At 60.2% G+C, this 453,292-nt stretch carries 405 protein-coding genes, 2 tRNA genes and 23 pseudogenes (2 of these 430 cut by a window edge); 222 read left to right on the plus strand and 208 right to left on the minus strand.

Features of this window, described 5'->3' with window-relative positions:
- Nucleotides 1-916, minus strand: partial view of a CYTH and CHAD domain-containing protein gene (locus ACZ9BX_RS29940; protein ID WP_476221868.1) — the 5' portion only. It extends 533 nt beyond the left edge of the window; 916 of the gene's 1,449 nt are visible here — the first part of the coding sequence; it begins with the start codon at nt 914-916; its stop codon lies off the left edge, out of view.
- 113 nt (nt 917-1,029) lie between these two features.
- On the opposite strand from ACZ9BX_RS29940, the gene ACZ9BX_RS29945 reads away from it, so the two are divergent.
- Entirely contained in the window at nt 1,030-1,473 is a 444-nt protein-coding gene (locus tag ACZ9BX_RS29945; RefSeq protein ID WP_476221870.1) for an NUDIX hydrolase, read from the plus strand.
- Between the two features lie 147 nt (nt 1,474-1,620).
- Entirely contained in the window at nt 1,621-1,959 is a 339-nt protein-coding gene (locus ACZ9BX_RS29950) for a gamma-glutamylcyclotransferase family protein (protein WP_476221872.1), read from the plus strand.
- A gap of 130 nt (nt 1,960-2,089) precedes the next feature.
- Here ACZ9BX_RS29950 and ACZ9BX_RS29955 read toward each other — a convergent pair whose 3' ends face one another.
- Together ACZ9BX_RS29955 and selD are read right to left on the minus strand one after the other, a co-directional pair.
- Complete coding sequence (locus tag ACZ9BX_RS29955) at nt 2,090-3,280, minus strand: aminotransferase class I/II-fold pyridoxal phosphate-dependent enzyme (RefSeq protein ID WP_476221873.1); 1,191 nt, start codon at nt 3,278-3,280, stop codon at nt 2,090-2,092.
- Nucleotides 3,281-4,021: 741 nt separating this feature from the next.
- Entirely contained in the window at nt 4,022-5,083 is a 1,062-nt protein-coding gene (gene selD / locus ACZ9BX_RS29960) for a selenide, water dikinase SelD (RefSeq protein WP_476221874.1), read from the minus strand.
- A 492-nt stretch (nt 5,084-5,575) separates the two neighbouring features.
- On the opposite strand from selD, the gene fdnG reads away from it, so the two are divergent.
- The 8 genes and pseudogenes from fdnG (at nt 5,576) to ACZ9BX_RS30000 (ending at nt 15,022) form a co-directional block, all read left to right on the plus strand.
- A complete protein-coding gene (gene fdnG, locus ACZ9BX_RS29965; protein WP_476221876.1) occupies nt 5,576-8,662 on the plus strand; it encodes a formate dehydrogenase-N subunit alpha in 3,087 nt (1,028 codons plus the stop codon).
- 12 nt (nt 8,663-8,674) lie between these two features.
- Nucleotides 8,675-9,616, plus strand: a complete 942-nt coding sequence (gene fdxH / locus ACZ9BX_RS29970) for a formate dehydrogenase subunit beta (RefSeq protein WP_476221877.1) — start codon at nt 8,675-8,677, stop codon at nt 9,614-9,616.
- Entirely contained in the window at nt 9,613-10,323 is a 711-nt protein-coding gene (locus ACZ9BX_RS29975) for a formate dehydrogenase subunit gamma (protein WP_132563508.1), read from the plus strand. Before fdxH ends, ACZ9BX_RS29975 begins: the two co-directional genes overlap by 4 nt.
- Before the next feature lie 53 nt (nt 10,324-10,376).
- Entirely contained in the window at nt 10,377-11,291 is a 915-nt protein-coding gene (fdhE, locus tag ACZ9BX_RS29980) for a formate dehydrogenase accessory protein FdhE (RefSeq protein ID WP_476221880.1), read from the plus strand.
- A gap of 10 nt (nt 11,292-11,301) precedes the next feature.
- Nucleotides 11,302-12,762, plus strand: a complete 1,461-nt coding sequence (gene selA, locus ACZ9BX_RS29985) for an L-seryl-tRNA(Sec) selenium transferase (protein WP_476221881.1) — start codon at nt 11,302-11,304, stop codon at nt 12,760-12,762.
- Nucleotides 12,759-14,588 (plus strand): annotated as a pseudogene (gene selB / locus ACZ9BX_RS29990) (selenocysteine-specific translation elongation factor); the annotation flags it as partial. The gene selA and the pseudogene selB, both read left to right, overlap by 4 nt.
- Before the next feature lie 129 nt (nt 14,589-14,717).
- Nucleotides 14,718-14,813: transfer RNA gene (locus ACZ9BX_RS29995), tRNA-Sec, on the plus strand.
- A gap of 62 nt (nt 14,814-14,875) precedes the next feature.
- Nucleotides 14,876-15,022 (plus strand): hypothetical protein, encoded by a 147-nt coding sequence (locus ACZ9BX_RS30000; protein ID WP_476221882.1) that lies wholly within the window; start codon nt 14,876-14,878, stop codon nt 15,020-15,022.
- 43 nt (nt 15,023-15,065) lie between these two features.
- Here ACZ9BX_RS30000 and ACZ9BX_RS30005 read toward each other — a convergent pair whose 3' ends face one another.
- Nucleotides 15,066-15,728: a GntR family transcriptional regulator gene (locus ACZ9BX_RS30005; RefSeq protein WP_476221884.1), complete on the minus strand. Its 663-nt coding sequence runs from the start codon at nt 15,726-15,728 to the stop codon at nt 15,066-15,068.
- A gap of 431 nt (nt 15,729-16,159) precedes the next feature.
- On the opposite strand from ACZ9BX_RS30005, the gene ACZ9BX_RS30010 reads away from it, so the two are divergent.
- From ACZ9BX_RS30010 to ACZ9BX_RS30035, 6 genes are all read left to right on the plus strand, one after another.
- Complete coding sequence (locus ACZ9BX_RS30010; RefSeq protein WP_132563516.1) at nt 16,160-17,425, plus strand: NRAMP family divalent metal transporter; 1,266 nt, start codon at nt 16,160-16,162, stop codon at nt 17,423-17,425.
- A 12-nt stretch (nt 17,426-17,437) separates the two neighbouring features.
- Nucleotides 17,438-18,202 (plus strand): LamB/YcsF family protein, encoded by a 765-nt coding sequence (locus ACZ9BX_RS30015; protein ID WP_476221886.1) that lies wholly within the window; start codon nt 17,438-17,440, stop codon nt 18,200-18,202.
- A 22-nt stretch (nt 18,203-18,224) separates the two neighbouring features.
- Complete coding sequence (locus ACZ9BX_RS30020; RefSeq protein WP_476221888.1) at nt 18,225-19,031, plus strand: putative hydro-lyase; 807 nt, start codon at nt 18,225-18,227, stop codon at nt 19,029-19,031.
- Between the two features lie 6 nt (nt 19,032-19,037).
- Nucleotides 19,038-20,684 (plus strand): 5-oxoprolinase subunit B/C family protein, encoded by a 1,647-nt coding sequence (locus tag ACZ9BX_RS30025; protein ID WP_476221889.1) that lies wholly within the window; start codon nt 19,038-19,040, stop codon nt 20,682-20,684.
- The gene (locus ACZ9BX_RS30030; protein WP_476221890.1) at nt 20,681-22,438 is read left to right on the plus strand and encodes an acetyl/propionyl/methylcrotonyl-CoA carboxylase subunit alpha; all 1,758 of its coding nucleotides are present in this window, start codon (nt 20,681-20,683) and stop codon (nt 22,436-22,438) included. Before ACZ9BX_RS30025 ends, ACZ9BX_RS30030 begins: the two co-directional genes overlap by 4 nt.
- 352 nt (nt 22,439-22,790) lie before the next feature.
- Nucleotides 22,791-23,885, plus strand: a complete 1,095-nt coding sequence (locus tag ACZ9BX_RS30035; RefSeq protein ID WP_476221892.1) for a GGDEF domain-containing protein — start codon at nt 22,791-22,793, stop codon at nt 23,883-23,885.
- A gap of 49 nt (nt 23,886-23,934) precedes the next feature.
- On the opposite strand, the pseudogene ACZ9BX_RS30040 reads toward ACZ9BX_RS30035, so the two are convergent.
- Nucleotides 23,935-24,708: pseudogene (locus tag ACZ9BX_RS30040) on the minus strand (cellulose synthase); the annotation flags it as partial.
- Nucleotides 24,709-25,001: 293 nt separating this feature from the next.
- Between ACZ9BX_RS30040 and ACZ9BX_RS30045 the strand changes: the two are divergent.
- The 8 genes from ACZ9BX_RS30045 (at nt 25,002) to ACZ9BX_RS30080 (ending at nt 33,278) form a co-directional block, all read left to right on the plus strand.
- Entirely contained in the window at nt 25,002-26,666 is a 1,665-nt protein-coding gene (locus ACZ9BX_RS30045) for a putative bifunctional diguanylate cyclase/phosphodiesterase (protein WP_476221893.1), read from the plus strand.
- A 119-nt stretch (nt 26,667-26,785) separates the two neighbouring features.
- Nucleotides 26,786-27,244: a ubiquinone biosynthesis methyltransferase UbiE gene (locus ACZ9BX_RS30050; protein ID WP_476223085.1), complete on the plus strand. Its 459-nt coding sequence runs from the start codon at nt 26,786-26,788 to the stop codon at nt 27,242-27,244.
- Nucleotides 27,241-28,419 (plus strand): methyltransferase domain-containing protein, encoded by a 1,179-nt coding sequence (locus ACZ9BX_RS30055; protein ID WP_476221894.1) that lies wholly within the window; start codon nt 27,241-27,243, stop codon nt 28,417-28,419. Before ACZ9BX_RS30050 ends, ACZ9BX_RS30055 begins: the two co-directional genes overlap by 4 nt.
- A gap of 56 nt (nt 28,420-28,475) precedes the next feature.
- The gene (locus ACZ9BX_RS30060; RefSeq protein ID WP_476221896.1) at nt 28,476-30,776 is read left to right on the plus strand and encodes a SpoIIE family protein phosphatase; all 2,301 of its coding nucleotides are present in this window, start codon (nt 28,476-28,478) and stop codon (nt 30,774-30,776) included.
- Nucleotides 30,777-30,780: 4 nt separating this feature from the next.
- Entirely contained in the window at nt 30,781-31,335 is a 555-nt protein-coding gene (locus ACZ9BX_RS30065) for a slr1658 superfamily regulator (RefSeq protein ID WP_476221897.1), read from the plus strand.
- 18 nt (nt 31,336-31,353) lie between these two features.
- Nucleotides 31,354-31,692: a slr1659 superfamily regulator gene (locus ACZ9BX_RS30070; RefSeq protein WP_132563544.1), complete on the plus strand. Its 339-nt coding sequence runs from the start codon at nt 31,354-31,356 to the stop codon at nt 31,690-31,692.
- Nucleotides 31,693-31,718: 26 nt separating this feature from the next.
- Nucleotides 31,719-32,003: a hypothetical protein gene (locus ACZ9BX_RS30075; RefSeq protein WP_476221898.1), complete on the plus strand. Its 285-nt coding sequence runs from the start codon at nt 31,719-31,721 to the stop codon at nt 32,001-32,003.
- Nucleotides 32,004-32,087: 84 nt separating this feature from the next.
- Nucleotides 32,088-33,278 (plus strand): SHOCT domain-containing protein, encoded by a 1,191-nt coding sequence (locus ACZ9BX_RS30080; protein WP_476221900.1) that lies wholly within the window; start codon nt 32,088-32,090, stop codon nt 33,276-33,278.
- 159 nt (nt 33,279-33,437) lie between these two features.
- Here ACZ9BX_RS30080 and ACZ9BX_RS30085 read toward each other — a convergent pair whose 3' ends face one another.
- Complete coding sequence (locus ACZ9BX_RS30085; RefSeq protein ID WP_476223086.1) at nt 33,438-34,550, minus strand: MFS transporter; 1,113 nt, start codon at nt 34,548-34,550, stop codon at nt 33,438-33,440.
- Nucleotides 34,551-34,769: 219 nt separating this feature from the next.
- On the opposite strand from ACZ9BX_RS30085, the gene ACZ9BX_RS30090 reads away from it, so the two are divergent.
- The 13 genes from ACZ9BX_RS30090 (at nt 34,770) to ACZ9BX_RS30150 (ending at nt 46,313) form a co-directional block, all read left to right on the plus strand.
- Complete coding sequence (locus ACZ9BX_RS30090; protein ID WP_476221902.1) at nt 34,770-36,290, plus strand: winged helix-turn-helix domain-containing tetratricopeptide repeat protein; 1,521 nt, start codon at nt 34,770-34,772, stop codon at nt 36,288-36,290.
- Nucleotides 36,291-36,297: 7 nt separating this feature from the next.
- Complete coding sequence (locus tag ACZ9BX_RS30095) at nt 36,298-36,495, plus strand: hypothetical protein (protein WP_476221904.1); 198 nt, start codon at nt 36,298-36,300, stop codon at nt 36,493-36,495.
- A gap of 123 nt (nt 36,496-36,618) precedes the next feature.
- Nucleotides 36,619-36,897 carry a type II toxin-antitoxin system Phd/YefM family antitoxin gene (locus tag ACZ9BX_RS30100; protein WP_027512127.1) on the plus strand — a complete coding sequence of 93 codons (279 nt, stop codon included), beginning with the start codon at nt 36,619-36,621 and terminating at the stop codon, nt 36,895-36,897.
- Entirely contained in the window at nt 36,884-37,315 is a 432-nt protein-coding gene (locus tag ACZ9BX_RS30105) for a plasmid maintenance toxin (PemK-like) (protein WP_476221905.1), read from the plus strand. Before ACZ9BX_RS30100 ends, ACZ9BX_RS30105 begins: the two co-directional genes overlap by 14 nt.
- Before the next feature lie 341 nt (nt 37,316-37,656).
- Nucleotides 37,657-37,866, plus strand: coding sequence for an FAD-dependent oxidoreductase (locus ACZ9BX_RS30110; protein WP_476223087.1), 210 nt, complete (start codon nt 37,657-37,659; stop codon nt 37,864-37,866).
- A gap of 241 nt (nt 37,867-38,107) precedes the next feature.
- Nucleotides 38,108-40,183, plus strand: coding sequence for a mechanosensitive ion channel family protein (locus ACZ9BX_RS30115; RefSeq protein ID WP_476221906.1), 2,076 nt, complete (start codon nt 38,108-38,110; stop codon nt 40,181-40,183).
- Nucleotides 40,184-40,356: 173 nt separating this feature from the next.
- Entirely contained in the window at nt 40,357-40,698 is a 342-nt protein-coding gene (locus ACZ9BX_RS30120; protein WP_476221907.1) for a hypothetical protein, read from the plus strand.
- Between the two features lie 579 nt (nt 40,699-41,277).
- Nucleotides 41,278-42,267, plus strand: coding sequence for a methyltransferase (locus ACZ9BX_RS30125; protein WP_476221909.1), 990 nt, complete (start codon nt 41,278-41,280; stop codon nt 42,265-42,267).
- Nucleotides 42,268-42,366: 99 nt separating this feature from the next.
- The gene (locus ACZ9BX_RS30130) at nt 42,367-42,642 is read left to right on the plus strand and encodes a 3-hydroxyacyl-CoA dehydrogenase family protein (protein WP_476221911.1); all 276 of its coding nucleotides are present in this window, start codon (nt 42,367-42,369) and stop codon (nt 42,640-42,642) included.
- A 192-nt stretch (nt 42,643-42,834) separates the two neighbouring features.
- Nucleotides 42,835-43,485: an MSMEG_1061 family FMN-dependent PPOX-type flavoprotein gene (locus ACZ9BX_RS30135; RefSeq protein ID WP_476221913.1), complete on the plus strand. Its 651-nt coding sequence runs from the start codon at nt 42,835-42,837 to the stop codon at nt 43,483-43,485.
- A gap of 66 nt (nt 43,486-43,551) precedes the next feature.
- Nucleotides 43,552-43,941 carry a cupin domain-containing protein gene (locus tag ACZ9BX_RS30140; RefSeq protein WP_292408307.1) on the plus strand — a complete coding sequence of 130 codons (390 nt, stop codon included), beginning with the start codon at nt 43,552-43,554 and terminating at the stop codon, nt 43,939-43,941.
- Between the two features lie 134 nt (nt 43,942-44,075).
- Nucleotides 44,076-45,050 (plus strand): DUF2332 domain-containing protein, encoded by a 975-nt coding sequence (locus ACZ9BX_RS30145; protein WP_476221915.1) that lies wholly within the window; start codon nt 44,076-44,078, stop codon nt 45,048-45,050.
- 456 nt (nt 45,051-45,506) lie between these two features.
- Entirely contained in the window at nt 45,507-46,313 is an 807-nt protein-coding gene (locus tag ACZ9BX_RS30150; RefSeq protein ID WP_476221917.1) for a class I SAM-dependent methyltransferase, read from the plus strand.
- A 386-nt stretch (nt 46,314-46,699) separates the two neighbouring features.
- Here ACZ9BX_RS30150 and ACZ9BX_RS30155 read toward each other — a convergent pair.
- Nucleotides 46,700-47,047 (minus strand): annotated as a pseudogene (locus tag ACZ9BX_RS30155) (recombinase family protein); the annotation flags it as partial.
- 5 nt (nt 47,048-47,052) lie between these two features.
- On the opposite strand from ACZ9BX_RS30155, the gene ACZ9BX_RS30160 reads away from it, so the two are divergent.
- On the plus strand, nt 47,053-47,307 hold the full coding sequence (locus tag ACZ9BX_RS30160; protein ID WP_476221918.1) for a GlsB/YeaQ/YmgE family stress response membrane protein: 255 nt from the start codon (nt 47,053-47,055) through the stop codon (nt 47,305-47,307).
- A 175-nt stretch (nt 47,308-47,482) separates the two neighbouring features.
- Here ACZ9BX_RS30160 and ACZ9BX_RS30165 read toward each other — a convergent pair whose 3' ends face one another.
- A complete protein-coding gene (locus tag ACZ9BX_RS30165; RefSeq protein WP_476221920.1) occupies nt 47,483-47,668 on the minus strand; it encodes a hypothetical protein in 186 nt (61 codons plus the stop codon).
- Between the two features lie 237 nt (nt 47,669-47,905).
- Nucleotides 47,906-49,045 (minus strand): helix-turn-helix domain-containing protein, encoded by a 1,140-nt coding sequence (locus tag ACZ9BX_RS30170; protein ID WP_476221922.1) that lies wholly within the window; start codon nt 49,043-49,045, stop codon nt 47,906-47,908.
- Nucleotides 49,046-49,845: 800 nt separating this feature from the next.
- On the opposite strand from ACZ9BX_RS30170, the gene ACZ9BX_RS30175 reads away from it, so the two are divergent.
- From ACZ9BX_RS30175 to ACZ9BX_RS30205, 7 genes are all read left to right on the plus strand, one after another.
- Complete coding sequence (locus ACZ9BX_RS30175) at nt 49,846-50,859, plus strand: UDP-glucuronic acid decarboxylase family protein (RefSeq protein ID WP_476221924.1); 1,014 nt, start codon at nt 49,846-49,848, stop codon at nt 50,857-50,859.
- Nucleotides 50,859-51,845: a UDP-glucose 4-epimerase GalE gene (gene galE, locus ACZ9BX_RS30180; RefSeq protein ID WP_476223088.1), complete on the plus strand. Its 987-nt coding sequence runs from the start codon at nt 50,859-50,861 to the stop codon at nt 51,843-51,845. The genes ACZ9BX_RS30175 and galE overlap by 1 nt, the downstream gene beginning before the upstream one ends.
- Nucleotides 51,842-53,689, plus strand: a complete 1,848-nt coding sequence (locus tag ACZ9BX_RS30185; RefSeq protein ID WP_476221926.1) for a glycosyltransferase family 2 protein — start codon at nt 51,842-51,844, stop codon at nt 53,687-53,689. The genes galE and ACZ9BX_RS30185 overlap by 4 nt, the downstream gene beginning before the upstream one ends.
- Nucleotides 53,690-53,704: 15 nt before the next feature.
- A complete protein-coding gene (locus tag ACZ9BX_RS30190; protein ID WP_476221927.1) occupies nt 53,705-55,135 on the plus strand; it encodes a UDP-glucose dehydrogenase family protein in 1,431 nt (476 codons plus the stop codon).
- A 34-nt stretch (nt 55,136-55,169) separates the two neighbouring features.
- Nucleotides 55,170-55,676, plus strand: coding sequence for a DUF995 domain-containing protein (locus ACZ9BX_RS30195; RefSeq protein WP_476221929.1), 507 nt, complete (start codon nt 55,170-55,172; stop codon nt 55,674-55,676).
- Between the two features lie 15 nt (nt 55,677-55,691).
- A complete protein-coding gene (locus ACZ9BX_RS30200) occupies nt 55,692-56,639 on the plus strand; it encodes a glycoside hydrolase family 26 protein (protein WP_476221931.1) in 948 nt (315 codons plus the stop codon).
- Between the two features lie 135 nt (nt 56,640-56,774).
- Entirely contained in the window at nt 56,775-57,311 is a 537-nt protein-coding gene (locus tag ACZ9BX_RS30205) for a DUF995 domain-containing protein (RefSeq protein WP_476221932.1), read from the plus strand.
- A 61-nt stretch (nt 57,312-57,372) separates the two neighbouring features.
- Here the strand turns inward: ACZ9BX_RS30205 and ACZ9BX_RS30210 are convergent, their stop codons facing one another.
- From ACZ9BX_RS30210 to ACZ9BX_RS30230, 5 genes and pseudogenes are all read right to left on the minus strand, one after another.
- The gene (locus tag ACZ9BX_RS30210) at nt 57,373-57,690 is read right to left on the minus strand and encodes a hypothetical protein (RefSeq protein WP_476221934.1); all 318 of its coding nucleotides are present in this window, start codon (nt 57,688-57,690) and stop codon (nt 57,373-57,375) included.
- 50 nt (nt 57,691-57,740) lie between these two features.
- Nucleotides 57,741-57,977: a hypothetical protein gene (locus ACZ9BX_RS30215; RefSeq protein WP_476221936.1), complete on the minus strand. Its 237-nt coding sequence runs from the start codon at nt 57,975-57,977 to the stop codon at nt 57,741-57,743.
- Between the two features lie 18 nt (nt 57,978-57,995).
- Nucleotides 57,996-58,199 (minus strand): annotated as a pseudogene (locus ACZ9BX_RS30220) (Tn3 family transposase); the annotation flags it as partial.
- Nucleotides 58,117-59,525, minus strand: a pseudogene (locus tag ACZ9BX_RS30225) (ISNCY family transposase). The pseudogenes ACZ9BX_RS30220 and ACZ9BX_RS30225, both read right to left, overlap by 83 nt.
- A gap of 133 nt (nt 59,526-59,658) precedes the next feature.
- On the minus strand, nt 59,659-61,086 hold the full coding sequence (locus tag ACZ9BX_RS30230; RefSeq protein WP_476221937.1) for an ISNCY family transposase: 1,428 nt from the start codon (nt 61,084-61,086) through the stop codon (nt 59,659-59,661).
- 320 nt (nt 61,087-61,406) lie between these two features.
- On the opposite strand from ACZ9BX_RS30230, the gene ACZ9BX_RS30235 reads away from it, so the two are divergent.
- The 6 genes from ACZ9BX_RS30235 (at nt 61,407) to ACZ9BX_RS30260 (ending at nt 69,781) form a co-directional block, all read left to right on the plus strand.
- A complete protein-coding gene (locus tag ACZ9BX_RS30235; RefSeq protein ID WP_476221938.1) occupies nt 61,407-62,615 on the plus strand; it encodes a tyrosine-type recombinase/integrase in 1,209 nt (402 codons plus the stop codon).
- Nucleotides 62,612-64,144 carry a tyrosine-type recombinase/integrase gene (locus tag ACZ9BX_RS30240; RefSeq protein WP_476221939.1) on the plus strand — a complete coding sequence of 511 codons (1,533 nt, stop codon included), beginning with the start codon at nt 62,612-62,614 and terminating at the stop codon, nt 64,142-64,144. Before ACZ9BX_RS30235 ends, ACZ9BX_RS30240 begins: the two co-directional genes overlap by 4 nt.
- Nucleotides 64,141-66,498, plus strand: a complete 2,358-nt coding sequence (locus ACZ9BX_RS30245) for a hypothetical protein (RefSeq protein ID WP_476221941.1) — start codon at nt 64,141-64,143, stop codon at nt 66,496-66,498. Before ACZ9BX_RS30240 ends, ACZ9BX_RS30245 begins: the two co-directional genes overlap by 4 nt.
- A complete protein-coding gene (locus ACZ9BX_RS30250; RefSeq protein ID WP_476221942.1) occupies nt 66,491-66,943 on the plus strand; it encodes a hypothetical protein in 453 nt (150 codons plus the stop codon). The genes ACZ9BX_RS30245 and ACZ9BX_RS30250 overlap by 8 nt, the downstream gene beginning before the upstream one ends.
- Complete coding sequence (locus ACZ9BX_RS30255; RefSeq protein WP_476221943.1) at nt 66,943-67,353, plus strand: hypothetical protein; 411 nt, start codon at nt 66,943-66,945, stop codon at nt 67,351-67,353. Before ACZ9BX_RS30250 ends, ACZ9BX_RS30255 begins: the two co-directional genes overlap by 1 nt.
- A gap of 139 nt (nt 67,354-67,492) precedes the next feature.
- The gene (locus ACZ9BX_RS30260) at nt 67,493-69,781 is read left to right on the plus strand and encodes an AAA family ATPase (RefSeq protein ID WP_476221944.1); all 2,289 of its coding nucleotides are present in this window, start codon (nt 67,493-67,495) and stop codon (nt 69,779-69,781) included.
- 7 nt (nt 69,782-69,788) lie between these two features.
- On the opposite strand, the gene ACZ9BX_RS30265 is transcribed toward ACZ9BX_RS30260, so the two are convergent.
- Complete coding sequence (locus ACZ9BX_RS30265) at nt 69,789-70,166, minus strand: winged helix-turn-helix transcriptional regulator (RefSeq protein ID WP_012757092.1); 378 nt, start codon at nt 70,164-70,166, stop codon at nt 69,789-69,791.
- A 55-nt stretch (nt 70,167-70,221) separates the two neighbouring features.
- On the opposite strand from ACZ9BX_RS30265, the gene ACZ9BX_RS30270 reads away from it, so the two are divergent.
- Entirely contained in the window at nt 70,222-71,007 is a 786-nt protein-coding gene (locus ACZ9BX_RS30270; protein ID WP_476223089.1) for an NADPH-dependent F420 reductase, read from the plus strand.
- Nucleotides 71,008-71,434: 427 nt separating this feature from the next.
- On the opposite strand, the gene ACZ9BX_RS30275 is transcribed toward ACZ9BX_RS30270, so the two are convergent.
- On the minus strand, nt 71,435-71,944 hold the full coding sequence (locus ACZ9BX_RS30275; protein WP_476221945.1) for a GNAT family N-acetyltransferase: 510 nt from the start codon (nt 71,942-71,944) through the stop codon (nt 71,435-71,437).
- 60 nt (nt 71,945-72,004) lie between these two features.
- Between ACZ9BX_RS30275 and ACZ9BX_RS30280 the strand changes: the two genes are divergently transcribed.
- Nucleotides 72,005-72,520, plus strand: coding sequence for an AAA family ATPase (locus ACZ9BX_RS30280; protein WP_476221946.1), 516 nt, complete (start codon nt 72,005-72,007; stop codon nt 72,518-72,520).
- 971 nt (nt 72,521-73,491) lie between these two features.
- Here ACZ9BX_RS30280 and ACZ9BX_RS30285 read toward each other — a convergent pair.
- From ACZ9BX_RS30285 to ACZ9BX_RS30315, 7 genes are read right to left on the minus strand one after another with little or no spacing between them, the layout of a single operon-like run.
- A complete protein-coding gene (locus ACZ9BX_RS30285) occupies nt 73,492-74,025 on the minus strand; it encodes an NADH-quinone oxidoreductase subunit B family protein (protein ID WP_476221948.1) in 534 nt (177 codons plus the stop codon).
- A 12-nt stretch (nt 74,026-74,037) separates the two neighbouring features.
- The gene (locus tag ACZ9BX_RS30290; protein ID WP_476221949.1) at nt 74,038-75,552 is read right to left on the minus strand and encodes a hydrogenase large subunit; all 1,515 of its coding nucleotides are present in this window, start codon (nt 75,550-75,552) and stop codon (nt 74,038-74,040) included.
- A 13-nt stretch (nt 75,553-75,565) separates the two neighbouring features.
- Entirely contained in the window at nt 75,566-77,029 is a 1,464-nt protein-coding gene (locus ACZ9BX_RS30295) for a hydrogenase 4 subunit F (RefSeq protein WP_476221950.1), read from the minus strand.
- Nucleotides 77,026-77,691 carry a hydrogenase-4 component E gene (locus ACZ9BX_RS30300; RefSeq protein ID WP_132568871.1) on the minus strand — a complete coding sequence of 222 codons (666 nt, stop codon included), beginning with the start codon at nt 77,689-77,691 and terminating at the stop codon, nt 77,026-77,028. The genes ACZ9BX_RS30295 and ACZ9BX_RS30300 overlap by 4 nt, the downstream gene beginning before the upstream one ends.
- The gene (locus ACZ9BX_RS30305) at nt 77,691-78,647 is read right to left on the minus strand and encodes a respiratory chain complex I subunit 1 family protein (protein WP_476221951.1); all 957 of its coding nucleotides are present in this window, start codon (nt 78,645-78,647) and stop codon (nt 77,691-77,693) included. Before ACZ9BX_RS30305 ends, ACZ9BX_RS30300 begins: the two co-directional genes overlap by 1 nt.
- Nucleotides 78,638-80,659, minus strand: coding sequence for a hydrogenase 4 subunit B (hyfB, locus tag ACZ9BX_RS30310; RefSeq protein WP_476221952.1), 2,022 nt, complete (start codon nt 80,657-80,659; stop codon nt 78,638-78,640). The genes ACZ9BX_RS30305 and hyfB overlap by 10 nt, the downstream gene beginning before the upstream one ends.
- A complete protein-coding gene (locus tag ACZ9BX_RS30315; protein ID WP_087004451.1) occupies nt 80,656-80,970 on the minus strand; it encodes a helix-turn-helix domain-containing protein in 315 nt (104 codons plus the stop codon). Before ACZ9BX_RS30315 ends, hyfB begins: the two co-directional genes overlap by 4 nt.
- Nucleotides 80,971-81,251: 281 nt before the next feature.
- Between ACZ9BX_RS30315 and ACZ9BX_RS30320 the strand changes: the two are divergent.
- The 3 genes and pseudogenes from ACZ9BX_RS30320 to ACZ9BX_RS30330 all read left to right on the plus strand — a co-directional run.
- Nucleotides 81,252-81,533 (plus strand): annotated as a pseudogene (locus ACZ9BX_RS30320) (heavy metal translocating P-type ATPase); the annotation flags it as partial.
- A 351-nt stretch (nt 81,534-81,884) separates the two neighbouring features.
- Nucleotides 81,885-82,199, plus strand: coding sequence for a hypothetical protein (locus ACZ9BX_RS30325; protein ID WP_476221953.1), 315 nt, complete (start codon nt 81,885-81,887; stop codon nt 82,197-82,199).
- Nucleotides 82,200-82,262: 63 nt separating this feature from the next.
- Nucleotides 82,263-82,568: a hypothetical protein gene (locus tag ACZ9BX_RS30330; RefSeq protein WP_476221954.1), complete on the plus strand. Its 306-nt coding sequence runs from the start codon at nt 82,263-82,265 to the stop codon at nt 82,566-82,568.
- Nucleotides 82,569-82,672: 104 nt separating this feature from the next.
- Here the strand turns inward: ACZ9BX_RS30330 and ACZ9BX_RS30335 are convergent, their stop codons facing one another.
- The gene (locus tag ACZ9BX_RS30335; RefSeq protein ID WP_476221956.1) at nt 82,673-83,500 is read right to left on the minus strand and encodes a universal stress protein; all 828 of its coding nucleotides are present in this window, start codon (nt 83,498-83,500) and stop codon (nt 82,673-82,675) included.
- Nucleotides 83,501-83,741: 241 nt separating this feature from the next.
- Nucleotides 83,742-84,725, minus strand: coding sequence for a zinc-dependent alcohol dehydrogenase family protein (locus ACZ9BX_RS30340; RefSeq protein WP_476221957.1), 984 nt, complete (start codon nt 84,723-84,725; stop codon nt 83,742-83,744).
- A 354-nt stretch (nt 84,726-85,079) separates the two neighbouring features.
- Between ACZ9BX_RS30340 and ACZ9BX_RS30345 the strand changes: the two genes are divergently transcribed.
- From ACZ9BX_RS30345 to ACZ9BX_RS30355, 3 genes are all read left to right on the plus strand, one after another.
- Nucleotides 85,080-86,039 (plus strand): GAF domain-containing protein, encoded by a 960-nt coding sequence (locus ACZ9BX_RS30345; protein ID WP_476221959.1) that lies wholly within the window; start codon nt 85,080-85,082, stop codon nt 86,037-86,039.
- A gap of 151 nt (nt 86,040-86,190) precedes the next feature.
- Entirely contained in the window at nt 86,191-87,699 is a 1,509-nt protein-coding gene (gene adh / locus ACZ9BX_RS30350; protein ID WP_476221961.1) for an aldehyde dehydrogenase, read from the plus strand.
- A 69-nt stretch (nt 87,700-87,768) separates the two neighbouring features.
- Nucleotides 87,769-88,161 carry a DUF779 domain-containing protein gene (locus ACZ9BX_RS30355; protein WP_476221963.1) on the plus strand — a complete coding sequence of 131 codons (393 nt, stop codon included), beginning with the start codon at nt 87,769-87,771 and terminating at the stop codon, nt 88,159-88,161.
- A 61-nt stretch (nt 88,162-88,222) separates the two neighbouring features.
- Here ACZ9BX_RS30355 and hemA read toward each other — a convergent pair whose 3' ends face one another.
- The 3 genes from hemA to ACZ9BX_RS30370 all read right to left on the minus strand — a co-directional run bounded on the left by hemA (nt 88,223) and on the right by ACZ9BX_RS30370 (nt 90,894).
- Nucleotides 88,223-89,437 carry a 5-aminolevulinate synthase gene (gene hemA / locus ACZ9BX_RS30360; RefSeq protein ID WP_476221964.1) on the minus strand — a complete coding sequence of 405 codons (1,215 nt, stop codon included), beginning with the start codon at nt 89,435-89,437 and terminating at the stop codon, nt 88,223-88,225.
- 101 nt (nt 89,438-89,538) lie between these two features.
- The gene (gene ccmE, locus ACZ9BX_RS30365; protein WP_476221965.1) at nt 89,539-90,006 is read right to left on the minus strand and encodes a cytochrome c maturation protein CcmE; all 468 of its coding nucleotides are present in this window, start codon (nt 90,004-90,006) and stop codon (nt 89,539-89,541) included.
- Between the two features lie 159 nt (nt 90,007-90,165).
- Nucleotides 90,166-90,894, minus strand: a complete 729-nt coding sequence (locus ACZ9BX_RS30370) for a response regulator (RefSeq protein ID WP_476223090.1) — start codon at nt 90,892-90,894, stop codon at nt 90,166-90,168.
- A gap of 246 nt (nt 90,895-91,140) precedes the next feature.
- On the opposite strand from ACZ9BX_RS30370, the gene ACZ9BX_RS30375 reads away from it, so the two are divergent.
- A complete protein-coding gene (locus ACZ9BX_RS30375) occupies nt 91,141-91,803 on the plus strand; it encodes a Crp/Fnr family transcriptional regulator (protein ID WP_476221966.1) in 663 nt (220 codons plus the stop codon).
- A 46-nt stretch (nt 91,804-91,849) separates the two neighbouring features.
- Here ACZ9BX_RS30375 and ccoS read toward each other — a convergent pair whose 3' ends face one another.
- From ccoS to ccoN, 9 genes are all read right to left on the minus strand, one after another.
- Nucleotides 91,850-92,008: a cbb3-type cytochrome oxidase assembly protein CcoS gene (gene ccoS / locus ACZ9BX_RS30380; protein ID WP_063829594.1), complete on the minus strand. Its 159-nt coding sequence runs from the start codon at nt 92,006-92,008 to the stop codon at nt 91,850-91,852.
- Nucleotides 92,005-94,296: a cation-translocating P-type ATPase gene (locus ACZ9BX_RS30385; RefSeq protein WP_476221967.1), complete on the minus strand. Its 2,292-nt coding sequence runs from the start codon at nt 94,294-94,296 to the stop codon at nt 92,005-92,007. The genes ccoS and ACZ9BX_RS30385 overlap by 4 nt, the downstream gene beginning before the upstream one ends.
- Entirely contained in the window at nt 94,293-94,790 is a 498-nt protein-coding gene (locus ACZ9BX_RS30390) for a FixH family protein (RefSeq protein ID WP_476221969.1), read from the minus strand. The genes ACZ9BX_RS30385 and ACZ9BX_RS30390 overlap by 4 nt, the downstream gene beginning before the upstream one ends.
- Nucleotides 94,787-96,364, minus strand: coding sequence for a cytochrome c oxidase accessory protein CcoG (gene ccoG, locus ACZ9BX_RS30395; protein ID WP_476221970.1), 1,578 nt, complete (start codon nt 96,362-96,364; stop codon nt 94,787-94,789). The genes ACZ9BX_RS30390 and ccoG overlap by 4 nt, the downstream gene beginning before the upstream one ends.
- A gap of 161 nt (nt 96,365-96,525) precedes the next feature.
- Nucleotides 96,526-96,714, minus strand: a complete 189-nt coding sequence (locus tag ACZ9BX_RS30400) for a hypothetical protein (RefSeq protein ID WP_027509758.1) — start codon at nt 96,712-96,714, stop codon at nt 96,526-96,528.
- Between the two features lie 10 nt (nt 96,715-96,724).
- On the minus strand, nt 96,725-97,588 hold the full coding sequence (gene ccoP, locus ACZ9BX_RS30405; RefSeq protein WP_476221972.1) for a cytochrome-c oxidase, cbb3-type subunit III: 864 nt from the start codon (nt 97,586-97,588) through the stop codon (nt 96,725-96,727).
- Nucleotide 97,589: 1 nt separating this feature from the next.
- Nucleotides 97,590-97,742, minus strand: a complete 153-nt coding sequence (locus ACZ9BX_RS30410; RefSeq protein ID WP_027509756.1) for a CcoQ/FixQ family Cbb3-type cytochrome c oxidase assembly chaperone — start codon at nt 97,740-97,742, stop codon at nt 97,590-97,592.
- A gap of 10 nt (nt 97,743-97,752) precedes the next feature.
- The gene (gene ccoO / locus ACZ9BX_RS30415; protein ID WP_476221974.1) at nt 97,753-98,484 is read right to left on the minus strand and encodes a cytochrome-c oxidase, cbb3-type subunit II; all 732 of its coding nucleotides are present in this window, start codon (nt 98,482-98,484) and stop codon (nt 97,753-97,755) included.
- Nucleotides 98,485-98,493: 9 nt separating this feature from the next.
- Complete coding sequence (gene ccoN, locus ACZ9BX_RS30420) at nt 98,494-100,110, minus strand: cytochrome-c oxidase, cbb3-type subunit I (protein ID WP_476221976.1); 1,617 nt, start codon at nt 100,108-100,110, stop codon at nt 98,494-98,496.
- Between the two features lie 276 nt (nt 100,111-100,386).
- Between ccoN and ACZ9BX_RS30425 the strand changes: the two genes are divergently transcribed.
- From ACZ9BX_RS30425 to ACZ9BX_RS30440, 4 genes and pseudogenes are all read left to right on the plus strand, one after another.
- Nucleotides 100,387-101,118 carry a Crp/Fnr family transcriptional regulator gene (locus tag ACZ9BX_RS30425; RefSeq protein WP_476221977.1) on the plus strand — a complete coding sequence of 244 codons (732 nt, stop codon included), beginning with the start codon at nt 100,387-100,389 and terminating at the stop codon, nt 101,116-101,118.
- Between the two features lie 28 nt (nt 101,119-101,146).
- The gene (locus ACZ9BX_RS30430; RefSeq protein WP_132565972.1) at nt 101,147-103,072 is read left to right on the plus strand and encodes a hybrid sensor histidine kinase/response regulator; all 1,926 of its coding nucleotides are present in this window, start codon (nt 101,147-101,149) and stop codon (nt 103,070-103,072) included.
- A 357-nt stretch (nt 103,073-103,429) separates the two neighbouring features.
- On the plus strand, nt 103,430-103,876 hold the full coding sequence (locus tag ACZ9BX_RS30435; protein ID WP_132565517.1) for a pseudoazurin: 447 nt from the start codon (nt 103,430-103,432) through the stop codon (nt 103,874-103,876).
- 17 nt (nt 103,877-103,893) lie between these two features.
- A pseudogene (locus tag ACZ9BX_RS30440) lies at nt 103,894-104,492 on the plus strand (YcnI family copper-binding membrane protein).
- A 401-nt stretch (nt 104,493-104,893) separates the two neighbouring features.
- Here ACZ9BX_RS30440 and hemN read toward each other — a convergent pair.
- Nucleotides 104,894-106,246, minus strand: a complete 1,353-nt coding sequence (hemN, locus tag ACZ9BX_RS30445) for an oxygen-independent coproporphyrinogen III oxidase (RefSeq protein ID WP_132565523.1) — start codon at nt 106,244-106,246, stop codon at nt 104,894-104,896.
- A 250-nt stretch (nt 106,247-106,496) separates the two neighbouring features.
- Between hemN and ACZ9BX_RS30450 the strand changes: the two genes are divergently transcribed.
- Genes ACZ9BX_RS30450 through ACZ9BX_RS30460 form a run of 3 tightly spaced genes read left to right on the plus strand, consistent with a single transcriptional unit; the run spans nt 106,497 to nt 107,828 of the window.
- Nucleotides 106,497-106,985 carry a hypothetical protein gene (locus ACZ9BX_RS30450; RefSeq protein ID WP_476221979.1) on the plus strand — a complete coding sequence of 163 codons (489 nt, stop codon included), beginning with the start codon at nt 106,497-106,499 and terminating at the stop codon, nt 106,983-106,985.
- A gap of 2 nt (nt 106,986-106,987) precedes the next feature.
- Nucleotides 106,988-107,338 (plus strand): TraR/DksA family transcriptional regulator, encoded by a 351-nt coding sequence (locus tag ACZ9BX_RS30455; protein ID WP_425376418.1) that lies wholly within the window; start codon nt 106,988-106,990, stop codon nt 107,336-107,338.
- A complete protein-coding gene (locus tag ACZ9BX_RS30460; RefSeq protein WP_132565529.1) occupies nt 107,289-107,828 on the plus strand; it encodes a hypothetical protein in 540 nt (179 codons plus the stop codon). Before ACZ9BX_RS30455 ends, ACZ9BX_RS30460 begins: the two co-directional genes overlap by 50 nt.
- Before the next feature lie 25 nt (nt 107,829-107,853).
- Here ACZ9BX_RS30460 and ACZ9BX_RS30465 read toward each other — a convergent pair whose 3' ends face one another.
- Nucleotides 107,854-108,141, minus strand: a complete 288-nt coding sequence (locus ACZ9BX_RS30465) for a hypothetical protein (RefSeq protein WP_027509713.1) — start codon at nt 108,139-108,141, stop codon at nt 107,854-107,856.
- A gap of 146 nt (nt 108,142-108,287) precedes the next feature.
- A complete protein-coding gene (locus ACZ9BX_RS30470; RefSeq protein ID WP_132565532.1) occupies nt 108,288-108,506 on the minus strand; it encodes a hypothetical protein in 219 nt (72 codons plus the stop codon).
- A 156-nt stretch (nt 108,507-108,662) separates the two neighbouring features.
- On the opposite strand from ACZ9BX_RS30470, the gene ACZ9BX_RS30475 reads away from it, so the two are divergent.
- The 4 genes and pseudogenes from ACZ9BX_RS30475 to ACZ9BX_RS30490 form a co-directional block, all read left to right on the plus strand.
- On the plus strand, nt 108,663-109,211 hold the full coding sequence (locus ACZ9BX_RS30475) for a threonine transporter RhtB (protein WP_476221980.1): 549 nt from the start codon (nt 108,663-108,665) through the stop codon (nt 109,209-109,211).
- 217 nt (nt 109,212-109,428) lie between these two features.
- Nucleotides 109,429-109,704: a type II toxin-antitoxin system RelB/DinJ family antitoxin gene (locus ACZ9BX_RS30480; protein ID WP_207917210.1), complete on the plus strand. Its 276-nt coding sequence runs from the start codon at nt 109,429-109,431 to the stop codon at nt 109,702-109,704.
- Nucleotides 109,705-109,737: 33 nt separating this feature from the next.
- Nucleotides 109,738-110,052, plus strand: coding sequence for a type II toxin-antitoxin system YafQ family toxin (locus ACZ9BX_RS30485; protein ID WP_244564518.1), 315 nt, complete (start codon nt 109,738-109,740; stop codon nt 110,050-110,052).
- Between the two features lie 297 nt (nt 110,053-110,349).
- Nucleotides 110,350-110,538 (plus strand): annotated as a pseudogene (locus tag ACZ9BX_RS30490) (twin-arginine translocase TatA/TatE family subunit); the annotation flags it as partial.
- 27 nt (nt 110,539-110,565) lie between these two features.
- Here the strand turns inward: ACZ9BX_RS30490 and ACZ9BX_RS30495 are convergent.
- Nucleotides 110,566-110,856 carry a DUF6522 family protein gene (locus ACZ9BX_RS30495; protein ID WP_086999223.1) on the minus strand — a complete coding sequence of 97 codons (291 nt, stop codon included), beginning with the start codon at nt 110,854-110,856 and terminating at the stop codon, nt 110,566-110,568.
- 226 nt (nt 110,857-111,082) lie between these two features.
- On the opposite strand from ACZ9BX_RS30495, the pseudogene ACZ9BX_RS30500 reads away from it, so the two are divergent.
- The 4 genes and pseudogenes from ACZ9BX_RS30500 (at nt 111,083) to ACZ9BX_RS30515 (ending at nt 113,589) form a co-directional block, all read left to right on the plus strand.
- A pseudogene (locus tag ACZ9BX_RS30500) lies at nt 111,083-111,561 on the plus strand (FAD:protein FMN transferase).
- Nucleotides 111,562-111,888: 327 nt separating this feature from the next.
- Nucleotides 111,889-112,590, plus strand: coding sequence for a CBS domain-containing protein (locus ACZ9BX_RS30505; RefSeq protein WP_476221982.1), 702 nt, complete (start codon nt 111,889-111,891; stop codon nt 112,588-112,590).
- Nucleotides 112,591-112,650: 60 nt separating this feature from the next.
- Nucleotides 112,651-113,106, plus strand: coding sequence for a pyridoxamine 5'-phosphate oxidase family protein (locus ACZ9BX_RS30510; protein WP_086999214.1), 456 nt, complete (start codon nt 112,651-112,653; stop codon nt 113,104-113,106).
- Between the two features lie 120 nt (nt 113,107-113,226).
- Nucleotides 113,227-113,589, plus strand: a complete 363-nt coding sequence (locus ACZ9BX_RS30515; protein WP_476221985.1) for a YbaN family protein — start codon at nt 113,227-113,229, stop codon at nt 113,587-113,589.
- Between the two features lie 484 nt (nt 113,590-114,073).
- Here ACZ9BX_RS30515 and ACZ9BX_RS30520 read toward each other — a convergent pair whose 3' ends face one another.
- Entirely contained in the window at nt 114,074-114,781 is a 708-nt protein-coding gene (locus ACZ9BX_RS30520) for a GntR family transcriptional regulator (RefSeq protein ID WP_476223091.1), read from the minus strand.
- Nucleotides 114,782-115,094: 313 nt separating this feature from the next.
- Between ACZ9BX_RS30520 and ACZ9BX_RS30525 the strand changes: the two genes are divergently transcribed.
- The 8 genes and pseudogenes from ACZ9BX_RS30525 to atzF all read left to right on the plus strand — a co-directional run bounded on the left by ACZ9BX_RS30525 (nt 115,095) and on the right by atzF (nt 123,488).
- Complete coding sequence (locus ACZ9BX_RS30525) at nt 115,095-116,222, plus strand: BMP family ABC transporter substrate-binding protein (protein WP_476221987.1); 1,128 nt, start codon at nt 115,095-115,097, stop codon at nt 116,220-116,222.
- Between the two features lie 17 nt (nt 116,223-116,239).
- Nucleotides 116,240-117,367: an ABC transporter permease gene (locus ACZ9BX_RS30530; protein WP_476221989.1), complete on the plus strand. Its 1,128-nt coding sequence runs from the start codon at nt 116,240-116,242 to the stop codon at nt 117,365-117,367.
- Nucleotides 117,367-118,293, plus strand: coding sequence for an ABC transporter permease (locus ACZ9BX_RS30535; RefSeq protein ID WP_027509694.1), 927 nt, complete (start codon nt 117,367-117,369; stop codon nt 118,291-118,293). The genes ACZ9BX_RS30530 and ACZ9BX_RS30535 overlap by 1 nt, the downstream gene beginning before the upstream one ends.
- Nucleotides 118,294-118,328: 35 nt before the next feature.
- Nucleotides 118,329-119,030 carry a biuret amidohydrolase gene (gene biuH / locus ACZ9BX_RS30540; protein WP_476223092.1) on the plus strand — a complete coding sequence of 234 codons (702 nt, stop codon included), beginning with the start codon at nt 118,329-118,331 and terminating at the stop codon, nt 119,028-119,030.
- Nucleotides 119,031-119,081: 51 nt separating this feature from the next.
- A complete protein-coding gene (locus ACZ9BX_RS30545; protein WP_476221991.1) occupies nt 119,082-120,632 on the plus strand; it encodes an ABC transporter ATP-binding protein in 1,551 nt (516 codons plus the stop codon).
- Nucleotides 120,632-121,297, plus strand: coding sequence for a cysteine hydrolase family protein (locus tag ACZ9BX_RS30550; RefSeq protein WP_476221993.1), 666 nt, complete (start codon nt 120,632-120,634; stop codon nt 121,295-121,297). Before ACZ9BX_RS30545 ends, ACZ9BX_RS30550 begins: the two co-directional genes overlap by 1 nt.
- On the plus strand, nt 121,290-121,634 hold the full coding sequence (locus tag ACZ9BX_RS30555) for a cupin domain-containing protein (RefSeq protein ID WP_476221995.1): 345 nt from the start codon (nt 121,290-121,292) through the stop codon (nt 121,632-121,634). The genes ACZ9BX_RS30550 and ACZ9BX_RS30555 overlap by 8 nt, the downstream gene beginning before the upstream one ends.
- A gap of 2 nt (nt 121,635-121,636) precedes the next feature.
- Nucleotides 121,637-123,488, plus strand: a pseudogene (atzF, locus tag ACZ9BX_RS30560) (allophanate hydrolase).
- A gap of 32 nt (nt 123,489-123,520) precedes the next feature.
- On the opposite strand, the gene ACZ9BX_RS30565 reads toward atzF, so the two are convergent.
- The 4 genes from ACZ9BX_RS30565 to ACZ9BX_RS30580 form a co-directional block, all read right to left on the minus strand.
- Nucleotides 123,521-124,417, minus strand: a complete 897-nt coding sequence (locus tag ACZ9BX_RS30565) for a glycoside hydrolase family 25 protein (RefSeq protein ID WP_476221997.1) — start codon at nt 124,415-124,417, stop codon at nt 123,521-123,523.
- 228 nt (nt 124,418-124,645) lie between these two features.
- Nucleotides 124,646-126,079, minus strand: coding sequence for an endo-1,3-1,4-beta-glycanase EglC (eglC, locus tag ACZ9BX_RS30570; protein ID WP_476221999.1), 1,434 nt, complete (start codon nt 126,077-126,079; stop codon nt 124,646-124,648).
- 213 nt (nt 126,080-126,292) lie between these two features.
- On the minus strand, nt 126,293-127,603 hold the full coding sequence (locus tag ACZ9BX_RS30575) for an HlyD family type I secretion periplasmic adaptor subunit (protein ID WP_476222001.1): 1,311 nt from the start codon (nt 127,601-127,603) through the stop codon (nt 126,293-126,295).
- Entirely contained in the window at nt 127,600-129,342 is a 1,743-nt protein-coding gene (locus tag ACZ9BX_RS30580; RefSeq protein WP_476222003.1) for a type I secretion system permease/ATPase, read from the minus strand. The genes ACZ9BX_RS30575 and ACZ9BX_RS30580 overlap by 4 nt, the downstream gene beginning before the upstream one ends.
- 507 nt (nt 129,343-129,849) lie before the next feature.
- Here ACZ9BX_RS30580 and ACZ9BX_RS30585 point away from each other — a divergent pair.
- From ACZ9BX_RS30585 to ACZ9BX_RS30595, 3 genes are all read left to right on the plus strand, one after another.
- Nucleotides 129,850-130,125: a hypothetical protein gene (locus ACZ9BX_RS30585; RefSeq protein ID WP_132565586.1), complete on the plus strand. Its 276-nt coding sequence runs from the start codon at nt 129,850-129,852 to the stop codon at nt 130,123-130,125.
- Between the two features lie 149 nt (nt 130,126-130,274).
- Nucleotides 130,275-132,263: a PhoX family protein gene (locus ACZ9BX_RS30590; RefSeq protein ID WP_476222005.1), complete on the plus strand. Its 1,989-nt coding sequence runs from the start codon at nt 130,275-130,277 to the stop codon at nt 132,261-132,263.
- A gap of 182 nt (nt 132,264-132,445) precedes the next feature.
- Nucleotides 132,446-133,270 carry an inositol monophosphatase family protein gene (locus tag ACZ9BX_RS30595; RefSeq protein WP_476222007.1) on the plus strand — a complete coding sequence of 275 codons (825 nt, stop codon included), beginning with the start codon at nt 132,446-132,448 and terminating at the stop codon, nt 133,268-133,270.
- A 7-nt stretch (nt 133,271-133,277) separates the two neighbouring features.
- Here ACZ9BX_RS30595 and ACZ9BX_RS30600 read toward each other — a convergent pair whose 3' ends face one another.
- From ACZ9BX_RS30600 to ACZ9BX_RS30620, 5 genes are read right to left on the minus strand one after another with little or no spacing between them, the layout of a single operon-like run.
- Nucleotides 133,278-134,126 carry a glycerophosphodiester phosphodiesterase gene (locus ACZ9BX_RS30600; protein WP_476222009.1) on the minus strand — a complete coding sequence of 283 codons (849 nt, stop codon included), beginning with the start codon at nt 134,124-134,126 and terminating at the stop codon, nt 133,278-133,280.
- Nucleotides 134,119-135,198, minus strand: coding sequence for an ABC transporter ATP-binding protein (locus ACZ9BX_RS30605; protein WP_476222011.1), 1,080 nt, complete (start codon nt 135,196-135,198; stop codon nt 134,119-134,121). Before ACZ9BX_RS30605 ends, ACZ9BX_RS30600 begins: the two co-directional genes overlap by 8 nt.
- 36 nt (nt 135,199-135,234) lie before the next feature.
- The gene (locus ACZ9BX_RS30610; protein ID WP_086999160.1) at nt 135,235-136,050 is read right to left on the minus strand and encodes an ABC transporter permease; all 816 of its coding nucleotides are present in this window, start codon (nt 136,048-136,050) and stop codon (nt 135,235-135,237) included.
- The gene (locus ACZ9BX_RS30615) at nt 136,047-136,940 is read right to left on the minus strand and encodes an ABC transporter permease (RefSeq protein WP_476222014.1); all 894 of its coding nucleotides are present in this window, start codon (nt 136,938-136,940) and stop codon (nt 136,047-136,049) included. Before ACZ9BX_RS30615 ends, ACZ9BX_RS30610 begins: the two co-directional genes overlap by 4 nt.
- The gene (locus ACZ9BX_RS30620) at nt 136,940-138,085 is read right to left on the minus strand and encodes an extracellular solute-binding protein (RefSeq protein WP_476222015.1); all 1,146 of its coding nucleotides are present in this window, start codon (nt 138,083-138,085) and stop codon (nt 136,940-136,942) included. Before ACZ9BX_RS30620 ends, ACZ9BX_RS30615 begins: the two co-directional genes overlap by 1 nt.
- 285 nt (nt 138,086-138,370) lie before the next feature.
- On the opposite strand from ACZ9BX_RS30620, the gene ACZ9BX_RS30625 reads away from it, so the two are divergent.
- Together ACZ9BX_RS30625 and ACZ9BX_RS30630 are read left to right on the plus strand one after the other, a co-directional pair.
- Nucleotides 138,371-138,595: a hypothetical protein gene (locus ACZ9BX_RS30625; RefSeq protein WP_132565607.1), complete on the plus strand. Its 225-nt coding sequence runs from the start codon at nt 138,371-138,373 to the stop codon at nt 138,593-138,595.
- 259 nt (nt 138,596-138,854) lie between these two features.
- A complete protein-coding gene (locus ACZ9BX_RS30630; protein ID WP_476222017.1) occupies nt 138,855-139,325 on the plus strand; it encodes a GNAT family N-acetyltransferase in 471 nt (156 codons plus the stop codon).
- Between the two features lie 132 nt (nt 139,326-139,457).
- On the opposite strand, the gene ACZ9BX_RS30635 is transcribed toward ACZ9BX_RS30630, so the two are convergent.
- Together ACZ9BX_RS30635 and ACZ9BX_RS30640 are read right to left on the minus strand one after the other, a co-directional pair.
- The gene (locus tag ACZ9BX_RS30635) at nt 139,458-139,658 is read right to left on the minus strand and encodes a hypothetical protein (protein ID WP_027509675.1); all 201 of its coding nucleotides are present in this window, start codon (nt 139,656-139,658) and stop codon (nt 139,458-139,460) included.
- 120 nt (nt 139,659-139,778) lie between these two features.
- Nucleotides 139,779-140,651 carry a LysR family transcriptional regulator gene (locus ACZ9BX_RS30640; RefSeq protein WP_476222019.1) on the minus strand — a complete coding sequence of 291 codons (873 nt, stop codon included), beginning with the start codon at nt 140,649-140,651 and terminating at the stop codon, nt 139,779-139,781.
- A 284-nt stretch (nt 140,652-140,935) separates the two neighbouring features.
- Here ACZ9BX_RS30640 and ACZ9BX_RS30645 point away from each other — a divergent pair, with 284 nt between their 5' ends.
- On the plus strand, nt 140,936-141,967 hold the full coding sequence (locus ACZ9BX_RS30645) for an aldo/keto reductase (RefSeq protein ID WP_476222020.1): 1,032 nt from the start codon (nt 140,936-140,938) through the stop codon (nt 141,965-141,967).
- 15 nt (nt 141,968-141,982) lie between these two features.
- Here the strand turns inward: ACZ9BX_RS30645 and ACZ9BX_RS30650 are convergent, their stop codons facing one another.
- The 6 genes from ACZ9BX_RS30650 to ACZ9BX_RS30675 form a co-directional block, all read right to left on the minus strand.
- Nucleotides 141,983-143,053 (minus strand): ABC transporter ATP-binding protein, encoded by a 1,071-nt coding sequence (locus tag ACZ9BX_RS30650; protein WP_100770997.1) that lies wholly within the window; start codon nt 143,051-143,053, stop codon nt 141,983-141,985.
- The gene (locus ACZ9BX_RS30655; protein WP_086999139.1) at nt 143,050-143,877 is read right to left on the minus strand and encodes a carbohydrate ABC transporter permease; all 828 of its coding nucleotides are present in this window, start codon (nt 143,875-143,877) and stop codon (nt 143,050-143,052) included. Before ACZ9BX_RS30655 ends, ACZ9BX_RS30650 begins: the two co-directional genes overlap by 4 nt.
- Entirely contained in the window at nt 143,874-144,776 is a 903-nt protein-coding gene (locus ACZ9BX_RS30660) for a carbohydrate ABC transporter permease (RefSeq protein WP_476222021.1), read from the minus strand. The genes ACZ9BX_RS30655 and ACZ9BX_RS30660 overlap by 4 nt, the downstream gene beginning before the upstream one ends.
- 109 nt (nt 144,777-144,885) lie before the next feature.
- Complete coding sequence (locus ACZ9BX_RS30665; protein ID WP_476222023.1) at nt 144,886-146,118, minus strand: ABC transporter substrate-binding protein; 1,233 nt, start codon at nt 146,116-146,118, stop codon at nt 144,886-144,888.
- 65 nt (nt 146,119-146,183) lie between these two features.
- Nucleotides 146,184-147,086, minus strand: coding sequence for a sugar phosphate isomerase/epimerase family protein (locus tag ACZ9BX_RS30670; RefSeq protein ID WP_027509668.1), 903 nt, complete (start codon nt 147,084-147,086; stop codon nt 146,184-146,186).
- 11 nt (nt 147,087-147,097) lie between these two features.
- Nucleotides 147,098-148,132, minus strand: coding sequence for a Gfo/Idh/MocA family protein (locus ACZ9BX_RS30675; protein ID WP_476222025.1), 1,035 nt, complete (start codon nt 148,130-148,132; stop codon nt 147,098-147,100).
- Between the two features lie 255 nt (nt 148,133-148,387).
- Between ACZ9BX_RS30675 and ACZ9BX_RS30680 the strand changes: the two genes are divergently transcribed.
- The 4 genes from ACZ9BX_RS30680 to ACZ9BX_RS30695 all read left to right on the plus strand — a co-directional run bounded on the left by ACZ9BX_RS30680 (nt 148,388) and on the right by ACZ9BX_RS30695 (nt 151,620).
- A complete protein-coding gene (locus ACZ9BX_RS30680; protein WP_476222027.1) occupies nt 148,388-148,648 on the plus strand; it encodes an ATP-binding cassette domain-containing protein in 261 nt (86 codons plus the stop codon).
- A 10-nt stretch (nt 148,649-148,658) separates the two neighbouring features.
- The gene (locus ACZ9BX_RS30685) at nt 148,659-149,699 is read left to right on the plus strand and encodes a LacI family DNA-binding transcriptional regulator (RefSeq protein WP_476222029.1); all 1,041 of its coding nucleotides are present in this window, start codon (nt 148,659-148,661) and stop codon (nt 149,697-149,699) included.
- 502 nt (nt 149,700-150,201) lie between these two features.
- Nucleotides 150,202-150,438 carry a DUF1127 domain-containing protein gene (locus ACZ9BX_RS30690; protein WP_132565630.1) on the plus strand — a complete coding sequence of 79 codons (237 nt, stop codon included), beginning with the start codon at nt 150,202-150,204 and terminating at the stop codon, nt 150,436-150,438.
- Nucleotides 150,439-150,585: 147 nt separating this feature from the next.
- The gene (locus ACZ9BX_RS30695) at nt 150,586-151,620 is read left to right on the plus strand and encodes a substrate-binding domain-containing protein (RefSeq protein ID WP_476222031.1); all 1,035 of its coding nucleotides are present in this window, start codon (nt 150,586-150,588) and stop codon (nt 151,618-151,620) included.
- A gap of 39 nt (nt 151,621-151,659) precedes the next feature.
- Here the strand turns inward: ACZ9BX_RS30695 and ACZ9BX_RS30700 are convergent, their stop codons facing one another.
- Nucleotides 151,660-152,859 carry a multidrug effflux MFS transporter gene (locus ACZ9BX_RS30700; RefSeq protein WP_476222033.1) on the minus strand — a complete coding sequence of 400 codons (1,200 nt, stop codon included), beginning with the start codon at nt 152,857-152,859 and terminating at the stop codon, nt 151,660-151,662.
- Between the two features lie 210 nt (nt 152,860-153,069).
- Between ACZ9BX_RS30700 and ACZ9BX_RS30705 the strand changes: the two genes are divergently transcribed.
- Entirely contained in the window at nt 153,070-153,765 is a 696-nt protein-coding gene (locus ACZ9BX_RS30705) for a TetR/AcrR family transcriptional regulator (protein WP_476222035.1), read from the plus strand.
- 3 nt (nt 153,766-153,768) lie between these two features.
- On the opposite strand, the gene ACZ9BX_RS30710 is transcribed toward ACZ9BX_RS30705, so the two are convergent.
- Nucleotides 153,769-154,209, minus strand: coding sequence for a response regulator (locus tag ACZ9BX_RS30710; protein WP_476222036.1), 441 nt, complete (start codon nt 154,207-154,209; stop codon nt 153,769-153,771).
- Between the two features lie 429 nt (nt 154,210-154,638).
- On the opposite strand from ACZ9BX_RS30710, the gene ACZ9BX_RS30715 reads away from it, so the two are divergent.
- Nucleotides 154,639-156,381, plus strand: coding sequence for an adenylate/guanylate cyclase domain-containing protein (locus tag ACZ9BX_RS30715; protein ID WP_476222038.1), 1,743 nt, complete (start codon nt 154,639-154,641; stop codon nt 156,379-156,381).
- Nucleotides 156,382-156,512: 131 nt separating this feature from the next.
- On the opposite strand, the gene ACZ9BX_RS30720 is transcribed toward ACZ9BX_RS30715, so the two are convergent.
- Nucleotides 156,513-157,334 carry an alpha/beta fold hydrolase gene (locus ACZ9BX_RS30720; RefSeq protein WP_476222039.1) on the minus strand — a complete coding sequence of 274 codons (822 nt, stop codon included), beginning with the start codon at nt 157,332-157,334 and terminating at the stop codon, nt 156,513-156,515.
- A 211-nt stretch (nt 157,335-157,545) separates the two neighbouring features.
- Here ACZ9BX_RS30720 and ACZ9BX_RS30725 point away from each other — a divergent pair, with 211 nt between their 5' ends.
- The 5 genes from ACZ9BX_RS30725 (at nt 157,546) to cueR (ending at nt 170,676) form a co-directional block, all read left to right on the plus strand.
- Nucleotides 157,546-163,014 carry an MG2 domain-containing protein gene (locus ACZ9BX_RS30725; protein WP_476222041.1) on the plus strand — a complete coding sequence of 1,823 codons (5,469 nt, stop codon included), beginning with the start codon at nt 157,546-157,548 and terminating at the stop codon, nt 163,012-163,014.
- A complete protein-coding gene (pbpC, locus tag ACZ9BX_RS30730) occupies nt 163,014-165,095 on the plus strand; it encodes a penicillin-binding protein 1C (RefSeq protein ID WP_476222042.1) in 2,082 nt (693 codons plus the stop codon). Before ACZ9BX_RS30725 ends, pbpC begins: the two co-directional genes overlap by 1 nt.
- 71 nt (nt 165,096-165,166) lie before the next feature.
- Complete coding sequence (treY, locus tag ACZ9BX_RS30735) at nt 165,167-167,695, plus strand: malto-oligosyltrehalose synthase (protein WP_476222043.1); 2,529 nt, start codon at nt 165,167-165,169, stop codon at nt 167,693-167,695.
- A gap of 62 nt (nt 167,696-167,757) precedes the next feature.
- Nucleotides 167,758-170,268 (plus strand): heavy metal translocating P-type ATPase, encoded by a 2,511-nt coding sequence (locus ACZ9BX_RS30740; protein ID WP_476222044.1) that lies wholly within the window; start codon nt 167,758-167,760, stop codon nt 170,266-170,268.
- 12 nt (nt 170,269-170,280) lie between these two features.
- On the plus strand, nt 170,281-170,676 hold the full coding sequence (gene cueR, locus ACZ9BX_RS30745) for a Cu(I)-responsive transcriptional regulator (RefSeq protein WP_132565657.1): 396 nt from the start codon (nt 170,281-170,283) through the stop codon (nt 170,674-170,676).
- 3 nt (nt 170,677-170,679) lie between these two features.
- Here the strand turns inward: cueR and ACZ9BX_RS30750 are convergent, their stop codons facing one another.
- Nucleotides 170,680-170,952, minus strand: a complete 273-nt coding sequence (locus tag ACZ9BX_RS30750) for a type II toxin-antitoxin system RelE family toxin (RefSeq protein WP_476222046.1) — start codon at nt 170,950-170,952, stop codon at nt 170,680-170,682.
- Entirely contained in the window at nt 170,936-171,160 is a 225-nt protein-coding gene (relB, locus tag ACZ9BX_RS30755; protein WP_476222048.1) for a type II toxin-antitoxin system RelB family antitoxin, read from the minus strand. The genes ACZ9BX_RS30750 and relB overlap by 17 nt, the downstream gene beginning before the upstream one ends.
- 132 nt (nt 171,161-171,292) lie before the next feature.
- Between relB and ACZ9BX_RS30760 the strand changes: the two genes are divergently transcribed.
- The 3 genes from ACZ9BX_RS30760 to ACZ9BX_RS30770 are packed head-to-tail and all read left to right on the plus strand — an operon-like array spanning nt 171,293 to nt 173,324.
- Complete coding sequence (locus ACZ9BX_RS30760; RefSeq protein ID WP_476222049.1) at nt 171,293-171,832, plus strand: sigma-70 family RNA polymerase sigma factor; 540 nt, start codon at nt 171,293-171,295, stop codon at nt 171,830-171,832.
- A complete protein-coding gene (locus tag ACZ9BX_RS30765; protein ID WP_476222051.1) occupies nt 171,819-172,586 on the plus strand; it encodes an anti-sigma factor family protein in 768 nt (255 codons plus the stop codon). The genes ACZ9BX_RS30760 and ACZ9BX_RS30765 overlap by 14 nt, the downstream gene beginning before the upstream one ends.
- A 21-nt stretch (nt 172,587-172,607) precedes the next feature.
- The gene (locus ACZ9BX_RS30770; RefSeq protein WP_476222052.1) at nt 172,608-173,324 is read left to right on the plus strand and encodes a Bax inhibitor-1/YccA family protein; all 717 of its coding nucleotides are present in this window, start codon (nt 172,608-172,610) and stop codon (nt 173,322-173,324) included.
- Between the two features lie 125 nt (nt 173,325-173,449).
- Here ACZ9BX_RS30770 and ACZ9BX_RS30775 read toward each other — a convergent pair whose 3' ends face one another.
- The 3 genes and pseudogenes from ACZ9BX_RS30775 to ACZ9BX_RS30785 form a co-directional block, all read right to left on the minus strand.
- Complete coding sequence (locus ACZ9BX_RS30775; RefSeq protein ID WP_476222053.1) at nt 173,450-174,568, minus strand: RHE_PE00001 family protein; 1,119 nt, start codon at nt 174,566-174,568, stop codon at nt 173,450-173,452.
- 79 nt (nt 174,569-174,647) lie between these two features.
- The gene (gene hutC, locus ACZ9BX_RS30780; protein ID WP_132565678.1) at nt 174,648-175,361 is read right to left on the minus strand and encodes a histidine utilization repressor; all 714 of its coding nucleotides are present in this window, start codon (nt 175,359-175,361) and stop codon (nt 174,648-174,650) included.
- Nucleotides 175,362-175,416: 55 nt separating this feature from the next.
- Nucleotides 175,417-176,764 (minus strand): annotated as a pseudogene (locus tag ACZ9BX_RS30785) (formimidoylglutamate deiminase).
- Between the two features lie 119 nt (nt 176,765-176,883).
- On the opposite strand from ACZ9BX_RS30785, the gene hutI reads away from it, so the two are divergent.
- The 8 genes from hutI (at nt 176,884) to hutC (ACZ9BX_RS30825) (ending at nt 185,637) form a co-directional block, all read left to right on the plus strand.
- Nucleotides 176,884-178,134 (plus strand): imidazolonepropionase, encoded by a 1,251-nt coding sequence (hutI, locus tag ACZ9BX_RS30790; protein WP_476222055.1) that lies wholly within the window; start codon nt 176,884-176,886, stop codon nt 178,132-178,134.
- Nucleotides 178,131-179,666: a histidine ammonia-lyase gene (gene hutH, locus ACZ9BX_RS30795; RefSeq protein WP_476222056.1), complete on the plus strand. Its 1,536-nt coding sequence runs from the start codon at nt 178,131-178,133 to the stop codon at nt 179,664-179,666. Before hutI ends, hutH begins: the two co-directional genes overlap by 4 nt.
- Before the next feature lies 1 nt (nt 179,667).
- Nucleotides 179,668-181,341 carry a urocanate hydratase gene (gene hutU, locus ACZ9BX_RS30800; RefSeq protein WP_476222057.1) on the plus strand — a complete coding sequence of 558 codons (1,674 nt, stop codon included), beginning with the start codon at nt 179,668-179,670 and terminating at the stop codon, nt 181,339-181,341.
- Nucleotides 181,342-181,648: 307 nt separating this feature from the next.
- Nucleotides 181,649-182,233, plus strand: coding sequence for a HutD/Ves family protein (locus tag ACZ9BX_RS30805; RefSeq protein WP_476222059.1), 585 nt, complete (start codon nt 181,649-181,651; stop codon nt 182,231-182,233).
- Nucleotides 182,234-182,348: 115 nt separating this feature from the next.
- Nucleotides 182,349-183,296: an ABC transporter substrate-binding protein gene (locus ACZ9BX_RS30810; protein ID WP_132565696.1), complete on the plus strand. Its 948-nt coding sequence runs from the start codon at nt 182,349-182,351 to the stop codon at nt 183,294-183,296.
- 65 nt (nt 183,297-183,361) lie between these two features.
- Nucleotides 183,362-184,135 (plus strand): ABC transporter permease, encoded by a 774-nt coding sequence (locus ACZ9BX_RS30815; RefSeq protein WP_027509638.1) that lies wholly within the window; start codon nt 183,362-183,364, stop codon nt 184,133-184,135.
- Nucleotides 184,132-184,917: an ABC transporter ATP-binding protein gene (locus ACZ9BX_RS30820; RefSeq protein ID WP_476222061.1), complete on the plus strand. Its 786-nt coding sequence runs from the start codon at nt 184,132-184,134 to the stop codon at nt 184,915-184,917. The genes ACZ9BX_RS30815 and ACZ9BX_RS30820 overlap by 4 nt, the downstream gene beginning before the upstream one ends.
- 21 nt (nt 184,918-184,938) lie before the next feature.
- Nucleotides 184,939-185,637: a histidine utilization repressor gene (hutC, locus tag ACZ9BX_RS30825; protein ID WP_476223093.1), complete on the plus strand. Its 699-nt coding sequence runs from the start codon at nt 184,939-184,941 to the stop codon at nt 185,635-185,637.
- Between the two features lie 6 nt (nt 185,638-185,643).
- Here the strand turns inward: hutC (ACZ9BX_RS30825) and ACZ9BX_RS30830 are convergent, their stop codons facing one another.
- The 4 genes from ACZ9BX_RS30830 to ACZ9BX_RS30845 are packed head-to-tail and all read right to left on the minus strand — an operon-like array spanning nt 185,644 to nt 189,150.
- Entirely contained in the window at nt 185,644-186,456 is an 813-nt protein-coding gene (locus ACZ9BX_RS30830) for a 3-methyl-2-oxobutanoate hydroxymethyltransferase (RefSeq protein WP_476222063.1), read from the minus strand.
- 29 nt (nt 186,457-186,485) lie between these two features.
- Nucleotides 186,486-187,712 carry an NAD(P)/FAD-dependent oxidoreductase gene (locus tag ACZ9BX_RS30835; RefSeq protein ID WP_476222064.1) on the minus strand — a complete coding sequence of 409 codons (1,227 nt, stop codon included), beginning with the start codon at nt 187,710-187,712 and terminating at the stop codon, nt 186,486-186,488.
- Between the two features lie 10 nt (nt 187,713-187,722).
- Nucleotides 187,723-188,037 carry a MocE family 2Fe-2S type ferredoxin gene (locus ACZ9BX_RS30840; RefSeq protein WP_476222066.1) on the minus strand — a complete coding sequence of 105 codons (315 nt, stop codon included), beginning with the start codon at nt 188,035-188,037 and terminating at the stop codon, nt 187,723-187,725.
- 24 nt (nt 188,038-188,061) lie between these two features.
- On the minus strand, nt 188,062-189,150 hold the full coding sequence (locus ACZ9BX_RS30845; RefSeq protein ID WP_476222068.1) for a fatty acid desaturase family protein: 1,089 nt from the start codon (nt 189,148-189,150) through the stop codon (nt 188,062-188,064).
- A 145-nt stretch (nt 189,151-189,295) separates the two neighbouring features.
- Between ACZ9BX_RS30845 and ACZ9BX_RS30850 the strand changes: the two genes are divergently transcribed.
- Both ACZ9BX_RS30850 and ACZ9BX_RS30855 read left to right on the plus strand, forming a co-directional pair.
- Nucleotides 189,296-190,324, plus strand: a complete 1,029-nt coding sequence (locus tag ACZ9BX_RS30850) for a LacI family DNA-binding transcriptional regulator (protein ID WP_476222070.1) — start codon at nt 189,296-189,298, stop codon at nt 190,322-190,324.
- 156 nt (nt 190,325-190,480) lie between these two features.
- The gene (locus tag ACZ9BX_RS30855) at nt 190,481-191,293 is read left to right on the plus strand and encodes a TIM barrel protein (RefSeq protein WP_476222071.1); all 813 of its coding nucleotides are present in this window, start codon (nt 190,481-190,483) and stop codon (nt 191,291-191,293) included.
- A gap of 30 nt (nt 191,294-191,323) precedes the next feature.
- On the opposite strand, the gene cobM is transcribed toward ACZ9BX_RS30855, so the two are convergent.
- Both cobM and cbiE read right to left on the minus strand, forming a co-directional pair.
- The gene (gene cobM / locus ACZ9BX_RS30860) at nt 191,324-192,082 is read right to left on the minus strand and encodes a precorrin-4 C(11)-methyltransferase (RefSeq protein ID WP_132565722.1); all 759 of its coding nucleotides are present in this window, start codon (nt 192,080-192,082) and stop codon (nt 191,324-191,326) included.
- A 3-nt stretch (nt 192,083-192,085) separates the two neighbouring features.
- Nucleotides 192,086-193,318 (minus strand): precorrin-6y C5,15-methyltransferase (decarboxylating) subunit CbiE, encoded by a 1,233-nt coding sequence (gene cbiE, locus ACZ9BX_RS30865; RefSeq protein WP_476222074.1) that lies wholly within the window; start codon nt 193,316-193,318, stop codon nt 192,086-192,088.
- On the opposite strand from cbiE, the gene ACZ9BX_RS30870 reads away from it, so the two are divergent.
- Nucleotides 193,317-194,087 carry a cobalt-precorrin-6A reductase gene (locus ACZ9BX_RS30870; protein ID WP_476222075.1) on the plus strand — a complete coding sequence of 257 codons (771 nt, stop codon included), beginning with the start codon at nt 193,317-193,319 and terminating at the stop codon, nt 194,085-194,087. The two genes, cbiE and ACZ9BX_RS30870, sit on opposite strands and share 2 nt — an antisense overlap.
- Here ACZ9BX_RS30870 and ACZ9BX_RS30875 read toward each other — a convergent pair.
- From ACZ9BX_RS30875 to ACZ9BX_RS30925, 11 genes are all read right to left on the minus strand, one after another.
- Entirely contained in the window at nt 194,051-194,815 is a 765-nt protein-coding gene (locus ACZ9BX_RS30875) for a precorrin-3B C(17)-methyltransferase (RefSeq protein WP_476222077.1), read from the minus strand. The two genes, ACZ9BX_RS30870 and ACZ9BX_RS30875, sit on opposite strands and share 37 nt — an antisense overlap.
- Nucleotides 194,812-195,543, minus strand: coding sequence for a precorrin-2 C(20)-methyltransferase (locus ACZ9BX_RS30880; protein WP_476222079.1), 732 nt, complete (start codon nt 195,541-195,543; stop codon nt 194,812-194,814). Before ACZ9BX_RS30880 ends, ACZ9BX_RS30875 begins: the two co-directional genes overlap by 4 nt.
- Nucleotides 195,540-196,172, minus strand: coding sequence for a precorrin-8X methylmutase (locus ACZ9BX_RS30885; protein WP_476222081.1), 633 nt, complete (start codon nt 196,170-196,172; stop codon nt 195,540-195,542). The genes ACZ9BX_RS30880 and ACZ9BX_RS30885 overlap by 4 nt, the downstream gene beginning before the upstream one ends.
- Nucleotides 196,173-196,174: 2 nt before the next feature.
- Complete coding sequence (gene cobG, locus ACZ9BX_RS30890) at nt 196,175-197,539, minus strand: precorrin-3B synthase (protein WP_476222083.1); 1,365 nt, start codon at nt 197,537-197,539, stop codon at nt 196,175-196,177.
- 56 nt (nt 197,540-197,595) lie between these two features.
- Nucleotides 197,596-198,354 carry a precorrin-6A synthase (deacetylating) gene (cobF, locus tag ACZ9BX_RS30895; protein ID WP_476222084.1) on the minus strand — a complete coding sequence of 253 codons (759 nt, stop codon included), beginning with the start codon at nt 198,352-198,354 and terminating at the stop codon, nt 197,596-197,598.
- A gap of 29 nt (nt 198,355-198,383) precedes the next feature.
- Entirely contained in the window at nt 198,384-198,863 is a 480-nt protein-coding gene (locus ACZ9BX_RS30900; RefSeq protein WP_476222086.1) for a DUF2938 domain-containing protein, read from the minus strand.
- A 205-nt stretch (nt 198,864-199,068) separates the two neighbouring features.
- Entirely contained in the window at nt 199,069-199,830 is a 762-nt protein-coding gene (locus ACZ9BX_RS30905) for a bestrophin-like domain (RefSeq protein WP_476222087.1), read from the minus strand.
- Between the two features lie 14 nt (nt 199,831-199,844).
- Nucleotides 199,845-201,152, minus strand: coding sequence for an alpha/beta hydrolase (locus ACZ9BX_RS30910; RefSeq protein WP_476222088.1), 1,308 nt, complete (start codon nt 201,150-201,152; stop codon nt 199,845-199,847).
- Nucleotides 201,153-201,409: 257 nt separating this feature from the next.
- On the minus strand, nt 201,410-201,610 hold the full coding sequence (locus ACZ9BX_RS30915; RefSeq protein ID WP_476222090.1) for a hypothetical protein: 201 nt from the start codon (nt 201,608-201,610) through the stop codon (nt 201,410-201,412).
- A gap of 103 nt (nt 201,611-201,713) precedes the next feature.
- The gene (locus tag ACZ9BX_RS30920) at nt 201,714-202,730 is read right to left on the minus strand and encodes an Lnb N-terminal periplasmic domain-containing protein (RefSeq protein ID WP_476222091.1); all 1,017 of its coding nucleotides are present in this window, start codon (nt 202,728-202,730) and stop codon (nt 201,714-201,716) included.
- Complete coding sequence (locus tag ACZ9BX_RS30925) at nt 202,718-202,903, minus strand: hypothetical protein (RefSeq protein ID WP_476222092.1); 186 nt, start codon at nt 202,901-202,903, stop codon at nt 202,718-202,720. The genes ACZ9BX_RS30920 and ACZ9BX_RS30925 overlap by 13 nt, the downstream gene beginning before the upstream one ends.
- A gap of 592 nt (nt 202,904-203,495) precedes the next feature.
- Here ACZ9BX_RS30925 and ACZ9BX_RS30930 point away from each other — a divergent pair.
- The 8 genes from ACZ9BX_RS30930 to ACZ9BX_RS30965 all read left to right on the plus strand — a co-directional run bounded on the left by ACZ9BX_RS30930 (nt 203,496) and on the right by ACZ9BX_RS30965 (nt 211,614).
- The gene (locus ACZ9BX_RS30930; RefSeq protein WP_476222093.1) at nt 203,496-204,068 is read left to right on the plus strand and encodes a GbsR/MarR family transcriptional regulator; all 573 of its coding nucleotides are present in this window, start codon (nt 203,496-203,498) and stop codon (nt 204,066-204,068) included.
- A 4-nt stretch (nt 204,069-204,072) separates the two neighbouring features.
- A complete protein-coding gene (cydD, locus tag ACZ9BX_RS30935; RefSeq protein WP_476222094.1) occupies nt 204,073-205,773 on the plus strand; it encodes a thiol reductant ABC exporter subunit CydD in 1,701 nt (566 codons plus the stop codon).
- A complete protein-coding gene (locus ACZ9BX_RS30940; RefSeq protein WP_476222095.1) occupies nt 205,770-207,458 on the plus strand; it encodes an amino acid ABC transporter ATP-binding/permease protein in 1,689 nt (562 codons plus the stop codon). The genes cydD and ACZ9BX_RS30940 overlap by 4 nt, the downstream gene beginning before the upstream one ends.
- Before the next feature lie 76 nt (nt 207,459-207,534).
- Nucleotides 207,535-209,115 carry a cytochrome ubiquinol oxidase subunit I gene (locus ACZ9BX_RS30945; protein WP_476222096.1) on the plus strand — a complete coding sequence of 527 codons (1,581 nt, stop codon included), beginning with the start codon at nt 207,535-207,537 and terminating at the stop codon, nt 209,113-209,115.
- Between the two features lie 5 nt (nt 209,116-209,120).
- Nucleotides 209,121-210,272, plus strand: a complete 1,152-nt coding sequence (gene cydB / locus ACZ9BX_RS30950; RefSeq protein ID WP_476222097.1) for a cytochrome d ubiquinol oxidase subunit II — start codon at nt 209,121-209,123, stop codon at nt 210,270-210,272.
- 12 nt (nt 210,273-210,284) lie between these two features.
- Complete coding sequence (gene cydX / locus ACZ9BX_RS30955) at nt 210,285-210,395, plus strand: cytochrome bd-I oxidase subunit CydX (RefSeq protein ID WP_027509613.1); 111 nt, start codon at nt 210,285-210,287, stop codon at nt 210,393-210,395.
- Nucleotides 210,396-210,546: 151 nt separating this feature from the next.
- On the plus strand, nt 210,547-210,849 hold the full coding sequence (locus ACZ9BX_RS30960; protein ID WP_027509612.1) for a hypothetical protein: 303 nt from the start codon (nt 210,547-210,549) through the stop codon (nt 210,847-210,849).
- A 144-nt stretch (nt 210,850-210,993) separates the two neighbouring features.
- A complete protein-coding gene (locus tag ACZ9BX_RS30965; RefSeq protein WP_027509611.1) occupies nt 210,994-211,614 on the plus strand; it encodes a TerC family protein in 621 nt (206 codons plus the stop codon).
- A gap of 314 nt (nt 211,615-211,928) precedes the next feature.
- On the opposite strand, the gene ACZ9BX_RS30970 is transcribed toward ACZ9BX_RS30965, so the two are convergent.
- Both ACZ9BX_RS30970 and ACZ9BX_RS30975 read right to left on the minus strand, forming a co-directional pair.
- Nucleotides 211,929-212,642, minus strand: a complete 714-nt coding sequence (locus tag ACZ9BX_RS30970) for a LysR substrate-binding domain-containing protein (protein ID WP_476222098.1) — start codon at nt 212,640-212,642, stop codon at nt 211,929-211,931.
- A gap of 66 nt (nt 212,643-212,708) precedes the next feature.
- Nucleotides 212,709-212,837: a helix-turn-helix domain-containing protein gene (locus ACZ9BX_RS30975; protein ID WP_476222099.1), complete on the minus strand. Its 129-nt coding sequence runs from the start codon at nt 212,835-212,837 to the stop codon at nt 212,709-212,711.
- A gap of 188 nt (nt 212,838-213,025) precedes the next feature.
- On the opposite strand from ACZ9BX_RS30975, the gene gstA reads away from it, so the two are divergent.
- Both gstA and ACZ9BX_RS30985 read left to right on the plus strand, forming a co-directional pair.
- On the plus strand, nt 213,026-213,652 hold the full coding sequence (gstA, locus tag ACZ9BX_RS30980) for a glutathione transferase GstA (protein WP_476222100.1): 627 nt from the start codon (nt 213,026-213,028) through the stop codon (nt 213,650-213,652).
- 86 nt (nt 213,653-213,738) lie between these two features.
- A complete protein-coding gene (locus tag ACZ9BX_RS30985; RefSeq protein WP_476222101.1) occupies nt 213,739-214,125 on the plus strand; it encodes a YybH family protein in 387 nt (128 codons plus the stop codon).
- Between the two features lie 51 nt (nt 214,126-214,176).
- Here ACZ9BX_RS30985 and fhuB (ACZ9BX_RS30990) read toward each other — a convergent pair whose 3' ends face one another.
- The 6 genes from fhuB (ACZ9BX_RS30990) to ACZ9BX_RS31015 form a co-directional block, all read right to left on the minus strand.
- Nucleotides 214,177-216,168 carry a Fe(3+)-hydroxamate ABC transporter permease FhuB gene (gene fhuB / locus ACZ9BX_RS30990; RefSeq protein WP_476222102.1) on the minus strand — a complete coding sequence of 664 codons (1,992 nt, stop codon included), beginning with the start codon at nt 216,166-216,168 and terminating at the stop codon, nt 214,177-214,179.
- Nucleotides 216,152-217,024: an ABC transporter substrate-binding protein gene (locus ACZ9BX_RS30995; RefSeq protein ID WP_476222103.1), complete on the minus strand. Its 873-nt coding sequence runs from the start codon at nt 217,022-217,024 to the stop codon at nt 216,152-216,154. The genes fhuB (ACZ9BX_RS30990) and ACZ9BX_RS30995 overlap by 17 nt, the downstream gene beginning before the upstream one ends.
- 5 nt (nt 217,025-217,029) lie before the next feature.
- Nucleotides 217,030-217,809 carry an ABC transporter ATP-binding protein gene (locus tag ACZ9BX_RS31000; RefSeq protein WP_476222104.1) on the minus strand — a complete coding sequence of 260 codons (780 nt, stop codon included), beginning with the start codon at nt 217,807-217,809 and terminating at the stop codon, nt 217,030-217,032.
- 96 nt (nt 217,810-217,905) lie between these two features.
- Nucleotides 217,906-220,092, minus strand: coding sequence for a TonB-dependent siderophore receptor (locus ACZ9BX_RS31005; RefSeq protein ID WP_476222105.1), 2,187 nt, complete (start codon nt 220,090-220,092; stop codon nt 217,906-217,908).
- Between the two features lie 171 nt (nt 220,093-220,263).
- A complete protein-coding gene (locus ACZ9BX_RS31010) occupies nt 220,264-221,148 on the minus strand; it encodes a helix-turn-helix domain-containing protein (protein WP_476222106.1) in 885 nt (294 codons plus the stop codon).
- A gap of 141 nt (nt 221,149-221,289) precedes the next feature.
- Nucleotides 221,290-222,123, minus strand: a complete 834-nt coding sequence (locus tag ACZ9BX_RS31015) for an amidohydrolase family protein (RefSeq protein WP_476222107.1) — start codon at nt 222,121-222,123, stop codon at nt 221,290-221,292.
- Between the two features lie 162 nt (nt 222,124-222,285).
- Between ACZ9BX_RS31015 and ACZ9BX_RS31020 the strand changes: the two genes are divergently transcribed.
- Together ACZ9BX_RS31020 and ACZ9BX_RS31025 are read left to right on the plus strand one after the other, a co-directional pair.
- Nucleotides 222,286-222,744: a YbaK/EbsC family protein gene (locus ACZ9BX_RS31020; protein ID WP_027509602.1), complete on the plus strand. Its 459-nt coding sequence runs from the start codon at nt 222,286-222,288 to the stop codon at nt 222,742-222,744.
- Nucleotides 222,745-222,827: 83 nt separating this feature from the next.
- Nucleotides 222,828-223,862 (plus strand): Tim44 domain-containing protein, encoded by a 1,035-nt coding sequence (locus ACZ9BX_RS31025; protein WP_027509601.1) that lies wholly within the window; start codon nt 222,828-222,830, stop codon nt 223,860-223,862.
- A gap of 4 nt (nt 223,863-223,866) precedes the next feature.
- Here ACZ9BX_RS31025 and ACZ9BX_RS31030 read toward each other — a convergent pair whose 3' ends face one another.
- Both ACZ9BX_RS31030 and ACZ9BX_RS31035 read right to left on the minus strand, forming a co-directional pair.
- Nucleotides 223,867-225,144, minus strand: a complete 1,278-nt coding sequence (locus ACZ9BX_RS31030) for an L-fuconate dehydratase (RefSeq protein ID WP_476222108.1) — start codon at nt 225,142-225,144, stop codon at nt 223,867-223,869.
- Nucleotides 225,145-225,170: 26 nt separating this feature from the next.
- A complete protein-coding gene (locus tag ACZ9BX_RS31035; protein WP_476222109.1) occupies nt 225,171-225,905 on the minus strand; it encodes an SDR family oxidoreductase in 735 nt (244 codons plus the stop codon).
- Nucleotides 225,906-226,088: 183 nt separating this feature from the next.
- Here ACZ9BX_RS31035 and ACZ9BX_RS31040 point away from each other — a divergent pair, with 183 nt between their 5' ends.
- Entirely contained in the window at nt 226,089-226,310 is a 222-nt protein-coding gene (locus tag ACZ9BX_RS31040) for a hypothetical protein (protein WP_476222110.1), read from the plus strand.
- On the plus strand, nt 226,307-226,585 hold the full coding sequence (locus ACZ9BX_RS31045; protein ID WP_476222111.1) for a hypothetical protein: 279 nt from the start codon (nt 226,307-226,309) through the stop codon (nt 226,583-226,585). The genes ACZ9BX_RS31040 and ACZ9BX_RS31045 overlap by 4 nt, the downstream gene beginning before the upstream one ends.
- 39 nt (nt 226,586-226,624) lie before the next feature.
- Here the strand turns inward: ACZ9BX_RS31045 and ACZ9BX_RS31050 are convergent, their stop codons facing one another.
- Together ACZ9BX_RS31050 and ACZ9BX_RS31055 are read right to left on the minus strand one after the other, a co-directional pair.
- On the minus strand, nt 226,625-226,948 hold the full coding sequence (locus ACZ9BX_RS31050) for a DUF6665 family protein (protein ID WP_476222112.1): 324 nt from the start codon (nt 226,946-226,948) through the stop codon (nt 226,625-226,627).
- Between the two features lie 306 nt (nt 226,949-227,254).
- Complete coding sequence (locus ACZ9BX_RS31055; RefSeq protein WP_476222113.1) at nt 227,255-227,989, minus strand: glycoside hydrolase family 172 protein; 735 nt, start codon at nt 227,987-227,989, stop codon at nt 227,255-227,257.
- A 536-nt stretch (nt 227,990-228,525) separates the two neighbouring features.
- On the opposite strand from ACZ9BX_RS31055, the gene ACZ9BX_RS31060 reads away from it, so the two are divergent.
- From ACZ9BX_RS31060 to ACZ9BX_RS31110, 11 genes are all read left to right on the plus strand, one after another.
- Nucleotides 228,526-230,484 carry a PBP1A family penicillin-binding protein gene (locus ACZ9BX_RS31060; RefSeq protein WP_476223094.1) on the plus strand — a complete coding sequence of 653 codons (1,959 nt, stop codon included), beginning with the start codon at nt 228,526-228,528 and terminating at the stop codon, nt 230,482-230,484.
- 111 nt (nt 230,485-230,595) lie between these two features.
- The gene (locus tag ACZ9BX_RS31065; protein ID WP_476222114.1) at nt 230,596-230,949 is read left to right on the plus strand and encodes a hypothetical protein; all 354 of its coding nucleotides are present in this window, start codon (nt 230,596-230,598) and stop codon (nt 230,947-230,949) included.
- 120 nt (nt 230,950-231,069) lie between these two features.
- Nucleotides 231,070-231,339, plus strand: a complete 270-nt coding sequence (locus ACZ9BX_RS31070) for a hypothetical protein (RefSeq protein WP_476222115.1) — start codon at nt 231,070-231,072, stop codon at nt 231,337-231,339.
- 364 nt (nt 231,340-231,703) lie between these two features.
- Nucleotides 231,704-233,050, plus strand: coding sequence for an ABC transporter substrate-binding protein (locus tag ACZ9BX_RS31075; RefSeq protein WP_476222116.1), 1,347 nt, complete (start codon nt 231,704-231,706; stop codon nt 233,048-233,050).
- 55 nt (nt 233,051-233,105) lie between these two features.
- Nucleotides 233,106-234,407 (plus strand): carbohydrate ABC transporter permease, encoded by a 1,302-nt coding sequence (locus tag ACZ9BX_RS31080; RefSeq protein ID WP_476222117.1) that lies wholly within the window; start codon nt 233,106-233,108, stop codon nt 234,405-234,407.
- A gap of 2 nt (nt 234,408-234,409) precedes the next feature.
- Complete coding sequence (locus tag ACZ9BX_RS31085) at nt 234,410-235,252, plus strand: carbohydrate ABC transporter permease (RefSeq protein WP_476222118.1); 843 nt, start codon at nt 234,410-234,412, stop codon at nt 235,250-235,252.
- Nucleotides 235,252-236,307, plus strand: a complete 1,056-nt coding sequence (locus ACZ9BX_RS31090) for an ABC transporter ATP-binding protein (protein WP_476222119.1) — start codon at nt 235,252-235,254, stop codon at nt 236,305-236,307. The genes ACZ9BX_RS31085 and ACZ9BX_RS31090 overlap by 1 nt, the downstream gene beginning before the upstream one ends.
- A complete protein-coding gene (locus ACZ9BX_RS31095) occupies nt 236,307-237,086 on the plus strand; it encodes a glycerophosphodiester phosphodiesterase (RefSeq protein WP_100771021.1) in 780 nt (259 codons plus the stop codon). Before ACZ9BX_RS31090 ends, ACZ9BX_RS31095 begins: the two co-directional genes overlap by 1 nt.
- Nucleotides 237,070-238,074, plus strand: a complete 1,005-nt coding sequence (locus tag ACZ9BX_RS31100; protein WP_476222120.1) for a LacI family DNA-binding transcriptional regulator — start codon at nt 237,070-237,072, stop codon at nt 238,072-238,074. Before ACZ9BX_RS31095 ends, ACZ9BX_RS31100 begins: the two co-directional genes overlap by 17 nt.
- The gene (locus ACZ9BX_RS31105) at nt 238,074-238,907 is read left to right on the plus strand and encodes an inositol monophosphatase family protein (RefSeq protein WP_476222121.1); all 834 of its coding nucleotides are present in this window, start codon (nt 238,074-238,076) and stop codon (nt 238,905-238,907) included. Before ACZ9BX_RS31100 ends, ACZ9BX_RS31105 begins: the two co-directional genes overlap by 1 nt.
- 63 nt (nt 238,908-238,970) lie before the next feature.
- Nucleotides 238,971-240,458 carry a sulfatase gene (locus tag ACZ9BX_RS31110; protein ID WP_476222122.1) on the plus strand — a complete coding sequence of 496 codons (1,488 nt, stop codon included), beginning with the start codon at nt 238,971-238,973 and terminating at the stop codon, nt 240,456-240,458.
- A 90-nt stretch (nt 240,459-240,548) separates the two neighbouring features.
- On the opposite strand, the pseudogene ACZ9BX_RS31115 reads toward ACZ9BX_RS31110, so the two are convergent.
- Nucleotides 240,549-240,707 (minus strand): annotated as a pseudogene (locus tag ACZ9BX_RS31115) (LysR family transcriptional regulator); the annotation flags it as partial.
- 31 nt (nt 240,708-240,738) lie between these two features.
- On the opposite strand from ACZ9BX_RS31115, the pseudogene ACZ9BX_RS31120 reads away from it, so the two are divergent.
- Nucleotides 240,739-240,933: pseudogene (locus ACZ9BX_RS31120) on the plus strand (flavin-nucleotide-binding protein); the annotation flags it as partial.
- A 205-nt stretch (nt 240,934-241,138) separates the two neighbouring features.
- Entirely contained in the window at nt 241,139-242,887 is a 1,749-nt protein-coding gene (locus ACZ9BX_RS31125; RefSeq protein ID WP_476222123.1) for an adenylate/guanylate cyclase domain-containing protein, read from the plus strand.
- A 62-nt stretch (nt 242,888-242,949) separates the two neighbouring features.
- On the opposite strand, the gene ACZ9BX_RS31130 is transcribed toward ACZ9BX_RS31125, so the two are convergent.
- Nucleotides 242,950-243,852: a DMT family transporter gene (locus tag ACZ9BX_RS31130; protein WP_476222124.1), complete on the minus strand. Its 903-nt coding sequence runs from the start codon at nt 243,850-243,852 to the stop codon at nt 242,950-242,952.
- Between the two features lie 150 nt (nt 243,853-244,002).
- Between ACZ9BX_RS31130 and ACZ9BX_RS31135 the strand changes: the two genes are divergently transcribed.
- Nucleotides 244,003-244,860, plus strand: coding sequence for a helix-turn-helix domain-containing protein (locus tag ACZ9BX_RS31135; protein WP_476222125.1), 858 nt, complete (start codon nt 244,003-244,005; stop codon nt 244,858-244,860).
- Between the two features lie 154 nt (nt 244,861-245,014).
- On the opposite strand, the gene ACZ9BX_RS31140 is transcribed toward ACZ9BX_RS31135, so the two are convergent.
- From ACZ9BX_RS31140 to ACZ9BX_RS31165, 6 genes and pseudogenes are all read right to left on the minus strand, one after another.
- Nucleotides 245,015-245,902, minus strand: a complete 888-nt coding sequence (locus ACZ9BX_RS31140; RefSeq protein WP_476222126.1) for a class I SAM-dependent methyltransferase — start codon at nt 245,900-245,902, stop codon at nt 245,015-245,017.
- Between the two features lie 168 nt (nt 245,903-246,070).
- Entirely contained in the window at nt 246,071-246,574 is a 504-nt protein-coding gene (locus ACZ9BX_RS31145; protein WP_476222127.1) for a hypothetical protein, read from the minus strand.
- 30 nt (nt 246,575-246,604) lie between these two features.
- Nucleotides 246,605-247,495, minus strand: coding sequence for a methyltransferase (locus ACZ9BX_RS31150; RefSeq protein ID WP_476222128.1), 891 nt, complete (start codon nt 247,493-247,495; stop codon nt 246,605-246,607).
- Nucleotides 247,458-247,652, minus strand: a pseudogene (locus tag ACZ9BX_RS31155) (dimerization domain-containing protein); the annotation flags it as partial. The pseudogene ACZ9BX_RS31155 and the gene ACZ9BX_RS31150, both read right to left, overlap by 38 nt.
- Before the next feature lie 403 nt (nt 247,653-248,055).
- A complete protein-coding gene (locus ACZ9BX_RS31160) occupies nt 248,056-250,560 on the minus strand; it encodes a two-component system VirA-like sensor kinase (protein ID WP_476222129.1) in 2,505 nt (834 codons plus the stop codon).
- On the minus strand, nt 250,557-251,576 hold the full coding sequence (locus ACZ9BX_RS31165; protein ID WP_132565885.1) for a cytochrome-c peroxidase: 1,020 nt from the start codon (nt 251,574-251,576) through the stop codon (nt 250,557-250,559). The genes ACZ9BX_RS31160 and ACZ9BX_RS31165 overlap by 4 nt, the downstream gene beginning before the upstream one ends.
- Before the next feature lie 111 nt (nt 251,577-251,687).
- On the opposite strand from ACZ9BX_RS31165, the gene ACZ9BX_RS31170 reads away from it, so the two are divergent.
- Together ACZ9BX_RS31170 and ACZ9BX_RS31175 are read left to right on the plus strand one after the other, a co-directional pair.
- On the plus strand, nt 251,688-252,482 hold the full coding sequence (locus tag ACZ9BX_RS31170; protein WP_476222130.1) for a response regulator: 795 nt from the start codon (nt 251,688-251,690) through the stop codon (nt 252,480-252,482).
- A 243-nt stretch (nt 252,483-252,725) separates the two neighbouring features.
- Complete coding sequence (locus tag ACZ9BX_RS31175; RefSeq protein WP_132565891.1) at nt 252,726-253,457, plus strand: YoaK family protein; 732 nt, start codon at nt 252,726-252,728, stop codon at nt 253,455-253,457.
- Between the two features lie 290 nt (nt 253,458-253,747).
- Here the strand turns inward: ACZ9BX_RS31175 and ACZ9BX_RS31180 are convergent, their stop codons facing one another.
- The gene (locus ACZ9BX_RS31180) at nt 253,748-254,353 is read right to left on the minus strand and encodes a class I SAM-dependent methyltransferase (protein WP_132565894.1); all 606 of its coding nucleotides are present in this window, start codon (nt 254,351-254,353) and stop codon (nt 253,748-253,750) included.
- 271 nt (nt 254,354-254,624) lie between these two features.
- On the opposite strand from ACZ9BX_RS31180, the gene ACZ9BX_RS31185 reads away from it, so the two are divergent.
- Nucleotides 254,625-254,700 (plus strand) — tRNA-Val (locus tag ACZ9BX_RS31185).
- Between the two features lie 314 nt (nt 254,701-255,014).
- On the opposite strand, the gene ACZ9BX_RS31190 is transcribed toward ACZ9BX_RS31185, so the two are convergent.
- On the minus strand, nt 255,015-256,943 hold the full coding sequence (locus ACZ9BX_RS31190; protein WP_476223095.1) for an adenylate/guanylate cyclase domain-containing protein: 1,929 nt from the start codon (nt 256,941-256,943) through the stop codon (nt 255,015-255,017).
- Nucleotides 256,944-257,211: 268 nt separating this feature from the next.
- Here ACZ9BX_RS31190 and ACZ9BX_RS31195 point away from each other — a divergent pair, with 268 nt between their 5' ends.
- Together ACZ9BX_RS31195 and ACZ9BX_RS31200 are read left to right on the plus strand one after the other, a co-directional pair.
- Nucleotides 257,212-257,697: a VOC family protein gene (locus ACZ9BX_RS31195; RefSeq protein ID WP_476222131.1), complete on the plus strand. Its 486-nt coding sequence runs from the start codon at nt 257,212-257,214 to the stop codon at nt 257,695-257,697.
- On the plus strand, nt 257,694-257,915 hold the full coding sequence (locus tag ACZ9BX_RS31200) for a DUF4287 domain-containing protein (RefSeq protein WP_132565903.1): 222 nt from the start codon (nt 257,694-257,696) through the stop codon (nt 257,913-257,915). The genes ACZ9BX_RS31195 and ACZ9BX_RS31200 overlap by 4 nt, the downstream gene beginning before the upstream one ends.
- Before the next feature lie 371 nt (nt 257,916-258,286).
- On the opposite strand, the gene ACZ9BX_RS31205 is transcribed toward ACZ9BX_RS31200, so the two are convergent.
- A complete protein-coding gene (locus ACZ9BX_RS31205; RefSeq protein ID WP_476222132.1) occupies nt 258,287-259,642 on the minus strand; it encodes a hypothetical protein in 1,356 nt (451 codons plus the stop codon).
- Between the two features lie 901 nt (nt 259,643-260,543).
- On the opposite strand from ACZ9BX_RS31205, the gene ACZ9BX_RS31210 reads away from it, so the two are divergent.
- Nucleotides 260,544-260,822: a DUF7957 family protein gene (locus tag ACZ9BX_RS31210; protein ID WP_476223096.1), complete on the plus strand. Its 279-nt coding sequence runs from the start codon at nt 260,544-260,546 to the stop codon at nt 260,820-260,822.
- A gap of 254 nt (nt 260,823-261,076) precedes the next feature.
- Here ACZ9BX_RS31210 and ACZ9BX_RS31215 read toward each other — a convergent pair whose 3' ends face one another.
- Nucleotides 261,077-261,403, minus strand: coding sequence for a GYD domain-containing protein (locus tag ACZ9BX_RS31215; protein WP_027509547.1), 327 nt, complete (start codon nt 261,401-261,403; stop codon nt 261,077-261,079).
- A gap of 481 nt (nt 261,404-261,884) precedes the next feature.
- Between ACZ9BX_RS31215 and ACZ9BX_RS31220 the strand changes: the two genes are divergently transcribed.
- Nucleotides 261,885-263,891: an ABC transporter ATP-binding protein/permease gene (locus ACZ9BX_RS31220; protein ID WP_476222133.1), complete on the plus strand. Its 2,007-nt coding sequence runs from the start codon at nt 261,885-261,887 to the stop codon at nt 263,889-263,891.
- A gap of 268 nt (nt 263,892-264,159) precedes the next feature.
- Here ACZ9BX_RS31220 and ACZ9BX_RS31225 read toward each other — a convergent pair whose 3' ends face one another.
- The 3 genes from ACZ9BX_RS31225 to ACZ9BX_RS31235 all read right to left on the minus strand — a co-directional run bounded on the left by ACZ9BX_RS31225 (nt 264,160) and on the right by ACZ9BX_RS31235 (nt 268,361).
- Complete coding sequence (locus ACZ9BX_RS31225) at nt 264,160-264,942, minus strand: ATP-binding cassette domain-containing protein (protein WP_132565915.1); 783 nt, start codon at nt 264,940-264,942, stop codon at nt 264,160-264,162.
- Nucleotides 264,935-267,190 carry an ABC transporter permease gene (locus ACZ9BX_RS31230; RefSeq protein ID WP_476222134.1) on the minus strand — a complete coding sequence of 752 codons (2,256 nt, stop codon included), beginning with the start codon at nt 267,188-267,190 and terminating at the stop codon, nt 264,935-264,937. The genes ACZ9BX_RS31225 and ACZ9BX_RS31230 overlap by 8 nt, the downstream gene beginning before the upstream one ends.
- An 88-nt stretch (nt 267,191-267,278) precedes the next feature.
- Nucleotides 267,279-268,361: a substrate-binding domain-containing protein gene (locus ACZ9BX_RS31235; RefSeq protein WP_476222135.1), complete on the minus strand. Its 1,083-nt coding sequence runs from the start codon at nt 268,359-268,361 to the stop codon at nt 267,279-267,281.
- A 202-nt stretch (nt 268,362-268,563) separates the two neighbouring features.
- Here ACZ9BX_RS31235 and ACZ9BX_RS31240 point away from each other — a divergent pair, with 202 nt between their 5' ends.
- On the plus strand, nt 268,564-269,205 hold the full coding sequence (locus ACZ9BX_RS31240; protein WP_476222136.1) for an alpha/beta hydrolase family protein: 642 nt from the start codon (nt 268,564-268,566) through the stop codon (nt 269,203-269,205).
- 264 nt (nt 269,206-269,469) lie between these two features.
- On the opposite strand, the gene ACZ9BX_RS31245 is transcribed toward ACZ9BX_RS31240, so the two are convergent.
- Nucleotides 269,470-270,459: an AraC family transcriptional regulator gene (locus tag ACZ9BX_RS31245; protein ID WP_132565927.1), complete on the minus strand. Its 990-nt coding sequence runs from the start codon at nt 270,457-270,459 to the stop codon at nt 269,470-269,472.
- Nucleotides 270,460-270,897: 438 nt separating this feature from the next.
- Between ACZ9BX_RS31245 and ACZ9BX_RS31250 the strand changes: the two genes are divergently transcribed.
- On the plus strand, nt 270,898-271,635 hold the full coding sequence (locus ACZ9BX_RS31250; protein ID WP_476222137.1) for an SDR family oxidoreductase: 738 nt from the start codon (nt 270,898-270,900) through the stop codon (nt 271,633-271,635).
- On the opposite strand, the gene ACZ9BX_RS31255 is transcribed toward ACZ9BX_RS31250, so the two are convergent.
- Complete coding sequence (locus tag ACZ9BX_RS31255; RefSeq protein WP_476222138.1) at nt 271,586-272,521, minus strand: LysR family transcriptional regulator; 936 nt, start codon at nt 272,519-272,521, stop codon at nt 271,586-271,588. The two genes, ACZ9BX_RS31250 and ACZ9BX_RS31255, sit on opposite strands and share 50 nt — an antisense overlap.
- A 137-nt stretch (nt 272,522-272,658) precedes the next feature.
- Nucleotides 272,659-273,453: a class I SAM-dependent methyltransferase gene (locus ACZ9BX_RS31260; RefSeq protein ID WP_476222139.1), complete on the minus strand. Its 795-nt coding sequence runs from the start codon at nt 273,451-273,453 to the stop codon at nt 272,659-272,661.
- A 122-nt stretch (nt 273,454-273,575) separates the two neighbouring features.
- Between ACZ9BX_RS31260 and ACZ9BX_RS31265 the strand changes: the two genes are divergently transcribed.
- The 4 genes from ACZ9BX_RS31265 (at nt 273,576) to ACZ9BX_RS31280 (ending at nt 277,747) form a co-directional block, all read left to right on the plus strand.
- Nucleotides 273,576-274,706, plus strand: a complete 1,131-nt coding sequence (locus ACZ9BX_RS31265) for an ABC transporter substrate-binding protein (protein WP_476223097.1) — start codon at nt 273,576-273,578, stop codon at nt 274,704-274,706.
- A 91-nt stretch (nt 274,707-274,797) separates the two neighbouring features.
- Nucleotides 274,798-275,934 (plus strand): ABC transporter substrate-binding protein, encoded by a 1,137-nt coding sequence (locus ACZ9BX_RS31270; RefSeq protein ID WP_476222140.1) that lies wholly within the window; start codon nt 274,798-274,800, stop codon nt 275,932-275,934.
- Nucleotides 275,934-277,001 carry a FecCD family ABC transporter permease gene (locus ACZ9BX_RS31275; protein ID WP_476222141.1) on the plus strand — a complete coding sequence of 356 codons (1,068 nt, stop codon included), beginning with the start codon at nt 275,934-275,936 and terminating at the stop codon, nt 276,999-277,001. Before ACZ9BX_RS31270 ends, ACZ9BX_RS31275 begins: the two co-directional genes overlap by 1 nt.
- On the plus strand, nt 276,995-277,747 hold the full coding sequence (locus ACZ9BX_RS31280) for an ABC transporter ATP-binding protein (RefSeq protein WP_476222142.1): 753 nt from the start codon (nt 276,995-276,997) through the stop codon (nt 277,745-277,747). Before ACZ9BX_RS31275 ends, ACZ9BX_RS31280 begins: the two co-directional genes overlap by 7 nt.
- 58 nt (nt 277,748-277,805) lie before the next feature.
- On the opposite strand, the gene ACZ9BX_RS31285 is transcribed toward ACZ9BX_RS31280, so the two are convergent.
- The 3 genes from ACZ9BX_RS31285 to ACZ9BX_RS31295 all read right to left on the minus strand — a co-directional run bounded on the left by ACZ9BX_RS31285 (nt 277,806) and on the right by ACZ9BX_RS31295 (nt 279,365).
- Complete coding sequence (locus ACZ9BX_RS31285) at nt 277,806-278,207, minus strand: type II toxin-antitoxin system VapC family toxin (RefSeq protein WP_476222143.1); 402 nt, start codon at nt 278,205-278,207, stop codon at nt 277,806-277,808.
- Nucleotides 278,207-278,449 carry a type II toxin-antitoxin system VapB family antitoxin gene (locus ACZ9BX_RS31290; protein ID WP_086998802.1) on the minus strand — a complete coding sequence of 81 codons (243 nt, stop codon included), beginning with the start codon at nt 278,447-278,449 and terminating at the stop codon, nt 278,207-278,209. The genes ACZ9BX_RS31285 and ACZ9BX_RS31290 overlap by 1 nt, the downstream gene beginning before the upstream one ends.
- Before the next feature lie 331 nt (nt 278,450-278,780).
- Nucleotides 278,781-279,365: a TetR/AcrR family transcriptional regulator gene (locus tag ACZ9BX_RS31295; protein WP_027509531.1), complete on the minus strand. Its 585-nt coding sequence runs from the start codon at nt 279,363-279,365 to the stop codon at nt 278,781-278,783.
- An 86-nt stretch (nt 279,366-279,451) separates the two neighbouring features.
- On the opposite strand from ACZ9BX_RS31295, the gene ACZ9BX_RS31300 reads away from it, so the two are divergent.
- A complete protein-coding gene (locus tag ACZ9BX_RS31300) occupies nt 279,452-280,288 on the plus strand; it encodes a crotonase/enoyl-CoA hydratase family protein (protein ID WP_476222144.1) in 837 nt (278 codons plus the stop codon).
- Here ACZ9BX_RS31300 and ACZ9BX_RS31305 read toward each other — a convergent pair.
- From ACZ9BX_RS31305 to ACZ9BX_RS31355, 11 genes and pseudogenes are all read right to left on the minus strand, one after another.
- Nucleotides 280,228-280,557 (minus strand): hypothetical protein, encoded by a 330-nt coding sequence (locus ACZ9BX_RS31305; protein ID WP_476222145.1) that lies wholly within the window; start codon nt 280,555-280,557, stop codon nt 280,228-280,230. The genes ACZ9BX_RS31300 and ACZ9BX_RS31305 overlap by 61 nt on opposite strands.
- A 107-nt stretch (nt 280,558-280,664) precedes the next feature.
- Complete coding sequence (locus ACZ9BX_RS31310; RefSeq protein ID WP_086998793.1) at nt 280,665-281,324, minus strand: peroxiredoxin; 660 nt, start codon at nt 281,322-281,324, stop codon at nt 280,665-280,667.
- A gap of 104 nt (nt 281,325-281,428) precedes the next feature.
- Nucleotides 281,429-282,018, minus strand: a pseudogene (locus ACZ9BX_RS31315) (RBBP9/YdeN family alpha/beta hydrolase).
- A gap of 111 nt (nt 282,019-282,129) precedes the next feature.
- Nucleotides 282,130-282,690, minus strand: a complete 561-nt coding sequence (gene msuE / locus ACZ9BX_RS31320) for an FMN reductase (protein ID WP_476223098.1) — start codon at nt 282,688-282,690, stop codon at nt 282,130-282,132.
- A 657-nt stretch (nt 282,691-283,347) separates the two neighbouring features.
- Nucleotides 283,348-283,491, minus strand: a pseudogene (locus tag ACZ9BX_RS31325) (transposase); the annotation flags it as partial.
- Between the two features lie 45 nt (nt 283,492-283,536).
- On the minus strand, nt 283,537-284,427 hold the full coding sequence (locus ACZ9BX_RS31330; protein ID WP_476222146.1) for a dihydrodipicolinate synthase family protein: 891 nt from the start codon (nt 284,425-284,427) through the stop codon (nt 283,537-283,539).
- 25 nt (nt 284,428-284,452) lie between these two features.
- The gene (locus ACZ9BX_RS31335; protein WP_476222147.1) at nt 284,453-286,072 is read right to left on the minus strand and encodes an ABC transporter ATP-binding protein; all 1,620 of its coding nucleotides are present in this window, start codon (nt 286,070-286,072) and stop codon (nt 284,453-284,455) included.
- Nucleotides 286,065-286,988: an ABC transporter permease gene (locus ACZ9BX_RS31340; protein WP_132568848.1), complete on the minus strand. Its 924-nt coding sequence runs from the start codon at nt 286,986-286,988 to the stop codon at nt 286,065-286,067. The genes ACZ9BX_RS31335 and ACZ9BX_RS31340 overlap by 8 nt, the downstream gene beginning before the upstream one ends.
- Nucleotides 286,989-286,998: 10 nt before the next feature.
- The gene (locus ACZ9BX_RS31345; protein WP_086998778.1) at nt 286,999-287,913 is read right to left on the minus strand and encodes an ABC transporter permease; all 915 of its coding nucleotides are present in this window, start codon (nt 287,911-287,913) and stop codon (nt 286,999-287,001) included.
- An 86-nt stretch (nt 287,914-287,999) separates the two neighbouring features.
- Nucleotides 288,000-289,505, minus strand: coding sequence for an ABC transporter substrate-binding protein (locus ACZ9BX_RS31350; RefSeq protein WP_476222148.1), 1,506 nt, complete (start codon nt 289,503-289,505; stop codon nt 288,000-288,002).
- Entirely contained in the window at nt 289,502-289,681 is a 180-nt protein-coding gene (locus ACZ9BX_RS31355; RefSeq protein ID WP_086998772.1) for a hypothetical protein, read from the minus strand. The genes ACZ9BX_RS31350 and ACZ9BX_RS31355 overlap by 4 nt, the downstream gene beginning before the upstream one ends.
- Before the next feature lie 355 nt (nt 289,682-290,036).
- Between ACZ9BX_RS31355 and ACZ9BX_RS31360 the strand changes: the two genes are divergently transcribed.
- Genes ACZ9BX_RS31360 through ACZ9BX_RS31370 form a run of 3 tightly spaced genes read left to right on the plus strand, consistent with a single transcriptional unit; the run spans nt 290,037 to nt 293,310 of the window.
- Entirely contained in the window at nt 290,037-291,233 is a 1,197-nt protein-coding gene (locus ACZ9BX_RS31360; RefSeq protein ID WP_132568850.1) for a sialidase family protein, read from the plus strand.
- Entirely contained in the window at nt 291,230-292,192 is a 963-nt protein-coding gene (gene pdxA, locus ACZ9BX_RS31365) for a 4-hydroxythreonine-4-phosphate dehydrogenase PdxA (RefSeq protein WP_132568851.1), read from the plus strand. The genes ACZ9BX_RS31360 and pdxA overlap by 4 nt, the downstream gene beginning before the upstream one ends.
- The gene (locus ACZ9BX_RS31370) at nt 292,192-293,310 is read left to right on the plus strand and encodes an iron-containing alcohol dehydrogenase (protein WP_476222149.1); all 1,119 of its coding nucleotides are present in this window, start codon (nt 292,192-292,194) and stop codon (nt 293,308-293,310) included. Before pdxA ends, ACZ9BX_RS31370 begins: the two co-directional genes overlap by 1 nt.
- A 114-nt stretch (nt 293,311-293,424) precedes the next feature.
- Here ACZ9BX_RS31370 and ACZ9BX_RS31375 read toward each other — a convergent pair whose 3' ends face one another.
- Together ACZ9BX_RS31375 and ACZ9BX_RS31380 are read right to left on the minus strand one after the other, a co-directional pair.
- On the minus strand, nt 293,425-294,126 hold the full coding sequence (locus ACZ9BX_RS31375) for a FadR/GntR family transcriptional regulator (protein WP_086998762.1): 702 nt from the start codon (nt 294,124-294,126) through the stop codon (nt 293,425-293,427).
- 3 nt (nt 294,127-294,129) lie between these two features.
- A complete protein-coding gene (locus ACZ9BX_RS31380; protein ID WP_086998759.1) occupies nt 294,130-295,164 on the minus strand; it encodes a four-carbon acid sugar kinase family protein in 1,035 nt (344 codons plus the stop codon).
- A 267-nt stretch (nt 295,165-295,431) separates the two neighbouring features.
- On the opposite strand from ACZ9BX_RS31380, the pseudogene ACZ9BX_RS31385 reads away from it, so the two are divergent.
- Nucleotides 295,432-295,650, plus strand: a pseudogene (locus tag ACZ9BX_RS31385) (transposase); the annotation flags it as partial.
- A gap of 122 nt (nt 295,651-295,772) precedes the next feature.
- Here ACZ9BX_RS31385 and ACZ9BX_RS31390 read toward each other — a convergent pair.
- Complete coding sequence (locus ACZ9BX_RS31390; protein ID WP_476222150.1) at nt 295,773-297,104, minus strand: hemolysin family protein; 1,332 nt, start codon at nt 297,102-297,104, stop codon at nt 295,773-295,775.
- Between the two features lie 170 nt (nt 297,105-297,274).
- Nucleotides 297,275-297,852 (minus strand): annotated as a pseudogene (locus ACZ9BX_RS31395) (FadR/GntR family transcriptional regulator); the annotation flags it as partial.
- Between the two features lie 136 nt (nt 297,853-297,988).
- Between ACZ9BX_RS31395 and nuoH the strand changes: the two are divergent.
- The 3 genes from nuoH to ACZ9BX_RS31410 are packed head-to-tail and all read left to right on the plus strand — an operon-like array spanning nt 297,989 to nt 300,058.
- Nucleotides 297,989-298,975: an NADH-quinone oxidoreductase subunit NuoH gene (gene nuoH / locus ACZ9BX_RS31400; RefSeq protein WP_086998753.1), complete on the plus strand. Its 987-nt coding sequence runs from the start codon at nt 297,989-297,991 to the stop codon at nt 298,973-298,975.
- Between the two features lie 30 nt (nt 298,976-299,005).
- Entirely contained in the window at nt 299,006-299,572 is a 567-nt protein-coding gene (locus ACZ9BX_RS31405; protein ID WP_086999271.1) for an NADH-quinone oxidoreductase subunit I, read from the plus strand.
- A 45-nt stretch (nt 299,573-299,617) separates the two neighbouring features.
- Nucleotides 299,618-300,058: a CBS domain-containing protein gene (locus ACZ9BX_RS31410; RefSeq protein ID WP_086998750.1), complete on the plus strand. Its 441-nt coding sequence runs from the start codon at nt 299,618-299,620 to the stop codon at nt 300,056-300,058.
- A gap of 68 nt (nt 300,059-300,126) precedes the next feature.
- Here ACZ9BX_RS31410 and nuoG read toward each other — a convergent pair whose 3' ends face one another.
- The 27 genes and pseudogenes from nuoG to ACZ9BX_RS31545 all read right to left on the minus strand — a co-directional run bounded on the left by nuoG (nt 300,127) and on the right by ACZ9BX_RS31545 (nt 327,885).
- Nucleotides 300,127-302,703, minus strand: a complete 2,577-nt coding sequence (gene nuoG, locus ACZ9BX_RS31415) for an NADH-quinone oxidoreductase subunit NuoG (protein WP_476222151.1) — start codon at nt 302,701-302,703, stop codon at nt 300,127-300,129.
- Between the two features lie 32 nt (nt 302,704-302,735).
- Complete coding sequence (gene nuoF, locus ACZ9BX_RS31420) at nt 302,736-304,001, minus strand: NADH-quinone oxidoreductase subunit NuoF (protein WP_476222152.1); 1,266 nt, start codon at nt 303,999-304,001, stop codon at nt 302,736-302,738.
- 4 nt (nt 304,002-304,005) lie between these two features.
- Nucleotides 304,006-304,515 (minus strand): NADH-quinone oxidoreductase subunit NuoE, encoded by a 510-nt coding sequence (gene nuoE / locus ACZ9BX_RS31425; RefSeq protein ID WP_476222153.1) that lies wholly within the window; start codon nt 304,513-304,515, stop codon nt 304,006-304,008.
- A 17-nt stretch (nt 304,516-304,532) separates the two neighbouring features.
- Nucleotides 304,533-305,747 (minus strand): NADH dehydrogenase (quinone) subunit D, encoded by a 1,215-nt coding sequence (gene nuoD / locus ACZ9BX_RS31430; protein WP_476222154.1) that lies wholly within the window; start codon nt 305,745-305,747, stop codon nt 304,533-304,535.
- A gap of 29 nt (nt 305,748-305,776) precedes the next feature.
- Entirely contained in the window at nt 305,777-306,313 is a 537-nt protein-coding gene (locus ACZ9BX_RS31435; RefSeq protein WP_086998734.1) for an NADH-quinone oxidoreductase subunit C, read from the minus strand.
- Nucleotides 306,310-306,813, minus strand: a complete 504-nt coding sequence (locus ACZ9BX_RS31440) for a NuoB/complex I 20 kDa subunit family protein (RefSeq protein ID WP_086998732.1) — start codon at nt 306,811-306,813, stop codon at nt 306,310-306,312. Before ACZ9BX_RS31440 ends, ACZ9BX_RS31435 begins: the two co-directional genes overlap by 4 nt.
- Nucleotides 306,801-307,166: an NADH-quinone oxidoreductase subunit A gene (locus ACZ9BX_RS31445; protein ID WP_027510235.1), complete on the minus strand. Its 366-nt coding sequence runs from the start codon at nt 307,164-307,166 to the stop codon at nt 306,801-306,803. Before ACZ9BX_RS31445 ends, ACZ9BX_RS31440 begins: the two co-directional genes overlap by 13 nt.
- A 195-nt stretch (nt 307,167-307,361) precedes the next feature.
- A complete protein-coding gene (locus tag ACZ9BX_RS31450) occupies nt 307,362-308,612 on the minus strand; it encodes an RNA-guided endonuclease InsQ/TnpB family protein (protein ID WP_476222155.1) in 1,251 nt (416 codons plus the stop codon).
- Nucleotides 308,613-308,694: 82 nt separating this feature from the next.
- The gene (locus ACZ9BX_RS31455) at nt 308,695-310,134 is read right to left on the minus strand and encodes an NADH-quinone oxidoreductase subunit N (RefSeq protein WP_476222156.1); all 1,440 of its coding nucleotides are present in this window, start codon (nt 310,132-310,134) and stop codon (nt 308,695-308,697) included.
- On the minus strand, nt 310,131-311,606 hold the full coding sequence (locus ACZ9BX_RS31460; RefSeq protein WP_476222157.1) for an NADH-quinone oxidoreductase subunit M: 1,476 nt from the start codon (nt 311,604-311,606) through the stop codon (nt 310,131-310,133). The genes ACZ9BX_RS31455 and ACZ9BX_RS31460 overlap by 4 nt, the downstream gene beginning before the upstream one ends.
- A gap of 8 nt (nt 311,607-311,614) precedes the next feature.
- Complete coding sequence (locus ACZ9BX_RS31465; RefSeq protein WP_476222158.1) at nt 311,615-313,375, minus strand: Na(+)/H(+) antiporter subunit D; 1,761 nt, start codon at nt 313,373-313,375, stop codon at nt 311,615-311,617.
- Nucleotides 313,368-313,623: pseudogene (locus tag ACZ9BX_RS31470) on the minus strand (hypothetical protein). The gene ACZ9BX_RS31465 and the pseudogene ACZ9BX_RS31470 overlap by 8 nt, the downstream one beginning before the upstream one ends.
- Complete coding sequence (locus ACZ9BX_RS31475; protein ID WP_132568930.1) at nt 313,620-315,083, minus strand: monovalent cation/H+ antiporter subunit D family protein; 1,464 nt, start codon at nt 315,081-315,083, stop codon at nt 313,620-313,622. Before ACZ9BX_RS31475 ends, ACZ9BX_RS31470 begins: the two are co-directional and overlap by 4 nt.
- A gap of 4 nt (nt 315,084-315,087) precedes the next feature.
- Nucleotides 315,088-315,390: an NADH-quinone oxidoreductase subunit NuoK gene (gene nuoK / locus ACZ9BX_RS31480; protein ID WP_027510241.1), complete on the minus strand. Its 303-nt coding sequence runs from the start codon at nt 315,388-315,390 to the stop codon at nt 315,088-315,090.
- Nucleotides 315,390-315,890, minus strand: coding sequence for an NADH-quinone oxidoreductase subunit J (locus ACZ9BX_RS31485; RefSeq protein ID WP_476222159.1), 501 nt, complete (start codon nt 315,888-315,890; stop codon nt 315,390-315,392). The genes nuoK and ACZ9BX_RS31485 overlap by 1 nt, the downstream gene beginning before the upstream one ends.
- Nucleotides 315,891-316,624: 734 nt before the next feature.
- Nucleotides 316,625-317,353, minus strand: coding sequence for an SDR family oxidoreductase (locus ACZ9BX_RS31490; protein ID WP_476222160.1), 729 nt, complete (start codon nt 317,351-317,353; stop codon nt 316,625-316,627).
- 54 nt (nt 317,354-317,407) lie between these two features.
- Nucleotides 317,408-318,424 carry a carbohydrate kinase family protein gene (locus tag ACZ9BX_RS31495; protein ID WP_476222161.1) on the minus strand — a complete coding sequence of 339 codons (1,017 nt, stop codon included), beginning with the start codon at nt 318,422-318,424 and terminating at the stop codon, nt 317,408-317,410.
- A 20-nt stretch (nt 318,425-318,444) separates the two neighbouring features.
- A complete protein-coding gene (locus ACZ9BX_RS31500; RefSeq protein WP_476222162.1) occupies nt 318,445-319,428 on the minus strand; it encodes a hypothetical protein in 984 nt (327 codons plus the stop codon).
- An 83-nt stretch (nt 319,429-319,511) separates the two neighbouring features.
- Nucleotides 319,512-320,237 (minus strand): SDR family oxidoreductase, encoded by a 726-nt coding sequence (locus ACZ9BX_RS31505; RefSeq protein WP_476222163.1) that lies wholly within the window; start codon nt 320,235-320,237, stop codon nt 319,512-319,514.
- Nucleotides 320,238-320,249: 12 nt separating this feature from the next.
- Entirely contained in the window at nt 320,250-321,020 is a 771-nt protein-coding gene (locus tag ACZ9BX_RS31510) for an SDR family NAD(P)-dependent oxidoreductase (protein ID WP_476222164.1), read from the minus strand.
- A gap of 25 nt (nt 321,021-321,045) precedes the next feature.
- Entirely contained in the window at nt 321,046-322,107 is a 1,062-nt protein-coding gene (locus ACZ9BX_RS31515) for an ABC transporter ATP-binding protein (protein ID WP_476222165.1), read from the minus strand.
- Between the two features lie 10 nt (nt 322,108-322,117).
- Nucleotides 322,118-323,161 (minus strand): NAD(P)-dependent alcohol dehydrogenase, encoded by a 1,044-nt coding sequence (locus tag ACZ9BX_RS31520; protein ID WP_476222166.1) that lies wholly within the window; start codon nt 323,159-323,161, stop codon nt 322,118-322,120.
- A gap of 27 nt (nt 323,162-323,188) precedes the next feature.
- Nucleotides 323,189-323,428 (minus strand): DUF2160 family membrane protein, encoded by a 240-nt coding sequence (locus ACZ9BX_RS31525; protein ID WP_476222168.1) that lies wholly within the window; start codon nt 323,426-323,428, stop codon nt 323,189-323,191.
- 4 nt (nt 323,429-323,432) lie between these two features.
- Nucleotides 323,433-324,269 carry a carbohydrate ABC transporter permease gene (locus ACZ9BX_RS31530; protein WP_476222169.1) on the minus strand — a complete coding sequence of 279 codons (837 nt, stop codon included), beginning with the start codon at nt 324,267-324,269 and terminating at the stop codon, nt 323,433-323,435.
- Nucleotides 324,269-325,150: a carbohydrate ABC transporter permease gene (locus ACZ9BX_RS31535; protein WP_027510254.1), complete on the minus strand. Its 882-nt coding sequence runs from the start codon at nt 325,148-325,150 to the stop codon at nt 324,269-324,271. The genes ACZ9BX_RS31530 and ACZ9BX_RS31535 overlap by 1 nt, the downstream gene beginning before the upstream one ends.
- A 111-nt stretch (nt 325,151-325,261) precedes the next feature.
- On the minus strand, nt 325,262-326,635 hold the full coding sequence (locus tag ACZ9BX_RS31540; RefSeq protein ID WP_476223099.1) for an extracellular solute-binding protein: 1,374 nt from the start codon (nt 326,633-326,635) through the stop codon (nt 325,262-325,264).
- Nucleotides 326,636-326,931: 296 nt separating this feature from the next.
- Nucleotides 326,932-327,885 carry a helix-turn-helix domain-containing protein gene (locus ACZ9BX_RS31545; protein WP_476222171.1) on the minus strand — a complete coding sequence of 318 codons (954 nt, stop codon included), beginning with the start codon at nt 327,883-327,885 and terminating at the stop codon, nt 326,932-326,934.
- Nucleotides 327,886-328,301: 416 nt separating this feature from the next.
- Between ACZ9BX_RS31545 and ACZ9BX_RS31550 the strand changes: the two genes are divergently transcribed.
- The 4 genes from ACZ9BX_RS31550 to ACZ9BX_RS31565 all read left to right on the plus strand — a co-directional run bounded on the left by ACZ9BX_RS31550 (nt 328,302) and on the right by ACZ9BX_RS31565 (nt 332,745).
- Nucleotides 328,302-329,186 carry a sugar phosphate isomerase/epimerase family protein gene (locus tag ACZ9BX_RS31550; RefSeq protein WP_476222173.1) on the plus strand — a complete coding sequence of 295 codons (885 nt, stop codon included), beginning with the start codon at nt 328,302-328,304 and terminating at the stop codon, nt 329,184-329,186.
- A 102-nt stretch (nt 329,187-329,288) separates the two neighbouring features.
- Complete coding sequence (locus ACZ9BX_RS31555; protein WP_476222175.1) at nt 329,289-330,482, plus strand: ROK family transcriptional regulator; 1,194 nt, start codon at nt 329,289-329,291, stop codon at nt 330,480-330,482.
- Nucleotides 330,479-331,462, plus strand: coding sequence for a tagatose kinase (locus ACZ9BX_RS31560; protein WP_476222177.1), 984 nt, complete (start codon nt 330,479-330,481; stop codon nt 331,460-331,462). Before ACZ9BX_RS31555 ends, ACZ9BX_RS31560 begins: the two co-directional genes overlap by 4 nt.
- Entirely contained in the window at nt 331,459-332,745 is a 1,287-nt protein-coding gene (locus ACZ9BX_RS31565) for a D-tagatose-bisphosphate aldolase, class II, non-catalytic subunit (protein ID WP_476222179.1), read from the plus strand. The genes ACZ9BX_RS31560 and ACZ9BX_RS31565 overlap by 4 nt, the downstream gene beginning before the upstream one ends.
- A 46-nt stretch (nt 332,746-332,791) precedes the next feature.
- On the opposite strand, the gene ACZ9BX_RS31570 is transcribed toward ACZ9BX_RS31565, so the two are convergent.
- From ACZ9BX_RS31570 to ACZ9BX_RS31580, 3 genes and pseudogenes are all read right to left on the minus strand, one after another.
- Nucleotides 332,792-333,955, minus strand: coding sequence for a Gfo/Idh/MocA family protein (locus ACZ9BX_RS31570; RefSeq protein ID WP_476222180.1), 1,164 nt, complete (start codon nt 333,953-333,955; stop codon nt 332,792-332,794).
- Between the two features lie 18 nt (nt 333,956-333,973).
- Nucleotides 333,974-334,898, minus strand: a pseudogene (locus ACZ9BX_RS31575) (TIM barrel protein).
- A 43-nt stretch (nt 334,899-334,941) separates the two neighbouring features.
- A complete protein-coding gene (locus ACZ9BX_RS31580; protein WP_476222182.1) occupies nt 334,942-335,856 on the minus strand; it encodes a sugar phosphate isomerase/epimerase family protein in 915 nt (304 codons plus the stop codon).
- A gap of 191 nt (nt 335,857-336,047) precedes the next feature.
- On the opposite strand from ACZ9BX_RS31580, the gene ACZ9BX_RS31585 reads away from it, so the two are divergent.
- Entirely contained in the window at nt 336,048-337,052 is a 1,005-nt protein-coding gene (locus tag ACZ9BX_RS31585; protein ID WP_087003956.1) for a LacI family DNA-binding transcriptional regulator, read from the plus strand.
- Nucleotides 337,053-337,150: 98 nt separating this feature from the next.
- Here ACZ9BX_RS31585 and ACZ9BX_RS31590 read toward each other — a convergent pair whose 3' ends face one another.
- Complete coding sequence (locus tag ACZ9BX_RS31590; protein WP_476222183.1) at nt 337,151-338,032, minus strand: GNAT family N-acetyltransferase; 882 nt, start codon at nt 338,030-338,032, stop codon at nt 337,151-337,153.
- Nucleotides 338,033-338,304: 272 nt separating this feature from the next.
- Here ACZ9BX_RS31590 and argE point away from each other — a divergent pair, with 272 nt between their 5' ends.
- From argE to ACZ9BX_RS31620, 6 genes are all read left to right on the plus strand, one after another.
- On the plus strand, nt 338,305-339,429 hold the full coding sequence (argE, locus tag ACZ9BX_RS31595) for an acetylornithine deacetylase (RefSeq protein WP_476223100.1): 1,125 nt from the start codon (nt 338,305-338,307) through the stop codon (nt 339,427-339,429).
- Nucleotides 339,430-339,487: 58 nt separating this feature from the next.
- A complete protein-coding gene (locus ACZ9BX_RS31600) occupies nt 339,488-340,411 on the plus strand; it encodes a 2-hydroxyacid dehydrogenase (RefSeq protein WP_476222184.1) in 924 nt (307 codons plus the stop codon).
- 23 nt (nt 340,412-340,434) lie between these two features.
- Entirely contained in the window at nt 340,435-340,788 is a 354-nt protein-coding gene (locus ACZ9BX_RS31605; protein WP_476222185.1) for a cupin domain-containing protein, read from the plus strand.
- Between the two features lie 166 nt (nt 340,789-340,954).
- On the plus strand, nt 340,955-342,418 hold the full coding sequence (locus ACZ9BX_RS31610; RefSeq protein ID WP_476222186.1) for an aldehyde dehydrogenase family protein: 1,464 nt from the start codon (nt 340,955-340,957) through the stop codon (nt 342,416-342,418).
- Between the two features lie 9 nt (nt 342,419-342,427).
- Nucleotides 342,428-343,471: a tartrate dehydrogenase gene (locus ACZ9BX_RS31615; protein ID WP_476222187.1), complete on the plus strand. Its 1,044-nt coding sequence runs from the start codon at nt 342,428-342,430 to the stop codon at nt 343,469-343,471.
- A 16-nt stretch (nt 343,472-343,487) separates the two neighbouring features.
- The gene (locus ACZ9BX_RS31620; RefSeq protein ID WP_476222188.1) at nt 343,488-344,945 is read left to right on the plus strand and encodes an NAD-dependent succinate-semialdehyde dehydrogenase; all 1,458 of its coding nucleotides are present in this window, start codon (nt 343,488-343,490) and stop codon (nt 344,943-344,945) included.
- A 58-nt stretch (nt 344,946-345,003) separates the two neighbouring features.
- Here ACZ9BX_RS31620 and ACZ9BX_RS31625 read toward each other — a convergent pair.
- The 4 genes and pseudogenes from ACZ9BX_RS31625 to ACZ9BX_RS31640 form a co-directional block, all read right to left on the minus strand.
- Nucleotides 345,004-345,401: pseudogene (locus ACZ9BX_RS31625) on the minus strand (PIN domain-containing protein).
- Nucleotides 345,401-345,655, minus strand: a complete 255-nt coding sequence (locus tag ACZ9BX_RS31630; RefSeq protein ID WP_132568477.1) for a type II toxin-antitoxin system Phd/YefM family antitoxin — start codon at nt 345,653-345,655, stop codon at nt 345,401-345,403. Before ACZ9BX_RS31630 ends, ACZ9BX_RS31625 begins: the two are co-directional and overlap by 1 nt.
- Nucleotides 345,656-345,884: 229 nt before the next feature.
- Nucleotides 345,885-347,159: an NAD(P)/FAD-dependent oxidoreductase gene (locus tag ACZ9BX_RS31635; RefSeq protein ID WP_476223101.1), complete on the minus strand. Its 1,275-nt coding sequence runs from the start codon at nt 347,157-347,159 to the stop codon at nt 345,885-345,887.
- 13 nt (nt 347,160-347,172) lie between these two features.
- Complete coding sequence (locus ACZ9BX_RS31640; RefSeq protein ID WP_087004004.1) at nt 347,173-347,841, minus strand: haloacid dehalogenase type II; 669 nt, start codon at nt 347,839-347,841, stop codon at nt 347,173-347,175.
- A 309-nt stretch (nt 347,842-348,150) separates the two neighbouring features.
- On the opposite strand from ACZ9BX_RS31640, the gene ACZ9BX_RS31645 reads away from it, so the two are divergent.
- From ACZ9BX_RS31645 to ACZ9BX_RS31675, 7 genes are all read left to right on the plus strand, one after another.
- Entirely contained in the window at nt 348,151-348,990 is an 840-nt protein-coding gene (locus ACZ9BX_RS31645) for a GNAT family N-acetyltransferase (protein ID WP_476222190.1), read from the plus strand.
- A gap of 13 nt (nt 348,991-349,003) precedes the next feature.
- On the plus strand, nt 349,004-350,380 hold the full coding sequence (locus ACZ9BX_RS31650; RefSeq protein ID WP_476222191.1) for an aminotransferase class III-fold pyridoxal phosphate-dependent enzyme: 1,377 nt from the start codon (nt 349,004-349,006) through the stop codon (nt 350,378-350,380).
- Nucleotides 350,381-350,641: 261 nt separating this feature from the next.
- Nucleotides 350,642-351,355 carry an HAD-IA family hydrolase gene (locus ACZ9BX_RS31655; protein ID WP_476222192.1) on the plus strand — a complete coding sequence of 238 codons (714 nt, stop codon included), beginning with the start codon at nt 350,642-350,644 and terminating at the stop codon, nt 351,353-351,355.
- A gap of 75 nt (nt 351,356-351,430) precedes the next feature.
- The gene (locus tag ACZ9BX_RS31660; RefSeq protein ID WP_476222193.1) at nt 351,431-353,041 is read left to right on the plus strand and encodes an ABC transporter substrate-binding protein; all 1,611 of its coding nucleotides are present in this window, start codon (nt 351,431-351,433) and stop codon (nt 353,039-353,041) included.
- Nucleotides 353,042-353,130: 89 nt separating this feature from the next.
- On the plus strand, nt 353,131-354,081 hold the full coding sequence (locus ACZ9BX_RS31665; protein WP_476222194.1) for an ABC transporter permease: 951 nt from the start codon (nt 353,131-353,133) through the stop codon (nt 354,079-354,081).
- Complete coding sequence (locus ACZ9BX_RS31670) at nt 354,078-354,932, plus strand: ABC transporter permease (protein ID WP_476222195.1); 855 nt, start codon at nt 354,078-354,080, stop codon at nt 354,930-354,932. Before ACZ9BX_RS31665 ends, ACZ9BX_RS31670 begins: the two co-directional genes overlap by 4 nt.
- Complete coding sequence (locus ACZ9BX_RS31675) at nt 354,932-356,590, plus strand: ABC transporter ATP-binding protein (RefSeq protein ID WP_476222196.1); 1,659 nt, start codon at nt 354,932-354,934, stop codon at nt 356,588-356,590. Before ACZ9BX_RS31670 ends, ACZ9BX_RS31675 begins: the two co-directional genes overlap by 1 nt.
- A 15-nt stretch (nt 356,591-356,605) precedes the next feature.
- Here ACZ9BX_RS31675 and ACZ9BX_RS31680 read toward each other — a convergent pair whose 3' ends face one another.
- Nucleotides 356,606-357,082: an Lrp/AsnC family transcriptional regulator gene (locus tag ACZ9BX_RS31680; protein WP_476222197.1), complete on the minus strand. Its 477-nt coding sequence runs from the start codon at nt 357,080-357,082 to the stop codon at nt 356,606-356,608.
- 236 nt (nt 357,083-357,318) lie between these two features.
- Here ACZ9BX_RS31680 and ACZ9BX_RS31685 point away from each other — a divergent pair, with 236 nt between their 5' ends.
- The 14 genes from ACZ9BX_RS31685 (at nt 357,319) to ACZ9BX_RS31750 (ending at nt 374,868) form a co-directional block, all read left to right on the plus strand.
- Nucleotides 357,319-358,644 (plus strand): NAD(P)/FAD-dependent oxidoreductase, encoded by a 1,326-nt coding sequence (locus ACZ9BX_RS31685; RefSeq protein ID WP_476222198.1) that lies wholly within the window; start codon nt 357,319-357,321, stop codon nt 358,642-358,644.
- A gap of 88 nt (nt 358,645-358,732) precedes the next feature.
- Nucleotides 358,733-359,320 (plus strand): ANTAR domain-containing response regulator, encoded by a 588-nt coding sequence (locus tag ACZ9BX_RS31690; RefSeq protein ID WP_132568487.1) that lies wholly within the window; start codon nt 358,733-358,735, stop codon nt 359,318-359,320.
- Nucleotides 359,321-359,369: 49 nt separating this feature from the next.
- Nucleotides 359,370-360,644, plus strand: a complete 1,275-nt coding sequence (locus ACZ9BX_RS31695; protein ID WP_476222199.1) for a CmpA/NrtA family ABC transporter substrate-binding protein — start codon at nt 359,370-359,372, stop codon at nt 360,642-360,644.
- A gap of 358 nt (nt 360,645-361,002) precedes the next feature.
- Nucleotides 361,003-362,301 carry a CmpA/NrtA family ABC transporter substrate-binding protein gene (locus ACZ9BX_RS31700; RefSeq protein ID WP_476222201.1) on the plus strand — a complete coding sequence of 433 codons (1,299 nt, stop codon included), beginning with the start codon at nt 361,003-361,005 and terminating at the stop codon, nt 362,299-362,301.
- 61 nt (nt 362,302-362,362) lie between these two features.
- Nucleotides 362,363-363,253: a nitrate ABC transporter permease gene (gene ntrB, locus ACZ9BX_RS31705; protein WP_476222202.1), complete on the plus strand. Its 891-nt coding sequence runs from the start codon at nt 362,363-362,365 to the stop codon at nt 363,251-363,253.
- 11 nt (nt 363,254-363,264) lie between these two features.
- Nucleotides 363,265-364,062, plus strand: coding sequence for an ABC transporter ATP-binding protein (locus ACZ9BX_RS31710; protein ID WP_476222203.1), 798 nt, complete (start codon nt 363,265-363,267; stop codon nt 364,060-364,062).
- 136 nt (nt 364,063-364,198) lie between these two features.
- The gene (locus ACZ9BX_RS31715) at nt 364,199-364,801 is read left to right on the plus strand and encodes an ANTAR domain-containing response regulator (RefSeq protein ID WP_476222204.1); all 603 of its coding nucleotides are present in this window, start codon (nt 364,199-364,201) and stop codon (nt 364,799-364,801) included.
- Nucleotides 364,798-366,012, plus strand: a complete 1,215-nt coding sequence (locus ACZ9BX_RS31720; protein ID WP_476222205.1) for a CmpA/NrtA family ABC transporter substrate-binding protein — start codon at nt 364,798-364,800, stop codon at nt 366,010-366,012. Before ACZ9BX_RS31715 ends, ACZ9BX_RS31720 begins: the two co-directional genes overlap by 4 nt.
- 317 nt (nt 366,013-366,329) lie before the next feature.
- Entirely contained in the window at nt 366,330-367,601 is a 1,272-nt protein-coding gene (locus ACZ9BX_RS31725; RefSeq protein WP_087003200.1) for an MFS transporter, read from the plus strand.
- 17 nt (nt 367,602-367,618) lie between these two features.
- Nucleotides 367,619-370,069, plus strand: a complete 2,451-nt coding sequence (nirB, locus tag ACZ9BX_RS31730) for a nitrite reductase large subunit NirB (RefSeq protein ID WP_027510291.1) — start codon at nt 367,619-367,621, stop codon at nt 370,067-370,069.
- Between the two features lie 4 nt (nt 370,070-370,073).
- A complete protein-coding gene (gene nirD, locus ACZ9BX_RS31735) occupies nt 370,074-370,409 on the plus strand; it encodes a nitrite reductase small subunit NirD (RefSeq protein WP_132568496.1) in 336 nt (111 codons plus the stop codon).
- Complete coding sequence (locus ACZ9BX_RS31740; RefSeq protein ID WP_476222208.1) at nt 370,410-373,067, plus strand: nitrate reductase; 2,658 nt, start codon at nt 370,410-370,412, stop codon at nt 373,065-373,067.
- Nucleotides 373,039-374,529 (plus strand): siroheme synthase CysG, encoded by a 1,491-nt coding sequence (gene cysG, locus ACZ9BX_RS31745; RefSeq protein ID WP_476222209.1) that lies wholly within the window; start codon nt 373,039-373,041, stop codon nt 374,527-374,529. The genes ACZ9BX_RS31740 and cysG overlap by 29 nt, the downstream gene beginning before the upstream one ends.
- Nucleotides 374,530-374,589: 60 nt before the next feature.
- Nucleotides 374,590-374,868 carry a hypothetical protein gene (locus ACZ9BX_RS31750; RefSeq protein ID WP_476222210.1) on the plus strand — a complete coding sequence of 93 codons (279 nt, stop codon included), beginning with the start codon at nt 374,590-374,592 and terminating at the stop codon, nt 374,866-374,868.
- Between the two features lie 215 nt (nt 374,869-375,083).
- Here the strand turns inward: ACZ9BX_RS31750 and ACZ9BX_RS31755 are convergent, their stop codons facing one another.
- Entirely contained in the window at nt 375,084-375,905 is an 822-nt protein-coding gene (locus ACZ9BX_RS31755) for a helix-turn-helix domain-containing protein (RefSeq protein WP_476222212.1), read from the minus strand.
- A 175-nt stretch (nt 375,906-376,080) separates the two neighbouring features.
- On the opposite strand from ACZ9BX_RS31755, the gene ACZ9BX_RS31760 reads away from it, so the two are divergent.
- Nucleotides 376,081-376,917 (plus strand): N-acyl homoserine lactonase family protein, encoded by an 837-nt coding sequence (locus ACZ9BX_RS31760; RefSeq protein ID WP_476222213.1) that lies wholly within the window; start codon nt 376,081-376,083, stop codon nt 376,915-376,917.
- 115 nt (nt 376,918-377,032) lie between these two features.
- Here ACZ9BX_RS31760 and ACZ9BX_RS31765 read toward each other — a convergent pair whose 3' ends face one another.
- Together ACZ9BX_RS31765 and ACZ9BX_RS31770 are read right to left on the minus strand one after the other, a co-directional pair.
- On the minus strand, nt 377,033-377,215 hold the full coding sequence (locus ACZ9BX_RS31765) for a hypothetical protein (protein WP_245505943.1): 183 nt from the start codon (nt 377,213-377,215) through the stop codon (nt 377,033-377,035).
- A gap of 12 nt (nt 377,216-377,227) precedes the next feature.
- Nucleotides 377,228-378,277, minus strand: a complete 1,050-nt coding sequence (locus ACZ9BX_RS31770) for a LacI family DNA-binding transcriptional regulator (RefSeq protein ID WP_476222215.1) — start codon at nt 378,275-378,277, stop codon at nt 377,228-377,230.
- A 139-nt stretch (nt 378,278-378,416) separates the two neighbouring features.
- On the opposite strand from ACZ9BX_RS31770, the gene ACZ9BX_RS31775 reads away from it, so the two are divergent.
- The 5 genes from ACZ9BX_RS31775 to ACZ9BX_RS31795 all read left to right on the plus strand — a co-directional run bounded on the left by ACZ9BX_RS31775 (nt 378,417) and on the right by ACZ9BX_RS31795 (nt 384,835).
- On the plus strand, nt 378,417-380,738 hold the full coding sequence (locus ACZ9BX_RS31775; protein ID WP_476222216.1) for a family 78 glycoside hydrolase catalytic domain: 2,322 nt from the start codon (nt 378,417-378,419) through the stop codon (nt 380,736-380,738).
- Nucleotides 380,739-380,783: 45 nt separating this feature from the next.
- Complete coding sequence (locus ACZ9BX_RS31780) at nt 380,784-382,067, plus strand: ABC transporter substrate-binding protein (RefSeq protein ID WP_476222217.1); 1,284 nt, start codon at nt 380,784-380,786, stop codon at nt 382,065-382,067.
- A 65-nt stretch (nt 382,068-382,132) separates the two neighbouring features.
- The gene (locus ACZ9BX_RS31785; RefSeq protein ID WP_476222218.1) at nt 382,133-383,011 is read left to right on the plus strand and encodes a carbohydrate ABC transporter permease; all 879 of its coding nucleotides are present in this window, start codon (nt 382,133-382,135) and stop codon (nt 383,009-383,011) included.
- Complete coding sequence (locus ACZ9BX_RS31790) at nt 383,008-383,835, plus strand: carbohydrate ABC transporter permease (RefSeq protein ID WP_476222220.1); 828 nt, start codon at nt 383,008-383,010, stop codon at nt 383,833-383,835. Before ACZ9BX_RS31785 ends, ACZ9BX_RS31790 begins: the two co-directional genes overlap by 4 nt.
- 4 nt (nt 383,836-383,839) lie before the next feature.
- Entirely contained in the window at nt 383,840-384,835 is a 996-nt protein-coding gene (locus ACZ9BX_RS31795) for an ABC transporter ATP-binding protein (RefSeq protein ID WP_476222222.1), read from the plus strand.
- Between the two features lie 48 nt (nt 384,836-384,883).
- Here the strand turns inward: ACZ9BX_RS31795 and ACZ9BX_RS31800 are convergent, their stop codons facing one another.
- Complete coding sequence (locus ACZ9BX_RS31800) at nt 384,884-386,098, minus strand: RNA-guided endonuclease InsQ/TnpB family protein (RefSeq protein WP_476222223.1); 1,215 nt, start codon at nt 386,096-386,098, stop codon at nt 384,884-384,886.
- Nucleotides 386,099-386,390: 292 nt separating this feature from the next.
- Here ACZ9BX_RS31800 and ACZ9BX_RS31805 point away from each other — a divergent pair, with 292 nt between their 5' ends.
- Complete coding sequence (locus tag ACZ9BX_RS31805) at nt 386,391-386,600, plus strand: hypothetical protein (RefSeq protein ID WP_476222224.1); 210 nt, start codon at nt 386,391-386,393, stop codon at nt 386,598-386,600.
- Between the two features lie 361 nt (nt 386,601-386,961).
- Here ACZ9BX_RS31805 and ACZ9BX_RS31810 read toward each other — a convergent pair whose 3' ends face one another.
- The 5 genes from ACZ9BX_RS31810 to ACZ9BX_RS31830 are packed head-to-tail and all read right to left on the minus strand — an operon-like array spanning nt 386,962 to nt 392,070.
- Nucleotides 386,962-387,699 carry an ABC transporter ATP-binding protein gene (locus tag ACZ9BX_RS31810; protein WP_476222226.1) on the minus strand — a complete coding sequence of 246 codons (738 nt, stop codon included), beginning with the start codon at nt 387,697-387,699 and terminating at the stop codon, nt 386,962-386,964.
- Nucleotides 387,696-388,541 carry an ABC transporter ATP-binding protein gene (locus ACZ9BX_RS31815; protein WP_476222227.1) on the minus strand — a complete coding sequence of 282 codons (846 nt, stop codon included), beginning with the start codon at nt 388,539-388,541 and terminating at the stop codon, nt 387,696-387,698. Before ACZ9BX_RS31815 ends, ACZ9BX_RS31810 begins: the two co-directional genes overlap by 4 nt.
- On the minus strand, nt 388,528-389,430 hold the full coding sequence (locus ACZ9BX_RS31820; RefSeq protein ID WP_476222229.1) for an ABC transporter permease: 903 nt from the start codon (nt 389,428-389,430) through the stop codon (nt 388,528-388,530). The genes ACZ9BX_RS31815 and ACZ9BX_RS31820 overlap by 14 nt, the downstream gene beginning before the upstream one ends.
- The gene (locus ACZ9BX_RS31825) at nt 389,427-390,455 is read right to left on the minus strand and encodes an ABC transporter permease (RefSeq protein WP_476222230.1); all 1,029 of its coding nucleotides are present in this window, start codon (nt 390,453-390,455) and stop codon (nt 389,427-389,429) included. Before ACZ9BX_RS31825 ends, ACZ9BX_RS31820 begins: the two co-directional genes overlap by 4 nt.
- Before the next feature lie 19 nt (nt 390,456-390,474).
- The gene (locus ACZ9BX_RS31830) at nt 390,475-392,070 is read right to left on the minus strand and encodes an ABC transporter substrate-binding protein (RefSeq protein WP_476222232.1); all 1,596 of its coding nucleotides are present in this window, start codon (nt 392,068-392,070) and stop codon (nt 390,475-390,477) included.
- 140 nt (nt 392,071-392,210) lie between these two features.
- On the opposite strand from ACZ9BX_RS31830, the gene ACZ9BX_RS31835 reads away from it, so the two are divergent.
- From ACZ9BX_RS31835 to kdgD, 3 genes are all read left to right on the plus strand, one after another.
- The gene (locus ACZ9BX_RS31835) at nt 392,211-392,912 is read left to right on the plus strand and encodes a FadR/GntR family transcriptional regulator (RefSeq protein ID WP_476222234.1); all 702 of its coding nucleotides are present in this window, start codon (nt 392,211-392,213) and stop codon (nt 392,910-392,912) included.
- A gap of 71 nt (nt 392,913-392,983) precedes the next feature.
- Nucleotides 392,984-393,964, plus strand: a complete 981-nt coding sequence (locus ACZ9BX_RS31840; RefSeq protein ID WP_476222236.1) for a mannonate dehydratase — start codon at nt 392,984-392,986, stop codon at nt 393,962-393,964.
- Between the two features lie 46 nt (nt 393,965-394,010).
- Nucleotides 394,011-394,934: a 5-dehydro-4-deoxyglucarate dehydratase gene (kdgD, locus tag ACZ9BX_RS31845; protein WP_476222238.1), complete on the plus strand. Its 924-nt coding sequence runs from the start codon at nt 394,011-394,013 to the stop codon at nt 394,932-394,934.
- A 617-nt stretch (nt 394,935-395,551) separates the two neighbouring features.
- On the opposite strand, the gene ACZ9BX_RS31850 is transcribed toward kdgD, so the two are convergent.
- Nucleotides 395,552-395,983 carry a YybH family protein gene (locus tag ACZ9BX_RS31850; protein WP_476222240.1) on the minus strand — a complete coding sequence of 144 codons (432 nt, stop codon included), beginning with the start codon at nt 395,981-395,983 and terminating at the stop codon, nt 395,552-395,554.
- Nucleotides 395,984-396,224: 241 nt separating this feature from the next.
- On the opposite strand from ACZ9BX_RS31850, the gene ACZ9BX_RS31855 reads away from it, so the two are divergent.
- On the plus strand, nt 396,225-396,470 hold the full coding sequence (locus tag ACZ9BX_RS31855; protein WP_476222242.1) for a GNAT family N-acetyltransferase: 246 nt from the start codon (nt 396,225-396,227) through the stop codon (nt 396,468-396,470).
- Nucleotides 396,471-396,572: 102 nt separating this feature from the next.
- Here the strand turns inward: ACZ9BX_RS31855 and ACZ9BX_RS31860 are convergent, their stop codons facing one another.
- The 9 genes and pseudogenes from ACZ9BX_RS31860 to ACZ9BX_RS31900 form a co-directional block, all read right to left on the minus strand.
- Entirely contained in the window at nt 396,573-397,043 is a 471-nt protein-coding gene (locus ACZ9BX_RS31860; protein ID WP_476222243.1) for a GFA family protein, read from the minus strand.
- A gap of 195 nt (nt 397,044-397,238) precedes the next feature.
- Nucleotides 397,239-399,347: a beta-galactosidase gene (locus ACZ9BX_RS31865; RefSeq protein ID WP_476222245.1), complete on the minus strand. Its 2,109-nt coding sequence runs from the start codon at nt 399,345-399,347 to the stop codon at nt 397,239-397,241.
- Between the two features lie 104 nt (nt 399,348-399,451).
- Complete coding sequence (locus tag ACZ9BX_RS31870) at nt 399,452-400,327, minus strand: 2-hydroxy-3-oxopropionate reductase (protein ID WP_476222246.1); 876 nt, start codon at nt 400,325-400,327, stop codon at nt 399,452-399,454.
- A 21-nt stretch (nt 400,328-400,348) separates the two neighbouring features.
- The gene (gene otnI / locus ACZ9BX_RS31875; RefSeq protein WP_476222248.1) at nt 400,349-401,128 is read right to left on the minus strand and encodes a 2-oxo-tetronate isomerase; all 780 of its coding nucleotides are present in this window, start codon (nt 401,126-401,128) and stop codon (nt 400,349-400,351) included.
- 11 nt (nt 401,129-401,139) lie between these two features.
- Nucleotides 401,140-402,846 carry an ABC transporter ATP-binding protein gene (locus tag ACZ9BX_RS31880; protein WP_476222250.1) on the minus strand — a complete coding sequence of 569 codons (1,707 nt, stop codon included), beginning with the start codon at nt 402,844-402,846 and terminating at the stop codon, nt 401,140-401,142.
- Nucleotides 402,847-402,856: 10 nt separating this feature from the next.
- Entirely contained in the window at nt 402,857-404,047 is a 1,191-nt protein-coding gene (locus ACZ9BX_RS31885; RefSeq protein ID WP_087001382.1) for an ABC transporter permease, read from the minus strand.
- A gap of 10 nt (nt 404,048-404,057) precedes the next feature.
- A pseudogene (locus tag ACZ9BX_RS31890) lies at nt 404,058-405,045 on the minus strand (ABC transporter permease).
- Between the two features lie 108 nt (nt 405,046-405,153).
- Entirely contained in the window at nt 405,154-407,262 is a 2,109-nt protein-coding gene (locus ACZ9BX_RS31895; protein WP_476222252.1) for a family 10 glycosylhydrolase, read from the minus strand.
- Nucleotides 407,263-407,345: 83 nt separating this feature from the next.
- Entirely contained in the window at nt 407,346-409,271 is a 1,926-nt protein-coding gene (locus ACZ9BX_RS31900) for an ABC transporter substrate-binding protein (protein WP_476222253.1), read from the minus strand.
- Between the two features lie 179 nt (nt 409,272-409,450).
- On the opposite strand from ACZ9BX_RS31900, the gene ACZ9BX_RS31905 reads away from it, so the two are divergent.
- A complete protein-coding gene (locus tag ACZ9BX_RS31905) occupies nt 409,451-410,455 on the plus strand; it encodes a LacI family DNA-binding transcriptional regulator (RefSeq protein WP_476222255.1) in 1,005 nt (334 codons plus the stop codon).
- A gap of 65 nt (nt 410,456-410,520) precedes the next feature.
- On the opposite strand, the gene ACZ9BX_RS31910 is transcribed toward ACZ9BX_RS31905, so the two are convergent.
- Complete coding sequence (locus ACZ9BX_RS31910; RefSeq protein WP_476222256.1) at nt 410,521-411,855, minus strand: dicarboxylate/amino acid:cation symporter; 1,335 nt, start codon at nt 411,853-411,855, stop codon at nt 410,521-410,523.
- A gap of 238 nt (nt 411,856-412,093) precedes the next feature.
- Between ACZ9BX_RS31910 and ACZ9BX_RS31915 the strand changes: the two genes are divergently transcribed.
- Both ACZ9BX_RS31915 and ACZ9BX_RS31920 read left to right on the plus strand, forming a co-directional pair.
- Complete coding sequence (locus ACZ9BX_RS31915) at nt 412,094-413,956, plus strand: sensor histidine kinase (RefSeq protein ID WP_476222258.1); 1,863 nt, start codon at nt 412,094-412,096, stop codon at nt 413,954-413,956.
- The gene (locus tag ACZ9BX_RS31920) at nt 413,953-415,320 is read left to right on the plus strand and encodes a sigma-54-dependent transcriptional regulator (protein ID WP_476222259.1); all 1,368 of its coding nucleotides are present in this window, start codon (nt 413,953-413,955) and stop codon (nt 415,318-415,320) included. The genes ACZ9BX_RS31915 and ACZ9BX_RS31920 overlap by 4 nt, the downstream gene beginning before the upstream one ends.
- A gap of 56 nt (nt 415,321-415,376) precedes the next feature.
- Here the strand turns inward: ACZ9BX_RS31920 and ACZ9BX_RS31925 are convergent, their stop codons facing one another.
- Nucleotides 415,377-416,288 (minus strand): nucleotidyl transferase AbiEii/AbiGii toxin family protein, encoded by a 912-nt coding sequence (locus ACZ9BX_RS31925; protein ID WP_476222261.1) that lies wholly within the window; start codon nt 416,286-416,288, stop codon nt 415,377-415,379.
- A complete protein-coding gene (locus ACZ9BX_RS31930; protein WP_476222262.1) occupies nt 416,269-417,051 on the minus strand; it encodes a type IV toxin-antitoxin system AbiEi family antitoxin in 783 nt (260 codons plus the stop codon). The genes ACZ9BX_RS31925 and ACZ9BX_RS31930 overlap by 20 nt, the downstream gene beginning before the upstream one ends.
- A gap of 582 nt (nt 417,052-417,633) precedes the next feature.
- Here ACZ9BX_RS31930 and ACZ9BX_RS31935 point away from each other — a divergent pair.
- From ACZ9BX_RS31935 to ACZ9BX_RS31950, 4 genes are all read left to right on the plus strand, one after another.
- Nucleotides 417,634-418,758, plus strand: a complete 1,125-nt coding sequence (locus ACZ9BX_RS31935) for a sugar ABC transporter substrate-binding protein (RefSeq protein WP_476222263.1) — start codon at nt 417,634-417,636, stop codon at nt 418,756-418,758.
- Between the two features lie 80 nt (nt 418,759-418,838).
- A complete protein-coding gene (locus tag ACZ9BX_RS31940) occupies nt 418,839-420,392 on the plus strand; it encodes a sugar ABC transporter ATP-binding protein (protein ID WP_476222265.1) in 1,554 nt (517 codons plus the stop codon).
- Nucleotides 420,389-421,369: an ABC transporter permease gene (locus tag ACZ9BX_RS31945; RefSeq protein WP_476222267.1), complete on the plus strand. Its 981-nt coding sequence runs from the start codon at nt 420,389-420,391 to the stop codon at nt 421,367-421,369. The genes ACZ9BX_RS31940 and ACZ9BX_RS31945 overlap by 4 nt, the downstream gene beginning before the upstream one ends.
- Entirely contained in the window at nt 421,366-422,352 is a 987-nt protein-coding gene (locus ACZ9BX_RS31950) for an ABC transporter permease (RefSeq protein WP_476222269.1), read from the plus strand. The genes ACZ9BX_RS31945 and ACZ9BX_RS31950 overlap by 4 nt, the downstream gene beginning before the upstream one ends.
- A 34-nt stretch (nt 422,353-422,386) precedes the next feature.
- Here the strand turns inward: ACZ9BX_RS31950 and ACZ9BX_RS31955 are convergent, their stop codons facing one another.
- The 7 genes from ACZ9BX_RS31955 to ACZ9BX_RS31985 all read right to left on the minus strand — a co-directional run bounded on the left by ACZ9BX_RS31955 (nt 422,387) and on the right by ACZ9BX_RS31985 (nt 430,030).
- Nucleotides 422,387-423,376, minus strand: a complete 990-nt coding sequence (locus tag ACZ9BX_RS31955) for a beta-ketoacyl-ACP synthase III (protein WP_476222270.1) — start codon at nt 423,374-423,376, stop codon at nt 422,387-422,389.
- Complete coding sequence (locus ACZ9BX_RS31960) at nt 423,364-424,644, minus strand: adenosylmethionine--8-amino-7-oxononanoate transaminase (RefSeq protein ID WP_476222271.1); 1,281 nt, start codon at nt 424,642-424,644, stop codon at nt 423,364-423,366. Before ACZ9BX_RS31960 ends, ACZ9BX_RS31955 begins: the two co-directional genes overlap by 13 nt.
- Complete coding sequence (bioD, locus tag ACZ9BX_RS31965) at nt 424,641-425,279, minus strand: dethiobiotin synthase (protein WP_476222273.1); 639 nt, start codon at nt 425,277-425,279, stop codon at nt 424,641-424,643. Before bioD ends, ACZ9BX_RS31960 begins: the two co-directional genes overlap by 4 nt.
- On the minus strand, nt 425,276-426,421 hold the full coding sequence (locus tag ACZ9BX_RS31970; protein WP_476222275.1) for an 8-amino-7-oxononanoate synthase: 1,146 nt from the start codon (nt 426,419-426,421) through the stop codon (nt 425,276-425,278). Before ACZ9BX_RS31970 ends, bioD begins: the two co-directional genes overlap by 4 nt.
- Entirely contained in the window at nt 426,418-427,425 is a 1,008-nt protein-coding gene (bioB, locus tag ACZ9BX_RS31975; RefSeq protein WP_245505982.1) for a biotin synthase BioB, read from the minus strand. Before bioB ends, ACZ9BX_RS31970 begins: the two co-directional genes overlap by 4 nt.
- 154 nt (nt 427,426-427,579) lie before the next feature.
- Nucleotides 427,580-428,248: a GntR family transcriptional regulator gene (locus tag ACZ9BX_RS31980; protein WP_027510342.1), complete on the minus strand. Its 669-nt coding sequence runs from the start codon at nt 428,246-428,248 to the stop codon at nt 427,580-427,582.
- A 60-nt stretch (nt 428,249-428,308) separates the two neighbouring features.
- Entirely contained in the window at nt 428,309-430,030 is a 1,722-nt protein-coding gene (locus ACZ9BX_RS31985) for an ABC transporter ATP-binding protein (protein ID WP_476222277.1), read from the minus strand.
- A 440-nt stretch (nt 430,031-430,470) separates the two neighbouring features.
- On the opposite strand from ACZ9BX_RS31985, the gene ACZ9BX_RS31990 reads away from it, so the two are divergent.
- Genes ACZ9BX_RS31990 through fhuB (ACZ9BX_RS32000) form a run of 3 tightly spaced genes read left to right on the plus strand, consistent with a single transcriptional unit; the run spans nt 430,471 to nt 435,442 of the window.
- Nucleotides 430,471-432,588 carry a TonB-dependent siderophore receptor gene (locus tag ACZ9BX_RS31990; protein WP_476222279.1) on the plus strand — a complete coding sequence of 706 codons (2,118 nt, stop codon included), beginning with the start codon at nt 430,471-430,473 and terminating at the stop codon, nt 432,586-432,588.
- Nucleotides 432,588-433,445, plus strand: coding sequence for an ABC transporter substrate-binding protein (locus ACZ9BX_RS31995; protein ID WP_476223102.1), 858 nt, complete (start codon nt 432,588-432,590; stop codon nt 433,443-433,445). Before ACZ9BX_RS31990 ends, ACZ9BX_RS31995 begins: the two co-directional genes overlap by 1 nt.
- Nucleotides 433,442-435,442, plus strand: a complete 2,001-nt coding sequence (fhuB, locus tag ACZ9BX_RS32000) for a Fe(3+)-hydroxamate ABC transporter permease FhuB (protein ID WP_476222281.1) — start codon at nt 433,442-433,444, stop codon at nt 435,440-435,442. Before ACZ9BX_RS31995 ends, fhuB (ACZ9BX_RS32000) begins: the two co-directional genes overlap by 4 nt.
- Before the next feature lie 31 nt (nt 435,443-435,473).
- Here fhuB (ACZ9BX_RS32000) and ACZ9BX_RS32005 read toward each other — a convergent pair whose 3' ends face one another.
- From ACZ9BX_RS32005 to ACZ9BX_RS32030, 6 genes are all read right to left on the minus strand, one after another.
- Entirely contained in the window at nt 435,474-437,108 is a 1,635-nt protein-coding gene (locus ACZ9BX_RS32005) for an FGGY-family carbohydrate kinase (RefSeq protein WP_476222283.1), read from the minus strand.
- Between the two features lie 2 nt (nt 437,109-437,110).
- Nucleotides 437,111-437,839 carry an SDR family oxidoreductase gene (locus ACZ9BX_RS32010; protein WP_476222285.1) on the minus strand — a complete coding sequence of 243 codons (729 nt, stop codon included), beginning with the start codon at nt 437,837-437,839 and terminating at the stop codon, nt 437,111-437,113.
- Nucleotides 437,840-437,864: 25 nt separating this feature from the next.
- Entirely contained in the window at nt 437,865-439,115 is a 1,251-nt protein-coding gene (locus ACZ9BX_RS32015) for a sugar ABC transporter permease (RefSeq protein WP_476222286.1), read from the minus strand.
- Entirely contained in the window at nt 439,112-439,933 is an 822-nt protein-coding gene (locus ACZ9BX_RS32020) for an ATP-binding cassette domain-containing protein (RefSeq protein ID WP_476222287.1), read from the minus strand. Before ACZ9BX_RS32020 ends, ACZ9BX_RS32015 begins: the two co-directional genes overlap by 4 nt.
- An 83-nt stretch (nt 439,934-440,016) precedes the next feature.
- Entirely contained in the window at nt 440,017-441,102 is a 1,086-nt protein-coding gene (locus tag ACZ9BX_RS32025) for an ABC transporter substrate-binding protein (protein WP_132568900.1), read from the minus strand.
- A gap of 210 nt (nt 441,103-441,312) precedes the next feature.
- A complete protein-coding gene (locus tag ACZ9BX_RS32030) occupies nt 441,313-442,197 on the minus strand; it encodes an AraC family transcriptional regulator (RefSeq protein WP_132568901.1) in 885 nt (294 codons plus the stop codon).
- A gap of 326 nt (nt 442,198-442,523) precedes the next feature.
- Here ACZ9BX_RS32030 and ACZ9BX_RS32035 point away from each other — a divergent pair, with 326 nt between their 5' ends.
- On the plus strand, nt 442,524-443,054 hold the full coding sequence (locus tag ACZ9BX_RS32035; protein ID WP_132568902.1) for a dihydrofolate reductase family protein: 531 nt from the start codon (nt 442,524-442,526) through the stop codon (nt 443,052-443,054).
- 138 nt (nt 443,055-443,192) lie between these two features.
- Here ACZ9BX_RS32035 and ACZ9BX_RS32040 read toward each other — a convergent pair whose 3' ends face one another.
- Complete coding sequence (locus ACZ9BX_RS32040; protein ID WP_132568904.1) at nt 443,193-443,573, minus strand: winged helix-turn-helix transcriptional regulator; 381 nt, start codon at nt 443,571-443,573, stop codon at nt 443,193-443,195.
- A 155-nt stretch (nt 443,574-443,728) separates the two neighbouring features.
- On the opposite strand from ACZ9BX_RS32040, the gene ACZ9BX_RS32045 reads away from it, so the two are divergent.
- Nucleotides 443,729-444,118, plus strand: a complete 390-nt coding sequence (locus ACZ9BX_RS32045) for a DoxX family protein (protein WP_476222289.1) — start codon at nt 443,729-443,731, stop codon at nt 444,116-444,118.
- Nucleotides 444,119-444,161: 43 nt separating this feature from the next.
- Nucleotides 444,162-444,904: pseudogene (locus tag ACZ9BX_RS32050) on the plus strand (SDR family NAD(P)-dependent oxidoreductase).
- Nucleotides 444,905-445,269: 365 nt separating this feature from the next.
- On the opposite strand, the gene ACZ9BX_RS32055 reads toward ACZ9BX_RS32050, so the two are convergent.
- Nucleotides 445,270-445,434 carry a hypothetical protein gene (locus ACZ9BX_RS32055; protein WP_476222290.1) on the minus strand — a complete coding sequence of 55 codons (165 nt, stop codon included), beginning with the start codon at nt 445,432-445,434 and terminating at the stop codon, nt 445,270-445,272.
- A gap of 2 nt (nt 445,435-445,436) precedes the next feature.
- A complete protein-coding gene (locus ACZ9BX_RS32060) occupies nt 445,437-446,453 on the minus strand; it encodes an MFS transporter (RefSeq protein ID WP_476222292.1) in 1,017 nt (338 codons plus the stop codon).
- 487 nt (nt 446,454-446,940) lie between these two features.
- Here ACZ9BX_RS32060 and ACZ9BX_RS32065 point away from each other — a divergent pair, with 487 nt between their 5' ends.
- From ACZ9BX_RS32065 to ACZ9BX_RS32075, 3 genes are read left to right on the plus strand one after another with little or no spacing between them, the layout of a single operon-like run.
- Complete coding sequence (locus ACZ9BX_RS32065; protein ID WP_476222294.1) at nt 446,941-447,834, plus strand: LysR family transcriptional regulator; 894 nt, start codon at nt 446,941-446,943, stop codon at nt 447,832-447,834.
- Nucleotides 447,831-449,042 carry a type IV toxin-antitoxin system AbiEi family antitoxin domain-containing protein gene (locus tag ACZ9BX_RS32070; protein WP_476222296.1) on the plus strand — a complete coding sequence of 404 codons (1,212 nt, stop codon included), beginning with the start codon at nt 447,831-447,833 and terminating at the stop codon, nt 449,040-449,042. The genes ACZ9BX_RS32065 and ACZ9BX_RS32070 overlap by 4 nt, the downstream gene beginning before the upstream one ends.
- Nucleotides 449,039-449,893: a nucleotidyl transferase AbiEii/AbiGii toxin family protein gene (locus ACZ9BX_RS32075; protein WP_476222297.1), complete on the plus strand. Its 855-nt coding sequence runs from the start codon at nt 449,039-449,041 to the stop codon at nt 449,891-449,893. The genes ACZ9BX_RS32070 and ACZ9BX_RS32075 overlap by 4 nt, the downstream gene beginning before the upstream one ends.
- Nucleotides 449,894-450,677: 784 nt before the next feature.
- On the opposite strand, the gene paoC is transcribed toward ACZ9BX_RS32075, so the two are convergent.
- Both paoC and ACZ9BX_RS32085 read right to left on the minus strand, forming a co-directional pair.
- Nucleotides 450,678-452,876 carry an aldehyde oxidoreductase molybdenum-binding subunit PaoC gene (gene paoC, locus ACZ9BX_RS32080; protein WP_476222299.1) on the minus strand — a complete coding sequence of 733 codons (2,199 nt, stop codon included), beginning with the start codon at nt 452,874-452,876 and terminating at the stop codon, nt 450,678-450,680.
- A gap of 3 nt (nt 452,877-452,879) precedes the next feature.
- On the minus strand, nt 452,880-453,292 hold the final stretch of the coding sequence (locus tag ACZ9BX_RS32085; RefSeq protein WP_476222301.1) for an FAD binding domain-containing protein. 538 nt of this gene lie beyond the right edge of the window; only the last 413 of its 951 coding nucleotides appear in the window; its start codon lies off the right edge, out of view; the stop codon is at nt 452,880-452,882.

Here is a 453,292-nt window from a genome sequence, read left to right on the forward strand (position 1 = left end):
CTGTCAGCTTGCTCACCAGATCGGCGTCCTTAGCCTTCGCGAGCAGGACGTCGATGTTGCGGGCTTCGCCTAGTACGCCGGCCAGCCATCGCATCTCGGCGTTCAGTCGCCCTGGCTCCTCGCGCGACAGGATCGGCTTGAATAGCGAAAACGCCGAACGCAAACGCCGGAGCGCCACGCGAGCCTGGTGCAGGGCTTCCGGATTGCGTCGATGCAAGAGGACGTCCTCATTGAGGCGGAACTGCCGGAAGCAGGACGAGGCGATCGTCTGGAAGGCCGCCACGGCCGGCATGTTGCGGTCGAGATCGAGACCCTCCGCCTTGAAGACGGACCTCTGCTGATCAACGAGCGCGAATCCCTTTTCCGACTTGGAGCGGACACCGAACCGGGACGGGACGATTCCGTCGACCTTACGCGCGAGGATGAACAAGTCTTTTCGGTCGCCATCTTTCAGTTCGAGTTCGACTTCACGGATGGCCGATTGTCTGTCGCCGGACACGGCCTCGCCCTGATCGACCACGACCTCGATTAGCGACCCGTTCTCCTTCACGTTCCAGATGCGTCGTTCCACATCGACGTCGAATACCGGCTCTACGGCGAGGTCGCTCCCGAACTCGCTCAACAGCGGGCTCGAATGGTCGAGAACGGGTTCCTCCCCGTCGATGGGAGTTTCCCATTCCGACCGCGCAAAGAGGGACTTGCTGGGTCCGGTGGCTTTCACCGTCTGCATGCGGGCGGCCCCGCTTCGCCGGATGCGGAGTGAGAAGCCTTCCTGGAAGAGCCTGCGCTCGACGGTGTCGAAGTAGGTCGACGACTGCTCCAGAATCGTCTCCGGTTCGCCGAGAAGGTCGGAACCAAGAAGAGACTCCAAGGCTTCGGTTGACAGTTCAAGCTTGATTTCGATTTCGGACGACAAGGTGGACTCCGACTGTTAAGGGGGACGGTCGTCAACGTTGAGGCTGTTGTCACAGGCTGATGTTACACCGATTTATCAACGGGTCCTATGTTTCTAGCAGCATGATGAAGGCGATGCTTGAGGAAGAACACCGAACTGCTGCAGGTGCCAGTCCCCTCGCGCGCGACGTCCGACAGGCAGGTGCGATCTGTTATCGTCGAAACAAGAACGGCGACCTCAGGATCCTATTGGTCGGAAGCCGCCGGAACGGACGGTGGGGCGTTCCCAAGGGACACCTCGATCCTGGCGAAACAACCGCGGCAGCAGCGCTACGCGAAGCATTCGAGGAAGCCGGCGTCGAAGGCTCGGTCGATCCGGACGTCTTCGGTTCGTTCTCGTACCGGAAGGACAGCACCCCGCATCGATACAGTGTTTCCGTCCATCTGCTCGAGGTCTCCCGCATGACGACGGAGTTCCCTGAAAAGGCAATGCGGAAGCAGAAGTGGTTCCCGCTCAAGATTGCCATTCGAGACGTCGCCCAGCCGGGGCTGCGGACGCTCCTTCAACGCCTGCGATAGACACCAAGCCCGTCAGGGCGAGGCGAGGGAGGCTGAGACGCGCTCCCGCTCTGTGACCACACGTCATCTTGCTACAAACGTGCCAAACTTGTAGCAACGCCCGGCCGGGTTGCCGGCTCTGGATCTTTAGGAGCGCACCAAAGCATCATGGACGCCGAACATCGTCTCGCGACGTATGGAAGCCTCGCGCCCGGCGAGGTCAATCACGGACAGCTCGACGGCCTTCGCGGCACATGGCGAAAAGGCACTGTTCGTGGACGACTTCTCGAGGCCGGATGGGGAGCGGGGATAGGCTTTCCCGGTCTCGTGCTCGATGACGAAGCCTTCGAAGTCCCTGTTTCAGTATTCGAATCCCCGGACTTTCCGGAACACTGGAAGCGTCTCGACGAGTTCGAGGGCGACAGCTATCAGCGCGTCATCGCCACGGTCACGGTTGGAGGCCAGCACGTTAAAGCATTCGTCTACGCATTGGCGAAGATGACCTAACTAGGCGTTCATTCGGTCGAACGGACATCGTCCTCTCCGGCATTCAGCATCGCGGCCAATGTTCCGCAGCCCGATCTCGAGTTGACCTAACAAGCGGCTGGGCCGGTGTTGAGTCTCGTTGTCCACTTCGCTACGCTGCGACTTCCCTAATCGCTTGCGCAAAGACGGGCAACGAGCGCTCGACCATCACATCGTTCGCGGTGAGGCTGATCCGCAGGCGGCCGGGCAACTGCGCGACGCTCCCCGGCAGAACCCAGACGCCGTCGGCCGCAAGGCGCGCAGCGAAGGCGATGTCGTCCGGAATAGGAGACCGCGGAATCAGATAGAAGGTGCCTTCGGGCACCGGTAGATCGTAGCCTGCTGCCCTAAGACCTTCGACCATACGATCGCGCCGCCGCTCGAGGGCGGTAACATCGATGCAGAGCTTCTCAAGATCGGGCAGGGCCCGCTGCAGGGTTCGACCGGCGAAGGCCCAGCCATGCGATACCTGAGCTATGTCGACCGCTTCGCGCAGCCTCATGCGATCGGCCTCTGGCATGTCCGCCCCGAGGGCGAGCCAGCCGAGGCGCTCGCCGGGTGCAAGCAGAGTCTTGCCGTAGGAGTAGGCGATCAGCGTGTGCGGATAGCTTTCGGCCGGGCTGATATGGGCGTTAGCGCCAAACACTAGCCGCGCATAGGGCTCATCGGCAAGCAAGTAGATCACCTTGCCGTGTCGTTCGGATGCCGCGGCAAGCATATCGGCGAGCGCATCGAGTTGAGCGCGCGGGAATATTCGACCTGTTGGGTTGTGTGGGGTATTCACGACGACGACGCGCGTGCGCGGCGTGATCGAGGCCGCGATCTTCTCAATATCGAGATCGAAATTGACGGGCGACAGGTCCACGGCAACGGGCGTGCCGGCGGCCCCGCGAATCTGAGCGCCATAGGCGAACCAGCCGGGCCGCGGATAGATGACCTCGTCGCCCACCTCGAGCACGGCGAGCAGCGCCGCCGCTATCGCGCCGAACCCTCCGGCGGTGATGGCGATGTCGGCCGGTTCGTAGGAGCGGCCGCGCGTTTCGCTCAGCTTGCGAGCGACCGTCTCGCGCGCCACAGCATCGTATTTCTGGTAGCCGAACCAGTGAACGTCTTGCGGTTCGGCGTGGCGGACCAGCGCATCGACGAGGCCGCGCAACGGTGGCTCCTGCGGATTTCCGAACATGAAATCGCAAGCATCCGGACCGAGGCCATCTCCTTCGAGCACACGTTGCGCGAAGTCCATGACCGCGCGCATTTCCTCGGCTACTGCGAGCATCCGGCTGGACACGGCGGCGATCGGCATGGCGCACCCCCTGCGGCCGGCGCCTGCCCCTCGGTCAAATACGCCGCCCGACCCCGACATTATCATCTGTCTGCCTCCCAGTCGCGGGAAAGTTCTCGCTGCTTTCCCGACGCCAGGGCGCGGATCCTGAAGATGGCCTTGATGGCCTGGTCGGGTTAACCCCGGCCTTTTTTCATTTTGGGCCTTTTCCGGGTGCCGCCTCGGTATAACCGCTTCCCAATCACGTCGGATGCGCCTGAAGGGCTGCCAACGCGGACGATTCCGCCTTCTTCTTCAGCTTGCGGAGAACTGGGGTTTTCTCGGCAGGGTTCTCCTCATCGTCGGGATCGATCGCCGAGCCGCGAAGCTCACCGCCGTTCTCGGGAAAATGGAGGAGAATTCGGATGCAAATTCGTAGAGGTCCAGACGAATTAACCTCTCACCTAGCCAACGGCGGCAGCGTCGACGGCGAGGAGTTGAGGTGGGTTGCGCACCATTTGGCGCAACTCAGATTGGCCAAGGTCCGTGATTACAGCGCCGACACTGGCCTGTCGCTCAAGGAACTAAGGCGCATCTATTTGGGAGCGCGCATCATCCAGGGAAGCATTATTGCAAGCCATCTGGCGTTGCCGGCGGTGATTGAGGCCGGCGAGGCACTCCGGAACGCGCAGCTGCCGGAAGACCTTTGCCGACGTCGGCGCAGCTCAAGTCGAGGCGTTCTTGTCCGGCGCCGAGGGCGGCCAGGCGCGGCGCGGAACTCGCTCAGGCAGCGACGCGCAGCCCAGGCCCGCCATCCTCGACCACACCGATGATCCGCGCTGCGGGATAGCCTGCCGCAATGATCTTTCCGAGCAATTCTTCCGCTTGAGCCATGCTGCATGAAACAAGCAGACCCCCGGAGGTCTGGGGGTCGGTGAGTATCTGGCGCTGCCATATTGGGAGGTTGTCGGGCAGCGAAACGTTCATACCGTAGCTTGCCCAGTTCCGCTGCGATGCGCCGGTCACGAAACCCTGCTCGGCGAGCTCGGCGGCGCCGGCAAGAAGAGCCATGTCCCTGACCCTAAGCGATATCCGCTTGTTCGATCCCTGAGCCATCTCAAGGGCGTGACCAAGAATGCCGAAGCCGGTGATGTCTGTCATGGCGTGGACGTCGGCATCCAGGGCGAGTTCTGCTCCGACGCTATTGAGGAGCGTCGTTGACGCGATGAGCTCGCCATAGGCGTCCGGTGGCAGGGCGCCTTTCTTGAAGGCTGCCGAATAGATACCCACGCCGAGTGCCTTCGTCAGGATCAGCGCATCGCCAGCTCTTGCGTCACTGTTGCGGCGCAGGCCGGAAACCGGGCAAGTGCCGACGACCGCTAGGCCGTAAATCGGCTCCGGCGAATCGATCGAATGACCGCCTGCGACGGGAATGCCGGCCTCTGCACAGATGGCGCTGCCGCCACTCAATATCTCCCGTACCGTTTCGGCGGGCATTTTGTCGATCGGCATGCCGAGAATGGCGAGTGCCATCAGCGGCCTGCCGCCCATGGCATAGACGTCGGAGATCGCGTTGGTGGCGGCAATGCGGCCGAAATCGAAGGGGTTATCGACCATCGGCATGAAGAAATCGGTGGTCGCGATCAGGCAGGTTTCATCGTCAAGCTGCCAGACGGCGGCATCGTCGCCTGTTTCCGTTCCGACGAGCAACCGGGCGAAGGGCGCGGCCGCGGCTTGGCCCGCAAGCAATTGCTGTAGAACAGACGGCGCCAGCTTGCAGCCGCAGCCGCCGCCATGAGCGAGCGCCGTCAGGCGGAAGGGCGATGTTGCAGCCGGATTATCCATGATGGCCTCCCATAAAGGTCGCAATCGGATACTGCCGAATCCGCACAGCGATTCGCAGTTCTGTATTGCCGAAAAATTCCAATGTTACGGAAAACGGGTGGGGGCACGACCCCGGGGCTCCGCCATTTCCGGCGGGTCCTGATGCGGTAGCGCAATGCGCAAAGCCCCGAAACTCGGGAGCGGCAAGCAAACCCATTCAATTATTATCATCGCTTTAAAGCTGGACGTCAATTTTTGTCATGGCGGCGACGCGCTTTCATATCCATCAACTTCGAAGCGTTTCGACGGTTGGATGAAGATATTCACGACTGATCGCACAGCTTTCCGGATTCCAGCCAGTTACATTCACAATTTTGAGCTTCTTATTGATTTGACAATAAAATGTGCTGACCTAGTTTCTAAAAATCGAGCTACGTCTCGAATTGCAGAGAGTGTCTCCAATTCTCCGGCTTGCCGTATTGGCGAAGCCGGCTTCAGGGGAGGTATCAAGCCATGAACATGGAGCTCTCACGGCGCCAGTTTCTAGCGGCGGCCGGCGCAGGTGTTGCGGTTACGGCGCTAGGGGCCTTTGGCTTCGGGGACGTCGAAGCGGTCCATGCCGAAGCGATCCGCGCTTTCAAGCTCGTGAACACCACCGAAACACGGAACACCTGTCCGTATTGCTCTGTGGCATGTGGCATCATCATGTATTCGAAGGGTGACCTGAAAAAAGGCGAGAAGGCCGAGATCATCCATATCGAGGGCGATACCGACCATCCCACAAATCGCGGTACGCTCTGTCCGAAGGGCGCAGCGTTGCTGGATTTCGTCAAGGCCGAGACGCGGCTGAAATATCCGATGATCCGCAAGCCCGGGTCGGACAAGTTCGAGCGCATTTCCTGGGATGATGCGCTTAACCGCATCGCCCGGCTGATGAAGGACGACCGCGACGCCAATTTCGTCGAACGGAACGCCGCCGGCCTTGCAGTGAACCGGTGGACGACGACGGGCTTCCTTGCCGCCTCAGCGACAACGAACGAGACGGCGTGGGAGACCTACAAGGTCGTGCGCAGCGCCGGAATGCTGGTCTTCGACAATCAGGCGCGTGTCTGACACGGCCCTACGGTAGCCAGTTTGGCTCCAACATTTGGCCGCGGCGCAATGACCAACTCCTGGACCGACATCAAGAACACCGATCTTGTTGTCATCATGGGCGGTAACGCCGCCGAAGCACACCCTTGCGGTTTCAAGTGGGTTACGGAGGCGAAAGCCAATCGCGGCGCAAGGCTGATCGTCGTCGATCCGCGGTTTACACGTTCGGCTTCGGTCGCCGACGTTTACGCACCGATCCGCCAAGGCACGGATATCGCTTTCCTGCTCGGCGTCATCAACTACTGCATCGGCAATGACAAGGTGCAGTGGGACTATGTCAAGGCCTTCACAAATGCGGCTTACATCGTCAAGGACGACTTCGCCTACAAAGACGGGCTCTTCACTGGCTATGACGAGGCCAAGCGCGGCTACGACATGTCGAGCTGGGACTACGTGATCGGCGAGGACGGCTATGCCGTGGTTGACGATACGCTGAATAATCCGCGCTGCGTGTGGAGCCTCCTGAAGGAGCATGTCGCCATCTATACGCCAGAGATGGTGGATCGCATCTGCGGCACGCCGAGGGACAAGTTCCTGAAGGTGGCCGAGATGATTGCGGAATGCTCGTCACCGACCAAGGTGATGACCTCGATGTATGCGCTCGGTTGGACGCAGCATTCCAAGGGCTCGCAGAACATCCGCGCCATGGCGATGCTGCAGCTGATCCTCGGCAATATCGGGATGCGTGGCGGCGGCATGAATGCGCTGCGCGGTCACTCCAACATCCAGGGCCTCACCGACGTGGGACTGATGTCGAACCTGTTGCCTGGCTATCTGACGCTGCCGAACGAGAAGGAAGCGGATTTCGACAGCTACATGTCGACACGCGGCTTCAAGCCGCTCCGCCCGAATCAGATGAGCTATTGGCAGAACTACAGGAAATTCTTCGTGAGCTTCCTGAAGGCGATGTGGGGTTCGGCGGCAACGCCGGAAAACAAGTTCGCCTATGACTGGCTGCCGAAGCTCGACGTGCCGGGCTATGACGTCCTGCGCGCTTTCGAACTCATGAACCAGGGCAAGATGACCGGCTACCTTTGCCAAGGGTTCAATCCGCTTCTGGCCGTTCCAAACCGCGCGAAGGCGACCGCTTCACTGTCGAAGCTCAAATTTCTCGTCACCATGGATCCGCTGGATACCGAAACCTCACGGTTCTGGGAGAACCACGGCGACTTCAACGACGTCGATTCTTCGCAAATTCAGACGGAGGTCATCCAGCTGCCGTCCACATGCTTTGCCGAAGATGAGGGGTCGCTGACGAATTCCAGCCGTTGGCTTCAATGGCATTGGCCGGGCGGCACCCCTCCCGGCGAAGCCAAGACCGACAACTGGATCATGGCGCAGATCCACGTGCGTCTGAAGGAGCTCTATCGCAAGGAAGGCGGAACCTTCCCCGAACCGATCGTCAATCTCGATTGGGCGTACGCCGATTCAGGCGAGCCGACGGCGGAGGAACTTGCCAAGGAGATCAACGGACGGGCGTTTGCCACCGTTTTCGATACGGCTGATCCTACCAAGGTAGTGGCCGAGGCAGGCAAGCTGGTGCCGAGCTTCGCGGCCCTTCGCGACGACGGCTCGACCTCCTCGGCGTGCTGGATCTATTCCGGTTGCTTCAACGAGAACGGCAACAACATGGCCCGGCGTGACACGTCGGATCCGGACGAGACCGGCGCCTATCTGAAATGGACTTTCTCGTGGCCTGTCAACCGTCGTATCCTCTATAACCGCGCATCGGCAGACGTTTCCGGCAAGCCATGGGATCCAAGCCGCAAGCTGATCGAATGGGACGGCGCAAAATGGTCGGGCTATGACGTGCCGGATATCGCGCCGACGGCCAAGCCTGCCGATGTCGGGCCGTTCATTATGAATCCGGAAGGCGTCTCTCGCCTTTTCACAAGGGCGATGATGCGCGACGGGCCGTTCCCGGCTCACTACGAGCCATTCGAATCGCCGGTTGCCAATCTTGTTGCCCCCGCAGTGCGCGGCAATCCGGCCGCACGGGTATTCGAGGACGATTTCAAGCAATTTGCCGAACCGGCCTCTAAGGAGTTTCCCTACGCGGCGACGTCCTACCGCCTCACCGAACACTTCCACTACTGGACGAAGCATGTCTGGGTGAATGCCGTGCTGCAGCCGGAATTCTTCGTCGAGATTTCGGAGGAACTCGCATCGGAAAAAGGCATCGCCAAAGGCGGTTGGGTACGTGTTTGGTCCAAGCGCGGCTCCATCAGGGCCAAGGCGGTTGTTACCAAGCGGATCAAGCCGCTGATGTGCGACGGCAAGGCCGTCCATGTCGTGGGCATCCCACTGCATTGGGGGTTTACCGGAGCTGCCAAGAAGGGTTTCGGCCCGAATTCGCTGACGCCTTTCGTCGGCGACGCAAACATAGAGACGCCCGAATACAAGGCGTTCCTGGTCAACATAGAGCCCATCGCCGGGCCGGTGGCATAGGAGACGGTAGCCATGTTCCCTCCTGTTCCAAATCCGACCGTCACGCCTGAAAGCCCAAGATTCGGCGAACGGGATCTCATCCGCCGTTCGGCGTCACGCGTGACCCCGCCGGCAGAGCGCCAGACCGAGGTGGCGAAGCTTATCGACGTCTCCAAATGCATCGGCTGCAAGGCCTGCCAGTCGGCCTGCATCGAGTGGAACGACACGCACCCCGCCATCGAGGAGAATGTGGGCATTTACGAGAACCCGCATGATCTGACGCCGGACATGTTCACGTTGATGCGCTTCACCGAGTGGGAAAACCCGGAAACGAACAATCTCGAATGGCTGATCCGCAAGGACGGCTGCATGCATTGCGAAGATCCCGGCTGCCTCAAGGCCTGTCCGGCGCCGGGTGCAATCGTGCAATATTCGAACGGCATCGTCGATTTCGTCCACGAGAACTGCATTGGTTGTGGCTATTGCATCAAAGGATGCCCGTTCGATATTCCGCGTATTTCTGCGGTCGACCACACGGCTTACAAATGCACGCTCTGCTCCGACCGTATCGCTGTCGGCCAGGGACCTGCCTGCGCCAAGGCCTGTCCGACGCAGGCAATTGTCTTCGGCACGAAAGAGGAAATGAAGCAGCACGCCGAAGGGCGGATCACCGATCTGAAGTCCCGCGGATTTGCAAATGCCGGCCTTTATGATCCGCCGGGCGTCGGCGGCACACATGTCATGTACGTGCTCCACCACGCCGACAAGCCAGAGATTTACGCCGATCTGCCGAGCAATCCGAGGATCAGCCCGGTCATCGAGGCCTGGAAGGGTGTTACGAAATATGCCGGGCTCGCGGTCATGGGTGTGGCGGCTGTCACCGGCCTCTTTCACTATCTTGTCAACGGACCCAATCGGGTTTCCGAGGAGGACGAAGAGGCGGCGGCGAGATTGACGGGAGACGGTTCCTCATGAGCGCGGACACCAAAAAAGATGATGCAGCAAAAGGCGAGAGTGTTCACCCAGGCAAGCCGGTTACAGTTGATCGCTATACTGGAGGAGCCAGGATCAATCACTGGATCACGGCGACAAGTCTCGTGCTTCTGGGGCTTTCCGGGCTGGCCCTGTTCCATCCAAGCCTCTTTTTCCTGACCGCGCTCTTTGGCGGCGGCCCTTTGACCCGCATCATTCATCCGTGGATCGGCGTTCTGCTCTTTTTCAGCTTTCTCGGCCTTTTCCTGCGTTTCTGGAAGGCAAACCTCTGGAGGAGGGAGGACAGCGACTGGCTCGCACACGGCCGCGACGTCCTGGCTGGTCACGAGGAGCGTGCGCCCGAGGTCGGCAAATACAATGCTGGTCAGAAGGTCGTGTTCTGGTCGATGTCGATCTTGATCACTATCCTGATCGCGACAGGCTTGATCATCTGGGATCAGTATTTTTCGGCCTATACCACGATCGAGCAGAAGCGATGGGCGGTGTTGTCGCATTCAATCGCAGCCGTCGTCATCATCAATGTCTGGATCATTCATGTCTATTCAGCCTTCTGGGTACGCGGTACGATACGGGCAATGACGCGCGGCTCGGTGACAGGCGGCTGGGCGTGGCGGCATCATCGTAAATGGCTGCGTGAACTGGTCACAAGGTCATCAGGGAGAAAATCGGGAGGAACGCCCGCCGAATAAACCGGGCGTCAGGGTCTGCATCACGTGGCCCGTGCGGTTCGTGAGGGAGTGTCATGAAAGGCAAAAGCGCGGTCTTGCCGGATCCAACGGCAATTGGGGATGTATCATCGCCACCGTTTGCACGTCTTCCGGATTCCGCCTTGCTCTTTTCGGCCAGGTCGAAACGACTGCGTCAACTCGCTGAAACCAGCAGCCTTTCGCCTTACCTTATTTTCCTCGCACAGCTCTCCGAAGCTCAACACGACATCCAGGCGGCTCTGCCACTTCCGGAACGTCCGGATCCCGACAGAATCAAGCGTGCCCGGGAGTTTGAAATGCCGCCGCTCGACCGAGAGATAGACGGTGGCGGAACGATCAGCGACATCTTCGATCGCCTCTTTGCAGCCGCCGACACTATCGAAAAGCCGGCTGCGGCTGCCGAAGCGCTTGCGCGCGTCACCAAGGCCGACGTCAGAAACCGCTTGGCAATGGTGCAGAACGTGTTCTCCAGTGTCTTGCCTGCGGATGCGATTGCCGAGCACGTGTTCGTCTGGGCAGCGCTTCAGGTGCAGTTCGCTCGGCTTGCCTCTGTTCTCGACGCAGCAATGCTGGTGCCGGTGGCTGATGGTCTTTGCCCTGCATGTGGCAGCAGGCCGGTATCGTCCATGGTCGTCGGCTGGCCGGGCTCGCATGGCGCACGCTTCTGCTCATGTTCGCTTTGCGGCACTTTCTGGCACTATGTCCGGGTCAAATGCACACTTTGCGGCTCCACCAAAGGCATCGGCTACCAGGAGATAGAAGGGCAGGGCGGCGTCGTCAAAGCCGAAACCTGTGACGAATGCCACGGCTGGTCGAAGATATTCTATCAGGATAGGGAGCCGGGGGCCGATGCGGTCGCCGACGATGTGGCAAGTCTGAGCCTGGACCTTCTGATGCGCGAAGGTCCGTATCGCCGGGGTGGATTTGCACCGCTCCTGGCCGGCTTTTGAGGTGGGAGAGATGGACGCCAGCGCCAACCTGCGGGATATTTCATCCGTCGACCAGATCTTGAAGACAGCTCCGGCCGCCGCCGCGATCGAATGTTTCGGGCGGATCGCGGCGACGGAGGCAATCCGCGCCATCCTTTCTGAAACGAGGGACAAGGTGCGCCAGGGGCAGGAAGTCCCGTCACGCGAGGACATCGCGGCTCTTGCGTTTTCTAGGCTTGACGCGAATGACCGCCCGATGCTTCGCTCCGTCTTCAACCTGACGGGCACGGTGCTCCATACCAATCTCGGCAGGGCCATCCTTGCGGAAGCCGCGATCGATGCAGCGGCAGCGGCCATGCGCGAGGCTGTCGCGCTCGAATTCGATCTTAAGAATGGCAAGCGCGGCGAACGGGATGATCATCTGCGTGCGCTGATCTGCGAATTGACGGGCGCTGAAGATGCAACCGTCGTCAACAACAATGCTGCGGCCGTCCTTCTGGTGCTGAACAGCCTGGCCGCCGGCCGGGAAGCCATCGTCTCCCGGGGCGAACTCATCGAAATCGGCGGGGCTTTCCGCATGCCGGACATCATGGAACGCTCGGGCGTCCGTCTCGTCGAGGTCGGCACCACGAACCGCACCCATGCCCGGGACTACAGGGATGCCGTCGGTCCTGGCACAGGCGTGATACTGAAGGTCCACACGTCGAACTATCGAATAGAAGGTTTTACCAAGGAAGTCGGCGCACGCGAACTTTCAGGCATCGCCCGCGACAAGGGCGTGCCGCTGATCAACGATCTCGGTTCCGGCACCCTTATCGATCTGGTCCGTTTCGGGCTTGCACACGAACCCACCGTCCGCGAGGCGATCGGCGAGGGTGCCGATGTCGTCACCTTTTCCGGCGACAAGCTTCTCGGCGGGCCGCAGGCCGGGTTCATTGTCGGGCGCCGGACACTTATCGAGACGATCAACAAGAACCCGATGAAGCGCGCGCTACGGGTCGATAAGATCAGGTTGGCCGCTCTCGAAGCGACATTGAAGCTTTACCGCGATCCGGAGCGCCTGGGCGAGCGCCTCCCCGTGATGCGGCTGCTTTCCCGTTCTCAGCCCGAAATCAACGCGCAGGCGGAGCGGCTGGCGCCTGTCATGCAACACGTGCTGAATGACGCCTTCCGCGTCTCGGTCATCCGTTGCGAAAGCCAGATCGGCTCCGGCGCGCTGCCGCTTACGACCGTGCCGAGCGCGGGGCTGGCCTTGACGCCGGTCGAAGGCAGCGGGCGGATGCTCGCCGGACTGGCGGCGGCATTGCGGCGTCTTCCTATCCCGGTCATCGGCCGCATCGAACGAGGTTCGCTGCTGTTGGACCTGCGCTGCCTCGAAGATGAAGAGAGCTTCGCTGCTGGCATTGGCCGCATCGCCCTGCCGGTTGAAGAAGGTTTCGAGAGCGAAGCCTTCACCCTTTCTGCCGGTGCCGAAAAGGGGAATGGATCATGATCGTCGGCACGGCGGGGCATATCGATCACGGCAAGACATCTCTCATCCGGGCGCTGACCGGCATCGACACTGACCGGCTGAAAGAGGAAAAGACCCGCGGCATCTCGATCGATCTGGGTTTTGCCTATATGCCCGTGGACGGCGCGGAGACACTCGGTTTCGTCGATGTGCCGGGACACGAGAAATTCGTCCACACGATGCTTGCCGGCGCCTGCGGTATCGACTTCGTCCTCCTGGTCGTCGCAGCCGATGACGGCATCATGCCGCAGACGCGCGAACATCTCGCCATTATCGATCTTCTCGGCATCGAGCATGGCATTGTCGCCCTCACCAAGGCCGATCTCGTGCAGGAAGACCGCCTCGTCGAGGTCGAAGCCGCTGTGCGCAACGAGCTTGCCCGCTCGCCGCTCGGCGCTGTTCCCGCCATCGCCGTCTCGACGGTTTCAGGCAGGGGTATTGAAGCTCTGCGGGATGAAATCGCCGATGCAGCCCGGAAATTCATGCGGCGGCGGGCGACAGGGCGCTTTCGTCTGGCCGTCGATCGTTCCTTCACAATCCAGGGGGCAGGCACGGTCGTTACCGGGACAGTCCTTTCAGGCATGGTATCGATCGAGGATCATGTCACGGTCAGCCCTTCCGGCCTTACCGCCCGGGTACGCTCGATCCATACGCAGAACAGACCAAGCAAAAATGGTTGCGCTGGGGATCGTTGCGCCCTCAACCTCGTTGGCCAAGGCATCACGAAAACGGCCATCAATCGCGGTGACATGGTGTGCGAGCCAAGCCTGCATGCCCCGGCGAGCCGTATCGACGCAACGTTGCGTGTGCTTCGCTCTGAGGTGAAGCCCATCGGTCACTGGTTCCCCGTCAGGCTTCATCACACATCGGCAGAGGTCGGTGCCCGTATCGTCCTACTTGCCGGGGAATCGGTAATGCCGGGAACAGATACCCTTGTGCAGCTTGTGCTAGACAGTCCGATCGCAGCTGCGGTCGGCGACCGCTACGTCATCCGCGACACTTCGGCCCAGCGCACGGTTGGCGGCGGCCGATTCCTGGATTTACGCGCGCCGGCGCGCAAGCGCCGGACGCCGGAGCGGACCGCTCAGCTCAAAGCTCTGACCTCGGTTGCGGCCGAACGGGCATTCGAGGCCCTGCTCGCGGTGCCCCCGTTTTATGTCGACGTTGCCGCTTTCGCCCGCGACAGGGCAGTTGCCGAGGCAGATGCCGGCGCGCTGGTCGCATCGATGGGAACGGTGCAATTGCCTGTGGATGAAACGACCTTTGCCATATCGCCAGATCGCTGGGAGAAATTCCGCGCCAACCTTCTGAGCCGGCTTGAGACGTTCCATGCGGAGAACCAGGATCTGCCGGGCATGGGCATCGAGCTGTTGCGGGCAGGACTCGACCTGCGCTTGCCGATCCCCGCGTTTCGCGCCGCTCTGCAGAACCTCATCGGTGGGGGAGGGATCGTGCTGGACGGAGCGTGGGTCCGGCTTGCCGGACATCAAGCAACGATGACATTGGCCGACGAGCGGCTCTGGGGAGGGATCGAGCCGCTATTGGGCGGGGCTGAACGGTTTCGTCCGCCGCGGGTTCGCGAAATTGCCGCATTCCTGGCGATCCCCGAGCCGCAGACGCGCCGGTTGTTGAAACTCGGCGGCCGCATGGGCAAGGTGCATGAAGTGGCACACGATCACTTCTTCCTGCGTGAGACGGTTGCGGAAATGGTGGCGATCATCGCGGAGATCAGCTCCGGCGCCGATAAGGGCTGGTTCACCGCGATGCAGTTTCGCGACCGTGTCGAAAATGGCCGCAAGGTCGCGATCCAGATTCTCGATTTTTTCGATCGCCATCGGGTCACGCTGCGTCGCGGCGATCTCCGTCGCGTCGATCCCATCCGTCTGGACCTCTTCGGCAATATGACGAATAGTATCGCCGGCGGCGATATCATTTCTGGAGGAGATACGTCCCCGGTGGGGCGTCCGGACTTCAAATCCGGGAGGGGCCGAGAGACGGTCTTTCGTGGGTTCGACTCCCACTCTCTTCCGCCAGAAAAATCGCATATGTAATTGAGAAAATAATAATATTGCCGAGACAACGCGGCGATGCGGTTATGAAGCGCAGTCCGCAATCCGACGACGGAATTTTCCGATCGTCCTGCCATTTCGTGCGCGAGGAACTCCAGAACCTTTTCGATATCGGGGTCTTCGGCAACCCGCTGGCCGCTGCTTCGCAACGAAGCGGCGCGCCGGCGGCCTGAGGAGCGTGAGATTGAGATTTTAGCTGCGGGTCACTTCAAGGTATCACTTGCCCTTATCAATCCGCGAGAAAGCGGCGAGAACCGTGCGCTCAGACTGTATTAGGTATGCCTCGAGTGCTGCGGAGGCTTCGGCCGTTGACCCCGCCTCGAGCTTTTCGACGATCGACGCGTTCAGGTCGACATAGGGCGCGTGCAACAACTCGGGATCGGCAAGCAGACCGAAGCTGAGCCGCAGCTCTGCGGCGATCTGAGCATAGAAGGCATTCAAGCGCTGACTGTCGGCAAGATCCACGATCGCAGCGTGAAAGACCATGTTTTCGCTGCCGACCGTGCCCCAGTCCTTGGCATCGCGCGCGACCGTGGCACGCTCGACAGCCGAGCGCATGCGCGCCACTGCCGGATGCTTGGGGTAGGCCTTGGCGAGCGCCTGGCATTCAATCATCCGGCGCACCCGGTAGATGTCGATGATCGAGGCCATGCTCGGCGTTGCGACAAAGACGCCGCGATTGGGCTCGTGGCGCAACAGGTTTTCCATAGTCAAAAGCCGGAAGGCTTCGCGCAGTGAATTGCGCGACACATCCAGCCCGGCGCTGAGCGCCGCCTCGGATAAACGCTGGCCGGGCTTCAATTCGCCTGCGATCAGCTTGTCGCGGATCTTCTCCGCCAGCCGCGGCGCAAGCGCCGATATGGTCTCCTGCTCAGCCATCAAAGCCCCTTATGCATGAACAAGGATGAAACATCCGTCCCCCTCGTGGATCGATATAGCGGTTAGCGCTTTCACGGGGAACCATGAGAGGAACGATCTCGCCAAGCGGATCATGGCGACGTCAGACATGATTCACGATCAGTCAGGCAACCATGAAAAAATGAACGCCCCGCATCGGCGTCCTTATCGTTGATGGCACGAAAGGAGGCAAGAGCGGTCCCGGACATGGCTAAATTTACTCCGTGAAGGGCATTTTGTGCCCAAGGAAAGTTCATATCGCTCAACATTTGCGCATTATAGTAGAACGATAAAATAAAATCGTTGAACAATATTGACAGAATTGTGAAACGCGGCGACGCTGGCTCCGTCAATAATTTCCACGCGGCCCATCCGTGGGATTGAGGGCGGTCCGCATATAAGGAGAGGGTTTAATGGAACAGCTATCTATTTCATCCAGTGACGGCGCATCGGCCACGTCGTCTGGCATGTCGGTCAAGTCGCGCCGCGCGGCGCTCACGGCCGCGATCTTCCTGATGGCCACTTCGGCCATCGGCCCGGGCTTCATCACCCAAACGGCAACGTTCACAACGAAGCTCGGCGCGGCCTTCGCCTTTGCGATCCTTTCCTCGATCGTCATTGATTTCGTCGTGCAGCTCAATATCTGGCGGATCGTGACGCTGACGCGCATGCGCGCCTCAGATCTCGCCAATGCGGCAATCCCGGGCGCCGGCTATCTGCTCGCCGTTCTCGTTATCGTCGGCGGGCTGTTCTTCAATATCGGCAACATCGGCGGCACGGGTCTTGGAATCAACGCGATGGTCGGGCTGGATCCGAAAATCGGCGGCGCAATCAGCGCGGTCCTTTCGATCGGCATCTTCTTGTCGAAGCGCGCCGGTATGGCCATCGACCGCTTCATCATCTTTGCCGGCATCCTGATGATCGCATTGACGCTCTATGTGGCCATCGCGTCAGGCCCGCCGGTCGGCGAAGCGCTGTTCCAGACGTTTTTGCCGGCAACGATCGACTTCGCCACGATCACAACGATCGTCGGCGGCACGGTCGGTGGCTATATCACCTATTCCGGCGCCCATCGCCTGCTCGACAAGGGCACGGTCGGCATCGAGAACCTCAGCGCCGTCAACCGCGCAGCGCTCACCGGCATCGCTGTCACCGGCGTCATGCGCTACGTCCTCTTTCTCGCCGTGCTCGGTGTAGTCGCCAGCGGTGCCGTGATAGATGTCTCGGGCAAAGGGGCCAACCCGGCCGCCCAAGCCTTCCAGGCAGCCGCCGGCGATGTCGGCATGCGCATCTTCGGCATTATCCTGTGGGCCGCCGCCATCACGTCGGTTATCGGCGCCGCCTATACCTCGGTTTCCTTCCTCACGATCTTCAAGCAGGATATAAGCGAGCGAGCTCGCAACATCGCGACCGTGATCTTCATCGCGGTATCGCTGTTCTTCTATGTGATTATGACAACCCCGCCGGCCCAGATGCTGGTCTTCGTCGGCGGCCTGAATGGTCTCATCCTGCCGATCGGTCTGTCGATCTTCATCTATGCGGCCTGGGCCCGTTCCGACCTGATGGGTGGCTATCGCTATCCGCGCTGGCTGCTGGTGCTTGGCGTGCTGGCTTGCGCCCTTACCTGGTACATGGGCTACAAGTCGATCGGCCCGATTTTCGCGCTTCTGTCGGCCTAGGGAGACCTTGTTATGACTGCCATCGATCTGAATAGCGACCTCGGTGAAAGCTATGGCGCCTGGGGCATGGGCGATGACAAGGCGATGCTTGCCATCGTCTCCAGCGCCAATGTCGCCTGCGGTTTTCATGCCGGCGATCCACTCGGCATCCTGACAACCGTCAGGGCCGCAGCCGAAAAGGGTGTGTCGATCGGGGCGCATGTCTCCTATCCTGATCGCGTCGGCTTCGGCCGGCGTGACATGGATGTCACAAGCGACGAGCTGACCGCGGACGTCATCTATCAGATCGGCGCACTGAAGGGCATGGCCTCTGCAGCTGGCGTCACCGTCGGGTACGTCAAGCCGCATGGTGCGCTTTACAACCGCATTGCCCACGACCCGAAGCAAGGCCAGGCGGTAATTGACGGCATCAAAGCGGTGGACCCCGCGCTGGTGTTGATGGGCCTTGCCAACGCACCGATCCTCAAGCTCGCCCAGGACTCCGGCCTGAAGACCGTTGCGGAAGCCTTTGCCGATCGGTCCTATACGCCGGATGGCGAGCTCGTCTCACGCCGTGAACCGGGTGCCGTACTGCATGATCCCCAGCTGATTGCTCGCCGCATGCTGCAGCTTGCCCATGAGGGCACGCTCGAAACAATTGACGGCTCGACCGTCAAGATCAACGCCCGGTCGATCTGCGTGCATGGCGACAGCCCCGGCGCTGTAGCCATTGCCCAGGAAATCCGCCGCGTCTTCGAAGTTGACGGAATTACCGTCCGCTCCTTTCTGTCCGCCTGATCGAAGCTGAGGGAGACACGCAATGATCGCGATGGAACATCTTCGCCACATCAACACCGAGCCCGCTCGAAAGGCTCGCGAACGCTATCGGGCAGGTAGTATCGAGCCGACCTCGGGCGTCGCGCCGGGCTTCACTCAAGCCAATATGATCGTGCTTCCGCGCGACTGGGCCTTCGACTTCCTGCTTTATGCGCAGCGCAATCCAAAGGCCTGCCCGGTGCTCGATGTATCCGATCCGGGCTCGCATGCGACCATGCTCGCACCAGGTGCTGACCTACGCACTGATCTGCCGCTCTATCGTATCTGGCGTGATGGAAAACTCGCCGAAGAGACCGCGGATGCGACTGGGGCTTGGGCGGAATATCCCGATCTCGTCGGCTTCCTGATCGGCTGCAGCTTCACCTTCGAGACGCCGATGGTGGAGGCCGGGATCGCGATCCGTCACATCACCGAAAAGTCCAATGTGCCGATGTATCTGACCAACAAGCCCTGCCGGTCGGCCGGCCGCCTGCATGGCAACATGGTCGTTTCCATGCGGCCGATTCAGGCGTCCCGCGTGGCGGACGCGGCAACGATCTCGGGCCGCTTCCCCGCGGTGCATGGTGCACCCGTGCATATCGGCGCTCCGGAAGAGATCGGCATCCAGGATCTCGCCAAGCCGGAATTCGGCGATCCGGTGCGCGTCGAGCCGGGCGAAATTCCTGTCTTTTGGGCCTGCGGCGTCACCCCGCAGGCGGCAGTGATGGCTTCCCGCGTACCCTTTGCGATCACCCATGCGCCAGGGCATATGTTCGTCACCGACGTTCCAGATTCCGCCTATCACGCCTGAGGTCCCATGCGTTTCCTGCCCGTCAGCCTGACGACCATGCTTGTCGAACTCGCGGATCTCGATGAGACGCTGGCGCTATTTGCTTCGCTCAGAGCTGATCCGGTGCAAGGTGTCGAGGACATGGTGCCTGCCGCCCGTACGCTTATGATCCGCTTCCGACCGGAAAAGCTCACGCTGGAAGAGCTGGCCGGCGAGATCGCGACACGCGATCTGTCGATGCGCATCGCACCCTCCGGTGAGCTCGTCGAGATCCCCGTCCGCTATGACGGCGAGGATCTTCGCGACGTCGCCGACCTCACCGGCCTGTCGGTCGAGGATGTCGTTCGCCGCCATACCGAGAGCGAATTCACTGTCGCCTTCTGCGGTTTCGCGCCCGGCTTCGGTTATCTCGTCGGCGGCGACCCGACGCTGCAGGTGCCGCGCCGCCAGACCCCGCGTACGAGGATTCCGGCCGGCTCGGTTGCCTTGGCCGGCGCCTTCAGCGGTGTCTATCCGCAGGCAAGCCCAGGAGGCTGGCAGATCATCGGAACGACACCTGAAAAGATGTGGGATCTGTCGCGCGATCCACCGGCGATTCTCCAGCCCGGTTACCGTGTGCGGTTCTTCGATCTCAAAAAGAAGACCGCCCCAACGTCCAGGATCACGACTAAGACGCCGGTCACTCAACCGCCAGAAGTCGCGTCCGGCGCCCTTACGCTCAAGGTTCTCGCTGCCCCCATGCCGGCGCTGTTCCAGGATCTTGGCCGCTTCGGCCAGACCGGCCAGGGGGTTTCATCCTCTGGCGCGCTTGACAAAAGCGCGCTGAGGGCTGCCAATCGCGTGGTCGGCAATCCGGCCGGCATGCCCTGCCTCGAAATCACGCTTGGCGGTTTTTCCTTCGAGATCTCCGGCCGCGCCGTCATGGCGCTCACCGGCGCGGCCTGCCCCATCGGCATCCGCGACGCAGCTGGCCGCACGATCAGCGCTGGGACTTATCAGCCAATCTCGCTTGAAGCCGGCGATATTGTAACACTCGGCCATCCAACCAGGGGCATGCGCAGCTACCTCGCGATGCGCGGCGCTTTTGCAGTAAAGCCCGTACTCGGCAGTGCTTCGACCGATACGCTGGCTGTTGTCGGCCCCGACCCCGTCACAGCAGGTAGCGTTCTAACCGTTAACAATGACGGTTTGGCTCTAACCAGCGTTTCGCTCCATGAATCGCCGGCCTTCGACCATCCTGCCTCCGGCGAGGTCGTCACGCTTGACGTGATCCTAGGCCCGCGCAGTGACTGGTTCACCGACAAAGGAATCGCCACTTTATCCGACCAGCTTTGGCAGGTAACGCCGCAGTCGAACCGGGTGGGCATTCGCCTCGCCGGCAATGTGTCGCTGAAACGTAGGGACAATAGTGAACTGCCAAGCGAAGGCACGGCGACAGGTGCAATCCAGGTGCCACACAACGGCCAGCCGGTCCTTTTTCTTGCCGACCATCCGCTGACCGGCGGCTATCCGGTCATCGGCACGGTCGCCGAATACCATCTCGATCTCGCCGCGCAGATCCCGGTCAACGCCCAGATACACTTCCGGCCCGTGACGGCTTTCGCCGATATTCAGCCTGCCAAGGCCCGAGATCGCGGACGCCGGCCGACAAAAACAGTGAGGAAACATCCATGAAGAAGGTCCTGATCGCCAATCGCGGCGAGATCGCAGTGCGCATCATCCGGGCTTGTCGCGATCACGGCCTGCAATCAGTCGCCGTCTATGCCGATCCGGACATGGACGAACTCTTCGTCAAGCTGGCTGACGAAGCCTATGGGCTCTCGGGCGCACGTCCGGCCGAGACCTACCTCGACATCGACAAACTGATCGACATTGCCAAGCGCTCCGGTGCGGACTCGGTGCATCCGGGCTATGGCTTTTTATCCGAGCGGGCTGAATTCGCCCGCGCGGTGATCGATGCAGGCCTCACCTGGATCGGCCCCGATCCGCATGTCATTGAGGCGTTGGGCGACAAGGTCGAGGCGCGGCGGATCGCAACCAGCGTCGGCGCGCCGCTGGTTTCGGGAAGCGATGGCCCGGTAAAGACGGCGGCCGAAGTCATCGCCTTTGCCGAAGCGCATGGGTTGCCCGTTGCCATCAAGGCCGCCCATGGTGGCGGCGGCCGAGGCCTAAAAGTCGCGTGGAAGATAGAGGAGGTTGCAGAGCTTTATCAGTCGGCAGTCCGCGAGGCAAAGGCCGCCTTTGGACGCGGCGAGTGTTTCCTCGAGCGTTTTCTCGACCGTCCGCGCCATATCGAGGCGCAGGTGCTTGCCGACAAGCACGGTAATGTGCTGGTCCTTGGCACCCGTGATTGCTCGCTGCAGCGACGCAATCAGAAGCTCGTGGAGGAGGCGCCCGCCCCCTTCCTCAGCGACGTACAACGCCAGTCGATCCATGATGCCGCGAAGAAGATCTGCGCCGCCGCCGGCTATTCGGGCGCGGGCACCGTCGAATTCCTGCTCGGCGTCGACGGCACGATCTCCTTCCTCGAAGTGAATACCCGCCTGCAGGTCGAGCATCCGGTAACCGAGGAGACAACCGGCATCGACCTCGTCATCGAACAGTTCCGTATCGCCGACGGCCTGCCTCTGCGGGTCACCGAAACGCCTGCCCCGCGCGGCCATTCGATCGAATTCCGTATCAACGCCGAGGATCCCGGCCGCGGGTTCCTGCCGACGCCAGGTACAATCACCGTCTTCGACGCACCCTCCGGTCCGGGTATCCGACTTGACAGTGGCGTGGCCTCCGGCTCGACGGTGGCCGGCACCTTCGACTCCCTAATAGCGAAGCTAATCGTGACCGGCGCCACGCGCGAAGAAGCGCTGAAACGCGCCCGGCGCGCGCTCAGGGAATTCAAGATCGACGGCATCGCAACGGTTCTCCCCTTTCATCGTGCCGCAATCGAGGCAGAGGACTTTACGGGCGAGAGGGGCTTCAAGGTGCATACACGCTGGATCGAAACCGATTTCGCCGGGCGTCTTGAAGCGGAAGCCCGGCCCGAGCAGGTTGCCGATCCGGCACTGATCCGCACCCATGCGGAAATCGATGGCAAGCGCTATGAAATCGGCATTCCGGCCGCACTGCTGGCTGGTCTCGGCGGGCTTGCAGGCCAAGGCATCAGTGCTCCCGTTAAGGCGGCCAGGGCAGAAGACGCGTCGAGCGTGACCACGCCGATCTCCGGCACGCTGCAAGCCTTCAAAGTCGAGGATGGTGCAGAGGTGTCGGCGGGCGACCTTATCGCTGTGATGGAAGCGATGAAGATGGAGACCCAGGTCACGGCACAGCGGGCCGGCAAGATCCGGATTACCGCCGAGCCCGGCGCCTATCTGCAAGCCGGCACCGAGATCGCCTGCTTCGAAGCCTCGGTGTCGGTCAGCAACGACGATTGATCTCGAATTCCAGGATCACTCCACTTTGCCTGAGTTCGTCGTTCAACCAAGCCTTGCGGGCGAGTCCGTGTCATCTTGCGACAAACGTTTGAGCCGGCCGCTCCTGTTCCAGAGATTTTGGATCTCCTTGCAAAGGCTGGCTGACCGCTTCAGCCCGATAATTTGATCTCGATTCTCTCATGTCACGATCAGGTCCGGGCCTCGCCCATCGCCGATGGGCCAACGCAAACCTAGAGGCGTCTCCGCGGCAAATTCGACAGCTAGCCGCCCTTGTCTTGTGCGAGGCGGCTGCCATCTATCGATGATCATTTGGAATCACGTATCGGTGTCATCGGACATTTGACAGAGAAGCATGGAAATCAGCGAAATCGTCGCCGCTTACATACGTGTCTTGGCTTTGGCTGTCTTAGTCGTCTATGCTTATGCTTGGGTCATTCGCACCGTCGGGCAGAGATTAACGAGGGGCGTTGCGGCAGGCCTTTTGTTTGGCCTCGGCGGCATTCTTTCCATGAATGATCCGATCGTGATGAGACCGGGGCTTATTTATGACGCCCGGTCCATCCTCCTGATCCTGTCCCCCATCTACGCAGGACCGATCGGCACGGTCATTGCGGCAGCAATGATGGGCGCGCACCGTTTCGTTCTCGGCGGCGTCGGCGCGACGGGCGGTGCGGTGAGCGTGGTCCTTGTGGCGCTCTGCGGTTACGCCAGCACGTTCATACCCCGTCACCGCGTCGGCACCGGCTGGGTGAGATCGCTGCTACTCGGCCTTACAACTATCTCTTCCTTCATCGTTCTTGTCTTTCTGCCTCCGGATGTTGCCAGCGACCTCCTTCTAAGCGCTGCGGCTCCCGTCATGCTTGCCAATATTCTCGGCGTGCTCCTTCTTGCCGATCTGCTTGAGCGCGAAAAGCAGCGAGTCCGTATGGTACGTGCGCTCGAAAATGAGGCGAGCGTCGACCCGTTGACGAAGCTGCCGAATCGCCGCGTCTTTCAGCGGGCGGCCGACCGCTGCGCCAAAGAGGCGAGCAATCGCGGGCGGCCCTTCTCGATCATCATGCTCGATGTCGACCACTTCAAGAAGATCAACGATACCTGGGGCCACAGTGTAGGCGACACCGTGCTCTCCAAGGTTGCCGACCTCATTCGCCAGACCGTTCGCAAGGCCGATATCGCAGCCCGCTACGGGGGCGAAGAAATCGTCATTCTGCTTCCGGATACCGAAGGGCGCGACGCATCAACGGTGGCGGAGAAGATCCGCCATGCAATCGAGTCGGAAGACCTGATTGTCGGCGACACCGCAATCAAGGTTACCGTCAGCATCGGCGTCTCGGCTGTCGATTCCGACAACACCAATATTCGTGCGACGATTGAGGCCGCCGACAAGGCTCTCTATCGCGCCAAGACCGCCGGCCGCAACCGCGTCGAATTGGCAAACGCTGCCTGAGAACGGTTTTCCTCTGGGGCCATAGCGGCGCCGCATCTGAGAGCGGAGATCAGCCTGGCGTCTCTGGGCGCGTTGCTTGCCTGAGGTCGGCAAGCCCCCTGTTGGCGCCCTTGCTGCCGGTGGCAGCCGCCGCGGTGAATATCCGTCCGGCATCGCCATACATTTTGAGATTCAGATAGCAGTAGCCCCGCAATACCATGAGGTCGACCGTTTCCCGTTTGATCTGTGCTCGCTGATCGAGATAGATCAGCGTCTCGCGATAACGCTTGGCGCCATAAGCGGCGAGTGCGCGGTCGGCGAGGATCGCGACCTGGAGTTTCGCGGCGCGCTCGCGGCTTTGAGGCGCGTGGGTTGCCGCAACCGCAGCATTGTTGGATAGGCCAACGCGAAGATAGGCGAGACTCTGCCCATAAGCGGCATCTTCGCGTGTCCGGCGCTGGGATCCTTGCAACGCTCTTTCGAAAGCAGCAACTGCTTCCATCGGACGATTGAGGTCCATCAGGCACCAGCCGCGGCTGAGAGCGTCATCGGGACGGAGGATCGTAGCATCCGTCGTAGTCGAGCAGCCGCGTGGCGGGCGGGCGCTGCGCTGGACAGTCACCGTCTCCATTGCCGATCCTTCGGGCCGCATAGCCGGACGTGAAGGCAACGCCGCGCCGCCTTCGGTGGCCGGCCGTTGAGCCGGCTCAGCCGTAGGCGCAACACTTTCTGAAAGTTGACCGGATGCTGGAAGCCGTGCCTCGGCGGAAGGCACCGATAGCGACGTATCGCCAAGTGTGGCGATACGCTGCGAGCGACCGGCCCAACGCCGCTGGACCTCTACTCGACGAGGCCATGGCGCGCCGACCAGCTTGATGGTTTTCCGGGATACTGAGCTCTGGACGCGTAGCATTCGCCCTCCGCCCGCAGCTCTGGCCCGGTTTGTTTGCGATTCGTTAAATAAGAAGTCTTTAATGTATGGTCGAGAATCCGGCCGCTACACGCATGAAAGATAGCGCGTTTTGGTAGAGTTCTGCGTTGACTGCAACGAGGCTTGCTCTAAGCTCTGATTTCGAACGGGCATTGGGGCTTGGCAGGATGCGCCGAGATCACGCGACGGGTTGAGGGGGTGACTCCATGCCGAAAAATCGTGCGAATTGGCCTCAGCTGGTCACGCAAGCGTTCGGATTCGGCAGCCGCGCCGAGGAGCTATTTTCGCTTTGGGATCCCGATCTCCGACTTATCGATTGGTCTGAAACGCTCAAGGAACGCCTGGACTTTGCTGACGAGGCAGCCGTTACATTGCGGGACGTTTATCCCGCCTTGGCAAATCCCGAGTTGGCTGCCCTCGTTCAGCTCGTCGTTGACACCGGCAAGCCGCGAACCATTCATCTCGGCGCCCCTGAGTCCGAGCGGCGCAATCTGCTCTTGTTCCACGCTAAGGCCGGCCTTGCGGTCGTCGAACTCGCCGGCGCTGATGTTGATGAGGCAGCAAAGGCGGAGGAGCAGGAACGGGCATTGCTCCTTCACCAAGCAACCCATGACGTTTTGACCGGACTGCCCAATCGCCGGCAATTCAGCGACAAATTGGGCAAAGCTCTTCCAGTTCGCGGAAAAACCGGCCTTGCACTGATGCAGATCGATCTGGATGATTTCAAGCCCGTCAATGATACGCTGGGCCACGGAGCCGGGGATATCGTCCTCAAGCTTGCCGCAGAGAGAATTCGAAAAACGGTAGGCGAAGACGAGACCGCCTTCCGTCTCGCAGGTGACGAATTCGCCGTCATACAGATCGCTCGAGAGCAACCGGCTGAAGCCGAAAGATTAGCGGATTCGCTGGTCAGCGAATTTAAGAAACCGTTCACGGTAGACGGCATTACCGTGTTTGTCGGTGCCAGTATCGGCGTAGCGATTGCGCCTCGTGACGGCAATGAGAGCGAGCAGCTGATGAAGGCTGCCGACGTTGCCCTTTATGCCGCCAAGAAGGACGGACGCCGGCGCGCGCGGACCTTTGATCCAAGCATGCTGCAAGTGCTGGAACAGCGGGAGGTATTGAGACGAAGCCTGCGAGTGGCGCTGCAACACGGCGAGTTCTTTATCGAATATCAGCCGCTAGTCGATCGGTCGCTGGCGATCACCGGCTTCGAAGCACTTCTGCGCTGGCGACATCCAATCCTCGGAGTAATATCGCCGGTCGCCTTTATCCCTATGGCCGAAGCAGATGGTCTTATGAGCGAAATCGGTCAATGGGTGCTTGAAGAAGCCTGTCGGCAGGCTCTGACTTGGCCCGCCCACTATACCGTAGCGGTCAATCTGTCGCCGGCCGAATTTCTAACGCCAGGCTTGACCGACCGAGTGTCCCAGACGCTCGATACGGTCGGACTGCCCGCAGAACGCTTGGAGCTCGAAATCACCGAAACCGTGCTACTGGAACGCACGATCAACAATCTTGACGCGCTGAACACCCTCAACGTGCTTGGCATCCAGATTTCCCTTGATGATTTTGGAACCGAGTACTCCTCTTTGAGTTATCTCAAGAATTTTCCATTCGATAACATCAAGGTCGACAAGTACTTTATCAACGATCTCCCCGATGATCAGAAGAGTCAGACCATAGTCCGCTTCGTCATAGCAATGGCGCATGGGCTTGGCATGCGGGTGACTGCCGAAGGCGTTGAGACGGCCGAACAGGCTGCCTGGTTGCAGGCGGAGGGATGTGACCGGCTGCAGGGATATTTCGTAAGCCCCCCTCTCAGGGCCGAACTGATTGATGAATTTATTCATAGGAGCCTGCTGACATAGGAACCGCCAATGATCAGGCCAAATCCTGAGTATTAAGCGGCAATTCGCCGAGGAGGTGCCGGTTGAAAAGTCAAGAAGCTGTAATAAGCGTTCCATTTGACCAGCTGCTCAGTCTGAAGATGGACATGGCGACCTTTACCGCCGAATGGTTGCATTGCGATCAGCTGTCTAACTACGTTGCTCGAATGGTCAGCCATGATCGCCGCGACCCTGTGCGCCACTCTAATCTGCTTTCCTCAGCTCTTAACGAGCTCCTGGAGATGTCGTTTCGCTCGGAGGCGGATGATGGTGAATTCGTATGCAGTTTTTACCGCCGGCAGCAGATCGAGCGCGTTGAACTGACCTTTCCTTGCCCGCCAGAACAGCGGCAATTCTACAAAAAAAGCCTCCTGGGGCTAAAAGCCGGCCGAGCGCTTGCGAGCTATCTCAACGTTATCACGAGCGATGCCGCATCTGACGCTCAGGCAATCCTGCTGGGACTGGTTGTGAACTATGATGCTGAAATCCAGATCCGCGATTCGGACACCGGCACACTCACATTTGTCGTCGACCTGCCGCTCGAAAGGCTACAGAATTGACCGCGCAAAGCCCTTCTCCTGTCTTCACAGCGCAATTCGATCTCAACGATCAGGAGTTTTCCTTCGCTGGCGTGCTTCGCCCTCATTCCACGGCTGAAATTGCCGACGAGCTCTTGCTGCTGCGAAATGGGATTGAGATCGTCAACGGCGTTTTATACGTCAATCTGAAGCGCGTTACACACATGAACAGCACGGCATTTCGAGCCCTGACGCGGGTTCTGGTCGATGCTTCGCGTTCAAGGCCTGAGCTCAAGTTTGTGGTTGTCATATCAAGCGTAGTCGCTTGGGCGGCACGGATGTTCCGGCATTTGAGCGATTTTTCACCGAACATTGCCGTCGAGATCTACGATTCTGCTTTCTATCCCGGCCAGACGTTCGTTGAAGACCAAAGCTTCATTCCCATCCTTAGGACGCAGACCAAGATGACCTGGCGACACGAGCGAGAAATCTTGCCACGCCATGGGCTTCACAGCGGCATGGTGATTGCCGACATTTGTTGCGGTATCGGCGATTTCGCGATGCTTGTCAGGAAGGAATTTGGTCCAGCGAGGATCGTTGCGCTAGACCATTCTGTGGCAAGCCTCGACTATGCACGCGACGTTGCGGAAAAATTCGGTGTCCGCGACATTGAATATACCTATGGCGATGCATCGCAGATGCTGTTCGAAAGCGATCAGTTCGATTTTGTGACCTGCCGGCACTCGCTGCAGATCTTCGATCGCCCCGAACTGCTGCTCAGGGAACTCTATCGGATCTGCAAGCCGGGTGGCCGGGTTTATATCACCAACGAGAAAAACTCTCATTGCCTCGGGGAGCCGCGAGCCGACAGCATCCAATGGACCTATATTGAGGTCGCCAAGCTCTTCAGTCACTTCGAAATGGATGTCGAAATGGGGCCAAAGGGCCTGCGCCTTTTGTTGGACGCCGGCTTCGAGGCGGTGAGAATGGAAAGCTTCATGGTCACCAATCTGGACGGCAATCCCCAAGAGTTCGCAGATGTCATCGCAGCATGGCAGGACGTCTACGCAGGCGAAATGTCTGTCCGCAGGGGCGATTCTGCGGAGTTCATCGAACGCTTCAAACAAGGGTTCGCTGACCATATCTTCGCGGCGCTTCATCCAAGGGGCTACGCCGGCTGGCCCATCTGGGCAGCGTCCGGGCAGAAGCCGTTATGATGGTCGATCTGATCAGGAAGCCAAACCTCCGCTTGCGCTCATTTCGGGCGAAATTCATGATTGTTGTTGGCGGGGCAGTCCTTTTCGACCTGCTTGTCAGCGGCGGCCTCGCGCTCTGGAACGTGCAGCGTCTTTCTCGCGACGCGACAGCAGAAGTAGGGCAAGGCCTTGAAAAGGCGAGCCAGGACTATATCCGCTCTTACACGGACTCGACGGCGGCACAGGTTGGCTTGCTTCTTCACCAGGTCCATTCCGACGTCAAGGCGCTGGCTGGCGTGCTTCAAGGCCAGATCGATCAGCCGACGAGAAACAGCGAGATTGGAGCCGCCATGGCAAGGGCGGCTCCAGCTGCGGTGACCGTAACGTTCGACAGCAAAGGCCAGTGGGCCCAGAACCGTCCAGGGTCGCCGTCCGTTGTCAGCGTGTGGGGCTATCTCCTCGACAAGGAACACCATCCGCTGCCGCAGGTGCAGACCGATATCGAGACGAGTGCCGTCCTTGATCTTGTGGCCCCGGACCTTTTGCAGAATGGCGCATCGAAGCTGCAGATGTACTATATTGGGCCGAAGGAGCGTCCGATCTTCAGGACGGCACCTTATACAGATCAAGCGCAAACATTCGATCGGCTCTATCCCGGCCACAATAGCGCAGACTTCTGGGATTTCTTCTTCCCGGCCCTTTACGAGTCTTGGCAAAAATGGGCAATAGACCTCGCTTCCCGGCCGGTCCCTGACAGTATCACGCAGACTGCTCCCTATACGGACGCAATCACCGGCAAACTGATCGTCAGCTTCTTCCATCCGCTTTGGACTGCCGATCGGCGCAGCGTGGCGGGAACTGCCGGAGCAGATATCACCCTTGATCAGCTCGCCGAAATTGTCGAGCGCGTGAAGGTCGCCGAAAGCGGCTTCGGTTTTCTGACCATGTCGGACGGCAACGTCGTTGCAATCAACCCTGCCGGGGAAAAGATCATCGGTCTACGTTCGGCGAGCGACGCGACGAACAAGGGCGTGACGGGTCTTGACCGCTCTTTACGCAACAGCTCGCAAAAGGCAGTCGCCTCACTCCCGCTTGATGCAGATGGCGTCATAAAGCACATTTCGCTAAACGAGAATGGCGAAGACGTTCCTTATCTTGTCGTTACAAAACAGCTAAACGCGACCAATCTTTGGATAAGCGGTCCGATTCAACGCGAGGTCATGTCGCTCGGCATCGTTGTCCCCGAGCGCGAGATCTACGCGTCCCTCATTGCCGCCAGAGACCAAATATCCCGGGCAACCAACCGCATCCTGATTTATCAGATCCTGGCGGTTCTTGTTTCGATGCTCGTCGTTACTGCTGCGGTCTTTGCGGCATCTAAGCGAATTACCAGCGGGATCAGCGCGCTGGCGGGTGCTGCCAAGCGCATCCAGGCAAAGGATTATTCCGTAAGGGTCGACATACCCGCCAAGGACGAAGTCGGCGAGGCTGGTCTCGCGTTCAACCGCATGGCCGAGGAGATCAGCTTCCATACCGAAAATCTTGAGAACCTGGTGGCGGAACGCACAAAGGAAATTGAAGCTGCCAAGGAAGAAATCTCGATCCTGAACGGCCAATTGAAGAGCGAAAACTTGCGCCTTGGTGCCGAGTTGGATGTGGCTCGGCAGATTCAGCTTATGGTGTTGCCACGCGAGAAAGAGCTTGCTGCAATCGAGCAGCTGGAGATTGCCGCCTATATGCGGCCCGCCGACGAAGTTGGTGGGGACTACTACGACATCCTGCAAAACGGAGATCACCTGAAGATCGGCATTGGGGACGTCACGGGCCACGGCCTCGAAAGCGGCGTGCTGATGCTTATGGTGCAGTCCGTCGCCCGCGCGCTACAGGAAGCTGGTGAAACGAACCCCGCAAGATTCCTCACTTATCTGAACCGCTCGATCTACAAGAACATCGAGCGGACAAAAACCGACAAACACCTCTCGCTGTCATTTCTGGACTATGATGGCGAGCGCTTGACCATTTCGGGCCAGCATGAAGATTTAATTGTCGTTCGCCATACGGGCGAAGTCGAACGGATCGACACTGGCGATCTCGGCCTGCCGGTGGGACTTGAATCTGACATATCGCTTTTCATTGATACCCGCGAAATACCTTTTCAGAAAGGCGATTTGATTGTCCTCCATACCGATGGCGTCACGGAGGCGGAAAATCCCCATGGCGAGCTATTCGGGATCGAGCGGCTTTGCGAAAATGCACGCCGCCTGCACGGTCGGACAGCAGAGCAGGTGATGAATGGCATCCTCGAGAGCCTCATGGCTTATATCGGAACGCAAAAGATATATGATGATATCACGCTCGTTGTGATACGGCATAGGTGATGGCATGACAAAGGTTCTCTATGGACAAGAGCATCTCGCCTCCTTTGACACAACACGCGCCGTTCAATTGCGGCTACTCGACGGCCCACTTGATCTTGCCTGGAAGCACTCCAGCATGACATCGGATTTCATCGCCGAGATGATTGCGCTTAGATTTCGACCTTCGAAGCGCCGCTATAATCAGGTTCGACATGACATCAGCTATCTGACGAACGAACTGATCGAGAACGCCATCAAGTTTCGCGCTCCCGGCGAAATCGCCATCGAGGCCGTAGCCGAAGGTGATAACTTTAAAATGAGGGTATCAAATTTCGTCGACAGGGAAACCGCGACCAAGTTCCAGCAGTTGCTGTCGAACATAACGCAAGGCGATCCGAGCGATCTTCTCATCCAGCAGATCGAGGCAAGCGCTGCAACGATCGGTAGCGGTTCCGGATTGGGATTGCTGACTTTGATGAGCGACTACCAGGCAGATCTGGCTTGGCTCTTCGAGGAGGACAGTCCCCGCAACCGGGCAAAACTCGAAACATATGCCGCAATGCCAATTTCACCGTCATGAAACTGCGAGAAATGTGCTATGGAAATCAGAGAAGAAGCGTTCCGCGTCTGGTCCGAGGGTGGTACCGTTTACTTTGACGGAACTATGCGACTGGCAGGTCCCGATGCGTACGCACCCATTCATGCTTTGGCCATGAATGCGCTCAAAGATGGGGACGGTAAGACCATTTTCGACGTAACCGGCCTTCAATTCTTAAACTCCTCCGGCATAAACCTGCTCGCCAAATTGACGATAGAAGCGCGCAAACAGCCGAACATTCATTTGATCGTACGCGGTTCGTCCCAGGTTCCATGGCAGATGAAATCGTTGCCCAATCTCAAGAAGTTGCATCCGGGTGTGGATCTGCGGCTGACCTAACGATCAAGTGTGCGCATGAAAACTGATTGACGCCGGATGATATGGATATTCGCCTCCAGCCTTCGTTAGCCGCGTTTGTTCGTACGTATCCCTCGTTGAAGGGCGTCAGCAATTCTCATTTGGCGGCAGTGCTGATCTTGAGGGTTCTGACTGATATGCTTGGATTGGTTCGACAGACCTGGCGCGGCTTGGCGGACAAGCGGCGTGGGATGAACACGCGTCTGTCGATGAGCGACGTCGGCATGACGGCCTTTTCGGTGTTCTTCGTGCAAAACCTGTTCTGTTGTTCCTGGCCCGTCAGCACCAGCTGAGCGAGGGTCCAGACGGGCATCCCCAGTGACAATCACATCCGCGCCATGCTCGATTTCGTGGGGCTCTCCAGTCTTGACGCACCATTGGACGCGGCGCTGGCCGCGGTAGAACAGGCCGGCACCCTGCCATCGCTGCGCGGCCTGACGGGCATACGTCGATCGCCTTCGGCGGCACGCAATATTCTGGTCGATAGCCTGTCCTGCCCCCCATTGCCCAGCACCGCCGTCTTTCCGCCATCGGAAGCACCGCCAATACAGCACAGGCGGTCAAGAGACGATGGCAGCCCACGTCGCATCGTCCAGGTTCTCGGCAAGCGGGCCGGTGCGGGGCCCTGTCAACCCGGAGCGGCGCGTGCTAGATCACTTGCAACGGGATGCGCCGGCACGGTGCGGCGTGGCCGCAATCTTCATCACGCAAGGGCGATCACGATGAGACAACTCAGTGAAGAGGGCCGACGGACCCTGGAAGGGATTGCAGCGCGGTACGGGGTCAGCCTCGGCGCGGTCGAGCACCTTTTGATGGCGATTATCGCCGGGCAGGCGACCCAGGCCCAGTTCAACCATCCTGATCTGGGTGGGATGGGGCAATGGTCGCAGGGCGGCATGATCATGGTCGGCGACATGTTCAACAATGCGCTGAAGGCAAACGTGGCCGGGCTATGTTCCGAGCTTGCAGCCTTGGTGCGCGGCATGGATTTGCTTGGCCCGCAGACGTCGCACCAGTCCCAATATCAAGGTCAGGGTGGCGGCGTCAGCCTGTTCGTGCCCGGGGCGCTGTCGGCCGGGAACTGGTGGCCCGAGGAATTCGGGCATCCTGCCTCGACCGGGGCGCAGAATGACCTGCGCTACGCCTTTTTCCCGGCAATCCGGCGGCTGGCGATCGATGTCGGCGGCCAGGTTACGGTCTATGACACGAAGGACCATCGCATTGGCGGGTTTTCGCAACAGCAAAGTGGCGACCAGTCGCTGAGCTTTACCTCTCAGCATGGGCTGGTGAAAATTTCGGAACTGGATGTGGTCCGTCAGGACGGCACGGAACCGGCGGACACGCCGGCTAGCGGAACATCCGCTCCCTCGGCTGCGCCGGCGATGTTCGAATCGCCTGCGCCGGAAGCCGCCGAGCCACAAAAAGCGGCGCGTCCAGCACCGGAGGCGCCTCGGCCGGATGAGGACATCTTCGACAAGATTGAACGCCTCGCGGCACTTCATGCAAAAGGCATTCTCACGGATCAGGAATTCGAGACCAAGAAGTCGGAGTTGCTCAGCCGACTATAGCATCGATCAATGGGCCCAGGTAATTGTTGAAGGCTTTCCATCGCACCGCGCTGGAGCAGCGGCGCGTTGGAGTGCCGCCAGCAACCGCGCTCCCGATGGTGGCTCCGTAGTGGTGGAAGCCCGGCATACCATCGACGCGCCACGAGGCAAGCGGCTCGATCAGACCCGCCGTCTCTGCGCCATCAGAAGCGCCGCGAGTACACAGCACAGCAGGCCCAGGGACGAGGGCAGCCCCTGATGTCCGATCAGTTGCATCGCCAAGCCTGTCGCGGGCGAGCCCACGATGCCGCCGACGCCCCATGCGAACGCGAAGGCCGCGTTGCCAGCGATCAAGACTTGACCGGTGAAACGCTCGCCGAGTTGAATCAGCGACATGGTGTAGATCCCGAACGAGACCCCGCCTAAGACGAAAACGAGCGGCCAGATGAGCCACGAGTTGAAGAGCGGCGGCAGCAGCAGGCAGCCGGCCAGCGAAGCCAGGGCACAGAATAACATGGAGTGCGTCGAGCCAAACCGTTCGGCCACGCGTCCGAGCAAAATCTGAAGCACTGCATTGCCTGTTATGAAACAGGTGATGAGCGAAGCGATGCGCTCCTCGGCGCTGCCGAGCGCGGCGCCATAGACCGCGAACAAGGAAAGCAGGATCTGCTCGAAGGCGGCAGCGGTGAAAACCGCGAACAATAGAAGCGGCGCCAGTGCAAGGAAGCCGCCGACCGATGTCGCCGTGCCTTCATGCGGAGTTTTCGGCAGGCGCGGCACGACCGCAAGCACGATCAGGCCGCAGAGAAGGAAGGCCACGATGCCGACGGTGAAGGGCGGCCAACCCTGTGTGCCGACCAGCCCGAGCGACAGCGGGCCGATGGCGAAGCCACCCGAAACGATCGATGAATAGAGGCCCATGATGCGGCCCCGGCGTGGCGCGGGCGTGATCGAGATCAGCCAGGTTTCGCTGATCACGTAAAGCGGATTGGCGAAGAAGCCGAGCAGGAAGCGCAGCGGCATCCAGGTCCAGATTTCCTGCGTCCAGGCAATCGCGATCAGGGTGAGCGCGGCCAGGGCCGAACACAAGATCGCCAGCCGCGCCCCGCCCACGCGCCGCGCCAGCGCCGGAATGAAGGACGCGGATACAATGAAACCCAGCGGCGTCATCGCCGCCGACAAGCCGATCAGGCCGGACGTCGTCCCCTGCCGCTCCAGGATGAAGCTGAGCAGCGGATAGGTGAGCCCCTGTGCCACGGCGAACACCGTGACGGTCGCGATGATGCCCGCCATCGCGGCCCATGGGATCCCCACAGGCGTTCCCGGTTGCGCCGTCTGAGACCAGGCCGATGCAAGGGTGGGGGTATCGTTCATGGCAAACCTCCATACAGGGGTAAAGGGGGCCGGGCCTCGACCTGAAAGAGGATGAATTCTGCAGGATCTGAACAGCGTCGTAATTAAGCTCTCCCAAATAGTTCTCAAAAATTTCCAAACGGGCTATGGATGCGCCGTATGCAGGGATCGCGCTTTGCCTTTGGTCCGTTCGTGCTTGATTCCGGTGCGGGAACGCTCCTTCGGAACGATGTCCCCGTTGCCGTTGGCTACCGCGGGCTGAGGCTGCTTGCAGCGCTCGTCGGACGACCCGGCGAAATCCTGGGCAAGGCCGAGTTGATGGACGCGGCGTGGCCGGGCAGGGCGGTCGAGGAAGGCAACCTCACTGTCCAGATCGCGCAACTCCGGAAGCTGCTTGGTCCGGCCGACGATGCCGGAAATGGGGGCGGTGAATGGATCGCCACAGTTCCGCGCGTCGGCTACCGCTTCTTAGGCACCGTCGAACAGCTCGGTGGCGCGAAGCGAAAACCTTTGCCGCTGCCGAGCAAACCATCGATAGCCGTGCTGCCTTTCGTGAATATCAGCAACGATCCCGAGCAGGAATCCTTCGCGGATGGGTTGACCGAAGACCTGATCACCGACTTGTCCAGGATATCCGGCCTGTTCGTCATCGCACGCAACTCGGCCTTTGCCTACAAAGGTAAGGCGATGGACGTGCGCGGGATCGCCGAGGACCTTGGCGTGCGCTACCTGCTGGAGGGAAGTGCCCGACGCGCCGCTGGGCGCGTACGCATCAACGCGCAGTTGGTCGACGCGTTGAGTGGCGATCATCTATGGGCGGAACGCTTCGATCGCGGCCTCGACGATATCTTTGCCGTTCAGGACGAAGTGACGGCCAAGATCGTGGCGGCGCTGCTCGGCCGGCTGCGTGTAGCGCCGCCGCGCAACCGGCCCAAAAATCTCGAGGCTTACGATCTCTGCGTGCGCGCGCGCAAGCTGATGGATGACTCGCCGCAGACGGCGCGGGAAGCGCATCTGATGCTCACGCGCGCGGTTTCGCTCGATCCTGATTACGCCGAGGCATATCGCTGGCTCGCCATGAACCACTGGATGGGATGGATACATTCCGGCGGACCAACCGAAGCGACCCGTAGCGTTGCCTTGGAACTGGCGCGCACGGCCGTTGCGCTCGATCCAAACGATGGCGGCTGCCGCTGGGTGTTGGCGTATCTGCTTGCCTATGAGCGTCGCTTCACCGAGGCGGATACGGAATTCACCAAGGCGATAGCGCTCGACCCGAACGAGGCCGACGCCTGGGCGGCATTATCCGACATCGCGGTCCTGGCCGGGCGGGTCAATGAGGGCCTTGAGCACATTCGCAAGGCGTTCCGGCTGAATCCGTTTCCGGCAAGCTGGTATTATCTGACGCTTGGCCAGGCGCAATATGCCGCCGGCGACTACGAGGCCGCGGTCGAGACACTGCGCGGCGACGAGACTTATCGTACGAGCTCACGCCGTTTCCTGGCAGCAAGCCTTGCGCAACTCGGCCGGCTCGATGAGGCGCGCGCAGAGGCTGAACTGTTCCTCGTCGGCAATCCGCATTTCACAATCCGCCACTGGGCCGCGACGGAGCCGTTCCGCGACACTGCGATGCTTGAGCATTTCGTTGATGGCTATCGCAAGGCCGGTCTTCCGGAGTGACGCCGGCGTGATGGAAGGCACCGCTTTCCCCTTGGAAGCGGACATGCGGCAGGGGAGAGAAAGCGGCTGCTTTGGTGAATGGCGTCAATTCGGCAAGGGCGAACGAACTTCAGCAAATGTTGCAGCGATCGGTCCGTGGCTGGCGGTCCAGGGTTTGTCCATGAGCTCCTACGTCACGCTTCCTTTCACTACTGATCGATTGTGAAGAGCCGTTGACAGGAGGTATATCTTCTAAATGCCCCCGCTGGGGGCGCCTTGCCATTTCGGCAGTTCGTATCCTTGAAAAATTACGGAAATCCCGTATATTCCGGAAAAAGGAGTTTTCAAGATGACATCGACAGTTACGGCCGCAGCGGTATCCAAGAATTTCGGTGCTTTTCAGGACGCGGCCGTGCGTGAACCGGTAATCATCACTAAGAACGGCCGGCCGCGCACGGTGCTGCTAGCCTATGAAGACTATCTCCGTCTGGCGCGCCGTGATCGTCGCGTCGAGGCCTCCGCGGCTCTGACCGAAGACGATCTTGCAGCGGTTGAGGCAGCCGAGATGGATGGCGACCTCGATGATCTCAATGCCGAGCTGCTGACGGGTAAGAATGCTGCCGATTGAACCCAAGATCGGCTGGGTCTTTCGTTATTCCTATCTCTGGCACTGGCAATACCTTCAAGGCCGCGAAGAGGGCGACAAGGACCGCCCTTGCTTGGTGTTGGCGCTGGTGTCGATGCTCGAGGACGGAACGCGGGTGGTTCGCGTACTGCCGATCACGCACACGCCGCCCTCCGACGCCGCTGAGGCCATCGAGTTGCCACCGGCCACCAAGAGGCGTCTTGGTCTCGACGACGAGCGGTCGTGGATCATTTTGACCGAGAGCAACTGCTTTGTCTGGCCCGGTCCGGACATTCGAGCGGTCGATAGCGAGACAGGCTATTATGGGCCATTGCCACCGGCACTGTTTGACGAGGTTAAGCGCCGCTTCGTCGAATTGGCGCGGGCTCAGCGCCATACCCCGGCGCAACGTAGCGAGTGAACGACGGCAACAGTCGTCTGTCTGTCGACGTCGCGAGTCATCGTTTGGCCAAGCAGATCGCGGGAAGGCTGACGTTGAAATGACAATCCCGCCACAAACGCGACATAGCGACGGCGAAGGCAATGGCGAAGGAGCTATAAGGTGGCATTGTCGGCAACGTCAGCGTCTTCGCGCCCGAATCCGAAGTGATCAACTGGGCGGTGACCTATGACCATGGCCCAAACGGTTCATGGGTGCTGGTGTTCGGCACAAATCCGGCGGCTGCCGATCGACGACGTCGAAGGCATGCAGGTAGCACTCCGCCGCCTGCTTCCCGGCGTTGAGGTTGAAAGCACTTACGGCTGTGGACCTCCGATCCGTACGCTCTCGGCACCTGGTGCATTCTTAAGACCGGTCAGTTGACGCGGCTGCTGCCCGAACCTCGCCGCACCGAGGATCGTCTGTTCCTCGCGAGCGCGGATTCGGCGATCGCATGGCGTAGCTTCATCGACGGTGCGATCGAAAGTGGTTACCGCGGAGCTCGTGAAATCGATCGGTATTTGACTGCCTGAGTTCGCCCGCTGGTGGCCCGACCAGCCGGTCCGAGTGACCAATCCGGTGCTGTCGCGCTTATGACGGAAAACACACTTTTGCGGACGGGAAGGACAAGATGAGGGGATATCTTCTGGCGAGCGCACTGGCGATGTCAGCAGGCGCTAGCGTCGTATATGCCAAAGTCTGAGTTCAAGTAGATTTTCAAAAGCGTGCTAAACTGCGCACGCTGTGCCTCTCAGTTGTAGTCCGGAGCAACCAATGAATATCGTGCAGCCTGTTCGAATTGTTTTGCTTTCGTTCGTTACACTGCTCGTCTTTTGGGCTCTGGGCGGATCATCTTTCGCGCAGACAGCTCCCGCCGAGCTGCCGCCAGAGAAGGCCCGGCAATTCCTAGATCTCCTGTCTGACCCGGAGGTGAAGGCGTGGCTCGAGGGAAAAATCCCTGCGGCCGCCGAGGAGCCGCCTGCCGCGCCGCTGGCCGACGCGATCACGAATTGGGAGGCGGCTGTTCGCGTTCGCCTCGCTGCGCTCGCCGACGCCATCCCCCGCATCCCGCAGGAGCTGTCGAATGCGGCCGGCGTCGTCTCGCGCGACGTGAACTCTGGCAGGCCCGGCCTGGTGATCGGGATCCTGGCAATCCTGATCGTCGTCGGCTTCGGCGCCGAATGGCTCATCCGTCGCGTCTTGGCGCGAGCCCGACGGCCAAACTCGGCTGCAGATCCTGGACAGGCGGTCCTTTCGGAAACTGCCGCACTGTTGACGTTTGCCTTCGCGAGCATCGGCTCGTTCCTGGCATTCGAATGGCCGCCCTTGCTGCGCCGGATCGTGCTGACGTTGCTGCTCGCCTTCATCGCCGTCCGCGTTGTGCGCACCGCTGTCAGGCTGCTGTTTTCATTCGGTGGCGCGAGCCCATCGGACCAGACGACGATAGCCTCTACAGTCGAAAACGACACCCTGCGCCGCTTCTGGCCTCGACGCGTGAGCCTCATCGCCGGCTTCCTGCTGTTCGGCTGGGCGGTCGCCAGTCTCATGCCCAGCCTCGGTTTCTCCATCGACGTGGCGCGGCTGGTGGCCCTTCTGTGCGGGCTGGGCATGCTGGCAGTCGCCATCGAGATCGTCTGGCGGCGGCCCGGCCGAACGACGTCTGCCCTCAGCCAGTCGCTACTCTCGCTCTCCTTGATGGCGCTTTGGGTGGCCTGGGTGGCCGGGCTGCTCGGCGTGCTGTGGCTCGGCCTCTATGCTCTGCTTCTGCCGGCGGCGGTGCGTGGCGTCGGCAACGTCGCGCAAGCATTCGTAGGCAGGGCGCAGCGCAGCGGCGCCCTCGGCGTCATGCTGAACGTGTTCATTGTCAGAGGCGCCAGGGCGGTCGTCATCGCGACCGCGGTCGCCTGGCTTGCCTATATCTGGCGCATCAGGGCGGCCGCCTTTGCCAGCAGCGAGACCGGCGCGCTCGTGGTATCCGGGCTGCTCAACGGCGTCATCGTGCTTCTGGTCGCGGACCTGCTCTGGCAATTGTCAAAAGCGTTGATTGCTTACCGCATCGACCTTGCGCCAGCCCAAGGCGCCAGCGCAGATGAATTGGCCCGCAGCGGCCGACTTCGCACGCTGCTGCCGATATTCCGCAACGCATTGGCCGTCTTCATCGGCGCCGTCACGGTGCTGACGATCCTGTCCGGGCTGGGTGTGCAGATCGCACCGCTGATAGCGGGCGCGGGCATTTTCGGCGTCGCCATCGGTTTCGGTTCGCAAACGCTGGTCAAGGACGTCTTGAGCGGTGTCTTCTACATGTTGGATGATGCCTTCCGTGTCGGCGAATACATCCAGAGCGGCAGCTATAAGGGGACCGTCGAATCCTTCAGCTTGCGGTCGGTGCGGCTGCGGCATCACCGCGGCCCGATCTTTACCGTGCCGTTCGGCGAACTCGGCGCCATCCAGAACATGAGCCGGGATTGGGTGCTCGACAAGATGACGATCAGCGTCACCTACGACTCGAACGTGGAGCTTGCGCGCAAGCTCATCAAGAAGATCGGTCAGGAGCTGGCCGCCGATCCGGAGTACGCTGCCGATACGCTCGAGCCGCTGAAGATGCAGGGCGTCGACAGCTTTGGCGATTCCGGGATCGTGCTCAGGATGAAGCTGATGACCAAGCCGGGCATGCAATTCCCCATCAAGCGGAAGGCTTTGATGATGATCAAGACGGCGTTCGATGAAAACGGCATAAAGATCGCCGTGCCTACCGTCCATGTGGAGGGCGGCTCGGAGAATGCGGCGGCGGCTCATCAGCAAGTGACGAAGATGAACCAGGCTGCGGAGCAGGCGGCAATCGGAGCGTAGTTTGAAGCGTGGCGTGCGACAAGCAGTGGGAGGTATAGTCGAACGAAATGAACCGCGCAGCGCCTCAGGACCTCTGGTCGGTTCGAAATCCGAGCGTATGAGCATATCGCTTGGCGAGACACGAACTCAGCTTTCGAGAAGCCGTTTAAAGCAGCTCCGGGAAAGGATCGAAGATGGCCGTATACGTGGCCGAGATATCAGGACGAGGGATCGTCGCTTTTGACGCCGCAAGTGATGATGAGGCAAGAGTGCGGTTGGCGGACAAAGCACTTCAGCGGGACCTGTATGTGTTCCAACACGAAGGTCGCGCCCTCTGGGACGGTGTCTCCGAAATCCACTTGCGGGGTGCGCTCCCAAAGGAGGCCGAAACCTGGCAAGCCAGCCACACGATGGCTGGGCAGTCGGGCGGTTCTGGTAATTACAAACACAGGCACGTCTTCCTTGTCCCAGTCGTCGATCCTTCAAGATTCGCCGACGACGATGACGATCACGATGACGATGACCAAGGCGACTGAAATATCGGGTGCGTTCTCAGCATTCCTCCAATCCGGCGGCGGCTAACGTCGAGCGCTGTTGCAGACTACGTCTGGGGCTACTGCGGAACGAGCGAACCAGATTCAGCCAGACCATTTTCGAAGTTACGAAAGCTGACAACCAGAGAAATTGGATCGTTCCTGCTCCGCACCATCAAGGAACAGTCACCGAACGGGCTGCGTCGGCAAACTCTTACACACGCGCGATTTTCGGGCTACGTCCGTCGGCATACCTGACTTGTTCAACAGCGCTCTGGCGCCCTGAGCAAAAGGTCCGAAAGGGGATCGAGACGCGACCTCTGTGACGTTGACCGCAAAGGTCTCGATATGGCGCACGTGGTCGGTTGGTGCGTTCAGCCTTCAGATTGCCCGATGTGGGTGGGACGAAGGTTGTCGTCGCCGAAGTTCTGACCAGCGACCGGACTGCCTACCTTCCGGACCTTCCGTGACAGCGTCTGAGCGAACCGAGTTTTCGACAGCCACCTCGGTGGTCCTCCAATTTGGGGAAGTGCTACGCTCGCTCCATTCTGCTAACGTGCGCTGACACTCAAGGAAAAGGCCATGCCCAGCCCGTCGCAACAGATCATGAGGCTAGGATTCGGGTTCGCCGTGTCACAGGCGCTGCGCGTCGTGATCGAACTTGGTGTCCCCGATCTCCTGGCCGCCGGCGAGCAGTCGGTGGATGAACTAGCGGCTTCCACTCGGTCAGATGCTGACGCGCTTTATCGTGTCATGCGACTTCTCGCGGCTGAAGGGGTCTTCAGGGAAGTATTGCCCCGGCATTTCGAGTTGACCGAGGTTGGCGCAGTGCTGCGCTCCGATCGGCCGGGTCCCCGTGACTTCGTCCGTATGATCAACAGCGAGGCTTATCTTGCCTTCGAGCAGCTTCGGTATTCTGTCCGCACAGGAATGCCAGCCTTCGACAAGGTGTTCGGGAGCCCAAGGTTTGACTGGCTGTCGGAACACCCCGAGCAGGCTGCCTTGTTTCAGCGTGCCATGGTCGCCGTGAGCCAAGGCAGCAACGAGGCCGTTGCCGAAGCCTATGACTTCGGGCCGTTCATGCGGATCATCGACGTTGGCGGCGGACATGGTCAGCTTCTCTCGGCGATCCTGGCCCGCAACCCCCATTTGAGCGGCGTGCTTTTCGATCTGCCTTCGGGCGTCGCGGCAGCACAGCAGGGTACCGGAGGCGCCCTGCCGCGCACCGAATTTATCGCCGGTGACTTCTTTGAGAGCGTCCCCAGTGGTGACGTCTACCTCATCAAGAAGGTCGTTCACGATTGGGATGATGGGGGTGCTGCAACGATCCTGCGAAATTGCCGTAAGGCTATGCTGCCGAACGGGAGAGTGCTCGTGGCCGAGACGCTGGTGCCGCCGGGTGACGAACCGGACCTGATTAAAGAAATCGACGTGGTCATGCTCGCCGTCACCGGCGGCCTGGAGAGGACGGAGGCACAGTATGCAAGCCTGTTCGACGCCGCAGGGCTACGGCTTGAACGAGTGATTCAGACCCAAGGACCCATTTCCATCCTTGAGGCGTCTCCAGCCTAAGGCAAATACGATCAATGCTACCGGAATGTGCAATGGGTGCTTTCGGCCCTTACGTTGACAGCTCGGGGAGTCGAGATTGACGTCAAAGGACGGAGTTGGGTGGCGACACTGACCGCGGTGATGCATTTCGGCGTCGAGATAGGCATGGTGCCGATCCCGGTCGGTAAGGAGCGGAACGGCTACGTGCTCAATAGCTGGGTGGTGCCGATGCTGACCGTCGGCGTGGCGCTGGTCGCAAACGGTATCGCGACCGCTGAGGACGTGGACCGAACCTTCATGATCGCCAATCGCGGCGCACCGCGCGGGCCGCTCGGCATGGTCGACGTAGTCGGGATGAAAACGATGTACGACATCTCCGCGCATTGGGGTACCTGACTCGCGGAACGCCAGAATCGAGCACCGAAAGACTGGCTGGGGTGGTGAGCCGACTTTCAGTCGCACGGCTGAACGGCTCAAATGTGCGCCAGAACGCGACGCCGGCAGGGAATGGCTCGTCGACGGAGTTGCGGTCGCGCGATCCTTTGCGTCATATTGCGTAACGTAGGTACGCGGAGAGGGACCGGCATCATGCAAGATCACGAGAGCAGTCTTCGGCGCCGTTTCCGCGATGTCATCACGAGCGAAGAGCAATTGCGAGCGGTTTTGGGGGCGCCCACAGACCGAGCGGTTGCCAAGGTCGTTCGATTAATTGACGAACATGCTCGCCGCTTCATTGCTCACGCGCCTTTTGTGTTCATAGCGTCCGCCGGCGCCGATGGCATGCTCGACGTCTCGCCAAAGGGCGATCCCGCCGGCTTCGTCAAGGTGCTGGACGAAAGAACTCTCGCCATTCCAGACCGCCCCGGCAATCGTCGACTCGATACTTTCCGTAACGTCCTGAGCAACCCGAATGTCGGCCTGATTTTCGTAATCCCCGGTGTGACCTACACCCTTCGCGTGGCCGGCAAGGCGCTCATCGTCCGTGATGCTGAGCTGCGTGAGGCCATGGCTGTGAACCGCAAGCTCCCTGAGCACATACTCGTCATCGAGATCTCGCACGTACTTTCTCATTGCCCGAAATGCATGGTCCGCTCGGGCTTTTGGCAGCCGGAAGCGTGGCCTGATACCAGCAACGTTCCCTCGTTTGCGGAGATGTTGGTCGCCCACGGCAAACTCGCGGAGACGGTTGAGGAGATGCAAACGATCATCGACACGGGTAATCGCGACCGGCTCTACTAACTTGATGAACCACCGGTTGCCGGCTTCATGCGGACGCGGCGTGCTACTCTGCCAACAGAGGGGATCATGCAGATTATCGATCATAACCTTCAGCCGACAGAAGAGTGGCGTCCCGGCGTGTTGACCAGAATGCGCGTTTCTGCGGTCACCGAGGCAGCCACGCTCTGCATATTCGAACAGTGGGTCGCACCAGGAAGTGGCACACGTACTCACACCCATCCCGTCGAGGAAGTCTTGACCGTTCTGGAAGGCCAAGCCGAGCTGTGGTTGGATGATGAACGAGAAACAGTATCGACGGGACAATCAGTCATCGTGCCGGCCGGCAGCTGGCATGGCTTTCGTAATACCGGAAGCGCGACATTGCACATGCAGGCCATACTGGCCGCGCCAACCTTCGAGGCTTCTTTCGAGGGGCAGCCGGAAGTGACGAGGCATTGGGCTACCGCAAAAGCGTAACACCCCGCTGTCTTGACGACCGGAATGGGTCGAACTTGTGTAAAAACGCCGCGCCTGGCTCCAATCTGATCCGTGGATCGTGTACTGTGACGAGACGTCGGGATCGGGGATCAGCGGATATGGGCGAGGAGGGCTTGGCCGAAATATCAGGCCGATATATTCGTTTCGCCGATACGGAGGCTCACGGTCGGTCGCCGCTATACGAGGAGTTGGCTCGTGCGGTCGCTGGGGACCGGGAAACACTCGGCTTCCTGTCGACCCTCCCGGACGTGAAGCGGCAACCGAACCTTCTGCTCGCCGCGGTGCGTCACCTGTTCGGCACGCCGACAGGATGGAACGAGTTTCGCCAGGCGCTTCAGGCTAATCCCGACGCTATCCGCTCACTAATGCTCGAGCGCTCGACGCAAACCAACGAGCCGGGAAGGTGCGCCACATTACTCCCCGTACTGGCGCGCTTGCCGCAGCCGCTGGCCCTCCTGGAGGTCGGGACTTCCGCAGGCCTCTGCCTCATGCCCGACCTCTACAGCTACGATTACGGGCGCAAGGCGATCCGCGCACCCGCGATGGCCGCGGAGCCGCCTGTCTTCCGATGTTCCGCCAGTGAGACAACGCCGATGCCTGCGGCCGCACCGCAGGTCGTCTGGCGGGCAGGACTGGACCTGAGCCCGATCGATGCTTCGGACCCCTCGCAAGTCGCATGGCTTGAGACGCTGGTCTGGCCAGAGCAGACGGCGCGGCTCGCCAATCTGCGGTCGGCCGTAAAGATCGCTGCCACGGTCAAGCCCCGAGTGCTGAAGGGCGACCTGCGCGGGAGCGACTTAGTGCGGCTCTGCAGCGAAGCTCCAAAGGATGCTACCCTCGTCGTCTTTCACACAGCCGTCCTCGACTATGTTTCCGACCCCGCAGACAGAGAGGCTTTCGCTGAGCAGGTGATGCGTCTCTCTCCGTATTGGGTATCGAACGAGTTCCCTCGCGTATTCCCGTGCATCGCCACATGCGCCGGAAAAAGCCGGCCGCCAGGCCGCTTCCTCCTATCTGTGAACGGCTCCCCTGTCGCTTGGACCGACCCGCATGGCGCCTCGCTCGAATGGATCGCGGACGAGGCGTAGGCGGCTGGCAATGACAACGTCTCCAAACCGCTCGCCAAAGGTCAGCGATAGGTCCGACTCGAGCCGTTGCGCGAAGGGCAGCTTTTAGGGAGCGCCATGAAGGTCGCCTTATGGCGCGTCCCGCTGGTTCAGGCACCTGAGCCGCAGAACGGCCGAAATGAGCGTCGAAGGACTGGTTGGGGTGGGAGGCGGCCGTTGCCGCGAGGGCGAAGGTTCGGCCGTGTTGCGCGCATACCCGCCGTTCGACCTACGCGGATCGAACTGGTCAAACCGACCAAAGCGGGACTTCGGAGCACCCCCGGCGGAAAGGCCAGTGTGGTTTCAGGGGTTGCCACTGCGTCATGTTTCTTGGGAAGCGCAAACAAGGTTCCGCTGGATTGCCCGGTGTGACGGCGATGCGCGCAGCCCGCATGACCGTGTTAAGGTCCATTCTTGATTGAGGGAGGATGGCAAGTCATGGAAACCGCACAACTACGATATAATTGGACTGATTCCGACGTCTACGAGGCTTTCATGGGACGCTGGAGCGAACATCTGGCAAGCCCATTTCTCGCCCGTGTCAATGTCGCTCCGGGCGGTCGCGTACTCGATGTAGCCTGTGGGACAGGTGTGTTGACGAAAGCACTGGCCGAGGCGGGCGCGCATGTGATCGGTGTTGATGCATCGGAGGGATACCTGGAAGGAGCCCGCCTTCGTCGATCCCACCCCAATATCGCATATGAACACGGCGATGTCCGGCACCTGCGGTTCGACGATGACGTATTCGATGCGGCCGTATCCTCGCTGGCCCTGGACGTTATCCCGGAAATTGAACAGGTAGTTGCCGAGATGAAGCGCGTGACCCGTCCGGGCGGCGTGGTCGCGTCCGCTGTAACTCAGTTCTTTGGTGGCATGCCCGCCTTCGACCTCGTCTATAATACCGGTGCTGTGCTTGATACCGACGTCGCCAGGATGAGATCCATGCGGGCGGGGCGCACGCACTTCTGGCCTAACGGTCAGGCGGCGTTGTGGCGGAAGATCGGCCTCGCCGAGGTGACGGAGGTTCCCGTTGTCGTAGATTGCGAGTATCAGTCCTTCGCGGACTATTGGGCTACGTTCACCGACGGCCCGGGCAGCGTCACAGGCATGTTGATGGCACTTTCGGATGACGCCCGCGGTTCGATTGAGCAGCATGTTCGTGCCGGGTATCTAGTTGGCTTGCCCGATGGACCCCGATCATTTCCCATGATGTTCCGTGTGGTGCGTGGCTTGGTCCCAGCCTGATCCTGGAGGCCATGCAATGGGGCCTGCGAGGGCCCGGTGGGCCAAACTGCGACATCTATCGAAACTAGGTGAATGTCCGCTTCTGCATTCCGGTCGCATAGGGCAGTCCGACTGCTCTCGTGAAGGGTTTCGGGCGCCGGCAGGCGTACGAGGTCCGACTTGGTTTTGGAGAATCTACGCCAAGTGCAACATGCCGGACTGCAGGGTAGGGGATCAGCCGCTTTGACACAAAAATGGGCGATGAACACTTCGGCCGGTGTTTTGTAGCCGAGGCATTTGCGTGGCTGCGCATTCAGGTGATGGGCGAGGTCGACGAGCTGTTGCTGGGTGGGCCCTGTCGGCTCGAAGCTGCATATTTGGCCAACTCAAAGAACAAACGGTAAACGTTACGTTTCATCAGTGACCAAGCGCTTCGCAAGGCGGCTCAATGTAGATCGTGAACATCCAGTCGCATTGACGATACTGTTCCAGCTTTGTCCATTCGTCAGCATTTGCTCAATTGCCTGGTTTCGGCTCTTATCTTCCGGGCGTCCTCGATAGAGGCCTCGCTCTTTCGCCTTGGCGATACCTTGTGCCTGCCGTTTACGTCGGTCGTCATAATCTTTGCGCGCAATTGCCGCCAGCATATCGAGCATCATACTGTTAATCGCATTAAACATACGGGCGGTGAATTCATCATCGTTCCCGGTCATCATCATATGCGATGTCGGTAAATCCAGCGCCACGATCCGGAGCGCAAATGGGACTTGAGAGCTTAATCATATTTCTGCTGATAGGCGCTGTTGCCGGTTGGTTGGCCGGGTTGATCGTCAAGGGCTTCGGCTTCGGATTGCTGGGGAACATTGTTGTCGGTGTCATCGGAGCTTTCATCGCCGGATGGCTACTGCCTCGCGTCGGTGTCAACATTGGCGCCGGTTACATCGGCGCCATTATTCACGCGATGATCGGCGCGATTGTTCTCTTGCTGGCGATTAGGCTGCTGAAACGAGCTTAATGCTCTTGAACCTGCCAGAGCAGACTTCAGTGCACATTGTTGCCTGGTTGCGGCAGCATCAAGGGAAGCGCTGACGCGGCGCTTCCCAACGACGGGCGTCCTCGATGCGATTGCGGCAAGCCTATGAGAAGCCGTCGGTGAACAAGGCGCGCCAGAAGTCCGAGGGCATTAGCCGTCAATGCAAGAAGCTCGAAAGCCGCTTCAGCGAGAAGGCCTTCGCCGCCCGCAAAAAGAGGTCGGGCCGGTAGATCGCCAACCTGTGGCGATCGTCATAGGTGTCGTCATGTCCGGGGTGAGTGGGATCGCGCTCGCTTTCATGGCGCCTTGGAGTGCCGGTGATGGTGCCCGCTCTTGCGCGCATCGATCCAGACATCAATGCTGATAGCGCCCCGGGAGTCGAGGAAACAGTAGGCCGTCCAGCCGACAACCGAGGTCCATCTGACGCAATAAAAACGTCGGCTTACGTTGCCAGTTTACGGCATCGGCAACTCTGCCGGCACAACCGGCAGGATTTGTGTTGGGATGGTTCAACGATACGCGAGACACGTCCTGCGGGTGCTCAAGCAGAAGGTGTGTTGAGGCCTCTGGAATGCGCGCCTCAAAAGAGTCCGAGAGTTCGCAGCAAGCTTTCGAATGTGACCTTTGGCTTTTTATCCGTTTGCCAATCCGGGCGCGTGTGGTCCCCGGACGTCCGCTTGTGTATGTTGCTCGGGCTGTACCCGAACTGCTGCGTGAAAGCGCGACTAAAGTTCGCTGCTGAATCGAAACCGATTGCTAAACCAACTTCGGCGATCTTTCGGGTGTCTGAAGGATCCGCCAACATTGCATGAGCTGCGGACAGGCGCCGTCGGCGAATATAGTTCGCAACGCCACCGGACGTTTCGAAAAGTTCATAGAGCCGCGTCCTCGAGATCGCCAGTTCCCGGCCGAGAGCATCCGGTGTCAGGTGGGGCGAGGCAAGATTGCTCAGAATGAAGCGTCTCGCCCGCGTCATCAATCCTATTTGCGAAATCTGATCGTTGCCGCCATCACGGTCCACCAAAGGTGTAATCGTGTCGAAAACCATTTCCCTCAAGCGGTCCTTAACGCCCTGAAGGTCGTCATGCGTGAAGCGATCGAGATTGGTTTCAACGCTCGACAGATGATCGATTAGCAATTTGGCTCTGTGTCCACCCAAAACGACGTTATTGCTTGCCGTTGTCAGGCCACCTCGATCAGCAAACAGGTCGACCGGAACGATCAAACTGACCGAATCCGTTGCTAATGCTCGCCCGCTAAACGGATGACCGAGTGAGCGAACTTCAATCATGCCCGGTTCATTTTGCGCAACACGTCCAGCATTGCCGGTCCACGTGCGACCGGCACGGAGAAAGGTGATCTGCCAATGGTCTATCGGACTGAAACGCACCGTGTCTGGCGAGCGTTCATAACTGAAAGCCGGAATGGTTTGTTGCAGCAACAGCATACCGCCCAGATTCCACACAGCTTGCCGGGCGACAAATCCATCGTCGGGATGAACATTGTCTGGCAGACGCGTATCCGACAATACCGCCATGTGCTCCTGCCAGGCCGGAAACTGCTGGTATGGTGGAAGGCTCTCCGTCTCAAAAACCAGCGGAACCAAGACGGTTTTTTTCACATCATGCTCCCCGGGGGGATCTTGCGACACGCGCGGCCAGCGACGTCGTTCTACGAAATCCGGCTCTGAATGGGGGTCATCGTCATTATCCGACATCATTGCCCCCAGCCAAGACCCGAAATGCCGAAACGTCGCGCCCTATAACCGTGGTAGTCAGCATCGCATAGCCGTCCTTGCCCGCCTGCGAAATCTGCGAAGGTATGAAATCCCAATGAGTCCCGACAACCTCCGCGCGTATCACGCAGATAGTCAAGGAATTCAGAAATATTACGATGTAAAGATTCAGGAAATCTAATTGAAGCATGCCCACCGCCGTTTTGCTTTGAACTGCTCTTTTGCTTTCAGGCCCCGATTGAGGCGTTAGGCACCGAAAATTTTCGCCATCATGTGCAACTGTGCATTCTGTCGCACCAAATCAAGGCGTGCTCTCTCATTACCCGCCCTATTCTGAACCACCCACCCATGAACGGGCATTCCGGTTCAGTGGTAAAGGCGTACAGTTGCATTGGTTTTGACTTCGGCGACGGGATTGCTTGAGTGCCGGCGCACGCCCCGAAAAGCTGCTTGCGGGGGGCTTCAGAGCTTTCTTACAAGAGCTTCGAGTGTTGTAGGGCGGTAAAATTTGAGGGCCGCCCTGGGTCTCGATCTGCGCCCAGGCGTGCGATCCTCCTGTTGTGCCCGACGCCTCCAAACGAATGGCTGCCGATATCTGTAAGAAATGGACGAATTGAATAGTTTCCGGACGACCGGATATCGCAACGCAGGAACCGGGTCGGTATTAGAAACTACCAAATTTGCTTCAGGACGAAAATCGAAAAAGCTCTGTTAGTAGTTTTCACATGTCATCGTTCTTTCTGAAGCATTGATGCATGTATTATTCTTGTTCTTGGGAGAGTTTTGTGGGAATCGTCTTCAATTCGTCAAACTTTCGTTCTGATCGCGCCTCAAAACCGCGGGTTCTTGTTGCGGGCGGCGCGGGGTTTCTAGGATCTCATCTTTGTGAACTTCTTTTGCGTGAAGGTCGGACCGTAGTCTGTGTGGACAATTTTTCCACGGGACGAATGGAAAATATGCGCCACCTCTTGCGCTTTGACACGTTCAGCTATGTACGTCACGACATCGTTGATCCGATCGATCTGCCAGTGGACGAGATCTACAATCTCGCCTGCCCGGCGTCGCCGCCGCACTATCAGGCCGACCCGATCCATACGATGAAGACCAACGTGATCGGTTCACTCAATCTTCTCGAGCTGGCCGCACATTATCAGGCGCGGATTTTCCAGGCCTCCACCTCGGAGGTCTATGGCGATCCTCACGTGCATCCTCAGCCCGAGAACTACTGGGGCAATGTCAATTCTTTCGGTCCGCGCTCCTGCTATGACGAAGGCAAGCGTTCCGCCGAAACACTTTTCTATGACTTCCATAAGCAATACGGCGTCGACATTCGTATCGTGCGCATTTTTAATACCTATGGTCCGCGCATGCGTCCAGACGACGGCCGGGTCGTCTCCAACTTCATCGTGCAGGCGCTCAAGGGCGAAGATATCACCGTTTACGGCGACGGATCGCAGACCCGCTCCTTCTGTTATGTGGATGACCTGATCGAAGGCTTTCACCGGCTCATGTACAGCCCTCGGGCCATTCACACACCGGTCAACATCGGCAATCCCGGTGAATTCACCGTGCGTGAACTGGCCGAGCAGATCGTTGCCATGACAGGCTCGCCATCGAAAATCGTCTATCACCCTCTGCCTGCAGATGATCCGCGCCAACGCCGGCCCGATATTGCTCTGGCAGAGCAGGAGCTTGGTTGGGCACCGAGCATTGCGCTGACGGACGGCCTGAAGTCGACGATAGCCTATTTCGAACGCCAGCTGGTGAGGCCCAATGGGGAACTCGCAGAGGTGGCATGATGAGTGGGCAGAACGTACTCGTTGTCGGCGGCGCGGGCTTTATTGGAAGTCATACCGCCAAGCTCTTGTCCAAGCAGGGTTACGAGCCTGTCGTCTATGACAATCTCTCGACGGGGCATCTCGCATCCGTGCGTTGGGGAACTTTCGTCGAAGGCGACATTCTCGACACGCAGCGGCTCATCGAGGTGGTCGAGGATCACGATCCGATCGCGGTGATCCATTTCGCCGCCTCGGCCTATGTCGGAGAATCTGTGGAGCACCCGGCTAAGTATTACCGCAACAATGTTGGCGGGACGCAGTCGCTGCTGGAAGCTTGCCGTCTCGCCGGCGCGCGCAATGTCATCTTTTCGTCGAGCTGCGCAACCTATGGCGTTCCGGATCAACTGCCGATCCGCGAAGGCGAGGCGCAGCGCCCGATAAACCCATACGGTCGCACCAAGCTGATCGCGGAGCAGATGCTTGCCGATTATTCGGTTGCTTATGATCTGCGCTATGTGGCGCTGCGTTATTTCAATGCATCCGGAGCGGATATCGACGGAGAAATCGGCGAAACCCATGATCCCGAAACGCATCTCATTCCGCGGGCCCTGATGGCTGCCGCGGGCAGCATCGACTTTCTGGAAATTTATGGCAACGATTACGATACGCCGGACGGCACCTGCATCCGTGATTACATCCATGTCGCAGATCTGGCACGCGCGCATGTGCTGGCAGTCGAACATCTCGTCAATGGCGGCAACAATCTGGCCGTCAATCTAGGCACAGGACACGGCACGTCTATCAAGGAGATTCTGGATGCGATCAGGCGCCTGACAGGCCATAACGTGCCAGTCGAAATGCGCGCTCGCCGGGCCGGCGATCCCCCGGTGCTTTATGCCGATCCGGCGCTTGCAGCGGAAAAACTTGGCTTTCAGGCGCTTTATTCCGATCTCGATACGATCATTCGCACGGCTGCTCCCTTCTTTGGGCTGGAGGTGCGGACATGAAAACACGCCGGGCAATATGGGAGGCTACCCCAGATGAACCTTTGATGGTTCCGGTTTTTACCGGCTGGCGGCGCGTAGAATATCTGCTCGGTGCAGCGTTGTGGGCCGCGGCGCTCTTCTACTTTTGGCGCTGGTGGCTTGAACCGGCCAACCATGTGAGCCTTGCGGGCTCCGTTCTGGTTACGGCCATCCTGGCCTGGGTGACGTTGCTGCCTGCATATTTCATCGTCCTGTTTTTCCGTGCGCGTCGTCCAAGCGGCCCGTTGAGTCTTCCGGCAGGAAGCCGCATCGCCATGGTGGTAACAAAGGCGCCATCAGAACCTTTCGAGGTGGTGGCCGAGACGTTGCGCGCCATGCTGGCCCAGGATGTGCCGCACGACACATGGCTTGCCGATGAAGACCCTTCTCCGGCAACGCTCGCCTGGTGCGAGAAACATAGTGTCTTCGTTTCCACGCGCAAGGGACGCGCGGACTATCACCGCAAGACGTGGCCGCGTCGCACGCGCTGCAAAGAAGGTAATCTCGCCTTTTTCTACGACCATTACGGCTACGACGCTTACGATTTTGTGGTGCAGCTCGATGCGGACCATGTGCCGGATTTGAACTATCTGTTTCAGATGCTGCGTCCCTTCGCTGATCCGGCTGTGGGTTATGTCTCCGCACCCAGCATTTGCGATCGCAATGCCCATGAAAGCTGGTCCGCTCGCGGGCGTCTCTATGCAGAAGCCAGTATGCACGGATCGTTGCAGGCCGGTTACAACAACGGTCTAGCCCCGCTTTGCATCGGGTCGCATTATGCGGTTCGCACCGCGGCATTGAAAGAAATTGGCGGCCTGGGACCGGAACTGGCGGAAGATCATTCCACCACTTTGATGATGAATGCCCATGGCTGGCGCGGCGTGCACGCACTCGACGCCATCGCACATGGCGACGGACCGCGCACCTTTGCCGATCTCATCACGCAGGAGTTTCAATGGTCGCGCAGTCTGATGATGATCCTGCTGCAGTATTCGCCCAGGCTTGTTGGTAATTTGCCGCCGCGACTGAAATTCCAGTTTCTGTTCTCGCAATTCTGGTATCCTCTGTTTTCTCTTTTCATGGCGCTGATGTTCGTCTTGCCGATCATTGCGCTGGTGGTAGGGGATAGCTTCGTTGCCGTCACCTATCCCGATTTCCTGAGCCATTTTCTGCCCCAGGCGATCATGTTGATCGTGCTGGCCTATCGCTGGCGCGCTTCCGGCACATTCCGCTCGTATGATGCGAAAATACTGAGCGTCGAAATGACCCTGTTTGTGTTCGCGCGCTGGCCATGGGCGATGGCTGGAACGTTGGCTGCGCTGCGCGATTGGTCAACGGGTTCATTCGTGGATTTCCGCGTCACGCCGAAGGGGGCGTCCGAAGTGGATCCCCTGCCGTTCCGTGTGCTCGCACCCTACGGTTTCTTGGCGGTTTTCTCGATCCTGCCGGTGCTGCTCATCCCGCATGCGAGCGACAACAGCCGCGGCTTCTATGTCTTCGCCATCGTCAACGCCGTGATCTATGCGCTGCTCCTGTTCGTTATCGTTCTCCAGCATGCACGCGAGAACACGGTTCGCTACCGCACGTGGCTCTATCGCCCAGCGCTTGCCGCCAGCTTGCTTGCTCTTGTGGCTCTGCCGAGCTTTGCAACCGCCGAACGGGGCCGTGACGGCATCGAGGCGCTCGCATGGGGAACCCAAAGCTTTTCCCTGTTCGAGGACCGCTTTTCAGTTGCCGGCGCAGGTGTCGGTGGTCGCGATGTTCACAAAACCATCTTCAATCCGCGCTGGCGCACCAACGCTCCCAACAATTCAAATCAGCAATAAAAGGCAATCAAACACATGAAGATCGCAGTCATAGGAACCGGCTACGTCGGATTGGTCAGCGGGACTTGTTTCGCCTCATGGGGCCATGAGGTTGTATGCGTCGACAAGAACGCTCAGAAAATAGACGGCCTTGAGCGCGGCGTCGTGCCGATTTACGAGCCCGGTCTGGATGAACTGGTGGAACGCAATTCAGCGGCGGGCCGCTTGGGCTTTACATGCAATCTGGCCGAGGGACTGAAGGGAGCATCGGTCGTATTCATAGCGGTCGGCACTCCGCCGCGTGCCGGTCAGGGGGATGCTGATCTGTCGTTCGTTTACATGGCCGCACGGGAACTGGCGCCGCTGATTGACGACGACGCCGTTGTGGTCGTGAAGTCCACCGTTCCGGTGGGCACAGGCGACATCGTGCAGAAGATCATTGGATCCGTGCGCAAAACCGGCACTTTCTCGGTTGCGTCCAATCCTGAATTCCTGCGGGAAGGCGTCGCTATCCGCGATTTTCTGGAGCCCGATCGCGTCGTGATCGGCGTCGAGGATGAGCGCGCGCGCAAGGTTCTTATGGAACTCTACGGTGCGCCTCTCGAAGCGCGCAGGACACCCATCGTGGTCACCCAGCGCCGGACTTCCGAACTGACCAAATATGCCGCCAACGCGTTTCTGGCGACCAAGATCACCTTCATCAATGAACTGGCCGATCTTTGCGAGCAGGTCGGCAGCAATGTCAGTGAACTGGCGCTGGGCATGGGTCTCGACAAGCGCATCGGGACAAGTTTCCTCAATGCCGGTCCAGGTTACGGCGGCTCGTGCTTCCCGAAAGATACGATGGCGCTTTTGCGCACAGCCCAGGACTATGGCGTGGCGGTGCGCATCGTAGAAGAAACCGTGACCGCCAATGAAGCGCGCAAGCGCCGCATGGCTTTGAAAGTCGTGGACGCTCTGGACGGTGATGTGGAAGGCCGGACGATCGCCGTTCTGGGTCTCACTTTCAAACCCGATACGGACGACATGCGCGATGCGCCCTCCGTTCCACTCATCGAAACCCTGCAGCGTTTCGGCGCCACTATCCGCGCCCATGACCCCGTGGGTATGGAGAATGCCAGCCGCATCCTCTCGGATGTTGAGTTTTTTGACGATGCCTATGAATGCGCGCGCAACGCCGATGCTGTTGTCGTCATCACGGAATGGGAGAGCATTCGCAAACTCGACCTTGCGCGCCTGAAGAAGACCATGCGCCAGGCGGTATTGATCGACCTCAGAAATGCCTTTGAACACGGCGTTGCGGAAGAAATCGGCTTTCGTGTATCGGCCATCGGCCGATCAACGACGGCTCGGTATGATGGGAGTACCACCGGCGCGCTGCCTCATACGTCGGAACAAGTCCATCCAGGACGAAAAGGGGAGGGCGCTCATTTCGAGATAGCGGGAGGTTCCAATGACAATCTCTAAATCTGGAAGGGCTCGATTCCTGCGGGGTTTCCGGATGACAACGACAGTCGCTTGGGCGGCATCTTGTATTGCCGCACCGGCTATTGCCGCGTCGTCGAAGGCGCCTGGACAGCCGACAGGAACTCGCGCCATGACGCCTTTCGAAATCTACGCACTCTATAAGAACAAGAGCTGGCAGTGGGACAACGGAGCCGGATATATGACGGATGCCGGCCGGCAATTCAGTGCATGGGCCGACGGTGATAAGGGCAAATCCTGGGCAGAAGGTCGCTGGGTCATCACCGAGACAGGAGGGTTGTGTCTCAATGCGACATGGCATTCCGGACAGGGCGCATTTCCGGCCAAGACCTGTTTTTCGCATCGTATCGGCAATGGAGCGATCTATCAAAAGCGCGAGCCCGATGGTGAGTGGTATGTATTCCGCCACGCCGAAGCCCGCGAAGACGACGAGGCCCACAAGCTGGTTTCCACCGATCTGGTTTCCCAACAACGCGACAGCATTAAAACCGCGCTTGGCGCGGCCCAGTTGCCTAAACAATAAGAAAAGGAGGGGGCGATGAAAAGTCTCTTTAAACTAACCGCAGCTTTGCTTTGCGGCGCATTCGTTTCCGGTGGTGTATATGCTGCCAGCGGTGTGTCAGGAGCGAGTGTCGACAGCCGCAACAAGTTTCAGGACAAGCGGCCCATCATCACGGCTGAGGCCGTGACGCCCGGTGCCTATGATCCGCACGGGGATTATACCAACGATTCCAATTCCAAGATAGAACACCTGTTCCTGCCTTGGGAGAACGTGGATCTGACAACCCTCAGTGCCGCGGACTCATATGCGCGCGAGCGTGGACGGTCCCTCTTGATCACCGTCGAACCGTGGTCATGGGCGCGTGACTGGCGCATCAGCCCGGATGATCTGCTCAGCGGGATTCTAGCGGGACGGTACGATTCCAACATGGCGGCGGTCTGCTCTGCGGCAGCAAAGCTGAAAAGCCCTGTCACCATCCGCTGGGCGCAGGAAATGGAAGATAATGACGGGCAGTTCACCTGGGCCTTCTGGAAGCCGGAAGGTTATGTGAAGGCCTATAGACATGTAAACGACGTATGCCGCAAGCAACTTCCGTCGGCCCAATATATGTGGTCGCCGAAAGGAGAGGAGGGCCTGGAAGCCTACTATCCGGGGGATGAATATGTCGACATTATCGGTCTGTCCGTCTTTGGCTATCAGCCCTATGACAAACTGGAGGTCGGTCACGACACGACGTTTGTTGAGCGGACAAAACCCGGATACGATCGTGTGGCACGCTTTGGCAAACCAATCGCTATTGCGGAGCTTGGCTATGAAGGCAACGACGATTACGTTCGCGACTGGGCTGCAGAAGCAAACAAGCCACATACCGAGTTCCCTGCCATGACCGCGGTTGTCTACTTCAACGATCGTGAAGTTTATCCGTGGCCGAGGGACGTTGGCCGACCTGATTGGCGCGTCGCCAACCATCCGCTGCTGGACTGATCCTCGGCTTTTAACTGAGCGGTTCGACTTTTGCACCAGTTCGCGAACCGCTCCATCCCTTTGTTCTATGCGATTCCAAACGCAAGTACCCTAACGCATTGTCGATGGAACTGCTTTATTAGTCAGGAGTAAAAAATGTATCCGATCCATTCAATTATCGTAAGTACGGCGCTGTCCGCACTCTTGCTGGCTGGCAATGCCAGCGCCGCATCCAAGGCACAAGTGGACGACGCGACAGCGAAGCTTGCCGCCGCCGCGTCGCCGATGAAGGCCGTGGCACTGGAAAAGCTCTATGTCGACCGCACGTGGAAATGGAAAGATGGGGGCGGGTTCTTTTCGGCCGACCGGAAACAGTTTACCGCGTGGTCACGCAAGGGGGCGGCTTGGTCCTACGCCGAGGGCCGTTGGTATGCGATCAATGGCGGAAAGCTCTGCTTGCGGGCTCGCTGGTCCAGCAAGATGGACTGGTCCAGCAAGATGGAAAGAGACGGCGCAGTCACATGTTTCCTGCATCGCGAAAAGGACGGCGTCATTTATCAAAAGCCAAGCTTGGGTGGCAAATGGTACGTCTTCCGGCATAATCCCGTTCGGGAGGGTGATGAAGCGCTCAAGCTGGTTAAAGGCGATCGGGTGAGCAAGGAAGTGTCTCGTCTCAAAGACATTCGTCGATAAACACGGCGAAGAGCTGCCGAGCGGATCGGGCGCGGCAGCTCCTTCACTACGAAATTGCTCTCTAAACGTTTGGCCGCTTAAAAATGTTTGGAGTATAGCAACGCGCTTTTTGCCCAAAGCCGCTAGGCGTGCAGACATAAGGATTGCTGTTCATATATTGCGAGGCCGACACCTTCACGACCTTGCCAGCAGACTTCTTGGTATAACGAATTTCGTTATTGACCCGATATTTGACGAGGTAGACGGATCGTATCCCTTCTTTTGGTTTGCGGCTTTCTCCGGCTTGTGCGCTTGTGCTGAGAACCGCGGAAACTGCGAGTCCGATTGCCGCCGTCGTTATCCATTTCAGACTGTTCCGATGCGCGAGGGAAAACTTCATGTAGTAGCCTCCAATATTGTTGTTCTGGAGAGCGTTCTAGTGATCAGGATTTAAGGTTCCGGCTGAACTATCCTGAATATTTTACGCAAATTGTTGCTTCTCGGCCGCCCCTCGCCCCTCATCGAACGCACATCAAATTGGCCAGCAGCCACAACCAGGGCCGCCACCACGGTATCATCATCCAGCAAATCCCGTTTGACGCTCGCAAAATACGAGTGAAAAACCTGCGATGCGAGGCCTTGAGTATGCAAGATATCCAGACAGGAATTGAGAAGCTTAATAGCCATTCTATTGTTTCCAAAAAACTAAGCGACCTTTTGTTCGTACTCAATCCGGCTGATCAGATCGAGCTCAAACTTTCCATACGGATTGACGTGTGAATAGATCAGTGGCGTCAGACCGCGATAATCGTCCGGCGTCAGCTGCTCAGACCATTTCGGCTCGATCAGAACAGATTGCAGCATCCGCGTGTTCACATAGACGAGTGATGCCTGCAGCAGATGCAGCGCGTCGGGCGGGATCGTTCATGAAATCCCTGTTACGTCCCAGCTTGCGGCCCGTGGCGTGTAACCGTTCTTCTCGCTGTTGGTCTTCACCTTCGGCGGCAATCGCTGATCCTGCTGTTCCTTGATGTAGGCCAGCACGTCGGAAAGCCGCTTGTTCTCGGTGATCGCCGCATGCGTCACCCGCTGGTCCTTGTCGAACACCCGATACGGCAGCGAATGGCCTTTCCAGCGCACGTCCAACCGGCCATCGGCAAAGGCATAGGTCTCGACATAACGGCCGACCAGCCGACGCGTGATATCGGTCTCTTCGAGCATGATCCGCTGACGCTCGAACGAGAACGTCAATTGCGCCCCGACATACCGCTGCTCACGCTTGCACAGAATGTCCTTGAGACGGTCCAACGCCAGGTTCACCGGTCGATGCCGATCGTCAGATCGGGCAGGGGCAACTGCAAACCGCGCGTTGTAGCCTTCCATGAACCTGGGCATAAACGCATTGCCCGCCTGCATCTCGCAGATTCCTGCCAATCGCATATCCTTGATCAATCGGTCCTGCAATGTCTGGTTCATGCGCTCGACGCGGCCCTTCGCCTGGCTTGAATTTGCGCAAAGAATCTCGATGTTTAGCTCGCAAAGCGCCCGGCCGAACTGGGTCATGCCCTGACCGCCCTTGGCGTCCGTCTTGGCCACCCGGAACACCGAATGCTTGTCGGAATAAAAGGCCACCGGCGCCCCGTGATCCTGCAGATAGAGTTCCAGCGCCGCGAAATAGCTGAAGGCACTTTCCGAGCGCACAAAGCGCAACTGCATCAGCTTGCCCGTCGCATCGTCGATGAACACCAAAAGCGTACACGGTGGCCCACGATCTTCGAACCAGCGATGCTCGGAGCCGTCGATCTGCACCAGCTCGCCATAGGCCTCGCGTCGCAAGCGTGGCTGATGGAAGCTGCGACGCTGCTGGCGCGATCGCCAGATACCGGCTGCCGTCATCCATTGCCGCAGCGTCTCGCGCGACACCGTCAGCCCATCGCGCTCGGCAAGCTTCTCGGCCGCCAGCGTCGGCCCGAAATCCCAATAGCGCTCGCGAATGAGAGCCAAAGCATAATCGCGAAGCCCATCGTTGATCCGGTTGTTCGACGGCCGGCCGATCGCCTTGTGCCGGATCGACGCCGCGCCACCCGTTCTGATCCGCTCCAACAACCGGCGCACCTGACGCGGGCTCAGCGCCAAAACATGCGCCGCCGACACCAGCGTCATCCGCCCATCGATGACCTTCGACAAAACCTCGATCCGCTGCAGATCACGCTCGCTCATCGCAATCAGTCCCATCGGCAATCTCCCACGTCCTCAAAACGCGGGGAGAGTGACATTCCAACTTTGCAGAATCAGGACACTTTAACTTTGCGGCGCATGGCTCAAGCGCAACAATATACTTTAGCTTTCTCAATCCGGATCGCTTACATCACTCGGTGTTAAGCTGGCTCGCCAAGACCTGCTGCCGTCGGGCGATAACGACTGGATCCTTCGTAAAATCCGTCTTCCGTCCTGGCTTGGTGCCGCGCTGCTGATAGCCATTGCTCTGGCTGCCATCGCGAATGCCGAACATATGGTCCGTCTGGCCGGTGCGGCGCGGTCCGGCCTTGCTGCGTTGCTGTTGGCGCCCGGCCTGCAGCTCGGCCACGATCGAAAGCATGTCGTCTAGGCGTTTGTTCTCGATCACGTCCGCCCGGTGCACCGACCGTAACGTGTCGAACGTTCTGTAGGGCAGGGAGGCTTCCCCGTCTGTGATCTCCAGGCGCCCGTCCGGATAGTCGCAAACGACCACCTTCTTGCCCGCCAGCGCCGTTGCGCGCTCTGTCGGATCGAGAATGAACATCACCTTGTCATAGCGCAGCGTCAAGGAATGCGACAGCTTACGAACCTCCTTGCGGCACATGGCACTATCGAGGTTCTCGTGATCCGCCAGCGGCCGATGCATGTCCTTCGGATTGCGTGGTGGCTTGCCAAACCGAACGTTGAAATCCGCCATGAACTCTGGCGCATAGGCGTTGGCCGCTTCGATCGTGTCGATACCGCGCAGCCGCAATTCCTTCACCAGCCGATCCTGCAGTGTCTGATTGGCCCGCTCCACACGGCCCTTGGCCTGCGGAGTGTTGGCGCAGATGATGTCGATGTTCAGCTCATAAAGCGCCCGGCCGAACTGCGTCAGACCGCTCGTGCGGTCTTTCGCCGACGGATGCGTGCTGCGGAAAACACCGTGCTTGTCACTGTAAAACGCAATCGGCTTGCCCCATTGCTGCAAATAGGCCTTCGTCGCGTGCAGATAGTCAAAGGTGTTCTCAGAGGCGGCAAAGCGCAAATGCAAGAGCTTGCCCGTCGCATCGTCGATGTAGACGAGCAGGGCGCATTTGCGGCCGCGGTTCTCGAACCACCAGTGATGCGACCCATCGATCTGCACGAGTTCACCGAAACAATCACGCCGGCCGCGCGGCTGAAAGACCCGCTTCTTGCGCTCGCGGCGTGACACCCAGATGCCGGCTTCCATCATCCATTGGGGCAGCGTCTCCTTGCTGACCGAAATCTGATGACGCTCAACCAGCTTCTCGGCCGCCAAGGTCGGGCCGAAATCGACATAATGCTCACGCACCAGGTCCAGAGCAAGATTGCGGAAATCCTCACTGTACCGCCGGTTGCTTGGTCGGCCGCGCTTCTTCGAAACGAGACCGTCGATCCCGTTCAGGTCATAGGCCTGCAACAGCCTATGGACTTGGCTGCGACTGAGCCCAAGCAGCTCAGCCGCCCGTGTGACCCTCAGACTGCCTTGGCGAACCTGCCGAATATGTTCTAGACGATGCAATTCCTTCTGCGACATGACAATCATACAAGACATGACGACTCCCAACACAAATGGCCTCGGCCACGATGCAAGTCGCTGATCTTGCTCCCCAATGCTGACGTTCGACCAGCATCGCAAGAGGCGACGACTGTCGCATCTCTAACTGGCCTATGTGTCGCATCTCTAAAATGCCGCTACAAAAATATGTCACATAAGACTTATTATGGAACTAAGCTGCGGTTTCGGAAGTGTTGCTTTTCCCACCGAAACCGCAGCTTAGGCGGCTGTGAAAACATGTGCATAACTGCGGTTTCACCTGTTGCTTTCCCGTTTCGATATGAGACCTTTGCCGCGCAATAAAATCGCGAGGCAGCATGCCGGTCAATCTATCACACCCAACATTGCCGCCATCGCTCCGTGGCGTCGTCAGCGTGAATTCACTCGGGCTGCCGCGCTTCTTCGCAACGATTTGGTCTGACGCTCTCAATTCATGGGAACCATCGACCCGTCGGCGGCACCTGGCCGCACTGGACAGACTCTATCGAGCGGTCGAGGAACAGAGCGGCGTCGATTGTCTCGACCGTTTGATCGCAAATGCGGACTGCGATGCTTTGGAGGATTGTCTCGTCGGCTTCTTGGCGCAGCTCCGCAACGAAGCTGCCATCAAGGGGTCGGACAATACCCCGACGTGGGCAACTGCGGTTGAGTTCATAAAAGAGATGCTGCAGCAAGCCCAGAAAGGAGCTGGGCCTCGCACAAATGAAATCGCGGCGAAGATATTACGGCTCGAAACTTACTATGGCCAACTGGTGCCTAATTCGCCACGGCCGCCGCCTCCAGTCCGGGCACTTCCTCCGCTAGTCATCGAGGACCTTTACGAAATCTTCAGGCCGGATTCACCACGAAACCCGTTCAGGACTGAGACATTGCGGTGGCGCAACCTCCTGGTCTTCATGTTGCTATTGCGCCTCGGGCTTCGGCGTGGCGAAGGCGCATTACTGTACGCTTCTTCGTTCAAGGAGGACTTCGACCCTGTCGCTGGCAAGACCGTCCATTGGTTGGATGTCGAGGAAGTCGATGATCCGGACCCTCGATACGAGCAGCCCGGCCTGAAGACGGAGGCCTCACGACGCCAGCTTCCGCTACAGGAAGAGATCGTTGAACTCGTCAGGTTCTACATCCGCAACTATCGCGGACGGGCAAACCACCCACATCTTCTGATCTCGCAGAAAGGCTCACCGCTTTCGCTGCGATCCATCAGTGAAATCTTCGAGGTGGCCACTAAGGCTCTGTCCGATGAAGCCGTGCAATCTCTGAAAAAACAGAGACTTAACGGCGTATCATGTCATGATCTCCGCCATACATCTGCTGTCGTCAGGATGCGTCGGTATCAAGATACGGGCAATGACCTGGACAAGGCGCAGGAGAAGTTAAGGACGTTCTTTGGGTGGTCGAAGAAGTCGGATATGCCGCGCCTCTATGCCAAGGCCTACTTCGAAACCAGCCTGGACGAAGTCTGGGGCGAAAAGTTCGATCACTTCGTGGATGCCCTTAGGCGTACTGTTCCGGAGGCCGGACGATGAGTGTCATCGCACACAGTGTGAAGCCGGAACTACTTGAAAAATTGGCGGAAGTCTCTGCGGGGCTGCCACAACTCCCCCCGATTGTCAGATACTACGACGACTTCGCGGATGAGATGATGGCCATTCGCGACCTTGGTGATCATGACGATGTCGTTCTTCGAGTGGACGGCGTTCAATATCCTTTGAAATTTGCGCGATTCGGAGCCACTTCCGGCGTAGTGAAGCGTGTTTTGGTCGACTGGCTTCACCAATATGATCCGCATTCGATCAAGCTATGGTTCGACAGGCTCTGTAGTTACATTGGTCGCCGAGGACTGGATTCCTTCACACACCTTATCGCCTCGCACCCATTCGATGCCCGTGCCCATTGGACCTCGTTCGTTCTAGCCCAGGTGCAGGTGGACGAAGCCTCCGCGTTAAGGGCGATGTTACGATCTTTGTGTCGATTGAATATCGGGCATTGGGAGCCTTCAGCATTATCCGTTGTTCGTGCACTGCCAAGTCCGAAAGTCGACAGATATCGCGTCGTCCGCATCGGCGACTGCTTCCTGCCGCTGGATCAACAAAGCCTTATCGTCGACCACATCGACGCGATGTGCGCGGCGCTTTCGAATGGTCCGCAGTCGATAGACACCGAGGCGCTGCGGGACGTGTGCATTCTAGTCACGTCATACCAGTATGCCTTCCGTCCAGGCCAGATCGCGCGGATCGAAACGGCCGACGTACGTCTGTACTCGACTGGCGCGGTGCATGTGGCGGTCACCCGGATCAAGCAGAAGGACAACCGCAAGCGCATTCGAGAAACCCGGCGGATCAAGCGAGAGTGGGGTCCGCTCTTCAACGAGTTCGTGAAGCGGCGGGATGCAGGAAGCGTCATGCTGGAGGAGGGCGTGCCCCCTCACCTCCTCTTCGGGCTCACACCATCTGGCGTAAGCCGGGTCATACTTGAGCTTACAGCGGAGTTGACGGGCGAGGCTTGGTCGCCGACGGACCTGAGACACACGGCGGCCCAACGCCTCGCGGACGGCGGCATCTCGCACGCTGGTCTGTCGGAGTTTATGGGACACTCCAGCGACCGGGTAGCCAATGTCTACTTCGACGCATCGCCACCACAGGCCAAGCGTATCAATGATGCCCTTGCAATCTCGCCCATCTACAAGAACGTAGCCAAGATCGCGACGACGAGAACCATCGATAAGGAGATGCTTCTAGGCCTTCCGGCCGAGAAGCAGATCGGAGGTGTGCCTCACGGGATTCCTATCGCAGGAATAGGTGGTTGCAACTTGGGTCAGAACCTCTGCATGAAGAATCCGGTGGTGGCTTGCTATACCTGCTCGCAGTTCATGCCGCTCAATGATCCTGAAATCCACCAGGACGTCGTGGAGAGCCTTCGTCCGGTCGTCACTGAGTTCGCCGCCGCGTCCCGCAACAACCAGCAATCCCCTGCCTACGCTCAGTTGAAGAGCACGCTCGACGCCGCAAGACGTGTTGCCGAGGAACTGAAATCCGATGGCGGGGACGAGCCATGAACCCGTTCTATGCCGAATACATTGCCACGGCCAAGAGGCTGGCCGAAGAACGCGGCCTGAGCTGGAAGCTAGTCTTCGACGGTGAGGGCAAGGTCACCAAGGAGACGATGTGGAACCTGACGGAACTGAGGGGTGGCCTTTCCAAACCGGTCTCATGGCTTGGTCAGGTTGGCGTGGACGCCGCGCCATTCAAAAAACTGAACGAGATCAGAGTGGAAATGGGACAAGGTCTCTTGGTCGCCATGCCCCTGTCTCCCCACTGGCTGGACTTCTTCCAGGCTGTATTGATCCACCAGCTTCTCCTTGGTCAGACGAAGCCCGGAAGCGCCGTTCAAGTGGGCGCTGGCATCCGACGGCTGGCACCTGCAGCAGAGGATACACCGCCCTGGGCGGTAACCCCCGATCAAATCCAGCAGGCCTACAACGCCGTTCTTCGGTCATCGGAATCCGGCAAGCAAGCGCTCGACTTCGTGACCATGGTCAGGAACGTCATCGACAGACAAAAGCTCGCCGACATCCCTGCTCTGGCTCGTTTCTGCCAACCCTATTCCAGCAAGGAAGCGTTGGCAGCGCAGCAGCGGGCCGATGCGGTCAAAGACCGCCAAAACGCACATGGTGGCCGCAAGAGCCTGCGGCGCAGCCTGGCTGAACGGAAGTCGGCGTCGAAGCTTCCGGATGAGAAGGCCTTCTGGGAACTGGTTCGGATTGTCTTCACCGAGACGCCCCTGTCCTTCTCGGATGCGATCCGGTTTGCGGCATTTAAGGTCCAGATCATCATGGGCTTCCGGATCGGAGAGGCCGCCCTTCTTCCATTGGATTGGAAGCGTTGGCGCGAATATCTGGACGCCGACGGCCGACTGGCCGGAGAGCATGGTGGGTTCTCCCGTTCGCTGATAATCAGGTACTTCGCTGAAAAGCAGGAAGAGGACGACCTTGCCGAGGGCTTGGCCCTGTACGAGAACATCCAGCACGTCCCGCCGATGTTCGAGGAGATTTTGGTAGAGACGCTCGACCACATAGCCACCATTACCGCCCCGCTGCGGGAGCGATTGAAACGGCAGGCTGAAACAGGTCGCATCTTTCCCGAATATGCTGAGGACGCGCTCGTTCCTGCCTGGGAGATGTACGTCCGCATCACAGGAAATGCGGTGTTCTCGGACGCAGAGGTTCCGCCGCAACTGATCCAGCAATATCGCGAGAGCTACGACCCGCAGTACCTCGACACCATCCGCGATCTTCAATTAGGCGGCGGACCCGCTGGTTTGTCGCAGTTCTGGACCAATCCGGCTCAACGCAACATTCCGATCCGGACATCGGCGGGCGTGATCGAAAACGGCAGGATTAACTGGCGATTTGCATTCGTCCGCGTTGGCGATGTCGAGGAACACATCCGGGAGAACCGCGCGACGAAGCTATCCGCTACCAAGCCGACCACGACGACCGACGGTACGGTGTTTTATCCCCACGACCTCCTGTTCTTGATGCCGATCAGAAACCTCATCGAGGGGCGCAACAACGGCCTTCTCGACACGACCTTGTACTCTGCCATCGGCATTTTGGACAAAGGCCCGCTGAACGGCTCCTTGAGCGGCAAGGCAAGCGGGGAGACCCTCTTCCAGCGATACGGCCAGACGGACGAGGACCGCGCGTTGACGCTGACCTCTCATTCCCTGCGGCACCTGCAGAACACCGAGCTGTTCCGTCTCGGCGTCGCTGACACGATGATCACCAAGAAGTTCGGCCGCCGTAGCGTTCAGCAGAGCTACGAGTACGATCACCGAAGCCTTCATGAGGATATCGAGCATATCGACGTTCCTCCGGAAGCCGAAGATTCTCTCGGCGACAAGGCGCTTCAGGTCTACAAGATGATCGCCGCCAACAAGGTGCGTGGACCTATCGTCGACGAGTTCCGGCGTGTTCAACGCGAGTATGGCGACGACGCAGCCTTCGACTACCTGAATGCCGAGGCCGACGGTCTCCACGTCACGCCCTACGGGCTATGCGTGAACAGCTTCACCAGCGATCCCTGCCCGAAACATCTCGAATGCTTCAACGGCTGCCTTCATCTGGCCCGGACCGACGTAGAGGAGCACGACCATCTCGAAAAGCTGCGTGACCGCTTCGCCAAGATCATCATCCAGTTGGAATCCGTGCCCGAAGGCCGTCGATATGCTGGCTGGGCGAACCAGATTGCTCATGCCCGCATCCGCTACGAGAACATCGGCAAGGCGCTCACGACAGAGCCCGGTGAGCGCCCTTTCCCCGATGGCAAGGACCTGTCGGTGACGCCAGAGCAGAAGTTCGGTAACACCATCATCGACACCATGAACCGCCTGAGAGACCTCGATGATTGATAAGAACGCCCATCTTGAGGAACTTCTGGAGGCGATGATCGCCGAGGACGAAACCATCACCGCCAGAGCCATCGTCCGGCGCAGCGGTGACGTGTTCAAGAACGCTACTGACATCACTCGGAATGTGGACCGGCGTACCAAGTTCGAGGACGCCCAGCGAAAGCAGGAGACTATAAGGATCGCGATTGGTCGCAGCAGCGGCAAGTCTCGCACGGAGCTGGAGCGGCTGGTCAAGGAAAAGAACGCCGAGATCGACGAGCTTCAGGGCGACAGGCAGCTCGTTATCGCCTCTCATCGTTTGATGATCCTTGCTGTCGCCGAAATGGGTGGCTTCTCGAAATGGAAGCGCTTCTTCGAGGGCTACCAGGCGACCGTCGACAAGCTCGACAGCATGGATGCCATTCCTTCCGGCGAAGTCGTCGCCCTCCCTCCGAGGAAATCCTGATGGCGCGAGGAACGGGCAAGAGCGGCGTCGAAGTCGCCCAAGAACATGTCGACGCTTTGGAGTCCTATCTGGAGAACCTCGGCGAACAGCCTTTGCCCCGCTACGGTGGCATTGAGCTTAACAAGAGTGCCATCGCAAAGGCCTGCGGCTTCGACCGTCAGGTGTTCCGCACCAATCCTCGCTGCGCCGAAATCCTCGGCAATGCTGATGACCGTGATCGCAAGGCCAACCTGACGCGCCTCGAACAGGCGGAAGCGGACCGCGAGCAGAAGGCCAAGGTCGATGGCAATCAGATGGCCTTGGAAGAGGAGAACCTTCGGCTGAAGGCGGAGAATGCCTCGTTGCGTCGAGACCTGGACCGCATGAAGCGGTTGAGCGCGGTGATCGCCGAGACTGGGAGACTTCCATGATTGGGTGTTTGAAGTCTGGTCCTCGGAGCCGCGCCGTCGTGGCCCCGACAGGCCATGGGAGCTGGATCGCAGTGAATGAGGCACAGGGACCCGCGACGGCACGTCGTGGGTGGCCGCAGTGAACGGAGAGCCAGAGCCCATGGCAGGGGCCAATCAACGACGGGGTGGCGCAGAGGGGCAGACGTTCCTGGTCCTTGGTGAGCGTTCTGAGCAGTCTTCCTGGGAGCTGTCCATCACGTCAGTCCATGCCAGCCGGTTCGGCGACCATGTCATCATCGGTCGCGACGAGGCCGAGCAACTCCGCCGTGCCCTCGTTCTTTCCAAAAGGTCGCCGCGTGATCCGGCCGTCGGCGAGACGTGGCGGGTCACAGGCTCGATCCAACTCCATCCCGAGTATGGTCCGCAGCTCCATGCCGAGGTGGCCATGCCCCTCGTCACCAAGGGGCGGGCGATCATCCGTCACCTTGCCAGCGACAAGCGGTTCGTCGGTATTGGCTGGGCGACGGCGGAGAGGGTTTGGGAGCGCTTCGGCGAGACCATCTACGACATCATCCGGGATCGCGACCTGAAGGCGCTAGCGGAGGTCGTCGGGGCGGATCGGGCCATCGCCATAGTCGACGGCTTCGGCATGCTTGCCGAGGAGGTCGAAATCTTTCGGTGGCTGGATCGGTACGGCGTCTCGCCTCGTGTGGCTGGTGCTGCCGCCCGTGTTTGGGGTCTTGGAGCCATCGACCGTATCAAGGCCGACCCGTTCACGATGACATTGCTGGAGCCTTGGAAGGACGTCGATGCGAGAGCGCTCCGGCTTGGCGTCGCCCTCGACGATCCAAGACGGCTGACGGCCGCCGCCGAAGAGGCGTTGGCGATCCGCTTCCGGGCAGGGAACATGGCCTCCCCTTCCCTGGTTCTGAAGCCTCTGGTGAAACGCCTGCTGGCACCTTGGTCCGGCGATCCGGCGACTGCCATCGATCTGGCCTTGGCCAACGGTCGCGTGGTCTCACCGTCACCCGATCTTCTCCAGTCGCGAGCCTGCCGGTTCATGGAGGAGGAGGTCGCCCGACAGATCGACGAGCGCATCGGCCGTGAGATTCCAGGATTCGATGGCAAACTCGTGGTCGACGCCATGGCCAAGGTCGAGGCGGAGATCGGCTACACCCTCACTGACGCGCAGCGGGAGGCAGTCTTCATGGCGACGACCTGCGGCGTCTGCGTGATCAGCGGCGGCGCTGGCACGGGCAAGACGACAGTCGTCCGGGCTATTCTCGCTGCCTTGGAGGCCATCCGCGACCATCTGCCAGTATCGGAGCGCCATGGTGTAGAACACCTGCAAGTGGCTCTCGCGGGCCGCGCCGTCAGGCGGATCAGCGAGGCGACAGGTCGTCCGGCAAGCACGCTCTCGCGACTGGTGCACGACATCGAGGATGCAGGCCGTCGTATCGAGGCGGGGACGGTCATCTTCGACGAATCCTCCATGCTCGATACCCCGTCGATCTATCGGGTGCTCGCCCAGTTGCCCATTGAGGTCAACCTGATCTTCATCGGCGATCCCGGCCAGCTTCCGCCCATCGGCCCCGGCCTGCCCTTCCACACCATGGTGAAGGCGGTGAGCATTCCATCGGTCACCCTCGACGTCGTTCACAGGCAGGATGACGCCACCGGCATCCCTGCCGTCGCATCCGCCGTGCGCACCGGAAAGGCGGTCGGTCTGCGTCGCTTCGATCCGAACGTTGCACTGACACCTGGCGTCTATCTCTTCCCGGCGTCGAAAGACGATGTGGCTGGAAAAACCATAGCGGCCTTCCGCGCAATGTGCGGCCGGGTTCCGGCGTCTGGAAAGACGGCCGCACTCCATGAGATGGACGTCCAGATACTCACGCAGGTGAAGAACGGCCCCGCTGGATCGAAGGAGCTGAACCGCGCCATCGAGGCTGAATACATGTGCAAGCAACCCAACGTCGAGGACTGGGGCTTGAGCGTCGGCTCGAAGATCATGTGGCTGAAGAACGATTACTCGAAGGCCCCTCAACTCGACGCCGAAGGGAAGCCTGTCGTCGACAAGGTGACCGGCGAGCCGATCTGTGCCGGGTTCATGAACGGCTCGCTGGGCGTCGTTGCAAAACCCCATCCCAAAGGTGCATGGGTTCGGTTCGACGACGGTGCTGAAGACGCGATCACCACGGCCGACCTTGAGAAGCTCACGCACGGCTGGGCGATCAGCGTCCACAAGGCGCAAGGGTCGGCATTCAAACGGGTCATCATCCCCGTCGTTCGGTCGAAGCTGCTGGACCGCACCATGCTCTACACCGCTATAACTCGCGGCATAGAGACCGTCGTTCTCGTCGGCGACATCGCTCTCATCAACGAGATTGTCTTGGCGGCTCCGGCGAGCTTGCAGCGAACCACGGCGCTCCGGTTCGACGAGAACTAGCGATGGCTCACGGTGTGAGTTCGCCCGCCATCCACTCCCTTCGCATGAAGGCCCAGTCAATGAGTTCGGCCATGGACGGCCCCAGGGCCTTGCCCATCTCCGTCAGCGCGTACTCCACCTTTGGCGGCACCTGGGGATAGACGGTACGTGTCACGATCCCGTCCTTCTCCAGCTCCTTGAGTTGCTGGATGAGCATCTTCTGGTTCACGCCTTCGCACCGTCGTTCGAGTTCCGAGAAACGAAGGGCCTCCTTGGCTCCGAATAGTTGGCAGATGATGACGATCTTCCATTTGCCTTCGAGGACCCGCAGGGCGTCCGTCGTCGCGTCCGCCCACTTGCGCTGCTGCTGCGGGTCTCCGCATCTCCACTCTCGGTCCTGCGCCATACTTACCTTTTAGTGGGTAACCCACTTATCTGTCGGTTCTTGTTGAAGTCGCAGTATCCATTATCTTGGTAGGCAGCACAACAGGAGCACCAGCATGAAAATCGGCATCATCGGTATTGGCCACATCGGTGGCACTCTCGCCCGCAAGCTCGCATCGGCAGGACATGAGGTCTGGGTGGCGAACTCGAAGGGAGCCGACGCCGTCAGGCCGTTCGCCGACGAGATCGGAGCCACTGCGACGGACACGAAGGGGGCGATCTCCGGCGCGGACGCGGTCATCCTTTCAATTCCGCTTCTCGCCATCGAAAACCTGCCGAAGGACCTCTTCAAGGACCTACCCGCCAACGTCCCGGTCATCGATACCAGCAACTACTATCCGGGCCTACGTGACCCGCAGATCGCCGACCTCGACGCAGGCGAGGTCGAGAGCGTCTGGGTCTCAAGACAGGTCGGTCGCCCCATCATCAAGGCCTTCAACAACATCCTCGCGTATTCCCTGGCGGAACTGGGCCAGCCCGACGGTATGCCCGGTCGTCTGGCCGTGGCGGTCGCAGGAGACGACGCCGTCGCGAAGAAGATCGCCATGGCAATCGTGGACGAGGTAGGGTTCGATCCGGTCGACGGTGGATCGCTCGCCGAATCCTGGAGGCAGCAGCCGCTGACACCCGGATATTGCTGCGACTTCGACGCCCCCACCATGCGCAAGGCGCTCGACGCTGCAGTTGAGGGTGAGGCACCCACGAGATGGCCGGTGTTCAAGAGCAAGATGGCAACGCTGGGGCCGGACGCGACCCACGAGGACCGCGTGGCGATGAACCGTTCGTTTGCACCGCTTCGATAAAGCAACAATGGCCTTCGGTCGATCCGCAACACAGCCAGATCGTGTTGCGGATCGACGCTGAACAGAAAGCAACAAACACCGCATTCTTGGGTGTGCAACAGCCGTTACACCGAGAATCGCCTGAGTAAGCTTGCCGTGTAGGCCAAAGACATCACTCACTCACACAGCTTCAATGCCGAAACCGCACTCTTTGGAACTTCTGGGCGGTTTGCCTGCTGTGGCGTTTCGGCCTGAAACCGCGTTGTGGAAAACTGCATATAGTGCGGTTTGCCCTGTTGCGTTGATACACGCCGATGGAATGGTTGCATTCACCAAAAAACGCGAGTCACCATGCCGATCATCAATATAAGAGATGCAGCACTACCAGCGAGATGACCGGGATGGTCGAGGGCATGACGGCCCAGTTCGGCTTTAAGTCCCAATCCCTCTAAATCGGACGGTCGAATGAAAGTAGCAGACTTTCCACCCCGCCCTCGATGACGTCTCGATACGGCAGAAACCCTGCGGACAGCGAACCACGAATAGCTATTTTGTTCTCTTTAGCGTGACAGATGAAGCATTTGCAGTCTTGGGGAAAAATGGAAGGAACCACGTTCAGCACATAGGAGCGAAGCATAGCCTTCCCCAAGCCCCTCCCTATGAAACGCTCCTCACCGATAAATAGGTCGACCGCTACGCCGTCGTGCTCGCCTATCTCAGACGCGAAATCGGGATAGTTGCGAAGCAAATAGCACTGCAACATTCCAAAGGGCTTACCAGTATAACAAGCTATATGGCAATGGGTGGGATGGCTTGGGCTCAGGCGCTCAGAATACTTCCCCTGAACTTCCTCGATCGTTATCGGCGTCTTCTGATAGTGAGCCCGCATATGAGGGCTATTTAGCCATTCACACAATATCGGAAAATCTGCTTCGGTCAGTGGCCTGAAATCAATCATCTGGGGCTGTACCTTTAGGACGTGACTCGAGCATCGCATTAGGAAGGAGAAGGACGCACCATGCCTGTCGCTATTTTGATCGGAGCTTCTGGGTCGGGCAAGACCACGATTGCTCGGGCCATCTCGGAACGCTTTCGAGACAATGTCGAAGTTCTCTTCTTTGACTGGATAAGCGTGCCTGCCTTCGAGGACATGGTGAGAGAATACGGGTCGAGTGAGGCGTGGCAGCGGGCCAAGACCATTGAATGGATGAGCACGCTGGCCAAGATTGCCGAGACTGGACGGAAGGTAGTCTTCGAAGGTCAAACTCGCCTTGCATTCGTGGCTGAAGGGGCAGCGGCTGCAGGTTGGTCCGATTACATCCCAATCCTCGTTGATTGCGATGATGAGACGAGAGCGAGGCGGCTGATCATCGACCGTCAGCAGCCCGAACTCGCTAATTCCGAGATGATGAGCTGGGCGAATTATTTGAGACGAGAGGCGAAAGCGAGTGGCTGCGATATCCTTGACACCTCCGCAGTGTCGCTGGACCAAGCCGTCTCTTACGTCATTGCGCGTACCTCCGCACCCTTATGACCGATGACCGAGAGCTACCGTGAGAACGCGACGCGCGGGCTCGTTCTCCGCAAGGATGACTGAGCGTTTCGCCAAGGGCGATATCGAGCTTCGGAAGATTTATGAAGAACTGATGGCGGTAAATATTGAACGGGCTTGCAGGCGTTATGCGGCCTTGGCGATGTCGAGGATAGCCCAATTCCGGCTCCACCGCTTGGCCTCACAGAGGCAGGAATGGGCCTCGCCCATCAGATCGGAAAGCGGCCATTCGTCGACTACTGAGCCGCCAATTGCGCACGGGATAGCTCCTGCGCGCAAAACACCGTTTTCAGCAGAAACGCGGCATGCGGCGGCTCGCGCCGCGCCACGGCGACTATGCTCTCATTAGAGTTTCCGAAGCTTCGAAATCGGCCGCGGTCCAGGCATAGAGAAGCCGCCGGATTTTGAGGCAGCTTTAGGCAGAGGCGGCGGAAATTCGATCGGCTTGCGCTCCGCCCGGCAATCGCGGTAAGGCTACGCGATGGACGATAATGTCATCAAGTTTCGCAAGCCCAAGCCGCCTCGCCTGCCAGATCCCCGTCTTCGCAAGATCCTCATTGTGCTAGGCGTGCTTGCTTTGTTTGCAGCAGCTTGGTTCTATTTCGCGTTCGTCGGCACCCCGATGGCCCCTTAAGTCTCCACTCTTCTGGCTGCGGGCAGCTTCGAAAAGCGGGTTACCTTTACAGCGCAGAAGCCGTGACGCTAACGCGCTTCCGCCAGTTCGGCCGTCGCGAATTTCAAGACGTCGTAAATTCATCGCCGTCGCTCCAGCCTCAACTCTTCGATCACCTTTGTGATGAGATGGCCGGCCTCGATGTTACGCCGTTGGCGCGGCGGTGGTATCGGTGGCACGATCCGGTGTCGAAAGGCCGCAAGATGCGTCAGCGCCGCCACGGCCACGGTGATGTTGCAATGATTCCAGCCTGCAGAAGTCGAACCATCGAAACTGCCTGTCACGAAACGCTGCCCTCCCCGCTCACATCTTCAAACAACCCGAGCAGACCGCTCAGGATATTCATCGGCGATGGAGGACATCCTGGAATATGCAGATCGACGGGCACGACCTTGGAAACCCCGCCGATCACAGCATAACTGCCAGCGAAGCAGCCTCCATCGCGCGCGCAGCCGCCGAGGGCAACCACCCATTTGGGATCGGGGGTGGCGTTGTATGTCCGTTCGAGGGCCTGCGCCATGTTCCGGGTCACCGGGCCGGTAACCAGCAGAACATCGGCATGCCGCGGCGAGGCGACAAAACGGAGACCGAAGCGCTCGATATCGTAAAAAGCATTGCTAAGGGCATGCATTTCCAGCTCGCAGCCGTTGCACGACCCGGCGTCGACGGCGCGGATCGACAGGCTGCGCCCAAGCCGGCGTCGCGCGCTCCTTTCGATGGCAGCGGCGAGCTCTGTCATCGCAGCCGCGGAAACCGGCGGTGCCGGTTCCGTCAGTGGCGGCCGGATGAGACTTTCGAAGAGGAGCTTGCGCATGATTGGCTGCCTTCAGAGATCATGACCGGAATATGAACAGTTGAAAGACTTGTTGCAGAGGGGGAAGTCCGCAACGATATTGCCTTCGATCGCCGCCTCCAGCAGCGGCCATTGAAACCAGGATGGATCGCGCAAATGGCAGCGGTCGATCCTGCCGCTTTCGGCAAGACGAAGCCAGACCAACACGTCGCCGCGAAAGCCTTCGACAAGCGCCATGCCCTCCCGGTTCTCATTGATGACGGGAATATCGGTCAGGGTCGGACCGTCCGGCAACCGGTCGAGGATCTGGCCCAGCAGTGACAGGCTCTGCTCGACTTCGCGAATGCGGATCCAGACGCGGGCGTTTACATCGCCCTCGTTCAACACCGGAACTTCGAAGGCGAGCTGATCATAGGGCGGATAACGCAGGGTATCCCGGGCGTCGAAGCCGCGCCCCGAGGCGCGCCCGACATAGCCGCCGGCGCCATAACGGCGGGCGAGTTCCGGTTTCAGCGTGCCGGCGCCGACGGTGCGATCCTGAAGCGACGCTGTGTTGTCGTAGAGCTCGACTAATGCCGGGAACTTCTGCCCGATCTCCGTGGCGACGGCTCGCAGAGCCGTGATGCCTTCATCGTCCAGATCGGCAGTGACACCGCCGGGCGTGATGCGGTCGCGCATCAGGCGATGGCCGAAGGCGGCGTCGGCCGCACGCAGCACACGCTCGCGCAGCACGCCGCAGTGGGCGTGCATGAGGGAGAACGCGGCATCGTTGCAGATGGCGCCGACGTCGCCGAGATGGTTAGCGAGCCGTTCGAGCTCGGCCATGAGCGCGCGCAGCCAGACGGCGCGCGGCGGGACTTCGAGCTGTGCGGCGGCCTCGACCGCCCGCGAAAAAGCATAGGCATAGGCGACCGTACTATCGCCGGAGGTTCGGCCGGCGAGTTGTGCAGCCCGCTCGAGGCTTGCCCCCGTCATGAGCGCCTCGATTCCCTTGTGGACATATCCGAGGCGCTCTTCGAGGCGGACGATCGTCTCGCCGTTGGCGGTGAACCGGAAATGCCCCGGCTCGATGATGCCGGCGTGCACCGGGCCGACCGGGATCTGGTGTAGGCTTTCGCCTTCCGCGCGCAAGAACGTGTAAGGAGCGGCTCCAGGCGAAGCTTCCGGGCTCCTAGCCAAGGGAAATCGCAGGCCCCAGCGGCCGTGATCGAGCCACGGACGCGGATCCGGCAGATCCTGTGGTGCGAGTCCGGTAAGATCATGGATCGTGCGTTCCAGCCGGAGGGCCGGAGAATGGTATTGTCCGACCGAAGGATAGCTGCCGTCCAGTCCGTCCAGTCCGATTACACCGATTATACCTGCAGATTCGTCGAGTAGAGCCATGTGAACGGCGTTCGCCTCTCCCCAGAGGCCGAGCAGGGTCCAGTATCCTTCCGCGAGCGCCGCAGATGCTGATGTCCAGACGGCTGTGCCGACGATCGCACGCCGCCACGGGCGGTGGTGTTGAACTGCACGGCCCTCGCGGATGAGATCGGTCAGTGCTTGCATTGAACCGCTCCCATCATCGAAGAAGGATGGCTATGTGCTGGAACCAGGCGACCAGCGGTGGTGGAAGGTAGATGCCCGCGCCCAGCACCAGTGCGAGGTGGGAATACATCGGTATGTAGGAAGCCTCGGCCGGCGCGATGCTTCCGCGTGGCTGGCCGAAAGCGACGCCGGTGAGCCGCAGCAGCAATGCGCCAAAGGCGACCAGAAGTCCGAAGACGAGCGGGATGGCGAGCAATGGCTCCTTTGCAAAGGTGGAACTCACGACCAGGAATTCGCTCATGAAAATTCCGAGCGGCGGCAGGCCGGCAATGGCGACCACTCCGATCACCAGTCCCCAGCCAAGGGCCGGATGGGTTTCGGTGAGGCCGCGGATGCTGGAAAGCCTCTGTGTGCCTTTGATCTGGGCGATGTGGCCGACGGCAAAGAAGATCGCGGATTTTGTCAGGGAGTGCATGACCATATGCAACAGCCCGCCGAAATTGGCGAGCGGCCCGCCCAGACCGAAGGCGAAGACAATGATGCCCATATGCTCGATCGAAGAGTAGGCGAACATGCGTTTGATGTCTCGACGGCGATAGAGCATGAACGCTGCGAAGATGAGCGACGTGAGCCCCATCGTCATCATCAGCGGTCCGGGAGCGATCGCCTCGGGGTTGGCTGCGAGCAGTATCTTGAAGCGCAGCACCGCGTAGAGCGCGACATTCAGGAGAAGGCCGGAGAGCACAGCCGAGATCGGCGTCGGCCCCTCGGCATGCGCGTCCGGCAGCCAGGCATGCAAAGGTGCGAGACCGACCTTGGTGCCGTAGCCGAGCAGCAGAAATATGAAGGCGACGTTGAGAAGTGCTGGGTCGAACGTGGCGGCGTGCGTGATCAGGATGGTCCAGACCATCGCATCGTAACCTTCACCGACGACCGGCTGGGCCACGAGATAGACAAGGATGGTTCCGAAGAGCGCAAACGCAATGCCGACGCTTCCCAGAATAAAATATTTCCAGGCGGCCTCGAGCGCTTCATGCGTGCGGTAGATACCGACCATCAGCACGGTGGTGAGCGTCGCAAGTTCGACGGCGACCCACATCAGGCCGATATTGTTCGAGACGAATGCGAGATTCATGCCGAACATCATGATCTGATACATGGCGTGGTAGAAACGGAGGTTCACGGGTGTCAACCGGCCGGTTTCCAATTCGTGCGCGATGTAGCTGGCGCTGAACACACTGGTGGTAAAACCCACGAAGGTATTGAGCACGATGAAGACGATGTTGAGATCGTCGACGAGGAGATATTGCCCCGGCGCAGGCCGTTCGGCCACCAGCATGGAAAGAGCGGCAAGCAAGGTGAGCAGGCTCGCGAACACGTTCAGCCGCGCCGTCGTTCTATAACCGGGCAGAAGCGCCAGAAGAACTGCCGACGCGATCGGTATCAGGAGGACGGCCGTCACCGCGTCGAAAACCGGGACGGAGGAAAAAACGCTCATTTCCGCCGTCTCCCCTTGAAATCATCGAGCGCGCGGACATCCACCGTGTCGAACCGTTCGCGGATGCGGAACAGGAAAACGCCGATCACGATGAAGGCGATCAGGATCGAGAAGGCGACGCTGATCTCGACGACCAGCGGCATACCCTTGGCGCCGGTTGCTGCAAGAACCAGTCCGTTTTCGAGCGACATGAACCCGACGACCTGGCTGACGGCATTGCGGCGCGTCACCATGATGAGCAGCCCGAGCAGCAGGACCGACAATGCGAAGGCCAGATCTTCGCGTGCCAGCGGATCGGCTTCCGTCGTCACGCGCAGCATGACCGCCATCGCCAGCGCGATCAATCCTATGCCGGCGAGCATTGTAGGGCCGATGCCAACCACCGTCTCGATCTCGCGATGGATGCCGAGTTGACGGATCATGCGGTGGAGCGCCACGGGGATGATGATGGCCTTGAAGACGAGGGCGATCGCCGCCGTCATATAGAGATGCGGCGCATCCTGAACGAAGGCCTGCCAGGCGACCGACAGCGTCAGCACCAGCGAGTGCAGCGCAAAGACGTTGAGCAGCGCGTAGAGACGGTCCTGATAGAGCATCATCATGCTGACCAGCACCAGACCGCCGGCGAGCATGTGGGCAATGTCGAAGGTAAGACCGTTCATCACAGGCTCCTCGAGACGAATAGCAGGAGGGTCGCGAGCAGGCCAAGCATGAGTGCTGCCCCCAGGAATTCGGGTACGCGGAAAATCCTCATCTTGGCGGTCGCGGTTTCGAACAGGGCAAGGAGCGCGCCGCCGACCGCGAGCTTTGCCAGATAGGCGAACATCCCGACCGCATAGGCGGCCGGACCGGCTGCCAGGGCCGCCAGCTTCCACGGCACGAAGATGCAGGCAATCAGCGAGATGTAGAGCAGCAGTTTTAGCGATGCCGCCAGTTCGATCATCGCGAGATGGCGCCCCGAATATTCCAGCACCATCGCTTCGTGCACCATGGTGAGTTCGAGATGGGTCGCCGGGTTGTCGACCGGGATGCGGGCATTCTCGGCGATCGCCACCATGATGAGCGCGATGAGTGCGATCCCCAGCGAAACGCGCAATCCGACCTCGGGAAACGTCATAAAGGCGGCAATGGTCGAAAGCTGGGTCGAGCCGGCGACGAGGGCGAGCGTGAAGATGACGAGCATCATCGAGGGCTCGGCCAGCGTCGCGATCATCACCTCCCGGCTTGATCCGAGGCCGCCGAAGCTGGTGCCGGTATCCATGCCGGCGAGCGCCAGAAAGAAGCGCGCGCTGCCAAGCAATGCAATGATGGCAATCAGGTCTGCTGTCCAGCTGAAGATGAGGCCTGTGGCGAAAGTGGGGATGATCGCGGCCGCGACCCAGGTCACGGCAAAGATCAGATAGGGCGCCACTCTAAACAGCCAGGAGGCGTTCTCGGCCAGCACCACGTCTTTGCGCAGGAGCCGCAGGAGATCGCGGTAGGGCTGGATCAGGGAGGCGCCTTGCCTGCGCAGTAATCGCGCCTTGAGCTTGCGGATGAAACCGCTGAGGAGCGGTGCCAACAGCACCACGAGCGCCATTTGGAAAGCCTGGGCGAGGAGAGCGGACATCACGACCATAGCGCCAGCACCAGGAGTAGAAAGACGAGCGCGAGGAAGACCAGGCTCAGGTAGCGGCGAATGGTAAGGAACTGCAGGTGGTTGAGCTTTTCAGCAGCGAAGCCGACGGCGCCAACGATCGGCAGGTAAAGCCCTTCCCAGATCAGGTCACGCGTCTCGACAGTAAGACGCGCCGGCCGGAGATCGCCGGGCAACGGCATGTCGACTCGCTCGCGGACGCGGAAAATCAAGGTCCCGAAGACACGGCGAACGGGCTGGGCAAAACTGCCGGCGCCATATTGGCTCACCGGGTTGATCTCTGGAAAGCCGCAATCCCAGGCGGGTGCCCGGCGGAGCCGCCGCGACGCAAAACGGTGGATCAGATAGGCCGTCAGCGAGGCCGAGAACAGAGTGAACAGGAAGACCAGAAGGCCGTTGTAGGAGCTGCGGCTCTCAGCAATCGGCACGATCGACAGCCATGGAATATCCGCCTGCACAGGCATCCGGTCGCCGATCAGCGACAGCGTCACGGGTGCGAGGCCGTCGATGACGATCCCCGGAAGGATACCGGCAAGAAGGCACAACGCCGCCAACACCGACATCGCCGTAAGCGAAAAGCGGTCGACCTCCAGCGCCTGTTCGGCGACGGTGCTGCGAGGACGACCGAGAAACGTAACGCCGAACACTTTGACAAAACAGGCCGCGGCGAGCGCTGCCGATAGCGCAAGCAAGCCTCCAACCGCCGGCACCAAAATCTTCAAACCCCATTGCGGGAGAGCCGGGCTTTCGAGGATCGCCTGGAACGTCAACCACTCTGAAGCGAAACCGTTGAACGGCGGCAGCGCCGAGATCGCGACGCAGCCGACGAGAAATGCGATGCTGGTGACGGGCATGCGATGGATTAGGCCACCGAGCTTGTCCATGTTGCGCTCGCCCGTCGCCGTTAGCACCGCGCCGGCGCCGAAGAAAAGAAGGCTCTTGAAGAAGGAATGGTTGAGAACATGGAACAGAGCGGCGGTCAGCGCCAACGCGGCGGCCAGTTCCATGCCATTCGTCTTGAAGGCAAGCGCCAGGCCGAGGCTGGCGAAGATCACGCCGATATTCTCGATCGTGCTGTAGGCGAGCAACCGCTTGAGGTCCGTCTCCAGCATCGCCTGGAGGATACCAAGCACCGCTGTGCCAGCGCCGAGCATGAGGACGATGATGCCCGACCACCATGCCGGCGCGGCGATTAGATCGAAGACCACCCGGATAAAGCCATAGACGGCAACCTTTGTCATGACGCCGCTCATCAGCGCGGAGACGTGGCTGGGTGCTGCAGGATGTGCCAGTGGCAGCCAGACATGCAGTGGCACGAGACCAGCCTTCGAACCGGCGCCGAACAACAGCAGGATGAGCACGAGGCCGGCTGTCGAGGGGGTATAGGCAACCCCGCGCATCGCGGTAAAGCCATAATTGCCGTTCGCCCCTGCAAGGAGACCGAAGGCAAGCAACAGCGCGAGCGTGCCGAAGCTTGCCATGACGATGTAGAGGTAGCCGGCCCTTCGATTGTCGGCGTCACGGTGGTGCGCCATCACCAGCGCCCAGGATGCAAGCGACATAAACTCCCAGGAGATGAGAAAGGTGAAGGCATCGTCCGCCAGAATCACCAAGTTCATGCCGGCGAGGAAGGCCGGGAAGAACGGCAGCACCCGATGCACAGCATGCTCGTGACGGCCATAGCCGAGAGCGTAGAGACTGGCGAGCAGCCCGGCGAGATCGACGACCACGAGGAAAAAGGCCGCAAGCGCGTCGAGCCGGAAATGCGCACCGAGCCACGGCAAGCCGAGGGGAAGGATGGTCGTTGATGCTAGGGGCGCTACGCCAGCAGAGGAAAGTTGAACGAGCGCAATCGCAAAGGCGGCACCCGAAGCCCCAAGGCTGGCACTGTAAATTACCCGTGTCGCCCAGTTCGATCTGGCGATAGCGACGGCCAAGATCGCCGTTCCCAAGAAGGCCGCCGTACACATAAGCAAGGCGACTGCAGGCGTCATGGCCGCGTCCTCGTTCCACGTGCGGGCGCGAGTTTGGGTTTCCGCCGGAGCGGCTCGACACTGGCGGCTACCTTCAGCCGCACTCCGCGCCCGCCATCTTTGCTGACCGCTCCTTCGTTAATGACCTCGATGCCGGCGGTGTCCAGCGCCGCGAGTAGCCGCATCAGCGAATCCACGTTGCCGCGCACAACCTGGCTGCTTGCTTCCATGCGTTGAACGGTTGGAACCGAAATTCCAGCGAGTTCGGCCAACTGACGCTGGTCGATACCGAGCAGGGCTCTGGCGGCCCGCAGCTGAGCGGCAGTAATCACGATTGAACCATCGCTAATCTCACCAAGGCTCTAATATTCAAAGTCTATGACCTCTCTATTGATGTTTCAAATCAAAATTGCGAGGTTATGTAGATCACGCTCGGAGCGATGTCGGGTTGGAATAACGAGGGACATGCCTAGATCATCCAAGACGAATCCATTGTCTTTTATAGGCACGTTCCGTTTCTTGCTTTCCGTTCATCCTCGCGGGGACCCCGTGATAGTCACCGCCGAGGAAGCGCCTACCGCTATGGCCGCATGAACGTCTGCATCTCCTCGGTGTTGTTTTGCTCGTGGACCGTCTCGAACCTCTGGCTGACGCGCTGACCGTCGCCCGGAGGACGGTCGTTATTGCGCGCCAGAGCGTTATCGTGGGGCTTGGGGTTTTCAATCGCTGGGATGATTGCCGCCGCCTGGGGAGTTCTTCTGCCTCTGCAGGGTGCGTTGCTGAGGAAGCACTCGATGTCGCTGTGATCCTCAACGCCTTGCGAGCGCTACGGCCTTCAGGATCGAAAGCTGGATACGGCCGTGACCCTGCCCGCCTGAAAAAGGGCGTGCAATGATCATCACTGAAATGAAATGGCGGGAATGCGTAGATTTCCAGTCCGGCCACAGGCTTGGCAGGGTGGTATGCGCGAAGGACGACTGGGCATATGTAGTCCCGATATATTATGCCTTCACCAAAAAACTGGTTTTGCGGGTTCTCACTCTCCGCCAGAAGGTTGAGTGGATGCGCGTGATCGTGCAGGAACTTACGGCAAGATAGGCCATTAGTGACGAATGGAAGCCGGACGAGGTGGCATGACTACCGGAGTGTCTTTGCCCGCGCATGACTCATGTCTGGTTGATCCGGATCAATGTCGGCCGAGTAGAATTCTGCAGAGTGGGCGAGTGACTTCACAAGGGATCAGACGATGCTCAGAGCCAAACGCGACGGCCTGGGAGGCGAGCCAGGCAAGGCAATTCCTTCTCTCGGCGAAATCGAAGGGCGGATGATGATTCTCGAACTCGTCGCCGTAACGGCGCTCACGCGTCTTCTTCGCCTTCATGATGCCCAAGAACGATTGGCCCTGATGGAAGCGATACGGCATGTCGTCGACCGCAAATGCCGTGATGCCAAACTGTGCAGCCCCGATATCTCATCGGCCGAGAAATATGCGGAGGAATTACTGAAAAGCGCGCAGGAGCAGGCCGACGATCTCGATGCCATCCGCGATTCTTCAAGATGAAATAAGGAGAAACCTGCACTACAGGCTCAGGGCACCATGACAACTAAGCAAAGGAGCGCATCAATGACCATTGATCCAGGTTGCTCGCGGACTGGCGAGGCATTGCTTGCCGGAGCAGGATGTCCCGTCCCGCATCACTACGACTGCGACCTCGCGCTCGACAGGATAACAGTCGATCAATGGGAAATTTCAATCCGCTCGCCCCGCGCCGACGCCTGGGTTCGTAAGGAACTCTGCGAACCGTTGGGTCATTGTCTCGGCGGAAGCATCATCGTCGACGTTTTGAGCGCGGATCGACTTATCAAAAGTGCACGGGCTCAGGGTTTTCGCATTGAGTTCGTGGGGCTCGGCGGCAAAGATCTCCTTTAGGAATTCTCAGCGGCTGTCAGCAGACTGAGCAACTCGGGGGCCTCTCCTATCGGCCATCCTGGTTCTGTTTTGACTGCCAATATTTCATAGCGCAGACCTAAGGTCTAATGGCATAGGAGGACCGGTACCTCGAGGCCGTTAAGCAACGATCGCGTAACGCCCCCCAAAATGAGCTCGCGCAGTCTCGAGTGTCCAAAGCCTCCAGTGATCAGCAAGTCTGCTCGCGCTTCAGCGGCAGCGGTTTGAATTGTGCCGGCTACGGGAGCTCCCTGTGATTGCGCATTGACAATCTCGACAGCAAGACCGGCATCGCGAATGAGCGCCGCGAAGCGATCGCGAAGATCGGCGTCTATCGCCTTGTCGTCTGTGACCGAGATGAGTACCACTTTGGAAGCCTTGTCCAAAAACGCGCGGGCTCCGGTCAGCGCCCGCGCCAAAGTCGGGCTGCCATCCCATGCAATTGCGACTGTGTCGATTCGGCCGCAACAATTGTCCGCCGGGAATAACAGCAGCGGTCTCCCGCTCTCGAATAGAATGCGCTCGACCACGGAACTGGCTATTGGCGAGGTTTCCATGATCGAGAGGTCGTAGATACGCGAGATCTCAGCAATTCTGTCGCCAACGAGCGGTTCCGTAGCTTCAAACGATGAGATCGTCACCGCCAGGTCGGCCTTATCGGCGTAGTCGCGCACGGTTTCGATCAGCGTCGCCGCGCAATCCCGGCTGGAGCGCTCTGCGTCAGCGCTCATTTTATCGACATCGACATCGATGATCGACGGAAATGGCGGGGACACCCTCGGTATCTTGACCTGGAATACGCTGACACGAAGCTTCGCTTCCTGGTGCCGTGCAAAATCGATGGCATTCTGGATCAGAGCAAAAGAGCTGGGATCTGGATAGGTAAGCAAAGGCAGATGGAACTGTGCGTTCATAGCGTATCTCCTCATCTCGGCTGCAAGGTGGAATGCTCGTCCGAATGGTTCATGCCTGCGTTGATCTTGCGCAAATGGGGTTGCCAACGATCAAGATTGCTCCGCCCACCAAGCGGATCCTGTTGCCAGGCGCGAAATTTGGAAAGGCATGCGGCGCGATTAATGCTGATCAATGTGCCATCTGGCGGTTGGTTTATGAAGAGCTTAAGGTTCAACAAGACTCACGAGCATGGTTTCGCCGTCACGGAACAATGACGGCCGCGCCGCTAAACCGACCTGCGCGAAGGTCCGCAAGAGCCTCGTTTGCCCGTTCGAGTCGATAGGTGACCGTGTGCGTGCGCACAGTCGCCTCGCGGGCGATCGGAAAGAACTGCGTGGCGTCTTCACGGGTAAGATTTGCAACGGAAACAAGCTCCCGCTCACCCCACAGCAGGGTATAAGGCATGGCCGGGATGTCGCTCATATGAATGCCGCCGCAAACGACGCGGCCACCCTTGCGGACCGCCTTGAGAGCGGCCGGGACGAGCCCGCCGACCGGCGCAAAGATGATCGCCGCATCCAGCAGCACCGGCGGGCTGTCGTCCGAGCTTCCCGCCCATGCGGCTCCGAGACTTATGGCGAAACGTTGCGCTTCATCGTCCCCGCGGCGCGTAAAGGCATAAACTTCACGGCCTTGCCACACGCATACTTGGGCAATGATATGGGCTGCCGCTCCAAAGCCGTAGAGCCCGATCCTCCTGCCGTGACCGGCCTTCTTCAGGCAGCGCCAGCCGATGAGCCCGGCGCAGAGCAAAGGTGCAAGCGAAACCGGATCATCTTCTGGATCAAGGTCAAAGGCGTAGGACGCGTCGGCCACGACATCGGTGGCAAAGCCGCCATCGCGCGTATAGCCGGTAAACTCCGGCCGTTCGCAGAGGTTTTCAGCCTTCGACCGGCAATAGGGGCATGTCCCGCAGCTGTGACCCAGCCACGGCACGCCGACACGGCTTCCTATTCTCGTGGCCGCCACGCCGTCACCGACGGCTTCGACGATCCCGACGATCTCATGGCCCGGCACGAGTGGCAGCTTCGGATTGGCGAGGTCGCCGTCGATCACATGCAAGTCCGTGCGGCAAACGGCGCAGGCCTCCACCTTCAGCCTGAGTTCGCCCCGACCCGGCAATGGATCCGGCCGTTCGACGAGAGCCAGAGGCTTTCCGATGGCCTGGAGCGTCATCGCTTTCATGGATATATCCTCCTGGACCTCGGCGCTTCAATGGTGGCAGAGGTTTCCACCGAGCCCTCTTATAAAGCGTCACCATGGCTTGGCGGCTTAATCGGGAACGAGTGTACACTCCGACACATATTCACAGTAAATCCGATCGACTTTGACCGGAATCAAAGTTGATCGATCTCGCGTCTTGTTCACTGCTTCCCGGAAACATCGATTTGCGAGGACGCTGTGGCTTCGGCGGCATCTCCAGACTGTCGCAATCTTGCGACAGTTTGGATTGGCCATTCGGAAGTCATCGCAATTTAGCAGAATTGCAAAAGACGCGCATTTAGGTCAGTTTACTCTCGTGTTCCGTGGGAGGAGCCGATGCACGAATATTCCGCGCATGCGGATCACGTCTATACGTGCGCGCAGCAGAATTCCGCTGCAGCAAATTCTCCAATCGTGGCTTCCTGGCGGCGCTGCATGACCATGCATCAGCTTGCCCCGGAAGACAAACGCACGCCTGTGCGGCTGACTGATTTTGAATTCCAGCTTGCACGCGAGCAATCGGATCAATTGATCAAGGACGCGACGGACGAACTCGACCGGCTTTTCGCGACCGTCGGGAGGGCCGGTTGCTGCTTGCTGCTGACGGATCGCAATGGCATCGCGCTGGAGCGGCGCGGCTCTGCCGGTGACGACAAGGAGTTTGGCGATCTCGGCCTCTGGACCGGGTCTGTCTGGACTGAAGCAAGCATTGGCACAAACGGTATCGGCACGGCGCTTGCAGACGAGCGTGCCGTCGCAATTTTCCGCGACCAGCATTTCTTCTGCTCCAATATCCGTCTCAGTTGCACGACTGCGCCGATCCGCGACCATCGCGGTCAACTGGCCGCCGCGCTCGATATTTCCACTTGCCGTGACGACGTCAATGAAATGACGCTGTCGATCCTGTCACAGGCGGTCCGCGACGCTGCCATCCGCATCGAACTCAATATCTTCCGCAGTGCCTTTGCCGGCGCACGCTTCCTGATGGTGCCATCGGGCGCGAATTCTGCAGCGGCATTGCTTGCGGTCGACAAGCATGATCTTGTGCTCGGCGCGACGCGCGCGGCCCGGCTGGCACTCAAGCTGGATGACCGGCGGATCGCCGCAGGTGTTCCAGCGGCCGATGCGCTTCATGAAAGCGGTGCGGCTACCGGCGACGTTCTCTTGGAAGCAGAACGTGCAGCCCTGTTGCGTGCGCTGACCCGGACCAACGGCAATGTTTCGCAGGCCGCGATCAATCTTGGCATGAGCCGCGCCACACTTCATCGGAAGATGAAGAGGCTCAACCTTCACTGAGCGCCCCCTTCCCTCTAAAGAGTAATCCTGTCGCAGCGTTGCGACACTGTGCACTGCAGCAATGCGCCGGGAGCCTGTTGCAATCGATAAAACACGCGCAGACTCCTTCCATCGGTTCGCTCCTGAACCTGGCTCATCTTGGGAGGATGACATGCTGCATCAAAAGATCGTTGAATCACCATTCAAGCTGAAATACGGCAACTATATTGGCGGCGAATGGCGCGAGCCCATCGGCGGCAGGTATTTCGACAACGTCACGCCGGTCACGGGCGGCAAGCTCTGCGAAATCCCGCGCTCCGACGAAAAGGATATCAATGCGGCGCTTGATGCCGCCCACGCTGCTAAGGATCAATGGGCTAGAACTTCGGCTACCGAACGCTCAAACATTCTGATGAAGATCGCGCAGCGCATGGAGGACAAGCTCGAGTTGCTTGCCCAGGCCGAAACGTGGGACAACGGCAAGCCGATCCGCGAAACGATGGCTGCCGACATCCCGCTTGCCGTGGATCACTTCCGTTATTTTGCCGCCTGCATCCGCGCGCAGGAAGGCTCGATCGGCGAGGTCGATCACGATACCATCGCTTATCATTTCCATGAGCCGCTTGGCGTCGTCGGCCAGATCATCCCGTGGAATTTCCCGATCCTGATGGCCGCCTGGAAGCTCGCTCCGGCGCTTGCCGCAGGCAATTGCGTCGTGATCAAGCCGGCGGAACAAACGCCCGCCTCGCTTCTCGTCTGGGCAGAACTCGTCGGCGATCTGCTGCCGCCAGGAGTGCTCAACATCGTCAATGGTTTTGGCCTGGAGGCCGGAAAGCCGCTCGCCACCAGCCCGCGCATCGCCAAGATCGCCTTCACCGGCGAGACCTCGACCGGCCGGCTGATCATGCAATATGCCAGCCAGAACCTCATTCCGGTCACGCTCGAACTCGGCGGCAAGTCGCCGAACATCTTCTTTGCCGACGTCATGGCCGATGATGACGATTTCCTCGACAAGGCGCTCGAAGGCTTTGCGATGTTCGCCCTGAACCAGGGCGAGGTCTGCACCTGCCCGAGCCGCGCCCTCATTCAGGAATCGATCTACGACCGCTTCATGGAAAAGGCGCTCAAGCGCGTCGAAGCGATCAAACAGGGCAATCCGCTCGACAGTGCAACGATGATCGGTGCACAGGCCTCGGCGGAGCAACTCGAAAAGATCCTTGCCTATCTCGATATCGGTAAGCAGGAAGGCGCCGAGGTGTTGACTGGCGGCACCCAAAACGATCTCGGCGGCGAATTGGCCAATGGCTATTATGTCAAGCCGACGATCTTCAAGGGCCACAACAAGATGCGCGTCTTCCAGGAGGAGATTTTCGGCCCTGTGGTATCTGTCACGACCTTCAAGGACGATGAGGAAGCGCTGGAGATCGCCAACGACACGCTTTACGGCCTCGGTGCAGGAGTCTGGACGCGTGACGGAAACCGCGCCTACCGCTTCGGACGCGAAATCCAGGCCGGCCGCGTCTGGACGAATTGCTACCACGCTTATCCGGCGCATGCGGCATTCGGCGGCTACAAGCAGTCCGGCATCGGCCGCGAGACGCACAAGATGATGCTCGACCACTACCAGCAGACCAAGAACATGCTGGTGAGCTACAGCCCGAAGGCACTCGGCTTCTTTTGAGAACCGGATTGATCACAAATGGCTGCCTTCTCCCCTTCCGGGGAGGAGGCTTTTGGCTAGGAGGAAATCATGGAGGCGACCGTCAATGGCGAACCGCGCGTTCTTGCGACCGATGCGGCGCTGGCTCTCATCGATGAAATCCGCCGCGATCATCCCGACATCCTTTTCCACCAGTCCGGCGGCTGTTGCGACGGGTCCTCGCCGATGTGTTATCCGGCGGGCGAATTCCGTGTCGGGGAGACGGACGTGAGGCTTGGTGAGATTGGTGGCGTACCCGTTTATATCAGCGCCAGCCAGTTCGAGGCCTGGAAACACACGCAGCTGATCATCGATGTCGTACCCGGCCGCGGCGGTATGTTCTCGCTCGACAACGGCCGCGAGAAGCGTTTCCTCACCCGCTCGCGGCTGTTCGGCGGCGGCGAGGTCTGTGGTCTTCCGAGCCTTACCAAGCGCGCAACTTGACAAGTAGATCGGGAGCCGCCTCTCGAACAAAAGCGATGAGAGCGGCGAACATTTTCAGATCTTACGCGACTTGCCTTGCCAGCGCGCAGCGCGACCAGAGCGAATGGAGTGCCGTGACCAGTTGTTCGATGTCGGCATCGGAATGCAGCGGCGTCGGGGTGATGCGCAGCCGCTCGGTCTTCTTCGGCACCGTCGGATAGTTGATCGGCTGGACATAGACGCCGAAATTGTCGAGCAGGATATCGGAGATCCATTTGCACTTCGCCGCATCGCCGACCACCACCGGCACGATATGGCTCGGGTTCGGCATATGCGGAATGCCGCGCTGATCGAGCAGCGTTCGGAGCTTGCGCACCCGGTCCTGATGGCGGGCGCGCTCGATCTGGCTGACCTTCAGGTGCTGGATCGAGGCCACCGCACCGGCCGCCAGCGCCGGCGGCAGCGCCGTCGTGAAGATGAAGCCGGAGGCAAACGAGCGGATGAAGTCGCACAGTGCCGCCGAGGCGGCGATATAGCCACCCATGACGCCGAAGGCCTTGCCGAGCGTGCCTTCGATCACCGTCAGCCGGTCCATCAGCCCTTCGCGCTCGGCAATGCCGCCGCCGCGCGGGCCGTACATGCCGACGGCATGGACTTCGTCGAGATAGGTCATGGCGCCATACTTGTCGGCCAGGTCGCAGATCTCCTTGATCGGCGCGATATCGCCATCCATCGAATAGACGGATTCAAACGCGATCAGCTTCGGTGCCTTCGGATCGGCGGCCGCCAGCTTGGCTTCGAGATCGGCCACGTCGTTGTGCTTCCAGATCACCTTGCCGCACTTCGCATGGCGGATGCCCTCGATCATCGAGGCATGGTTCAGCGCGTCGGAGAAGATGATCAGCCCGGGGATTTTGGCGCCGAGCGTGCCAAGGCTTGCCCAGTTGGAGACGTAGCCGGAGGTGAAGATCAGTGCCGCTTCCTTGCCGTGCAGGTCGGCCAGCTCGCGCTCGAGCAGGACGTGGTAGTGGGTGGTGCCAGAGATATTCCGGGTGCCTCCCGCACCCGCGCCACAGTGGTCGATGGCGTTCTTCATCGCCTCGATCACCTTCGGGTTCTGGCTCATGCCGAGATAGTCGTTGGAGCACCAGACGGTGACGTCCTTCGCACCGTCCGCCGTATGGCGCGTGGCGCGCGGAAAGTGGCCGCGGTGACGCTCGAGATCGGCAAAAACGCGGTAGCGGCCTTCGGCGTGAAGCCCGTCCAGCTCGCTCCTAAAAAAAACTTCGAAATCCATGCATGTGCTCCAGTATCCACCAGGTGCCGACGGACATAGCGCATGCCGGACACGGTGGTTTTGACATAAATCAAGTTAGACCGTCATCCGGTTCTCGATGATCATGGCGTGCCCTCGCCTTCCTGCCCCTTGCTTTCCTGCCAGAAACCCTGCGCCTTCAGCCGATCGGCGACGTCCTTGGGCATGTATTTCTCGTCGTGCTTGGCAAGCACCGTGTCGGCGATGAACTCCCGGCTGCCGGCCGCAAACTTGCCTTCGGTCACCACGCCCTGCCCCTCGCGGAACAGGTCGGGCAGGATGCCGGTGTATCTGACCTTCACGGCATCGCCGCTGCCGTCGGTGACGGCAAATTCCACCGTGGAGCCGGCGCCGCGCACGACGCTGCCCTCGCCAACCAGCCCCCCGAGGCGGATGCGCGTCTCGGGTGCGACCGGCGTCCTGGCGAGATCGGCCGGCATGTAGAAATAGGCGACCGACTGGCTGAAGGCGAACATGACGAGCAGCACCGCGGCAAGGATGAAGCCCATGCCGCCGCCGATCACCGCCAGACGCTTCTGCTTGCGCGTCATTCCGTCTCCCCCTCGGCCGCAACGCCGAGCTCGCGTCCCAGCGCAATCAGCTGCCTGCCCTCTTCGCCATAGGGAGTTGTCCCCTTTTGGAAGGATATACGGACTTCGACCGCGACCAACATTGACCGTCGTCAAATAAATCTGACGCTGCGATTGCTACTAGTGGCCGCCACCGGTAAACACATAGCCGATGCCGCGGACGGACTGGATGATCGTCGGGTTCTTGGGGTCCAGTTCGATTTTTCGGCGTAGCCTGGCAATTTGTGCATCGATCGTTCGATCGAATGCTTCGAGGTTGCGGCTGCGTGTGAGGTCCATCAAGGTTTCGCGAGAGAGAACCCGGCCGGGGTTGCGCGCAAAGACGAGAAGCATATCGAATTCACCGGTTGTCAGCGCTTTGTCTTTTCCGGAAGGGTCCGTTAACTTGCGCCGATGGATGTGGAGTTGCCATCCATCGAACACCAGGACACCCTCGTCACCGGCCTGCGGTCCCGCCGGGCGTTCGGCAGGCTGGCGGCGGCGCAACACGGTTCTCAGCCGGGCAAGAACTTCGCGAAGGTGGAATGGCTTGGCGATGTAATCATCGGCTCCGACTTCGAGGCCTACGACTTTGTCGGTCACATCGTCGCGGCCGGTGAGCATTAAGATCGGCACGTCCGAATTTGCGCGGACTTCCCGCACCAGCTGAAGCCCGTTTTGGCCGCCAGGCAAAACCAGATCGAGGAAAATGGCCGTAAAGTCTGTCTTAGCCAGCTCAGCGTGCATGGCGGTCCCATCGGCGACGGCCGTGACCCGATATCCTTCGTCTTCAAAATAGCGGATCAGCATCTGCCGAATCCGGGCGTCGTCATCGACGACTAAAATATGCTCGGATTGCTTATCCGTCATTTCTATATTCCCTCGAGCTTTTCCGAGAAGACAGCCGCGAACCCAGTTGCTTTCCCTGATTATCGAATTTCTCGGGAAATGGGAACGCAACAGTCTCGCTTCTCCCAAAAGAATGGCCAAGCGGTTTGCAAGGACTACGAAAAGTCCAGTTTTGCATGCTTTTCTCGCGCATGCGGTTGATCAAAATCAAACAGGAGCTCGCTCACGCAGGTTAAATCAGATTTGGAATTCACCGAGGGTAGGAAAATGTCCGTCGAGACCTCCGTATTGGCGCGTTCAAAACTCTTTGCCGGGCTAGGCAGCAACACTGCCAACATGCTGCTCAAGCACGCAGAGATTATCAGGTTTGAGCCGCGTGATTTCATCGTCCGGGAAAGCCAAAGAGCCGACGCGTTCTTTTGCGTGATCCAAGGCTATGTTCGCTTGTTCAAGACGAATGAGGTCGGCCGCGCCGCAGACATCAGGATCTGTGAACCGCGCGACACCTTCGCCGAGTGTCTGATCGGTGGCGGTGGCAAATATGCCTACAATGCTCAAGCGGCAGATAATATTGTGCTTGCACGCTTCAACCTCGACGGCGTGAGGCGGCTCGCGGAAGAGGATCGCGCTCTGGACAGGAACATCATGCAACTGATGGCCGATCATCTGCTTGTGACGATGGAATGCGTGGCCAGCGACCGTTTGCAGACCGCCCCTCAGCGGGTTGCCAACTATCTTCTAAGCCAATGTTCGCCTGGCAAACCAAGCGAAACCGTTCGCCTCCCCTATCAAAAGAGCTTGCTCGCCGGCAAGCTAGGCCTTGCGCCGGAAGCGCTTTCGCGTGCATTCGGCTCGCTCAAGAAAGCAGGCGTCACTGTCAGAGGCAGAACGGTGCGGATCGACGATATCGCCGCTCTGCGCCAGATGTAGAATAGCGCCGGCGGCGATCCGCCAACTCTTGGCATTCGTCATAGCCTTAAGGCCGGGGCATCTTTTCATCCTCGTCATCGAGGATGCGCCATGACGCGCCTTCGAGATCGTCATATTGGCCGTTCTTCAGAGACCAGAGAAAACCAAAAAGGCCCAAGCCGCCCATGAACAGAGCGATCGGAATGAGGTAGATCAACATGTTCATGGCGAAACGACCTCCACTGTCGAACGCTTCGTATTGCGGGCGGGATGTCGCCTGCCGGCTACCTTCGCTCTGTCGTTCAGACGCAGGGCATTTGCGACCACGATGAGCGACGATGTCGACATCGCCACGGCTGCAACCAGGGGCGTCGCGTAGCCCGCAATCGCGATCGGCACGGCAATGATGTTGTAGCCGATCGCCAGCGCGAAGTTCTGCCGAATGAACCGAGCCGCGCGGCGCGACACGGAAATCGCCTCGGGCACGGCCTCCAGACTGTCATGCAGGAAGACGAGGTCTGCTGCCTGCCTACCGACATCTGCCGCTGTCGCCGGCGCGATCGAGACATGGGCTACCGAAAGTGCCGGTGCATCATTGATGCCGTCACCGACCATCAGGACGCGATGGCCAAGCTTGCCCAGCCGTTCGCATTCCACCATCTTCCCCCGGGGCGTCAATCCCGCCAGCCAGCGATCAATTTCAAGCGTCTTCGCCGTCGCCTCAACGACGCATTCCCGGTCGCCCGACATCACAACTACGGCAAGCCCCTGACGCGCAAGGCTCTTGATCGTGCCATCAGCACCCGGCCGCAACGTATCCTCGAAGTAAAAGCGTGCGAGCTCGATCCCGTCCTTCGATAGGACGACCTCGGAGAAAGCCTCGCTCTGTTGTGCGCGTCGTGGCCTTTCAGGGCAAGCGAAGGCCGCGTTGCCGAGACGGTAGATTCCATTCCCGGTCCCGGCTTCCAGCCCAGCGCCCGGGATCTCCTTGACCGCATCAAAAGGCAGGGCATGTAGCCCAGCTTCGCGTAAAAGGGCTTGTGACAACGGATGCCGGGAATGGGCTGCAAGACCAGCGGCGATGGCCAATTCGTAAGCACCGGCATCGGTGCGGTGGGCGAGACGGGGCCGGCCCATCGTCAAGGTTCCGGTCTTGTCGAACGCGACCATATCGATCTCGGCCAAGCGTTCCATGGCCGAACCGTCCTTGACCATGATGCCCCGTCGGAACAGGGTCCCGGCAGCCACGACCTGAACAACGGGAACCGCCAGGCCCAGCGCGCAGGGGCAGGTGATGATCAAGACGGCGACGGCAACCAGCATCGCTTGCTTCCAGTCGCCGCCGATCAGGCCCCAGCCGAGAAAGGATATCAGCGCCAGAAGATGAACGGCCGGCGAGTAGTAGCTCGCAGCACGATCGGCGATGCGCCGGTAGCGGGCCCGCCCGCCCTCTGCGGCTTCCATCAAGCCGATGATCTCGGCCAGCAACGAGTTCTTTGCAGTCGCTGCTGCCCTGATCGTCAACGAGCCCATCAGGTTCATCGCGCCGGATTTCAGTTCGGCACCCGCCGACACCGCCATCGGAGTGCTTTCGCCCGTGACAATCGACAGGTCGACCTCGCTCTGGCCGGCAACGACGGTGGCATCGACAGGAATGCGCTCGCCGGCCGGCACGGCGATCAGATCGCCGACATTGATTTCGTCCACCGGTGCGTAACGCTTCGAGCCGTCCGGGTTGATCAGCAGCGCGCCGCGCGGGGCAAGCCGCGCCAGGCCGGTGATTGCCGCGCGTGCCTTGTCGCGCATGACGTGATCGAGCGTGCGGCCGATCAACAGGAAAAACAGCAAAGATACCGATGCATCGAACCAGGCGTGTTCTCCATGGTGGATCGTTTCCCAGAGCGACATCGAATAGGACAGCGTCACGGCAAGCGATATCGGCACATCCATGTTGGTGCGGCCGTGCTTCAGAGCATTCCATGCGGACTGATAGAAGAAACGTCCGGCATAGATCAGCGTGGGCGCTGCGATCATTGCCGATATCCAATGGAACATGTCGCGCGTTGCGGCCTCGGCCCCAGACCAGATCGATACGGATAGCAGCATGATGTTTGCCGCTGCAAAGCCGGAGACGCCGACTGCGAGCAGAAGCTGGTTGCGAACGCGGTCGTCGTCCCTCAAGTCAGCCGTGAACAGATGCGCGTGATAGCCGCAGGCCGTGATCGCAGACAGGATGCCGGCTGGATTGACCGACTTGCCGTCCGTCTCCTCGTACCACACGCAGCTAACGCGCTTTGCCGTGAGATTCACACGCGCGCTCTTGACATAAGGCAGCCGCGTCAGCGCCTTTTCGATCGTGGAAATGCAGGCACCGCAGTGGACACCCGGCACGCTGAAATCCGATTGCCTGAGACCGGAGCCCAGCGGCTGGCTGGCGAGCAGCGCCTCCGCGGCGCTTATCGCGTTGCTGCTCAGCGACAGCACGCCTTCGGCATCCATGGTGCAGCATGTCATTGGACGAACCCCGCGGTATTGATCCTCAGGGCCTCGTGCATCACGGTCGTGCCCTGATTCTTCGAAATGACTTCAACAATCCAGTCGCCCGACAGGATGCGATGGCGCGCCTCGAAATGGCCGTCATGGCTCTTCGGCAATTCGATGACGAAGTCCTCGTGGTCCCCGACCGGCCGCTTGAAATGCGCCGTGATCGCGTCAGCAGCGGCGGGGGAACCGTCGCGATTGTGCAGCTCATAGACGATCAGCCCGTCATGAAGCGCGAACTTGCCAGAAACGCCGCTCATGGCCATAGCGCGTATTGCCTCCGCCTTCTTGTTGAATTCCTGGCTCGCCACATAGGTGTTTTTCACCACGAGCCCGCTCCAGCTCGATGAGGCGTACCAGGCCATCGTCATGTTGACGGCAATAATGATGCCAAAGAAGGTAAGCATGATGAGGAGCATATGTCGGCCGGTAAAGCCTTTGCCGCCGGTGATCGGATAGTCGCTCATTTCCTGGCTCCTGGTGCATTGAAGGCGGCTTTGTAGACCGAGCTATCCGTGCCTGCCGGGTCGTTGGCCACGAAGAGAAATTCGCTGACCGCACTGGTGGCATTCTTGGCTGTGACGAAGACCTTGAGCGCCATTGCCGTGTCGGGCTTCGTTTCGATCATGAATTTCCGGCCTTCCCCTGTCGATAGTTCCGGAATCCTCATCGTCGCGCCGTCCATTCCTTCGAGATGCAACGCAATCGTGCGAGGCTGCGGCAGCATGTTGAGAATGCGAAGCGTGTAACCGTTGCGGACTGAGCCATCTGATTCCAGCACGAACTGCGGGTTTCTGTCGTGCGCGACGTTGAGGTCAAGCCGCTCGCGCAGTGCGAGATGGACGAGCATACCGACCCCTGCCGCTGCCCAGACGGCTGCATAGAAGATCACGCGAGGCCTGAAGATGACGCGCCAATTGAAATGCCGGACTGCTGCGACGAAGTCTCCGCCGTCGTCGCGAACGCGCTGGGGCTGCACGCCGGTTTTCCCGTTGTCGGTAGCAAGCGCCATGTTGGCTGCATATTCGCTCAGCGTCGCATAGGCGATGAGGCCGCGCGGCTTGTTCAGCTTGTCCATGACGCCATCGCAGGCATCGATGCAAAGCGCGCAGGTGATGCATTCCATTTGCTGGCCGTCGCGGATGTCGATGCCCATGGGACAGACGGCCACGCAGGCGTTGCAATCGACGCAGTCGCCAACGGCCTGGCCCGAGAGGGCCGCCTTCTTGGCATGGCGGGAGCGTGGCTCGCCGCGCCAGTCATTGTAGGTGACGACAAGGGAGTTTTCATCGAGCATCGCGCCCTGGATACGGGGCCACGGGCACATGTAGGTGCAGACCTGCTCGCGCATCAGCCCGCCAAGCACATAGGTGGTTGCAGTGAGCGTTGCGACGGTTGCATAGGCGACCGACGGCGCTTGGCCTTTCAGAAAACTCAGCGCCAGCGTTGGCGCATCGGCAAAGTAGAAAATCCAGGCGCCCCCGGTTGCAGCAGCGACGACAAGCCAACTCGCGTGTTTGGTGACGCGCTTCACCAGCTTGCCGGCGCTCCATGGCGCATTGTCGAGCTTGATTCGAGCGTTGCGATCGCCCTCGATGGCGCGCTCAATGACGAGAAACAGATCGACCCATACCGTCTGGGGACAGGCATAGCCACACCATGCTCTCCCGACCGCGGAAGTCACCAGGAACAAGCCGAAGCCCGCCATGACAAGCAGGCCGGCCACGTAGGAGAATTCCTGCGGCCAGATCTCGATGAAAAAAAAGAAGAAACGGCGGGACGACAGATCGACCAGGACCGCCTGATCGGGCGCGTAAGGACCTCTGTCCCACCGAAGCCACGGTGAGAGATAATAGATCCCGAGCGTGATCAGCATCACGATCCATTTGAACCGCCGGAAACGGCCTTCCGCCCTCTTGGGAAAGACCTTCTTGCGCGCGGCATAAAGTGGCTGACGATTGCGCGCCGCGTTGACCGGCTCTACGTGAAGATGTTCGACGGTCTTGTTGTCGCTCGGGTTCGGGGCGGTGTAGAGGTTCATGATCAGCATCCGTCATTGATGCGCCCTTGTCGCATTCCGCAGCGCCGCCTTCCTTGACGTAGGTCAAGAAGCAGGCCGAACGACAAATGCAAAAAGCCACGCCCAAAGGCGTGGCCAGGAGGGAACTGCAGAGGGAGAGCCCTGCAGGGGACGTCTGCTTATTAGCGGCTTGTGGTCGAATGATCCTTGAGGCAAGTCAAACTGATCATCGCTTGGCCAAGTTTTTCGGATTCTTCCTTTTCTTCGTCTGCCGTGACAGGCACTTTGGCCCGGACGGAGACGCGCGTGTGGACGACCGAGCGCGGTGTTCCATAGAGTGAGATCAGCGGATTGCTATCGTGTGTCGACATGATTGAGCCCCTATTTTCCACCGCCCAAGGAATGGACGAAGACGGTGAGTTCCTTGACGGTCGTATCGCCGAGGCGGGCGGACCAGGCCGGCATCATTCCGTGTTTCGGCGCGCTGATCTGGCGGGCGACTGCTTCTTCGCCCTCCCCCTTCAACCAGATGGCATCAGCCAGATTGGGCGCTCCCATGTCGATGTTGCCCTTGCCGTCTTCCCCGTGACAGGCCGCGCAATTGTCGAGATAAGGCTGTTTCCCGGCCTTTGCAATCTCCGGATCGGAAGGCGTTTTTGTCAAGCTCCAGACATAGGCAGCGACATTGCGGGTCTGCGTGGCATCGAGGATATCAGCAAACGCCGGCATCTCGGACACATGGGTGTCGCTGTCACCGTCGAAACGGACGCCATGGGCGATGGTCTTTCGGATTGATTCAAGATCGCCGCCCCATAGCCAATCGTCGTCATTCAGATTCGGGAATCCCGGGCCACCGGCTGCGCCACTGCCGTGGCACTGCGCGCAGTTGACCTTGAACGCCGAAGCGCCGCCGGAGATGGCGAATTGCCGCAGATTGGCATCCGCGTCGATTTCGCCGACCGCCTTTGCGGCGATCTGGTCCAGATACATGGTCTGGACTGACATTGCCGTCTCCACCTCCTGCGTAAGATCGGCGCGGCTCGAAAAGCCGAGCAGCCCATCGGTGGCCTTGGTCAAAAGTGGAATGGAAGGATAAGCGATGGCATATCCCACCGCCCACAAGATCGTCGCATAGAACGTCCAGACCCACCACCGCGGCATGGGATTGTTCAGCTCGCGGATACCGTCCCATTCATGCCCGGTGGTTTCGACGCCGCTGAGTTCATCAACATGTTTGTCCGACATATCAGTCATCCTTCAAGGGTATGCTTGCGGCTTCATTGGCGCTTTCCCTGCTGCCTGGACGGAGCGTGAAAAGGACGACGCCGATGAAGAACAGGGTCATGGCAAGAAGGCCCCAACTGTCGGCGAAGTGGCGCATTGCGGTGTATGTTTCCATGGCGCGTTCCTCAGCGATATCCGGTTGCATCGTCATAGGTCGAATAGTCGACCAAGGTGCCAAGCATCTGTAGGTAAGCCACCAACGCGTCCATCTCCGTCAGCTTCGAAGGGTCGCCGTCGAAGTCGCCTGTCTTGGCCTTCGGATAACGTTCGAGCAGCGCTGTGGTGTCGCCGTTCGGATCGGCCTGCATTTTCATATCGGCCTCGGCGTTGGCGATCATGTCCGGCGTGTAGGGCACACCGACAATTCCGTTTGCCTTGAGATCCATCCCGACATCCTTGACCGCGACCTCGTTGGTCTTGAGAAAGGCGTAGCTCGGCATGATCGATTCCGGCACGACCGCGCGCGGATCGGCGAGGTGCTGGACCTGCCATTCATTCGAATAGCGACCACCCACGCGTGCAAGGTCAGGTCCGGTACGCTTTGAACCCCATTGGAAGGGATGGTCGTACATAGATTCGGCGGCGAGCGAATAATGTCCGTAGCGTTCGACTTCGTCGCGGAATGGCCGGATCATTTGGCTGTGGCAGACGTAGCAGCCCTCGCGGACGTAGATATTGCGGCCGGCCAGCTCCAGCGGCGTATAGGGACGCATCCCCTCCACCTTTTCGATCGTGTTCTGCAGGTAGAACAGTGGTGCGATTTCAACGATGCCGCCGACGCTCACAACCAGGAGTGATCCCACCAGCAGGAGCGTCGCGTTCTTTTCTATGATCTGGTGTTTCTCAAGTATCGACATGGTCGTTCCTCACTCTGCAGGCTGGGCGACGAGAGCACCTGGCATCGGTGCCTCGTTGCGTTGGTAACCACGGATGGTCATGTAGACATTGAATGCCATGATCAGACCGCCCGCGAGGTACAGAGCGCCACCCACGGCTCGCAGCAGGTAGTATGGGAACATTGCAGCGACGGTCTCGGCGAAGGAATAGACGAGGAAGCCCTGGCTATTATATTCGCGCCACATCAGGCCCTGCTGGATGCCGGCAACCCAAAGCACGGCGGCGTAAATGACGATGCCAAGCGTCGCGAGCCAGAAATGCCAGTTGACCATGCGCAAGCTATAGAGACGCTCCTGTCCCCAAAGCTTCGGCGTCAGGTAATAGATGGCACCGAAGGTGATCATCCCGACCCAGCCGAGTGCGCCCGAGTGGACGTGACCGATCGTCCATTCCGTATAGTGGCTGAGCGAGTTGACAGCCTTGACCGACATCATGGGACCTTCGAAGGTCGACATTCCGTAAAAGGCGATTGCCATGATCATCATGCGGATGATCGGGTCTGTGCGGATCTTGTCCCAGGCGCCCGAAAGCGTCATCAGGCCGTTGATCATGCCGCCCCACGACGGCATCCAGAGCATGACGGAAAAGACCATGCCGAGCGTCTGCGCCCAATCCGGCAGCGCCGTATAGTGCAAATGATGCGGACCGGCCCAGATATACATGAAGATCAGGGCCCAGAAGTGGATGATCGAAAGGCGATAGGAGTAGACCGGCCGGTTCGCCTGCTTCGGTACGAAGTAATACATCATGCCCAGGAAGCCAGCGGTCAGGAAGAAGCCGACTGCGTTATGGCCGTACCACCACTGGGTCAAAGCGTCCTGAACGCCGGAGAATGCTGAATAGCTCTTCGAGCCGAGCAAGGAGACCGGCATCGAGAGGTTATTGACTACATGCAGCATCGCCACCGTGACGATGAAACCGAGGTAGAACCAGTTCGCGACATAGATGTGCGGTTCCTTGCGCTTCAAAAGCGTCCCGAGGAATGCGAGCAGATAAGCGACCCAGACGATCGTCAGCCAGATGTCGACATACCATTCAGGCTCCGCGTATTCCCGCCCCTCGGTGATACCCAAGAGATAGCCAGTCGCGGCCATGACGATGAAGAGCTGGTAGCCCCAAAATACGAACCAGCCGAGGTTGCCGCCGAAGAGGCGGGCCCGACAGGTTCTCTGGACGACATAGAAGGACGTGGCAATCAACGCGTTGCCGCCGAAAGCGAAAACGACAGCGGATGTGTGGACCGGCCGCAGGCGCCCAAAGTTGAAATACGGAGCGATGTTCAGATCGGGATAGGCGAGCTGAAGCGCGACGACGACCCCAACGAGAAAGCCGACCACGCCCCAAAATACGGTGGCGATGACACCATACCGAACAACGTCGTCAAAATATTCGGACGAAGCTGGCTTCGGCCGCTGGGCAGCCGGTGCGAAATTAACGCGGCGGAGAAGCACAAGCGTGCTTCCCATCAGCACGAAGAACAGCACCCACATGTGCGCCGCAAAAAGGTGATCATGCGCGAAAGCCGCCCCGAGCAGGGCAAAAAACGCGCAAACGGCGATCACCGCAGTTTCAGTCGTATAATTCATTGTCGCCGTCCCCAAGCACAGACGATCGCACAAAAGCGCAATCATCATTCCGATCTTGTACGGGCAGAGCTGACACGAGCGTCGGGGCCGATCCTTGATCTATGTCAACGATCGCAATGTAGGCGGCGGGCGCACGCTGATTTTTATGGGTTCCAAAGCGAACCGGTGTGCTGTCACAAACTTTTACACTTTCGCACCAATGCGCACGCTGCGAGCATTCGCATGTGACGCGAACCATTTTTACTGCCCTCATCAAACGGGACAGAGGGTTCAAAAATGTTGATGCAAAAAAATATCGCGTTCGAAGCCGTCAAGGGCTCGGTGACTGACAATTCGGGGCAGATGTCCCTGAAATCACTTTTTCATTCCATTCCGCAAGAAGTGCTTCAAACCGGCAAGGCTCTGTTCTGGGAAGGCGATGCTGCCAACCACCTTTTTGAACTCGTCGAAGGCGTCGTGCGGCTTTACCGCATCATCGGCGACGGCCGGCGCGTCATCACGGCCTTTCTGTATCCGGGCGATCTCGTCGGCACCTCGCTCCAGGAGCGCTATCTCTACACCGCCGAAGCCGTCACGGATTGCAAGATCCGCCGCATCGCGCGGAAGAATTTCCACGATGAAATTTCCCGCTCCGCCTGTCTGCGTCCCGATTTCATATCGCTGCTGTGCCAGGAAATGGCTGCCGCTCACGATCAGATGGTGCTGTTGTCGAAGAAGAATGCAGAAGAGCGCTTGTGCAGTTTCCTGCTCCAGCTCATCTCTCGTGACATGACAAACGCGGCAGGCGACCTCGTGACGCTGCCGATGAACAGGCTCGATATCGCCGATTATCTGGGCCTCACCATCGAGACGGTATCGCGCACCATCAGCAAGCTCGCGAGCCGGAACATTCTCGTCCCGGTTGGACGCCACGACGTGAAGATCCTGAGTCTGAAGCGTCTCATTCAATTGTCCGGCAATGGGGATGATTTCTCTCTGGAAAATTGCCATAGCTGCAGTATTCACTAACGGGCTCGGGACAAACGAGTTGAACACTATGCCGCATCGCTTCATTTCACCGCGCACAGCATCAAAGCAAGAACTCGACGCCATCGTCCGCATCATGGGCGGCGCCAACAACATCATCGTGCACGGCTTTGACGGCATCATCACCGAATGGTCGGCCGGTTGCGAAAACATGTACGGCTGGACGCGTGAGGAGGCTGTCGGCAAAGCGGTTGACGACCTGCTTGCTTCGCAGGTTCCCGAGCCGCGCGAAAGCGTCAGCGAGCAGCTGCGTCAGCAAGGTTACTGGCAGGGCGAAATCACCCATCGTCACAAGGACGGCTATGATGTCTATGTCACGTCGCGCTGCATGGCGGTGAATCTTTCCGACGGCGAAGCGGTCATCATCCAGACCAATAATGACATCAGCGACCTGAAGCGGGCCGAAAGCGACGTCAACGCGCGCGAGGCCCACCTCCGCTCCATTCTCGCAACGGTTCCCGAAGCGATGATCGTCATCGACGAGCGCGGAATTGTTATCTCTTTCAGCACTGCCGCAGAAAAGCTCTTCGGTATCAAAGCAGACGCCATCTGCGGCCGGAATATCAGCAACTTGATGCCGAACCCCGATCGTGATGCCCACGATGGTTATATTTCGCACTATATCAGGACGGGCGAGCGCCGCATTATCGGCTACGGCCGCGTGGTGACGGGTCAACGGGCCGATGGTTCGAAATTCCCGATGGAGCTTCATGTCGGTGAGACCACCGCAAACGGCGAGCGGATATTTACCGGCTTCGTCCGCGATCTGACAGGCCGGTACAAGATCGAGGAAGATCTCAGGCAGGCGCAGAAGATGGAAGCCGTCGGGCAACTAACTGGGGGGATTGCCCATGACTTCAACAATCTTCTGACGGTAATCAGCGGTAATCTCGAAATGATCGAAGCGAAGCTTCCGGAGGGGCCGCTCAGTGTGCTGCTGCGCGAGGCGCAGGACGCAGCCGGCGATGGCGCAAAGCTGACGGAGCAACTTTTGGCGTTCGGGCGCCGCCAGCCTCTCAATCCAACGCTTGCGGACCTCGGGCAGCTGGTATCGAGCTTCTCCGATCTGTTGCGGCGGACGCTTGGCGAAAATATCGACCTGAAGACGGTCATTGTCGGCTCAAATCACAATGTGCTGGTCGACAGTTCCCAGCTGCAGAACGCGCTTTTGAACATTGCGCTGAATGCACGCGACGCGATGCCGCGCGGTGGCAGCCTGACAACGGAGATCAAGCGTGTCTATCTCGATGCAGACTACGCGAAGATGTATCCGCAGGTGCGCACCGGAAACTTCGTTCTCATTTCCGTCACCGATACAGGCGTCGGCATGTCGGATGAAGTCAAGGAACACGCCTTTGAGCCGTTCTTCACCACCAAGGATGTTGGTTCCGGTTCAGGCCTCGGCCTCAGCATGGTCTACGGCTTCGTGAAGCAGTCGGGCGGTCATCTGCAGCTCTACAGCGAGCTCGGGCGCGGCACGACGATCCGCATCTATCTTCCCTGGGTACAGGCAGCTGCGGCAAAAGTTGAGGCCTCCGAAACGAGACCAGAAGCGCGCGATGTGCTGCCGGGCGGCGCCGAGACGGTGCTGGTGGTCGAGGACGATGCACGCGTGCGGCGGGTCGCGGTCGCGCGCCTGTCGTCGATGGGCTACAAGGTCGTCGAGGCGAACAATGCTCAGACGGCGTTGGAGATTCTCGCCGAAGATCCCACGATTGCCCTTCTGTTCACAGACATTGTCATGCCCGGCGGCATGACAGGCGACGAACTTGCCAAGGAGGCGCGCGTCATGCGCTCCGACCTGAAGATCCTCTTTACATCGGGTTACGCTGAACCGGGCCTCGGCGGTCGCGAATTTGCAACGCCCGGCAGTTGGCTGCGCAAGCCCTATACGGCAAAGGATCTCGCCGTGCGGGTTCGCGAGCTGCTGGACTGACTATCCTTTGACTGTCCAGCGCGCCGATAAATGAAGCGCGCTCGCAGCGGTGTGCGAAGCGGACCGTCAGCGCCCGCAATCCACAAGCCACTCACGATTCCAAAATCCGAGCGAACGGTCGGGCCGCCGGCCCACCCGAGGGCCAAGACAGGCACGCCGATCTGTCTATGGCCATGCGGGTCGGCTCCGTCCTTCAAATATTTTAAGCACGTTCCCCTCAGCGTTCGGCCGGTCGCGGTGATCATCTGCGTGGGCGTTGATGGCTCTATTTGACCAACATCAAAGAAGCACCCGTGCAGCAGGCGTATCACAGCAGCCGACGGCCAGTTCGGCCATCGTTCAACTAGGAGATATGAAATGCGCTCGATATTTGCGGGTCTTTTTGCCGCGACGGCCGTGCTTGCTGCTACCACCATGCCGCTGATGGCAGCCGACCACCAGGTGCAGATGCTCAACAAGGGTGCTGCCGGCGCCATGGTGTTTGAGCCGAGCTTCACCAGGATCGCCCCTGGCGACACAATCACTTTCGTCCCGACTGACAAATCTCACAATGTCGAGTCCTTCAAGGGCCTGATCCCGGAGGGCGCCGCTGCATTCAAATCGAAGGCAAGCGAGCAGGTTCAGATCAAGTTCGATGCGCCCGGCGCCTATGTGATCAAGTGCACGCCGCACGTCGCCATGGGAATGGTCGCCCTAATCCAAGTTGGTGATGCGCCCGCAAATCTTGAAGCCGTTAAGATAGCAAAGCTTCCGAACATGGTCCGCAAGCGCCTCGATGCGGACATCGCCAAGATCACCCAATAATCCCGCTTAGGGCTTAAATGCCGGCAGCTGGGCTGAGATGGCCCAGCCGCAGGCGGGTTACCAGCGGCAATCAACCCAGGAGAGTGACGGTGCTGAAAACACCCCTCATCGCACTTGGTGTTTGCATTGCAGGCGCGGCTTCCGCCAGCGCCCATGTCTCGCTTGAAAAGGTGGAAGCCCCTGCCGGCAAGGTCTATAAGGCGGTTCTGCGTCTCGGACATGGTTGCGACGACAAGCCGACGATCAAGCTGCGCGTGCAATCCCGGAAGGCATTCTCTCGGTCAAGCCCATGCCGAAATCCGGCTGGACGATCGAAAAGGCCAAGCGCCAATATGCAAAGGCCTACGAGCTTTATGGCAAGCCGGTCGCCGAAGGCATCACCGAACTCGTCTGGTCCGGCGGCAATCTTGCCGACGATGAGTATGACGAGTTCGTCTTCCGCGGTGTTGTTGCCAACGAGCTTGCTGCTGGTTCCAAAGTCTATTTCCCGGTTATCCAGGAGTGCACGGACAGCGCCGTCGAGCGATGGGTCGATATCCCGGCCGCTGGCAAGACGTCGGACGATTACGAGACGCCGGCTCCCTTCTTCGAGATTGTCGCCCAGCCACGTTCTTGAGAAAGCGCGATCGAGGAACCGCCATGGCTGAGTCGCGAAACCGGATCTCGGCCCGTTCCTCCATCCTTCTGCTCACGCTTCTTCGGCCTTCGTCTCTTGCTATCCTGATGGCGCTGTTCGAGCCGGCCGCTGCATTGGCCCATGCCTCCCTCGGTCGGATCCCGCCCAAGGGGCGGTGATTGCGACGCCACCCGCGCGATCGTGTTTGAGTTCAATGAAGCTGTTGCTGGCAGGACTACCTTCCTGCCATCTTCGGAAGAGGCGGATTCGCCCTGGTTTCCGATATCACCAAGCTGCCGGCCGCTTTGCCGGCCATCTATCGCGAGCTGGTTTACTGAGGGGTGCCAGCCCCCGAAGGAGAGACCCGACCGGGGGGTCGGCCACGGGTCTCTCCACCCCTTTCACGCTGCTTTGCTATGGGTACGGCCGGAGGTGCCGATATAGGCATCGAAGGCTACCGCCACCGCCCTGACCATGAACCTGAGATCCTTGCGCACGGTAACAAGACCGTCGCGGACCGTCACGACGCCATCGTTTTCGAGCGCACGCAGCCGATCGTTGCCGTCAAGAACCAGACCGGCTTCATAGCCGAAACGCGCTCCAAGCCGATTGAGATCGACGACGAAATCGCACATCAGCCGTTCGATGATTGCCGCCCGGAACCGGTCCTGCCCGGTCAAGCGGTACCCTTTCACGGTGGCCAGGATGCCCGAGGCAATCCGTTGCGCATAGGCCCCGGGGGCGACCTCATTTTGGACATACCCTCCCGGAAGCTTCCCGATGGCGGATGCCCCGAGACCGATCAGGGTCTCGCACGTGTCCGTCGTGTAGCCCTGGAAGTTCCGCTTCAAGTCCCCGCGCGCGCTGGCCATCGAAAGTTCATCTGCCGGCAATGCGAAGTGATCAAGACCGATCTGCACGTAGCCGGCATCGACAAGCGCTTCTGCGATCGCCTCGGCCTGGGTGTTGCGCTCTTTTGCATTCGGCAAGGTCGGCTCATCGATAAGGCGCTGGTGCTTCTTGAAGGCCGGGATGTGCGCGTAGCCGAAGACCGCGAAGCGATCGGGGCGCAATCGGACCGCTGTCTGCACGGTGTCGATGCAGGATGCAACCGTCTGATATGGCAGGCCATAGATCAGGTCGAAGTTGATGCTGCCGATGCCGGCCTGTCGCAATTGCTGGACAGCGGTCTCCGTCTGCTCGAAAGTCTGGTTGCGATTGATGGCCGCCTGGACCACCGGATCGAAACTCTGGACTCCCAGGCTTGTGCGACAGACGCCGCCCTCAGCGAGTGCGTCGACCATTTCGTTGGCGAGTGTGCGGGGATCGATCTCTACGGCGATTTCTGTCTCCGGCCTCAATCCGAATGCGTTCCTCAGATGCTTCATCAAATCCACGAACTCCTGCGGCCGCATGATCGTCGGCGTGCCGCCGCCGAAGTGCACATTTTGGACGAGCAGCGGTTGCTTCGCCCTGGATGCGACCAGGTCGACCTCCTGACGGAGAACATCCAGGTAATCAAGGATCGGCCGATCCTGCTTCGTGATCGTGGTGTGACACCCGCAATACCAGCACATCGACCGGCAAAAAGGGATATGGAGATATAGCGAGACCGCGTCCTCGTTATCGAGCTGCGCCAACCAATCCCCATAGGTTCCCGCTCCGATCGCGGAAGAAAAGGCAGGCGCCGTCGGATAGCTCGTGTAGCGCGGCAGCCGCGTTTCGCCGTACTTCACGACGAGGGGGTGTGACATGATGCGTTCCTTCATAAGACGTTTTGGTGACTTTGAAGGCGCTGCGCGCGGCCGTCCTTATCATAGGTCAATGACGATGACGGCGCATTTTCGAGAATCCTGGAAATTGTTTGCTCACAGTCAAATTGCCGCAGCGAGATTGCCGTTAGGCATTTGAACATCCGAGCGCCGGGAGACGGCAGTCGCCACCGAGGAACTGCTGAAAGCTGCCGTCGGGCAAAGGGACAAGATCATAAAGCTCACAGAATTGTTGCGCGACCTCGGTGATGTGTCGACCGGCTCCGATGGTGGGGTCATCGATGAGGCCGCGCTGTTGTTTGAAGATCTGGCCATGCAGGCGCAGATGGGATCGCAATTCCTGCAGGCGATCGCACGCAGCAGCGATATCCAGGCCGCAAACCCGAGCAACCGGATGATCCGGGACGTCTGCACCGGAGCAAAGACCGACCCGCTTCGGCTTGTAGCGTTGAGGGCGCGCAATGAGATCAGGACTTCTATAATGGCCTGCGACCTTACGCCACATCGCCGTGACACTGTGATCGCGATGGTCGCGTCCGGTATGGCGCTGTCAGGCGAGGCGATGTGTTTCATCGATGCTTTTGAAGACTGTAGTGTTCCCTCGGCATCGGCCTTTCGCCGACATGATCGGTCTCTGGTGCTGCGCCTTTGCCGCCGCCTCAACACCTGTGTTGTCCACATTTTGACGCAGATCAAGATGATCCGCCCGAAATCGCCCTAAATATGATCGGCAGAGGAAGAACCCGGAGAACCAGGATGCAAAAAGAGAAATTTGAAAAGATTCTGCGGGGTCGATTGCAAGATCTGAACCGACGCCTGCACCTCGTTGATAGCGATCTGGGACGGCGAAAGGATGCCGACGATGAGGACCGTGCCGTCGAGCTCGAAAACAACGACGTGCTCGAGGGCTTTGGACGTGCGGGCCAGGAAGAGGTGCGCGCCATCCACGCCGCCCTGCAGCGCCTGGAAAGCGGAACCTTCGGCATCTGCGTAAAATGTGGCGCGCCGATTTCGGAAGCGCGTCTTGAAGCTGTTCCGTTCGCCGTCAAATGCCAATCGTGCCTCAGCGAGTAAGCCGCACGACGATATTCAAGGAAGGCACGTGCCGGCGGTCGTCAGTGGATGTTACGCACTGCAACAAGGGGAGCAGCAGGTCATGGAGTATGGCATCGTAGCAGCCAGGTTGGACGCGGACGAGAAGTCGGGATGCATCATTTTGCAAGTCGGTCTACAATGCCGGACCGTCCTGGTGACGCGCCGCGCCATACTGAACGTCGCCTCCCCGCCGCGCTCGAGCGAGGCGCATTTCCTGGAGCACGTCAGGACGTTTTGCGAGATTGCCGTCAATCGTATGCAGACGCCGATTGTCAATCAGGACATCGTTATTACGGCAGACGACGTGCGGGGCTGGCGCCAGCATCTGCCGTCATCTCCAGCGAAGCTTTCCCCTCGCTCGAATGAAACCCGCAACAGCGGGCGTCACATTGGCAAGCAGCCACATCATCTGCGGCTGGTCTCAGCCAAGTCCCCGGAGGAAAAAAGCTGTACCGTGGAAGGAAGCTGAGCGGTTGGACGGCCGACGGGGAAGGTCAGTGCCGGTGGCCGGGATCTGATTTCCACTTGGAGACATCGCCGGCAGAGATATGGATACGGCCGTCAGACGCAATATCCTTGACGCAGTGCTTCGCGCGCACGATGTCGCAGAAGAGCTCGATATTTTCCTGCAGCCGCGTCTCGTCAGCACGCGGCGGAGAGGCGACGTCGAGGAGCGCCTGTTTGTCGACAACGGCAATCTGATTGCATCCGGCCTCCTCAAGGATGATCATGGCATTTTCGCCGGAAGAGCGCAGGAAGGCTGTAACGAACTTCAAAGACATCGCCATACCTCATCGCTCGATGAACAAGCGCCCCAGGGGCGCTCGTGACGCATAGAATATGCCGCACGGACAAATATCGCCGCAACGCGAAGCGATGTCTTTGAGGAAGATCAAAATCGCTAGATGTTTCGATGTTTGTTGGCGGGTTATTCCGATTCCATCATCAATGCCGTGCCGAGGTATCCGAGTGCGATCGTATCGCCAAACGCGAAAATGAAGACGCCCTGGGCCACGTAGCTTTCCACCGGGCCGAGCGAGGCTGCTGAATCCGAAAATCCTGTTGTCCAAAGAATTGAACCCGCTACGCTCCCGATGAGGAAGCCGATGGCCATTCTGACGATGATAAACCGGACGAGCTGGGGCATGGCGCAAAAAATCCTTAACGCCTCATACGGAAACAGCGAAACGCCTGAAAAAGTTCCAGAAGCAGAGCAAGCTCTTGACCTTCGTCAAAGCGGTCCCTCCCCTTTCCGATCAAATAGTCCCGATCAGATTGACGGGGAAGCATGACCCAATTTTCGATGGCTGCCGGTGCCTTTGCGCTTATTGCAATGCCGGATCCGACCAATACGCTTCTTGCGCTCGCTGCCTACCGACGGGGAGTATGGCAACTTGCAATTCTCGCAACAACTGTCGTTGCTGCTTACCTGTTAGTGGTGGTTTTGCTTACGGTCCTTACCGGAGGGTTGCTGCATTCCCATCCACAGGTCGCCGCCGCCCTCAAGCTGGTCTCCGCTACCTGGGTTTTATATCTTGCCTTCCGGTTGTGGTCCGCGGCCGGTCCACTATCGGCCGCCGACCTCTCGGTGCGTCATGTCCTGATAACGACGTTGCTCAATCCGAAGGCAATCATCATCGGGTTGGCCATGGTCCCTGCGGCCGGCGTTTCGACGCAAATCCCGCACCTCGTGGCCATCGCCTTTGCTGTCGCTGCAGCCTCGACGCTTTGGCTTGTACTCGGCAAGCTTGTGATTGGAGGGCAGGAAACGCTGTCGCTGCTCGTGCGCCGGTGCAGTTCCGCTGTCCTCATGCTGTTTTCAGCCAGCTTAGCCGCCAGCCTTTTTACCTGATGGAAGGCACGTTCTGTCCGGCCAGAGAGCCTCGGAATTCCTGAATTGGGGAGAAAATCGCATAGAGTGCTCAAAGCAGAGAGACAATCGCCTTTAGGCTTCTCTGCTAACCTTGACTGCATCGCATTTGAGATACATATATTCAAGTCATCTGACCAAATCTTCCTTGAAGTTGGTAGGCAATTAACTGTTATCCGTGACGCGAGGGGTCTTAGACATGGCTGCGAACACCAAAATGATTCATGTTCGGGTCGATGACGACATCCGTGAGGAAGCTTCCTCCGTTCTTGAGTCGCTTGGGCTTTCGGTTTCCGAGGCCATTCGAGTGTTTCTTCATCGTGTAGTCGCGAGCCAGAGTTTTCCTCTTGAACTCAAGGTACCCAACGAAACGACTCGTGCCGCTCTCGCAGAAGCTCGTAAGATCAGGAAGGCCCGTAAGGCTCGCTTTGCGACACCCGATGAGCTTTTCGCTGATCTCGATGGCAAGAAGTAATCAACTTCGATCGTAGTTGTGCGAGAAATCAAGTTGAAAAAGACAAGCGCTGCCAGACGAGCCCCGCGTCCAAGAGCCTCTGATTATACGAAGCAATTTAAAAAAGACTGGGACCGGTATGACAAGGCCGGCAAAATGGATATGAACCGCGTCATCGAATTGATGATGATGATCATCCTGAAGACGCCACTTGAAGCAGAGTGGGCCGATCACGAACTGTCGGGTAAAGAGTGGAAAGGGGCAAGGGAAGCCCATATAGGCGGGGACTTTCTCCTCGTCTATGATGCCGATGACGACTTCGTAGAATTCGTCAGGCTGGGTACGCATTCAGAGCTATTTGGGCGGTGAAGTCGCAAGAGGCGCGTTGCTCGCATGCAGCGCACTGAATCTTGTGGCATGCGCTCGATAATTCCGTGGATGCCTATGCGCACTGGATTTCGACCACAGTTTTCATAGGCCGTCCGTTACTGACACGGCCTCCGTAAGCAAACTCCCGAAGATGAGCGCGCCGAGCTATTCGAGCGCGTTGTTGAGATATGTCAAAGTCTGCCTCCTGAACGGCATATATTTACGCAAAGGTCTTGAGGCCAGTGAGGCAATCTCGCCGCGAACGCCGCAATTGCCTGAAGTAAGGAGTATTGTAATGGGTTCGTTCAGGCATGGCATTGGCTGATTGTAATGGCAGTCGTTCTGCTGCTCTTCGGCCGCGGCAAGATCCCGACGTTGATGGGGGACGTCGCAGAGGGCATCAAGGCCTTCAAGAAGGGGATCGCAGACGGGGACAAAGTCTCTCCCGCGCCCGACGAAATAGCCTACGGCCAGATAGAGCAATGATCGGCAATCGCTGACGAACTGCCGCTTTCATGCAAGGGTCCGGCGGCTGGTCCTTTTCATCGTACCAGCCCGCGCAAAGGTCATTTCTTCGGAAATGACCGTATTGGAGCTGTCGAGGATCGCGCGCCAAATGCGGTTGCCGATCCTGAGGCTCAGCCGCCGCTTACCTGCGTCCTCACCTTCTCCCATTTCCACGGTACTTGCAACCAATCCCATTTGCAGCTTTCGCTTGAACTCACCTCCGGAGAGGCCGAACCGCGAGGAAAGCTCTGCGGGGTTCAGAACAAAATCGCCATTGTCGTCACACGTTATCTGCATATTGGATCCTCTTTCCGGCCTCGTCATGATCAAGTCTCTAGGCGACGCACGACAGACAGACAGTGAATAAGTTCGCCTGCGAACGTCTGCGCCAGCTCACGTGCCGCTTGATTCTTGCAGCTCTCGGCAAGTTCGAGATAACAGTCTAGCAGAAGCTCGCTCAGTCCACGAAGGTTTGGCGCTTCCTGGCAGCGCCGCCGTTAGAAATGATCGCATTGCTTGATGCGTGCCGAAGCTATTGGGAGACGACCAAGGGGATATTAGATCCGACAATCCAACCCTTTTTGCACTTTATGCTCACTATTTCTCGGCACCCAGTGCCGATGCGTCAGGGCCGCCGGCTGCGCAGTTGAAGGCGGCATTGGCCCGCATCGGCTTCGATGCCGTCAGGTTCAATCGCGACCGGATCGCCTTCATCCGCCCTGGCATGGCGATGTCGTTGAACGGCGTTGCACAGGGCTTCATAACCGATCGGGTCGTCGACTTATGCGCAATGCCGGTGTCACCAGCAGCCTCCTCAACATGGGCGAGGCTCGCGCGGTCGGCGCTCAGGCGGACGGCAGCCCGTGGCGCGTCGGGCTTGCATCGCTAGAAGACAGCTTGAAGCCAGATGCTGTGCTGGAGATCGTCGATCAAGCCGTGGCGACGTCGAGTGCGGCCGGTTTTCATTTCGACGCATCCGGCCGCTTCGGTCCATATTCTTGACCCGCGCACCGGAGCCGCCCCGCAGGTCTACCGCCGCTTGAGCGTCCTCGCCAAGGAGGCAGCCACGGCATATGCGCTGTCGACTGGTGCCGCCGCAACAGATCCCGGACATGCTGGCTCCTTACGGCGAGGTGAGCGTCGACTTGATGACGATGTCAGGCAAACGCCTTCGTTTTTGCTAACCACAGCCAGGAGCGGTTCATGCGGCCTTGGCCTTTTCCTACCTATTCATTTTGGACGGCCGGGCTTTTGATCCATCTCAAAGTGCAGGATGGACTTTTCTGTAAGCTGCCTTGCATCACACGAACAATGGGTGGGAGGTTCGCCATGCGCGTCAACACCATTATGACATCGACGGTCATCACGATCCAATCGACGGCGACGGTCGCTGAGGCAGCAAATATCATGTTGAGCAACCGTATCAGCGGTCTGCCGGTCGTCGATACACAAGGCACGCTTCTCGGCCTCATCAGCGAGAGCGATCTTCTGCGGCGCAGCGAACTTGACACCGAGCGCCAGCGTTCGTGGTGGCTGGCGCTGCTGGCAAGCCCCGGAAAAGTTGCGGAGGAGTATGTGCGGGCACATGGAGGGAAGGTCAAGGAGGTCATGTCTGCGCCAGTGACGACGGCATCGCCCTACACGACGCTTGGGGAGGCGGTCGATCTGATGGAGAAATCGAAGGTGAAGCGGCTGCCGGTTGTTGCGAACGGCCGGCTTGTCGGCATTGTCACCCGCTCGGATTTTCTGAAGCCGCTACGCAAACCTCAGGCAGAACCGGGTCAGCCGCTGCCCGACGCAGGCATCGCAGCGGCGATTGCCGAAGAGCTGGCTGCCCAATCCTGGGCCAAAAATGGCCTTATCCGCGCCTACGTCAAGAACGGCGTCGTGACGCTCAACGGATCGGTGCTGGATGAGCGCGAGCGCGGTGCGGCGATCGTTGCGGCCGAGAATGTCCCGGGCGTCAAGATGGTTCGCGATCAGCTTGCCTGGATCGATCCGAGCTATGGTATCGTCGTGCAGGCACCGTAAGGCTTCCGGCACGGGGGCTCTCCTGTTCTCGGCTGGAACATGTTTTGCTGGAGTACTCTCATGGCACTGACACTTCGGACTATGACACAAGGAGAGTGTGTTTCCCTGCTTGAACAGTCGCGTTACGGCCATCTTGCCTGCTGCAGCGATGGCCAACCCTACATCGTGCCGATCTACTTCTCCTACGATAAAGGTGTCCTCTACAGCTTTTCCATGCCGGGGCAAAAAATCGATTGGATGCGGTCAAACAGTAGGGTTTGCCTGCAGACGGATCACCTCAGCGACGTCGGCTGGCAAAGCGTCGTGGTGACGGGAGAGTACGAGGAGTTCCCGGATACCGATCTGCTGCACAGCGAGCGTCTGCATGCCTGGTCGCTACTGCAAAGGCATTCGGATTGGTGGGAAATGGGATCGCTCAAGCCGCAGCCTCAGGCGATGCAATCCCATTCTCCGCACATCTTCTATGGTATCCTGATAAGGGAAATGGCAGGACGAGCGGCGCTTTCGGGCGATTGAACCGCCGAAACCTGTGGGCGAGCGGCTTTAACCGGAGTAGAGGTTTTATATCTGCGCGGCAGATGGTTAGGCGCCAAATTGGCCTTCCACCCGGACGATCGTTTAACGAAAGGATATTCCGTGCGGCTGCTGCTTGCTGCCTTTGGTTGGGGTTTCGTTGCAATCGGCGTTGTCGGCATCTTCGTGCCGCTGTTGCCGACAACACCATTCCTGATCGTTGCCGCCGCGATATTTTCTCGCTCCTCCCCGCGCTTTGAAGGCTGGCTGCTTGCCCATCCCCGCTTCGGTGAGCCGCTGCAAACCTGGCGCCGCCAAGGAGCGATCCGGCGGCGCCATAAATTTGTCGCCTGCGTCTCGATGGCGTGCAGCTTTGCAATTCTGCTGGTGTTTTTCACACTTCCGGCAGTCGCGATGATTGCTGCTGGAGTTCCGATGGCAATTGCCGCAGTCTATGTCGCGTCCAGACCTGAACCGGGACACTGAGAAACCGCTAACAATTTTTCGCTCAGCCCCGCTTGGAATGCTCCTGCATGCATGTGGCGCAAGGCGCCTATCCGGGGCTTCCGGTAGAAGAGCACGCGCATCGTGTTGGTTGAAGCGCAATGGAACCGGAGCATTAGAGGTGCGTTTCGAGGTATGACCTGAGGACCGAATGCGCCAACAACCGCTCCCGAAGGAGCCGCGAGGATGAGTATCGAAGGGCATACGACAGCGCCAGGTGCGAACTTCCATGAGAACCATTACTGCGGCTATGAGGATGCATCTGGCATCCGTTGCACGGAATGGGGCTGTTATGGCTTCGAGGAGCGCACTGGCGCCATGCGCTGGTATTGCCGCAAACACCAGCCGTTAATCTATCGCGGACTGCCTCCACACGGCAGCGTGCAAGGCTTGAGCGGAAATTAGCCTCCGCTCGTTTACTGCTCTCGGCACGACCGGACGTGCGTGGCTTGATTAGCCAGCAGCTCTAATGGTCGCTCTGTTCGCCGGATATGAAGGCGCTGCTGGCGTCGCTGACGATGGCGACGTGAGAATATGCCGCCCGTGCCGCCGCAGCCCCGTCGGCGCGCAGGATCGAGGCGACGATCATCTCGTGTTCACTGAAGGATTTTGAAAGGCGGCCCGGCAACCGGAACTGCGCTCGTCTGAAGGGTGCCAGACGAGCTCTCGTCTGTGTGACCAACTCGTATATGTGATCATTGTGCGCGCCGCGATAAAGCCGTGTATGAAACTCGACATTGTAGACGGCATAATCTTCATAAGCGCCCTGATGAACCAGGCGGGCGGAATTGCGGTGCCCGAGCTCCATTTCCCTGCGCTCGTCGACCGTCATTCTTTCTGCGGCCAGCCGGGCGCAGATGCCTTCCAGTTCCGCCATCGCCTCGAACATACCGTGTAGGTAAGCCCCGCTGACATTGGAGACGACGGCGCTCCGATTGGGCTCGCGCCCGACCAGCCCCATGGCTCCGAGCTCGCGAAGCGCTTCCCGGACCGGCGTTCGAGAAACCTCGAAGCGCGCGGCCAAGGAGATTTCGTCGAGCCTTTCTCCCGGGTGCATCTCGCCTGTCACAATCATGTCCGCGATAGAGCGAACAAGCTGCTCGACGGTCGTTCCCTGGCGAATGACTTCCTTGCGTCTGTTATGCTTCAAATCCAAGAATCCATGCATCTCCATCTGCATACAGATGCGACGCGCTTCCACGGATGTCAAATCATGCGTGCATCACTCTGGTTTTATCTGCTTTTTTCGCTTCGTCTCTCCGTTTGAACACGCATACCGCAGAGAGCTGCAGATGGAAGGAACGGCGAAATATTGTGCATGCCTATTTAATAACCTCATTGGCGTGAATCTGCATACACTTTTTGCACCTGTCTCTGATCTTCGCGGCGCAGCGCAATGATATCAATCGCTTAAGATCTGGCACGGGTATTGCATACACTTTCATGCAGCAATTTTAACTGGCCACAGGCCGACAGGGGGCATTCCAATGACCAAACTCCTTTCGATGAACCGCCGAAATTTCCTCCAAGCCTCGGCAGCGGGCGCTCTGCTGAGCGCGGCGCCTGGCGTCCTGTCTTCGCAAGCATCCGCTCAAGGCGCACTGACCGTCGGATTTATCTATGTCGGCCCCAAGGATGACTACGGCTACAACCAGGCGCATGCGGAAGGTGCGGCAGTTATCAAATCCATGCCTGGCGTTACGCTAGTGGAAGAGGAAAACGTTCCCGAAACCGTCGACGTTCAGAAGACGATGGAGTCCATGATCAACCTCGACGGCGCGGCGGTGCTGTTTCCGACCTCGTTCGGCTACTTCGACCCCCATATGCTGGCCATGGCGGCAAAATATCCCGAGGTCCAGTTTCGCCATTGCGGCGGGCTCTGGCAGGAATCCAAGAACCCGATGAATACCGGATCGTATTTCGGCTATATCGGCCAGGGCCAGTATCTCAACGGTGTCGCCGCCGGCTACGCAACGAAGAGCAAAAAAATCGGTTTTGTTGCCGCAAAGCCCATTCCGCAAGTGGTCCAGAACATCAATTCCTTCCTGCTCGGCGCGCGATCGGTCGATCCCTCGATAACGTGTCAGGTGATTTTCACCGGCGAATGGTCGCTGGCGGTCAAGGAAGCGGAAGCGACCAATGCTCTTGTCGACCAAGGCGCTGACGTCATCACGTGCCATGTCGACAGCCCGAAAGTCGTCGTCGAAACCGCAGCCGGGCGCAATGCCTTCGTATGTGGTTACCATGCCAATCAGAGCCCGCTTGCACCGGAAAAATATCTGACGGGCGCCGAATGGGCGTGGGGGAACGTCTACACAAGCTTCATCAAACAGGCACAAGCAGGTGAAAAGCTTGGCAATTTCGTCCGTGGCGGGCTGAAGGACGGCTTTGTGAAGATGAGTCCCTTAGGCCCGGCGGTCTCCGATGAATCGAGGAAAAAGTTCGAAGCAACGCTTGCCGAAATCATGGCCGGCAAATTCAGCGTGTTCAAAGGACCGATGAAGGACAACAAGGGCAACGTTATCGTTACCGCCGGCAGGAGCTTCGCCGAGGACGCGATCGAGCTGGAAAGCATGGATTATCTCGTCGAAGGTGTCATGGGTTCGACGGCCTAGGGCTTGGGAGACGCGCCATGACGGTCGAAGCGAACATTCCCGCAATCATTACGCCGGACAAATTTTCCATGCTCGACGCGGTTCGGGAATGGGCAGCAAGGCGTGCCGAACCGATCGTGATCAGCGCTGCGGCCGTCGTGATCGGCCTCGGGCTTTTCTGCCTCTTCATTCTGGCCGTCGGAAAATCGCCGGTCATGCTTTTCCAACTGATGTACACGGGCGGTTTCGGCAGCTGGTTCTCGCTACAAAACAGCCTGAGCCGGGCCGCTCCGCTGCTCCTGACAGCGCTCTGCGTCGCGCTCCCGGCGAGGCTGGGTCTTGTCATTATCGGTGGCGAAGGGGCTGTGGTGCTCGGCGGTGTCGCGGCCGCGGCGGCTGCGCTTCCCATTACCGGTGTATTGCCGCCGCTCGTCGTTTTTGCGGCGATGGGGATCTCCGCGATGACTGTGGGCGGTGCCTGGATCGGCCTTGCCGGATTTCTTCGGCACAAACGCGGCGTCAACGAAACCATCTCCTCCCTCCTTCTTGCGTATATTGCCATCGCCCTGATGAACCAGTTCGTCGAGGGGCTGCTGCGCGATCCGGCTAGTTTGAACAAGCCGTCCACAAGGCCCTTGCCACCGGACTATATGCTCGGAAACATCCCGGGGATGGACGTGCATTTGGGATTGGTGATCGGGATCGTCGCCTGCTTGTGCACCTGGATATTGATCGAGGCAACCAGTTACGGTTTCGCGGCACGGATCGCAGGCGGCAATGTCCGCGCCGCCCAGATCCAGGGCCTGCCTGTCGGGCGGCTGATCGTCGGCTTTACGGCAATCGCCGGAGCATTCGCGGGTCTTGCAGGGATGATCGAAGTGGCGGCAGTCCAGGGCAGCGCCAATGCCTCACTTGCGGCGGGCTACGGCTATACCGGCATCCTCGTTGCCTTCCTCGCGCGGCACGATCCGCTGGCGATCATTCCCGTCGCAATCCTGCTGGGAGGGATTGATGCATCGGGCGGCTTGATCCAGCGTCGGATGGGACTTCCCGACGCGACGGTTCTGGTCATGCAGGGCACGCTCTTCGTCGTCATATTGTTCTGCGAGACATTTTACGGGCGTTTCAAGGTGTTTAACCCCGATCTCTGGAAAAGGACGGCATGATGGACGAGACAGGAGTAGGTCTTTGGGGCGTGCCGCTTGCCATACTTGCCGGCGCGGTTCGCGTTTCCACCCCTTTCATCTTCGTCAGCCTGGGCGAAACCATCACCGAGCGCTCCGGACGCATCAATTTGGGCCTGGAAGGAACACTCGTCTTCGGAGCGATGACCGCCTACGCGGTGGCAGTGATCAGCGGCTCGCCCTGGCTCGGCGTTTTGGCCGCAATGTGCACGGGAGCGGTCTTCGGCCTCGTTCATGGATGGATTTGCAAGTGGCCCAAGGTCAACGATATCGCAATCGGCATTGCCCTGATGCAGTTCGGGCTAGGCTTGGCGTTTTTCCTCGGCAAGCCCTACATCCAGCCCGCTGCCCCGCGGCTGCCTTCGATCCCATTTGGTGCCTGGTCGCAGGTTCCGCAGATTGAGGCGGCGCTCAACATCAACGTATTGTTTCTCATCGGAGCCGTTCTTGCTGCCGTCCTGTGGTGGGCATTTCGCAATACGCGGATCGGCATCGTCCTTCGGGTGGTCGGTGATAGCACGGACGCCGCACGTGCCATGGGCATCGACCCCGATCGAGTGCGGCTGCTTGCAACTGCCGTCGGCGGCTCGCTGGCTGCGATCGGCGGCGCGTACCTTTCGCTCTATTATCCCGGCTCTTGGAATGAAGGTATCTCTTCGGGTCAGGGTCTGATGGCCGTGGCACTGGTGATCTTCGCCCGCTGGAACCCCATCGGCTGCTTTCTGGCGGCTCTCCTTTTCGGCGGAGCGGGTGCCCTGGGACCGGCGTTGCAGTCGGTCGGCGTGTCGCAGGGATACTATCTCTTTTATGCCACCCCCTATGTGCTGACCCTCATCATTTTGATCGCGACCTCCTCTCCGACACGCGCGCTTGCCGGAGCACCAGGCGCCCTGTCGCTCACCAAGTAGTAGGAAGGGAATATTCGATGAATGCTTTGGGTGGAATGGACGCGATGGTGGAGACAGAAGGCACATATGTCACGGCGGACCCATACCCCTGGCCCTATAACGGAGAGTTGAGGCCGGACAATACCGCGCTCATCATCATCGACATGCAGACGGATTTCTGCGGTGAAGGCGGATATGTCGATCATATGGGCTACGATCTTTCGCTGGTCCGCGCGCCCATCGAACCGATCAGAAAGGTCCTCGCTGCCATGCGTGCGAAGGGATACCACATCATCCACACCCGCGAAGGCCATCGTCCGGACCTCGCCGATCTTCCGGCAAACAAGCGCTGGCGTTCGCGGCGCATCAATGCCGGCATCGGTGACCCCGGCCCCTGCGGTCGGATCCTCGTGCGCGGCGAGCCCGGCTGGGACATCATCGACGAGTTGAAGCCGATCGACGGCGAAACGATCATCGACAAGCCCGGCAAGGGCTCCTTCTGCGCCACCGATCTGGAGCTGATCCTCAATCAGAAGCGTATCGAGAACATTATCCTGACCGGGATCACCACCGACGTCTGCGTGCATACGACGATGCGCGAGGCGAACGATCGCGGCTTCGAATGCCTGCTTCTGCAGGATTGCTGCGGCGCTACCGATTACGGCAATCACCTCGCCGCGATCAAGATGGTGAAAATGCAGGGCGGGGTCTTCGGTTCCGTGTCCGATTCCAAGTCGCTGGTCGCCGCCCTTCCCTGATCACATTTCTGGAAATGCCGTCCTCATCAGTAAACAGGAAAGCAAGCCCGAATGAGCACTGTCCGCGATACACCGCTGCCCGAGCCAGGCAAAGCTGTTGGGATCGAGACGCATGGAATGACCATGCGCTTCGGAGGCTTCACCGCGCTCGACAATGTCTCCATGAAGATCCCTTCAGGCACGTTTCACGCGCTCCTAGGCGAAAACGGGGCCGGCAAATCCACGCTCGTCAAATGCATCATGGGTTTTTATCATCAAACCTCCGGGTCGCTGTCGGTTGGTGGCAAAGAGGTTGCGGTCGCCTCGCCGAAGGATGCAGCGGCATACGGCCTCGGCATGGTCTATCAGCATTTCACACTGGTGCCGTCGCTCACGGGCGCGGAAAACCTGGTGATCAATCGCCCGAACGTCCCTGCTGTCATCAACTGGGCGAAAGAGCGTGCAGATCTCTTAAAATTCATGGAAAAGATGCCGTTCAAGATCCCTCTCGACCGCCCGGTCAGTCATCTGGCGGCGGGCGAGAAGCAGAAGCTGGAAATCGTCAAACAGCTCTATCTTGGACGCGGATTCCTCATTCTCGACGAGCCGACATCGGTGCTGACGCCGGCAGAGGCCGATGAAATGTTGGGCCTTGTGCGTGGCATGACCGAGCGTGGCGAACTCAGCGTTTTGATGATTTCCCACAAATTCCACGAAGTGACGAAATTTGCCGACGCCATCTCTATTCTTAGGCGCGGCAAGCTCGTAGGAGGCGGGAACGTCGGGGAATTGAGCATCGCCGATATGGCCTCGTTGATGATCGGCGACGTCAAGCTCGCCTCGCTGGACATGCGCATCCCCGTTGCCGAAACCGCAAAGCCGGTGCTGAAAGTCGAGCAGGTAAGGGCCTCCGATCGCTCCGGCCTCAAGACCATCGAAATCGACATGCTCGGCATCCGATCCGGCGAGATCGTCGGCATCGCCGGCATTTCGGGAAACGGTCAAAAGGAACTGACGGAGATATTGGCAGGACAGCGGCTGGTGAGTGCCGGCACCATAGAGGTCAACGGTGAAGCCTATGGCGCGACACGCGCCGAGACGCGCAGGAACAGAGTCCGCTTTATCCCGGAGGAGCCGCTGCAGAACGCCTGCGCACCGCGCATGACCGTCAGCGAAAACCTTGCCTTCCGCACCTTCGATCTCAGGGACGGCGGCAAGGACGCCATCTGGCTGAACAAGGGGCGGATGCGGAAGCAAGCCATCGATCTGATCGCCGACTTCAAAGTCAAGACGGCGTCCTCCTCGTCGCCGATCGCAGCTCTGTCCGGCGGCAATGTGCAGCGCGCAGTCCTTGCCCGCGAACTCACTGGAAAAGTCGACCTTCTGATCGTCTCCAACCCGTGTTTCGGTCTCGATTTTGCCGCGGTCTCAGAAATACGCGCACGCATCATCAAAGCACGGAACGCGGGGGCAGCGGTCCTGCTTCTCTCGGAAGACCTCGACGAACTCCTGGAACTGTCGGATCGCATCATGGTCATTTCCGAGGGACGTCTCGTCTACGAAACGCCCGCACGCGGCGCGAACATCGAGGTGATCGGAGCGCATATGGCGGGGCACCACTGATGGACCAGATCCGCGCGTTGCCGTTCGCGTTCCCGCTGCAAAAAGATCATCTGGCGCTCATCGTCATCGACATGCAGCGCGATTTTGCGGAGCCGGGCGGTTTTGGCGCGAGCCTCGGCAATGATGTGAGCCGGATCACCAGGATTATTCCGGATGTGAAGCGATTGATCGAAGGCTTCCGGCGCGCCGGGCTTCCTGTCATCCACACGATGGAATGCCACAAACCGGACCTTTCCGATCTTCCTGATGCGAAACGCAACCGCGGTAGCCCGAAACTTCGCATCGGTGACGAAGGGCCGATGGGACGGATTTTGATCACTGGCGAGCCGGGAACCGCGATCCTTCCTGAGCTTGCTCCTACTAAGGGCGAGGTCGTCATCGAAAAACCGGGAAAAGGCGCCTTCTATGCCACGGATCTCGGGAAAGTACTCAAGGAGAAGGACATCCGGCAGCTTGTGTTTGCCGGTGTGACGACGGAGGTCTGCGTTCAGACCACCATGCGAGAGGCGAATGACAGAGGCTACGAGTGCCTGCTAGCGGAGGAAGCCACCGAAAGCTATTTCCCGGAGTTCAAGGAGGCCGCGATCGTCATGATCCGTGCGCAAGGCGCGATCGTCGGCTGGACTGCGCACGTTGATGACATATTGGAGGCGATCGGTGCCTGAGACAACGCGCGAGCTGTTAACCTCCAGCGGGTGGAAGGATTTGCCCTTCAACGCCTTTCGCGACGGGGTGACGATTCACTGGATCAAGCCTTTCGACGGTGACTCGCCAGGTGTTGCCCTCTTGAAATACGCAGCAGGCGCCTCCGTTCCGCGCCACCGCCACGAGGGACTGGAAACCATCCTGGTGCTTGAAGGAACCCAGTCGGATGAAGCAGGCGATTACGCTAAAGGCACCTACATCGTGAATGCCGCGGGCACCGAACATTCTGTCTGGAGCGATACGGGGTGCGTTGTTCTGATCCAGTGGGATCGGCCCGTAACAATACTGGAAGGCTAAAGATGAGAGATTTTCGTCCCCTGGACATCGCGTCGCTTCACGGGTTTTACGCTGCAGGTGGCAGTCCGATGGAGATCGTAGAGCAGGTTTTTGCTCGACATGCCGAAGTCAACGATCCCGGCATCTTCCTGCACCTCGCCAGCAGATCGGCGCTCCTGCAGGAAGCAGCGGCTCTCGGCGAGTTCGATCCGGTCGCCAAACCGCTCTGGGGAATTCCTTTCGCGGTGAAGGATAATATCGACGTCGGCGGAATGCCGACGACGGCAGCCTGCCCCGCTTATTCATATTTGCCGGAGAGCGACGCGACGGTCGTCCGGCTGCTGAGAAACGCAGGCGCCCTGATCGTCGGGAAAACAAATCTCGACCAGTTCGCCACTGGCCTCGTCGGCGTGCGGACACCCTATGCTATACCAAGGAATGCGATCGATCCCAAGCTTGTGCCCGGAGGATCGAGTTCCGGGTCGGCGGTCGCCACAGCTCAGGGCATCGTCAGCTTCGCGCTTGGCACCGACACGGCCGGATCGGGGCGTATCCCCGCCGGTCTTAACAATATTGTCGGATTGAAGCCCAGCCTGGGCGCGATATCCACAACTGGCGTCATCCCAGCCTGTCGGACGCTCGATTGCGTATCTATCTTCGCCTTGACGGTTGATGACGCCTGGAAAGTGTTTCGAGTTGCTGCGCGCGAAGACGCGGCCGATCCCTATTCGAAGCCGATCCGGGCGGCCGGGCTAACTAAACTCCCGAAACTGGTCGTCGGGGTTTCCCCGGCTCAAGGATCGCCAGTTCTTTGGCGACACGGCGATGGAGGCGTCCTATTCAAAAGCGCTCGATACGTTGCGACGTCTCGGCCACGGTCTCGTGGAAATCCCCTTCGAGGATTTCGACCGTGTTGCCAAGCTGCTTTACGAGGGGGCCTGGGTCGCGGAGCGTTATGCCGCGATCAGGGATTTCTTCGACGGAAACGAGGCGTCGCTGCACCCTGTCACGCGCAAGATCTACGGCGATGCGAAGCGCTTGTCGGCGGCCGACGCCTTCGGCGGCTTTTATGCGCTGCAGAGACTGAAAAATCAAATCGCACCGATCGTCGCGTCGGTCGACGTGATTTGCGTGCCGACCGCGCCGAGGCATTATACGACCGCCGAACTCGACGCCGAGTCCATGCGTGAAAATTCCCGGCTCGGTACCTATACGAATTTCGTGAATCTGCTCGACATGTGCGGCATCGCCGTTCCGACAGGGACCCGAACGGATCGACTTCCGGCGAGCGTCACGCTGCTCGCCCCTTCCGGCCGGGATCATGTGACAACCTCGCTGGCTCGCGATCTTCACATCGCAAGCGAAGCAACGCTCGGCGCGACCGGATGGCCACTGCCTCCATGGGGTCCTGATGAAACCGCAAAGGTCGAAGGCATTGAGTTGGTGGTCGTTGGGGCGCATCTGAGTGGAATGCCGTTGAACAGCGAACTGCGGGCCCTCGGTGCCCGCTTTCTAAGAGAAGTCCGCACATCGCCAGACTACGAGCTATTCGCTCTGATAGGTCAAACGCCTGCCAAACCCGGTCTTATCCGCGTCGAACCGGGCGAAGGGTCAAAGATTTCCGTCGAGATTTGGACCTTGGTGCCTGCCGCATTCGGCGCGTTTGTGGCGCAGATCCCCTCACCCCTGACGATCGGTACGATTGCGCTGGAGGACGGCTTGGCAGCCAAGGGCTTCCTGGTTGAACCAGCGGCGCTCAAGGAGGCAGAGAACATTTCGAACTATGGCGGTTGGCGCGCCTATGTTCAAAGCCAGGCAGCGGGCATATTGCAGGATCCGTCAGCGCCGAAATCCGCAGCGAGCATAATCGTCTGAAGCTCATGATAGATGGGCTCGGCGGACGTTCTTCAGCGGTCGGGTGGCTGAATTGAAGACGTTACGACCATGTCCGGTTTTGGCGCCTGTAGTCGAACCGAGCCAAATTCGATCTTTGCAAGGATTAGCGGAGGATCAGGTTCGGTCGGGCGCAAAAGGCCCCCTTGCGGCCAGACGCGCTTCAGCTCTTCCCTCGACATCGCTGCGACGTTCACGTCGATGTCGGTAAGCGTGCCCGGCACACGATAGGGACAACGCCGCTTTGAACAATTGCTGGCGGAAGAAAACTGCCAGAGAAAGTAGTTCTGCCAGTTTCCAAGCGGAAAGACCTTGCGGATGTCCGGCTTGTATCGCGCATACCACAGCGGCAGCCTCGCCAACACACTGTAGTCCCGGCGATATGCGGCAATATAACGTGCCGTGTCATGGTTGGTATAAAGGATCGGATAGCGTCCGGTTCTCGCCCTGATATGGCCGACAAATATCTGCGCATCCTCGAGCGACATGAACTGGTTGGCATCGATCCCCTCGATATCGAGGATCATCAGATCGTTCGCATCAGGCGTCGCGTAGTCGAGAAAGTGATTGGCCTGGTCGATGGGGTTGCCTGGACGGGCGACATGGTAGGCGCCCCACAGCAGGCCGTTTTGGCGGGCAATCATCCGGCGGCTCGTATAGAGTTCGCGGCTTACCGCGTATTTCCGCCACATGGTCTTGCAATGCGCAAAGGTGTCCCCACGGTGCTCTCCGTCGCAGCTGAAGCTCTCGGGCAAGCCATCGGATGCCTTGGAGATAAAGGCCGCGATGCGCTCGTCCTTGAGCAACGCCTGCCAATCGATCGCATTCATTTCGTAGGCGTCGACAACCAGCGCATTGTTCGAGCTTTTCCACGGTGACACGTCTGCCGCACGCAGGGCCGCTGCATCCATGATGAAAGCAAGCAGACTAAGGCAGGAGAGAATCGATGTTCGGAGCCCCTTCATCGATCCAAAGTAAAATATCCTAAGTTTATAATATATTAAGAATAAAATCTTCTTAGCGACCCGCATTGGGCCGCTGGTTGAGCGCCACCTCCGTGGCGCTCAGGAGCACGACGTATTCCTGCAGCGTCCGTGAAAACATTTCAGTTTTCACCTCACGCTTCACGTCTCCGTCGTTCATATGTGCCAATCGGTTGTCGCAGACTGGGCGCTGGCAGTGACAGGAGCGTCATCGAGCGAATAGGCATGGATGTAGTCTATCTTCATCTCAGCGCCGTCGCTAAAGCTGGCTCCCGGAGTTCCGGCGGTACCGCCCACGGCCAGGTTGACCAGCATGTACATCGGGTCGTGCATGTCGGCCGGCGTATCGGCATGCGCAACGGCGACGTCATCGAAATACCAGACGATCTGATCTTCGTCCCACAAGACGCCATAGGTGTGAAAACCGTCGGTGCTCGGGACCTTGACCGGCGTCAACTCCGATGTGCGCGAGCCGGTTTCGTTGCTGTGGACCGTCACGTTGACGGTGTTCGGGTCCTGCCCCCGCATCTCGACGACATCGAGTTCGGGTGGCCACGATCCGTCCGCAGGAAGGAGCCAGAAGGCCGGCCAGGCGCCCTGTTCGGCCGGCATGTCGGCGCGAACTTCGAAGTAACCGTAGGTCTGGGCGAAAGAGGAATACGTGTTCAGGAGCCCCGACGTATAATCGTAACCATCTATCTGCGATTGGATCGCTGCGGAGGCCGGCGCCGCCTTAATGGTCAGCACCCCGTTGTTGACGGAGAAGGGATTGACGGCCGAGGTCGCAGAATAGGACGGGTTGATATACCACTGGAGCTCGCCATTGCCGGAGAGCGTGCTGCCCTTCTCCGGCGCCCACCAGAATTTGGCATCCCAAACGCCCTGATCGCCATTGCGTAGCGACAGGCTGTTGAATTCGTCCGCAAATGTGGGTGTGAGTGCGGAGCGGTCGAGCGTCAGCTGGAATTGATCGGCATCAAGGTCGGCAACCGTCTTGTTCGCAAAGACCAGGCTTTCTCCGTCGCCGAGATCGAGCCGGAGGTTGGAACCCTCCTGCGTCAAGTGGCTCACGACCTGATCGAAGGTCGAAAGTCCGTAGCCGTTCAATCGGACAGTATCGTCGGTGCTGAAATCGACGACAAGGTCGCTGCCATTGCCGCGCGTGAAGTTGAAGGTATCTGCACCGCCGGCGCCAATGAGGACGTCATTTCCCCCGCGACCATCTATCGTCTGGCTGCCGGACCCGCCGGTGATGATATTATCCACAGCATTGCCAAAGGCGTAGCGGCCACTGCCGGTCACGGTCAGATTTTCGAAGTTCGCTGGAAGCGTATAACTCATCCAGGTGCTGATCGTGTCGACCCCGGCGTTCGGGGCCTCGACGGCGCGATTGATGCTGGAATAGAGATAGTAGATATCGTCGCCCGTTCCACCCTGCATGGTAACGTTTACGGAGCCGTCGCCCCAGATCGAATCATTGCCGCTCGTGCCGTTCAGCACGGAGCCTGAACCTTTGGCCGAGAACCAGGCGCTCGATGCACCGCTATAAAAGAGTGATTTACCAACGGCGTTCGTAACCGAGCTTGCCATATATAATTCTCCTTCGTTTTCTGCCTTGTGATCAATAGACGACGATTTAGGCGGTTTTGACATCTGTCGATTTGGTTTTGAGCGTCAGCCTCCACGGAAAGCCTGCAACAGACCTAATGGAAACATGGCCGCGCGCTCGCTGCTGTGCCATCATCTGGCGTTCGGATCATGTTGATCCATTGTGAGACGGCGAATATTCGCGCGCCCGATCACTCAATCCTCCTTGAAAGCACGAGCCACCTGATCGGTCAGCGGCTTCGTCAGATAGGCGAGAGCGGTTCGTGCGCCCGTTTGCACGAAAGCTTCCACCGGCATGCCGGGGACCGGAATCAGATCACCCAATCGTTTCCATTCGTTCTCAGGAACCGAAATCCGGACTGTGTAGTATGCCGTGCCCGTCTGCCGATCGGTCGTCAGGTCAGCAGCAACCTGCTGCACAACGCCATTGATCTCGGGCGTGTTTCTTTGGTTGAAGGCGGAAAGCCGCAGTGTGACTTGCTGGCCGACGGATACCTGATCGATGTCCTGGGGCAAAACACGGACTTCCGGTGTCAGCCTGTCGCGGGCGGGAACGATCTGCAGGATCGGCTCGCCAGGCGGAACAACGGCGCCGGCGGCATGGACCGTAAGCTGATGGACGATGCCCGCCTGAGGCGCCCGGATGTCGACACGCTGCAGCTCGTCTTTCGCGGCAACCAATCGCTCGGAGAATTCACCGATGTCGCTCTGCGTCTTGCGCAGTTCGTCCGATACCTCACTGCGATGATCGTCGTCGACCTGAATGATCTGCAATTCCGTCTCGGTCACCTTGCCGTTCGTTTCGGCAAGGCTTGCGACGAGACTGCCGAGTTCACCCGTCAAGCGCGCCGATTCACGTTCAAGCGCATAGAGGCGGTTGACCGGGACGATACCCTGGTCGAACAGACGCCTGACGCTCGCAAGCTCTTTGTCGATGAGTGCCATCTCCGCCTTCTTGCCGGCCTGCTGTGCGAGAAGTCCCTCCACTTGCTGCCGCAATTGCTGGATGCGCTCGTGCAACTGAGCCTTCCTGCTGGCGCGCGATGTCCGCCGATCTTCGAACAATCGCCGTTCGCCGTCGATGATGCCGCCCTCCTCGGCATCGCTCCCCTGCTCCAGGAGACTATCGGGAAAGGCGATCTCCTGAACGCCATCCCGTTCGGCACCCAGCCTGGCGGCTGTGGCGGACAGTTCGTTCAAACGCCGGGAAATGATCGCCCTATTTGCCCGCAATTGCGTGTCGTCTAGATGCACCAGGATCTGCCCAGCCTCCACAAGCCCGCCGTTTTTGACGAAGATTTTCCCGACAGTGCCTCCCTTTTGATGCTGAACGGGTTTGACATAGCTGTCGACGACGAGCGTGCCACTCGCAATCACCGCGCCGGAAAGATAGGTCGTGGCTCCGAGGCCGCCGACCACGCCAACCAGAAGCAGGACCAGCGCGAGTGCGATCGTCGTGAGGCGGCTGATTGCGGCTTCGGATATCGGAGCTGGCTTGCCGGTCAACTGTCACCTCCCGCGATGACGGTCAGCGTGTTACTGCGCGGAGCCGTCGAAACTGTTGCCTTTTTCAGAACGTCGTCTTTCGGCCCGAAGGCCTGAAGCTGGCCGTTTGCGAGCACGAGAACGAGATTGGCGGCGGCCAAAGCACTTGGCCGGTGAGCAATGACAATGGCAATGCCCTTGCGCGCCCGGATGTCGGCGATCGCCTGGGCAAGCGCTGCCTCGCCGTCGCTGTCGAGGTTCGAATTCGGCTCATCGAGAACCACGAGGAAAGGATCGCCGTAAAGCGCGCGCGCCAGGCCGATGCGCTGGCGCTGTCCGGCAGAGAGCATCGAACCGTTTTCGCCGATCTGTGTATCGAAGCCGTCGGGGAACTGCACGATCATCTCGTAGACGCCCGCAGCCCTTGCCGCAGCGATGATCTTCTCGGATGGGGCATTTTTGTCAAAACGGGCGACATTCTCGGCGATGGAGCCGTCGAAAAGCGACACCTCCTGCGGTAGATAGCCGATCGACCGGCCGAGCGATGACGGGTCCCACTGATCAAGCGATGCCTTATCGAGACGTACCGCGCCGCCCATAGGTTTCCAGAGGCCGACAAGTCCGCGGGCAAGCGACGACTTCCCCGATGCGCTCGGTCCGATGATGCCGACGGCATCCCCGGCCTCCGCCTTGAACGAGATTCCCCGCAGGACCATCGTCCGGGTGCCGGGGACTGCAAGGTGAAGCGCTTCCACGGCAAGACTTGCAGTGGGTGCCGGCAGGTCGACATGCCGTTTGTCGGCTGGCAGCAGATCCAGATGCTTCGTCAGCCTGCTCCAACTTTGCCGGGCGGCGACAAAGCCTTTCCATTGTCCGATTGCAAGCTCAACTGGCGCCAGCGCCCTGCTGACGAGGATGGAGCTTGCAATCATGATGCCGGGCGTCGCCTCTTGTCTGACGACGAGGACAGCGCCAACCGCCAGAACGCCGGATTGCAGTATCATCCGAAGGACTTTCGAGATCGCAGTCAGACTGGTGGTGAGCGTTGTCGCCGAGATATGATTCGCAAGATACCGGTCGTTGACCTCCGTCCATTTGGCGGCCAGCAGCGAGCCGAATCCCATGGCCAGCACGGCCTCGGAGTTCCGCCGTGTCGCTTCGGCAAGGTTCAGCCGCCGCGCCGCCAGCTCCGCGGCAATCTTTGCGGGCTTGCGGGATTTGTATTCGGCAAGCGCCGCGAGGCCTATCAACAGAACGGCCCCCCCAAGTGCCGTGACGCCGATCCAGAAGTGAAAGAGAAAGCACAGGCCGATGTAGAAAAGCATCCATGGCATGTCGAACAATGCCGTAGGCCCGGGACCTGAGAGGAAGCCTCGCACGGTGTCGAGATCGCGGATCGACTGCAGACCGTCGCCCGGCATTCGCATCCGCGAGGGCAACAGGATGAGGGAGCTAAAGATATCGCCTCCCAGACGTTCGTCGACGGCGGCTCCGGCGCGCATCAAAAGCATCGACCGGATAAAATCGAGCAATCCCTGGAAGATGAAGAGGGTCGCCGCAATGATCGCAAGCCCGGCAAGCGTCGGCAGGCTTCGGCCCGGGATCACCCGATCATAGACTTGCAGCATGAAGAAAGAGCCGGTGAGCGCCAGTATGTTGACGATGCAGCTTGTCGCTCCGACACCGAGGAAAGCGCGCTTGAGGGAAAAAAGCGCCGCCACAAGGAAAGCCTGTGGTGGGCTGGATTTTTCATTCGCCATGCAGCGCTCCGCGGTTACACCATCGACGAAGCGGAAGCCGTCTTCGTACGGATATTCAATATTGCGTTCTTCAGCTTGAGGCCATTGTTAGCATCCCATGTGGCCGACGTGACCCCCTTAAAAATTTTCTTTCGGTCTAAATTAAGGACCGCTTTATGTCGGACGCAGGTGAAGGCCCGCTGTGCAGCAACGAGATCAATTGCACACACGCGGCTCGCGCCTTGCGGATGAAGTTCTCGCCCACAATCTCGATGTCGGTGTAAGGCTGAAGCCAGCCACGCGACCTCCGGTGCCCTCGCCTGGAGCGTTTGTCAGCGGTGTAGGTGCGGGGCACAATCTGGCCTCGCCGGCAGCCTATGGTCTGCGGCCGGTAACCTTTCATTAACCTTATCGGCCTATCGATGGCTGGCCGCTTTTCTGCGATAACAAAGCAGCATACGGCGTGCTGAGTCTCATCGATTCGCGCATGCCGCTCTTGGACTGGACATCTTCTCCAAGGAGGTTGCAATGCAACTGATCGCTCTACCAGATACGTTCAACCTGATCGGCAATGATGCGATTATCGTCATGAAGGCCAACGACACGCATCAAGCCGTATGTGTCACGAAAGACGCGCTTGCAAATGTTCAGGCCGCGCCTGACGCGCGGTGGCTGCCGCAGGATCTCAGCGTGCTCGAACACATCGCGAGCCGGAAATTCGATCATGGCGAGATCGCCTTCGATGGCCGAATCTGGATCACGGCGAAGGATATCCAAAACTGGCATAAGATGACGCGGCATTAGCGCCCGGAGTGCTCCGCCCGCTGCCTCGATAAGAATACCCGACCCGAAGATGCCGAAAAGGCAGTTTGTCGCATTTCCGTAATGTGGCAGCCCTAAGTTTAGAATGGCTCCAAAACTAGGGGCCAATTCTCAACTTTGGAGGCAGTCCCATGAACGAACATCTTTCTCAAAAGATATTCCCCACGACGCAACTTGAAGACGCGGATGGCGAAGGCCACAATTCAAGTCCCAATCCGACGATGGGCGAGATCATCAGCAAACGCTTTTCGCGCCGCAATTTCCTCCAGGGTTCGCTTGCCGTTGCCGCCATTACCGCGACCGTCAGCCCGGTCGCGTTGATGACGGCGGAAAAAGCGCGCGCGAACGGCACTTCGGCCTTCTCCTTCCCGGAAGTCGAGGCAGGCGTCGATGCCAACCATCACGTCGCCGAAGGTTACAACGCCGACGTTCTCCTGCGTTGGGGCGACGCGCTGTTCCCGGACTCGCCGGCCTTCGATCCGGCCAAGCAGACCGCAGAAGCCCAGCGCCGCCAATTTGGCTACAATAACGACTATGTCGGTTTCATCCCGCTCGAAGGCTCTTCGACACACGGGCTGCTTGTCGTAAACCACGAATATACCAACCCGCACCTGATGTTCCCCGGCATCGTCAAGATCGTCGATGGCAAGATCTCCCAGGACAAGCTCAGCAAGGAACAGGTCGACGTCGAAATGGCCGCGCATGGCGGTACGATCGTCGAGATCCGCAAGGTCGACGGAAAGTGGCAGGTCGTTCCGGATGGCAGCCACAACCGCCGCATCACATCCACCACGGAAATGCAGCTTACCGGCCCGGTCGCCGGTCATGATCGCGTCAAGACTTCGGCGGATACGACGGGCACACGTGTCATCGGCACGCTCAACAACTGTGCCGGCGGCGTGACCCCTTGGGGCACTTACATCATGGCGGAAGAGAATTTCCACGGCTATTTCTCCGGCGAACTGCCGGAAGGTCACAAGGAAGCTGCCAATTACAAGCGCTATGGCGTGCCGGAGGGGAGCTACGAGTGGGGCAATTATTACGACCGCTTCGACCTGTCCAAAGAACCGAACGAGCCGAACCGCTTCGGATGGATCGTCGAAGTCGACGTCATGGATCCGACTGCAACTCCGAAGAAGCGCACTGCTCTTGGCCGTACCAAGCATGAGGGTGCCGCATCGATCGTCAGCAAGGATGGCCGCGTGGTTTTCTATCTCGGCGACGACGAACGCTTCGACTACGTCTACAAGTTCGTGACTTCGGGAACGCTCAATGCGACCGATCGTGCTGCCAATCTTGATCTCCTCGATGAGGGCACGCTTTATGTGGCCAAATTCGCAGAAGACGGATCCTTCCAGTGGCTGCCGCTCGTCTTCGGCCAGGGGCCGCTGACGGCCGAAAACGGCTTTGCCAGCCAGGCTGACGTTCTCATCGAAACGCGCCGCGCCGCCGACATGCTCGGCGCAACGAAAATGGACCGGCCGGAAGACATCGAGCCGAATGCCGTTAACGGCAAGGTCTATGTCATGCTGACCAACAACAGCAAACGCAAGGCCGATCAGGTGGATGCCGCCAACCCACGCGCCGAAAATGCCTTCGGCCACATCATCGAGATCACGGAGGAAGGTGGCGATTTCGCTGCGACTTCAGGCAAGTGGGAAGTGCTATTGAAGTGCGGCGATCCTACGGTTGCCGAAGTCGGCGCGACTTTCTCGACCGAGACCTCGAAGAACGGCTGGTTCGGCATGCCGGATAACTGTGCGGTCGATTCCGCCGGCCGTCTTTGGGTCGCAACGGACGGCAACAACAACAAGGCCACCGGCCGCACTGACGGCCTGTGGGCAGTCGACACTGAGGGTGACGCCCGCGCCACCTCGCGCCTGTTCTTCCGCGTCCCGGTCGGCGCCGAGCTCTGTGGTCCGCTCTTCGCCCCGGATGACGAAACGGCTTTCGTCGCTGTGCAGCATCCCGGCGATGGCGGTGATGACTGGGCTGGCCACGGGCGTCCGTCTTATTACGAGGATCTTTCCACCCGTTGGCCGGATTTCAAGGACGACATGCCGGTGCGCCCGTCCGTACTTGCCATCACCAAGATCGGCGGCGGCAAGATCGGCGTCTGAGACGGCGCTTTTGACAGAGCTTTTGGTAGCCGGGACGAGCACGTCGTCCCGGCTATCGTTATTCGCAGGAACACCATCCCGTCTGGATGCGCGCCCTCTCCGCGTCACAAAAACTTCATGCGCCTCTGCGAAAGCTTCGAGGCAAACGAAATCCGCCCATCCGATTCATAAGAATTCTCTCCATGACATCCTCCTTAGTTTCCACCCGCTTGTCGTCAGCGGCCTCGCCACGCCTTGAGCTCCTTGCGAAAACCGCGCTGAAAGCAGGAGAAACCGCCCGCAAGTCGCTAAAGCGGCGGCTGGTGAGCGAGATCGTGTCGAAGGCACCGCGTGACTATCAGACGGAAATTGATGTGGCCGTCGAACGGATCATCGTCGATGAAGTGACGAAAGCCTTTCCTACCTACGCGATCAGAGGGGAGGAAGCCGTCGGCAATCGTGATGCCGACGCAGGCATACCGACCATCTACATCGACCCAATCGACGGCACGACAAACTTCGCCTGGGGAATTCCGCATTTCGGCATGACGATCTCGATCGCCGAGGGCGGCCGCATCGTGGCTGGCATCGTCTATGATGCGATGCAGGATGAATTGTTCAGTGCCGAGGCCGGTGGCGGCGCTTATCTGAACGGCGAACCGATCCGCTGCATCGAGAACGCGGAAATCGAAAATGTCCTCATCGGCGCCGGACTGCCCGTTCCGGGACAAGTGAAAGCCGTCACCGAGGATATTTATTTCAACGCGCTCAAGCGGCTGATGGCCAATACGGCAGGTGTACGGCGGCTCGGCTCGGCAGCACTTTCGATTGCCTATGTGGCATGCGGACGGCTGGACGGCTTCTTCGAAGACGGCCTGTCGCTGCATGATTATGGCGCGTCGGCCCTTCTGGTCGAAGAGGCGGGCGGACAGGTTTCGGCCTTTTCCGGCGGGCCGGTTACGGCAAACGGCGATATCCTCGCCGCAAACAGGGCGATCCATCCGTGGCTTGTCCAGGGCTTCAACTGATCTCGACTTACAGGTGCTTGAGCAGAAGCGCTTCCAGCCCGACCGGATCGTCGGTGGTGATCTGATCCGCTTTCAGCGCAAGGAGCCGTAGAATCTTTGGCAAAACCTCGGGGACGGCTGTCGTGATGGTATAGGCATCGACGCGGCGGCCGACACGGTGGAAGGCGCCAATGAGATCATAACCTGCAGCGTCGGCGAAGAGCACCAGCTCGTGGTCCAGATAGATCATTTTCGCACGCGGCGATGCCGCCAGCGCCGTTTCCACGAAATCCCCGAAATCGCGGCTTTCCATCAAGCGCTCCATCGCTCCGTCGTAACAGGGATCATAGCCAACAAGCATGTCGGGAACCGCACGGGAAAGCCGTTCGACGGCTCTAGCGTCACCGCCCGACAAGATGACCGACCGTGCCACCGGCGACATCGCCGAGGTAAAGGCGGTGATATCCACATCGCGGATGCTCGCCGACTCCTCCTTGAGATCCAGCTGCAGAACGGCGTTCTCATGGCATTCGCCCGCGAGAAGAAGCTGTCCGAGATCGCCGATCAGCATCACCGGGTGATCCGTCGGCAGACCGGCCTGATCGCGCAGCTGCAAGCTGCGCAGATACTCCTCCGATGCATCAAGGACACGGCCCGTGCCCGTCGTTGCGCGATCAAGCGTTTCATCGTGAAGAACCGCAAAACCTTCACCGCGAAAACGAACCAGATCGATCTCGACGCTGGCGCCGAGCAGCATCCCTTCTGCGATCCGCCGGCGCGTGAATGAGATATCACCGGCAAAGCGATGGCCGCGATGCCATTTCAGCCAGGTCCGGTGCCCTTCCCTCTCGATGGCGATTCCCCCGCGGTCAGACATGGCCGAACACCCGATTGGTTTGCAGCTCGCCGGAAGCTGCCGATTGATGGATGAGCTTGTTGTCGCGAAAGGCGAAATAGGCGGTGGCTGTCGGTTCGACAAGGGAACCCCTTGTCCAATCGACATCCGGCGGCGTCATTGCCTTCAGCCGCGTTCCATCCGCAAGGTCGATGTCGACGATCCTGTGCGTGCCGAAATCAATGCTGCGATGGACAATGGCAGTGTTTGGCTCTTTGGAGGGACTGAGCGAGAGCGCTTCCGGACGGAAGGCAAGCACGGCATCGCCGTCCTCGACAGGGACGGCAAGCGGGAAGTCCGGATGCTCGCTGATCCCGTTGCGGATGTTTGCGCGAACAAAATTCATGGAGCCGATGAAACCTGCCACGAATTCGGTTTTCGGTTCGCGGTAGATTACGTCCGGTGGCGCGATCTGGTCCGTGCCGCCGTCGCGCATGACGACGATCCGGTCGGCAAGGGCCAGCGCCTCGTCCTGCCCATGAGTGACAAACAGCGTGGTGATACCGAGGCGCTGCTGGATGTCGCGCACCTCCTCCCGCAGGCGCTCGCGCAAATGCTGGTCGAGACTGGCAAAGGGCTCGTCGAGCAGCAGGATCTTCGGCTCGAGCACGAGCGAGCGCGCCAGCGCCACACGCTGTTGCTGCCCGCCCGAAAGCTGCGTCGTCATCCGGTTTCCATAGTTCGAAAGGCCGACAAGCGCGAGCGCGTTTTCGACGCGCTCCTTGATCTCGGATTTCGGCATCCTGCGAATCTTCAACCCGAAGGCGATGTTGTTGAAGACGTCCATATGCGTCCAGAGGGCATGGCTTTGAAAAACCATGCCGGTCGGACGTTTTTCCGGCGGAAGCGCCGTAACATCCTTGGCGTCGACAAGAATAGAACCCGCGCTTGGACGCTCGAAGCCGCCGATCATGCGAAGGAGCGTCGACTTGCCGGAACCGGATGGTCCAAGCAGGCAGACGAGCTCGCCATCATCGACGTCGAGCGAGAAATCGCGCACCGCGAATGAGGCGCCGAAGGTCTTCGAAACCCCTTTGATCGTCAAGAGTGCCATCTCAAGCCTTTCTTCGGGTCGTACCCGATCTGCGCGTCACGCGCCGAAACCGCGGGCAAAGGCGCCTGTTCCGACGACACGGCGGGCAAACATCAGTGCGATGAAAGATGGCACCCACAACATGACCGAAAGGACCGCGCCATACTGCACGACGATCTGGTTGTTGATGAAGGTGATCATCAGCACCGGCATCGTGCGGATCTCCGGCGCGCCAATCAGCCACGCGCCCTCCGTTTCGTAGAAGGTACCGACGAAGGTGAGCAAAAGCGCGGCTACGATTGTCGGTGCGGCCTGCGGAAGAGTGATCGACCAGAATACCCGAAGCGGGGCTGCGCCTGCATCCTGCGCCGCTTCCTCCATCCGCCGGTCGACATTCTGAAATGCCGCGACGGGGATCCAGATCATCAGCATCAGCGTTCCGACGAGCTGGATCAGGACGACGCCCCAGAAGGTGCTGATCAGGCCGAGCTGCAGAAAAATTCCGGCGATTGCGACAAGCAGTCCGAACTTCGGGAAGGCGTGCGACGCGAGAAAGGATAGAAAAAGGATGTTTTTGCCGGGAAAGGTCAGGCGCGCAAAGGCGTAAGCCGCGGGAAGGCAGATCACGGCCGACAGCAGCGTCACCGTCGCCGTCAGCCGCAGGCTAAGAAAAAGCGATTCCCAGACGTCGCTGCGCGACAGCGTCTGCGACCAGAAGCGCAGCCCGAACTGCTGCGGGATAACGGAGGGATAACGCCAGACTTCCGTGAAGGCCCAGGTGCCGACGACGATCAGCGGAAGCGCGATGAACAGCGTCAGCAGCGCCGCAAACAAGATGCCCGTCCAATCGATCCTTGCCGCACCAAGGCTCATCGGCCGGCCTCCCGGTTTTTTGCGATCGAGCGAACATAGAAGATCCCGAAGAACAGGCAGAAACCGAAGGTGATGACGGCTTGTGTCAGCGCATTCAGCGGATCGTTGAGGTCGGAGAAGGTGCGCTGCATGAAGGGACCCATCATCTCCGGCGAAGCAGGGCCAAGCACATAGGGCAGCGTGAAGGACGAAAAGATGCCAAGCACCGCGAACGAGGCCGTCACGAGAAACGAATTGCCCATGCGCGGCATGATGATCGAAACGAAGACCCGCAGCGGCGAGGCGCCGGCATCTCGAGCGGCTTCAATAGAGCTATTTGCAATATTGCCCAATCCGGCCGTCAGCATCAGTACCGTCAGGGGAAGATTGTCCCAGACGAGACCGATCACCGGCCCCCAGGGCGTGAGATAGGGAGACGGCAGCTTTGGAAGCCCGACAGCGTTGAGCAGAATGTCGACAGTGCCGTTCGGACCTATGGTGCGGATGAGCGCGTAAGAAAGGATGATCGACGGGACGAACATCGGAAAGATCGCGAGACCTTGGACATAGGCTGGTAAGCGTCCTTGCGAAAAGCGCAGATAGAGGGCGATCGGCAAGCCTGTGACGAGAAGCAGCAAGCCGCAAACCACCGTCGTCCAGAGCGTGAGCCAGAGATTGGTCAGGCTATAGGCATCGCTGAAGAAAAAGCGGTAGGAGGCGAGCGAAAATGCCGTAGCACCATCCGGTTGGCGTACGAAGATCGTGCCGATGACTGCGGCGATGATCGGATAGACGATCAGCCAGCCGAGCAGAAGAACCGGCAGGGCGACCAGAAGAAGCCCCGCCGAAGCATTCATGCTGACTGGCGCGCGCCAGCGCGTCAGCGATGGTAGCGCAAGATCCCTGCGCATCAGGTGCGGCTGATGCCTGGTGCGACATTGCGGTACCAGCCGTCGTTGATCGCGGGCTCCCAATCGCCGCTCGGGAAGGTCGGGATCGATGCCGGGACGACATCGGCATATTTCTGGCGGAGCTCATCCGAGATGTGATCCCAGGAGATGCCGGGGAAGCCGCCGATCTCGGTAATGATCGCTTCCTGCATCTCCTTGGTCAGCAGGAAGGCTGCAAGCTTCAATGCGACGTCCTTATGCGCGCCGTTCGACAGCACCGTCATGCGCGAGAAATTGCCGCAAAGCGCGAGATCGCCAAGCTGAATGAGGCTGGTCGTTTCCGGCAGAACGCCTTGGGAAATCGCCTGCAAAACCTGGTCCGACCAGACCGGAACCATGGTGACGACGCCTTGGGCAAGAAGTTGGATCGATTGGGTGTTGCCGGCCGTATAGGCGCCCTTTTCGTAAAGCGACGGGGCAAGATCATTGAGGATCGCCCAGGCAGGCGTCAGCGTCTGGCTGGCATAATCGGCCGAGAAGTTGTCGATGGTGAACTTCTTCGGATCCCGACCGTTGGCCTCATGGATCGCACGGCGAACGAAGTTGCTGCCCGAACCGCCTTTGTCGGGACGATTGTAGATGAACTGGCCGGGATTGGCCTTGATCCATACCGTCAGCTGTTCCCAGGTCTTCGGCGCATCCTTGGGATCGAGCTTGATGTTGTCGTAAGCAAGAAGAACCTGCGAGCCGCGATAGGGAAGCGAATACTCGTTATCGAAACTCAGCGGATTGACGCGGTCGAAGCCTTCGATGTTCTCCGCCGAGAATTTGACCCAGAGGCCGGCGTCGATCCCGCCTTTCGGCAGGCGCGGGTCGAAGGTTTCGAAAATGTCTGCCTGCGGATCGGTCTTGGTCTGGAGGGCCGCCAGCGCGCGATCGGCAATGGCGCGCAGGCCGGTGTTGTCGCCGGCGTCGGTCACCTTCAGGGCAATCTCAGGGTGGGCCTTTTCGAAAGCCGGACGCACGATATTGTTCCAGAAGTCGACGATATTGGCGTCGGAGGGGCTGTAGAAGTCGATCGTCTGTGCTGCCGCCGAAGCGAAACGCGGCACGGCCAGAAGAGCTGTTGCGGCTGACGATGTGATAAGAAACTCGCGTCTGTTCATGACCGTCTCCATTCGGTTTTTCGAGGCCGTGCCCCTCGTGGCTGATGGAGCTAGCTAACGCTGACGCGTGACATCGGGATGACAAAAGGGTCTATGTGCGGGATTTTTTGCACAGCCGTGCATTTCATCTCTTCGAACCGGAAAAACATCGAATGCGCAGGCGGGTTCGAGGCTTTTGATGCGGCCGATGGTTTAGGCCCGTCCTGCGGCCATCTTTTCGCCGTCGCTTTTACATTAGATTGTAATCAATCGCGGTTAGATTGTTTTCCTCATCAGGAGGCAACTATGCGCGATATGACCATGTCAGAGATATTGAGCGATCCGCTGATCCGTCAGCTTATGCGCGCCGACAGGGTATCGCTTGACGTTCTCGCAACATTGCTTCGAGACGCTGCAGAACGCGTTGACGCGCAGGCGAACAAGAGCATGACCGCCGTCGTGCGGCCAGATCACAATAACAATGCGTTACCGAAGTCGCTCGGCGAGGTCATGCAAACGGAAGCAGTCTAGCATTGAGAGCCTGGCGCGCGGCCCTTGTGGACAACGGCCGTACACCTCAATCGGCTGTAGCCGCAGCAGCTTGTGATTCTGGCGGAGGGGTGAGACGTGCGTTTCCATTCCCAGGGAGAATGCCTGTGTTTGCCGTCGCGGCAATTTTAGCACTCACCCGCCGCGGCGCTGGAAGTGATGGTGCTTAGGCTTGTTACAGGCGAAACTCCCCGTTCCGCCTCAGCGCACCACCCGGGGCCACACGAGATGTCGAGAAAGAATGATCATCGAAGCAACGACTTGTGACTTTGAAGCGCTGCTGAAAGGCACCGAGCCTCGCAGTCTTCGCGTTGTTCCCGACGGCACGATCGCACCTCCAGACGTGCTGGAAATGCTGAGTAAGCTTGCTGATGAGATTCGCCCCTGGTTCGCGCCGTCGGCCTGGCTGATCGTAGGCGAGGATGAGGTCGTCGGTCTTTGCTCCATAGTCAGAGTTCCCCAGGGCGGGGATATCCATATCGGCTACGGGGTGGCGCCAGCGCGACAAGGCCGTGGATACACGAGCCGGGCTATTGGCGAACTACTTTCATGGGGGCGTGCTGACCCGCGCGTCGTCCAGATATCCGCGGAGACGGGCGTCGAGAACATCGCGTCCCAACGCGTTCTGGAGCGCAACGGGTTCATCCGCATCGGCGAACGTGTCGACATGGAAGATGGCCCGCTGATCTGCTGGCGAGCAATGACCGCCTAAGTCCGCATGCTGGGTCCTATGTGGATGCCATCTACCGTGGGACCCGGTTGTTGCTCGAGAGTATGATCTTGCATCGGGGTCCTGGACCGACCGGCGATCGTTGGGGTACCTTCGCAAGACACTGCATGGTTGTCACTCCCCGCCGAGCCTGCGGGTGACAAACACGGCCACGCCACCGATCCCCAGGACGATGAGTCCCCACAGAATCCAGATGCTTTGATTGATCATGAAACTCGAGGACGGGTACGGGAAAAATCCGCTCCCCTGGCCGATCCAGATCAATCCGAGCAGGATCAAAATCGTCCCGAATGTGTAACCGAATTTCCGTCTCATTTACCATCCCTCTCGCACACCACTGGATGCCGACAATAGACCGATCATACGCCGGCGCTGCCTCGATAGCACCTGCAACTCATGGCCCCTCAGGTGCGGGTCGAACTTCGATGCTGGCGCTTATCCCTTTCCGATAATCTCCTCGAAGCGTCTCGGCAGTGCATCGCCCGATGCTGCCGATGAAGCCAATACGACTTCCCAGCATGCATCGGCTTCTTTCAGACGGCAAACACTCAGTATCTGCGCTCGGCTGCAGGCTACCGATTCCGGCACGAGTGCGATGCCGAGCCCGTGTCCGACGAGTTCCATCAACGTGCCGAGGTCGCTCACCTCGAATGCGATCTTGCGATCAATATTCGCTGTCAGAAACAGATCATCTATGATCTTGCGCGTACCCAAATCTTGCTCGAATTCGACAAAGGCATGAGATGCAATTTCGTCAAGAGAAACAAACTCGCTTGATGCAAGCGAATGCGTCTTGTTGCAGACGACGACCAGTTCTTCGCAGGCGATCGTGACGGTTGCAATGTCGCTCGGGGGATCGAACATCGGCAGGAATGCGAGGTCGAGTTTGCCGTTCCTGACCTTCTCCAGCAGATGGGCCGCCCCGCCCTGTATCAGGCGCACGTCGATATGCGGATGACGCTCATGAAAACGGGCAAGCAGAAGCGGCAGATCGAGAAATGCCGGAAGGCCCTGAACGGTTCCCAGGTTCAGCTTGCCAGATTTGGCCTGGGTAACGGCACTTACCGCTTCCCGTGCATCCTTCGCTGCCTGAAGGACGATCTCCGCCTTCTCGAGCAGAGCCCTGCCGGCGGCTGTCAGCCGCACCTTTCGAGTGGTGCGGACGAAGAGCTGCGCCTTCAGCTCTTCTTCCAACGCCCGGACCGAACTCGACAGGGCGGACTGAACGATGTTTAAGCGTTGCGCGGCTTTCGTAAAATGCTCGGCCTTTGCTGCAGCGACAAAATATTGGAGCTGGCGTAGTTCCACTGGATCCTCATTATGCAAAGAAATCGATCAATCTTATCTAAATCTTCCGTTTGAAAGATGGAAGCGCCTGACGCATTCTCTCGCTGCGTTATCGGCACAGCTTCTTCCTCACGTGACCAATCCTATTCTTCGCTCACCCGATTCACGAGTGCCTTCTCTGGCCTTACACTTCGAAGGCTGCGGAAGAAAAGGAAGCAATGGCTGTGGCACCGCCGTCAGTGCCGATGATGCTGAGATAGTGGCCGCCCTTGGTGTAGCGGCCTTGATGTTCATTGGAGGTAAGGATGGATTATCGCAAACTCGGTCCGAGCGGCACGATCGTGACCGCCTATTGTCTCGGCACGATGACCTTCGGCGCAGAGGCTGACGAAGCCGCCTCTCACAGGTTGCTCGACGACTATTTCGCCTGGGGCGGCAATTTCATTGATACTGCCGATGTCTATAGCGCCGGCAAATCCGAAGAGATCATCGGGCATTGGCTGAAGGCGCGGCCAACCGAGGCAAAGCAAGCTGTGATCGCGACTAAAGGCCGCTTTCCGATGGGTTCGGGTCCGAACGATATCGGCCTTTCGCGCAAACACCTCCACCAAGCGCTCGACGACTCTCTCCACCGTCTCGGCGTCGAGCATATCGATCTCTACCAGATGCATGCCTGGGACGCGCTGACGCCGATCGAGGAGACGCTGCGTTTCCTCGATGACGCCGTTTCAGCCGGCAAGATCAGCTATTACGGCTTCTCCAACTATGTTGGTTGGCACATTGCCAAGGCTTCCGAGATTGCCAAGGCGCGCGGCTACACACGACCGGTGACGCTTCAGCCGCAATACAATCTGCTGATGCGTGATATCGAGCTTGAAATCGTCGCCGCCTGCCAGGATGCCAGCATGGGATTGTTGCCCTGGTCACCGCTCGGCGGCGGCTGGCTGACGGGCAAGTACAGGCGCGATGAGATTCCGACCGGCGCAACCCGCCTTGGCGAAAATCCAACGCGCGGCGGCGAGGCCTTCGAAGCCCGCAATGCGCAGGAGCGTACCTGGGCCATCATCGGTGCGGTCGAGGACATCGCGAGAGCCCGCGGCGTCAGCATGGCGCAAGTTGCCCTTGCCTGGACGGCGGCGCGCCCGGCGGTGACCTCCGTCATTCTGGGCGCGCGAAACCCCGAGCAGCTCGCCGACAATCTTAGCGCCGCCAGTCTCGTGCTTTCGATTGAGGAGACTGCCAGGCTCGATGAGGTCAGCGCACCGACACCCGGGCAATATCCCTATGGTGAGCACGGCATCAACCAGCGCCACCGCAAAATGGAAGGCGGCCGCTAGCTTTTGAAGGCGGCGTCAGATCCTGACGCCGCTTGCCTCGTCGAAGAGGTGCAGCTGAGCCGGATCGACGACCGCGCCGACGGTGTTCCCCGCCTGCGCGCTGCCACGGCCGGTTTCGACGATGGTGAGTTCCGGCTCGGTTGCCGCGGTGATGAAGGTCGAGGAACCGGTGGATTCGACGACGGCGACTGGGACATCGAAGGTGCCCTGCCCTTGGCCGGTGATGCCGATATGTTCGGGGCGGATGCCGGCCGTCACCTTGCGGCCGGGCTGCAGTTTGCCGGCAAGCGCCAGCTTCTGCTTGAGCGGACCGAGGTCGAGCGTCAGGCTTGCACCATCTTCGCCGACGATCGCCGGGATGAAGTTCATCGCGGGTGAGCCGATGAAGCCGGCAACGAACTTGTTGGCGGGCGTGTCGTAAAGATCAAGCGGCCTGCCCTGCTGCTCGATGATGCCCTCGCGCATGACGACGACGTGATCGGCCATGGTCATAGCCTCGATCTGATCATGCGTGACGTAGACCGATGTCGCATGAAGCCGATCGTGCAAGGCTCTGATTTCCTTGCGCATATGAACGCGCAGCGCCGCATCCAAATTGGACAGCGGTTCGTCGAAGAGGAATGCCTTCGGATGACGGATGATGGCGCGGCTCATGGCGACGCGCTGACGCTGGCCACCGGAAAGCTCGCGCGGATAGCGCTTCAGGAGATGCGACAGGCCGGTGGTGGTGGCGACTTCCTCGGCGGCTTTCTTCGCCTCGGCTTTCGCGACGCCACGGATCCGGAGACTGTAAGTCAGGTTCTGCTCGACGGTCATATGCGGATAAAGCGCGTAGGACTGGAAGACCATGGCCACATCGCGCTTGCGCGGCGGCACGTTGTTCATCAGCTCGCCAGCGATCTTAAGGTCGCCTTCGGAGATGCTTTCAAGGCCCGCCAGAGACCGCAGAAGCGTGGACTTGCCGCAGCCGGAGGGACCGACGAGGGCCACGAACGTTCCCTTGGCGATCGATAGGTTGATGTTCTTGAGAGCGTGGAAGGCGCCATAGTGCTTGTTGACGCCGGCAAGCTCGATCTGAGTGGTCATTTGAGGGCTCCCGAGGTGAGGCCGGATACGATGCGGCGCTGCAAGAGAACGAAAATGGCGAGGATCGGCGTCACATACATCGTGGCGTAGGCCATGATATTGTTCCACTCGTTGGTGTTCGGTCCCATGAAGGAATTGAGACCGACGCTCGCCGGCTGAAGCTCGGCGGCCTGGATCATCGACTTAGCGTAGACGAATTCGCCGAAGGCCTGCATGAAGATGAGGATCGCACTGACAAGGATGCCGTTCCGGGCGAGCGGGAGGACAATGTTGAAGAAGGCGCCGACGCGGGAATTGCCGTCGACGAGGGCGGCCTCCTCGAGTTCCTGCGGCACCGCCATGAAGGTGGCACGGACGAGGACGACGAAGAATGGCATGCTTTTCGCAGCAATGGCGATGATAACGGCAAGGCGCGGATAGTTGAGCATGCCGAACTGCGAGAAACCGACGAAGATCGGCGTGACCATCAGCGAAGCAGGAAGAACCTGCAGCATCAGGATGAGGAACAGGCCGATATCCACCCAAACATTGCGGTAGCGCGCCAGCACGTAGGCGCAGCCGACGCCGAGAACGGTGATGAGCGTGACGGAGCCGATGGCGATGACCAGCGAATTCCAGAGATAGCGGCCCATGTTCCGGCTTTCCCAGACATAGGCGTATGTGCCCCATTGCGGCGAGGAAGGCCAGAAGCTCGGCGGCGTGGCAAACATCTCCGAGCCACTTTTGAGCGTCGTGATATACATCCAGTAGAGCGGAAAAAGATAGATCGCCGCCATGACGATGGCGATCGCGAGCATCAGGCGGTTGCGGTTCGTCTCGCTCATCCGCGCACCTCATGGCGTGTCGAGCGTACATAGACGACTGCGGCGATCATGACGAAGACGATCATGATGACGGAGATCGTGGCCCCTTTGGCGAAGTCATATTGGCGGAAGGACAGGTCCCAGGCCCAGTATTGCGTCACGTTCGAGGAATTGTTCGGCCCGCCGGAGGTGATCGCCGCGAAAAGGTCAAACTGCTGCAGCGTGAAGATCAGGCCGAGCGCGACGATGGCGCCGATTGTCGAGCGCATCATCGGCAAGGTGATGGTCCAGAAGCGCTGCCAGGCATTGGCGCCGTCGAGTTCGGCTGCCTCGTAGAGATCGCCTGGAATGCTGGACAGGCCGACGGAGAGGAGGATCATGTTGAACGCAGTGCCGAGCCAGACATTGGCGATGATGACGGCATAAAGAGAGTAGTGTGGGTCCGAGCGCCAGAAGATGTTGCCGCTGACGATGCCGCTTTCTTTCAGGATGAAATTCAACACGCCGAAGTCACCGGAGAGAATCCAGTTCCAGATGGCGCCGACAACGAGGCCGGGCATGACCCAGGAGACGAGGAAAAGACCGCGCAGCCACGATGCGCCGGGAAAATTCACCCAGAAAAATAATGCCAGGCCGAAGCCGATCAGGAACTGGCCAGCGATGGATCCGATGACGAAAATTGCCGTGTTGCGAAGGATCGGCCAGGTTTCCGGCAGCGCGAACAGGTCGGTGTAGTTCTTGAAGCCGACGAAAGGACGCGAGAAGGTGCCAAGGCTGAACATATCGACCTCTTGGAAACTCATCACGACGTTGTAGATGAGTGGCAAGCCTGCCATCACGAACAGAAAGATGAGCGGAAAGGCGACTAGCGCGATATCGAAACCGCGGCCGTCCCTGACGCTGGAAAGAATCCTTTTCATCGGTCCTCCGATACTCCGAACGGGGCTGCCTGATGCTTTCGCTTATAGGCAGCCCCTGCCGGGAGGAAATGATGGGATGGCCCGAAGGCCATCCGGTTAGGTCGGGAGACTAGCCGAGGACTGCCTTGATCTTGTCTGCGGCCTGATCAAGCGCATCCTTCGGGCTCATCTGGCCGGTCAGTGCAGCCTGGATTGCATCTTGGATCGCCTTGGAGATCTTTGGCCATTGCGGATGCGGGCCGCGGGGCTTGGCGTATTTCAACTGCTCGATGAAGACCTTGAGGGCGTCATCCTTCAGTGCTTCGCCGGTCGCCGGGATGGTGATGTCGGAACGGGCCGGCAGCTGACCGTAGTTCTTGAACATCTTGTCGTCCTGCGAGGCGAAGAATTCGAGCACTTTGAAGGCTTCGTCCGGGTGCTTGCTGCTGGCAAAAATCGCCCAGTTGAAGTCGCCCATGGCCGACGAGCGCTCAGCGCCTTCCTTCGGAACCGGAAGCAGGGTCACACCCCAGTCGAACTTGGCTTCCTTCATCATGCGGTCGAGTTCCCACGGACCGGAGATCGCCATTGCGGCATTGCCGGAGTTGAAGGTGCCGGTCGAATCCCACTGACCACGTGTCAGACTATCGGGCGAGGCAAGCTTCTCGTCCATGATGGTCTTCCAGGTCTCAAGCGCCTTGACCGCGCCGTCTGCATTGATGTTCTCGTAGCCGCCGCCACCCATCTGGGCCCAAGGAAGAAACTGGAAGGTACCTTCCTCGTTCGCCTTGGCGGAGAACGCCAGGCCATAGACGTTCTTGGCCGGGTCAGTCAGCTTGCGCGCGTCCTCAACGAGTTCGTCCCATGTCTTCGGCGGCTTGTTCGGGTCGAGGCCCTTCGCCTTGAACATGTCCTTGTTGTAGTAAAGCGCGATCGTGTTGGTCGCCTTCGGCACGCCGTAGTACTTACCGTCCCACATCACGGATTTCAGCGGTCCGGGAAAATAGTTCTCCGGCTTTACGACCGTCGACTTCGAGATCATGTCTGTGAGATCGAGGAATGCGCCGCGCGACGAGAAGAGTGCGTGCTCAGGATTGTCGACGGCGATGATATCGGGCGCCTGTCCTGTGGAATAGGCGCGCATTGCCTCACTGACGACGTCATCGAACTGAATCTGGCGATATTCGACTTTAATACCGTTGTTGAGCTTGTTGAAATCTTTGACGAGATTCGGCGCCGGCTGAATGTCGCGGTCGAGCGACCAGACGCTGATGGTAATGTCTTCCGCCTTGGCGGAAAGGCCAAAGAGCGAGACGCCGGCAAGTGCCAGAGCGCCCAGAACTGCAAATTTACGGATAGCCATGGTTCTCCTCCTTTGTGGTTATCCCCGACAGTCCGGCAAAATCCTCCTTGCCGGACGCGGTATCGTCACACCGGATCGACGACGAAATCGCCGCCCCGGGCATGCTTCAGATGATTCAGTGCATGGACCTGGCCGGTCATCTCCAGCGCATCGCGGTAGACCGGATCATGCCAGCCTTCGATATCGATCGAGCCCGACCAGCCGGCCAGACGCAGCTCGGAAATGATGTCCGTCCAGTTGCTGTCGCCGAAGCCCGGCGTGCGCATGAAGACGAACTTTTCCTTGCCGAAGATGCCATGCTCCTTGATGACATCCCAGCGGATCGTCGCATCCTTGCCGTGGACATGGAAGATTTTCTTTGCCCACTTGCGGATCTGTGGCAGCGGCTCGATCAGGTACACCATCTGATGGCAGGGTTCCCACTCAAGGCCGATGTTGTCGTCCGGCGTCTCGTTGAAGATCAGCTCCCAGGCATCCGGATTGTGGGCGATGTTCCAGTCGCCGGTCGTCCAATTGCCGTCCATCGCGCAGTTTTCGAAGGCGATCTTGATGCCCTTGTCGGCGGCGCGCTTGGCAAGCTCGCTCCATATCTGCTTGTAGCGCGGCAGGCTGTCGGTCAGCGGCTTGCCCCGAACACGGCCGGTAAAGCCGGCAACGCAGGTGGCGCCGAAATGATGGGCATTGTCGATGCAGTCCTTCCAGCCTTGCAGCGTCTGCAAGTCGATATCGGTTTCTTCCAGAGGATTGCCGAACATGCCGAGCGTCGAGATGGTGATGTCGCGGCCGCCGATCGCATCGAGGGAACGCTTGCCGAGTTCGGCAAGATCCTGCCCGTTGGTCGTTTGCCAGAAGAAGGGCTCGAAGCTCTCAAAACCCATATCGGCGATCTGGCCGATGCGCTTGTCGGCACCGCCCTTGGACGCGCTGACCATTGTGCCGATACGGATGGACTTTGCAGAATTGCTCACAATCTCATTCCTTATGCTGAAATCTCGATGCGCTTGCCGGTCCTGGCGCTTTCGATCGCGCCGAAGACCATGGCAAGGCTTCTGATATTGTCGCTGCTGACGGTCTCCGGCCGTTTGCCGGTCCGGATGGCGTCCACGAAGCCGGCAATCACGCTGGCATGGCCGTGCGTTTCCTCGTCGCGCTCCGGCTCGGGAACGTTGACGGGCGCAAAGCCGCGCAGCAGACCCGTCTCCTCCCCTGCAACCGCGGCGCCGAACGTGTCGTCTCCATCCCAGGTCAGCATTCCCTTGGAGCCGACGAGACGCCACTGGCTTTCCCAGCTCGTGCGCTCGCCTTCGGCGCACCAGGAGCCGCGATAGGTGAAAACGACATCGTCGGAGAATTCGAAGGTGGCGTTCGCAGAGGCGCCGTGACGGTACCACGATCCCTTGGGATTGCGCTCGATGCAGTAGACAGCGAGCGGCTTTTTGCCAGCGACATAGCGTGCGGCATCGAACGTGTGGATCGCCATGTCGAGAAGCAGGACGTTATCCATGTCTTCGCGAAAGCCGCCGAAATGCGGGGCGAGGAAGAAGTCGCAGTGGATGCCGGTCAGTTCGCCGATCGCACCCAATTCGACAAAACGGCGCATGCGGCGGACACCGGATATGAAGCGGCGGTTCTGGATGATCGCGTGGATCTTGCCGGTTTCGGCCGCAAGATCGATCAACGCAGCCCCCTCCGTCAGGGAGGTTGCCATCGGCTTTTCGCTGAGCACATGACAGCCGGCCTTGAGTGCCGTGGAGACGACGTTGAACCGGGCAGCCGGGATGACGACGTCGAAAACGATATCCGCCTTCGCCTTTGCAATGACGGCGGAAAGATTTGTGCCGATGGCAGCCCCGCTCAAGGCGAATTCAGCGGCGAGCGCTTCGGCAGCAGCCGGATTGACATCGACGAGGCCCGTGACCTCGATCGCTTCGGCCAGAACCGGGGTTTCCTTTATGGCGCGCAGCCAGCCCTTGGACATGGCTCCGCATCCGCAGAGAACTGCATTCAATTTCACGATTTCCTCCCGCGGCGCGCCTCGGCAATCTCCGAAAGCGTGTCCCGTAAACGTTTACGATACTAAGCGGAAAGGTTTCTTTCTGTCAATAGAGGGCAAATTTGAGCAAATGCTGCGGAAAAAAGCTTTAGATGCGCACCTTTAGACAAGTTCGTGCCGCAGCGCAGCAGAGAAATATCCACCATGTCATCTGACTGTCAAACAAACATTCTACCAGATTCGGATTGCACAGCCGTGCAATTGGAGGGATGGAGCATGACACAAGACGCGGTTCTGGAGCTTAATTCCGTTGCCTGCCGCTATGGCGCAACGCAAGTTCTGGACGAAATCAATCCCAGCATCGCCCGCGGCGAATTCACTGCCCTGCTCGGCTCTTCGGGCTGCGGAAAGACGACGTTGCTGCGTGTTCTTGCCAGCTCCATCACCCCTCCTCCGGCTCTGTCACCATCCTTGGTTTTTATGCTGATCGTGGAGCGATTCCTGAAGGCAGACGTGCTTTCGCGTGTGGGACGCTAAAGGAATGCCAATGCGCGACGGCCCGACCAACGAGGGAAAGACCAAGCGCAAGGAGCGAATGCGCTTTGTCAGCGCAGAGCAGGTAGCACAGCTTGCGGGCGTTTCCCGCTCCGCGGTTTCACGGACGTTCACCCCAGGCGCGAGCGTCGCACCCGCGACCCGCGAGCGAGTGCAGAAGGCTGCCGAGGAACTCGGCTACCACGTCAATGATCTGGCGCGCGGCGTCCTTGCCAATCAAAGCCGCCTTGTCGGTATCGTCGCGACACGTCCGGAAGTCGGTTTTCGCGCCCATCTGGCCGCAGCACTTGCAAAAGCGCTGATAAAGCGGGGCAGCATCCCGATCCTGATCGATACCGGGCAGACCGAGGATGAATTGCTTGCAGCGCAGAAGATGCTGATCGGCCACCGCGCCGAGGCAACGATCATCCTCTCCGGTTCGCCGCCCGAAAGCTTCGTCGATATCGCCCACCGCAACGGCCAACCGTTGGTGGTCATCGGCCGCACCGAACCGGATGCGGATCATGTCAGGGCAGGAAACACCGAAGCCTCCCGCAAGGCAGCGGTAGCCTTCTTCGACAATGGCTACCGGCGGCTGGCTGTTGCCGCGTCGCACTCGGCGACGTCCAGCATCGCCGAGCGCGAGACGGCCTTCCGGGCGGCAGCCGAGGAGCTAGGCGCTTCGGTTTCGGTTGGCCGCGGCAGGGATTCCGACTACGATAGCGGCATTGGTGCGGCACGCCAGCTCTTCGCACAGGCTGAACAGCCGGAAGCCGTCTATTGCGCCAACGACCTGATCGCCTTCGGATTGATGGACTATGTGCGAAAGACGCTCGGCTTACGGATACCGGAAGAGGTCGCGGTGATCGGCTTCGACGATGTGCCGGAGGCGGCCTGGCTAAGCTACCGGCTCACGACGTTCCGCCAGGATCCGGCCGTGATGGCGCAGCGCGCCGTCGAACTCGTGGAGCGTCGGCTTGCCAACCCGGACCTGCCGCCTGCCTACGAGAGGGTCATTCCGGAACTTATCATCCGTGACAGCTTCAGGCCTTGATCCACGAAAGATCGCCCTGCGATGGGAAGGCAGTCCGTGTTTCGCACTTCTGCGCCGATCGCATTGCTCGGGCTCTTCAGGCCGATCCTCGAACACGCTGGACTGCTGAACGCGATGATCGACACCACAGCAATGTTGCCGTTATGCAACAATTACGACGGCGATCTCTGCAATTCAGGATTTAATGTTGCCGATCATTCGATGTCGTGTAATAATAAAATTATTCCGCAATTCGATCAGAGGAGGCGTAAATGAATTCCATTATCATGTTTGTGCGCCCCATTGGCGGAACGGCTCTCGTGGCTTCGATGCATTGCGCATCTAACTTGGGCCGACATTACTCCGGGACCTTCTAAGTCCCGGATTTCCGCCATTTTGGCGTTTTCTCACCTAACCTGACGTGACCGGCTGGCAGAACGGCTATTGGCGTTTCTGTGTCCGCCTCCGCGCGTCTTTTGATTCGAAAGGACCTGGCTGCTTGACGGCGCCGGGGCAGAAAATCATGCGTGAAGCACAATCAGTAGTTGTTGAAAGCCTGTCGGCAACGGTCGATGACCTGTGCCAGAAATTTGGTGTCTGGAGAACTGCGCGCGCGTTAGCTCTGGCCGCCTGGAGGCATCATCAAACGGTGAACCAGATCTCCCATCTGTCAAATCGTACGCGCCGCGACATCGGTCTTCCGGAGGTTGACGACGCGCTCGGCGAGATCAGATTCTCCCCTTGGGGCATCCTGCCCTGACGTAAGATGACGTCCGGGCCCGGCGGCTTGTTCGCCGGGCCTGGCATCTGCTGATCCTGAAGACCGCCGCGGACCGCTTTCCGGAAATGCTTTCCTGTGGCAATAAGAGAGATCACGCGTTTCGATTGGGGAGGAAGATCGCTGCCGATGAAGGGGATCCGACAGCTTGCCGAGCATCTGGACATTTCGATCGGGACCGTTTCCCGCGCGCTGAACGGCAAGCCGGATGTCAACGAGGAAACACGAAAGCGCGTGCTCGCTGCCGCCGAAGAGCTCGGCTATGTGGCAAACCAGTCTGGCCGCAGCCTCCGGCAAGGCACGACCAACGTCATCGGCTTGATGATCGAAACCAGCAAGGAAACGGTCGAAAACAGCGACAACTTCTTCCTCGGCCTGACTGGCGGTCTGCAGAGCGTGTTTGCGCGGCACAAACTTGACCTCGTGATGCTGCCCTGTCCCAGCGACGAGGATCCCTATGAATATCTGAAGCGCATGGTGGCGCGGCGCGTCGTCGATGCGATGATCATTTCGGCGACGCAGCGGATCGATAAACGCATCGACCTTCTGGTGAAGGCGAAGATTCCCTTCGTCGCGCTCGGACGCAGTTCGTCCGGTGGCAACTACACCTGGATCGACCTTGATTTCGAGGGCGTGGCCGCATCGGCGGTTGACCGGCTGGTGGCCAAGGGACATCGCAGGATCGCAATCGCAGCACCCTCGAGCGATATCAATCTCGGCTACATCTTCATCGATGCCTACCAGCAGTCACTCCAGCGGCACGGCATCCCGTTCGATCCGAAGCTGGTCATCCGCGTCAAGTCGAGTGAGCAGGGCGGCTACCAGGCTGGCCACGAATTGCTGCTCTTGGACCACAAGCCGACAGCGATCATCCTGATCTACGAGTTGATGGCGATCGGTCTTTACAGAAGGCTGGTCGAGGCAGGCGTCGTTCCGGGGCGCGATCTGGCAGTGATCGGCTTCCGTGAGGAGCCGCGGGCGAAATTCCTGCAGCCGGCCCTCACCTGCTTTCGCATGTCGCTGCGCGATCTCGGCGTCGAATTGGCCGAGACCCTGCTTGCGACCATGCCCGCCTATGCGAAACACTATCCGAAGGGCGCCCGCAACACGATCTGGCCGCTGGAGCTGGTCCCAGGTGAAAGCGACGCCTTTTCCCTCAAGTGACGAGAACGACCGCGCCCGACAAGGCCGCGGCCGGGATTGTTACTCGGCAGGAGCGGCGGCGGCGCGGCGGCCAAGTGTTGCCTGCGTCAGGATGAAGGCAAACAGCGCGCAGGCCGCAATGCCTGCCGCCATTGGAACGGCCGTGCCGTCGGCAAACAGGCTCGATACGACCATTGCGACCGCCGCAATGACGAAGTGCAACGTGCCCATCAATGACGAAGCGGTGCCTGCGATCTCACCGTGATCCTCCAGAGCAAGAACCGCGCTCGTTGGAATGACAAGGCCGAGAAAGCCATATCCGATGAAAAGGAAGACGGCCAGCACAGGAAGCTGGTTGATGCCCGCCGCCATGACGACTGCCAAGACGACCATGACGAGGGCATAGGCGGTGACGGCTGTGCGCATGACGCGAACGAGTCCGAAACGCTCGCCGAGCCAGCCGGTCGCCTGCGATACCGCGAAGAAGGAGACGGCGTTGATCGAGAAGGCGAAGCTGTACTGCGTCGGCGTCAGGCCGTAGTGCTGGATGAGCACGAAGGGCGAGTTGGCGAGATAGACGAGGAAGCTTGAAATCCCGAGACCACCGATGAAGCTGAGCGTCAGGAAGTTTTTGTCGCGGAGCAGGAAGCCGTATGCCGACATCGCGCTGCCAAGGCTGCTTTCCTTGCGTTCCTTTGCCGGACGGGTTTCGTCGAGCTGCGTTGCAAGCAGGGTGAGCCCGATGAAGGCTGCGATCATCACTGCCCAGAAGACGCCGCGCCAGCCGTAGAACTCTATGACCGCACTTCCGGCCAGCGGAGCGAGGATCGGCGAGATCGAAAAGACGAGCATGAGGAGCGACATCAGGCGGGCAGCCTGAACACCGGTATGCATGTCACGAACGACGGCCCGCGGGATGACCATGCCGGCCGCACCGCCGATGCCCTGGATGAAGCGGAAGGCAATTAGGGTTTCGATGTTCTGCGCCAGCGCGCAGCCGATGCTGGCTGCGGTGAAGATGCCGATACCCAGATAAAGCGGCAGTTTCCGGCCCCACATGTCGGACAGCGGACCGTAAAGCAGTTGGGCAAGTGCAAAGGAAATGAAGAAGGAGAGAAGGCTCAGCTGGGTTACGCTGTTGTCGGAGCCCAAATCGGCGCCGATCGAAGGCAGCGCCGGAAGATACATGTCGATGGCAAAGGGGCCGATGGCCGATAAAAGGCCAAGGATGAGCGCAATGCGAAAGAATGAAGCGGTCATTTGGAGATCTTTCATAAAAGCGCAGCGAAGGAGGCAGAATATGTCTCTCCGCTGCATTGCTCTCGAGGGGATTCAAAATGATGTCGGCTGCAGGCGCGACGCGCTTGGGAGAAGCGTCAACGAATGCGCACCAGTGCGTCAACTAATTTGGACACGGCTGTAAAATTAGACAGTGTTGTCTAAAACGTCAAGACGCATTATCTTTAGCGGATGAAAAACGTCGCGACACCCGAAAAGAGCGCGGACGGCCCGACGCAGCGCGGGCAGTTCAAGAAACGCGCTTCCATTCTGGAGGCAGCAGCCGATGTGTTTTGCCGCCAGGGCTTCGCAGGGGCGAGTATCGATGAGATCGCGGTCGAGGCCAACGTCTCGCGACAGACCATCTATAATCATTATTGCGAGAAAGAGACCCTTTTCGTCGCCGTCGTCGACGACGTGCTGAAGCGCGCCAATTCGATGCTTTTTTCGATGCTGGCAACATTTCCGGCAAATGCGGATAATCTGGAAGAAGATCTTGTCGCCTTTGCGGTCCGCGTCAACAAGAACTGTATCTGCAATCAGGATGGAAAATTTCTGCGCCGCCTCGTCCAGAACGAGGGCGAACGCTATCCGCACCTTTTCGAGACCTGGCGCCAGCAGGGCCCGGGCCGGATCGTTTCGGCGCTCGGCGCCCTGTTTGCGCGGCTGAGCGCCAGCGGTGCGCTGAAGATCGACGACTTCGATGTGGCGGCACGGCAATTTCTTGCGCTCGGGAACGCGGATCTGCAGATCATGATGCTCTTCGGGCAGACGCCGACGGACGAGCAACTCGAAAGTGCCGCACGCAATGCGGTGCGGACGTTCCTTCGCGCCTACGGTACGGACAAACCGGCCGAGCGGCAAAAACTTGCAGCCCTCAGCGGCTGAGCCTCAGACGAAGACCGACATCTGCGACGGCACGGCGGCAAGCGCGCCGTTGCGGCGTGCAACGGCATACTTGAGCGACTGTTCGACGACGGCCGGCTTGACCGGCTTTTTGACGACGCCGAGCGTCCCCTTGACGCCTCCGGCAATCATCTCCGGGTTGCCTGTCATGAAGACGACGGAAATGCCGTACTCTTCGGCGAGCCGCTGACCGATTTCCGGGCCGGTCGCGCCATCCGACAGGTTGACATCAACAAAGGCGACGTCCGCTGTCGAGGCAAGACGCAGCGCCTGTTCCTTGTTTGCAGCGAGACCCGTCACTTCCACTCCCATGGCTTGAACGGTCGCTTCGAGGTCGAGGGCGATTAGAAACTCGTCTTCGACGATCAATACTCTGTGGTTCATCATGTCATCCCTAAGCCAACTACGAAAAACATTCGTGGCCATGACACCCTCTCCCATTGACCTAGGCGCGCGAAGGACTTCGTACCGAACGGCTTTTGCCGACGGAACTTGGCCAGATAACGGGTAGCGCCGGGATATGTTCCGGGTCGATACGCATATTTTTTCGATTAACCCTTTGTTAACGCTAATAAAACACTAAGATCGGCATAAGCCATTGATAACAAGCGGTTCTAAATTTGCGGAATTAGGTAGCGAATGCCACCAGATCTTCGCCTCTGAAAAGTGCTGGTACTGATTGCAGAAACGGAGTTGCCACGCCCCAGGTCCGGTGGGCCTTCGGCACGTGAGGCTCCCATCGGCCGTTCCGCTTGGTAGTGGGGTGTTGATCCAGATCTGAGGCGGCTCAATGGACTTCCACCCAGGGCGCAAATACCATAGGCGCAATTCCACCTCCTCGGGTGCAATTGCCCAATGGCCGAAGAACGCGTCCAGCGCCGTCTTGCAGCAATCGTCGTCGCTGACGTCGTTGGCTACTCGCGTTTGATGGAGGGCGACGAGGTTGCGACGCTGGCGGTGCTGAAGGAGCGCCGGGCGACAATTCTCCAACCTATCGTGCGGGCGCATGGCGGCCGGATCGTTAAAGTGATGGGAGACGGGGTCCTCCTGGAGTTCGCAAGCGCGGTCAACGCCATGACCGGAGCGATCGAGTTGCAGCGGAAGATGGCGGATGCGAACGCCGCCCTGCCAGAGGCACGCCGTATCGTCTTGAGGATCGGCATCAATCTCGGCGATGTCGTCGTAGACGGCGGTGACCTTTATGGCGACGGCGTCAACATTGCCGCACGGCTACAAAGCTTGGCCGAGCCGGGAGAAATCTATGTGTCGGCGGGCATCCGTGATCAGGTCAAACGTAAGCTTGCGTTTGACTTTGACGATCTTGGACCGAAATCTCTGAAAAACATCGCCGAACCGGTTCATGTCTATCGCCTACTCAATGAACCCGTCGCCAAGGTCGGCCACGAGGGACAAGCCGCGCTGCCGCTGCCTGCCAAGCCATCCATCGCCGTGTTGCCGTTCACCAACTTGAGCGGGGAAGCCAAGCAGAACGTTTTCACAGACGGGTTGACCGAAGACCTGATTACCGACCTTTCAAGAAATGCCGGCCTGTTTGTCATCGCGCACCATTCGACCTTTGCCTACAAGGGAAAATCGGCCGACGTTCGCTTGATCGCACGCGATTTGGGCGTCCGCTACATCCTTGAGGGCAGTGCGCGCCGCGCCGCCGGACGCGTGCGCATCAACGTTCAGCTCATCGACGCCGTGGGCGGAGATCACCTCTGGGCCGAACGCTTCGACCGAAACCTCGAAGACATATTCGGCGTACAGGACGAAGTCACAGATAAGATCGTCGAGGCCCTTGTCGGACGCTTGGCGGATTCACCGTCACGCAACCGTCCGAAGAGCCTGGAAGCTTATGACCTTTGTGTCCGCGGGCGAAGTCTGATCTCAGCGTTCAACAGTTCGCCAGAAGCGCTTCGCGAGGCCGAGATACTCTTGAACCAGGCAGTCTCCATCGATCCCGAATATGCGGAGGCATTTCGCTGGCTGGCTTTTGTTTACTGGCAATTGTGGGCGCAGAGCATCGAACCCACGGAAGAGAACCGATCACGAGCCCTTGAACTGGCCCGCAAGGCAGTAGCATTGGACGAGAACGACGCTGCCGGCCATTGGTTTTTCGGATTTTTGCTGGCCCATGAAAAACGCTGGCCCGAGTCCGATGAAGAGTTCGCCGCCGCCTTCACGCTGGAACCAAACAATGCGGATGCCCTAGCCATCTGTTCGGAGCTTGCGGCGTTCGCAGGTCGCGCATCGGAAGCGATCGAACTGACCCAAAGGGCGCTTCGACTGAATCCGCACCCGGCCGGGTGGTATTATTGGCAGCTTGGACTCGCGCATTACGCGGCCCGCCAATATGAAGAAGCCGTCAAGATTTTGCGCATGGAGGCGATCTACCGTAGCCCCTCGCGCCGCATACTGGCGGCTAGCCTTGCCCAACTCGGACGCACAGACGAGGCGATGCGTGAGGCAGCTCTTTTCATGGCGATGACCCCGAAATTCACCATCACCCACTGGGTCGCGGCACAACCCTCGCGCGATCCGGAGACAGTCCAGCGCTTCGTCGAAGGCTATCGCATGGCCGGATTGCCGGAATGAGTGGGAACAGCCTCGATCTGTGGAAATTGCGCTCCGTTGAGTGAGCACGCTCCCAAAGCTCTGCTCTAAATTGAGTGCGACGCCTCGTGCCACCAGTCGGCTCAGCGCTGACGGGATCGCGCCCAGAGCGGCTACGAACGCTCCAGAAATCTCCAAATCAGGCCGGCCACCTTTTCAGGATCTTCCCAATGAAGGTTATGGCCGTGGCCAGGAAGGGAAATGAACTCCGCGCCGACGATGCCATCCTTCATCTTCGCCTGGTTTTCCTCAGTCGCGATCACATCCTCCTCGCCCCGCAGGATGAGCGTCGGCGCGGAAATATCCTGCAGCAGCGGCGACGGATCATAGGCAAGCTGTTCGTAACAGATGGAATGCCAGATTCGTGACGGCATCGCGGCGCTTTCGCGGCGGGCATGGGCCAGGAAACGCTCTTCAACCGGAACTGCGCCGGAACACCATTCCCGGATGAATGTGCTCTCTGGATCAATCGGATCCCGGAGCATCTGAATGTTCTCCCACAACCACCCCTGACGCTCGCGCAACGCGGCGGATGTGGACATAAGAACGACTTTGCCGACGATGCCGGGCCAGCGCTCAGCGATTGCCTGCGCAAGCCGTCCCCCAAGCGAATGGCCGACTACGTGCGTCGGCGCAACGCCCAGAAGCTCTATCAGGAACCGGACATCATTCGCCATCTCGGGAATAGTGTAGCAACCCTCAGGCTTGTCGGAATTCCCGTGACCGCGCAGGTCTGGCGCTATGACGCGAAAGCCCGTTGCGAGATAAGGCGCGGTGAGGCTCCAGCTTCGGGCGCTGTCAGTAAACCCGTGTAGCAGGAGGATGGGCGCGCCGTTGGGGTCGCCCATCTCGACGTACGAGAGTCGTAGCCCGTTCGGCAGCATGGCGGTCCGCTTTAGCGCTAAAAAGTGCTCTTGGGAAATCGATTCAACCACCTGTTCACCTTCAATGCTGACTTTATATTGTCATAACTGTCGCGATTGTAGCGTCCGCTTTGAGGCCACAAGGAGGCTCTACGGCTCGTCCCTCCCAAATTCGCCATTGGTGGCACTTGCTACATAACCCCATAAATTTGAAGTTGTATTGACAAGACTTCGCGGCCGCTGGAGAGTGCCCCAATCCAGCGCCAGCGACCGGGGGGAACCTATGTCTGTACGCTCGTTTTTCGCAATCGCCGCTATTGCCCTTTCCGCCATCGCGGCCAGCCTTCCCGCAACAGCTGCGGAGACGAAGCGCGATATTCAGACGATCAAGGACGCCGACTTCTTCGGCTTTGATCTGCGGACGGAACAGAATGTTTCCCTTGAGCAATGCAAGACGTCCTGCATCGGCGACAAGAGCTGCAAGGCCTTCACCTATAACCCAAAGGTGAAATGGTGTTTCCTGAAGTCCGACTTCAAGACCATGAATGCCTTTCCCGGCGCGATTGCCGGCCGGATCGTCGAAACGACGGCAGGGCCGCGGGAGCCCGATATCGGTGCGGCCCCTCGTCTCAGCTTTCTTTCTGAAGACGTCATCCAACAAGCGCGCGACTTCAAGGCAAATCTGGCGCTCACCGATGCTCAGCCGGGCCAGACCCTCGACAGTCTGACAGCGACGGCGCGCCTTGATCTCACCGCCAACAACCTCGCAAGTGCGATCGATGCGTTTCATCGTGCGCTGGCGCTGACGCCGGACGATGCCGATCTCTGGCTGGAAACAGCCCGCGCCGCAAATTCGCTCGGCGGCACCGGCAGCCAGGCCTTCGGCCAGGCGGTTCTCGATGCGTTGAACGCCTACGAACTGACGCGCACGACCTCGAAGCGTGCCGACGCTCTTGCCGTGCTTGCGGCCTCGCTTGCCAAGAACTCGAATTTCCGCGCGGCCCTCAACGCCTATAAGGCAAGCCTTGCGCTGGCGAGCTCCAGGGAAGTCCAGGCCGCCTATCTCAAGCTCAAGTCGGAACAGGGCTTCCGCATCACCGAACACAATGTCGATGCCGACAGCGCAACGCCGCGCGCCTGCGTGACTTTCTCGGAATCGCTCGTCAAGACGGTCGACTATGCGCCGTTTGTGACGCTGAACGGACAAGCGCCCAAGGCGCTCGAAGCCAAGGATAAGCAGATCTGCGTCGAGGGCCTGGTTCACGGCGAGACCTACAAGATTAGTTTCCGCACCGGCCTGCCCTCGTCCGTCGATGAAGTGCTGGAGGCACCCGTCAGCCTTGATATCTACGTCAAGGACCGCAGCAAGGTGGTGCGGTTTACTGGCGACAGTTTCGTGCTGCCTTCGTCGGCGCGCCGCGGCATTCCACTGGTCAGCGTCAACATCGAAGCGGCCGACCTCAAGCTCTACCGCATTGGCGATCGCGGCATCGCGCCACTTCTCACCAGTTCCCAATTCCTGACGCAGCTCGACGGTTATAGCGCGCAGCGCATTCAGGACGAAAGCGGCGAGCTCGTTTGGCAAGGTTCGATCGGGATCGCCAACGACCTCAACAAGGATGTCGTCACCAGCTTCCCCGTCGATGAAGCCTTGCCCGAGCGCAAGCCCGGCATCTATGTGCTGATCGCCTCTCCTGCCAATACGCCGGACAATGAATGGGACGCCAAGGCGACCCAGTGGTTCGTCGTTTCCGATATCGGCGTTACCACTTATGCCGGAACCGATGGGCTCAACGTCTTTACGCGCTCGCTCGCTTCTGCCAAGCCGATCGCCGGCGTCGAGCTGCAACTGCTTGCCAAGAACAACGAGGTTCTGGGCACCGCGACGACGGATGAAAACGGCCGAGCCATCTTAACCGCCGGCCTGCTGCGCGGCACGGCAGCACTCACACCCGCCGTCTTGGCTGCCAGGAACGGAGCGTCCGACTACGTCTTCCTCGACATGACACGCGCTGGATTCGATCTGTCCGACCGCGGCGTGACGGGACGGGCCTCGCCCGGTGCGATTGATGTCATGACCTGGACCGAGCGCGGAATCTATCGGGTGGGAGAAACGGTGCATGCCTCCGCCCTTGCCCGCGATACGGATGGCAAGGCGATCGAGAAGCTGCCGCTGACCTTCATCTTCATGCGCCCTGATGGCGTCGAGGACCGGCGCATCGTCAGGCAGAGCAGCGACGCTGGCGGCTATGTGATCGACCTTCCGATCCAGGAAAGTGCCATGCGCGGCAGCTGGACGATGAACGTCCATACCGATCCCAAAGGATCGCCGATCGGCACAAGAACCTTCCTCGTCGACGATTTCGTTCCCGATCGCACCGACATGGAGCTGAAGACCGAAGCCAAGGAAATCGGTCCCGACACGCCGGCAACGATCGCTATCAGCGGCAAGTATCTCTATGGCGCACCGGCGGCCGGCCTGACGCTCGAAGGCGACGTCGTCATCAAGCCGACGCGCGAAAGCCAGGCTTTTTCGGGTTACGTCTTTGGTCTTTCTGACGAGGAGGCGAACGAGGAAAGCCGCCAGGCGATCGAAGGCCTGCCGGTACTGGACGAGAACGGCCAAGCCACGACCGATCTCACGGTCGGCGACCTTCCCGCGACCACGCAATTGCTGAACGCGGCGGTCTACATCCGCATGCAGGAAACGGGTGGCCGGGCGCTGGAGCGCTCACTGGTGATCCCGGTCAAAAGCGAGGGACCGATGATCGGCATCAAGCCTGAGTTTTCGGGCGATGCAGCCGAGAACTCGATCGCCGGCTTCAACGTGATCGGCGTCTCCGCAGACGGCCGAAAGCAAGAAATGAAGGGGCTGCGCTGGAAGCTTTCGCTCCTTGAGCGCGAATACCAATGGTATCGGGAAGGCACGGCATGGAAATACGAATCCGCCTTCAACGCACGCCAGGTTGCGAGCGGCACGGTTGATGCCGGCCTGGACGGCGGCAAGATAGCGTCCCAGGTCGGCTGGGGCCGCTACCGCTTCGAAGTCGAAAGCCCTGACGCGGATGGTCCGGTATCAAGCATCGAATTCGATGCCGGCTGGATGGTGGAGGCTGTCTCGACTGAAACGCCGGACGGGCTTGAAATCGCGCTTGACAAAGAAAGCTATAAGGTCGGTGAGACGGCGAAGCTGAAGGTTTCTTCCCGTTATGGCGGAGAGCTGATGGTGACTGCCGGGACGGAAAATCTCGTTGCCGTGCAGAATGCAACGATCGGCGAGACCGGGGGCGAAGTGGAGGTCCCGGTTACCGCCGAATGGGGCGCTGGCGCCTATGTGACAGCAACGCTCTTCCGCCCGGGCGACGCCCAGGACAGCCACATGCCGATGCGCTCGATCGGCATCAAATGGCTGAAGGTCGATCCCGAGCAGCGTGCGCTGCAGGTGAAGCTCGATGCACCGGAAAAGATGCTGCCGCGTGCACCGCTGAACATCAGTCTTGCGGTGACGGGGGCTGGCGCCGATGAGGACGCTTACGTCACGGTTGCCGCCGTCGATGTCGGCATTCTCAATCTGACGCGCTACGAGGCGCCCAATCCCGAGGACTGGTATTTCGGCCAGCGCCAGCTCGGTCTTGAAATCCGCGATCTCTATGGCCGCCTGATTGATGGTTCGCTCGGCGCGACCGGCAAGCTTAGAACCGGCGGCGACGGCGGCGCGGTGGCGCTGCGGGGCAGCCCGCCGACGCAAAAACTCGTCGCGTTCTTCTCCGGTCCGATGAAACTTGACGCCGCCGGCAAGGCGAACGTCAGCTTCGACATTCCGCAATTCAACGGCACGGCGCGTGTCATGGCCGTTGCCTGGTCGAAGAACGGGGTGGGCCACGGCGTCAAGGACGTCGTCATCCGCGATCCGGTGGTCGTCACCGCCAGCCTGCCGAAGTTCCTGGCCCCTGGCGACAAGGCGGAACTGCGCCTCGACATTGCCAATACCGATGCGCCGGCCGGCGATTTCAAACTGCAGCTGACCGGCAACGAGGCCGTCGGCATCGAGGAAGCTGCAGCTTCCCGGACGATCCATCTGGATGCCGGTGCGAAATCCGATTTCACGCTATCTGTGATCGGCAAGCAGCCCGGCAACGGCGCTGTTTCGATCAACCTCTCGGATGCTGCTGGACTGTCGCTCGATCAGACGGTTGACGTACCGGTCCGCCCATCGTCACTGCCCGTGACCGAACGGCGCGTCATCGCCTTGAAACCGGGGGCGAAACTGAAGATTGACAAGGAACTTCTGGCGAACAGCGTGCTTCCGGGCGCCTCGGTCAGCGTCAACGTCACCCGTTCGGCCGCCTTCGACATTCCCGCACTGCTGATGTCGCTCGACCGTTATCCTTTCGGCTGCGCCGAACAGACGACCAGCCGCGCGCTGCCGCTTCTTTATCTCAGCGAGCTTTCGAAACAGAACGGCCTCGAAGACGATGCAGACGTCAAGAAGCGCGTGCAGGATGCGATCTATCGCGTACTGTCCTATCAGGCATCGGCAGGCAGCTTCGGCCTTTGGGGACCGGATTCGGGCGACCTTTGGCTCGATTCCTATGTCACGGATTTCCTGACGCGGGCGCGTGAAGAGAAGTACGACGTGCCGGACCGTGCGCTGGTGCAGGCGCTCGAGAACCTCCAGAACGCGTTAAGCTATGACGTTAACGTCAAGACGCAGGGCGATGAAATTGCTTATGCAATCTATGTTCTCGCCCGCAACAGGAAAGCCTCGATCAGCGATCTGCGCTACTACGCCGATACGATGATCAACGACTTCCCGACGCCGCTTGCCAAGGCGCATATCGCCGCGGCACTTGCCCTTTACGGAGATGCGACGCGCTCGAAGAATATCTTTGTCGATGCGCTGCAGATGACCGAGGATTCAATGGTTCATCGCGTCAATCTTTCGCGCACCGACTACGGCTCGATCCTGCGCGACGGCGCAGCCATTCTGGCACTTGCCGCCGAAAGCCGCCCTGTCCCGCCGGTCATTCCAGAACTGGCAAAGGCCGTCGGCAAGGAATGGGATCGCAGCAAGTGGACGAGCACGCAGGAGCAGGCCTGGACGCTGCTTGCGGCGCGCGCGATCCAGAGCGGCAATGATTCGCTGAAGGTGGACGTCAACGGAGCGCTGCACACGGGTGCCTACATGGCGAAGATGAGCGGCGACGCGCTGATGAACAATCCGCTGACGCTGACGAGCGCCATGGCCGATCCGGTATCGGCGGTCGTGACGACCGTTGCAGCACCCGTCACGCCGCTGCCTGCCGGCGGCAACGGCTTTGCCATCGAGCGCAGCTATTACACGCTTGATGGCGAGCCGGCGAATATCAGTGAAGCGCGGCAGAACGAGCGCTACGTGGTGGTGCTGCACGTGACCGAAACCAACGCCTGGCCGTCGCGTATTGTCATGACCGATCTGCTGCCGGCCGGCCTCCAGATCGACAATCCGAGCCTGGTCGACAGCGCGCAACTCACTAATTTCGACTGGATCGGCGAACAGACGGCGGCTCATACAGAGTTCCGCGGCGACCGCTTTGTTGCGGCCTTCAACCGGACGTCGGACGACAATCGTGACATCAACGTCGCCTATGTCGTGCGGGCTGTCACTCCAGGCGTTTATGACCACCCGGCGGCGACCGTGGAGGACATGTACCGTCCCGAATATTCGGCTCGCACGGCGACCGGCAAGATGGAGGTTGTCGCAGCACGATAATGCGGCTCTGGCACAAGGTCACGATTGGAACTACGGCCGGTATCCTTCTTGCCGGTGCAGTTTTCTTCGCGCTCGACACCGCCGACAGTGCTTTTCCGCCGCCGCTTGAAAAGACCGGTGCGGTGTCGGCCGAAGTGCTGGATGCCGATGGTCAGCTGCTGCGGGCCTTTGCGACGTCGGAAGGCCGCTGGCGTCTGAAAACCACGGTCGCAGACGTCGACCCGCAGTTCACGCGCATGCTGATCGCCTATGAGGACCGGCGCTTCTACGACCATCACGGCATCGATCCGCTGGCAATCGGGCGTGCGGGCCTGCAGCTGATCACCAACGGCCGCATCGTTTCCGGCGCCTCGACGCTTTCCATGCAGGTGGCACGGCTGATCGAACCGCGCGCGGGACGTTCGCTTTCGGCGAAATTCCTGCAAATGGTACGTGCCGTCCAGATCGAGCTGCGGCTTTCGAAGGAAGAGATCCTTGATCTCTATCTGACGCATGCGCCCTACGGCGGCAATCTGGAAGGCGTGCGCGCCGCAAGCCTTGCCTATTTCGGCAAGGAGCCCAAGCGGCTGACGGTGGCGCAGGCTGCCCTCCTCGTTGCCCTCCCTCAGCTTCCCGAGCGGCGCCGTCCCGACAGAAACCTGGCGGCGGCGGAAGCCGCGCGAAAACGCGTTCTGGAGCGCGCCGCCGTAGCCGACGCCATCGGCGAGGGAGAGGCCGAGCGCGCCGAGGCGACACTCGTTCCGGCAGCGCGCATGCAGCTTCCGGCCCTTGCAGCACACGTCGCCGAAGCAGCGCTTCGCAGAAAACCGAAGGAGCGCGAGCATCGAACGACGCTCAAGAAGCAGGTGCAGGAAGGGCTCGAAGTAACGGCCAAGAATGCCGCCACGAAGCTTGGCCCGAAGCTTTCGCTGGCGATCGTGATGGCCGATGCGCGCAGCGGCGAAATCGCTGGCGAAGTTGGTTCAGTGGATTATTTCGATGCCAGCCGCTCCGGCTGGATCGACATGACGCGGGTCAGCCGTTCGCCTGGCTCGACCCTGAAACCCTTCATCTACGGCCTTGCTTTCGAGCAGGGGCTGGTGAGCCAGGAAACGATCATCGAGGACCGACCGGCGGATTTCTTCGGTTACCGGCCGCGCAATTTCGACATGCGCTATCAAGGCGACGTGACGGTCCGCGAGGCATTACAGCTTTCGTTGAACGTGCCGGCCGTCAGGCTGCTTGACGCCGTCAATCCGGCGCGGCTTCTGGTGCGCTTCCGCCGCGCCGGCGTCCGCCCCATCCTGCCACCGAACGAAACGCCGGGACTGGCGATCGGGCTCGGCGGCGTTGGCATCACATTGAAAGACCTCGTGCAGCTCTATACGGCGCTTGCCAACAAGGGCGAACCGGTTCGGATCGGCGACGGCGTGACGGGTGCGCCCGGCAAGATCGATGGCGAACCGTTGCTGGAGCCAGTCGCCGTCTGGAACGTTTCGGATATCCTTTCCGGCGTCGTCCCACCCGCAGGCGCTCCGCAACGCGGCATCGCCTACAAGACGGGGACCAGCTACGGCTACCGCGACGCATGGTCGATCGGCTACGACGGGCGTTATGTGCTCGGTGTCTGGGTCGGAAGGCCGGACAATGGCGCGGTGCCGGGATTGACCGGTTACGGCACGGCAGCCCCCATCCTGTTTGAGGCTTTTGCAAAGTCGGGCATAGCAACCACGCCTCTGTCGCGCCCACCCTCCGGCGCAGTACGCGTCGCCCAGGCCGATCTGCCGGTGAGCCAGCGGCGTTTCTCGATAAATGCCAGCGGGTTGCTTTCCACCTCCAGCCGCGAACAGGCACCACAGATCGTCTATCCGCCGGAAGGTGCGCATGTCGATCTCGGGGCAAAGAGTGGTGACCTCTCGCCATTGATGTTGAAACTGCAGGGCGGCCGGGCGCCGTTCCGCTGGCTTGCAAACGGCAAGCCGCTGCCCGATCTTTCCCGCCGCCGCATCAACCAGTGGATGCCGGATGGCGCTGGTTATTCGAAACTGACGGTGATCGATGCGATGGGGCGTGCGGCGAGCGTCGGCGTCTTCATCGACTAAACCTTGGAATTGGGGGAACAGAGCGCCCGATGTCACCGTTTCGGGCCGTCTCCCTCGGAAGAGCGGGCGACATGACGCTTCCGACATCGACATACCGCATTCAATTCCGCAACGGCATGACGTTCGACCGGGCGATCGAATGTGTGCCGTATTTCAAAGCCCTTGGCATCAGCCATCTCTACGCTTCGCCGATCTTCGCCGCGACGACGGGTTCGACGCATGGCTATGACGTGACTGACGCCAATAAGATCGATCCGGCAATCGGCGGACGGGAGGGTTTTAACCGGTTGAGCAGTGCTTTGAAAGACGCCGGGCTTGGCCTCATCCTCGATATCGTGCCCAACCATATGGCCGCCTCGACGGAAAGCCCCTGGTGGCGGAGCGTGCTGAAGCTTGGGCAGGAAAGCCCCTATGCACGATATTTCGATATCGACTGGAGCGAACGGCTGACTCTGCCGATCCTCGGCAAGCCGTTCGAAGACGCCCTGTCGGATGGCGAGCTGCGGCTTGAGCGCGATCCGGAAAATGGCGAACCGGTGCTTGGTTATTGCGACACGCTTTTGCCGTTGAACCCCGGCAGCGCCGAGGTTGTTTCAGCAAGCACAGATGAGCCGGCGTGGCTTTCGAAAGACAAAGAGCTGATCGCTCGCCTGCACGAGGCCCAGCACTGGCGATTGATCCATTGGAAAGAGGCGGCAAGACATCTGAGCTATCGGCGTTTTTTCGAGGTGACGGAGCTGGTCGGCCTGCGCGTCGAGGACGAGCAGGTTTTCGAAGATAGCCACCGGCTCATTCTCGAACTTGTGCGCTCCGGGCAGGTGCAAGGTTTGCGGCTCGACCATATCGACGGCTTGGCAGATCCGAAGCAATACCTGCAAAGACTCCGCGCCGAAGCAGGACCGGAAACCTATATCGTTGTCGAGAAAATCCTCGGTCGCGACGAAAAACTACCCGCAAGCTGGCCGATCGCCGGGACCACCGGCTACGAGTTCATTTCGGCGCTTGGCCACCTTTTCATCGACGGCGGTGGCCTGCAACAGCTTGGCACCGCCTATGCGAATATCGCCCCGGACATGGCCGATATTGCAGCCGGTCTTCGCGCAGCCAAGCAATTGATGGTGGAACGCAACTTCGAAGGCGAGACGACGCGGCTGGTGAAGATCGTCCATGGCCTTTATCCCGACCTTGAGCGCGCCGGGATTGCGGCAGCTATCCGCGAGTTGTTGATCGCCTTTCCCGTCTATCGCATCTATGGCAGCAAAGGTCGGCTTGACGCGCGGGATGCGGACGTGCTCGGCGGGGTCGTTTCCAGCGCGGCAGAAAAGCTTGCCGACCAGCGGGCGATCGACGTCGTGGCAAGGCTCTTGAAAGGTGAGGTACGGGGAGCAGAGGCGAAAGAGTTCCGTCGCCGCTTCCAGCAGTTGAGCGGACCTGTCATGGCGAAGGCAATGGAGGACACGCTCTTTTATCGCTACAACCGGTTGCTTGGTGTAAACGAAGTCGGCGGCGATCCAGATATGACGCCGGGCGGCGTCGAGGCTTTCCATGCACTGATGCTTAAGCGCGCGCGGCTTGTGCCGCACGGGCTTTCGGCGACATCGACACACGATACCAAGCGCGGCGAGGATGCCCGCGCAAGGCTCTATACCTTGAGCGAAGGAGCCGATGTCTGGGTGCAGGCGGTGGAGCGCTGGCGCGAGATGAACCGCGACCATCTGGTCGAATTGCCAAGCGGCTTGACGCCTGAACCGAACGTCGAATGGATGCTCTATCAGGCGCTTACCGGGATCTGGCCGGAGGATTTCTCAAACGGAGAGGCTGAAGCGCTGACAGGACGCTTCACCGCTTATGCGGAAAAGGCGGTCCGTGAAGCAAAGCACGGTACGAGCTGGGATGAGCCGCATGCCGGATACGAGGCGGCGGTTAGAGCTTATGCAACAGCGTTGCTTTCATCGACCAACCTCGCCTTTCACGAGGATTTCGGAACGGTGATGCGGCCGTTCATCGAGGCCGGCTATCTGAACAGCCTGTCGCAGACGCTGATAAAGCTGACAGCACCCGGCATTCCCGATATTTATCAGGGCGCGGAGCTTTTCGATTTAAGCCTCGTCGACCCTGACAACCGCAGGCCTGTCGACATGACGGCCTTGTCTGCCAGCCTCCTGGAAGGAGTGCCGGTCGTAAGTCTGACTGTACCTGCGCTGAAACAGCGCATCGTCGAAATCGGTCTCCATCTTCGAAAGCGGCAACCGGAGCTTTTTGCGAAAGGCGCCTATGTTCCGCTTAAAGTGTCCGGCAGCCGCAAGGATCATGTCGTTGCCTTTGCGCGAGAGTTGAACGGAACCTACGCGATGACAGTCGTTCCACGGTTGATGCTCGGCTGGCTGGATCCAGGCGTTCTGTTCGCCGGGCCGGAATTCTGGAACGATACGATGATCCAGGTGCCTGCCTCCTTCGATGGCCTCCGCTGCGATCTCTTGACCGGTAGGATGCTCGAGCCGGGAGGCGAGCTGTCGCTTTCGGCGCTACTCGGCAGCCAGCCTGTGGCTCTCATCGAGCCTTGGGAGACCGATATCGAAGAGCATGAAATCATCACTTGACCTTCCAGTTGCTGGAAGGTGCATAAGCCTATCCACTGCCCGTCGGGACAAAGGAGAAGCCTATGAATACGCACGATCACCACCATCACGGCACCGGCAGTTGTTCCTGCGGGCACGGTAGCGCCGACACCGGCGGGGCCATATTTGCCCGTGATCCCGTCTGCGGCATGATGGTAGATCCGGATGCGGACAAGCCGAGCCTCAATTACCAGGGCCGCGCCTATCATTTCTGCTCCGACGGTTGCCGGAAGAAATTCGAAGCCAATCCGCAGGATTATCTCATGGCCAAGGATCCGGTTTGCGGCATGTCCGTCAATCGCGCGACCGCGCTGCATTTCCTGAAGCACGACGGCGAGAAGTTCTACTTCTGTTCGGCGGGATGCAAGGCAAAGTTCGAGGCCGATCCGGAAATCTATCGCCACGGAAAACGGCCGGCACAAAAACCTATGCCCAAGGGTACGCAATATACCTGCCCGATGCATCCGGAAGTCGTCAGCGATCATCCGGGCGACTGCCCGAAATGCGGCATGGCGTTGGAACCGATGGGTGTTCCGCCGGCAGACGAGGGCCCGAACCCGGAGCTTACCGATTTCACGCGGAGGCTCTGGATAAGCGCCGCTTTGGCCATTCCGCTGCTCGTTCTCGGCATGGGTCCGATGATCGGACTGCCGTTGCGCGATGCGATCGGCGAGCCACTGGCAAGCTGGATCGAACTTTTGCTCGCAACCCCTGTCGTGCTTTGGGCTGCCCTGCCCTTCTTTCGTCGGGCTTGGAACTCATTCCTCAACCGCAGCCCGAACATGTGGACGCTGATTGGCCTCGGCGTGGGCACTGCTTATGTCTACAGCGTGGTCGCTGTGCTTGCGCCCGGCCTTTTCCCCATGAGCTTCCGGGGTCATGGCGAGACTGCGCCCGTCTATTTCGAGGCGGCGTCCGTCATCGTGGCGCTGGTCTTCGTCGGCCAGGTGCTGGAATTGAAGGCGCGCGAGCGGACGGGCTCGGCCATACGGGCCTTGCTCGACCTTGCGCCGAAGACGGCACGCCGCATCAATGCAGACGGCAGCGAAACGGATATCGAGGTGGACGAGATCGCGAGCGGCGACCTGCTGCGGGTGCGGCCAGGCGAACGCGTTCCAGTCGACGGGTCGGTCATCGATGGGCAATCGACCATCGATGAATCCATGATTACCGGCGAACCGCTACCGGTCGAAAAGACGAAGGGCGATGCCGTCACCGGCGGGACGATCAACCGGAACGGCACTTTCGTGATGACGGCAGAGCGCGTAGGTGCGGAAACAACCTTGTCGCGCATCGTCGACATGGTCGCCAAGGCGCAGCGCTCGCGGGCGCCGATCCAGGCCGCGGTTGACCGGGTCTCGGCCTTCTTCGTGCCTGCCGTTGTTGTAACGGCGATCGTCGCCTTCATCGCCTGGGCAATTTTCGGGCCGGTGCCGCCGATGGCACATGGCCTGCTTGCCGCGGTTGCCGTGCTCATCATCGCTTGCCCCTGCGCACTTGGCCTTGCAACCCCGATGTCGATCATGATCGCCACCGGGCGGGGCGCGCAGGAGGGCGTGCTGATCAAGGATGCCGAAGCGCTGGAACGTTTTTCGAAGGTCGATACGCTGATCGTCGATAAGACCGGCACTTTGACGGAAGGCAAGCCCCGCCTCACGGACGTCGTCCCGGTTGGCGGCACAGATGAACAGAAGTTGCTCCTATTGGCGGCAAGTCTGGAACGCGGGTCAGAACATCCGCTGGCCGAGGCAATTGTCTCCGGTGCGGAAGAGCGCAAGATCAAGCCAATCGATGTCACGGGCTTCGAGGCTATCACCGGTAAAGGCGTGAAAGGCGATGTGGACAACACGGCCGTAGCGCTCGGCAATGCCGCGATGATGAACGATCTCGGCATTGATACCGCGCCGCTTGCCGAAAAGACCCGCGCCCTGCGCGACGAGGGCAAGACCGTGATGTTCGTCGTCATCGACGGCAGTCTTGCGGGTTTCGTTGCGGTTGCCGACCGGATCAAGGCGACGACCGCTGAGGCGATCCGCGCGCTGCACGAAAGCGGGCTGCGCATCATCATGGCGACTGGCGACAATGAGCGCACGGCAAACGCCGTCGCAAAAAGTCTCGGGATCGATGAGGTGCGCGCCGACGTTTTGCCGGAAGACAAGAAGGCGCTGATCGACGAACTGCATGCAAAGGGTGCGGTCGTTGCAATGGCCGGCGACGGCGTGAACGACGCTCCGGCACTTGCCGCCGCAGATGTCGGCATCGCCATGGGAACGGGGGCGGATGTGGCGATGGAAAGTGCCGGCATTACCTTGGTGAAGGGTGACCTCAACGGGATCGTGCGTGCCCGGCGGCTGGCGGAGGCGACGATGCGCAACATCCGCCAGAATCTCGGCTTCGCTTTCGGCTACAATGCTCTCGGTGTGCCGGTCGCCGCAGGCGTGCTCTACCCGATCTTCGGCCTGCTGCTTTCGCCGATGATTGCGGCAGCGGCCATGAGCCTATCGTCTGTCTCCGTCATCGGCAACGCGCTGAGGCTGAGGCTCCAGAAACTCTGAGAGGACAAAAGAATGAACATCGGCGAAGCATCGGACCGCTCCGGTCTGCCACCCAAGACCATCCGCTACTACGAGGATATCGGTTTGATCCGCCCCGGAAGGGGCGGAAACGGCTATCGCGACTATGAGGCCGCCGATGTTCACAAGTTGCGTTTCCTCCAACGTTCCCGCGGGCTCGGCTTTTCTGTCGAGGAATGCCGGCAACTGCTGGCGCTTTACGAGGACAAAAGCCGGGCAAGCGCCGACGTGAAGGAGATCGCACAAGGCAAGCTCCATGAGATCGACCGGAAGATCCGGGAGATGTTGGAATTGCGGCGCACGCTGGAGCATCTTGTGCATGCCTGCCACGGCAACGACCGGCCGGACTGCCCGATACTGGAGGAGTTGTCGGATGGGCGGAGACCCTGAACGCTACCGCTGATAGATATCCCGCCGATTTCCGATGCGCACGATCAGAATCCGAACAGTTTGATCTTCTATATTCGCAATGATGCGGTAGTCACCGACGCGGTATTTCCAGAAATCACCAAGTTCGGAACCTTTTAGTGCTTCACCGATCAACCGCGGGTTTTCGAGTTTCGCGACACGCTCGTGCAGGAAAGCGAGAACGCGCTTGGCAACGTCGCTGCCGAGTTTGGCAAGCTCACGTTCGGCGGCGCGTTCGAACTTAATTCTCCAGGCCATAGGCCTTCATGAGCTCTTCTAGCGAAACCGTATCACTTCGGCCGCTCCGGACATCCTCAAGACGCTTTTCTGCAAGATAAACATCCTCAAGATCATCCAGATGCTCGAGGATTGCCTCGCGTGCGTAAAAGCTTTTGCTGCGGCCTGTGCGCTTGGCAAGTTCATCAAGCCGGGCCTCTATCTCAGGTGGAAGCCTTAAGGCGAGCATCGTTCCATCTCCCTACATTGCTATACAGATATAGCGATGTAATTCCAAATGCCAACCCAATCGATACATTCCAATCGCATATGGGCGAAAATTTTTCGGAATAAAACATCATCGGCAATCGTATACTCAATCATGGAACGGAAAGAACGGCCCTTCGACGTCATCGGGCAACTCGCGGTACTCAGACGTTACGCGCGTGCGCTGGTGCGCAATTCGGATGACGCTGAAGACCTTGTGCATGATGCGCTCGTGCGCGCCTTCGAGAAGCGGCAGAGCTTCCGGCGTGCCGGCAACCTACGCACCTGGCTGCTTTCCATTTTGCACAACGCCCATATCGATCGGGTTCGTCAGAACCGGTCCGTAGCGCGCCGGCACGATGAAGCGGCTCTTGAGACGGATCCGTCGCTGCCGGCGGGACAGGAACATGCGGTGCGTCTTCAGCAGGTCCGTGACGCTTTCTTCGACCTGCCGGAAGAACAGCGCGAGGCACTGCATCTCGTTGCGATCGAGGATCTTTCCTATCAGGAAGCTGCAGCCTCGCTCGGCATCCCGGTCGGAACGCTGATGTCGCGGGTCTCACGCGCCCGCGCGCAGCTTCGCGAATTCGAGGCAGCAACGCCGCGCGCCTCGCACCTGAGGTTAATCGGAAGGAACGGCAATGAAAGCAGTTGATCCGATCATCGATGCCGATCTCGACGCCTATGTGGATGGCGAGCTGGACGTGGCGCGCCGCATTCAGGTGGAATCCTATCTTTCCGAGAACCCGGCGATTGCTGCAAAGGTAATGGCCGATCTCAGCATGAAGGGCGAGCTGCGCCTGGCGCTTGCCGGCGAAAGTGCCTTCGGCCGGATCGAGACTCGGGATGCCGCACGGCGTCTGGAGCGTGGTCTCTCTTACGGCCGTATCTTGCATGCGGTTCAGCGGGCCGCTGCCGTCGGCGTGCTCGTGATGGCAGGCTGGGTGGCACATACCTCCTTTGGCGCCTTTACGGCGACGGAGGTTGTCGCGTCCGTTCCAGCTCCGCCCTATGTCGAGGATGCGGTGCAGGCCTACCAGACGGCCAAACTTCGCGAAACGATGCCTTCGCAGACGGCTGCGAAATATAATCCTGACGAGATTCGCGCGGATACCGCGATCGTGATGCCGGACCTGCCGAAGGAGTGGGAGGTTTCCGATGTCCAGATTTTTCCGTCCGAATTCGGCCCGAGCGTCGAAATGGCAATCCGGGAACCGGACGGCAAGCGGCTTTCGCTTTTTGCCGTGCGGCCGGGCGCTTTTGCCGTTCGGCCGGTCAGCCATCTGGCGCTCGACAATGCCGAGGCCGCTTACTGGCAGATCGGCGAGGTCGCCTATGCACTGATCGCCAGCGACAGGGATCTTGAACTCGACCGGGCTGCCGAGCGGCTCGCCCGTTCGCTCTACTAGTTTGAACCAGAGGAGATCAAAATGAATCCGAACAATCCGCGTTACGGCTACGGCTCTGCCGCCAGCTCGCAGGTCCTCTTCGACGAGGGCCTCCGCAAGCACATGCTGCGCGTTTATAACTACATGGGTCTCGGTCTCGTCATCACCGGGATCGTCGCCTTCATCGTCGGCAGCACGCCGGCCCTTTACGTGCCGATCTTCCAGTCGCCGCTGAAGTGGGTAGTGATGCTTGCACCGCTTGCCTTCGTCTTCTTCTTCTCGTTCCGCATCCAGACAATGTCGGCAAGTGCCGCGCAAATGACGTTCTGGGCGTTCTGCGCGGTGATGGGTCTATCGCTGGCCTCGGTATTCCTCGTCTTCACCGGCACGAGCATCGCGCGCACGTTCTTCATCGCCGCGACGATGTTCGGCGCGACCAGCCTCTATGGCTACGCGACCAAGCGTGATCTTTCCCGCTTCGGCTCGTTCCTGATCATGGGCCTGATCGGCGTCATCATTGCCAGCATCGTCAACCTCTTCCTGGGTTCGAGCGCGCTGCAGTTCGCCATCTCGGTGATAGGTATCCTCGTCTTCGTCGGCCTGACCGCCTGGGACACGCAGAACATCAAGGAACAGTTTTCGGAAAACCACGATCAGGAATCGAACCAGAAGCTTGCCGTCTTTGGCGCGCTCTCGCTCTACCTGAACTTCGTGAACATCTTCCAGCTCCTGCTCAACTTCACCGGCGAGCGGGAATAAAGACCGCGCTTCTGGGGGCAAAGGAAGCGCACGAGCGCCCGGCCTGCAATCTGTGACAGGATGGCGGGCCGGGCGTTCACCTAAAGAGACGGCCGGGCTTGATGTCCGGCCGTCTTTCTTTTGTGTCAGATGATGCCCCAAGCGCGGTAACGTCCGCGGCCGGTGATTTCGCGGATGCCGATTTCGTTCAGCAGATTGAGGGCACCCCGGCTCGTGACCCGCAATTGGCGGGCGACCATCGCCGAGGACACTATGGGGCGCGAAAGGACGAATTCCGCAAGCTGCGGCAGACTGCTGTTTGAGCGGCGATCCCTGAAGCGCAGCTCCATCTGGGTGCGGGCAAGAGACAAGCGGTCCATCTCCTTCAGGCCGGCGGCGGCACTCTCACGCATCGCCTCCAGGAAAGCGAGCAGCCGCGTCATGCGATCGCGCGACCGTCGCCGCTCGTGGCGGACGGACTTCAAACCGGCATAGAAGGAAAAGAGATGCGAGGCGACCTTGCCACGGGACCGCAAATAGCTCGAAACAAGGAGGCCGCCCAGCCAGTGCTGGCGTCTGATCGGCTCGGTTCTCTCCCACGCCTCGAAAAGCACTGCGGCGGCCAAGGCAGGAGGCAACTCGTCGGCAAGCGGAATGACCGCACGCCAATCGGATAGGCGCTGGGCCTCGTCCCATTCGTCGTCGCCGAAGAGGCCGAGCGGATCGGCGCGCGTCTCCTTCGGCCTTTCTTCCACCGCAGGAGCTCCGCCGAGATGGGTATCGAGTAATCGCTGAGAGCGGGCGAGTACGGCGTCGATCTCGGCAAGTTCCACCGATAGCAGCGCTTCGGCTTCCTCCTCCGCTTCATCGGGCGGCGCTATCGCCCCCTTCACTTCTGTTGCGCGCCCGGTTTCCTCCAGACCGGCGCCGGCAAGCGCATTCAATCCGGCAGCACTGAGCGCCCAGGTGGGTTCGGCCGTCCAGATGCGGCGACGCGCCCGCAGGACGGCATGGGCAATCGTCAGCTCGTGGCTCGGCGTCCGGCTGTCCATATGTGCATCATGCAGCACCAGGTCTTCGACATGTACGAGTTCTCCCGCAACCCAGAGAGCGCTTGCGGCATCGAAAAAGTGGCCGCGTTCGGCAAAACCGTCGCCGACAGGCGAACGGGCTGCTCTCTCATCCAGCCTGGCCAGCATATCTTCCGCCAGCGCGATTGCAGGCAGCAGGCTCTTCAGCATTGCGTTGTCGATTTCGTAGCGCATCTTGTTATCGGCCGGAAGTCATCTCGACGTTTACTTCCGCTATTTGCAGCATGATTCGCAATAGACTTGCTGCAAATTCTCAGGAGGCCGGGCTGAAGCGCGCGACGAGCGCATGGCGGTCTCCGGGATAGGTAAAACGCACATGCGTGACCGATCCGGCGCTGCTCCAGGTGCGACGCTCGATAACGAGGCAGGCTGTCGAACGGGCGATGCCGAGCGCGGCTGCTTCCTCAGCACCGGCCTCAAACGCGTAAATCTTGTGCTCCGCCGCACTCCACGGGACCTGTTTTAAGAGCCAGGCGCCAGGGGCGAGCACGCCGAAGTCGGCATCGGCCGCTTCCGGGACTGCACTAAGATTGATCAAGCGCTGCTCCAGGCAGAAAGGCCGGGTCCCCGCGAAATGGACGCAAACGATCTCTTTCACGAGACCGCCCGCCGGAAGATCGAGTTTGTCTTCGGCCTTTATTTTGCGGCTTACACTTTTCGTGACCGAATAGGAGTAGGGCAAGTTCAGCGACTGAACTTCCGCCTTGATGTCGTGGATTTCCAGTACGGCCGACTGTGCCTGCGGCTGGGTGACGAAGCTGCCGGACTTCTTGCGGCGCTCGATCAGTCCGGCTTTTGCGAGTTGCGTCAGCACTTTGTTGACGGTCATTCGTGAGCATCCATATTGCATCGCGAGATCGACCTCAAAGGGGATGCGATAACCAGGCTGCCACTCGCCGGAGACGATGCGGCCTTCGATCTCGCTCAAGATGCGCTGATGCAGGGTCGCATCTTTGCTGCCGTTCATAACTCACTCCGCTTCGGGTCCGCTGCTCTAGTTGGAACGCAGCGGCAAGAAAGACTTAGGCGGCGACCAGCTCGTGCATTGCTGCGAGGAAACGCCGATTGATCGCCTCGCGCTGCCGATGACGGCCGGCTTCGACCTGTTTGCGCCCAAAGGCCCAGACGCAATCGACAGCGACGCCGCCGGCAAAGATCCAGTGGTCGAGGATATGGTCATCGGTGAGATAAGGCACTGTGCCACAATCGAGCGCGACGATATCCGCATAGTTGCCTTCAGCGAGACCCCCTGCAGCATCGAGAGCCGCACTGCCGCCCGCAAGTGCATTGTCCAGCAAGGCACGGCCCGTCGAGCTACCGCTCTTGGCAATCACGTTGCGGGCGCGAAGCGCCAGCCGTTCGGAATATTCGAACTGGCGGAGTTCTCCAGGAAGCGAGATCTGCACATTCGAATCCGACCCGACGCCATATCGTCCGCCCTCTTCGAGGAAAAGCGGCGCCTGAAAGGTGCCGTCGCCGAGATTGGCCTCGGTGATCGGGCAAAAGACCGGCGATCGCACCGCTTTTCGCCATGCGCCGGGTTTCATCGTCGGTCATGTGGGTGGCATGGATAAGGCACCAGCGGCGGTCGACGGGCGCATGCTCAAGAAGCCACTCGACGGGTCTTGCGCCTGACCAGGCGATGCAATCGTCCACTTCTCTCACCTGTTCGGCGACGTGGATATGGACCGGTCCGCCTTCTGCAAGCGGCAGGAGCTTTGCCATCTCATCGGGTGTGACGGCGCGCAGGCTGTGAGGTGCCATACCAAGCTTTCCGCCTTCCAGCTTTTGGGTGACCGCGCGTGCCCGCTCCATCAATTTGCCGAAGCTCTCGAGCGAATTGATGAAGCGCCGCTGGCCTTCGACGGGCGCTGCACCGCCGAACCCGGAATGCGCGTAAAAGACCGGCAGCAATGTCAGGCTTATACCTGCCGTCTTGCTCGCGGCGCCGATGCGTTCCGCCAGCTCCGCAATATTAGCGTAAGGACTGCCGTCCTTGTCATGATGCAGATAATGGAATTCGCCGACACGCGAAAAGCCGGCTTCAAGCATTTCCATGTAAAGCTGTGCGGCAACCGCCTCCACATGCTCCGGCGTCATCGAAAGCGCGAACCTGTACATGACCGTGCGCCAGCTCCAGAAGCTGTCATTTGCAGGACCACGGACTTCGCCAAGGCCTGCCATGGCGCGCTGGAAGGCATGGCTGTGCAGGTTGGGCATCGCAGGAATAAGGAGGTGGTGGCGCTCGTCGGTCGCCTCGGCCTTCGCGCCGGTCTCGATCTTCGCGATACGGCCGCCTTCAAGCGACAGTCGTACGTCGCTTCGCCACCCCTCCGGCAAGAGTGCGGTCGCCGCATGAAGTGTCGTCATCGCCTTTTCCCTTCCTGTGAGCCTTCTATCTTTCTTTTCCATGGAAATGCCCAAATTTCCACTTGTCACCCGATTATTATGTATATACATGTTTCGGCATAAGGAAAGGCGTAAAGCTGATGAGCGGGAACAATCTTTTTACGAAGGAGCAGAGACCGAGCCTCTGGCGCAACGGCCGGCTCATGACGCTCGATCCGGGTAAGCCAGGTTTAGGCACCGTCGAAAAAGGCGCGATCGTCACCGATAACGGCCGCATTTCCTATGCCGGTCCGGAAGGCGAGCTGCCCGTTTCGGTCATCGAGCGTGCCGAAATCGTCGACCTTGAAGGCCGTTGGGTGACGCCGGGGCTTATCGATTGCCACACCCACATCGTTCATGGTGGCAACCGCGCGCGCGAATTCGAAATGCGGCTTGCGGGCGCATCCTATGAAGAGATTGCCCGCGCCGGCGGCGGCATCGTCTCCTCGGTCAAGGCGACGAATGCGCTTTCCGTCGAAGGCCTTGTGCAAGCTTCACTGCCCCGCCTCGATACGCTGCTTTCCGAAGGCGTGACGACGATCGAGATCAAGTCGGGCTACGGTCTCTGCATCGCTGGCGAAGTAAAGATGCTGGAGGCTGCCCGAGCGCTCGGCTATGCGCGGCCTGTGCGCGTCAACACGAGCTATCTCGGCGCCCATGCGACCCCCACCGAATACAAGGGCCGCAACCGCGATTATATATCCGACATCGTGCTGCCCGCTCTCGAAGAGGCACATGGCAAAGGCCTTGTCGATGCGGTCGATGGTTTCTGCGAAGGGATTGCCTTCTCTGCGGAAGAGATTGGCCTTGTCTTTGATCGCGCCGAGGCGCTCGGCCTCCCCGTCAAGCTGCATGCCGAGCAGCTATCCAATCTGGGCGGCGCCGAGCTTGCCGCCGAGTATGGTGCGCTTTCGGCGGATCATCTCGAATATCTCGATGACGACGGCGTGGTCGCCATGGCGGCAGCCGGAACCGTCGCGGTGCTGCTGCCCGGCGCGTTTTACGCGATCAACGAAAAGCAGAAGCCGCCGGTAAACGCGCTACGTGCCGCCGGTGTTCCGATCGCCGTCGCGACGGATTGCAACCCAGGCACCTCGCCCCTCACCTCCCTGCTTCTGGCGATGAATATGTCGGCGACGCTGTTTGGCCTGACGGTTGAGGAATGTATTGCAGGCGCCACACGTGAAGGCGCTCGCGCACTCGGCCTTCTTGCCGAAACCGGCACGATCCAGGCCGGAAAATCGGCCGATCTTGCCATCTGGGATATCGAGAGCCCGGCCGAGCTTGTCTATCGCATCGGCTTCAACCCGCTTTTTGCGCGTGTCTTCAAGGGCGAAAGGATCGACCGTTGACCATCATCCTCCATCCAGGTTCCGTTTTTCTGAAACAGCTGGAAACGATCTACTGGACCGGCGAACCGGCAAAGCTCGATGCCACCTTCGATGCTGGAATTCAAAAGGCCGCGGCGCGCATCGCCGAGATCGCCGCCGGCAATGCGCCCGTCTACGGCATCAATACCGGCTTCGGAAAGCTTGCCTCGATCAAGATCGACAGCGCCGATGTCGCCACACTTCAGCGCAATCTTATCCTTTCGCACTGCTGCGGCGTCGGCGCACCGCTGCCGGAGAATGTCGTGCGCCTCGTCATGGCGCTGAAGCTCGTGTCACTTGGCCGCGGCGCTTCCGGTGTACGGCTGGAGCTGGTGCGGCTGATCGAGGGAATGCTGGACAAGGGCGTCATCCCGGTCATTCCGGAAAAAGGTTCCGTCGGGGCCTCGGGCGATCTTGCACCGCTTGCCCATCTGGCGGCGGTGATGATGGGAGAGGCCGAAGCCCTCTTCAAAGGTGAGCGCCTTCCAGGCGGGGAGGCCTTGAATCGGGCTGGCCTCAAGCCGGTGATTCTCGCCGCAAAGGAAGGCCTTGCACTGATCAACGGCACGCAGACCTCGACCGCGCTCGCGCTCGCCGGTCTCTTCCGCGCACATCGTGCCGCTCAGGCGGCCCTGATCACCGGTGCCATGTCGACCGATGCCGCGATGGGTTCGTCAGCACCATTCCATCCGGATATCCATACGCTGCGCGGTCATCGCGGCCAGATCGATACGGCAGCCGCACTTCGGACGCTACTTGAAAGCTCTGTCATTCGTGAAAGTCATGTCGAAGGCGACGAGCGTGTGCAGGATCCCTATTGCATCCGCTGCCAGCCGCAGGTCGATGGTGCATGTCTCGATCTCCTGCGTTCTGTTGCCCGCACGCTCGAAATCGAAGCCAATGCAGTGACCGACAATCCGCTGGTGCTTTCCGACAACTCCGTCGTTTCCGGCGGCAATTTTCATGCCGAGCCGGTCGCCTTCGCCGCCGATCAGATCGCGCTTGCGATCTGCGAGATCGGCGCAATTTCGCAGCGCCGTATCGCGCTTCTGGTCGATCCGGCTCTTTCCTACGGGCTTCCGGCCTTTCTCGCCAAGAAGCCGGGGCTCAATTCCGGCCTGATGATCGCGGAAGTCACCTCTGCCGCGCTGATGTCCGAAAACAAACAGATGTCGCATCCGGCTTCCGTCGACTCAACGCCGACGTCGGCAAACCAGGAGGACCATGTTTCCATGGCCTGCCATGGTGCGCGCCGTCTGCTGCAGATGACCGAAAATCTCTTCGGCATCGTCGGTATCGAGGCGCTGACGGCCGCGCAAGGCGTCGAATTGCGCGCGCCGCTTGCGACCAGCCCTGAACTGCAAAAGGCGATCGCTGTCATCCGCAATGTGGTGCCGACGCTGGAGGTCGATCGCTACATGGCGGACGATCTACGCGCCGTCAGCGAACTCGTTGCAACCGGCGCATTGAACACGTCCGTTTCCGAACACATCCTTCCGTCCCTGGAGATCTGAGATGAGCAATCCCCGTCACAACATCCGCGAAATCCGTTCACCTCGAGGGCTGGAACTCAATGCCAAGAGCTGGATGACTGAAGCGCCGCTTCGCATGCTGATGAACAACCTCGATCCGGACGTGGCCGAAAATCCGAACGAACTCGTCGTCTATGGCGGCATCGGCCGCGCCGCCCGCACCTGGGACGATTTCGACCGTATCGTCGCGACCTTGAAGACGCTTACCGAAGAAGAGACGCTTCTGGTGCAGTCCGGAAAGCCGGTCGGCGTCTTCCGCACGCATAAGGATGCGCCGCGCGTTCTGATTGCCAATTCCAACCTCGTGCCGCACTGGGCGACCTGGGACCACTTCAACGAGCTCGATAAGAAGGGCTTGGCGATGTACGGCCAGATGACGGCCGGTTCGTGGATCTATATCGGCACGCAGGGCATTGTGCAGGGCACTTACGAGACCTTCGTCGAGGCGGGCCGCCAGCATTATGGCGGCAACCTCAAGGGTAAATGGATTTTGACCGGCGGCCTTGGCGGCATGGGCGGCGCGCAGCCGCTGGCGGCCGTTATGGCAGGCGCCTGCTGCCTTGCCGTCGAGTGCAATCCGGATTCAATCGATTTCCGCCTGCGCACCCGCTATGTCGATGCCAAGGCCGAAACGCTGGACGAAGCGCTCGAGATGATTGGCCGCTGGACCAAGGCAGGCGAAGCCAAGTCGGTCGGCCTTCTCGGCAACGCCGCTGAAATCCTGCCTGAAATGGTCCGCCGCGGCATCCGTCCGGATATCGTCACCGACCAGACCTCTGCACATGACCCGATCAACGGCTATCTTCCGAAAGGCTGGACGATCGCGCAATGGAAAGCGATGCGCGAAAGCGATCCGAAGGCGGTCGAGAAGGCCGCGCGCGCCTCGATGCGCGAGCATGTCGAAGCAATGATCGCCTTCTGGGATGCAGGCATTCCGACGCTCGACTACGGCAACAATATCCGCCAGGTCGCCCAAGACGAGGGTCTCGAAAACGCCTTTGCCTTCCCCGGTTTCGTGCCGGCCTATATCCGCCCGCTTTTCTGCCGCGGCATCGGCCCCTTCCGCTGGGCAGCACTCTCCGGCGATCCGGAGGATATCTACAGGACCGACGCCAAGGTGAAGGAACTGCTGCCGGACAACAAGCACCTGCACAACTGGCTGGACATGGCACGCGAGCGCATCTCCTTCCAGGGCCTGCCGGCGCGCATCTGCTGGGTCGGCCTGGGCGATCGGCACCGTCTCGGCCTTGCCTTCAACGAAATGGTGAAGAGCGGCGAACTCAAGGCTCCGATCGTCATCGGCCGCGACCACCTCGACTCCGGCTCGGTTGCATCGCCGAACCGCGAGACCGAAGCGATGAAAGACGGTTCCGACGCCGTCTCCGACTGGCCGCTGTTGAATGCTCTTTTGAACACTGCCTCCGGCGCAACTTGGGTTTCACTGCACCACGGTGGCGGTGTGGGCATGGGCTTTTCGCAGCACTCCGGCATGGTCATCTGCTGCGACGGGACCGATGATGCAGCGCGCCGTGTCGAGCGTGTGCTTTGGAACGACCCGGCAACCGGCGTCATGCGCCATGCAGACGCGGGCTATGACATCGCGCTCGAATGCGCCGAGGAGAAGGGGCTGAGGCTGCCGGCGATCTTGGACAATTGAACCAAGCACGTGCCCCAGAACGCCTTGAAGGCTGGATACCGCAAGACATTTTGTCGACGGTGATGAGCGGATACCTTCAATAATCGACTGAGCAATCAGGATACGATCGAAAGGATCTTTATGGAAGGCCGGCGGTGGCGAGCGCATGCTCGCTGTCTATCGGAAGCTCGCAATAGCCGTTTTCGAGTAGACGGTAATGGGTTCGCCCTTCGCCGCTTCTCGATCAGCCGCGAAAGGTGCGTTTTCGCCTCATGTATGTTTACGGTTGCCATAGCGCCCTCCTCTATTACAACAACGGATCATAGCCATGCCGCGTACGACCATTCTCACCGTTGACACGCACCGGCGCATGCCGTGGAAGAACGGCGGCGGCGAGACGGTGGAGATCGCTGTTTCGCCGCAAGGTGCAGACCTCGGCGATTTCGACTGGCGGGTCAGCATGGCTGCGGTTGCTTCCGATGGACCATTTTCGATCTTTCCCGGTATTGACCGCACAGTTTCAATCCTTGCCGGTAACGGAATGTCCTTGGAGATCGACGGCCATGAGCCGGTCGTATTGACACAACAGAGCGAACCGTTCGCCTTTGCGGCTGACATTGCCGTCATGGCACGGTTACAGGCGGGACCGATCACCGACCTCAATGTCATGACGCGGCGAGACGCCTTTGTGCATAAGGTCGAACGGCTTTATATCGGCCTGAATTGGAGCGGCACTCTACCGGCTGCACTATCGCTTGTGCTGTGTCACGACGGGAAAGCAGCATTCGAATTGGCCGGAGAACACGGCTCGCTTGAAACTGGCGACGTCTTGATGATCGAAGCTCATTGCGGCGCCGCTTTGACACTTGCCGGCGCCGCCCACTGCTATCTCATTGGCATCACGGCTATCTGAAGCCAAGGTGATTTCCTCGTATTTTGTATAGACAAAAGAAAAGCAGCGTGCCTAGTATGTCCCAATAAACAGGCAAACTCCTTACATGCCTAAACAAAGAGCAGGGAACTCAGACATGAAAAAAGCACCGATTTTTGCCGCGGCCCTAGCCGCCCTTCTCGCTGGCAGCGCGGCGCACGCCGCCGACACAAAGGTCTCCATCGGCATTTCCGGTTGGACCGGTTTCGCGCCGTTGACGCTTGCCAAGGAGGCCGGCATCTTCAAGAAGCACGGTCTTGACGTCAACATCGTCAAGGTCCCGCAGGCAAGCCGTCATCTGGCGCTGGCATCTGGCGACATCCAATGCGCGGCGACCACCGTCGAAACCTGGATCGTCTGGAACGCGGCCGGCGTCGCAACCCAGCAGATTTTCCAGCTTGATGTCTCGCATGGCGCCGACGGCATTGCCGCCAAACCCGGTATCGAAAAGGTCTCCGACCTCAAGGGCAAGTCGGTCGCTGCGTCCGCGCCGGGTACCTCGCCCTATTTCCTGCTCGCCTTCATCCTTGCCAAGAACGGCCTCAGCATGAAGGACGTGACGATCGTCAACATGGAGCCAGGCCCGGCAGCACAGGCGCTGCTTGCCGGCCAGAACGATGCGGCCGTCACCTACGAGCCCTATCTTTCAAGCGTTCGCGCCGCTCCGGACAAGGGCAAGATCATCGCGACCACGGTCGATTATCCGGCCGTCATGGATACTTTCGGCTGCACGACTGCCTTCCTTAAGGACAATCCGGAAGCCGCCAAGGCGCTTGCCGCGAGCTACTACGATGCGCTTGAGATGATTAAGACGGACAAGGAAAAGTCCTATGAGATCATGGGCAAGGACGTGAAACAGTCCGGCAAGGCATTCGGTGATTCTGCCGCCTATCTCGAATGGCAGGACAAGGCCGCGGCACAGAAGTTCTTCGAAACGACGTTCAAGAGCTTCAACGAGGAAGCCGCCGATCTTCTGCTTTCGGCCGGCGTCATTAAGGTGAAGCCTGATCTTTCGACTCTCGCCGACCCATCCTTCATCAAGTGATCCGCAGACATTCAAGGGAGCGCCAGGACGGCCCAGGCGCTCCCGTTATTCAGTAAGGGCGCGGCATGCATCCACTTCAACCCATCGGAGCCCGCAGTCGGGCGCTGTTCGGCCTGCTGTTCTTCGTGCTGTTCTTCGCGGGCTGGGGCTATGCGACGCTCGGCGGCTATGTGTCAAAAACCTTCCTCGCCGATCCGATCACCATGGTGCAGGACGGCTACGACCTTTTGGTCAACCAGGGCTTCCTCTTCGATATCGGCATGACGATTTGGCGCGTCGGGGGCGGCTTCATCCTGTCAGCCCTCGTAGCCGTTCCGCTCGGCATCATCATGGGCGCCTACAAACCGGTCGAGGCGCTGCTCGAACCTTTCGTCTCCTTCGCGCGCTACCTGCCCGCCTCGGCTTTCGTGCCGTTGCTGATCCTCTGGGCCGGGATAGGTGAGACGCAGAAATTGTTGGTCATCTTCATCGGCGCCGTGTTCCAGATCGTGCTGATGGTGGCGGTCTCGGTTTCCAATACCCGCCGCGATCTCGTCGAAGCAGCCTATACGCTCGGCGCCAAGGACAGCGGCGTTGTCCGCCGCGTGCTCATTCCCGCCAATGCACCCGACATTGCTGAAACACTGCGCCTCGTGCTCGGCTGGGCCTGGACTTATGTCATTGTCGCCGAACTGATCGGCGCCTCCTCAGGCATTGGCTACATGATCATCAACAGCCAGGCGCTGCTTGCGACCGGCCAAATCATCTTCGGCATCATCGTTATCGGCCTGATCGGCCTTGTCTCGGATTTCGCCTTCAAATGGCTGAACCGCTGGCTTTTTGCCTGGAGGCTCGCATGAGCGAACTCGTCATAAAGGGTCTCAGCCGCACCTTTCCCGGTGTTCGCGGCGGTCAGCCGACGCTTGCGTTGCAGCCGACCGATCTTAGTATTCCGCGCAACGACTTCGTCACCATCCTCGGACCGTCCGGCTGCGGAAAATCGACGCTCTTGCGCATCATCGCCGGTCTCGACCGGCCGACGGCCGGCACCGTCGCGCTTGAGGGCAAGGCAGTCAAAGGTCCAGGCGCCGATCGCGGCATGGTGTTCCAGTCCTACACGCTTTTCCCCTGGCTGACGGTGCGCGACAATGTCGGCTTCGGCCTGCGTGAGAAAGGCGTTCCGGAGACGGAAAAGAAGGAGATCGTCGACAGCTACATCGACAAGGTCGGCCTTCGCGGCTTCGAGCATCATTGGCCGAAGCAGCTGTCCGGCGGCATGCAGCAGCGCACGGCAATCGCTCGGGCGCTTGCCAACAATCCGAAAATCCTGCTGCTCGACGAACCCTTCGGCGCGCTCGACAATCAGACGCGCGGCCTGATGCAGGAGCTGCTGCTTGGTATCTGGGAGCGTGAGCAGAAGACGGTCATCTTCGTGACGCACGATATCGAGGAAGCCGTCTTCATGGCCTCGCGCGTCGTCACAATGACGGCGCGGCCGGGCCGCATCAAGTCGATCACGCCGGTCGATCTGCCCCATCCGCGCCACTACACGATCAAGGCCAGTTCCGAATTCTCGGCTCTCCGGCTGAAGCTGACGGAGGAGATCCGAAGCGAGGCGATCGCCGCCGCGGCGCATGGATAGGAGGAAGTGGCTGTGGGGGAAATGCCGCTGCACCTGCGCATCCTGAACGATGTCGAAAAGCGGATCCTCTCCGGCGAATGGCCGCCGGGCCACCGCATTCCCTTCGAGCACGAGTTGACTGTGCAATACGGTTGCTCGCGCATGACAGTGAACAAGGCGCTGACGGATCTCGTCAAGAGGGGGCTGATCGAGAGGCGGCGGAAGGCTGGGACCCATGTGAGCTTCCCGCATGTCCAATTTGCCGTCATGGAGATCCATGATCTGCGACGCGAGGTACAAGCGCTCGGCCTCCCCTATCGCTACGAGATCGTCAGCCTCAAGCCCAGGCGTGCGCGGCGCGAGGACAATGCGAGGCTCGACCTTGCAGCTGGCGCCTCGGTGCTCGAAATCGTGTGCAATCACTTCGCCGGCGACCGGCCCTTCTGCCACGAAGAGAGGCTGATCAATCTTGCCGCCGTTCCCGAAGCGGCGAAGGAGACTTTCGAAGAAGGACCGCCCGGAACGTGGCTGCTTGGCAAGGTGCCGTGGAGCTCCGCAGAACACCGCATTCGTGCAGAGGCCGCAAAAGCGAAAATCGCTTCCGCTCTCTCAATCCCAACCGGGAGTGCCTGCCTCGTCGTCGAGCGTACAACCCATTACAGCGGCCTGCAGATCACCCATGTAATACTCACCTATCCCGGCGACAGGCACGAGCTCGTGGCCCAGTTCGCGCATGGCTAAGGGCAATCACGCGCCCTTCAATTCGCTGCGCAGGCGATGCAGGAACATTTTCAGTTCCTCGTCGTCGATGCCGACGAGGTGGCGCTTTTCCGGATAGGTGCCACTTTTGACATCTTCGGCGAACTCGGTGAAGGCTGCGATCCGCTCGCGCTGCAGCCGGTCATTTTCGGCGGCGAAATTGCGATAAACCTTGGCGTGGCGTGGGTAGTGGTTGCGGTTTGCGCCAAGCACGTCGTCGGCGAAAAGATACTGCGCATCGCAGCCGCTGCCCGCGCCCATGGAAATCATCAGCATGGAGGTGTTCTGGTTGATCACCTTGGCGACATCGCCAGGTACCACCTCGATTTCGGCGGCAAAGGCGCCGGCCTCTTCCAACGCTTTCGTCTGCCGCCAGATTTCAAACGCGCTTGCGGCTGTCTTGCCGACGGCGCGGAAGCCGCCGGTCCAGGTCGCCTTCGACGGGATCAGCCCAACATGGCCGCAGACCGGAATGCCCTCGTCGCGCATCCGCCGGATCGTCTGCAAGCTGGCCGCGCAATAGACGGCGTCGCCGCCCGCCTTCAACGCCTTGAAGGCCTCGCGCAAATATTCCTCGGCTGAAACATAGTCGCCATATTCGAGCCCCGGTATGGCAAAAGAACTTGGGGCCGCCTCACGAAAGAGCGGACCGAGCAGTGCCGGCGGTACGGAGATGATGTCGATCTTCGCCTTTTCGGCAGCCTCTGCCTCCTCGAGCGTCGTCACGCGAAGCATGGTCAACTGCCGCTTGCCTTTCATCGAAAGCAGATCAGCAACGGTCGGCCGGTTATGTTTTTTCATGGCGTTTCCTCTGAAAAGATCGGCGGCCGTCAGGCGGCGAGAAGGGATTTGAGTTTCACATGACTTGTGGTGAGCGCTGCTGGATCGGGACATGCCCGCGCGGCAATCAGCATTTCCGCAAGCCGGATATCGCGGGCAACGGCATTGCCCGGCCCGATACCGCTTGCCGCAATCAGCCGCCCTGTCTCATCCAGATGGAAGAGGATGAAAGCTCCGTCCCCGAGGTCGCGCCGAAGATGAGTGACTGCGCCCTCGGCAAGTCCGGCGATTTGCAAGGTCATGTCGTATTGATCGGACCAGAACCATGGAACAGCCGACACGGCTTCACCGGTGCCGAGCATATTGGCGGCAGCAAGGTTGCCTTGCTCCTGCGCGTTGCGCCAGGATTCGAGCCGTACGCGTTTGCCGCCGTAAATATCAAGGGGGAACGAGCAGCAGTCGCCCGCGGCAAAGACATCCAGCGCCGAGGTCTGCAGATGGGCGTCGACAGCAATCCCGTTTTCGATCGCAATCCCCGCCTTTTCCGCCAGGTCGACATTTGGTCTTGCACCGATCCCCATAAGGACAAGATCGGCCTCGACCACGTCGCCGGCAGCAAGCGTGATCACCGCCTTTTCGTCGGCTTCATTCAGTGACTCGATGGAGACGCCGCAGCGAATGCGCACACCTTCGACGCGATGCCGCGCACAGACCGCATCGGCGATCACCTCCGGCACGCCGCGTGTCAATATGCGCTCCAGGCCCTCGAGAACGGTAACATCCGCTCCAAGCTTTCTAGCTGTCGCAGCGACCTCAAGCCCGATGAAGCCGCCGCCAATGATTGCAATGTGCCTGCCTGGCTTCAGCACATGACGCAATGCCATCGCATCGTGATGCGTTCTCAGCGAACGGATACAGGCGCTGCTTTCCGGCATCCCGGGAAAGGGTCGCGCTCTTGCGCCGGTCGCCAGCAACAGCTTGTCGTAGGCGATGATCGCGCCATCGGCGAGCGTGACTCTCTTGTTCCTCACGTCGAGATTGATCGCCGGAGCGTCCGTCCGCAGATGGATGCCGCTTTCGGCATATCTCTCCGGCGCGGCGATGAATTTCGGTTGAGGCGCCCCGGCAAGGCCCGCCTTGGAAAGCGGCGGCCTTTCGTAAGGCGCAACCGGCTCGCTGCCGATCAGCGTGACTTCACCGCCAAAACCCTTCTCGCGCAGCGCAAAGGCTGCACGAGTGCCGCATTCGCCTGCTCCGATGATGACATAGTGAGCCACGGCGCACCCCCTAGATGGAAATAAAGACGGTGCCGCCTTCGACCTTGACGGGGTAGGTACTTAGGTTGACGCAGACCGGCGCACCCTTGGCCTCGCCCGTCTTGTAGTTGAAGCGCCCGTTGTGCTTTGGACATTCGATGATCTCGTCCATCACCAATCCATCGGCAAGATGGATGTGCTCGTGTGTGCAGAGGCCATCGGTTGCGAAGAACTCGTCGTCGGGACTGCGATAGACGGCAAAGGTCTTGCCGTCATGGTCGAAACGCATGACATCCTCCTCGTCGATATCGCCAGTGGCGCAGACTTCGATCCAGTTTCCGCTCATTTTCATCCTCCCAGAGGGCTGGTCTCATTGCGCAGCAGGCGCGAGCTCGTTGTGAAATTCCTCGCGATAGGGCCGCGCCGTCGGCGGCAGCTCACGCTTCAGGAAATAGTCCTCATTGCGCAATTGGCGCACAAAGGCCGGGGCCATTTCGCGATAACCCGACCAGATCGACGGGCTTGGCGCCGGCAGGTCGTGCTTGATCATCGCATGCAGCTGCGGCAGCGCATGGTAGGGAACCATCGGGAACATGTGATGCTCGACATGATAGTTCATGTTCCAGTAGATGAAGCGGCTGATGGGATTCATGTAGACCGTGCGGCTGTTCAGCCGATGGTCGATGACATTGTCTGCAAGACCGCCATGCTGCAGCAGGCCGGTCAGCACATGGTGCCAGGCGCCGTAAAGCCGAGGCAGGCCAATCAGCACCAGCGGCAGGAACGAACCCAAAGTGATCGCAAGCGCGACGGTTGCGCCGTAGATCGCCAGCCAGATACGGGCAATACGGATCGCCTTCGGCTGTTCCATCTCCGGAATGAACGTCTTTTCCTCGGCGCTGATCACGCCAAAAGCGTTGCGGATCATATCGACCACGGCATGCCAAACGTCGAGAAGGCCAAAGAAATTAAGGATCAGCCGCATAAGATCCGGCGGGCGCATGACGGCAATTTCCGGATCGCGGCCGACGATGACCGTATCAGTATGATGGCGGGTGTGGCTCCAGCGCCAGGTTACCGGATTGCGCATGATCATGAAGCAGGCGATCTGATAGACGGCATCATTCATCCAGCGGGTCTTGAAGGCGGTGCCATGCCCGCACTCATGCCAGCGGCTATCGGATGCCGAGCCGTAGAGCACGCCGTAAGCAAGGAGGAACGGCACACAAAGCCACGAGCCCCAGAAATAGATACCAAGCCCGGCAAAGGCCGCCATGGCGCCGAGCCAGATCGCCGTGTCGCGAATTGCCGGCGCATCGGAACGCTGCATCAGCGCCTTCATGTCTTTGCGCGGAATTTCGGTGTGATACCACTCGGCTGCAGCCAACCCGATCTCAACAGCGGTGCGGCCGCTTTCACCGAGCAGGCTGTAATCGCGCTTCGTCGCCTTCATCGTCATGCTTTCCTCCCGGGCCTCCGCACCCATCGCTGATGGACGAGAATAAGTTGACTTTGAAAAGCACTCAATGCAGGCTTGATATAATCTATCAAAGAACATCATGAGTGAATTGCATTCGTGATGGAATTCCATCAGGATTAAGCGCATGCGCCGACCGACCATCTCCGATCTCGCCCGCGCCTCCGGCGTCAGCGTTGCGACTGTCGACCGCGTGCTGAACGGTCGCCATCGTGTGCGTGAGGAAACGGCAAGACGTGTCTATGATGCGGCGGAATCGATCGGCTATCACGCGCTCGGACTCATCCGTCAGCGCGTCTTCGAGGATCTGCCGCAATACAAACTGGCTTTTCTACTGCAGAAGCCGATGCAATCCTTCTATCAGAATTTTGCAAGAGAGATCGAAACTGCAGCACGCGGGGTGACGACGGCGCGCATTCAGACGCAGATCGATTTTCCCGCGGCGTCCACGCCCGCCGCGATCACGGAAAAGATAAAGGCGCTTGCAGCGCGCAGTCAGGCCATTGCCCTTGTCGGTCCGGATCATCCCGCTGTGGCAGCCGCAATCGAAGAACTCAAAGAGAAGGGAGTACCGGTCTTCTCCCTTCTTTCAGATTTTGCCGCCGGCGTGCGCGAAGGCTATATCGGGCTCGACAACAGCAAGGTGGGCCGGACCGCTGCATGGGCAATCGCCAAAACAGCGCCGCACCCCGGAAAGGTTGCCTGCTTCGTCGGCAGCCATCGCTTTCACGGTCATGAACTGCGGGAAATGGGCTTCCGATCCTATCTTCGCGAGAATGCGCCGGAATTCGAGGTGGTCGAGACGCTTATTAATCTCGAGACTTCGGAAATAACCCATGAGGCGACTCTGACGCTTCTGCAAAAACACCCGGACCTCGTCGGGCTTTATGTCTGCGGCGGCGGGATGGAAGGTGCTATTTCGGCAATCCGCGAGGAAGGGCTCGTCGGTAAGATCGTGCTGATCGTCAACGAGCTGACGCCGGAAAGCAAGGCAGGGCTCGCCGATGATGTCGTCACGATGGCGATCTCAACGCCACTGCCCGCCTTGTGCAAGGAGATGATGACATTGATGACGACCGCCGTCGAAAACGGCGAGGCTGCCGTTCCCGGCCAAATCTTTTTGCCCCTCGAAATCTACATTTCAGAAAATATCTGAAGAATGATGGAATTCCATCATTCCTTTGGAAATTCTTGCATAAATGAAGGAGTAACAGGCCCGATATGGCGTGGCTTGCTCCAGGATTTCCATTAGAGATTGCCCTGACGAAACCATATAGGCTCATCAATTGATGCCTTGGGAGGAGAGACTGAAATGACATCCATCCCCTTTGCGCTGAACCATATGTCGGCGCCCGCGCTGAAGATCGGCGAATTTTTCGCGCTCGCAAAGCAGCTCCGCATCGATGCCGTCGAAATCCGCAACGATCTGTCCGGCAACGCCATTCTCGACGGCACCAAACCGGAAGAGATCAAGCAGGCGGCGGCCAATCATGGGCTTTCGATCATCTCCATCAACGCGCTGCAGCGTTTCAACGAATGGAACGAGACGCGCGCGCACGAAGCTGCGGAACTGATCGGTTATGCAGCCGCCTGCGGGGCCGAAGCGCTTGTGCTTGTACCCAAGAATGACGGCACCGGCCGCGAAGATGGTGCGCGTCAGGCCAATCTGCGCCAAGCGCTGCAAGCGCTAAAACCGATGCTGGAGGCCGCCGGCATCATCGGCCTCGTCGAGCCGCTTGGTTTTGAAATCTGCTCGCTGCGCTCCAAAACAGAGGCAGCCGATGCGATCGAGGCGCTTTCGGCGCAATCGACGTTCAAGCTCGTCCACGACACGTTCCATCATCACTTAGCCGGCGAGGAACTGATCTTCCCGCATCTGACCGGCCTCGTCCATATCTCCGGCGTCAGCGATCCGGACGTTTCCGTCAGCGACATGCGCGATCCGCACCGCGTTCTCGTCGACGCCTCCGACCGTCTCGACAACGCCGGGCAGATGCGCACGCTCTTGCAGGCAGGCTACAAGGGTCGCTTCTCCTTCGAGCCCTTTGCAGACGAAGTGCATGGTTTGACAGATCCTGCGGCAGCCTTGAAGGCAAGCATGAACTATCTGTCGGCAGCGCTCTGAGCGTTGATGACGAGCCGGCGTTCCGGCTCGCTATTCTCTGCCCCTGAACCGCCGCTGATAGGCGGGGTCGTAAAGCGCGCTTTCGCGAAAATCGCTGGCAGAAAGCGTCGGACCGACGAAGATGATCGCCGTGCGTTCAATCGGTTCGAGAGCGACCCTCGCCTCGATATCAGCAAGCGTGCCGTGCAGGATACGTTCGTCAGGCCAGGAGGCCTTGACGACTATGGCAACAGGGCAATCGGCGCCGTAAAGCGGCGTCAGTTCCTCGACGACTTGCCTGAGCGCATGAATTGCCAGATGGATCGCAAGCGTCGAGCCCGTCGCACCGAATTTAGCAAGTGTTTCCTCATTCGGCATCGGCGAGGCGCGGCCTGAGACGCGGGTCAGCACCAGGCTCTGGGCAACAGCCGGAATCGTCAGTTCGCGGCCAAGTGCGGAGGCGGCCGCGGCAAAGGCCGGAACGCCCGGCGTCATCGTGTAGGCGATGCCCAGTTTTTCGAGGCGTCTTGTCTGCTCGGCAACGGCGCTCCAGACTGAAAGATCGCCGGAATGCAGGCGCGCCACGTCCTCACCGGCCTTGGCGGCACGCAGATACTCCGCCTCGATCTCATCGAGCGACATCGGCGCGGTATCGATGATGCGCGCATCCGGCGGGCAGTATTGCAGCAGTTCCGGGGATACGATCGATCCGGCATAGAGGCAGACCGGGCATCTGGTGATGAGATCGCGCCCGCGAACGGTGATGAGATCGGCCGCACCCGGGCCTGCTCCGATAAAGTGAACCGTCATCCTTCAATCCTTGATCCAGCGCCATTGCACCACGGGCATTGCCGGGCGCCAGCCGCTCATTGCGCCGAGGGGACCGGCGCGGGAAATCTCGATCCTTGTCAAAAGACCGCCGCGCCTTGCCTGTTCGGTAAGCAGCACGGCCTCCATTTCCAGTGTCACCGCGTTGGCGACGAGGCGTCCGCCGCTTCTGAGCGAGGCGATTGCTGCGTCCATGACGCCCGGCTCGCTGCCGCCTCCGCCGACAAAGATGGCGTCCGGTACCGGCAATCCGCCCAATGCCGCAGGTGCTGTTCCTTCGACAACGGCAAGCCCCGGCACGCCGAAAGCAAAAGCATTGCGGGCGATCCTTTCCGCGCGCTCGCGTGATTGCTCGATGGCGACTGCCTTCAGCGACGGATCGCTGAGCATCCACTCGATGCCGATCGAACCCGAGCCGGCTCCGATATCCCACAGCAGTTCCCCGTGGCGCGGCGCAAGCGCAGACTGCGTCAGAGCGCGGACTTCACGCTTGGTGATCTGCCCGTCATGTTCAAAGAGTTCGTCGTCCAGGCCGGCGGCAAAAGGCAGGATGCGAGCCCCTTTACCTGCCTTGACCTCGACACCGCAGACATTGAGAGGATCTATATCGGAAAGCCGGAAATCGTCTGCGGAGGTACTGAGGATACGCTCGCGGGCGCCGCCAAGCGCCTCCAGAACAATCATGCGAGAATGGCCGAAGCCGCTGTTTGACAGCAGCGCTGCCAGTTCCCCCGGCCCCTTCGCGTCGGAGGTCAGTGCAATGATGCGCCGCCCGGAATGCAGATGCGGGCGGACGAGATCGATGGAACGGCCATGAAGCGAGAGGCAGGCAGTTTCCTGCAAAGGCCAGCCGAGGCGCGACGCGGCCATGCTGAAGGCCGATGGAGCTGGAATGGCGCGCATCTCATCGGCGTTCACGTGCCGCGAGAGTGTCGCGCCGATACCATAAAGAAAGGGGTCACCGGAAGCCAGCACGACGACCGGTGAGCCCCGCCGGCTAAGGATTGCATTGATCGACTTTTCGAAGGGGCTTTGCCAGACAAGCCGCTCGCCTGTAATCAGACTGTCCATCAATGCATGATGCCGTTCGCCTCCGAAGACGGCAGGTGCCGCAGAAATCAGCCGCTTGGCCTGCTCGCCAAGTCCTTCTGGACCATCCTCGCCGATACCGATAATGACTAGCCAGGGTTTCGTGGTGTGACTAGGCATATCAGACATGGCAAAAATCCGCGGACTGATATTGGGCGGAACGACCGAAGCGCGTGCTTTGGCGCAGGCGCTCTCCAAGAAGGCCGGTTTTGACATCCTGCTGTCTCTTGCCGGTCGCACAGAAAAACCGTCCAATCAACCTGTTCCTGTTCGCATTGGCGGTTTCGGCGGAGCCGACGGCCTCGCGTCTTTCCTGCGCGATGGAGGCTTTGACCTTCTCGTCGATGCGACACATCCCTTTGCCGCCCGCATCTCCGCCAACGCCGACGGCGCTGCACGTCTCTGCGGAATTGCGGCGCTTGCCCTTCGCCGGCCCGAATGGGTGCAGCAACCGGGTGATCAATGGATCGCGACTAGAAACATTCAGCAGGCGATTGCTGCGCTTGGCCCTGACGCTCGCCGCGTCTTCCTGGCGACCGGACGCCAGGAGGCGCACTCTGCAGAGGCGGCGGCGCATCATTTCTATCTTGTTCGCAGCGTCGATCCCGTCAATCCGCCGCTCAATATTCCGAACGTGGAATACGTTCTCGATCGCGGCCCTTTCGATGTCGACCGCGAGATCGCCCTCCTTGCGTCCCACCGCATCGATGCGGTCGTTGCCAAGAATAGCGGCGGTGCGGCGACCTATGCGAAAATCGAGGCAGCACGCCATCTCGGCATCGAAGTCTTCATGATCGCCCGTGCGCCCGCGCCTGCCATGAGAGCGGTCGAAACCATCGAGGAAGCGCTCCGCGCGATCGATCACCTGTTTCCTCCTGCCATGGAACGGGGCGTGTAGACAAGTTCCGGCTTGCCACCGCCGGAAATGATCCGCGTTTCCGGCGAGCCGATGATGATGCAGGTCGCCATATCCGCAACGGAGGCGTGGGCGTCGCCGAGCGGCTGAATGATGATCCGTTCATCGGGACGTCCGGCTGCGCGGCCGAAGATCACCGGTGTCTGCCGCGGCAGATGCGCGCGCAGCACCTCGAAGGCCTTGCCGAGCTGCCAGGGCCGCGCCTTGCTGATCGGGTTGTAAAGGGCAATCACGAAGCCCGCCTTTGCAGCCAATGCCAGGCGTTTTTCGATGATATCCCAGGACTTCAGGTTATCCGAAAGCGAAATCGCGCAGAAATCGTGCCCGAGCGGGGCGCCGACGCGGGCTGCAACCGCAAGCATTGCGGTAATGCCCGGCACCACCACCAGCTCGACAGATCGCCATTCCGCCGGACCCGTATCGATTGCTTCGCAGACGGCCGCGGCCATGGCGAAAACGCCGGGATCGCCGCCGGAGACGATACAGACCTTGCGGCCGCCTGCCGCCATCGTCAAAGCGTCCCCTGCCCGTCTCATCTCCTCGCGATTGTCAGAGGGATGACGTTTTTGATGGGCGCTGAACTGCAGCCGGTCGAGATAGGGACCATAGCCGAAGAAATCGGTCGATGCCGAAACCGCCGAATGCGCTTCCGGCGTCATCTGATCAGGGTTGCCAGGGCCGGTGCCAATGACAAACAGGATTCCACTCATCGGTTCGCCTCCCAGCCGGGCACAAGCACCAGCGAGAAATACGGCGCGTCGCCGTCCGGCCGTTCTGCAAGCTTCAGCATCGCGGAATTCGCCATCGTGCCGCGCTCGACATAGACTGCTTCGCCGAGCCGCCCCGCAGCTTCAAGCGCGCGGCGGATCTTCGCAAGATTGCGGCCGACCTTCATGATGACGGCTGCCTGGGTATCGCCCAGCCGTCGCGTCAATTCTGCTTCCGTCATCGTGCCCGGCAGCACGGAAAGCACGTCGTCGCCCTGGACGATCGGCATGCCGGCAAGCGACCAGCAGCCGGACATGGCGCTGATGCCCGGGATCACCTCGACCGGGAAGCGATCGGCAAGGCGCACATGCAAGTGCATGTAGGATCCGTAGAACATCGGATCGCCTTCGCTGAGGACCGCGACCGTTTTTCCCGCATCGAGGCATGCTGCGACCACGGCTGCAGAACTATCGTAGAAAGCCGTGATCTGGCTTTGATAGAGCGCTTCGCTCTTTTCGATTTCGGTGGTCACCGGATAATAGAGCGGCAGCAGTTCGGCTTCGGGTCCGATCAGGTGCTGCACGACAGCCCGGCCGTTGCCCGCCCTGCCCTGTTTGGCGAAATAGGCAATGACGTCCGCGGCTTCGATCGCCTTGATTGCCTTGATGGTCAGCAGATCCGGGTCGCCTGGCCCCGTGCCGACGCCGATGAGACGGCCGGGCCTGGTCATAGTCCGGACCTCGCCAGCGCGTTGATTGCGGCTGCCGTCATCGCACTGCCACCCAGGCGGCCCCGAACGATCGCGAAGGGCACGCCATAGGAATTTTCCGCCAACGCATCCTTGGATTCGGCAGCACCGACGAAGCCGACCGGCATGCCGATGATCGCAGCAGGCTTCGGCGCGCCGCCACGCAGCAGTTCGAGAAGATGGAAGAGTGCCGTCGGGGCATTGCCTATCGCGACGACGCTGCCCGCCAGGCGATCGAGCCAAAGCCCGATGGCCGCCGCCGAGCGCGTGTTGCGGCTTGCTACAGCCAGTTCCGGGGTGCGGGGGTCGCGCAGCGTGCAGATCACGCCGTTTTCGGCCGGCAGCCTGGCCCGCGTAATGCCATGGGCGACCATTTCGGCGTCGCAGAAAATCGGAGCACCCTTCTTGAGCGCGCCACGCGCCGCGATCACGAAATCCGGCGAGAAGTCGAAATGCGCGGCGGCTTCGACCAGCCCGCAGGCATGGATCATGCGCACGGCAATCTCGGTCTCTTCCGGTGAAAAGCGCGAAAGATCGGCTTCGCTGCGGATGATTGCAAAGGAGCGTTCGTAGATCGCCTCGCCGCTGCGGATATAATCGTAATCTGGCATCCCTATTCCTGTTTCAGCGCGTTGGCGATCGCCTGGGGGCCGAGCCGCGTCAGGCAGGCAGCCGCCGATTCGCAAGGGCTCTTGTTCTTCCCGATAAGCCGGGCGAGCTTCTCTATAGCGGAATCGATCTCGCTGCCAGCAATCGTTACATCCGGCATGTCGCCCGCCCGTCCGTTCAACACAATACCATAACCGCCCGGCATCCCAATGATTGTGAGAGCTTGCCGCGGATGAGCACATCCCTTGGCACAGCCGGAAAGGTGAACCGCGAGCGATCCGTCGAAAAGAGCCGGTGCATGCTGCAGCAGATGCTCTGCCCGCACCTTCGTTTCATAAAAACCCGAGGCGCAGGCCCCCGCGCCAGCGCAAGCCGCAATATTTGCAAACGAACCGTTTGGATCGGAGCTAAAGCCAAGATCCGTTGCCGCCTCTTGCAACCGCTCTGCACTTTGTGGGTTCAAACCGGCCACATAAAATAGTCGGCCCGGCGCCAGCCGAATTTCTGCTGGCCCGAAGCGCTCGGCCTCTCCCAGAAATGTCGACAGGTCGCTTGCATTCATCTGGCCGAAATGCGGCCTGAGACCAAGGACAATGCTGCGATCGGCAAGCTGATGAACTCCGGGCCTTGACGTTTCTGAATGAGGCGCGGTGACAAATTGCGACTCCATTGCCGGAAACATGTCGCGCAAGGCAGTCGGTCCGATGTCGCGCGCTCGAGAATGCATGCCGATCCTCACGAGCATCGCCAGCAATTGCCCGACCGTCCGGACGGCGTCATCCGCCGAGCCGCTGCAAACAGGCACGGCCGTTTTACCATCGCCGTCTATCGCAACCCGCCAGCGGCCTTCGCCCAGAGCGGCAACGCGGATATCGGCTGAAAGACCAGATAGACCGAAACGTCCTCCACCGTCGACGATGATGGAGAGCTTCGGGGCCAGAAGTGGTGAAGACAGCGCAATCCTTAGCTCATCACGCAGCCGCGCTTCGATGGCGGCGGGATTTCCTATCTCGCGCGGGTCGATGCCATGTAGCGGCGAAAGCTCGATCGACGGACCTGCCGGAACAAGAATTCCTGCCGCATCGACATCAGCAGCAAGCCGATCGACAGTTTCCGGCCGCAGACCGCGGACTTGCAGACTTCCGCGCGCGGAAATTTCCAGAAGACCGTTGCCGTTTACCGCTGCGGAGGCTGCAAGCATCTTGAATTGCCCAGGCGACAGCGCGCCGCCGGTCGGCCGCAACCGCACGAGCAGGCCGTCGCCGGTCGCCATGGGTGCGGCAAGCGTCGGACAGGCGCCGCGGCGCGATTCTTGCGCGGCAACGACGCGCGCTTCCCTGTCGATCTTTCTTTCGCCGGCAAATCCCATTGGCTCGTCCTTTCGTTCCTGCCTTTACGGGACGGCCCCCCGGCAAAGCGCCGCGACTAGTTCTTAACGTTGCAGCCTTTGCGCAATAGGTAGATGTCCATGATCCAACCATGCCGTTCGCGCGCTTCAGCGCGTGCCCTGACGATATCATCGGCGACATCGCCGAGGCGCCCGGCACGGACAATTTCGTCTTCCGTGCCAAGATAGGCTCCCCAGAAGATTTCCGCGTCCGGATCATCGACCGTCGTAAACGCCTGGATGCCATCGAGCATTACAACCGTACTTTCCGTCTTGAGCCCCTCTTCGGCAAGCCTACGGCCGGTCGTAATTTCCACTGGCTTGCCGACGAGATTGACGGGGATGCGGTGGCTCGCGGCGAGCGCTTGAATGCTGGTAATACCCGGGATGACGGTGATCTCAAATTCCACTTTATCCCGCACCCGCTCCAGGATGCGCAACGTGCTGTCGTAGAGGCTCGGATCGCCCCATACGAGAAAGGCGGCTGTGCCGTTTTCCGGCAGATCGCCGACCAACTGACGATAGGTTGCAGCGATTGTCTCATGCCACTCATCGACGCTCTGCCCATAATTGCGCTCCTTCGTCTCGCGACGAGGCACGGCGAATTCGATGATCTTGCTGTCCGCCTTCTTGAGATATCGCGCACAGATTTCGCGGCGTACATCTGCAAGCTCTTCTTTCTGTGCGCCCTTTGTGGGGATAAAGATGTGATCGGCAGCGTTCATGGCGTTGATCGCCTGAATGGTCATATGTTCCGGGTTTCCGGTGCCGATGCCGATGACGTAAATATCCTTCACTGAGCCTCCTTGCGGGGTTTGCGCCGCTTTTAACGGATCAGGAGCGCGGTGCCGAAAAGCCCGATCGCGAAAACGGTATGCGCGATCAGATTGAGTGCACGTACCTTGTTCGGGTTTAGCGTCTTCGACGCGGCCCAGCCGATGCCGAGCCCCGGCTGCAGCAGAAACCAGCCGGCCCCGACGGTCACAATACCGAGGATCCAAGCGGGGATGAAAGTTGGCGCTGTCAGCCAGGATGGCCCCATGAGAACCGCAAGAACAAGGCCATAGATGATGCCGGTTGCATAATGCCCGATCCAGCCCAGCGCCAGTTCGTTCCTATAGGGCTCGGCATCGGCAATATTGTCGTGAAAAACCTTGCCGCGCCCGAGGTGCCAGAACCACCGTCCGACAGGCGCCCAGTTGGCAGGCGCCTGACCGAAGGCCCGGAAAAGGACGATTGCCCAAATATCCATGAGGATCGTCGCGCCGATCCCCATTGCTACGCCGCGCCATAAAATATCGAACATGATGACGACCCCGAATGGTAGAATTGCCGGACTGTCTTAAACACGGGCGGCAAACCCTGCAACATCGCTCTTACACTCAGGGGCCGGTTCCGGTACTGCGCGAAATGACACCCCAAGCGCTTGCCTCAGTGGGCCACAGATATTCTCCGGTCAGCAATGAAGGCTGAACCGGAGGCGAGCGGCTGACCCGGTCCGCCCCTCGTAACTATCGAGAGGCAATGTGCCCAAGCGCAGCCCGCAGCGGCCCGTCCGAGACGTGGATGACACCGAGATACGGATGCGCCATGTCGATGACAAGGAAGACCGCTGCTGCGACCGACAGCGAGCAGACCAGCATGACGCCGATCACGGTCGGATTGGCCGGAGCCTGGAGCCCGAAGGTCAGGAACAGCCACGCGAGCCAAAAGACAAGGATGACGAGAAACGCGGTCGGCAACCCTTCCGAACTGCTTTCGACGAGCATCCAGTGGGCTTCGGCCAAGAGGCCGCTGACCTCGAGGGCGCGAGCCTGAAGCAGTCGCTGCGGCTCGGTCGCCGGAACCAGGTTGCGAAGTTCACCCTGTACAGGCTCGATGCCTTGGTTTTCATCATACGGTTCGATTCCCGCCTGCTCGGCCACGGTGCCCCACCCCTGAACAAGTCTGTTCTCGACTAGACGATGCAGCCGGCTGCGTGCATCCGCCGTCTCTGGTCCGTACTGCGCCATTACCCGGTCAAGCAGCAGCAAGCGGGCAACCGAGGTCCGCAGTTCGGCTTCGGCGTTGTTGTAGACGGTGTTCGCGGACGCGATCAGCAGCCCGAGGGCAAGGGCAGACAACGTGCCGACGACCGCCGTCGACAAGCGGATCACGTCCTTGGATTCGGCATCCAGGTGATGGGCTGGCAGGCGGTTACGGACAAGGATGCCGATGAGCGATGCCCCGAACAGGCAGATGAAGACGAGCGTGCCAAGGGCGATCGAACTCAAACGGGCACCTCCTGCTATCTCTGCGTCAGGCACGCCGGGGCGGTCGGCATCGCCGCGCAATTCTTGACCGCAACCTTCTGCCCTCCGCTGACTTGTCCGGTCAGGCCGCCGACATGATTGGCGTAGTTGCCGCGAGTATCGGCGTCAAACACCGCGACGGGGGCGGTCAGTACGAGGCCCGCGGCACTTCCGGCGGCAGCGGCCACGTCGGTTGTTCCGGCAAGGATGGTGTCGCCGAGACCGACCCGGCTGTCGGTCAGCGTCTGCCCTTTGGACAGCCGCGCGCCGATGAGCTGGACGACTTCCGGGGATTCCGCGAACTTGCTGTGATTGAGATCGTCGCTGACCTTGATCTTGGTGAGGTCGATCACCGAAATCTTGTAGTCGGCAAGCTCCGCCTTGTACGGCGCGGTTTCGGGATCGATCGACCCGAGGCGCGGAATGTTGCCCCAGACCCGTCGCGAGAAAGCGAGCGCCTTGTCGTCACGGGAGACGAACAGAGTGAACTGCGGGTGCGGGTCGCCCATGTCCTCGATCTGCGAGCGGAAGACGTCGACATCGACGTCGGGAGCCGCCAGCATGACGTTCCTGAATTTCGCGGGAAGACCATCGTTGCGGATCGCCATCTGTCGCAGCGCCTCGAGCGCGAGCCAGTTTCCCATCGAGTGGGCGAGGACGTTGACTTCCTTCACATCGCCGTCCTTGGCCAGATATTGGAACAGCGTTTCAAGGGCGTTTCGCGTGTAGTTGGTGCTCTCGCGGTCATAGCCGTAGGCCAGCAGGCTGCCGCGCGAAGGCCAGGTCACCAGGACCGGGGCGCTGTGGATGTTCGAATCGTGGACGATCTGGGCGAAGCGGTAGACGCTGTCTTCGAAGCGGTTGTTGAAGCCATGGATGAAGACGAGAACGCTGTGATCGGGACTTCGTTTGACCGATGCCTTCAGCCAGCCCTTGGCGCCGTCCAGATCGAAATCCTGGGCTTTCAAAGTCGCGAAATCGGTTTTCGGATTTGAAGGCAGCTTCTTTGGCCAGGCGACGTCGCCTTCTTTGCGGACATTGGGCAGTGAAACTGTGATCTCGGCAAAGGACGGCGTCCGAGCGCGCTCGCCCGTGAACATCTCGCCGGGGACGTTCGATCGCGCCCGCGTGGTCGCGACCAGCATTTCGACGCGGCTGGTATTCGGCACGGTGTCCGCAACGGGGGTCAGCACGTCTTTCGGGTGTCCGCCGCAGCCCACGAGCACGATCAGCGCAAGGCATGGAAGAAGTCGCCGAATACGACCAGCGGTCAACGAGTTAAACAAGCGCAAGTCATCCCCCATTAGCATTCCGACGTCGGCGCGCAGTCACATTCCCGAAAACAGACAGTAGTTTGTGGATGCGACAGACACTTGTGCTGTTCGCGTGACATGTTCCGTCGCCACATCAGGGGGCGAGGATCTTCTCAATCATTTACGTGGTGCTTCTCCCCATGAGACGGCGCGAGCCATATTCTTCCACCTGCTTGTGTGTCGCACTGACCCTGTCTGCGGTTGTCTGTCCAAAGCTGTCGTCGTCCGTCCTCAAATTTCATAGCACGTTATCGCGGCCAGACGTCACAGAAACCCGTCTTCTTGTTGCTGTCGGCACATGCCAAACTGCGGCGGCGTCCCGGCGAGGGAGGCCGCGCCTGCGATGCACGGCGGGCTTCGGCAAGGGTCGGAGCGAGCATTGGTGCGGCCACCATCATCAGGAGGTCCGTAGCCGCGGTGACGTTCTGAAAGTGCTTAATGAGCTTCACGTTCCGTCCTGTTTAAGGGCGCAGGTGAAACTCCACCTAGCGAATTCCTGAGAGGGCGCACCATGCCTCAATCATCGCGATTTCCTCAGTATGTTACTGGTGGTTACGGCGTAGCGACGGCGGCCGGGGCGGGCACGCCGAGACGGATTGCCTTCGAGAAGTTGGGCGATAATCCATCCGCCCGCGCCCGCTCGTCGATTTTCGAAATTTCTCGCAATCGGGCGAGCGGCATCGACGTGTCGATGGCTCCCCGGTCATAGGCGTAGTCGGGAAGATAACCGTTGACGATCAGCCGCCAGTCGAACGGCACCTTGTCTCCGGCGACACGCATCAGCTTGGCGACCGTCGTCGTGCAGTTCGTCGTGATCGAGTTGTAGAACTGCGGAGTCTGGGCAAGGGCGTTGGCCCCGGCGACGTATTCGAGAAGCAGATTTCGTGCCTGTTCGGGACTGGCTCTCAGCCGATAGATTTGCACGTCCTCGCCCCGCACGTTGGAGCGGACGCCGACAACGTCGCGTTCGTCCGCGGCAAGGATCACCAGTGGGTCGTTCTTGAAGAGATCGGCAAGGGGAGAAAACGCGCCACCGACCTTGTGGCGTACCTCGATCGACCAGGCGAGCTGCTCGCCGCCTTCGAAGCCGAAGCTGAAGATGACATGTGCGATCTTCGGCCCCGCCCAGTACGACATGAACAGGTCGACGGTCTTCACCTTGCTGACATCGTAGGTTCGTGTCGTCCAGCGCTCCGTGAAGTCGGAATTGCTTCGCCAGCCGAAGTCCCGGACATCAGTCAAGGTCAGCGAATTTCCGTCGACACGACCCGTGACCTGCCGGGCGACATCTGGTGCCCATGCAGCGTTCGCTTCCGGCTTGATCGAGCTCCACCAGAAGAGAACCGGGGCGAACACGACAGCGAACGAAAGGATGGCTCTCATGCGCAGCCGGCTGGCAAGCGCCGCTACAGTAAAGAGACCGAAGACGAGGAAGACGCCAGCGCCAATTGCCCGCCCGGCATCAGGCAGGGGCAGGCGATACCAAAGGGCCAGTGAACACCAGGCTGTCAAAGCCGCCATGATTACGGCGACCGCGAAGTTGAGGATGAGCGCCATCAGTCGAGGCATGTTATTCCTTTTCTGTAGCCGCGGCAGTGCCGCGGCGATTCGGCGATCGCGCGTTCAACGCTGACACAGAATGGCACGACCTTGGCAAGATCCAGCATGGTGCGGATCTCTTTGCCGAGGCCATCTTTGAGTTCGAGCGCCTCGGCGTAACGTCCGTCTCGCTCCGGAGCCATAGACGACTCCCACTCTCGCACGAGATGGTCCGCAATGGAAAAGTCGTTGTACGGTTCTCGGAAGCTTTCATTGCGGGAGGCAAGCGCGTCGATCTCCAGCGCCTGCTCGGAAAACCTGCGCTTGGTGACTCCGTGTCGTATTCCATTCCTTCGCTCCCGGACAGGCAATGTGAGGGGCCCCGCACATCGCGCAGTCGCCATGAATATGACACAGAATCCGACCGACACCATGTAGGTTACAGTAACACGGCGAGTTTCTTGCGGTGCGCGGCCACCGTGGCTTCAGGCCATCGCCGCGGCGGGGGCGACCGCATGGGGGTCCTGATGGCATCGGAACCTGCCGATCGGGTTGGGCAAGCGATCTCGCAAACCAAGCGACCGTAGGTCGTGTCATACGGATTCGTTGCCGGAAAAGATGCTCGGTATCCTTGCGGCGCTCAGATCAGATCCTTGCTCTGAACATCACTGTCTGAATTGATTTCCAGGCCTGCAACCAAATTGCCGCAGCCCGGTTTGCTCGATTGAGAAAGACGGAAACGAGCGTATAGTGATTTCAGTAATTTCTGAAATCACAGGAACAACGGAAATTGGCATGAACCTTCCGCCGCTCGTTCAATCCTTCGTTCTGCATTTCGGTGAGATGGGCTCGCGTTGGGGCATCAATCGCACGGTCGGCCAGATCTATGCGCTTCTTTATGTCTCGCCGTCGCCGCTCTGCGCCGAAGAGATCGTCGACGCGCTCGGCATCTCGCGTTCCAACGTGTCGATGAGCCTGCGCGAATTGCAGGCCTGGAACCTCGTGCTTTTGAAACACAAGCCCGACGACCGCAGGGATTTCTTCACCACGCCTGACGATGTCTGGCTCATCCTGCGCACGCTCGCCGAAGAACGGAAGAAGCGCGAAGTCGATCCCACCCTTTCGGTTTTGCGCGAAATCCTCATGCAAAGGCCTGCCAGCGAAGCCGAACGCTTCGCCCAGCAGCGGATGAGCGAAATGCACGGCTTGATCGAACAACTGACACATTGGTATGGGGACGTAAAACAACTTGAAACAGAGCGCCTCGCAACGCTACTCTCTTTGGGAGCAAAGGTTACGAAGCTCCTGGAAGCCAAGGACCGGGTGGTATCGCTCGGCCGCGGCCGTCGGCCTGCGAACAAGAGCTAGCGCTATGGGGAGTGCTTTCTTCGACGAGGAAAAAGCGCGCGCAGCCGGAGCGCCAGCGATTGGCTCGCCGGTGCTTTCGTCCAAGCCTTCACGTCTTCGTCATGCCGCTACGGTTCAAACCGCTGCCGCCCTCTTGTGGATCCCGCAAGCTGGTCTACTTGCTTACGCCGTCGGCCGCACTGCGGATGGCGGCGGTCTTCGCGATGTCCTTTGGCCCGCCTTTTTTGTCTTGGTACTCGGCATTGCAAAGGCGCTGCTTGACGCGGCTGGCGGCCAGATCGCCTTCGACAGGGCGCGCACTGAACTGGGTTTGAGGAGACAGATTGCCGTTGCAGCGCTTGCCCGGCGATCGCCGATCGACGGCACGCGTCCTGCTTCCGGGCGGGTTGCGAGCATTCTCGGCGAGCAGGCGGAGCTGATCGTTCCCTACCTTTCGCGCTTCCTGCCGGCTCGCTTCAAAGCGAGCGCCATTCCTCCCATCATCCTCATCTGCATCTTGCCGATCTCCTGGGTCGCGGCACTTGCGCTGTTCATCGCAATGCCGCTTATTCCACTTTTCATGGCGCTGATCGGCTGGCAGGCGCAGGCAGCGAGCGAAAAGCAGCTCGCCGCAACAGGCGGCCTCAACGCATTTCTTCTCGATCGGCTCCGCGGACTGGCCACGATCCGCTCGCTTGATGCGGTCGGGCTGACTGCCACGCGGCTGCGGGCAGATGCAGAGGACCTCAAGACACGCACCATGGCGGTGCTGAAAATCGCCTTTCTCTCCTCAGCCGTGCTGGAGCTCTTTGCAGCGCTCGGCGTTGCAATGGTCGCGGTCTATGTGGGCTTCAGTCTTCTCGGCGAACTCCGCTTCGGAACATGGTCGGGAAAGCTCGGCTTGACCGAAGGTCTTTTCATTCTCTTGCTTGCGCCCGCCTTTTTCGAGCCCTTGCGCGAACTTTCCTCAGTCTGGCACGACCGCGCCGCCGGAGAAGCGGCAGTGAAGGCGCTTGATAGCCTTTCCGATTGCGGCATGGAGATCGTCGAGTTGGAGACGGCCGGCTCGGCGCCGCGCACTGATCGGTTCGACATTGAGTTCAACGACGTCAGCTTCCGTTACGATCGCTCGCGGCCCTTCGCGCTTGCCGGCTTCAACTGTCTTTTCACAGAGGGCGAGCATGTCGCGCTTGCCGGTGCGAGCGGTGCGGGAAAATCCACGCTGCTTGCGCTGATCGCCGGTCTGGCACCACCTCTGACGGGTCAAGTCCTGATCGGCGGCCGGCCTGTCGATGCGGGCGCGCGCAGGGCCATGGCCTGGATCGGGCAGGCGCCACATATATTTGCCGGAAGCTTGGCCGGCAATGTCTTGCTGGGAAGGCATCGCGGCATTCTGCACGAGGCTTTGGCGCTTGCCAGGCTGGACGGCGTCGCGGCTGCCTATGGCAAGCGGCCGCTCGGCGAAAGCGGTACCGGCCTTTCGGGCGGCGAGGCGTTGCGGCTTGCGATCGCACGGGCGGCCGCCAATCCCGACATTCGCATCATCCTGGCGGACGAGCCGACGGCGCATCTCGACGCGGTGACCGCGGCGGAGATCACGGAGAGCCTGCTTGCGCTTGCCAGGGGCCGGACGCTCATTGTCGCGACACATGACCCGCGTTTTGCGGCACGCATGGGCCGCAGGATCGCCATCGGCACACAGGTTTTACAAGAGGCGGCTGAATGAGAAACCTGTTCCGGACCCTTGCGCCGATCCTTGAGCTTTTCTTCGCTGAAAGACCGCGCAGCCTGCTGAGCGGTGCTTTGCTTTCGGCCGTCACGGTGGTCGCCGGCCTCGCCCTGCTCGGTCTTTCGGGCTGGTTCATCACCGCCGCATCGATTGCCGGACTATCGGCGGCGGCGATCGCCTTCGACGTCTTTGCGCCAGCAGCCGCAATCCGCTTGCTTGCGATCGGCCGCACGGCCGCGCGTTACGGCGAGCGGATAACGACGCATGACGCAACGCTGGGCATACTGGCAGCACTTCGCGAGAAGCTTTTTCGCGGCTGGGCTGGACCGGGAGCAGCGCGCGATCTTCTCCGTCGGCCCTCCAGGCTGCTTTTTCGCCTGACGGCCGATATCGATGCGTTGGATTCGCTCTACCTCAGAATTCTGGTCCCGATCGTTGCCGCGATAGGTGCTGCACTTGTCGCCGTCATCACGCTCGGCATCATGCACCCAGCATTCGGTCTCGTGGTCGGTGGGCTGTTGATTTGCTCCGGCATCGGCATTCCGCTCGTTGCCGGTTGTCTTGCCCGAAGGCCTGCCCGGCGCCGCGCCTACGGCATCGAGGCGCTTCGCGCGCGCGCCATCGACTTGGCCGCCGGCCAGACGGATCTCCTGATGGCATCGCGCATTCAAGCGCAATGCGCTGCCGTCACCGGAGCTGATGCCTATACGGCCAGGGCCGATCGTCATCTGAACCGGATCGAGACAGGTGTCATCTTGAGCTTCGGTCTCGTCACGGCGATCCTGCTCGCCGGCTCGCTTCTTGCGGTAGCAGCACTCACCGAAGCAAAGGCGATCACCGCACCGGTTGCCGCATTGGGGCTGTTGATCGCCTTTGCAGCAGTCGAACCCTTCACGGCCCTGCGGCGAGGCGGCTTGGAACTCGGGCGGATCCTTGTGGCCGCCAGGCGTATCGGTCCGCACCTTGCTGAGGAGCGGTTGCGGCCGAAAGACCGTGCGGCTGAAGCCGGCATGGCTCTTTCGCTACAGGCCGCAAGCGTCAGGCATGACGGCTGCGCCAGAGATGCGCTGCATGCAATCAGCCTGGAATTGAAGCTCGGTCAGATTCTGGCCGTGATCGGCCCGAGTGGTGCCGGAAAATCAACGCTGCTGTCGGTGTTCGCGGGCGAAATCCAGCCCCGCTTAGGGACTGTCGCATGCGTGGATGCGACGCGTCTGACGCAAAGGACCGAGCTCTTCCAGGATACGCTCGAGGGCAATTTGCGGCTCGCCAAGCCGCAAGCGTGCGACGTGGAACTGCGCGAAGCGCTTGCCGCCGCGGGGCTGCTTTCAGATGTCGATGCTCTACCGAAAGGACTCGGGACCTCTCTTGGCGAGGGCGGTTTCGGTCTGTCGGGCGGCCAATCCCGCCGTCTGGCGCTTGCGCGCCTCTTCCTTCGGGATACGCCGCTTTGGCTGCTCGATGAGCCGACGGAAGGTCTCGACAGCGCAACAGCACGTGATGTGATGGCCCGTCTCAAGGCGAGCGCACATGGCCGGGCGCTCGTCATTGCAAGCCATACCCGCCGGGAGGCGGCGATCGCCGATCGGATCGCGATCGTTGAAGGCGGCCGGATCACCGAAATCTCACGCCGCGGAGAGGCGGCGTTCGAAAGCGCGCTCGAACGGCTGAGGCCGGATTGAGTGCTGAGCGCAACTGCGGACGCCGGCCGGCGCCCGTGGAATTCTCGACATCCCGTGGGACCGTGGGAGAAAGACAATGGAACTAGATATCGTCGCGCTATCGCGCTTCCAATTCGCGCTGACGGCGCTTTACCACTTCCTGTTCGTGCCGCTGACGCTCGGCCTGTCGGTGCTGCTCGCGATCATGGAGACGACCTATGTGATGACCGGCCGCCAGATCTGGCGGCAGATGACGAAATTCTGGGGCACGCTCTTCGGCATCAACTTCGCACTGGGCGTGGCGACCGGCATCGTCATGGAATTCCAATTCGGCATGAACTGGAGCTATTACAGCTATTATGTCGGCGACATCTTCGGCGCGCCACTGGCAATCGAAGGGCTCATGGCCTTCTTTCTGGAAGCGACCTTCGTCGGCCTCTTCTTCTTCGGCTGGGACAAGCTCTCGAAAGTCGGGCATCTGGTCGCCACCTGGGCCGTGGCGCTCGGCTCGAACTTCTCGGCACTGTGGATTTTGATTGCCAACGGCTGGATGCAGAACCCGGTCGGATCGGCGCTCAACCCGCAGACCATGCGCATGGAGATCGTGAGCTTCTTCGACGTGGTCTTCAATCCCGTCGCGCAGGCGAAATTCGTGCATACGGTCTCGGCCGGTTATGTCTGTGCCTCGATCTTCGTGCTCGGCGTTTCGGCCTGGTATATCTTGAAGGGCCGCCATATCGAGCTTGCCAAGCGCTCGATGACGGTTGCCGCCTCCTTCGGCCTTGCCTCGGCTCTCTCGGTGGTCGTGCTCGGGGACGAGAGCGGTTATCTTGCGACGGAAAACCAGAAGATGAAGCTCGCGGCAATCGAGGCGATGTGGGAGACGGAACCGGCGCCGGCAGCCTTCACGGCCTTCGGCTTTCCGGATCAGCAAACCCGCGAAACGCATTTTGCCATCCATATCCCGTGGGCCATGGGCCTGATCGGCACGCGGTCGCTGACGACCGAAATTCCGGGCATCGACAAGCTGGAGAAGCAGGCCGAAACCCGTATCCGCGATGGCATCAAGGCTTACGATGCGCTGATGCAAATCCGCTCGGCCCCGACGCCGGACGGCATCGCGCAGGAGGTTCGCACCTCCTTCGAGGATCTCGGCCACCAACTCGGCTATGCACTTTTATTGAAGCGCTACGTCGACGACCCGCGTCAGGCAACGGAAGAACAGATCGCCCAGGCTGCACGGGACACGATCCCGCATGTGCCGACGCTTTTCTGGTCGTTCCGCATCATGGTCGGGCTCGGCATGTTTTTCATCGTCCTGACGGCGGTCTTCTTCTGGCTGTCGGCCCGCCGCCATCTCGACAAATATCCGTTGCTCTTGAAGATCGCCGTCTTTGCCATACCGCTTCCCTGGATTGCCATCGAGGCAGGCTGGATCGTCGCCGAGATCGGCCGCCAGCCCTGGGTCATCGAAGGGGTATTGCCGACGGCGATGGCGGTCTCCAGCCTGGGGGCAAGCACGGTGCTCATCACCATCATCGGTTTTGCCGCACTTTATACGACGCTGATCGTTGTCGAAATGAGCCTGATGCTGAAGGCGATCAGGCAAGGCCCGGAATCGGATGACGAGCCGGGCGCCGCCCTTATTTCCGAAACCCTCGTACCGGCAGCGGAGTGATCGCCATGATCCTTCATGAACTCATCGACTACGAAACCCTGCGTGTGATCTGGTGGCTGCTCCTCGGCGTGTTGCTGATCGGCTTTGCGGCAACCGACGGCTTCGACCTGGGTGTCGGCACGCTTTTGCCGTTCGTCGCGAAGACCGACACGGAGCGCCGTGTCGCGATCAACACGATCGGCCCGATCTGGGAAGGCAACCAGGTCTGGCTCATCGTTGGCGGCGCCGCCACCTTCGCCGCCTGGCCGCCGCTCTATGCCGTTTCCTTCTCGGGCTTCTATCTTGCAATGTTTGCGGTCCTCTTGGCGCTCATCCTGCGCCCGGTCGGCTTCAAATACCGTTCGAAGCGTGAGAGCGCCCGCTGGCGCAACAATTGGGACTGGGCGCTCTTCATCGGCGGCTTCGTGCCGTCGCTGATCTTCGGCGTTGCCGTCGGCAATGTGTTGCAGGGCGTTCCCTTCCGTTTCGCCGACGACATGCGCATCTTCTATGAAGGCTCGTTCTTCGGCCTTCTCAATCCATATGCGCTGCTTTGCGGCTTGCTCTCGGTCGCCATGCTCGTCATGCACGGCGCATCCTGGCTGGTGCTGAAGTCTGGCGGCCCCGTTGCCGAGCGCGCCAGAAACTATGGAAGCATCGCTGCCCTTTGCGTTATCGTGCTCTTTGCGCTCGGCGGCCTCCTCCTGGCGCTTGGCATCGATGGCTATCGCATCACCAGTCCTATCAGTCCGGCCGGTCCGTCGAATCCGCTCTTGAAAACGGCGGAGCATGGCGGTTCATGGCTTGCGAACTACAGCACCCATCCCTGGCTGCTGATCATTCCGGCGTTCGGCTTTTCGGGCGCCGCACTTGCGTTTGCGGCAATGCGGGCCAGGCGGGAGGCCTCGACCCTGCTCTTCAGCAAGCTCTCGATCTTCGGCATCATCTCGACGGTCGGCGTCTCGATGTTTCCCTTCATCCTGCCCTCCTCGCTCGATCCACGCTCGAGCCTGACCGTCTGGGACGCGTCGTCGAGCCATATGACGCTCTTCATCATGCTCGTCGTGTCGCTGATCTTCCTGCCGATCATTTTTGCCTATACCGCCTGGGTCTACAAAGTGCTCTGGGGCAAGGTGGACGAGAAGAGCGTCACGGACAAAAGCGGCCACGCATACTGAAGGAGAAAAACAATGTGGTATTTTGCATGGATTCTGGGGCTCCCGCTCGCAGCCGCCTTCGCCGTCCTCAACGCCATGTGGTACGAACTGGTCGACGACGAAGCCAAGAAGAAGAAACAATAACGCACAAAAGGTCAGGCCCTGCGGCCTGATCTTTTTGAATGCGTCCTGTCGAACCGCCGCTCACCAGCGCTGACGCGTTTTTGGTTAATCTGGCACAAGGATTGCCTCTTAATATCTATCGGAATATGGCGCGCCGGCAGGAGAGGATCTCATGGTGTCAGTCACGGATATGATTGGTGCAACCTGGCGTCTCGAAGATGCGATCCGGGAAGTGATCGCCGACCCACAGGCTTTCTCCAATGAAACCAAACCCATGAAGCAAAAGGCTAAAGTTCTGCCGCACCTTCTGGTGCAGAAGTATCCGCATCTCTCCGATATTGAACACGAACTGCGCGGCGTCTTCGAAACCTGCCGCCTGGCCATTGATCACAAATCGATCAGTCCGGTCGTTGCGAAGGCAGCGGTTGCCATTGCCGACGAATATCGGGAGATCATCATCAAGTTGAAGCACTGAATTCGCATGGACGCGCGCGCCCCTAAAAACTTGGGGACAGGAACGATTCCCACGCCGCATTTGCTTGACCTTGCGTTATTCATGGTTGACGCGGCGTTCCTGGGACACTAGCACGCTTCTCGAAGGCATTCTGGGGACGTTTCCATGGAAATCTTTACTGCTGCGGGCCTGACTGCACTCCTGCAAGTCATCGCGATCGATCTTGTTCTTGCCGGCGACAACGCCGTCGTCATTGGCCTTGCTGCAGCCGGGCTTCCCGCCGTGCAGCGCAAGAAGGCCATTCTGGTCGGTATTCTTGCCGCCACCGTTTTGCGTATTCTGTTTGCATCCGTGACGGTTCAGCTTTTAAGCATCGTCGGCCTGCTGCTTGCCGGTGGCCTGCTTCTGCTCTGGGTCTGCTGGAAGATGTGGCGCGAACTTCGCTTGCAGCATGCGAACGGTGGCGAGTTTGGTCAGGAAGGTGCTGCGTCCACCGGGCCTAAGAAGACCTTCATGCAGGCTGCAACCCAGATCGTGATCGCCGACGTGTCGATGTCGCTCGACAACGTGCTGGCGGTTGCCGGTGCTGCCCGCGAGCACCCGACCGTGCTGGTCCTGGGCCTTGCACTGTCGATCGCCATGATGGGCGTCGCGGCGGGCATCATCGCCCGGCTGCTCAACCGCCACCGCTGGATCGCCTATGTCGGCCTGCTGATCATCCTCTACGTCGCGCTCGACATGATCCATCGCGGCATCCTGGAAGTTTGGCCGCACCTGCAGCCCTAAGAGCTGACGCAATTGTGATTGAGGGCGGATCGGCGAAAGCCGGTCCGTTTTAATATTCCCAGAAGACAGCGATACTCATGAGACTGGCGATAGCGATGTCGGTCCCAACGGAACCTTCACGGGTGTGATGACCGCCTGGGAACCGCTCTGCCTGGCAGTGCTACTTTCTGCCTTGGATGCCGGCCGAACGGGGCGAGGCCTGCTTCAGGTGCGGGCGATCGAAACAACAGGTGCCGGGCAGCCGCGGGACGGCGCACAAAACTCGATGCGTACGGTCAGGGTCATCGTGCAGTGATCGAACGGACGCAATCCCGCTATGTTAGTTTGCCTTCAAACACCGCGCGCTCGCGGATGAGGCCCTCACCGACAATATCGAAAAACGCGCGCACGCGAGCAGTGCCCTTCAGGTCGGTATGGGTTACGATCCAGAGCTCGCCCGCCAGTTCCGCGATGGGGTCGGCGAGTGCGCGCACCAGTTCAAGGTGGCTGTCGCCGAGATAACAGGGAAGCAGTGCAACGCCTATCCCGGCTTTGGCAGCTACCAGTTGATTGACCAGACTGCTCGTGCGATAGACAAAGGCGGCTGCCGGGGCGTGACGGCCGAGCCAGTCGGCAGCAGCGATCCCGGCCACATGTTCTTCCCAGCCAATCAACGGCTGCCGGACGGCATCCGCCGCCCGCGTCAACGGCCCCCCGATGGCCTCGAGAACCATCGGTGATGCATAGAGCATCCAGCCGACGTCGGCGAGTTTGCGTCCCCAAAGGTCACCTTCTCTCGGACGAACCGGACGGAGCGCGATGTCGGCCTCGCGGCGGGACAGGCTGAGCACGCGGTTATCGATCAAGAGCTCGACGACAATCCCCGGATGCACTTGGCGGAACGCAGCGAGGTGCCGTGTCAGCATGCTGTATGCAAGCGTTTCGGAGGAAGTGACGCGCAGCTTGCCGGAGAGCTGGTGATCGCGGCCCGCAATGTCACGATCGAGCGCAAGCGTCTCGTCTTCCATCCGCTCGGCAGCGGCGGTCATTCGTTCACCGGCTTGCGTCACCTGATATGATCCACCCGGAAGGCGTTCGAACAAACGCACGCCAAGTCACTTTTTTAGCGCATTCAAGCGGCGAAACACGGTCGAATGATCGATAGAGAGCGCGCTTGCCGCCGCTGTGAGACTGCCTGTCCTGTGCACGGCCAGGACGAGACGCAGTTCGTTCCAGTCTTCCATTCCAGCCTCCATTCGAGGTCGATAACATATCGCGCGCTTGCAACTGTGCAAGCATGGTTGGCAAAACTCCAACGAGCTTTGCGTTCGTACTGGGCCTATCCTTGCGCTTGTCGAATGACCGATGGGGTCTTCGTCGAACCGCGACAGCACTCGGCACAAGAAGTGACGATTAACCGAAAGGACCCGCCGTGAAGCTCTACTACGCCCCCGGAACCTGCGCGCTATCCCCGCACATCGTCGCCCTGGAAGCTGGAATTCCGATTGAACTCGAGCGGGTGGATATCCGCAAGACGCCACACCTGACCGAAGCGGGTGTGGATTTCGCTGTGATCAATCCCAATCTTTACGTACCGGCGCTAGAACTCGACGACGGCTCGGTGCTGACTGAAGGTACCGCCATCGTCCAGTTGCTTGCCGACCTCAAGCCGGATGCCGGTCTGGTTCCGGCATTTGGTTCGCCGGAGCGATATCGCTTGCAGTCCTGGCTGAATTTCATCGCGACCGAACTACACAAAGTGTACAGCCCTTGGCTGTTCCACCCTGAATATGGAACCCAGGCGCAGGACGTGGCGCGCACGAAGATCACCGAGCGTCTTGAATTCGCCGAGGATCATCTCGCCAGGAGCGGACCGTTTCTGATGGGCGATCGGTTTTCTGCTGCGGACGCCTATCTCTTCACAATCGTCGGCTGGTCCGAATTCGCGAAGATCGACCTTGCCGTTTTTCCCCGCCTCCGCGACTTCATGAGCCGGGTCGGTGCGCGGCCGGCGGTTCGTGCGGCAATGGCGGCGGAAGGCATGAAGGTGGCGGCATGAGCAAGTTACAGTGGTTCAGCGCGGCTTCAAGTTCCAGTGCTGTCAAAGCAAAGCCGCGTAAGTGCTTTCAATGAAAGGAGACTTCCATGGGCGCTCCATCCCCCGAACTTTGCAATCTCTGGCTCGCCCGCGCCTTCAACGCTCACGATGTCGAAGCCGCGGCGGCAATGTATCATCCCGAAGCCTCGATCGTGCAGGTCGATGAGGTCCACGGCGGAACCACGATTGCCCGCGGGGCCGACGGCATCCGCCAAACCATGGCTGCCTATATCGGCCTCAAGCCGCACATGGATGTGGTCACCCATCACACCACGATCGCCGGAGATTTCGCCATGACCCGTTCGCAATGGTTAATCAAGGGCATTGACGAGGACGGCCAACCAACTGAAGATGCATCATCATGGCATGGAAGTTCACCGCCGGTTGCCCGATGGAAGCTGGGTGTTTTACCTGGATCATCCATTTGGAGCTGATCCAAGTTGGGCTGTCGGCGCACCCCCGCATACCGAATAGCGATGCCGCCATCATCGACGCGCCTGCTGCCGCGTGAGCAGCCAAAGCAGATACGGGCCGCCGATCAGCGCGGCAAAGAGCCCTACGGGAACCTGATAGGGATAGATGACGACACGCGAGAGCCAATCGGCGAAAATCAGAACGGCGGCACCGATAAGGATGCTTGCCGCAAGCTGATGCGCCTCTTTCTGGAAGCCCATCAATCTCGCAAGATGCGGGGCCATCAGACCCGTCAGGCTGAGAGGACCAACGAGGTAGGAAGCAATGGCCGTCATGAGTGCTGCGATCGTTGCAAGGACAAGGCGGCTTATGCTCGCTGAAAGGCCGAAGGCGCGAGCCGCCGAACCGCCGAGCGGCAGGATGGTCAACCATCGGCTCAGGAAAGGTAGCGGCGCTGCCAGAACGGCCACGGCGGCCACGGCGGTCCATGCCTCGAACGGTCCCGCCCGATTTGTCGAACCCGAAAGCCAGGTCAGAAGGGTGTAGCCGCGCATGTCGCCCTGCGCGAGGACCATCGTCACGACCGCCATAGAAAAGGCGCTGATGGCGATGCCGGCAAGCAGCATGCGCTCCGGAGCAAACTGCGCGCGCGCCGCAATCGCGATCATGATGAGCAAGGAGGTAAACGCACCAAGCGCCATCGCGGTCAGCATGACTGTCGGCGACGGAAAGCCGAAAATGAAGAGGGCAACCGTGAGCCCTGCCCCGCCGCCGGCGCTGACGCCCAATACTTCCGGACTGGCAATCGGATTGCCGGTCACGCGCTGCATGATGAAACCTGCAGCTGCCAGCATCGCACCCGCACCGCCGGCGGCAGCCGTGCGCGGCAGGCGAAACGGCAGGAGGTCCGCGAAAAGCGCGCCGCTTGCGATGCGCCACCCGTCATCGGCGCGAGCCACCATCAATGCGAGCGCAATGACCCCCGTGAGTGCGACCAGCAGCACAAGCAAGCCGGCGGAAGGCTTGCGGATGCGGCGAAAAGCAGACGGAGACTGAGGTGCGACCGCCGAGAAGGAATGAATGCGCGGCAGCAGGTAAAGCAGCAGCGGACCGCCGAGGAGTGCCGTTGCTGCTCCCGCAGGCGCAAGATCGGTGAAGCCGGGGCCTAGCAGCTGCGTGATGCAGTCGGTAAAAAACAGCAGCCCGGCGCCCGTCAGCGGCGCTGCTATCATGATTTGTCCGGTGGTTCGCGCGCCGGCGAGGCGCGCGATCGTCGGCGCCGCAAGCCCCATGAAACCAATGATTCCCACACGCGCGGTGACCGAAGCCGAGAGCCAGACCGCCAAAGCCAGCACAGCAAAACGCGTCGCACGGAGAGCCACGCCGAGGCTTCTTGCTCCCGTATCATCCAGCGACAAAACTCTGAGTGGCCGAATAAGCAAGGCGGCGGCGGTGAAGCCGATCGCAAGCCGCGGCGCGAGCGAAATGACTCCGTCCCAGTCCTGCTGGCTGAGCGACCCGGCACCCCAGATGTAGATCGACATCGCATATTCGCCGCGGGCGAGGATGACGGTAACGCTGAGGGCCGACGCAATCAGCGTGATGATCATGCCCGATAGAGCGACGGTTACCGGATCGAGCCCGCGCCGCCAGCTCAAAGCCAGGACGATGGCGACGGCGGCAAGCCCGCCTGCAAAGGCCGCAAGCTCGCGCGAGATGCCCGGCAACAGGGGTGAAAAACTCATCGCCAGCGTGAGCGCCAGCTCAGCACCGGAAGCGATACCCAGCGTCGAGGCATCGGCGATCGGGTTGCGCAGAACTCTCTGCAGCAGCAGGCCGGAAAGCCCAAGAGCAGCGCCGGCGATCAGCGAAAGCACGGCGCGTGGCATCAAGCTCTGCCAGAGCAGGATTGAGTCGAGCGCTGCCTCATCGTCTGGAAGCCTGGGGCGAAGCAGGACGAGCAGCGCGAACGCGACAAGGCAAAGGCCCGCCAGCACGAAACCGGCGGCAAACGGCTGCCGGGTTTGGCATGCAGCAATCGTGCGGTCAGCCATTCCATTCATCGGAAAGCGCCTCCGCGAGAAGATCGGCAAAACGCATCGCTGCCGGTAGCGCGCCGTAGGGGTTGATGGAACCGAGCCTCACCACCCGGCCTTCGCGAACGGCAGGAAGCGCGTTCCAGAAGGCGCTGGCGCTCAAAGTCGCCAGCGCATCTTCGGGGTGCGGCGGGATCAGGACGATCCAGGCATCCGGCATGGCGGCGAGCGTCTCGATCCCGACCGGCGCCGTGGCGGAATAGCTGGTCGCGCCCTGCCAGGCATTCGTCAGCCCTGTGCGGTTCAGGACGGCACCGAACATGCTGTCTGAACCGAAGACGCGATAGTGCCGCGAATCGCCGAGATTGATCGGGATGACGGGACGCCCGTCGCCTTGAGAAAAGATGGCGCGATAGCGCTGAAGTTTCGCAGCCAGTTCTTCCGTGAGCTGCCTTGCTGCCTCAAGCTGAAGCCGTTCACCGATTGCCAATGTCGTCTGCTGCGCAAGTGCGTATGGGTCTTCGCCCGGTTTGTAGATCGCGTGATTTTCAACCGGTGCGATCGGGCTCATGCGTGCATCCGCCCAGGCATAGAAATTCGAGTTGAAGATCAGGTCGGGTCTGGCGAAACGCAGCACTTCGAAATTCGGTGTGCCCCGCAGTCCGAGGTCGGAAACAGATGCCGGAATCTCAGGCTTCACCACGACCTGGCGGAACTGCCGGAGCTCGGTTCCGGCAACTACATTTGCGCCGATTGCAAGCAGCGTTTCGAGCAGCGCCCAGTCAAGCGTCGCGACCCGTGGCGCGTCAGCCGCCCTGACAAAAGGTGGCGTTGCGAGCACAGCTGTCAGCGCCATGAACTGCCTGCGGGTAAAGTGCGCCATGGCCGTCACAGCAGATAGCTGACGGGTTCGCCGCGTGCCGGATGCAAAAAAACGCCCATGCCGACGCCGAAAATCGCGTGCAGCAGGTCGGCGTGCATGATCTCGGCCGGCGTTCCCTGCGCGGTGATGCGCCCGTGGTTGAGCGCGATGATCTCGTCACAATAGCGCGCAGCAAGGTTGATGTCGTGCAGCACGATCACGACGCTCAATCCGCGCTCATGGCTCAGCGACTGGACGAGCGAAAGCACTGATGCCTGGTGCGCGAGGTCAAGCGCCGAGGTAGGCTCGTCAAGCAGCAGGCAGCGGGCGTTCTGCGCCAGCATCATGGCGATCCAGGCGCGCTGGCGCTCGCCGCCGGACATGTTCGCCACCATTCTGTCGCTGAATTCCTCAAGAGCCGTTCGTGATATGGCGTCCTCGACCAAATCACGATCCACTTTTCCGAACCGGCCGAGCGTGCCATGCCATGGAAAGCGGCCGAGCGAAACAAGCTCGCGCACCGTCATGCCGTCGGTTGCCGGCGTGAATTGCGGCATATAGGCGATGTTGCGCGCAAAGGCGCGGCCGCCCCATTTCGCCGCCGCTCTGCCCGCAAGCGTGAGTGTTCCGGAGACGGGCGCGATCTGCCGAGCGATGATTTTCATGAGCGTGCTCTTGCCGGAGCCGTTCGGTCCGACGAGCCCGTAGATGCGCCCGTGCTGCAATGTCAGGTCGATGCCCGAAAGGATCGTCCTTGCGCCCGCCGCATAGCCGATGCCCGACATCGTCAAAAAGGGTGTGGACACGATCAAAACCTCCGCTGCCGCATAAAAAAATGCATTCGGGAGGGCAAATACCCTCCCGCCTCGCGTTTCCTGCAAAACTATACTTCGATTGTCAACTTACCACTTCTTGCTGAGCTTGAAGGTGATCGTGCGCGCATCGCCGTAGCCGCAGACCGTCAGCCCTCGGCAAGCCGTGACATATTCCTTGTCGAATATGTTGGCGACGTTGAGAGAGGCGCCCCAATTTTCCTTCTCGTAGCGGATCGCTGCATCGAAGACCGTCGCGGCGGGAACTTTTTTGGTATTGGTCTCATCCGCCCAGGACGAGCCCTGATGGCGAACGCCGGCGCCGAAGCTCACACCTTCGAAGGCACCGGTCGTCAACGTATAATCGACCCAGAGCGAAGCGGTAACCTTGGGCACGACATAGAGCGACTTGCCGACGAGTGCGGGGTTGCCCGCGTTTTCGAGGACTTCTGTGTCAGTGTAGGCGACGGAACCGAGCACCTTCCAGTTCTCGTTGACGTTGACCTTGCCTTCGAGTTCGGCGCCGCGCGACTCGACTTTGCCGAGCTGGGTCTGAGCGAAGGTCACCGGGTTGCTGACTGTGTTGTTCCGCTTGGTTATATGGAAGAGCGATGCAGTCAATGAGCCATCAATGAAAGTCGGCTCGTATTTTATGCCACTCTCGAACTGCTGGCCTTCTTCCGGCTTGAGCGGCCCGGAAACGCCGGTGCCGATCAGCGGGTTGAAGAAAGTTGCCGCGCTGAAATAAGGCGTCAGACCATTTTCGAATTCATAAGCAAGGCCTACGCGGCCGCTAACGGCGCTATCGTTCGATGCATAGGTGGTTCCAACGACAGCATCCGAATTGGTATCGACGTAGTCATAGCGGCCATTCAGCGTCAGCAGCCAACCGTCGCCGAAATGGATGCGGTCCTGAGCATAGACGCCGATCTGCTTCTGAGTCACGACTTGATCGATCCCAACGCCATTTGCCGGCTGCGGCAGCCCGTAGATTGGGTCCGTCGCGCTGATCGGCGTTGCGGTAATCGGCCAGGTCGGCCACTTCTGAATATGATCCAACCTGTAATATTTATAGTCGACGCCTGCGAGCAGATTGTGCGTCGCGCCGCCGAGTTCTCCTTCGCCCTCAAGCCGGTTGTCGATCGCAAATGTATCGACGGCCGAGCGGCCCTCGAAGCCGATGCGGGCGAGCAGGTAATCCGGTCCGGTCGGTACGCCGCCGACCCAGCCATTGAGATATGGGCCGAGTTCATGCTTATCGAGGTGGCCGTAACGGAAATTTTGCGAGAATTTGATGCCGTTGTCGAATTCGTGCTCAAACTCGTAACCAATCATCTTCTGCACATAGCTGCCGTCGTCGATTTTCGGCTCGCCGTAAAAAGCGTCACGGTCGATCTTGCCGAAGGGCGCGTCCTCAACCGTGCCAACATAAGGGAAGAAACCGTTGCCGGTGTGCACTTGGTCGAGACCGGAAAGGTAGGCCCAGGCGTTAAAGCGGGTGGAAGCATCCGGCGAGACGGTGATCTGCGGCATGATGAAGCCGCGCAGGTCCTCCGAGAAATCCGAATAATTGTCGCCGCCGGCAACCTTGCCGGTGATGCGGTAGGTCATCGTCTCGCTGGAGCCGACCTTGTCGGAGATATCGAGACCGGTGAAGGCATTGCCATTACTGTTGATGCCGGTGTCGGTATAAAAAAGCGGCTCGTGCAGCGGTCGCTTGCGGACGAGATTGACGATGCCGCCGGGATTGGCGCCTCCGTAAAGAACAGACGCCGGGCCTTTCAATACCTCGACGCGCTCCAGCATGAACGGATCGAGCTGGAATCCGCCGAAACCGTAACTGAAGAGCGTGAGGTTATCGAGGAAGACGCCTGTCTGTGTCGCGTCGAAGCCACGGATGTAGAACCAGTCGGTGTCGCCGTCGGTGCCGAAAGGTTGAGTGGTTACGCCCGGAGTATAGCGCAGTGCCTCATCCACCTTGTTCACGACACCGCGGTCGTTCATTTCCTCAGTCCCGACAACCGAGACGGACTGCGGTATCTCATTCAAAGGCGTGTCCGACTTGGAACCCGTCGCAGAGCGCTTTGCGACATAACCTTTCACCGGGCTCGTCGCGGTTGCCTCCGAGTCACCACTTCCGGCCTCGCCCTGGATAACGACCGGTTTCAGTTCGATTGCTTCCTGCGCCCTTGCCGGCATCGCGGCTGCCAGCCCGATGGCGGTAACGCCGGTCAATAGCTGCGCCTTGAAGATAAGCCCCTTGGTCTGCCCACGCATATTCGTTTACCCCACTTGCACCGCGAAGCTTTGGATCCCGCAGCCAATGCCCTTTTTGATAAGATGAGCGTTTAACTCAAATTTAAGGGTGTGGATTGTCACATTCGGTGGAATTTGAATGTTTTTGGGCAAAATTTCGCACTGCACACAAATGCCCGCAGGGCGTTGTTTTCAGGCAACGTGCCCCTTTTTCCAATGGGCCGGCGTGGTGCCCACATTCTTGCGGAAGACACGTGTGAAATGCGCCTGATCGGAAAAGCCGGTCTCGGCGGCGATCGCCGGAAGCGTGAATTCGCCCTGTGAAAGCAATTGTTTGGCTCTGTCTAGCCGCGCATTCGTCTGCCACTGGTGGGGCGCAATGCCGGTCGACGCTTTGAAGGCATGGCTAAAATGCGATTGCGACAGGCCGGTGAGATTTGCAAGCTCTTCCAGCCTGATATTGCGAAGGCAATTCTGTTCAATGAATTCCGTGACGCGGCGGAGCTGCCAGCTCGCAAGCTTGCTTCGTTTGCGGGCTGGCGCTTTCGTCAGCTTCATCACGTCGATGATCAGCGACAGGCAGAGCCCGTCGCCGTAAAGATCATGCAGCGGCTCGGGATTGATGCATTCGGCGGCAATCAGATTTGCCAGCGTCAGAACGCGCTCGTCGTGAAAGAGCAGCCGCGCGTCGTTCAAGCGCTTCGGATCGATATCTTCCATCAGCCGACGGCCGACGATCTCAGCGTCGAAATGGATGTCCAGATGTCGGACGAACTGCACTTCGACGAGATCGGCCCAAATCTCCATGCCTGCCGGAACATAGGAGATCGGCCGCCGCGCCGTATCCTGCACGGCACCGCTGCTCTTCGGCGCCAGCTTGACCTTGGAATTGCCGGCACCGCGCAAGTCGAGAAGAATGAAAAGCCGTGGGTCGCTGGCGACATAATAGCCGCCCGCGTAAGGCGCACACTCGACATCCCACACGTCTGCGACGATGCCGTTCCAATTCCGGCGGTTCATCCCGCCGACAACGGAAAAGCCTTCGATCCTGTTCTGCATCCGCGGTTGAAATGTCATATCCGATCCCGCGCCGGTGGGGTCACGATTAAACCTTCTTGCAATACTCAAGTTTTCGTACCGAAAACGGGAGCGATTAGCAAGAGGCAAACCGGGCACGGAAGCCATCGCACCGCGAGATAAGCGTCATCTTCGAGCCTGTCAAAGCCCGTAGAAGCGCTCGCCGTTCGATGCCCAGATCTTTTGCTGGTCGGCGGGCGGCAGGTTCTTCATGGCATGGCCAAGCGTTTCGATCCAGCGGCTGTAGTCCGCGACCAGATTGACGACCGGCCAATCGCTGCCGAAAACAAGGCGATCGGGACCGAAGATTTCGAAGACCGCCTCGAGATAGGGCTGAAGGCGTTCCGGCGTCCAATCCGGACCATCTTCGGTCACGATGCCGGAGATCTTGCAATGGACATGGCGAAGATCGCGGAAGCGTTCCATATCCCGCAGCCAGGGCTCGAAGCTGCCGCTTCCGATTTCAGGCTTGGCCATGTGGTCGACGATCACCGGCAGATCGGGGTAGCGCTCGATGAACCGGATCGTGTTGAGGATATGCCGCGGCTTGATCAAGGCGTCGAACCGGAGCCCGAGGTCGAGCATGGCCCGGAAGGCCGGCTTGAGCTCTTTCTTCAATATCCAATCGTCTTCGGGCAGATCCTGCAGATAGGGACGGATGCCCTTCAGCTTCGCAAAGCGTGCCCAACGGGCAAGGTCGGCTGCGGCCGTCGGCGAAAGAAGATCGAGCCACGCAACGACGCCCTTGATGAAGTCCCGCCCGTCGGCAAGGCCGAGAAGGTAGCCGGTCTCATGAACGGAAGACGCTGCGGATACGACGACAACGCCCTCGACGTTATTCTTCTCCATCAACGGAACCACGTCGCGCGGCCCGTAGTCGCGATAAAGCACCTTGTCACCCGGCGACATCCAGAGCGAATAGTAAGGCTCCATCGCCAGTGTCCAGAAATGCATATGGCAATCGACGCGCCGCATCGTCTCCTCCTCAAACGTCTCTCCGCGCGACAAAGAAGGTCAGAAAAGCGTCGGGACGGCAAGTGCAGCGATATACGAAATCCGATTGAAATTCCTCAAGCATCGGATACGGTTCGGAGGCTTTTTTTTCAAAAACCCGATCTTCCTGGATAGCGTACGCCCATGAGCTTCGAATCCGTCCGCGCGTTTTTCAGCGCACATGCGCCTGACATCGAAATCGTCGAAACCGCCGAAAGTTCTTCGACGGTGGCACTTGCGGCCGAAGCGCACGGCGTCGAGCCGGCACAGATCGCCAAGACGATCTGCCTCAGGGTCGGGAACGAAACCATGCTGGTTGTTGCAAGCGGCACTGCCCGCCTCGACAACCGGAAATTCAAGGATGCTTTCGGCGGCAAGGGCCGCATGCTCGGACCGGAGGAAGTCCTGGAGGTTACAGGCCATCCGGTCGGGGGCGTTTGCCCCTTTGGATTGCCCGCGCCGATCCCGGTCTATTGCGATGTTTCTCTGAAGCGTTTCGACGAAGTCGTGCCGGCCGCCGGTTCCACGAATTCGGCGGTGCGCATCCCGACGGAACGGCTGGCCGAACTTACCCGTGCCAAATGGGTCGATGTCTGCCAATAACTCGGCTCGCCAACTTCACATCATCAACAGAATACCTATATTACCTCACAAACATGCCGTGGTTGTGCATGACAGGAGATAAGATGCCGAGTGCCGTTTCGCGTTTTGCCAAGATAGCGGCGATAGCCGTTCTGACGAGCGCTTCCGTTTTTGCTGCCTATAGCGATGCCGAGGCGCGCCGCGCCGGAGGTTTCGGCGGATTCGGCAGCCGCGGAACGCGCACATTCGACGCGCCGCCGGTCACGCGCACCGCGCCCGCACCGGCTGCACCCATGGAACGGACGATGACGCCGCGCCAGCAGACGCCCGCTACCGCTCAGCAGCCTCTTAATGCCCAGCGTCCGGGCGGCCTCTTTGGCGGCTTTGGCCGTTCGATGATCGGCGGCCTGATTGCAGGCGGCCTGCTCGGCATGCTGCTCGGCCATGGCTTCGGCGGCGGCTTCGGTTTTCTTGGCATGCTGCTGCAGATCGCCCTGATCGGTGGCGCGGTCATGCTTGCCATGCGCTTCTTCGCCAATCGCCGCCAGCCGTCCTACGGTGCGGCAGGAGGCCGCGGTCAATCCTTTAACAACATGTCCAGCAACATGTCGTCAAACAGCAATTCGTCCAGCAATTCGTCGTTTCGCATTCCGGCGATCGGCTCAGGCACTGCGGGTTATCAACAGCAACAGCAGCCTCGCGCCGACCGGCCGAGCGACGAAATCGGGCTGGCACAGGCCGATCTCGACCAGTTCGAGGAACTGCTGACCAAGGTGCAGACCGCCTATGGCGCCGAGGACTATAATACGCTTCGCAAGCTGACGACGCCCGAAGCGATGTCCTATCTTGCCGAAGAGCTTGGCGAGAATGCCACAAACGGCGTGCGCAACCGCGTCTCGGACGTCAAGCTTCTGCAGGGCGATATCGCCGAAGCCTGGCGCGAGAATGGTCAAGACTATGCAACGCTTGCCATGCGCTATTCGTCAATCGACGCAATGGTCGACCGTGACAGCGGCCATGTCGTTTCCGGTGACGATCGCCAGCCGAGCGAGAGCACCGAGATCTGGACCTTTGTGCGCAAGACCGGCAGCGACTGGAAGCTTGCCGCCATCCAGGGCACGGAGCAGCGTGCCGCCTGAGATATCAACTCTTGAAGGTGTAGTCGGCGATCGACTGCGCCTTCATTTCAATCGAAAAACCTGGTTTTGACGGCGGCATATAGGCCGCGTCCCTGATCACGCACGGGTCGAGGAAGTGTTCGTGCAGATGGTCGACATATTCGATCACGCGCCCGTCCTTGGTCGCGGACACCGCGAGATAGTCAATCATCGACAGGTGCTGTACATACTCGCAAAGACCGACGCCGCCGGCGTGCGGCCAGACTGGCAGACGGTATTTGGCGGCGAGCAGCAGCACGGCCAGAACCTCGTTCAGGCCGCCCATGCGGCAGGAATCGATCTGAACGATGTCAATCGCGCCTTCGGCGATGAACTGCTTGAACATGATGCGGTTCTGGCACATCTCGCCGGTTGCCACCTTGACCGGGCCGATGGCATCGCGGATCTTCCGGTGTCCGGCGACGTCGTCGGGACTTGTCGGTTCCTCGATGAAATAGGGTTTGGCAAAAGCGAGTTCCTTCACCCAGCCGATCGCCTGTCCGACCTCCCAGACCTGATTGGCATCGATCATCAGGTAACGATCCGGGCCAATCACCTCGCGGGCAATGCGCAGCCGGCGGATATCGTCTTCAAGATCGCGGCCGACCTTCATCTTCACGTGGTTGAAGCCGGCATCGATTGCCTCCTGGCAAAGGCGGCGCAGCTTTGCGTCGTCATATCCGAGCCAGCCGGCAGACGTCGTATAGCAGGCGTAACCTTCCTTTTCGAGCGTCGCGATCCGTTCTGTCTTTCCGACCTCGGCACTCCTTAGGATCGTAACCGCCTCGTCGCGCGTCAGCACGTCGGTCAGGTAGCGATAGTCGACGATGTCAGCGATTTCCTCGGGGCTCATCTCCGCAACCAGCCGCCACACAGGCTTTCCCGCCTGCTTGGCGAGAAGATCCCAGACCGCGTTGACAACGGCGCCCGTCGCCAAATGGATGGCCCCCTTCTCCGGACCGATCCAGCGAAGCTGGCTGTCGCTCGTCAGATGCCGCCAGAATTTTCCCGGCTGGGCGAGGACGTCGGCAAGGTCCGCGCCGACAACCAGATGCGCCATCGCCTTTATCGCCATGCAGCAGATGTCATTGCCGCGGCCGATCGTGAAGGTGAGCCCGTGGCCCGAAAGCCCTGGCTCATCCGTATCCAGAATGACGTAAGCCGCTGAATAATCGGGATCCGGGTTCATAGCATCGGAGCCGTCGAGGCTTTGCGAGGTCGGAAAACGAAGATCGGAAACACGAATGCCGGTTATGCGGGTCATGGGCTCCTCCCGAACTGGCCGGGCAGTCAGATCGTCCAGCCGCCGTCGATGGCGAAGGCCTGTCCGCTGGTATAGGTAGCACCGGCGAGATAGACGGCAAGATCGGCAATTTCTTCCGGCGTGCCGAGGCGGCCCATCGGCTGGCGGGAAATAAAGGCGGCCCGTGCTGCGTCGTAGTCCCCCTGCGCGCGCATGCGGTCCTGCAGCGAGGGGCTCTCGACGGTTCCGGGGCAAATGGCGTTGCAGCGGATGCCGTTCGAAACGTAATCGGCGGCAACCGATTTCGTAAGGCCGATCACCGCCGCCTTGGTGACGCCATAGGCAAAGCGGTTCGGCACGCCCTTGATGCTGGAGGCGACCGAAGCCATGTTGATGATTGAGCCGTCCTTCCGCTCCAGCATGCCGGGAAGCACGGCGCGGATCGTGCGGATCATCGCCTTGACGTTGAGGTCGAAAGCGAATTCCAGATCGGAATCCTTCATTTCCAGAATGGATCCGGCATGAACGAAACCGGCGCAGTTGAAGAGCACGTCGACCGCGCCGATTTCAGCGACCAATGCCTTCACGGCCTCCTCGTCGAGCACGTTCAGCTTGTGTGCCGACACCCCGGTCTCGGCGGCAAGAGTTGCCAGTGCATCCGTATTGATATCTGTCGCATGAACCTTGGCCCCAGCGTTCTGAAAGGCAATCGCGCTGGCACGCCCGATGCCTTGGGCCGCCGCTGTGATGAGAACGGTCTTGCCGGAAAGAGTGATGGTCATGTCTTGGCCTTTTCATGGTTTTTAATGCGTGAGGAAGCGCATTTGGCGCCCGGCTTCATCGGTGCAGAAACTGAACGGCGGCTCTTATGGTGTCAATCGAATAGTGAAATCCGCCAACGCTGGCTGTCTACCGCTGCCATTGACGCAACGCGCCACTAACCGTTTTTCGCCCGGAACTTTTGTTTGCAGAGCAAGTTTGCACAAAAAGAGGCATTGGCAATGACCGTCGGCGCCGTTCACTTTCTCGCCATTACCATTTCAGCGCTTGCACTTGTCCCGTCAGGAGCACATTTGGCGGCCCTGCCCAACAAGATCGCGCTGCCGCAATCCGAATATTTCACCGTTCAAGCCATCTATTATGGATGGGCAATTTTGGGTTGCTTTGGCCTGCTGCGCTCGTCATGAATGCGCTGCTCGCTGTCGTTGTTCGTTCGCAGAAATGGCCATTCTGGCTTGCCGTGGCTGCCGCGCTCTGTTTTGCCCTCATGTTTGCTGTATTCTTTCTTTGGACGCTTCCTGCCAATCAGGCGACGAACAATTGGACGACAGCTCCCGAAAACTGGGAAACGTTCAGGCGGCAGTGGGAGTATTCTCATGCCGCAAACACAATCATTGTGTTTGTCGCACTATGTTTCACGACCCTGTCGGTTCTTTCGTGGCGGGAGACAGGTTCGCCTTGAAGGCACTCGCGCTGTCGGACGGAGGCCAGCCTGAGAAGCTCATCGGCGAATAGCGCCGATCCGCGCAAGAACTTCGCCGGGAATCCCATACCGCGCGATGACGTCCCGGTTATTGCGGAGCCCGCAGACCTCCCGCTGAATGAACAATGCCCAGACCGCTTCCGAGGCCTCCTCAAGGAGGCTTTCCCGATCAGCTATGCGATGATCGTTCTCCGACGAGGCGGCAAGCTTCGCAAGTGCCGCTTCGACTTTGCGGCCTTGGCGGCCAAGTGCATCGGCCCGCTCCGAGGCGAGTTCGTACTCCAAGGGGTTGAGTGCAGTGCTCGGCGGATCCGAAAGCGATCGCGGCGGTCTGAAACTCACGAGGGGCCTCTCAGGAAACAGAGGAACAGTTACGACCTATGGAAGTTTGGTTCTTTACGAAGTGGGATCAAGAGGAGGAGACCGTGTGGACAATCTTGATTGGTGCTATTTTCGTCATGTGCGGCATACTTCTCCTGTGTCGGGAGGCACTCGGCCGGCGGCCCCTCAGCGATCCTCACCGATCATCCCTTAGCGAGCGGACATTGGAACCCAGGGGACAAGGCGTTCGATTTCTGGGACTGACGAGGAACTGGCTGGGTGTCGCCATGATCGCGGCCGGAGCAGCGCTTTTACTGCTGGTCTCATTCACGTAGCGCTCGCTTTCTTTGCCGCGGTCTCCCAGTTCTGGTAGGGGAGACGGAAGGTGGGAAGGCGATCTGCGACGCAGGCGAGCTTCTCGAAGGGCTTGTGAGGCTCTGCCTGGTACCAAAACGCGACCGAGGAAATATCGTCCGATCGGCGGTTTGCATGGCCGTGCTCGATGGTGACGCGAATGCTTTTTTGGAAAATCGCCGGATCTTCGATATGCCAGCGGTAGAGCGTGACGGGTTCGGTCCAGTTCGGCCCGCCGGCTGCGATGATACCGTGATAGGGCCCGCTGTATTCTTGCGTCGGGCACCAGGCGGTGTTGAAATAGTCTTCCGTGCCGGTCCCGTGCAGCGTCGCTGGCCAGGCATCGTTGGCGCCGGGCGTGCTTTCGCCGCGCGGCTCGATGAGTGCGGCCTTCGGCCCGATGCGCGGATCCGGCTTGCGCACGGTATCTGATACGGAGAGCCCCGGTTCGCCGTCGATGAAGATCATGTCGTCTCCTTCGCCGTACCAGTCCCAGACGCCGGAGCGCCGGCGGGAATAGACGCTGAAGAGAACGCCGACATAGTGCCCTTGCCCCTCGGCTTCCAGAATAGTGTAGTTCTTCCTTCCGTCGGTCGTCTCTCCGCCGAACAGGAACTGTTCGTTGGTGAGCCCATCCTCGCTCTCGGCATGCGCAGTTGAATTTGCACTGCTCTGCCACGAAAAGGCTGGCTTCGGATGTGAGAACATGCGCCGCGTCGAATTGCAGAACCGGGTCTATATTCTGCAATGGCTCGGGAGCAGCGCCGCTTAATTGTCTTTCCGCTGCTTCATGGCGCTCTAATTGCTTCGGCAAACCCATCAGCCGGTAAGAAATGGCAAACACCGCAGACAATTCAAAAGAAACTGGCAGCTCAAAGCAAACTGGTGATCGCACCGCCGCCGGATCTGCGCATCCGCCGAAGGTCGAAGGATTTCCGGCTAAGGGCGCTGAAGAAACAAGTGGCGATCACGAGGGATCATCCGGATCATCATCACTGCCAGAACAGTCCAAAAGGACCGCGGCCCCTCCCTCGCCTTTTGGACAAAGCGCGCGAGCCATTCAGGACCTGATGGCCGCCCTCCGTCATGACTTCCGCGCTGCTTTGCGAAGCAGCCAGGCCTCGATCAGAGGTGGCATTGAAGCCATCAATGAAAGACACCAGACGCTTCGAGCTCGGACATCAAATAAGAGGTTTCCGCGGGTGTCCGCATTTGCAGCGCTTTCTTCCAAGGCGCAGTCCCGCATGGCGGCGATCCGAGCGGGAATGACCGGCAGAAGGCAGGTCAATCCCCTGAAACTGCGATCATGGAGGGTGCTGCTCGCACTCGTTCCGTTATTCGGTTTCCTGATCGTGGCCGGCGTTTTGACTTGGGCCTTGAAGGATGTGCCGTGGCAAGAGATCGCTGACGGTTCCATGAAGCCGGTCATCGTATTGGAAACGGCGGACGGCGGGCCTCTTGTCCGGCAGGGGCCGTATCAAGGACCTTATGCAGGTTACGAGCAATTCCCTCCACATCTTGTGAATGCCGTGCTTTCAATCGAGGACCGCCGGTTCATGGATCATCACGGCATCGACCCGAAAGGAATTGCGCGCGCTCTAATCCGGAACTTTGAGGCAGGCTCGATCGTCCAGGGTGGAAGCACGATCACACAGCAGTTGATCAAGCTGCAGTATCTCGAAAGCGACCGAACGCTGAAGCGAAAGATCCAGGAACTGGTGATCGCATTCTGGCTGGAATGGAAGCTCGGCAAGCAGGAGATCCTGACGCGGTACCTGAATTCGGTCTACCTCGGTTCCGGCGCTACGGGAATGCCGGCAGCAGCACGGATCTATTTCAACAAGGATATCGGTGCGCTCGATGTTCCAGAATCGGCGATGCTGGCAGGTCTGCTGAAGGCTCCGAGCCAGTTGAACCCAATCGACAATTTCGAGGCCGCACGTCAACGCACGGCAACGGTGCTCGACGCCATGGTCACCAATGGCAAGCTTACGCAGCAGGAAGCCGGCGCCGCCAAGAATGAATTCGCCGAACTGCACCCGACAACGCCGACGCCACGCTCAGGCAGCTGGTTCGCCGATTGGGTTTCGGCACAAGCGAGCGAGATCGCAGGCACTTCTCCGGGCTCGACGAGAGTACGCACGACCTTGGTTCCGCGCCTGCAGGAAATTGCCGAACGGGTGGTGAAGCGGGTTCTCGATGAAGAAGGAAAGGCGCGCGGCGCATCGCAGGCAGCACTGGTCGCCATGACGCCCGATGGCGCGGTTGTCGCAATGGTCGGCGGGCGCGACTACAAGACCAGTCAGTTCAACCGAGCCGTCACGGCGATGCGTCAGCCCGGCTCCACATTCAAGCTGTTCGTTTATTACGCTGCGTTGAAGAAGGGGCTGGCCCTGTCGGATCAGGTGCTCGACGCACCTATCGAAATCAACGGGTGGTTGCCGCAAAATTCCGGGGGCGCTTACCGAGGTTGGGTGACGCTGGCGGAGGCCTTTGCTCGCTCGTTGAATGCCGCCACTGCCGCCCTTGCGCAGGAGGTGGGTTTGGACAGTGTCGCTGCGGCAGCCAAGGAGCTCGGCATCAACGCAACCCTGACGACGGCGCCCGCCTTGTCGCTTGGCGCCTCGGAGGTAAGCTTGCTCGATTTGACCGGTGCCTACGCATCGGTCCGCTTAGGGCGGGCGCCCGTTGAGCCGTGGGGCGTTATCGAATTTCAGGCATCGGGCCAGCCCAGAGGCTTCCGAGTGGGGCCGCAAGTGACGGCGTCTATCGACCTCTCGCCGTATCAGCCGGACCTTCTGGCGTTACTGCAGTTGGTGGTCGAGCGTGGGACTGGCCGCGACGCCGATCCCGGCATGTTTGCGGCCGGCAAGACAGGCACCAGTCAAGACAACCGCGACGCTTGGTTCGTCGGGTTTACAGAGCCCTTGGTCGCCGGGGTCTGGGTCGGCAACGACGATGACGCGCCGATGAAGGGTGTCACGGGCGGGGCACTTCCGGCTCGCATCTGGCGGGAATTCATGCAGGCGGCCATGGCTGAGCCTGCACCGCAGATCGATCCAAATACGGGAATGATGACCAGCGAGGAGAATGCCGCTCCGTCCTGCAATATCACCGCATGCTCTCGCAGCTATCGTTCTTTCCGCGCTTCCGACTGTACGTACCAACCATATTATGGCGATCGGCGCCTGTGCGAGAAATAGCCGTACCACCTGTTGCCCGCTTCGATAAGGATTGGAAACCGCAGAGGGCCGATAGCGCGATGCACGAACCCGAGAAAGAAGCATGAGCTGGGGGTCACAGAAGGTATGCCAATGAACTCCTTAGTGGAAATGCTTCTCGCCTTCGAGGCCTTCCTGTTTGCCGCCGCATCGCTGGTTCACGCGGGCCTTCTCTTTGGCGGTTACGAGCACTGGCGGGCAGCGACAGCCGAGGGCGTGATCGCGGCGGTTTTGGTGTTTGGCCTATTCGCACGCCTCATCCGGCCGGCTTCAGCGCGCGTGACCGCCCTTGCCGTCCAGGTCTTCGCGCTTTTGGGGACCTTGATCGGGGCCTTCACCATCGCCATCGGGATTGGCCCGCAAACAACAGTCGACCATGCGTTTCATCTGTTCTTGCTGGCAGTGCTGGCGTCGGGACTCGTTGCCATCTTCAGATCAAACAGGTGATGTCGAACAATGGCTGGCGCTTCATCGCGAAGGACACCAAATCGCTACTGCCACAAGGCGGCCGGATGGCTGGAACATCCGCAGCGCGATTGGGTTCTTTTATCGAAGGAGGAGAATGAGATGCGGACCTATTACCGATACAAGGAAGGCCAGGCTGCCGCCGGTTCGATCGTCATCAAGTTCTACCGCTCCGGCGATCAAATCCGAGGGTTCATCAGAAAGGTTACGGAGCCCGGTCAGCACGACACGGTATTTTCAAGCGAAGAACTGCAGGTCAACGATGCATTTCTCATAGCTGACAACAAGCATCGGGAGGCCCCGGACACACTCATCTTCGTCGAACTCACAGAAGGTGTCCGCTGGAATCCGGCTTGGGGGCAGTTGAACTAGCAAAACGGCATTTCTGCCGATCCGCAGCGACGGTTCTTCGCGTAGATAACAGACAAGAACGCGTGGCGCCGATGATTGGCCAGCCGTTTCCTTCTGGTCTTTGTGCGACCCCTGCTCGTCTTGCGCTACGAGACCGTGTTTTCGACCTTTGAAGCCGCAGTCGTTGTGCCGAAAAACGGTGCTTGCAATGTTTTTCGACCGGTTCATAATAATTTTTGTACACGTGCTCAATTTTGTCACTCGGTCGTTACGCAAGCCCCTTAGAGCGGAATCCGTTCGCGCTTTTCATGGGACCTCCGGGCGGCCGTCAGCAATGGTGATGGCCCGCCAAGAGGCTCACATCTATCTCTGGGGAGATGAAGAGATGACTATTCTGCCGACATTGAAGTGCATGAGCGTCGCTGCTGCCATCCTGGCCTCGACCAGCGCCCTCTCCTTTGCCAAGGACCTGACCGTTACAGTCTGGGCCGGCGGCACAGGCCCGAATGACGTCTATCGCCTCGACGCGATCGACATTGCAGCCGAGCAGCTTCAGCGGGAAGCCGCAATCAAGGGCGAAGACCTTAAGATCAAGGTCGAGAAAAAGGCCTATAGCGGCTGGGAGGACTTCAAGCAGGCGATGACGCTTGCCGCCGAGGCCAAGACCGCTCCGAACATCGTCGTCACCGGCCACGAGGACATCGGCCCCTGGGCACAATCCGGCCTGGTCGTGCCGATCGAGGACTATGTTGACCTCGACTCGTGGCCGCTTAACAACATCTACGAAAACCTGATGGACATTGCCTCCTTCAACGGCATGGTCTACGGCATTCCGCAGGATGCCGAGTCCCGGCCGATGTTCTTCTGGAAGCCGCACATGAAGGCGATCGGCTATAGCGATGCTGATCTCGAGGCGCTACCCGAGAAGGTCCAGGACGGCAGCTACACGATGCAGAGCCTGCTGCAAGACGCCAAGAAGATGCAGGACAAGGGCCTCGTGCAGGCCGGCTATGGCTTCTATCCCCGCTACACAAACGGTCCGGACTTCTGGCAGTTCTACACGAGCTTCGGCGGCACGATGGAAGAAGACGGCAAGCTCGTCTTCGACAAGGCTGCGATGCAGCGCGCGTACCAGTTCTTCGCCGACGCCGTGAAGCAGGGCGTTACCAAGAAGAACCATATCGGGATGCCTGCCGACCAGTGGTGGAAGGAAGTGGCGTCTGGCAAGGCCGGAATCTGGCACGGCGGTACCTGGCATTACGCCCGCTACGTCAACCAGGAAGGCCTGAAGGATTTCTTCGGCAACGTCGTTTTCACGCTGATCCCGGCCGGCGAAGGCGGCAAGGCCAACACGCTGACGCACCCGCTCGTCTATCTTATGACCTCTGGCCACGACAAAGACGACACCGAGATTGCTGCCCAGCTGATCAAGATTGCGTCTGAGCCGCGCATCAACGTGCTGCATGCGGTCAAGTCCGCCCATCTCGGCATTTCGAAGTCGGAAACCGAGATCGAGCTTTACTCATCGGACCGCTGGACGCGCGAAGCCACCGAACGTCTTCTGCCCTACGCCAACGCGATGCCAAACAATGCCGACTTCGGCACCTACTGGAACATCATGTGGAAGGGCCTTGAGGCCTCATGGACGGGTGCCAAGAGCGTCGATGCCGCCGTCAACGACGTCGAAGGCGAGCTGAAGAGCACGCTCGGCGACAAGATCGTCATCCGCTAAGCGCAGGCAAGCCTCCGGGCGGTCTTACCCGCCCGGACCTTTTGCGGAGACTTTCATGAGAACGTCGAGAACGCTCGGGCTCATAATGATCGCGCCTGCCGCGATCATGATCGTGCTGTTCTTCCTGATGCCGGTGGTGTTGACCGCCGTCTTTTCCTTCACGAGCATGTCGACCGCCACGGGCATTTCGGGCGGCGCCTACCAGATCGTCCCGAACGCGCTCATTGCGCTCAAGGAGGAAATGCCGGAGGTCGTGCAGCAGCTTACCGAACCCCGCTACGTGATCGACGAGGCGGGCATCAAGGGCGTCGAGCGCCTCGAGCTTGAGCCCGGTATCGCCACGGAACTACGCGAAAACCATCTCGGTGAGGTCTTCCCTTCCCGCCGTGAAGCCGAGCGCGTGATCAAGGGGCTCAACGACCGGCCGTCGACCCGGGAGGTCAAGCAAATCTCCGAACAGTTCAACCGCTCCGTTGCCAATCTGCGCTTTTCGAGCAAGGAGGAGCTCTTCGCCTCGCTCGACAAGCTCGGCTTCAAGATAACGCCGGAACAGAAGGAAAGCCTCGCCGACGCGACCTATACCGGCTGGAGCTGGACGACAGAGAACTTCTCGCGCATCGCCTCTTCGCCTGACATGGCGCAGGTCCTTTTCAACACATTGCTCTACGTCGCCCTTGTCCTCATGCTTTTCAACACGAGCTACGCCATGCTGCTGGCGATCTGGACGCACTACATGCCCGACGCGCCGGCAACGATTTTCCGGTCCATCTGGCTCCTGCCCCGCATCACGCCCGTCGTCATCTATGTGCTGATGTGGAAATGGCTCGCCTGGGATACGGGCTTCATCTCCACCTTCATGGGCAAGTTCGGCTACGCTCCGAAGAACTACCTTCTAGACAACGCCTACAACGCCTGGCTCTTCGTCGTGCTGATCAATGGCTTCATCGGCGCCTCGATGGGCATGCTGGTCTTTTCCTCGGCGCTGAGGGCGATCCCGAAAAGCCAGTTCTTCGCAAGCGAGGTGGATGGCGCCAGCCGCTGGCAGCAGATCCGCTACATTATCCTGCCGCAGATGCGCTGGCCGATCCTCTTCGTCACCTGTTATCAAACGCTATCGTTGCTTGCCTCCTTCAACGAAATCCTGCTTTCGACCCGCGGCGGGCCGGGCAAGGCGACCGAAGTCTGGTCGCTTGCCGCCTATCACACGGCCCTCAACAACTATGCGGGCAATCTGGAGTATGGCCTCGGCGCCGCCATGGCGTTGGTCCTCGTGATCATCGGCATCATCCTGTCGCTCGCCTACCTGCGCGTCTTCAAATACGCCACGCTGGTTGCGCGGCCGCTCATCGAGGACTGATCATGGCGGAGAAATCGCAACCCTCGGCAAACTACCGCATCTGGCCGGTCATCCTGGCGCTCACCATCGTCAGCCTGCCGCTGTTGCTCATGTACGCCTATCTCTTCATCGATACGATCACCGACAAGCAACCGGCGGCTCTGATGCCGGATACGCTCACCCTGCGGCACTGGACATTCCTCTGGCAGACCCCGCCTGGAAAGCCGAATATCTGGCTGGTGACGCTGAACACGCTGATCTTCACGGCGAGCACGACCACCGTCGTACTCCTCGTCTCCTCCATGGCCGGCTATGTGCTGTCGCGATTGAACGTGCCCGCCCGCGGCTTCTTCCTTGCGGGGGTCATGGTGCTGCACGCCTTCCCGTCGGTTACGCTCATCATCGCGATCTTCATCGTGCTGCAGATGGTCGGCCTTTATAATTCATTGATCGGTGTCATCCTTGTGAAGGCTGCGATCGACCTGCCGCTCGGCATATGGCTGATGAAAGGCTTCTACGACAGCGTGCCCTGGGAGATAGAGATGGCAGGCGTCGTCGACGGCGCCTCGCGCTTCCGCGTCTGGCGCAGCCTCGTGCTGCCGCAGGTGCGCCCCGCGATTATGGCGCTGGGGCTTTTCTCCTTCCTTTCGAGCTGGGGGGAATTCATCCTGCCGCAGGTCTTGGCGCCGGGCAGTCAGGTGCAGGTATTGTCGGTCTATCTTTCGGCGCTGATTGCCGACGACAACAATTTCGACTTCGGCACCTTTAAGGCGGTGGGCGTTTTCTACGTGATCCCGGTGCTTTTGCTTTACGGCTTCTTCCACAAATATCTCATGAATATCTACGGTGGCGGGAGCAAAGGCTGATGCGTATCCTCCTCGACAACTTCTCGAAGAGCTTCGGCGCTACCAAGGTTATCGAAAACATGAACCTGGAAGTGGCGCATGGCGAGATGCTGGCCCTGCTCGGCCCTTCGGGCTGCGGCAAGTCGACGACGCTTTTCGCCGTCTGCGGCATCCATCGCCCGACCGGCGGCCGCATCCTCTTCGGCGACCGCGATGTGACGGATCTCCCAAGCCAGGTGCGCAATGTTGGCGTCGTCTTCCAGTCCTACGCGCTCTATCCGCACATGACGGTTGCCGAAAACATCGGCTTTCCGCTGAAGGTCAAGGGAATGGCCTCGGCCGATATCGGCAGGGAAGCCGACCGCATCGCCGCTCTCGTGCAGATAGGCAACCTGATGGGCCGCCGCCCCTCCGAGCTTTCGGGGGGACAGCAGCAGCGCGTGGCACTCGCCCGGGCGTTGATCCGCAAGCCGGACGTCCTGCTTCTCGACGAACCGCTCGCCAATCTCGACGCAAAGCTGCGGCTGGAGATGCGTTCGGAAATCCGCCGCATCCAGCGCGAGACGGGCATCACCGCGATCCTGGTCACCCACGACCAGGTGGAAGCCATGAGCATGTGCGATCGCATCGCCATCATGAAAGAAGGTGTGATCGTACAGATCGCCACACCGGCGGAGATGTATAACGACCCGCGCACTGCCTTCGTCGCCAGCTTCCTTGGAAATCCGCCAATCACCTTCCTGCACGGCGTGGCGGCAGAAGGTTTCTTCTCCATCCCAGGCAGCCAAATCAGGATTCCGCTTCCCGTTTCGGCCGCCGCCGCCGACGGGACAAAGCTGATGCTCGGCGTGCGGCCGGAGCACTACAATCCGGCGGGTGACGTGCCGGTCACAGGCATCGTGAACTTCGCCGAAACGCAAGGCCGTGAAAACCTCTATGACGTACAGCTTGCCCAAGGACCGCTGCTGCGCTCCGTCCAGCCGGTCCGCCACGACATCAGGATCGGCGACGAGGTCACCTGGGCAATCGACAGCCGCAACGTGCTCGTTTTCGACGAAAACGGACGGAGGCTTTGATGCAGCGCGACTTTACGTCTTTCTTCGAACGCTTCGGCTGGCCCAAAGACAAAGGCACCCTGCCCTTCTGCATCGGCCATCGCGGCGCAAGCGGGCATGCCCGCGAAAACACGCTTGCTGCCTTCCGGCTCGCGGCGGAACTCGGCGCGGAAATGTGGGAGCTTGACACGCAGTTGACCAAGGACGGCGTCGTCGTCGTCTCCCATGACGACCATCTCCAACGCGTCTTCGGCGTGGACAAGCGTATTTCGCAGATGACCGCGACCGAGCTTGCGGCGCTGGACGGCGTCGACGTACCGGCCATCGAGGAGGTCGCCGCCCTTGGCAGTGAGACCGGAACCGGGCTCTACATCGAATTGAAGGCTCCGGGAAGCGGCCTCCGCTGCTGGCAGCACCTGATGGAAAAGGGCCAGCGCTTCGCCTGCCTCGGCTCCTTCGACACCGCACAGGTCCGCGAGCTTCGCGAGGCGGGCTGCGACTACCCGCTCTCGGTGCTCGTTCGCGTCGGCGATAATCCGAATGCCGTCGGCGACGAGGCGGGTGCCGACATCCTGCACCTCTGCTGGGAGCGCGCCGGCGAGCGGCCACAGGATCTGGTCACGCCGGCGCTGATGGACCGCGCCTTCTCAGCAGGCCGCGAGATCGTTCTGTGGCATGAGGAAAGACGGCCGATCCTCGATGAGATAATGAAGCTACCGGTGCTCGGCATCTGCACGGATCTGCCGGACATGATGCGCACCATGTCTGGTGGGGAAGGAAAATTTGGCAGACAGAGATAAAGGACCAAGCAGAGTAACGTCCTTCGACGTGGCGCGCGTGGCGGGCGTCTCGCGCGCTGCCGTATCGCGCGCCTTCACGCCGGATGCGAGCGTCTCCCCGAAGACCCGCGAAAAGGTCTATCAGGCCGCCAAGGAGCTGGGCTACCGCGTCAACTATCTCGCGCGCGGCCTGACGAACAAGCGCTCCGATCTTGTCGGCGTCGTCGCGGCCGGGCTCGACAATCCGTTCCGCACCCTTCAGATCGAGCATCTCGCGCGCACGCTCATTTCCCGCAATTTCCGTCCAATCCTGCTGCCGACCTCGAAGGAGGCGGATACGTCGACCGTCATCGGCCACCTTCTGCATTATGCCGTCTCCGGCGTTATCGTGACATCGGACGCGCCACCGACGGAGATCTGCGAGCAGTGTGCGGCCGAGGGCGTACCGATCGTGTTGATTAACAAGGGCGACGACATTCCCTTCGTCGACCGTATCATTTCCGATGACCGCAGCGCTGGACATCTGGCCGCCGACCACCTGATCGATCAAGGCGCCAAGCGCCTCGCCGCGATTGCCGCGTCCGCCGTCTCCTACACGGCACGCCGCCGCAGCGAGGACTTTCTTGCGCGCTGCCGTGAGCGCGGCCTCGAGGCACAGCTATTCACAGTCGCCATGAATGACTATCGAAGCGGCTTCGAGGCGGCATCCGAGCTTGCCTCCTTCGGTATCGATGGCGTCTTCTGCGCCAACGACTACATGGCCTGCGGCGTGATCGACCGGCTGATGTCGGGCCGTGGCCGCGAAGATGTGCCCGCCACGCGCGTGATCGGCCATGATGATATACCCCAGGCGAGCTGGGCCGCCTATGACCTCACCACCATCCGCCAGCCCTGCGACCTGCAGGCCGAACGGGCCATCGGCCTGCTGATCAGCCGGATGGCCAAGCCTGGCATGATGGCGCGCGTAGAATTCACGCCCGTTTCGCTGATCAAGAGAAGGACTGCCTGATGAGTTCCGCATTCGATTCCTCCGTCCTTGAGGCCCGTGCCGCGGCTGCGATAGAGATCGCCCGTCGCGTCGGCCGCGAGGCAGCCCGCTTCCGCATGGAAATGGGTTCGGGATTGAAGGTCGAGAACAAGGGCCTGCAGGATTTCGTCACCGTCGCCGACCGCAATGCCGAGCGGGCCATTCGCGACGGGCTGCTTGCGCGGTTCCCGCAGGACACCTTCATGGGGGAGGAAACCGGCGGCCGAGCCGGCAGCGCCGGAACCTGGGTGGTCGACCCGATCGACGGCACGACGAACTACATCCGCGGCTTCCGCCACTGGGGCGTATCGATCGCCTTCTGCGCCGAAGGCCGCCTGGAGATCGGCGTCGTTTACGACGCCGCCAAGGATTCCGTTGTCTCGGCGATCCGCGGCAGGGGCGCCTTTCGCGAGGGGGCGCTCATTCTTGCCGCAGCGACGAACGATCCGGCCAATGCCATTTGCATCCTCGGCCATTCGCGCAAGACGAGCTTCGACGAACACCTTGCCGTTTCCCGGCGCCTGCATGAGCGCGGCATGGATTACCGCCGCATGGGCGCGGCGGCGATCGACCTTCTGCGTGTCGCAGAGGGTGCCGCCGACCTCTATTACGAGCGGCATCTGAACGCATGGGACATGCTCGCGGGCGCGTTGATCGCTTTCGAAGCGGGCGCGAAGGTCGTCATGCCTGCCTTGTCGGCGCTTCTGTCCGAAGGCGGCCCTGTCGTCGCCTATTCGCCAGGGCTTGCCCGGGAATTCGAATTCATCCTGGAGATCGAGGGCCTGGCGCCAATGGCGGACCGATCAGACTTCTAGGCGCCGCGACAGGCGCGCCGACAACACCTGTCGGTGGAGCGACCGCATAAGGGGAGATTGCCAATGAAGACCGTCTTTGTTCTCTTCGATTCCCTCAATCGCCATATGCTTGGCTGCTACGGCGGATCTCGAATACCAACGCCAAATTTTGATCGCCTCGCCGGACGCTCGATGGTCTATGACAAGCATTATGTGGGCTCGCTGCCCTGCATGCCCGCACGGCGGGATCTTCTGACAGGACGTCTGACTTTCCTGCATCGCAGTTGGGGGCCACTCGAACCGTTTGACAATGCCTTTCCCGAGCTTCTCAAGGAGAAGGGCGTGCATAGCCACCTGGTCACAGATCACTACCATTATTGGGAAGACGGCGGTGCGACTTATCACAATCGGTATTCGACGTTCGAGTTCGTGCGAGGTCAGGAGTCGGATCCGTGGAAGGCAATGGTGCAGCCTCATTGGGAGCGCCTTCGGGAGAAATATCACGAAGCACAGGCCGGCGGCGGCCCGATCAGCAAGTATGGGCCATACATGATCAATCGAGAGTTCATCAAGCAGGAAAAGGACTTTCCCTCCGTACAGTGCTTTGCGCATGGTTTGGAGTTTCTCGATCTCAATCGAAAGGCCGACGACTGGCTACTCCAGATCGAAACATTCGATCCGCACGAACCTTTTTTCGCGCCGGAGCGCTTCAAGGAACCCTTCAGAACCGGATGGAACGGGCCGATCCGTGACTGGCCTCGCTATGGACGACTTGAGGAGCTGCCGGAGGAAGCTGATGAACTGAGAGCAAACTACTACGCAATCGTGTCGCTGTGCGACTTTCTGCTCGGCCAGTTGCTCGACGACTTCGATACGCACGATATGTGGAAAGACACGACCCTGATCGTCACAACTGATCACGGGTTTCTTCTCGGAGAGCACGATTTCTGGGCCAAGAACCGTATGAACATGTACGAGGAGATCGTACACATCCCCTTGTTCATCCATGATCCGCGTAGACCTGGTGCTGGAAGGATCGACCGGCTAACCCAGTCGATCGACGTCGGGCCGACATTTCTCGATATCTTCGGTGTAGATGCCCCTCCTGAAACAGAAGGGGAGTCGCTGCTGAAGCCGAATTCCAAGGATGCCGTTATCTTTGGCTATTTTGGCGGCGCGGTCAACGTAACCGATGGCCGTTATACCTACCATAGGTTTCCAGCCGATCCTCTGAAACAGGATCTCTATCAGTATACGGTTATGCCTACGCACATAACGAGACCATTCACGCCGGAAGAACTATCGCGGGCGACGTTAGCCAAGCCGTTTTCGTGGACCAAGGATGTTCCTCTGCTGCGGGTACCGGTGACCGAACGATCGCCGATGTTCAACAACTACGGGCCTGGAGCGCTGCTTGAAAAGCAAACGCGTCTCTATGATCTGGCGACCGATCCCGGACAAGAGGCGCCCCTTGAGAATCCAGCGCTGGAACTGCGGATGCTTGAGCTGATGAAGGCCCGGATGCGATCAAACGATGCGCCTGCGGAAGCTTTCAAGCGCCTCGAATTATAAGAGACCTCATCGCGCCAGCGCTGCCGTCTGCGCAACGAGCCTACCGCGGACTGGCGCCGCACGCGTTCCAACGACTTCATCGCTTTCCGGAAGCTCAGCATTCACGCCCGCGCGGTGGCGCAAGCGTTCGGCCGCGAAATCCACGAAGGCACGTACCCGGGCGGAAACCATGTGCCCTTCCGAGTGCACGATGTGGATCGGTACCGGCTCACGCTCGTAATCCGCAAGCACGATCTTGAGCCGACCGGCGCCCGACCTCGTCCATACGCTTCGACGCCGAGCCGCGGGTGATTTCCTGCAGATGACAAGCGAGGCCGAGCTCTTGTTCGATCACCCTTTCGGCAGGCCTCTTGAAGGACCCGAACGCTACTGGCGTTTCCGTCCGCGCCGCATTATCTGGCGGGCCGACGCACTGCCGGTCCGCTACGACTTTGCCGAATGGTCACCGTTCGCGCTCGCCACCGGGATCGCGTAGCTGTTGCCAAGAACGCGGGAGTGGGCAATCGGGATTGCCATCGCATCTTCATCAGAATCTATATCTAAAGCAATTGCTAATTTAGATAGTCGATTTCCTTGCGGTGCGGTAAAATTAAATGTCGGGCGCCCTAACCGGGAGGTGATCACGCTCTGGGTTAGCGCTTCTCGCGGAAAAACGTCATTCTTGTTTATTGGCAAATGGCATGGAACAGAGACTAGCCGCGATCATGGCGGCGGACATGGCAGGCTACAGCCGGCTGATGGAGACCGATGAAGCCGGCACGCTTGCTCGCTTGAAAACCCATCGAATCGAGCTGATTGACCCCGCGATTGCCAAGAACAAGGGTCACATCATCAAGACGACGGGCGATGGCATGCTTGTCGAATTCCAGAGTGTCTCCGATGCAGTGAAGTGCGCCGTGGAGATCCAGCAGCGCATGAAGCGGCGCAATTCGGACGTGCCGCAAGATCGGCGGATCGAATTCAGGATCGGGATCAATCTCGGCGACATTATTTTTGACGATCAGGATGTTTTCGGCGACGGTGTGAATATTGCTTCTCGGATCGAGCAATTGGCCGACGTCGGCGGCGTCTGCATCACGGCGGCAGTAGCGACACAAATTGTTGACCGGCTCGAAGTCGCCATCGAGGATTTGGGGGAGAAGACGCTCAAGAACATAAGCCGCCCGGTTCATCTCTTTCGTATCGGGCTCGAGGTATCTGCCCTGCCCGCCCAGTCGGATGCCCTGGATGCGAAACGGTATGTCGCGAAACCTTCAATCGTTGTGCTGCCATTTATCAACATGAGCGGCGATCCCGATCAGGAGTTTTTCGCCGACGGTCTTACTGAAGACATCATCACTGAACTTTCCCGCCGTCACGAGCTGTTCGTCATCTCGCGCAACTCGAGCTTTGTCTATAAAAACCACCCTGTGAACGCACGAGAAGTCGCGGAAAAGCTTGGCGCCCGGTACTTGGTGGAGGGAAGTGTTCGCAAGATAGGCGACAGGGTGCGTGTGACCGTCCAGCTCATCGATGCAGTCAACGATGCCCATATCTGGGCCGACAAGTACGATCGCAAGCTTGACGACATATTCGCCATACAGGATGAGGTGACCGGAGCGATCGTGGCCACTTTGCCCGGTCGCGTCGAAGCAGCCCAACGCGACCAGCTCGAACGAACAAAACCGGCGAACATGGCCGCATATGAGTGCGCGCTTGCCGCCAAGGTGCTGCATCACAGGAGCACTGCGTTGGACAACCAGCAGGCGCAGCTGCTCATAGACAGGGCGGTCACGCTTGACCCAGGTTATGCCCACGCCCACGCGTGGCGAGCGTGCATTCTAGGCCAAGCTTGGGTCAACGGCTGGTGCGAAGACAAGGATGCTGTTTGGGATGAGATCGTTGCCGCGCTAGATCGGGCGCTGGCGCTGGATGACAACGACGCGGACGTCCACCGAATCTTAGCTGCGGTGAATGTGAACAACAATGCCCTGACCACAGCGCGGTATCACCAGGAGCGCGCGCTTTGCCTCAATCCGAATTACGACTTAGTCGTGGTTCAGCAAGGCGAGCTGTTGACGTGGCTAGGGCGGCCCGAAGAGGGGATAGAATGGATCCGCAAGGCAATGCGGCTCAATCCGCATCACCCCGAGCGGTTTTGGAGCCACCTCGCAAAATCACATTTTGCTGCGCATCAATACGGCGAGGCGATCGAAGCATTCATGCATCTATCAGCTATGGATCACGTCCAGCACGCCTTCGTCGCTGCATGCTACGGCTGGCTCGGTGATGGACTCGCTGCGGCAGGTCATCTGAAGAAAGTTAGAGCGCTTGCCCCACAGTTTGACATAGAAGCATTTCTTGCGACGATGCACTACGCTCAGGAATCCGATGTTCAACATCTTCGCGAAGGCCTCGTCAAAGCGGAAGAGAACACAGACGGTCGCTAAGAAGACGAAACCGCAATCGGCGATTGCCATCCTCACCTCAAAAGCCCCCGGCCCATCGACGCTCACGACTGTCTTACTTGGGCGGTTCGCTGCAGCCGGATGGGCTTGCCGAACATGATGACGTTGCCGCCGAGCGCGAAGATGAGGCCGAGCACGGCCTCGGCGGTCCAGACATAGCCCTCGAAGACCGTCGAGACCGTCAGGGCGACGAGCGGAAACAGCACTGTCGCATAGGAGGCTCGCGCCGGGCCCCATTGGCCAACCAGCGCCAGATAGGCGAGGAAGCCGATGACACTGCCCGGAATGGCGAGATAGAGCAGCGCGGCCGTATACGCCGGCGATGGATCGAAGGTGAGAGGCAGCCCGCGGGCAAGCACGAGGACGCCCAGCGCCGCCACGCCGCAGACCATCGCATAGGCCGTCGTCGATGGGAGATCGAGCCCCAGCGTCTGATGGCGAGCGGAGAGGAAATTTCCGAGCGAGAAGCAATAGGTGCCGGCAAGTGCCAGCAGCAGGCCAAGTCCGCCCTGAGGCGCAGTGCCAAGGGCGCGCAACTCGTCTGCAAAAAGAAGCATCAGGCCGAAAAGCCCAACCGCGCCTGCCAATATCACGCGCCCACTCGGGCGATTTCCGTACAAGAGCCAACCATTCGCCGCGTTAAATAGGGTTGCCATCGCAAAAACGACTGAGACGATGCCACTCGGCAGCATGCCGGCGGCATAATAGAAGCAGAGAAAATTGCAGCAGAACAGGCAAAGGCCCTGAGCGCCGACTGTCAGCCAATGCTGAAATGGCGGTGGTGCCAGGCGCCGGCGAAGCGCCAGCAATCCAAGCAGCAGAATGGCTGCGAGCGCGAAACGGTAGAGGATCGAGACCTCGGCGGGCACGGTGCCGACCTGCAGCTTGATCGCGTACCAGGTCGTGCCCCAGATAAGAACGGTGAGAATGAAGAGAAGCGGCGCCATTCGTAGTCTTTCTATGTCGGAGGCATTAAATGGCGTCTTCTATGACACTGCACCACCGGCCGCTATCACAGGCTTGCGCGACTATCGAAATCTTGCGGTCTTCGGTAGCGGCCGGTTGCAGCAGATGCCTCCGCGGCCTTATGAGAAAGCATGCAAACGCGATCGATCTCATCCGCTTTGGAAGGTGTAGGCGCCAAGCTGCTGCGGCAGGTTGATCTCGGCGGCGGGCTAGCGATTGCGCAATGGCGAAACTTCGCCAACAGCCGCCTTTCCTACCGCGATCCCGGACACCACACGGTTAGCCTTTATCTCGATGGTAGCGTGCGCCGCATGGATAACGGGCAGACGGGGATAGGCTCGTCGGGAGCGCTCTGTCTGCTGCCGGCAGACGGCGACAGCGCCTGGCATGTCCTCCGCGACGTCTATTTCTGCCATATCTACATCTCTCAGAGCCGGTTCCAGCGACTGGCCGGCGAAGTCTTCGATCGCGACAGCCGGACGTTGACGCTTCCCGACTTGAGCTTCTTTTCCGATCGTTTCGTGGCGGACATTATCAACCGCGCGATCCTGCCGAATGACTGGTCGGAAAGCGCAAATCGCCTTTTGCTTGCCCAGGCGGCTGATCTCATCTTGCTCGAGGTGCTGCGCAAGAACGGACCGGTGCGATCCAGCAGCCTTCTGCTTCAGGGTGGGCTTTCGCCCCATGTCTTGAAACGCATTGTGCAATTGATCGATGCCGATCTTGCCGGCGACCTCAGCCTCGACCGGCTTGCCGCGGAGGCAGGGCTCAGCTCCTATCATTTCGCCCGGATGTTCAAAGCGACGACGGGCCAGACGCCACACCGCTTCGTGCAGGAGCGGCGGCTTGCGGTGGCCTACGAGTTTGCGCGAGCCGGCAAGGCCAGCATCACCGAAATCGCAGCCGCCTGCGGATTCTCCACACCGGCGCACTTCTCCGCAAGCTTCAAGGCGAAGTTCGGCACGAGTCCGTCGGCCATCCGCCTCTGACGGCACGGGAAAATGTCCCCGTTAAGATGCGAACGAAGCAGCAGGCCGCTCTGTTTCATGTCGGTCGCTCACCCGTCGGGCGGCTGGCCTCCTTGAACGACCGACTTTCCGATTTCCTTAAAGAAGCGCCCGCTCTTCGCCGTGCTGATGAGGATCATGGAGGGGGTGACATGGCTGTGGTCGCCCAGGCGCCAACGAAAGTCGCGGGCATGAAGCATGCCTGGCGTTCGACCGCTTCGCTGCGCAACCGTTCGGCCAGAGTGTCGATCTCAACCGCGGCGGCGGCCGTAACACCGGCGCGTTCCGCCGCCGGCAGCAAGCTGCGTACAGTTTCTGCGATGTAGTTGTAGATCAGCGAATCCGGCCCGCCGCCGATGATGCCGGCGAAATTCATTTGCGGTGCGGGCAGCCCGGCAGCGGCAAAGGTCATCGGCAGCTTGCCACCCATATCAGTTTCGAAACCAGCCCGCTGGATGGTGCCGACGATCCAATCGCGGCATTGGCTGAAAAGCGGCCCCTCGGGAACACTGCGGGCGAGCGGCATCGCCAGTTCCTGGAAGGCGACAACGCCACCTGGCCGAAGAAACCTCGCGAGCCTGCGCAAAGTTGCACGAGGATCGGGTAGATACATCAGTATCAATCGTCCGATCACCGCATCGAAGAGTTCGTCGCAGTAGAACGTGTCGAGCTCAGCCGTCGCAAAGCGCGTCCAGTAGCATTGTCCGGCTTCGGTCGCTCGCCGTTCCGCGATGTCAATGGCGTCTGCCGAACGGTCGATGCCGAGCACCAATCCCTTTGGTCCGACCAGCTTTCCGGCCAGCAAGGAAACATCGCCGACGCCGCAGCCGATATCCAGTACGCGCATGCCGGATCCTATCCCGGCGCAGCGCAGGACATCTTCCGTGAGCTCGTGAAGGAGCGCCCCCTGCAGCTCCAGCCGCCTAAATTCGCGTTTCGTGTAGCCCAGTGCATAAGGGCGGGTATCCGCAATGCTCAGATCGCGGTCGATTGTCTGTGTCTGTTGGACAAGCGGATTGTACATTACCTAACTCCATGATCGATTGTCCGGCCGAGGCAGCCGTGCGACCGCCGCTGCCTGGACTGTTACGATCGGAGATCGACGCTACAACGTGATTTCAGAAATCGGGAATTTCCGTTACGGCTGAAACACGGGCCGTTTGTGACAGGGTGGCGCCTGCATAGAGGGTGCCTATGACTTCGGCGCCCGCGGCTCGAACACGATATAGGGCGTCTTGGGCGGGTGGCCTGGCGGAACATAGTCCGGGACAGGGTTGTCGTCTGCCGGCAGCGTGAGCACAAATCGATGGATGGCGCGCAGGTCGGCCTCTGTCATGGCACGCAAGTTAAACCATGGCATGGGGGGCCGTGGCTTGATCGTTTGCGCGAGCTCGACCCAGTCGTCCTCGCTCATCGTGCGCAAAAGGCTGCGAAGATTCGACGGATAGGTGGTTCCCCACGGCCCGTTGAAGCCGAGGTGATCGCCAACCAGCCACCGATGCTCAGGCACGTCGCCGGCCTTTGCCAGATAGCCTGGCGTATGGCAGTCGTTGCAGCCGCCGATTTTGACCAAGTATCGGCCGCGCTCGATCGAGCCGTCGGCCGTGGCTGCACTTACGGTCCAGTGGAATGTCGTGATCGTCAGAATTCCGCCCAGGCTGAGGGCGGCAATTCCGATTGGAGCCCATCGTGTCATAAGCTTTTCCCTGTGGTCAGCCGCCATCGGCTACTTGATCCCCACGATCATCGAATGGGGACCGGCGAGATGTTCGCAGCGCACGTCGGTAAAACCTGCCTCACGCATCCAGCCAATGCCCTTGGCGCGGGTGTAATCGAACCCGCCCCGCGTATTGACCAGCATGTTGAGGCTCATCAGCAGCCCTGCGGCGTTCTGCCTGCGCTCGTCGTCGATGATCTGGTCGTGGACGATGAGCGCGCCGCGCTTCGGCAAGGCTGCGTAAGCCTTCGCCAGCAGCGTGCGCTTCACCTCAAGATTCCAGTCGTGAAGGATATGCCCCATCACCAGCACGTCGGCCGGAGGAAGCGGCTCCTTCAGGAAATCGCCGGGATGGAACCGGAGCCGGTCGGCAAGTCCGCGCCGCTCCACATAGGCCTCGAATACCGGCCGCATCGGCGGCAGGTCGTAGCCGCCGCCTGTCAGGTGTGGATGGGCGCTGGCGATCTCGACGGGAACCCTGCCCTCGGCGGTGCCGATGTCGATAAAGGTGCGATAGTCTGTCCAGGGGAACCGCCGGGCAAGCGCCTCAGCGGCCTGAAGACTGCCGCCGGTCATCGCCTGCGCGAACATGACCAGATTGTCCGGATTGGAATAGAGCATGTCGAAGAGGTCTTGGTCGTCTTCGGTGCCGTTCTGCGGCTTGCCGGTCCTGAGCGCTTCGGTAAGCGAGGCCCAGTTGGCGTAGATCCGCGTGGCGGCCACGGCGAGCATTCCGCCCACATAGGTCGGCTTGTCGCGGTCGAGATAGCGGTCGGTCGCCGGCGTATTTCGATAGATGTCGCCCCTCGCGCTCGAGCATGCCGAGCGCGACAAGCGCGTCGAGGAAATCCCGCGCTCCGCGCCGATGCAATCCAAGGCGCTTTTGCAAGGCTTCCCCATCAAGAGGTCCGGAGGCCAGCTCCGTGAAAAGCCCGAGTTCGACGGCGCTTAGCAACGTCTTCGATGCCCAGAAACCGAGACCGAGCTGCAGGATGCCTTCCGGCGAACAAGCTGCGTTCTCCGCAACCGGCATGTGATCAGCAGCTGTAGTGCTCATCGGTGCCTCCTTGTCATGCGCGGCCGCGCGACACGCCTGGCTGGACCGGTTGTCGCGTTCCGCAGATAGGCGAGGTGTTTTATCGAGCGACGCGGCGCCGATGGCGCCTTCTGAGTGAGGCGTCGAGTTTCTCGTGGAGAGGCTGCAGCCGCGACTGAATTTCAGGATCGGTGACACGCCTGCCGGCCCTTCTTGCGGAAATCTCGATTCCCTTGATCTGCCCTTCAAGCGCTCTGCGCACTTCGTGCGGAAAGATGCCGTTTCGATACATTTTCACGCTCCTCGTTTGGCGTATGCAGCGCGATGATCGAACGATTGAGCTACGGGATGATTTCAAGGAAACCGAGTTTGATTACAGCTGTAATGGCGGGGGCCTCTTGCGCCGCAATGCAGCGCGCCGGTCTTAATGAAGATGGTGGGCGAGACATTGCGCGATCGCGGCCGACAGCAGCGGCTTCCTGATGACCTCGCTTATGCCTGCCGCCTTGAGCTGACGCGAACTCAGCGGACGGCCGTATCCCGTCATCAGGACGATCGGCAGATCCTGCCGGATCTTGTGCAGTTGGCCGGAAAACTCGATGCCCGTCATCTCCGGCATGATCTCGTCCGTCAGCACGAGGTCGAAGCGTGCCGGATCGGTGCGGAATGCACTGAGAGCGGCAGGAGGCCGGTCGAAGCCGACCGGCTCGTAGCCGAGCGCGGCAAGCATCTCCTCGGTAAGCCGCACCAGCGGCGTATCGTCGTCCACGACAAGAATCGTCTCACCGTTGCCGTGGTGGACAGAAGTCTCGACGGTCTCGGCCCCATCTTCCTCCGGGGCGGCGCCTTCGATCCGCGGGAAATAGATCTCGAAGGTCGTGCCTTCGCCAATCCGGCTCTTCACGTTCACTGCGCCCCCGAGCGCGGCGATGATGCCGTGTACCGTCGAAAGGCCAAGCCCCGTGCCCTGCCCCGCCGGCTTGGTCGTGAAGAACGGCTCGAAGATGCGCTCCATGGTCGCTCGATCCATGCCGATGCCGGTATCCCTGACGGTCAGGCGAATGTAGCCGCCGGGAGGCATGTTGCCGTGCGACAGCGTCAAGGGCACTTCGGACTCCAGCGTGCCGAGGTCGATCTTCAGCACACCGCGGTTGTTCATCGCCTGCGCTGCGTTCGTGCCGAGATTCATGACGACCTGCTGAAGCTCGGTCGGGTCGCCCATCATCGAGGCAGCCGCAGCCGCAAGACGTGGCTCCACCAAGAGTGTTGCGGGGAAGGAGGCGCGCAGCAGGCCGACCGTCTCCACGACGACGGGCTCCACCCGAAGGGGCTGATAGTGCCGCTCGCGGCGGCGGCCGAAGGCGAGAATTTGCTCCGTGACATTCTGCGCCCGCTCGCCGGCCTTCATGATCTGTTGCACATAGCTGCGCGCGCGCGACTCCTTTAGCAGGACCGCCAGCGCCATCTCGCCATAGCCGAGAATGGCCCCGAGGATATTGTTGAACTCGTGTGCGATGCCGCCGGCAAGCGTTCCGATCGCTTCCAGCCGCTGCGACTGGTTGAGGCGCGCCTGAAGCGCTTCGCGTTCGTGTTCGATGCGCTCGCGCGCGATTGCGTTTGCGAAAATCTCGGCTGCGGTGCGCAGGAGAGCAATGTCGTCGTCGGCCCAATGTTTCTCGTCCGTTACGGAATCGAGCGCCAGAAAGCCCAGCCGCTCGCCGGCATGTGACATCGGTATGCCGAGCCAGGCTCGCAGCTGATACGCCTGCAGGCGCGTCTTCTCCGGCCCCTCCGGAAGCTCGCTGACACGCGGAACGTAGATCGCACCCTGACGCTCGTAGTCCTTCAGCGTCCAGGTCGACGCGAGCTCCAGAATATCCTCCGGCGGGCATGGCGGCGTGTTCACGCCCGGGCGGCGATAGACGTAGCCGCCGTTACCGTCGCAGGTGTGGCTGACCGCGATCTGCGCGCCATCTGGTCCGGCGTGCTCCACTAGGCGCTGGAGGCCCTTGCTAATGTCGGCACGGATCCGGTCACGCGGAAGATTGATGAACTCGGTCGAGATCGAGGCGATCAGGCGCTCGAAATCGAGCCGCTCCTTCAGGGTCTGCGCGTTGTTGCGCAGACGGACGAACAAATAGGCGATATAACCCACGAGGACCAGCGCAGCGACATAAAGCAGCGCCTGAAACATTGCGGCGCGCGCGGCTGCCTGCCCATGTGCCTCTAGATAAACGTCCTGAAGCGCCCGCGCCCGCTCGCTCGTGGGGGAAGCCTGGAGGCGGGCGACAAGACCGTCGACTGCGGGCAGCGTCGTGACGATAAGCCGGCCGTGAGAGACGAGCGAGCCGACCTCGCTTGCCGATGCGATGTCGAGGGATGGCCTGGCAAGCGTATTGAGCGAGGCGGCAACGGCTCTTGCCGCCTCCGGCTGGGGATCGTTGATGAACCGCGACATCGCGATCGTCATGGCCCCGATCTCGACGGCTCGGAGGCCGTCTCCTTCGGCAGCGAGCCGGCCGCTGGTGTAGTTGAAATAGTTCAGCGAGTTCTGGAGCAGCGCGTTGCTCGATTTGAAGGACTCGACGAGCGTTTCCTCGTCGCGCACCGCACCGGCCACCTCGGCGACACGCCGATCGATCTCAACCCTCGCTTCACCGCTTGCGACCTCGCTGGCGGCCGCCAAGCTCGCCGTCGCCTCATCGAGCCTCGCAATCGCACGGACGAGCGGATCGTAGCTGCGCAGAAGTCCCGCCCGGGCCCGCAGCACGTCACGCTGGAGGGCCGCGTTGTAAAGGATGACGGTTCTCACCGCATCGAGAGTGCGTTCGTGGCGCTGAGTGTCGGGCGCCGCACCTTGTACCAGCAGGTAGGTGAGCATGATGAGCAGGCCGGCGACGATCGCGGCCAGGGGACGCAGCGACGTCATTGCTCGAGACGCTCGGCTGCGCTGGTCAGCGGCCGGCCGCGATATTCGCCGGTCAACGTGCCCAGGAATTTGACGATGAGGTCGGAATCGCGCTGATCGAGCTCCCGACCGAGCTGGTTACGAGCCATGATCTTCACCGCTTCGCCAAGGGATCCGGTGCGGCCGTCATGAAAATACGGAGACGTCACGGCAACATTGCGCAGGCTGGGGACACGGAACACATGTCGGTCGGCCTCGGCGCGGGTGATCGCGAAGCGGCCCTGATCCGCCTCCGAGAGTGCTTTCTGGCCGGCAAACGGATCCTGGAAGATGCCGAATTTCTGGAAAAGGTTGCCGCCCACATTTGCGCCCTGGTGGCACGCGACGCACCCATATGCCTTGAAGAGCTGATAGCCATGCTCCTCGTCCGCCGTGATGGCGTCGCGCTCGCCCTTGAGATAGCGGTCGAAGCGCGCATCGGGCGTGATCAGCGACCGCTGGAAGACAGCCAGCGCGTCGAGCACCGTCGCCCTGCTGGCAGCCTCGCCGTAGATCCTGGCAAAGCGCTCTGCATAATTCCGGTCGGAGCGCAGCTTCGGCAGCAATTCATCCCAGCTCGTGTTCATCAGCTTGTCGTCGAGCAGGACCGCCTCGTTCTGCTCTTCCAAGGTGTCGAAATTGCCGCGCCAATTCAGCCGGAAGCTGAAGGCCGAATTGAAGACGGTCGGGGCATTGAAATCGAGCGATTCTCCGTCTGCTGCCACGGAGCGGGCCTGGCCGTCGTCACCGCTGAGCTCGAGCCTGTGACAGGAGCTGCAGGCAAAGACACCGTCGTGCGACAGCCTGGCGTCGTTGAACAGACCCTCGCCAAGCGCAATCTTCGCCTGGTCGGAAGGCCCGGCCGCTGCGAGCGGAGCAATCGGCTCTTCGGGCAAGGGCGCAGGCTGTTTCATCAGGGCCAGCGCCGGTGCCGCCATTGCCAGGCAAAGCGGAACAAAAAGCCCCGCCCAATCCTTACCAATATGCCCATGCGTCATCGAGCAAGCCTGTGGTAGGGGCGTTCGGCCGTGACGATTATCGGCACCCGGCCAATAAATCGCCGAAGATCGATGTTTAATAAAGCAGCGACTCGGCCAGAGGTTCCACGTTTGCGGACGGCGGACATGTCAGCTGCACAAAACACGCATCAGGATCAGCCGCCGAACGGCGGAGCCGAGCCGGGAACGGCATCGAAGCATATCCTTGTCGTTGACGACGATCCCGACATCCGCGATATGCTGACCAATTACCTCGAGGCCGAGAACTTCAAGGTCACCGCCGTCGCCGGCAGCCAAGCCATGGCGCGGATCTTCACCGAACGGCCGGTGGACCTGTTGATCCTCGACATGAGGCTTGCCGGCGAAGACGGGCTCGACATCATGCGCCAGCTTGGCAGCCCGCCGGAGGCCCCCATCATCATCATCACTGGCCACCGGCGCGACGAGGCGGACCGCATCGTCGGCCTGGAGCTCGGAGCCGACGACTACATCACGAAGCCCTTCAGCCTCAGGGAGCTGCTCGCGCGCGTTCGCGCCGTGCTCCGGCGATCGGAGGTGGCACGGCGGCATTCGGGCAGCAAGAAGCGGGTACGCTATCGCTTCGCCGGCTGGAAGCTCGACATGCGCACGCGGCGCCTGATATCGCCGGCCGGCGAACCAACGCCGCTGACCGCCGGCGAGTTCAACCTGCTTGCCGCCCTCTTGCAGTCGCCGCAGCAAATCCTCAGCCGCGAGCAGCTTCTCATTGCGAGCCGGATGCACGACGAGGAGGTGTTTGACCGCAGCATCGACGTGCAGATCCTGCGCCTGCGCCGCAAGCTCGAGGTCAACCCCAGCGAGCCGAAGCTCATCACCACCGAGCGCGGCGCCGGCTACATGTTCGCCACCGCCGTCGAGCTGCTGTGACGGTGCTGTCGTATTCGGGGGGTGGCGAGGACGACGTCGCCAGGCTGATGAGAGGGCCGTGATCAATCGTGTATTCGTTTCCGAGGATTGGGTGCGATGGTGCACAACGGACACAATTCTTGACCGGTAGAGCCGGCGGCAGTTGATACCTCATTGCGCAAAAGTCCCGTCGCGCGAATGTTTCACGTCCCATTGACCTTTCCTCGCTACTATTCCCGATCTCCGCAACATTGAAGACAAACCATGCTAATCCGCCAAGGGCACGAACGTAATGACCAGATTGACAGGAAGCTTGCCTCTTGCCTTGCGGCGATAGCCGGCGCGCTCAACGCGGCGGCGTTTTACGCAGTCGGCTTCTTTTCCGCGAACATGACCGGAAACGTCTCCACCTTTTCCGACCATATTGCCGTCGGCGGGTGGCTTTCGGCCCTGTTTTACCTGGCGATCATCGTCACGTTCATCCTGGGCGCGACCGTCTCGACGCTGCTCATCAATGCCGGGCGCCGACGCAATATGCATGCGATCTACGCTTACAGTATCCTGACGGAAGGGATACTGCTTGCAGTACTCGGCTGTGCCGATCTCTGGTTGCTCGGAGAATGGCGCGCACCGGTTCTGGTGATTGGCCTTGCCTTTCTCATGGGCCTTCAAAATGCAGTCGTCACGCGCATTTCCAACGCGCGGGTGAGGACCACACATATTTCTGGCATGGCAACCGATATCGGCATCGAACTTGGAATGGCGTTCGACATCCTGCGCGGAAGGGAGCGGCCGAGCGAGGCGCAACAGAACCGTGCCAAGCTCCTTTTGCATGTCCAGACGATCCTTGCGTTCCTCTTCGGCGGGATCCTCGGCGTCCTGGTCTATCGCGCCGCCGGCGGCTTCCTGCTTATCGCGACTGCTGCACTGTTGCTGGCGATTGCCATGACCGGCATTTCCCGCGTGCGGCAGCAGCGCGCGCAGGCCGCTTCGTGACTGCTTCGTAACTATCTCGCTCAGCGCCTTCGGAACGCCTAATCTGCCCCGCGAGGACAGCGACGTGTTCGCTGGGCGCCATTAAGCACCAGATTTAAAAGGGAAAGTTGAACTTTTCAGAACGACAAAAGCGACTTTGGAATAGCTCTGCGTCACATCGGAAGCAAAGCTTGAGAGTTTCACCATAGGCATATGTTATATAAGTAATATCTATCAATTAAAGACCGGCAGACGGCCCGGCAGGCTGCGGTGCGAAGCCATTTCGGCTGCGCGCACCGCATCGCGCCGCGTCAAAGGCGCTGCAGGCAGAAGGAAAAATGCGCATCCGGATCAAGCGTCAGATATTCGAAACGCCATCCATATTCCGCGCAGAACTTGTTGACGGCTTCAACGACGCCATAGACGATCGGCTTTACGGTGTTTCCGGTGCAGAAATCGTGCCCCGCAATGCGCCCGCCGCGATTAACCTTGCTGTTTGCCAGGACCAGTTCCTTCCAGGTGAGATCGAAGGAATGGTCCGTGTCGATATAGAGCCAGTCGAAAAAACCGTCGTCGAACGTGCTCAAAGCGTCGAGCGACGTACCCTGCCTTATCACCACCGTTCCGTCGGCTATTTCATCAGCGAATTTCTCGCTCACCGTCGTGATACCCGCCGAGTAGCGATCCATCCCCCACGGATCGATCAGGAACAGCTTTGCGGGGTGATTCCGCTTGAGAATTTCAGACGTGAACTCTCCTTCGGCGACCCCGATCTCGGCCGCAACTGCATGATTCGGCAGGCGATTGAGCAGCTCGTTGCGATCAGGCAGCAGCTTGGCGCCTTCGGTATGGACAAAATCGAGCTTTATACGAGGTGTGCTGTTCCTTAGGCGTAGCCGCTCTTCGCGCGTTTTCACTCTATGCTCCAGTGCGGATGGTTTCTTCTGACACGGCACAACACCGGTGTTGCCGCGACCCAGCCCATCTCTATACGCAAGTCCCGTATCGCGAAAGCTTGTGAGACCAAGGAGTCGTCCTTTGCGGTTCACAATAATCTGACGCCTACGCGCATCGCACATGGCCTGATGATGGCGGGTTTGAAAAAATTGGAGAAAAAACCCGGCGATGGTCTTGCAGTTCTGCGCCGATATCGGTAGAGAGCCTTCACGCTGGATGCTGCGGCATCGAGGGCGATTAGCTCAGTTGGTAGAGCGCCTCGTTTACACCGAGGATGTCGGGAGTTCGAGTCTCTCATCGCCCACCATTCCCTCAGTGCCACGACGAGCCAGCGGAGGGAACGCGACGGGCATCCGTATCAACCTTCGCAATAAGAACGCCAGCGAGCGCCGAACGGGCTCGTGGTGCGTCCTAGCAGGGGAGCGACTTCGATCAATTCGCACACCAGTCCCTCCGCGCCTGCCAAAAGGCGGCTTTCGCTTGAAAACAAGCTTTATCTGCGCGTGTAAAACCAATCAGCAGGAAAGTTAGGGGGAGGAGAAAAGCGGCCGTTACAGGACCAATGTTGCGGGTGTTCGCTGGTGCTGGAGCGATCAGCGGCTCGCAAGCGCGTTGCAAGTTCTATGGCTGCCCGAGAGCGTTCGCCTTCCCGGCCCCGCATTCCGGCAGTCGCACAGGTTTGGCGAGTTTCGCCAGCGCCTCGGGCTTGGAGCACGCCGGGAAGCCAGCTAGCGGCATCGTCTTTATGAGCCGATTGCGCTCCACTGTGCTCAGGCCGGGTTCACTGATCACGCTCTCAACAGTCACGTCCGGGTGCTGCTTGAGAGCTTCTATAGCTGAAGCATTCGCTTCATCGGTTCGGCCAAGGGCCGCGAGGGAGCTGCTTCGGACCACCCAAGTCCACCTTTGATAGTTGTCAGGCGTCATGCGCTCCAGCATCTTCACCGCGTCCTCATACCGGCCCGCCATAAAATAGGCAGGTGCGAAGAAGTTGGACGTCCACATCGGATAGTTCGGGTCGAGGCGCATTACCTGGTCGACCATTTGCGCGCCGCGTTCGGGTTCACCGAAGCGTGCTGCATAGCCGATGTAAAAAGTCAGGATTTCGGACGAACCCGGAGCCAGGCGAAGGGCTGTGTCCAGCTCAGATTTGGCGCGGCCCATGTCGCCCTTTTTAGCAAGGCTCATGCCAAATACCGCATGTGCTTCAGCGTCACTCGGATCAAGCCGCACCGCGCGTTCGGCCGCCTGGCCCGCCGCCTTCCGGTTGCTCTCAGGATCGCCACCGAACGCACCCAATAGATCATGAGCATGGTACAGCTCTACCCAGGCCCGTGCCAGCCCCGGGTCCAGCTCGACGGCCCGGTTTAGAAGCGTGATGGCCTCCTCCTCATCCGCTTTGGTGAGCTTTTCAATCCTCTCGGACCCTAGAAGATAGTAATCATAGGCATTGAGGTTTTCAGGCCGTTTACGTTTGGCTGCAGCCCGCCCGGCCTCTTGAATCAGTCCCACTCCCCCGCCGAGGCGGTTGGTGACCTGCTCTGCGATTTCGGTCTGAACGGCGAACACGTCCTCAGCGGGCCGGTCCCAATTCTCCGACCAAAGATGATGGCCGGTTTTTGCATCGATCAACTGTGCTGTGATCCGTACCCGGCCCCCCTGCCGCTGGATCGAGCCTTCCAGTACAAAGCCGACATGGAGCGCATTTGCGACCTGGCGGGCATCCACCGGCTTGCCTTTATAAACTTCCGTCGAATTCCTCGCCACGACCTCGAATTCGGGAAACCGCGCGAGGTCGGTGATGATGTCCTCAGTCAGGCCATCGGCCAGACGCCCGCTAGCCTCGTCGCCGCCATAATTGTCGAAGGGCAGCACTGCCACCGACGGCTTGCCGCTCAAAGGTTCGGGCTGCAAGAACCACCCGACCCCGCCGCCCGCCAGAGCAAGCGCCACGATCGACGCTGTAGCCGTCTTGGCCCAGCGCGGTATCATTCCGAGAAGCGGGCGACGCGTCCGTTTGCCGTCGAGTCTCAGTCGATACATCCGCACCGGGCGGCTGATGTTCTTGACCTGCTGCTCGCCGGCGAAATCGAGGGGCCAGTTGAGTTTGCCCTGGAGATGATCGTATGCCGTCCCCGACACCATCACGCCGCCAGGCTCGGCCAACTGCTCCAGCCGCGCGGCGACATTTACCCCATCGCCATACACATCGCCGTCCACCAACACCACATCGCCCAGATTGATCCCGACGCGGAATACGATGCGCTCAGGCTCCGGCAGGCCGGCGTTGCGCGCCGCCACGGCATTCTGAAACTCCGCGGCGCAGGCAACCGCATCAACCACGCTGTCAAACGCGACGAGCGCTCCGTCGCCCATCAGCTTGACAACGGTGCCATGGCGCTGGGAGATGGCGGGATTGATCAGCTCGGCGCGGATGGCCTTCAGTCGCTTGATGGTACCGGCCTCATCGGCCTCCATCGCCTTCGAGTAGCCCACCATATCCGCCGCCAGGATCGCCAGCAGCTTCCGGTCGAGCTCGGAGATACTCATCATCGTTACCTTGCATGAACATGCAATTGTGACGGCAGTCTACACCCATCGAAGCGCCGCAACTAGCACATCGCCAAGCGGCATGTCTGCTTGTGGCGCAAGGAGGCGGAGGTTGCCTGTCTGCCGATGCGTTTGGCCTGCGCAAAACGACATGGGTTAAAAGAGAGCAGCGATTTTGATCATGATGTCGGATCGGTGGCGGCTGGTGCGTCATTGTATCATCAGGTCGGCTCCCGATCTGAAGGACAACGACCAGGAGGACGACACGATGTCTAAGAACACCATTTGTCTATGGTACAACAAGGACGCTGAGGAAGCCGCCCGCTTCTATGCCGATACCTTCCCAGACAGCAAGATCGGAGCCATCATCCGCGCGCCCGGCAAATACCCCGACGGAGAAGAGGGAGACGTGTTGGTCGTCGAGTTCACGGTGGCAGGTGTCGCGTGCATCGGATTGAATGGCGGCCCCACATTCAAGCACAGCGAAGCCTTCTCATTCCAGATCAGCACTGAGGATCAGGAAGAAACAGATCGCTATTGGAACGCCATCGTCGGCAATGGCGGTCAGGAAAGCGAATGCGGCTGGTGCAAGGATAAGTGGGGAGTATCCTGGCAGATCACACCTGGCATTCTAATGGACGCGCTTGCAGCAGGTGGCGAACAAGCAAAGCGCGCATTCGACGCGACGATGACGATGAGGAAGATCGACGTAGCTGTGATCGATGCGGCACGAAAAGGGGATGACGCGCTATGACCACCGAGAAGATCAAAGGACCTGCTTCCTATTTTCCATCAATCGAGAAGAAATACGGCCGTCCTATCGATGACTGGCAAGAGCTCGTGCGAAAGCACTATCCTGCGAAGCATATGGAACTTGTCGGTATGCTGAAGAGCGAGCACGGAATGGGCCACGGTCATGCAAATGCGGTCGTGGCGCACACTCTCGCGGAAGACAAGCGGGCAGCCTCTTAACGGAGTGTGGTGCGAGGCGAAACATCTAGTCTGCTTCCGGCCCGAAGCGGACACTCCAGTGGACCGGAGTTCCGCGATAGCGTGGGCTCCGGAGCCGTTCGCGGAAGCGGGCGTTCTGGGATCGGCCGACGCCGAACCGTTCGGCAGTTTCTGTTATTTCAACGACAGCAGCATTCGGCGCTGCAAGGTAACAGTCCATCTGATGCAACTGCGCTTGACGGCAAACTCCCTTCCCGCGAGGATGACACGCAAAGCCAAGTAGTTTTCCTTGGACGAGGCCATGAGAGAGGCAAGCCAGCCGGGGCTGATAGAATTGCTGGTAAAGCTCGCACGATGGCTCAACTGACGTCGAACATGGTTGGATGGCTAACTTAGCGTTGCGTTGCCGCCGGAGCGGGACACACGCTGCAACTCCTCTCGAGCTTTTCCAAAGCGCCAGCACCGGCCCAACCCTTAAAGCCGTATGCGTCAACGCGTTGCTTGATCAGGCAGCAGTCGGCGCGACCGGCAAAGGCAGGCTCAAGTGGCTCGTCAGTCCAAAACCTTTCTGCAGGATTCCAGTAGCCCAGAACATCAAGCAGCGACACGCCGAAGTAGTACTCGTCTGCATAGGAGTCCGAGTAGCCTGGATTGTACCGATAGGTGCCGTCGGCGTTCAGGGTGTTCTCGAATGACCAGCGCAACATCTGGCGGATCTCATCGCGGGCCGTCTTGCGCTCCTCCTCGCTCATGTGCGGCCAGCCGAACTTGAAGATCGCCGCAACATCATAGAGGTTGTGGTTGTTAAACTTGCCGGCGCTGCGCCATCCGTAGGGATAAGGATCGTCTTTGATGGCGAGGGTCGTCTTAATGATCTGCGGCCAATGATCCACCTCGCCCTTGCTGTATCTCACTACGTGAAACGTCATGCTGAGGTCGGCGGTCTTGCGTATCTTGCCATCGATCACGTACCAGGCTCCCCAATAGCCAGTTTTAATATCCTGTGACCCGTGGATAAAGAACCAGGCAGCCTCGCGCATTGCATCCCAGTCCATGTTCTCGTCAAGCGCGACATAGCCGGCAAGAATATCCTGGAGATTACGCTTGTAGGCTGCCGTCGAATAGCTCGTCATCACGCTGCCCAACTCGCCGCGGTGGTCGATACCCGTGTTTTCGATGTCCGAGATGAGCAGGCCCTGCAGATAATTGATGAGGTCACGTCCGGTGGTGAGCCGCGGGCGCAAGCGATAGCCAGGGGGGGTGCCCCCCTGGCTTGTGAGAAGGCCAACCGCCGTCGCTGTCGCGCCAACGCGCATGAACCATTGATCGTAGCAGAGGCCCCAGAAGCCATCGACCGGCGATTGCTCGGTGGCAAAGTCCTGGCTTTTGTCCTGTAAGCTCCGCTCGATGCGATCCAGCTTGTCCTCGAGTGCTTTCCAGTTTGCTGTATAGCCGAGCAGCCACTTTGCCTCGAGATACATCTGCTCCGAGCATTGCAGCGTGTTGCCTGCAGCCTGTTCGCCGGTGATCCTTCTCTCGAGGGCTTCGAGGCGCTCCGCATAATGCTGGCGCCGTTCGCGATAATGAGGGTCGAACACCTCGAACTCGCGAGCAATGACGTCGCGCATGTCGCCCTTGTCCGCCAACGCGGCTGACGGGGAGCCGCTGAGTATTGCGGCTCCCGCAAGCACCAGCAGCATCTGCCGAAGACCTGCGGCAATACGGCGACCGTTCAGCGTCTCTGCCATTGTCCCCTCCACATCCACCAAGTGGTCCCGCACCCGCGACGGCGGCCCCAGCAGCTTTGTCTAGCGGGGACCGCCCACGCGCAGAGGGACGAGATTTGCGTTCGAAGACGTCAAGACAAAATTATACTTCCAGCCCACGAAAAGAAGAAGAACTTACTACGGCGGGCGCAAAGCCCCATGACGATATAAAGAAGCGAGCTGCCGGCGAATGCATCCGATACTCGCGATGTCGCAGAATCGGGACTTTCGCAATTGTCACAATGACAACTGTTGGCCCATTCCGGTCGCTTTCGGCCCAATGCGGAAATACGCGTTATCTGCCGCCCCACAAAAATTCGAAAGCTTCCAATGGCAGCAGGCTGGGACCGTAAGTAGCTTCCTCGTTCTTCTTCCTGCGGCCACCAAGGAGCCAATGCCTCACCGCTAGACCGAAGCAGGCCAACGCCATCCAACCCCCAAAAAACAGCAAAAACATCTCATGCACGGAAGCAAAGCGAGAGCGCAAAGACGACAAGCGCTACGCGATAAAGCAACAGATGATCCGCGATGAAAGTCTTGGCGGCCGAAAATGCCTCTGTTGGAATTGAGGCGATTGCCATTAACAAAAACACCAGCGTGGCGGCGGGGACAAATACGTATAAGACAAGCATAAGCAGCACCCAGCAAAGTGACTTGCAACTATAAGGCAGAGCGTCGATAGAAATCAACTTTATACGCTTGACAGCTTCTGGCGCTTCGCTGCCATTGCGATGGCGCCAGTCGTGCCGAAGCGGCCATCCAAAGACCGCCGATGGCAGAGCCCAGTCTCGTCAAATCGACGCGCCACGAGACCGAGTGATAATTGGCGAATCCGCAAAAATCTGCAATGCTGACGGGAACGCTAGGCAACGATGAGGGACTGATGTCAGGCCGAATAATTGACCGCGTTGATCTTCCGGATAACGCGGGCAGCGTCGTGCTTTACCACTGGGAAGATATGAGGGACGGCGACAACCTCGTGAGGCGAAATTCAGACGATGAGGTTCTTTGGAGAACTGCCCCTCCGATGAAAGACATGCAGGACTGTTTCACCGCGATATCATGGGACGGCAAAGTCCTCATCGCCAATACGTGGAGTTGCTACCGCATTGGTGTAAACCTACAGAACGGCGCAACTACGGTTCTGGGCTTCGCAAAGTAGATGCTTGCTGAGTTTCAGGTCCTAGCAATAAGAACCCAGCCCCTCACCTGACCTTTAGTCTTCTCAAACCCCGAATTGGCGCGATCCTTATGAGGTGCTGTCGCCAGTGGGCGCTTCACTGCCATGAGCCAAGTCGCCTGTCGGCCCATTGCGGACCCTTATTGCCTCCGGCGCAATCCACAGAGAGCTTGCGCCGGGGACGAGACACGCGCGAAGCACACGTCTTCAACATGGATGGAAACCAGGTCCGCCGCCTACGCTGCCGGTGGACGATACCGAATCGACTTCGCCTTTTCCAAGGCCTCGATCGTATCCTCGACGCTGAGGAGGACAGTGGTCTCAATAGAGCTGAGCGCTCCTCCTGCGCCGATGGCAAGCGCGACAGCCGCCATCGACACGTTATCAGGCGCCTCCCACAGATTCCAACCATCATGCTCGCCAAAGGCGTACCAGAATCCATGGAGCTTTCCGCCCACCGATTCAATGTAAGTACGTGCCGCCTCTCGGCGATCCTCGGGGTTTTCGATCATGCGCGCCCATGTCTCGGGCGTGTAGCTGAAGCGCGTGAGATACATGGCCATGGTCTACCTCCTCTGTCAGAACAACAGTTAACGCTCAAGCCCGGGAGAACGCGAGTCATTTCCAATGTGCGGAACCGGCCTCCCTGCCTGTTTGGTTCGCAAAGAGGCAAAGACTAGTGGCACGTGTCGCGAGAGTGAGGGGCAGGATGTCGCGGGAAGCCGCCTTACGTTCATTGAGGACGTAATAACTACGGGAGGAGCGGTACCGGACGCCTACCGGATGGCCGCCGACGAAAGGGCTCAAGGTCTTGCAGTTGTCTTTGCTAGCCGTGGTGAAGCTGCCCCTCACATCAGTGATGTGCCCGAAATTGCTCTATTCTCAGTATACACGCATGCCGACTTGGCCAATGCGCAATGTGGCTTGGTGTCCCGGAGCCTTGTGAGTTCGAGCGGCGACCGCCTCATTTTCTCGAGAAGCTCTCCGATGCCATTCGACACCGGCACCATGAAACCTTTTGATTTTTAAGCCGTTATCGTGCGTATGGCCGACGCTAAATTCAATCCGAAATCGGTCGACGGCGCCAACCCGCACGGTGCCGAGAAGTCGCGCCAAGAGAAGGCATCGACTGTCGAGGTCGCGCCGCCCCCAAATGTAAACGAACCCGATACAGAGTTGACGCCTGAGGAGGCCGAGCAGGCGCGCAAGAGGTATTTGCTAACGCGTTTCTGGATCAGCGCGCGCGGTTACTGGAGTCGCGGCGGCGATAGGCTCGCTTGGCCGTGCTCAATCGGACTATTGACCCTGATCGGCATCAATGTCGGCTTCCAGTATGGAATCAATGTCTGGAATCGCGCAATTTTTGACGCCATAGAACAACACAATGCCCGCACCGTATATATTCTGAGCGCTATATTCCTGCCACTGGTGTTCGGAACCATCGTCCTTGTCGTTGCACAAGTCTCCCTTCGTATGACCATTCAGCGCCGCTGGCGTTGCTGGCTCACTACCGCAGTCATCGCGCGTTGGCTCGCAAACGGCCGTTACTATCAGTTGAACCTCATCGGCGGCGACCACCAAAACCCCGAAGCGCGCGTCGCGGAAGATTTGCGGATTGCCACCGAATCACCCGTCGATTTCATCGCGGGTGTCATTTCCGCATTTCTGTCGGCCACGACCTTCATCGTGGTGCTTTGGACGATCGGCGGAGCCCTCAGTCTGACAATCGCAGGTTCGACCGTCACTGTTCCTGGCTTCCTCGTCATCACCGCGGTACTCTATGCCGCGATCACGTCAAGCTCGATGGCGGTCATCGGCCGCCATTTCGTCCACGTCTCTGAGGTCAAAAATCAGGCGGAAGCCGAATTTCGCTACACGCTGACGCATGTACGGGAAAACGGCGAGAGTATCGCATTGCTCGGCGGTGAAGAAGAGGAGCGTAACGACGTCGAGAAGACGTTCGCCAAGGTGCTCAGGCAATGGGCGCTTCTTGCGCGCCAACACATGCGCACAGCGCTTGTGTCGCAGGGGTCGAGCTTGTTTGCGCCAGTCGTGCCGGTTTTGCTTTGCGCTCCAAAGTTTCTCGAAGGCAGCATGACCCTTGGACAGGTGATGCAGGCTGCCTCGGCCTTCGCCATCGTTCAAAGCGCGTTCGGATGGCTGGTCGACAACTACCCCCGTCTCGCCGATTGGAACGCCTGTGCACGCCGCATCGCTTCGCTGATGATGTCGCTCGACGGGCTCGAGCGCGCGGAACAGAGCAACGCCTTGGGACGCATCAAGCGCGGTGAAACCGAAGGCGATACGATGCTCAGCCTAAACGATCTCTCCGTGTCGCTTGACGACGGTACCGCCGTGGTCAAGGAAACCCAGGTCGTGATCGAACCAGGCGAGCGGGTGCTCGTAGCCGGAGAATCCGGTTCAGGCAAGAGCACGCTGGTGCGGGCCATCGCAGGTCTTTGGCCGTGGGGTGACGGCAGCGTCAATTTCCACGCCGACAGACAACTGTTCATGTTGCCGCAACGGCCTTATATCCCTTCCGGGCCGCTTCGCCGCGCAGTCGCCTATCCCGGCGCCGCCGATAGCTGGACGCTGGATGAGATCAAGGCCGCCCTCGAGAAGGTGGGACTCGATTATCTGAACGACAAGATCGAGGACGACGCGCCATGGGACCAGACGTTATCGGGTGGCGAAAAGCAGCGGCTCGCGTTTGCGCGTCTCCTGCTGCACACTCCCGATATCGTCGTGCTGGATGAAGCAACGTCAGCACTCGATGAGAAAAGTCAGGACAAGATGATGGAGATGTTGATCCATGAATTACCGAAGGTCACCATCATAAGCGTAGCGCATCGAGCTGAGCTGGAAGCCTTCCATAGCCGCAAGATCACATTGGAGCGGCGCGAGGGCGGCGCAAAGCTTGTCAGTGATATTGATCTTGTCCAGCGCAAGAGAAAACGGAACTTGCTGCTACGCCTTTTGGAGAACCGGCACTCCTCACAGAAAGGGGGCACGACCTCGAGTAACGCCGCGCTGCCCCAGAACAGAAATTGAAGTCCGCCCGGTCGGGGTTCCCGGAAGGTGGTCGAGCCTGCCTTTGGAAGTCCAGGGCCATTAGTTGCGCAAAGCCGCCCTTTTGAGCGACCTTCTCTAGCACTAAGGAGCGCTATCTAAAAAAAGGTGCGGGCTCGATTGAAATTCGATAACGAAATCAAAGCCACGTTTTTGGGTGGTGCGGGCAACTAAGCTATTGCAATTGGCCGATAATCGCACAATCGCATCGCCCACCATTCATCTTGTTGAAAACATTAAAAGCAGCCGCTCAAACTCGCCGTGCCTCATCGGCTGTCAGTGCATCCTCTCGCGTGCCCGACACGATGATCTCAAGAACCTCATGCTCGTCGGTGTTCTTGATGTAGCGGTCGCCGACATATTCGCCGCGCTTCAGCACCATGACGCGGTCGCCGACAGCGAAGATATCGACGAGCCGATGCGAGATGATGATTTGTGCAACCCCCTGCTTCTTTAGCTCCAGCATGGTTTCGAGCAGGCGCTCGGTCGCCATCACGGAAAGGTTGGCTGTCGGCTCGTCGAGAATCACGACGCGCGGATCGAAAGAAATCGCGCGGGCAATCGCGACGGATTGCTGACGGCCACCCGACAGGCTTTCGACCTTCTGATACACGGAGTTCACGTCGACCTTGAGCCGTTTCAGCACGTCGTCAGCTTCCGCATACATTTTGCGGCGATTGACGAAAGGGCCTTTGAGCGGCCAGCGGCCTAGGAAGATATTCTGGCCGACATCCATGTTTCCGCATAGCGCGAAGTCCTGGTAGATCATCTCGATGCCGACGTCGCGGCTTTCGTGCGGGCTCTTGAAGTACGCCGGTTTCCCGGCAACGAAGATTTCGCCGGCATCACGCTGATAGGCGCCGGTCAGGATCTTCATGAGCGTCGATTTGCCGGCCGAGTTGTCGCCGACTAGGCCGAGTATCTCGCCGGGATAGAGCACGAGGTCGACCTTGCGGAGTGCCTGCACCGCCCCGAAGGCTTTCTCGATACTCCGCATTTCCACGATCGGTTCGGGTCGTGTTATGTCAACCATGAGCGATTTCCTTGCCCCTGCGCGCTCTTGCGAGGCGGGCTAGCAGGTGTCCGAATATATTGGCTTGGCGCACCCATATGTCGATCAATACCGCAACGATGAGGATGAGGCCGATGAAGACGTTGATCCAGTGCTGCGGCATATTGAATCCCTGTACGTTGAGCTGCATGAGAGCCCGCACGAGCGTAATCACCGCCGCGCCTGCGAGTGCGCCGATCATCGTGCCGTAGCCGCCGAAGATCGAACCGCCGCCGATGATGACGGAGGCGATGGCGTCAAGCTCGCGGAACTGACCGGCAACCGGGTTGAAGCTCCGAAAATAGGCGATGTTGATGATCCCGGCCATGGCTGCACAGAGTGCTGACAGCATGAGAGCGATGAAGCGCACCCGGTTGGTGTGGATGCCGGCATAGGCGGCGGCGCGGACGTTTCCGCCAGTGGCACGGACCTTGTGTCCGAACGGCATGTAAGCGAGTACGACGCCGGCCATCAGGGCGACGAAACACATCCAGATCGTCTGGACGCTGACGACTTCGGCTACCGTGCGAAGGATGCCGGGCGGCAACGAGACGCGGAAATGGAGGAGGATATCGTTTACCTTGCGGCCAATCAGGTTGTAGCCTTCCGGCCAGCCCGCCAGCTGCTGTCCGGCGACGAACCAGGCGGCCAGCCCGCGTGCCATGTAGTACATGCCAAGAGTGGCGATGAACGCTGGCAACTTGAAGCCAACCGTGACGACCGCATTGACGAAACCCGCGGCCATTCCCGCAAGAAGGCCCATGGCGATTGCCGTGATTGGATCGGCGCCGAGAACTTTCAGGAAGTAAGCGGCAGTGCTCCCGGCAAGGGCAAGGACGGATCCGACGGAGAGGTCGATATCGCCGGCGGCGATAACATAGGTGAGCCCGATCGCGATCAGCGCCAACTCGGTATAGTTGAGCAGGATCGCGAAGCTGTTCGATAGGTTCCACCAATAGTCGGGCCTGAGCGCAACACCCGCACACCACAGCAAGACAGCCAGGATGATAGCGAGCGAATCGCGCCGGCCAAGAAACCTTCCGAAGGTGGTCGGCGACATTGCCATGTCCGTCGCCATTGCTCCTTTGGTCTGAACGCCTTCGAGCGCAACGCCGCCGATTTCGTAGGCCACCGGCGGCGGCTTGCCGCGAAGCCACGCCCAGAAACGTGTTGCAAGCTGGCGCCGAATGAGATGGGGTTCGATCAGCACGGCGATGACGAGAAGTAGTCCGATGAAAACCGGCACCGCACCGACCGGCAGCGAAAAGATCGCATTGACCGTAATTTCCTCATCGCCGATTTTGATAATGCGCGTGATCGGCCAGCCCTCGCGCAGAACCTTGTCGAGAAGGACAACCAGTAAGGCACCGAGGCACGATCCGGCCACGCGGCCGCGGCCGCCAAGAATTGAAGCGCCGCCTATGATCACTGCGGCGATGACCGTCAGCTCGCCACTGACACCGTAAAGCGGCGTGACGCCCTTATCCTGGGCGGCGGACATCAGGCCGGCGAGCGTCGCGCAAAGCGAGGAGATCAGGTAGGCCCGGATACGCACCCAGTTCGTCGGTATGCCGGCATAGACCGCTGCCTGCTCATTGCCGCCTGTGGCGAAGGTTTCGTATCCCCAGCGTGTCTTGGCCAGCACAAGGGCGCCGATCACCGCGACAATGGCAAAGATCACAATTTGGTTGTTGAAACCGAGGATATTTGTCTCACCAAGGTGGAAGAACAGCGGATATTCTTTCGCCTTGCCAGGATAATAGATCGCCTGGCCGTGGGTGAGCGCCAGTACGAAGCCGCGGCCTATAAAGAGAACCGTCAGCGTGGCGATGAATGCAGGCACCTTCAGGGTCGTGACAAGCAGGCCGTTGGCGAGGCCTATCACAACACCTAAAATCATACAGATGATTATCGCCGTCAGGACATTCAGGTCGAGAACGTTGGATGCGAACAGCCGGGCAAAGACGACGGCGACCAGGCCATAAGTGGAGCCGACCGAGAGATCGAGATCCTTGTTGACGATGACGAAAGTCATGCCGACTGCGATGATGGCCACACGCGAGGTATCGCGAAGTAGCGCATGGAACGCCTCCGCCGATCCGAAGAAGGTGGGATTGACAACCGCGCCGCCGAGATAGAGCAGCAAGAGCAGCCCAACGAGCCCCACCTCCCAGCCGCCGATCAGCTGGGATGGTGCGCGGTCGGGCGGGGTCGTCGCATTAGGCTCCATAAGCTTCTTCTATCCGGCTTTCGAGACACCGCGGGCTGCGGGGAGCGCGCGCGCCCTCCCCCAGCGATCTGGAGCATTGCGCGTGACATCAATTCTCGAAGCGTTTGCCGACATCTCCCACAGTCTCCTGGGTCACGAGTTGGGCACGCGTATCGAGATTGGCCGCCGCGATGCCGCGATCGATCTGCAGATAAAGCTGCATGACCGGCCAGAAGCCTTGCAGGAACGGCTGCTGCCCGAGCGCGCCGGTCAGGTCGCCGCTCTTCAATGCATCCTGCTGAGCCGGACCGAGATCGAAGCCGTAGGCACAGATCTTGCCAGCCTTTCCGGTCTGGGCGACGGCCTTGGCAAGGGCGGGCGTGAAGACGTTGTTGCCGGCGAAGGCGCCGACCACATCGCCGCGCGATTCAAACAGCGTGACGATACCGTTCACCGGATCATTCGGGTTGGTGTCGATGCCGGTGTTCTCCGGCCCCGCATCGACCTTGAAGTTCTCCAGCTTGCCCGCGTCCTTAAGTCCTTTGACGATCGCGTTGAAAGCCGATGTCACACGGTTGTTCACCTCAATGTTTCCCATGGCCGTCGACGAGGGCAGCACGATCGAACCTTTCTCGATGCCCTTGTCTGCCAGACACTTGACGAGCGCCTCGCCGGCAATCGCGGCCGCGGACGCGTCCTGCCCGGTATGGCTCAGGCTATTGCGGTTGAGAATGGTTCCATCGAAGGAATTCGTCGTGGCAACCGGGATGCCCTTCGCTTCGGCGGTTTTGACGATGTCGTTATAGGCGCCGGCCTGCGGCGTTGTCATGATCAGCCCGTCGATCGTCGGGTCCTGCACGATCTGGTTCAGGATTTCGATCTCGCGGGCAGGATCGTCGGTCGGTGATTCCGAGCCTAGCAGCAGGATTTTGGCGCCGATCAGGTTGCCGGCAACCGTCGCGCCGACATAGACAGGGTCGAAGAATCCATTGCCAGCCGTATGCGTCACAATCGCGAATGTCAGATGGCCGTCGGCCGAATGGAAATCCTTCGTGCCTGCCGCCTCCTTCGCGGCTTCCTCGAAGCCGTAACCGCCAACCGCTTTCTCGACGCTGCCTGATTGCGCGAAGGCAAACGAGACGCCGAGCGATACCGTCGCGGTCGATGCCGCGAGCAACAAAATTCGCCTCATAATTGGTCCTCCCTGACCCAGAATCGGAGTCATCCGAGCGCACTTATCGAGTTGTTCGAATGCCCCTCTCCTCGTAGTTGCTAACATTCTAATATGCTGCGCAAATCTGGTGGAAGTAAATGGCGAACTCATCGTATTGGCGAATTTATTCTCGTCCGACGCGTCCGATGACAAAGTCTGGCCGGCCGTCTATGAATCAGCGATGCAAAATAGCCTTTTGATAAACGGCCCCGACGACGCCGAGTTTACAGTCCTGCTTGCGCATGGCGCTGGCGGGGCGATGGATTCGGCGTCGATGACGGCTGCGGCTGAAGCTCTCGCGGCCGGCGGTTTTCGGGTCGCCAGGTTCGAATTCGCCTATATGGCGGCAAGGCGAACGCCCGCGGGCCGCAAGCCGCCGCCCCGCGCCGACAAGCTCATTCCGGAATATGTTGCCGCAGTCGAGCGGCTCGGCACGCGCGGCCCTTTGATCATCGGCGGAAAATCGATGGGCGGCCGCGTTGCCAGCATGGTTGCCGACGAGCTATTCGCCAAAGGCAAGATCGCCGGGCTCCTCTGCCTCGGCTATCCGTTTCACCCCCCAGGCAAGCCTGATGAGCTTCGCACGAAGCATCTCGAAACGCTGAAGACGCCGGCTCTGATCGTCCAGGGAACGCGGGACCAGTTCGGCACAAGACAGGACGTTCAAGCCTACGAGATATCCGACAAGATAGAACTGGTTTGGCTCGAAGACGGCGACCATGATCTGAGGCCCAGAAAGAAGATATCAGGCTTCTCGTTCGCCGACCATCAGGCGAGCATGGCGGCGGCCGTCAAAGGCTGGGCATCTTTGCTGGCACCATAGCCTTGGCGGCGCACCGCCGCGGTGCGGGCGATGTACGCATAGCGAATTCCCTATACGAAACACGCAGGAAAGTCAGAAATGAACCGGCAACAAGGGGCCGAAAGCATTGATGTTCGGCATTCGGCCGGGCAGGTTTTAGCGGTGAATGCGGCGGTCGTGATAGCCGCCAGCTTGAGCATCGGCCGCCCATCGACCACCCCTATCTCGATGGGCGGTCCCCGTGAGCACTAGTCACATTTCGATAGCCGTGAATTTGCCTGGCCGTCACTTTCCGGCTCTTGCGAACCGGCGTGTCTCCGTCGGCATTTCCCCGAACGTTTCTCGGTAGAGGATGGAGAAGCGCCCGACATGCCTAAAGCCCCACTGCCGGGCGATATCGGAGATCGGTACGCCGTCCTGGTGGCCGAGAAGGAGGTCTTTTCGCGCGCCCTCCAAGCGAAGCTGGCGGAGGTAGTTCAATGGCGTCGTATTCTTGAATTGCTTGAACGCGGCCTGGAGGGCGCGGGCGCTGACACCTGCATCGCGCGCGATCTCCTCGACGCTTACGGCCGTTGCGATGTTGGCCATCATGTAGTCGATGGCCCGCTTCATCTGCCGCGGCATGGCAGGCGACACGGGGCGTTCCAGCAACGCCGAATAGCGATGCGGCACGTTTTCGAGAAGCGTGACCATGATCGTTCGGAAGAAGAACTCCGTGGAACGCGCCGAGATGGTAACCGCCGATTCGCTTATCAGATTGTTCCACAGCAGCTGCACCATCGCGGCGAGTTTCGCACCCGCACCCGAATGTGCATCGTACTCGGCAAAGAGCTCGATATCGTGGATGACCGGCGCATCGAGAAGTTCGCTAAGCTGGCGGGTGACGGACTGGCGGCTGAAAGCGATTCCGATGTGACTGCGCTCGTTATGCAGCCGCAGTATGTTGGCCTTTGAGAGGTCTGCAGCCAGAAGCGTCCCGGGCGTCGACGTGAGCTGATGACCGCCGCCAGTCATCTCCATCGCACCCGCTATCGGAACATAGAGCACGTAGGCATCCGGCGGCTCCAAGAAATTGACTTCCATTCCAGACAGGCACAGGCCCGACCAGATGTCGAAATCTCCGATGGAGAAATGGGTATCTTCCACCGACATGGTACTGCTGCGGTCGATCGGGCTAACCTGGACCGGCTTCAACGTATTGGCATAGTGTTCGCGCAGTTCATCAACGTTGGCTTCGAAGATGCTGAAACGGGAGGCGTGCAGGTTGCCGGTCATCGTCTAAACTGGCCGGAAACAACGGATGCAGTCACACGCAACTCTCCAGGATTAGGCGATGCTTTGACCGAGGCAGAATAGACGGCTGCGCCGCACAGAGATTCACGAAGAATGCGCCATTCTCCCCGATTGACAAGTCTCCTCCGACTTGTGCGGCTGCGTTTGCATTAATATTATTTTATGCACACATTAGTGTCTTCGTAAATATCTGGCTCGATTGAGCTGTATCCAGAGAACGAATGGAATGTCCGCTGCGCGTTGGATTGTCATGGGACAATCTCGAAGTTGCGACGAGCCCTGGCCAGGTCATACATCGGATCCCAAATACCTTTTGCGCATCATCGGGGCTTCCGATGATGCTATCGCTTTTCCCCGTTTTCTCTCTTTGACCTTCTCTGCCAATTCTCGTCTGCAGTGATCACCGGCAGGAGTAGAGACATGGCAACGGCTGAAATTTCGAATTCAAGGATTTTGATTGTCGGCGGCGGTTCTGGAATGGGCCTGGCGCTAGCAAAACGCTCTCTCGCCGCCGGTGCGGAGGTCATCATTGCCGGACGGAACGCCGATAAACTGAGACGCGTCAGCGAGGATTTACAGAACCCCGAGGCGCTTCGCACGGCCGCGATCGATATAGCACACGAGGATCAGGTCGCCGATCTGTTTCGGCGGATCGGTTGGTTGGACCATATCGTCAGCACGGCCGCCGATATCGAAGGAGCCTACGAGCTGCTGCCTTCGCTCGATCTGAAGGCCGCGCAAAGGGTCGTCGAAAGCAAAATTTACGGACCGCTGCTGCTGGCAAAGCATGGTGGTCCCCTGCTCTCCGCCAACGGCTCAATTACCTTCACCTCCGGTATCGCGGCCTATCGTCCATCCGCACGCGGATCGGTTGTTGCTGCCGTCAATGCGGCGCTGGAAGGATTGGTCCGGGCGCTTGCGGTTGAACTCGCACCAATTCGTGTCAATGCGATCTCTCCCGGCTGGGTCGACACACCCATCTGGACAGTCGTTGCCGGCGACAAGAAGGACGACACATTGAGCGCCATGGCAGAACGGCTGCCGGTCGGACGCGTGGGACGGGCGGACGATATCGCCGACGCTATCGGCTTTCTGATGGGCAATGGCTTCACGACAGGGACGGTATTGCATGTCGAGGGTGGGCATCGGCTGATTTAGCTGGCGCAAATCTTCCGCTCGCGGCTGCCAGCAACAATCTCAGGGCCGGTGGCTGAACACGTCTGCGCCGCCAGATCATGACAAGCAAAACTGCTTGCATGCCCGGCCAGGACACCTCACTTACTTCGCCGCGGCAAAGGGCCTCGACGACCGCAAGGCGCGGAACCAGGCTTAGGCCCGCGCCCGCCGCCACCAACTGTGCAATTGCGCCTATGCTGCCAACTTCGGCTCCAATCCTCGGTGCCGCTGCGCCTGCCTCTTCAAATGCCTTCTCGAACAGATACCGGTAGACGCATCCGGCTTCAGTCGCCACGAAGCTCGCCGAGGCGAGCGTGGCCAAGTCCGGTTTCGTCGATGCGAATTCACATCCAGGAGGCGCAATGAGGACCAATCGCTCTGCGGCAATTGCCCGTTTGGCGAAACGTTCGTCAGGGCCGCTTTGATCAAAGCAGAAGGCGGCATCGATTTCGCCCGCTTCGAGCTTTCGCCGCAGATCACCGCTGCCGGCGACCTTCAGCTTGATATTGATGTCAGGATGATGGTGCTGAAATCCGGACAGCCATCTTGGCAGCTTCACCGAAGCGATCGTCTCAAGCGCACCGATCGTTACCGACCCAGCTTTTTGCGCACAGACTGCCGCTACGGCGGCGCGGGCTTCGTCTGACAGCATCAGTATGTCTTCGGCATAGGAACTTAATACTTGGCCTGCCGGCGTCAGTTCCAGACCCGACCTCGATCGGGTAAAGAGTGCCGTGCCGAGTTCAGCTTCCAGGGACTGGATCTGATCACTCACGCTCGATTGGGCGAGATGAACTTCTTCGGCGGCCCGGGTGAAATTTCGTTGCCGGGCGACTGCGAGGAATGTCTTGAGGAATCTGGGATGCATCGACGGACCGAAGTGTCAGAGCCACAGCATAAGCATAAAACGCTGGGACGACGCTTGCCACACCGCTTGTGTTGCCGTCAACCTATTGCGACCATAAAGGACCAACGCCCAGCCATCCCCACGTTGAACTCAAAGAATTATCGAGGTTTACATGCGCTTATCGCGTAGCGGTGCTGCAGGCCTCTCGAAAGCGCCTTGAGGTAGTTCCAGTGGCGGGCCTGGGCTCTGTGCACGTCCCGCAGGTCTTCGTCGATCCGGACATCTTGGTAGCCAGCGTTCTTCAGAAGCGCGGCGATGCGGTCGGCCCGCGCGCCCTTTGAGAAGTAGACCCGTGACAGGATGCTCGTATGGATCTCGGCCATGCCGGGCGCATTCATCGGATCGGCCTTCAGAAGGCCGGCACGTTCGAGCAATTTCATCACCCGCCTCACCAGCCGACCGGCAAAACTGGCGCTGACGAAATCGCCATCGACGATCAGCAGCGTCCCGCCAGGCTTCAGCACACGTATCCATTCCGCAAAGGCTTTTTCCGGATCGACCAGTGTCCACACCAGATGGCGGGTCACGATGACGTCATAAGCGCTATCCGGTTCCATGGTGTTTTCGACATCCGCCATATGGAAACTGATCGTGCGGCCACGGCTATTGGCTTTGGCACGGGCACGCTCCAGCATCGGCTCGGCCCAGTCGAGGCCGGTCACCTTGAAGCCGAGATCGTCCATGAGATGGGAGATGACGCCGGTGCCGCTCGCAAGATCGAGCGCACGGCGTCCCTCTCCGGGCCCAAGATGCTTCACGATGAGCCGATGCCAGGCTTCCCGTTCCAATTCGCTGAAAATTTCATGACCCGGCGACCGGTCGAAAGTCTCGGCCCGGGCCGACCAGTAGGCCTTGATCTCGTCACGAAGCCCGTAATTCTCACCGCCTGCCATTTGTCCGTCCACTGCCATCGTCCCTGTCAGTCTCAATTTGAAATCGTTCTAATAGATATAACTTGACGATTACATTCATAAAATAATAGACGGCATTTCAGTTTTCCACGGAGTGAACATTGATGCGCATTACAGGCAAAGCGGCCGTTCTTGCAATGGGCCTTGTCGTCACCGCGGTCTGGCCGGCACTTGCCGACATGATCACCGTCAAGGACGTCACCGGGCGCGATGTCCAGGTGAATGCGCCGGTCAAGCACATGATCCTCGGTGAGGGCCGGCAGATCTATTTTCTCGCGGCACTCGATAGGGAGGCACCCTTTCAACATGTCGTCGGCTGGCGCGATGACCTGCCGAAGGCCGACCCTGAATCCTACGACGCCTATCTCGCGAAATATCCCGAAATCGCCAAGTTGCCGACCTTCGGTGGCATGAAGGACGGCACCTTCGATATCGAACAGGCCGTTGCGCTGAAGCCCGACGTGATCCTAATGAATATCGACGCGAAAACCGCGACCGAAGAAGCCGGATACATCGAAAAGCTCGGCAAAGTCGGCATTCCGCTCGTCTATGTCGACTTCCGCGAAAAGCCGATGGAGAACACCGAACCCAGCATGCGCATCATGGGCAGGCTGATGGGCAAGGAAGCGCTCGCCGAAGACTTCATCAAATTTCGCGCCGACAGCATCAGCCAAGTTGCCGATGTGCTTCAAAAGGCCAACCCGCCGAAGCCTGTCGTCTTCGTCGAGCGCGCCGGCGGCTATTCCGAGGATTGCTGCATGTCCTTCGGCAACGAAAATTTTGGCAGGATGGTCGAAATTGCCGGCGGCACCAACATGGCCAAAGACATCATCCCCGGCACGTTCGGAACGGTCAATCCGGAGCAGATCATCGCGTCCAATCCGGATCAGGTCATCGTCACCGGCGGCAACTGGGACAAGTATGTGCCTGGCGGCAACTGGGTTGGCGTTGGCTATGGCGCGGATCTGAAGGAAGCTCATCGCAAGCTCGAAGCACTGACCAAGCGGCCCGCCTTCACCGGCGTCAAGGCCGTCGCAGACAATAACGTTCATGCGATCTGGCATCAGTTCTACAACAATCCCTACCAGTTCGTCGCTATCCAGGAGATCGCAAAGTGGCTTCATCCGGACCTCTTTGCCGATCTTGATCCCGAAGCGACCTTCAAGGAACTGCACGCCCGCTTCCTGCCGCTTGACTACAAGCCGGGATATTTCGTCTCGCTGAAGGACGAGTGAGCATGAGTAACCGGGCCGGCGGCGCTGAAGCGAACCGCCGGCCCCGCCCATTTCTGTCGCCGATGCGATTCCGCGTCGATAGGAGCGCCCCATGCGGTTTTCTGCAATCCGACACATCGCCGCCGTCCTTCTTGTCCTGGTTTCGGCACCCGCCATTGCAGCCGAGATCACCGATGTTGCCGGCCGCACGCTCGAGATCGACCTGCCGGCAAAACGCGTCATCGTTGGCGAGGCACGCCAGATCCATGTCATCGCCCCCCTCAAGGGTGACAAGACCTTTGATCAGATCGTCGGCTGGCGTGATGATCTGATCAAGAAGGATCCAGACAGCTACGCAGCCTATGCGGAGGCCTTTCCGCAGATTACCGACCTGCCGCGTTTCGGTTACCTGCCGCAGGGCGAATTCAGCCTCGAAGCTGCAATTGCGCTTTCACCCGATGTCATCACCCTCAACCTCGAAGCTGAAAAATCCGCCAAGGAAAGCGGTTTCGAGGAACAGGCAGCCGCCGCCGGTATAAAAATCGTATATCTCGATTTCCGCCTCGATCCGGTTCGCAACACCGAGGCGTCGATCGAACTGCTCGGCCGACTGTTCGGCGCCGAAGATCGCGCCGAGGAATTCATTGCCTATCGGCGCGCTGAAATCGCCCGCGTGACCGACAGGCTCGCAAAGATCAAGGACCTGCAGCGCCCGAACGTCTTTGTCGAGCGGGCGCCGGGCATTTCCGGGGAAAACAACTGCTGCCGCACCTTCGGGCCGGTCAATTTCGGTGCCATGGTGGAAGAGGCCGGCGGCCACAATATCGCATCCGATGTCCTTGCCACGACCTTCGGCGATCTCAACCCAGAACAGCTCGTCGTGTCCGATCCCGAACATGTAATTGTCACCGGCTCGAACTGGAAAGCCGAATCCGACATCAACCAGTTCGTCCCGGTGGGTCGTAATGCGGATATGTCGCTCGCACGCGATAGGCTCACAAAGCTGATGACGCGCACGCCCTTTCCGGCGCTGAAGGCTGTCAAGAACGGACAGGTTCACGCCGTGTGGCACCAATTCTACGGCGCACCATACGAATTCTATCCGATCCAGCAGTTCGCGAAGTGGTTTCATCCCGAGCTGTTTGCCGATCTCGATCCCGACGGGACGTTCAAGGAATTCCACGAAAAGTTCCTTCCAGTCACCTTCAAGCCTGGGTATTTCGTGTCGCTGGAACGAGGATCGAACTGATGGCCGAGGCAACAGAAACACTTATCGAACCGGCGGGGCGCGAGCGATATCGCGCGCTTGCGGCACGCAGAATCCTGATCCTCAGCGGACTGGTTGCCGCGCTGTGCCTCAGTGTTGCGGCCGACATGGCGCTTGGCCCGGCGCGTTATGGTCTTTCGGAGGTGATCTCGGCAATCTTCAGCCCCGGCGACGTCGCAAACCAACTGCGGGTCGTCATCTGGGATATCCGCATGCCCATCGCGCTGATGGCGGTCACCGTTGGCGCCTCGCTCTCGGTCGCCGGTGCGCAGATGCAGACGATCCTCTCCAATCCGCTGGCAAGCCCCTTTACGCTGGGCATTTCGGCGGCCGCCAGCTTCGGCGCAGCACTCGCGCTCGTTGGCGGTGTGGCCCTGTTTCCCGGCGCCATCGAATACATGGTGCCGCTGAATGCCTTCGTGATGGCGATGGTCGCTGCCCTCTTCATCCACTTCGCGTCAACGATGCGCGGCGTCAGCGTCGAAACCATCGTACTGCTCGGCATTGCCCTGGTCTTCACGTTCAACGCGGCCCTCTCCCTCCTCGAATATCTGGCCTCCGAACAGGCGCTTGCGGCGGTCGTCTTCTGGACCATGGGCAGCCTGACGAAGGCCACCTGGGCCAAGGTCTATTTCACCGGGGCCGTACTTCTCGTCACCGTACCTCTCTTCATGAAGGATGCCTGGGCGCTGACTGCCCTTCGCCTCGGCGATGACAAGGCAGCCAGCATGGGCGTCAACGTCCGCCGGCTGCGGCTGCAGACGATGATGATCGTCAGCCTACTTGCGGCAATTCCGGTCTCCTTCGTCGGCACCATCGGCTTCGTCGGGCTTGTCGGACCGCACATCGCCCGCATGCTGGTTGGAGAAGACCAGCGCTTTTTCCTTCCTGGAGCCGTCATCTGCGGCGCACTTCTCCTGTCGGTGACGTCGGTCGTCAGCAAGATGCTCATTCCCGGTGCGATCCTTCCGATCGGCGTGATCACCGCGCTGGTCGGCGTTCCCTTCTTCTTCGTCCTCATATTCAGCAACCGGAGGCGCGCATGGTAGCGCTTGCGCTTCAGGACGTCGGCGCCGCATACGGCCGCAGGACGGTGCTTTCCAGCGTTAGCACGGACCTGCTCCAGAGTGGCAGCGTGACGGCGGTGATCGGCCCCAATGCCGCGGGCAAATCGACATTGTTCAAACGCATCGCCTCGTTGATCCCCGGGCCGGGGCTTGTCGAGCTCTCCGGTACGGAGCGCGGACCGAGAACGGTGTGCTACATGCCGCAGGATACCGGAGCCAACGCGGTGCTGACGGTCTATGAATCGATCCTATTGTCGGCCAAGCAGGGCAGCGGCTGGCGCGTTCACGACGATGAGCTCGCGGAAATCGACGTCGTCCTGAAAGCACTGCGGATTGAGGATCTCGCGTTCCGTGAGCTTGGAGAGCTCTCCGGCGGGCAGCGGCAGTTGGTCTCGCTGGCGCAGGCGCTCGTGCGCCAGCCCGAGGTTCTTCTCATGGATGAGCCGACCTCGGCGCTCGATCTGCATCGCCAGGTGGATGTCCTTACCTTCATCTCCGATCTGGCCGCACGCAAGGGCATGATCGTGCTGGTCGCTCTCCACGACCTCAACCACGCTCTTCGTTACTGTCAGAATACGATCGTGATTGCTGACGGTTCGATGGCGATCAGCGGCGAGACATCGGCTGTCATCACGGCCGAAATGCTCCGCGACATCTACAAAGTGGCGGCCCGCATCGAAACCTGCTCACAGGGACGAGCGCTCGTCATCGTCGATAACGCCATATAGGCAGCTGAGCTTCATGATATCCATCATGTATGGATGCCCCCGATTATAGACGGGCGTGTCAGGGCACGGTGCGCGCATCTGTCTGTCTGAACTCATCGGCCGTAGCCAAAATGGGTACATCGAAGTATTTTGCGCAGGCATAGTGGAGGCAATCGCCAAGGTTGAGGCGGCGGCCCGAACGATAGCGATGCGCAGCGGAAAGAGCGAGACGGGTCGTTTCGCTCGCGGGCGGAAGATCGCGGACTTCGATCCCGCGTTCGTCGAGGAACTCGATTACGATGGGCTCTACCTCTGCCACGACGAGACCGAACTTGTCGGGGCGGGCGAGGCCGAGCACCGCCTCCATCACTGCGACCGGGGACGTGAAAGCGTCCTTCGCGGCCACAATAGCATCAGAAACACGCTCCGCCTCCGGCTCGTCGGAGAAGAGCGCGATGATGGCGCAGGCATCGACGAACATCAGTTTTCCCACATTTTGTCAAAAGCCTCGCGCGAAAGCGGTTTTCTCGCCGAAGAGCCGAGCGTAACCCCGTGCTTTTCGCGGAGCCGGGCGGCGGTCTGAAGCGGAGTCTCGACTTTCCGCCGGCGTTCGATCGCCTCTTTCATGGCGATGACGATCGCGTCGGTGATACTGACGCCGGCCATATGCGCGAACTTCCGCGTAAGCGTGTCCGCTTCGGGATTGTTGACGTTGATTGGCATGGACCCTCCATGTAGGTAAACTGAAAATAAATGTAGATTATCTTATCTACATTCACAATGACAGAGGTGCTGAACTGGGGTTCCGGAAATCGGACCGGCGTTTTTAGCGGAAGTTAAGTCACGGATTGCTTCCGATCCGTATTCCGGCCCCTGAACATTAAAAGGGAACCGATATACGGTAGAAAGTTCAAATCATGAACAGCCCGACGTGCTTCCGCGCGGGAGGGCGGAACTTTACTCTTCGACTCCCATCGGAACGAGCAAAGAGCGGAAGTTCACTCGATCCTGCGTGATGCCGGTTTTCGCCCCGACGGCGGTCTAGAAAGTCCGACTACTTGTCTGCGCTCGCGGTACGGATCAGCGACCGGGCCGCTTCCCCCGCGGCTTCGATGTATGCCGGATCGCGATGTAACAGAACGAGGGCGAACGAGCCATCCAGCAAGAGGACGATCTGTCGGGCAAGTTGCGGCGCTCCTGTCCCGATTCCTGCCGCCTCAAGAATGACCCGTAGCCAGTCCTCGACTTTCTTCTTGTGGGCAGTCCCGATTTTCATCGCGGGATGGCCGGGCATGTTGGCGAGTTCCGCCGCGGTACGCAGGAAACCGCAGCCTTTCCATTTCGGGTGGCGGGCCGAGCGGGCAAGATTGCGAAAGATGCCTTCCACCTTGTCTGCCGGTTCACCCTCGGTTTCCGCGAACCAGCGTTTGAACAAAGCGAGATTGGGCTGGTCGCGCGCTTCGAGATAGGCCCCTATGAGGTCGTCCTTGCTCGCGAAATGATAGTAGAGGGTACGCTTCGTGACGCCCGCCTTCTCGGCCACCGCATCGACGCTGACGCTTCTGATGCCCTCGTTGTAGAACAGCTTGGCTGCCGCCGAGATAATGCGTTCGCGCGTCGGGATCGTATCTGAGGCCATGCAATCGTGTATACCGACTAGTGAATATACACAAGCGTCGGCTGGTGACATGTTCAGCGGGTTCAGCATGCCGGAAAGGAAACCGAATGACCGACACTGTTCTGATCGAGAGCCGCGATGGAGTGGCCACCCTCACGCTCAATCGCCCCGAAAAACTCAACGCGCTCAACTACGCCCTGATCGACCGACTGCTCGCGATCCTCGACGCCATAGAAATTGACGACTCGGTTCGTGCAGTCATCCTGACCGGCGCGGGCGAGCGTGCGTTCTCGGCAGGCGGCGATATCCACGAATTCTCCGAAAGCGTGGCGCGCGGCGGCGATGCCGCCATGCGCGATTTCGTCACCCGCGGGCAGCGACTGACGGCGAGACTGGAAGCGTTCCGCAAACCCGTCATCGCGGCTGTCAACGGCCTTGCCTTTGGCGGAGGCTGCGAGATCACCGAGGCTGTCCCGCTCGCCATCGCCAGCGAACGTGCCCTGTTCGCCAAACCCGAGATCAATCTCGGAATGCCGCCGACCTTTGGCGGAACGCAGCGCCTGCCGAGGTTGGCCGGACGCAAGCGCGCGCTCGAATTGCTGTTGACGGGCGACACGTTCTCGCCGCAGCGCGCCCTCGAACTTGGTCTGGTCAACCAGGTGGTCCCGCATGACGACCTGAGGCTTGCGGCGCATGAGCTCGCACGACGCATCATGCGTCATTCCCCGTTGGCAGCCGCGAGTATTCTGACGGCGGTAACGCGCGGTATCAACCTGAGTATTGCGGAGGGGCTATTGGTCGAGGGCGAACAATTCGCCCGTATGGCACCAACCGCCGATCTGCGCGAGGGGCTTGATGCCTGGATTGCGCGACGCAAGCCGAACTATCCCTGTTCGTGGTCTGCGGCGGCTTCGGCCGTAAGGCGGAAGCCGATTTCACCGTAGACGCCGTGTCCCCGCCCAAGGAAGTGGAAGGCCGTCCAGTCAAGATGATCTGGCGCCGCGAAGACGACGTTCAGCACTGCAAGTTTCGGCCGCTCGAGGCACAGCAGGTGCGGGTTCTCCTTGATGCCGCTGGCGATATCGTCGGTTGGCGGCGCCGGGTCGTGGTGGACTCCATTTTCGCCCACACTCTTCCGGAAGTATTCGAAGAGGATGGCGGGGCGGGCTGACGAATGTCGCTGGCCGAGAGGAACGGTGGCGCATCTCACCATTCATTAGAGGCGCCAAACTTCAATTGCGGTGGCTCTATGGGGCCCCTCCCTTGAGCCCCATCCAGCCGTCCGAACATCAATTGCGGCTTGAGCGTGACCTCTTGCGATTAGCCGGCCGGCTGCCTCGTCTTTCTCAGGTATGGAAGGACGGTGTCAAAGGAGCCGAAGCGCGTAATCGCATCTTCGTTCGAAACAGCGGCCGTTATGATCACATCTTCGCCCAGCTGCCAGTTTGCCGGCGTCGCCACCTGGTGCTTGGCCGTCAACTGAATGGAGTCGATGGCGCGCAAGATTTCGTTGAAGTTGCGGCCCGTCGTCATCGGATAAGTGAGGATGAGCTTGATCTTCTTATCGGGGCCGATGATGAAGACGGAACGCACGGTGGCATTGTCGGCCGGCGTGCGACCTTCGGAGCTCTCGCCTGCGCCAGCCGGCAGCATGTCGTAGAGCTTGGCAACATTGAGATCCTTATCGCCGATCAGCGGATAGCCGACATCGAATCCGGTGGCCGTCTTAATATCGTTCTTCCACTTGCCGTGGCTTTCGACCGGATCGACGGATATGCCGATGATCTTGACGCCACGTTTGCTGAATTCCTGCTCGAGTCCGGCCATTGCGCCGAGTTCTGTCGTGCAGACCGGCGTGAAGTTTTTCGGATGCGAGAACAGCACCGCCCAGCCGTCGCCGATCCACTCATGGAAACGGATCGGTCCCTGCGTCGTCTCGGCGGAGAAATCTGGTGCAATATCGTTGATACGAAGGCTCATGGGTCGGTTCCTCTATCGTTGGATTTCGGTTTGAATTCTATTTCCCGCTAGCGATATACGCTCATCGTCACCGACGGCAAGCGGCTTGAATCCGGTTGGACGCTTCAAACATTGGTGACCAGTAGTGTAGGTTCAACCTTCCGCCGATGGCGGCAGCGGCTCTTCAAAGTCGCAAGCAGACCGTATCCGCTCGGCCAGCGCCCGAAACCGCTTGCAACATTGATGTGTCCGCCCAATCCGATGTTCCTGAGGTCAGATTTCCAGAGGCGCGCAAACATCGTCAACTGGTCAAGGCTCATGTAACTATCGTTGAGACTGCCGACGACTATGCTTGGAAAGGGCAGCGCCTTGGTCGGCATCGTGCCGAAGTGCAGGTGGCCGGGATGGAGCGCTTCGGTCGATGGCAGATCGCATGGTGCAACAAGAAGAGCACCCTTGACACGCTGAGCCGATAGCCGTCCTGCCAGCCGGGCGGCCAAAACGCAACCGAGACTATAGGAATCGTCCTCCTCGGCTAGCGCCTCCTCAAGTCTGAGCATCCAGTCGTGCAAACGGGGCCCCTATCCCAATCCTCCTGTTCGACGAGGCGGCTGTCGGGATGCTCCTTCAGCCAATAGTGCTGCCAGTGCGTCTCGCCTGATCCAAAGAGGCCGGGGAGCCGGGGAGAATGAGTATCCTGCTCATCACGATACACCCCTTCGCAAGTCACAACTCGAAATTCCGCGCCAATATTTCGCGGCTGGGCGCAGGCTTGTCTGCATCGGATGCATCCCGTATCCGGTAAAAGATATCAAGCCGCTGAACGCTATTCGGCGGCCGCGAGAATCGGATTGGCTACGGGAAAGAAAGCCGCAAGTTCGCTCACAACCTCGCTAATCCTCTTTGAGAGAGGCTCCGACGAGATCTTGTAATCGGCAAAATCGCGATCCGATGCGTATAAGGCTGTCGGCAGAGTGTGGGACATGAAGAACCCGAAGAGTGGTCGCAATTGATGCTCGACCATCAGAGCATGCCGGTCGCCGCCGCCGGTTGCCGTGATGATGATCGGCTTTGCGCGCAATTCGTGGGGATCAATAAGGTCGATCAAATGCTTGAAGAGACCCGGATAGGACCCTTTGTACGTCGGCGAACCGATGACGAGCACGTCAGCGCTGACGATCGCATCGATGACGCCCTTCGCCTGATCGTCCAGATCCTTTCGCCGTAGCGAAGGGCCGAGCGATGGGCCGACATCGTGCAGATCATATATGGTACGGTCGAAGCCATATCTTTGCGCCGCACGATCCGCAACGTCTTGAACGAGCGCGTAAGTCTTCGAAGGGCGGTTGAAGCTGCCGGCAATCCCAACCAGTCGCAGAGCGGCCATCTGTTTTCCTTTCCAATTCGAATGGTGAAACAGACTATTGTCTATAAACTTAATAGATAAAAGAAATGAGTATTTCCGGTCGCGGGCAATCGGGAAATTTCTTTCTGGCTGGAGTCTGGAACGTGGGAGACGGGAAACCTCAATACCGATGACCATTCCGACATGGCCAAGTCCCACCTCGGCGACGAGCCGTTGAAAGCCGAGTCTGTCGAGCGCCGATGCCCCTGATCGACCCAGATCATCGTCGATGACCACAATTTGCTCTCGCCGCCAACCGAGCCGACAGGCCCTGTCTGCCAAAGCATATTGTAACCGCGTCGATTCCCGGTTGTGCTCAACCTCCCGGACCGTCGATTGCCCGACGTAAACAATGGCCTGGCGATCATTATTACGGGCCTGGATCTTCTCCAGTAGGTCGAATTCGAGAGGGCTCGGTTCCGCGTTCATCTCTAGCCTCCCGATCTGCCGTCAAATGCCGCTGTATCAGCGTGTTTAGCACCCTCACCAGGCGCCGGCGTCGTTCCTGCGGCAGGTCCGTCCATCGGATGTGTGCACGTTTCTGATTCATCTCGTGTCATCTATCGGGCCAGCAATATCAACGCGCTATGGCCGACATGAGGTGTCAACGGAAGCTCACCTTCAGAGGTTCCCGCCTTATGCGTTTTCGATGGGGTTGAGGTCAGGACTATAAGGCGGGAGGAACAAGAGCCATGCCCCTTTCGCCCTGACCAATTCTTCGGCTCTTTCGCTTTTGTGAAAGCCCGACGCGTCGGTGGCCATACCACTGAGTTCGTCCAGCACTTCCGGAGGCTGTCGATCTGCTTTTCACCTCAGCGCGATCCAACCTTACTCGGTTTTAGAGAGGTTGTACCGGCGCAGGATTGCCGCAATTTGGGCGTCCTGTTCCTTGTTCGGCAACAGCGCGGGCTGGCGGCTGGCGCCGACAGAGGCATCCTGCAAATAAAGGGCGCGCTTGACCATCGCCGGCGCGAAGCCGAGCGCGTAGAGGTCCGTCCGGAAAGCGGCGAAGGTCGCCTGCTGACGTTCAGCTTCGGCAATGTCGCCCGAATTGACAGCCTTCAGAATGCCGGCGAGCACGTGAGGCATGGCGTTGCCAAGGCCAGAAATGCAGCCCGCAGCGCCGTTCTGCAGCGCCCAGAGCACCAGGTTGTCCGGCCCCGAATAGACCTCAAAGCCGCCGATGCCCTTGGCGACGGCGAGATAGGCTTCCAGCGTTTCCTTGGCACCGCCGGAATCCTTGATGCCGGCAATGTTGCCGTGGCCGGCCAGCACGCGGGCGGTCTCCGGCTCGATGTGGTTCTGCGTTCGGGCCGGAATGTCGTAGAGATAGACCGGGGTTTTCACCGCATCGGCGACGGTCGAGAAATGGCGAATGAGGCCGTCCTGCGTGCAGGCAATGAAGAAGGGTGTGATGACGGCGATGCCGTCAACGCCAATGCGATCGAATTCGCGCGCCAATTTCACCGTTTCGAAGGTCGCCGGCATGCCGGCATTGACGATCACCTTGACGCGGCCGCCAACCTCATCGACCACTTCTTCCGTCAGGTGCACCTTCTCCTCGAAGGTGAGCGCGGAAAAATCGCCGTTGGTGCCGGCGCACATGATGCTGTTGCCGGCCTTGACCTGACGGCGGACCTGGGCGCGGGTCGCCTGGTAGTTAATGGTCTCGTCCTCGTTGAAGCAGGTCACGAGGGCCACAAAGGCTTGTTTGGTCATGGGAATGTTCCTCTGAATGGAGCGCTCAGAAGGCGCGTTCAAGGCGGGCGGCGCGATGGGCGGCCTGCACGTCGGGATCGGGGTCGAGGCCAGCGGCGAGAAGGGCGCGTGTATAGTCCTGCCGCGGCGTGTCGAAGACCTCGCGCACAGTGCCGACTTCGACGACGTTGCCCTTCTGCATGACCATGACATGGTCGGCGAAATCGCGCACCACCGGCAGGTCGTGGGCGATGAAGATGAAGGCTATGCCCATCTCCTTGCGCAGTTTGTCGAGCAGCGCGATGACCTGCGCCTGCACCGAGACGTCGAGCGCCGACACGGCCTCGTCGCAGATAATGAGCTGCGGCTCGAGCGCTAGCGCCCGGGCAATGGCGATGCGCTGGCGCTGACCGCCGGAGAATTGATGCGGATACCGCCCCATATGTTCGGGACCGAGGCCAACCTGTACCAGCAGTTCGGCCACGCGCGCCCGCCATTTCGCCTTGGGCAGGATCTCCGGATGGATGATCCAGGCCTCGGAAATCAGCTGATAGACGGTCATCCGCGGGTTGAGCGACTGCGTCGGATCCTGGAAGACCATCTGCAAATCACGGCGCAGCTTGTAGAGCTCGGCCGGAGACATCGTGAAAAGATCGCGGCCCTTCCAATGCGCGCTGCCGCTGTTGGGCTCGTCGAGACGCAGGAGGATGCGAGCGAGCGTGGACTTCCCCGAGCCACTCTCGCCGACGATGGCCATTGTCTCTCCGGGCATCAGGTCAAAGGAAACGCCCTTGAGCGCATCGAATGAGCCATAGCGCTTGTGGACGTTGCGAACGACGAGAACAGGTTCGGCACGGGAGACCGGTTTGTGCATCTCGCCCTTGCCGGGCGCCGCGGCGATGAGCTTCTTCGTATAGGGATGCTGCGGGTTCTTGTAGACGTCGCGGACCGTGCCGGTCTCGACCAGCACGCCCTTTTCCATCACCACGACCCGATCGGCGATCTCGGCGACGACTCCGAGATCGTGAGTGATGATGAGCACGGCCATGCCGGTCTCTTCCTGCAACTCCTTGAGCAGGGCGAGAACTTCCGCCTGCACGGTCACATCGAGTGCCGTTGTCGGCTCGTCTGCAATCAGGAGGTCGGGCCGAAGCGCCAGCGCCATGGCGATCATGACGCGCTGGCGCTGGCCGCCGGAGAATTCATGCGGATACTTGTCGAGCGAGTGCTCGGGGTCCGGAATGCCGACACGCGTCATAAGTCGCAGGGCTTCGGCCCGAGCCTTGGCGGAGCTGGTTCCATGCGTGGTCAGCGCTTCGCGGACCTGCCAGCCGACGGTGTAGACCGGGTTGAGATGGCTCAGCGGATCCTGGAAGATCATCGCGATGCGGCGCCCGTTTACCTCGCGCCGCTGATGCGCCGGCATTTTCAGAAGGTCGACGCCGTCGAGCAGGATCTCCCCGGAGCTGATACGGCCGGGCGGCATGTCGATGAGGTTCATGATCGCCGATGACGAGACCGACTTACCGGACCCGCTCTCGCCGAGGATCGCCAGCGTCTCGCCGCGGTCGAGGTGGTAGGAGATGTCACGAACCGCCTTCACCACGCCCATCGCTGTGTGGAACTCGACCGAGAGATTGCGGACTTCGAGGAGATGGTCAGCCATTCTTGCGACCCTTCATTTCGAGGCGCCAGCGCTGCACCGGGTCAAGCGCGATGCGCAGCCAGTTCGACAGGAGGTTCAGCGACATGGTGGTGAGAATGATGGCAAGGCCCGGCCAGAAGGACAACCACCACGCATTGGTAAGGTATTGCCGCCCCTGCGAGATCATCAGGCCCCAGGTGATTTCCGGCGGTTGGATGCCGATGCCGAGGAAGGAGAGCGCACTTTCGGCGAGCATCACATACGCGAAATCGAGCGTGGCGAGCGTTGTCAGCGTCGGCAGCACTACCGGCAAAATGTGCCGGAAGAGGATGCGCTTCGAGGACGCCCCCATCACATAGGCGGCCTGCACGAACATGCGCTCACGGATTTCCAGCACTTCCGCCCTCGTGGTCCGGAGATAGACCGGAATGCGGGTGACCGACAGCACTAGCATCAGGTTCAGGATCGACGAGCCAAGAATATAGAGCACGATTACGGCGATCAGCAGAGACGGGAAGGACATGATGACGTCGGCAAGCCGCATGATCACCTGATTGACCCGCTGCGAGGAGAAGCCCGCAATGAGCCCAAGCACCGTGCCGACGACAGCGGAGAGAACAACGGCCCCTGCCGCCACCATTATCGTGTTCTGCGTGGCGACGACAATGCGGGCAAGCAGCGGTCGGCCGAGCGCATCCGCGCCCATCCACCAGACCCAGCCGCGTTCCCAATCGAAGGGCGCAGCATTGCGGCCGCGAAGGTTCTGCCTGGTCGCAAGATCGCCGAGCCAGCTCGGCCCGACGACAGCCAGGACAATAATGAATAGCACGAAGATCGCCGCACACAGCGCGAACTTGTCGGCAAGCAGCATATGGAACATGCGTTTTGCAAAATGCGGTTCTTCGGTGATGGCGGCATCGATGGTCTGTAAGGTCATGAAGCGTTCCTCAGTGCCGGATTCGGGGATCGAGTAGCGCATAGGCAAGGTCAATCAACAGATTCATGAGGAAGATCGCCAGCGCGGTGACGAGGATGGCGGCTAGGACGACATTGAAATCGCGCTGCAAAATGGAATCGATCATCAGTTTGCCGACGCCCGGAAAGCCGAAAATGGTTTCGACGATAACGGCACCGTTCAGCAGGCTCGCCGCCTGGTCGCCGATCACGGTGATGACCGGCAGCATGGCGTTTCGCAACGCATGAACGAAGATGATCGGCCCGGATTTAACGCCCTTGGCGCGTGCCGTCTTCACATAGGCTGACGACAGCGCGCCGATCATCGAGCCGCGCACGACCTGCACGATGATGCCGAAGGGCCGGATGAACAGCACCGAGATCGGCATGATCCAGTGCAGGAGGGAGCCCGTGCCGGAGGTCGGCAGCCAGGCGAGGTTGACGGAAAAGACGACGATCGCGACCACGGCCAGCCAGAAATCGGGGACGGATGCACCGATGAGCGAAATAACCGAGGATAGCCTGTCGAAGAATCCACCGGCGCGGAAGGCGGCCAGCGAACCGACGACAATGGCCGCACCCGTGACCAGCGACATCGTGATGACGGCAAGCCAGAGGGTCCAGACAAAGGCCTCCAGCACGACACCGAGCGCCGGACGGGCCTTTCGCAGGGATTCGCCGAAATCGCCAGTCACGACGTCGCCGACATAACGCATGAACTGCGTCAGCAGGGGATCGTTCAACCCATGCAGTTCGCGGAACTGCTGCTTCATCTCCGCGGACGCTTCGACCGGAAGGAACAACGCGGCCGGATCCCCCGTCAAGCGCGAGAGAAAGAAGACCATGACGATCAGTCCGACAAGTGAGATCAGACTGGCCACGGCGCGTTTTCGAATGAATCTCAACATGGCGCCCTCGGAGGAATTGGGCGGCGGATCATCCGCCGCCTTGATTGCTGTCGTGGCTGGCAAACATGGCGTTCGCCAGGACAAGTTCACTTGATCTTGATCTTGATCTCCGAAAGCTGAAGCGTCGAGTTGGTCGCCATGGTGGGCTTGAAATCCAGACGTTCGGAGACGCGCGAGAAGCCGACCATGTGGAAGAGCAGGACGTCGGCGACGACGTCGTCGTGTACATAAGCGATCACCTCCGACCAGAGCTTCGCGCGTTCTTCGCCGACGGCGGCCGAAGCGCGCTTGATCAGGTCGTCGACCTTGGGATCGGAGAAGCCGGACTGCGTGCCTTCGGTCGCATACTTGAAGAACATCGAGAACGAGGGGTCGCCCTTCGAGTTGTCGTGCATGGCGGCGACGAGCTGCGGACCACGGCCTTCCTTAAACGGCTTGGAATAGTATTGCTCGTGCTCGGCGACCTCGACGAACTTCAGCTCGACCTTGAAGCCGACGTCCTGCAGCTGTGCCTGGATGGCTTCCATGATCTCGGTGACGTTCGGGAAGTTGGCCGAGCGGGCGATGATGGTGATCGGCGTGTCGACCTTGACGCCGGCGGCCTTGGCTTCCTCGAGCAGCTTCTTTGCACCTTCAGGATCAAAGGGGAAATTCTTCACATCGGGGTTCCAGCCGAGCGTCGGCGGCGGCACGATTGCGGTCGCCAACAGCGCGCCTTCCGGAACGAGCGTGCCGATAAAGGCCTGGCGATCGACCGCCATGTTGAGGGCCCGGCGAACCCGGACGTCATTCAGCGGCTCGATATTGTGGTCGATGCGCAGATAGACGGTTTCGCTGTCGAGATAGGAGAAATCGGTCGCCGCATTGGTTGCATCGAGCTGTGAGATCGACGGCGATAGGTCCGCCTCGCCGGTCTGCACCATGGCGGCACGAACGGACGGATCAGCACGGAAAAGGTAGGTCGCTTCGGTCACCTCAGGCTTCGAGCCCCAGTAGTCATCGCGCCCCGTCAGCACGATCTGCTGGCCCGGTGTCCAGTTGGACAGCTTGTAGGGTCCGGTGCCGACCGGCTCGCGCACGAATTCCAGCTGCGTTTCCTCCGGCACGATGGTGACGAGGGACATCAGGAGCGGCAGGATCGGCTGAACCGGATCGGCCTTGAAATCGATCGTGTGGTCGTCGACCACGGTCGGCGTGACCGTCATTCCGCCGAAGTAGCGGCGCGATTCACAGGCGTTCTTGTCGCTCATGATACGGTCGAAGCTGTGCTTGACATCCTTGGCGTCGAAGGCCGTGCCGTCGGAGAACTTGACGCCCTGGCGCAGATGGAAGCGCCAGCTTCCGTCGGCGCTCTGCTCCCATTTTTCGGCCAGGCGGGGCATCACGCCCTTGTCGCCGCGCAAATCCAGCTCGGTCAGCGTTTCGCTGACGTTCTGCATGATGACGCGGCCGATGTTGGAGCGAGTAGCCATGCAAGGTTCGAGCAGGTCCGCCTCTTCCGGCAGCACGATCTTGATCGGGCCGGACCCGGCAAAAGCCGGCGATAGAGCGGCGCCCAGCATGAGGGTACCCCAGATAAGCATTTTTTTCACGACGTTTCCTCCCTTGTGAAATCTTGTTCAGCCAAAGTAGCTTTTCCGGATCGCGCGGCGATCAACGCCGCGCAATAAATGAGCCCGCCAACGGCGACGAGCGGCAGGCGCAGAAAATCGACAGGCGCGGCGACCGTTGCGGGAGCCAGCGCAAAGGCATAGGTCATGATGCCCATGCAGACTCCGTTGACTCCCCGAAGCGCCAGGAGACCCCTCTCCCTCGCCCCGGGCGTCGTCGGCCAGCGCCAACCGCCAAGGCGACAGCCATCGTAGCCTCCCAGGAGCCGACACTTGCGGCATGAAAGTCCTCCTCTCCGGCATTTTCTCGCCGGCTACAGAGACCATCTCTTTTCCGAGCAAGTTTGTCAAATTGTTTTGCGATGTAAATTGACATGTTACAATGAAGCAAAAATAACGTTGATTTATCACTTACTTAATGATGATCTCATCGGAGGCGCCAGCTGGACGTTACATTATTAAACTTGACAACTTAGAAAAATGAACGATTTTCGACGTCAGTAGGAGGATCAGATGAACCCCGAGAAAATAGCCCGCGGCATGAACGGCCTGCTCAAGCCCGCGTCGCACGGACGCGTGGAAGCACTATTGCCTTCGCCTATGATCCAGAATCATGCGGCGTTTTTGCACCTGCTTTCCGATGGCGCTCTCGCCTGCGCATGGTTCGGCGGCACACTTGAGGGAAAGTCGGATATCTCGATCTTTGCCTCCGTGCTGACGACGGACGCCACCGCCTGGGGGCCGCCCCAGCGCCTAAGCTTCGACCCGTCACACTCGGAGCAGAATCCGGTATTGTTCACGGCCCCCGATGGCAAGCTCTGGCTTTTCCATACTTCTCAGCCGTCCGGCAACCAGGACGAGTGCCGGATCCGCATGGCCGAAGTCCTGCGCGATGCATCCGATCCGCTGAAGCTGACGACCTCTGATGGCCGATATCTGGACCTACCGCGCGGCTGCTTCGTCCGCGCGCCGTTGGTCGTGCGTGACGATGGAGCCTGGCTCTTGCCGATCTTCCGCTGCGTCCAGCGTCCCGGCCAGAAATGGAACGGCAGCCACGATACGGCCGCCGTCGGTGTTTCGCTGGACCAAGGCAGGACATGGCAGCTGGAAGACCTCGACCAGTCCACAGGTTGCGTTCACATGTCACCCGTTCCGCTGGGCGAACGGCGCGTCGCCGCATTTTTCCGACGCCGGCAGGCGGACTTCGTCTACAGGACAGACAGTACCGATGGTGGACGCAGTTGGTCGGCTCCCCGGGCCACCGACGTGCCCAACAACAATTCTTCGATCGCTGCGATACGCCTTGCCGACGGACGGGTTGCTCTGTTCTGCAATCCAGTAAACGCCGCCCAGTCGGCCGACCGACGCGCCTCGCTCTACGACGAGCTTGGCGAGGACGATAGCCGCCCTGACGCGGACCCCACCGGCGGCTGCGCCCCGATCTGGGGCGTACCGCGTGGGCCGGTCGCTCTCTGCCTGTCGGACGATGGCGGCAAGACCTTCCCCAGCCACCTGGTGATCGAAAATGGTCCGGGAACGTGCCTCTCCAACGACTCGACTGATGGCCGCAACAAGGAAATGTCCTATCCCTGGCTTCTCGAAGGGCCGGACGGTACGCTGCATCTCGTCTACACCTATCATCGGCGCGCAATCAAATATGTCCGCTTGGCCCCCGGCTGGGACAGTGCCGCCGCACGGAGTTCTTCATGAGCAATATCATTGGCATAACCATGGGCGACCCCTGCGGCGTCGGCCCGGAAATCTCGGTCCGCGCGCTTGCTGGCATGTCCCCCGAAGAGCGTGATACGACCCGCATCTACGGCAACCTCTTGACGCTCGAGGCGGCCCGAGCGGCTCTCGGCCTCAATGTAGATCTCGCCGCGCATGTCGTGGACCTGCCCATTGACGGCGCGCCGCTGGCCTGGGGACAGTTGAGCCCCGTCGCCGGCGACGCCGCATTCCGCTTCATCGAGAATGCGGTTCGCGATGCGGAGGCGGGTGTCATCGGCTGCATCGTCACCGCACCGATCAACAAGGAAGCGCTGAACCTTGCAGGCCACCATTATGATGGCCACACCGGCATGCTGCGCAGCCTGACGGGCGCCACGGCGGCGTACATGCTGCTGGCGTCCGAGCGGCTGAAGGTCATTCACGTCTCGACCCATGTGTCGCTGCAGGAGGCGATCCAGCGTGCGACGACCGAGCGGGTGCTTGCCACCATCCGCGCCGGCAATGCGCATCTGAAGCGCATTGGCTATGCCGCACCCAAAATCGCCGTCGCCGGCATTAATCCTCATTGTGGCGAGAACGGCCTGTTTGGCACCGAAGACGACGACCAGATCGCGCCGGCGGTACAGGCTGCGCGGGCGGAAGGCATCGACGTTCATGGTCCGATCTCGGCTGACACGGTCTTCTATCGCGCCTATTCCGGCGTTTTCGATCTCGTCGTCGCGCAGTACCACGATCAGGGGCATATCCCGATCAAGCTTGTTGCCTTCGACACAGCCGTGAACGTCTCGGTGGACCTGCCGATCGATCGCACCTCCGTCGACCACGGCACGGCCTTCGATATCGCCGGGAAGGGTATCGCCAATCACAGCAACTTGAACTCCGCCATCGCCTACGCCCGCAGGCTTGTGGCGGACGCGGCAAAACGAGGATCACGCTGATGACCATTGCTCCCATAACCCTTCATCAACCTCGCCGCCTGACCGTCGGCGCCGGCTCAATTGCGGAAGTCGGCACCTGGGCGGCTGATGCCCGATCGGTGCTGGTCATCGCGACACCCATCACGGCAGGTTTCGTCGACCGCCTGAAGCTCTCCAGTCACGTCACCGTGTTCGACGCCATCCCCGGCGAGCCGGATACGGGGACGCTCGACGCCGCGCGTGACGTTGCGCGGCACAGCAAGCCGGACCTGATCGTCGGCCTTGGCGGGGGCTCTGTCCTCGATGTCGCCAAGCTTGTGGCGGTGCTGTGGGATGGCGAGCAGACGCTTGCCGATGTCGCCGGGCCGAACCGCGTCGCCGGCCGCCGCACGCGCCTCGCCCAAGTGGCCACCACGGCTGGAACAGGCTCGGAAGCCGGCATTCGCTCACTCATCACCGATCCCGGCAAGGGCAACAAGATCGCGGTGGAGAGCCCGCACATGATCGCCGATTTCGCCGTGCTCGACCCGGAACTGACCTATTCCGTGCCGCCTGCCGTGACGGCGGCCACCGGCGTGGATGCCATGGCGCACTGTGTCGAAGCCTTCACCAATCGCCGCGCGCATCCAATGATCGACGACTTCGCCCGCATGGGCTTCCGCCTCATTGGCAAATATCTGGCACGCGCGGTTAAAAACGGTGCCGATACCCAGGCGCGCCAAGGTCTGATGCTTGCCTCCTACTACGGCGGCATATGCCTCGGGCCGGTGAACACCGCGGCCGGCCACGCCATCGCCTATCCGCTTGGTACGCGACTTCGCCTGCCGCATGGCCTGGCGAATGCTATCATCTTCCCGCATGTCCTGGCCTTCAACCAGTCGGTTGCAGCGGGCAAGACGGCCGAAGTCGCAGAAGCGCTCGGGCTCGACGCAGGCCTCTCCAAGGCGGACTTACTCAGCGCCGCCTCCGATTTCTGCAACGGTCTCGGTATCGAGATGTCGCTTGCCGCTCATGGCGCGAAGGCGGACGACCTGCCGCTTTACGCCAGCGAAGCGCATGCGATCCGTCGTCTGATGGACAACAATCCGATCGATATGAGTGTCGAGGATGTTCTCGGCGTCTACAGGGCAGCCTTCTAAAACGCGTCGCCGAACATTGTGCCGCGGGCCGCGCGACATACCTAAAATCGAGACTTGAAGGCGGCGATTCCCTGTCGAACCCCCTGCCTGAAGCCAGGGTTTTCCAAGGGGGAACTACTTTGTCGCCAGAAAGAGACGTTCGCGGGACCCGGTGAGATGCGCATGCATGAATTGTTTTGCCTTTGCGGCGTCACGTGCGGCGATGGCTTCAGCGATCGCCTCGTGTTCGGCAAAAACCCGCATCAGGCCGGCGGCTTCGCGTTTAACCGAGGCGCCGTGAAACTTCATGCCGACGGCGATGTGATCCTTGAGCGCTTCCATGGCAGTGTAGAAGTAACTGTTCCCGGCGGCGCGCGCGATCGCGAGATGAAACTGGAAGTCCGCATCTTCTCGGTGGGATTGGCGGTTAGTGGCATCCCGCATGAGTTCAAGTGCCTGAAAAATGGCAGCGAGGTTTGTAGCGTCGTGACGATCCGCCGCCGCTGCCGCTGCCGCTGGCTCCACGGCCAACCGGAACTCGTAGCAGTTTAGAAGATCGGCGACATTTTCCAACTGTCCGAAACCGAGCGGCTCGCGCATGCCAACGGCGCGAACGAAGCTGCCGGCACCACGGCGCGAATAGATGAACCCCTGCTCGCGAAGACGTCCAAGGGCTTCCCGAATGATCGGGCGGGAGACCTCGAACTCGATTGCAAGATCGTGTTCTGTCGGCAGACGTTCGTCGGGCTTATATGCACCGGACTTGATTGCCCGGTGCATGCGCTCGAATACTAGATCGCCAAGACTCCTGCGTGCTGTTCCGCTCTCCAATCCCATCTGTCATCCCATATTGCGAAGCATTATGCCCGCGATCTCTTTCAACGTATCCGGATGCCCAAATCCTCCGGATTTTGCAATGATGCAATGTCCATGGGCGTGAGCCAAGCCCAGGCCGGGCATGCATTCCCCAAGCAGACGGAAACGCGTTATGCCCATTCTTTCGAGCACGGCCTCCGCCGTCGCGCCGCCGGCAAAGAGCAATGTCGAGGCTTTGTTCGTTAAATCTGGAAACACACTTTCGGCGAGGAAACGCGACACATCATGAGAGCCGACGACGCCCTCTCCTGGCACGGCCTGGACAAGGGTGATCACACTGCCATCGGACCGGTCTCCTCCCCCGGCAAGGTGGCCGTTGGGCGCGGGCAGGTAGCGAAGGGCGAAAGCCGCACGAAGCGCATCGATCTGGGCAAGGGTGATCGGATCGCGGGAGCCGATGACAAACAGCGCCTTGCCACTTGGTATCTCAGCAGTCCGCGCGGTTGCATTGCCGCTCAGGCGTTCGGCAAGCGCTTCGGCCAAGCCCCGCGCTCCGATCAGAAGATCGAAGCCAGAGCTCTCCGACTGATCGAGCCAGGCATGCATCTCGCTCTGGCTGGACATATCGGGGATCGTGGCACAAGCAACGTGGTGTCCGAGCTTTTCGGCAATGGAAATTGGCGTGTCCACCCCGAAGCCCGTCACACAGCCATCCTTCACGACGCGCCCGAATGCAGGGATCGCTGGCGCCGCGAGAGCTGCCCGAAAGGACATGGCATCGAGCTCGGCCGCGATATGCCCCTTGAGACGCGAGTCTACCTTCTTGAAGAGCCGCGTTCCCGCCGGCAGCGCGGCAAGTGCCATCTCCACTTGCCGCCGCGCCGCCGGAGCGCTGATCTCGCGTGAGCCTAGATTGATCGACAGGACATCCGGCGCCTCGCAGAGAGCCTTGCCAATGGCTCCGGTCGCCAGAGCCACTTCCACATGCATCCCCCGCGTCGCGAACGGCGCGGCACTATCCACCGCGCCCGTCAGATCATCGGCAAGAATCGCCAGCATTGCACATCCCAAATTGTTGTAATCTTAATAGCGCTATTCTCTATTGAAATGTCAATGATATCTGATGCGGCATTACAAATATCCGAGCAGTTGCGAGCGGGACATCATCCCTTTTTAACACCTTCCTCCATGACTTGGTGTCCACCGCTTTTCAGACCGTGCAAAAGCTCTGGGGAAGATTCCAACGGCAAGCGAACTGTAGTATTTTTCCGCATGGCACATTTATCTGGCTCAGATCGCTCGCAACTACTGCCTCTTCCTTGATGATATGTCGGATCAGACAACCCGGTCCGCCTCACAGAGGCTTTTGTGGATAGCATCGATCTTGTCGCTGCTGTGTTTTCCCGGGTGATGGCAAAAGGGACCGGACGCCCCGGCTACGATCCGGCCGATCTGCTTAAACTTTATCTCTACGGATACTTAAATCGGGTTCGTTCGAGCCGAAAGCTGGAAGCTCGACGATCAGCGTCGCCCGATAGCCCTTAAGAACTAGAACACCGCGAAGAAGGCGACGACCAGCACGATCACCACGACGATCGGCAGGCGGTTGAGCCGGCGGATACCGGCTTCGGCTTCCTGGTTTGCAGCGCTGCCTAGCTATAGCTACCCTAAACGTCCGCTCCTTCCGTCGAGCTTCGCGTCGCCAAGATCTTGTCGATGCGCATGCCGTCCATATCGATAACCTCGAACCGCCATCCGTCGAACTCGAAAACCTCACCGGTTTCCGGGATGTGCTGGAGCTGATGAAGGGCAAAGCCCGCGAGCGTATGGAAATCCGCGTCCGGTCTGTCACGCAGACCTAGTCTTTCGAAGGCGTCGAAGGCAGGCATCATTGCATCGACGAGCAGCGAGCCGTCCTCGCGAACGACGATGGCCGGCTCCTCGTCGGACCCCGGCAGTTCCCCGGCGATTGCCTCGAGCAAGTCCGTCTGCGTGACAATCCCCTCCAAGCTGCCATATTCGTCGATGACGATAGCGAGGTGGACCGGTGATGCCTTGAAGCTACTGAGCACGCGGACGACCGAGGTTCCTTCATGAAGCACCAGCGGCTGCTTGATGACATCCATCGGCCGGATCTTGCCGCCGTCCAGAACCTGATCGAGCAGATCCTTCTTGAGAACCATGCCGATCGGCTCGTCGATTGAGCCGCGAGCGACGAGAAGCTGTTCGTGCCTGCACTCCCTAATCGTCTTTAAGATTTCCGCCTCGCTGTCGTCGGCGTCGAACCACTCGACATCGAGACGCGGGGTCATGACGTCGGAGATCGGCCTCTCGCCGATATTGAGCACGCGCTCGACGAGCTGTTGCTGCACCTGGTTGAGAAGTCCCGCCTCCTGGCTCTCGGCCACCAACAGCTTCAACTCCTGCGGAGAATGGAAGGAAGATTCCCCCGTTCCGGCCTGAAGACCGAAAGTACGAAGCACGAAGTTGCCCATGCCATTGAGAACGAAGATTGCCGGTTTGAAGACGATCAGAAAAAAGCCGAGCGGCCGGACCACAGCCAACGACGTTCCTTCGCTCCGCTGCAGAGCGAGACTCTTCGGCGCCAGTTCGCCAAGGACGATATGAAGCGCCGTTATAATGATGAACGCGATGGCGACGGCTATGGCATGGGAACCCCTCGCCGCCCATTCACCGGGCAACCATGCCAATAGAGGCTCGATCAGATGCGCCAATGCCGGTTCGCCGACCCAGCCGAGGGCGAGCGAAGAGATCGTTATGCCGAGCTGTGTGGCTGCAAGGTTCGCATCAAGATTATCCACGGCACGCTGAAGCGCCGAAGCGTTCATCCGGCCCGCTGCCGCGAGTTCGGCCACCCGGCTACGTCTGACGGAAACCAATGCGAATTCGGCGGCCACGAAGAAACCGTTGGCGCCCACGAGAAGAAACACGGCAAGAATCCCGACATAATCGAGAATACTGCCATCCTGGCCCGTCATGAGTTGATCGTCCCTAATTGTTGAAGGAAACAGCATCGTAGCATGCGCAAGCGCGGACGGGCACACGGCAACAGCGCCTGTATCGTCTTTTCTGAGAGGAAATGCACAATCTCAGCCGCGATCTTCGGAAAGCGGCAGCGGCGGGAACTCTATTGCGCGACAGCTGATATCTAAAAGGAGAGGTCGAGAGCCCAGCCCTCGAAAAGGCGGTCTCGCGATCCTTCGAGATGGGCTCGCATCAGGTCCCGGGCATCATCCGCCCGGCCTTCGGCAATCGCCTTGTAGATTTCTTCGTGCTCCTGAAACACTTTCTGGAGGCCTTGCCGGGGGGCGAGAAGCGACAGCCCGTGCAAAGCATACCGACCGCGATATGCGGTTTGAGGGCATCCATCGACGCCGTGTAATAGTGATTGTTCGCAGCCTCGGTAACGGCCCGATGAAACAGGAAATCGGCGTCCGTTCGATGCAGCAGGTGGTTTGTCGCCTCGCGAAGATCCGCAAGCGCCGTTGCGATCTTCTCAAGCGCCGAACCGTCGCGGCGCTTGGCGGCAAAGTAGGCCGCGGCGGGCTCAATCGTCAGGCGGAAGTCGTAGCAGCGCTGAATGTCAGCGAGCGTTTTGACAGGCGAGTAGGCCAGTTGCGTCGCCGGTGAACCGTGAGCGCTGACGAAGGTTCCTGCGCCCTGCCGGGCATAGACCATGCCCTGGTCGCGCAAGCGCGCAAGCGCATCGCGGACGATCGGTCGCGATCGGCGTTGATTTCCGCTTTGCAAGTGGCGCGTCGCCGCTGTACCGTATCAAGCTGACAAGTGCGCAAAGTGCTCAGTGCATAACCGGGCAAAGTCCGGTCGCACGTTTCAACCGATGAATAAGTAGCCGCGGATCATGGAACTTATCGTCGCCCTCGGCCTGATCGTCTTCAAGGTCGCGTTTCTAATCGCGATCCTGCTGCTGCTGCCTTTGCCGCTGACCTGGCTGGAACGCAAAATCGCCGGGCACATCCAGCAGCGGATGGGGCCGATGCGCGTGGGGTGGCACGGGTTGCTGCAGCCGGTGGCGGACGGAATCAAGCTCTTAACGAAAGAGGACCACATCCCGGCTGAGGCCGACCGCTTTCTGTTCAAGCTGGCCCCAATCCTGGCACTCGTCCCACCCTTTGTGGTGTTCGTCGCGATCCCCTTCGGCGAAACCGTATCGGTGCTCGGTGCCGAGATCTCGCTCTACGTCTCCGACATGAATGTGGCGCTGCTTTTCGTCTTCGCGGTGATTGGGATCGAGGTCTATGGCGTCATCTTCGGCGGCTGGGCCGCTAACAGTAAATACGCTGTCTTGGGCAGCCTCAGGACCTGCGCGCAGATGATCAGCTACGAGATCCCGATGGGGTTCGCGGTCATCGGCGTCGTCATGCTGGCGCAATCCATGAGCCTGCTCGAGATCGTGCGGGCACAGGCCGATGTCTGGAACATCGTTTACCAACCGATCGGCTTCTTCGTGTTCTTCGTCGCCGGACTGGCCGAAGCCCAGCGCATTCCCTTCGACCTTTCGGAAGCCGAAGGTGATCTGGGGGCCGGATTCCATACCGAATACAGCGGTATCCGCTTTGCGTTTTTCATGATCAGCGAATATGCCATCGTGTTGCTGGTGTCTGTCCTGGTGGTGATCCTGTTCTTCGGCGGCTGGAACGGCGTACTGATCCCCTTGCCACCGCTCCTCTGGTTTGTGCTCAAGGTCTCGTTCTTCGTCTATTTGTTTATCTGGTTCCGCTTCACTTTCCCCCGCTACCGCTACGACCAACTGATGGCGATCGGATGGAAAGTCTTGCTTCCTTTGTCGATGGCGAACATAATCATAACCGGAATTGCTTTCTTTTAGGGGCCGCAACGGCTCCGGAGCGGGGCGATGATGTCGCGCGCGCAAGACAGAATTGGAACATGGATTGGCTGGGTGTTCTTCGCCGATCTGGCGAGAGCTTTGGGCCTGACCTTCGGCTACATGTTCTCCAAATCCGTCACCATGCAGTATCCGGACAAGGAAAAATGGCTGCCCTACTCGCGCCACCGCGGGCATCACTTCCTGAAGCGCGACGAAGAGGGCGAGATCAAATGTGTGGCTTGCGAACTCTGCGCCCGGATTTGTCCCTGCGACTGCATTGAAGTCGTCCCCTACGAGGATGAGAAGGGCAACCGTCGCCCGGCAAAATTCGAGATCGACACGGCCCGCTGCCTATTCTGCGGGCTGTGCGAGGACGCCTGCCCGGCGGACGCGATCGCGCTTGGCCAGCAGTACGAATTCTCGAGCTTTTCCTCGGGTGATTTGGTGATCGGGCGCGACGATCTGCTCGCCAAGCCGGGCAAGGCGACAACCGGCGGCGGCGTGATTGCCGCGCGCCTCAATACGAAGAGGGACGTGCTCGTCGAGACGAAAGAGACGCAGGGCTACAACTGGTGGCGGAATATCCGGCGAACGTGAACGCGCGCCAGCTGTCAAACCGAAGCGCTCAGACAGGAGGCTCAGATGTTTGTCGGCGAAATCATGAAGAACAAGGGTGTCGGGGTCATTTCGGTCACTCCCGATCAGACGATGGTGGAAATCCTGAGGCTGTTTCGCGACAACAATATCGGCTTCGTCGTCGTCAGCCAATCGAACAGCGAATACCTGGGTACGCTGTCAGAGCGCGATTGCTGCAATGCGGTAGCCGAATACGGGGCCGAGGCGGCAAGGATGCGAGCCGCGGACATCATGAACCGCAATGTGGCGATCTGTTCGACACGGGATTTGCTGCCCGTCGCGATGGGAATCATGACCCGGCGGCGGACGCGTCATGTGCTGGTCATGGATGGAGACGACGTTGTCGGCGTGGTCAGCATCGGCGATGTGGTTAAACACAGGCTCGACGAAGCGGAGCGCACCGAGCAGGATCTGCAGGATTACATCTGCGGAACCAGGTATCACTGACATGGCCAGCTCGATGTGACGACGCTGGGCCAGGGCAGCTTGCCGGGGGCCATGCGGTCCCCCGATCGTCAGACCCCACGCCAGATCCGTTTTGTGCGATCGACCAGAAGGTTGGGATGCACCTTCTCGACCTCCACCGGGCATGGGTATTCACCCCGCCGCATCAAGCTGTTGAGACGCAAGCCCCTGTAGTTTTCCGGCACGAAGACAAGGCCCTTGGGAAACTGTCTGCTGACCTTGAGTTGCGCCGTCAGTTCGCCTCGGGCAGAACGCACAACCACTTGATCGCCATCCGAAAGGCAAAGCTGTGCGGCATCCCGCGCGCTCATCTCGACATAGGGGTCGTTGGCGACCGTATTCAGGACCTCCGAGCGTTCGGAAAGATATCCGTTGTGGAACAGGCAGTTGCCGGTGATCAGCATGAGCCCATCTGATTCTGTCGGGGCAGGCGGCGGCGCGGAGAACTCGCCAGGCCGTGGCGTCGGCACCACCTTGGTGAATGCGCCATCGGCGCCAAGCCCCTCCTGCGTCAGCCCCGCGTAGGGCGGAAGCAGCCAGGTAATCTCTCCGAATATTTCGCCTTCTGTCGATGATGGCAGCGCTTGGTTGCGGAGCGCCGCGACGAAGGCGAAGATCGCCAGATTGCCTCGCGTCTCGAAGACGGGTTCGCGGAATTTGCGGACTTTCTGGATCCGGCCCTCGTTGTTGGTGAACGTGCCGGATTCCTCGCCGTAGCCCGCCGCGGGCAGGACCACCTCGGCCAAGCCCGCCGTATCCGTGAGGAAGGTGTCCTGCACGATCAGGAGATCGGCCGCACGAAGCGCCCGCGTCACGAAATCCCTGTCGGGATAGGCGATCAGCGGGTCGGTCCCGGCGATGTAGAGCGCACCCATCCGCCCGCCGACGCACAGCTCCAGCATGGCGTCGAGATCCACGCCGGGTTCAGACGGGATTTCAGCGCCCCAGTTCCGTGCAAGAGCTGTGCGTGCCGCGTCATCGGCGACCGCCTGCAGTCCCGGCAGAACCCCCGGCAGAACCCCCATATCCCAGGCGCCCATCTGGTTGGCACGGTCGAAGAGAAACTGCATCGCTGGGCCCTTGCCGAGCAGGCGAAGAACCTGCAGCAGGTTGTTGATCTGCTGCAGCGTCGCGCGTGCTGCGGGTGATCTCAGGAGTTCGACGCAGACAAGCACGGTGACGCTTCGGCCTTCCATGAGCGCGTTGGCCAGACGGTCCGCACCATGACTGTCGGCTGCTCTCGGCCAGCAGGTTGCCGCTCGGATGTCCGCAAGAACCTCGACGGGCAGGGCCTGACCGGCCGCTGCCACGAGACCGGCCACCACCGAAGCAAGGCTCGCCGCTTCTCCGCCCGGCGGCACGCGAACCACAACCCGCGCATCAGCATCCAGACGGGATGGCCGCGTCGCGAGCATGAGCAATTCTGTCTGTTTCCGTCGCGCGCCGTCCCGCAGCAGGTATTCGGTGACCGGGTTCTCCTCCGTTACGTTGCCGCCGACGACGAGCACGCAGTCGTTGGCGATCACGTCGTCCAGCGGTGCGCGGCTGTAAAAGTCAGCGACCAGTGGACCGAGCGCATCGAAGGGCGTGAACCAGCGCGACGAGCAGTCGATGTTGTTGGTCCGGAACACTGTCCGCATCAGCTTCTGGAACTGATAGAGTACCTCGTTGGGCAGGCGCGGTGAGGCCAGCCCGCCAGCCGCCTTGTCCTCGACGGCCGACAGCCGCCGGCGCAGATAGTCCCCTGCTTCGTCCCAGGACACCGGAACCAGGGCGCCATTGCGACGGATCATCGGCCGCTTGATCCGGTCGCTGCTAGAAACGAAATCGAGGCCGAAGCGTCCCCGCACGCAGAGCGTTTCGCGGTTGAGCCCCTCGTCCCACTTCGAACGCACCCGCATGAACTCGCCCTTGCGCGTGCCCACGGTAAGCTGGCAACCGGTTCCGCAATGCGGGCAGACCGTGTCGGTCTCGACAAGGTCCCAGGGCCGCGCCTTGTAGCGGTAGGGGAAGCTCATCAGCGCGCCGACCGGACAGACCTCGACGCAATTGCCGCACTGGTCACAACTCGCAAGACTACCCTCGAAGCCCGTGACGGCCGTATCCATGCCTTTTTCGACGGTGCCGAGCGCGACCGCGCCGACCACCTCCTCACACATCCGGACGCAGCGCTGGCACTGGATGCAGCGGTTGACGTTCATGATGATGACCGGGCTGAGGCGGATGTCCTGGGAATGGAACACACGCTTGGGATCGTGGAACTCGCTTTTGCGGGGGCCATATGCCATCACCATGTCCTGAAGCTCGCATTCGCCGCCCTTGTCGCAGATCGGGCAGTCGAGGGGGTGGTTGGCAAGCAGCATGTCGAGCATGGAAGACCGCGTTTCCTCGATCAGCGGCGTGTCCGTCCGCACGACCATGCCATCGGTGATCGCGGTGGCACAGGAAGGCTGCAACCGCCGCATGCCCTCGATCTCCACCAGGCACATGCGGCACGATGCCAGTGGCGGCAGCCGCTTCAGATAGCAGAAGGTCGGGATATCGATGCCCAAACGCTCTGCGGCTTGCAGCACCGTCGAGCCGACCTCAACTTCCAGCGTTTGTCCGTCGATCGTAAAGCTAACCATAGTTCCTCGCAGTCCTGTCGCAGCGCGCTCCTTCAATGAAACGGGCACTTCCGCTCCTCGATATGGGCGACGAACTCATCGCGAAAATGCTTAAGTGCAGCCCGCAATCCCATCGCCGCGCCGTCTCCCAAGGCACAAAACGTATTGCCGAAGATGCCCTTGCAGAGCATCTCCAGCTGTTCCAGATCGCCGGGTGCGCCCTCCCCGGCCTCGATCCGGCGCAGGACCTTTACGGCCCAGTTCAATCCTTCCCGGCATGGCGTGCACTTGCCGCAGGACTCATGGTGGAAAAACTCGATGATCCGGGTGGTGATCTTGACCATGCAGGTCGAGTCGTCGACCACGATCACCCCGGCTGAGCCGAGCATCGAACCGGCGGCAGCAAGCGAGTCGAAGTCCATCCCAACGTCCAGACCGTGCTCCGGGATGACCGGCGCCGAAACCCCGCCCGGGATCACCGCCTTGATCCTGCGTCCCGGCAGCGGGCCGCCGGCGTGGTCCTCGACCAGTTGACGCAGCGGTATGCCCATCGGCAACTCGTAGAGGCCGGGTTTGCGCACCTGCCCGCTGAGGCAGTAGAGCTTCGGGCCGGGGCTCTTGTCCGGGCCAATGCCCCGAAACCAGTGCGCGCCCCGCGTCACGATATGCGGCACACAAGCGAGCGTCTCGACATTATTGATGACAGTCGGGCTGGCGTAGAGTCCAGCTGCTGCCGGAAACGGCGGTTTCAATCGCGGCTGCGCCCGCTTGCCCTCAAGCGACTCAAGCATCGCGGTCTCCTCGCCGCAGATATAGGCGCCGGCCCCGCAATGGATGTGCACGGCGAAATTGAAATCGGAGCCCAGAACGCCCGTTCCCAGATAACCTTTTTCGTGAGCCTCGGCGATCGCCCGCTCCAGGCGACGGATCGCTGTCACATATTCTCCGCGGATGTAGACATAGGCGGTCTTGGCCCCGATCGCGTAGGCGCTGACCGCCAGCCCCTCGATGAGTTGGTGCGGGTCGCGCTCCATGATGATGCGGTCCTTGAAAGTACCCGGCTCGCCCTCGTCGGCATTGCAGCAAAGATATTTCGGCTTGTCGGCCAGCTTCGGCACGAAACCCCATTTCATGCCCGTGGGAAATCCGGCGCCGCCGCGGCCGCGCAGATTGGACTGCTTGACGAGATCGACGACCTCGTCAGGCGTGTGCTCGCGCAGCACCTTTGCCAGCGCCCGGTAGCCGCCGCCGGCCTCATAGGTCGACAGCCGATGGCCGTCCGGCACGTCGATGTTTCTGAGAAGGACCGGTTCGAACATGGCGCTACTCTCCCGGTGGTGCTGCGGCGAGATCGGCGCCATTTGCTCGCCCCGCCACCGCCCGCAGCCTGTCCAACAGCGCGTCGATCCGCGCGATGTCGAGGTCGCCGTGATAATCGTCGCCCACCTGCATGACCGGGGCCATCTCGCAAGCGCCGAGGCATTCGACGGTGGAAAGCGTGAACAGCCCGTCCGGGGTGGTTTGGCCCTTGTTGATACCGAGGACCGCCTCCAGATGCCGCAGCAGGTCCTCGGATCGCCGCAGCATGCAGGAGACGTTGTCGCAGAGCTGCAGGTGGAACATGCCCACCGGCTCGGTATGAAAGAGCGTGTAGAAGGTCGCCAGCTCGTAGACCCAGATCCGCTCGACACCGAGGATGTCGGCGACCTCTTCCAGCACCGGACCGGGCAGATGGCCATGCTGCCTCTGCGCGATCAGAAGCGCGGGCATGATCGCCGAGCGCTGGTCGGGATACCGCGCCGCTGCCTCTTCGATTTTTTCGCGCATGGTCATCACGTCCAAATCCCCTGCTACTTGTCCACCTCCGCCATCACGGGATCGAGGCTGCCGAGCACGGCGATCATGTCGGCCAGGTAGCGCGCGTTGGAGACCCCGAAGAGCGCCTGAAGGTTGACGAACGAGGGTGCCCGCACCTTCATGCGGAACGGCTTTGGCGACCCGTCGCTGATGATGTAGAAGCCGAGCTCGCCCTTTGGCGCCTCGATCGCCGAATAGACCTCGCCCTTCGGCACCTTGAAGCCGTAAGCAGACAGGTCGAAATGCTGGATCAGCGTCTCCATCGAGCAGTGCACCCGATCCTTGTCCAGCGGGAAGGCGATCGTCGGCATGTCGACCTGGAACGGCCCCTCGGGCATCTGGTCGAGACATTGCTCGATGATCCGCATGCTCTCGCGCATTTCCTCGACCCGGCACTGCCAGCGCGCGTAACAGTCGCCCTCGTTGCGGGTAATGATGTTGAAATCGAGCCGATCGTAAATCTCGTAAGGCTCGTCGCGGCGGATGTCCCAATCGACGCCAGAGGCGCGCAGGTTCGGGCCGCTCAGGCCGAGATCGACAGCGTCCTCGCCGGTAATCACGCCGATCCCCTGAGTGCGCTTGAGGAACACCCGGTTGTTCTCGAGCAGCCGTTCATAGTCGCGGATACGGTTCGGGAAGATGTCGCAGAACTCGCGGATCTTGGGAAGGAAGCCGTCAGGCAGGTCCTCGCGCACCCCGCCAACCCTGCAAAATGATGTGTGCATACGCGCACCGGTGACCATTTCCATAAGATCCATGATCATTTCGCGCTCGCGCATGACGTAGAGCAGCGCGGTCATGGCACCGAGGTCCATCGGCAGTGCGCCGGTGATCAGGAGATGGCCGGATATCCGTGCCAGTTCGGCCATCATCACACGGATATACTGCGCCCGGACCGGTGCCTCTATGCCGAGGAGTTTCTCCACCGCCAGCGCAAACGCCAGGTTATTCGAGGGCGGGCAGAGATAGTCGAGCCGGTCCGTCAGCGGGAAGATCTGGGTGTACGTGAAGCTCTCCGCCAGTTTTTCGGTGCCGCGGTGGAGATAGCCGATATGCGGGTCGACGCGTTCGACGTACTCGCCGTCCAGTTCGAGGACGAGCCGAAGAACCCCGTGAGTGCTGGGGTGCTGCGGGCCGAGGTTGAGAAGCACTTCCCGAGTATTGAGTGCTTCGCCTTCCGGCCTGCTGAACTCGGTGACTTCGGTCATTTCAGTTTTCCGGCGTAGAACGGCCTCCCTTAAGGAATATCCCTGGTGGCGAGGTCAGGCTGTGTTGGCGGCGGACCTTCGGCACCGAAAGGGTTCAACTTGTCCTTGTAGCCCCGCAGAGGGAAATCCTTGCGCTGGGGAAAACCCTCGAAGCCTTCCCACATGTAGATCCGGCGCAGATCGGGATGCCCCTCGAACCTGATACCATACATGTCCCAGGCCTCGCGCTCATGCCAGTTGGCGGTGCGCCAGACCCCCGTGACCGAGGGAAGCTGTGGCGGATCGCCAAGCCGACACTTGATGCGAACCCGCCATTTGTTCGGCAGCGAATAGAGGTGGTACACCGCCTCGTAGCGCGGCATTGCGGGATAGTGATCAACCCCACAGATATCCGAGAGGAAATTGAACTGCAGCGCCGGATGTTCTTTCAAGAACCGGCAGAAGTCGACGATCTTCTCTGGTGGAACGGCAAAGGCGTGAATGCCGTGCACGGCACCGAGGTCCTCGATTGCTTTCCCGAAGCGCTCCATGATCAAAGCATGATTGAGAAGCGGCTTCACGCTCATGGCATGGCAACCCGATCCAGAGGCGTCCCGGCCAACGCGCGGGACCTCTTGATCTTCTCTTGAAGCAGAAGGAAGCCATGCATCAGCGCCTCGGGCCGCGGCGGACAGCCGGGCACATGCACGTCGACGGGCACGAAGGTTTCCGACCCCTGCACCACGGCATAGGTGTTGTAGACGCCGCCAGAAATAGCGCAGGTACCCATTGCGATCACCCAGCGCGGTTCCGGCATCTGATCATAGAGCCGCCGCACGACGGGCGCGAATTTCCGGGTCACGGTGCCGGCGATGATCATCACATCGGACTGTCGCGGCGAAGGGCGGAACACCACGCCGAATCGGTCGAGATCGTAGCGTGCGCAACCGGCCGAGATCATCTCGATGGCGCAACAGGCAATGCCGAAGGTCTCAGGCCATAACGCCGAGCTTCGGCTCCAGTTGATGACACTTTCGGCCGTAGTGAACAGCACGCTGTCGCGGATCGTGTTGTTTACGCCTCCCATTCCAGCGCTCCCTTCAGCCAGGCGTAGGCGAAGCCCACGAGAAGCAGCAACATGAAGACGAACATCTCGACATAACCGACAAGCCCGATCTCTTTCAGCACGACGGCCCAGGGAAAGAGGAACATCGCTTCGACATCGAAGACCACCAGCAAGATCGCAAGGATAAAGAACGGCACCCTGAAGCGCCCCGCCGCCGCCTCGCCCGAGGGGTCCATCCCGCATTCATAGGGCGCGTTCTTCGCGGGATAGGGATTAGACGGGCGCAGTAACGAAGAAACAAAAAGCGTCGCCATCGCCACCAGAACAATTCCGGCGATCATCACAAGAACTGGCAGGAATTCCATTGCACTCATGTCGCATTTCCCCGGTCACCCACCGAGGGCCTTGCTCAGGCCGCGACCGGCCCCATTTGGACCGGCAATGCGGTCGCCCCAGTAAGTGACTTGGGCGCTCCTTTCTTCGGTACTCAGTCTATTCCGTCGGGGGTATCATTGCAAATCCAATAGGTGACTACTCCCCTGCCTGAAGGCCGGAGCTTCTGGTCTTGATCAGGCCGCTTGCGCGACCTGACTGCTACCGTCTTCTTCCTGCTTCCGACCTCCAGCGAGGTTCGATCCACAGGCCATCCCTGGATGTCCTCCGGTTCGGGCCTTGCGGCCCAGATGAAGAATGTTGCGGCCGGCGTTGTGGTCGGCGCAGGCGGCGTGGCCGCATCTGACGCATTCGAACCGGTCGCGGTCGATCCGGTTCTTCGGATCGACATGCCCGCACTCGGCGCATCGCTGCGACGTCCGTGCGGGGTTGACGTAGAAGACGGCGCCGCCGCGGCGGCGCATCTTGTATTCGAACTGCAGACGCGTCGCTCCGGGCGACACGTCGAGGATCGCCCGGTTCAGTCCGGACTTCTGCGCGACGTTGGTGCCCGGCTCCTCGACGGTCCCCTTGGCCGAGGCGGTCATGTTCTTCAGCTTCAGGTCCTCGAGATAGAGGACGTCGCAGCGACTGACGACGTCGGTCGTCATCTTATGCTTCGCGTCCCGTCTGCGCCGGACGATCCTGGCCCTGAACCGCCTGAGATCGCGCTGCGCCCGCAGACGGTTCTTCGAACCCCTCCTGCGGCGCGAGACGCGCCTGGCGAGGTTCGCCTCCCTGCGCTTCTCCTTCTCGGTCATTCTTGGCAGGTCGTAGACCGTGCCGTCGGAGAGCGCGAGCGCGTTGACCACGCCGAGGTCGCCCCCGAGCTCGACGAGATCCGGCAGGTCGAGCACGCTCGCAGGCTCGTCGACCTCACGCTCGGTCTGCACCGCGACGTACCAGTGGTCGCCGTCGGCGGACACCGTGACGTTCTTCACCTCGCCAAGGAAGGGCCGATGGAGAACGAGCTTCACCCAGCCCGCCTTCGGCAGCAGGATTCCCTTCTCACCGAAGGAGATCTGCTTCGGGTCTGGGAAGCGGAAGGATTCGTTCTGGAACTTCCGTCTCGCCTTCGGGTACGCCGCGTGGCCCTTGAAGAAGTTCTTGAACGCCTTGTCGAGGTCGACGGCCGCCTGCTGCAGGCAGTGGTTCGGAACGTCCTTGAGGAACGGCAGATGGGCCTTCAGGCCCGGCAGTTCCTTGATCTGGTCGAACGAGGACAGGCGGTGCCGGGACGGCATCGCATACGCCGTGCTCCGCTGCTCGAGGCAGAGGTTGTAGACGAGGCGGCAGCAGCCGACGGTCTGGCGGAACAGCCGCGCCTGCCGCGCGTCCGGGTAGATCCTGTATCGGTAGCCCAGCCGTTCCTTCATCGGAACGACCATAGGACGTTCTTCATATGTTCCGCAAGCGCCGGCGGATGCCGGACCGCCCGGAAGGACGAGGTTTGCGGCGGACACGTTCCGATCAGCCGCCAAACACCGCACCTTGAGCAAGTCTTAGGAACCATTCCGGAAATATGCCGATACCGAGTGTGCCGATGGCGGTGAAGGCAAGCGTAGCGCGGACCAAGGGCGTCAGCGCCGGGTCGAACACCCTTTGCGGCTCGCGCATGTAGATCACCATGACGATGCGGATGTAAAAATAGGCGGCGACGGCGCTCAGGAGCACTGCGATCAACGCCAGCATAACAAAACCCCGCTCGACGAGTGCGACCAGCACGTAGAACTTGGCGAAGAAGCCGGCCGTCGGCGGGATGCCGGCCAACGAGAACAGATAGAGAAGCATCAGAAGTGCCAGACCCGGATGCGACCTGGCGAAACCTGCGTAGTCCTCGATGACTTCGCCCGAGAAATCGCCGTTGCGCATCATGATGACGGTGCCGAAAATGCCGAGATTCATGAAAGAGTAGATCAGCAGGTAGAGCATCACGCTGGCGATCCCGTCCGCGCCGCCGGCCACCACACCAAAAATGGCGAACCCGGCATGGGCGATGCTGGAATAGGCCAGAAGACGCTTGAAATTGTCCTGCACCAGCGCCACGAAGCTGCCGAGCGCCATCGTAGCTACCGCAATGACCGCGACGATGATCCAAACGTCCGAGGCTGCGACCAGAGGGTTGAGGAACACCCTGAGGATTACCGCGAACCCCGCCGCCTTGGGGGCCACCGACATGAAGGCGGTGATCGTCGTCGGCGCCCCTTCATAGACATCCGGCACCCACATGTGGAACGGCACCGCGCCGACCTTGAAGACCAGCCCCGCGACGATGAAGACGACCGCCAGCAGCAATCCAGGATCGAGCGGATCGCCGGTCACAGCAGCCGCCATCCCGTCCAGTTGCGTCGTGCCGGTGAGCCCGTAGACCAGCGAAACGCCGTAGAGGAAAATCGCGGTCGAAACCGCGCCAAGGATCACATATTTCAGTGCCGCTTCGTTCGACCGCCGCTCTTGCCGTAGAAAGCCGGTCAGCACATAGGTGCAGAGCACCATCAGTTCGAGGCCCACGTAGATCGACAAGAGATCGATCGCCGACGCCATGATCATCATTCCCGAAAGCGCAAAGAGCAGCAGGACGTAGTATTCGCTGCTCCCGATCCCTTCGATATCGGCATACTTCCGCGAAAGGAAGAATGTCAGAACGGTGGCTAAGTAGAACACGAACTTGAAGAAAACCGCGAAGCGGTCGGCGATGAACATGCCCGTGTAGGCTGGGCGCACCTCGCTCGCGAGCATGAATGTCGCCAAGGCGGCAACCAGCACGATGGCGACGGAAGCCCCGACAAGGAGATGTTCCTGCCCCTTCCGCACAAATTGTCCCAGGATCAAGAGGATGCAGGCCCCGGTGACCACAATGATCTCGGGCAGGCTCGCCAGGACGGACTGGAACAGGGCGGCGGCGGTCATTGGCCGCTCCCCTTGCCGTGCACGTGCACCAGCAGATGCTTCACCGAGACGTCGATGATGTCGAGAAAGGGTTTCGGATAGAGCCCGACCCAAAGTACGAAGACGGCCAGTGGCAGGATCGCGGCCATCTCGCGGGCGTTTACGTCGCGTATCTTGAACCGGGCCGTGACATTGGCTGGACCAAGAGCGACTTTCCCGTACATGCCAAGCAGATAGGCAGCACCCAGCAATGCACCCAAAACGGCGGCCGCGCCGGCGGCCAGATTGGCCGCAAAACCGCCTGAGAGCACCAGCAGCTCGCCCACGAACGAATTCGTTCCCGGCAGCGCCATCGACGACAGGGTGAACAGCGCAAGAAATACAGTGTAGACCGGCGCCGCCTTCATCAGCCCGCCATAGTCCGCAATGCTGCGCGTATGTGTCCGCTCGTAAATCAGACCGACGAGCAGGAACAGGGCACCCGTCGTCACGCCATGGTTGAACATCTGCAGGATGCCTCCCTCAAGGCCGCGGAGATTCAGCGCAAAGATGCCCAGCGTCACGAAGCCCATATGGCTGATGCTGGAATAGGCCACCAGCTTCTTCAGGTCGTCCTGCGCCAGCGCAAGCAACCCGCCATAGACGATCGCAAGTGCCGAAAGCGCCAACATCAGCGTCGAATAATACATCGACGCCTCTGGCAGCATCGGCAGCGAAAATCGCAAGAAGCCGTAGGCGCCCATCTTCAGAAGCACTCCGGCAAGGATGATGCTGCCCGCCGTCGGCGCTTGCACATGGGCGTCAGGCAGCCAGGTATGGACCGGAACCATCGGCACCTTGACGGCGAAGGCGATCAGGAAGGCGAAGAACAGCCAGGACTGGACCGGGAATGGCAGATCCTGCGCTGTGAGAATGAGGATGTTGAAGGTCTTGCCGCCCTGAAAATAGAGCACGATGACACCGATCAGGAACAGGAGGCTGCCCGCCAGCGTATAGAGGAAGAACTTGAACGCCGCATAGACCCGGCCCTCGCCACCCCAGATGCCGATGATCAGGTACATCGGGATCAGCATCGCCTCCCAGAAGACATAGAACAGGAACAGGTCGAGCGCTGAGAACACCCCGAGCATCAACGCCTGCATGGAGAGCAGACTGACCATGAACGCCTTCACCCTGCGTTCGATCGCGACCCACGAAGCGAGCACGCAGATCCAGCCCAACAGCGCGGTCAGGAACACGAAGAGCGCACTTATGCCGTCAACGCCGAGCGCGTAGGTGATCCCGAGCGCCGGTACCCACGGGTGTATCTCGGTGAACTGCATCTCGTGGGTCGCGGTGTCGAAGCCGGCCAGCATCGCGATAGAAAGGGCGAAATCGAGCAAGGTGAAACCGAGCGCCGTCCACCGTACCGCATCGTCACCGCGCATCAACATTAAGACCGCTGCCCCGGCGGCGGGCACGAAAACGATGAGGCTGAGCAGCGGGAATCCCATGGCGCCCCCTACCGCCACACAACTGCGAAGATGACGGTTGCTGCGATCACACCGGCGATCATCGCCAGCGCGTAATGGGTCACGACGCCGGTCTGCAGCCGCCGCAGAGCCCCGCCGCCGCGCAGAACCGAGCGGGCGACGCCGTTCACGACGGCGTCCACGCCATCGAGGTCGAGCCGTAGCCCCGCCCTCGCCGACCCATGCAGGAAAGGCAGCGCCGCAGTCTCAGACACCTCGCTCATCGCCTTCTCGTAGCGCGCCAGCGGCCTTTCGGCGAACCACATGAAGTACCGCGCCCCCTTGCGGTAGAACCAGTCGGTGTCCAGGCTGATCGTGTTCTCGGGGTCGAGCGCTCGTAGGAAAATGACAAAGCCCAGTGCCGTGAACATCAGCACGCCAAGGCTCTCGGAGACATGGACGCCGGTGTAGGGTTCGAAGTCGACCGCATACGGCAGAAGCGCATAGAGCGGCTGGGGGAATACCCCGATCGCGATGCAGAGCACCGCCGCCATGCCCATCGCAACGAGCATGTTGCGTGGCGGCTCCCGCGCCTCCAGTTTCCGGTCCGTGCCGAAGAACATGTAATAAGGGAGCTTGAGCCCGGTGTGCAGGAAGGTCCCCGACGAGGCCATCGTCAGCGCCAGCACCACCAGCGCGCGGTGATCCAGCCCGGCGGCGGCCACCACCATCGATTTGGTGACGAAGCCCGAGAAGAACGGAAATGCCGAGATCGCGAAGGCTCCAACCATGTAAAGCGCCACTGTCAGCGGCATGGTCTTATAGAGCCCGCCGAGCTCAGTGAGCTTGCGGCGCCCGGTGACGTAGATCACCGCCCCCGCACCCATGAACAGAAGCGCCTTGTAGAGGATATGGGCGAAGGCATGGCTGGTGGCTCCGTTCACCGCCGTCTCGGTCCCGATGCCGACGCCCGCCACCATGTAGCCCACCTGGCTGACGATATGATAGGCAAGTAGCCGGCGGCAGTCGTTTTCCAGCACCGCGTAGACAACGCCGTAGAGCGCCATCGCCGTACCGAGCCAGACGAGAAGCTCGGTGCCAGGAAACGCCCGCGCCAGCACATAGACGGCAGTCTTGGTGGTGAAGGCGCTCATGAATACCGCCCCAGTAACGGTCGCCTCGGGGTAAGCATCGGTCAGCCAGGCGTTGAGTGGCGGCACCGCGGCGTTGAGCATGAACCCGGCAAGGATCAGGTAGGCGCCGGTGCCCATCGCCCCGGCCATCGGGCCGAAAAGCAGCGAGCCTGTCGAGAGCCCGTGGAGAATGACGCCGCCCAGCAGGACGACGCCGCCAGAGATATGGACCATGAGATACCGGAACCCGGCGGCGATCGCTTGCCGGCCGCCCTGGGCGAAGACGAGGTAGGCAGAGGCAAACGCCATGCCTTCCCAGAACAGGTACAAGGTCAGGTAGTCGCCGGCAAACACCACGCCGAGCGCGCTGCCGACATAGACGAACGCGGCAACATGCTGGCCAGGGCGAGGCAGATGCAGCGCGTAGATCATTCCGATCAAAGCCATGATGGTAAAAACAGTGGCGAAGACGATGCTCAACTTGTCGACGTTCGCGATCAGAATGTCCTGCCCGATAAACTGCGCCTCGCCATAACTGCCCGGCTGCATCGTAACCACGGCGAGGATCGCCAGGGCCGGGATCAGCAGCAGATAGGCCTTGCGGATCGATCCTCTGAGGAACGGGATTGGCAGGGCGCCGAAAATGAAGAGCAGAGCCGGATGGATGAAGTCAGTCATAATAATCCTCGCGCCGCATCAGCCCCGGCCCGATGGCCGAGAAACTTGGAAACGAAGATAAGCAATACGCAGGATAAGAAGCCGTAGACGGCGGACCAGCCAGGCAGACGCTCCCACAGGTATTCGGCGTGTTCGCGAGAGACCAGAATGTCGGCGACGACGATCAGACCGAGTGCCAGATAGAACAGTCGGCGGCGCTGCGTTGCATATTCTTCGTCGCCAAAGAAGTCGACCACGCGCCTGATCATCTGACCACTCCGTCAGCTAGCGTAAGAAAATAGTCGGGGAAGATGCCCATCAGCACCGACAGGATGGCAGTCGCGACCAGCGGGATCGCAACCATCGGAATTTCACGGACCGCCGCCGGGCTCTCTTGCGTCTCCGTCCCGAAAAAGGCGATGTAGCTGACCGGCAGGAAATAGGCGGCGTTCAGGATCGAGCTCACGAGGAGGACGGTCAAGAACGCGATCTGCCCGGCCTCCACGGAGCCCAACGTCAGATACCATTTGCTGACGAACCCGGCGGTCGGCGGCACCCCGATCATGCTGAGCGAAGCGATGAAAAACGCCCCCATCGTCCACGGCAGCCTGCGCCCGATGCCGGCCATATCGCTGATGTTCCGCTTGCCAGACGCGCAATAGATCGAACCGGCACAGAAAAAGAGCGTGATCTTGGAGAAAGCGTGCGCCGCGATGTGGATGATCCCGCCGACCATCGCGACCGGCGAAAGCAGAACCGCGCCCAGCACAATGTAGGAGAGCTGGCTGACCGTCGAATAGGCGAGCCTTGCCTTCAGGTCGTCCCGCGTCAGGGCGTAGACGGACGCCATCAGGATCGTGAACGAGACCAGATAGGCCGTGGCGATGCCGAGCCCTAGCCCGCCCACCAGCCCGACGCCGAAGACATGGAACACTACCCTGAGCACGCAGAACACGCCCATCTTAACCACGGCCACCGCATGCAAGAGTGCGCTCACCGGCGTCGGCGCCACCATTGCAGCAGGCAGCCAAGCGTGCATCGGCATCACCGCAGCCTTGGCGAAGCCGAAAAGATAGCAGAAATAGACAACCGTCAGCAGCGCCGCAGGCGCATCGATCCTCGCCAACAGCCCACCTTCGACAAAGTCGAGCGACCCCGCAATGGAATAGGTCAGCGCCAGCGCGGCGAGCAGTATGCTTTTCGACGCGCCCATCAAATAGACGATGTACTTGCGGCTGCCCGTCCATCCCTCTTCGTCCTCGTGGTGATAGACGAGCGGATAGGTAACGAGGCTGAGCACCTCGTAGAAAATCACCAGCGTGAACAGATTGGCTGCGAAGGCGCCCCCGACTGCCGCCGCAAGACTGGTGGCGAAACAGGCGAAGAACCGGGTCTGCGCATGCTCCTTCAGGTGTCGCATGTAGCCGATGGAATAGATCGCCGCCACGATCCATAGAAGTGACGAGACGGTGGCGAACACCATGCCGAGCGCATCGGCCCGGAAAGCGAAGTCGATCCCGGGCAGGATCCCAAACAGGCGCAAATCGACGGTGCCGCCCGCCAGCACCGTGGGCGCCATCGAGGCGACAATCGCAAACAGGGCGATCGCGGCCAACGGCGAGACGAGATCGCGGAGTTTCTCACGGTTGTTCAGAAGGAGAATTGCCAGGGCCGCCAGACCTGGGACGGCGACGGCAAGCAGCGGCCTGATCGATGTCATCGGGTCCAAGCCGCTATCCTTTCATCATGGTCACGTCGTCGACCTTGAGAGTGGATTTGTTCCTCACAAGCGCGACCAGGATGCCGAGAGCAACGGCAACCTCCGCCGCAGTGATTGCGATGACGAAGATGGCGAAGATCTGTCCGCGGAAGTCGTCGTGGATGCGCCCGAAAGCGATGAAATTGATGTTGACCGAGTTAAGCAGCAACTCCAGCGACATCAGCACGACCAGAATATTGCGCCTGAGCAGCACGCCCGCCGCTCCGATCACGAACAGAACCACCCCGAGCAAAATATACCACGAGAGCGGAACCATCACTCCCGCTCCTTCCGCGCCAGCACGATGGCGCCGACCAGGGCGGCCAGCAGGATGACGGAGGCAGCTTCAAACGGCAGGAGATAGTCGGCGAAAAGTGTCGTGGCGAGCTGCCTGATATCACCACCGCCGCCGATCGGGACGGGCTCCGAGCCCGAAAAGCGGTCGCTCCAGAACACGAGCACAGACATCTCGACGCCAAGCAAGACGAGCAGCACCAGGGCCGGCAGGTTCCCGCCCGGCAAGAAGCGCTGCAACACCGCTTCGCGCACATCGATCATCATGATCACGAACAGAAACAGGACCATGATCGCGCCGACGTAGACAAATATCTGGATAACCGCCAGAAAAGGCGCCTCGAGCAAGACGAAAATTGCGGAAATCTGCAAGAAACAGGCCATCAGCGCCAATGCGCTGTGAACCGGGTTCCGCGCCAAAACCACCGTCAGGGCCGTGATCACGGACACCGTAGCGAACAGAAGAAAGAATCCCTGACCCATCGACGCGACCCTCCCACGCGAGCTGTCACTCGGCGCGAGACGGCCGGATTGTGATCGCTTCGTACTTCAGGTGCATTCGCAAAATTGTGCCCTAGTATCGGATTTTTCACAAGATTATTGTCACCGGCCGAGCAAAGCCGAGCCAGACCGAATGTGCGAAAGCAATTCGCGACAGTATCGGGGCGTGAGAGAGCGACCTTGATCGCGTCGTGACCATCGGGAGGACCGTTGGTAGCGGCGGCTGGAACCCGTGAGTATCGAGCCTTAGTTGACCGGCTCGACCGGTGCCTCGTCACAGTTGTCGTTGTCGTCGTTTCCGCGCTTGTCGGCTCCTGAGACGTAGCCATATCCACGACGATTCGGGGAGCTTTTTGCGAATCTCATCCGGTCTGTCGGAACCGCATCGGGTTCGATTTACTCCTTTTGAATTTCGCATATGCCATGACGTAAGCTGCGACACGGGTCGGTCGTGGATCGTTGGACTGCCTGTAAATACCATGGCCGAGCGCGTCATCAACGCGCTTCGTCCATGATAAGAAACTTCAGGTTCTGAGCGCTCAGAAGCCAGCTCGATTTGCCTCGCAGCATCTTCCTCATCGGCTTCAGCACGATTAACGGCAACCCGAAGCGCGGCAACGGAATCCTCAACAATGAGAGGTATGTCGGAAGATCGCCGGAAACCGCCAGCGCTTAGTCAGGATCCCGGCGCGGGCAAGCAGCAAGCGATTGGGCATTCAGATATCGAAATTGGTCGGCAGCACGACGACATCCCGAATTGTGACATTTCTCGGCCTCGTCAGCATGAAGATGATGGCATCGGCCACCTCGGACGGCTCGATGAGGCTTCCGGATTCCTTGGCCTTTTGCAGATTTTCTTCGGGCCAGTCGGCAAGGAGCGCGCTGATCACCGGCCCGGGCGAAACCGAGCCCACCCGGATGCCTTTCTTGTTGACCTGGCGCCGCACGGTCTGGACGAAGCAGGTCATGGCCCACTTGGAAGCCGAATAGACGGGCTCCCAAGGGACGGGATAATGCCCCGCGACTGAACTCGTAATGATAATGTCGCCCGAGCCGCGCGCGATCATGTGCGGCAGAACGTCATGGACATTCTTCATGACCGCGTTGATGTTGAGGTTGAGCATCCGGTCAATAATGGCAGTGTCGGCCTCAATCAGATCGCCCCCGATATAGGTGCCCGCATTGGCATGGAAAATATCGAGTTGGCCGGTCAATTTCTCGATAGACGGCATGAGGGTTGCGCAACTGGCGGGATCGAGAAGATCGATTACCAGGGGGATCGCGACATCGCCGAGCTCCGCGCAAACCGCGTCCAGCGCTTTCTGGTCGCGATCGACGAGTACCACGCGCGCGCCTTGCGCAATCATCGCCCTCGTGCTCGCCAGTCCAATGCCGGAGGCCGCACCCGTAATCGCTGCCACCATGCCTTCCAATTGCTTGACCATGCTCGTCTCCTTCTGCCTCAGATCAAATGTCGAAAATCCCGCGTCGATCCGCGGTCAACGGCTGCCCCACTGGCGTGCCATGTCGAGGCATTGCTTCCACCCGACGACACCGTCGGTCGTGCCCGCGCTCCGCAGCGAGCAGGCGGCCGCGGCGTGACCGAGCCAAAGACAGTCCTTGATCGCCCAGTGCTCGTGCAGGCCGTACATGAAGCCAGCCGCGAAGGCATCACCCGCACCGTTCGGTCCGACAATCACAGTCTGCGGCACCTTCACCGACGGCACGAAAAACTTCTCTCCCGGCCGCGTGACGGTGATCGCGCCTTCGGGAAAGTGGACTGTGACAAGCCGCATCGCGCCCTTTTGGAGAATGGCGGCCGAGGCCGCCGCGCAGGCATCGATATCCGTCCTGCCCGCCCGCATAGTCTCCGTCTCCGCCAGCGCGCCGATCTCGCTGTCGTTGACGATGAGCGTATCGAGATGTGGTAGGCAGGGCAGGATCAGGCCACGCAGGCATTCCGGCGTGACTGTGCAGAGTTCGAGATTGGTTTCGAGACGAGCGGCGCGAGCGGCTTTGAGCACCGTCACCCATCCGTTGGCGTTATCGCCCCAGGGTGCATCCATCGTGGGATGGATGCCGGGAAGTCCAAGATGCAAGAAGCGCGCGGAGGTCCCGGAGAAATCAAAATGGTCCGGCGAAAGCAGCGCCGAGACTCCGAGGTCGGAAATATGTGTTCGCAGTCCACTGGCCTGCGAGATGAAGGCCTCGGTCGTGTGGGTGGGCGCTTCGTCGCTGACATGCATTTGCCGATGGCCGAGACCCGCCCGTTCGGCCTCAGTGATGAGCTTTCGCCCGGCCTCGTCGTTGCCGACCAGTCCGATGGTTTCGACGGGGATCGACGGGTCGAGCCTCTTGATGTCGATGGCGAGATTGCAGGCAGGGCCGCCGCCGCGTTCCTCAAGCCCCCAGGCGATACCGACACTGTCTTCCCGCGGCCATGCGTCGATTCTGCGGTTTCGGTCCAGGCACCAGGTACCACCGGCGATGAAGCCGCGCCTGCTCGTTCCAGCCATGGTCTCCTCCCCTGCCGGGCTCAATTCATCAGGACCTTCTCTGTGATAGCCATGTCGTCGGAGAGGCTCCGCATCGGCTTCTGCCCGCCTGCCTGCAGCGCGCCGTGATAAGCCCTGACCGCCTCTTCCGGCCCGAGATCACCATCTGCTACGGCGCGCATGAATTTCACCATGGCGAGCGGGTCCTCGGCGAGATTGATCTTGCGGCCGAAGAGCGCTACGCGGGCGCCGTATTTCTCCGCCTGATGGATGAGTTCGAACGTGTCGCGCGCGGTCCCTGCACCGCCGCCCAGCACGCCGACGACCAGGCTCGGGTCGTAGGAGGTGAGCTCCTCCAGCGCCTTCGGCCCATTGAACGGGATCTTCAGGAACTGCGGCCGCCGGGCACCCGTCAGCCCGGCGAGCGCCCGGCATATGCAATCATTCACGAAATGCGGCTGGAGGTCGGGCGCAATCCCGGTATCGACGTTCGGGTTGAAGACTTCGAGGAAATAATTGAAGCCGTTGTCGTCGGCATCCTCTACGAAATCCAGGAACGCGAGCAGCGAATTGTAATCCGCGTCTAGATCGTTGTTGAAGGTGATCGAATAAAGGCCGAGATCGGTATGGCGCCGGTTGACCGACAGCGAAGCGGTGCGATAGGGCCGAGACGGCTGGCTGGCATAGGCCGCGCCGCGCCCTACCCAGATATCCGTCGCATCATTGGCGCGAATGGCCGGTTTGACACTGCTGTCGGCATAAGCGCCGCTTTCCGTCAGCAGTTCGAGATTGGAGGCGGAGGTCAGCATGATATCAACGATGTCCTGGGTGATCACGGCCTTGATCTGGCCGAGGAATTCCGCCCGCGTCCGGTAGCGCGTGTAGGAGCAGTCCTTTTCGAGCTTGGGGCCGCAGGATGGAATGCTAGGCCCCATATCGCCATCCTTGGCGTCCGCGATGATGAAATCCGTTCGCTTGTAGTTGCCGGCCCTGATCCTGGCGATTTTTGCGTCAAAGCGTGTCATGCGCTGATCCTTGAAAAAATCTGGGGCCGCCAGTCCGGCGGCGGGAAGGTTTACAAATTTGAGGCATCTGCCTCGGACAATCGTCAGGCGATCATGTAACCGCCATCCACGGGCATCGACAGGCCGTTGACCATGGCTGCCTCGTCGGAGAGTAGGAAAAGAATGACCTCGGCGATGTCGCCGGGATCGGCGAAACGGCTGACCGGAATGCGGTTGAGCATGCCGGCTGCCTTTTCCGGATCGCTCCAGGCCTTGATGGCCATAGGCGTGAGTGTCACGGTGGGATGCACGCCGTTGACGCGTATGCCCTTCGGCGCAAGCTCCTTGGCCATCACCCGGGTCAGCCCGTCGAGACCGGACTTGGAAGCGCAATAGGCCGCGTGATCGGGAATACCCACAAAGGCGGCGACGCTCGATACGTTGACGATTGCACCTTTCCGGCCGTTCTTCACCATGTCGCGGGCATATTCCTGCGAAACGATCATCGGTGCCCTCGCATTGACGGCATAGAGCAGATCGAAGTTCTCGACCTTGAGATCGAGGAAAGGTTCAAGCTCGGTCGTGCCGGCACAGTTGATCAGAAAATCGGCTGGCAGCGCCTGAAGGGCTGCGGCGCGCGTTGCGTCCGGATCGGCAAGATCGACCGCGATCGCGATGCATCCGATTTGACTCTTCAGTTCCTCAAGATCGGCCGCCGAGCGCGACAGCGCGGTCACCTTGGCCCCGCGCTTAGCCAGCATGACGGCGGTCGCCCGCCCGATGCCCTTGCCGGCGCCGGTCACCACCACACGCCTGTTTGAAAAGTCCATTTCCAATACCTCCTACCAGCAAGTGAAGCCGCCGTCAGCCTTGACGGTCGCGCCGGTGATCAGGCTCGATGCGTCGCAGGCGAGAAAATGCACGACCGACGCAATCTCATGGGGCTGGCCCATCCGGCCCATCGGCGTGTCGCGCAGCCAGATGTCCATCATCGACTTGTCGACCACGGTCTTCGTCATTTCGGTTTCGATATAAGTTGGTGCCACGGCATTGACGCGAACGCCGCGGTCCGCCCATTCCACGGCGAGTGACGCGGTCAGGTGGTGGACGGCCGCCTTGGAGGCGTTGTAATAGGTCTGGAGTTGCGGCCGGTTCGCGATATAGCCTGACATCGATCCGATATTGACGATCGCGCCATGGCCGGCCTTCAGCATGTAGCGGCCGAAGGTGCGATTGCACCAGAAGACGCCGTTGTAGTTCACGTCGTTGACATTGAGCCAGAGTTCGTCCGGCGTATCCTCTGCGGCCGTGCCGGTGCGGGCAATGCCTGCATTGGCGACCAGCGCGTCGATGCGACCGTGTTTTGCGAAGATATCCGCCGCGGCTTTGTCGACGGCCGCCGAATCCGTGACATCGAGGACCAGCGCATCGGCTTCGATACCCTTGCCGGCCAAGGCCTGCCTGCCGGATTCGGCAACCGCTTCGTCGCGATCGATGATGACGACACGGGCTCCCGCCTCGGCAAGCGCTTCGGCGCAGGCAAGGCCGATACCGCGCCCGCCGCCGGTCACCACCGCGGTTTGGCCATCCATCCGGAATTTCTCAAAGAACATGTCTTGCTTCCCTGGCTATGCGGAATTAGAGGCGCCGGCCGCTCTTGGCGTCGAAGAGATGCACGCGGGCCGGATCGATCCGGAGAGAGATGGCCTCGCCCGGCAGCGCGACGATGCGGTCGCGAACCGCCGCCATGATGGCATCGCCGCCCAGATGTGCAAAGATCTGCGTTTCCGAGCCAGTGGGTTCGAGAACCGAGATCGTCGACGGCATCCCGTCGGGCCGCACGTCGATATGTTCCGGGCGGATGCCGTACAGGACAGGTTCGCCGTGGCTCGGCGTACCCTCCGGCACCGGCAGCACGGTGCCCTTGTCGCTGACGAAGGCCAGCCGGCCGCTTTCCGTCGACAATCTGCCGGGAACGAAATTCATCGACGGCGAACCGATGAAACCTGCCACGAAGACGTTGGCCGGACGGTCGTAGAGATCAAGCGGCGCGCCTATCTGCTCCACCCGCCCGTCGCGCATCACGACGATCTTGTCGGCCATTGTCATGGCCTCGATCTGGTCGTGCGTCACGTAGATGGTGGTCGTCTTCAGCCGCTGGTGCAGTTCCTTGATCTCGACGCGCATGGTCACGCGCAGCTTGGCGTCGAGATTGGAAAGCGGCTCGTCGAACAGGAAGACCTGCGGATCGCGTACGATGGCGCGCCCCATGGCGACGCGCTGGCGCTGGCCGCCTGAAAGCTGCTTCGGGTAGCGGTCGAGCAGTTTGCCGAGATCGAGGATTTCGGCTGCCCTGCGGACCTTCGTTTCGATCTCGCTTTTCGGCGCGCCCTTGAGCTTGAGGGGAAAGCCCATATTGTCTGCGACCGTCTTGTGCGGATAGAGCGCGTAGTTCTGAAACACCATGGCGATATCACGGTCCTTGGGAAGGACGTCGTTGACCACCCTGCCGCCAATGGCGACCGTGCCGCCGGAGATCGTCTCGAGCCCCGCGATCATCCGCAGAAGCGTGGACTTGCCGCATCCGGAAGGCCCGACCAATACGACGAATTCGCCATCGGCGATGTCTATGCCGACACCGTGGATGACCGGCAGCGCGCCATACTTCTTTGTAACGTCCTTGACGGTGACGTGAGCCATATGAATTCCTCTATTGCGGCAGTGCGATCTGCATCTTGACTTCGCCTTTCGGGGCGGACGCCGCGATCTCGAAAGCACGGACGCTTTCGTCGAAATCGAATGTGCGGGTGATGAGCGGCTTCACGTCGATCGCGCCTGATGACAGCATGGCCACGCAGCGCGGAAAGACATGGGCATAGCGGAAGACATGCTCCACGCGCGCTTCCCGCACCATGGCCTTGCCGACATCGTAGTGGATCGGATGGACCTGCGAACCGATGAAGACGACGCGGCCGCCGGGCGAAAGCGGGTCGAACACGCCCTCTGCGCCCTTGGGATGGCCCGAGCACTCGAACACGATCTCAACGCCCCAGCCGTCGGTGGCGGCAAGGATTTCCTTGGCCAGGTCCTGCCTTGCAACATTGACTGGTGAGATCGGACCGAGCTTGGCGGCAAGCTCCAGCTTGGCGTCGTCGATGTCACTCACGAAGACCCGTGCGCAGCCGGCCGCGACAGCCGAAAGCGCTGTCACCAGACCGATCGGACCGGCACCGATCACCAGCGCTATGTCGCCCGGCTTGACCTGGGCCTTGGTCGCCGCATGCACACCCACCGCCAGCGGCTCGACCATCGCGGCTTCGGCGAACGACACATTGTCGGGCAGCTTGAAGGAGAAATCGGCAGGGTGGACGACCGCGGGCCTGAGTACGCCATGGACGGGCGGCGTCGCCCAGAAGCGGACCGCCGGATCGACATTGTAGAGTCCCATGCGCGTCGCGCGGCTGTTGGGATCGGGGACACCTGGCTCCATGCAGACCCGATCGCCCGCCTTCAGCGAGGTCACCTCGGCACCGGTCTCGATCACGGTGCCGGACGCCTCGTGGCCGAGGATCATCGGCGCTTTCACCTGGAACACACCGGTGCCGCCATGCGTATAGTAATGGACATCGGAACCGCAAATGCCCACCGTGTGGAGCTTGATCCGGACGTCGCGCGGACCCAGCACCTCTTCACGCTCAATCGGGAAATCCCGCAGCGACAGCCTCATCTTCTCTTCCAGTACCAGCGATTTCATTGTCTCTGTCCTATCTTTCAAGAAGCATCAGCCGCGCCATACGATCAGGACCCCGAGCGCAACGGCCAGAACGTGGCAAACCGTCAGCGGAATCGATTGTTCGAGGAACCGCATCCAGAGGAGTTCGAGCGCGACGAACAGGTAGATGCCGACGAAGACGCGGTCGAACCAGTTGGTGGTGATCGGCAGGAAGCCGGCCGGCTCGGACTTGCGGCCCGCCACGTCCGGTTCGGCATCTGTCTGCCCTAGGTCGAATGGCTCTTGCATCGCTCTACTCCTTGACCGCGCCGAAGGTGAGACCCGCCACGATATGACGCTGGACCACGGCGAAGATGATGAGCGCGGGGATGAGCGTGATAACCGCGATCGCCGCCATCGCCCCCCATTCGGTTCCCGTCGTCGTCACATATTCCGAAAGGCCCGTCGTGATCGTGCGCGCGTTGAAGCTGGTCAGGGTCGCGGCGAGCAGGAACTCGTTCCAGGCAAACACCCAGGTCAGGATCAGCGTGACGGCAAGGCCGGGTCTGGCAAGCGGGAAGATGACTTCGTAGATGACCTGCCAGGTCGAGGCGCCGTCGACGGTCGCGGCCTCGTCGAGTTCCTTGGGAATTCCGTCGATGGTGGGCCTCAGCGTCCAGATCGCGAAAGGCAAGTTGAACGTGCAATAGAGCAGGATCATGCCAATCTTGGTGTCGTAAAGCTTCCAGTCGCCGAACGTGATGACCTGGGTGAAGAGCAGGAAGAACGGCAAAAGGAACACCGCCGCAGGTGCCATGCGGTTGGTGATGGTCCAGAAGAAGATGTTCTCCTTGCCCGCGAGGTCGAAGCGCGAGAGCGCGTAGCAAGCCATGAAGGCCAGCACCGTGACCAGTACCGCGTTGCCGCTGGATATGATCATCGAATTGAGCATGTAGCCACGCAGCGTCTCATTGCCTAAGACGTTGACGTAATTCTTCCAGTAAATCACGTCGAGAAACAGGCTCGGCGTCGTGAAGAGATCGACCGCCGGCTTCACCGAAATGATGAAGAGCCAATAGATCGGGAAAAGCGTCAGCAGGCTGAGGAGCAGCCAAAGCGCCACGTAAAGAAGGGGATTGCGGCCCTGCATCAGAATGTCCTCTTCCGTTCGCGTCGAGCCACGAGGGCGACATAGAGCAGCCAGCACATCACCAGCGTGAGGTAGAGCACGATCACCGAGATCGCGGCGCCATAGCCGTAGTCGGTCTTTGGGAAGACGATCTTCCAGATATGCAGCCCGACATAGCGGGTTGCCGCACCCGGGCCGCCCGAGGTCAGCATCCAGACTTCATCGACGGTACGCAGCGCATCCATCAGGCGAATGAAGACCGTCGCGAGAATGGCCGGGCGGATCATCGGCAGCGTGACGTGCCAGAAGATCTGGCGGCGGTTGGCGCCATCGATCTGCGCCTGTTCGAACGGCTCCTTCGGCAGGGCAAGCAGCGCGGCAAGCAGTGTCAGCGTCACCAGCGGCGTCCAGTGCCAGATATCCATGATAACGGTCAGCGCAAAAGCGGTGGTGGCATCGCGGCCAATGTTGAGATCGTAGCCAAACCAGCTTCTCAGGAGATAGGGAATGATGCCGATGCTGGGCGTCGTCATCAGGCGCCAGACCGAGCCGACGACGATGGGCGCGACGATCAGGGGCAGTGTGTGGATCGTGCGGAAAAAGCCACGTCCGGGAAATTCCCTCATGAAAAGCTGCGCGAGCAGATAGCCCAGCGCGATCTCGCTCAGCACCGCGAAGAAAGCGAACTTCATCGTGAAGGCAACAGAGGTCAGGAACTCGGCATCGAAGACAAGACGACGGAAGTTGTTGGCGCCGTTGTAGATCATTTCGGAGCTTGCGCCGAACGGGTTCCATTGGTGGAATGCCACGTAGAGCACGTATATGAAGGGTATGATGCCGAAGATGCCGAGGATCGCGATCGTCGGGGCGAGCATCAGCCAGCCGACAGTGTTTGAACGCATGAATTCGTGCTCCCGAAGATATCCACGCAGGTCAACAACCTGCAGTAACCGGCAACTGCGCCCGGGTGGCGGTCTTGGGAGATGCCACCCGGACGCAGGCTCTTGCCGGTCTTATTTGCGGTAGCCGAGGTTCTTCAGTTCTGCTTCGGCAGCCGCCGCCATCTGGTCGAGGCCTTCGTCGGGACCGACTTCACCCAGCAGGATCTTGTAGAAGATCGGCGCCGTGGCTTCACGCACCGGCGCATGGAAGGGGAAAGGCGGCGCACCGGCAAACAGCTTTCCCTGATCCTTGAGCATGGTGTAGTAGCCGTTCAGCTTCTTATCCATGTCGATGACCTTTGGATCGTCATAGGTCGCCGTATTGGTGATGCGCGGTGCCGCGATCGCCCAGTCGGCCTGGACAGAGTCCTGGCCGATGAACTGCAGGAAGAGCAATGCCGCCTCGTTGTTCTTCGACGTGACCGGCAACCCGAAGGCGCCGCCGTCATAGTAGCCGAGATAACCTTTGCCGGCCTCGACCTCCTTGAGGACATCGGGCTCGGTAGGCGGCAGCGCGACGCCGACATTGCCGACGACCTTGGACTTTTCCGCATCCGACGCGATCCAGGCGGCGTTCTCGCCATAAACCAGGCCCTGTGCGACACGGCCGGCGGCGAATGTCGTTGCGACTTCCGTCCAGGTTGATGCAGCAGATTCAGGTGGAGCGATGTCGCGCAGATGCAGCCAGTACTTCATGGCGGCCTTGGCCTTGTCACTGTTCATCTGGCCGCCATTCTCGACCGAGGCGGCATAGTTGTTGGCCGCGTCGATACCCCAGTTGTAGACGCCGTATGTCGGAGCGATCGACTCGAAGAATTCGTACCAGGACGCCGGATGGCCGGTATGCGCCTGAGCCGTCGTGCCCCAGAGCTCCATCCCGTTGTCCTTGCCGTATTTCGTGAAGAATTCGGCAATCTGTGTATATTCCTCATGGGTCTTGGCCGGAGCCAGATCCTTGCCGGTCTCCTTCTTGAAAGCGTCCTTGACCTTCGGGTCGTTGAAGAGGTCGGTGCGATAGAGATAGACCTTGATGAAGGCCTCCATCGGGATGCCGAAGAGATCGCCGCCGGCATTCTTGAAATAGTTGGCGAATGTCGTGAAGTGGGTTTCGTCGAATTCCGGCGCTTTCAGCGACGGGTCGTCCTTCAGTGATTTCGAGATGTCGACCAGGAAGTTGCGCGCCAGATAGGCATAGATGATGTCCTGCTCGATATAGACCATGTCATAGATGCCGGTCTTGGCTTCCATGTCCTTGATGGCCTTGTCGAACATCTGGTCCCAGGACGTCGTCTCGAACTGGACCTTGATGCCGGTCTTCTTCTCGAACTCGGGCGCCAGCACGTCCTTGATGTAGTTGGACGGGGGCGTACTTTCGGTCACGCCGTGCAGGACGACGCCCTTGTATTTGGCGCCTGCATCCGACCAGAAATCGGCCCGTGCGGGCATCACGCCCGCAACAAGACCGATCGCAAGCGCGGCAAGTCCAATTCCACTTTTCCGGATCATAATTCCTCCTCCTTGTGCCTTTGCACCGCTTGCGGCCGCTGGCCGGCAAGCACGTTCCCACCCCGACGCCTGTCGGATCCTCCCGGGCTCCGGCAGCACGGCTCCTCCCGGCTTCCAGACACGGTTCGCCTTTAAGGATTGCGACCTCCGGGTCGTTTCCCAGCGATCGTTCCTGTTGGCGTGACTGGAGCTTAGTATGCGCTCTTTTGCTCTGCCACGCGTGGTTTGCTGGCGACCTATACTTTTTCGCCGACCGCGATCCCCGCCGGATAGGCACGGATTTCCCGGAAGGGGTCGCTTCGCGCCTCCGTTCCGATCTTGTGTGCGTTGCGCCGGTAGTCCGACGGCGTGCGTCCGCAGATCTTGAAGAACTGCCTGTTGAAATTGGCGATGTTGTTGAACCCGACCTCGAAGCAGATCTCGGTGATCGGACGATACGTCTGGGTGAGCAGCGAGCAGGCGGCATAGATGCGTGCCAGGATCACGTAGCGCGCGAAGGTATGACCGGTCTGGCGCTTGAAAAAGCGCGAGAAGGCCTGCGGCTCGAGACCACAGACCCTTGCGACCGACGCCAGGTCGATGTTGTCGCTGTAGTGCTCCAGCACATAGCGCATGGCAACATCCAGCTCATGCGGCAGGTCCACCTGGGAGGAGGTTGGCGCAAGGCGCGATAGCCTGCGCCGCTCGGCGGGATTGCGTGCCAGCGCAATCATCAGCTGTAGAAAGAGCAACACGCGCTCGGCGCCGTGGGCAGCACCCATCTGCGCCAGCAACCGCCGGCCCGAAAGCGCCGTGGAGCCGAAGAATTCCACGCCATAGACCGCATCCTCATAGAGCGGCTTTATCGTGCCGAGCTCGGGGCAGAAGGAGGCGACGCGATCGGCCCATTCGGGGGTGAACTGGATCAGCATGTCCCGGTTGCGGATGAGCTTGCCCGGCTCGATATCGCTGACCCAGTTGTGCGGTACGTGCGGTCCCGTCAGCACCAGGCAGCCAGGCTCGAACTCGCCGATATAGTCACCCACCATCATGACGCCCGATGTCGTCCGGGTGAGATGCAGTTCGTATTCAGGATGATAGTGCCACTTCGCCCGAAAAAAGGGATAGTCATGCATGTTCCAGCGAAAGGATTCTGCTGGCGGGCAGATGATCATCTCGAAATCGGGTACGATCCGCAAATCGGCTTTCATCGATAACCTCCTCCCGACAGGCAGGTCTGGTGCCCCAGGCGACAATGCCGGCATGCATGCCAAAGGCGCTTGTCGTAGCCCGGCTTCCTTGAGGTAATAGCAGTTCAGACCAGGCCAACCACCGGCCCGAACACGCCATCCCACGCCCGCCTCCCCGGCGTTGCGCCCCTATATGTTGCCTTAAAAAACAAATTAGTTCATTTAGGAAAGCTGTCAACAGCAATCTCGTTCGATGCGGGAATGCCCGAATTCCAGGCTCTGCTGGCGCGGAAATTGCTCGTTTGCAATGCAGTTGCAAAGCATCTGCCCATCCGCGTAGCGAGTGCCGGATCGCGATCGGAACGGAATCCGCTTGACAGATCCAGCTGAAGTTTTATTTGTTGCATTATGCAACATAGTATTGGATTGGGTGAGACATGGGCCGGTTAGGTATTCATTCTTTCGTGTGGACGGGAGGGCAAACCCAGCCCATGCTCGAGGAGGCGATGGAAAAATCCGCGTCCTGCGGCTACAACCTCATTGAATTCGCTTACCTGCGACCGGAAAAATTCGATCTCGACGCGCTCGCCAGGCGAGCCGAGGCGCTGAAACTCGACATCGCGGTCACCATGGGCCTTCCGTTCAGCCACGATGTATCGAGCGAAGATGTGGACGCGGTGCGGGCGGGCGAAGGCATGCTGGCCGACGCCGTCCGCGCAGTCCGCGACATAGGCGGGAGCAAGCTCGGAGGGATCCTCTATTCGGCCCACGGGAAATATTCCCGGATGCCCACCAGAAAGGGATGGGACAGCAGTGTCGCGGCCATCGCCAAGACGGCTGATCTCGCCAAGTCTGCAGGAGTCGACCTCGTTCTCGAAGTGGTGAACCGTTTCGAGACAAATCTCCTCAACACCACCGCCCAGGGCCTCGCCTTCATCGAGCAGGTAGGCTCTACGCATGTGCGGCTGCACCTCGACACCTTCCACATGAACATCGAGGAAGCGAACCCGGCGGCGGCCATCCGCCTTGCGGGCGACAAGATCGGCTATTTCCACATTGGCGAGAGCAACCGCGGCTATCTCGGCGACGGCGTCATCAATTTCGACCTGATGTTCGATGCCTTGCTCGATATCGACTACAAGCGCGACATCACATTCGAATCCTTTTCGGGCGCCGTCGTCGATGAAGGATTGTCGCTTGCCTGCGCAATCTGGCGCGACACCTGGACCGAAAACATGCCGCTCGCGCAGCACGCGAAGCAATTCATCGACCTCAAGATGGACGAGGCGAGACGTCGTCGCGCGACCGTTGCCCGGCCGTGACGGCGAAAGGTGTGGGAAATGCTCTGTTCGGCCCATGTCGGGCGTTTCCGGCCCGGTCATGTTGTGTCAGGGGTCGGCGAAGAGAGGCAAGGAGGATCGCCCGTGAGTGAAGTGGGCCCCATCGCGTCTCCGAGCGGGATCCGCCAGCGCAATGAACTCGCTGCGATGCGGGCGCTTTATCGTCACGGCCGCTTGAGCAGGGCGGAGCTTGCACGCATTTTAGGCCTCAATCGCTCCTCATCCGGCCATATCATCGCCGGACTGACGGCCGATGGCCTAGTGCGCGAGGTGGGAACCACCGAGCAGGCACAGACTGCTCACGCGGGGCGGCCGGGCATCATGCTTGAACTTAGGCCTGGAGCCGCCTTCTTTCTCGGCATCGAGATCGGCGTCGAACACATCACGGTGGTTGAGGTCGATCTCGCCTGCCGCATCGTCAACAGTCGCATGGAGCCCTTCGACGGCCCGTCCGTCGATGTCGATACTGCAGTTTCGCGCGCGATCGCGATCGCCTTCGACACTTTGCCGGCCGACCATCTCGGCCGCTGCGAAGGGTTGGGCGTCGCCGTGCCGGCGCAAATGGATCGCAAGGGACTGATCAACACCGCTCCCCTGCTCGGCTGGCAGAACATACAACTCGCCGATCTCGTGCGTGCGGCCGTGCCGGCGCAAATGCCGGTCATGGTCGAGAATGACGCAAACGCCTTCGCGACCGGCGCAAGCTACGGCGCTGGCGAGGTCCATTCGGGGGTCACGCTCTATCTCGTCATGGAGAGCGGCGTGGGCGGCGGTATCGTCGTCGATGGGGCCGTTTTTCGAGGCGCGCGGGGACTTGCCGGCGAAATCGGGCATCTGCGCGTCGATGGTGCCAATGCGCCCGGCCGCAGCCTTGAACGTGTTCTCGGCCTGGAATGCATCTTGAGCGCCTACCGTTCCGTCTCTACGCAGCCGGAACCGAGCTTTACGACCTTTCTCGCCGATGTGCGCGACCGCGTTCCGGGCGCCGTCGCCATAGCCGAAGACTGGGCGCGCGCCCTGGCTTACGGCCTTATCCAGGGCTGCAGGATCATCGATGCCGACAGGGTCGTGCTGGGCGGTTCAGTCGCCGCGCTCTATCCGCTGATGGCGGCGCGCGTCCTGCATCACATTCGCTCCATGCAGGAGGAGAGCTTTCCGCTGCCCGTGATCGAAACAAACGAGGATGAGACGGTAGGGCCGGCCTTCGGCGCTGCCTGCATGCTTCACCAGCGCTATCTCCTGACCGACAGCGCTCGCCTTGGAGAAGATGGCGCATGACACGGACCGCGTTTGCTCCCGACGCCCTTGGACCAACGATAACGATCGGCGAGATCCTCGTCGAGATAATGGCGACGGATCGCGGTGCGGGCTTCCTCGAGCCGATCACGCTCATAGGCCCCTACCCCAGCGGAGCGCCGGCGATCTTCATCGATCAATGCGCGAGAATCGGCGGTTCGGCCGGCATCATCGGCTGCGTGGGCAACGACGACTTCGGCCGCGTCAACGTTGCGCGCCTGCGCGCCGACGGCGCCGACGTCTCGGCCATTTCGACGAGCCCGGAGTTTCCGACCGGCAGCGCCTTCGTGCGCTACCGGCATGACGGTTCGCGCGATTTCGTCTTCAACATCGCAAGATCCGCCGCCGCCCAGATCGACCTTACCCCCGCAGCGCGCGCGCTCATTGCCCGGTCGGGGCACCTGCACGTCATGGGGACCGCCTTTGCGATACCCGGCGCCGCTAGGATTATCGAGCATGCGATCACGGCGATCACGGCGCGCGGCGGCAGCATCTCCTTCGATCCGAATGTCCGCAAGGAGTTGCTCGGCCAAGCCGAAACCCGCGCACGCTTCGCAAGGCTCGTCGAAATCGCCGACCTGATCCTCCCGTCCGGAGAAGAGCTGTTCGTTGCGGCCGGCATGGAAGCCGAAAGCGAGGCTGTCCAAGCACTCCTCGGGCGCAACGCCAGCGAAGTGGCGCTCAAGCGCGGCGCCGACGGTTCGACCGTCTTCACACGGGACGGCAGACGCATCGACTGCCCGGCCTTTGCTGTCGAGGAAATCGATCCAACCGGCGCCGGAGACTGCTTCGGTGGCGCCTATGTCGCGTGCCGCCGGCTCGGTATGCCGATCGAACAGGCGCTCACCTACGCCAATGCCGCCGGCGCCCGCAATGTCACCGCCAAGGGGCCGATGGAGGGCGCCGGCACGCGCGCCGAGCTCGACGCCTTCATCGCCGCTACACCGGAACGCCGCACATGACATCCGTTCTCGACAACCTGGCTCGCAGCCGGCGCGCGGGCAGCCCCGCCGGCATCACGTCCGTTTGCTCGGCTCATCCCATCGTGATCCGTGCTGCCCTCCGGCATGGCGTGCTTCGCGACGGTCCGGTATTGATCGAGGCGACCTGCAATCAGGTCAACCAGTTCGGCGGGTACACCGGCTTGAAGCCCAGTGATTTCGTGGCACTGGTGGAACGGATCGCCAGCGAAGAGGGTCTGCCGCGAGACAAGGTCATCCTCGGAGGCGATCATCTTGGTCCCAATCCATGGCGCGGAGAACCTGCCGAGGTCGCCATGAACAAGGCCGAAGACATGATCGCGGCCTATGTCGAGGCCGGCTTCCGCAAGCTCCACCTCGATACTTCTATGGGCTGCACGGGCGAACCGGTCGCACTCGACGACGCGATGACCGCGGGGCGCGCAGTGAGGCTGGCGGCCGTAGCGGAACGGTGCGCGGCCTCCACGGGCGGCGAGCCGCCGGTCTATGTCATCGGCACCGAAGTACCGCCGCCCGGCGGCGCCCATCATGTGATCACCGCGCTCGAGCCGACGAGCATCGACGCGGCGCGCAAGACGATTGCGCTGCATAGGACGCGGTTTGACGAAGCGGGCCTGGGCAAGGCCTTCGCCCGCGTACTGGCGCTCGTCGTCCAGCCCGGGGTCGAATTCGGCAATGAAAATGTCATTGTCTACGACCGGGCGAGAGCGCACGCCCTTTGCGCGCTGCTCGGCGAGGAGCCCGCGCTCGTCTACGAGGCGCATTCGACTGATTACCAGGGCGCGGCGGCGCTGCGCGAACTCGTCGAGGACGGGTTCGCCATCCTCAAGGTCGGGCCGGAATTGACGTTTGCGCTGCGCGAGGCGCTCTACGGCCTCGACCTGATCGCCAGCGACTCCGTCACCGGATATCCGAGCCGAAACCTCATGGCCGTGATGGAGGCGTTGATGCGGGAGGACCCCGGCCACTGGAAGGGCCACTATCACGGTTCTAAGGCCGAGCAGCATATCCTGCGGCACTACTCCTATTCGGATCGTATTCGCTACTACTGGAATCACCCGGCGGCGGAGGCGGCCACCTTGCGGCTCGCGAGAGCGCTCGACCACCGGATCATCCCGGCACCTCTTTTCCGGCAGCATCTGCCCCGTTTGGTAGGACACGCAGGAAAGCCGCTTAACCCGCAGGAATTGCTGATCGATGCCGTGCGGGCGGTCCTCGAGGAATACCAGAGCGCCCATCAACCCGGCCCTCACTCCTTGGCATGATCCCGACGGAAGCATGCTGCTTCCTCCGTCGATGGGAACCGCCGCTCTACTTGTAGTCCACCCATATCCCTCCGGCATCGGCAGAGCGCACGCAGTTTTCAACCCAGCGCACCCCTTCAAGACCCGCATCTATGTCCGGGAAAACGAGATTCCGGACGCCTGCGGGAGCAAGTCGGCTATTTCCGCTGATCGCGAGGTCGAAGCGGCGGTAAAGGTTCGCCCAGGCCTCGAACAGGCCCTCCGGATGGCCGCCGCCGATGCGGTCGTCGATCCGTGCTTCCGGATAAAGGTAATCCATGCCGCGCTCGAGGACGCGGACCGGTTCGCCCTGGATCTCGTAGGAGAGCTGGTTCGGCCGCTCGTCCCACCATTCGATGCTCGCCTTCTCGCCGACGATGCGTACCTTTTGTCCGTGCATGGAGCCGGCGTTGACGGCGCTCGACCAGACCGTGGCGATGGCACCGTTGTCGTATTCCATCAGCGTAACGGCATTGTCTTCCAGCGGAGCGCGGCTTTTGACAAAGCTCTGCCGGGTACACATCAGCCGCTTGATCTTCAAATGCGGCAGGATCACTTCCGAGATATAGAGCGGGTGCGTACCGACATCGCCGAGCACATAGCTTGGGCCTGCGAACCTCGGATCGACGCGCCAACGCGTGGAAGGGTTCTGCTCCTCAACGGGCGCACTGTGAAAACCATGGGCAAATTGCAGATTGACGATGCGGATCTCGCCGAGATCGCCGTTCTTCACCATGGCCCGTGCCTGCTCGATCATCTGATGACCGGCATAGCCGTAGGTAACGCCGACGATCTTACCGCGCGCCTGCGACAGCGCCTTCAACTCTTCCGCTTCGGAGACGGTGAAGCAGAGCGGCTTTTCGCAGATGACATGCAGGCCGTGTTCGAGCGCTGCCGTGCAGATCGCAAAATGGGTGTTGTTCGGCGTGGCGATCGACACCGCCTCAATGCCATCCGGCCGTTCAGCCTCTGCAGCGAACATCGCCACGTAGTCCGGATAGCTGCGAGCCTCGTCAAGGCCGAGATCGACACCGAAAGCGCGCCCACGCTCCGGATCGATATCGAATGCACCGGCTGTGAGTTCGAACGTTCTGTCCCTTAGCGCTGCCGAGCGGTGGATATAGCCGATCTGGCTGCCACGTCCGCCGCCCACCATGCCCCAGCGGATCGGCCTTGTCTTGCTTGCTGACATGTTCAGTTTCCTCTTGTCTTAGAAGCCGACTGACCGCAGGTAGTCGCGGCTTTCCTTCACGTCTTGGAGGCTTCCTGCCACGCTCTGTGGATCGCGTTCCTGTTCGACGGTGATGAAACCGTGATAGCCGATCTCCTCAAGCACCTGCTTCACGGCCGGATAATCGATGACACCGCGCCCGATCGGGCACATGACCCCTTCGGCGCAGGCCTCGAAGAAACGGATCTTCTCGCCGAGCACGCGCTCGAACACGGCCCGGTCGATATCCTTGAAGTGCACATAGTCGAGCCGGCCCGCGTAGCGGCGCAGTGTCTTAACCGGATCCATGCCGGCATAATAAGTGTGGCCGGTGTCGAGGCAGAAGCCTGCGATTTCTGCCGGGACATCGCTTGCGATCCGCTCTATCTCATCAGCAAATTCGACGTAGCCGCCGGCATGGGGAATGGATGACAGCGCGAACGCCGTGTCGGCTGCTGGCAAATGCGCCGATTGCCTTGATGTTGGCGACCATGCCGGCCCAGGCTTCGTCGGAAAGCCGGGGCGCCCGATCAAAATGACCCGCGGCATAATCCCGCTCGTCATGACCCCAGTCCATGACGGTCAGGTAAGGCGTCTTAAACTGCTGTCCTGCAGCTTGAGCGGGCTGCGGTAACCTGGTGATAACGGCGCAGATTTCGTCCGTCTGGCGCAGCAGGTTCTCCCGGTTGGCCGGAGAGACGAGATCGTCGAAAATCGTGCCGGCGACGATGAAAAGACCGCGCTCGGCAAGCGCCTTTCCCACCTGCTGATGATCGAGCGGTACGTAGCCGTAGGGGCCGAGTTCGAGGCCACCATAGCCGGCTGCGGCCGCCTCATCGAAGACGCGCTCCCAGGCCGGCAGGTTCGGATTGTTGACGTCGTCGACGCCCCAGCAGCATGGAGCGGTCGTGATAGTGATGGTCATGGCGTTATTCCTCGCAAAGGGCCGGTGATGTCGCGGTCTTTGCTCAAGCGCCCTTTACCGGCCAATACTTGTCGACATATTTCTGGATCTCGGAGCGCATGAAGCGGCCGGATGTATCGGCCCGGTCTTCCCAGCCGAAAACGCAGGCCGTGACGATGCCGTCAAAGCCGATCTTGGCCAGCGAACCGAAGAAGACATCCCAGTCGATCTCGCCCTGATGCATGTCCATGTGCTGGTGGATCGTCACCTTCGCACCGGGAGGATTGATGATGTAGCGAAGGCCGGACGAGGCCTTGTGGTTATAGGTGTCGGCCACGTGGACGTGGGCGATCATCGGACCGGCCTCTTCGATCATCCTAGCCATGTTGTCGCCGAAGTAGAAAGTATGCGGGGCGCAATAGAGGAATTTGACATTCTTCGAGCCAATGGTCTTCAGCATGTCGAGCGCCGGATGAAGCGTCTCGCACCAGTCTTCCGGATGCGGTTCCATGTTGAGGGTCACGCCGTGCTTTTCGAAGACCGGCACCAGTTCCTCGATCGACCGCCACCAGGCGGCCTCGCTGGATTCGTGCGTATAGTGCCCGCCGCAGCAATTCGACTTGTGGCCGCGATCGGGCGACGGGCCGCGGCCGAACTCCGAGTTCATCGTATGGCAACCCATCTCGACGGCGATCTCGATGGCCTGCTTCCAGTAACCGACCGCTGCCACCCGCTCGTCTTCATGCGGGCTTGCCCAGCGGTACATCGGAAGCAGCGAGGCGAGTTTGACGCCGTGATCTGCAAGCGCCATCTTGAACTCTGCAATCCGCTCCTTGTGGGCGCGCGGGCGCACCCACCAGGGCAAAAAATCATCCCGCGGCGACAGCTCGATATAGTCGTAGCCGAGCTCTGCCGCCTTCCGGCAAAGCTCGTTCAGGCCCAGATGGCGGTGCATGTGCGGGTCGAGTGCGATTTTCATGATGTCTCCTCCTTCATCCGGCAGCATTCGGACCAGCGAACGATCTAGCTCGGCTTCGGTATCTCCTCCCGAATTACCGGTGAGATTACGCGTGCTTGCGGACCACGAGCCAATGCTTCCTTGATCAAATTTGATCATTGACCTTGTACCGCACAGATGCTGAAGTTCGTCACGGGAGACGGAATAAAACCATGGCAAAGATCACCCTGAGGGATGTGGCGAGAGAAGCCGATGTCGGTACCGCGACGGTCGAGCGGGTGATCAATGGTCGTGGCGGTGTGAGACCTGAAACGGTGGAGAAGGTCTTTCTGGCGGTCAGGAAGCTCAACTATCGGCATGTGATGCCAGAGGCCCATCGCGGCCTTGTCAGGATCGAAGTCATCCTCGTGCGCCCGGAAACGAACTTCTATTCACGTATGAACCAGGCGTTCGAGAGGATCGCCGCCCTGCTTGACCACAGCATCGTCGTTCACCGGACCTTTGCCCGCGAAAACGATCCCGCGGATTTCGCCCATTATATCGCAAAGCCGAAGAACCGGCGGTCCGCGCTGATCGTCGTCGCGCCCGATCATCCGGATGTCGTCACGAGTGTCCGGCAAGCAGCGGCCCTCGGCATACCCGTCATCCAGATCATGACGCGACCGGCGACGGAACTGCCCTATGTCGGGATCGACAATTACGCTGCCGGCCGGACGGCCGCCTATTACATGTCACGCATGCAGGCGGGCAAGGCAGGTTCCTTCGTCGCTCTCTGCCACAGCGGCGCCTACGAAAACCACAAGGAGCGTATTCGGGGCTTTTCCGAATATCTCGCCGAGCATGCCGACGGGGAACACGCCCTTGTGGAGGTGATGTTCGATTTCGACGACGAACACAACACGATGGAACTGTTGCGCCACGCGCTTCGCAGGCACCCGGACGTCATTGGCGTCTACAGCGCCGGCGGCGACAACGTCGCCGTCGCCTCGGTCCTCAAAAATCAGCAGGCACGCGCGGTGTTTTGGGTTGGGCACGAACTGAGCGATCAGACACGGAGCTATCTGCGTGAAGGCATCATGGCGGTCGTACTCGATCAGGTACCGGAAATTCAGGCCCGCAGATCAATCGATTTGACATTGAAGGCGCTTGGCCTGATTGAGGTCGACGTCAGTAAGGAGCCTGTGCGCTTCTTGACCGTAACTCCCGAAAACGTATGAGTTCGAATCCCTGGTTTAAAGCTTGCTTGCCAATGCGGAAGTCATCGGGCGCGTCGGCAGAGCATCTGCATAGGTTACTCCTCAACCCACCACCAAGCTTAGCCCAAAGCCTGGCTTGCCAACGCGTAAGTCATCGGGCGCCCTTCGGGGATCAGGCTGTCCTCCGGAATCCAGCGCTTTCCAAGCGACATCGTCGTAACTGTATCGAATACGGGCATGCCGCATCGGGACAAACACGCGGCGAAGGCTCCGTCTTTCTGGCGGGTATCAAGACGGAGGAAATGGCCGGCATGCTCTGAAACATGCGGCCGGATCACCGCAATCGCATCCTGGTCGCCATTGGCGACCACCGGGCCTATAACATGCCCGCGGCCGAAAGGCCTGCAGAGCGAAAATGCGTCAAGCCGATCATTGCGAAATAGGCCAAAACCCTTGGAGTGCTTCAGCAAGCCGGCGAGAACCGGCATGCGGTCCGCACCGTATGCCTGGCGATCGAGCTCGGCCAACAAAGCAAGATCGGCAATATCAATGGCGCGCAAATGCGCCCCGTCCGGCGTTGCACCCGGAGGGTCGGGCTCGTGAGCCTCGCCTTGACACTGGTAAACGATTTTTTCCGCCGTAAAGCCCAGGGAAAGATACAGCCGCCGTGCTGCGCGCGTCGCATTGAGACCGAGAGTATAGCCCGCGAGCCTGGCAAAGGCATGCTGCATCAGCCACCGTCCGGTCCCGTTGGCCTGCAGGCGGGGCGATGTAATCACCATTCCGACAGTGGCAAAATTATCGCCATGTGGAAACCACATGGCCGACCCGAGAACGCGACCGATGTCGTCCAGGGCGACAACACCCTTACCAGCGTGCCTCAGAAACTGCCAATCCTCCGCGCGATGCGGCCAGCCGACGCCAATCGACAACGCATGCAGTTGGTCGATTTCCGCCTCCACGATATCGCCAATTTTCATCTGCACGGAATCGACAACCATGGATTCTGACGCCGCTTGTTCCACTCCAACCTCCCCGACTACATCTGAACCGCAGACAATTCGCGCATCCCACGCAAAACGCCGGACCCGCTCAGAGTAGATATTAGGCGGCAGGCGCCGGTACAATCCGCTCCAGGAGCCTCACCGCCCGCAACAATTCACTGAAACCGAGCCGATTTCGGCACGCAATCCGGTACGGCGGCTTTAAGCTTCGCAACCAGGCCTTCCATGCATCCCGACGGGGCGCCGGCCATGTTTGCGAGAATCCTATGATGCACGCCGTTGAGATCCTCGAGCGCCTGATCGCCTTTCCCTCCGTCGCCGGACAGGCCAATGATGCGATCGTCGGGTGGATCCGTGCCTACATTGAAGACCGCAATGCCACGGTCACAGTGCTGCCAGGGCCGGAAGGAAACCGTTCGAACCTCTTTGCAACTATCGGCCCGGCAGACGTTCCTGGCTACATACTCTCAGGCCACATGGATGTGGTGCCGGCCAACGAACCTGCCTGGTCGTCAGACCCTTTCACTCTTCGCGCGGAGGGAAATCGCCTCTACGGACGCGGCACCTCCGACATGAAGGGCTTTCTGGCAGCCGCGCTCGCCGCCCTGCCCGCGCTTGCGGCGAAGCCGCTTGCTCGCCCCATCCATCTTGCCTTTTCCTATGACGAGGAGGCAGGCTGCCGGGGCGCACCCCACATGATCGCGCGTCTCGCGGAACTCTGCGCCAGGCCAGAAGGCGCAATCATCGGCGAGCCAAGCAAGATGCGCGCCGTCCGCGCGCACAAGGGAAAGGCTGCGGCACGCGTCGAAATTCACGGCCGTTCGGGCCATTCCTCGCGTCCCGATCAAGGATTGAATGCCGTCCACGCGATGGCGGAAGTGCTGGCGGAAGCGGTCGTACGCGCCGAACGCGCGTCTCAGGGTCCTTTCGATACGGCTTTCGAACCCGCCTATTCCTCTCTTCAGGCGGGCACGATCAAGGGCGGCCAGGCGGTCAACATCATTCCGGACCTGTGCATCGCCGAGTTCGAAGCCCGGGCGGTTTCCGGTGTTTCCCCGACCGAATTGCTGGCTCCCCTCAAGGCGAGGGCCGAGAGCCTGCGAGCCAAAGGTTTTGAGGTCAATTGGGAACTCACGAGCGCCTATCCCGCCTTGTCGCTTTCTGCCGATGCGCCGCTCGCGTGCCTACTTGCGGAACTGACAGGCGAGGAGCCGCTCGCCGCTGTGAGCTACGGGACGGAGGCCGGCCTTTATCAGGCTGCCGGTATCGACGCCATCATCTGCGGCCCCGGCGACATTGCACGTGCGCACCGGCCGGACGAGTTCATTCTCACCGACGAATTGATGGCCTGCCAATCCATGATCGAGGCGCTGGGCAACAGGCTTTGCGCTTAGTGAGGCAGCAACGCATGCGAACGATGACCGTGGATACCGAAACGACGGGAAAATGCCGATGACCCTGCTCTTCAACTCCGACGCCGAGCGCGGCCGCATCTTCCGTGAGGCTTTCGCCCGAGAACTTCCTGACCTTGCCTTTTCCATGGATCCGGCCGCGGTCGATCCGCAGGAGGTGCGCTATCTGGTGACTTGGATGGCGCCTTCCGACCTTCTTCGGTATCGCAATCTGGAGGTCGTCTTTTCGATCGGCGCGGGCGTCGACCAATTCAAGCTCGGCAGCCTGCCGGAAAAGGTCAAGCTGGTGCGGATGGTCGAGGACGGCATCATCCGCATGATGCAGGAATATGTGACGCTTGCAGTGCTCGCACTTCATCGCAATCTGCCTATCTATCTCGGCCAGCAAAAGAAGCAGATATGGCACAGTATTCCGCAGAAGCGGACATCTGACCGGAATGTCGGCGTTCTCGGTCTCGGCATGCTCGGCAGCGCCGTGCTGGAGCAGCTCAAGCCTTTCGGCTTTACGTTCTCCGGCTGGAGCCGCAGCCCGCGCGAGATCGACGGGGTGAGCTGTTACAGCGGGCAGCAAGGACTGAAGCCCTTTCTGGAAAAGGCCGATATCCTGATCTGCCTGCTGCCGCTGACGGCGGAAACGCACGGCTTCCTGAATGCGGATCTGTTCAACGCACTGCCTGCGGGCGCAAGCCTCGTCCACACGGGCCGCGGCCCGCAGCTCGATCATCAAGCGTTGATCGAAGCGCTGGACAGCGGCCAACTCTCTGGTGCCGTCATCGATGTCACCGATCCCGAACCGCTACCGCCCGGACATGCCTTCTGGTCGCATCCGAAGATCATCCTGACCCCCCATGTCGCGAGCGTCACCCAAGCGGAAACGGCAGCGCGCGCCGTGATCGACAACATCAAGCGCGACCGCGCCGGTCTCGATCCGATCGGTTTGGTCGATCGCACACGCGGCTACTGACACTCAACGACGAAAGGTTCTCCATGTCCCTGCTCAAGACTATCGACACCAATCTCTCGACCGCCCCGCGGGAATCGAAGCCGCTGCCAGAACGCCTCATTGCGGGGGATCCCGCCTTCAAGACCTGGGCGCAGGATGTGGCGCGCGGAGAGATGATCCATACCGGGATCTGGGAAGCGACACCGGGCGAGACCCGCTCGATCAAGGGCGAAACCTTCGAATTCTGCCATATCCTTGCCGGCGTCGTGGAGATCACACCGGATGGGGGCGAGCCTGCCGTCTACAAGGCCGGCGACTGCTTTGTCATGAAGCCAGGCTTTATCGGCGTGTGGAAGACCATTGAAACTGTCCGCAAGATCTACGTGACCGTGACGTGATGCCGATGCCGATGCCGCCCGGCGTGGGCCGGGCGTAATCATCCACCGAAGATTCAACCGGCAACCGCTGATAAACGGGATTTTCCTCCGTCCTGTCCATCACAGTCGATGCATGCTGCCGGAGCCTGACCGCTAACCTTGCACAAACGCTCAGCAAGGACATTTCATGACCCTCAGCTTCGATCCAGATTCACTTTCTCTGCCGAAAGGACACTTCATCGGCGGCAGGCTGATCGAGGCGAGAGGCGAGCTGCCGACGCACCGCCCCTCGGATGCGAAGGCATATTGGGATTGTCCGGTTGCCTCTGCGGATATCGTCGACCAAGCGGTCGACACGGCGCAAAAAGCCTTGAAGGAGAGCGACTGGGCGTCGCTGCGTCCACGCGAACGGACCAAAGCGATGCAGCGGTGGGCCGATCTCATCGAGCAGGAGGCCGTGCCTCTCGCGAAGATGGAAGCTGTTGGTTCCACTCGCCCCGTTGGGCACTTGATTGCCGGCGATATTGCAGTGACTGCCGAACAGATCCGCTTCTTCGCCGAATTCGCTGACAAGGAAGGCAGCGAGCTCGTCCCTACCGCTGACGACAGCCTCGGCATGATCATGACCGAGCCTTATGGCGTCGTCGGTGCGATCACACCCTGGAATTTCCCGCTGTCGATGGCCGGCTGGAAGCTTGGCCCGGCACTTGCTGCCGGCAATGCGGTTGTCTTGAAGCCCTCCGAAATCACGCCGTTCTCAACACTTTATCTCGCCGAGCTTGCCGTGCGCGCCGGTCTGCCTGCGGGCCTCATCAGCATAGTCCTCGGCGATGGCTTGACCACCGGCAATGCGATCACCGGCCATCCGGGTATTGCCAAGGTGAGCTTTACCGGCTCGACGGCTGCCGGCTCCGCCATCATGACCAATATTGCTAGAACCGGCGTAAAGCCGATGACGCTCGAACTCGGCGGCAAGAGCCCGCAGCTCGTTTTTGCTGATGCCGATCTCGATCTGGCAGCGGGTGCAATCGCGACCAGCCTCCTTGGCAATGCCGGACAGGCCTGTGTGGCCGGATCGCGGCTGATCGTGGAGGCCAAGGTGGCGGACGTGCTGGTGGACGCCATCATCGCTAGGTTGGCCGCCATCCGCCCCGGTCCCACCTGGGATGTGGCCACAGACTACCCGCCGATCATTTCCGAGCGGCAGATCGGCCGCATGGACAGCATCGTCCGCGCCACCGTCGACGGTGGTGCAGAGTGCCTGGCTGGCGGGAAGCGCCTGGATTGCGAAGGCTACTTTTACGCCCCGACGTTGATCTCCGGCGTGACGGCAACGTCACCGGCCGTTCTGGAGGAGATCTTCGGGCCGGTGCTGACCATTCAGACCTTCGAGGATGAGGAGGAAGCGCTGACCCTCGCAGACCACCCGACCTATGGTCTGGCGGCTGGCCTTTTCACCCGTGACCTTTCGCGTGCCATCCGTCTCACACGGCGCCTGCAGGCTGGCACCGTCTGGGTCAATCGCTACAGCCGCTCGCGCGACCACATCCTGCCGACCGGCGGCTACAAGCAGTCCGGCATCGGTAAGGATCTTGGACGCGAAGCCTATCTCGCCAACCGCAAGAGCAAGAGCGTGCTCATCAGCCTCTGAGGACCGACCATGAAAACCTATAAGATTGCCCTTCTGCCTGGAGACGGCATTGGCCGAGATGTCACCGATGCAGCCTGGGCGGTGCTGGAAAAGGCGTCCACCGCCGCTGGGTTTGTCTTGTCGGGTACCAGCTATCCGTGGTCCTGTGACTATTACCTCCAGCACGGCAGCATGATGCCGGCCGACGGCATCGAGACGCTGAAATCCTTCGATGCCATCCTGCTCGGCGCTGTCGGCTGGCCGGCAAAAGTACCGGACTCCGTCTCGCTGCACGGACTTCTTCTGCCCATCCGCAAAGCTTTTGTGCAGTATGCAAATATCCGTCCGCATCGGCTGCTACCCGGGGTTCAGGGGCCGCTGAAATCGGACCACTTCGATATTCTCTGCATCCGCGAAAACACCGAGGGCGAATACTCCGGCGCCGGCGGCCGCGTGCATCAAGGCACGGATAACGAAGTGGCCGTCGAGACCACGATCTTCACCCGCAAGGGGGTGGAGCGCATCCTTCGCTTCGGCTTTGAGCAGGCACGCGCGCGGCGCGGCAAGCTCGCTTCTGTGACGAAGTCAAACGCACAGAAACATTCCATGGTGTTCTGGGACGAGATCACCCGAAAGCTTGCCGGCGAGTTTCCAGATGTCGAGGTGACGAGTTATCATATCGACGCCATGGCCGCCCGCATGGTCATGGCGCCGGAAAGCCTGGACGTCGTGGTCGCTTCCAATCTGTTTGGCGATATCCTGACCGATCTTGGCGCCGCCATCCAGGGCGGGCTCGGCTTTGCAGCCTCCGCCAACGTCAATCCGGACCGCACCGCGCCGTCGATGTTCGAACCCGTCCATGGCTCGGCGCCTGATATCGCGCATCTCGGCATTGCCAATCCGATCGCCGCCATATGGTCCGGAGCGATGATGTTCGAACATCTGGGAGAAACGGCAGCAGCCAGGAATGTGATGGCTGCGATCGAGACGACGACAGCGCGCGGTATCGGCGCAATCCCCGGCAAGGACAAGACAGACACAATCACCAAAGCCGTGCTTTCGGCGCTGGACTGACGGAAAAGAGGATAAGATGAACGAGTTGAAGGACACCAGCCTGTTTCGCGAACACGGGCTCATCAACGGTGAATGGCGTGGCGCTGCGGCAGGGCGCGAGGTCGAGGTCTTCAATCCTGCAACGCAGGAAGCACTCGGTACTGTACCTGACATGGACGGTAACGATACTCGCACGGCGATCGAAGCGGCAGAGAATGCCTTTCCATCGTGGCGCAAGAAGACCCATGCCGAGCGTGCAGGGTTGCTGGAGGCCTGGCACGACCTGATGATCGACAACCTCGAAGATCTTGCGCTGATCCTCACTAGCGAGCAGGGCAAGCCGCTTGCAGAAGCACGGGGCGAAATCCGCTACGGTGCCTCGTTCGTCAAGTGGTTCTCCGAGGAAGCTCGCCGCATCGGCGGCACCACCATTCCCTCGCCGACGGCCGATCGGCGGATCGTTGTCCTGAAGGAGCCGGTCGGTGTTTCGGCGATCATCACGCCTTGGAATTTTCCCAATGCGATGATCACCCGCAAGGTCGGGCCGGCGCTTGCCGCCGGCTGCACGGTCGTCATCAAGCCATCCGATCTGACGCCCTACTCGGCGCTTGCGCTCGGCGTTCTGGCGGAGCGCGCCGGCATCCCGAAAGGCGTCATCAACATCGTCACCGGCATGCCGACCGAGATCGGCAACGAGTTGATGGCAAACCAGACCGTTCGCAAGATCTCCTTTACCGGTTCTACCCGTGTCGGCTCGCTTTTGATGCGTGGCGCATCAGACAGCATCAAACGGCTGAGCCTCGAACTCGGCGGCAACGCGCCGTTCATCGTCTTCGACGATGCCGATCTCGACCTCGCCGTCGAGGGCGCGATCGCCTCGAAATTCCGCAACGGCGGCCAGACCTGCGTCTGCGCCAACCGCATCCTGGTGCAGTCGGGCGTATATGACGCCTTCGCTGAAAAGCTGGCAGCCCGCGTTTCCGCCATGAAAGTGGGGCGCGGAACGGATTCCGGCGTCGATATCGGCCCGATGATCAACAAAGCGGCGATCGAGAAGATCAATCGCCATGTGGCAGACGCCCTCGCAAAAGGAGCGCGGATCATCTCGACCCCGCCCGCCCTGCCGGACGGCGACCAGTATATGGCGCCGATCGTCCTCGGCGCCGCGACGACGGATATGCAGCTTGCCAGCGAGGAGACTTTCGGTCCCGTGGCTCCTCTCTTCCGTTTCGATAAAGAAGAGGAGGCGATTCGGATCGCCAATGCCACGCCCTTCGGGCTAGCCGCCTATTTCTATACCGAAAGCCTGAAGCGTTCCTGGCGCGTCGGCGAGGCGCTTGAATTCGGCATGATCGGCCTGAACACCGGAGCCATCTCGACGGAAGTCGCTCCCTTCGGCGGCGTCAAGCAATCCGGCCTCGGCCGCGAAGGCGCCCAATGTGGCATCGAGGAATATTTGGAAATGAAGAGCTTCCACATCGGCGGGCTTGGCTGACCCGGCCATCGCGCTTGACGGCATCCTCGATGGTTTTGAACGCATGAGCACACCCCACTCATGCGTCGAGATCCCATGGGTTGACGACGATGGCATCGGTGTCTTCGAAGTCCGCGACATTCCGCGTGACAATGATGAGATCGTGAACGATCGCCGTCGCGGCGATCAAACCATCGATATCGCCACGGGGACGGATCGCGGCGATGCGACCCCATTCGACCGCAATCTGGTCTGATACGGGTAGAATGCGCTCAGCATGGTCGTGACGCAATTTGCGGAGCCACTCTGCGAGATGGGCAGCCGACTTCGGGTCGTTCTTCTGTTTAAGGGGTATGCCTCGCATGATTTCGCCCAGCGTGAGTACGCTCAAACGGACCGTCAGAGGATCGACCGACCGCAGCCATGATACGGCTTGGGGCGTGCTTCTGAGATGACATTCGTATCCAGGAGATACATCAGAAGGCGACGTCTCGGCTTGGTGTCCTGGAGCGCTCAGTCACTGCCTCTGAGAAGTCATTATGCCAAGCAGGTCCCGACAACAGATCATCCACCAGAGTCGGTCGGCCAGCGCGCAAAGCGTCGTAGTCGCGGGCCGACAGCACGACCGCCGTGCGTTGGCCACGTACGGTGACCACCTGCGGCCCCTCGAGCCGAGCTTTCTGAACGACTTTCGAGAATTGGTTCTTAGCGTCCTGTAGCTGCCATTCCATGGTTTTAATCCAAGCTAGACTGTCTAGCTATACAGCGTATCTCGCTGCCGGGATCAATTTCAATAGCGGCGCAGCAGCCCAAGCGTTTCGCGTGCGGCGTGCCCCGACGAACCTGAGCGGTCCAGTATTTTGGTCGGCCCCATGTTCGCAGGTGGACGTCCTGGCCTTGCATGAGCAAAACCCACTGTTTCCGTGACGGTCGGACTTTTCAGTATTCGATGGATGGTCCTTACTGAAACCGGTCGAGCGTCTTGTAGTACAAGCCCACCAACGGCAGGAACCATGGCTTGCCGAAATGCCCGGGAACAGCCGGCCAGTCGAGCCCCTTGAGAGGGTTGCGGTCGGCCTTGCCCAGGATGGCATCGGCCATGATCATGCCGAGATGCGTAGACAATTGCGCGCCGTGCCCGGAATAGCCCATGGCGTACCAGACACCGTCGACGTAACCGGCACGCGGATAGCGATCCTTGGTCATATCGACGAGCCCGCCCCAGCAATAGTCGATCTCGACGCCGGAAAGTTGCGGGAAAATCTGAAGCAGGCTCGCCCGAAGGATTTCTCCGCTCTTTGCATCCGAACGCTGGTCGGATGTTGCGGAAAACCGGGCGCGGCCACCGAAGATCAGCCGGTTGTCAGGCGCCAGCCGGAAATAGTTGCCGATATTCATCGACGTCACGCAGGTACGGTTTCCTGGCATCGTTGCTGCAATTTCGGAATCGGTTAGCGGGCGCGTGGCAACAATGAAGCTGCCGACTGAAACGATCCGGCGGCGGAAATAGCCGAACACCGAAGGCGTATAGGCGCCTGTGGCGACGAGCACATGATCGGAAGTAATCGCCCCCCGAGCCGTCGTCAGGCTGTGCCGTCCGTTGCCCTGCCGATGGGCGGTCAGCGCTGCCTTTTCGAAAATGATCGCCCCATGGCGAGCAGCGGCACCAGCAAGCCCCACGACATAGCGCCCCATATGCATCATCGCGCTCTTCTTCGACAGCATGGCGCCGTGGAACAGCGAGCCGACTTCACCCTTCAGATCGGCCGCAGTCAGAAGTGCTGTGTCCGGGTCCACTTCGGCGTGGAGGGCCTCGAAATTGCGGGCGATCGCATCGAAATGCTGCGGCTTGGACGCGAGTTTGAGCTTTCCGGCGCGGCGGAAATTGCATTCGATCCCCTCCTCCGCGATAATCGCCTCGATCGCATCGATCGAGTCATCAAACGCCCGATAGAGCGCGATGGCACGCTCCTTGCCGAGTTCGGCCTTGGCGGCAATGAAGCTGTGGGCGAGGCCGTTGTTGAGATGACCGCCGTTGCGGCCCGAAGCGCCCCAGCCCACGCGTTCCGCCTCCAGCACCACGACCCGAACGCCAGCCTTTGCAAGATGACGCGCTGCGGCAAGGCCGGTGAAGCCGCCGCCGACAATGGCGACATCGTAATGTCCTTCGACCGGACCTTGCGCAGCGCCTTCGAAGGTGGGGGCCGTGTCGTGCCAGTAGGATTGGAACTTCATCGCCATGCCTTTCTCAAAGCCCGACGACGCCCGGCAAACCCGAGATATCGGCAATTTCAACATAGCCGTAATAGGGGTTCGCCGGTTCATGGCCACGATTGACCCAGACCTTGTTCTTGATTCCAAGGTCGTGGGCAGACATCAGATCGTATCGGAAGGAGGACGAGCAGTGCAGCACATCCTCTGGACCGCAGCCCAGCATATCGAACATATATTCGAAAGCCTTGAAACGCGGCTTGTAGGCATTTGCCTGCTGCGCGGTATAGACCGCATGGAAGGGTGCGCCGAGCTTTTCGACATTCGACATGATTTGCGAATTCATCGCGTTGGAGAGGATGACCAGCGGGATTTCCTTCGCAACCCTTGCAAGACCCGCCGGTACGTCCGGATGCGGTCCCCATGACGGTACGCGTTCGTAGACTATCCTCGCGTCTTCGTCGCGGAAGGCCACACCGTTCTTCTTGCAGGTCCGCTCGATGGCATTGTGAACCACCTCGTTGTAAGGCTTCCAGTCCCCCAGAACTTCATCGAGGCGGTAGGCAGCGAAGTTCTTGATGAATTGCGCCATCTGCGCATCATCGAGTTGGCTGCCATAAAGATCGCGCGCAGCCTCGGCCATCTGAAAATTGGTCAGCGTCCCGTAGCAGTCGAAGGTGATGTATTTCGGGCGGAAGTGAGCCATGAGAGGATCCTGTAAGTTTTCCTGAAGCGATTTCGTCTCTTCACATCATAAGCCGAGGTCTGGCCGCCCGGTCGACTGAAATCGGAACCGGCAAAGCAGATTGTTTCGTATCCGGCATGCACTTTGGCAGAGAGTTGTGCGGCGACAATCCCCAGACAGGCTCGCAACCCGGATATGGCCGATACCCGCGGCATAAGATGCGGCGAACTGGCGAGGCTACGGCCGAAGATACCGCCGAAGGCCTGTCCTTGGGACGATCTTCTGACGGCCCGGGTCTAATACTAAAAGAAACGGACGAGGGATCCCTCCATGACGACAACCCAGATCGATCTTACGGCTTTTGGCTCTGAACATCTCGACGGTGCGGTCGCACTTTCGCGCCAGGCTGGGTGGCCCCACCGCCTGGAGGACTGGCGGATGATGCTTGAATTAAGCAGCGGCATCGTGGCCATCGAGAATAAGGGCCGCGTTGTGGGGACGGTCCTTGTGACGCCCTATGGCGACGATTGTGCTGCGATCAACATGGTCATTGTCGATCAAGCCATGCGCGGCCGCGGTCTTGGCCGAAAGCTGATGGATTACGCATTGAAGATTGCGGGGAACAGGCCGCTTCGTCTGGTCGCGACGAACGACGGCCTGCCGCTTTATGAGAAGCTCGGCTTCCGGGAAACCGGTTCGGTCCTGCAGTATCAGGGCAGTGTGCCTGTAATCGAGCGGCCAGATGGCGTGGCGCCTGCCGATCACGATGATCTCGATGCCATTGTAGCGCTCGACCGCGCGGCCTTCGGCGCCGAACGCCGCAGCCTCCTCGAATATCTCGCAAAGGTTGGGCAATTCGCGGTAGTGCGCGAAGCTGGCCGGGTTCGGGGTTTCGCAGCGCTTCGCACCTTCGGCCGCGGCGAAGTGATCGGGCCTGTCGTCGCCGCAAATGCCAGCGATGCCTGTGCCCTGATTTCCTTTTTCATTGCCAGCCGTCCAGGCGCTTTCCTGCGCGTTGACACGACGGCCGACACCGCCATTGGGCCTTGGCTTGCCGAACGCGGCTTTGGCCATGCCGGCGGCGGCATCACCATGCGAACCGCCGGCATCGAGCCTCCGGCAAGTCCCGCGCTGAAAACCTTCGCACTCGCCAACCAAGCCCTCGGCTGACCTGGAGATATTCATGTTTAGCAATTCCCTGATCGAACTCGACCGCGCCCACCTCGTTCATCCGGTTGCGTCTTATCGCAGTCACGAAAATCTGGGCGTGCGGGTCCTGGCGTCCGCCTCCGGCGCAACTGTCACCGATGCGACCGGCAAGCAATTGATCGACGGCTTTGCCGGCCTCTGGTGCGTCAATGCGGGCTACGGCCATGACAGCATTGTCGAGGCGGCGGCAAGGCAGATGCGTGAGCTCCCTTACGCGACCGCCTATTTCGGCCTTGGCTCCGAGCCGGCAATCCGGCTTGCCGCAGAACTCGCCGATCGCGCGCCGGGTGACCTCAATCATGTCTATTTCACGCTCGGCGGTTCGGATGCCATCGACAGCACAATCCGCTTCATCCGCTACTATTGGAACGCGCGCGGGCTGCCTGGAAAAGACCAGTTCATTTCTGTCGAACAGGGCTATCACGGCTCCTCGACGGTCGGCGCCGGCCTGACCGCCTTGCCCGCTTTTCATGCTGGCTTCGGATTGCCTTTCGACTGGCAGCACAAAATTCCGTCTCACTATGCCTATCGAAACCCCGCCGGCGCTGATCCGGAGGCAATCATCGCTGCCTCTGTTGCGGCATTGAAGCAAAAGATCGAAAAGCTGGGCGGCGCCGATCGCGTTGCCGCATTCTATGCCGAACCGATCCAGGGATCGGGCGGCGTGCTTGTGCCGCCCAGAGGCTGGATGAAGGCAATGCGCGACGTCTGCCGCGATCTCGATATCCTCTTCGTCGCCGACGAGGTCATCACCGGATTCGGCCGCACCGGCCCGCTGTTTGCCTGTTTAGAGGACGAGATCGTGCCAGACTTCCTGACGGTCGCAAAGGGCCTCACCTCCGGCTACGTGCCGATGGGTGCCCTCCTCATGTCCGAGCACGTCTATCAGACAATTGCCGATGGTGCCGGCACCTCTGCCGTTGGGCACGGTTACACCTATTCGGCCCATCCCGTTAGCGCGGCCGTCGGCCTGGAGGTGCTGCGGCTTTATGAGGGCGGCCTGCTGGAAAACGGCCGCAGGGCCGGCGCACGCCTGATGGCCGGTCTTGACAGCCTGAAGGACCATCCGCTCGTCGGCGATGTCCGCGGGCGGAGCATGTTGGCCGCGATCGAGCTGGTCGTCGACAAGGAGCGCAAGACGCCGCTTCCGGCCGCTGCCGAGCCGGCCCGCCGCATCTTTGACCGTGCCTGGAACAACGGTCTTGTGATCCGCGCCTTTGCAAACGGCGTGCTCGGCTATGCCCCGCCGCTCTGCTGCAGCGATACGGAGATCGACGCCATCGTCGAACGCACGCGCCGGACGCTTGACGAGACATTGGACGATCCGGCCGTGCGCGCCGTGGTGGCATGAACGGGAGAATGAACTCCCGGCAGGGTTTTGCGTGGTCGCCGAAATACCGTGAAGCTGTCATATTCGCAATTTTGTGCCGCATATCAGGTTCTTTTCGGCGAATCCCGTGGATGATAGCTGCGAAACTGAAGACAAGAAAAACGCGGGAACCCCGAAAAACCGGGCTTTTGCAGAAAATTCCCGCGGCATCCACGGCAGCATTTAATTCTGTAGGCGACCTAAGGCGATAGCACGCGGCGCGCACGATAGAGGAATTGCACTTTGGCAAAGAGCTTCGCGGATTTCAGATACCTCAGTTTCGATGTCGTCGGCACGCTGATCGACTTTGAAGGCGGCATCAAGGACTGTCTTGCCGGGATTGCAGCGGAAGCAGGCATGACTGTGGACGGCGAGGAAGCGCTGACGCTTTACCGCAAGGCGCGCTATTTTGAGAATGCCGATCTCTTCCCGGACGATCTCGTGCGCGTCTATCTGGTGATCGCCCCGAAACTTGGTCTTCCCGCGGAAAAGGCATATGGCGAGCGGCTTCGAGACTCCGCCAGGAATTGGAAGGGCTTCGCCGACAGCAAAGACGCCTTGGTCCGACTTTCCAAGAAGTATCGGCTGATCGCCATGACGAATGCCCGGCGCTGGGCGTTCGAGCACTTTGCAGAGGAACTTGGCAATCCATTCTATGCGGCCTTCACAGCCGACGATACGGGCACGGAAAAGCCCGATCCTGCCTTTTTCGAAAAGGTGTTCGATTTCGTGGCCAGGGAAGGCAACACAAAAGAGGATATCCTGCATGTGGCGCAGAGCCAGTACCACGACATCGGCATCTCGCGCCGTCTCGGCATGACGAATTGCTGGATCGAGCGGCGTCATTCACAAAAGGGCTACGGCGGCACGATCGAGCCGGAGCAGTTCACCCAACCTGATTATCACTTCACGTCCATGGTAGGCCTCGCCAATGCCATGGAGGAGGCCGACATTTAAAACCGACCTCACAGACGGACAGAATCCGCCGCAATAAGGCGGACGCCACAGAGAATTCAACAAAAGGGGAATGCCATGAACGACAAGATCACGAACTGGACCAAAGCAGACGACATGATGGTGGAAAACGCCATCCGCCGCGGCGCAACCCGGCGCGAATTGCTTCAACTGATGCTGGCTGGCGGTGTCGCCACGGCGGCAGGCGGCCTCATTCTCGGACGGGCGTCGAAGGCAGTAGCCGCCGCGCCGGTTTCGGGCGGCACGCTCAAGGCGGCCGGCTGGTCGTCCTCGACCGCTGATACGCTCGACCCAGCCAAGGCGTCGCTCTCGACCGACTATGTGCGCTGCTGCTCTTTTTACAACCGCCTCACCTTCCTCGATAAGAGCGGCACGCCGCAGATGGAGCTTGCCGAAGCGATCGAGTCCAAAGATGCGAAGACCTGGACCATCAAGCTTAGAAGCGGCGTGACGTTCCATGATGGAAAGCCGCTCACGGCAGACGATGTCGTCTTCTCGCTGAAGCGTCATCTCGATCCGGCCGTCGGCTCGAAGGTCGCGAAGATTGCGGCGCAGATCACGGATGTGAAAGCGATCGACAAGCAAACCGCAGAGATCACGCTCGCAAATCCGAACGCCGATCTGCCGACCATCCTGTCGATGCATCACTTCATGATTGTCGCAGATGGCACCACCGACTTCTCCAAGGCCAACGGCACTGGCGCTTTCGTCAAGGAAGTCTTCGAGCCAGGCGTGCGCTCGGTCGGCATCAAGAACAAGAACTACTGGAAATCCGGCCCGAATGTCGATTCCTTCGAATACTTCGCCATCAGCGACGACAATGCCCGCGTCAACGCGCTGCTTTCGGGTGATATCCACCTTGCTGCCGCGATCAATCCGCGCTCGATGCGCCTTGTTGAGACCCAGGGGGACAGCTTCGTGCTATCGAAGACGACCTCCGGCAACTACACCAACCTCAACATGCGGCTGGACATGGAGCCTGGCAACAAGCGGGATTTCATCGAGGGAATGAAGTATCTCGTAAACCGCGAGCAGATCGTCAAGTCGGCATTGCGCGGCCTCGGCGAGGTCGGCAACGACCAGCCAGTGTCGCCCGCCAACTCCTATCGCAATGCCGATCTCAAGCCGAAAACCTTCGATCCGGACAAGGCGAAATTCCTGTTCGAGAAGGCCGGCATCCTTGGTCAGTCGATCCCCGTGATCGCCTCCGAAGCAGCCTCCTCCTCGATCGACATGGCGATGATCATCCAGGCCGCCGGCGCCGAGATCGGCATGAAGCTCGACGTCCAGCGCGTTCCTTCGGACGGTTACTGGGATAATTACTGGCTGAAGGCGCCGATCCACTTTGGCAACATCAATCCGCGCCCTACGCCGGATATCTTATTCTCGCTGCTTTACACCTCGGAAGCGCCCTGGAACGAGAGCCAGTACAAGTCCGCGAAGTTCGACAAGATGCTGATCGAAGCCCGCGGCTCCCTCGATCAGGCGAAACGCAAGGAAATCTACAACGACATGCAGATCATGGTCGCCGAGGAAGCCGGCACGATCATCCCGGCCTATATCTCCAATGTCGACGCCACGACGGCCAAGCTCAGGGGCTTGGAAGCCAACCCGCTTGGCGGCCAGATGGGTTATGCCTTCGCGGAATATGTTTGGCTCGAAGCCTGATGAAGCAAAGGGCCGGGGCGAAAACCGCCCCCGCTCCGCTTTCAGATTGCGCTATAGTCCTCCAGCCGAACGCCTAAGGGAGCGCGCGTGTGAACAAGCAAGTCCTATCCCTCATCTCGAGCCGATTACTTATCGCTCTGATCACGCTGGTGATCGTATCGTTTGCGGTCTTCTTCGCCACGACGATGCTGCCCGGCGACACGGCGTCGATCCTTCTCGGCCAAGCCGCCACGCCGGAAGCTGTCGAAGGGCTTCGCAAGGCCATGCATCTGGATGAGCCGGCGATCTTGCGTTTCCTGCGCTGGCTCTCCGGCCTCGTGACAGGTGATCTTGGCACATCCTACGCCAACGACATGCCGATCGGTGACTTGATCGGCGGGCGCTTCGTCAACACGCTGAAGCTCGCCGGCGTAACCGCACTGTTTTCGGTCCCGATCGCGCTGACGCTCGGCATTACCGCTGCAATGCTGCGCGGCTCCCTTTACGACCGGATTGTCACCATTGTGACGATCGGCGTGATTTCGGTTCCGGAATTCATGGTTGCGACTTCGGCCGTCCTTCTCTTCGCCGTCTACCTCAAATGGCTGCCGGCGCTCTCGCTTGCCAATGAAGTCCATTCCCTTGCAGACGTGCTCCGGGTCTATGCTATGCCGGTCATCACGCTGACCTTCGTGGTTTCCGCACAGATGATCCGCATGACGCGTGCTGCGGTCGTGGAAACGCTCACCACACCCTATGTTGAAATGGCTCTTTTGAAGGGCGCTTCCCGGGGCCGCATCGTGCTTAAGCATGCGCTGCCGAATGCGCTTGGCCCGATCGTCAACGCGATTGCTCTCTCGCTCTCCTATCTGCTCGGCGGCGTGATTATCGTCGAGACCATATTCAACTACCCCGGCATCGCCAAATTGATGGTTGACGCGGTCGCCACGCGCGATCTCCCGCTGATCCAGAGCTGTGCGATGATCTTCTGTCTCGGCTATCTGGTCTTGACCACGCTTGCCGACATTATCGCCATTCTTTCCAATCCGAGGCTCAGATGACGACAGATATCCAACAACAGCAGCCAGCCGCACGCCGGATCGGCTACCGCTTCAATCTCGTCGGGCTCCTGGGGCTCAGCGTCATTCTCTTTTGGGCCTTCATCGCTATTTTTGCGCCGCTTCTCATCCCTTATCCAGTTGGCGAAATCGTCGACTTCGATTATTTCGGCCCGATGTCGGCGCAGTTCTGGATGGGATCGGACTATCTCGGCCGCGATATCCTCTCGCGCATCCTGATGGGCGCGCGCTATACGGTCGGCATATCGCTCGCTGCCGTCTCAATCGCCTGCGTCACCGGCGTTGTCCTCGGCATGGTCGCCGCCGTAGCCGGCGGATGGACCGACTCACTTCTCAGCCGGTTTCTCGACGCGCTGCACTCCATCCCAAGCAAGCTGTTCGGGCTTGTCGTCGTGGCGGCCGTGGGTTCGTCGATCCCGGTCCTGATCCTCACGCTTTCGGTAGTTTACATCCCCGGTGCCTATCGTTTCGCCCGGGCCCTGGCAGTCAATGTCAACGCCATGGATTTCATCACGGTTGCGCGTATCCGCGGTGAAAATGTCTTTTATCTCATCGGCTCGGAAATCCTGCCGAACATCTTAGGTCCAGTGCTTGCCGATCTCGGCCTTCGTTTTGTGTTCATCGTGCTGCTTTTGTCTGGCCTGTCCTTCCTAGGCCTCGGCGTCCAGCCGCCCTATGCAGATTGGGGTGCGCTCGTGCGCGAGAATATCGGTGGTCTGCCTTTCGGCGCGCCAGCGGTGATCTTTCCATCGATCGCGATCGCAAGCCTTACGATCAGCGTCAACCTTTTGATCGACAACTTGCCCCAAAAGATCCGGGACCGGAGCGCATGATGGCCAACCTCGTTGAAATCCGTGACCTGAAAGTCGAGGCGAAGACCGATTCCGGCCGCATCGTGGAGATCATCAGAGGGGTGAGTTTCGAGGTCGCGGAGGGCGAGATCGTCGCGCTGATCGGCGAAAGCGGATCGGGCAAGACCACAATCGCCCTGACGCTGATGGGTCATACGCGCACGGGCTGTCGCATTTCCGGCGGCAGCGTCATGCTCGCAGGCAGGGACATGGCGAAACTTCCTGAAAAGGAACGCTCTGCTATTCGCGGCAGAGAAATTTCCTATGTTCCGCAGAGCGCTGCCGCAGCCTTCAATCCTGCAGCAACGATCATGGACCAGGTGATCGAAGTCACCCGCATCCACGAACTGATGCCCGCCGCTGAAGCGAGACTACGTGCGATCGAGCTTTTCCGGGCGCTTTCACTGCCCAATCCCGAAGCCATCGGCGAGCGTTATCCGCACCAGGTTTCGGGCGGCCAGCTGCAGCGTCTTTCGGCCGCCATGGCCCTGATCGGCGATCCTAAGCTCGTCATTTTCGACGAACCGACCACCGCGCTCGATGTCACGACCCAGATCGAGGTGCTGCGCGCCTTCAAGTCCGTGATGCGCAAGGGCGGCATTGCCGGCGTCTATGTCTCCCACGACCTCGCGGTCGTTGCCCAGATCGCTGACCGGATCATCGTCTTGAAGGGCGGCGAGATACAGGAGAGTGGCGCGACAGGAGATATCCTGTCGGATGCAAAGCATCCCTATACCCGCGAACTGCTCGCCGCCTTCGAACCCAAGGCGCGAGGCACACAGCCGGTTGTGGCAACGGACAATCCCCACATCCTTGAAATCGAGAACGTGTTTGCCGGCTACGGCGCGATCCAGGTGGACGGTCTGCCTCTGGTGCGCGCCGTCCGCTCGGTCAGCCTCAAGGTCGAGCGCGGCCGCAATCTCGGTATCATTGGCGAGTCGGGCTGTGGAAAATCGACATTGGCGCGAACGATTGCCGGCATTCTGCCTGCCTCTGCGGGACAGATCGTCTTCAACGGGCGGGAACTGGCGCAGAACGCCCGCCGGCGCACCCGCGAGCAGCTGCGGGAGATGCAGATCGTCTTCCAATATGCCGATACCGCGCTCAATCCGGCCAAATCGATCGAGGATATTCTAGCGCGGCCGCTCGTCTTTTATCACGGCATGGCCCGCAAGGCCCGCGACAAGCGGATCAACGAGCTTCTGAACATGGTGCAACTGCCTTCTTCCGTGCGCCACAGACGTCCGGCAGAGCTTTCCGGCGGCCAGAAGCAGCGCGTGAATTTCGCACGGGCTCTTGCTGCCGATCCGAAGCTCATCCTGTGCGATGAGATCACCTCGGCCCTCGACACGGTCGTCGCAGCAGCTGTCATCGATCTGCTCAAGGAGTTGCAGCGGGAACTCGGCCTCTCCTACATCTTCATCAGTCACGACCTTTCGGTGGTGGAAGCGATCTGCGACGAGATCGTCGTGATGTATGCAGGCGAAAAGGTCGAGGAGATCCTGCCGTCCAACAGAGAAAAGGTGCCGAAGCACCCCTATTCGCAGCTGCTCTTTTCCTCCGTGCCGAAACTCGATCCGAGCTGGCTTGACGGACTTGAACAGGATCCGGAACTGGTGCGCGCCTATTGCCGGCGCTGAGAAAGCGCCACTTCCTCACAACGGAAAGAGGCTGGTCAGCGGCATGTGGGCCTTGACGATCGGCGACTTCAGCACCACGAAGCTGAAATACTTGTCGATGCCGATATCCAAATCCGTCAGCCGTTCCATGATGGTCTGGTACTCGCCGATGCCGGCGGTCACGAACTTCAGCATGTAGTCGTAGCCGCCGGAGACCAGGTGACATTCGATCACCTGATCGACCTTCTCGACGGCCGCCAGGAAGCGGGCGAAGTCGATCTGCCTGTGGTTCTTGAGGGTAATCTCGGTGAAGACCGTGAGCGTCTGACCGAGCTTGCCGACATTCACTTGGGCGGAATAGCCGACGATGTAACCTTCCGCCTGCAGCTTCTTTACCCGCATGAGGCAGGGGCTCGGCGAAAGATTGACCAATTCGGCAAGCTCGACATTGGTGATCCGGCCATTCTTCTGCAACTCATAGAGAATCTTGATGTCGATCCGATCGAGTTTCATGTGAGCTCCCTGCCATGTTCGTGTCATCGAACGACAAGCGCAGCAGAAAATTCTGCGCTATGCGCATCCGACCATAGCATATAAACCCCTCCTGTCATTACCGACGCCTTCAGCCTGCCAAGCATAAACGATCGTAGCATCGCGCAAGCACGGTAGAAAATGCTGTCCACGCGCGAACTCCAGCTACGTCTTCCTGGGACGAGCGGTAGATTGACGGCTCACGCTGGAGACGTCGAATGCCTGCCCCCCTTCAAAAAATTGAAACGAAGCAAGCCCTGCCCGAAAGTGCTGATGCGGTGATCATCGGCGGCGGCATCGTCGGCGTCTTCACGGCCTACTATCTTGCACGCCGGGGCCTGAAAGTCGCCCTTGTCGAGAAGGGTCTGATTGGTGCTGAGCAGTCGAGCCGGAACTGGGGATGGTGCCGCCAGCAAAACCGCGATGCACGCGAACTTCCGATCGCCACGAAGAGCCTCGACCTGTGGGAGCGATTTGCGGCCGAAACAGGCGAAGACACCGGGTTCCGGCGCTGCGGCCTCCTCTACCTCAGCAACGATGAGACAGAACTCGAAGGTTGGGCACGCTGGCGCGATTTTGCAAAAACCGCAGGCGTGACGACGCATATGCTCGACAGCGTGCAGGCGACCGAACGCGGCAAGGCCAGCGGCCGGCTGTGGAAGGGTGGGGTCTTTTCGCCATCGGACGGGACTGCCGATCCCTCGCGCGCCGCACCTGCCGTTGCCCGGGCGATCATGAAACTCGGCAGCAGCGTGCACCAGAATTGCGCCGCGCGCGGCATCGAAACGACGGCCGGCCGATTGAGCGCGGTGGTGACCGAGAAAGGAACCATCCGGACGCGCACGGCCATCATGGCTGGCGGCGCGTGGGCTTCGTCCTTCTGCCGTCAGCTCGCCATCCGCTTCCCGCAAGCCTCGATCCGCTCGTCCATCCTTTCTGTTTCGGCTGGGGCGGACGACTTGCCGGATGCGCTCCACACGGCCGAAATATCGATTACCCGGCGGGGCGATGGCGGGTTCACTTTGGCCATCAGCGGGCGCGGGCGGATCGATCCGACACCGCAGCAGCTTCGTTTCTCAAAAGAATTTCTGCCGATGTTCGTCCGTCGCTGGCGCAGCCTTGCGCCCGGCGGCACCGAAGGCTGGCACTCGGGCCATGAGAGCCTGGCCCGTTGGCGTCTTGATGCTCCGACGCCGATGGAGCGGATGCGCATCCTCGATCCAGATCCGCACCGCAGCACCATTGCGTTGACCCATCGCCGCGCCTGCGCGCTTTTGCCTTCCCTTGCTGCGACAAACATAACGGCAGCCTGGGCGGGATATATAGACAGCACGCCGGACGGCGTGCCAGCGATCGGCGAAATAGCCTCGGTCCCGGGCTTTATCCTTGCCGCCGGCTTCAGCGGACATGGGTTCGGCATTGGCCCGGGCGCCGGGCATCTGATCGCCGATATCGTCTCCGGCGCAGAGCCGTTGGTAGACTCACGGGCCTATGATCCAAGCCGCTTTGAGAACTCCGCCTGGGGGAAGGTTGCCGACTTCTAAAATGCGTATTTCTTGTGCATTAGTTTTAAATGCTTAATTTTGCGGCTTTCAACTTGCCTGTTCTGTTGCAGTGCGTCATAAATGGCGCATGAGCCGTTTCGACCTGACGATCCTTGTCATAGACGAAAATGCGATCCGCGCCTCGATCATCGAGGAGGGGCTGCAGGAGGCCGGCCATATGCGCGTCACCGTGATTCACGAGGTCCAGGGCGTCGCGCGCATCATCGAGACGCTGAAGCCGGACGTCATCATCATCGACATCGAGAACCCGAACCGCGACATGATGGAGCACCTGTTCCAGCTGACGCGAACGGTCAGCCGGCCGATCGCGATGTTTGTCGACCGGTCTGATACAGCTTCGATCGAAGCGGCCGTCGAGGCCGGCGTCTCTGCCTATATCGTCGACGGGCTGAAGAAGGAGCGGGTGAAACCTATCCTCGATATGGCCGTCAGCCGGTTCAATGCCTTCAGCCGCCTGCAGCGGGAACTCGCTGACGCAAAATCGGCGCTCGAGGAGCGCAAGGTCGTGGAGCGCGCAAAGGGCATTCTGATGAAGATGCGCGGCCTTTCGGAGGAACAGGCTTTCGCGCTGCTACGCCAGACGGCGATGAACGAGAAGAAGAAGATGTCCGAGATCGCGCAAAGCGTCGTGACGGCAGCAGGATTGCTGATGTGACCCGGTGCCACGCCCATTCGATTGTCCGGAGGACTGCGGAGTGAATGCAGTGACGAGAATTGACACTCAGCAAGGGCGCGTCTCCGCGCCTTCACGACTCAGCAGCGAAGGCCCACGCGTTCTTCGCGCCGGCTTCATCCCGCTTGTCGACGCCTCGGTGCTGGTTGCAGCCGCGGAGTTCGGATTTGCCGAGAAGGAGGGGTTAACCCTCGATCTGGTCAGAGACGTTTCATGGGCGAATGTTCGCGACCGCCTGGCCTTTCGCCAGTTCGACATAGCCCATATGCTCTCGCCGATGCCCGTGGCGGCAATGCTTGGACTGGGCTCGAACCCCTCCCCGACCATTGCGCCCTTCTCGCTCGGACGCGGCGGCAATGCGATCACCCTTTCCACGCGCCTCTTCGAACGGATGCGCGAAGCAGCAAACGTTTCGGAAGCAGCCAGCGCCCTTGAAAGCGCGCGCGCCTTTGCATTGGTGCTGAACCAGATGCGGTTGGCCGGCGAGCCGGTGCCGACACTCGGGATGACCTATCCCTTTTCCTCGCACAACTATGAATTCCGCTACTGGCTGGCCGCGGGCGGCATTGATCCCGACAAGGACGTCAAGCTCATCGTCGTGCCGCCCCCGCTCACCTCCGATGCCCTGGCTGCCGGCGCAATCGACGGCTTCTGCGTCGGCGCGCCCTGGAACATGGTGGCGTCCGAGCGCGGCGTCGGGCGGATCGTTGCGACGAAGCAGGACATCTGGCCCTCGGCGCCGGAAAAGGTCATCGGCATGCGGCCGGATTGGGCCGAGAGCCATCCGGAAACGGTCTCCCGGCTGATCGTGGCGCTGGATGCCGCAGCGCGCTGGTGCGATCATGCCGAAAACCACGACGCGCTGGCTGCGGTACTTGCCGATCAGCGCTATATCGCAGCACCCGTCGAAATCATCCGGCGAGTGCTAGCCGGCGAGTTCAGCCTGGACGCCAAGGGCAACCGCCGCATCGTCGACAATTATTTCATGTTCCACCGCGGCTACGCGAACTATCCGCGGCCGAGCCAGGCGCTGTGGATCTACAGCCAGATGATCCGCTGGGGCCAGGCGGCAATCAACCTGAACAGCGCACGCGCGGCAGCGTCCGCCTATCGGCCCGATCTCTATAGAACAGCGCTCGGCGACACATGCACGCCGCCGGACGCCGATGTCCGGGTCGAAGGCGACAGCGACGGTGACCGCTTCATGGACGGCAGCATCTTCGATCCGACGCGCCTCGGGGAGTATGTCGACGGATTTTCAGTCAAGAGCACCCTGCCCTTTGTTCCGACTGCCGGCGAGGTCTGATCTTCTGCTGCCTTGCACAAAAGGCTGGCAGCAGTTTGCGTTGGAAACGGCAATAGCACAAAATATGCACATTCCTATAGCGAGCCTAAAATTTAGGCATAATCGTTGAAGGTGCTCATCCCCCTGTGATTTCAATGAGCTAGATCTCCCACCGGAAACTGGCATGCCGCTTGCAAGGATGATCTTGCCCGGATCAACGGCGATCTTGGCGGATAAGCGCGTGATAAGCGCTTGCAAAAGACATCGACGTCGCACGGTTTTTGCTGTCCGGGAACTCTCCCTTCCCGCAGACGCAATCTCCGGGCGGCGTTTTTTTATTCCGAAAATTCCTGCGACGACCAACAAGGGGAACCAGCGCATGAACAAGATCCTCACAGGCGGCATAAGCCGCCGCAGCCTTCTGAAAACGACCGCAGCGACTGCCTTGATCGGCGCAGTCCGCACCGCTTTTCCCTCCGGCGCCTTTGCCGCAGCTGCAGCACCTGAAGTCACGGGCGCTAAACTCGGCTTCATCGCGCTGACCGACGCTGCTGCGCTGATCGTTGCCAAGGAAAAGGGTCTTTTCGAAAAACATGGCCTTCCCGATGTCGAGGTCGCCAAACAGGCGTCCTGGGGCGCAACACGCGACAATCTGGTTCTCGGCGGCGCTTCGAACGGCATCGACGGCGCCCACATCCTTTCGCCGCTGCCTTATCTCATGCATACGGGCAAGGTGACGCAGAACAACCAGCCAGTACCGATGGCGCTGCTGGCGCGTCTGAATTACGACAGCCAGGGCATTTCCGTCGCCAAGGAATATGCCGATACCGGCGTCCAGCTCGACGCATCCAAGCTGAAGGCGGCCTTCGAGAAGAAGAAGGCCGAAGGCAAGGAAGTGAAGGCCGCCATGACCTTCCCGGGCGGTACTCATGACCTTTGGATCCGCTACTGGCTTGCCGCCGGCGGCATCGACCCGGACAAGGACGTCTCGACCATCGTCGTGCCGCCGCCGCAGATGGTGGCGAACATGAAAGTCGGCAACATGGATGTCTTCTGTGTCGGCGAACCTTGGAACGAGCAGCTCGTCAATCAGGGGATCGGCTTTACCGCAGCAACGACCGGCGAGCTGTGGAAAGGCCATCCCGAAAAAGCGCTCGGCATGCGGGCCGACTGGGTCGAGAAGAACCCGAACGCCACGAGAGCCCTCTTGATGGCGGTGATGGAAGCCCAGCAATGGTGCGACAGCATGGACAACAAGGAGGAAATGGCGACCATCCTTGGCAAGCGTCAATGGTTCAACGTGCCACCGAAGGACGTGCTTGGGCGCCTCAAGGGCGACATCAACTACGGCAACGGCCGTGTCGCCCACGGCACCGACCTTTACATGAAATTCTGGGCAGGCGGCGCCTCCTACCCCTTCAAGAGCCACGACACCTGGTTCATGGCCGAGAATGTGCGCTGGGGCAAGTTCGCACCCGACACCGACATCAAGGCCCTCGTTGACCAGGTCAACCGCGAGGATCTCTGGCGCGATGCGGCCAAGGCTCTGGGTGTCGCCGCAGCCGACATTCCCCCTTCCCCTTCCCGGGGCAAGGAAACCTTCTTCGACGGCAAGGTCTTTGATCCGGAAAATCCGTCCGCCTATCTCGATAGCCTTGCCATCAAGGCCGCATCCTGATCCCCACCTCCGGCGCGTGACAGGCGCGCGCCGGCCTTTTATTTCCGACGAGGAGCCCTTCATGTCCGCCCTGGCAAAGAAAGAACCCATACCGGCAAAGATTGCGCCGAAGGCCGCAAATGTCGTCCGGCTTGCAGGCCCGCCGGCTCCCCGGATCGATGTGCGCGGCCTTGCGATGGCGGCAGCGCGCAACATCGTGCCGCCGCTTGTCGTGCTTGCGATCATTTTGACCGTCTGGCAGGTGCTCTGTTCGTCGCCCGACGCCTCACTGCCCTCGCCGCACCAAGTCTGGCAGGAAAGCTTTGATCTGATCGCTTATCCGTTCTTCAACTATGGCTCGCAGGACATCGGGCTTGGCTGGCGCGTCATGATTTCGCTCCAGCGCGTCGCCTACGGCTTCGGCCTTGCCGCGGTCGCCGGGGTCGTGATCGGTGCCGTCATCGGCCAATCCGTCTGGGCCATGCGCGGTCTCGATCCGATCTTCCAGGTGCTGCGCACCGTCCCGCCGCTTGCCTGGCTGCCGCTGTCGCTCGCCGCCTTCCAGGATTCCAACCCTTCTGCGATCTTCGTGATCTTCATCACGTCGATCTGGCCGGTGATCATCAACACGGCGGTCGGCGTACGCAACATCCCACAGGACTACCGCAACGTGGCGCAGGTGCTGCGGCTTAATCATTTCGAATTCTTCTTCAAGATCATGCTGCCATCGGCGGCGCCCTACATCTTTACAGGCCTCCGTATCGGCGTCGGTCTCTCATGGCTTGCAATCGTCGCGGCCGAGATGCTGACTGGCGGCGTCGGCATCGGCTTCTTCATCTGGGATGCGTGGAATTCGTCGCGCCTGCCCGACATCATCGTCGCCCTGGCCTATATCGGTGTTGTCGGCTTTGCCCTCGACAAGCTGGTGGCCGCTGCAGGCCGGTTGATCACCCGCGGCGCTTCGGCCAACTGAGAGGAATACCCATGACCGCCTATCTCAAGCTCGACCACATCGACAAGCACTTCGACCGGGCAGGAACGCGCACCGAAGTACTGAAGGGCATCAGTCTGACGATCGCCAAAGGCGAGTTCGTGTCGATCATCGGCCATTCCGGTTGCGGCAAGTCCACACTTTTGAACCTGATCGCCGGACTGACGCCGGTCTCAGCCGGCGCTGTGCTTCTCGAAAACCGGGAAGTCAACGCCCCCGGCCCGGAACGCGCCGTCGTGTTCCAGAACCACAGCCTGCTTCCCTGGCTGACGGTCTACGAAAACGTCAACCTCGCAGTCTCCAAGGTGTTCGGCAGTTCCAAGAGCAGGGCCGAACGCCACGACTGGGTCATGTCCAACCTCGACCTCGTGCAGATGGCACACGCCAAGGACAAGCGCCCCTCCGAAATCTCCGGCGGCATGAAGCAGCGCGTCGGCATCGCCCGCGCGCTCGCTATGGAGCCGAAGATCCTGTTGCTCGACGAGCCTTTCGGTGCGCTCGATGCGCTGACCCGCGCCCATCTGCAGGATGCGGTGATGGATATTCATGCCCGTCTCGGCAATACGATGGTGATGATCACCCACGATGTCGACGAGGCCGTGCTGCTCTCCGAGCGCATCGTGATGATGACCAACGGCCCGGCCGCCAAGATCGGGGAAGTCCTCGACGTGCCGATCGCCCGGCCCCGCAACCGCATCGAACTCGCCTCGGACCGCACCTACCTCAAATGCCGCGAAGCCGTTCTGAAATTCCTCTATGAACGCCACCGCTTTGTCGAAGCCGCGGAGTAAACTCTTAACCAGCACGGATGCGATATGGCTTGATATTGAGTCTCTCTTGGCGCATCTGCGGCACCGTGTCCGTTCGCTCCTGCACTATCGGCACACTGTATCGAATGAATGCCAATAACCCTGTGGCGCCGGTCTCATGAAAACTAGCAGTCTGAACGTCCTTGTCATTGATGAGAACCGCATTCGCGCCTCGATCATCGAGGACGGCTTGCGCGAGGCCGGCTATGACGGGGTCACGATCATCGACGACATGCATGGCCTTGCCAAGCGCATCACCGAGATCAATCCCGATGTTATCGTCATCGATCTCGAAAACCCGAACCGCGACATGCTTGAGAGCATCTTCCAGATATCGCGCGCGGTGAAGCGACCGATCGCCATGTTCGTGGACAAGTCCGATGAAGCCTCGATCGAGGCTGCCGTCGAGGCAGGGGTTTCCGCATATATCGTCGACGGCCTGAAACAGGAGCGCGTCAGGCCCATTCTCAAGATGGCGATCAGCCGTTTCAATGCCTTCGCGCGCCTCAGCCGCGAGCTGGAAGAAACACGCGGCGAATTGGAAAAGCGCAAACTGATCGATCGCGCCAAGGGGCTGCTGATGCGCAGCCGCGGGCTGTCGGAAGAAGAGGCCTACACGCTGTTGCGGCGCACGGCCATGAACCAGAACAGGAAAGTCGTCGAGATCGCTCAAAGCCTCCTCACCGCGGCAAGCCTGCTTGATCCAGGAGCGGACGTATGAGGAACAGGCATGACATTACCGCGGGCTTTGTTCCGCTTCTCGACAGCGCCCTCCTCGTCGTCGCCAAGGAAAAGGGCTTTGCCGAAACGCAGCAACTAGGCCTCACGCTCGTGCGGGAGCGCTCCTGGGCAACGATCAGGGATCGGCTGGCGGTGGGTCATTTCGAAGTGGCGCACATCCTTGCCCCCATGCCGATCGCCTGCAACCTCGGCCTCATGGCGCCCGCGCCACGCATGATCGTACCGATGGCGCTCGGGCTTGGCGGAAATGCAGTTACCGTTTCCAGCGCCTTGTGGCGGGACATGGCCGACCACGGCGCAGCCGATCCCCTCGATGCGCGCTTAAGCGGTGCGGCGTTGAAAAGCGTGATTTCGCGGCGGGCAGGCGACACGCTTCGTTTCGGTATCGTCCACCCTTATTCGGGACATAACTACGAACTGCGCTACTGGCTTTCTGGAAGCGGCATCGATCCGGATCGCGAGATCGAGATCGTGACACTTCCGCCGCAGGATATGGGTGACGCGCTGAAGGCCGGTGCGATCGATGGTTATTGTGCTGGCGAACCGTGGAATACCTTTGGCGTTTTAGAACACGGCGCGCAGATCGCAACGGTCAAGGCGGCAATCTGGAAATCCAGTCCCGAAAAGGTGCTTGGCGTGAACGAGCGGTGGGGCGACAGCCATCCTGAAGCCCTGTCGGCACTGCTGAGAGCGCTTTACAACGCATCGCTCTGGTGTGCTGATAGAGCCAATCACGAGGAGCTTGCCGTCCTGCTTTCAGGGCCGGCCTATATCGACAGGCCTGTTGAATGGCTACGCCCGTCCGTAACCGGCGCACTCAGAACCGGCCGACATGACACGCAGACGGTCGAGGACTTCTTCGTTCCGCACGCCAAAGCGGCAACCTTTCCATGGAAGAGCCACGCGCTTTGGTTCTACACACAGATGGTCCGGTGGGGCCATGTCGACCACACTGCGACGCATCAAACGGTTGCCGGCAATACCTACCGGCCGGATATCTACCGCAGCGCTCTGAAGTCGCTCGGCGTTGCCATGCCGGCTGCGAGTTCGAAAGTAGAGGGCGCCTTGCAGGTCGAAACACCGGTCGGCTCCAGCGGCACCCTGACGCTCGGCCCGGATGGATTTTTCGACGGCAATCTCTTCGATCCCGATCGCGTCGATGAGTATATCGCTGCTCAAAAGCAGGCTTAGCACGACGCCTATTTTGTATGCATTGCACAATATTTGACCGACGACGCGGCGGTTTTCGGGATGCTGATTCCGACCATTAAGGGCGACTTGCGGCTCAAAACAGCATAAATGGCGCAAATCTCAACTTGGCACGCCCCTTGCATAGATAATAGCGAGGCCGAAGGGCCGCATTTTTCGGCGTCCAACGACGGGCGCCTCAAGCAAAGCCGCTGATCAGGATATCCCGCGCATTCCGTGTGTGCGCGACCTGGCCAGCGGCTTTTTGTTTTAACTCTCAACGATGGATTGGCACGACATTGTCGCGCCCCGGAGAAGCCATGCCTTTTTCTGAGAAAACACAGTCCATGTCTGCTGGCGAACCAGCCAGAGCATTGTGGATTTCGACGGTCGCCTTCACCGTCTGCTTCGCTGTCTGGACGATCTTTGCGATTATAGGCATTCGTATCAAGCAAGAGCTCGGGCTCAACGAGGCCGAGTTCGGATTGCTTGTGGGCACCCCTGTGCTGACCGGCTCGGTCGTCCGGATCCTGCTTGGTATATGGACCAGCCGCTACGGTGGCCGTCTTGTCTACACGCTCACGATGTTGGCCGCAGCAGTCGCAACCTTCCTGCTCTCCTACGCAACGACCTATGCAGAGATGCTGATTGCAGGACTTGGGGTCGGCCTTGCCGGCGGCTCCTTCGCAGTCGGCGTCGCATATGTCTCGCCGTTCTTTCCGCCGGACAAACAAGGGACTGCGCTCGGGATTTTCGGTGCCGGCAATGTCGGGGCTGCCGTTACGAAGTTTGCGGCACCCTTCGTGCTGATCGCCTGGGGATGGCAGGCAGTTGCCGAGATCTGGGCTCTCGTTCTTGCGGCAACGGCCATCATCTTCTGGTTTTCGACCACAGACGACCCGGCATTTCGGGATCGGCGCTCTCGCGGCGTTGCATCCAAGAGCTTCTTGCAGGAGTTCGCTCCGCTCAGGAGCGTTCAAGTCTGGCGCTTCTCGCTCTATTATTTCTTCGCCTTCGGTGGCTTTGTCGCCCTGTCGCTGTGGTTGCCCCGCTATCTGGTCGGCGTCTACGGCTTCAATTTGGAAGCCGCCGGCATGATCGCCGCGGCCTATTCCATTCCAGGCAGCATCTTTAGGGCATTCGGTGGCGTCCTGTCCGACAAGAAGGGCGCAAGAAGCGTCATGTATGCGATGCTGGCCGTTTCCGCCGTGGCCACCCTCATTCTTTCACTGCCGGCTGCGTCTGCGTCCGGGTCGGATCCTGCCTTCGGCGTTACTCCCGTCATCTTCATCGTCGTCATCTTCGTGCTCGGCTTCTTCATGAGCCTCGGCAAGGCGGCCGTCTACAAGCACATTCCAGCCTACTATCCCGAAAGCGTCGGCGCAGTCGGCGGCATCGTCGGGATGATGGGGGGCCTTGGCGGCTTCATCCTTCCGATTGCCTTTGGGCTCCTCAAGGATATCACCGGCCTCTGGTCCAGCTGCTTCCTGCTGCTCTTTGTAATCGTCGTGGCTTCACTCATTTGGATGCACCTATCCGTAAAGCAACTGTCGCGCCAAGGGCACTCCGCGCCCGCGGTGGCTGCCACCTAATCTGAGGACTTGGAAATATGACCCAAAAACTCGTTATCATCGGCAACGGCATGGCGCCTGGGCGCATGCTCGAGCACCTTTTCGAAAAGGCCCCGGGACAATACGAGGTCACGATCTTCAATGCCGAGCCGCGCGTCAACTACGACCGCATCATGCTGTCGCCGGTTCTCTCCGGTGAAAAGGACTACGAACAGATCATCATTCACGGCGACGGCTGGTACATCAAGCACGGCATCATGCTCTATAAGGGCCACAAGATCGTCAACATCGATCGTGCCGCCAAGACCGTCACCTCCGACCACGGCGTCACGGAAAGCTACGACAAGCTGGTGATCGCCACCGGCTCCGTGCCCTTCATCATCCCGGTCCCCGGCAAGGACCTGCCGGGCGTCATCACCTATCGCGACCTTGACGACGTGCAGGCCATGCTGCTGGCGGCTCAGTCGAGGGAAAAGGCGATCGTCATCGGCGGCGGCCTGCTCGGCCTCGAAGCGGCCGCCGGCCTTGCGTCGCGCGGCATGGACGTCACTGTTTTGCATGTCATGCCGACGCTGATGGAGCGCCAGCTCGATCCTGCGGCCGGCTATCTTCTGCAGAAGGCTGTCGAAGAACGTGGCATCAAGGTCATCACCAAGGCCAACACCAAGCAGATCGTCGGTAACGGCAGGGTCGAGGGCATCGAACTCGACGACGGCCGCATCATTCCGGCAACGCTGGTCGTCATGGCCGTCGGCATCCGCCCGAGTGTCGGGCTGGCGAAGGACGCGGGTATCGCCGTCAATCGCGGCATCGTCGTCGACAACGGCATGCAGACCTCGGATGGCAGCATCATGGCGCTCGGCGAATGCGCCGAAGTGGGCGGACAGGTCTATGGTCTCGTCGCACCGCTTTATGAAATGGCCCGCGTGGCCGCCTCGCATCTTTCGGGCGACACTTCGGCCGCCTTCGTTCACTCCGACACCCCGACCAAGCTCAAGGTCACCGGCATCGACCTCTACTCGCTCGGCGATTTCGCCGATGGCGACGACCGCGAGGAGATTGTGCTCCGCGACGCCTCGGCCGGCGTCTATAAGCGCCTCGTACTGAAGGACAACAAGATCATCGGAACGGTGCTCTACGGCGAAACAGCAGACGGCGCCTGGTTCAACGATCTCAAGAAGAAGCAAACCAATATTTCCGAGATGCGCGAGACGCTGATCTTCGGACAGGCCTACCAGGGAGGGTCTCCGCTGGACCCTATGGCGGCCGTTGCAGCCTTGCCGGATGATGCGGAAATCTGCGGCTGCAACGGCGTATGCAAGGGCAAAATCACCTCGACGATTACGGCCAAGGGCCTGACATCGCTTGACGACGTGCGCGCCCATACCAAGGCTTCCGCATCCTGCGGCTCCTGCACCGGACTTGTCGAACAGCTGATGGCGCTGACGCTCGGCGACAGCTACAATCCGGCTGCCGTCCAGCCAATGTGCACCTGCACCGAGCTCGGCCATGACGACGTCCGCCGCCTCATCAAGGCCAAGGGGCTGAAAACCATTCCCGCCGTCATGCAGGAACTGGAATGGAAGACCTCCTGCGGCTGCGCCAAATGTCGTCCGGCGCTCAATTACTACCTCGTCTGCGACTGGCCGGATGAATATGCCGACGACTACCAGTCGCGCTATATCAACGAGCGCGTCCACGCCAACATCCAGAAGGACGGAACTTATTCCGTCGTGCCGCGCATGTGGGGCGGCGTCACCAACGCTGCCGAATTGCGCGCCATCGCTGATGTCGTCGACAAGTTCGAGATCCCGATGGTCAAGGTGACCGGCGGTCAGCGCATCGACCTGCTTGGCATCGAGAAGGAAGACCTGCCCGCCGTCTGGGCCGATCTCGGCAAGGCAGGCTTCGTCTCCGGCCAGGCCTATGCCAAGGGCCTGCGCACGGTAAAGACCTGCGTCGGCTCCGACTGGTGCCGCTTCGGCACGCAGGATTCCACAGGTCTTGGTATCCGCATCGAAAAGTTCATGTGGGGTTCCTGGACGCCGGCAAAGGTCAAGATGGCCGTCTCCGGATGTCCGCGCAACTGCGCCGAGGCGACGTGCAAGGACGTCGGCGTCATCTGCGTCGACTCGGGCTACGAAATCCATTTTGCCGGTGCCGCCGGTCTCGACATCAAGGGCACTGAAGTGCTCGGACTGGTGAGGAGCGAGGACGAGGCGCTGGAGCATATCGTGGCGCTGACGCAGATGTACCGCGAGCAGGCCCGCTATCTCGAGCGCATTTACAAGTGGGCCAAGCGCATCGGCCTCGACGAGGTCCGCCGCCAGATCATGGGCGATGCCGAAAAGCGCAAAGCCTATTACGACCGCTTCGTCTTTTCCCAGAAATTCGCTCAGGTCGATCCCTGGTCGGAGCGCGTCTCCGGCAAGGATAAGCACGAGTTCAAGCCGATGGCGACGATTGGCTACCCACAGGCTGCAGAGTGAGGAGATGGACATGAACTGGATCGCAATTGGTGACATCTCCGATATCCCGGTGCGCGGTGCGCGCTGCGTGAAGACGCCGCAAGGCAAGATCGCCGTCTTCCGCACCGCCGAAAACGAGGTCTTCGCCATCGAGGATCACTGCCCGCACAAGGGCGGCCCGCTCTCCCAGGGCATCGTGCATGCCAAGGCGGTCACCTGCCCGCTGCACAACTGGGTGATCTCGCTTGAAACCGGCAAGGCGCTCGGCGCCGATAAGGGCGAGGTGCGGACCATTCCGGTCCGCAATGAGGACGGCGCCCTCTTCATCGCCCTCGAAAGCTTGATGATGGCGGCGGAATAGATGGCGGAAGAGGTCAAGACCACCTGTCCCTACTGCGGCGTTGGCTGTGGCGTCATCGCCAAGATAGCCGATGACGGCACTGTGTCCGTCAAAGGCGACCCGGACCATCCGGCGAATTTCGGGCGACTGTGCTCGAAGGGTTCGGCGCTTGCCGAAACGATCGATCTCGACGGTCGTGTCTTGCATCCGGAGATCGCAGGACAGCGGGCCGGCTGGAATGACGCTCTTGATCTCGTCGCGCACCGCTTTTCGGAGACGATTGCCGAGCATGGGCCTTACTCCGTTGCCTTCTACGTCTCCGGTCAGCTGCTGACCGAGGATTACTATGTCGCCAACAAGCTGATGAAGGGCTTCATCGGCTCGGCCAACATCGATACCAATTCGCGCCTGTGCATGTCGTCTTCCGTTGCCGGCCACCGCCGCGCCTTCGGCGCCGATACCGTGCCCGGCACCTATGAGGACCTGGAACTGGCAGATCTGGTGATCCTTGCGGGTTCCAACCTCGCCTGGTGCCACCCCGTCATCTATCAACGGCTGGCTGCGGCCAAGGCGGCACGCCCCGGCATGAAGGTCGTCGTCATCGACCCGCGCCGCACGATGACTGCTGATATCGCCGATCTGCATCTGGCGATCCGGCCTGACAGCGACGTGGCACTGTTTATCGGTCTCTTCGCGCATCTGATCTCTAGCAACGTTATCGACCAGAATTACGTGGCGGAGCATACGAACGGCTTTGCGGAAAGCTTCGCAACGGCTTCCGCAGTGTCTTTCAACGAAGTGCTGGAGCACACCGGCCTGCCTGCCATGCAGCTTCGCGAATTCTACCGCCTGTTTGCGGCAACGGAAAAGGTCGTCACCTGCTACAGCCAGGGTGTCAACCAGTCCTCGTCGGGCACCGACAAGGTCAACGCGATCATCAATTGTCATCTTGCAACCGGGCGCATCGGCAAGCCCGGCATGGGGCCGTTCTCGCTCACCGGCCAGCCGAATGCGATGGGTGGCCGCGAGGTTGGGGGGCTAGCGAACATGCTTGCCGCCCACATGGCGATCGAAAGTGCCGAGGACCGCGACCGCGTACAGCGCTTCTGGCAGTCGCCGGTGATTGGCGAAAAGCCGGGTCTTAAGGCCGTCGACATGTTCAAGGCGGTCGGTGACGGCCGCATCAAGGCCCTCTGGATCATGGCGACGAACCCGGTGGTCTCGCTTCCCGATGCCGATGCCGTCGAGGCCGCGATCAGGGCCTGCCCCTTCGTCGTCGTCTCCGACATCCTCAAGGATACTGATACCGCGCGTCACGCCGATGTCCTCCTGCCTTCCCTCGGCTGGGGAGAAAAGACCGGCACCGTCACCAATTCCGAACGCCGCATCTCGCGCCAGCGGCCTTTCCTCGATGCCCCAGGCGAAGCCCGTGCGGATTGGTGGCAATTGGCCGAGGTCGCGCGCCGCATGGGTTTTGCCGATGCTTTCGCCTTTGCCTCGCCGTCAGACATTTTCGACGAGCACGCCGCGCTCTCTGCCTTCGAAAACGATGGCGGCCGCGATTTCGACATCGGCGCCTATGCCGGCATCGAGAAAGCCGCCTATGACGCGATGGCGCCCTTCCAGTGGCCGCAGCCGACCGGCGACGAGAGGGCCATAACCCGCTTCTTTGCGAAGGGCGGCTTCTTTCATCCCGATCGCAAGGCACGCTTCATCGCGGTCGAGCCGGCCGTATCCGACCGCACCAGTGCCGAATACCCGTTTACGCTGAATACCGGCCGCATCCGCGACCAGTGGCATACGATGACACGTACCGGCAAGAGTGCCCGCCTTTCCGCTCATATCGCCGAGCCTTTTGCCGAGCTTCACCCTCGGGACGCCATGGAAATCGGTGTCGGCAATGCCGGCCTGATCGAGATCGAGAGCCCGCACGGCAAAGCTGTCGTCCGCGCGCTGATCACCGAACGCCAGGCCCGTGGCAGCATCTTCGTGCCCATGCATTGGAACGATCAATTTGCCGCCAAGGCGCGCATCGATGCCGTTGTTGCCCCGCTCACCGATCCGTTCTCCGGTCAGCCGGCTTCGAAGAACGTCGCCGTCGCAGCCCGGCCGTTTAATGCGGCACGCTACGGCTTTGCAGTCTGCCGGTTGAAGCCCGAAGCCCTCGATTCCACGTACTGGGCGCTTGCGAAGGCAGATGGCGGCTGGCGGGTGGAACTCGCCTTCGATCACGCTATCGACGATTGGTGCGATTGGTGCCGAACCACGTTCGGCATTCCTGACGGCATCGAGCCGCTCGGCTACGCCGACCAGCAGTCGGGCGATCTCCGGCTCGCCTTCTTCGACGGCACGCGCCTGCTAGCCGCGCTGTTCCTCGCCCGCGAACCGGTCGCCGTCGCCCGCAACTGGGCGATCTCGCAGCTTGCCGCCGAACACGGCGACTTGCGCAAGCGCTTCGCGCTTGTCGCCGGCCGCCCCGGCGCCGGCAAGCCGGACCCGGGCGCCACGGTCTGTTCCTGCTTCAGCGTCGGCGTCAACCAGATCGTCGCGGCGGTTCGCGGCGGCTGCCACAGCGTCGAAGCCGTCGGCAAGGAACTCAACGCCGGCAACAACTGCGGCTCTTGCCGCGCCGAGATCAGGGGGATCATCGATGGATGTCTTGCAGCAGCCGCGGAATGACAATCCTGCCCGCATGGAGCCGCTTGCAAAGCTGCCCGTCTTCTGGGCGCTTGAAGGCAAGCGGTGTGTTGTCGCGGGCGGGACTGATGGCTGCGCCTGGAAGGCGGAACTTCTCGCCGCCTGCGGCGCTCATGTCGAAATCTACGCCGAAACGCTGAGCGACACGTTCAAGGCTCTCCTTGGCCGCACCCCGGAGCACCCCGCAGCTAGGTTGACCCACCATCCGAGGTATTGGCAGACGGAAGCGCTGACGAGCGCCACTATCGCCATTGCCGATTGCGACGACGAGGTCGAAGCCAGGCGCTTCTTCGAAGCGGCACGGAAAATGGGTGTTCCGGTCAATGTCATCGACAAGCCCGATTTCTGCCAGTTCCAGTTCGGGTCGATCGTCAACCGCTCGCCCGTGGTTGTCGCGATCTCGACGGATGGCGCAGCCCCCATTCTTGCCCAAACCATCCGCCGCAAGATCGAGACGCTGCTTCCGCGTACGCTGAAATCCTGGGCCGAACTTGCCCAATCGATGCGCGGCAAGATCAACGGAATGCTTGATGCCGCTTCGGCGCGGCGTCTATTCTGGGAAAAATTCGCCGACATGGCGTTCGACGGTTCTGCCGACCGCGACGCCGAAAAGCGGCTTTTGCTTGCCGCCCGCGGCCTGAAATCGACCGCAAGCACAACCGGTCGCGTGACCCTCGTCGGTGCCGGCCCCGGCGATGCAGAGCTCCTGACGCTTAAGGCGGTCCGCGCCTTGCAGGCGGCCGACGTCATCCTCTTCGACGATCTCGTTTCAGCCGAGGTGCTGGAGCTTGCCCGCCGGGAGGCCAAGCGCATGCTGGTCGGCAAGCGGGGCGGCCGCACCAGCTGCCGGCAGGAAGATATCAACGCGATGATGGTGAAGCTTGCCAAGGCGGGCAAGCGCGTCGTCCGCCTCAAGTCCGGCGACCCGATGATCTTCGGCCGCGCCGGCGAAGAGATTGCCCATCTTGATCGCGAGAACATCCCGGTTGACGTCATTCCCGGCATCACGGCCGCAAGCGCCATGGCCTCGCGCCTTGGCATTTCGCTGACCCATCGCGACTGCGCCCAGTCGGTACGCTTCATCACCGGCCATTCCCGCCATGGCGGATTGCCGGTGGATGTCGACTGGGCCGCCGCCGCCGATCTGCATACGACCACCGTTTTCTACATGGGTGGGAGGACAGCGCCACTCATTGCCGACCGGCTGATCGCCGAAGGGCTGCCGCCCGGGACGCCGGCCGTCATCATGAGCGACGTGAGCCGTGCCACGCAGCGTGAATGGCACGGGCATCTCGGAGCTCTTGCTGAAGGCGTCACTGAGATCGGTTACGACAACCCCGTCCTGATCGCGATCGGCGATGTTTTTGCCGCCCGCCAAAGGTCCATGGATGCCGCGCCTGAATCGGTCGCCCGCGGCTTCCTGAGAAGCAGGCTGGCAACCTGAAGCGCCTGACGATCCCGGCCATGCGCGAGAAGAGGCCGTTTCGGTTGCGGCCGGGAACGCATGGTCGCCCGCGTCATCCGCACCGAAGATAGCGACGAGGCATGTGAGTTCGCCAAGAAGCACATCCGGAAAGGCTCGGCAATCCATGCCAACGAGCACTTCAGCTACGACGATCCAGCGGGCCTTAAGCGAGCTGAACCGCGTCGATCAGTGCAAAGGAATACGAGATTGAGGACGATAGTGGCATGCGGACCGGCCGCCCATATCTGCCCGGAAGATCAGCCGGAGATCATCGGCAAGGCCATCGCCGCGTGGGCGGACCGTCATAAGCTCCGTTGAAGCGCGTCAAGATGCGGCCATCGCATTGGTGATGCCACCGGCATCATTGGGGCGGAAAATTGGCCCGGGAACGTCGGCAATGCGCTCCTCTTGCGCCACGGCGCACTAGAACCGAATTTCACGTCGCAGCTGAGTAATCGCTGCAACGACCATAATCCTAGACATGGTGACGGCTTCCCGGCTGAGCATGCGATAGTTCGCTTCTGTGGCGACGCTTAGCCAACCCGACGTCCCGTCGGCGATGTGCCATAGCTCTCACGATATCGACGGGCAAAGTGCGAACGGGAACTGTAGCCGGCTGCCTCCGCTGCAGCCAGGCTCGATGCACCAGAAGCAAGCGCATTTCGACCGGCCTTTATCCGCTCGGCGCACAGGATTTTCCGGAACGATCGGTCTTCCGAAGCGAGCCGGCGGCGCAGCGTCGAAGCGCCCAGTCCGAGACGATCAGCGATGCGTTCGACCGTCCAGGCTTCCGCGGGCGCGGCACGGATCAGCCAGGCAACCTCGTCTGACAGGCTGGTCCGAAAGAGCGGCCGCGCCGCGGCAAGTGGCTGCATCAACATCAACACCTCGGTGAGACGCAAGGTCTTCACCGCTTCGCCCATCGCATCATTGGCGATCGACGTAGCGGCATGAACGAGGGCGTCAATGAGATCGGTGTTAAGCGGAAGACTGAATTGCCAGCCATTGCTTCCACATCGCGGGCTGCCAACCAATGGCGCTATCCCAGGCGGCAGCGATGGCACTTCCAGCAACAAAGATTCATAAGCGCTGCGCTCCCCTGGGATATTGACGACATCCATCCGCACGCCGCCGGGCAGGACAAAGACCGTGCCCGGCTCGAAGACATGAACCGTGTCGCCGAGCCAAACTTCCTTCAGTCCACGCAGGATAATGCCAATCAGCGGGTTGGGGAGCTCGATCGCCTTCAGCCGCTCCCGGTCGATGGAGCAGTAGGAAAACAAGCGATTGCCATGCTGATAGCGCCCAGCAGTGCCGCTCGGCGCCGTCATCGGGCGCAGTCGCTCGAGCAGCATGAATCTCAGATCAGCGTCATCGTTTCTATAATGAATGTTCATGGCCGGAAGATAGGCGAGGACGGCGGGATAAAAAACACCTTCGTGAGCGTTTCGGGCTCAAAGGCGATCATACCGGTGCCATGTCCCGCTTTAGATTCAGGCACAAGCTGGCCTCCATTTGCAGGAGACCACAATGAAAACGATGACAACAAGCCTTCTCGCCGCAGTCGTCCTGATGGCTTCGGGGGCTGCAGCAAGCGCTGACGAGGTAGAGCTCTGGCGGCTGGACTGCGGCCAGATCGAAGTTCGCAATCTCGACGTCTTTTCCGATACGTTCAAATATTCCGGCGAGACCCGGACCCTGACCGACAGCTGCTATCTCATCAGGCACGACAAGGACTACATGCTCTGGGATGCCGGACTTCCGACAGCCCTGATCGGTGCCAAAGCCGACGCCTCCGCCACTTTCGCGCCCGCGCTCGCGGAAGATCTGCCGACGCAGCTTGCCAAGATCGGCGTCAAGCCGGAGCAGATCGGCCGGCTCGGCGTGAGCCACAATCACTTTGACCATGTCGGACAGGCCGCCACCTTCCCCGGAGCAACGCTGATGATCGGCGCTGCGGATTTCGCCCAGTTCAAAGCCGATCCCCTGCCCTTCGCCGTCGATCCCAACCTCATCAAGCCCTGGCTCGACGGCATCGCCAAGGTTGATCCGATCTCTGGCGATCGCGATGTGTTTGACGACGGATCGGTCGTGATCCTTTCCACCCCCGGCCATACACCCGGCGAGACCAGCCTACTCGTGCGACTGGCGAAGACGGGTCCAGTGCTGCTATCCGGCGATGTCGTGCATTTCGAGGAACAGTTTGCCAATCGCGGCGTACCGACGTTCAATTTCGATCGCGCCGACTCGCTGGCATCCATGGAAAGACTGACAGGGATAGCGGAGTCACTCAATGCCATCCTGGTCGTGCAGCACGACGCGTCGGACATCAACAAGCTGCCAGCTTTCCCGAAGAGCGCGAAATGACCAAATAGTCATGATCGAAGCGCCGCGTGGCAGCGAATGCGGCCACGCGGCTGCGACGGAATTGCATGTGTTGAACCACAGATGGAAAGGCCGCTCACCTGGCCTTTCGGCTGACTTAGGCCTGCAGGTTGTCGGCTGACATTTTGCCAGATTTGTGGTCCTTGACCAGTTTGTAGCTGATCTTCTCACCGTCAGTCAGCCCGCGCAACCCTGCACGCTGGACGGCAGAAATTCTGTGCCCGTTTAAATGTTCAGGGGCGATCTTGCGTGGCGCAACACTCGCAACTGCGAGAAGCATCGCGCCATCCAGTCAGGGCCGCCCTGCTGGTGCCAAACTCTTCCTGCTGACCAACGAGGGCATCAACAGGAGATGCTCCGGTTCGCTGCGGCCTTCGATCCTGGACAGAAGCGCCCGTGTCGCCGCTTCGCCGAGTTCCCTGCCCGACTGGTCGATGCTTGCCAGATTGACCAGGCTGAGAGCCGCGGTCGCAGAGTTGTCGTAGCCGATCATCGCCAAGTCTTCGGGTATCCGCACGCCCATTTCCGAGGCCGTGCTCAAAAGCGTAATGGCATCGAGATCGCTCCAGCAGAAGATCGCGCGGGGCCTGTCGCTTCGCGCCAGGAACGACCGCATTGCCTGCTCGCGCTTAGGAGAATTGACAGGGATATGGAAGATCGGTGCTAAGGAGCCTAGGCCTGCTCGCTGCATGGCGCGGCGGTATCCGATTTCACGCTGATGAACAACGGAGACCTTGTGGCCTTCGCGGGCCCCCAGGCTGAGCATTTCGATGTCGCGGTAACCACACTCGAGCAACGCCTCCACCGCGATTTCTGCCCCTTGCTGGTCATCGGCATTCACCGTGTCGAACGTCTCCGCTTTCGGATCATGATAACCGACAGCGACAATCGGAATTTGCGTGGCGAATTTCGCGATAATTTCAGACGGCAGGCGAGGAGCGACGAGGATGAGCCCATCCATCTTGTAGTCGATCATCGACTCGATGAGAGAGGTTTCCAGTTGTGTCCGGGCCTCGCTGACACCGATCATCGCCTGATAATGCGACGGCGCCAGGACGCCATTCACACCGTCGATGACCTCGGGCAGGAAGGGATTGCGTATGTCGATAAGGAGCAATCCTATCGTGAACGTGCGCCCGCGCAGGCCACGCGCGGTCCTTGACGGCCGGTATCCCAGCTCCTCGATCGACCCGGTCACCTTGGCGCGAAGGTTCTCGCTCACACCGTATGCGTCTCGCATGACCTTTGAAACCGCCGCAACAGATACACCTGCATGCGCCGCAACCGTCCGTATTGTCACGCGGTCGCGCTTTGCCGGCTTCGACTTCTCTTTGATTGGCATGAAATCCTCAGTAGCGTTCTACGAGCCTTGACGCCTCGCCAAATCACCATGGCAGACCGGTCGCAAAATATCTATTGCACTCCCCGAAAAAATGTAGAACGTTATACGGAGAACGTTCTACAAGTATGCGGAGGATTTGATGAACTTTCAGCCGAAAGCCGCCGGCGGCGATCTGGTTTCACGCGCGTGGAGCGGCGATATGATCGCGCCTCTGTCGGACCGCGGTCAAGGAACGGCAGCAAGTTTCGTTGCCAAGACGTTCATCTGTGATGGCGCAAAGATGCCTGCCGAATTCTTCATTTCGGCGCTCGGCCTTTATCGCTGTTTCATCAATGGCAAGCGTGTCGGCGAGGACCTCCTGACACCAGGCTGGACCAGCTACGACCATCGTGTGGCCTATCAGCGCTACGACGTTTCCAATCTCATCAAGTCCGGCCAGAACCGCATCGAAATCTGGCTTTCCGACGGATGGTACCGGTCTCCGCTCATGTGGGGTCAAAAGGCCATTCCCAATTGCTGGGGTGACAGGACGGCAGCCATTGCAGATCTGGTTGGACCGAACGGAGTCATTCTCTCAACGGACGCGACTTGGCAAAGCGGACTGCTGCCGATCCGCAAATCCGGCATCTATTTCGGCGAGATCTACGATGCACGCGAAGAACGACTCGTCGACACCCACGGCACCGTGACGCTACCGTTCGACAAGGCGTTGCTCGTCGCGCACGAAACGGCACCGGTGCGTGAATTGCCGGCGATCGCGCCGATCGACACATGGACCGATGCGGAAGGACGAACGGTCTACGACTTCGGCCAGAACATCGGCGGCTATGTGCTCTATACGGTTCGCGGAGTGGTAGGCGCCGAAATTCGAGTGGAGCATTCGGAGGTCCTGGGACCTGATCGTTATTTCGACAACCGCAACTACCGCACCGCGCAAGCGCATACGATCTATACGCTGCGCGGAACCGGCGACGAGACCTATTCGCCTCATTTCACCTTTTTCGGCTTCCGCTATGCCAGAGTGACGGTCACGGGCGACGCACACATCGTGACGATCTCCTCGGTTCCGATCTCCTCCGTGCCCAATCTGGCGGGCAGCTTCAGCTCGGGCAACGCTCTCGTCAACCGGCTTGTCCAGAACACAATCTGGTCGCAGCGCGCGAACTTCATCGAGGTCCCGACCGACTGCCCCCAGCGCGACGAGCGCCTCGGCTGGACGGGTGACGCTCAGGTATTTGCCGCAACAGCCTGCTGGCTGACGGACAGCCGGACCTTCTTCCGGAAATATCTGCGCGACGTGATGGCCGACCAGCGTGAGGATGGCGCCGTCTCCCATTTCTCCCCCGACCCGACACGCCTGCATCCGGAGAATTTTCCGGGCTTTGCCGGCTCGACCGGCTGGGGCGACGCCATCGTCGTCATCCCCTGGGTTCTTTACACCCATTACGGTGATCGTGCGGTTCTCTCCGAATGCCTCAATGCGATGGTGCGCTGGGTCAATTTCGTCTGGTCAATTTCGGATGGCCCGATCGTGCGCCCGCCATCCCGCTGGGGCGACCGCGGCTTCACATTCGGCGACTGGCTGCAGCCGGTCGGCGACAACCGCAAACCGCGCCCGACAGTTGCCGACGATTGCGCCGCGACACTCTACCATTTCATCTCCACCGATTTGCTGGCGAAGATCGCGGCGATCCTTGGCGACGAGGTGCTGGCAGAACGCATGACGGGCCGTGCTGAAGAAATTCGGCATGCATTCGCCCGCGAGTTCATCGCACCGTCCGGGCGCATTGCACATAACGACCAGACGTCCTACGCGCTGGCATTCCTCCATGATCTGATCCCTGCTGAGCATCACGCGGCTGCCAGGCAGCACTTCCGACAGGTGATCGTCGATGCCGACTACAAGATTGGCACAGGATTCATAGGCACACCCGCCCTGCTGCCGGCCTTGACGAAGCTCGGCATGGACGACCTTGCAGAAAAAGTATTCCTGCAGGAGGAGGTTCCGGGCTGGCTCTACCAGGTATCCAAGGGCGCGACTACGATCTGGGAACGCTGGGATTCAATGGCGCCCGACGGCACCATCTACGAGCCCGACATGAACAGCTACAATCACTATGCCTATGGCGCAGTATGCCAATGGCTGTTTGAAAGCGTCGCTGGAATATCGCCGAGCGAAAGCGCCCCAGGATTTGCCGAGGTGATTGTTGACCCTTCGCCGATTGCCGCGCTCTCGCCGGTCACCGCCCACCATGACATACGTCAAGGACGAATTGAAGCTGCATGGGAGTGCCGCGGCAATAGGGTCACCTATCGGCTGACGCTTCCGGAGGGCTGCGTCGGCCGGTTCCGGCCCGGGCCGCGGCATCAGAATCCATCAATCAATGGAGAGCCTGTGGCCGAGGAGGCCATTCTTCGGCCCGGAACGCACCAACTGGTCTTTTCTCTCCCCCAATCCTGAGGAGCATATTCGTCCCCGGTCAAACCCGTTCAGAGGAGGAACGTCATGACAAACCGCATCAAAGTCATTCTCGCCGGCGCGTCGGCACTCATAGCACTGGTTGCCGCAGGGCCGTCGCATGCAGACGCGACCCTCTCGTTTCTGATCGACAACAACCCCGACACGGTCGCGGCTGCCGAGGCGCTGGTTACTGCTTACGAGAAGATCGCGCCGGATGTCACGATCGAAATCGAGCAGCGGCCGGGTGGTGGCGAGGGCGACAACATCGTCAAGACACGTCTTGCGACTGGCGAGATGTCGGACGTCTTCCTCTATAATTCCGGCTCGCTGATGCAGGCGCTTAAACCTGCGCAGACACTTGCCGACCTCAGCGATCTGTCGTCGCAGGCGAAAGTGAACGAGAGCTTCAAGGCCGTCGTCGGCGCCGACGGCAAGCTCTACGGCGTTCCCTTCGGCACGGCGATGGCCGGCGGGATCCTCTACAACAGAAAAATCTATCAGGAACTCGGCTTGCCGGTTCCGAAGACGTGGACCGAGTTCATGGCCAACAACGAGAAGGTGAAGGCGGCCGGCAAAGCAGCCGTTGCGCAAACCTATCGCGATACCTGGACGTCGCAGCTCTTCGTTCTAGCCGATTATTACAATCTGCATGCCGCCGTGCCGAACTTCGCGGACGACTATACGGGTAACAAAGCGAAATACGCGACGACACCAGCGGCGATGAAAGGGTTCGAGCGCCTGAAGGAGGTTCATGACGCCGGCCTGATGAACGAGGATTTCGGTGCGGCAAGCTATGATGACGGGCTCAGGATGGTGGCGACGGGCGAAGCAGCCCATTATCCTATGCTGACCTTTGCCGTCGGCGCCTTGAAGCAGAATTATCCCGAAAATCTCAACGATGTCGGCTTCTTCGCACAGCCGGGAGACGACGCGGCCAAAAACGGCCTGACGGTCTGGATGCCGCCTGCCCTCTATATCCCGCTCGCAAGCCCGAATGCCGATGAAGCCAGGAAATTCGTGGATTTCGCCGGAGGCGTCGAAGGCTGCAAGATCATGGTTGAGACCAACACGGCTCAAGGTCCGTCCCTAGTCGATGGATGCACGCTGCCCGCCGACGTACCGCCTGCGGTCAAGGACATGCTTCCCTATTTCGAAACAAAGGGGATGACGACGCCGGCGCTTGAATTCGTGTCGCCGATCAAGGGACCTGCCCTTGAACAGATCACCGTCGAGGTCGGATCAGGAATCCGCCAGCCGGCCGAGGCAGCCGCGCTCTATGACGACGACGTGCGCAAGCAGGCAAAGCAGCTCGGTCTACCCAACTGGTAACGGTCCTTCGGGAAAGCTGACCTCGCCTCCCATGGGCGAGGTTCCACCCGATCGAAGAGGTAGCAATGATCGAGACGTACCGCCGCTCACGCAGATCTCCTTATCCCTTGTGGTTCTTCATTCCGGCCGCGCTCGTCTATGGCGTGCTGTTTCTCGTCCCCACTGTCTCGTCGCTGTGGTTCAGCCTCACACGCTGGGATCTTTCAACCGCCGAGTTCATCGGACTGGAGAATTTCGAGCAGTTCTTTTCCGAGCCCTTTCTGGTCAAGGGTCTCGTCAACACGGTGATCTATGCCGTCACGACTTCCGGCCTGAAGACGGTATGCGGGCTCCTGCTTGCCGTGCTTTTGACCGGCAACATTTTCGCCCGGGGCTTCCTGCGTACGCTCGTCTTTTTTCCGGTCCTGGTATCGACCATCGGTATCGGCATCACCTTTACGGTGATGATGCATCCGACCAGGGGCATCATCAATGTCACGCTTGAGACGCTCGGCATTCCCGGACCGGGCTGGCTGACCAATCCGGCGCTCGCCCTCTTTTCCGTGGCGCTCGTCGACCTCTGGAAAGGCGTGGGTCTCGCCACCTTGATTTTCATCGCCGGCCTGGCAGCGATTAGCCCCGAATATTACGAAGCGGCCAGAATTGATGGCGCCACCCGCTTCCAGCAGTTCTCGCGTATCACCTTGCCTCTTGTGCGCCCGGCGACGATCACGGTCATCACGCTATCGTTGATCGGTGGCCTGCGGTCGTTCGATCTCATTTGGGCAATGACGCGCGGCGGGCCGGGCTTTTCCTCGGACGTGATCGCGTCAGTCATCTACAAGCAGTATCAGGCGGGCTTCTACGGGCTGTCGACTGCGGGCAACGTCATCCTGTTTGCGCTGATCGCGATCATCATTCTGCCGCTGACCCTGTGGCTCAACCGGCGCGAGGTCGAGCAATGAGAAAAACGCGACCCTACGTGACGGGCGCGGTCGCACTTGCCATCGCCACCGTCATCTTCGTTCTCCCATTCGTCTTCGTTGCGCTCCAGGCGGTCAAGTCGAAGTCCGAAGCGTCCCGGCTCGACTTCGTGCTCCCGGAACAATGGTTGCTCTGGGACAACCTCGCGGCAGTGTTCAAGGCTCGCGACTACCAGCTCGTCCTCGCATACTTCAATTCGACGCTGATCACCGTCGTCTCGGTTGCGATATTGATACTGCTTTCGGCAATGGTCGGATATGTCATGCAACGCCGGAAAACCCGCTGGAATGCCGTTGCCTCGGCTGCCCTGTTCATGGGGCTGATGATGCCGCCGGCCGTCGTTCCGACGATCGGATTGCTTCAGGAAATCGGCCTCTTCAAGACGATCACCGGAATGATCCTGATCCAGGTCGCTTATAATCTCTCGTTCTCGACCCTGCTCTACAGGTCGTTCATCTCGACCATTCCCCGTGACCTCGACGAGGCGGCGCTGATCGATGGTGCTAAACCCCGGCAGCTATTTTTCCGGGTGATCCTCCCGCTGCTCAAGCCAGTGACGGTGACCAACATCGTCGTGCAGTCGATCGCAATCTTCAACGATTTCACAAACCCGCTCTACTATCTGCCGGGCAAGGAGAACGTCACCGTGCAGCTGACGCTCTATAATTTCCAGAGCATGTATACGAGCCAGTACAACCTGCTTTTTATGAACATCCTTCTCGTCACGATCCCTCCCCTCATCGTTTTCATCTTCTTCAACAGGCAGATCGTGGCGGGCATGACTGCCGGCGCAGTGAAAGGTTAGCGGAATGGCTGAACTCGCCCTCACCCGGATTTGCAAAAGCTTTGGCGCGCTTGACGTCATCAAGGGCATCGATCTGGACGTGCGTTCCGGTGAATTCGTCGTGTTCGTCGGGCCGTCTGGATGCGGAAAATCCACGTTGCTCCGGATCATCGCCGGACTGGAAGAGTCGACCTCAGGTTCGCTTACGATCGGGGGCAAGGATGTGACCTACGCAGAACCTTCTGAACGCGGCATCGCAATGGTGTTCCAGAGCTACGCGCTTTATCCGCATATGACCGTTGCGGAGAATATCGGCTTCGGTCTCTCGCTCGCCCGCCGCCCGAAGGCCGAGATTGAGGCCAAGGTTCGCGCAGCAGCCGAGACCTTGCAGCTCTCCCATTTGCTCGACCGCAAGCCGAAGGCGCTTTCCGGCGGCCAAAGGCAGCGCGTTGCCATCGGCCGCGCGATCGTTCGCGATCCGAAGGTCTTCCTGTTCGACGAACCACTTTCCAATCTCGACGCATCACTGCGAGCACAGATGCGGCTCGAGATCGCAGAACTCCATGCTCGCCTGAAGACGACCATGATCTACGTCACCCACGACCAGGTCGAGGCGATGACAATGGCCGACAAGATCGTCGTCCTGAACGGCGGCAGAGTCGAGCAGGTCGGCAGCCCGATGGAGCTCTACCGCAAGCCGGTGACGCCCTTCGTCGCGGGCTTTATAGGTAGCCCGAAGATGAACCTCTACACGGGCGAAATTGCGCATCGCTTCGGCTGTGAGACTTACGGAATCCGCCCAGAGCATATTCGTCTTTCCGAAGCAGAAGGCGAGTGGCAAGGCAGGGTGAGACATATCGAGCGCCTCGGCGCCGATGCCATCCTCTATCTGGATGTTCCGGACGTCGGAGAGATGGTGGTGCGCGCCGAGGGAGAAACGGCATTTGCAACAGGTGCCGCCGTTTGGGCAAGTCCGGTGAAGGGCGCCGCGCATAAATTCGGCGCACAAGCGGTTCTCTAATCCAGCGTGACTTCTCCCCGCCCTGAAGGACGGGGCTTCCGGTCTTGATCACGCCGCATTCGCGCGGGGACTGCTACCGTCTTCTTCCTGCTTCCGACCCGCAACCGGGTTCGATTCACAGGCCATCTCCGGATGTCCTCCGGTTCGGGCCTTGCGGCCCAGGTAAAGGATGTTCAGCGCCGCATTGTGGTCGGCGCAGGCGGCGTGGCCGCAGGAGAGGCACTTGAAAGTGTCCCTGTCGGGACGGTTGGCCGCCTCGATGTGTCCGCACGCGTGACACCGCTGCGAGGTGTAGGCGGGGTTGACGTAGTAGACGCCGCCGCCGGACCGGCGCATCTTGTATTCGATCTGCCTGACGGTCTCGCCCGGCGAGACGTCGAGCATGGAGCGGTTCGATCCCGCCTTCCGGGCGACGTTGGTCCCCGGCTCCTCGACGGTACCCTTGGCCGAGGCTGTCAGGTTCTTCACCTTGAGGTCCTCGAGATAGATGACGTCGCAGCGGCAGACGACGGCGGTCGTCACCTTGTGCTTGGCGTCGCGGCGACGTCTTGCGATCCTCGCCCTGAAGTTCCGGAGGTCCCGCTGCGCCTTGGCGCGGTTCTTCGACCCTTTCTTGCGCCTCGAGACGACGCGCGCGAGGGTCTCCTCCCGGCGCTTTTCCTCGTCGGTCATGCGCGGCAGGTCGTAGACCGCGCCGTCCGACAGCGCCAGCGCGTTGACGACGCCGAGGTCGCCGCCGAGGTCGATCCCGTCGCGGACGGTCGGCTCGGCCACCTCCCGCTCCACCTGGATCGAGGCGTACCAGTGGTCGCCGCTGAGCGAGACTGTGACGTTCTTCACCGTCCCAACGACCTCGCGGTGAGCGACCATCCTCACCCATCGAGCCTTCGGAAGAAGGATTTCTCCCTCGCGAAAGGCGATTTGTTTGGCGTCCGGATATCGGAAGCTCTCGTTTTCGTACTTGCGCCGTGGCTTGGGATAGGCCGCGCGGCCCTCGAAGAAGTTGGCATAGGCGCGGTGCAGGTCGATGACCGCCTGCTGCAGGCAGTGGTGCGGAACCTCGCGGAGCCATGGCAGCTCCGCCTTGAGGTCTCCGAGCTGCTTGTTCTGGTCGATGGCGCTCAGCCGCCTCGGATCGGAACGGTGTCTTTCCAGGCGCTTCTGTTCGAGGCAGGTGTTGTAGACGAGGCGGCAGCACCCGATGGTGCGGCGGAACAGGCGGGCCTGCTCCCCGTCGGGGTAGATGCGGAATTTGTACGCCATGCGCTCTTTCATCGCAGACGACGCTACCGCGTTCACCTTATGTTCGCAAGCCGCCGACGGCGGAACGATTACCCGGATGTTGCCAGGAAGATGCCTTCCCGACCGCGCCTTACCCTCACCCGAAGGAAAGGGGTTGCGGCGCGAGTGTGATCAAAACGCAGATCATCCCCGAGCGGCACGACGATGTGCTTTGGTTCGAGCATCTGTCGTCAGACCGTACCATTTCGGACAAACAGCAACACCGGTTGATTTCGAGAGTATCCTCCTCGTTTACGCACCGATGGAGAAAAAAATGTCACATCACTTCGCATTTGAAACGACGGTCGTCACCTCGGAAGGCCTGGTATTGCTGGAACACGTTCTTGCACGCTGGTGTCAGGAACGAGGGCTAGACATGACGAGCCCAAAAGCCAAGGTGGCTGCAAGAGAGCTCGTCGACCTCTTCCAATTTGGTGTTCGAAAAGAGAAAGAGCTCGACTATTTGCTGCGCCACACGCACTAGCCAGCAGGCCAGATGGAGCGGACAAACCTTTGTACTGCCGAACGCGACGGTGCGACGGGCACGTACGACGTCCATGCGCATTTATCCCGAAGGACCGTCAGGATGATGGTTTGGATCAATGATCTGGAACACAACCGATTCGATGAGGAGCAGGAGGGCGACGGTGCTATTTGGCGAAGCCAGAATTCGCAAAATTGCACATCGCCAATTCAAGTGTTTACGATAGAGCTCTCATTTTCGGCCACATCAACTGCGATCGCCTACTAAATTGCGCGATCAGACGGCTACCTCGTCCGGCGTTCATAACGGCATCGAACAATCAAGGGAATTCGTACCGGCAAGACGCCATGCATCGCACAGATCAAAGAAAACTTGCCTCAAAAAGATCGCGCGAATAGTCGGCATGCGTGACGCCTGATTCTAGATCGGCTTTCGTCAGCTCATCGACGAAGGCGCCCTCTTTCATGACAAGCACCCTGTCGCACATGTGCGCGATCACGGCGAGATCGTGGCTGACGAGCACATAGGTCAGCCCCTGCTCGTCGCGCTTGTCTGCAAGGAGATTGAGTATCTCGGCCTGAACGGAGACGTCGAGTGCCGAGGTCGGCTCGTCGAGCAGCAGGATCGGTGGCGAAAGGATGAGAGCTCGTGCAATAGCAACGCGCTGACGTTGGCCGCCCGACAGTTCATGGGGAAACCGGTTAGCAAAATCTTCCGGCAGTCCCACCTGCCGAAGAGCCTTGGGAACGGCAGACCAGCCATCGTGGTGTCCCATCGACCGGAGCGGCTCGGCAAGGGCCGTCCCGATGCGATGACGTGGATGAAGCGAACCATAGGGGTCCTGAAACACCATTTGTGCGGTCTTCAGCTCATCGCGCAACCGGATCTTTCCGATGACCCTGCCGTCGAGTTCAATCGAGCCCGTCCAGCCCTGCTCAATGCCGGCCAAGGACCGAAGGACTGTTGATTTGCCGCAGCCGGATTCGCCGACGATCCCGAGCGTCTCGCCCTTGCCGACTTCAAAGCTCACCCCTTTGACGACATGGTTGTGCGTCTTGCCCGCGCCATAGACAACATCGAGATTGCTGATCCTGATCACTCTGCCGCCTCCGTTTCGAGTGCTTTCCTGTCCAGCACCTTCAGCCGGCGGACAGGATTGCGGGGATCGGGAAGTGCTGCGATGAGGCCGCGCGTATAGGGATGCTGGGCGTCGTCGAGCCTGGTCAGCGTTTCGACAACACGGCCCGCATACATGACCAGGATCCGCTCGCAGAAAGCCGCGACCATGCGAATGTCATGGCTGATGAGGATGAGACCGGAATTATTCTCCCGCACCAGTTCGTCGAGCAGAACGAGGACGTCCCTCCTGACACTGACATCGAGCGCCGAAGTGGGCTCGTCGGCAATCACCAGCTTCGGCTTGGCTAGCAGCATCATCGCAATCATCACCCGCTGACCCATGCCGCCAGATATCTGGTGCGGGTAGAGCGCCATAACCCGGTCTGCATCGCTGATCCTGACGCGCTGGAGCATGCTTCTCGCGCTTTCGAGCGCTTGAGCACGGCCGAGCCCGAGATGAAGCCTTGCTGCCTCCGCCACCTGCCTGCCGATCGTCAGCACCGGGTTCAGCGAATAGCGCGGATCTTGCATGATCAATGCCATCTCCTTGCCACGGAGCGCACCCATCTGCCGTTCAGTCTTTTCAAGCAGCGGGCTGCCGGCAAGTTCGAAACGATCCGCCGAGATCTCCGCGCTCGGAGAAAGAAGGCGCATGATCGCCCGTCCGGCCGTCGATTTTCCGGAACCGGATTCGCCTACAATTCCAAGCCTTTCCCGCCCTAGATCAAAGCTGACCTCTCTTACGGCCGGAATTAAGCTGCGCCCAAAGCGAACGTTCAGATTACGAACGGAAAGGATGGTTGAGGTTTCACGATCTTGCATGGCGCGGATCCAGGATGTCGCGAAGCGTGTCGCCAGCGATGTTGAAGGCAAGGCTCGTAAACAGAATGGCAATACCCGGCATAACGGCAACCCACCAGTAATCGAGCATGAACTTGCGGCCGCTTGATATCATCGCGCCCCATTCGGGCGCCGGCGGCTGGGCGCCAAGGCCCAGGAACCCGAGCGATGCCGCCGTCAGGATGATGCCTGCCATATTGAGCGTCAGGCGCACGATCACCGATGGAACGCACATGGGTGCAATGTAGAGAAGCAGTATCCTCAAAGAAGAAGCCCCATAGAGATGCGCTGCGGCGACGTAGTCGGTATTGCGCACGACAAGCGCTTCGGCTCGGGCAAGGCGCGCGATCGGCGGCCAGGCCGTGAGCGAGATTGCGATGATCGCCGTATTCAATCCCGCGCCAAGGGCTGCGGCAAAAGCAAGTGCCAGGATCAGCGAAGGAAAGGAAAGGACAATATCGGTTGCGCGCATCAGGATCGCATCGGTGCGGCCGCCGAAGAACCCTGCAACGATGCCGATGAGCAGGCCCACAGGGCCAACGATCACCGATATCGAGAGAACCGTCTGGATGGTGATCCTTGTCCCATAGACAAGGCGGCTGAAGATGTCGCGCCCGAATTCGTCGGTCCCCGCAAGATGTGCGAGGCTGGGCGGCTGGAGGGCATCACCCAGCATCTGGACGTTCGGATCATAAGGGGCGAGCGCCGGGGCAATGATTGCGACGATGCACAGCGCGGTAAGAATAAGGAAGCCTACCAGTCCAAGCGGCTCGTCAGCAAGTTTACGTCCGGCGCGAGCAAGGGAGGCGGCAACGCGGGCCGAAAATCCCGGCCGTTTGACCTCGCTTTCGGAGTGAAGCACATCGGTCATTGCGTGGCCTCCCTGGTGCGCGGATCAAGCAGCGCATAGGCAATATCGGCTGCAAAATTCAAGAACATGAAGATGAAGCCAACGATGATCGTCGCGGCCAGGATGGCATTCATGTCGCCGATCATCAGCGCATTCGTCATGTATTGTCCAATCCCCGGCCACGAGAAGACTATCTCGGTCACGACGGCGCCCTCCAGTAGATTTCCATAGGAGATCGCAAGGACAGTAATCAGCTGCACGGCAATGTTCGGCAGAACATGACCGATCACCGTGTTCGCAGGCCCGACCCCTTTGGCACGCGCTGCAATGACGTAGTCCTGGTTGAGCTGTTCCAGCGTAAAGCTGCGGGTCATGCGGGTGATATATGCCATCGCGGCATAAGCAAGGATGATGGCTGGTAGTATGATGTGCGAGAGCGCATTCCAGAAAATTTCGGGCTCGCCTTCAAGCAGGCTGTCCACCAGCATCAAACCGGTCCGCGGCGTTACGATACCCTCGTAGTAGACATCGACCCGGCCCGGACCGCCAACCCAGTTAAGCCCGGCATAGAAAATCACCAGCCCGACGATACCGAACCAGAAGACCGGTATCGAGTGGCCGACAAGGGCGACGACCCGCGCCGTCTTGTCGATCCAGCTGTCGCGAAAAAGCGCTGCCGCAAGTCCAAGCGGCACGCCTATGAATGTCGATATGATGACCGCCAGCGTGGCAAGCTCGAACGTTGCCGGAAATGCCTGAGCCAGATCCTTCGAAACGGGATTGCCGGTCAGGATTGCCGTTCCGAAATCACCCTGCAGCAGGCTCGCCAGATAGATCAAGAACTGCTGATAAAGCGGCAGATCAAGCCCCAGGCGCGTGCGCATCGCCGCGTAGGCGGCAGGGTCGGCAAGCTCGCCGACCACTGCGCCCACCGGATCGGCGGGCATGACGCGGCCGATCACGAAGGTTACGCAAAGCAGTATGAACAGACTGATGATGAGTTGGAGGACGCGCTTTCCAAGCTCGTTTGCGGATAATTCCTTCATGATCGGCTGCCTGGCTCGGTTACTCGGTTTCGGCCTTGGTCACACCTTCGAGACGTGTCGTCATGTTCGGGTGGCCGATGTAGTTCTGGACGCGCGCGTTTTGAACAATCGGCTCATAGCGCTCGAAGAGCGGCAGCACCGCCGGCTTGAGGTCGACAAACATCTTCTGCATCTCGACATAGAGCTCGCCGCGCTTCTTGGCGTCCGGCTCAAGCGAGGCCTTTGCGGTCAGCTTCGTCAGCTCCGGGATATCCCAGGCCGAGCGCCAGACGAAGTTGCCGGCGTTGTTCGCCTCCTTCGAATTGTCCGGGTTGCTGGAGAACTGCTCCATGGAGCCAAGTACGTTCGGCATGTAGGCGCCCGTTTGCGGGATCAAGAGGTCGAAATCGCGGGCACGATGGGCCGCGATGATCTCAGATCCGTTACCCTGCTGGATATTGACCTTGATGCCGATCTGCGCAAACGAGGCTTGGATGGCCGTTGCAAGATCGATACGCGGCGTCTGTGCGATCGTCTTCAGGCTCAGCGAAAAGCCATCCTTGAACCCGGCCTCCGCCAGCAGCGACTTGGCCTTTTCGATATCGAGATGCCAGTCAGGGCTTGGAATCGCGTACTCGTAATTCTCCGGCACCGGCACCGTACGCACTCTGCCGTAAGGTCCCATGATCGTCTTTTCGATGCCGGCATAGTCGATACCGTAGGCAATCGCCTCGCGGACTTTCGGATTTGCCAGATATTGGTTACCGGCATTCATGGACAGCACATAGAACCCGCCGGTCGGTACGCGCTGGATCTTGAATCCCTGCTTGTTCTGGAAGGTCGCAAGGTCAGATGCACTCAATGCGCTTGCAATATCGATGTCGCCGCGCTCCAGCATCAGGCGCTCGACCTGGCTTTCGGGAACATGTCGGACAACGACGCGCCGCATCTTCGGCTCGCCGCCGACATAATCCTTGTTGACGTCCAGGATGACGATCTCGTTGGGCGTCCAGCGATTGAGCGTAAACGGCCCCGAACCGGCAGAGTTCGTGCGCAGCCACGCGTTGCCATAGTCGTTATCCTTGACGTGCTTCTCAACCTCGACGCTGTCGACAATGCTCGTGGTCACCATGGCGAGGCGATAAAGAAGCAATTCCGGCGTAACCTCGCCCGAAAGATCAATTCGCACGGTATGTTCATCGGGCGCCGTCACCAGCTTTTCGACATTGTCGGCATTGTAGCCGACCCGCTTCAGGTTGGCCGCAGCCGCCTGGTTCATCTTGAGGAGACGCGTCAGCGAAAAAACCACATCCTTGGACGTCACCGGATTACCGGAGGCAAACGCCGCCTCCCGGAGCTTGAACGTGATCCCTTTGTCATCGATCGCCCAGCTCTCCGCCAGTTGCGGAGCGATCTTTCCCTCCGGCGTCGCCAAGACCAGTCGGTCGTAGAGGTTGCACATGATTTCATTGGCCTTGCCTTCCGTCGCCTGCTGCGGATCAAGCGACAGCACCTGGGCAAGCGACGTGCCGATGACGAGCTGGTCCTTCGGCGTTTCAGCGACGGCGGCAGAAGCAGTCAGCGCCAGAACGCTAATGGCGGCTCCAACGAAGAGCCCCTTACGAAAATGCTTCATTTCAATTCCTCCCTGGTTTACTATAGAAGACATATTATGTCATCGGTATGTCGTATTATGATTTATAGAACTTCCCGCGGGTTGGCAAGAGCCGCCTATGGGCATTTGCGACGGACACTGTGAGGGGTTGGAACAACAGAATGCGACGGAGCCGGGAGAGACTTGCGCAGCAGTTGATCGATCAAATGCGCGATCAGATCGAAACGGGAAAGCTCAAAGAGGGCGATCAGTTGCCCACCGAGCCGCAACTGGAGAGGACTTTCGGCGTAAGCCGCACCGTTGTACGCGAAGCCATCGCCGATCTTCGCTCGGCCGGCTATGTCCGGCCGATCCAGGGAAAGGGCGTGTTCGTCAGCAATCCGCATGCACAAAAGGCATTTTCCTTAACGCCAGTTGAAGTTAAGAGTATCCCAGAAACCCTTGAATTGCTTGAGTTTCGCATGGCTACCGAAGGTGAGGCGGCAGCCATTGCCGCCTATAGAAGAACGGCCGAACAGGAGGCTGCGATCCGCGCGGCCAACCGCAAAATGGCGCAGATGATCGAAGATGGCGCTCCCACGGTCGAAGCGGACTATGAGTTTCATATGGCAATTGCGGCCGCAACCAATAACCGCTTCTATGTCGACGTTTTGCGGCATTTCGGCCCTCGCGCCATCCCCAGAGGGCAGTTCCCGACGCTGCCCGAGGCCAATGATCGCGCCTATCTGAACAAGGTCCATGCGGAGCACGTCGAGATCCTCGATGCTATTGCAGATCAGGAGCCTGAGCGGGCGCGGCAGGCGATGCGAGCGCACCTGCTAGGGAGCCAGCGGCGCTACCGCATGTTGGCCGAACAGCAATAAGACCCTCGACACTCTCCAAAATTCATATTATGTCATATGACATTGCTGAATTCAGGAGAGGTTTTCAAAACATGTATGCTGGAACTCAGGTCGCGGTTCGCGATGACGACGATTTCCGCGTTTTCGCACAGCTCGGACTGAAGCACATCTGCGCCGACCCGGCTGGATCGCCCTCGAGTTGGACGCTTGATGACCTTAAGCGCCACCGCGACAAGGTCGAAAGCTTCGGATTGATTCTCGATATGGTCCAGCTGCCCCTCCCCTCGCGGCCGATCGAGAACGCGTCTTACCCCGACATTCTTCTCGCCGGGCCGAACCGGGATCGCCAGATCGATGCCGTCTGCAAGCTCATCGAGGATATGGCGGCTGCCGGAATCCCGTCGGCGAAATACAATCTCAATCTGATCGGCATTCCGCGCACGCCAATGGAGCCTGGCCGCGGCGGCTCGATGAACGAGGCCTTTCGCTGGGAGAAGGCCGATCAAGCGGCGAGGCCGGGCCTCGCAGGCGAGCTTTCCGAGGAGGAAAACTGGGAGAGGATCGACTATTTCCTCGAGCGTGTGGTGCCGGTTGCCGAAAGCAACCGCGTGCGGCTTGCCTGCCATCCGCACGATCCTTACACGCCGCCCGGCTATCGAGGCGTCACCCGCGTCCTTGGAACGGTCGAGGGCCTGAAGAAGTTCGTGACCATGCGCGAAAGCCCTTATCACGGACTGAACTTCTGCCAAGGATCGATCGGCGAGATGCTTGAGAACCCGCGTGAGGAAATCGACGACATTATCCGCTGGTTCGGCACGCGCGGAAAAATCTTCAACGTTCACTTCCGCAACATCAGGGGCGGAAAACTGTCCTTCATGGAGACCTTCCCCGACGAAGGCGACATGGACATGGTCCGCTCGGCGCGGATCTACAAGGAGGTCGGCTACCAATACATGCTGATGCCCGACCATGTCCCGACCATCAGCGGCAGGGATCCGTCCGGCGTCGCTTTCGCCTTCTGCTACGGCTATATCGCAGCGCTCGTCGAAGCGCTTGAGACCCAGTCGATTTAAGCCAGGCCACATCCTTTTCATCAAGAAACTCGAACAGGAATGAACAATGGATCCAATTGACCTCAAGAGAGCAGTGGGCAACGGGCTGCTCTCCTTTCCCGTCACGCATTTTGATCAGGAACTCAAATTCGACGAGGACGCCTACCGCAAGCACATTGAATGGTTGGCCGGCTATGAGGCAGCCGCTCTTTTTGCCGCCGGCGGCACAGGGGAATTCTTTTCGCTCAATCCGCAGGAAATCCCTGCCGTCGTGACGGCCGCAAAAGTGTCGGCCGGAAAGACGCCGATCATTTCCGGCACCGGATACGGTACCTCGCTTGCGATCGACATTGCAAAAGCCGCGGAAAAAGCCGGCGCAGACGGTCTATTGCTGTTGCCGCCCTACCTGATGTTCAGCGAACAGGACGGCCTCGTCAACCATGTCAAATCGGTCTGCAAATCGGTCGGCATCGGCGTCATCGTTTATAATCGTGACAACGCGGTGTTGACGGCCGATAGCATCGCAAGGATTTGCGATGAATGCCCTAACCTCATCGGCTTCAAGGACGGCGTGGGCGATGTCGACAAGGTGATCGAGATCACCACGAAACTTCAAGACCGTCTTGTCTATGTCGGCGGCATGCCGACGCATGAGGTCTATGCGCAAGCCTATTTTGCAGCCGGGGTCACCACCTATTCGTCCGCCGTCTTCAATTTCGTGCCGGCACTCGCCCAGCGTTTCTATCAGGCTCTTCGTTCAGGCAATCAGCCTGTCATTGACGAAATCCTGAAAAACTTCTTCTTTCCCTTTGTCGCGCTGCGCAATCGGAAGAGAGGTTACGCAGTTTCGATTATCAAAGCCGGCCTTCGGGTGCTTGGTCGGGAAGCGGGCCCCGTCCGCCCGCCGCTCATTGATCTCAGCCCAGAAGAACTGACGCTGCTCAAGCGTATCGTTCAGGCAAACGACATCGAGAAAATTGCAGCGGAATGAAGAGGCGGCAGGGCTAGGCGGTTCCCCTCCCAACCGCCCTGAACCACCTCTTCTTGAACGGCCGCGCGGGCATAGTTCGACCCGCGCGGCCGTCTGCTAACCAGGCATATAGTGAATAGAATCTGACACCTAGTGTCCGCGCAGAAGCCTCGGTCCCGGTCGTGGAAGGGCGTTCCGACCCTGCCAGGAAACCAGAAAATCCGAATGTCGCAGGAGGCTGGAGAGCGGTCCATCCTGCAGCCAAAGTCAAGGGCAGGAGTGCGTGCCGGAGCGGCACCCTGGCTGAGCCGCTGCAAACGGCCACCGGACACATCATCCAGCGAAGAATTTGCTCAGTACCGGAGCAAGAATCTCGGGGCAACGTCACGGCTCTGATTGTCCAGAGTTTCGTATGATCCATTCGGCAGCGCTTCCACAACGGCGTGCGCGGTCTTATGCCACCAATCCAGGCTTGCGCCGACCACGATCACGCGCACGGGCACATTGATCAAATCAAGCGAAGCGCGTGTGACCATCAAAGCTGCTCCAGCAATTGCAAGCACCTGAACGAATCTGCGTCTCAGCATTCCTGTTCTCGTTCACGTGTTCGAACAGGCGGAAGTCTGGCGTTCGCCGCGTCAGGGTTCGAGGTCGATAGCGGCCCGATAGCTGCCGTCCATGTAGAAAGGCACAGATGCGTGCTCGTGGACGATTTTCCAGGCGCCCTCGGTCCGCCTGAGGCAGACCGTTTTGCGCTGCCACCATTGCGCTTGTTGACCGTCAATCTTGGTTGTTGCGCTCACTTTGGAAAGTCCGTGGCAAAAAGCGAGGCCGCCGCTGACTTCGATGGTCAAATCGCGCTCCTCCAGGCCGACCGGTCCCTCCCAAGTATCGAGCCAGGCGGCGAGACCCGAAATATCTGCCATGTGGGCAAGTGGCGGTGCCAGATCGAAGATGACGGCATCCGAGGCGTACTGCGCTCCGATTGCTGCTGCGTCCTTGTCATGGTGGCCTTTGCGGACGGCTTCAAGTACCGCCTTTATCTCCATTTCTTCGGTATCGATGGTCATGATCGTCTCCTTTGGGGTGGGTTTACCCAAAGGACGCGGCAGCGGCTCCCGATCCGACAGGGAACGAATCTTTTTCTGCCAGGAACGCCTATTCCGACCATGCCGGTGGTGGCGCAGGAATCTCCGCTCACGGAAGGGCGTCAATCGCACCGTGCGGCTATGGGGCAAGCCCGCGCTCTGTGCCTTCCATACCGGCTCTCCGCTCTTCCATCAGAGGCGCCGGCCTTCGCTATTGGCATCGATGACCGCGCATACCTCGGCAAAGGATACGGCCGGGAAGCTTCACGTTCGCTCTGGCCACACCTTCGGGAGCGGCCTTCATCGCACCTCCGTGCGGGTTCTGGCGAGCAATGCACGCGCCATCGCATGCTATCGCAAGTGCGGGTTCGTGGAGGAAGGGCGCGAGCGCGAAGCAGCCTTCGTCAACGGCACCTGGCAGGACGACATCATCATGAGACTGCTGGACAGAGAGTTCAGTCAGCCCTGAGGTCTGCAAGGGGTCGATCATGCAATTTCAATCCGTCACAGAAGGGAAAGCGGCTGTCACCTCGTCGCTGTGATGACCAACCCATAGATATTCAGCGCTCGTTCAGCCCAGAATGGCGCGCCGCCGTTCAAGGCTTTCTGCCGGCCATTCTTCCTTCATGTCGTAATAGACCTCGAAGGCGCGGGCGCCGTCCGGTAGCCGAATCCAGGGCAGTTTCGAGCGAGTGAAGATGTGAACATCGGGCTCAATTGCGGTGGGCTCATCGAGTGTAGTAACGCGTACAAAACGTAGCGCGCGGCGTCCGCCGTAATCGCTCCACAATGCCACCTTGCAGAACGGGCAGCGATAGATATCGTGCCGGCGGCCGCTGTCGGTTGCCATCGTCACCGGCTCCGGTGCGCCTGACAAGAGCGTAATGCGGTCGGTCTCGATCAGCGCGTTGATGACGAAGGCGCTGCCAGTTTGGCGTTGACAGTCGCGGCAATGGCAGCAATGCACGAACATCGGTCTGGAATTCAGCCGGTAGCGCACTGCTCCGCAGAAACAGCCTCCTTCGAAGGTCGGTGGCGGCATACACGCCCTCCTTTGCTTCCGAGCCACAGGTTAGCCGACCCAGGGTATGCCTGCAACGGGTGGGGAGAAGCCGTAGGCCGCAAGGCAGCCTTCATAGTATTAGATTGCTCAGGACAAAGAAAGCGCGCCCCTGGAGGGGGCTATGTCAAACTCGTGGGGAATCCCACAAAGGACTCTTATGTCGGCATCAAGCCACTAGCCCAACGGCAGGATCAGCACATCGCGCGGGGGGACTTCGATCTGTCCGCCATGATAGTTCCAGCCGGCGGGCCACGACGCTTGCGCGCTGGTCAACGTTCCGAGCCGGTCGGCAAGCTCGACATCCGTCGCCTGCGGACTGCGCGTCGGATTGACGAGCCAGAGAAAGCTGCCTTTTTCGCCTTTGTGGATGCGGGCAAAGACGGCATCGTTTGAAAGCGTCACGTGCCGGCTCCGGCCGCTCCATTTCATGATCTCTTCGAAGAAGGCACGGTTCGCTTTGCCTTCGGTTCGGTAATAGGCAACCGAGGGGTTTGTGCCGATCAAAAGCGTGCGGCCTCTGCCGAAGCTGTTTTCGACGACCGCCAGGCGTCCATCGTCAAAACGGCCGAGCGCCTTGCCGCCGGCAAGCTTATAGGATTGCAGCAGCCCGCCACCGTCGACGGCCAGTCCTTCCAGCTCGAGACGAATCCGATCGCCGATATCCGGCATGAACTCGACTTCCTCCTCCCGTGCGCCGAAGACCTCGTCGAGGCCCATGTTCGGCTGCACCTGGCCGACATGGCCGCGGTCGCCGAAATATCCCGGGCAGGCTTCGGCGATCAGGACGCCGCCCTTTTCCACCCAGGCTTTGAGATGCCTTGCCTGTTCGGCGGTGAACATGATCGGATAAGGGAAGTAGAGGAGATCGTAGTCGCCGATATCGTCGATATGAACCCAGTCCGACTGCACCCCGTTTTCTAAAAAGCCGCGGTAGGCACCCCACATGGCTTCCGGATAGGGCTTTTCCTTGCGGTCGTGGTTCAGCAGATAGTCGAACTGCTGCGTTTCGGGCACCACAAGTATGCCGACCTCGCCACGCACCGGTTTTGCCTCCCAGAGTGCTGCCTGGGCCGGATCGTTTGCCCATTTTGCCATCTGGCTGGCGATTTCCGAGCGCGGCGTGCGCGCGCCGTCCATGCCGTAGGAGCCGAAGGCGCCGAAGAGCGGACCGTCGAGCAGCGGACGCCAGCGCAGGTTAAGAACGCCGCGCGCGCCGCCGGCAAGCGAAGTCATGCTCCAGAGGCGGATATCGTCCGGCTCGGCCACACGGCCATCTTCTTTGTCACGGCCTATCACTTGCGGCTGCAGCCAAAGAGGCCCGCCTTGCCGCTCGGCATGCCAGAAGGGTTTGCCGCGGGCGGCGGCACGGTTGATGTCGACGCCATACCAGGTCTTCCATGGCTCTGTACCCTTGCGGGCCTGGATCCAGGTGAAGCCATAGATATCGACCTTGGAAGCAGCCAACCAGTCATCGCAACCGTTTGCCGCCATGTTCGGAATGGCGCCGGAAATGCCATGGGCAGCAATGACGTTCTTCCGGTCGATGGCGCGGATCGTGTCGATGCGCCACTGCATCTGGCCGTAGAAATTGTCCCGCTTGAACTGCAGCCAGTCGATGCATTCCGGATAGGGCGCCATATGCACGGGCGGCTCGATATCCTGCCATTCGGCATAGCTGTAGCGGTGCCAGGCCTTGGCGAGCGCTTTCAGCGTGCCGTATTTCTTTTCCAGCCACTCGCGGAACGCTGCCTTGGCATAACTGCTGTAGTCGACATCGGCGGAATAATTGCATTCGTTCCAGACGTCGTAGCCGTAGATCGCCGGGTGATCCTTGTAGCGGGTGGCGAGTGCGGTCAGGAATTGGCCGGCCGCCTCCTTCACCTCGGGGCAGTTGAGCGTCAGCGCGCCGGCGCCGCCGCCATTGTTGGAGAAGCCACCCGTTGCAGAAGAGACGCCCATATAGGAGCCAAGCTTCGTGCCATCGGCAGCGACCTGCAGCGCGTGGCTGAACTTGCGAAGCGCCCAGTCCGGTACCGCGTGGATCAGCTCGGCGATCACCGTCTTGATGCCGTTCTTCGCGGCGAGATCGAGCTGACGGTCATAGTCGTCCCAATCATAGACGCCCGGAGCGACTTCGATCGCGCCCCACATGAACCAATGGCGGAAAATGTTGAGCCCGTCTTCGCCGGCGGTCGCGTAGTCACGCTCCCAGTCCTCATTCGGCGGGTTGGACTTGCGGAAATAGACGGCGCCATAAGGAAATTGAATATCGTTTCTGAGCATTGTCCTGTCCTTTTCAATCGAGTCCGGGCAAGGCTTCGCCGTCCGGAGGAAGTTCCGGTTCGCGGGCAATCGAAGGGTCTGTCCGGTGTTTTGAGAGCTTTCTTCTAGCGCGGCCCTCCGGCGAGAAGTTCGAGCGTGCGGATAAGGGCGGAATGGTCGCGCTCGCCGTCGCCATTGGCGACCGCGGCATTCATCAGCTGTTGCGTCGCTGCCGTGTTCGGCAGCGCGAGATCAAGCGCGCGGGCGGCGTCGATCGCGAGCGTCAGGTCCTTGCGATGTAGGCGGATCCGAAAGCCGGGCTCAAAAGTCTCGTTGACCATGCGCTCGCCATGCACCTCAAGGATTCGCGAGGAGGCAAAGCCTCCCATCAGCGCAGCACGCACCCTGGCCGGATCGGCGCCAGCTCTCTTGGCAAAAAGCAGCGCTTCGCCAACCGCCTCGATCGTCAGCCCGACGATGATCTGGTTGGCGACCTTCGCCGTCTGCCCGTCGCCCACCCCGCCAACCAGTGTGATGGTCTTGCCCATCGTCGCAAGCAGTGGCCGTGCGCGCTCGAAAGCCTCCTGCTTGCCGCCGACCATGATCGTCAGCGAGGCGGCCTTGGCGCCAACCTCGCCGCCGGAGACCGGTGCGTCCAGATAGTCGCAGCCCAGAGCCCCGATGCGCGCGGCAAAGGCCTTGGTGGCAACCGGCGAGATCGAGCTCATGTCAATGACGAGCTTTCCGGTCGAAAGCCCTGAAGCGACACCATTTTCGCTAAAGAGGACGGCTTCGACGTCCGGTGTGTCCGGCAGCATCAGGATTACGATGTCGGCGACTTCTGCGACCGCCCTGGCGTTTGGCGCTGCGATGCCACCTTTGGCGACGAGATGCTGCGAGGCTTCCCTGACACGGCTCAGATGCAATGTGTGGCCGGCATCGATCAGGTGTTCCGCCATCGGACGCCCCATGACGCCCAGTCCGATAAATCCGATGTTCATGGTCTTCTCACTTCCGCTTGCTCACGTCAGATAAGGCTTCATCCAGCCGAGGCCCGCGCGGGTGCCGGCCTTCGGCCTATACTCGCAGCCCACCCAGCCATCGTAACCCACGCGGTCGAGTTCGGAGAGAGTAAAACCATAGTTGATCTCGCCCGTGCCGGGCTCGCCCCGGCCCGGATTGTCGGCGATCTGCACATGGGCGATCTTCTCCTTGAGCCGGATGAAGGTCGGGATCAGGTCTCCCTGCATGATCTGCATGTGGTAGAAATCATACTGGATGTAGAGATTGTCCGAGTCGGCTTTTTCGAGGATGCGCTCGGCATGTGCCGTGCTCGACAGGAAGAAGCCCGGAATGTCGCGCAGGTTGATCGGCTCGATCAAGAGCTTGATGCCGGCCTCGGCACAGCGCGCCGCAGCGTATTTGAGATTGCCGACAAGCACTTTTTCCAGCATTTCGAGATCGGCACCTTCCGGCACCAGGCCGGAGATGACATTGACCTGTCTGCAATCGAGCACCTTGGCATAATCAAGAGCGAGCGAGATGCCGGCGCGGAACTCCTCCACGCGGTCCGGCAGGCAGGCGATGCCGCGCTCGGCGCCGGCCCAGTCGCCAGACGGCACGTTGAAGAGCGCCTGTTTCAGGCCGCTTGCCTTCAAAGCATCTGCGACCTTTTCCTTCGGCTCGGCATAGGGACCGAGATATTCGAGCGCTCCGAAGCCATCCCTGGCCGCTGCGGCGAAGCGGTCGAGGAAGGGCAAATCCTGATAGAGGAACGAGAGATTGGCGGAGAATTTCGGCACTGCGTTTATCCTCAGGCATTGGCGGGTGCGACGAAGCGATGCCGATGAAGCATGCGCTTGTTGCGCGGATCGGGATTGGGAACGGCGGAGATGAGGCTTTTGGTATAAGCCTCCTGCGGCGCGGTGCAGATCTGCTCGGCCTCGCCGAGCTCGACGATCCTGCCGCGATGCATGACGGCGACGCGGTCGCAGAAGTAGCGCACCACGGAAATGTCGTGCGAGATGAAGATGAAGCTCAGGTTCAGCCGCTGGCGAATGTCGAGCAAAAGGTCGAGGATCTGGCTGCGGATCGAGACATCGAGCGCCGAGGTGGCTTCATCGGCAATGATGATACGCGGATCAAGGGCAAGCGCCCGGGCGATGCCGATACGCTGCCGCTGACCGCCCGAAAAGGCGTGCGGATACCGTTCCATGCCGATCGGGTCGAGGCCGACCATGCGCATCAATTCGGCCACGCGATCCTCCAGCGCCCTGCCCTTGGCAAGGCCGTTGACGACCAGCGGGTCACCGATCACCTCCTTGACGGTCATGCGCGGATTGAGCGAGGCGAAGGGATCCTGGAAGATGAGACGGACTTCGCGGTGGAAGCTGCGAAGCGCGCGCGTCGTGAGCGTGGTGACGTCGATCGCGCCGCCGTCCTTGCCGCGATAGGTTATGCTGCCGCCGGTCGGCTCGACGGTGCGCAGGATGAGACGGCCGAGCGTCGTCTTGCCGGAGCCGCTCTCGCCGACGATGCCGAGATTTTCACCGGGATAGAGATCGAAATTGGCGTCGTCGACGGCACGCAGCGCGTTCGCCTTGCCGTGCCAGCCGTAGATCTTGCTGAGATTGCGGACAGAAAGGATCGGTTGCGGCGCCGCAGACAGCGCAACGGCCGGCACTTTGCCTTCGACGTGGTGCGTGAGCTTGACCGTCGAGGCAAGGAGCTCACGCGTATAGGGATGTTCGGCGGCATGATAAATCGCATCGACCGGACCCCGTTCGACGATGCGGCCGAAGCGCATCACGGCAACCTCGTCGGCCACCTCGGCGACAATGCCCATGTCATGGGTGATCAGCAGCATCGCCATTCCACGGCTGACCTGCAGGCGCTTGATGAGATCGAGGATTTCGGCTTGCGTCGTGACATCGAGCGCCGTCGTCGGCTCGTCGGCAATCAGGATGTCCGGATTTCCGGCGAGCGCCATGGCGATCAGGGCGCGCTGGCGCATGCCGCCGGAGAATTCGAAGGTGTATCGATCGGCCATCTGGTCCGGATTTGGAATTTCGACCTGGCGCAGCAGATCGATCATTCTGGCCCGCGCGGTGGATTTGTCGAGGTCGCTGTGGACGCGAATGGCCTCGATGATCTGCGAGCCGATCGTGTGTACCGGTGAAAGCGAGCTCATCGGTTCCTGGAATACCAAGCCGATGCGCCGCCCCCGGATCGCGCGCATCGGCCTGCTGCCGGGGAAAAGCGTCGCGATATCGGTGACCTCGCCGCCATTGCGCAGCAGGATCTCCCCGTCGGCGATGCGGCCAGGCCTGTCAACGATCTGCAGCAGCGAGCGGGCGGTTACGCTTTTGCCCGAGCCGCTCTCGCCGACGAGGCAGAGCGTCTGGCCGCGCTTCAACTGGAAACTGACATTTTGGACAGCGTGCAGGATATGTGTCCTGAGCTTGAAGTCGATCGAGAGGTTCTCGACGGAGAGGACGACATCTTCGGGAAGATCGGCCATCGTTTCCTCCTTAATTGTCGTAGGGGTCGGCGGCATCGCGAAGGCCGTCGCCGAAGAAGTTGAAGGAAAGCACGGCAATGACCACTGCGAGCGACGGCCAGATCAGCAGCCATGGAGCCGTCGCGACCGTGCGAATATTCTGAGCGTCCTGCAGCAGCACGCCCCAGCTCACCACCGGCGGTTTCAATCCGATGCCGAGGAAGGAAAGCGAGGTCTCGGCGACGATCATCGTCGGCACGGCGAGTGTCACGACGGCCAGGATGTGGCTCGTCAGCGACGGCAGGATGTGGCGGAAGATCAGCCGCGTCTCGCTTGAGCCATCTAGCCTTGCGGCGGTGACGAAATCCTCGCTGCGCAGTGCCAGGAACCGTCCCCGCACCTCGCGGGCGAGACTTGTCCAGCCGAGCAGCGAGACGATGATGGTGATGACGAAATAGACGTTGACCGGCGACCATGTCAGCGGGATCGCCGCTGCCAGGCCCAGCCAGAGCGGAATGGTCGGCATTGCGCTGACCACCTCTATGATGCGCTGGATGATCGTATCGACCCAGCCGCCGTAGAAGCCGGAAATGGAGCCGAGCACGACACCCAGGATCAGCGACATGGCGACGCCGACGAGGCCGATCGACATGGAAACGCGCGTGCCATAGATCAGCCGCGAGAATACGTCACGGCCGAGCCGGTCGGCGCCGAGCAGATACATCGGATCGCTCCGGTTGATCGGGCCGATCAGATGACGCTCCGTCGGAATTAGGCCCCAGAGCCTGTAGAGCGGACCCTTAACGAAGAAGCCGACCGGCACGACCTTGGTATCATCGACGACGAAGGTGCGGCGCAGGGCCACCTTGTCGATCTCGACCTTGTAGCCCTTCACATGGAAATTGAACTCGGAACTGCCGTCCGGTTTCGTCACGAAGAGGCTGAGGCCCTGCGGCGGGGCGTAAGTGTACTGCGGGCGCGAGGTCATCGGCAGAGCCGGCGCCAGGAATTCGGCAAAGAGGCCGACCAGATAGAGCAGGAGGATGATGGCGCCGGCTGCCATCGCCACTTTCTGGCGGACCAGCTTGCCGGCCACCAGCCGCCATGGCCCGACCGCAGCCGTCGAGATCGCCCTGCCCTCTTTCAGCGGGCTGATCGACGGTCCATCGACAGTGATCAGCGACGGTTCGGAATGCTTTCCCAATGTCTCGCGAACGCTCATGTCGGCCTCCTCAATTGAACCGGATGCGCGGGTCGAGCAGCGCAAGAAGGAGGTCAGACAGCAGCATGCCGACGAGCGTCAGCGCACTCAACAGCAGAATGAAGCTGCCGGCGAGATACATGTCCTGCGAGATGAGAGCCCTGAAGAGCAGTGGCCCAGCGGTCGGCAGGTTGAGGACGATCGCGGTGATTGTCACGCCGGAGACCAGATGCGGCAGCACCCAGCCGATCGCCGAGACGAAGGGATTGAGCGCGATGCGCACCGGGTATTTGAGGATGACCTTGTATTCCGGCAGACCCTTGGCGCGGGCGGTGATGACATAGGGCTTGTGCAACTCGTCCGTCAGATTGGCGCGCAGGATGCGGATCAGCGCCGCCGTTCCCGACGCGCCGATGATGATGATCGGTATCCAGAGATGCGCCAGGAAATCGCCAATCTTCGCGAGGCTCCACGGCGCTCCGGTATATTGCGGAGAGTTCAGGCCGCCGACGCTCTGACCGAGATATTTGTAGGAGACATACATCAGCGTCAGCGCCAGGATGAAGTTCGGCACCGCAAGGCCGATGAAGCCGAAGAAGGTGAAGACGTGGTCAGCGAGCGACTGACGGCGCACGGCCGAATAGATGCCGATCGGCAGCGCAACGATCCAGACGAAAAGCAGGCTCAGCAGCGAGATGACCAGCGTCGAGCCCATGCGCGCCCAGATGAGGCCCGAGACGGGCTGGTTCCATTCGAAGGAATGACCGAAGTCGCCCCGGCTGAGGATGCCCCATATCCACTTCAGATACTGGATATAGAAGGGATCGTCGAAGCCGTAGATCTCCTTCAGCCGTTCGATCTGGGCCGGATCCCACCGTCTGACCGCTGTCGCTCATGGTGGCGATCATCGACGTCAGATAGTCGCCCGGCGGCAGCTGGATGATCAGGAACGAGATCAGCGACATGCCGAACAAGGTCGGGATCATGTAGAGCAGGCGCTTGAAAATATAGCCAAGCATCGGATGTTCTCCTCCCGTTGAGAGCGCCGGTCAGGCGCTTCCTTCGGACCTCCGTCCGCGTTCGGCCCCACCAGGCCGAAAGCACTCCTCCGGTTTCAGTCTGTCACCTCAGTTCCAGGTGATATGCACGACCTCAAGCCGCTCGATGCCCGGCACCTCCACCTCAGCGCGGCCATCCTTGATGCTGAAGCTCGCGGCACGGTCGGCCACCACGAGCCAGGCCTTCGCCACAGATTTTCCTTCAGGAATCTCCACCGAGATGGTCTGACCCGCCAGAGGGTAATTTTCGCGTATCGGACCTTTCATCATCATCGGGTTGGTGAGGTTGAAAAGGCTGAGCGCGATACCGTCGGCATTTTCGCGCAGCGCCAGATCGACGACCCCGGGACCGGCGACGGTAACACGCGGCGTCTTGCCAAGCGCCCAGCGAACGGCATTGGCGAGAAGCCGGGCGTGGTCGACGGCGAAAACCTCCCAGAAAATTTCGCCGACATTCCAGGGAAAGTAAACCGAACGGCCGCCCTTGCCGGTTTCGCGAGCGATGACGGCGGCGCCTTCCGGCGCTTTGCGCGGATAGACTTCCTCCATCGGCAGATCGGGAAAATCCGGAACATAGAGAAAGGGGGTCTTCGCATCGCCAGTCGGCTCGACGTCGATCAGCCGTGTGCCGCCCATGATACGTTCGGCGCCGCCAAAGCCCGCATTGAGCGGATGGTCGCCGGCGAGCGCGACATAGGTGTTCTTGACGATGCCGCGCGGGCCGGAGACGAATTTCGCGCCGAAGACGTCCGAAAGGCCGAATTCGTCACGCCTGCGGCCGAATTCGTCGCGCAACGAGGTTTCGTAAGCCGCAATTACGCTGCCGCCGCGGCCGACATAGGCACGGACGGCGCCGCATTGCGCATCCGACAGGCAGGCCGCGTTGGCGAGAATGATCAGCTTGAAGCGGTCGAGATTTTGCTCGCTCAGGACCTGATCCGAGAGCAGCTCGAAGGGCAGACGCGCTTCAACGAGGGCATGATAGACGCCGAGATCGTGCTTTTCAGCGGCATGCCTTTCTTCCGGCGCCCAGTGGCGCAGCGTCGTCGAGGGATCGATGACCGCGACTTCGGCCACCGGGCTCATGCTTTCGAGCACCGGCTCGACAGCGGCCTGCAGGGCGAAAGCGTCGGCAACCGGTTCGACCCAGCGCTTGTCCGGCACAACGCCGTTGAATTTGGTGAACCAGGCATAAAGACCATGTGCCGTGCCGTCGTTGATCCAGAGCTGCATCTCCTCGCCGGACGTCACCGCATCCTTCCAGCGATATTCCTCTTCCGGGCCGATCGAGGTGATGAGCACCACGGGACGATCCTGAAAGGTGGCGCGGATGCGCTTGCCGTTGCGTCCGGCTGACCAGCCGAGTTCCAGTCCCTTGCGGCCTTGGTGATCGACGACGAGGAAGGGGCAGTGCTTGGCGATGACCGAGAGGTCAAACTCCATCAGCGAGCCGCCGCCCATATTGGGGATGAAGCTTGCATGCGGCCGGATCGCCTTCACGGCTTCGTCCCATTGAACGATCATGTCGGTCAGTACCCGGCGGCGCCACTGCACCCATGCCTGCCAGGCGGGATCTTCGGCATCCGGCTTCTTCGGCAGAGCATGGCCGAACATATCCTTGAAGCGGCGGGCGCTGTCTTCGCTGTAGTCGATGCCGTGGCCTTGCCACCGGTTGGCGAAGACGGCGTCGATATCATATTTGCGGACGATCTCCTTGACGACCTCCGGCATGAAGACGGTATTGTAGGCGCCATAGGCATTCGTCACCCAGACATCGGGATAGGCCCAGTGGCGCCGCGGCGTGCCGTCGGCATTGACCATCACCCATTCGGGATGGGCTTTGGCCGCATCCTCATGAATCGCATGCGGATCGACGCGGGCCATCACATGCATGTCAAGCTTGCGGGCGGCCTCGACAAGCGCGCCGAAGATATCCTTGTCGCCCAGATACTTGCTGACATAGTGATAAGGCACTTCGCTCGGATAATAAGCGACGTAGCCGCCGGCGCTGAGGCAGACGGCGTTGGATTTCGTGCGCCTGAAGACATCGATCCAGAAGGCAGGGTCGTATTTCTCCGGATCGTCCTCCACGAAGGTAAGCTGGGTCCAGCGGGTTGCTGTCGTAAACCAGTCCGGCGTCCGCAGCGTGTCGGTGTTCTGTCTTTTGGCGTCGAGCATCGTCTTTGTCCAATCATTCGGCAAAGGGAGGCTTCGGCGCCGACCGCATGGCCGGCGCGCGAAGTTGTATCTCGTTCAGGCCGTCAGACCTTGTAGAACTGCTCCGGCATGGTCGGAGCGGGTGTCGGCCAGCCGAAGGAGTTCGGCATGGTCCTGGTGATGTTCTTCATGCTGTTCTTGACGATGCCGTAGCCGTCGGGCGGCAACGAAATGCCGAAAACATAAAAGTTGTCGGCAGCCCCTTGCAGGATCTGCTTCATGACCTCGCGCTGGCCGGCGGGGTCGGAGGTCGCTTTGAGCTTGTCGTACAGCTCAAGCTGGCTTTTCGTTTCTACCGGTGGTTCTTCGGCATTGGCATTGCCCCGATCGCGGTACCAGAGTTGCCAGGCCGGAGCATACATGGCGTTTGCATCCGTAGGCACGTAGTAGCGCGGGTCGAGCATGGCCGCGACGCCGCCGTTTGCGCCGAACTGGTGGGCGGTCGCATCGAAATCGCGGCCCTGGCGGACGCGCGTTTCCCAGAGCGAACGGTCCATGGTGCGCATCTGCGCGTCTATGCCCACCGCCTGGAACATCGGAATGACCAATTGGAAGAGATCGAGGAAGACGGCACGTGCCTGATCGATCTCGAAGATGATCGTCAGACGCCGTCCCTCTTCGTCCAGGCGGAAATTCTGATCATCGCGCTTCGGCACGATCTGATCGAGCATGGCATTCGCCTTGTCGACGTCATAGGCCGTGAACTGCGTGGCAAGCTGCTCGTTATAGAGCGGATCTTCCTTCTTGATCGACGGTTGCGCCGGTGCGCCCTGCCCGACAAGCACGGCATCGATCAGCGACTGGCGATCGAGCGCCGTTGAAAGTGCCGCCCGGAATTCCTTGTTTCGAAAGAGCTTCCGCTTCGTCTCGTCGTTGTGGTTCAGATTGAAGATGAAGTTCATCACATTGGCTTCGGTCGACGTCAGCGTATAGAAGTCGTAATCGCCCTGAGCGCGCGCATCGTAGAGGACCGATTTGTTGTTCGGCGTTGCGATATACTGGTCCATCAGGTCGACTTCGCCCTGCATGGCTTTCAAGAGCAGAACCTGCGGGTCGGCAACCATCTGGTAGACGATCCGATCCATGTAGGGCAGTTGGTTACCCTCTGTATCGACCTTCCAATAATAGGGATTGCGCTCGGCGACGGCGCGTTCGGTGTTTTCGCCGGGCGCGATGGTGAACATCCATGCATGCAGGCAGGGCTTCTTCGAGGAGTTCAGAAAAAAGGCATTATCGTCCTGGAAGCCGGCGGCAGCCTGGAAGGAGGCTATCCAGCTTTCAAAACCACGCTGCCTGGCAAGCTCGTCGGCCTTGGGATTGTAGTCGATATGGAACTGCTCGAGATAGTGCTTCGGGCAACGCGTCGTCTGGTCGGCATTGGCCCAGGCAACCTGCAACGGGAACAAACCGTTCGGCTTTTCGAAAGTCACCTTGAACGTCTGCTCATCGACAATATCGAGCGTCGCCGGCTTGCCGCCCGATTTCCAATGATCCTGGCCGACGAAGGCGACGCGTTTGTCGCTGAAGACCGTATCATACCAGAATTTGATGTCTGCCGTCGTGTAGGGATGACCGTCCGACCATTTCATGCCTTTGCGCAGGCGAACCGTATAAACCTTTGATTCCGCATCGACTTCAAACGTTTCAGCGACATTCGGCGTCACCCCCGACCAATCGGGGGTATAACGCAGCAGGGGTTCATAGGCCTGATAACGGAAAAGCATCGACAGCGATCCGCCCCCGACCAGCGCCATGTTCCAGTCACCCCCATATGTGCCGACGCTTTCGACCGGCTTGATGACCAGCGGATTTTCCGGCAGCCGATCCTTAAGGGGCGGGATGGCGCCGCTCGAAACCTTGTCCTTGAGAATATCCGCTTCCTTGAAGTCGGCGGCGAAAGCCGGCAGTGCCGGCAAAATGAGAACGGCCGAGGTCCCGGCCAGAAACGCACGACGTTTCAGCTTGATCATAGGTCTCTCCTCCAAGAATCCATGCCCTTAGCGTTATTTTTTGTTTTGGGCCTGGATAAAGGAAGAATACATTTGGATATTGTTAGGTAAAGCGTTATGTTCTGTTATTGCGAAAATCGATGTCGTTATGCGCACGATAGCCAAGCGGCAGATTGAATGGCGATTGAAAGACGAGATGGATGGGAAGCAGGGGCCGGGTAACATTGCAGACGATCGCGCGCGAGGTCGGCCTGTCGAAATACGCCGTGTCGCGCTCGCTCGCCGGAAAGAGCGGCGTCAGCGAAACCACGCGGGCGCTGATCCGCGAGACCGCCGAGCGCCTGGGCTATATCAAGCCGGTGGGCCTGGCTGCATCCAACGATATCGCCGTCGTGTTCCACGACGCCGATCCGTTGAACAGCGAGCTTTACATGCAGATCCAGAATGGCGTGCAAGGGGAAGCGCATCGCCTGGGAATGGGGCTGCGTTTCCGCTGGACCCACAATCCCAGCCAGCTTGAAGAACTCGCCCGCTCCTGCGCAGGTCTGCTGCTTGTCGGCCCCCATGACCGCGAGGCCATTGCCGCGATAACGGCAACGGGAGCGCCGATCGTGAGGTTTGGCTGGGTCGATCCGCTGGAAGAGGCCGACCAGGTGACGGGAACCGATCATGAGGCAGGCCAGGCCGTGGTCCAGTATCTCATCGATCTGGGGCATCGCTCGATTGCCTATGTCGAAGGCATGCCGGGACTCAGAGGCCGCCGGGAGCGCTTCTACGGTGCACGGGAAGTCGCCGAACTTTATTCCGACGTCACACTGGGCGTTATGCAGTTCGATGAGCGCAGCGGTTTCGGAGATGCCTTCTGCTCGCTACAGAAGAAGGGGATTAACCCAACGGCCTTTTTCTGCGCCCATGACGGATTGGCGCTGACGGTTGTCTCCGAGCTGCTTGGACAGGGTTACCGCATTCCAGATGATATTTCTGTCGTGGGCTTTGGCGACTATTCACCCGCCACGCAGATTTCGCCGCCGTTGACGACCGTGCGCATGGAAGGGCAGGAATGCGGTGCGGTCGGATTGCGGCTTCTGCTGGAACGCATTGAAAATCCACCGCTGCCGGGTGCCCCTGCACGCCGTATCCATGTCGCATCCCGTATCATCGAGCGGCGGTCGGCTGTGCGCTGCAAGACCTCGATTCCTGCTTGATCCGGCAGCAGGAAGCCGCGCCCTCTTCAGGGCGCGGCCATGTGTCGATCGTGACAGACCAGTCTTTACTCAGCAGCCTGCAGTTCCGGCATGGAAGCATCGCCTTCCTCTGGCAGGTCACCGGCCATTGCCGCAGCAAATTTCGTCTGGTCCAGTTCGTTCTCCCAGCGTGCGACGACAACCGTCGCGACCGCGTTCCCGACGAAATTCGTCAGGGCGCGGCATTCCGACATGAAGCGGTCGATGCCGAGGATGAGCGCCATACCGGCGACGGGAACCGCCGGAACGACCGAGAGCGTGGCGGCAAGCGTGATGAAGCCTGCGCCGGTGATGCCTGCAGCACCCTTCGAGCTCAACATGGCGACGAGCAAGAGCAGGATCTGGTCAGCGAGGGAAAGCGGCGTGTCCGTCGCCTGGGCGATGAAGAGAGCTGCCAGCGTCATATAGATGTTGGTGCCGTCGAGGTTGAAGGAATAGCCGGTCGGGATAACCAGACCGACGACGGAACGCTTGCAACCGGCCCGCTCCATCTTGGCCATCAAGCCAGGAAGGGCAGCTTCCGAAGACGACGTGCCGAGCACCAGCAGCAGCTCTTCCTTGATGTAGCGGATCAGCGCCAGGATCGAAAAGCCGTTGTAGCGTGCAACCGCGCCAAGCACGACAAGCACGAAAAGCAGCGACGTCAGATAAAAGGTGCCGATGAGCATGGCTAGGTTGGCGATCGAGCCGATGCCGTATTTGCCGATGGTAAACGCCATCGCACCGAAGGCGCCGATGGGGGCCGCTTTCATGAGGATCGCCACGAGGCGGAAGATCGGCGCCATCACGGCCTGCAGGAAATCGACGACCGGCCGGCCGCGATCGCCGACCATGGCAAGTGCAATGCCGAACAGCACCGAGAAGAACAGCACCTGCAGGATATCGCCATCGGCAAAAGCACCGACGATGGTTGTCGGGATGATGTTCATCAGGAAGCCGGTAATCGTCGTGTCATGCGCTTTCTCGGCATAAGTCGCCACGGCCTTGGCATCGAGCGTGGCCGGGTCGATATGCATTCCCGCACCCGGCTGGATGACATTCGAGACGATAAGACCGACGGCAAGTGCGAGCGTCGAAAAGACGAGGAAGTAGATCATCGCCTTGCCGGCGACGCGCCCGACCTTCTGCAGGTCGGACATGCCGGCGATGCCGGTTGCGACCGTCAGGAAAATGACCGGGGCAATGATCATCTTGACGAGCCTGATAAAGGCGTCACCAAGCGGCTTCAGCGAGGTGCCGATCTCAGGATAGAAGTGCCCGAGCAGAATGCCCGCACAGATCGCGAAAACTACCTGCACATAGAGGTGCCGATAGAATGGAACTTTGCCGCGCGCCGGCGCGGCTGGAATTGCTACACCCATAGTGTCCTCCATAAAGCCCCAAACCGATGACGGCCTCCCGGGGCGAAAAATTTGGAATTCAACAGCCACCCGGCTGTTTGCAGATACTTTGCAATGGGCGTGCCAGTCTGCTTTTCTGCGGTTAAGGCGCTGTTTTCTCATACGTTCTTGAAAATCGCCCCGGGAACGCAAGCCCGCTTGAGCGTCTTTTCGCACAAATTGATTTGACCCTTGTGCGAAATTGCGCACATTCTCCGGCATGCTTCAGCGATCAACCACGCAGGGCTTTCGAACGCCGCAGGACGTCACCCGGCAGGCACGCCGTGCCTGGGTCCTGTTCTTGGCTGCATCGGCGATCCTGGTTGCGGCAGCGCTCGTGGGCGCCGAACTTTACGGACGCCGATCCGCCATCGAAGCGCTGGAAGGCCAAAGCCGCACCGACGCCAATCTCAAGGTCGCATTGCTGACCGCCGTGCTGGAGCGCCCTCGCGCCCTGCCGCTGTTGCTTTCGGAGGACCAACAGGTTCTCGACGCGCTTTCGGCTGCAAAGAGCGACGCAACCGATCTCTTGAATCGCAAGCTGGAAAGGCTTGTCACCGGCACGCAAGCCGCCGTGCTCTACGTCATCGGCCCGGACGGGATCGCTGTTTCTTCGAGCAACTGGCGCGAGCCCATCAGTTTCGTCGGCAACGATTACGCGTTCCGGGATTATTTCCGCCGCGCGATGGAACAAGGCAGCGCCGAGCACTTCGCGCTCGGCAGCGTCAGCAAGCGACCCGGCCTTTACATCTCGCGTCGGGTCGGGAGCGCAGCCGCCCCGCTTGGCGTCGTGGTCGTCAAGATGGAGTTCGACCGTCTCGAAGCTGACTGGCGCGATGCAAGCCGGCCGGCTTACGTGACGGACGACCGCGGGGTCGTTCTGATCACCAGCATCCCTTCCTGGCGTTTCATGACGACCGGGCCAGTGCCGCAGCAGGAGCTCGCGTCCATTCGAAGCAGCCTGCAATTCGGAGATGCACCGCTGGCGCAGCTTCCGATCATGCATCCGGCAGCCGTCAATCCGGACGCCTCCATCGTTTCTGCCGTTCTGCCCGGCAGTGGAGAGGCCCAGTATCTCCGCCTCTTTGCAGCTATCCCGACGACGCCGTGGCGGCTGGAGTATCTGGTGCCGACCGAACTGCCGGTTGCCTCCGCCGTGCGGGAGATGCGGCTTCTTGCATTGGCGTTTTTGCTGCCCGTTCTCGCAATCGCCGCGTTTTTGCTGAGACGGCGGCAGGTCTCCGTACTGAGGATCGCCAGCGAGCAGGCCATGCGCGAGGAACTGGAACGGCGGGTCATTGCCCGGACGGAGGAACTGAGCCGGGCGCGCGATCACTTACAGGCGGAAATTTCCGATCACCGCGATACCGAGCAGAAGCTGCAAATCGTGCAGCAGGAACTCGTGCAGGCAAACCGGCTCGCCATCCTGGGGCAGGTCGCAGCCGGCGTCGCCCATGAAATCAACCAGCCGGTCGCCACCATCCGCGCTTATGCAGACAATGCCCGCGTCTTCCTCCAGCGAAAGCAATCGAGCCCGGCCGAGGAAAATCTGGGCGCCATTGCCCAGCTCACCGAACGGATCGGCACGATCACCGAGGAACTAAAAGCCTTTGCACGCAAGGGAAGGACGGCGGCCGAACCCGTCGAGCTGCGCGCCATCATCGAAGGTGCCGTCGTCTTGCTGAAGAGCCGGTTTGCCGGGCAGTTGAATGCGCTCGACACCCGTCTGCCGCCGCCGGGCCTTTTCGTGCTCGGCAATCGGATCCGGCTGGAGCAGGTCCTGATCAATCTCTTCCAGAACGCCCTTGAGGCGCTCGAAGGCCGTGACGACGCGAAGGTGGAGATATCCGTTGCCGAAACGCCCGAGAACGTCGCGATCACTGTTTCGGACAATGGCCCCGGCATTGCGCCGGCAGTCCTCGACACGCTGTTCACGCCATTCCAGACATCCAAGGAAAAGGGCCTCGGCCTCGGTCTCGTCATTTCAAAGGATATTGTCGCCGATTACGGCGGCCGGATCGATGTCACAAGCAGCGGCAACGGCACATGCTTCACCGTCCACCTTCTAAGGGCAAAAGCATGAGCGATCCGTTATCGATCTTTCTCATAGACGACGACAAAGACCTTCTCCGGGCCACCAAGCAAACGCTGGAGCTTGCGGGCTTTAATGTTTCTGCCTTTTCGGCGGCGAGCGAAGCGCTTTCGGCCCTTAACGTCGATTTTGCAGGCGCAGTCGTCTCCGATATTCGCATGCCGCAGATTGACGGGCTGCAGCTCTTCAATCGCATGCGCAAAGAAGACGAGGACCTGCCGGTCATCCTGATCACTGGCCACGGCGATATTCCGATGGCGGTGAAGGCCATTCAGGACGGCGCTTACGACTTCATCACCAAGCCGTTTGCAACCGACAGGCTGGTCCAGGCCGTCAGGAGGGCTGTGGAAAAGCGCCGCCTCGTTCTGGAAAACAGGGCCTTGCGCCGGGCAGCCGACCAGGCCCGCGACGACCTGCCGCTGATCGGCCAGACGCCGACCATGGAGCGGCTGCGCCGGACATTGCGGCAGATCGCCGATACCGAGGTCGACGTGCTCGTCACGGGCGAAACCGGCAGCGGCAAGGAAGTCGTCGCAAGCCTGCTGCATCGATGGAGCCGCAGGGCGTCAGGCAACTTCGTTGCACTCAACTGCGGGGCGCTGCCCGAAACGGTCATCGAAAGCGAGCTCTTCGGCCACGAACCCGGCGCTTTTACCGGTGCGCAGAAGAAGCGCGTCGGGCGCATCGAGCATGCAAGCGGCGGCACGCTTTTTCTCGACGAGATCGAGAGCATGCCGCCCTCGACTCAGGTGCAGATGCTGCGGGTTCTCGAGATGCGGGAGGTGACGCCGCTAGGCACCAATGAGGTCCGGCCCGTTGACCTGCGCGTTGTCGCTGCGGCAAAGGTGGATCTCGCAGACCCGGGCCAGCGTGGTGATTTTCGCGAGGATCTCTACTACCGACTCAATGTCGTCACTATCTCCATCCCGCCGCTTCGCGAGCGCCGCGACGACATCCCGCTTCTCTTTGGCCATTTTGCCGAGCGTGCGGCTTCTCGCTTCAAACGGGAGGTTCCGGCGATTTCGTCCGCCGTCCACCGTCATTTGCAGGATCATGCTTGGCCGGGCAACGTGCGCGAGTTGTCGCATTTTGCCGAACGCTTCGTTCTCGGCGTTGAGCAGGTTCCGGCAAACAGCTCCCACTCGGCGCCAGAGACGGGCGACGTGCTTCCGCTGCCCGAACGGCTGGACCGCTATGAAGCCAGCATCATCCGCGAGGCGCTCGATGCCAATGACGGCGACGTCCGCCGCACGATCGCGGAGCTTGGCATACCGCGCAAGACTTTCTACGATAAGCTCCAGCGCCACGGCATCGTCCGCAGTCAATTCGCAGCATCCAAATCCGGGCAGCTTTAAACAGAACGTCTGCCACCGGAGCGGGTGCGTCCGTCCCGTCGAGGCAAAAGCAGTGCCTAAACCTCGGCCGGCCAGAGTTTGGCGCGCAACGCTTCCGCAAGCTCTCCATGTTTGGCGGGATTGGCCGACTTGAGCTTCTCGAGGTTCAGAAGTTTCCATTTGACCGACGGGTAGTTGGAATAGTCATTGGCGCTCCAGTCTGGAGCCAGTTCCTTGAACGATAACAAGAAATCCCGTTCGTTGTCGGACAACGCGGCGTTGACCTGCTCGACAAGCCTTGCACGGACGGCTTCGTAGTCGTCATATGTGAATTCCTCGGCGCTCATTCCCGCAAACTGGTTTTCCATTGCCTGTCGTTGGTCCTGGAAGTTTGGCTTCAGCACCTCGTTCATCGGGCGATCGCTGCCGAGCAGGCAGTAAACGAAGCCCCTGCGCACCGCCTCCGAGAAACCCTCCGTTTCGAGCATGTACCTGATGTCGAACAGGTCCCTCGGATGTTGCCTGTCGAGGGCCGCACAGACTTTGCCGCCGTAAAGCTGGGAAAGCGGGACGATCGGAAACTCGACGAAGACGTCGAACTCCTCCTGCGCTCTGTCGCAGAGCGGCAATACAACCGGCTTGTCGATCACGCCACGGCCCACGAGATTGACCTCGATCTTAATCTCCACTCCCTGGCGGGAGATCTGAAGTTTGCAGACGTCCTGCTTGTGACGAACCTGGACTGCATCCTTCCGGACGGTCAGGTTCTCGGCTATCCGGACCAGTGCCGAATTGATAGCGTCGATGGATACCTGGCGGTCGGCGATCTCGATATAGGTAAGGTCAATGTCCACGGAAAGACGCGGCATGTTCCTAACAAACAGGTTGATCGCCGTGCCACCGTGCATGGCGAAGCATGTTTCCTTAGCGACCTCCGGCAAGACGTCGAGAAGGAGGGTGACTTGCTTTTTATAAACCTGCCTTTGCATCCGAAGCGAATTCCTTTGGGACCATGATATCGTATTGCGGAACATATATTCCCTCGGCGACTAAGCTTCGCGTCCCCGAACCGAGGTCGATGGCGCTGCGGTCAACATGTTTCAGCCAGTCGTGTCCCGAGAGGTCCGCTAAATAAAGGAACAGGCGCTTGACCTTGACGGATCGGCAGGTTTCCAGCAGTGCCTGAACCTGCTTCGGGCGGAGGTTGTTGAGACCGTCCATCATTTCGCGGGCTTCGATGAGTTCTTCTGCTGATGAAGAGAGGTGAAGGCATTCCATCAGGGCACGCGCTGGAGTCGAGACCCGGATCGAAAACGCGCCGTTCTCAACATCCACCATACCTAGATCGGACGGCAGGAACGATGTCCTGTGGTAGTCTATCTTCACGCCCCATTTGCCGTCGACGACCCACTTTGGAAGGCGGACCTCCAAAGGGCCGAAGAGAGAGACGACCGCGCGGGAAAGCTCGAGGAAATGCGCTTTCCCGTGCATAGAGAGTGCGGTCCTGCCTCCGGGGTGTACGGGTAGTCCAGCATTGTTCTGGAGGGCGTACAACGCCCCCTCCCAACCAACGGTGTCGCCAGAACGAACCATTGCTCCGGTTCCGATCGCCTTCAGCCAACCACTCAGACGGTAACGCCGCTGCAACTGAGGACTGATCCCGTTGTCTCCTAGCCAAGCGGAAAGAGACACCGTCCCTGCTGGAACGGTGTCAAGTAACCTTTTTAATTTTTGTCGCTCAGATACACTCATAGTTTATTCATATGCCACGAACCAAAATAGTGTCAATCCTTATTTTATTTTATGGCATATATATGAACTTGGAGTTTATGTCTGCGCCATAACATAAAATGGTCCGCCGAATTTTGCGGGATGCGAGATGCCTCCAAAAGGCGTCGATCCCGGCGAAGCGCTTGGCTGTGTTGTCCAGAACGACCGCATGGGCACGCAGACGGCTTTCATCCGATCCGTCAGGTGTGGCATTTGCCAATCGAATTCCGGATTTCACTGTCCGCGCCACGGAAAGGCTGCGGCAGAAGACCTGCCATTCGACCACGATTTCGACATCGGGACTCGCAAAAATGAATGCTGCAGAATCGCAAAAATCCGCGGCAAAGCAGGTCGTTCCATGCTGCTTTACAATCATGGTTGGCAGCGCTACCATCGCTCGCGTGACGCCCGGGGAGGAGCCCGTCTGACGTCATCTGGATAGCGTATCGACATGCCTTGCCGGACCGGCAGCCGACTGCAGATCACAAGATCCGCAGCGGAGCGTCGACCATGCCGGCACCCATTCGATGCCAGTCCAAACATGGCAACAAATGGGAGGATTCGATGTACAAGACACTGGTCGGCGGCATCCTGGCCGCGGCTGCATTCACGCTTTCCCACTCCACGGTTCTTGCCGAGCCGGAAATCGTCAGCGGGCCTGCGGCCGAAGCTGACTGCTTCGTGCCGTGGGCGGCCGAAACCAAATTCTTCAAGTTCCCTAAGAAGGACGGCCCATTCCGCATAGCGCTCGCCAACGGTTATATCGCCAATACCTGGCGCATTCAGATGATCCAGACGGCGAAGGCCTATGCGGCGCAGCCGGACGTTGCCGCCAAGCTCAAGGAGTTCAAAGTCGTTTCGACCGGAGAGGACGTGCCCGCGCAGATCTCGGCAATCAACAACTTCATCGATTCAGGTTATGACGCCATCGTCGTCAATGCCCAGAACCCGACGGCATTCGGACCGGTCATCAAGCGTGCCAAGCAAGCCGGCGTCATTCTTGTCGCCTTCGACAACATCCTTGACACCGAAGACGCAATCAACGTCAACGTCGACCAGAAGGGTCTCGGCGTATTGTGGGCGAACTGGCTGGCAAAGCACCTGCCCGACGGCGGCAAAATCCTCGAAGTGCGCGGCGTTGCCGGCACGTCGGTCGACACCGACCGTCACAACGGCATCCAGGAAACCTTCGCCGCGACGGGCAAGAAATGGGATGTCGTCGAGGTGCTCGGCAAATGGGACGATCCGACAGCACAGAAGGCAACCGCTGACGCTATCGCCGTGCACAAGAAGTTCGACGGCATCACCGCGCAGGGCGGCGATACCGGCGTCGTACAGGCGATGATCGATGCCGGACATCCTTTCGTGCCTTTCGGAGGAGAGACAGAAAACGGCTTTCGCAAGTTCTGCGCCAAGCATGCGGCCGACGGCCTGAAATGCTCGTCGGCCGGTACCGGCCCCGCCCAGGTGGCAGTTGCCGTCAAGACGGCGATTGCCGCGCTCGAGGGCCAGGTCGTGCCGCAATCCATCAAACTGCCGCTGGCAATCGTTGAAGACCCTAACTTCAAGGCAGGTCAGGATTTCTATCCCGACCAGTCCGACAATTTCTTCGTCGGCAACGCCTTCCCGACCTGCGGCATCAACTTCACGGCCCAGGAGATCATGGGGCAGTCGAAGGAAAACCAGTAGACCGGGTCCAAGCCGATCGCTTGAACGGCGCGCCGCGGCCATGCCGCGACGCGCATGAAAAACCGGCCTCGAGGAACCTTATGACCACACCAGTGATACCGGCAGCAACGCCCCTCTTCCAGATGAGTGGTGTTTCAAAGCGTTACGGCGGCGTTCGCGCGCTGGAGAATGCCGAGCTTGCCGTGGAACCGGGACGGATCCACGCCATTCTCGGCGAGAATGGCGCTGGCAAGTCGACCCTCATAAAGATCATGGCAGGTGTCGTCGCGCCCGATGAGGGCCGGATGCTGCTCGAAGGACGTCCGGTCCGTTTCAGATCCCCCGCCGAGGCCTCTGCTGCCGGCGTCACCTGCGTGTTCCAGGAGCTTTCGCTCATTCCCGATTTGAGCGTAGCCGACAACATCTGCATCGCCGCGCCGCCACGCCGCTTCGGCCTCATCGATCGCAAGGCCCAGCGTGCGATCGCCGAGGAGATGCTCGCCCGGGCAGGCGGCGAGGACATTCATCCGCGGGCGCTGGTCAAGGATCTATCATTGTCGCGCCGGCAACTCGTCGAGATCGCCAAGGCGCTCGCGTGGAAGCCGCGCATTCTTATCCTTGACGAGGGAACGTCGGCGCTGACGGCAGCCGATGTTGCCAAGGTCTTTTCGGTATTGAGGCGGCTGAGGTCGGAAGGACTGGCGCTGCTTTATATTTCGCACCGCATGCAGGAGATCGCCGAATTGGCGGATGAATGCACGGTTTTGCGCAATGGCCGCAATGTGGCAAGTTTCCCCGCAGGCACACGCAGCGGCAGCGAGATCGTCGAAATGATGATCGGCCGCGAGTATAGCAATGCCTTCCCGCCGAAGCCGACACGAGCGGCGGCCGATACGCCTCCTCCGCCTCTTGAATGCCGCGATCTCGGCTGGGGGGACAGCCTGCGCGACATTTCGCTCACGGTCGGCAAGGGCGAAGTCGTCGGCCTTGGTGGTCTGGACGGACAAGGGCAGCGCGAACTGCTGCTTGCCCTTTTCGGCGTGCTTCGCGGCACAACCGGCACGGTCCTTGTTGATGGCAAGGCCGTCGCGCTCGCCAGTCCGGCGGCGGCACGCTCAAGGCATATCGGCATGGCTCTCATCCCCGAGGATCGCAAGACCGAAGGTTTGATGCTGCCGATGACAGTCCGTGAAAATCTCTCCTTCGCGGTGCTGGACCGGGTATCCAAGGGCGGCGTCATAGACCGGGAAAAAGAAGAACAGTTGATCAGTGAGATGGTGCAGTTGCTGGCGATCAAGACGGCCGGCCTCGACATTCCCGTCGGCGCGCTCTCCGGCGGCAATCAGCAAAAGGTCGTCATTGCCAAGTGGCTGATGCGCCAGCCGCGGATCATTCTCCTCAACGATCCGACACGCGGCATCGATGTCGGCACTAAACAGGAAATCTACCAGCTGCTGCGGCGGCTTGCCGAAGCAGGCGCGGCCATCCTGTTCTATTCGACGGATTATGACGAGCTGATCGGCTGCTGTGATCGTGTTCTGGTATTCTATAATGGCAGCATCGTGCGCGAGTTGAAGGATAGCGGCATCACGCAGCATGCGTTGGTCGCCAGCGCACTCAATGTCGAGGGCGAAAAGGCGGAGAGCGCGGCATGAAGGAATGGCGTTACCGGTTGAACGAACGGCGCGGCACGCTGATGGCGGCCGGCATTTTCCTCGTCATGTTCGCCATCTATGTCTCCAATCATCCTGCCGGATTGACGGCCAATGTCGTGCAGACCGCCGCCAACAAGGGTGTTCTGCTCGCCTTTGTCGCGATGGCGCAGACGCTGGTCGTGATTACGGCGGGTATCGACCTATCGGTCGGCATGATCTTCATCCTCACCAATGCGCTGGCCTCCTGGATTGTCCTCGGCACGCCGATTGAAACCGCCTTCGGCGTCGTCGCCGTTTTGGCCACCGGTCTTGCCTGCGGGGCATTGAACGGCCTGATCGTCATTTATGGCAGATTGCAGCCGATTGTCGCCACCATCGCGACCGGCGCGGTCTTCTTCGGAATCGCCCTGCTGCTGCGGCCCTTTCCCGGCGGTTCGGTCAATGAGGACCTGGCCGATATCATGACCGGAAAGGTCTTCGGGCTCGTACCTGCCAGCCTGGTCGCTCTGACTGCCATCGTTCTCGTCATTTGGGTGCCGTTCAGCCGGTCGGTCATCGGGCGGGCGGCCTATGCATCCGGCTCGTCGGAGATTGCGGCCTATATGTCCGGGCTGCCGATCCGCCGCGCCAAGTTTACAGCCTATGCGCTGGCCGGCCTTCTTGCCTCGATCGGCGGGCTGTTCCTCACCTTCTTCACCTTTACCGGCGAGGCAGCTCTTGCCAGCGGCAACGCCTATACGCTCTTTTCGATCGCCTCGGTGGTGCTTGGCGGCGTATCTTTGTTTGGCGGCAAGGGCAGCGCGATCGGTGCGATCTTCGGAGCGCTCGCCTTCCGCACCATCGGTGATCTGCTTTTCGTCTTCGATTTCGATCCGCTGTGGCAGCCGCTGTTCCAGGGCGTGGTGCTGCTCGTCGCCGTCAGCCTTGGAGCATTCGGATTGTTCCGCGTCCGCAATCGCCTGGAGTGGTTCGGATGAGCAATGTAACGCGAGAAGCGCCCGTGAGCCCTCTTTCGAAATCCGTGCGCCGGCTCGATCCGGCGATCGCGACAGCCTTCGGCTGCATCGTCCTTCTGCTGATCATCGGAAGTTTTTATTCAAGGAGCTTCCTGTCCCCGGAATATCTCCTGCAGCAGTTGAAAGTGGCATCCTTCCTTGGCGTCATTGCCACCGGCATGATGATCGTCATCCTGCTCGGCCAGATCGATCTTTCCGTTCCATGGTCGGTCGCCGTCGGCGGAATGATGGCTTGTGCGGCGGCCGCCTATGGTCCCGCAGGCGAGATTCTTGCTGTTCCCTTCGGCATTGTCTGCGGCATGGTGATCGGGCTTACGAACGGGATCGGCGTCGCTTATCTGCGCATCCCCTCGATGATCATCACGCTGGCGACCAATGCCGTTGCTCAAGGGTTGATGGTCCTTTATACCGGCGGCTTCTCGCCACAGGATTCGGCAACGTCCGCGATGCGCTATCTCGCAACCGGCTTTCTTGTGCCGGGCATACCTAACGCCGTACTCATCTGGGCCGCCGTCGGCGCCTGCACGGTCTTTGCCCTCACACGCACGACGTTCGGCCGCTCGGTCTACGGCATCGGCAACCGGGAGAGCGCGGCCTATCTTTCCGGCATCAACACCCGCCGGATCGTCCTCATCGCCTTCATCGCCTCCGGGGCGCTTAGCGCCTTTGGCGGCGCCCTGCTTGCCGGCTATGCATCGAAGGCGGCCCAGTCGATGGGCGATGCCTATCTCCTGCCCTCGATCGCCGCCGTCGTGCTCGGCGGGACGTCCATTCTCGGCGGCAAGGGCTCCTATGTCGGCACGGTTGCCGGCGTGATCTTAATTACGCTCCTGCAATCGATTCTCTCGGTCATGCAGATGCCGGAGGCCGGGCGGCAGATCATCTACGGCGTGGTCATCATCGCCATGCTGCTGCTTTACGGCCGCAGCCCTGCCAACCGGTGATCCGGGCCAGTCGGCTTTATCCAGCGTCAAGGTCTCAGAATCCGAGCACCACGGCACCACCGGTCAACCCAGCACCAGCAGCGGCCAGAAGCACCGTTTCCCCGGAGTCAAAACGGCGTTCTTCATTGGCAATCGACAGCGACAGGGGAATGGTTGCGGCAGACGAATTGCCGTACTCACCAATCGTGCTGACGGCCTTCTTGGGTGGGATGCCCAGCCTCTCGCATACAGCGCTGAATATCCGCGTGTTGGCCTGATGCGGCACGAACCGGCTGACATTTTCGACCGCGACCTGCGACTGATCGAGCGCCCGCATCGAAGCGGCCGTCATCATCTCGACGGCGCGCGAAAACACCTCGCGTCCATCGCGCATCGTCATGAGAAAATCCTCCGCCCTCATGTCCGGCGCAAAGGGGTGGCTGCTGCCTCCGGCGGTGATCGAGATCAGGTCATATCCGCTTCCGTCAGCAATAAGATCGACGCCGAGGAGACCGGTGCCGGATCCCGTTGATGGCGAAAGCACGACCGCACCGGCGGCATCGGCAAACAGAACCGAGCTTGCGCGCTCGGCCGGGTTGATCCGGCGGCTCAAGATGTTCGCCGCAACGACGAGCACCGGTTGTCCCTGGGTGCGGACAAAGCCGTCGGCGAGCGTGAGCGCATAAAGAAAACCCGAGCAGGCGCCTGCAAGATCGATCGCTCCGGAATTCGTAAGGCCGAGGCGATGGGCAAGCAAGGGGGCGGACGGCGGCAGCAAATGGTCGGGGGTCGAGGTTGCAAGCAGCGTCAAGGCGATTTCGGCCCGGTCGACACCTGCATCGCTAAGCGCCATGGCGCCGGCGTTGGCCGCCAAACCGCTAAGCGTATCACCCTCTTCCGCCCAATATCTGGATCGAATGCCCGTACGACGTTCGATCCAGCCGGATTCGAGGTCAAGGGCCGTCTCGATCTCGCTGTTGTCGACCCGTCGCCCCGGCACGCTGTGACCGAAGCCTGCCAGCCGCGACGACCTCACAATCGACATGCGGGTGCTCCAAATTGCGAGGCGGCTTCCCCGATCGCGTCATAGGCCCGGCCGAGCTCTTCGGCGGTGACGCAATACGGCGGCATCAGGTAGATGACGTTGCCGAGCGGCCGGATCAGCAGACCACGTTCACGAAAGAACGCGCGCAGCTTCGGCCCGACGTCTGCCAAGTAGCCGTATCCACCGACTCCCACATTGAGGTCGAGAGCAGCAATCGTTCCATTTTGCCGGACGTTCCGGAAGCGCGTGTCCGCGGCGAGGCGGGCCAAAGGCGCGCGATGCGCCTCCGCGAGAGTATCGATCCGCGCCCTGACCGGCTCATCCCGCCAGACCGCAAGATTGGCAAGGGCTGCTGCGCAGGCGATCGGATTGGCCGTGTAGGAACTCGAATGGAAGAAGGTCTTGCGGCGGTCGGAAGAGAGATGGGCCTCAAATATTTCCGCCGTGCACAAAGTCGCCGCCAATGGCAGAGCGCCCCCTGTGAGGCCCTTCGACGTGCAGAGAATATCCGGCGTGATCGCAGCCTGTTCGCAGGCAAAAAGCGTTCCCGTGCGCCCCCAGCCGGTCATCACCTCATCGGCGATGAGAAGCGTTCCATGACGCTCGGCAATCTCCTTGAGGCCGGCAAGAAGCGACGGTGGATACATCTTCATGCCGCCTGCCCCGAGAATGAGCGGCTCGACCAGCAGGGCTGCGACTTCGCCTGACCGGCAGAAGCACTCGAAGGCGTCGAGCGTTTCCAGCTCGCGGCCCACCGCTGGAAACGGCAACCGGTCGACGGCAAAAAGCAGCGGTTCGTACGCGGCATTGAACACGCCGCGCTCGCCTGCTGACATCGTGCCGATCGTGTCGCCATGATAGGCATGCTCCATGACCGCGATACGATTGCGCCGCTCACCTTTATTGTGGAAAAAACCGAGCGCCATCTTCAGTGCGACCTCAACTGCGGTCGATCCGCTGTCGGAGTAAAAGACATGGGCCAGGCCCGGCGGCGCAACGGCGATCAGGCCTTCGGCCAGCTCTTCGGCCGGCGCATGTGTGTATTCGGCGAAGATGAGTTGGTCATAGCGCTCCGCAGCGGCAGTCATCGCCTTCATGATCGTAGGGTGCCGGTGGCCATGGGTGATCACCCACCAGGACGAGATGGCATCGAGTACATGGTTGCCGTCCTCGTCGATGAGGTAAGCGCCTGCCGTTTCCACGATCCGCTTCATCGGTGGTTCCAGCGCGTGCTGGGTGAAGGGATGCCATACGACCGAGCGTGTCATGCCAGCGCTCCCTTGATATGCTCGATATCGACGTTTCTGGTGAAGGCCACGTGCAGTGTCCCGGGCGTGACGGTCGGCAACCACGGCAGGCGACCAAGCGAACGAACGCCGCCGATCTCGGCAATGACCCGCTGCGTTTCGACGTTCTCGTCACCGATGAAGGCAATCCCAAGGATTGGAATGGCGCGGTGCTTCAGCGCCTCGAGCGACAGCAGCGTATGATTGATTGTCCCGAGCGCGGTCCTGGCGCAGAGAATGACAGGAACCTGCCAGCGGGCAAAAACATCCGCGAATAACAGCCGGTCGGTAAGCGGCACCAGCAGGCCGCCGGCGCCTTCCACGACGAGCGGCTCATCGGTTTCAGGCAGGGCCAATCGGTCGGAGGCAATCGTAATGCCTTCGCACCTCGCGGAAAGATGCGGGGATGCCGGCATCTTCAGCCTATAGGCCTCCGGAATGATCCGCGCCGGAAGAACCCCGCCAAGCCGCATGACGGTTTGGCTGTCGGTCTCTTCCTCAAGTCCCGACTGCACCGGTTTCCAATAATAGCCGTCGAGGGCTTGCGTCAGTGCCGCGGCGAACAAGGTCTTGCCGATCCCGGTATCCGTGCCGGTGACAACGCAACGCTTCGTCACGAGCGCTCCTCCACCATCACTGCCGCAAGCCGTTCGAACATGCTGGAGATAATGCTGGAATCGACGTTCCGCGTGATCGCGATCCTCAGCCGGGCGGTACCCTCCGGAACGGTCGGTGGCCGGATTGCCCGGATGTCGAAGCCTTCGTCACGCATGCGCGTGGCAATCCGGACGGCACGAACATTGTCGCCGATCATCACCGGCAGGATCTGCGATCCGCTGCCCTCGACACCGGTTGCAGCCGTGAGTGCGGAATTCGCAAAAGCCCGCAGCGCGTCGAATTCCGAGCGCCGTTGCGGCTCGTCGTCAAGAACCCGCAGTGCTTCGCGAACAACGGCCGCCATCAAAGGCGACGGGGCCGTCGAATAGATGAAACCACGCGCCCGGTTGACGAGGTAGCTGCAGATGACGGCGCTGGCCGAAAGCAGCGCTCCGGAAACGCCGAGCGCCTTGCCGCAGGTGTGAAGGACAATAAGGTTATCATGCCCTTCCAGACCTGCCGAAAAACCGCGCCCCCCCGGGCCGAAGACACCGGTCGCATGCGCTTCGTCCACGACCAGGAAGGCGCCATGCGCGTTCGCGATGCCTGCTAATTCGGCAAGTGGCGCGCGATCACCGTCCATGGAATAAAGGCTCTCGACGGCAATCCAGGGCCTGCCGGTGCCGCCCGCCCGGCGCCATTTCCTGATTGCCCCATCGAAGGCTTCGACATCGTTGTGCCGGACCGGCATCGCCTGCGCCTTGCCCGCCGCGATCCCCTCATGTGCACTGGCATGGATCAGGCCATCGTGGACGATGAGGTCCTCGCGTTGCGGAAGGGTCGAAAAGAGGGCAGCATTGGCGGCGTAGCCGCTGCCGAAATAGAGGACCCTCCCGGTCCCGAAATATGCGGCAGCTTCGGCCTCCAGCGCCTCGTGCTCCGGATGATTGCCGCGCAGCAGTCTCGAGCCCCCTGCCCCGACCGGAACGCCGCGCTCGATCGCTTCGGCAATCGCGTTCTTTAGACGCTCCGATTGAGCAAGCCCCAGATAATCGTTCGACGTGAAGTCGATGCCGCTCTGGCCGATCAGCGCGCGTGCACGGCCCTTTCGTTCAAGGCCGGCCAGCGTCCGCTCGTAGCGGGCAAGGCCCGCAAAGCTCATTGTGCCGCCTCCGGTTCCGCTTCGCCCAGCTCCATTGGCCTCAGGCCAAGACGGCGAAATAGAGCGCTGTCATGATCTTCCCCGGGATTGTCGGCCGTCAGCAAGGTGTCGCCGATGAAGACGGAATTGGCGCCGGCGAAGAAACAGAGGGCCTGCATCTCGTCGCTCATGCCGGTGCGTCCCGCCGAAAGCCGCACATGCGAGGCCGGCATCAGAATGCGGGCAAGCGCAATCGTGCGCACAAAGTCGATCGGGTCGACGGGTTGGGCGTCGGCAAGCTTTGATCCCGGGATCGGGATCAGCATGTTGATCGGCACGCTCTCGGGCGGCACGGGCAGGTTGGCAAGCGTCACCAGCATCGCGATGCGGTCCTTCGTCGTTTCACCCATGCCGAGGATGCCGCCGGCGCAGACCTTCATGCCGGCATCCCGAACGTTTGACAGCGTCTCCAAACGGTCGGCAAAGGTCCGCGTGGTGATGACCTCGCTGTAGAAGCGCTCGGAAGTGTCGACATTGTGGTTGTAATAGTCGAGGCCGGCCTCGGCGAGCGAGGCCGATTGCGCGGGCGTTAGCATCCCAAGCGTCATGCAGGTCTCCATGCCGAGCGCCTTGACGCCTTGAACCATGGCGACGATCGCGTCCATGTCGCGGTCCTTGGGGCTGCGCCATGCCGCTCCCATGCAGTAGCGCGTCGCACCACCCTCCTTGGCCTTCCGCGCTTCGGCAAGGACGCGCTCGACTTCCATCAGTTTCGAGGCCTTGAGCCCGGTCGGATAGTGCGCCGACTGGCTGCAATAACCGCAATCCTCCGCGCAGCCGCCGGTCTTGATCGAAAGCAGGCGGCTCATCTGGATCGCATTGGGGTCGAAGTTTTCGCGATGAACGCTATGTGCACGAAAGAGGAGATCATTGAACGGCAAATTATAGATAATTTCTGCTTCATCGGTCTGATACAAAACCGGGAACGATGTCTCACGCGCATTTCCGCTCGCGTTATCAACCATTTTACCTTCCATCGAACCAAACCCTCTCCCGCAAATGCGCGTCGATATAGATATCTTACATTTTTATCTATAATTATCCGGCGCAAGGTAACGCAAGGGGCAGAGTCCAAATTTCTCCTGATCACAGATCGCGGCGATGAAAGCAGAATGGCATCTAGCCGACGATCGCGAAACGTTCGGCATCAGGGGCGGCGCCGCTTCTTGCCGGCCGGCGGCCGATCCACTGAACATGCCGCTCCAGCACCGTTGCCGCGTGCTCAGTTTCGCCCTCACGAAGGAAGCTTAGGATTGCCCGATGATCGCGGTCCTTCGGCGTCATCCAGCCCGAATTCCAGGTCGCGAACAAAAACCGCGCGCTGGCGGCATGCAGATCGTCGATTGCCGCCAATAGACGCGGCATCCCGCAAGGCGACAGGATCAGGCGATGGAAGCGCCTGTTGGCGGATTCCCAGCCGCGAACGTCGAGTGCCTGGTCGCCTTCAAGGATGGCGCGTTCGGCCTGATCGAGGATGGACGGCGTCAAATGCGGAGCGGCATGACGAAGTGCCAGGACTTCGAGCGCGGCGCGCATGCGCGCCACTTCCTGCACTTCCGCAAGATCAAACGATGCGACCCTGACGCCCCGCCTTGGCTCGCTGATCGCAAGCCCCTGCGCCTCCAGCCGCCGGAGTGCTTCGCGCACCGGCACATGGCTGGAGCCGAATTCCTCGGCAATGTGATCCTGCTTGAGTTTGGAGCCGGGTTCGAGCTGCCCTGTTACGATCCGGTCGGCAAGAACGCGGCTTATCCGTGCGGCAATGGTCTCGTCATTATGGTCGGTCATTTTTTATAGATAATTCGCTTCGGCACGGCTGTCGAGACGGCAGCCATCATGGGGCAATTCTCAGGAACCGATCGCGACCTGGGCATCGTAAAGCCGCCTGTAATGGCCGCGGCGCTCCAGCAATTCGGCATGCGAGCCCTGCTCGACCACACGCGAGCCGGCGACGACGATAATTCTGTCTGCATCGCGTATCGTTGCCAGCCGGTGTGCGATGATCAGCGTCGTGCGGCCTTCCGCCAGTTTGGCCAGCGATTGCTGAATCTCGCGTTCGGTTTCGGTATCGAGCGCGGACGTCGCCTCGTCGAGAATGAGGATCGGCGGGTTCTTCACGAACATGCGTGCAATCGCCAGGCGCTGCTTTTGTCCGCCCGACAATTTGACGCCGCGCTCGCCGATGAGGGTGTCCAATCCGTTCGGCAGCGATACGATCATATCGTCAAGTTTGGCGCGCCTGGCCGCCTCGACGATATCCGCTTCGGTGGCGTCGAGCCTTCCATAGGCGATGTTCTCGCGGATCGTCCCAGCAAACAGGAAGACATCCTGCTGCACGACGCCGATCTGACGCCTGAGCGAGGCAAGGGTCATATAGCGGATATCAGTACCGTCCACTGAGATTGCGCCGTTGCCGACCTCATAAAAGCGTGGCAGCAGCGAGCATATCGTCGTCTTGCCGGCACCGGATGGGCCGACAAATGCAACTGTCTCGCCCGCCCTGATCGTTAGATTGACATCCTTAAGCGCCGGCTTGCCGGAACTGTAGGCGAAAGACACGTCTTCATAGATGATTTCGCCCCTCAAGTGGTCGATATCGATCGCGTCGGGCGCATCCTCGATATCGGGTTCAGTGTCGATCAGTTCGGTAAACCGCCGGAAGCCGGCAATGCCTTTTGGGTAGGTCTCGATGACGGAATTGATCTTCTCGACGGGCCGGAAGAAGACGCCCACCAGAAGCAGGAAGCCGATAAAGCCTCCCGCTGTCAGTTCTCCGGCGAGCACAAAATAACTGCCGGCGATCATTACGATCATCTGCGTCAATCGCATGCTCATATAGCTGAGCGACGTGCTGGCAGCCATGATGCGATAGGCTTCGAGTTTCGTTTTCCGGTAGCTTTGATTGTCATTCTCGAAGAGCGCACGTTCATGGTCCTCGTTGCCGAAGGCCTGCACGACCCTGACACCGCCGACGCTCTCCTCGATCCGGGCGTTGAAATCGCCGACGCGTCCGAAGAGTGCACGCGAATTCCTGGTCATCCGGGTCCCATAGCGGCTCGTCACCCACGCCGTCAGTGGCACGATGACGGCAGTGACCAGCGCCAGCTGCCAATTCACGGATACCATCAGGATAAGTGCGCCGATGAACGTCATCACCGCAATGAAGAGGTCCTCGGGACCGTGATGGGCAACCTCGCCGATCTCTTCGAGATCCTTGGTGAGTCGGCCGACCAGATGCCCCGTCTTCTGGTTGTCGTAATAACTGAAGGAGAGTTTCTGGAGATGATCGAAGGCCGCGCGGCGCATATCGGTCTCGATATTGATGCCGAGCATATGCCCCCAATAAGTGACGATCGCCATCAGGCCCGTGTTGATCGCGTAGACCACCATAAGACCGGCAGAGGCCAGCAGAATGAGCAGCCAGTCCTGGCCGACCAGCAGCCTGTCGACGAATAGCTTTACGGCCATTGGAAAGCCGAGCTCGAGTAGGCCGGAGATGATCGCGCAGCTGAAATCGAGCACGAAAAGGCTACGATAGGGCCTGTAATAAGAAAAGAAACGGCGAAGCATTTCGACCTTTAAAGGTATGAGCTTAAGCGGCGGCATTGACGATAAGCGCGCATTGATGCCAAACGTGACCCGCATTCTCATATTTTTTGACGGGAGCCAATAGGGCGCGCTGTGCATGACATTGCATCTTGATAAGAAACCGGCAACTGCCGCATGGTGCGCTCGGCCGCTTCGGAGAAGCAGATCGCATTAAGGTTTCCGAAGCGCTGGAACTTACAGACATCGCCTCATTCGCCGGCAGGCTTGTCGATACGCTGTCGGGCGGAGATCGTGGCGGTGGCCCAATAAAATCCCTGGATTGCAAGTTCGAAGGCGGGCTTTTTCACGCCTGAAAGTTGACAGTGATTGGCAACTTTAATAGGTCTCCGCCTGGAAGCCACGGCCCCGCGCCCCAGCCACCAGCATTTCATTTCGATATCGAATTTGCACGGGGAGCAGCGATGTCCTTTCGTTCCGCGGTTGGCCGCACCATTCTTTTTCTTTCATGCAGCACAGGCTTTTTTCTACCAGCGCTTGCGCAGGATCAGGCAGCGACCGTTCTGCAGCCTGTCGTCATCCAAGGGGATGGCGGTGCAGGCAGCGGCATTTTCGAAGAGGATGGTTACGTTGCGAAAGCCGGGCGCGCAGCCGGCAAGAGCGATACCCCGCTGATCGAAACGCCGCAGTCCGTGTCCGTGATCACGGCGAATCAGATCGAGGCGCAAGGTGCCGAAACGCTGAATGCGGCCCTGCGTTATAGCGCAGGCGTCGCCGGCGAGAACAACGGCTCGGATACCCGCGGCTATGGCCTGCAAATCCGCGGCTTCAACGTCTCCGACGAAATCTTCTATGTCGATGGCCTGCATTCGAAGGGAACGGAATTCGCTTCCTTCCTGTCTCTGGAGACTTACGGCGCCGAAGCCATCGAGCTTGTGCGCGGTCCAGCTTCCGTACTTTACGGGCAGAACAGCCCCGGCGGCATCATCAATTACTCCAGCAAACGCCCGACCTCCGAAACGTTCGGCGAAGTAGGCCTCAACGTCGGCAGCTTCGACCGCTACGAGACACAATTCGACATCGGCGGCCCGATCACCGACGACGGCGTGTTCAGCTACCGCCTGACGGGTCTCGGCCGCAAGGGCGACACACACGTGGACTTCGTCAACGATGATCGCATCTACCTCGCACCCTCCATCAAATGGGCGCCGGACGACGAAACGAGCCTGACGGTCTTTGCAAAATACCAGAAGGACTTCACCGGCTGGGGCATCCAGTTTCTGCCGGCATCCGGAACCGTCCTGCCGAACGAAAATGGCGAAATTCCACGTGACAGGTTTGTCGGCGAACCGGATTTTGACCGCTATGATCTGACGATTGCGACGATCGGCTACGAGTTCGAGCACCAGATCAACGAGACGTGGGCTTTCCGGCAGAACGCGCGCTATTCCTATCTGAAAAACGTACAGGAAGGCGTTTTTGGCAACGGACTCGCCGCCGACGGACGCACCCTCATGCGCTATGCCGACGAAGGCCGATCGCAGCTGGCGAGCTTTGCGATTGACAATCAGGCGGAGGCAATGTTCGACACCGGTCCGCTCGCGCATAAGATGCTTTTCGGGCTGGATTATCAGTATACACATTTCAAAGACTGGGGCACCTATGCCGATGTCGATCCTATCGATGTCTTCAATCCAGTCTACGGCTCGCCGCTGCCAGCACTTGATGTCTATACAGACGCAAAGACGACGCAGCATCAGGTCGGCCTTTATGTGAACGACCAGGTCAAATTCGATAAATTCGTGCTGACAGGCGGTCTCCGTCACGACTGGGCGCGGACGGAAACGCTCGAGCAGGTTGACGGAAGCCGTACAGACAAATCCGACAGCGCCTTTACCGGCCGCCTCGGCCTTGTCTATCTGGCCGATAACGGTCTTGCACCCTATGCCAGCTATTCGACCTCGTTCATGCCGGTCCTTGACGATCCGAGCTTCGACCCGGAAACCGGACGGCAGTACGAGTTCGGCGTGAAGTACCAGCCGGAAGGCTATAACAGCTTCGTCACTCTTTCGGCCTTTGATCTGACGAAAGACAATGCAGTTCGCTATCAAGGAAGTGCTGCGGTTCAGACCGGAGAGATCCGCTCCCGCGGCATGGAAATCGAAGGCGTCGCAAGCCTCGATCAGGGCTGGGATATCAAGCTCGCTTATGCCTATCTCGATACTGAAATCATGGACGATACCGAGGGAACCGGCGGCAACACGCCCTACGGTGTGCCGCGCCATCGGGCGTCACTGTGGGCAAAGTACACGGTCCAGCGCGGCACGTTGGAGGGTCTCGGCCTTGCTGCAGGTGTCCGCTACATCGGATCGACCTATGGCGACGATGCGAATTCCCTCAAGGTTCCGAGCGTGACCCTGGTCGACCTTGCCGCGAACTACCAGTGGAAGGACTACGAGTTCCAGCTCAACGTCAGTAATCTCTTCGACAAGCGCTATGTGGCCTCTTGCTTTTCGGAAACGGCCGGATGCTTTTTCGGCGAGGGCCGCAAGATCGTCGGCTCGGTGAAATACCGTTGGTGATGTTTACACGGCGGACATTACTCGGCGCGCTTGCCGCATCGCCTTTCGCACCGGCGGCCTTCGCAGCCCCGCCTCGACGCATCGTCTGCCTCGAATGGACATCGGCCGAAATGTTCATATCGCTCGGTGTGCCGCCATTGGCGGTTGCCGACCTCAAAGGCTATGGGGATTGGGTCGCTGCGCCCGCCCTGCCCGTGTCGACACTTGATCTCGGCGCTCGCGGTGAACCGAACCTCGAAGTGATCAGCGCGCTTCGTCCTGATCTGATCGCAGGCGCCTATGGCTACGGGATCGACGAAACGATGTACAGACGCTTTGCGCCGGTGTTCAGCGTTCCTTTTTATGAAGGCGTGAGCACGCCGCTTGCCCAGGCGGAAGCCGAAACCATAAAGCTCGGCGCGATCGTTGGACGGCAGGACGCAGCACGAAACCTTGTTAGCGAAACCATGCGGACGATCAATGATACCAGAGACGCCCTTCATACCCGTCGGGCTGGACCGATTGCGATCATCAGCATGTTCGACGACCGTCAGGTGCGGGTCTATGGCAGGGGCAGCCTGTTTCAAGACGTGCTTGACCGCGTCGGCCTTGTCAACGCGTGGACCGGAGAGACATCGGAGTGGGGATTTTCAACCGTTGGCATCGACGCGCTTACGGCAATCGGCAATGCCCACCTGATTTCGCTCGATCCCATCCCGCCGCATATCCGCATCCGCATTGAGCAGAGTTCGCTCTGGACAAACCTGCCCTGTGTCAGAGCCGGAAATGTCTCAACGATCCAGCCGGTCTGGCCCTTCGGCGGGTTGGCCGCTGCCGCCCGTTTCGCCACTTTTATCAGAAACGTCGAGCAGGCATGATGGTAATCGATCAGCCGATATCGGCGCAACGCAGCGGCCCCTGGAAACTGATCCTGCTCGTCACCATCCCGGCAATTGCCGCGATGGTCCTGACCTATGTCGGAGCGGAACGGCTGTTGCCGCCTGCCTCCTGGTGGTCCGCGCTTGTCGATACCGACAATGCGAAATCGGAAGAACTGCTTTTCCGCCATGCCTTCATGCCGCGTGTCGCTGTCAGCATACTCGCCGGCCTGGGGCTCGGGCTCTCCGGCATCCTGATCCAGCATCTGCTTCGCAATCCGCTGGCAGAGCCGACGACGATCGGCACGAATGCCGGAGCGGGGCTGGCCTTGACTGTCGCGACGCTCTACATCCCCGCTGCGCTCGAAAACGGACGCGGTGCCATCGCCCTTCTGGGCGGCGCGTTAACGACACTTCTCGTCTTCGCGCTCGCTCAGCGCCGGCAATTTTCGCCGGTCGCCGTCATTGTCTCAGGGCTTGTCGTCAGTTTGACCTGCGGCTCGGCGAGCGCCCTCCTCATGGCAATCAATCGCGAGTACACGGAGGATCTTTTCATCTGGCAGAGCGGATCGTTGATCCAGAATGGCGACGCCGTCGCCCGAACCCTCCTTCCGCAGATTGCTGTTTGCAGTGTCTTTGCATTCATGTTCCTGCGGCCTTTGCGGCTGCTGGAGGCCGGCGATGAAAGCGCCGGCAGCCTTGGCATGAGGCCGGCAGCCATCAGGCTGATCGGTCTTTCGATTGCAGTAGCAATGAGCGCATTCGTCGTTGCGGCAGCCGGTGTCATAAGCTTCATTGCACTGGCCGCCCCTGCCTTCGCGCGCATAGCCGGTGCAAGGACGCTACTGCAGCGCATGGTCTGGTCGCCTCTGATTGCCGCCTCGCAGCTTTGGCTGGTCGATCAAGTGATCCAGTTCCACTTCAGGGAGATGGCATTTCCGGCAGGCGCTGCGACAGCACTTCTCGGCACGCCCTTGCTGTTCATCTTCCTGCTTCATTTGAAGACCGTCTCCCTGGACAGCCGAGATGGCACATTCACCGCCATCGCTCCTTGCGGAATGCCGGCTCTTCTTCTGCTTGCCGTAGCACTTGTTGTTACAACAGGCCTTGCTTTTTTCCTGGGAACGGGTGCAAACGGCTGGGGTTGGATCGCGGCAACACAGATTGGCGAATTGGCCGAATTGCGGCTGCCACGGATCGGCGTGGCGCTTGCAGCCGGAGCCATGTTTGGCGTTTGCGGCACATTGCTTCAGCGGATGACAACAAACAGCATGGCCGCTCCCGAAGTGATCGGTGTCTCAGGTGGGGCGAGCCTCGGCGTACTTGCTCTTTTTGTCGTCACGTCCAGCATCGATCGGCTTTCACTGGCAGCGGCCGCAAGCTTCGGTGCCTTCGCAACACTCGCCCTCGTCCTGTCTATCGCTGGCCGGCAGCGCCTTTCGCCGGAGAAGCTTCTGCTAGCGGGCACATCTGTGACGACGCTTGCTTCGGCGCTGGCCGCCCTCGTTCTTGCGAGCGGCGATCCGAGAACGGATTTCTTGCTCGCCTGGCTTTCAGGTTCCACTTATACGGCAACACCCGGCCAGGCGATTGCGACAGCGGTTGTTGCGCTCCTTCTTCTTTCCTTGGCGCCTTTGACGGTCCGCTGGCTCGCCGTCCTGCCGCTTGGCGAAACCGTGTCGCGCTCGCTAGGCCTCGGTGTCGTGTCCGTTCGCGCCATCCTGCTTTGCCTGGTCGCAATTCCGACGGCCGTCGCAACACTGGCGATTGGACCTTTAAGCTTCGTCGGGCTGATGGCGCCGCATTTCGCGAGAATGTCGGGTTTCCGCAAACCGGCCGCCGAAATATTCGCTTCTGGCCTATACGGCGCAATCATCCTGATTGCGGCCGACTGGGCGGGAAGAACTATCATTTTTCCGTGGCAGATACCGGCAGGTCTGCTGACAGCTCTCGCCGGCGGCCCGTTTTTTCTGATCGCGATGAGCCGCTCCCGATAGACATCGCCTTTCGCCTTAGGAGCCGAAACGATCAATCGCCATTCAATGCAAGCGAACGAATTTCGCGATCCGCCGACTGGAGCACTTCGAAAGCGCGGAACCTGTTTTTGTGCAGAACCGCAATCGCGCCACCCGTTGGATGGAACGTTTTCGACAGATGCGACATCGCCTTCATCGCTTCCGGCAGGGAATGATTGTGTCCGGCGGCGACAGAACCGAGCATTGCCGCACCCAATAGCACCGGCTCTTCGGTGTCAGAGATTGCCACCGGTACATTCGTCGTGTCGGCCAGAAGCTGTCGAACGAGATTGCTTTGCGCAGCACCACCGCTGGCAACGATCAAGTCAAGCTTGATGCCGTCTTGCGCCAGCTTTTCCAAAAGCTGCTTCAGGCCATAGCCGATGCCGCAAAGGCCCGCAATATAGAGCGAGATCAGATTGGAAATATCGACATCCAGTCCAATGCCCGCGACGACCGCCCGTGCATCGGGATCGGCATGCGGCGACCGGTTTCCAAGAAATTCCGGCACGACATGGATAGACTTCGCAAGTTCGACGGCACGCGTTAGGTCCGGGCATATTTCCGTGGCCTGCCTGTCAAGCCATGCAACGAGAGTGAGACCCGCCGCTTCCGCCTTTGCGCGCGCCTCGGCAGATGCCGGATGCATGGTCACCAGATGGTCTATGGCCGCACCTGCAGCCGACTGCCCGCCTTCCGTCAGCCAGAGCCCCGGCACCATTGCTGAGTAATACGGTCCCCAGACGCCACCGACGAAAATCGGATTGTCACTTGAAGCCATCGAACAGGCCGACGTACCGAAGATATAGGCAAGCCTGTTTCTGACATCCGAACGGCCGTTTGCGTCCGCGCCGCCGAGTGTGCCGGCGCCACCCGCATGCGCATCGATCAGCGCCGCTCCGACGGGCGTTCCGGCCGGCAGCCCAAGATCGGCAGCGGCGTGTTCGCTGAGCCCATTTTCCAGCGCCGTGCCTGGATCAACGATGTCCGTACCTATCCTTGAAAAGCCTTCTGCTGCCAATTCTTCGAGCCCTATTGCCTCAAAGTACTGGGCGTCCCAGCGCTTTTCGTGGGCAAGATAGGTCCATTTGCAGGTGACCGTGCAGACAGATCGGCTAAGCGAGCCGGTTGCGCGCCAGGTCAGAAAGTCCGCAAGGTCAAAGAAGTGGCCGGCAGCGGCAAAGGAGGCCGGCAGATTGCGCTTCAGCCAGAGAAGCTTCGGCGTTTCCATTTCCGGCGAGATCCGCCCGCCCACATAGCGCAGGACCGCGTGGCTTCCAGCATTGATGTCGGCCGCTTCGCCAGCGGCACGGTGATCCATCCAGACGATGATATTGCGGTTGGGATCGCCGGAAGGACCGACGGCGACCGGCGCGCCATCGGATTTCACGGCAACGAGAGAACAGGTGGCATCAAATCCGAGACCGGCGACGGCTGCGGGTGAGATGCCAGCCGTTGCGACCGCTTCCCTGGCGCTGTCGCAGACGGCTTTCCAGATCTGTTCGCTGGATTGCTCAACGATGTGGCCCGCCTCATACCAGATAGTGATCGCACGTTTGGCGGACGCCAGCAGCGCTCCGTTCTCGTCGAAGACCCCTGCCCGTGCGCTGCCCGTACCCACGTCGACCCCGATAAAAAACCGCGCCATGATCAAAGGTCCGTGCTGTGCGGCAGGATGACGATGTCGCGGATCGTCACGTTGCGTGGTCGCGTCAGCATGAACAGCACCGCCTCTGCAACCTCCGTGGCTTCCATCAATCCTCCTGCGGCAATCGTCTCATCAAGCTTTTCCTGAGGCCAGTCGCTGATCAGTGCCGTGACGACAGGACCGGGCGCTACCGCGCCGACGCGAATGCCGTGCTTTATAACCTGGCGCCTGACCGTATGGACAAAAGCCTGCACGGCATGTTTGGACGCCGTATAGATCGGCTCCCAGACCACGGGTACCAGACCAGCGATCGAACTTGTCATGATGATGTCGCCCGTCTTCCTTTCCACCATATGAGGCAATACCGCCTGGACGGATCGGAAGGCCGCATTGACGTTCAGGTTCAGCATCCGGTCCCAGGAATCGGGATCACCGTCGACGACGTCCCCGCCGATGTAGGAACCGGCATTGGCGTGGAAAATGTCGAGCTTTCCGAACCGCTCCAGGATCTGCGGCATCATCGTCGAGACGCTGGCAGGATTGGTCAGGTCGACGACCAGAGGGAAGGCGTTCGGACCCAGCTCGGAGCATATGCTCCTCAGAGAATCGCCTGCTCTGTCGATGAGGGCAACGCTCACACCCTCCGTTAATAAAGACTTGGCGCATTCAAGACCGATCCCCGAGGCAGCCCCGGTAATCGCTGCGACCTTTCCAGAAAGTTCCTGTCCCATATCAATCCTTGCTTTCGTAGTTGTATCAGGCACGGCCGTGCGAAACTCTCGACCGGCGCGCCAGCGAGTCGACGATGACTGCAATGGCAAGAACTGCCCCGGTGATCATGTAACGAAGGGCCGAAGACAGATCGAGCATCGTCAGGCCGCTTGCGATCGATTGAATGACGATGATGCCGAGCAGGGCCGAGTAGGCGCTGCCGCGGCCGCCGAAGAGGCTCGTTCCGCCGATGACGGCTGCTGCAATCGCATTCAGGTTGACGTCCCCCGTTCCGGCCTGCTGGCTTGCCGAGGCAAGACGCGCCGCGGCAAGCACGCCGCCAAGTGCGGCAAACATTGCACAGAGAACGAAGGCGCTGGTGTATATCCGCCGGACATTGATGCCTGCGCGGCGTGCGGCCTCGCGATTGCCGCCGACGGCCGCCATCGACCGGCCCCATTGAGTCCGTGTCAGCGCGTAGTTCATCACGATCGCCAGCACGACGAAGAGCGCAAACATCCAGGGGATGCCGCGGTCCTGATTGAGATAGAAGACGACGAATTCGAAAAGGATCGTGATGGCAGCCACGCTGATGACGAGGCCACCGATCGAGCGAGATGAGAGGTTGGCTTGCCGGCGGCGTTGAGCGGCCCGATAGCCTGCAATCAGCATCACGACGCCCGGCAGCAGCGCGAAAAGATATGCAAGCGGGCGTGGAATGACGAGCAGCTGACCGAAGTTCACCAAGGACGAGCCATAGGGCAGGTTGATCGAGCCTGTGGCGCCGAGCAGATAGAGCTGCATTCCGAGCACCGCCAGCAGACCCGCGAGCGTCGAAACGAAGCTCGGCATTCCGAGACGATTGAAAAGCAGCGCATAGAGCGAGCCGATCAATCCGCCGACAAGGACGGCGGCGATGATCGCGGCGGCGACGGGCCAGCCCTGATTGACCCAGAGCATGCCGACCATGGCCGAAGCAAAGCCGCTGATCGAGCCGACAGACAGATCGATCTCGCCAACCATCAGCACGCAGACGATACCGAGCGAAATCACACCGACAGTCGACGCGTCGAAAAGCAGGTTTGCAAGGTTGTTGCTGGAAAGGAAGGTCGGATTGAGGGTGCCGAACACGGTCCAGATGATCACCAGGCCGACGACCACCGGCAGTGAACCGAGATCGCCGGAGCGCACCTTGTCGATGGACGAGCGGATCGTCGCACTGATGCCCGCATCATGACTGACGCGAACATCGCCGCGATCAAGCAGCGTTGCGGTTTGTTTCACATCACTGGTCATGGCTGACCCTCCTGCCTGATATCCTGCTGCGCCTGACGGCGGCCAGCGCGACGCGAGACCGCATTTTCCGTCGCCCCGGTAATAGCAGTGACGAGTTCCTGGTTGGATGCGTCAGGATAGAAAATTCCATTGTTCCGCCCTAGCCTTAGGACGACGATGCGATCAGCCACCGCACGAACGTCTTCCATATTGTGGCTGATCATCACGACCCCGAGCCCGCGGTCGCGCACGCGCTCGATCAGGTTCAGCACCTCGGCAGTCTGGGCAACGCCAAGAGCAGCCGTGGGTTCATCGAGCAAAATGAGCTTCGGCTCCAGGAGCAGAGACCGGGCAATCGCCACCGTCTGGCGTTGTCCACCGGAAAGCGATGCAATCGGAATGCGGACGCTCGGAATGCGGGCCGAAAGCTCGTTCAGAAGTGTCCAGGCACGAACCTCCATCGCCGTCTCATCAAGCCTCAGCGGAGCAAGCTCCCGGCCGAGGAAGATGTTGGCAACGACGTCAAGGTTCTCGCAAAGTGCAAGGTCCTGAAACACTGTCGCGATTCCGAGGGATAAGGCCGCACTGGGGTCGGTCAGCGTCACTTTGTTGCCGCGGAAGGTGATCTCGCCCGAACTCGGCTGGTGCACGCCAGCAAGAATCTTCACCAGCGTGGATTTGCCGGCGCCGTTGTCGCCCACGAGCGCCACCACTTCGCCGCCGTGAACATCGAGGTCGATATCGGTGAGCGCCGAGACGGCACCGAAATGTTTCGAGATCCCTCGCAGGCTGAGCACCAATTCGCCGGCAGAGGCTGTTTGATCGGGAACGTCAGTCATCTGTCGCGAGCCTTTCATCATGAATTTTGGGACCCTCCGGCCGCCCGCGAGGACGGTCGAAGGGCATCTTGGGAGGGAACCGATCAGCCGCCGATGCCGAGCGTCTTGCAGCCTTCGGCGTAGCGATCCGTGCAGAGCTGCTCCGGCGTCTGGATCGGCTTGCCATTGACCGTCTTGTCGATGATCTCGGCCTTCAGGTTTTCAGCGGTAACGAGCGCCGGCGTGAAGAGTTGCGTCGGCGTATCGAAGAGCTTGGTGTCGGCCTTCGGCGCTTCGCCCGACAACAGCTGGATTGCGACATTCGCCGCAGCCGCGGCCACGATCTCGCTTGGCTTGGAGATAGTGTTGTATTGATCGCCCGCGATGATGAGCTGCAGACCCGCGATCGTCGCATCGTTGCCGGTGACCGGCGGCACAGGGTCGATGCCGGCAGCCTTGAACGCTGCAACGGCAGCACCACCCGTGCCGTCATTGGCGGCCACAACGCCGATGATCTTCTTGCCGAACCGGGTGATCTGGCCGCTCGCCCATTGCTGAGCCTTCGGCGGAGCCCACTCCGGCGTATCGAACTCCGCAAGGGTCGGATAGCCGCCTTCGGCGAGGCCGGCATGGATACCCTTCTTGATCAGGCCTGCTGCAGCATCCGTCGGCGAGCCGTTGATCTGAAGGAGACCGCCGTCGCCCGCCTGGACGTTCTTCGCCTTCAGATGATCGACGAGCGATTTGGCGATCATCTTGCCGATTTCCTCGTTGTTGAAGGAGACGTAATAGTCTGCGGCGGCAGATGGGATCGGCCGGTCATAGGCAATGACCTTCACGCCCTGGCTCTGCGCCATCTTGACGAGCGACGCGGCAGCGGTGGAATCGACCGGGTCGAGCACGATCGCCTTGGCGCCCTGCGAAATCGCCGAGTTAAACTGCTGCTGCTGGCGCGAAGCGTCGCCGTTTGCGTTCTGGTAGATCACCTTGCAGCCGGCGCAGAGTTTCTTCATTTCCGCTTCGAAGCCCGGATAATCGTGCTCCTCGTAGCGTGTGGAGCTCTGATCGGGCATCAGAAAGGCGACCGTTGCATCGGTCACCTTTGCAGACTGCGCAAAGGCGGACGTACCGCTGAGAAGACCGACGGCGAGCGCTGCTGCGCCTGCCAATTTCCATGCGAATTGAGTCATAGGAATTTCTCCGTTCCCAAATTGTAACTGTTTCGATGAAGCCTCAAGCTCGCGTCGAGCTCGACACCATTTGTGCGATCCGGCCTCTCGAAGCGGGTTCCTTGACCGGCGCTTCTCAGGCCTGTTTGCGGACAAGCAATCCCGTTCGGACAACCTCGTGCCCGTTCGCCTCGCCCTGATTGTTCGTTTTCTCCTCCCCGGTCCTCCCTTTTAGGCGGCCTCCACCGCTCTTGCGTTTTGTGCCAGCAATGTTCTGAAGCGCGAGGGCGCCATGCCCTTCTGATCCAGAAATCGGCGATTGAAATTCGAGATATTGTTGAAGCCGGCCGCAAAGCAGATGTCGGTTATCGACATGGCGGTCTCGCTCATCAGCAGGTGGCAGGCAAAGTTGATCCGCAGCCGGTTTACATATTGGACGAGCGCCATTCCGGTGTGCCGGCGGAAGCTGCGGGAGAACGCGCTCGGGCTTTGCCCGGTCAACTCGGCAAGGTCACTCTCGCTGAAGGGTTCGGTCAGATGCGTGTTGATATAGGCCAGCGCCTGGTTCACCCCGGCAGACATGAACCCCGAAGGATCCGGATGATAAAGCGCACTTGCGAGGGTACGCGTGCCCTGTGCAGAACTCAGCGCGTTGAGCACGTTCATGAAAAGCTCGATCCGGCGAATTCCTTTGGCTTCGACCAGCTCCCCGAGGAGCGGGCCGACGAGCGTCGCCGTTTCGGGCGTAAACAGCGCACCGCGGCGGCTCATTTCCAGAATGCCGGCACAAGCCGAAAGCTCCGGAAAAACCCGGCTTGCATCCGCAAGGAAAGACTCGGTGAATTGAAGCACCCGGCAGCGCAGCGGCAGGCATGTGCCCGGCGGCACGTCGCTTACCCAATTATGCGGCAGGTTCGGTCCAGTGAGCACAAGGTTGCCCGGTTCGAACTCGCCGATGAAATCGCCGACGAAATATTGCCCCGTCGTTGCGACGACATGGTGGATTTCATATTCGGGATGAAAATGCCAACGGACCGTACGGTAGGGATAGCCATGCTCCCAGGCCTTGAAGGACTCGCCGCTGCCGATCGCGACCACTTCCAAATCCGGATTCATGGAACCTTCCTCCCTGCGCTCCGACCGGAGTTTCTCCGGTAATGGCGCCTCCTCCCAGAGGTCATCGCTTCTTATGACAGGACTTTACGCGCGGACATCAGCGATCGCTACTACACCATCGACCCCTCACTGATACTTTTTTGACAATTCTACCGCAATTTGTGGCAAATCGCGCAAGTTTCCCTGTCTCAGCACAGCCGATCAACGGCAAAAGTCGAAGCCAGTACATTCCGGCGCCGAGTTGTGCGACATCGGCCCCCCAACCTCACTTACGCGTAACGGCTGTTCAAGCTATTCTGAAGAACGTCGGATGGAGATTTTGCAGCATGGCGAAGATCGTCTTCGGAATGAACCAGTCCCTGGACGGCTATGTCGACCATCAGGAATTTGCGCCAAGTCCCGCGCTCTTTCGTCACTGGATAGAGCACGTGGGCGACCTGACCGGCAGTGTGTACGGTCGCCGCATGTACGAGGTCATGCGCTATTGGGACGAAAACCGTCCTGAGTGGAGTGCGGAGCAACACGAGTTCGCGGCGGCGTGGCGGCGCCAACCGAAGTGGGTCGTGTCGCGCTCGTTGAAGTCGGTCGGCCCGAACGCCACACTTGTCGAGGACGACATCGAGGCGGTGATCCGTGGCCTGAAAGCTCGGCTCGTTGGGGAGATTGCAGTTTCCGGACCAGACCTGGCACGAAGCCTAACTGACCTTGGACTTGTCGACGAGTATCGACTCTACTTCCACCCAATCGTGCTTGGTCGCGGCAAGCCATTCTTTGCCGGCCCACGGCCGCCGCTCCGCCTCGTGGCCAGCGATTTAATCGGCGAGGACGCGATCCGGTTGACGTACGTTCCTGCCTGATCACGCAACTCGTCGCGCGTCCGCCTACATGCGCCTTAATCGTTCACTCGAGGCACTTACAAAGTAACCGGCGATTGTTACCCGCGGAGGGTCGAAAGCGAGATCTCGCCTCCAGTACCAAGCGTCAGATTTTCACCACTAGCTGCTCTTAGCTTTGCGGCCGCGAGAACTCTGCCTTGTGGGCAGACTTCTTCCATACTCGTTCCACCAGGATGTGAGCGCCTCCATCGTCGGACCGAGCCCACGCGCCTTTTGCGTTATCTGATATTCAACTCGTGGCGGCACTTCCGCAAACACTGTGCGCGACACCAGACCGTCTGCTTCGAGCTCGCGCAGTTGTGCTGTCAGCATGTGCTGGGTGATGCCGGGAATTGCCTTTCGCAGTTCCCCGAAGCGGTAGATCCGCTGGTTGAGCAGCCACATGATCTCCAACTTCCATTTGCCCGAGAGCAGCGCGAATGCACGCCGCATCTCCTCGTGCATGTTGATCTCTCCGTCGGTCATAGTCTGCTTTCCCATACTAACAGCCGGTTTTTCATCCTACTTGCGAATATCAATCTTAGTCGACATTTTCAATGTGCGTTGGCGGCGCGCAGTTGAAAACTGTGCATCCAGACCACGAAGAAAGTCGATGAAAGAGATGTTGCTGCTGCAACAACAATCAGGAAGAACTCATGGCCGCAACCTATACATATTGGATCAGCACTGCGCTGTTGTCGCTGCTCTACCTGACTTCCGCCTATGTGTACCTGGCTAAAAGGGACTGGGTTCGTCAGGCTCTTGCCGAGCTCGGCTACCCCGCCTACCTCGTGCCGATCATGATCGTCGTGAAGATACTGGGCCCGGTCGCCATCTTGTCGCGCTTCAGTGTGGCGCTCAGCGACCTCGCCTATGCCGGCATCTTCTATCACCTGCTGCTGTCCGGTTTGGCGCACCTCGGTGTCCGCAGGCCCAACGGCACCGTGCCGGCGGCCTTGGGCCTCGCGCTGCTCGCCGCCTCGTTCCTTACCCAGAACGCCGCCCGTGAAATCGCGTCGCCCTACGTGCGCGCGGCAATGCTCTGACGCGGCGAACATTACCAACACCCTTTATCGAATGGAGATGAATATGGGTCGACTCAATGGAAAAGTTGCCATCGTCACAGGCGCCGGGCGCGGCATTGGTCGCGCCACCGCAAAGCTGTTTGCTGCGGAAGATGCCAAGGTCGCTGTCCTATCGCGCACGCCTGCGAATGTGGACGCGGTCGTCGCGGACATTGAGGCCGCTGGTGGCACCGTTCTCGGCGTCGTCTGCGACGTCAGCGATGCCGATCAGATCAGAGCGGCGGTGGACAAGGCGGTCGCGGTCTATGGCGGGATCGACATTCTTGTAAACAACGCATTCGATCCGTCCGCGCCTTTCTCTTCCATCATCGATCTCTCGGTGGAGCAGTTGCAGCGCAATTTCGAGGTGGGCCCGATCGCTTACCTGAGAACGATGCAGGCCTGCTATCCTACCTCAAGGCGAGCGGACAGGGGCGCGTCGTCAACTTCGGCTCGATGGCCGGTGTCATCGGCTTGATGGGTTACGGCCCCTACAACATGGCGAAGGAGGCGGTGCGCGCCCTTACCCGAACCGCCGCCCGCGAGTGGGGCGCCGACAAGATCACAGTCAACAATGTCCTGCCGCTGGCGGAGACCTGGGGCGAGGCGGCTGACGTGCCCCCACCGACTAACGCGCTCGCCCGCTTCGGATCGCCGGAGGAAGACATTGCGCCCGTGGTCCTGTTCCTCGCGAGCAAGGATGCGCAGTTCCTGACGGGCTACAGCCTCACCCCCGACCGCGGCTCGATCATCGGCAGCGCGCGCTGACCCGAAGGGAGGCTCCCAACCTCGTCATCAGGGTCAGGACCCGGATTTCCGACGCTCCAGGGCCATACGACGAGCCTCGCGCCAGAACGATGAACAAGGTGATTTCTAATGACTTCTCGAACGAGTTGCCTAACGCCCCACCCGTAGGCTTGCGGGCAAACGATCCCTCACCAGGGCATGAGGGTTGCCGATGTAAAAGACCTACCGCAGCATCGTGCTGATCGAAGATCGGTTCCAGTTGAGCAACGAGCTGCCTGCGTCCGCCGAAGGTTTGCATGTCCTTCGGCGGACGGGGCGGCACCGAACTCCATATTACGAGGTCTATCTGGCGAGCGATGCTACGGTCGCGGCCAGGCAAGGCCTGCTCAGGCGGAGCCGAATCGTTGTTGACGAGCCGTCATCACTGCCAGTAGCGCGGCAATCACGAGCAGAATGGCACTCGCGCCGAAGGTAAGAGCATAGCCGCTCATGTCGAACAGGAAACCGCCCGCGAAAGCACCCGAGGTGATCGCGAGCTGGACGACTGCCACGATCAGGCCTCATCCGGCATCGTTCGTGCCACCCAAGTCCACCAGCCGACAGGCGCCGAAGTCGCAAACAGCCCCCAGGCACCCAGTAGGAGGGCCGTCAAGGCCAGCCCGTCGCCGACCGCAATCAGGCCCGCGCCGATCGCGGCCATCAGAAGCGGGATGACGGTCAGCGTCGGATATAGGCGGTCCTTCAGGAACGTGCCGATCAGTGTGGTGCCGATGAACCCGGTTATCCCCATGATCAGGAGCAAGAACGAGAGCTTGGAGGCATCGACTTGCGTAACCACCTCCAGGAACGGCCGCAGGTAGGTGAACAAAGCGAACTGTCCCATGAAGAACACACCCACCGCCGCTATGCCGCAGGCCACCTCAGGTCGCTTGAGCAGCATGAAGACGTTTCCGGAACCTGGTTGAATCTCAGCCTTCATCGAGGGAAGGCTGAGTAGTTGCCATATGAAGACCACGCCAGCGACCGGCACCACAAGGAAGAAGGCACCACGCCAGCCGATCAGCCCGCCGAGACAGCTTCCAAGGGGTGCGGCGACGACCGTGGCCAAGGCGCCTCCTCCGTTGAGAATTGCCAACGCCCGCGGCACCCTGTCCTCGGGCACAAGTCGCATTGCCGTCGCGGCGGACATCGACCAGAACCCGCCGACGACGACGCCGATCAATGCGCGTCCGATCATCAAAACCACGAAGTTCGGCGCAAGAGCTACGACCGTGCCGGAGACGATCATCAGGCCGGTCAGAACCAGCAGCAGCACTTTCCGGTCAAGCGCGCGCGTTGCCGAAGAGATGAAGAGACTGGTTAGGAAGGCGAAGGCACCCGAGATGGAGATGGCCTGTCCTGCCTGGCCCTCGCTGATCTGAAGCTCCGCTGCGATCGGCGTCAGGAGGCTGATTGGCATGAACTCGGACGAAATAAGCGCGAACGCAGTAAGCGACAGAGCGAGCACGCCGCTCCACGCGGCGACAGGTCCTTCGTCCTTGTACTCCTCAGATATAGCTTGCAACGACATTGATCATTCCTTTTTGCGGGTACTGCTGTTGGGTTCGGCGCGTGCGGTATCAGTGGCCCGGTCCGACTGTTGAGCTTGTCCGTTTCACTTCGTGGGAACCGCACACTCCGCTCCTTGAGCGGGTCAAGACATAGGCGAATGGCAGGCTACTCAGCCTGGGTGGTGGGCGTGAACAGGATCTCATTCACATCGACGTCGTCGGGCTGCGAGATCGCGAAGAGGCAGCCCGCCAACGCCACGGCAATGAGACGCCTTCGATCGAGACCTGCATTGATCGTGGTTTCTCGTTCGGATCCATGGTCGCTTAGCGTCTAACAGAATGACGAGGCCTGGATTAGACGACTGATCTCGCATGGAGCTGTGAGCTAGTTTCATGAATTGACGCATCTACGATGCAAGGTGGGCTGGCCAAGTGCTCACAATGATTTCAATGTCCAGTCTCTGCAAATTCGGTAAAACCGCGATCTGCCCTGTAGGAGCTTGATGAATGCCCCGAGCAAGTGTCAATGATCTGATGGCCTTTCTGGCGGTCGCCCGAGAGAAGAGCTTCACGAGAGCGGCCGCGAAGCTCGGCGTCTCACAGTCTGCGCTCAGCCACATCGTCCGGCAGCTCGAGACGCGGCTCGGCGTTCGCCTTCTGACCCGTACGACGCGCGCCGTCTCGCTGACTGACGCTGGAGAGAGACTGTTCCAGGGCGTTGGCCCGCATTTCGATGAGATCGAGGCTGAACTCGAGGCTCTAACAGAACTGCGGGAAAGGCCGGCGGGGAACATCCGCATCACGGCCTCTGACCACGCGATAAACTGGATCATCTGGCCCAAGCTCCGGCGTTTCCTGCCGAACAACCCTGACATCAAGGTGGAGCTGGTGCGCGAGAACGGGCTGTCGGACATCGTTACGGAGCGTTTCGACGCAGGAGTCCGGATGGGCGAGCAGGTGGCCAAGGACATGATCTCGGCACGCATCGGTCCTGATTTCCGGTTCGCCGTCGTCGGCGCCCCCTCATATTTCGAGACTAAGGGAGTTCCCGAGACTCCGCAGGACCTCGTCCGACACAACTGCATCAACGAGCGCCTGCCCACCTATGGGGGGTTCTGGCCATGGGAGTTCGAAGACAACGGGCACGAGGTCAAGATCCGGGTCGAGGGACAGCTTGCCTTCAACAATTCCTATCAGGGCCTGGACGCGGCATTGGAAGGACTCGGCCTGGCGTACGTGCCGGAAGACGAGGCTCTGCCTCATATAGCGGAAGGCCGTCTGGTACGCGTCCTGGAATCATATTCGCCTTACTGGGACGGCTACCACCTCTACTACCCCAGCAGAAGGCAATCCTCTCCGGCCTTCGTGGCGCTGGTGAACGCCCTGCGCCATCGGGAATGACGGCAGGCCGTCAGGTGCGGCGACGATCCGATTTTTGGCAATCCGGCGACACCGTCATCGCCTGGGACTGGGCGGAGGGATTTGCCGCGTCCTTCGCGTTGCGCCAGCGTCACTGGACGAAGATGGCCAAGTCTGAAGGCGGGATGCTACTGGTTCCCATCATGACGCTCTGTGAAAACCTGCCCGATGAGCTTGCAATCGAGGAAAAAGAGCAGGCGGCGAAGCAATTGACGCCCTGCCAGACACCGTTTTGGCAATTGCGGCCTATTGGCGCATGTCCGAACTCGAAAGATAATGCGAAGCGGAAAAATTCCTCGCATTTCATTTCGCGTAAAGGGACATTTTATGGTACATATCGCGAAGAGAAACGCAAAGGTCACGAGTCCATGACTAATCACCTTTCCAGTGTGCTTGACAATTTCGAACGCTCCGGCAAGCTGAATGTGCGTGCGCATGATCTGCGGTCCGCGCTCCCTGGCATTAGCGACGAAGGCCTACGAAAGGCCGTACATCGACAGCAACGGAGAGGCCGCTTAGCGGGCATTTCCCGCGGTTCGGAACATTGGCTGATTGTTCCCTTGCAACATGCCGCAACGGGTGCGCCTCCTCTGGAGTCCTGGCTGCATCAGTATATGAACAAGACCCTCACGATACCGTATTACGTGGCAATGCTCAGCGCGGCCGAAGTCTATGGGGCATCTCCTTATGCGGTCATGGTAACGCAGGTCATGGTGCCGGAGCGGCGGCGGGCGATCACCGTGGGCCGCCATCATGTCGAGTTCCATACTCGGGCACGACTGGAGGAAATGCCGACCCGGTGGCACGAGACGCCGGATGGTCGCTTCAAGATCAGCACGCCGGAACTGACCGCCCTCGACATCATACAGCACGAGAGCATGCTCGGCGGCGTTGCCCGAGTGCAGGAAGTCCTGCGCGGTCTGTGGAGGCATTGCTCACAGGACACCATCATCGAAACGCTGGACACACTGCAGAACGTCTCTCTGGCCCAGCGCCTTGGAGCTTTGATGGAACTGGATGGGCAGGATGGCTTGTCGCTCTCGGTCGAGCGCTGGCTAGACGGACGACCTCTACGGCTCGTCCCCTTGGCCGGAACCCGAGGGTTGGGCGATAACGCGCTCGTATTCGCTCCCATTGACGAAAGATTCAAAGTGCTGATTCCCGCCGATTTGAAGGATGCCAACGCATGATAAGACAATCCGATCTGACGGCGTGGCAAATCTATGCTCCGTGGCCCAAACGTAGTCAGGTCGAGCAAGACCTCCGCCTGGCGCGCGGTGTTGCGGCGATTTTCTCCGATTCCATACTCAGCGAGCATCTGGCCATGCGTGGTGGCACGGTTCTTCACAAGGCGCATCTCGCGCCTGCCGCGCGTTATTCTGAAGACATTGATCTGGTTCTTGTTAAGAACATGGACGAGAGCACGCTGGACGCACATTTGAGGCGCGTGCTCACCTCTGAGCTCGGCCGACCGAGCGACTCTTTAATTGCTGACGCATGGCTGGCCATCCGCAATGTTGTGCGGCCGTCGAAGATTCTTCGTACCGTCTACAAGTTCGTGCCGCTGGGACTAAGTCGCGAGGAGACAATCAAAGTCGAAGTCAACCTCAATGAGAGCGCCTCTCTCTACCCGCTTGTAAACGTGGAGGTGGATAAACTGGACGAGGACGGAGACCTGGTACGCGCGACGGTGCGATCTTATGATATCAACGAGATGTTGGGCACCAAGACAAGAGCTCTCATGCAGCGCGAGCAAGGGCGCGATCTCTTCGATCTGGCGCATGCGTGGCAGCTTGGCCTCGCCGGATCCACGCCCTACAAGATCGATGGTGCCCGAACGATGGAAGCCTTCACATGGTATTTGGAGAAGGAAGGGACGCGTTTCAGCGCTGACGAAGCACATGCGAATCTGGACAGGCGGCTTCGCAACAAAGCTTTCCGCCATGACATGGACACGTTGCTACGCCCCGACATGCCGCGTTTCGAAATTGACCAAGCCGCAGAAATTGTCCGCGAGGCATATTTCAGCCATCTGAAGTAGCCGGGTCCCGAAACCAGCGCAGACACATCTGATTTCCACAATCGCTATGGCTCAGACGCCACGACCGCCTGGTGACACGCGCCGTAGACCAAAGCACCTGTGTGCCCACAGCAGGGGAAATTTCATCAAGACACGTCACCTCAAACTCGGCTCGGGCGACCTGCTTCCCGTTCTATTAAGAAGCTTTTGGTCATCGGTGACTTGGCGCCAGATCTGGCTTGTCTCAGGTTCGAGATTCCCTGTAGGCGATCCGGTTCTCCCCATCCTCCCAGACTAGGTCTGGCTGGTGGTTGCCCTGCCAGTAGCCGCACAAGCTCCGCGACTCATCCGGGACACCGCCATGTGGACCATTCCCCATAACAGCATGCCGTTGTCGACGTGGCGATTGTCCTTTCCACCCGCCGGAGGACCTTCCGATCAGGTGCGGGCTTGCGCGGCTGCGGCATGACGGAAGGAAGGTTTTCGGAGACCAGGTTCAGTTCCCTGGAATATACGCGATGCGACAGGACATCGCCGTAGTCGGCGAGCGGAAGGTCATTGCGCAGAATTCCAGCAGTAGTGGAAGGTGAGCTTCGTCCAGATGCCGAGCACTGCGAAGCTCCATGCGCCGTAGCGCGAGGGAATTCCCGCTGCGACCAGGTTCAGGATAGGCATCGACGGCGAAGGGCGGGATCGTCGGTCGCAAGCGTTCCCGCGGGCGTCGGTAGCAAGTTTGGAGCGAAGATCTTGTTTGCGGCGAAGCCTTTAGAGTAGACGGCGGCCTATGGAGACCGCCGTCTTGGCTTCAAGCGACGTCCGGAAGGCCGCCGATTAACTTGTCGAGCGTGATCGGATAGTGCCGGACCCTGACGCCGGTCGCGTTGTAGATGGCGTTGGCGATCGCGGCGGAGACACCGCACAGGCCGAGCTCGCCGACGCCCTTGGCCTTCATCGGCGACGACATCGGATCCGTCTCGTCCATGAAAATCACCTCCTGATGGGGGATATCTGCATGCACCGGCACCTCATAGCCTGCGAGGTCATGATTGACGAAGAGGCCGCGGCGGATATCTACCGCAAGCTCCTCGGACAAGGCACCGCCCGCGCCCATCGTCATCGCGCCGATGACCTGGCTGCGCGCCGTGATCGGGTTGAGGATGCGCCCTGCCGCACAGACGGCGAGCATCCGGCGGATGCGGCTCTCGCCCGTGGCGACGTCGACGGCCACCTCCACGAAGTGCGCTCCGAAGGTCGACTGCTGGTGCGTTTCGGAGAGTTCGCCCCATTGGATCGTATCCTCGCCGATAAGACCGTCGGGACCCGCCGCCTCAGCAAGCGGCACCGAGCGGTTGCCCAAACGGACCTCGCCGTTTTCGAAGACGACGTCCTCGGAATTGAAACCAAGTTTCTGTGCGACGGCTTCCCTGAGCTTGACGCAGGCTGCGTAGACGCCCGCTGTCGAACAGTTGCCGCCGAACTGTCCGCCGGAACCGGCAGAAATCGGGAAACGGGAGTCCCCGAGATGGACGCCAACCTTGTCGACGGTGACGCCCATCATCTCGGCCGCGGTCTGCGCGATGATGGTGTAGCTTCCCGTTCCGATGTCGGTCATGTCTGTTTCAACGGTAACGACCCCTTCCCGATCGAGGCGGACGCGGGCTCCGGAGGGAAGAAGGAGATTATTGCGGAAGGCGGCCGCGACGCCCATGCCGATCAACCAGTCGCCCTCGCGCTTCGACCCCGGCCTTCCTCTTGCGCTCCACCCGAAGCGCTCAGAGCCGAGCTTCATGCATCCGACGAGATCGCGGTGTGAGAACGGCCGCTCAGGCCTCTCGGGGTCGACCTGGGTGTCGTTGATGATCCTGAACTCGACCGGATTGATGCCGAGTTTCTCGGCCATCTCGTCAATCGCAATCTCCAGTGCCATCAGGCCAGGCGCTTCGCCCGGAGCACGCATCGCGTTGCCCTCGGGAAGGTCGAGCGTCGCCAACCGCATCGCCGTCATGCGGTTCGCACCGGCGTAAAGCAGCCTGGTCTGGTTGACGGCCGTCTCGAGCTGACCGCCTTTCAGATCGCCCGACCAACTTTCATGGGCGATTGCAGTGATCTTGCCGTCGCGTTCCGCTCCGATGCGGATGCGCTGGATGGTCGCCGGCCGGTGGGTCGTGTTGTTCATCATGAACGGACGCGGCAGCGCCACCTTCACAGGTCGTTTCGCAGCCTTTGCTCCAAAAGCGGCAAGGACGGCGTCGGCCCGCAGGAACAGCTTGCCCCCGAAGCCGCCACCAATGAACGGCGACATCAGGTGGATCTTCTCCTTGTCGATATCGAGGGTCGTCGCGAGATCCGACCGCCACCAGTCGATCATCTGGCTGGACGTCCAGACTGTCAGCTCCTCGCCGTTCCAGGCGGCGATGGAAGCATGCGGCTCCATCATCGCGTGGGACTGGTCCGGCGTAGTGTAAGTCTCGTCCAGGGTGATCGGAGCCGTCCTGAAGGCTGCTTCGAAATCGCCGGCGGCCGAGTCCGGCTGCTGCGACTCGTCCGGCTTCACCGCCGAATCCATCGCCTCCCTGAGATCGAAGACGCCCTTCTCTTCGGCATAGTCGGCCTTGACCAGCGCTGCGGCCGCGCGGGCCTGTTCGAAGGTTTCGGCAACGACGACCGCGATCGCCTGGTGATAGTGCTGGACCCCGTCGCCACCGAAAAGCTTGGCGGTGTTGAACTTGCCCTTCTTCCGATCGCCGACGTCGAGCGTCGTCACAACGGCAAGTACGCCCGGCGCCTTCTTGGCAGCGGAGACGTCCATTGACTTAATGCGCCCCTTGGCAATCGCGGCTCCGACCGGGTAGCCATAGGCATAGGGTGTGGTCGGGTCATGCCACTCGTAGGCGTACATGGCCCGGCCTGTGGTCTTGAGCTGGCCGTCGATGCGGGGGATGGGACGGCCGACCACTTTGAGCTGGTCGATCGGGTTGGTTGTTGCTGGCCTATCGAACTGCATGGCTCACCCCCTGGCTTCGGCGATGACCGCGGCGAGCGTGCGCTCGACCAGGTCAACCTTGAAACGGTTCTGTTCGGTAGGACGTGCGTCCGCGAGAAGGATACCGGCGGCGGCGCGCGTACCTTTCGCAAGAGCGGCTTCGGCCGCCTCGACACGCCAAGGCTTGTGGGCAACTCCACCGACGGCGACCCGTCCGGTTCCATCCGGTTGGATGACGGCGCCGACGGAGACGAGCGCGAAGGCGTAGGAGGCGCGATCGCGGACCTTCCTGTAGATGTGGCGCCCCCCGATCGGCGGCGGGAGAATGACCGCCGTGATGAACTCGCCGCGTTCCAAAACGGTCTCAATATGCGGCGTATCGCCCGGCAGACGGTGGAAATCGGCGATGGGGATGGAACGCCGGCTGCCGTCCCCCT

Source organism: Rhizobium sp. USDA 3886 (assembly GCF_056279785.1).

Excerpts from the sequence above, each read along its gene's own strand:
- ACZ9BX_RS29945 (WP_476221870.1), top strand. The coding sequence starts at position 1,030 with ATGCTTGAGGAAGAACACCGAACTGCTGCAGGTGCCAGTCCCCTCGCG.
- ACZ9BX_RS29950 (WP_476221872.1), top strand. The coding sequence starts at position 1,621 with ATGGACGCCGAACATCGTCTCGCGACGTATGGAAGCCTCGCGCCCGGC.
- ACZ9BX_RS29955 (WP_476221873.1), bottom strand. The coding sequence starts at position 3,280 with ATGCCGATCGCCGCCGTGTCCAGCCGGATGCTCGCAGTAGCCGAGGAA.
- selD (WP_476221874.1), bottom strand. The coding sequence starts at position 5,083 with ATGGATAATCCGGCTGCAACATCGCCCTTCCGCCTGACGGCGCTCGCT.
- fdxH (WP_476221877.1), top strand. The coding sequence starts at position 8,675 with ATGTTCCCTCCTGTTCCAAATCCGACCGTCACGCCTGAAAGCCCAAGA.
- ACZ9BX_RS29975 (WP_132563508.1), top strand. The coding sequence starts at position 9,613 with ATGAGCGCGGACACCAAAAAAGATGATGCAGCAAAAGGCGAGAGTGTT.
- fdhE (WP_476221880.1), top strand. The coding sequence starts at position 10,377 with ATGAAAGGCAAAAGCGCGGTCTTGCCGGATCCAACGGCAATTGGGGAT.
- selA (WP_476221881.1), top strand. The coding sequence starts at position 11,302 with ATGGACGCCAGCGCCAACCTGCGGGATATTTCATCCGTCGACCAGATC.
- ACZ9BX_RS30000 (WP_476221882.1), top strand. The coding sequence starts at position 14,876 with ATGAAGCGCAGTCCGCAATCCGACGACGGAATTTTCCGATCGTCCTGC.
- ACZ9BX_RS30005 (WP_476221884.1), bottom strand. The coding sequence starts at position 15,728 with ATGGCTGAGCAGGAGACCATATCGGCGCTTGCGCCGCGGCTGGCGGAG.
- ACZ9BX_RS30010 (WP_132563516.1), top strand. The coding sequence starts at position 16,160 with ATGGAACAGCTATCTATTTCATCCAGTGACGGCGCATCGGCCACGTCG.
- ACZ9BX_RS30015 (WP_476221886.1), top strand. The coding sequence starts at position 17,438 with ATGACTGCCATCGATCTGAATAGCGACCTCGGTGAAAGCTATGGCGCC.
- ACZ9BX_RS30020 (WP_476221888.1), top strand. The coding sequence starts at position 18,225 with ATGATCGCGATGGAACATCTTCGCCACATCAACACCGAGCCCGCTCGA.
- ACZ9BX_RS30025 (WP_476221889.1), top strand. The coding sequence starts at position 19,038 with ATGCGTTTCCTGCCCGTCAGCCTGACGACCATGCTTGTCGAACTCGCG.
- ACZ9BX_RS30030 (WP_476221890.1), top strand. The coding sequence starts at position 20,681 with ATGAAGAAGGTCCTGATCGCCAATCGCGGCGAGATCGCAGTGCGCATC.
- ACZ9BX_RS30035 (WP_476221892.1), top strand. The coding sequence starts at position 22,791 with ATGGAAATCAGCGAAATCGTCGCCGCTTACATACGTGTCTTGGCTTTG.
- ACZ9BX_RS30045 (WP_476221893.1), top strand. The coding sequence starts at position 25,002 with ATGCCGAAAAATCGTGCGAATTGGCCTCAGCTGGTCACGCAAGCGTTC.
- ACZ9BX_RS30050 (WP_476223085.1), top strand. The coding sequence starts at position 26,786 with ATGGACATGGCGACCTTTACCGCCGAATGGTTGCATTGCGATCAGCTG.
- ACZ9BX_RS30060 (WP_476221896.1), top strand. The coding sequence starts at position 28,476 with ATGATTGTTGTTGGCGGGGCAGTCCTTTTCGACCTGCTTGTCAGCGGC.
- ACZ9BX_RS30065 (WP_476221897.1), top strand. The coding sequence starts at position 30,781 with ATGACAAAGGTTCTCTATGGACAAGAGCATCTCGCCTCCTTTGACACA.
- ACZ9BX_RS30070 (WP_132563544.1), top strand. The coding sequence starts at position 31,354 with ATGGAAATCAGAGAAGAAGCGTTCCGCGTCTGGTCCGAGGGTGGTACC.
- ACZ9BX_RS30085 (WP_476223086.1), bottom strand. The coding sequence starts at position 34,550 with ATGGCGGGCATCATCGCGACCGTCACGGTGTTCGCCGTGGCACAGGGG.
- ACZ9BX_RS30090 (WP_476221902.1), top strand. The coding sequence starts at position 34,770 with ATGCAGGGATCGCGCTTTGCCTTTGGTCCGTTCGTGCTTGATTCCGGT.
- ACZ9BX_RS30100 (WP_027512127.1), top strand. The coding sequence starts at position 36,619 with ATGACATCGACAGTTACGGCCGCAGCGGTATCCAAGAATTTCGGTGCT.
- ACZ9BX_RS30105 (WP_476221905.1), top strand. The coding sequence starts at position 36,884 with ATGCTGCCGATTGAACCCAAGATCGGCTGGGTCTTTCGTTATTCCTAT.
- ACZ9BX_RS30115 (WP_476221906.1), top strand. The coding sequence starts at position 38,108 with ATGAATATCGTGCAGCCTGTTCGAATTGTTTTGCTTTCGTTCGTTACA.
- ACZ9BX_RS30120 (WP_476221907.1), top strand. The coding sequence starts at position 40,357 with ATGGCCGTATACGTGGCCGAGATATCAGGACGAGGGATCGTCGCTTTT.
- ACZ9BX_RS30125 (WP_476221909.1), top strand. The coding sequence starts at position 41,278 with ATGCCCAGCCCGTCGCAACAGATCATGAGGCTAGGATTCGGGTTCGCC.
- ACZ9BX_RS30135 (WP_476221913.1), top strand. The coding sequence starts at position 42,835 with ATGCAAGATCACGAGAGCAGTCTTCGGCGCCGTTTCCGCGATGTCATC.
- ACZ9BX_RS30140 (WP_292408307.1), top strand. The coding sequence starts at position 43,552 with ATGCAGATTATCGATCATAACCTTCAGCCGACAGAAGAGTGGCGTCCC.
- ACZ9BX_RS30150 (WP_476221917.1), top strand. The coding sequence starts at position 45,507 with ATGGAAACCGCACAACTACGATATAATTGGACTGATTCCGACGTCTAC.
- ACZ9BX_RS30160 (WP_476221918.1), top strand. The coding sequence starts at position 47,053 with ATGGGACTTGAGAGCTTAATCATATTTCTGCTGATAGGCGCTGTTGCC.
- ACZ9BX_RS30165 (WP_476221920.1), bottom strand. The coding sequence starts at position 47,668 with ATGCGCGCAAGAGCGGGCACCATCACCGGCACTCCAAGGCGCCATGAA.
- ACZ9BX_RS30170 (WP_476221922.1), bottom strand. The coding sequence starts at position 49,045 with ATGATGTCGGATAATGACGATGACCCCCATTCAGAGCCGGATTTCGTA.
- galE (WP_476223088.1), top strand. The coding sequence starts at position 50,859 with ATGAGTGGGCAGAACGTACTCGTTGTCGGCGGCGCGGGCTTTATTGGA.
- ACZ9BX_RS30185 (WP_476221926.1), top strand. The coding sequence starts at position 51,842 with ATGAAAACACGCCGGGCAATATGGGAGGCTACCCCAGATGAACCTTTG.
- ACZ9BX_RS30190 (WP_476221927.1), top strand. The coding sequence starts at position 53,705 with ATGAAGATCGCAGTCATAGGAACCGGCTACGTCGGATTGGTCAGCGGG.
- ACZ9BX_RS30195 (WP_476221929.1), top strand. The coding sequence starts at position 55,170 with ATGACAACGACAGTCGCTTGGGCGGCATCTTGTATTGCCGCACCGGCT.
- ACZ9BX_RS30200 (WP_476221931.1), top strand. The coding sequence starts at position 55,692 with ATGAAAAGTCTCTTTAAACTAACCGCAGCTTTGCTTTGCGGCGCATTC.
- ACZ9BX_RS30205 (WP_476221932.1), top strand. The coding sequence starts at position 56,775 with ATGTATCCGATCCATTCAATTATCGTAAGTACGGCGCTGTCCGCACTC.
- ACZ9BX_RS30210 (WP_476221934.1), bottom strand. The coding sequence starts at position 57,690 with ATGAAGTTTTCCCTCGCGCATCGGAACAGTCTGAAATGGATAACGACG.
- ACZ9BX_RS30215 (WP_476221936.1), bottom strand. The coding sequence starts at position 57,977 with ATGGCTATTAAGCTTCTCAATTCCTGTCTGGATATCTTGCATACTCAA.
- ACZ9BX_RS30230 (WP_476221937.1), bottom strand. The coding sequence starts at position 61,086 with ATGTCTTGTATGATTGTCATGTCGCAGAAGGAATTGCATCGTCTAGAA.
- ACZ9BX_RS30235 (WP_476221938.1), top strand. The coding sequence starts at position 61,407 with ATGCCGGTCAATCTATCACACCCAACATTGCCGCCATCGCTCCGTGGC.
- ACZ9BX_RS30240 (WP_476221939.1), top strand. The coding sequence starts at position 62,612 with ATGAGTGTCATCGCACACAGTGTGAAGCCGGAACTACTTGAAAAATTG.
- ACZ9BX_RS30245 (WP_476221941.1), top strand. The coding sequence starts at position 64,141 with ATGAACCCGTTCTATGCCGAATACATTGCCACGGCCAAGAGGCTGGCC.
- ACZ9BX_RS30250 (WP_476221942.1), top strand. The coding sequence starts at position 66,491 with ATGATTGATAAGAACGCCCATCTTGAGGAACTTCTGGAGGCGATGATC.
- ACZ9BX_RS30255 (WP_476221943.1), top strand. The coding sequence starts at position 66,943 with ATGGCGCGAGGAACGGGCAAGAGCGGCGTCGAAGTCGCCCAAGAACAT.
- ACZ9BX_RS30260 (WP_476221944.1), top strand. The coding sequence starts at position 67,493 with ATGGCAGGGGCCAATCAACGACGGGGTGGCGCAGAGGGGCAGACGTTC.
- ACZ9BX_RS30265 (WP_012757092.1), bottom strand. The coding sequence starts at position 70,166 with ATGGCGCAGGACCGAGAGTGGAGATGCGGAGACCCGCAGCAGCAGCGC.
- ACZ9BX_RS30275 (WP_476221945.1), bottom strand. The coding sequence starts at position 71,944 with ATGATTGATTTCAGGCCACTGACCGAAGCAGATTTTCCGATATTGTGT.
- ACZ9BX_RS30280 (WP_476221946.1), top strand. The coding sequence starts at position 72,005 with ATGCCTGTCGCTATTTTGATCGGAGCTTCTGGGTCGGGCAAGACCACG.
- ACZ9BX_RS30285 (WP_476221948.1), bottom strand. The coding sequence starts at position 74,025 with ATGCGCAAGCTCCTCTTCGAAAGTCTCATCCGGCCGCCACTGACGGAA.
- ACZ9BX_RS30290 (WP_476221949.1), bottom strand. The coding sequence starts at position 75,552 with ATGCAAGCACTGACCGATCTCATCCGCGAGGGCCGTGCAGTTCAACAC.
- ACZ9BX_RS30295 (WP_476221950.1), bottom strand. The coding sequence starts at position 77,029 with ATGAGCGTTTTTTCCTCCGTCCCGGTTTTCGACGCGGTGACGGCCGTC.
- ACZ9BX_RS30300 (WP_132568871.1), bottom strand. The coding sequence starts at position 77,691 with ATGAACGGTCTTACCTTCGACATTGCCCACATGCTCGCCGGCGGTCTG.
- ACZ9BX_RS30305 (WP_476221951.1), bottom strand. The coding sequence starts at position 78,647 with ATGGTCGTGATGTCCGCTCTCCTCGCCCAGGCTTTCCAAATGGCGCTC.
- hyfB (WP_476221952.1), bottom strand. The coding sequence starts at position 80,659 with ATGACGCCTGCAGTCGCCTTGCTTATGTGTACGGCGGCCTTCTTGGGA.
- ACZ9BX_RS30325 (WP_476221953.1), top strand. The coding sequence starts at position 81,885 with ATGCTCAGAGCCAAACGCGACGGCCTGGGAGGCGAGCCAGGCAAGGCA.
- ACZ9BX_RS30330 (WP_476221954.1), top strand. The coding sequence starts at position 82,263 with ATGACCATTGATCCAGGTTGCTCGCGGACTGGCGAGGCATTGCTTGCC.
- ACZ9BX_RS30335 (WP_476221956.1), bottom strand. The coding sequence starts at position 83,500 with ATGAACGCACAGTTCCATCTGCCTTTGCTTACCTATCCAGATCCCAGC.
- ACZ9BX_RS30340 (WP_476221957.1), bottom strand. The coding sequence starts at position 84,725 with ATGAAAGCGATGACGCTCCAGGCCATCGGAAAGCCTCTGGCTCTCGTC.
- ACZ9BX_RS30345 (WP_476221959.1), top strand. The coding sequence starts at position 85,080 with ATGCACGAATATTCCGCGCATGCGGATCACGTCTATACGTGCGCGCAG.
- adh (WP_476221961.1), top strand. The coding sequence starts at position 86,191 with ATGCTGCATCAAAAGATCGTTGAATCACCATTCAAGCTGAAATACGGC.
- ACZ9BX_RS30355 (WP_476221963.1), top strand. The coding sequence starts at position 87,769 with ATGGAGGCGACCGTCAATGGCGAACCGCGCGTTCTTGCGACCGATGCG.
- hemA (WP_476221964.1), bottom strand. The coding sequence starts at position 89,437 with ATGGATTTCGAAGTTTTTTTTAGGAGCGAGCTGGACGGGCTTCACGCC.
- ccmE (WP_476221965.1), bottom strand. The coding sequence starts at position 90,006 with ATGACGCGCAAGCAGAAGCGTCTGGCGGTGATCGGCGGCGGCATGGGC.
- ACZ9BX_RS30370 (WP_476223090.1), bottom strand. The coding sequence starts at position 90,894 with ATGACGGATAAGCAATCCGAGCATATTTTAGTCGTCGATGACGACGCC.
- ACZ9BX_RS30375 (WP_476221966.1), top strand. The coding sequence starts at position 91,141 with ATGTCCGTCGAGACCTCCGTATTGGCGCGTTCAAAACTCTTTGCCGGG.
- ccoS (WP_063829594.1), bottom strand. The coding sequence starts at position 92,008 with ATGAACATGTTGATCTACCTCATTCCGATCGCTCTGTTCATGGGCGGC.
- ACZ9BX_RS30385 (WP_476221967.1), bottom strand. The coding sequence starts at position 94,296 with ATGACATGCTGCACCATGGATGCCGAAGGCGTGCTGTCGCTGAGCAGC.
- ACZ9BX_RS30390 (WP_476221969.1), bottom strand. The coding sequence starts at position 94,790 with ATGAGCGACTATCCGATCACCGGCGGCAAAGGCTTTACCGGCCGACAT.
- ccoG (WP_476221970.1), bottom strand. The coding sequence starts at position 96,364 with ATGAACCTCTACACCGCCCCGAACCCGAGCGACAACAAGACCGTCGAA.
- ACZ9BX_RS30400 (WP_027509758.1), bottom strand. The coding sequence starts at position 96,714 with ATGTCGACACACGATAGCAATCCGCTGATCTCACTCTATGGAACACCG.
- ccoP (WP_476221972.1), bottom strand. The coding sequence starts at position 97,588 with ATGTCGGACAAACATGTTGATGAACTCAGCGGCGTCGAAACCACCGGG.
- ACZ9BX_RS30410 (WP_027509756.1), bottom strand. The coding sequence starts at position 97,742 with ATGGAAACATACACCGCAATGCGCCACTTCGCCGACAGTTGGGGCCTT.
- ccoO (WP_476221974.1), bottom strand. The coding sequence starts at position 98,484 with ATGTCGATACTTGAGAAACACCAGATCATAGAAAAGAACGCGACGCTC.
- ccoN (WP_476221976.1), bottom strand. The coding sequence starts at position 100,110 with ATGAATTATACGACTGAAACTGCGGTGATCGCCGTTTGCGCGTTTTTT.
- ACZ9BX_RS30425 (WP_476221977.1), top strand. The coding sequence starts at position 100,387 with ATGTTGATGCAAAAAAATATCGCGTTCGAAGCCGTCAAGGGCTCGGTG.
- ACZ9BX_RS30430 (WP_132565972.1), top strand. The coding sequence starts at position 101,147 with ATGCCGCATCGCTTCATTTCACCGCGCACAGCATCAAAGCAAGAACTC.
- ACZ9BX_RS30435 (WP_132565517.1), top strand. The coding sequence starts at position 103,430 with ATGCGCTCGATATTTGCGGGTCTTTTTGCCGCGACGGCCGTGCTTGCT.
- hemN (WP_132565523.1), bottom strand. The coding sequence starts at position 106,246 with ATGTCACACCCCCTCGTCGTGAAGTACGGCGAAACGCGGCTGCCGCGC.
- ACZ9BX_RS30455 (WP_425376418.1), top strand. The coding sequence starts at position 106,988 with ATGATCGGCAGAGGAAGAACCCGGAGAACCAGGATGCAAAAAGAGAAA.
- ACZ9BX_RS30465 (WP_027509713.1), bottom strand. The coding sequence starts at position 108,141 with ATGTCTTTGAAGTTCGTTACAGCCTTCCTGCGCTCTTCCGGCGAAAAT.
- ACZ9BX_RS30470 (WP_132565532.1), bottom strand. The coding sequence starts at position 108,506 with ATGCCCCAGCTCGTCCGGTTTATCATCGTCAGAATGGCCATCGGCTTC.
- ACZ9BX_RS30475 (WP_476221980.1), top strand. The coding sequence starts at position 108,663 with ATGGCTGCCGGTGCCTTTGCGCTTATTGCAATGCCGGATCCGACCAAT.
- ACZ9BX_RS30480 (WP_207917210.1), top strand. The coding sequence starts at position 109,429 with ATGGCTGCGAACACCAAAATGATTCATGTTCGGGTCGATGACGACATC.
- ACZ9BX_RS30495 (WP_086999223.1), bottom strand. The coding sequence starts at position 110,856 with ATGCAGATAACGTGTGACGACAATGGCGATTTTGTTCTGAACCCCGCA.
- ACZ9BX_RS30505 (WP_476221982.1), top strand. The coding sequence starts at position 111,889 with ATGCGCGTCAACACCATTATGACATCGACGGTCATCACGATCCAATCG.
- ACZ9BX_RS30510 (WP_086999214.1), top strand. The coding sequence starts at position 112,651 with ATGGCACTGACACTTCGGACTATGACACAAGGAGAGTGTGTTTCCCTG.
- ACZ9BX_RS30520 (WP_476223091.1), bottom strand. The coding sequence starts at position 114,781 with ATGGAGATGCATGGATTCTTGGATTTGAAGCATAACAGACGCAAGGAA.
- ACZ9BX_RS30525 (WP_476221987.1), top strand. The coding sequence starts at position 115,095 with ATGACCAAACTCCTTTCGATGAACCGCCGAAATTTCCTCCAAGCCTCG.
- ACZ9BX_RS30530 (WP_476221989.1), top strand. The coding sequence starts at position 116,240 with ATGACGGTCGAAGCGAACATTCCCGCAATCATTACGCCGGACAAATTT.
- ACZ9BX_RS30535 (WP_027509694.1), top strand. The coding sequence starts at position 117,367 with ATGGACGAGACAGGAGTAGGTCTTTGGGGCGTGCCGCTTGCCATACTT.
- biuH (WP_476223092.1), top strand. The coding sequence starts at position 118,329 with ATGGACGCGATGGTGGAGACAGAAGGCACATATGTCACGGCGGACCCA.
- ACZ9BX_RS30545 (WP_476221991.1), top strand. The coding sequence starts at position 119,082 with ATGAGCACTGTCCGCGATACACCGCTGCCCGAGCCAGGCAAAGCTGTT.
- ACZ9BX_RS30550 (WP_476221993.1), top strand. The coding sequence starts at position 120,632 with ATGGACCAGATCCGCGCGTTGCCGTTCGCGTTCCCGCTGCAAAAAGAT.
- ACZ9BX_RS30565 (WP_476221997.1), bottom strand. The coding sequence starts at position 124,417 with ATGGATGCAGCGGCCCTGCGTGCGGCAGACGTGTCACCGTGGAAAAGC.
- eglC (WP_476221999.1), bottom strand. The coding sequence starts at position 126,079 with ATGGCAAGCTCGGTTACGAACGCCGTTGGTAAATCACTCTTTTATAGC.
- ACZ9BX_RS30580 (WP_476222003.1), bottom strand. The coding sequence starts at position 129,342 with ATGGCGAATGAAAAATCCAGCCCACCACAGGCTTTCCTTGTGGCGGCG.
- ACZ9BX_RS30585 (WP_132565586.1), top strand. The coding sequence starts at position 129,850 with ATGCAACTGATCGCTCTACCAGATACGTTCAACCTGATCGGCAATGAT.
- ACZ9BX_RS30590 (WP_476222005.1), top strand. The coding sequence starts at position 130,275 with ATGAACGAACATCTTTCTCAAAAGATATTCCCCACGACGCAACTTGAA.
- ACZ9BX_RS30595 (WP_476222007.1), top strand. The coding sequence starts at position 132,446 with ATGACATCCTCCTTAGTTTCCACCCGCTTGTCGTCAGCGGCCTCGCCA.
- ACZ9BX_RS30600 (WP_476222009.1), bottom strand. The coding sequence starts at position 134,126 with ATGTCTGACCGCGGGGGAATCGCCATCGAGAGGGAAGGGCACCGGACC.
- ACZ9BX_RS30605 (WP_476222011.1), bottom strand. The coding sequence starts at position 135,198 with ATGGCACTCTTGACGATCAAAGGGGTTTCGAAGACCTTCGGCGCCTCA.
- ACZ9BX_RS30610 (WP_086999160.1), bottom strand. The coding sequence starts at position 136,050 with ATGAGCCTTGGTGCGGCAAGGATCGATTGGACGGGCATCTTGTTTGCG.
- ACZ9BX_RS30615 (WP_476222014.1), bottom strand. The coding sequence starts at position 136,940 with ATGCGCAGGGATCTTGCGCTACCATCGCTGACGCGCTGGCGCGCGCCA.
- ACZ9BX_RS30620 (WP_476222015.1), bottom strand. The coding sequence starts at position 138,085 with ATGAACAGACGCGAGTTTCTTATCACATCGTCAGCCGCAACAGCTCTT.
- ACZ9BX_RS30625 (WP_132565607.1), top strand. The coding sequence starts at position 138,371 with ATGCGCGATATGACCATGTCAGAGATATTGAGCGATCCGCTGATCCGT.
- ACZ9BX_RS30630 (WP_476222017.1), top strand. The coding sequence starts at position 138,855 with ATGATCATCGAAGCAACGACTTGTGACTTTGAAGCGCTGCTGAAAGGC.
- ACZ9BX_RS30635 (WP_027509675.1), bottom strand. The coding sequence starts at position 139,658 with ATGAGACGGAAATTCGGTTACACATTCGGGACGATTTTGATCCTGCTC.
- ACZ9BX_RS30645 (WP_476222020.1), top strand. The coding sequence starts at position 140,936 with ATGGATTATCGCAAACTCGGTCCGAGCGGCACGATCGTGACCGCCTAT.
- ACZ9BX_RS30650 (WP_100770997.1), bottom strand. The coding sequence starts at position 143,053 with ATGACCACTCAGATCGAGCTTGCCGGCGTCAACAAGCACTATGGCGCC.
- ACZ9BX_RS30655 (WP_086999139.1), bottom strand. The coding sequence starts at position 143,877 with ATGAGCGAGACGAACCGCAACCGCCTGATGCTCGCGATCGCCATCGTC.
- ACZ9BX_RS30660 (WP_476222021.1), bottom strand. The coding sequence starts at position 144,776 with ATGAAAAGGATTCTTTCCAGCGTCAGGGACGGCCGCGGTTTCGATATC.
- ACZ9BX_RS30665 (WP_476222023.1), bottom strand. The coding sequence starts at position 146,118 with ATGGCTATCCGTAAATTTGCAGTTCTGGGCGCTCTGGCACTTGCCGGC.
- ACZ9BX_RS30680 (WP_476222027.1), top strand. The coding sequence starts at position 148,388 with ATGACACAAGACGCGGTTCTGGAGCTTAATTCCGTTGCCTGCCGCTAT.
- ACZ9BX_RS30685 (WP_476222029.1), top strand. The coding sequence starts at position 148,659 with ATGCGCGACGGCCCGACCAACGAGGGAAAGACCAAGCGCAAGGAGCGA.
- ACZ9BX_RS30690 (WP_132565630.1), top strand. The coding sequence starts at position 150,202 with ATGCGTGAAGCACAATCAGTAGTTGTTGAAAGCCTGTCGGCAACGGTC.
- ACZ9BX_RS30695 (WP_476222031.1), top strand. The coding sequence starts at position 150,586 with ATGAAGGGGATCCGACAGCTTGCCGAGCATCTGGACATTTCGATCGGG.
- ACZ9BX_RS30700 (WP_476222033.1), bottom strand. The coding sequence starts at position 152,859 with ATGACCGCTTCATTCTTTCGCATTGCGCTCATCCTTGGCCTTTTATCG.
- ACZ9BX_RS30705 (WP_476222035.1), top strand. The coding sequence starts at position 153,070 with ATGAAAAACGTCGCGACACCCGAAAAGAGCGCGGACGGCCCGACGCAG.
- ACZ9BX_RS30710 (WP_476222036.1), bottom strand. The coding sequence starts at position 154,209 with ATGGCCACGAATGTTTTTCGTAGTTGGCTTAGGGATGACATGATGAAC.
- ACZ9BX_RS30715 (WP_476222038.1), top strand. The coding sequence starts at position 154,639 with ATGGCCGAAGAACGCGTCCAGCGCCGTCTTGCAGCAATCGTCGTCGCT.
- ACZ9BX_RS30725 (WP_476222041.1), top strand. The coding sequence starts at position 157,546 with ATGTCTGTACGCTCGTTTTTCGCAATCGCCGCTATTGCCCTTTCCGCC.
- pbpC (WP_476222042.1), top strand. The coding sequence starts at position 163,014 with ATGCGGCTCTGGCACAAGGTCACGATTGGAACTACGGCCGGTATCCTT.
- treY (WP_476222043.1), top strand. The coding sequence starts at position 165,167 with ATGACGCTTCCGACATCGACATACCGCATTCAATTCCGCAACGGCATG.
- ACZ9BX_RS30740 (WP_476222044.1), top strand. The coding sequence starts at position 167,758 with ATGAATACGCACGATCACCACCATCACGGCACCGGCAGTTGTTCCTGC.
- cueR (WP_132565657.1), top strand. The coding sequence starts at position 170,281 with ATGAACATCGGCGAAGCATCGGACCGCTCCGGTCTGCCACCCAAGACC.
- ACZ9BX_RS30750 (WP_476222046.1), bottom strand. The coding sequence starts at position 170,952 with ATGGCCTGGAGAATTAAGTTCGAACGCGCCGCCGAACGTGAGCTTGCC.
- relB (WP_476222048.1), bottom strand. The coding sequence starts at position 171,160 with ATGCTCGCCTTAAGGCTTCCACCTGAGATAGAGGCCCGGCTTGATGAA.
- ACZ9BX_RS30760 (WP_476222049.1), top strand. The coding sequence starts at position 171,293 with ATGGAACGGAAAGAACGGCCCTTCGACGTCATCGGGCAACTCGCGGTA.
- ACZ9BX_RS30765 (WP_476222051.1), top strand. The coding sequence starts at position 171,819 with ATGAAAGCAGTTGATCCGATCATCGATGCCGATCTCGACGCCTATGTG.
- ACZ9BX_RS30770 (WP_476222052.1), top strand. The coding sequence starts at position 172,608 with ATGAATCCGAACAATCCGCGTTACGGCTACGGCTCTGCCGCCAGCTCG.
- ACZ9BX_RS30775 (WP_476222053.1), bottom strand. The coding sequence starts at position 174,568 with ATGCGCTACGAAATCGACAACGCAATGCTGAAGAGCCTGCTGCCTGCA.
- hutC (WP_132565678.1), bottom strand. The coding sequence starts at position 175,361 with ATGAACGGCAGCAAAGATGCGACCCTGCATCAGCGCATCTTGAGCGAG.
- hutI (WP_476222055.1), top strand. The coding sequence starts at position 176,884 with ATGAGCGGGAACAATCTTTTTACGAAGGAGCAGAGACCGAGCCTCTGG.
- hutU (WP_476222057.1), top strand. The coding sequence starts at position 179,668 with ATGAGCAATCCCCGTCACAACATCCGCGAAATCCGTTCACCTCGAGGG.
- ACZ9BX_RS30805 (WP_476222059.1), top strand. The coding sequence starts at position 181,649 with ATGCCGCGTACGACCATTCTCACCGTTGACACGCACCGGCGCATGCCG.
- ACZ9BX_RS30810 (WP_132565696.1), top strand. The coding sequence starts at position 182,349 with ATGAAAAAAGCACCGATTTTTGCCGCGGCCCTAGCCGCCCTTCTCGCT.
- ACZ9BX_RS30815 (WP_027509638.1), top strand. The coding sequence starts at position 183,362 with ATGCATCCACTTCAACCCATCGGAGCCCGCAGTCGGGCGCTGTTCGGC.
- ACZ9BX_RS30820 (WP_476222061.1), top strand. The coding sequence starts at position 184,132 with ATGAGCGAACTCGTCATAAAGGGTCTCAGCCGCACCTTTCCCGGTGTT.
- hutC (WP_476223093.1), top strand. The coding sequence starts at position 184,939 with ATGCCGCTGCACCTGCGCATCCTGAACGATGTCGAAAAGCGGATCCTC.
- ACZ9BX_RS30830 (WP_476222063.1), bottom strand. The coding sequence starts at position 186,456 with ATGAAAAAACATAACCGGCCGACCGTTGCTGATCTGCTTTCGATGAAA.
- ACZ9BX_RS30840 (WP_476222066.1), bottom strand. The coding sequence starts at position 188,037 with ATGAGCGGAAACTGGATCGAAGTCTGCGCCACTGGCGATATCGACGAG.
- ACZ9BX_RS30845 (WP_476222068.1), bottom strand. The coding sequence starts at position 189,150 with ATGACGATGAAGGCGACGAAGCGCGATTACAGCCTGCTCGGTGAAAGC.
- ACZ9BX_RS30850 (WP_476222070.1), top strand. The coding sequence starts at position 189,296 with ATGCGCCGACCGACCATCTCCGATCTCGCCCGCGCCTCCGGCGTCAGC.
- ACZ9BX_RS30855 (WP_476222071.1), top strand. The coding sequence starts at position 190,481 with ATGACATCCATCCCCTTTGCGCTGAACCATATGTCGGCGCCCGCGCTG.
- cobM (WP_132565722.1), bottom strand. The coding sequence starts at position 192,082 with ATGACGGTTCACTTTATCGGAGCAGGCCCGGGTGCGGCCGATCTCATC.
- ACZ9BX_RS30870 (WP_476222075.1), top strand. The coding sequence starts at position 193,317 with ATGGCAAAAATCCGCGGACTGATATTGGGCGGAACGACCGAAGCGCGT.
- cbiE (WP_476222074.1), bottom strand. The coding sequence starts at position 193,318 with ATGTCTGATATGCCTAGTCACACCACGAAACCCTGGCTAGTCATTATC.
- ACZ9BX_RS30875 (WP_476222077.1), bottom strand. The coding sequence starts at position 194,815 with ATGAGTGGAATCCTGTTTGTCATTGGCACCGGCCCTGGCAACCCTGAT.
- ACZ9BX_RS30880 (WP_476222079.1), bottom strand. The coding sequence starts at position 195,543 with ATGACCAGGCCCGGCCGTCTCATCGGCGTCGGCACGGGGCCAGGCGAC.
- ACZ9BX_RS30885 (WP_476222081.1), bottom strand. The coding sequence starts at position 196,172 with ATGCCAGATTACGATTATATCCGCAGCGGCGAGGCGATCTACGAACGC.
- cobG (WP_476222083.1), bottom strand. The coding sequence starts at position 197,539 with ATGGGATTTGCCGGCGAAAGAAAGATCGACAGGGAAGCGCGCGTCGTT.
- ACZ9BX_RS30900 (WP_476222086.1), bottom strand. The coding sequence starts at position 198,863 with ATGTTCGATATTTTATGGCGCGGCGTAGCAATGGGGATCGGCGCGACG.
- ACZ9BX_RS30910 (WP_476222088.1), bottom strand. The coding sequence starts at position 201,152 with ATGGGGGATGACTTGCGCTTGTTTAACTCGTTGACCGCTGGTCGTATT.
- ACZ9BX_RS30920 (WP_476222091.1), bottom strand. The coding sequence starts at position 202,730 with ATGCCTCGACTGATGGCGCTCATCCTCAACTTCGCGGTCGCCGTAATC.
- ACZ9BX_RS30925 (WP_476222092.1), bottom strand. The coding sequence starts at position 202,903 with ATGGCTCCGGAGCGAGACGGACGTTACGCCGAGGCGCTCGAACTCAAA.
- ACZ9BX_RS30930 (WP_476222093.1), top strand. The coding sequence starts at position 203,496 with ATGAACCTTCCGCCGCTCGTTCAATCCTTCGTTCTGCATTTCGGTGAG.
- cydD (WP_476222094.1), top strand. The coding sequence starts at position 204,073 with ATGGGGAGTGCTTTCTTCGACGAGGAAAAAGCGCGCGCAGCCGGAGCG.
- ACZ9BX_RS30940 (WP_476222095.1), top strand. The coding sequence starts at position 205,770 with ATGAGAAACCTGTTCCGGACCCTTGCGCCGATCCTTGAGCTTTTCTTC.
- ACZ9BX_RS30945 (WP_476222096.1), top strand. The coding sequence starts at position 207,535 with ATGGAACTAGATATCGTCGCGCTATCGCGCTTCCAATTCGCGCTGACG.
- cydB (WP_476222097.1), top strand. The coding sequence starts at position 209,121 with ATGATCCTTCATGAACTCATCGACTACGAAACCCTGCGTGTGATCTGG.
- cydX (WP_027509613.1), top strand. The coding sequence starts at position 210,285 with ATGTGGTATTTTGCATGGATTCTGGGGCTCCCGCTCGCAGCCGCCTTC.
- ACZ9BX_RS30960 (WP_027509612.1), top strand. The coding sequence starts at position 210,547 with ATGGTGTCAGTCACGGATATGATTGGTGCAACCTGGCGTCTCGAAGAT.
- ACZ9BX_RS30965 (WP_027509611.1), top strand. The coding sequence starts at position 210,994 with ATGGAAATCTTTACTGCTGCGGGCCTGACTGCACTCCTGCAAGTCATC.
- ACZ9BX_RS30970 (WP_476222098.1), bottom strand. The coding sequence starts at position 212,642 with ATGACCGCCGCTGCCGAGCGGATGGAAGACGAGACGCTTGCGCTCGAT.
- ACZ9BX_RS30975 (WP_476222099.1), bottom strand. The coding sequence starts at position 212,837 with ATGGAAGACTGGAACGAACTGCGTCTCGTCCTGGCCGTGCACAGGACA.
- ACZ9BX_RS30985 (WP_476222101.1), top strand. The coding sequence starts at position 213,739 with ATGGGCGCTCCATCCCCCGAACTTTGCAATCTCTGGCTCGCCCGCGCC.
- fhuB (WP_476222102.1), bottom strand. The coding sequence starts at position 216,168 with ATGAATGGAATGGCTGACCGCACGATTGCTGCATGCCAAACCCGGCAG.
- ACZ9BX_RS30995 (WP_476222103.1), bottom strand. The coding sequence starts at position 217,024 with ATGGCGCACTTTACCCGCAGGCAGTTCATGGCGCTGACAGCTGTGCTC.
- ACZ9BX_RS31005 (WP_476222105.1), bottom strand. The coding sequence starts at position 220,092 with ATGCGTGGGCAGACCAAGGGGCTTATCTTCAAGGCGCAGCTATTGACC.
- ACZ9BX_RS31010 (WP_476222106.1), bottom strand. The coding sequence starts at position 221,148 with ATGACATTTCAACCGCGGATGCAGAACAGGATCGAAGGCTTTTCCGTT.
- ACZ9BX_RS31015 (WP_476222107.1), bottom strand. The coding sequence starts at position 222,123 with ATGCGGCGCGTCGATTGCCATATGCATTTCTGGACACTGGCGATGGAG.
- ACZ9BX_RS31020 (WP_027509602.1), top strand. The coding sequence starts at position 222,286 with ATGAGCTTCGAATCCGTCCGCGCGTTTTTCAGCGCACATGCGCCTGAC.
- ACZ9BX_RS31025 (WP_027509601.1), top strand. The coding sequence starts at position 222,828 with ATGCCGAGTGCCGTTTCGCGTTTTGCCAAGATAGCGGCGATAGCCGTT.
- ACZ9BX_RS31030 (WP_476222108.1), bottom strand. The coding sequence starts at position 225,144 with ATGACCCGCATAACCGGCATTCGTGTTTCCGATCTTCGTTTTCCGACC.
- ACZ9BX_RS31035 (WP_476222109.1), bottom strand. The coding sequence starts at position 225,905 with ATGACCATCACTCTTTCCGGCAAGACCGTTCTCATCACAGCGGCGGCC.
- ACZ9BX_RS31045 (WP_476222111.1), top strand. The coding sequence starts at position 226,307 with ATGAATGCGCTGCTCGCTGTCGTTGTTCGTTCGCAGAAATGGCCATTC.
- ACZ9BX_RS31055 (WP_476222113.1), bottom strand. The coding sequence starts at position 227,989 with ATGTTCTCACATCCGAAGCCAGCCTTTTCGTGGCAGAGCAGTGCAAAT.
- ACZ9BX_RS31060 (WP_476223094.1), top strand. The coding sequence starts at position 228,526 with ATGGCGGCGATCCGAGCGGGAATGACCGGCAGAAGGCAGGTCAATCCC.
- ACZ9BX_RS31065 (WP_476222114.1), top strand. The coding sequence starts at position 230,596 with ATGAACTCCTTAGTGGAAATGCTTCTCGCCTTCGAGGCCTTCCTGTTT.
- ACZ9BX_RS31070 (WP_476222115.1), top strand. The coding sequence starts at position 231,070 with ATGCGGACCTATTACCGATACAAGGAAGGCCAGGCTGCCGCCGGTTCG.
- ACZ9BX_RS31075 (WP_476222116.1), top strand. The coding sequence starts at position 231,704 with ATGACTATTCTGCCGACATTGAAGTGCATGAGCGTCGCTGCTGCCATC.
- ACZ9BX_RS31080 (WP_476222117.1), top strand. The coding sequence starts at position 233,106 with ATGAGAACGTCGAGAACGCTCGGGCTCATAATGATCGCGCCTGCCGCG.
- ACZ9BX_RS31085 (WP_476222118.1), top strand. The coding sequence starts at position 234,410 with ATGGCGGAGAAATCGCAACCCTCGGCAAACTACCGCATCTGGCCGGTC.
- ACZ9BX_RS31090 (WP_476222119.1), top strand. The coding sequence starts at position 235,252 with ATGCGTATCCTCCTCGACAACTTCTCGAAGAGCTTCGGCGCTACCAAG.
- ACZ9BX_RS31095 (WP_100771021.1), top strand. The coding sequence starts at position 236,307 with ATGCAGCGCGACTTTACGTCTTTCTTCGAACGCTTCGGCTGGCCCAAA.
- ACZ9BX_RS31105 (WP_476222121.1), top strand. The coding sequence starts at position 238,074 with ATGAGTTCCGCATTCGATTCCTCCGTCCTTGAGGCCCGTGCCGCGGCT.
- ACZ9BX_RS31110 (WP_476222122.1), top strand. The coding sequence starts at position 238,971 with ATGAAGACCGTCTTTGTTCTCTTCGATTCCCTCAATCGCCATATGCTT.
- ACZ9BX_RS31125 (WP_476222123.1), top strand. The coding sequence starts at position 241,139 with ATGGAACAGAGACTAGCCGCGATCATGGCGGCGGACATGGCAGGCTAC.
- ACZ9BX_RS31130 (WP_476222124.1), bottom strand. The coding sequence starts at position 243,852 with ATGGCGCCGCTTCTCTTCATTCTCACCGTTCTTATCTGGGGCACGACC.
- ACZ9BX_RS31135 (WP_476222125.1), top strand. The coding sequence starts at position 244,003 with ATGCAAACGCGATCGATCTCATCCGCTTTGGAAGGTGTAGGCGCCAAG.
- ACZ9BX_RS31140 (WP_476222126.1), bottom strand. The coding sequence starts at position 245,902 with ATGTACAATCCGCTTGTCCAACAGACACAGACAATCGACCGCGATCTG.
- ACZ9BX_RS31145 (WP_476222127.1), bottom strand. The coding sequence starts at position 246,574 with ATGACACGATGGGCTCCAATCGGAATTGCCGCCCTCAGCCTGGGCGGA.
- ACZ9BX_RS31150 (WP_476222128.1), bottom strand. The coding sequence starts at position 247,495 with ATGGGGAAGCCTTGCAAAAGCGCCTTGGATTGCATCGGCGCGGAGCGC.
- ACZ9BX_RS31160 (WP_476222129.1), bottom strand. The coding sequence starts at position 250,560 with ATGACGTCGCTGCGTCCCCTGGCCGCGATCGTCGCCGGCCTGCTCATC.
- ACZ9BX_RS31165 (WP_132565885.1), bottom strand. The coding sequence starts at position 251,576 with ATGACGCATGGGCATATTGGTAAGGATTGGGCGGGGCTTTTTGTTCCG.
- ACZ9BX_RS31175 (WP_132565891.1), top strand. The coding sequence starts at position 252,726 with ATGCTAATCCGCCAAGGGCACGAACGTAATGACCAGATTGACAGGAAG.
- ACZ9BX_RS31190 (WP_476223095.1), bottom strand. The coding sequence starts at position 256,943 with ATGAGTATCTCCGAGCTCGACCGGAAGCTGCTGGCGATCCTGGCGGCG.
- ACZ9BX_RS31195 (WP_476222131.1), top strand. The coding sequence starts at position 257,212 with ATGTCTAAGAACACCATTTGTCTATGGTACAACAAGGACGCTGAGGAA.
- ACZ9BX_RS31200 (WP_132565903.1), top strand. The coding sequence starts at position 257,694 with ATGACCACCGAGAAGATCAAAGGACCTGCTTCCTATTTTCCATCAATC.
- ACZ9BX_RS31205 (WP_476222132.1), bottom strand. The coding sequence starts at position 259,642 with ATGGCAGAGACGCTGAACGGTCGCCGTATTGCCGCAGGTCTTCGGCAG.
- ACZ9BX_RS31210 (WP_476223096.1), top strand. The coding sequence starts at position 260,544 with ATGTCAGGCCGAATAATTGACCGCGTTGATCTTCCGGATAACGCGGGC.
- ACZ9BX_RS31215 (WP_027509547.1), bottom strand. The coding sequence starts at position 261,403 with ATGGCCATGTATCTCACGCGCTTCAGCTACACGCCCGAGACATGGGCG.
- ACZ9BX_RS31220 (WP_476222133.1), top strand. The coding sequence starts at position 261,885 with ATGGCCGACGCTAAATTCAATCCGAAATCGGTCGACGGCGCCAACCCG.
- ACZ9BX_RS31225 (WP_132565915.1), bottom strand. The coding sequence starts at position 264,942 with ATGGTTGACATAACACGACCCGAACCGATCGTGGAAATGCGGAGTATC.
- ACZ9BX_RS31230 (WP_476222134.1), bottom strand. The coding sequence starts at position 267,190 with ATGGAGCCTAATGCGACGACCCCGCCCGACCGCGCACCATCCCAGCTG.
- ACZ9BX_RS31235 (WP_476222135.1), bottom strand. The coding sequence starts at position 268,361 with ATGAGGCGAATTTTGTTGCTCGCGGCATCGACCGCGACGGTATCGCTC.
- ACZ9BX_RS31240 (WP_476222136.1), top strand. The coding sequence starts at position 268,564 with ATGCAAAATAGCCTTTTGATAAACGGCCCCGACGACGCCGAGTTTACA.
- ACZ9BX_RS31245 (WP_132565927.1), bottom strand. The coding sequence starts at position 270,459 with ATGACCGGCAACCTGCACGCCTCCCGTTTCAGCATCTTCGAAGCCAAC.
- ACZ9BX_RS31250 (WP_476222137.1), top strand. The coding sequence starts at position 270,898 with ATGGCAACGGCTGAAATTTCGAATTCAAGGATTTTGATTGTCGGCGGC.
- ACZ9BX_RS31255 (WP_476222138.1), bottom strand. The coding sequence starts at position 272,521 with ATGCATCCCAGATTCCTCAAGACATTCCTCGCAGTCGCCCGGCAACGA.
- ACZ9BX_RS31260 (WP_476222139.1), bottom strand. The coding sequence starts at position 273,453 with ATGGCAGGCGGTGAGAATTACGGGCTTCGTGACGAGATCAAGGCCTAC.
- ACZ9BX_RS31265 (WP_476223097.1), top strand. The coding sequence starts at position 273,576 with ATGCGCATTACAGGCAAAGCGGCCGTTCTTGCAATGGGCCTTGTCGTC.
- ACZ9BX_RS31270 (WP_476222140.1), top strand. The coding sequence starts at position 274,798 with ATGCGGTTTTCTGCAATCCGACACATCGCCGCCGTCCTTCTTGTCCTG.
- ACZ9BX_RS31275 (WP_476222141.1), top strand. The coding sequence starts at position 275,934 with ATGGCCGAGGCAACAGAAACACTTATCGAACCGGCGGGGCGCGAGCGA.
- ACZ9BX_RS31280 (WP_476222142.1), top strand. The coding sequence starts at position 276,995 with ATGGTAGCGCTTGCGCTTCAGGACGTCGGCGCCGCATACGGCCGCAGG.
- ACZ9BX_RS31285 (WP_476222143.1), bottom strand. The coding sequence starts at position 278,207 with ATGTTCGTCGATGCCTGCGCCATCATCGCGCTCTTCTCCGACGAGCCG.
- ACZ9BX_RS31290 (WP_086998802.1), bottom strand. The coding sequence starts at position 278,449 with ATGCCAATCAACGTCAACAATCCCGAAGCGGACACGCTTACGCGGAAG.
- ACZ9BX_RS31295 (WP_027509531.1), bottom strand. The coding sequence starts at position 279,365 with ATGGCCTCAGATACGATCCCGACGCGCGAACGCATTATCTCGGCGGCA.
- ACZ9BX_RS31300 (WP_476222144.1), top strand. The coding sequence starts at position 279,452 with ATGACCGACACTGTTCTGATCGAGAGCCGCGATGGAGTGGCCACCCTC.
- ACZ9BX_RS31305 (WP_476222145.1), bottom strand. The coding sequence starts at position 280,557 with ATGGTGAGATGCGCCACCGTTCCTCTCGGCCAGCGACATTCGTCAGCC.
- ACZ9BX_RS31310 (WP_086998793.1), bottom strand. The coding sequence starts at position 281,324 with ATGAGCCTTCGTATCAACGATATTGCACCAGATTTCTCCGCCGAGACG.
- msuE (WP_476223098.1), bottom strand. The coding sequence starts at position 282,690 with ATGGCCGCTCTGCGACTGGTTGGGATTGCCGGCAGCTTCAACCGCCCT.
- ACZ9BX_RS31330 (WP_476222146.1), bottom strand. The coding sequence starts at position 284,427 with ATGACCAAACAAGCCTTTGTGGCCCTCGTGACCTGCTTCAACGAGGAC.
- ACZ9BX_RS31335 (WP_476222147.1), bottom strand. The coding sequence starts at position 286,072 with ATGGCTGACCATCTCCTCGAAGTCCGCAATCTCTCGGTCGAGTTCCAC.
- ACZ9BX_RS31340 (WP_132568848.1), bottom strand. The coding sequence starts at position 286,988 with ATGACCTTACAGACCATCGATGCCGCCATCACCGAAGAACCGCATTTT.
- ACZ9BX_RS31345 (WP_086998778.1), bottom strand. The coding sequence starts at position 287,913 with ATGTTGAGATTCATTCGAAAACGCGCCGTGGCCAGTCTGATCTCACTT.
- ACZ9BX_RS31355 (WP_086998772.1), bottom strand. The coding sequence starts at position 289,681 with ATGGGCATCATGACCTATGCCTTTGCGCTGGCTCCCGCAACGGTCGCC.
- ACZ9BX_RS31360 (WP_132568850.1), top strand. The coding sequence starts at position 290,037 with ATGAACCCCGAGAAAATAGCCCGCGGCATGAACGGCCTGCTCAAGCCC.
- pdxA (WP_132568851.1), top strand. The coding sequence starts at position 291,230 with ATGAGCAATATCATTGGCATAACCATGGGCGACCCCTGCGGCGTCGGC.
- ACZ9BX_RS31370 (WP_476222149.1), top strand. The coding sequence starts at position 292,192 with ATGACCATTGCTCCCATAACCCTTCATCAACCTCGCCGCCTGACCGTC.
- ACZ9BX_RS31375 (WP_086998762.1), bottom strand. The coding sequence starts at position 294,126 with ATGGGATTGGAGAGCGGAACAGCACGCAGGAGTCTTGGCGATCTAGTA.
- ACZ9BX_RS31380 (WP_086998759.1), bottom strand. The coding sequence starts at position 295,164 with ATGCTGGCGATTCTTGCCGATGATCTGACGGGCGCGGTGGATAGTGCC.
- ACZ9BX_RS31390 (WP_476222150.1), bottom strand. The coding sequence starts at position 297,104 with ATGACGGGCCAGGATGGCAGTATTCTCGATTATGTCGGGATTCTTGCC.
- nuoH (WP_086998753.1), top strand. The coding sequence starts at position 297,989 with ATGGAACTTATCGTCGCCCTCGGCCTGATCGTCTTCAAGGTCGCGTTT.
- ACZ9BX_RS31405 (WP_086999271.1), top strand. The coding sequence starts at position 299,006 with ATGTCGCGCGCGCAAGACAGAATTGGAACATGGATTGGCTGGGTGTTC.
- ACZ9BX_RS31410 (WP_086998750.1), top strand. The coding sequence starts at position 299,618 with ATGTTTGTCGGCGAAATCATGAAGAACAAGGGTGTCGGGGTCATTTCG.
- nuoG (WP_476222151.1), bottom strand. The coding sequence starts at position 302,703 with ATGGTTAGCTTTACGATCGACGGACAAACGCTGGAAGTTGAGGTCGGC.
- nuoF (WP_476222152.1), bottom strand. The coding sequence starts at position 304,001 with ATGTTCGAACCGGTCCTTCTCAGAAACATCGACGTGCCGGACGGCCAT.
- nuoE (WP_476222153.1), bottom strand. The coding sequence starts at position 304,515 with ATGACCATGCGCGAAAAAATCGAAGAGGCAGCGGCGCGGTATCCCGAC.
- nuoD (WP_476222154.1), bottom strand. The coding sequence starts at position 305,747 with ATGACCGAAGTCACCGAGTTCAGCAGGCCGGAAGGCGAAGCACTCAAT.
- ACZ9BX_RS31435 (WP_086998734.1), bottom strand. The coding sequence starts at position 306,313 with ATGAGCGTGAAGCCGCTTCTCAATCATGCTTTGATCATGGAGCGCTTC.
- ACZ9BX_RS31440 (WP_086998732.1), bottom strand. The coding sequence starts at position 306,813 with ATGGGAGGCGTAAACAACACGATCCGCGACAGCGTGCTGTTCACTACG.
- ACZ9BX_RS31445 (WP_027510235.1), bottom strand. The coding sequence starts at position 307,166 with ATGAGTGCAATGGAATTCCTGCCAGTTCTTGTGATGATCGCCGGAATT.
- ACZ9BX_RS31450 (WP_476222155.1), bottom strand. The coding sequence starts at position 308,612 with ATGGTCGTTCCGATGAAGGAACGGCTGGGCTACCGATACAGGATCTAC.
- ACZ9BX_RS31455 (WP_476222156.1), bottom strand. The coding sequence starts at position 310,134 with ATGACCGCCGCCGCCCTGTTCCAGTCCGTCCTGGCGAGCCTGCCCGAG.
- ACZ9BX_RS31460 (WP_476222157.1), bottom strand. The coding sequence starts at position 311,606 with ATGGGATTCCCGCTGCTCAGCCTCATCGTTTTCGTGCCCGCCGCCGGG.
- ACZ9BX_RS31465 (WP_476222158.1), bottom strand. The coding sequence starts at position 313,375 with ATGACTGACTTCATCCATCCGGCTCTGCTCTTCATTTTCGGCGCCCTG.
- nuoK (WP_027510241.1), bottom strand. The coding sequence starts at position 315,390 with ATGGTTCCGCTCTCGTGGTATATTTTGCTCGGGGTGGTTCTGTTCGTG.
- ACZ9BX_RS31485 (WP_476222159.1), bottom strand. The coding sequence starts at position 315,890 with ATGGGTCAGGGATTCTTTCTTCTGTTCGCTACGGTGTCCGTGATCACG.
- ACZ9BX_RS31490 (WP_476222160.1), bottom strand. The coding sequence starts at position 317,353 with ATGGTCAAGCAATTGGAAGGCATGGTGGCAGCGATTACGGGTGCGGCC.
- ACZ9BX_RS31495 (WP_476222161.1), bottom strand. The coding sequence starts at position 318,424 with ATGGCTGGAACGAGCAGGCGCGGCTTCATCGCCGGTGGTACCTGGTGC.
- ACZ9BX_RS31500 (WP_476222162.1), bottom strand. The coding sequence starts at position 319,428 with ATGACACGCTTTGACGCAAAAATCGCCAGGATCAGGGCCGGCAACTAC.
- ACZ9BX_RS31505 (WP_476222163.1), bottom strand. The coding sequence starts at position 320,237 with ATGGACTTTTCAAACAGGCGTGTGGTGGTGACCGGCGCCGGCAAGGGC.
- ACZ9BX_RS31510 (WP_476222164.1), bottom strand. The coding sequence starts at position 321,020 with ATGTTCTTTGAGAAATTCCGGATGGATGGCCAAACCGCGGTGGTGACC.
- ACZ9BX_RS31515 (WP_476222165.1), bottom strand. The coding sequence starts at position 322,107 with ATGGCTCACGTCACCGTCAAGGACGTTACAAAGAAGTATGGCGCGCTG.
- ACZ9BX_RS31520 (WP_476222166.1), bottom strand. The coding sequence starts at position 323,161 with ATGAAATCGCTGGTACTGGAAGAGAAGATGAGGCTGTCGCTGCGGGAT.
- ACZ9BX_RS31525 (WP_476222168.1), bottom strand. The coding sequence starts at position 323,428 with ATGCAAGAGCCATTCGACCTAGGGCAGACAGATGCCGAACCGGACGTG.
- ACZ9BX_RS31530 (WP_476222169.1), bottom strand. The coding sequence starts at position 324,269 with ATGCAGGGCCGCAATCCCCTTCTTTACGTGGCGCTTTGGCTGCTCCTC.
- ACZ9BX_RS31535 (WP_027510254.1), bottom strand. The coding sequence starts at position 325,150 with ATGCGTTCAAACACTGTCGGCTGGCTGATGCTCGCCCCGACGATCGCG.
- ACZ9BX_RS31540 (WP_476223099.1), bottom strand. The coding sequence starts at position 326,635 with ATGCCCGCACGGGCCGATTTCTGGTCGGATGCAGGCGCCAAATACAAG.
- ACZ9BX_RS31545 (WP_476222171.1), bottom strand. The coding sequence starts at position 327,885 with ATGAAAGCCGATTTGCGGATCGTACCCGATTTCGAGATGATCATCTGC.
- ACZ9BX_RS31550 (WP_476222173.1), top strand. The coding sequence starts at position 328,302 with ATGGGCCGGTTAGGTATTCATTCTTTCGTGTGGACGGGAGGGCAAACC.
- ACZ9BX_RS31560 (WP_476222177.1), top strand. The coding sequence starts at position 330,479 with ATGACACGGACCGCGTTTGCTCCCGACGCCCTTGGACCAACGATAACG.
- ACZ9BX_RS31565 (WP_476222179.1), top strand. The coding sequence starts at position 331,459 with ATGACATCCGTTCTCGACAACCTGGCTCGCAGCCGGCGCGCGGGCAGC.
- ACZ9BX_RS31570 (WP_476222180.1), bottom strand. The coding sequence starts at position 333,955 with ATGTCAGCAAGCAAGACAAGGCCGATCCGCTGGGGCATGGTGGGCGGC.
- ACZ9BX_RS31580 (WP_476222182.1), bottom strand. The coding sequence starts at position 335,856 with ATGAAAATCGCACTCGACCCGCACATGCACCGCCATCTGGGCCTGAAC.
- ACZ9BX_RS31585 (WP_087003956.1), top strand. The coding sequence starts at position 336,048 with ATGGCAAAGATCACCCTGAGGGATGTGGCGAGAGAAGCCGATGTCGGT.
- ACZ9BX_RS31590 (WP_476222183.1), bottom strand. The coding sequence starts at position 338,032 with ATGGTTGTCGATTCCGTGCAGATGAAAATTGGCGATATCGTGGAGGCG.
- argE (WP_476223100.1), top strand. The coding sequence starts at position 338,305 with ATGCACGCCGTTGAGATCCTCGAGCGCCTGATCGCCTTTCCCTCCGTC.
- ACZ9BX_RS31600 (WP_476222184.1), top strand. The coding sequence starts at position 339,488 with ATGACCCTGCTCTTCAACTCCGACGCCGAGCGCGGCCGCATCTTCCGT.
- ACZ9BX_RS31605 (WP_476222185.1), top strand. The coding sequence starts at position 340,435 with ATGTCCCTGCTCAAGACTATCGACACCAATCTCTCGACCGCCCCGCGG.
- ACZ9BX_RS31610 (WP_476222186.1), top strand. The coding sequence starts at position 340,955 with ATGACCCTCAGCTTCGATCCAGATTCACTTTCTCTGCCGAAAGGACAC.
- ACZ9BX_RS31615 (WP_476222187.1), top strand. The coding sequence starts at position 342,428 with ATGAAAACCTATAAGATTGCCCTTCTGCCTGGAGACGGCATTGGCCGA.
- ACZ9BX_RS31620 (WP_476222188.1), top strand. The coding sequence starts at position 343,488 with ATGAACGAGTTGAAGGACACCAGCCTGTTTCGCGAACACGGGCTCATC.
- ACZ9BX_RS31630 (WP_132568477.1), bottom strand. The coding sequence starts at position 345,655 with ATGGAATGGCAGCTACAGGACGCTAAGAACCAATTCTCGAAAGTCGTT.
- ACZ9BX_RS31635 (WP_476223101.1), bottom strand. The coding sequence starts at position 347,159 with ATGAAGTTCCAATCCTACTGGCACGACACGGCCCCCACCTTCGAAGGC.
- ACZ9BX_RS31640 (WP_087004004.1), bottom strand. The coding sequence starts at position 347,841 with ATGGCTCACTTCCGCCCGAAATACATCACCTTCGACTGCTACGGGACG.
- ACZ9BX_RS31645 (WP_476222190.1), top strand. The coding sequence starts at position 348,151 with ATGACGACAACCCAGATCGATCTTACGGCTTTTGGCTCTGAACATCTC.
- ACZ9BX_RS31650 (WP_476222191.1), top strand. The coding sequence starts at position 349,004 with ATGTTTAGCAATTCCCTGATCGAACTCGACCGCGCCCACCTCGTTCAT.
- ACZ9BX_RS31660 (WP_476222193.1), top strand. The coding sequence starts at position 351,431 with ATGAACGACAAGATCACGAACTGGACCAAAGCAGACGACATGATGGTG.
- ACZ9BX_RS31670 (WP_476222195.1), top strand. The coding sequence starts at position 354,078 with ATGACGACAGATATCCAACAACAGCAGCCAGCCGCACGCCGGATCGGC.
- ACZ9BX_RS31675 (WP_476222196.1), top strand. The coding sequence starts at position 354,932 with ATGGCCAACCTCGTTGAAATCCGTGACCTGAAAGTCGAGGCGAAGACC.
- ACZ9BX_RS31680 (WP_476222197.1), bottom strand. The coding sequence starts at position 357,082 with ATGAAACTCGATCGGATCGACATCAAGATTCTCTATGAGTTGCAGAAG.
- ACZ9BX_RS31685 (WP_476222198.1), top strand. The coding sequence starts at position 357,319 with ATGCCTGCCCCCCTTCAAAAAATTGAAACGAAGCAAGCCCTGCCCGAA.
- ACZ9BX_RS31690 (WP_132568487.1), top strand. The coding sequence starts at position 358,733 with ATGAGCCGTTTCGACCTGACGATCCTTGTCATAGACGAAAATGCGATC.
- ACZ9BX_RS31700 (WP_476222201.1), top strand. The coding sequence starts at position 361,003 with ATGAACAAGATCCTCACAGGCGGCATAAGCCGCCGCAGCCTTCTGAAA.
- ntrB (WP_476222202.1), top strand. The coding sequence starts at position 362,363 with ATGTCCGCCCTGGCAAAGAAAGAACCCATACCGGCAAAGATTGCGCCG.
- ACZ9BX_RS31710 (WP_476222203.1), top strand. The coding sequence starts at position 363,265 with ATGACCGCCTATCTCAAGCTCGACCACATCGACAAGCACTTCGACCGG.
- ACZ9BX_RS31715 (WP_476222204.1), top strand. The coding sequence starts at position 364,199 with ATGAAAACTAGCAGTCTGAACGTCCTTGTCATTGATGAGAACCGCATT.
- ACZ9BX_RS31720 (WP_476222205.1), top strand. The coding sequence starts at position 364,798 with ATGAGGAACAGGCATGACATTACCGCGGGCTTTGTTCCGCTTCTCGAC.
- ACZ9BX_RS31725 (WP_087003200.1), top strand. The coding sequence starts at position 366,330 with ATGCCTTTTTCTGAGAAAACACAGTCCATGTCTGCTGGCGAACCAGCC.
- nirB (WP_027510291.1), top strand. The coding sequence starts at position 367,619 with ATGACCCAAAAACTCGTTATCATCGGCAACGGCATGGCGCCTGGGCGC.
- nirD (WP_132568496.1), top strand. The coding sequence starts at position 370,074 with ATGGACATGAACTGGATCGCAATTGGTGACATCTCCGATATCCCGGTG.
- ACZ9BX_RS31740 (WP_476222208.1), top strand. The coding sequence starts at position 370,410 with ATGGCGGAAGAGGTCAAGACCACCTGTCCCTACTGCGGCGTTGGCTGT.
- cysG (WP_476222209.1), top strand. The coding sequence starts at position 373,039 with ATGGATGTCTTGCAGCAGCCGCGGAATGACAATCCTGCCCGCATGGAG.
- ACZ9BX_RS31750 (WP_476222210.1), top strand. The coding sequence starts at position 374,590 with ATGGTCGCCCGCGTCATCCGCACCGAAGATAGCGACGAGGCATGTGAG.
- ACZ9BX_RS31755 (WP_476222212.1), bottom strand. The coding sequence starts at position 375,905 with ATGCTGCTCGAGCGACTGCGCCCGATGACGGCGCCGAGCGGCACTGCT.
- ACZ9BX_RS31760 (WP_476222213.1), top strand. The coding sequence starts at position 376,081 with ATGAAAACGATGACAACAAGCCTTCTCGCCGCAGTCGTCCTGATGGCT.
- ACZ9BX_RS31765 (WP_245505943.1), bottom strand. The coding sequence starts at position 377,215 with ATGCTTCTCGCAGTTGCGAGTGTTGCGCCACGCAAGATCGCCCCTGAA.
- ACZ9BX_RS31770 (WP_476222215.1), bottom strand. The coding sequence starts at position 378,277 with ATGCCAATCAAAGAGAAGTCGAAGCCGGCAAAGCGCGACCGCGTGACA.
- ACZ9BX_RS31775 (WP_476222216.1), top strand. The coding sequence starts at position 378,417 with ATGAACTTTCAGCCGAAAGCCGCCGGCGGCGATCTGGTTTCACGCGCG.
- ACZ9BX_RS31780 (WP_476222217.1), top strand. The coding sequence starts at position 380,784 with ATGACAAACCGCATCAAAGTCATTCTCGCCGGCGCGTCGGCACTCATA.
- ACZ9BX_RS31785 (WP_476222218.1), top strand. The coding sequence starts at position 382,133 with ATGATCGAGACGTACCGCCGCTCACGCAGATCTCCTTATCCCTTGTGG.
- ACZ9BX_RS31790 (WP_476222220.1), top strand. The coding sequence starts at position 383,008 with ATGAGAAAAACGCGACCCTACGTGACGGGCGCGGTCGCACTTGCCATC.
- ACZ9BX_RS31795 (WP_476222222.1), top strand. The coding sequence starts at position 383,840 with ATGGCTGAACTCGCCCTCACCCGGATTTGCAAAAGCTTTGGCGCGCTT.
- ACZ9BX_RS31800 (WP_476222223.1), bottom strand. The coding sequence starts at position 386,098 with ATGGCGTACAAATTCCGCATCTACCCCGACGGGGAGCAGGCCCGCCTG.
- ACZ9BX_RS31805 (WP_476222224.1), top strand. The coding sequence starts at position 386,391 with ATGTCACATCACTTCGCATTTGAAACGACGGTCGTCACCTCGGAAGGC.
- ACZ9BX_RS31815 (WP_476222227.1), bottom strand. The coding sequence starts at position 388,541 with ATGCAAGATCGTGAAACCTCAACCATCCTTTCCGTTCGTAATCTGAAC.
- ACZ9BX_RS31820 (WP_476222229.1), bottom strand. The coding sequence starts at position 389,430 with ATGACCGATGTGCTTCACTCCGAAAGCGAGGTCAAACGGCCGGGATTT.
- ACZ9BX_RS31825 (WP_476222230.1), bottom strand. The coding sequence starts at position 390,455 with ATGAAGGAATTATCCGCAAACGAGCTTGGAAAGCGCGTCCTCCAACTC.
- ACZ9BX_RS31830 (WP_476222232.1), bottom strand. The coding sequence starts at position 392,070 with ATGAAGCATTTTCGTAAGGGGCTCTTCGTTGGAGCCGCCATTAGCGTT.
- ACZ9BX_RS31835 (WP_476222234.1), top strand. The coding sequence starts at position 392,211 with ATGCGACGGAGCCGGGAGAGACTTGCGCAGCAGTTGATCGATCAAATG.
- ACZ9BX_RS31840 (WP_476222236.1), top strand. The coding sequence starts at position 392,984 with ATGTATGCTGGAACTCAGGTCGCGGTTCGCGATGACGACGATTTCCGC.
- kdgD (WP_476222238.1), top strand. The coding sequence starts at position 394,011 with ATGGATCCAATTGACCTCAAGAGAGCAGTGGGCAACGGGCTGCTCTCC.
- ACZ9BX_RS31850 (WP_476222240.1), bottom strand. The coding sequence starts at position 395,983 with ATGACCATCGATACCGAAGAAATGGAGATAAAGGCGGTACTTGAAGCC.
- ACZ9BX_RS31855 (WP_476222242.1), top strand. The coding sequence starts at position 396,225 with ATGACCGCGCATACCTCGGCAAAGGATACGGCCGGGAAGCTTCACGTT.
- ACZ9BX_RS31860 (WP_476222243.1), bottom strand. The coding sequence starts at position 397,043 with ATGCCGCCACCGACCTTCGAAGGAGGCTGTTTCTGCGGAGCAGTGCGC.
- ACZ9BX_RS31865 (WP_476222245.1), bottom strand. The coding sequence starts at position 399,347 with ATGCTCAGAAACGATATTCAATTTCCTTATGGCGCCGTCTATTTCCGC.
- ACZ9BX_RS31870 (WP_476222246.1), bottom strand. The coding sequence starts at position 400,327 with ATGAACATCGGATTTATCGGACTGGGCGTCATGGGGCGTCCGATGGCG.
- ACZ9BX_RS31880 (WP_476222250.1), bottom strand. The coding sequence starts at position 402,846 with ATGGCCGATCTTCCCGAAGATGTCGTCCTCTCCGTCGAGAACCTCTCG.
- ACZ9BX_RS31885 (WP_087001382.1), bottom strand. The coding sequence starts at position 404,047 with ATGAGCGTTCGCGAGACATTGGGAAAGCATTCCGAACCGTCGCTGATC.
- ACZ9BX_RS31895 (WP_476222252.1), bottom strand. The coding sequence starts at position 407,262 with ATGCTCGACGCCAAAAGACAGAACACCGACACGCTGCGGACGCCGGAC.
- ACZ9BX_RS31900 (WP_476222253.1), bottom strand. The coding sequence starts at position 409,271 with ATGATCAAGCTGAAACGTCGTGCGTTTCTGGCCGGGACCTCGGCCGTT.
- ACZ9BX_RS31905 (WP_476222255.1), top strand. The coding sequence starts at position 409,451 with ATGGGAAGCAGGGGCCGGGTAACATTGCAGACGATCGCGCGCGAGGTC.
- ACZ9BX_RS31910 (WP_476222256.1), bottom strand. The coding sequence starts at position 411,855 with ATGGGTGTAGCAATTCCAGCCGCGCCGGCGCGCGGCAAAGTTCCATTC.
- ACZ9BX_RS31915 (WP_476222258.1), top strand. The coding sequence starts at position 412,094 with ATGCTTCAGCGATCAACCACGCAGGGCTTTCGAACGCCGCAGGACGTC.
- ACZ9BX_RS31920 (WP_476222259.1), top strand. The coding sequence starts at position 413,953 with ATGAGCGATCCGTTATCGATCTTTCTCATAGACGACGACAAAGACCTT.
- ACZ9BX_RS31925 (WP_476222261.1), bottom strand. The coding sequence starts at position 416,288 with ATGCAAAGGCAGGTTTATAAAAAGCAAGTCACCCTCCTTCTCGACGTC.
- ACZ9BX_RS31930 (WP_476222262.1), bottom strand. The coding sequence starts at position 417,051 with ATGAGTGTATCTGAGCGACAAAAATTAAAAAGGTTACTTGACACCGTT.
- ACZ9BX_RS31935 (WP_476222263.1), top strand. The coding sequence starts at position 417,634 with ATGTACAAGACACTGGTCGGCGGCATCCTGGCCGCGGCTGCATTCACG.
- ACZ9BX_RS31940 (WP_476222265.1), top strand. The coding sequence starts at position 418,839 with ATGACCACACCAGTGATACCGGCAGCAACGCCCCTCTTCCAGATGAGT.
- ACZ9BX_RS31945 (WP_476222267.1), top strand. The coding sequence starts at position 420,389 with ATGAAGGAATGGCGTTACCGGTTGAACGAACGGCGCGGCACGCTGATG.
- ACZ9BX_RS31950 (WP_476222269.1), top strand. The coding sequence starts at position 421,366 with ATGAGCAATGTAACGCGAGAAGCGCCCGTGAGCCCTCTTTCGAAATCC.
- ACZ9BX_RS31955 (WP_476222270.1), bottom strand. The coding sequence starts at position 423,376 with ATGTCGATTGTGAGGTCGTCGCGGCTGGCAGGCTTCGGTCACAGCGTG.
- ACZ9BX_RS31960 (WP_476222271.1), bottom strand. The coding sequence starts at position 424,644 with ATGACACGCTCGGTCGTATGGCATCCCTTCACCCAGCACGCGCTGGAA.
- ACZ9BX_RS31970 (WP_476222275.1), bottom strand. The coding sequence starts at position 426,421 with ATGAGCTTTGCGGGCCTTGCCCGCTACGAGCGGACGCTGGCCGGCCTT.
- bioB (WP_245505982.1), bottom strand. The coding sequence starts at position 427,425 with ATGGTTGATAACGCGAGCGGAAATGCGCGTGAGACATCGTTCCCGGTT.
- ACZ9BX_RS31980 (WP_027510342.1), bottom strand. The coding sequence starts at position 428,248 with ATGACCGACCATAATGACGAGACCATTGCCGCACGGATAAGCCGCGTT.
- ACZ9BX_RS31985 (WP_476222277.1), bottom strand. The coding sequence starts at position 430,030 with ATGCTTCGCCGTTTCTTTTCTTATTACAGGCCCTATCGTAGCCTTTTC.
- ACZ9BX_RS31990 (WP_476222279.1), top strand. The coding sequence starts at position 430,471 with ATGTCCTTTCGTTCCGCGGTTGGCCGCACCATTCTTTTTCTTTCATGC.
- ACZ9BX_RS31995 (WP_476223102.1), top strand. The coding sequence starts at position 432,588 with ATGTTTACACGGCGGACATTACTCGGCGCGCTTGCCGCATCGCCTTTC.
- fhuB (WP_476222281.1), top strand. The coding sequence starts at position 433,442 with ATGATGGTAATCGATCAGCCGATATCGGCGCAACGCAGCGGCCCCTGG.
- ACZ9BX_RS32005 (WP_476222283.1), bottom strand. The coding sequence starts at position 437,108 with ATGGCGCGGTTTTTTATCGGGGTCGACGTGGGTACGGGCAGCGCACGG.
- ACZ9BX_RS32010 (WP_476222285.1), bottom strand. The coding sequence starts at position 437,839 with ATGGGACAGGAACTTTCTGGAAAGGTCGCAGCGATTACCGGGGCTGCC.
- ACZ9BX_RS32015 (WP_476222286.1), bottom strand. The coding sequence starts at position 439,115 with ATGACCAGTGATGTGAAACAAACCGCAACGCTGCTTGATCGCGGCGAT.
- ACZ9BX_RS32020 (WP_476222287.1), bottom strand. The coding sequence starts at position 439,933 with ATGACTGACGTTCCCGATCAAACAGCCTCTGCCGGCGAATTGGTGCTC.
- ACZ9BX_RS32025 (WP_132568900.1), bottom strand. The coding sequence starts at position 441,102 with ATGACTCAATTCGCATGGAAATTGGCAGGCGCAGCAGCGCTCGCCGTC.
- ACZ9BX_RS32030 (WP_132568901.1), bottom strand. The coding sequence starts at position 442,197 with ATGAATCCGGATTTGGAAGTGGTCGCGATCGGCAGCGGCGAGTCCTTC.
- ACZ9BX_RS32035 (WP_132568902.1), top strand. The coding sequence starts at position 442,524 with ATGGCGAAGATCGTCTTCGGAATGAACCAGTCCCTGGACGGCTATGTC.
- ACZ9BX_RS32040 (WP_132568904.1), bottom strand. The coding sequence starts at position 443,573 with ATGGGAAAGCAGACTATGACCGACGGAGAGATCAACATGCACGAGGAG.
- ACZ9BX_RS32045 (WP_476222289.1), top strand. The coding sequence starts at position 443,729 with ATGGCCGCAACCTATACATATTGGATCAGCACTGCGCTGTTGTCGCTG.
- ACZ9BX_RS32060 (WP_476222292.1), bottom strand. The coding sequence starts at position 446,453 with ATGTCGTTGCAAGCTATATCTGAGGAGTACAAGGACGAAGGACCTGTC.
- ACZ9BX_RS32065 (WP_476222294.1), top strand. The coding sequence starts at position 446,941 with ATGCCCCGAGCAAGTGTCAATGATCTGATGGCCTTTCTGGCGGTCGCC.
- ACZ9BX_RS32070 (WP_476222296.1), top strand. The coding sequence starts at position 447,831 with ATGACGGCAGGCCGTCAGGTGCGGCGACGATCCGATTTTTGGCAATCC.
- ACZ9BX_RS32075 (WP_476222297.1), top strand. The coding sequence starts at position 449,039 with ATGATAAGACAATCCGATCTGACGGCGTGGCAAATCTATGCTCCGTGG.
- paoC (WP_476222299.1), bottom strand. The coding sequence starts at position 452,876 with ATGCAGTTCGATAGGCCAGCAACAACCAACCCGATCGACCAGCTCAAA.